This is a genomic window from Streptomyces sp. NBC_01485 (assembly GCF_036227125.1).
Lineage (GTDB): Bacteria > Actinomycetota > Actinomycetes > Streptomycetales > Streptomycetaceae > Streptomyces.
On sequence record NZ_CP109435.1, the window covers coordinates 6,231,570 to 6,692,942 of the forward strand.

The 461,373-nt window shown below is 70.9% G+C and carries 402 protein-coding genes, 3 tRNA genes, 12 pseudogenes and 3 riboswitches (2 of these 420 running past the window's edge); of the genes and pseudogenes, 238 read left to right on the forward strand and 179 right to left on the reverse strand.

Features of this window, described 5'->3' with window-relative positions; all coding sequences use genetic code 11:
* The 4 genes from OG352_RS28315 to OG352_RS28330 form a co-directional block, all read left to right on the forward strand.
* Positions 1-667: the 3' portion of an anti-sigma factor family protein gene (locus OG352_RS28315; protein WP_329220775.1), read on the forward strand. It extends 356 nt beyond the left edge of the window; only the last 667 of its 1,023 coding nucleotides appear in the window; its start codon lies beyond the left edge, outside the window; the stop codon is at positions 665-667.
* Between the two features lie 153 nt (positions 668-820).
* Positions 821-2,704: a trypsin-like peptidase domain-containing protein gene (locus OG352_RS28320; RefSeq protein WP_329220776.1), complete on the forward strand. Its 1,884-nt coding sequence runs from the start codon at positions 821-823 to the stop codon at positions 2,702-2,704.
* A 247-nt stretch (positions 2,705-2,951) separates the two neighbouring features.
* Positions 2,952-3,416, forward strand: a complete 465-nt coding sequence (locus OG352_RS28325) for a sec-independent translocase (protein ID WP_329220778.1) — start codon at positions 2,952-2,954, stop codon at positions 3,414-3,416.
* A gap of 171 nt (positions 3,417-3,587) precedes the next feature.
* The gene (locus tag OG352_RS28330; protein ID WP_329220780.1) at positions 3,588-4,247 is read left to right on the forward strand and encodes a hypothetical protein; all 660 of its coding nucleotides are present in this window, start codon (positions 3,588-3,590) and stop codon (positions 4,245-4,247) included.
* 95 nt (positions 4,248-4,342) lie between these two features.
* On the opposite strand, the gene OG352_RS28335 is transcribed toward OG352_RS28330, so the two are convergent.
* From OG352_RS28335 to OG352_RS28345, 3 genes are read right to left on the reverse strand one after another with little or no spacing between them, the layout of a single operon-like run.
* Positions 4,343-5,476 (reverse strand): Mrp/NBP35 family ATP-binding protein, encoded by a 1,134-nt coding sequence (locus OG352_RS28335; protein WP_329220781.1) that lies wholly within the window; start codon positions 5,474-5,476, stop codon positions 4,343-4,345.
* A gap of 43 nt (positions 5,477-5,519) precedes the next feature.
* Positions 5,520-6,116 carry a DUF1003 domain-containing protein gene (locus OG352_RS28340; RefSeq protein ID WP_329220782.1) on the reverse strand — a complete coding sequence of 199 codons (597 nt, stop codon included), beginning with the start codon at positions 6,114-6,116 and terminating at the stop codon, positions 5,520-5,522.
* Positions 6,106-7,455 (reverse strand): magnesium transporter MgtE N-terminal domain-containing protein, encoded by a 1,350-nt coding sequence (locus OG352_RS28345; protein ID WP_329220784.1) that lies wholly within the window; start codon positions 7,453-7,455, stop codon positions 6,106-6,108. The genes OG352_RS28340 and OG352_RS28345 overlap by 11 nt, the downstream gene beginning before the upstream one ends.
* Before the next feature lie 199 nt (positions 7,456-7,654).
* On the opposite strand from OG352_RS28345, the gene OG352_RS28350 reads away from it, so the two are divergent.
* Positions 7,655-8,431, forward strand: a complete 777-nt coding sequence (locus tag OG352_RS28350; protein WP_329220785.1) for a hypothetical protein — start codon at positions 7,655-7,657, stop codon at positions 8,429-8,431.
* A gap of 36 nt (positions 8,432-8,467) precedes the next feature.
* Here OG352_RS28350 and OG352_RS28355 read toward each other — a convergent pair whose 3' ends face one another.
* Both OG352_RS28355 and OG352_RS28360 read right to left on the reverse strand, forming a co-directional pair.
* Positions 8,468-8,992, reverse strand: a complete 525-nt coding sequence (locus OG352_RS28355; protein WP_329220786.1) for a hypothetical protein — start codon at positions 8,990-8,992, stop codon at positions 8,468-8,470.
* 34 nt (positions 8,993-9,026) lie between these two features.
* Positions 9,027-10,157, reverse strand: a complete 1,131-nt coding sequence (locus OG352_RS28360) for a magnesium and cobalt transport protein CorA (protein ID WP_329220788.1) — start codon at positions 10,155-10,157, stop codon at positions 9,027-9,029.
* A 470-nt stretch (positions 10,158-10,627) separates the two neighbouring features.
* Between OG352_RS28360 and OG352_RS28365 the strand changes: the two genes are divergently transcribed.
* Positions 10,628-11,212, forward strand: a complete 585-nt coding sequence (locus tag OG352_RS28365) for a suppressor of fused domain protein (protein WP_329220789.1) — start codon at positions 10,628-10,630, stop codon at positions 11,210-11,212.
* Positions 11,213-11,263: 51 nt separating this feature from the next.
* Here OG352_RS28365 and OG352_RS28370 read toward each other — a convergent pair whose 3' ends face one another.
* Positions 11,264-12,466 carry an MFS transporter gene (locus tag OG352_RS28370; RefSeq protein ID WP_329220791.1) on the reverse strand — a complete coding sequence of 401 codons (1,203 nt, stop codon included), beginning with the start codon at positions 12,464-12,466 and terminating at the stop codon, positions 11,264-11,266.
* Positions 12,467-12,604: 138 nt separating this feature from the next.
* Here OG352_RS28370 and OG352_RS28375 point away from each other — a divergent pair, with 138 nt between their 5' ends.
* The 3 genes from OG352_RS28375 to OG352_RS28385 all read left to right on the forward strand — a co-directional run bounded on the left by OG352_RS28375 (position 12,605) and on the right by OG352_RS28385 (position 14,919).
* Complete coding sequence (locus OG352_RS28375; RefSeq protein WP_329220793.1) at positions 12,605-13,246, forward strand: DUF6758 family protein; 642 nt, start codon at positions 12,605-12,607, stop codon at positions 13,244-13,246.
* A 154-nt stretch (positions 13,247-13,400) separates the two neighbouring features.
* Positions 13,401-14,258: a PHP domain-containing protein gene (locus tag OG352_RS28380; protein ID WP_329220795.1), complete on the forward strand. Its 858-nt coding sequence runs from the start codon at positions 13,401-13,403 to the stop codon at positions 14,256-14,258.
* A 55-nt stretch (positions 14,259-14,313) separates the two neighbouring features.
* The gene (locus tag OG352_RS28385; RefSeq protein ID WP_329220797.1) at positions 14,314-14,919 is read left to right on the forward strand and encodes a MarC family protein; all 606 of its coding nucleotides are present in this window, start codon (positions 14,314-14,316) and stop codon (positions 14,917-14,919) included.
* Positions 14,920-15,016: 97 nt separating this feature from the next.
* On the opposite strand, the gene OG352_RS28390 is transcribed toward OG352_RS28385, so the two are convergent.
* Entirely contained in the window at positions 15,017-15,169 is a 153-nt protein-coding gene (locus tag OG352_RS28390) for a hypothetical protein (protein ID WP_007384531.1), read from the reverse strand.
* Between the two features lie 194 nt (positions 15,170-15,363).
* Between OG352_RS28390 and OG352_RS28395 the strand changes: the two genes are divergently transcribed.
* Positions 15,364-16,260 (forward strand): NYN domain-containing protein, encoded by an 897-nt coding sequence (locus OG352_RS28395; protein ID WP_329220799.1) that lies wholly within the window; start codon positions 15,364-15,366, stop codon positions 16,258-16,260.
* Positions 16,261-16,279: 19 nt separating this feature from the next.
* On the opposite strand, the gene OG352_RS28400 is transcribed toward OG352_RS28395, so the two are convergent.
* Complete coding sequence (locus OG352_RS28400; RefSeq protein ID WP_329220801.1) at positions 16,280-17,158, reverse strand: alpha/beta fold hydrolase; 879 nt, start codon at positions 17,156-17,158, stop codon at positions 16,280-16,282.
* 131 nt (positions 17,159-17,289) lie between these two features.
* Positions 17,290-19,887: a DEAD/DEAH box helicase gene (locus OG352_RS28405; protein ID WP_329220803.1), complete on the reverse strand. Its 2,598-nt coding sequence runs from the start codon at positions 19,885-19,887 to the stop codon at positions 17,290-17,292.
* Between the two features lie 512 nt (positions 19,888-20,399).
* Between OG352_RS28405 and OG352_RS28410 the strand changes: the two genes are divergently transcribed.
* Complete coding sequence (locus OG352_RS28410) at positions 20,400-21,143, forward strand: ferritin-like fold-containing protein (protein ID WP_329220804.1); 744 nt, start codon at positions 20,400-20,402, stop codon at positions 21,141-21,143.
* A gap of 28 nt (positions 21,144-21,171) precedes the next feature.
* Here OG352_RS28410 and OG352_RS28415 read toward each other — a convergent pair whose 3' ends face one another.
* The 4 genes from OG352_RS28415 to OG352_RS28430 form a co-directional block, all read right to left on the reverse strand.
* A complete protein-coding gene (locus tag OG352_RS28415; protein WP_329220805.1) occupies positions 21,172-21,441 on the reverse strand; it encodes a hypothetical protein in 270 nt (89 codons plus the stop codon).
* A gap of 228 nt (positions 21,442-21,669) precedes the next feature.
* Positions 21,670-21,897 (reverse strand): DUF3107 domain-containing protein, encoded by a 228-nt coding sequence (locus OG352_RS28420; protein ID WP_093780360.1) that lies wholly within the window; start codon positions 21,895-21,897, stop codon positions 21,670-21,672.
* Positions 21,898-22,056: 159 nt separating this feature from the next.
* Complete coding sequence (locus OG352_RS28425; protein ID WP_329220807.1) at positions 22,057-22,698, reverse strand: TetR/AcrR family transcriptional regulator; 642 nt, start codon at positions 22,696-22,698, stop codon at positions 22,057-22,059.
* Positions 22,699-22,920: 222 nt separating this feature from the next.
* Complete coding sequence (locus OG352_RS28430; protein ID WP_329220809.1) at positions 22,921-23,148, reverse strand: hypothetical protein; 228 nt, start codon at positions 23,146-23,148, stop codon at positions 22,921-22,923.
* Between the two features lie 250 nt (positions 23,149-23,398).
* Here OG352_RS28430 and OG352_RS28435 point away from each other — a divergent pair, with 250 nt between their 5' ends.
* The 12 genes from OG352_RS28435 to moeZ all read left to right on the forward strand — a co-directional run bounded on the left by OG352_RS28435 (position 23,399) and on the right by moeZ (position 38,286).
* Positions 23,399-24,376, forward strand: a complete 978-nt coding sequence (locus tag OG352_RS28435; RefSeq protein ID WP_329220810.1) for an alpha/beta fold hydrolase — start codon at positions 23,399-23,401, stop codon at positions 24,374-24,376.
* A 139-nt stretch (positions 24,377-24,515) separates the two neighbouring features.
* The gene (locus tag OG352_RS28440; protein WP_329224000.1) at positions 24,516-25,742 is read left to right on the forward strand and encodes a DUF3152 domain-containing protein; all 1,227 of its coding nucleotides are present in this window, start codon (positions 24,516-24,518) and stop codon (positions 25,740-25,742) included.
* An 83-nt stretch (positions 25,743-25,825) separates the two neighbouring features.
* Positions 25,826-25,921: an Ms4533A family Cys-rich leader peptide gene (locus tag OG352_RS28445; protein WP_329220811.1), complete on the forward strand. Its 96-nt coding sequence runs from the start codon at positions 25,826-25,828 to the stop codon at positions 25,919-25,921.
* Between the two features lie 148 nt (positions 25,922-26,069).
* Positions 26,070-27,788 (forward strand): ABC transporter substrate-binding protein, encoded by a 1,719-nt coding sequence (locus tag OG352_RS28450; protein ID WP_329220813.1) that lies wholly within the window; start codon positions 26,070-26,072, stop codon positions 27,786-27,788.
* Positions 27,789-27,792: 4 nt separating this feature from the next.
* A complete protein-coding gene (locus tag OG352_RS28455) occupies positions 27,793-28,854 on the forward strand; it encodes an ABC transporter permease (RefSeq protein WP_329220814.1) in 1,062 nt (353 codons plus the stop codon).
* Complete coding sequence (locus OG352_RS28460; RefSeq protein WP_329220816.1) at positions 28,851-29,849, forward strand: ABC transporter permease; 999 nt, start codon at positions 28,851-28,853, stop codon at positions 29,847-29,849. Before OG352_RS28455 ends, OG352_RS28460 begins: the two co-directional genes overlap by 4 nt.
* Entirely contained in the window at positions 29,846-31,453 is a 1,608-nt protein-coding gene (locus tag OG352_RS28465) for an ABC transporter ATP-binding protein (RefSeq protein ID WP_329220818.1), read from the forward strand. Before OG352_RS28460 ends, OG352_RS28465 begins: the two co-directional genes overlap by 4 nt.
* Positions 31,454-31,778: 325 nt before the next feature.
* Positions 31,779-33,467, forward strand: coding sequence for a glycosyltransferase (locus OG352_RS28470; protein ID WP_329220819.1), 1,689 nt, complete (start codon positions 31,779-31,781; stop codon positions 33,465-33,467).
* Positions 33,464-34,750 carry a hypothetical protein gene (locus OG352_RS28475; RefSeq protein WP_329220821.1) on the forward strand — a complete coding sequence of 429 codons (1,287 nt, stop codon included), beginning with the start codon at positions 33,464-33,466 and terminating at the stop codon, positions 34,748-34,750. The genes OG352_RS28470 and OG352_RS28475 overlap by 4 nt, the downstream gene beginning before the upstream one ends.
* 585 nt (positions 34,751-35,335) lie before the next feature.
* Positions 35,336-36,298: an NAD-dependent epimerase/dehydratase family protein gene (locus tag OG352_RS28480; RefSeq protein ID WP_329220822.1), complete on the forward strand. Its 963-nt coding sequence runs from the start codon at positions 35,336-35,338 to the stop codon at positions 36,296-36,298.
* Complete coding sequence (locus OG352_RS28485) at positions 36,286-37,044, forward strand: spherulation-specific family 4 protein (RefSeq protein ID WP_329220824.1); 759 nt, start codon at positions 36,286-36,288, stop codon at positions 37,042-37,044. Before OG352_RS28480 ends, OG352_RS28485 begins: the two co-directional genes overlap by 13 nt.
* 63 nt (positions 37,045-37,107) lie before the next feature.
* Positions 37,108-38,286 carry an adenylyltransferase/sulfurtransferase MoeZ gene (gene moeZ / locus OG352_RS28490; protein ID WP_329220826.1) on the forward strand — a complete coding sequence of 393 codons (1,179 nt, stop codon included), beginning with the start codon at positions 37,108-37,110 and terminating at the stop codon, positions 38,284-38,286.
* A gap of 95 nt (positions 38,287-38,381) precedes the next feature.
* Here moeZ and OG352_RS28495 read toward each other — a convergent pair whose 3' ends face one another.
* The 3 genes from OG352_RS28495 to OG352_RS28505 form a co-directional block, all read right to left on the reverse strand.
* A complete protein-coding gene (locus OG352_RS28495; protein ID WP_329220827.1) occupies positions 38,382-39,953 on the reverse strand; it encodes an alpha/beta hydrolase in 1,572 nt (523 codons plus the stop codon).
* A 187-nt stretch (positions 39,954-40,140) separates the two neighbouring features.
* Positions 40,141-41,685, reverse strand: a complete 1,545-nt coding sequence (locus tag OG352_RS28500; RefSeq protein ID WP_329220828.1) for an alpha/beta hydrolase — start codon at positions 41,683-41,685, stop codon at positions 40,141-40,143.
* Positions 41,686-41,759: 74 nt separating this feature from the next.
* A complete protein-coding gene (locus tag OG352_RS28505; protein ID WP_329220830.1) occupies positions 41,760-44,522 on the reverse strand; it encodes a lysylphosphatidylglycerol synthase domain-containing protein in 2,763 nt (920 codons plus the stop codon).
* 186 nt (positions 44,523-44,708) lie between these two features.
* Here OG352_RS28505 and OG352_RS28510 point away from each other — a divergent pair, with 186 nt between their 5' ends.
* The 5 genes from OG352_RS28510 to nudC all read left to right on the forward strand — a co-directional run bounded on the left by OG352_RS28510 (position 44,709) and on the right by nudC (position 54,824).
* Positions 44,709-45,095 carry an MGMT family protein gene (locus tag OG352_RS28510; protein ID WP_329220832.1) on the forward strand — a complete coding sequence of 129 codons (387 nt, stop codon included), beginning with the start codon at positions 44,709-44,711 and terminating at the stop codon, positions 45,093-45,095.
* 163 nt (positions 45,096-45,258) lie between these two features.
* Positions 45,259-48,645 carry an ATP-dependent helicase gene (locus OG352_RS28515; RefSeq protein ID WP_329220833.1) on the forward strand — a complete coding sequence of 1,129 codons (3,387 nt, stop codon included), beginning with the start codon at positions 45,259-45,261 and terminating at the stop codon, positions 48,643-48,645.
* A 101-nt stretch (positions 48,646-48,746) separates the two neighbouring features.
* A complete protein-coding gene (locus OG352_RS28520; protein ID WP_329220835.1) occupies positions 48,747-52,301 on the forward strand; it encodes an ATP-dependent DNA helicase in 3,555 nt (1,184 codons plus the stop codon).
* A gap of 10 nt (positions 52,302-52,311) precedes the next feature.
* Positions 52,312-53,724 (forward strand): dipeptidase, encoded by a 1,413-nt coding sequence (locus tag OG352_RS28525; RefSeq protein ID WP_329220837.1) that lies wholly within the window; start codon positions 52,312-52,314, stop codon positions 53,722-53,724.
* Positions 53,725-53,879: 155 nt separating this feature from the next.
* Complete coding sequence (nudC, locus tag OG352_RS28530; protein ID WP_329220838.1) at positions 53,880-54,824, forward strand: NAD(+) diphosphatase; 945 nt, start codon at positions 53,880-53,882, stop codon at positions 54,822-54,824.
* A gap of 93 nt (positions 54,825-54,917) precedes the next feature.
* Here the strand turns inward: nudC and OG352_RS28535 are convergent, their stop codons facing one another.
* On the reverse strand, positions 54,918-55,160 hold the full coding sequence (locus OG352_RS28535; protein WP_329220840.1) for a mycoredoxin: 243 nt from the start codon (positions 55,158-55,160) through the stop codon (positions 54,918-54,920).
* A gap of 206 nt (positions 55,161-55,366) precedes the next feature.
* Here OG352_RS28535 and OG352_RS28540 point away from each other — a divergent pair, with 206 nt between their 5' ends.
* The 4 genes from OG352_RS28540 (at position 55,367) to OG352_RS28555 (ending at position 59,025) form a co-directional block, all read left to right on the forward strand.
* Positions 55,367-57,571, forward strand: coding sequence for an ATP-dependent DNA helicase UvrD2 (locus OG352_RS28540; protein ID WP_329220841.1), 2,205 nt, complete (start codon positions 55,367-55,369; stop codon positions 57,569-57,571).
* 259 nt (positions 57,572-57,830) lie between these two features.
* Complete coding sequence (locus OG352_RS28545; RefSeq protein ID WP_329224001.1) at positions 57,831-58,160, forward strand: hypothetical protein; 330 nt, start codon at positions 57,831-57,833, stop codon at positions 58,158-58,160.
* Between the two features lie 176 nt (positions 58,161-58,336).
* On the forward strand, positions 58,337-58,705 hold the full coding sequence (locus tag OG352_RS28550) for a WhiB family transcriptional regulator (protein WP_005480495.1): 369 nt from the start codon (positions 58,337-58,339) through the stop codon (positions 58,703-58,705).
* A complete protein-coding gene (locus OG352_RS28555; protein WP_329220842.1) occupies positions 58,702-59,025 on the forward strand; it encodes a hypothetical protein in 324 nt (107 codons plus the stop codon). Before OG352_RS28550 ends, OG352_RS28555 begins: the two co-directional genes overlap by 4 nt.
* Positions 59,026-59,250: 225 nt before the next feature.
* Here OG352_RS28555 and OG352_RS28560 read toward each other — a convergent pair whose 3' ends face one another.
* Together OG352_RS28560 and OG352_RS28565 are read right to left on the reverse strand one after the other, a co-directional pair.
* Complete coding sequence (locus OG352_RS28560) at positions 59,251-60,639, reverse strand: ABC1 kinase family protein (RefSeq protein ID WP_329220843.1); 1,389 nt, start codon at positions 60,637-60,639, stop codon at positions 59,251-59,253.
* The gene (locus OG352_RS28565) at positions 60,632-61,846 is read right to left on the reverse strand and encodes a TOMM precursor leader peptide-binding protein (protein ID WP_329220844.1); all 1,215 of its coding nucleotides are present in this window, start codon (positions 61,844-61,846) and stop codon (positions 60,632-60,634) included. The genes OG352_RS28560 and OG352_RS28565 overlap by 8 nt, the downstream gene beginning before the upstream one ends.
* Positions 61,847-62,100: 254 nt before the next feature.
* Between OG352_RS28565 and OG352_RS28570 the strand changes: the two genes are divergently transcribed.
* The 4 genes from OG352_RS28570 to OG352_RS28585 all read left to right on the forward strand — a co-directional run bounded on the left by OG352_RS28570 (position 62,101) and on the right by OG352_RS28585 (position 65,946).
* On the forward strand, positions 62,101-62,688 hold the full coding sequence (locus OG352_RS28570; protein ID WP_329220846.1) for a M48 metallopeptidase family protein: 588 nt from the start codon (positions 62,101-62,103) through the stop codon (positions 62,686-62,688).
* Positions 62,689-62,833: 145 nt separating this feature from the next.
* Positions 62,834-64,480, forward strand: a complete 1,647-nt coding sequence (locus tag OG352_RS28575) for a TerD family protein (RefSeq protein WP_329220847.1) — start codon at positions 62,834-62,836, stop codon at positions 64,478-64,480.
* An 11-nt stretch (positions 64,481-64,491) separates the two neighbouring features.
* Positions 64,492-65,172, forward strand: coding sequence for an AIM24 family protein (locus OG352_RS28580; RefSeq protein ID WP_079659796.1), 681 nt, complete (start codon positions 64,492-64,494; stop codon positions 65,170-65,172).
* 18 nt (positions 65,173-65,190) lie between these two features.
* A complete protein-coding gene (locus tag OG352_RS28585; protein WP_329220848.1) occupies positions 65,191-65,946 on the forward strand; it encodes an AIM24 family protein in 756 nt (251 codons plus the stop codon).
* Between the two features lie 60 nt (positions 65,947-66,006).
* Here OG352_RS28585 and OG352_RS28590 read toward each other — a convergent pair whose 3' ends face one another.
* Both OG352_RS28590 and OG352_RS28595 read right to left on the reverse strand, forming a co-directional pair.
* The gene (locus tag OG352_RS28590; protein WP_329220850.1) at positions 66,007-66,522 is read right to left on the reverse strand and encodes an NUDIX hydrolase; all 516 of its coding nucleotides are present in this window, start codon (positions 66,520-66,522) and stop codon (positions 66,007-66,009) included.
* Complete coding sequence (locus OG352_RS28595) at positions 66,519-67,979, reverse strand: zinc-dependent metalloprotease (RefSeq protein WP_329220851.1); 1,461 nt, start codon at positions 67,977-67,979, stop codon at positions 66,519-66,521. The genes OG352_RS28590 and OG352_RS28595 overlap by 4 nt, the downstream gene beginning before the upstream one ends.
* Before the next feature lie 191 nt (positions 67,980-68,170).
* On the opposite strand from OG352_RS28595, the gene OG352_RS28600 reads away from it, so the two are divergent.
* The 4 genes from OG352_RS28600 to OG352_RS28615 all read left to right on the forward strand — a co-directional run bounded on the left by OG352_RS28600 (position 68,171) and on the right by OG352_RS28615 (position 71,462).
* Positions 68,171-69,280 carry an SDR family oxidoreductase gene (locus OG352_RS28600; RefSeq protein WP_329220853.1) on the forward strand — a complete coding sequence of 370 codons (1,110 nt, stop codon included), beginning with the start codon at positions 68,171-68,173 and terminating at the stop codon, positions 69,278-69,280.
* A gap of 202 nt (positions 69,281-69,482) precedes the next feature.
* Positions 69,483-69,941, forward strand: a complete 459-nt coding sequence (locus OG352_RS28605) for a molybdenum cofactor biosynthesis protein MoaE (protein WP_329220855.1) — start codon at positions 69,483-69,485, stop codon at positions 69,939-69,941.
* A gap of 207 nt (positions 69,942-70,148) precedes the next feature.
* Positions 70,149-70,313, forward strand: a complete 165-nt coding sequence (locus tag OG352_RS28610) for a hypothetical protein (RefSeq protein WP_329220857.1) — start codon at positions 70,149-70,151, stop codon at positions 70,311-70,313.
* A 54-nt stretch (positions 70,314-70,367) separates the two neighbouring features.
* On the forward strand, positions 70,368-71,462 hold the full coding sequence (locus OG352_RS28615) for a YlbL family protein (protein WP_329220859.1): 1,095 nt from the start codon (positions 70,368-70,370) through the stop codon (positions 71,460-71,462).
* 24 nt (positions 71,463-71,486) lie between these two features.
* Here OG352_RS28615 and OG352_RS28620 read toward each other — a convergent pair whose 3' ends face one another.
* Positions 71,487-72,029 carry a PPA1309 family protein gene (locus tag OG352_RS28620; RefSeq protein ID WP_329220861.1) on the reverse strand — a complete coding sequence of 181 codons (543 nt, stop codon included), beginning with the start codon at positions 72,027-72,029 and terminating at the stop codon, positions 71,487-71,489.
* Positions 72,030-72,193: 164 nt separating this feature from the next.
* On the opposite strand from OG352_RS28620, the gene OG352_RS28625 reads away from it, so the two are divergent.
* From OG352_RS28625 to OG352_RS28640, 4 genes are all read left to right on the forward strand, one after another.
* Complete coding sequence (locus tag OG352_RS28625) at positions 72,194-75,199, forward strand: UPF0182 family membrane protein (RefSeq protein WP_329224002.1); 3,006 nt, start codon at positions 72,194-72,196, stop codon at positions 75,197-75,199.
* Positions 75,200-75,239: 40 nt separating this feature from the next.
* Positions 75,240-75,313, forward strand: a tRNA-Met gene (locus tag OG352_RS28630).
* Between the two features lie 206 nt (positions 75,314-75,519).
* Positions 75,520-77,463 carry a tetratricopeptide repeat protein gene (locus tag OG352_RS28635; RefSeq protein WP_329220863.1) on the forward strand — a complete coding sequence of 648 codons (1,944 nt, stop codon included), beginning with the start codon at positions 75,520-75,522 and terminating at the stop codon, positions 77,461-77,463.
* Between the two features lie 403 nt (positions 77,464-77,866).
* Positions 77,867-77,940: transfer RNA gene (locus tag OG352_RS28640), tRNA-Met, on the forward strand.
* Between the two features lie 100 nt (positions 77,941-78,040).
* Here OG352_RS28640 and OG352_RS28645 read toward each other — a convergent pair.
* The 3 genes from OG352_RS28645 to hisN form a co-directional block, all read right to left on the reverse strand.
* On the reverse strand, positions 78,041-78,457 hold the full coding sequence (locus OG352_RS28645) for a Fur family transcriptional regulator (protein WP_329220864.1): 417 nt from the start codon (positions 78,455-78,457) through the stop codon (positions 78,041-78,043).
* A 48-nt stretch (positions 78,458-78,505) separates the two neighbouring features.
* Positions 78,506-78,925 carry a CBS domain-containing protein gene (locus OG352_RS28650; RefSeq protein WP_329220866.1) on the reverse strand — a complete coding sequence of 140 codons (420 nt, stop codon included), beginning with the start codon at positions 78,923-78,925 and terminating at the stop codon, positions 78,506-78,508.
* Positions 78,926-79,104: 179 nt separating this feature from the next.
* Complete coding sequence (gene hisN / locus OG352_RS28655; RefSeq protein WP_329220867.1) at positions 79,105-79,905, reverse strand: histidinol-phosphatase; 801 nt, start codon at positions 79,903-79,905, stop codon at positions 79,105-79,107.
* A 156-nt stretch (positions 79,906-80,061) separates the two neighbouring features.
* Here hisN and OG352_RS28660 point away from each other — a divergent pair, with 156 nt between their 5' ends.
* Complete coding sequence (locus tag OG352_RS28660) at positions 80,062-80,676, forward strand: TetR/AcrR family transcriptional regulator (protein WP_329220869.1); 615 nt, start codon at positions 80,062-80,064, stop codon at positions 80,674-80,676.
* 28 nt (positions 80,677-80,704) lie between these two features.
* Here the strand turns inward: OG352_RS28660 and OG352_RS28665 are convergent, their stop codons facing one another.
* The 4 genes from OG352_RS28665 to OG352_RS28680 form a co-directional block, all read right to left on the reverse strand.
* Positions 80,705-81,028, reverse strand: coding sequence for a DMT family transporter (locus OG352_RS28665; RefSeq protein ID WP_329220870.1), 324 nt, complete (start codon positions 81,026-81,028; stop codon positions 80,705-80,707).
* Positions 81,029-81,122: 94 nt separating this feature from the next.
* Complete coding sequence (rsgA, locus tag OG352_RS28670) at positions 81,123-82,133, reverse strand: ribosome small subunit-dependent GTPase A (protein WP_329220871.1); 1,011 nt, start codon at positions 82,131-82,133, stop codon at positions 81,123-81,125.
* An 11-nt stretch (positions 82,134-82,144) separates the two neighbouring features.
* Positions 82,145-83,494, reverse strand: coding sequence for a 3-phosphoshikimate 1-carboxyvinyltransferase (gene aroA / locus OG352_RS28675; protein WP_329220872.1), 1,350 nt, complete (start codon positions 83,492-83,494; stop codon positions 82,145-82,147).
* 82 nt (positions 83,495-83,576) lie between these two features.
* Positions 83,577-84,299 (reverse strand): M50 family metallopeptidase, encoded by a 723-nt coding sequence (locus tag OG352_RS28680; RefSeq protein ID WP_329220874.1) that lies wholly within the window; start codon positions 84,297-84,299, stop codon positions 83,577-83,579.
* A gap of 168 nt (positions 84,300-84,467) precedes the next feature.
* Here OG352_RS28680 and OG352_RS28685 point away from each other — a divergent pair.
* Positions 84,468-85,090, forward strand: a pseudogene (locus OG352_RS28685) (DUF5655 domain-containing protein); the annotation flags it as partial.
* Here the strand turns inward: OG352_RS28685 and OG352_RS28690 are convergent.
* Positions 85,076-85,360, reverse strand: a pseudogene (locus OG352_RS28690) (hypothetical protein); the annotation flags it as partial. The pseudogenes OG352_RS28685 and OG352_RS28690 sit on opposite strands and share 15 nt — an antisense overlap.
* 144 nt (positions 85,361-85,504) lie before the next feature.
* Here OG352_RS28690 and OG352_RS28695 point away from each other — a divergent pair.
* The 3 genes from OG352_RS28695 to OG352_RS28705 all read left to right on the forward strand — a co-directional run bounded on the left by OG352_RS28695 (position 85,505) and on the right by OG352_RS28705 (position 88,089).
* Complete coding sequence (locus tag OG352_RS28695; RefSeq protein ID WP_329224200.1) at positions 85,505-85,798, forward strand: transposase; 294 nt, start codon at positions 85,505-85,507, stop codon at positions 85,796-85,798.
* Positions 85,799-86,349: 551 nt separating this feature from the next.
* Positions 86,350-87,609 (forward strand): group II intron reverse transcriptase/maturase, encoded by a 1,260-nt coding sequence (ltrA, locus tag OG352_RS28700; protein WP_329220876.1) that lies wholly within the window; start codon positions 86,350-86,352, stop codon positions 87,607-87,609.
* A 96-nt stretch (positions 87,610-87,705) separates the two neighbouring features.
* Complete coding sequence (locus OG352_RS28705) at positions 87,706-88,089, forward strand: transposase (RefSeq protein ID WP_329224003.1); 384 nt, start codon at positions 87,706-87,708, stop codon at positions 88,087-88,089.
* Between the two features lie 205 nt (positions 88,090-88,294).
* Here OG352_RS28705 and OG352_RS28710 read toward each other — a convergent pair whose 3' ends face one another.
* Both OG352_RS28710 and OG352_RS28715 read right to left on the reverse strand, forming a co-directional pair.
* Positions 88,295-89,659, reverse strand: coding sequence for an MFS transporter (locus OG352_RS28710; protein WP_329220877.1), 1,365 nt, complete (start codon positions 89,657-89,659; stop codon positions 88,295-88,297).
* Positions 89,660-89,668: 9 nt separating this feature from the next.
* Positions 89,669-91,072: a hypothetical protein gene (locus OG352_RS28715; RefSeq protein WP_329220879.1), complete on the reverse strand. Its 1,404-nt coding sequence runs from the start codon at positions 91,070-91,072 to the stop codon at positions 89,669-89,671.
* 643 nt (positions 91,073-91,715) lie between these two features.
* Between OG352_RS28715 and OG352_RS28720 the strand changes: the two genes are divergently transcribed.
* The 7 genes from OG352_RS28720 to OG352_RS28750 all read left to right on the forward strand — a co-directional run bounded on the left by OG352_RS28720 (position 91,716) and on the right by OG352_RS28750 (position 102,584).
* A complete protein-coding gene (locus tag OG352_RS28720) occupies positions 91,716-92,864 on the forward strand; it encodes a GNAT family N-acetyltransferase (protein WP_329220881.1) in 1,149 nt (382 codons plus the stop codon).
* Positions 92,865-93,468: 604 nt separating this feature from the next.
* Entirely contained in the window at positions 93,469-94,479 is a 1,011-nt protein-coding gene (gene sbnA, locus OG352_RS28725; RefSeq protein ID WP_329220883.1) for a 2,3-diaminopropionate biosynthesis protein SbnA, read from the forward strand.
* 38 nt (positions 94,480-94,517) lie between these two features.
* Complete coding sequence (gene sbnB / locus OG352_RS28730; RefSeq protein ID WP_443072509.1) at positions 94,518-95,513, forward strand: 2,3-diaminopropionate biosynthesis protein SbnB; 996 nt, start codon at positions 94,518-94,520, stop codon at positions 95,511-95,513.
* Between the two features lie 3 nt (positions 95,514-95,516).
* A complete protein-coding gene (locus OG352_RS28735) occupies positions 95,517-95,726 on the forward strand; it encodes an MbtH family protein (RefSeq protein WP_329220885.1) in 210 nt (69 codons plus the stop codon).
* The gene (locus OG352_RS28740) at positions 95,684-96,460 is read left to right on the forward strand and encodes a thioesterase II family protein (protein ID WP_329220886.1); all 777 of its coding nucleotides are present in this window, start codon (positions 95,684-95,686) and stop codon (positions 96,458-96,460) included. Before OG352_RS28735 ends, OG352_RS28740 begins: the two co-directional genes overlap by 43 nt.
* 14 nt (positions 96,461-96,474) lie before the next feature.
* Positions 96,475-101,406 carry a non-ribosomal peptide synthetase gene (locus tag OG352_RS28745; RefSeq protein ID WP_329220888.1) on the forward strand — a complete coding sequence of 1,644 codons (4,932 nt, stop codon included), beginning with the start codon at positions 96,475-96,477 and terminating at the stop codon, positions 101,404-101,406.
* Positions 101,403-102,584, forward strand: a complete 1,182-nt coding sequence (locus tag OG352_RS28750) for a GNAT family N-acetyltransferase (protein ID WP_329220889.1) — start codon at positions 101,403-101,405, stop codon at positions 102,582-102,584. The genes OG352_RS28745 and OG352_RS28750 overlap by 4 nt, the downstream gene beginning before the upstream one ends.
* An 85-nt stretch (positions 102,585-102,669) precedes the next feature.
* Here the strand turns inward: OG352_RS28750 and OG352_RS28755 are convergent, their stop codons facing one another.
* From OG352_RS28755 to OG352_RS28790, 8 genes are all read right to left on the reverse strand, one after another.
* A complete protein-coding gene (locus OG352_RS28755; protein WP_329220890.1) occupies positions 102,670-104,499 on the reverse strand; it encodes an AfsR/SARP family transcriptional regulator in 1,830 nt (609 codons plus the stop codon).
* A gap of 104 nt (positions 104,500-104,603) precedes the next feature.
* Positions 104,604-105,629 (reverse strand): isopenicillin N synthase family dioxygenase, encoded by a 1,026-nt coding sequence (locus OG352_RS28760; protein WP_329220891.1) that lies wholly within the window; start codon positions 105,627-105,629, stop codon positions 104,604-104,606.
* Positions 105,626-106,315, reverse strand: coding sequence for a 7-cyano-7-deazaguanine synthase QueC (gene queC, locus OG352_RS28765; RefSeq protein WP_329220893.1), 690 nt, complete (start codon positions 106,313-106,315; stop codon positions 105,626-105,628). The genes OG352_RS28760 and queC overlap by 4 nt, the downstream gene beginning before the upstream one ends.
* A 102-nt stretch (positions 106,316-106,417) precedes the next feature.
* Positions 106,418-107,431 (reverse strand): aspartyl/asparaginyl beta-hydroxylase domain-containing protein, encoded by a 1,014-nt coding sequence (locus OG352_RS28770; protein ID WP_329220894.1) that lies wholly within the window; start codon positions 107,429-107,431, stop codon positions 106,418-106,420.
* A gap of 446 nt (positions 107,432-107,877) precedes the next feature.
* Positions 107,878-108,468, reverse strand: a complete 591-nt coding sequence (gene folE, locus OG352_RS28775; RefSeq protein WP_329220895.1) for a GTP cyclohydrolase I — start codon at positions 108,466-108,468, stop codon at positions 107,878-107,880.
* Between the two features lie 48 nt (positions 108,469-108,516).
* Complete coding sequence (locus tag OG352_RS28780) at positions 108,517-108,879, reverse strand: 6-pyruvoyl trahydropterin synthase family protein (protein WP_329220896.1); 363 nt, start codon at positions 108,877-108,879, stop codon at positions 108,517-108,519.
* A 37-nt stretch (positions 108,880-108,916) separates the two neighbouring features.
* The gene (locus OG352_RS28785; protein WP_329220897.1) at positions 108,917-109,630 is read right to left on the reverse strand and encodes a 7-carboxy-7-deazaguanine synthase QueE; all 714 of its coding nucleotides are present in this window, start codon (positions 109,628-109,630) and stop codon (positions 108,917-108,919) included.
* Positions 109,631-109,643: 13 nt separating this feature from the next.
* Positions 109,644-110,426: a class I SAM-dependent methyltransferase gene (locus tag OG352_RS28790; protein WP_329220899.1), complete on the reverse strand. Its 783-nt coding sequence runs from the start codon at positions 110,424-110,426 to the stop codon at positions 109,644-109,646.
* A 434-nt stretch (positions 110,427-110,860) separates the two neighbouring features.
* On the opposite strand from OG352_RS28790, the gene OG352_RS28795 reads away from it, so the two are divergent.
* Positions 110,861-110,995: a hypothetical protein gene (locus tag OG352_RS28795; RefSeq protein WP_329220900.1), complete on the forward strand. Its 135-nt coding sequence runs from the start codon at positions 110,861-110,863 to the stop codon at positions 110,993-110,995.
* 22 nt (positions 110,996-111,017) lie between these two features.
* Here OG352_RS28795 and OG352_RS28800 read toward each other — a convergent pair whose 3' ends face one another.
* Positions 111,018-114,002 (reverse strand): AfsR/SARP family transcriptional regulator, encoded by a 2,985-nt coding sequence (locus OG352_RS28800; RefSeq protein WP_329220901.1) that lies wholly within the window; start codon positions 114,000-114,002, stop codon positions 111,018-111,020.
* A 373-nt stretch (positions 114,003-114,375) separates the two neighbouring features.
* Positions 114,376-114,570: an IS3 family transposase gene (locus OG352_RS28805; RefSeq protein WP_329220902.1), complete on the reverse strand. Its 195-nt coding sequence runs from the start codon at positions 114,568-114,570 to the stop codon at positions 114,376-114,378.
* Positions 114,571-114,591: 21 nt separating this feature from the next.
* Here OG352_RS28805 and OG352_RS28810 point away from each other — a divergent pair, with 21 nt between their 5' ends.
* The 9 genes from OG352_RS28810 to def all read left to right on the forward strand — a co-directional run bounded on the left by OG352_RS28810 (position 114,592) and on the right by def (position 122,316).
* Positions 114,592-114,888, forward strand: a complete 297-nt coding sequence (locus OG352_RS28810) for a tyrosine-type recombinase/integrase (RefSeq protein WP_329220904.1) — start codon at positions 114,592-114,594, stop codon at positions 114,886-114,888.
* 56 nt (positions 114,889-114,944) lie between these two features.
* Positions 114,945-115,769: an SOS response-associated peptidase gene (locus OG352_RS28815; RefSeq protein WP_329220905.1), complete on the forward strand. Its 825-nt coding sequence runs from the start codon at positions 114,945-114,947 to the stop codon at positions 115,767-115,769.
* 1 nt (position 115,770) lies between these two features.
* A complete protein-coding gene (locus OG352_RS28820; protein WP_329220907.1) occupies positions 115,771-116,406 on the forward strand; it encodes an alpha/beta hydrolase family protein in 636 nt (211 codons plus the stop codon).
* Positions 116,407-116,747: 341 nt separating this feature from the next.
* Entirely contained in the window at positions 116,748-117,455 is a 708-nt protein-coding gene (locus OG352_RS28825; RefSeq protein WP_329220909.1) for a sigma-70 family RNA polymerase sigma factor, read from the forward strand.
* Positions 117,452-117,754 (forward strand): mycothiol system anti-sigma-R factor, encoded by a 303-nt coding sequence (rsrA, locus tag OG352_RS28830; RefSeq protein WP_093780851.1) that lies wholly within the window; start codon positions 117,452-117,454, stop codon positions 117,752-117,754. Before OG352_RS28825 ends, rsrA begins: the two co-directional genes overlap by 4 nt.
* 141 nt (positions 117,755-117,895) lie before the next feature.
* Entirely contained in the window at positions 117,896-119,221 is a 1,326-nt protein-coding gene (locus tag OG352_RS28835) for an HD-GYP domain-containing protein (RefSeq protein ID WP_329220911.1), read from the forward strand.
* The gene (locus OG352_RS28840) at positions 119,218-120,456 is read left to right on the forward strand and encodes an HD-GYP domain-containing protein (RefSeq protein ID WP_329220912.1); all 1,239 of its coding nucleotides are present in this window, start codon (positions 119,218-119,220) and stop codon (positions 120,454-120,456) included. The genes OG352_RS28835 and OG352_RS28840 overlap by 4 nt, the downstream gene beginning before the upstream one ends.
* Positions 120,457-120,561: 105 nt before the next feature.
* Positions 120,562-121,542 (forward strand): tetratricopeptide repeat protein, encoded by a 981-nt coding sequence (locus OG352_RS28845; protein ID WP_329220913.1) that lies wholly within the window; start codon positions 120,562-120,564, stop codon positions 121,540-121,542.
* A 123-nt stretch (positions 121,543-121,665) separates the two neighbouring features.
* Positions 121,666-122,316, forward strand: coding sequence for a peptide deformylase (gene def / locus OG352_RS28850; protein ID WP_329224004.1), 651 nt, complete (start codon positions 121,666-121,668; stop codon positions 122,314-122,316).
* Here the strand turns inward: def and OG352_RS28855 are convergent.
* The 6 genes from OG352_RS28855 to OG352_RS28880 form a co-directional block, all read right to left on the reverse strand.
* Positions 122,292-123,281, reverse strand: a complete 990-nt coding sequence (locus OG352_RS28855) for a GlxA family transcriptional regulator (protein WP_329220915.1) — start codon at positions 123,279-123,281, stop codon at positions 122,292-122,294. The genes def and OG352_RS28855 overlap by 25 nt on opposite strands.
* 238 nt (positions 123,282-123,519) lie before the next feature.
* Entirely contained in the window at positions 123,520-124,548 is a 1,029-nt protein-coding gene (locus OG352_RS28860) for a ribonucleotide-diphosphate reductase subunit beta (protein ID WP_329220916.1), read from the reverse strand.
* A complete protein-coding gene (locus tag OG352_RS28865; protein WP_329220917.1) occupies positions 124,548-126,911 on the reverse strand; it encodes a ribonucleoside-diphosphate reductase subunit alpha in 2,364 nt (787 codons plus the stop codon). Before OG352_RS28865 ends, OG352_RS28860 begins: the two co-directional genes overlap by 1 nt.
* Positions 126,912-127,035: 124 nt before the next feature.
* A riboswitch (cobalamin riboswitch) is annotated at positions 127,036-127,171 on the reverse strand.
* Positions 127,172-127,342: 171 nt separating this feature from the next.
* The gene (mctP, locus tag OG352_RS28870) at positions 127,343-128,971 is read right to left on the reverse strand and encodes a monocarboxylate uptake permease MctP (RefSeq protein ID WP_329220918.1); all 1,629 of its coding nucleotides are present in this window, start codon (positions 128,969-128,971) and stop codon (positions 127,343-127,345) included.
* Positions 128,968-129,237, reverse strand: coding sequence for a DUF3311 domain-containing protein (locus OG352_RS28875; RefSeq protein WP_329220920.1), 270 nt, complete (start codon positions 129,235-129,237; stop codon positions 128,968-128,970). Before OG352_RS28875 ends, mctP begins: the two co-directional genes overlap by 4 nt.
* Positions 129,238-129,383: 146 nt before the next feature.
* A complete protein-coding gene (locus tag OG352_RS28880) occupies positions 129,384-130,148 on the reverse strand; it encodes a GntR family transcriptional regulator (RefSeq protein WP_329220922.1) in 765 nt (254 codons plus the stop codon).
* Between the two features lie 329 nt (positions 130,149-130,477).
* Between OG352_RS28880 and OG352_RS28885 the strand changes: the two genes are divergently transcribed.
* The 4 genes from OG352_RS28885 to OG352_RS28900 all read left to right on the forward strand — a co-directional run bounded on the left by OG352_RS28885 (position 130,478) and on the right by OG352_RS28900 (position 135,179).
* The gene (locus OG352_RS28885) at positions 130,478-131,758 is read left to right on the forward strand and encodes an extracellular solute-binding protein (RefSeq protein ID WP_329220923.1); all 1,281 of its coding nucleotides are present in this window, start codon (positions 130,478-130,480) and stop codon (positions 131,756-131,758) included.
* A gap of 75 nt (positions 131,759-131,833) precedes the next feature.
* Positions 131,834-132,826: a carbohydrate ABC transporter permease gene (locus OG352_RS28890; protein ID WP_329220925.1), complete on the forward strand. Its 993-nt coding sequence runs from the start codon at positions 131,834-131,836 to the stop codon at positions 132,824-132,826.
* A gap of 5 nt (positions 132,827-132,831) precedes the next feature.
* Positions 132,832-133,677 carry a carbohydrate ABC transporter permease gene (locus OG352_RS28895; RefSeq protein ID WP_443072368.1) on the forward strand — a complete coding sequence of 282 codons (846 nt, stop codon included), beginning with the start codon at positions 132,832-132,834 and terminating at the stop codon, positions 133,675-133,677.
* An 8-nt stretch (positions 133,678-133,685) separates the two neighbouring features.
* Positions 133,686-135,179: a glycoside hydrolase family 3 protein gene (locus OG352_RS28900; protein ID WP_329220927.1), complete on the forward strand. Its 1,494-nt coding sequence runs from the start codon at positions 133,686-133,688 to the stop codon at positions 135,177-135,179.
* A gap of 81 nt (positions 135,180-135,260) precedes the next feature.
* Here OG352_RS28900 and nagB read toward each other — a convergent pair whose 3' ends face one another.
* The gene (gene nagB / locus OG352_RS28905; RefSeq protein ID WP_329220929.1) at positions 135,261-136,046 is read right to left on the reverse strand and encodes a glucosamine-6-phosphate deaminase; all 786 of its coding nucleotides are present in this window, start codon (positions 136,044-136,046) and stop codon (positions 135,261-135,263) included.
* Positions 136,047-136,177: 131 nt separating this feature from the next.
* Between nagB and OG352_RS28910 the strand changes: the two genes are divergently transcribed.
* Positions 136,178-136,819, forward strand: a complete 642-nt coding sequence (locus OG352_RS28910) for a TetR/AcrR family transcriptional regulator (protein ID WP_329220931.1) — start codon at positions 136,178-136,180, stop codon at positions 136,817-136,819.
* 330 nt (positions 136,820-137,149) lie between these two features.
* Positions 137,150-138,625 carry a sensor histidine kinase gene (locus tag OG352_RS28915; RefSeq protein ID WP_329220933.1) on the forward strand — a complete coding sequence of 492 codons (1,476 nt, stop codon included), beginning with the start codon at positions 137,150-137,152 and terminating at the stop codon, positions 138,623-138,625.
* Positions 138,626-138,846: 221 nt separating this feature from the next.
* Here OG352_RS28915 and OG352_RS28920 read toward each other — a convergent pair whose 3' ends face one another.
* Both OG352_RS28920 and OG352_RS28925 read right to left on the reverse strand, forming a co-directional pair.
* Positions 138,847-139,104 (reverse strand): WhiB family transcriptional regulator, encoded by a 258-nt coding sequence (locus OG352_RS28920; RefSeq protein WP_006380970.1) that lies wholly within the window; start codon positions 139,102-139,104, stop codon positions 138,847-138,849.
* 320 nt (positions 139,105-139,424) lie between these two features.
* Positions 139,425-140,393 (reverse strand): diacylglycerol/lipid kinase family protein, encoded by a 969-nt coding sequence (locus OG352_RS28925; protein WP_329220934.1) that lies wholly within the window; start codon positions 140,391-140,393, stop codon positions 139,425-139,427.
* A gap of 87 nt (positions 140,394-140,480) precedes the next feature.
* On the opposite strand from OG352_RS28925, the gene OG352_RS28930 reads away from it, so the two are divergent.
* A complete protein-coding gene (locus OG352_RS28930) occupies positions 140,481-140,921 on the forward strand; it encodes a hypothetical protein (RefSeq protein WP_329220936.1) in 441 nt (146 codons plus the stop codon).
* 51 nt (positions 140,922-140,972) lie between these two features.
* On the opposite strand, the gene OG352_RS28935 is transcribed toward OG352_RS28930, so the two are convergent.
* The 3 genes from OG352_RS28935 to OG352_RS28945 all read right to left on the reverse strand — a co-directional run bounded on the left by OG352_RS28935 (position 140,973) and on the right by OG352_RS28945 (position 143,091).
* Entirely contained in the window at positions 140,973-142,130 is a 1,158-nt protein-coding gene (locus OG352_RS28935) for an RNA polymerase sigma factor SigF (protein WP_329220938.1), read from the reverse strand.
* Positions 142,127-142,540, reverse strand: a complete 414-nt coding sequence (locus tag OG352_RS28940; protein WP_019058277.1) for an anti-sigma regulatory factor — start codon at positions 142,538-142,540, stop codon at positions 142,127-142,129. The genes OG352_RS28935 and OG352_RS28940 overlap by 4 nt, the downstream gene beginning before the upstream one ends.
* A 290-nt stretch (positions 142,541-142,830) precedes the next feature.
* Positions 142,831-143,091: a UBP-type zinc finger domain-containing protein gene (locus OG352_RS28945; protein ID WP_329220940.1), complete on the reverse strand. Its 261-nt coding sequence runs from the start codon at positions 143,089-143,091 to the stop codon at positions 142,831-142,833.
* Positions 143,092-143,151: 60 nt separating this feature from the next.
* Here OG352_RS28945 and OG352_RS28950 point away from each other — a divergent pair, with 60 nt between their 5' ends.
* Positions 143,152-144,750: a Na+/H+ antiporter gene (locus OG352_RS28950; RefSeq protein ID WP_329220941.1), complete on the forward strand. Its 1,599-nt coding sequence runs from the start codon at positions 143,152-143,154 to the stop codon at positions 144,748-144,750.
* Between the two features lie 28 nt (positions 144,751-144,778).
* Here the strand turns inward: OG352_RS28950 and OG352_RS28955 are convergent, their stop codons facing one another.
* Positions 144,779-145,738, reverse strand: a complete 960-nt coding sequence (locus tag OG352_RS28955; protein ID WP_329220943.1) for a 1-aminocyclopropane-1-carboxylate deaminase/D-cysteine desulfhydrase — start codon at positions 145,736-145,738, stop codon at positions 144,779-144,781.
* 112 nt (positions 145,739-145,850) lie between these two features.
* Between OG352_RS28955 and OG352_RS28960 the strand changes: the two genes are divergently transcribed.
* The 3 genes from OG352_RS28960 (at position 145,851) to OG352_RS28970 (ending at position 148,921) form a co-directional block, all read left to right on the forward strand.
* Positions 145,851-147,257 carry a family 2B encapsulin nanocompartment shell protein gene (locus OG352_RS28960; protein WP_329220945.1) on the forward strand — a complete coding sequence of 469 codons (1,407 nt, stop codon included), beginning with the start codon at positions 145,851-145,853 and terminating at the stop codon, positions 147,255-147,257.
* Between the two features lie 50 nt (positions 147,258-147,307).
* Positions 147,308-148,366 (forward strand): family 2 encapsulin nanocompartment cargo protein polyprenyl transferase, encoded by a 1,059-nt coding sequence (locus OG352_RS28965; RefSeq protein ID WP_329224006.1) that lies wholly within the window; start codon positions 147,308-147,310, stop codon positions 148,364-148,366.
* A gap of 285 nt (positions 148,367-148,651) precedes the next feature.
* Positions 148,652-148,921: a hypothetical protein gene (locus OG352_RS28970; protein ID WP_329220947.1), complete on the forward strand. Its 270-nt coding sequence runs from the start codon at positions 148,652-148,654 to the stop codon at positions 148,919-148,921.
* A 50-nt stretch (positions 148,922-148,971) separates the two neighbouring features.
* Here the strand turns inward: OG352_RS28970 and OG352_RS28975 are convergent, their stop codons facing one another.
* Genes OG352_RS28975 through OG352_RS28985 form a run of 3 tightly spaced genes read right to left on the reverse strand, consistent with a single transcriptional unit; the run spans position 148,972 to position 150,623 of the window.
* Positions 148,972-149,793, reverse strand: coding sequence for a VOC family protein (locus OG352_RS28975; protein WP_329220948.1), 822 nt, complete (start codon positions 149,791-149,793; stop codon positions 148,972-148,974).
* A 5-nt stretch (positions 149,794-149,798) separates the two neighbouring features.
* Positions 149,799-150,212, reverse strand: a complete 414-nt coding sequence (locus tag OG352_RS28980) for a VOC family protein (protein ID WP_329220950.1) — start codon at positions 150,210-150,212, stop codon at positions 149,799-149,801.
* 9 nt (positions 150,213-150,221) lie between these two features.
* On the reverse strand, positions 150,222-150,623 hold the full coding sequence (locus OG352_RS28985) for a helix-turn-helix transcriptional regulator (protein ID WP_329220952.1): 402 nt from the start codon (positions 150,621-150,623) through the stop codon (positions 150,222-150,224).
* Between the two features lie 123 nt (positions 150,624-150,746).
* On the opposite strand from OG352_RS28985, the gene OG352_RS40075 reads away from it, so the two are divergent.
* On the forward strand, positions 150,747-151,385 hold the full coding sequence (locus OG352_RS40075) for an inorganic phosphate transporter (RefSeq protein WP_443072369.1): 639 nt from the start codon (positions 150,747-150,749) through the stop codon (positions 151,383-151,385).
* Between the two features lie 32 nt (positions 151,386-151,417).
* Here the strand turns inward: OG352_RS40075 and OG352_RS29000 are convergent.
* The 3 genes and pseudogenes from OG352_RS29000 to sodN all read right to left on the reverse strand — a co-directional run.
* Positions 151,418-151,699: pseudogene (locus OG352_RS29000) on the reverse strand (GNAT family N-acetyltransferase); the annotation flags it as partial.
* Between the two features lie 43 nt (positions 151,700-151,742).
* Positions 151,743-152,678, reverse strand: a complete 936-nt coding sequence (locus OG352_RS29005) for a catalase family peroxidase (protein WP_329220953.1) — start codon at positions 152,676-152,678, stop codon at positions 151,743-151,745.
* Between the two features lie 508 nt (positions 152,679-153,186).
* A complete protein-coding gene (gene sodN / locus OG352_RS29010) occupies positions 153,187-153,582 on the reverse strand; it encodes a superoxide dismutase, Ni (protein ID WP_329220954.1) in 396 nt (131 codons plus the stop codon).
* A gap of 145 nt (positions 153,583-153,727) precedes the next feature.
* Here sodN and sodX point away from each other — a divergent pair, with 145 nt between their 5' ends.
* The gene (gene sodX, locus OG352_RS29015; RefSeq protein WP_329224008.1) at positions 153,728-154,162 is read left to right on the forward strand and encodes a nickel-type superoxide dismutase maturation protease; all 435 of its coding nucleotides are present in this window, start codon (positions 153,728-153,730) and stop codon (positions 154,160-154,162) included.
* On the opposite strand, the gene OG352_RS29020 is transcribed toward sodX, so the two are convergent.
* Positions 154,066-154,695 (reverse strand): CGNR zinc finger domain-containing protein, encoded by a 630-nt coding sequence (locus OG352_RS29020; RefSeq protein WP_329220956.1) that lies wholly within the window; start codon positions 154,693-154,695, stop codon positions 154,066-154,068. The two genes, sodX and OG352_RS29020, sit on opposite strands and share 97 nt — an antisense overlap.
* Positions 154,696-154,804: 109 nt before the next feature.
* Here OG352_RS29020 and OG352_RS29025 point away from each other — a divergent pair, with 109 nt between their 5' ends.
* Entirely contained in the window at positions 154,805-155,593 is a 789-nt protein-coding gene (locus tag OG352_RS29025) for a class I SAM-dependent methyltransferase (protein ID WP_329220958.1), read from the forward strand.
* A 70-nt stretch (positions 155,594-155,663) separates the two neighbouring features.
* Here the strand turns inward: OG352_RS29025 and OG352_RS29030 are convergent, their stop codons facing one another.
* Genes OG352_RS29030 through OG352_RS29040 form a run of 3 tightly spaced genes read right to left on the reverse strand, consistent with a single transcriptional unit; the run spans position 155,664 to position 158,411 of the window.
* Positions 155,664-156,425 (reverse strand): amino acid ABC transporter ATP-binding protein, encoded by a 762-nt coding sequence (locus OG352_RS29030; protein WP_329220960.1) that lies wholly within the window; start codon positions 156,423-156,425, stop codon positions 155,664-155,666.
* The gene (locus tag OG352_RS29035; protein ID WP_329220961.1) at positions 156,422-157,402 is read right to left on the reverse strand and encodes an amino acid ABC transporter permease; all 981 of its coding nucleotides are present in this window, start codon (positions 157,400-157,402) and stop codon (positions 156,422-156,424) included. The genes OG352_RS29030 and OG352_RS29035 overlap by 4 nt, the downstream gene beginning before the upstream one ends.
* Before the next feature lie 40 nt (positions 157,403-157,442).
* Positions 157,443-158,411 (reverse strand): ABC transporter substrate-binding protein, encoded by a 969-nt coding sequence (locus OG352_RS29040; RefSeq protein WP_329220962.1) that lies wholly within the window; start codon positions 158,409-158,411, stop codon positions 157,443-157,445.
* Positions 158,412-159,038: 627 nt separating this feature from the next.
* Here OG352_RS29040 and OG352_RS29045 point away from each other — a divergent pair.
* The 4 genes from OG352_RS29045 (at position 159,039) to OG352_RS29060 (ending at position 162,763) form a co-directional block, all read left to right on the forward strand.
* On the forward strand, positions 159,039-160,268 hold the full coding sequence (locus OG352_RS29045; RefSeq protein WP_329220964.1) for an NAD(P)-dependent malic enzyme: 1,230 nt from the start codon (positions 159,039-159,041) through the stop codon (positions 160,266-160,268).
* A 642-nt stretch (positions 160,269-160,910) separates the two neighbouring features.
* Positions 160,911-161,876, forward strand: coding sequence for a zinc-binding dehydrogenase (locus OG352_RS29050; protein ID WP_329220965.1), 966 nt, complete (start codon positions 160,911-160,913; stop codon positions 161,874-161,876).
* Between the two features lie 66 nt (positions 161,877-161,942).
* Complete coding sequence (locus OG352_RS29055; RefSeq protein ID WP_018571396.1) at positions 161,943-162,152, forward strand: helix-turn-helix domain-containing protein; 210 nt, start codon at positions 161,943-161,945, stop codon at positions 162,150-162,152.
* Complete coding sequence (locus OG352_RS29060) at positions 162,152-162,763, forward strand: Clp protease N-terminal domain-containing protein (RefSeq protein ID WP_329220967.1); 612 nt, start codon at positions 162,152-162,154, stop codon at positions 162,761-162,763. Before OG352_RS29055 ends, OG352_RS29060 begins: the two co-directional genes overlap by 1 nt.
* Positions 162,764-162,790: 27 nt before the next feature.
* Here OG352_RS29060 and OG352_RS29065 read toward each other — a convergent pair whose 3' ends face one another.
* The 3 genes from OG352_RS29065 to OG352_RS29075 form a co-directional block, all read right to left on the reverse strand.
* On the reverse strand, positions 162,791-163,987 hold the full coding sequence (locus tag OG352_RS29065) for a PadR family transcriptional regulator (protein WP_329220968.1): 1,197 nt from the start codon (positions 163,985-163,987) through the stop codon (positions 162,791-162,793).
* Position 163,988: 1 nt separating this feature from the next.
* Positions 163,989-164,936, reverse strand: a complete 948-nt coding sequence (locus OG352_RS29070) for a DUF4097 family beta strand repeat-containing protein (protein ID WP_329220969.1) — start codon at positions 164,934-164,936, stop codon at positions 163,989-163,991.
* A gap of 156 nt (positions 164,937-165,092) precedes the next feature.
* Complete coding sequence (locus OG352_RS29075) at positions 165,093-165,275, reverse strand: DUF6104 family protein (protein WP_329220970.1); 183 nt, start codon at positions 165,273-165,275, stop codon at positions 165,093-165,095.
* 215 nt (positions 165,276-165,490) lie between these two features.
* Here OG352_RS29075 and OG352_RS29080 point away from each other — a divergent pair, with 215 nt between their 5' ends.
* From OG352_RS29080 to fxsT, 8 genes are all read left to right on the forward strand, one after another.
* Positions 165,491-166,096 (forward strand): CU044_2847 family protein, encoded by a 606-nt coding sequence (locus tag OG352_RS29080; RefSeq protein WP_329220972.1) that lies wholly within the window; start codon positions 165,491-165,493, stop codon positions 166,094-166,096.
* Positions 166,097-166,164: 68 nt separating this feature from the next.
* Positions 166,165-168,447, forward strand: a complete 2,283-nt coding sequence (locus OG352_RS29085; RefSeq protein ID WP_329220973.1) for a VMAP-C domain-containing protein — start codon at positions 166,165-166,167, stop codon at positions 168,445-168,447.
* Between the two features lie 118 nt (positions 168,448-168,565).
* Entirely contained in the window at positions 168,566-169,588 is a 1,023-nt protein-coding gene (locus OG352_RS29090; RefSeq protein ID WP_329220974.1) for an AAA family ATPase, read from the forward strand.
* Positions 169,589-169,595: 7 nt separating this feature from the next.
* Positions 169,596-173,006, forward strand: coding sequence for an SAV_2336 N-terminal domain-related protein (locus tag OG352_RS29095; RefSeq protein ID WP_329220976.1), 3,411 nt, complete (start codon positions 169,596-169,598; stop codon positions 173,004-173,006).
* A gap of 20 nt (positions 173,007-173,026) precedes the next feature.
* Positions 173,027-173,248: an FxSxx-COOH cyclophane-containing RiPP peptide gene (gene fxsA / locus OG352_RS29100; protein WP_329220978.1), complete on the forward strand. Its 222-nt coding sequence runs from the start codon at positions 173,027-173,029 to the stop codon at positions 173,246-173,248.
* 133 nt (positions 173,249-173,381) lie between these two features.
* A complete protein-coding gene (locus tag OG352_RS29105) occupies positions 173,382-174,584 on the forward strand; it encodes an FxsB family cyclophane-forming radical SAM/SPASM peptide maturase (RefSeq protein WP_329220980.1) in 1,203 nt (400 codons plus the stop codon).
* Entirely contained in the window at positions 174,584-176,038 is a 1,455-nt protein-coding gene (locus OG352_RS29110) for an aKG-HExxH-type peptide beta-hydroxylase (protein WP_329224009.1), read from the forward strand. The genes OG352_RS29105 and OG352_RS29110 overlap by 1 nt, the downstream gene beginning before the upstream one ends.
* Before the next feature lie 130 nt (positions 176,039-176,168).
* Complete coding sequence (gene fxsT / locus OG352_RS29115; RefSeq protein WP_329220982.1) at positions 176,169-179,183, forward strand: FxSxx-COOH system tetratricopeptide repeat protein; 3,015 nt, start codon at positions 176,169-176,171, stop codon at positions 179,181-179,183.
* A gap of 94 nt (positions 179,184-179,277) precedes the next feature.
* Here the strand turns inward: fxsT and OG352_RS29120 are convergent, their stop codons facing one another.
* The 4 genes from OG352_RS29120 to OG352_RS29135 all read right to left on the reverse strand — a co-directional run bounded on the left by OG352_RS29120 (position 179,278) and on the right by OG352_RS29135 (position 186,031).
* Positions 179,278-183,054 (reverse strand): multifunctional oxoglutarate decarboxylase/oxoglutarate dehydrogenase thiamine pyrophosphate-binding subunit/dihydrolipoyllysine-residue succinyltransferase subunit, encoded by a 3,777-nt coding sequence (locus tag OG352_RS29120; RefSeq protein ID WP_329220984.1) that lies wholly within the window; start codon positions 183,052-183,054, stop codon positions 179,278-179,280.
* Between the two features lie 303 nt (positions 183,055-183,357).
* Complete coding sequence (locus OG352_RS29125; protein ID WP_329220986.1) at positions 183,358-184,473, reverse strand: sensor histidine kinase; 1,116 nt, start codon at positions 184,471-184,473, stop codon at positions 183,358-183,360.
* A complete protein-coding gene (locus tag OG352_RS29130; RefSeq protein WP_329220987.1) occupies positions 184,470-185,210 on the reverse strand; it encodes a response regulator transcription factor in 741 nt (246 codons plus the stop codon). Before OG352_RS29130 ends, OG352_RS29125 begins: the two co-directional genes overlap by 4 nt.
* Positions 185,211-185,332: 122 nt before the next feature.
* A complete protein-coding gene (locus OG352_RS29135) occupies positions 185,333-186,031 on the reverse strand; it encodes a spermidine synthase (RefSeq protein WP_329220989.1) in 699 nt (232 codons plus the stop codon).
* A 227-nt stretch (positions 186,032-186,258) separates the two neighbouring features.
* On the opposite strand from OG352_RS29135, the gene OG352_RS29140 reads away from it, so the two are divergent.
* Positions 186,259-187,152, forward strand: a complete 894-nt coding sequence (locus OG352_RS29140) for a rhomboid-like protein (protein ID WP_329220991.1) — start codon at positions 186,259-186,261, stop codon at positions 187,150-187,152.
* Here the strand turns inward: OG352_RS29140 and OG352_RS29145 are convergent.
* From OG352_RS29145 to OG352_RS29155, 3 genes are all read right to left on the reverse strand, one after another.
* Complete coding sequence (locus tag OG352_RS29145; protein WP_329220992.1) at positions 187,136-188,158, reverse strand: DUF5954 family protein; 1,023 nt, start codon at positions 188,156-188,158, stop codon at positions 187,136-187,138. The genes OG352_RS29140 and OG352_RS29145 overlap by 17 nt on opposite strands.
* A 179-nt stretch (positions 188,159-188,337) precedes the next feature.
* Positions 188,338-189,240 carry an RNA polymerase sigma-70 factor gene (locus OG352_RS29150; RefSeq protein WP_329220994.1) on the reverse strand — a complete coding sequence of 301 codons (903 nt, stop codon included), beginning with the start codon at positions 189,238-189,240 and terminating at the stop codon, positions 188,338-188,340.
* A 17-nt stretch (positions 189,241-189,257) separates the two neighbouring features.
* Positions 189,258-190,451 carry an NAD(P)/FAD-dependent oxidoreductase gene (locus OG352_RS29155; RefSeq protein ID WP_329220996.1) on the reverse strand — a complete coding sequence of 398 codons (1,194 nt, stop codon included), beginning with the start codon at positions 190,449-190,451 and terminating at the stop codon, positions 189,258-189,260.
* Between the two features lie 196 nt (positions 190,452-190,647).
* Here OG352_RS29155 and OG352_RS29160 point away from each other — a divergent pair.
* The 4 genes and pseudogenes from OG352_RS29160 to OG352_RS29175 all read left to right on the forward strand — a co-directional run.
* Positions 190,648-191,794 (forward strand): annotated as a pseudogene (locus OG352_RS29160) (LON peptidase substrate-binding domain-containing protein); the annotation flags it as partial.
* A 25-nt stretch (positions 191,795-191,819) separates the two neighbouring features.
* Positions 191,820-193,583: a recombinase family protein gene (locus OG352_RS29165; RefSeq protein ID WP_329220998.1), complete on the forward strand. Its 1,764-nt coding sequence runs from the start codon at positions 191,820-191,822 to the stop codon at positions 193,581-193,583.
* Positions 193,584-193,846: 263 nt separating this feature from the next.
* Positions 193,847-194,668 (forward strand): annotated as a pseudogene (locus tag OG352_RS29170) (S16 family serine protease); the annotation flags it as partial.
* Positions 194,669-194,909: 241 nt separating this feature from the next.
* On the forward strand, positions 194,910-195,350 hold the full coding sequence (locus OG352_RS29175) for a MarR family winged helix-turn-helix transcriptional regulator (RefSeq protein ID WP_329224010.1): 441 nt from the start codon (positions 194,910-194,912) through the stop codon (positions 195,348-195,350).
* On the opposite strand, the gene OG352_RS29180 is transcribed toward OG352_RS29175, so the two are convergent.
* Positions 195,328-196,155 carry a hypothetical protein gene (locus OG352_RS29180; RefSeq protein ID WP_329221000.1) on the reverse strand — a complete coding sequence of 276 codons (828 nt, stop codon included), beginning with the start codon at positions 196,153-196,155 and terminating at the stop codon, positions 195,328-195,330. The genes OG352_RS29175 and OG352_RS29180 overlap by 23 nt on opposite strands.
* Positions 196,156-196,523: 368 nt before the next feature.
* Here OG352_RS29180 and OG352_RS29185 point away from each other — a divergent pair, with 368 nt between their 5' ends.
* The 5 genes from OG352_RS29185 to OG352_RS29205 are packed head-to-tail and all read left to right on the forward strand — an operon-like array spanning position 196,524 to position 202,192.
* Positions 196,524-199,289 (forward strand): sensor histidine kinase, encoded by a 2,766-nt coding sequence (locus tag OG352_RS29185; protein ID WP_329221002.1) that lies wholly within the window; start codon positions 196,524-196,526, stop codon positions 199,287-199,289.
* A complete protein-coding gene (locus OG352_RS29190) occupies positions 199,286-199,789 on the forward strand; it encodes a roadblock/LC7 domain-containing protein (protein WP_329221003.1) in 504 nt (167 codons plus the stop codon). The genes OG352_RS29185 and OG352_RS29190 overlap by 4 nt, the downstream gene beginning before the upstream one ends.
* On the forward strand, positions 199,786-200,241 hold the full coding sequence (locus OG352_RS29195; protein WP_329221004.1) for a DUF742 domain-containing protein: 456 nt from the start codon (positions 199,786-199,788) through the stop codon (positions 200,239-200,241). The genes OG352_RS29190 and OG352_RS29195 overlap by 4 nt, the downstream gene beginning before the upstream one ends.
* Complete coding sequence (locus OG352_RS29200; protein ID WP_329221005.1) at positions 200,222-200,890, forward strand: GTP-binding protein; 669 nt, start codon at positions 200,222-200,224, stop codon at positions 200,888-200,890. Before OG352_RS29195 ends, OG352_RS29200 begins: the two co-directional genes overlap by 20 nt.
* A gap of 48 nt (positions 200,891-200,938) precedes the next feature.
* The gene (locus tag OG352_RS29205; protein WP_329221007.1) at positions 200,939-202,192 is read left to right on the forward strand and encodes a styrene monooxygenase/indole monooxygenase family protein; all 1,254 of its coding nucleotides are present in this window, start codon (positions 200,939-200,941) and stop codon (positions 202,190-202,192) included.
* On the opposite strand, the gene OG352_RS29210 is transcribed toward OG352_RS29205, so the two are convergent.
* The 10 genes from OG352_RS29210 to OG352_RS29255 form a co-directional block, all read right to left on the reverse strand.
* Positions 202,165-203,391 carry a C40 family peptidase gene (locus tag OG352_RS29210; protein ID WP_329221009.1) on the reverse strand — a complete coding sequence of 409 codons (1,227 nt, stop codon included), beginning with the start codon at positions 203,389-203,391 and terminating at the stop codon, positions 202,165-202,167. The two genes, OG352_RS29205 and OG352_RS29210, sit on opposite strands and share 28 nt — an antisense overlap.
* Positions 203,392-203,492: 101 nt before the next feature.
* Positions 203,493-203,795 carry a hypothetical protein gene (locus tag OG352_RS29215; protein WP_329221010.1) on the reverse strand — a complete coding sequence of 101 codons (303 nt, stop codon included), beginning with the start codon at positions 203,793-203,795 and terminating at the stop codon, positions 203,493-203,495.
* A 14-nt stretch (positions 203,796-203,809) separates the two neighbouring features.
* On the reverse strand, positions 203,810-204,460 hold the full coding sequence (locus OG352_RS29220; protein ID WP_329221012.1) for a TetR/AcrR family transcriptional regulator: 651 nt from the start codon (positions 204,458-204,460) through the stop codon (positions 203,810-203,812).
* 145 nt (positions 204,461-204,605) lie between these two features.
* The gene (locus OG352_RS29225; RefSeq protein WP_329221013.1) at positions 204,606-205,556 is read right to left on the reverse strand and encodes an AurF N-oxygenase family protein; all 951 of its coding nucleotides are present in this window, start codon (positions 205,554-205,556) and stop codon (positions 204,606-204,608) included.
* A gap of 148 nt (positions 205,557-205,704) precedes the next feature.
* Positions 205,705-207,162, reverse strand: a complete 1,458-nt coding sequence (locus tag OG352_RS29230; protein WP_329221014.1) for a penicillin-binding transpeptidase domain-containing protein — start codon at positions 207,160-207,162, stop codon at positions 205,705-205,707.
* The gene (locus tag OG352_RS29235; protein WP_329221015.1) at positions 207,159-208,601 is read right to left on the reverse strand and encodes an FtsW/RodA/SpoVE family cell cycle protein; all 1,443 of its coding nucleotides are present in this window, start codon (positions 208,599-208,601) and stop codon (positions 207,159-207,161) included. Before OG352_RS29235 ends, OG352_RS29230 begins: the two co-directional genes overlap by 4 nt.
* 89 nt (positions 208,602-208,690) lie before the next feature.
* Complete coding sequence (locus OG352_RS29240) at positions 208,691-209,635, reverse strand: SH3 domain-containing protein (RefSeq protein ID WP_329221016.1); 945 nt, start codon at positions 209,633-209,635, stop codon at positions 208,691-208,693.
* 77 nt (positions 209,636-209,712) lie between these two features.
* Positions 209,713-211,104 (reverse strand): ATP-binding protein, encoded by a 1,392-nt coding sequence (locus OG352_RS29245; RefSeq protein WP_329221017.1) that lies wholly within the window; start codon positions 211,102-211,104, stop codon positions 209,713-209,715.
* Positions 211,101-211,913, reverse strand: coding sequence for a hypothetical protein (locus tag OG352_RS29250; protein WP_443072510.1), 813 nt, complete (start codon positions 211,911-211,913; stop codon positions 211,101-211,103). Before OG352_RS29250 ends, OG352_RS29245 begins: the two co-directional genes overlap by 4 nt.
* Before the next feature lie 292 nt (positions 211,914-212,205).
* Positions 212,206-212,715 carry a protein-tyrosine phosphatase family protein gene (locus OG352_RS29255; protein WP_329221018.1) on the reverse strand — a complete coding sequence of 170 codons (510 nt, stop codon included), beginning with the start codon at positions 212,713-212,715 and terminating at the stop codon, positions 212,206-212,208.
* Positions 212,716-212,835: 120 nt separating this feature from the next.
* On the opposite strand from OG352_RS29255, the gene OG352_RS29260 reads away from it, so the two are divergent.
* Entirely contained in the window at positions 212,836-213,639 is an 804-nt protein-coding gene (locus OG352_RS29260) for an NERD domain-containing protein (protein WP_329221019.1), read from the forward strand.
* A 118-nt stretch (positions 213,640-213,757) separates the two neighbouring features.
* On the opposite strand, the gene OG352_RS29265 is transcribed toward OG352_RS29260, so the two are convergent.
* Entirely contained in the window at positions 213,758-214,198 is a 441-nt protein-coding gene (locus tag OG352_RS29265; RefSeq protein ID WP_329218857.1) for a hypothetical protein, read from the reverse strand.
* 57 nt (positions 214,199-214,255) lie between these two features.
* Here OG352_RS29265 and OG352_RS29270 point away from each other — a divergent pair, with 57 nt between their 5' ends.
* Positions 214,256-214,516: a hypothetical protein gene (locus OG352_RS29270; RefSeq protein WP_329218855.1), complete on the forward strand. Its 261-nt coding sequence runs from the start codon at positions 214,256-214,258 to the stop codon at positions 214,514-214,516.
* Entirely contained in the window at positions 214,513-216,699 is a 2,187-nt protein-coding gene (locus OG352_RS29275; protein ID WP_329218853.1) for a recombinase family protein, read from the forward strand. Before OG352_RS29270 ends, OG352_RS29275 begins: the two co-directional genes overlap by 4 nt.
* Here the strand turns inward: OG352_RS29275 and OG352_RS29280 are convergent.
* Both OG352_RS29280 and ligD read right to left on the reverse strand, forming a co-directional pair.
* On the reverse strand, positions 216,675-217,604 hold the full coding sequence (locus OG352_RS29280; protein ID WP_329218851.1) for an IS4 family transposase: 930 nt from the start codon (positions 217,602-217,604) through the stop codon (positions 216,675-216,677). The genes OG352_RS29275 and OG352_RS29280 overlap by 25 nt on opposite strands.
* 289 nt (positions 217,605-217,893) lie before the next feature.
* Positions 217,894-218,790 carry a non-homologous end-joining DNA ligase gene (gene ligD / locus OG352_RS29285; protein ID WP_329221021.1) on the reverse strand — a complete coding sequence of 299 codons (897 nt, stop codon included), beginning with the start codon at positions 218,788-218,790 and terminating at the stop codon, positions 217,894-217,896.
* Between the two features lie 63 nt (positions 218,791-218,853).
* On the opposite strand from ligD, the gene ku reads away from it, so the two are divergent.
* Entirely contained in the window at positions 218,854-219,921 is a 1,068-nt protein-coding gene (gene ku / locus OG352_RS29290; RefSeq protein WP_443072370.1) for a non-homologous end joining protein Ku, read from the forward strand.
* A 477-nt stretch (positions 219,922-220,398) separates the two neighbouring features.
* On the opposite strand, the gene OG352_RS29295 is transcribed toward ku, so the two are convergent.
* From OG352_RS29295 to OG352_RS29305, 3 genes are all read right to left on the reverse strand, one after another.
* Positions 220,399-221,520, reverse strand: coding sequence for a hypothetical protein (locus tag OG352_RS29295; protein WP_329221023.1), 1,122 nt, complete (start codon positions 221,518-221,520; stop codon positions 220,399-220,401).
* A gap of 657 nt (positions 221,521-222,177) precedes the next feature.
* On the reverse strand, positions 222,178-222,591 hold the full coding sequence (locus OG352_RS29300) for a PIN domain-containing protein (RefSeq protein WP_329221024.1): 414 nt from the start codon (positions 222,589-222,591) through the stop codon (positions 222,178-222,180).
* The gene (locus OG352_RS29305; protein ID WP_329221025.1) at positions 222,588-222,851 is read right to left on the reverse strand and encodes a CopG family transcriptional regulator; all 264 of its coding nucleotides are present in this window, start codon (positions 222,849-222,851) and stop codon (positions 222,588-222,590) included. The genes OG352_RS29300 and OG352_RS29305 overlap by 4 nt, the downstream gene beginning before the upstream one ends.
* 307 nt (positions 222,852-223,158) lie before the next feature.
* On the opposite strand from OG352_RS29305, the gene OG352_RS29310 reads away from it, so the two are divergent.
* Entirely contained in the window at positions 223,159-224,592 is a 1,434-nt protein-coding gene (locus tag OG352_RS29310; protein ID WP_329221027.1) for an ATP-binding protein, read from the forward strand.
* A gap of 176 nt (positions 224,593-224,768) precedes the next feature.
* On the opposite strand, the gene istB is transcribed toward OG352_RS29310, so the two are convergent.
* Positions 224,769-225,491, reverse strand: coding sequence for an IS21-like element helper ATPase IstB (gene istB / locus OG352_RS29315; protein ID WP_329221028.1), 723 nt, complete (start codon positions 225,489-225,491; stop codon positions 224,769-224,771).
* 29 nt (positions 225,492-225,520) lie between these two features.
* Between istB and OG352_RS29320 the strand changes: the two genes are divergently transcribed.
* Positions 225,521-226,102 (forward strand): hypothetical protein, encoded by a 582-nt coding sequence (locus OG352_RS29320; protein WP_329221029.1) that lies wholly within the window; start codon positions 225,521-225,523, stop codon positions 226,100-226,102.
* Positions 226,103-226,123: 21 nt separating this feature from the next.
* Positions 226,124-226,720, forward strand: a complete 597-nt coding sequence (locus OG352_RS29325) for a hypothetical protein (RefSeq protein WP_329221030.1) — start codon at positions 226,124-226,126, stop codon at positions 226,718-226,720.
* Positions 226,721-226,949: 229 nt separating this feature from the next.
* Here OG352_RS29325 and OG352_RS29330 read toward each other — a convergent pair.
* A tRNA-Arg gene (locus tag OG352_RS29330) sits at positions 226,950-227,021 on the reverse strand.
* A gap of 111 nt (positions 227,022-227,132) precedes the next feature.
* On the opposite strand from OG352_RS29330, the gene OG352_RS29335 reads away from it, so the two are divergent.
* From OG352_RS29335 to OG352_RS29460, 26 genes are all read left to right on the forward strand, one after another.
* Positions 227,133-227,639, forward strand: a complete 507-nt coding sequence (locus tag OG352_RS29335; RefSeq protein ID WP_329224012.1) for a response regulator — start codon at positions 227,133-227,135, stop codon at positions 227,637-227,639.
* Positions 227,640-227,793: 154 nt separating this feature from the next.
* On the forward strand, positions 227,794-229,110 hold the full coding sequence (gene nrtL / locus OG352_RS29340; protein WP_329221032.1) for an ArgS-related anticodon-binding protein NrtL: 1,317 nt from the start codon (positions 227,794-227,796) through the stop codon (positions 229,108-229,110).
* Positions 229,111-229,124: 14 nt separating this feature from the next.
* A complete protein-coding gene (lysA, locus tag OG352_RS29345) occupies positions 229,125-230,516 on the forward strand; it encodes a diaminopimelate decarboxylase (protein ID WP_329221034.1) in 1,392 nt (463 codons plus the stop codon).
* A gap of 184 nt (positions 230,517-230,700) precedes the next feature.
* Entirely contained in the window at positions 230,701-231,990 is a 1,290-nt protein-coding gene (locus tag OG352_RS29350) for a homoserine dehydrogenase (RefSeq protein WP_329224013.1), read from the forward strand.
* A 6-nt stretch (positions 231,991-231,996) separates the two neighbouring features.
* Entirely contained in the window at positions 231,997-233,055 is a 1,059-nt protein-coding gene (gene thrC, locus OG352_RS29355) for a threonine synthase (RefSeq protein WP_329221035.1), read from the forward strand.
* 329 nt (positions 233,056-233,384) lie between these two features.
* The gene (gene thrB, locus OG352_RS29360; RefSeq protein WP_329221038.1) at positions 233,385-234,314 is read left to right on the forward strand and encodes a homoserine kinase; all 930 of its coding nucleotides are present in this window, start codon (positions 233,385-233,387) and stop codon (positions 234,312-234,314) included.
* A gap of 426 nt (positions 234,315-234,740) precedes the next feature.
* A complete protein-coding gene (gene rho, locus OG352_RS29365) occupies positions 234,741-236,810 on the forward strand; it encodes a transcription termination factor Rho (RefSeq protein ID WP_329221039.1) in 2,070 nt (689 codons plus the stop codon).
* A gap of 168 nt (positions 236,811-236,978) precedes the next feature.
* Entirely contained in the window at positions 236,979-238,802 is a 1,824-nt protein-coding gene (locus OG352_RS29370; RefSeq protein ID WP_329221040.1) for a trypsin-like serine protease, read from the forward strand.
* A gap of 168 nt (positions 238,803-238,970) precedes the next feature.
* Positions 238,971-240,110: an LCP family protein gene (locus tag OG352_RS29375; protein ID WP_329221041.1), complete on the forward strand. Its 1,140-nt coding sequence runs from the start codon at positions 238,971-238,973 to the stop codon at positions 240,108-240,110.
* Between the two features lie 139 nt (positions 240,111-240,249).
* A complete protein-coding gene (gene rpmE, locus OG352_RS29380) occupies positions 240,250-240,474 on the forward strand; it encodes a 50S ribosomal protein L31 (RefSeq protein WP_329221042.1) in 225 nt (74 codons plus the stop codon).
* A gap of 107 nt (positions 240,475-240,581) precedes the next feature.
* A complete protein-coding gene (gene prfA / locus OG352_RS29385) occupies positions 240,582-241,658 on the forward strand; it encodes a peptide chain release factor 1 (protein ID WP_329221044.1) in 1,077 nt (358 codons plus the stop codon).
* 38 nt (positions 241,659-241,696) lie between these two features.
* The gene (gene prmC / locus OG352_RS29390; protein ID WP_329221046.1) at positions 241,697-242,542 is read left to right on the forward strand and encodes a peptide chain release factor N(5)-glutamine methyltransferase; all 846 of its coding nucleotides are present in this window, start codon (positions 241,697-241,699) and stop codon (positions 242,540-242,542) included.
* A gap of 55 nt (positions 242,543-242,597) precedes the next feature.
* Positions 242,598-243,245: an L-threonylcarbamoyladenylate synthase gene (locus tag OG352_RS29395; RefSeq protein WP_329221047.1), complete on the forward strand. Its 648-nt coding sequence runs from the start codon at positions 242,598-242,600 to the stop codon at positions 243,243-243,245.
* Positions 243,242-243,919, forward strand: a complete 678-nt coding sequence (locus tag OG352_RS29400) for an arsenate reductase/protein-tyrosine-phosphatase family protein (RefSeq protein ID WP_329221048.1) — start codon at positions 243,242-243,244, stop codon at positions 243,917-243,919. Before OG352_RS29395 ends, OG352_RS29400 begins: the two co-directional genes overlap by 4 nt.
* Before the next feature lie 69 nt (positions 243,920-243,988).
* The gene (gene glyA / locus OG352_RS29405) at positions 243,989-245,227 is read left to right on the forward strand and encodes a serine hydroxymethyltransferase (RefSeq protein WP_329221049.1); all 1,239 of its coding nucleotides are present in this window, start codon (positions 243,989-243,991) and stop codon (positions 245,225-245,227) included.
* Between the two features lie 185 nt (positions 245,228-245,412).
* Positions 245,413-246,732, forward strand: a complete 1,320-nt coding sequence (locus tag OG352_RS29410; RefSeq protein WP_329221050.1) for an MraY family glycosyltransferase — start codon at positions 245,413-245,415, stop codon at positions 246,730-246,732.
* Between the two features lie 300 nt (positions 246,733-247,032).
* Entirely contained in the window at positions 247,033-247,449 is a 417-nt protein-coding gene (locus OG352_RS29415) for a hypothetical protein (RefSeq protein WP_329221052.1), read from the forward strand.
* Between the two features lie 222 nt (positions 247,450-247,671).
* The gene (atpB, locus tag OG352_RS29420; protein WP_329221053.1) at positions 247,672-248,481 is read left to right on the forward strand and encodes a F0F1 ATP synthase subunit A; all 810 of its coding nucleotides are present in this window, start codon (positions 247,672-247,674) and stop codon (positions 248,479-248,481) included.
* Between the two features lie 72 nt (positions 248,482-248,553).
* Positions 248,554-248,799 carry an ATP synthase F0 subunit C gene (gene atpE / locus OG352_RS29425; protein WP_256917227.1) on the forward strand — a complete coding sequence of 82 codons (246 nt, stop codon included), beginning with the start codon at positions 248,554-248,556 and terminating at the stop codon, positions 248,797-248,799.
* A 43-nt stretch (positions 248,800-248,842) separates the two neighbouring features.
* Positions 248,843-249,388 (forward strand): F0F1 ATP synthase subunit B, encoded by a 546-nt coding sequence (locus OG352_RS29430; protein WP_329224014.1) that lies wholly within the window; start codon positions 248,843-248,845, stop codon positions 249,386-249,388.
* Positions 249,385-250,206, forward strand: coding sequence for a F0F1 ATP synthase subunit delta (locus OG352_RS29435; RefSeq protein WP_329221056.1), 822 nt, complete (start codon positions 249,385-249,387; stop codon positions 250,204-250,206). Before OG352_RS29430 ends, OG352_RS29435 begins: the two co-directional genes overlap by 4 nt.
* 134 nt (positions 250,207-250,340) lie before the next feature.
* Positions 250,341-251,930, forward strand: a complete 1,590-nt coding sequence (gene atpA, locus OG352_RS29440) for a F0F1 ATP synthase subunit alpha (protein WP_329221058.1) — start codon at positions 250,341-250,343, stop codon at positions 251,928-251,930.
* Positions 251,931-251,951: 21 nt separating this feature from the next.
* Positions 251,952-252,893, forward strand: coding sequence for a F0F1 ATP synthase subunit gamma (locus OG352_RS29445; RefSeq protein ID WP_329221060.1), 942 nt, complete (start codon positions 251,952-251,954; stop codon positions 252,891-252,893).
* Positions 252,893-254,329 carry a F0F1 ATP synthase subunit beta gene (atpD, locus tag OG352_RS29450; protein WP_329221061.1) on the forward strand — a complete coding sequence of 479 codons (1,437 nt, stop codon included), beginning with the start codon at positions 252,893-252,895 and terminating at the stop codon, positions 254,327-254,329. Before OG352_RS29445 ends, atpD begins: the two co-directional genes overlap by 1 nt.
* Before the next feature lie 133 nt (positions 254,330-254,462).
* Complete coding sequence (locus OG352_RS29455; RefSeq protein ID WP_329221062.1) at positions 254,463-254,837, forward strand: F0F1 ATP synthase subunit epsilon; 375 nt, start codon at positions 254,463-254,465, stop codon at positions 254,835-254,837.
* A gap of 151 nt (positions 254,838-254,988) precedes the next feature.
* A complete protein-coding gene (locus OG352_RS29460) occupies positions 254,989-255,435 on the forward strand; it encodes a DUF2550 domain-containing protein (RefSeq protein ID WP_329221063.1) in 447 nt (148 codons plus the stop codon).
* Positions 255,436-255,510: 75 nt separating this feature from the next.
* Here the strand turns inward: OG352_RS29460 and OG352_RS29465 are convergent, their stop codons facing one another.
* The 3 genes from OG352_RS29465 to OG352_RS29475 all read right to left on the reverse strand — a co-directional run bounded on the left by OG352_RS29465 (position 255,511) and on the right by OG352_RS29475 (position 259,297).
* Positions 255,511-257,346 (reverse strand): glycoside hydrolase family 18 chitinase, encoded by a 1,836-nt coding sequence (locus OG352_RS29465; RefSeq protein ID WP_329221064.1) that lies wholly within the window; start codon positions 257,344-257,346, stop codon positions 255,511-255,513.
* Between the two features lie 128 nt (positions 257,347-257,474).
* On the reverse strand, positions 257,475-258,125 hold the full coding sequence (locus tag OG352_RS29470) for a response regulator transcription factor (RefSeq protein ID WP_329221065.1): 651 nt from the start codon (positions 258,123-258,125) through the stop codon (positions 257,475-257,477).
* Positions 258,122-259,297: a sensor histidine kinase gene (locus tag OG352_RS29475; RefSeq protein ID WP_329221067.1), complete on the reverse strand. Its 1,176-nt coding sequence runs from the start codon at positions 259,295-259,297 to the stop codon at positions 258,122-258,124. The genes OG352_RS29470 and OG352_RS29475 overlap by 4 nt, the downstream gene beginning before the upstream one ends.
* Positions 259,298-259,460: 163 nt before the next feature.
* On the opposite strand from OG352_RS29475, the gene OG352_RS29480 reads away from it, so the two are divergent.
* On the forward strand, positions 259,461-260,030 hold the full coding sequence (locus tag OG352_RS29480) for a hypothetical protein (RefSeq protein ID WP_329221068.1): 570 nt from the start codon (positions 259,461-259,463) through the stop codon (positions 260,028-260,030).
* On the opposite strand, the pseudogene OG352_RS29485 reads toward OG352_RS29480, so the two are convergent.
* Positions 260,027-260,092 (reverse strand): annotated as a pseudogene (locus OG352_RS29485) (cob(I)yrinic acid a,c-diamide adenosyltransferase); the annotation flags it as partial. The gene OG352_RS29480 and the pseudogene OG352_RS29485 sit on opposite strands and share 4 nt — an antisense overlap.
* Before the next feature lie 52 nt (positions 260,093-260,144).
* Complete coding sequence (locus tag OG352_RS29490; protein WP_329221069.1) at positions 260,145-260,717, reverse strand: cob(I)yrinic acid a,c-diamide adenosyltransferase; 573 nt, start codon at positions 260,715-260,717, stop codon at positions 260,145-260,147.
* Between the two features lie 386 nt (positions 260,718-261,103).
* On the opposite strand from OG352_RS29490, the gene OG352_RS29495 reads away from it, so the two are divergent.
* Together OG352_RS29495 and OG352_RS29500 are read left to right on the forward strand one after the other, a co-directional pair.
* The gene (locus tag OG352_RS29495) at positions 261,104-261,427 is read left to right on the forward strand and encodes an STAS domain-containing protein (RefSeq protein ID WP_329221070.1); all 324 of its coding nucleotides are present in this window, start codon (positions 261,104-261,106) and stop codon (positions 261,425-261,427) included.
* Between the two features lie 249 nt (positions 261,428-261,676).
* Entirely contained in the window at positions 261,677-264,160 is a 2,484-nt protein-coding gene (locus OG352_RS29500) for an ATP-binding protein (RefSeq protein ID WP_329221072.1), read from the forward strand.
* Between the two features lie 91 nt (positions 264,161-264,251).
* On the opposite strand, the gene nucS is transcribed toward OG352_RS29500, so the two are convergent.
* Complete coding sequence (gene nucS, locus OG352_RS29505) at positions 264,252-264,923, reverse strand: endonuclease NucS (RefSeq protein ID WP_329221074.1); 672 nt, start codon at positions 264,921-264,923, stop codon at positions 264,252-264,254.
* A gap of 310 nt (positions 264,924-265,233) precedes the next feature.
* On the opposite strand from nucS, the gene OG352_RS29510 reads away from it, so the two are divergent.
* Positions 265,234-265,626, forward strand: coding sequence for an SCO5389 family protein (locus OG352_RS29510; protein ID WP_329221076.1), 393 nt, complete (start codon positions 265,234-265,236; stop codon positions 265,624-265,626).
* A 91-nt stretch (positions 265,627-265,717) separates the two neighbouring features.
* Here the strand turns inward: OG352_RS29510 and OG352_RS29515 are convergent, their stop codons facing one another.
* A complete protein-coding gene (locus OG352_RS29515) occupies positions 265,718-266,746 on the reverse strand; it encodes an LLM class flavin-dependent oxidoreductase (protein ID WP_329221078.1) in 1,029 nt (342 codons plus the stop codon).
* 222 nt (positions 266,747-266,968) lie between these two features.
* On the opposite strand from OG352_RS29515, the gene OG352_RS29520 reads away from it, so the two are divergent.
* Complete coding sequence (locus tag OG352_RS29520) at positions 266,969-267,301, forward strand: ATP/GTP-binding protein (protein ID WP_329221079.1); 333 nt, start codon at positions 266,969-266,971, stop codon at positions 267,299-267,301.
* A 35-nt stretch (positions 267,302-267,336) separates the two neighbouring features.
* Here OG352_RS29520 and OG352_RS29525 read toward each other — a convergent pair whose 3' ends face one another.
* The 7 genes and pseudogenes from OG352_RS29525 to mce all read right to left on the reverse strand — a co-directional run bounded on the left by OG352_RS29525 (position 267,337) and on the right by mce (position 277,179).
* Positions 267,337-268,218, reverse strand: a complete 882-nt coding sequence (locus OG352_RS29525; protein WP_329221081.1) for an ABC transporter permease — start codon at positions 268,216-268,218, stop codon at positions 267,337-267,339.
* Positions 268,215-269,552 (reverse strand): ABC transporter ATP-binding protein, encoded by a 1,338-nt coding sequence (locus OG352_RS29530; RefSeq protein WP_329221082.1) that lies wholly within the window; start codon positions 269,550-269,552, stop codon positions 268,215-268,217. The genes OG352_RS29525 and OG352_RS29530 overlap by 4 nt, the downstream gene beginning before the upstream one ends.
* A 144-nt stretch (positions 269,553-269,696) precedes the next feature.
* A pseudogene (locus OG352_RS29535) lies at positions 269,697-270,467 on the reverse strand (ABC transporter permease).
* A 2-nt stretch (positions 270,468-270,469) separates the two neighbouring features.
* Positions 270,470-271,450: an ABC transporter ATP-binding protein gene (locus tag OG352_RS29540; RefSeq protein ID WP_329221084.1), complete on the reverse strand. Its 981-nt coding sequence runs from the start codon at positions 271,448-271,450 to the stop codon at positions 270,470-270,472.
* Positions 271,451-271,535: 85 nt separating this feature from the next.
* Positions 271,536-272,474, reverse strand: coding sequence for a cellulose-binding protein (locus OG352_RS29545; protein ID WP_329221085.1), 939 nt, complete (start codon positions 272,472-272,474; stop codon positions 271,536-271,538).
* A gap of 183 nt (positions 272,475-272,657) precedes the next feature.
* A complete protein-coding gene (gene scy, locus OG352_RS29550; protein ID WP_329221086.1) occupies positions 272,658-276,506 on the reverse strand; it encodes a polarized growth protein Scy in 3,849 nt (1,282 codons plus the stop codon).
* A gap of 232 nt (positions 276,507-276,738) precedes the next feature.
* Positions 276,739-277,179 (reverse strand): methylmalonyl-CoA epimerase, encoded by a 441-nt coding sequence (mce, locus tag OG352_RS29555; protein WP_329221087.1) that lies wholly within the window; start codon positions 277,177-277,179, stop codon positions 276,739-276,741.
* Positions 277,180-277,331: 152 nt separating this feature from the next.
* Between mce and OG352_RS29560 the strand changes: the two genes are divergently transcribed.
* The 3 genes from OG352_RS29560 (at position 277,332) to OG352_RS29570 (ending at position 280,955) form a co-directional block, all read left to right on the forward strand.
* The gene (locus OG352_RS29560; protein ID WP_329221088.1) at positions 277,332-278,543 is read left to right on the forward strand and encodes an acetyl-CoA C-acetyltransferase; all 1,212 of its coding nucleotides are present in this window, start codon (positions 277,332-277,334) and stop codon (positions 278,541-278,543) included.
* 36 nt (positions 278,544-278,579) lie between these two features.
* The gene (gene meaB, locus OG352_RS29565) at positions 278,580-279,536 is read left to right on the forward strand and encodes a methylmalonyl Co-A mutase-associated GTPase MeaB (RefSeq protein ID WP_329221090.1); all 957 of its coding nucleotides are present in this window, start codon (positions 278,580-278,582) and stop codon (positions 279,534-279,536) included.
* A gap of 180 nt (positions 279,537-279,716) precedes the next feature.
* Positions 279,717-280,955, forward strand: a complete 1,239-nt coding sequence (locus OG352_RS29570) for an MFS transporter (RefSeq protein WP_329221092.1) — start codon at positions 279,717-279,719, stop codon at positions 280,953-280,955.
* Positions 280,956-280,989: 34 nt separating this feature from the next.
* Here the strand turns inward: OG352_RS29570 and OG352_RS29575 are convergent, their stop codons facing one another.
* On the reverse strand, positions 280,990-281,604 hold the full coding sequence (locus OG352_RS29575) for a PepSY domain-containing protein (protein WP_329221093.1): 615 nt from the start codon (positions 281,602-281,604) through the stop codon (positions 280,990-280,992).
* Between the two features lie 122 nt (positions 281,605-281,726).
* Between OG352_RS29575 and OG352_RS29580 the strand changes: the two genes are divergently transcribed.
* Entirely contained in the window at positions 281,727-282,467 is a 741-nt protein-coding gene (locus tag OG352_RS29580) for a response regulator transcription factor (protein WP_443072372.1), read from the forward strand.
* Positions 282,464-283,846: a sensor histidine kinase gene (locus OG352_RS29585; protein ID WP_329221097.1), complete on the forward strand. Its 1,383-nt coding sequence runs from the start codon at positions 282,464-282,466 to the stop codon at positions 283,844-283,846. The genes OG352_RS29580 and OG352_RS29585 overlap by 4 nt, the downstream gene beginning before the upstream one ends.
* Positions 283,847-283,898: 52 nt before the next feature.
* Here OG352_RS29585 and OG352_RS29590 read toward each other — a convergent pair whose 3' ends face one another.
* The 4 genes from OG352_RS29590 to OG352_RS29605 form a co-directional block, all read right to left on the reverse strand.
* Positions 283,899-284,375, reverse strand: a complete 477-nt coding sequence (locus OG352_RS29590) for a MarR family winged helix-turn-helix transcriptional regulator (protein WP_329221099.1) — start codon at positions 284,373-284,375, stop codon at positions 283,899-283,901.
* 92 nt (positions 284,376-284,467) lie between these two features.
* Positions 284,468-285,274 (reverse strand): AIM24 family protein, encoded by an 807-nt coding sequence (locus OG352_RS29595; protein ID WP_329224015.1) that lies wholly within the window; start codon positions 285,272-285,274, stop codon positions 284,468-284,470.
* A 2-nt stretch (positions 285,275-285,276) separates the two neighbouring features.
* On the reverse strand, positions 285,277-285,927 hold the full coding sequence (locus OG352_RS29600) for an AIM24 family protein (RefSeq protein WP_329221101.1): 651 nt from the start codon (positions 285,925-285,927) through the stop codon (positions 285,277-285,279).
* A gap of 1 nt (position 285,928) precedes the next feature.
* Complete coding sequence (locus tag OG352_RS29605) at positions 285,929-286,561, reverse strand: AIM24 family protein (RefSeq protein ID WP_329224016.1); 633 nt, start codon at positions 286,559-286,561, stop codon at positions 285,929-285,931.
* A 189-nt stretch (positions 286,562-286,750) separates the two neighbouring features.
* Here OG352_RS29605 and OG352_RS29610 point away from each other — a divergent pair, with 189 nt between their 5' ends.
* Both OG352_RS29610 and OG352_RS29615 read left to right on the forward strand, forming a co-directional pair.
* Entirely contained in the window at positions 286,751-287,095 is a 345-nt protein-coding gene (locus OG352_RS29610) for a DUF3817 domain-containing protein (protein ID WP_329221103.1), read from the forward strand.
* Positions 287,092-287,385 (forward strand): MTH1187 family thiamine-binding protein, encoded by a 294-nt coding sequence (locus OG352_RS29615; RefSeq protein WP_329221104.1) that lies wholly within the window; start codon positions 287,092-287,094, stop codon positions 287,383-287,385. The genes OG352_RS29610 and OG352_RS29615 overlap by 4 nt, the downstream gene beginning before the upstream one ends.
* Before the next feature lie 59 nt (positions 287,386-287,444).
* On the opposite strand, the gene OG352_RS29620 is transcribed toward OG352_RS29615, so the two are convergent.
* The 3 genes from OG352_RS29620 to OG352_RS29630 form a co-directional block, all read right to left on the reverse strand.
* Positions 287,445-288,056, reverse strand: a complete 612-nt coding sequence (locus OG352_RS29620; RefSeq protein ID WP_329224017.1) for a TetR/AcrR family transcriptional regulator — start codon at positions 288,054-288,056, stop codon at positions 287,445-287,447.
* An 80-nt stretch (positions 288,057-288,136) separates the two neighbouring features.
* On the reverse strand, positions 288,137-288,844 hold the full coding sequence (locus OG352_RS29625; protein WP_329221106.1) for a DUF4166 domain-containing protein: 708 nt from the start codon (positions 288,842-288,844) through the stop codon (positions 288,137-288,139).
* A complete protein-coding gene (locus tag OG352_RS29630) occupies positions 288,841-289,617 on the reverse strand; it encodes an SRPBCC family protein (RefSeq protein WP_329221108.1) in 777 nt (258 codons plus the stop codon). Before OG352_RS29630 ends, OG352_RS29625 begins: the two co-directional genes overlap by 4 nt.
* Before the next feature lie 197 nt (positions 289,618-289,814).
* On the opposite strand from OG352_RS29630, the gene OG352_RS29635 reads away from it, so the two are divergent.
* The 4 genes from OG352_RS29635 (at position 289,815) to OG352_RS29650 (ending at position 293,700) form a co-directional block, all read left to right on the forward strand.
* Positions 289,815-290,846: a matrixin family metalloprotease gene (locus OG352_RS29635; RefSeq protein ID WP_329221109.1), complete on the forward strand. Its 1,032-nt coding sequence runs from the start codon at positions 289,815-289,817 to the stop codon at positions 290,844-290,846.
* A 153-nt stretch (positions 290,847-290,999) separates the two neighbouring features.
* Positions 291,000-291,509 carry a MarR family winged helix-turn-helix transcriptional regulator gene (locus tag OG352_RS29640; RefSeq protein WP_329221111.1) on the forward strand — a complete coding sequence of 170 codons (510 nt, stop codon included), beginning with the start codon at positions 291,000-291,002 and terminating at the stop codon, positions 291,507-291,509.
* A gap of 44 nt (positions 291,510-291,553) precedes the next feature.
* A complete protein-coding gene (locus OG352_RS29645; RefSeq protein WP_329221113.1) occupies positions 291,554-291,892 on the forward strand; it encodes a DUF3817 domain-containing protein in 339 nt (112 codons plus the stop codon).
* 107 nt (positions 291,893-291,999) lie between these two features.
* The gene (locus OG352_RS29650) at positions 292,000-293,700 is read left to right on the forward strand and encodes an acyl-CoA mutase large subunit family protein (RefSeq protein WP_329221114.1); all 1,701 of its coding nucleotides are present in this window, start codon (positions 292,000-292,002) and stop codon (positions 293,698-293,700) included.
* A 49-nt stretch (positions 293,701-293,749) separates the two neighbouring features.
* On the opposite strand, the gene OG352_RS29655 is transcribed toward OG352_RS29650, so the two are convergent.
* On the reverse strand, positions 293,750-294,505 hold the full coding sequence (locus OG352_RS29655) for a TetR/AcrR family transcriptional regulator (protein WP_329221115.1): 756 nt from the start codon (positions 294,503-294,505) through the stop codon (positions 293,750-293,752).
* A gap of 300 nt (positions 294,506-294,805) precedes the next feature.
* Between OG352_RS29655 and OG352_RS29660 the strand changes: the two genes are divergently transcribed.
* The 4 genes from OG352_RS29660 to OG352_RS29675 all read left to right on the forward strand — a co-directional run bounded on the left by OG352_RS29660 (position 294,806) and on the right by OG352_RS29675 (position 299,298).
* Positions 294,806-295,783, forward strand: coding sequence for a tetratricopeptide repeat protein (locus OG352_RS29660; RefSeq protein WP_329221117.1), 978 nt, complete (start codon positions 294,806-294,808; stop codon positions 295,781-295,783).
* Between the two features lie 698 nt (positions 295,784-296,481).
* On the forward strand, positions 296,482-297,126 hold the full coding sequence (locus tag OG352_RS29665; protein WP_329221118.1) for a DUF6230 family protein: 645 nt from the start codon (positions 296,482-296,484) through the stop codon (positions 297,124-297,126).
* A gap of 128 nt (positions 297,127-297,254) precedes the next feature.
* Positions 297,255-297,893, forward strand: a complete 639-nt coding sequence (locus tag OG352_RS29670) for a DUF6114 domain-containing protein (RefSeq protein WP_329221119.1) — start codon at positions 297,255-297,257, stop codon at positions 297,891-297,893.
* On the forward strand, positions 297,883-299,298 hold the full coding sequence (locus OG352_RS29675) for a hypothetical protein (RefSeq protein ID WP_329221120.1): 1,416 nt from the start codon (positions 297,883-297,885) through the stop codon (positions 299,296-299,298). Before OG352_RS29670 ends, OG352_RS29675 begins: the two co-directional genes overlap by 11 nt.
* Positions 299,299-299,433: 135 nt before the next feature.
* On the opposite strand, the gene pyk is transcribed toward OG352_RS29675, so the two are convergent.
* The 3 genes from pyk to pta form a co-directional block, all read right to left on the reverse strand.
* Entirely contained in the window at positions 299,434-300,864 is a 1,431-nt protein-coding gene (gene pyk / locus OG352_RS29680; RefSeq protein ID WP_329221121.1) for a pyruvate kinase, read from the reverse strand.
* A gap of 125 nt (positions 300,865-300,989) precedes the next feature.
* Positions 300,990-302,198: an acetate kinase gene (locus OG352_RS29685; protein WP_329221122.1), complete on the reverse strand. Its 1,209-nt coding sequence runs from the start codon at positions 302,196-302,198 to the stop codon at positions 300,990-300,992.
* Positions 302,195-304,297: a phosphate acetyltransferase gene (pta, locus tag OG352_RS29690; RefSeq protein WP_329221124.1), complete on the reverse strand. Its 2,103-nt coding sequence runs from the start codon at positions 304,295-304,297 to the stop codon at positions 302,195-302,197. The genes OG352_RS29685 and pta overlap by 4 nt, the downstream gene beginning before the upstream one ends.
* Before the next feature lie 232 nt (positions 304,298-304,529).
* On the opposite strand from pta, the gene OG352_RS29695 reads away from it, so the two are divergent.
* Positions 304,530-305,555, forward strand: coding sequence for an ATP-dependent 6-phosphofructokinase (locus tag OG352_RS29695; RefSeq protein WP_054239866.1), 1,026 nt, complete (start codon positions 304,530-304,532; stop codon positions 305,553-305,555).
* Here the strand turns inward: OG352_RS29695 and OG352_RS29700 are convergent.
* Both OG352_RS29700 and OG352_RS29705 read right to left on the reverse strand, forming a co-directional pair.
* On the reverse strand, positions 305,552-306,307 hold the full coding sequence (locus OG352_RS29700) for a helix-turn-helix domain-containing protein (RefSeq protein WP_443072373.1): 756 nt from the start codon (positions 306,305-306,307) through the stop codon (positions 305,552-305,554). The two genes, OG352_RS29695 and OG352_RS29700, sit on opposite strands and share 4 nt — an antisense overlap.
* Before the next feature lie 65 nt (positions 306,308-306,372).
* Complete coding sequence (locus tag OG352_RS29705) at positions 306,373-307,203, reverse strand: 5'-methylthioadenosine/S-adenosylhomocysteine nucleosidase (RefSeq protein WP_329221130.1); 831 nt, start codon at positions 307,201-307,203, stop codon at positions 306,373-306,375.
* 45 nt (positions 307,204-307,248) lie between these two features.
* Between OG352_RS29705 and OG352_RS29710 the strand changes: the two genes are divergently transcribed.
* A complete protein-coding gene (locus OG352_RS29710) occupies positions 307,249-307,809 on the forward strand; it encodes a hypothetical protein (protein ID WP_329221132.1) in 561 nt (186 codons plus the stop codon).
* A gap of 47 nt (positions 307,810-307,856) precedes the next feature.
* Here OG352_RS29710 and OG352_RS29715 read toward each other — a convergent pair whose 3' ends face one another.
* Together OG352_RS29715 and OG352_RS29720 are read right to left on the reverse strand one after the other, a co-directional pair.
* The gene (locus OG352_RS29715; protein WP_329221134.1) at positions 307,857-308,552 is read right to left on the reverse strand and encodes a response regulator; all 696 of its coding nucleotides are present in this window, start codon (positions 308,550-308,552) and stop codon (positions 307,857-307,859) included.
* On the reverse strand, positions 308,549-310,198 hold the full coding sequence (locus tag OG352_RS29720; RefSeq protein ID WP_329221136.1) for a sensor histidine kinase: 1,650 nt from the start codon (positions 310,196-310,198) through the stop codon (positions 308,549-308,551). The genes OG352_RS29715 and OG352_RS29720 overlap by 4 nt, the downstream gene beginning before the upstream one ends.
* 122 nt (positions 310,199-310,320) lie before the next feature.
* On the opposite strand from OG352_RS29720, the gene OG352_RS29725 reads away from it, so the two are divergent.
* Both OG352_RS29725 and OG352_RS29730 read left to right on the forward strand, forming a co-directional pair.
* Positions 310,321-311,751, forward strand: a complete 1,431-nt coding sequence (locus OG352_RS29725; protein ID WP_329221138.1) for a cation:dicarboxylate symporter family transporter — start codon at positions 310,321-310,323, stop codon at positions 311,749-311,751.
* 269 nt (positions 311,752-312,020) lie between these two features.
* A complete protein-coding gene (locus OG352_RS29730) occupies positions 312,021-312,476 on the forward strand; it encodes a hypothetical protein (RefSeq protein ID WP_329221140.1) in 456 nt (151 codons plus the stop codon).
* A gap of 297 nt (positions 312,477-312,773) precedes the next feature.
* Here OG352_RS29730 and OG352_RS29735 read toward each other — a convergent pair whose 3' ends face one another.
* Positions 312,774-313,712, reverse strand: coding sequence for an NAD-dependent epimerase/dehydratase family protein (locus OG352_RS29735; RefSeq protein WP_329221141.1), 939 nt, complete (start codon positions 313,710-313,712; stop codon positions 312,774-312,776).
* Positions 313,713-313,757: 45 nt separating this feature from the next.
* Here OG352_RS29735 and OG352_RS29740 point away from each other — a divergent pair, with 45 nt between their 5' ends.
* The 5 genes from OG352_RS29740 to OG352_RS29760 all read left to right on the forward strand — a co-directional run bounded on the left by OG352_RS29740 (position 313,758) and on the right by OG352_RS29760 (position 318,936).
* Complete coding sequence (locus tag OG352_RS29740) at positions 313,758-314,267, forward strand: Lrp/AsnC family transcriptional regulator (protein WP_329221143.1); 510 nt, start codon at positions 313,758-313,760, stop codon at positions 314,265-314,267.
* 44 nt (positions 314,268-314,311) lie between these two features.
* Entirely contained in the window at positions 314,312-314,740 is a 429-nt protein-coding gene (locus tag OG352_RS29745; protein ID WP_329221144.1) for a MerR family transcriptional regulator, read from the forward strand.
* Positions 314,737-315,069 (forward strand): thioredoxin family protein, encoded by a 333-nt coding sequence (locus tag OG352_RS29750; protein ID WP_329221145.1) that lies wholly within the window; start codon positions 314,737-314,739, stop codon positions 315,067-315,069. Before OG352_RS29745 ends, OG352_RS29750 begins: the two co-directional genes overlap by 4 nt.
* A 121-nt stretch (positions 315,070-315,190) precedes the next feature.
* Positions 315,191-317,470, forward strand: coding sequence for a HelD family protein (locus tag OG352_RS29755; protein ID WP_329221147.1), 2,280 nt, complete (start codon positions 315,191-315,193; stop codon positions 317,468-317,470).
* A gap of 74 nt (positions 317,471-317,544) precedes the next feature.
* Positions 317,545-318,936: a cytochrome gene (locus OG352_RS29760; protein ID WP_329221149.1), complete on the forward strand. Its 1,392-nt coding sequence runs from the start codon at positions 317,545-317,547 to the stop codon at positions 318,934-318,936.
* A 133-nt stretch (positions 318,937-319,069) separates the two neighbouring features.
* Here OG352_RS29760 and glgB read toward each other — a convergent pair whose 3' ends face one another.
* From glgB to OG352_RS29785, 5 genes are all read right to left on the reverse strand, one after another.
* Positions 319,070-321,220 carry a 1,4-alpha-glucan branching enzyme gene (glgB, locus tag OG352_RS29765; RefSeq protein ID WP_329224018.1) on the reverse strand — a complete coding sequence of 717 codons (2,151 nt, stop codon included), beginning with the start codon at positions 321,218-321,220 and terminating at the stop codon, positions 319,070-319,072.
* A 377-nt stretch (positions 321,221-321,597) separates the two neighbouring features.
* Positions 321,598-322,971, reverse strand: a complete 1,374-nt coding sequence (locus tag OG352_RS29770; protein WP_329221151.1) for a maltokinase N-terminal cap-like domain-containing protein — start codon at positions 322,969-322,971, stop codon at positions 321,598-321,600.
* An 88-nt stretch (positions 322,972-323,059) separates the two neighbouring features.
* Positions 323,060-324,778 carry a maltose alpha-D-glucosyltransferase gene (gene treS, locus OG352_RS29775; RefSeq protein ID WP_329221152.1) on the reverse strand — a complete coding sequence of 573 codons (1,719 nt, stop codon included), beginning with the start codon at positions 324,776-324,778 and terminating at the stop codon, positions 323,060-323,062.
* Entirely contained in the window at positions 324,775-326,952 is a 2,178-nt protein-coding gene (locus OG352_RS29780; protein ID WP_329221154.1) for an alpha-1,4-glucan--maltose-1-phosphate maltosyltransferase, read from the reverse strand. Before OG352_RS29780 ends, treS begins: the two co-directional genes overlap by 4 nt.
* Positions 326,953-327,126: 174 nt before the next feature.
* Positions 327,127-328,380: a S8 family peptidase gene (locus OG352_RS29785; protein WP_329224019.1), complete on the reverse strand. Its 1,254-nt coding sequence runs from the start codon at positions 328,378-328,380 to the stop codon at positions 327,127-327,129.
* Positions 328,381-328,743: 363 nt separating this feature from the next.
* Here OG352_RS29785 and OG352_RS29790 point away from each other — a divergent pair, with 363 nt between their 5' ends.
* Positions 328,744-331,386 (forward strand): glycosyltransferase family 1 protein, encoded by a 2,643-nt coding sequence (locus OG352_RS29790; protein WP_329221155.1) that lies wholly within the window; start codon positions 328,744-328,746, stop codon positions 331,384-331,386.
* Between the two features lie 414 nt (positions 331,387-331,800).
* Here OG352_RS29790 and OG352_RS29795 read toward each other — a convergent pair whose 3' ends face one another.
* Positions 331,801-332,181, reverse strand: a complete 381-nt coding sequence (locus tag OG352_RS29795) for a hypothetical protein (RefSeq protein ID WP_329221157.1) — start codon at positions 332,179-332,181, stop codon at positions 331,801-331,803.
* Between the two features lie 178 nt (positions 332,182-332,359).
* On the opposite strand from OG352_RS29795, the gene OG352_RS29800 reads away from it, so the two are divergent.
* The 4 genes from OG352_RS29800 to OG352_RS29815 are packed head-to-tail and all read left to right on the forward strand — an operon-like array spanning position 332,360 to position 334,322.
* Positions 332,360-332,779 (forward strand): hypothetical protein, encoded by a 420-nt coding sequence (locus OG352_RS29800; protein ID WP_329221158.1) that lies wholly within the window; start codon positions 332,360-332,362, stop codon positions 332,777-332,779.
* Complete coding sequence (locus tag OG352_RS29805) at positions 332,739-333,263, forward strand: DUF6879 family protein (RefSeq protein ID WP_329221159.1); 525 nt, start codon at positions 332,739-332,741, stop codon at positions 333,261-333,263. Before OG352_RS29800 ends, OG352_RS29805 begins: the two co-directional genes overlap by 41 nt.
* A gap of 7 nt (positions 333,264-333,270) precedes the next feature.
* Positions 333,271-334,125: a helix-turn-helix domain-containing protein gene (locus OG352_RS29810; RefSeq protein ID WP_329221160.1), complete on the forward strand. Its 855-nt coding sequence runs from the start codon at positions 333,271-333,273 to the stop codon at positions 334,123-334,125.
* An 11-nt stretch (positions 334,126-334,136) separates the two neighbouring features.
* Entirely contained in the window at positions 334,137-334,322 is a 186-nt protein-coding gene (locus OG352_RS29815; RefSeq protein WP_329221161.1) for a DUF397 domain-containing protein, read from the forward strand.
* 255 nt (positions 334,323-334,577) lie between these two features.
* On the opposite strand, the gene OG352_RS29820 is transcribed toward OG352_RS29815, so the two are convergent.
* The gene (locus OG352_RS29820; RefSeq protein ID WP_329221163.1) at positions 334,578-334,763 is read right to left on the reverse strand and encodes a DUF397 domain-containing protein; all 186 of its coding nucleotides are present in this window, start codon (positions 334,761-334,763) and stop codon (positions 334,578-334,580) included.
* 11 nt (positions 334,764-334,774) lie between these two features.
* Complete coding sequence (locus OG352_RS29825) at positions 334,775-335,626, reverse strand: helix-turn-helix domain-containing protein (RefSeq protein ID WP_329221164.1); 852 nt, start codon at positions 335,624-335,626, stop codon at positions 334,775-334,777.
* Positions 335,627-335,877: 251 nt separating this feature from the next.
* Between OG352_RS29825 and OG352_RS29830 the strand changes: the two genes are divergently transcribed.
* Positions 335,878-336,336, forward strand: coding sequence for an ATP-binding protein (locus OG352_RS29830; RefSeq protein WP_329221166.1), 459 nt, complete (start codon positions 335,878-335,880; stop codon positions 336,334-336,336).
* Positions 336,337-336,355: 19 nt separating this feature from the next.
* Here the strand turns inward: OG352_RS29830 and OG352_RS29835 are convergent, their stop codons facing one another.
* The 3 genes from OG352_RS29835 to OG352_RS29845 all read right to left on the reverse strand — a co-directional run bounded on the left by OG352_RS29835 (position 336,356) and on the right by OG352_RS29845 (position 341,051).
* A complete protein-coding gene (locus OG352_RS29835; protein ID WP_329221167.1) occupies positions 336,356-336,874 on the reverse strand; it encodes a DUF1990 domain-containing protein in 519 nt (172 codons plus the stop codon).
* A gap of 84 nt (positions 336,875-336,958) precedes the next feature.
* Positions 336,959-338,623 carry a M4 family metallopeptidase gene (locus OG352_RS29840; RefSeq protein WP_329221168.1) on the reverse strand — a complete coding sequence of 555 codons (1,665 nt, stop codon included), beginning with the start codon at positions 338,621-338,623 and terminating at the stop codon, positions 336,959-336,961.
* A gap of 376 nt (positions 338,624-338,999) precedes the next feature.
* The gene (locus OG352_RS29845) at positions 339,000-341,051 is read right to left on the reverse strand and encodes a M4 family metallopeptidase (protein ID WP_329221170.1); all 2,052 of its coding nucleotides are present in this window, start codon (positions 341,049-341,051) and stop codon (positions 339,000-339,002) included.
* 474 nt (positions 341,052-341,525) lie between these two features.
* Here OG352_RS29845 and OG352_RS29850 point away from each other — a divergent pair.
* From OG352_RS29850 to OG352_RS29870, 5 genes and pseudogenes are all read left to right on the forward strand, one after another.
* Positions 341,526-342,179 (forward strand): annotated as a pseudogene (locus OG352_RS29850) (serine/threonine-protein kinase); the annotation flags it as partial.
* Between the two features lie 374 nt (positions 342,180-342,553).
* Entirely contained in the window at positions 342,554-342,925 is a 372-nt protein-coding gene (locus OG352_RS29855) for an outer membrane protein assembly factor BamB family protein (RefSeq protein WP_329221172.1), read from the forward strand.
* Between the two features lie 255 nt (positions 342,926-343,180).
* Complete coding sequence (locus OG352_RS29860) at positions 343,181-343,576, forward strand: RidA family protein (RefSeq protein ID WP_329221174.1); 396 nt, start codon at positions 343,181-343,183, stop codon at positions 343,574-343,576.
* Positions 343,577-343,818: 242 nt separating this feature from the next.
* On the forward strand, positions 343,819-344,688 hold the full coding sequence (locus OG352_RS29865; protein ID WP_329221175.1) for a recombinase family protein: 870 nt from the start codon (positions 343,819-343,821) through the stop codon (positions 344,686-344,688).
* 46 nt (positions 344,689-344,734) lie between these two features.
* On the forward strand, positions 344,735-345,733 hold the full coding sequence (locus OG352_RS29870) for a phosphotransferase (protein ID WP_266636397.1): 999 nt from the start codon (positions 344,735-344,737) through the stop codon (positions 345,731-345,733).
* A gap of 31 nt (positions 345,734-345,764) precedes the next feature.
* Here the strand turns inward: OG352_RS29870 and OG352_RS29875 are convergent, their stop codons facing one another.
* A complete protein-coding gene (locus OG352_RS29875; protein WP_329221178.1) occupies positions 345,765-348,920 on the reverse strand; it encodes a Tn3 family transposase in 3,156 nt (1,051 codons plus the stop codon).
* 264 nt (positions 348,921-349,184) lie between these two features.
* On the reverse strand, positions 349,185-349,856 hold the full coding sequence (locus OG352_RS29880) for a hypothetical protein (protein ID WP_329221179.1): 672 nt from the start codon (positions 349,854-349,856) through the stop codon (positions 349,185-349,187).
* A 497-nt stretch (positions 349,857-350,353) separates the two neighbouring features.
* On the opposite strand from OG352_RS29880, the gene OG352_RS29885 reads away from it, so the two are divergent.
* The 3 genes and pseudogenes from OG352_RS29885 to OG352_RS29895 form a co-directional block, all read left to right on the forward strand.
* Positions 350,354-350,512: a hypothetical protein gene (locus OG352_RS29885; RefSeq protein ID WP_329221180.1), complete on the forward strand. Its 159-nt coding sequence runs from the start codon at positions 350,354-350,356 to the stop codon at positions 350,510-350,512.
* Between the two features lie 13 nt (positions 350,513-350,525).
* The gene (locus tag OG352_RS29890) at positions 350,526-351,020 is read left to right on the forward strand and encodes a hypothetical protein (RefSeq protein ID WP_329221181.1); all 495 of its coding nucleotides are present in this window, start codon (positions 350,526-350,528) and stop codon (positions 351,018-351,020) included.
* Between the two features lie 72 nt (positions 351,021-351,092).
* Positions 351,093-351,589 (forward strand): annotated as a pseudogene (locus OG352_RS29895) (transposase); the annotation flags it as partial.
* Positions 351,590-351,964: 375 nt separating this feature from the next.
* Here OG352_RS29895 and OG352_RS29900 read toward each other — a convergent pair.
* Positions 351,965-352,618 (reverse strand): TetR/AcrR family transcriptional regulator, encoded by a 654-nt coding sequence (locus OG352_RS29900; RefSeq protein ID WP_329221183.1) that lies wholly within the window; start codon positions 352,616-352,618, stop codon positions 351,965-351,967.
* Between the two features lie 149 nt (positions 352,619-352,767).
* On the opposite strand from OG352_RS29900, the gene OG352_RS29905 reads away from it, so the two are divergent.
* On the forward strand, positions 352,768-353,526 hold the full coding sequence (locus OG352_RS29905) for an SDR family NAD(P)-dependent oxidoreductase (protein ID WP_329221184.1): 759 nt from the start codon (positions 352,768-352,770) through the stop codon (positions 353,524-353,526).
* Between the two features lie 47 nt (positions 353,527-353,573).
* On the opposite strand, the pseudogene OG352_RS40080 reads toward OG352_RS29905, so the two are convergent.
* A pseudogene (locus OG352_RS40080) lies at positions 353,574-353,779 on the reverse strand (Tn3 family transposase); the annotation flags it as partial.
* Positions 353,780-353,790: 11 nt separating this feature from the next.
* On the opposite strand from OG352_RS40080, the gene OG352_RS29910 reads away from it, so the two are divergent.
* Complete coding sequence (locus OG352_RS29910; RefSeq protein WP_329221185.1) at positions 353,791-353,946, forward strand: PQQ-binding-like beta-propeller repeat protein; 156 nt, start codon at positions 353,791-353,793, stop codon at positions 353,944-353,946.
* 180 nt (positions 353,947-354,126) lie between these two features.
* Here OG352_RS29910 and OG352_RS29915 read toward each other — a convergent pair whose 3' ends face one another.
* The 5 genes from OG352_RS29915 to OG352_RS29935 form a co-directional block, all read right to left on the reverse strand.
* The gene (locus tag OG352_RS29915) at positions 354,127-355,896 is read right to left on the reverse strand and encodes an ABC transporter ATP-binding protein (protein WP_329221187.1); all 1,770 of its coding nucleotides are present in this window, start codon (positions 355,894-355,896) and stop codon (positions 354,127-354,129) included.
* Complete coding sequence (locus OG352_RS29920; protein WP_329221188.1) at positions 355,893-357,653, reverse strand: ABC transporter ATP-binding protein; 1,761 nt, start codon at positions 357,651-357,653, stop codon at positions 355,893-355,895. The genes OG352_RS29915 and OG352_RS29920 overlap by 4 nt, the downstream gene beginning before the upstream one ends.
* Positions 357,650-357,799: a hypothetical protein gene (locus OG352_RS29925; protein ID WP_329221189.1), complete on the reverse strand. Its 150-nt coding sequence runs from the start codon at positions 357,797-357,799 to the stop codon at positions 357,650-357,652. Before OG352_RS29925 ends, OG352_RS29920 begins: the two co-directional genes overlap by 4 nt.
* A 59-nt stretch (positions 357,800-357,858) precedes the next feature.
* A complete protein-coding gene (locus tag OG352_RS29930; RefSeq protein ID WP_329221190.1) occupies positions 357,859-358,386 on the reverse strand; it encodes a hypothetical protein in 528 nt (175 codons plus the stop codon).
* A gap of 132 nt (positions 358,387-358,518) precedes the next feature.
* Positions 358,519-359,298: an inositol monophosphatase family protein gene (locus OG352_RS29935; RefSeq protein WP_329221192.1), complete on the reverse strand. Its 780-nt coding sequence runs from the start codon at positions 359,296-359,298 to the stop codon at positions 358,519-358,521.
* 58 nt (positions 359,299-359,356) lie between these two features.
* On the opposite strand from OG352_RS29935, the gene OG352_RS29940 reads away from it, so the two are divergent.
* Complete coding sequence (locus OG352_RS29940; RefSeq protein ID WP_329221194.1) at positions 359,357-360,256, forward strand: LysR family transcriptional regulator; 900 nt, start codon at positions 359,357-359,359, stop codon at positions 360,254-360,256.
* Between the two features lie 9 nt (positions 360,257-360,265).
* Here the strand turns inward: OG352_RS29940 and OG352_RS29945 are convergent, their stop codons facing one another.
* Entirely contained in the window at positions 360,266-360,874 is a 609-nt protein-coding gene (locus tag OG352_RS29945) for an NAD(P)-dependent oxidoreductase (protein ID WP_329221196.1), read from the reverse strand.
* Between the two features lie 519 nt (positions 360,875-361,393).
* Here OG352_RS29945 and OG352_RS29950 point away from each other — a divergent pair.
* On the forward strand, positions 361,394-362,245 hold the full coding sequence (locus OG352_RS29950; protein ID WP_329221197.1) for a MerR family transcriptional regulator: 852 nt from the start codon (positions 361,394-361,396) through the stop codon (positions 362,243-362,245).
* Between the two features lie 322 nt (positions 362,246-362,567).
* On the opposite strand, the gene OG352_RS29955 is transcribed toward OG352_RS29950, so the two are convergent.
* A complete protein-coding gene (locus OG352_RS29955; RefSeq protein WP_329221199.1) occupies positions 362,568-364,445 on the reverse strand; it encodes an ABC transporter ATP-binding protein in 1,878 nt (625 codons plus the stop codon).
* Positions 364,442-366,247, reverse strand: coding sequence for an ABC transporter ATP-binding protein (locus OG352_RS29960; protein ID WP_329221200.1), 1,806 nt, complete (start codon positions 366,245-366,247; stop codon positions 364,442-364,444). The genes OG352_RS29955 and OG352_RS29960 overlap by 4 nt, the downstream gene beginning before the upstream one ends.
* A gap of 218 nt (positions 366,248-366,465) precedes the next feature.
* Between OG352_RS29960 and OG352_RS29965 the strand changes: the two genes are divergently transcribed.
* From OG352_RS29965 to OG352_RS30000, 8 genes and pseudogenes are all read left to right on the forward strand, one after another.
* A complete protein-coding gene (locus tag OG352_RS29965; protein ID WP_329221202.1) occupies positions 366,466-367,422 on the forward strand; it encodes an ABC transporter ATP-binding protein in 957 nt (318 codons plus the stop codon).
* Complete coding sequence (locus OG352_RS29970) at positions 367,419-368,153, forward strand: ABC transporter permease (protein ID WP_329221204.1); 735 nt, start codon at positions 367,419-367,421, stop codon at positions 368,151-368,153. The genes OG352_RS29965 and OG352_RS29970 overlap by 4 nt, the downstream gene beginning before the upstream one ends.
* A 26-nt stretch (positions 368,154-368,179) precedes the next feature.
* Entirely contained in the window at positions 368,180-369,499 is a 1,320-nt protein-coding gene (locus OG352_RS29975) for a sensor histidine kinase (protein ID WP_329221205.1), read from the forward strand.
* Positions 369,492-370,148 (forward strand): response regulator transcription factor, encoded by a 657-nt coding sequence (locus tag OG352_RS29980; RefSeq protein WP_329221207.1) that lies wholly within the window; start codon positions 369,492-369,494, stop codon positions 370,146-370,148. Before OG352_RS29975 ends, OG352_RS29980 begins: the two co-directional genes overlap by 8 nt.
* A 319-nt stretch (positions 370,149-370,467) precedes the next feature.
* Positions 370,468-376,289: pseudogene (locus tag OG352_RS29985) on the forward strand (DNRLRE domain-containing protein); the annotation flags it as partial.
* Positions 376,290-376,635: 346 nt separating this feature from the next.
* On the forward strand, positions 376,636-377,031 hold the full coding sequence (locus OG352_RS29990) for a hypothetical protein (protein WP_329221208.1): 396 nt from the start codon (positions 376,636-376,638) through the stop codon (positions 377,029-377,031).
* 112 nt (positions 377,032-377,143) lie between these two features.
* Positions 377,144-377,338: a transposase domain-containing protein gene (locus tag OG352_RS29995; protein ID WP_329221210.1), complete on the forward strand. Its 195-nt coding sequence runs from the start codon at positions 377,144-377,146 to the stop codon at positions 377,336-377,338.
* Between the two features lie 27 nt (positions 377,339-377,365).
* Positions 377,366-377,551 carry a hypothetical protein gene (locus tag OG352_RS30000; protein ID WP_329221211.1) on the forward strand — a complete coding sequence of 62 codons (186 nt, stop codon included), beginning with the start codon at positions 377,366-377,368 and terminating at the stop codon, positions 377,549-377,551.
* 134 nt (positions 377,552-377,685) lie between these two features.
* Here the strand turns inward: OG352_RS30000 and glgX are convergent, their stop codons facing one another.
* Entirely contained in the window at positions 377,686-379,917 is a 2,232-nt protein-coding gene (gene glgX / locus OG352_RS30005; protein WP_329221213.1) for a glycogen debranching protein GlgX, read from the reverse strand.
* A gap of 152 nt (positions 379,918-380,069) precedes the next feature.
* Here glgX and OG352_RS30010 point away from each other — a divergent pair, with 152 nt between their 5' ends.
* The 6 genes from OG352_RS30010 (at position 380,070) to OG352_RS30035 (ending at position 386,494) form a co-directional block, all read left to right on the forward strand.
* Positions 380,070-381,323 (forward strand): L,D-transpeptidase, encoded by a 1,254-nt coding sequence (locus tag OG352_RS30010; protein ID WP_329221215.1) that lies wholly within the window; start codon positions 380,070-380,072, stop codon positions 381,321-381,323.
* A 192-nt stretch (positions 381,324-381,515) separates the two neighbouring features.
* Positions 381,516-382,766 carry a L,D-transpeptidase gene (locus tag OG352_RS30015; RefSeq protein ID WP_329221217.1) on the forward strand — a complete coding sequence of 417 codons (1,251 nt, stop codon included), beginning with the start codon at positions 381,516-381,518 and terminating at the stop codon, positions 382,764-382,766.
* A 96-nt stretch (positions 382,767-382,862) separates the two neighbouring features.
* Positions 382,863-383,630, forward strand: coding sequence for an enoyl-CoA hydratase/isomerase family protein (locus OG352_RS30020; protein ID WP_329221219.1), 768 nt, complete (start codon positions 382,863-382,865; stop codon positions 383,628-383,630).
* Positions 383,631-383,917: 287 nt separating this feature from the next.
* Positions 383,918-384,421 carry an ATP-binding protein gene (locus OG352_RS30025; RefSeq protein WP_329221220.1) on the forward strand — a complete coding sequence of 168 codons (504 nt, stop codon included), beginning with the start codon at positions 383,918-383,920 and terminating at the stop codon, positions 384,419-384,421.
* Positions 384,422-384,485: 64 nt separating this feature from the next.
* Entirely contained in the window at positions 384,486-385,310 is an 825-nt protein-coding gene (locus OG352_RS30030) for a polysaccharide deacetylase family protein (RefSeq protein WP_329221221.1), read from the forward strand.
* Positions 385,310-386,494, forward strand: coding sequence for a YncE family protein (locus OG352_RS30035; protein WP_329221222.1), 1,185 nt, complete (start codon positions 385,310-385,312; stop codon positions 386,492-386,494). Before OG352_RS30030 ends, OG352_RS30035 begins: the two co-directional genes overlap by 1 nt.
* Here the strand turns inward: OG352_RS30035 and OG352_RS30040 are convergent.
* A complete protein-coding gene (locus OG352_RS30040; protein WP_329221223.1) occupies positions 386,465-387,145 on the reverse strand; it encodes a GNAT family N-acetyltransferase in 681 nt (226 codons plus the stop codon). The genes OG352_RS30035 and OG352_RS30040 overlap by 30 nt on opposite strands.
* Before the next feature lie 130 nt (positions 387,146-387,275).
* Here OG352_RS30040 and OG352_RS30045 point away from each other — a divergent pair, with 130 nt between their 5' ends.
* Both OG352_RS30045 and OG352_RS30050 read left to right on the forward strand, forming a co-directional pair.
* Positions 387,276-387,488, forward strand: a complete 213-nt coding sequence (locus tag OG352_RS30045; RefSeq protein ID WP_329221225.1) for an EF-hand domain-containing protein — start codon at positions 387,276-387,278, stop codon at positions 387,486-387,488.
* A gap of 174 nt (positions 387,489-387,662) precedes the next feature.
* Complete coding sequence (locus tag OG352_RS30050; protein WP_329221226.1) at positions 387,663-388,325, forward strand: NADPH-dependent F420 reductase; 663 nt, start codon at positions 387,663-387,665, stop codon at positions 388,323-388,325.
* Here OG352_RS30050 and OG352_RS30055 read toward each other — a convergent pair.
* The 6 genes from OG352_RS30055 to OG352_RS30080 form a co-directional block, all read right to left on the reverse strand.
* Positions 388,315-388,821, reverse strand: coding sequence for a COX15/CtaA family protein (locus tag OG352_RS30055; RefSeq protein WP_329221227.1), 507 nt, complete (start codon positions 388,819-388,821; stop codon positions 388,315-388,317). The two genes, OG352_RS30050 and OG352_RS30055, sit on opposite strands and share 11 nt — an antisense overlap.
* 138 nt (positions 388,822-388,959) lie before the next feature.
* Positions 388,960-390,012 carry a 3-oxoacyl-ACP synthase III family protein gene (locus tag OG352_RS30060; RefSeq protein WP_329221229.1) on the reverse strand — a complete coding sequence of 351 codons (1,053 nt, stop codon included), beginning with the start codon at positions 390,010-390,012 and terminating at the stop codon, positions 388,960-388,962.
* A 93-nt stretch (positions 390,013-390,105) separates the two neighbouring features.
* Positions 390,106-390,918: an arylamine N-acetyltransferase family protein gene (locus tag OG352_RS30065; RefSeq protein ID WP_329221230.1), complete on the reverse strand. Its 813-nt coding sequence runs from the start codon at positions 390,916-390,918 to the stop codon at positions 390,106-390,108.
* Between the two features lie 85 nt (positions 390,919-391,003).
* Positions 391,004-391,816 (reverse strand): arylamine N-acetyltransferase family protein, encoded by an 813-nt coding sequence (locus tag OG352_RS30070; RefSeq protein WP_329221232.1) that lies wholly within the window; start codon positions 391,814-391,816, stop codon positions 391,004-391,006.
* 6 nt (positions 391,817-391,822) lie between these two features.
* On the reverse strand, positions 391,823-392,884 hold the full coding sequence (locus OG352_RS30075) for an amidohydrolase family protein (RefSeq protein ID WP_329221234.1): 1,062 nt from the start codon (positions 392,882-392,884) through the stop codon (positions 391,823-391,825).
* A 16-nt stretch (positions 392,885-392,900) separates the two neighbouring features.
* Positions 392,901-393,353 carry a YybH family protein gene (locus tag OG352_RS30080; protein WP_329221236.1) on the reverse strand — a complete coding sequence of 151 codons (453 nt, stop codon included), beginning with the start codon at positions 393,351-393,353 and terminating at the stop codon, positions 392,901-392,903.
* 220 nt (positions 393,354-393,573) lie between these two features.
* Here OG352_RS30080 and OG352_RS30085 point away from each other — a divergent pair, with 220 nt between their 5' ends.
* Together OG352_RS30085 and OG352_RS30090 are read left to right on the forward strand one after the other, a co-directional pair.
* Positions 393,574-394,254, forward strand: a complete 681-nt coding sequence (locus OG352_RS30085) for an NAD(P)H-dependent oxidoreductase (RefSeq protein ID WP_329221237.1) — start codon at positions 393,574-393,576, stop codon at positions 394,252-394,254.
* A gap of 174 nt (positions 394,255-394,428) precedes the next feature.
* Entirely contained in the window at positions 394,429-395,127 is a 699-nt protein-coding gene (locus OG352_RS30090) for an NAD(P)-dependent oxidoreductase (protein WP_329221238.1), read from the forward strand.
* Between the two features lie 117 nt (positions 395,128-395,244).
* On the opposite strand, the gene OG352_RS30095 is transcribed toward OG352_RS30090, so the two are convergent.
* On the reverse strand, positions 395,245-396,252 hold the full coding sequence (locus OG352_RS30095; RefSeq protein WP_329221240.1) for a 3-oxoacyl-ACP synthase III family protein: 1,008 nt from the start codon (positions 396,250-396,252) through the stop codon (positions 395,245-395,247).
* A gap of 230 nt (positions 396,253-396,482) precedes the next feature.
* Positions 396,483-397,196, reverse strand: a complete 714-nt coding sequence (locus tag OG352_RS30100) for a TetR/AcrR family transcriptional regulator C-terminal domain-containing protein (RefSeq protein WP_329221241.1) — start codon at positions 397,194-397,196, stop codon at positions 396,483-396,485.
* A gap of 223 nt (positions 397,197-397,419) precedes the next feature.
* On the opposite strand from OG352_RS30100, the gene OG352_RS30105 reads away from it, so the two are divergent.
* The 6 genes from OG352_RS30105 (at position 397,420) to OG352_RS30130 (ending at position 404,515) form a co-directional block, all read left to right on the forward strand.
* A complete protein-coding gene (locus OG352_RS30105; protein ID WP_329221243.1) occupies positions 397,420-398,052 on the forward strand; it encodes an NAD(P)-dependent oxidoreductase in 633 nt (210 codons plus the stop codon).
* 292 nt (positions 398,053-398,344) lie between these two features.
* A complete protein-coding gene (locus OG352_RS30110; RefSeq protein WP_329221244.1) occupies positions 398,345-399,580 on the forward strand; it encodes an IS701 family transposase in 1,236 nt (411 codons plus the stop codon).
* Between the two features lie 206 nt (positions 399,581-399,786).
* On the forward strand, positions 399,787-401,016 hold the full coding sequence (locus tag OG352_RS30115; RefSeq protein ID WP_443072377.1) for a 3-deoxy-7-phosphoheptulonate synthase: 1,230 nt from the start codon (positions 399,787-399,789) through the stop codon (positions 401,014-401,016).
* A 60-nt stretch (positions 401,017-401,076) separates the two neighbouring features.
* Entirely contained in the window at positions 401,077-401,847 is a 771-nt protein-coding gene (locus OG352_RS30120; protein WP_329221246.1) for a 2,3-dihydro-2,3-dihydroxybenzoate dehydrogenase, read from the forward strand.
* A 53-nt stretch (positions 401,848-401,900) separates the two neighbouring features.
* A complete protein-coding gene (locus OG352_RS30125; protein WP_329221248.1) occupies positions 401,901-402,524 on the forward strand; it encodes an isochorismatase family protein in 624 nt (207 codons plus the stop codon).
* A gap of 56 nt (positions 402,525-402,580) precedes the next feature.
* Positions 402,581-404,515, forward strand: a complete 1,935-nt coding sequence (locus OG352_RS30130; protein ID WP_443072511.1) for an anthranilate synthase family protein — start codon at positions 402,581-402,583, stop codon at positions 404,513-404,515.
* A 104-nt stretch (positions 404,516-404,619) separates the two neighbouring features.
* Here OG352_RS30130 and OG352_RS30135 read toward each other — a convergent pair.
* The 14 genes and pseudogenes from OG352_RS30135 to gcvT all read right to left on the reverse strand — a co-directional run bounded on the left by OG352_RS30135 (position 404,620) and on the right by gcvT (position 418,870).
* Positions 404,620-405,374, reverse strand: a pseudogene (locus OG352_RS30135) (hypothetical protein).
* A complete protein-coding gene (locus tag OG352_RS30140) occupies positions 405,371-407,398 on the reverse strand; it encodes an FAD/NAD(P)-binding protein (protein WP_443072512.1) in 2,028 nt (675 codons plus the stop codon). The pseudogene OG352_RS30135 and the gene OG352_RS30140 overlap by 4 nt, the downstream one beginning before the upstream one ends.
* Positions 407,399-407,406: 8 nt before the next feature.
* The gene (locus OG352_RS30145) at positions 407,407-408,681 is read right to left on the reverse strand and encodes an FAD-dependent monooxygenase (RefSeq protein WP_329221250.1); all 1,275 of its coding nucleotides are present in this window, start codon (positions 408,679-408,681) and stop codon (positions 407,407-407,409) included.
* 11 nt (positions 408,682-408,692) lie between these two features.
* Entirely contained in the window at positions 408,693-410,264 is a 1,572-nt protein-coding gene (locus tag OG352_RS30150; RefSeq protein ID WP_329221251.1) for a class I adenylate-forming enzyme family protein, read from the reverse strand.
* Positions 410,265-410,288: 24 nt separating this feature from the next.
* Positions 410,289-410,873: an SRPBCC family protein gene (locus OG352_RS30155; RefSeq protein WP_329221253.1), complete on the reverse strand. Its 585-nt coding sequence runs from the start codon at positions 410,871-410,873 to the stop codon at positions 410,289-410,291.
* A gap of 192 nt (positions 410,874-411,065) precedes the next feature.
* A complete protein-coding gene (locus OG352_RS30160; RefSeq protein WP_329221254.1) occupies positions 411,066-412,055 on the reverse strand; it encodes an NADPH:quinone reductase in 990 nt (329 codons plus the stop codon).
* 229 nt (positions 412,056-412,284) lie between these two features.
* Positions 412,285-412,677 carry a type II toxin-antitoxin system VapC family toxin gene (locus OG352_RS30165; protein WP_329221255.1) on the reverse strand — a complete coding sequence of 131 codons (393 nt, stop codon included), beginning with the start codon at positions 412,675-412,677 and terminating at the stop codon, positions 412,285-412,287.
* Entirely contained in the window at positions 412,674-412,952 is a 279-nt protein-coding gene (locus OG352_RS30170) for a hypothetical protein (protein WP_329221257.1), read from the reverse strand. The genes OG352_RS30165 and OG352_RS30170 overlap by 4 nt, the downstream gene beginning before the upstream one ends.
* A 209-nt stretch (positions 412,953-413,161) precedes the next feature.
* Positions 413,162-413,473: a nucleotidyl transferase AbiEii/AbiGii toxin family protein gene (locus tag OG352_RS30175; protein WP_329221258.1), complete on the reverse strand. Its 312-nt coding sequence runs from the start codon at positions 413,471-413,473 to the stop codon at positions 413,162-413,164.
* A complete protein-coding gene (locus OG352_RS30180) occupies positions 413,473-414,087 on the reverse strand; it encodes a type IV toxin-antitoxin system AbiEi family antitoxin domain-containing protein (RefSeq protein WP_329221260.1) in 615 nt (204 codons plus the stop codon). Before OG352_RS30180 ends, OG352_RS30175 begins: the two co-directional genes overlap by 1 nt.
* Positions 414,088-414,346: 259 nt before the next feature.
* Positions 414,347-415,714: an L-serine ammonia-lyase gene (locus OG352_RS30185; RefSeq protein WP_329221261.1), complete on the reverse strand. Its 1,368-nt coding sequence runs from the start codon at positions 415,712-415,714 to the stop codon at positions 414,347-414,349.
* A 131-nt stretch (positions 415,715-415,845) separates the two neighbouring features.
* Positions 415,846-417,156, reverse strand: a complete 1,311-nt coding sequence (glyA, locus tag OG352_RS30190; RefSeq protein WP_329221262.1) for a serine hydroxymethyltransferase — start codon at positions 417,154-417,156, stop codon at positions 415,846-415,848.
* A 14-nt stretch (positions 417,157-417,170) separates the two neighbouring features.
* Entirely contained in the window at positions 417,171-417,548 is a 378-nt protein-coding gene (gene gcvH, locus OG352_RS30195; protein WP_329221264.1) for a glycine cleavage system protein GcvH, read from the reverse strand.
* A 200-nt stretch (positions 417,549-417,748) separates the two neighbouring features.
* The gene (gcvT, locus tag OG352_RS30200; protein WP_329221265.1) at positions 417,749-418,870 is read right to left on the reverse strand and encodes a glycine cleavage system aminomethyltransferase GcvT; all 1,122 of its coding nucleotides are present in this window, start codon (positions 418,868-418,870) and stop codon (positions 417,749-417,751) included.
* Between the two features lie 37 nt (positions 418,871-418,907).
* Positions 418,908-419,025: riboswitch (glycine riboswitch) on the reverse strand.
* Positions 419,026-419,139: riboswitch (glycine riboswitch) on the reverse strand.
* 240 nt (positions 419,140-419,379) lie between these two features.
* Between gcvT and OG352_RS30205 the strand changes: the two genes are divergently transcribed.
* From OG352_RS30205 to OG352_RS30250, 10 genes are all read left to right on the forward strand, one after another.
* Positions 419,380-420,063 (forward strand): AAA family ATPase, encoded by a 684-nt coding sequence (locus OG352_RS30205; RefSeq protein WP_329221266.1) that lies wholly within the window; start codon positions 419,380-419,382, stop codon positions 420,061-420,063.
* A gap of 90 nt (positions 420,064-420,153) precedes the next feature.
* Positions 420,154-420,963 (forward strand): enhanced serine sensitivity protein SseB, encoded by an 810-nt coding sequence (locus OG352_RS30210; RefSeq protein ID WP_329221267.1) that lies wholly within the window; start codon positions 420,154-420,156, stop codon positions 420,961-420,963.
* Positions 420,964-421,179: 216 nt separating this feature from the next.
* Positions 421,180-421,944, forward strand: coding sequence for an enhanced serine sensitivity protein SseB C-terminal domain-containing protein (locus OG352_RS30215; protein WP_329224022.1), 765 nt, complete (start codon positions 421,180-421,182; stop codon positions 421,942-421,944).
* A gap of 384 nt (positions 421,945-422,328) precedes the next feature.
* Positions 422,329-423,336 carry an ABC transporter permease gene (locus tag OG352_RS30220; protein WP_329221269.1) on the forward strand — a complete coding sequence of 336 codons (1,008 nt, stop codon included), beginning with the start codon at positions 422,329-422,331 and terminating at the stop codon, positions 423,334-423,336.
* A gap of 113 nt (positions 423,337-423,449) precedes the next feature.
* Entirely contained in the window at positions 423,450-425,246 is a 1,797-nt protein-coding gene (locus OG352_RS30225) for an ABC transporter substrate-binding protein (RefSeq protein ID WP_329221271.1), read from the forward strand.
* A 110-nt stretch (positions 425,247-425,356) separates the two neighbouring features.
* Positions 425,357-426,355, forward strand: a complete 999-nt coding sequence (locus OG352_RS30230; RefSeq protein ID WP_329221273.1) for an ABC transporter permease — start codon at positions 425,357-425,359, stop codon at positions 426,353-426,355.
* Positions 426,352-427,449 (forward strand): ABC transporter ATP-binding protein, encoded by a 1,098-nt coding sequence (locus tag OG352_RS30235; protein ID WP_329221275.1) that lies wholly within the window; start codon positions 426,352-426,354, stop codon positions 427,447-427,449. The genes OG352_RS30230 and OG352_RS30235 overlap by 4 nt, the downstream gene beginning before the upstream one ends.
* A complete protein-coding gene (locus OG352_RS30240) occupies positions 427,446-428,660 on the forward strand; it encodes an ABC transporter ATP-binding protein (protein ID WP_329221277.1) in 1,215 nt (404 codons plus the stop codon). Before OG352_RS30235 ends, OG352_RS30240 begins: the two co-directional genes overlap by 4 nt.
* A 96-nt stretch (positions 428,661-428,756) precedes the next feature.
* Positions 428,757-430,148 (forward strand): M1 family metallopeptidase, encoded by a 1,392-nt coding sequence (locus tag OG352_RS30245; protein WP_329221279.1) that lies wholly within the window; start codon positions 428,757-428,759, stop codon positions 430,146-430,148.
* Between the two features lie 56 nt (positions 430,149-430,204).
* Complete coding sequence (locus tag OG352_RS30250) at positions 430,205-430,861, forward strand: trimeric intracellular cation channel family protein (RefSeq protein ID WP_329221281.1); 657 nt, start codon at positions 430,205-430,207, stop codon at positions 430,859-430,861.
* Here the strand turns inward: OG352_RS30250 and OG352_RS30255 are convergent.
* A complete protein-coding gene (locus OG352_RS30255) occupies positions 430,770-432,023 on the reverse strand; it encodes an alpha/beta hydrolase (protein ID WP_329221282.1) in 1,254 nt (417 codons plus the stop codon). The genes OG352_RS30250 and OG352_RS30255 overlap by 92 nt on opposite strands.
* A gap of 175 nt (positions 432,024-432,198) precedes the next feature.
* On the opposite strand from OG352_RS30255, the gene OG352_RS30260 reads away from it, so the two are divergent.
* A complete protein-coding gene (locus OG352_RS30260) occupies positions 432,199-433,059 on the forward strand; it encodes a thioesterase family protein (RefSeq protein WP_329221284.1) in 861 nt (286 codons plus the stop codon).
* Here the strand turns inward: OG352_RS30260 and OG352_RS30265 are convergent.
* Complete coding sequence (locus OG352_RS30265; protein WP_443072380.1) at positions 433,046-433,645, reverse strand: TIGR03086 family metal-binding protein; 600 nt, start codon at positions 433,643-433,645, stop codon at positions 433,046-433,048. The two genes, OG352_RS30260 and OG352_RS30265, sit on opposite strands and share 14 nt — an antisense overlap.
* Before the next feature lie 79 nt (positions 433,646-433,724).
* Here OG352_RS30265 and OG352_RS30270 point away from each other — a divergent pair, with 79 nt between their 5' ends.
* Together OG352_RS30270 and OG352_RS30275 are read left to right on the forward strand one after the other, a co-directional pair.
* Positions 433,725-434,726 carry a helix-turn-helix transcriptional regulator gene (locus OG352_RS30270; protein WP_329221286.1) on the forward strand — a complete coding sequence of 334 codons (1,002 nt, stop codon included), beginning with the start codon at positions 433,725-433,727 and terminating at the stop codon, positions 434,724-434,726.
* Between the two features lie 113 nt (positions 434,727-434,839).
* Complete coding sequence (locus OG352_RS30275) at positions 434,840-435,232, forward strand: hypothetical protein (RefSeq protein ID WP_329221287.1); 393 nt, start codon at positions 434,840-434,842, stop codon at positions 435,230-435,232.
* Between the two features lie 125 nt (positions 435,233-435,357).
* Here OG352_RS30275 and OG352_RS30280 read toward each other — a convergent pair whose 3' ends face one another.
* The gene (locus tag OG352_RS30280) at positions 435,358-435,984 is read right to left on the reverse strand and encodes a TetR family transcriptional regulator (RefSeq protein WP_329221288.1); all 627 of its coding nucleotides are present in this window, start codon (positions 435,982-435,984) and stop codon (positions 435,358-435,360) included.
* A gap of 122 nt (positions 435,985-436,106) precedes the next feature.
* On the opposite strand from OG352_RS30280, the gene OG352_RS30285 reads away from it, so the two are divergent.
* From OG352_RS30285 to OG352_RS30295, 3 genes are all read left to right on the forward strand, one after another.
* Positions 436,107-436,274, forward strand: a complete 168-nt coding sequence (locus tag OG352_RS30285; RefSeq protein WP_329221290.1) for a hypothetical protein — start codon at positions 436,107-436,109, stop codon at positions 436,272-436,274.
* A gap of 56 nt (positions 436,275-436,330) precedes the next feature.
* Positions 436,331-436,597: a DUF4190 domain-containing protein gene (locus tag OG352_RS30290; RefSeq protein ID WP_329221291.1), complete on the forward strand. Its 267-nt coding sequence runs from the start codon at positions 436,331-436,333 to the stop codon at positions 436,595-436,597.
* Between the two features lie 125 nt (positions 436,598-436,722).
* Complete coding sequence (locus OG352_RS30295; protein WP_329221293.1) at positions 436,723-437,886, forward strand: cysteine desulfurase family protein; 1,164 nt, start codon at positions 436,723-436,725, stop codon at positions 437,884-437,886.
* Between the two features lie 94 nt (positions 437,887-437,980).
* Here the strand turns inward: OG352_RS30295 and OG352_RS30300 are convergent, their stop codons facing one another.
* Positions 437,981-439,561, reverse strand: a complete 1,581-nt coding sequence (locus OG352_RS30300; protein ID WP_329221295.1) for a multicopper oxidase family protein — start codon at positions 439,559-439,561, stop codon at positions 437,981-437,983.
* Positions 439,562-439,785: 224 nt separating this feature from the next.
* Positions 439,786-440,445 carry an N-acetylmuramoyl-L-alanine amidase gene (locus tag OG352_RS30305; protein ID WP_329221297.1) on the reverse strand — a complete coding sequence of 220 codons (660 nt, stop codon included), beginning with the start codon at positions 440,443-440,445 and terminating at the stop codon, positions 439,786-439,788.
* Positions 440,446-440,537: 92 nt separating this feature from the next.
* Here OG352_RS30305 and mnmA point away from each other — a divergent pair, with 92 nt between their 5' ends.
* A complete protein-coding gene (mnmA, locus tag OG352_RS30310; protein WP_329221299.1) occupies positions 440,538-441,668 on the forward strand; it encodes a tRNA 2-thiouridine(34) synthase MnmA in 1,131 nt (376 codons plus the stop codon).
* Positions 441,669-441,713: 45 nt separating this feature from the next.
* On the opposite strand, the gene OG352_RS30315 is transcribed toward mnmA, so the two are convergent.
* Together OG352_RS30315 and OG352_RS30320 are read right to left on the reverse strand one after the other, a co-directional pair.
* Positions 441,714-442,493 (reverse strand): alpha/beta fold hydrolase, encoded by a 780-nt coding sequence (locus OG352_RS30315; RefSeq protein WP_329221301.1) that lies wholly within the window; start codon positions 442,491-442,493, stop codon positions 441,714-441,716.
* 38 nt (positions 442,494-442,531) lie between these two features.
* Positions 442,532-442,870 carry a DUF427 domain-containing protein gene (locus tag OG352_RS30320; RefSeq protein WP_329221302.1) on the reverse strand — a complete coding sequence of 113 codons (339 nt, stop codon included), beginning with the start codon at positions 442,868-442,870 and terminating at the stop codon, positions 442,532-442,534.
* Between the two features lie 50 nt (positions 442,871-442,920).
* Between OG352_RS30320 and OG352_RS30325 the strand changes: the two genes are divergently transcribed.
* From OG352_RS30325 to OG352_RS30395, 15 genes are all read left to right on the forward strand, one after another.
* Entirely contained in the window at positions 442,921-443,412 is a 492-nt protein-coding gene (locus OG352_RS30325) for a TIGR00730 family Rossman fold protein (protein WP_329221303.1), read from the forward strand.
* A 90-nt stretch (positions 443,413-443,502) separates the two neighbouring features.
* Positions 443,503-444,201: an SDR family oxidoreductase gene (locus OG352_RS30330; protein ID WP_329221305.1), complete on the forward strand. Its 699-nt coding sequence runs from the start codon at positions 443,503-443,505 to the stop codon at positions 444,199-444,201.
* Between the two features lie 49 nt (positions 444,202-444,250).
* Complete coding sequence (locus OG352_RS30335; protein WP_329221306.1) at positions 444,251-445,252, forward strand: methionine synthase; 1,002 nt, start codon at positions 444,251-444,253, stop codon at positions 445,250-445,252.
* A gap of 15 nt (positions 445,253-445,267) precedes the next feature.
* A complete protein-coding gene (gene ligA / locus OG352_RS30340) occupies positions 445,268-447,460 on the forward strand; it encodes an NAD-dependent DNA ligase LigA (RefSeq protein ID WP_329221308.1) in 2,193 nt (730 codons plus the stop codon).
* A 235-nt stretch (positions 447,461-447,695) separates the two neighbouring features.
* Positions 447,696-449,993, forward strand: a complete 2,298-nt coding sequence (locus OG352_RS30345; RefSeq protein WP_329221310.1) for a putative bifunctional diguanylate cyclase/phosphodiesterase — start codon at positions 447,696-447,698, stop codon at positions 449,991-449,993.
* Positions 449,994-450,207: 214 nt separating this feature from the next.
* Positions 450,208-450,504, forward strand: coding sequence for an Asp-tRNA(Asn)/Glu-tRNA(Gln) amidotransferase subunit GatC (gene gatC / locus OG352_RS30350; protein ID WP_007384860.1), 297 nt, complete (start codon positions 450,208-450,210; stop codon positions 450,502-450,504).
* Between the two features lie 6 nt (positions 450,505-450,510).
* Positions 450,511-452,013: an Asp-tRNA(Asn)/Glu-tRNA(Gln) amidotransferase subunit GatA gene (gene gatA / locus OG352_RS30355; RefSeq protein WP_329221312.1), complete on the forward strand. Its 1,503-nt coding sequence runs from the start codon at positions 450,511-450,513 to the stop codon at positions 452,011-452,013.
* Entirely contained in the window at positions 452,010-452,249 is a 240-nt protein-coding gene (locus OG352_RS30360; RefSeq protein ID WP_329221314.1) for a hypothetical protein, read from the forward strand. The genes gatA and OG352_RS30360 overlap by 4 nt, the downstream gene beginning before the upstream one ends.
* Positions 452,250-452,264: 15 nt before the next feature.
* Positions 452,265-453,779 carry an Asp-tRNA(Asn)/Glu-tRNA(Gln) amidotransferase subunit GatB gene (gatB, locus tag OG352_RS30365; RefSeq protein WP_329221316.1) on the forward strand — a complete coding sequence of 505 codons (1,515 nt, stop codon included), beginning with the start codon at positions 452,265-452,267 and terminating at the stop codon, positions 453,777-453,779.
* A gap of 94 nt (positions 453,780-453,873) precedes the next feature.
* A complete protein-coding gene (locus tag OG352_RS30370; protein WP_329221318.1) occupies positions 453,874-454,188 on the forward strand; it encodes a hypothetical protein in 315 nt (104 codons plus the stop codon).
* Positions 454,189-454,412: 224 nt separating this feature from the next.
* Positions 454,413-456,647 (forward strand): MMPL family transporter, encoded by a 2,235-nt coding sequence (locus OG352_RS30375; protein WP_329221320.1) that lies wholly within the window; start codon positions 454,413-454,415, stop codon positions 456,645-456,647.
* Positions 456,625-457,200 (forward strand): GNAT family N-acetyltransferase, encoded by a 576-nt coding sequence (locus OG352_RS30380; protein WP_329221321.1) that lies wholly within the window; start codon positions 456,625-456,627, stop codon positions 457,198-457,200. Before OG352_RS30375 ends, OG352_RS30380 begins: the two co-directional genes overlap by 23 nt.
* Before the next feature lie 35 nt (positions 457,201-457,235).
* Positions 457,236-457,820, forward strand: coding sequence for a hypothetical protein (locus OG352_RS30385; protein ID WP_329221323.1), 585 nt, complete (start codon positions 457,236-457,238; stop codon positions 457,818-457,820).
* Positions 457,821-458,031: 211 nt separating this feature from the next.
* Entirely contained in the window at positions 458,032-458,241 is a 210-nt protein-coding gene (locus tag OG352_RS30390) for a hypothetical protein (protein ID WP_329221325.1), read from the forward strand.
* 95 nt (positions 458,242-458,336) lie between these two features.
* A protein-coding gene (locus OG352_RS30395) for a helix-turn-helix transcriptional regulator (protein ID WP_329221327.1) crosses the window boundary here: on the forward strand, positions 458,337-461,373 show its 5' portion. The gene runs 53 nt beyond the window's last position; 3,037 of the gene's 3,090 nt are visible here — the first part of the coding sequence; its start codon is at positions 458,337-458,339; the stop codon falls past the right edge of the window.

Here is a 461,373-nt window from a genome sequence, read left to right on the forward strand (position 1 = left end):
GCCGTTCGAGTTCGGCTACGTACCGGCCCGCGACCACCGCTCCGCCCTGGCACCGTCTCCGGGCCCGGCTTCGGGTTCGGACCGGGGCTTCCGTATCCATCCCGTCGGCCGTGGCGGCGACCGTCATGACGCCGACCGGTCGCGGAGCATGCGGTTCGCTTTCGTCGCCGCCGGCGCGGTGTCGCTGGCCGCGATCGCCCTGGGCGGCATGACCTCCGTCGCCCCGATCGACACGACCGCGGACGGCCGTGGCGGCTCGGGCAACGGCAGCAACGTGACGCCGGCCCGCACCCCCGGCACGGGCTCCGCGGCGGCGTCGGAGAGCCAGCGTCGCCGTTCCGTGGGCCCCCTGTTCTCCCAGGGCGGCCGGCTCGGCGACACCTCGACGGCCCCGACCGAGGTCTCCGCACCGCTGCTGCCCGGCATGCCCTCCCCGGCCGACGGCCGGGTCGAACAGGCCCTGCACCGGCTCGCCGGCCCGATGATGGCCGGCGCCGCGGCGATGTCCCCGCTGATACGTCCGCTCGGCATGACCCCGCCGATCGCCCTGACGGCCTGGACCACGCCACCCGAGATCACCGGTCTCGGTCTGCTCACCGCACCCGCCCCCGACACCACCTCCGCTCCCGCCCCCTCACCCTCCCCTTCCTCCCAGCGCACCCGCTGACCCAGGCCCTGCGCCACTCCGCCGTGAACCTGGTTGAATCCGGGGTGGACCGCGCCCTGCCAGGCAGCGGGGCGCGAAGGCGGAGTTCGCCGGGCCGGGGCTGGGGGCGCGCTCCCAGTCCGGTGCCCCGGCGGGGGCGAGGGTGGGGAGAGCATGGACGAGGGGAAGCCCACGAGGGCAAAGTGGTGGAGCCGGCCTCGACCGCAGGCATCCTCGGGCGACGTCGGCGAGGGCGACTTCGAACTGGCCCGGCCGGTGGCGAGCGCACAGGACGGGACGGCGCCTGCGGAGGCGGTGGGGGAGTCTTCGGCCGAGCCCATGGACACGGCGGCGGCGTCCGACGCCGGCGGCGCTTTCGACACGGGCGCTGACGCCGACTCCGGTGCCCACGTCCACAGCGACGACGGTGACTATGAGCTGAGCCGTCCGGCCGGCGGGACGGCTTCTCCGGCCGACCCGGCGGCGACCACCCCGGTCGGCCAAGCCGATTCGGTCCCCTCCGCGGAGGAGGCCTCCGCGGTGCCTTCCCCGGTCGCCGACGGGCGTCCCAAGCCCCTTCACGATCCCGACCCCTACAGCACCCCGCCGTACGGCGAACCGGGCCCCTGGGCACCCGCCCCGCCCGTCCAGCACCCTGCGGCCACACACGCGTCGGCCATGGGGAACGGGTACGTCCCCGTTCCCCCTCCACTCCCCGACACGTCTGCGGCACTCGCCGACGCCGTACCTCCCCTCGGCCCCGCATCCGCACCCGAACCCAGCCCCACCCCCACGCCGCTCTCTGAGCCCACCCCCTGGCACCGCTACGACCCCTGGTCCGCCACGCCCTTCGCGGGAGCCCCCGTTGACGGAGGCGCTCGTACCGGAGGTCCGGTCGGGGCGCCGCTTCAGCAGGCCGGTGCGGAGGTGCTCACTGCGGCCGAGCGGCGCAAGCAGGTGCGGATGCGGCTGGTCGGGGGTGCGTTGGCTGTCGCGCTGGTGTCCGGGGCGCTCGGTGGGGCCGTAGGGGCGTATCTGGAGCGCAACGGCGGGATCAACGGGGTGCGGTTGCCGCAGGCCTCCGCGGAGCCGACCGGGCGGGCGGCGGACAGCGTGGCCGGGATCGCCGCGCGGGCCCTGCCCAGCGTCGTCACGCTGCATGTCAGCGGCAGCGACGAGTCCGGCACCGGGACCGGCTTCGTGCTCGACTCGCTCGGCCACATCCTCACCAACAACCACGTCGTCGAGCCCGCCGGAGGCAACGGCGAGATATCCGTCGTCTTCAACGGCGGCCAGACCGCCAAGGCCGAGGTCGTCGGCCGGGACAGCGGCTACGACCTCGCCGTGGTGCGGGTGACCGGGGTGAAGGGCCTCAAGCCGCTCTACCTCGGCAACTCCGACAACGTCCAGGTCGGTGACCCGGTCGTCGCCATCGGCGCCCCCTTCGACCTGGAGGGCACGGTCACCTCCGGCATCATCAGCGCCAAGGAACGGCCCATCACCGCCGGCGGCGAGAGCGGGGACGGGAGCGACGTGTCGTACGTCGACGCCCTGCAGACCGACGCGCCGATCAACCCCGGCAACTCCGGCGGACCCCTCCTCGACACGCAGGGCCACGTCATCGGCATCAACTCCGCCATCCGCTCCGCCGCCGACGGCACCGGCTCCGGCAGCGCCCAGGCCGGTTCGATCGGCCTCGGGTTCGCCATCCCGATCAACCAGGGCAAGCGCGTCGCCGAAGAGCTGATCAACACCGGCAAGGCGACCCACCCGGTCATCGGCATCACCCTCGACATGAACTACGCGGGTGACGGCGCCCGGGTCGGCACCGGCGGCGCCGACGGCAGCTCCCCGGTCACCGCGGGCGGCCCCGGCGACCGGGCCGGCATCCGCGCCGGGGACGTCATCACGCAGGTCGACGGCCAGCGCGTGCACTCCGGCGAGGAACTGATCGTCAAGACCCGCGCCCACCGCCCCGGCGACCGCCTGGAGCTGACCGTCGAACGCGGCGGCAGGGAACGCACGCTCACGCTGGTCCTGGGCTCGTCCGGGGGCTGAGCCGGGGCGGCGTGCCTCAGCCCGTTCCCAGCGATTGACAGAAACGTCACAGGTCAGACCCCCGGACCCGGTCCCACTAGGCAAACAACGAGGAAAACCGGTGGCGTACACGTACGCGGACGGCTCGGGACGGTACCGGTCGGACAGGTGCGACAGGTACCGTGGACCCGCCGGGACCGCGGAAGACCCGAACTTGACCACTGAGGGCCGAGGAACCGAGGACCGCGGACATCGCAAGGAGCTTCAGGTGTTCAATGACATAGGACCGCTCGAGCTGGTGACGCTCGCCGTCCTGGCCGTGCTCGTCTTCGGTCCGGACAAGCTCCCCAAGGTCATCCAGGACGTGATGCGCACCGTCCGGAAGATCCGTGAGTTCTCGGAGAGCGCCAAGGCGGACATCCGCAGCGAACTGGGCCCGGATTTCAAGGACTTCGAGTTCGAGGACCTCAACCCCAAAGCCTTCCTCCGCAAGCAGTTGGACAATGACGAGCTGGGGCTGAAGGAGATCCGCAACGGCTTCGACCTGAAGCAGGAGATGGCCGAGGTCACGGACGCGGTCCACAGCCGCGACACGGACACCGCCGCCTCCTCCTCGGCAGTCGCTTCCGCGGGCACGTCCGGCGCGTCGGGGGGCGGTCGTATCGACATGACCAAGAAGCCCGAGGAGCCGGGCAAGGACGACCGTCCGGCCTTCGACGCGGACGCCACCTGAGTCACCCGCGCACCCCCGGTGTGAGGGGGCGCACGTCCCACGCGCCGGAAGGTTTCCCGGCAGCCCGGAGCGGGGTGGCTATGCTGCCTGGTTGTTGTGCGGAGCGGACGAGTACGCCCGAAGGGGGGCGGGCCGGGTCGCTCCGTCGAGAACGAGGAGGCGTCCGGGCACATGGAGACGACGAGTCAAGCAGTCGCGCAGACGCCGGCCGCGGAGAGTGGACAACAGGTCCCCTCCGCCCGCCGCACGGTCGACGGCTACCTGGCGGCACCCTTCCCCTGGTACGGCCTCGACGAGGCCTTCACGGGGCCGCGCTGGCTGATGCAGGTGGGTACGGCGGCCGACGGGGCCGTGGAGCACGGTTCCATCGGACACGGTGACGAGCCCTCCGTACGGCACGAGACGGCCGGCGAGGACCGCGGCAGGTTCGCGGTCGTCGTGACCGTCGCCGCGAACCCCGTCCGGCGCAGCGCGGACGGCACGGGTCTGCTGGAGGCCACCTCGGTGTCCTCGGCGGCCTGGCTCGCCGGGGTCGGGCTGCTGTCCTTCACCTGGCCGGGCCAGATGGACCACAGCCTGCGCGACGACTGGCTGGACCAGCAGACCGAGACGGCGTGGGTCCTCGCGGACGACCTCGCGGGAGCGGACTGGTCGACGCTGTCCCTCCCCGTCGACGGCGTGCCGACCTCCTTCCACTACCGGGAGTCCGAGTTCGGCTGGGTCCTGGCCGGCTCCACCGAGCAAGGGGTGCACCTGGGGGCGTACGGAAGGGGCATGAGCGCGTACGGGCTCGGCTTCTGCGTCGTCAAGGACGTCGCCGAGTACGCCTAGCCACGACCACGCCTGGCCACGACCACGCCAGCCACGACAAAGGGTGCCCTCGATACGGAGGGCACCCCATGGTCGTGACACCAGAACTCGTAACGCTAGAACTTGTTCCTGGGAGTGATCCCGAGCGACAGGCCCGAAAGGCCGCGCTGCCGGCCGCCCAGCTTGCCCGCGATCGCGCGCAGGGCGGCGCCCGCCGGGGAGTCGGGGTCGGTCAGGACGACCGGCTTGCCCTCGTCGCCGCCCTCGCGCAGGCGGACGTCGATCGGGATGGAGCCGAGGACGGGGACGGACGCGCCCGTCGTACGGGTCAGGCCGTCGGCCACGCTCTGGCCGCCGCCCGTGCCGAAGACGTCGACCATCTCGTCGCAGTGCGGGCAGGGCAGGCCGGCCATGTTCTCGACCACGCCGACGATCTTCTGGTGGGTCTGCACGGCGATGGAACCCGCGCGCTCGGCGACCTCGGCCGCCGCCTGCTGAGGCGTCGTCACGACGAGGATCTCGGCGTTCGGGACTAGCTGCGCGACCGAGATCGCGATGTCGCCCGTGCCCGGGGGCAGGTCCAGCAGGAGTACGTCCAGATCGCCCCAGTAGACGTCCGCGAGGAACTGCTGGAGCGCGCGGTGCAGCATCGGGCCGCGCCACACGACCGGGGCGTTGCCCGGGGTGAACATGCCGATGGAGATGACCTTCACGCCGTGCGCCGACGGCGGCATGATCATGTTCTCGACCTGGGTCGGACGGCCGTCCGCGCCCAGCATGCGCGGCACGCTGTGGCCGTAGATGTCGGCGTCGACGACGCCCACCTTCAGACCGTCGGCCGCCATCGCCGCCGCCAGGTTCACCGTCACCGACGACTTGCCGACGCCGCCCTTGCCGGACGCGACCGCGTACACGCGCGTGAGGGAGCCGGGCTTGGCGAAGGGGACCTCGCGCTCGGTCTGGCCACCGCGCAGGGCGGTCGCCAGTTCCTTGCGCTGCTCGTCGCTCATCACGTCGAGCGTGACGTCGACGCGGGTGACGCCGTCGACCGCGGAGACCGCGTCGGTCACGCGCTGCGTGATGGTCTCGCGCATCGGGCAGCCGGAGACCGTCAGGTACACGGTGACCGCGACCGCCCCGTCCGCGCCGATCTCCACCGACTTCACCATCCCCAGTTCGGTGATGGGCCGGTTGATCTCGGGGTCGTTCACCGTCGCCAGTGCTTCACGCACCGCGTCTTCGCTAGCCATAGACACGATGGTACGGCGACCGGCGGGGGTGCCGGTAAGCCCGTCACCGGTCGTCTACGTCACGCCCCCGCGAACGTTCCGCCGGGAACACGGCGTGTTCGCGATGCCCGTTGCCCCGCCCCTCCAACTCCTTGACCATGTCCTGGAGCTCCGAGCGGATCCAGTCCCGGGTGGCGACCTCGCCCAGGCGGATGCGCAGGGCGGCGATCTCCCTGGTCAGGTACTCGGTGTCGGCGATCGACCGCTCGTTCTCCTTACGGTCCTGCTCCAGGTTGACCCGGTCGCGGTCGTCCTGCCGGTTCTGCGCGAGCAGGATCAGCGGGGCCGCGTAGGAGGCCTGGAGGGACAGCATCAGGGTCAGGAAGATGAAGGGGTAGTGGTCGAAGCGCAGGTCGCCGGGCGCGAAGATGTTCCACAGGACCCAGACGATGATGACGATCGTCATCCAGACGATGAACCGCCCGGTGCCCAGGAACCGCGCGATGCGCTCCGACAGCCGGCCGAAGGCCTCCGGGTCGTACTCGGGCAGCAGCCGGCGCCGGGGCGCCCGCGGCTGGTCCAGCCGGGCCCGGGGACGGCTGGACGCCGTGGCGCCGGCCGGGGTGCGCTCGGCGCGCCCGCTCTCCCGCTCAGGAGCCATGCGGACCCACCCCCTCACCCTCCACGCCGATGTCGCTCCCGTCGTCGGCGAGATGGAACTCCGTCTCCCGCCAGTCCTCCGGCAGCATGTGGTCCAGGACGTCGTCCACGGTCACCGCGCCGAGCAGCGACCCCGCCTCGTTGACGACGGGCGCCGCGACCATGTCGTACGTCGCGAAGAACCCGGCGACGACCGGCAGCGCCGCGTCCGGCGCCAGGGTCTGGAGGCTCTCGTCGAGGATCGAGCTGACCAGCGTGTACGGCGGGTCGCGCAGCAGGCGCTGGAAGTGGACCGTGCCGAGGTACTTGCCGGTCGGCGTCTCGTCGGGCGGGCGGCAGACGTAGACCTGGGCGGCGAGGGCCGGGGACAGGTCGGGGTTGCGCACGCGCGCGAGGGCGTCGGCGACGGTGGCGTCCGGGCGCAGGACGATCGGCTCGGTGGTCATCAGACCGCCCGCGGTGTGCTCCTCGTACGCCATCAGGCGCCGCATGTCGGCCGCGTCCGCCGGCTCCATCAGGCTCAGCAGCCGCTCCTTGTCCTCCTCCGGGAGCTCGGAGAGCAGGTCGGCCGCGTCGTCGGGGTCCATGGCCTCCAGGACGTCCGCGGCGCGCTCCTCCTTCAGCTTGCCGAGGATCTCGATCTGGTCGTCCTCCGGGAGCTCTTCGAGGACGTCGGCGAGGCGGTCGTCGTCGAGGGCGGCGGCGACCTCGGCCCGGCGCTTCGGCGACAGGTGGTGCAGCACGTTGGCGAGGTCGGCCGGGCGCAACTGCTCGAAGGTGGCGAGGAGGCTCTCCGCGCCCTGCCCGTGCTCCTCCAGCGAGAACCCGGTGACGGCCGACCAGCCCACGGTCAGCGTCTCGCCCTTGGCCCGCCGGAACGCGCCGCCCTTCCTGCCCTTGCGGACGAAGACCCGGTCGATCTCCCAGTCCCGGCGGGCCGGCAGCTGACGCAGCGACACGTCGAGGACGGTGACTTCCTCGCCGGACCCTCCCGGCTCTCCCGCCTCTCCCGGCCCCCCGTTCTCGACGAGGCTGACGCGCCGGTCCAGGAGTTCGCCGAAGACGAGCCGCTCGGTGGGCCGCTGTTCGAAGCGCCGGACGTTGACCACGCCGGTGGTGATGACCTGGCCGGACTCGATGCCGGTCACCCGGGTCATGGGCAGGAAGATCCGGCGCCGCGTGGACAGTTCGACGACCAGCCCGAGCACCCTCGGCGGCCGCCGCCCGACCCGCAGCACGACGACCAGATCGCGTACCCGCCCCACCTGGTCGCCGTTCGGGTCGAAGACGGGCACGGCGGCGAGGTGCGAGACGAAGATCCGGGGGGTGCCCGATGCCATGACCGCACCTCCGTCCTTTTCCGTTTCCGTATGGTCAGCTCGTGTGGGATTGCCCGCTCGTGCGGGCTTCAGGCTAGCCCGTCCCGATCGGATACGCCCTGGTGGGGGGTCCGGACGGTCCGGCTCCGTTCGGGGCCCGCGACCCCGGTACGCTGCCGTACGCCGCTCGGCACACCCCCGCAGAAAGGCAGCGTTCTCTGTGACCGCGATTCCCCAGGGCCGTACTCGCAAGGCCGCGCTCCTGAGCGCGATGTGCGCACTGGTCGTGGGCCTGGGGGCGGCAGGGTGCAGCGAGGACCCGGACGCCGGCACGAACGGCGTGGGCAAGCTGCCCGCCAAGGAGATCCAGACCAAGGCGCGGACGGCCGCCGGGGGCGTGGACGCGGTGCGGCTGTCGGGGAGCGTGGTCACCAGCGGGAAGACGTACACGCTCGACATGCGGCTGAAGGCGGACGGCGGCACCGGGTCGGTGACCGCGGAGGGGGCCACCTTCCACGTGCTGCGGATCGGCGAGGAGTTGTACCTGAAGGCCGACGCGGCGTTCTGGAACCACGAGGACGGCAAGTCCGACGACGGCGGCTCGGGCAAGGACACCGCCACCGACACGGACACGGCGGCGGCCGACAAGCTCCAGGGCAAGTACGTGAAGGTGCCGACGGGCGATCCCTCGTACAAGAAGTTCAGCGGTTTCACGGACAAGGACCTCCTCCTCGACGGTCTGCTGACGCTGCACGGCTCGCTGGGCACGGACGGCCACCATGAGCAGTCCGGCGTCCGCACGATCCGCATCGCCGGCGACGGCGGTTCCGGCGGCACGCTGGACGTGTCCCTGGAGGGCAAGCCCTACCCCCTGCGCCTGGTACGGGCCGGCGGGGCCGGGACGCTGAGCTTCTCCGCCTGGGGCCAGGACTTCGCCCTGACGGAACCGGCGCAGGACGACACGGTGGACTACGGCAAGCAACTGCCGACGTCGTAAGCGGCCACTCGCGCGAGCGGCTTCCCGAGTACCCGGCTACTTGCGCTTGCGCCGCTTCAGCAGCAGTTTCGGCAGTCCCGCCGGGGCCGGCTCCCGCGTGGTGGCGGGCGACGGCACCGGCCGCGCCGCCAGATCCCCGTCGGGCAGGGGCAGCAGGCCCCCGGTCGGCTCCAGCCGGAGCACTCGGCACTCGCGCGCCCAACGCCCGGTCATCGCCTCGCCGTCGGGCGCGTTCAGCCGCTTGCCCTTGAGCTCGGCGACGGCCGCCTCCCACGCCTCGGAGCCGGACGCGAGCTCCACGACCGTCGCCGTCCAGGAGACCAGCCGGCCGCCCTTGTCCTTGCTGCGGACGGTGACCTCGGCCGAGCCGCCCTCGACGAGCCCCGGCAGCGGCTGCTCACCGGACCCGTCGCCGACCAGACAGGCCGCGCCCTCGTGCCACACGTGCCACAGCGCGCGCGCGGCCGGTTCGCCGGCGCCCCGGACCCAGACGAGGCCGGACTTCTTGGTGGCCTCCTCGACGAGGGCCTGGTCGAGGAGGCCGAGCTGCTCGCTTGTCATGACGCCAGCCTAGCCAGGGCCTGCCCGGGGCCCCTCACAGCCAGCCGTTGCGCTTCAGCGTGCGGTGGATGCCCACACACAGCGCCACCATCGCCGACATGACCACGGGATAGCCGAACTTCCAGTGCAGTTCCGGCATGTAGTCGAAGTTCATGCCGTACACCCCGCACACCATCGTCGGCACGGCGATGATGGCGGCCCAGGACGTGATCTTGCGCATGTCCTCGTTCTGCGCGACGGACGCCTGCGCCAGGTTGGCCTGGAGGATCGAGTTGAGCAGCTCGTCGAAGCCGATGACCTGCTCCTGGACCCGGGCGAGGTGGTCGGCGACGTCCCGGAAGTACTTCTGGATGTCGGGGTCGACCAGCCGCATCGGCCGCTCGCTCAGCAACTGCATCGGCCGCAGCAGCGGCGACACCGCGCGCTTGAACTCCAGTACCTCACGCTTGAGTTGGTAGATCCGCCCGGCGTCCGTGCCGCGCGGGCTGCCCTTGCGTCCCGGCGAGAACACCTCCGTCTCGACCTCGTCGATGTCGTCCTGCACGGCGTCGGCGACCGCGACATAGCCGTCGACGACGTGGTCGGCGATCGCGTGCAGCACGGCCGAGGGGCCCTTGTCGAGCAGCTCGGGGTCGTCCTGGAGCCGGTGGCGCAGCGCGCGCAGCGAGCCCTGGCCGCCGTGCCGGACGGTGATGAAGAAGTCCTTGCCGGTGAAGCACATGACCTCACCGGTCTCGACGACCTCGCTGTTGGCCGTGAGCCGGTCGTGCTCGACGTAGTGGATGGTCTTGAAGACGGTGAAGAGGGAGTCGTCGTAGCGCTCCAGCTTGGGCCGCTGGTGCGCCTGCACGGCGTCCTCCACGGCCAGCGGGTGCAGCCCGAACTCGCGGGCGATACCGGCGAATTCGGCCTCGGTCGGCTCGTGCAGACCGATCCACACGAAGCCGCCGTCGCGCCGCACCTGCCGCATGGCCTCGTGCGGGGTGGGCGGCGTCGTGAACGGGACGCGGGCGCCGTCGCGGTAGACGGCGCAGTCGACGACGGCCGACGGGGTGCCGGGGTCGCGGGTGGTGTCGTAGGCGCCGCTGTCCAGGCGCACGCTCTTGCGCAGGGAGGGGCGGGACGGGCGGACCACGGCGGCGCGCAGGTCGCGGATCATCGACATGGCAGGCTCCTTCGCATCGGGCGACGAAAGGCCGCTGCGACGGGTGGAACTACCCGGAATGAGGACGTCCTGACTACGGATGTTCGGCACGTCCACAAAGCGGGGAGCACCGCTCCGTCGCGGTGGCGAGTTTCGTCGCTGACTCAGCTACTGGTTCAGCTACTGCAAGTTCAGAGAAAACGAAACGAAGTGCTCTTCCGCGTGAGGACGCGAGCGGGAAAGGCGGCGATCAGCCGAAAGTCGGAGCAGCTGCGTCAACGGCCGGAAGAGCGAGTGGTACTGCACGGGTGACTTCGATCCATGACAGCCCCACCTCCTCCAGCCGGTCCCTCGTAAGGGAGTCTCGTCTGCGTCGAGGCAAAGATCGCGACGCTTCTGCGTGCTGCCCCGAACTACCGGGCCAGAGTACCAGCCGGTCGAAGTGTCAAGGCGCTGCTTTGCCCCGCACTGACGAGTTCTATGCTCGCCGCATGGCTGATGTTCTTCCTCTGGTCGAGGCCCGTCTGCGCACCGCGCTGGGCGAGCCGGACGCCCGCGCCGCGGTCACTTTCCTGGGTACGGACCGCGTCGAGGTGCTGCGTTTCCATGAGGGCGACGTCGTCCGTTACGCCACGCTCGGGATGTCCGCGCAGCCGATGAGCGACCCCACGGCGTTGCTCGCGGACCCGGTCGAGGGCCCGCGCGCCGAACTGGTCCTGTCGGTCCGCCCCGGCACCGCCGACACGGACAAGGTGCTCCGCCCGCTCGCCGTGCTCGCCGCGTCTCCGCAGGTCGAGGGTGTGGTCGTGGCCCCCGGCGCCTCCCTCGACGTGGGCGAGCCCCTGTGGCCCGGCGCCCCGTTCACGTCGGTCCTGGTCGCCGAGCCGGGCGGTCTGGTCGAGGACCTCGGCCTCGACGCGCCCCTCGACCCGGTCCGCTTCCTGCCGCTGCTGCCCATGACCCCGAACGAGGCCGCCTGGAAACGCGTGCACGGCGCCCAGGCCCTCCAGGAGCGCTGGCTGACGAACGGGACGGACCTGAGGGACCCGTCCCGGAGGTCCGTCCCGCTCGACTGAGCCGCCGGGTGACCCATGTCACCAACGCCCGGCTGAAAACAGTCAGTTGGCTCACCTCGCGAAGACGGCCACTCCGTCCCGGGCCGGATGCCCCGGTTCCGGCTCCGCCGCCTCGCGCGTGAGCGCCTTCCGCCGTACGACGACCACGGCCGCGCCGAGCACCGCCGTCACCGCCGCGACGACGAACGGGACGTGGATGTCGGTCCACTCCTCGATCTTCGGCGCGAAGTAGGGCGCGGCAGCGGCGGCGAACCAGCGCACGAAGTTGTAGCCCGCGCTCGCCACCGGACGCGGGGCGTCGGAGACGCCGAGTGCCAGCTCGGTGTACACGGTGTTGTTCACGCCGATGAACGCGCCCGACAGGACCGTGCAGACGACCGCCGTGGTGTGGTCGCCGTAGCCGAGGGCGAGCACGTCGACGGCGAGCAGCGCCAGCGAGCCGCCGAGCACCTTCAGTGAGCCGAACCGCTCCTGGAGGCGCGGTGCCACGAGCACCGAGGAGACGGCGAGCAGCAGACCCCAGGCGAAGAACACCGCCCCCGACCTGTACGGGGTCATGTCCAGCACGAACGGGGTGAAGGCCAGCACGGTGAAGAACGTGTAGTTGTAGAAGAACGCCGAGGCGGCGACGGAGGCGAGACCGCCGTGGCCGAGCGCCTTGAGCGGGTCCAGCAGCGAGGTTTTGCGGTCCGGCTTCGGCTGCTCCTTCAGGAACGCCGTGATGCACAGGAAGCCGACCGCCATCAGGGCCGCGGTGCCGAAGAAGGGGTAGCGCCAGCTGGCGTCGCCGAGCAGCGCGCCCAGCAGCGGTCCGCAGGCCATGCCGAGGCCGAGGGCGGACTCGTACAGCAGGATGGCCGCCGCGCTGCCGCCGGCCGCCGCGCCGACGATCACCGCGAGGGCGGTGGAGACGAAGAGCGCGTTGCCGAGCCCCCAGCCCGCCCGGAAGCCCACCAGTTCGGCGACCGAGCCGGAGGTGCCCGACAGGCCCGCGAAGACGACGACGAGCGCGAGGCCGAGCAGCAGCGTCCGGCGGCCGCCGACGCGGCTGGAGATGAAGCCGGTGACCAGCATCGCGACGGCGGTGATCAGGAAGTACGAGGTGAAGAGCAGGGAGACCTGACCGGCCGTGGCGTCCAGACCCTGGGCGATCGACGGCAGGATCGGGTCGACGAGACCGATGCCCATGAACGCGACGACGGACGCGCCGGCCGTCGCCCACACCGCCCTGGGCTGTTGCGAGATGGTTGGCATGTGCACACGGTAGGTTAGAGCATCTAATTAATGCAAGCTACACCTATGTGCGGGGTGGGTCGCTCCGTCCGGAACGCTTCCGTCCGGATGGGTGATCGTCCTTGACGTGGGCGGGCTCGGGTAGGACCGTGGGGCTCTATGAGGGGCGAACCCAGTTGCCCGAAGTGTGGTGGCCGGGTCAGGGCTCCCGGACTTTTCGCCGATTCCTGGCAGTGCGACGTGCACGGGACGGTGCATCCGCTGCAGCCTGTGATCCCGCCCAGCGTCGAGGCCCTCAGTGTCGTCGTGCATCGCACGCAGGTCCCGGTGTGGATGCCCTGGCCGCTGCCGGTCGGCTGGCTCTTCACGGGCGTGACGTACGCGGGCGACGACCGCAGTGGGGGTCGTGCCACCGCGGTGGCCTGCTCCGGGCCGGGCCCGCTCGGCGGCATGGGTGAGCTGATCCTCATCGCCGAGGAGCTCGGCGTCGGTCTCGGCGCGTGGTACGCCGGTGTCGACGGGCCGGACCCGGGTCCGTACCTGAACGTCGAGAAACCCCCGCAGGCGAAGCTGCTGGCCGCCGGCCGGCCGACCCCGCTGTGGCATGTGTCCGCCACCCCGGACGACCGTGTGGTCTTCGCGGGCGAGGCGTGCGGGCTGTGGCTGTGGGCGGTGGTGTGGCCCGAGCAGGCGGGGCTGCTGATGTACGACGAGCTGGTGCTGACGGATCTGCGGGACGCGGGTGCGGAGGTCGAGCTCGTGCCGTGCGGGGCACTGTCGCCGCGCTTGCTCAAGCCGTAGCCGGCCGCGTATGTGTCGCCGGGTACGTGCAAGGGACGCGTGCAGGGGATGGATGTAGGGGGTGCTCCCGGGTTTCGGGTGTGACAGAGCCGGTCTGATAACCGGCTATGCTGAGGCGTCCCCATCCGTCCCGTCACCGCCTGGAGTCTGCGTCGTGCGTATCGATCTGCACTGTCACTCCACGGCCTCCGACGGTACGGACACCCCGGCCGAGCTGGTGCGCAACGCGTCCGCCGCCGGGCTGGACGTCGTCGCGCTGACCGACCACGACACCACCCGCGGTCACGCCGAGGCCGTCGCCGCGCTGCCGCGGGGGCTCACTCTCGTCACCGGCGCCGAGCTGTCCTGCCGTATCGACGGCATCAGCATGCACATGCTGGCCTACCTGTTCGATCCCGAGGAGCCCGCGCTGCTCGCCGAGCGCGAGCTGGTGCGCGACGACCGGGTGCCGCGGGCGCGCGGGATGGTAGCCCGGCTCAACGAGCTGGGCGTGCCCGTCACCTGGGAGCAGGTCGCGCGGATCGCGGGGGAGGGGTCCGTGGGGCGGCCGCACGTCGCCACCGCACTGGTCGAGCTGGGCGTCGTGGCGACCGTGAGCGACGCGTTCACCGAGGACTGGCTGTCCGACGGCGGCCGGGCCTACGTCGAGAAGCACGAGACCGACCCCTTCGAGGCGATCCGGCTGGTCAAGGGCGCGGGCGGGGTCACCGTCTTCGCGCACCCGGGTGCCCACAAGCGGGGGCGTACGGTCCCGGAGTCGGCGATCGCCGAGCTGGCCGCGGCCGGCCTCGACGGCATCGAGGTCGACCACATGGACCACGACGCGGACACGCGGGCGCGGCTGCGCGGCCTGGCCGCCGATCTGGGGCTGCTGGTCACCGGCTCCTCGGACTACCACGGCAGCCGCAAGACGTGCGCGCTCGGCGAGTACACGACCGACCCCGAGGTGTACGGGGAGATCACCCGGCGGGCGACGGGCGCGTTCCCGGTGCCGGGGACCGGCGGAGCCTGACGCTCCTCACTCTCCGCCCCTTCACCCACCCCTTTCACGCAAGGTCTCCGTACTGATGTTCGACATCGCTGTGTTCGTCTCCCTCTTCCTCACCCTCTTCGTCATCATGGATCCCCCCGGGATCACCCCGATCTTCCTCGCCCTGACCGCCGGACGCCCCGCCAAGGTGCAGAAGCGGATGGCCTTCCAGGCGGTCTGTGTGGCGGGCACTGTGATCACCGTCTTCGGGCTGCTGGGGCACCAGATCCTCGACTACCTGCACGTCTCCGTGCCCGCGCTGATGATCGCGGGCGGGCTGCTGCTCCTGCTGATCGCCCTGGACCTGCTCACCGGCAAGACCGACGAACCGAAGCAGACCAAGGACGTCAACGTCGCGCTCGTCCCGCTGGGCATGCCGTTGCTGGCCGGGCCGGGTGCGATCGTGTCCGTCATCCTCGCCGTGCAGAAGGCCGACGGGGTGGCCTCCCAGGTGTCGGTCTGGATGGCGATCCTCGCCATCCACGTCGTGCTGTGGCTGGTGATGCGGTACTCGCTGCTGATCATCCGGGTCATCAAGGACGGCGGTGTGGTCCTGGTGACGCGGCTCGCGGGCATGATGCTCTCCGCGATCGCCGTGCAGCAGATCATCAACGGGATCACGCAGGTGATCCGGGCGAGCTGAGCCGGGCGGGCCGACGGGCTGGACGGACCCTTGGTGCGCGCGGAGCCCCCTACGGCACATGCCGTAGGGGGCTCCGAAGCCTGTGTGCAAGGACCCGTTATGAGGCCGAGGTGTCGGCCGGACGGATCCACAGCCGCTGCCCGATGGCGGCGGCTTGCTGAACGATCCGGTTGACGGAGGCGGCGTCCACGACGGTGCTGTCCACGGGCGTGCCGTCGACGTCGTCGAGTCGCATGATTTCGAAGCGCATTGCTTCTCCCTTCGTCTGGTCATCCTCCCGAGGAGGATTGCTGCGTACGTGAAGACTCAACGCGATGCATGTTACAAACATTCCCTACGCTAAAGAAATTTTTCGAACGGCTAATTACTAACCAGTAAGGGGGTTGGTGGAGACTGAACGGGACCGTTTGTGCTCGCAGCGTGACCACCAGGACAATGGAGCCGATGAACGACGACCTCCCGGCCCTCGCCGCCCGCATCGACCTCACGAACGAGCTGCTCACCCGCATGCTCGCCGAGGTCGCCAAGACGCCCTCGACCCACGCGATCTTCGTCGACGCGGGGTACCTGTACGCGGCGGCGGGGCGCCTGGTGGCCGGGACCGAGGACCGCCGCGCGTTCGACCTCGACGCCGAGGGCCTGATCGAGGCGCTCATCGACCGCGCCCGCTCGATCTTCGCCGACAGCCGGCTGCTGCGCGTCTACTGGTACGACGGCGCCCGGCGCCGCATCCACACCACCGAGCAGCAGTCCATCGCCGAACTGCCGGACGTGAAGGTGCGGTTGGGCAACCTCAACGCCAACAACCAGCAGAAGGGCGTCGATTCGCTCATCCGCTCCGACCTGGAGTCACTGGCCCGCCACCGCGCCATCAGCGACGCGGCCCTGCTCGGCGGCGACGAGGACCTGGTCTCGGCGGTGGAGGCCGCGCAGGGGTACGGCGCCCGCGTCCACCTCTGGGGCATCGAGGCGCCGGAAGGCCGCAACCAGGCCGAGCCGCTGCTCTGGGAAGTCGACAGCCAACGCACCCTCGACCTCGACTTCTTCAAGCCGTACGTCGCCCGCCGCACCGCCCAGGCCTACGAGACGAACGGCGCGAGCCGCCCCACCCGCGAGGCCGTCCGCTTCGCCGGCGCGCAGATCGCGGCGAAGTGGCTCGCGGCCCGGGGCAGGGAGTCCCTGGTGGAACTGCTGCCGGGCCACCCCTACCTCCCCGGCTCCGTCGACCAGGACCTCCTGGTCGAGGCCGAGGGCATCCTGCAGTACTCCCTGCGCGGCCAGGCGGACCTGCGACGCTCACTGCGCGACGGCTTCTGGGAGCACGTGCAGACGCAGTACTAGAGCTGCCGCTGCACCGGATCTACCCGGGGTGGCTGTCCCAGAAGTCGGCCAGGGCGCGGGCCGTCGGGAAGGGCTGGTCCAGGTTGGGGGAGTGCTCGGCGTCCGGCACGACCGTCCGGTGCGCGCGCAGGTCCACCGCCATCTCGTCCAGGAGACTCAACGGCCAAGTGTCGTCCACCGCGCCCGACAGGACGTGGAACGGCAGCGGGACGGCGGCGAGTTCGGCGACGCGGTTCGGTGCGGTGCACAACTGGCGGCCTGTGGCGAGGAGTTGGGCCGGCTTGTGGTTCAGCCAGCGCAGCCGTAGCTGGTCCAGCCTGCCGAAGCCGCGGGCCGGGCCGCCGACTTCCTCCGGCGGACCCATCGCCAGGATCGCCCCCCACATCTCCGGCATCGTCATCACCGCGAGCGCGTCGTGCAGCAGCTTCACGCGCTGCTTCTGCGAGTCGGAGATCTCGCCGGGGCCCGAGGAGACGAGCGTGAACGAGACGAAGGGGGAGTGGTCGAGGAGGACGGCGGCGCGGGAGATCTGGCCGCCGAGGGAGTGCCCGACGAGGTGCAGGGGCGTGTCGAGGGCCGCCGCCTGCGCCAGCACGTCCCGGGCCAACTCCTCCTGCGCGTAAGGGGATTCGTCCTCGGCCGGTCCGTCGGACTCGTTCTGCCCACGCCCGTCCACGGCGATGGCACGGTAGCCGCGCGCCGCGAGCGGCTCGTGCAGCCGGTGGAAGTCCTCCTTGCTGCCGGTGAAGCCGGGCAGCAGCAGCGCGACACCGCGCGGCTCGACGTCGGCGGGCACGGGAGCGTCGACGACGGCGAACTCACCGCGCTCGGTCCGCAGGCGGTACGCACGCGCGCCGGGAGGCGGGGGAAAGGGGGTGGTGATGCTCGGCGTGGTCACGTGCCGAGGCTACCGGGAGGGTGCGCGGCGCGCCGTGGGCGGGAGCCACCCCCGGGAACGCGGGAACGCCGACGGCCCGGCCCCTCACCAGGAGGGACCGGGCCGTCGGACCGTCATGCCAGGCCGGTCGATCAGCCGTCCGCGGGCTCCGCGGCGGCCGTCGCCTTGCGGGTACGGCGCACCCTCGGCTTCGCCTCCGCCTCGTCGGCGGCGGCCTCGGCCGGCGCGGCGGCCTTGCGCGTGCGGCGCGGCTTGACCTCGGCGGCCTCCTGCGTGGCCTGAGCCGGAATGTCGGCCGTGGCCGTGGCCTTGGCCGCCGCCGTCTTGCGGGTGCGACGGGGCTTGACGTCGGCCTCGGTGGCTTCCGGGGCTTCGACGACCGCGGCGGCCGGGGCTTCGACGACCGCGGCTGCCGTCTTGCGGGTGCGGCGCGGCTTGGCCTCCGTGCCCTCGGCCGTGTCGACGGCGGCTTCGGCCGGGGCCGTTGCCTTACGGGTCCGACGGGGCTTGACCTCGGCCTCGGTGGCTTCCGGGCCGTCGACGACCGCGGCTGCCGTCTTGCGGGTGCGGCGCGGCTTCGCCTCCGTACCCTCGGCCGTGTCGACCGCGGCTTCGGCCGGAGCCGTTGCCTTACGGGTCCGACGGGGCTTGACCTCAGCCTCGGTGGCTTCCGGCGCTTCGACGACCGCGGCGGCCGTGGCTGCCGTCTTACGCGTGCGGCGCGGCTTGACCGGCTCCGCCTCCTGCGTGGCCTGGGCCGGGATCTCGGCCGCGACGGCCGTCGTCTCGGGCTCGGCGGCCTTGCGGGTGGTGCGGCGGCGCGGCTTCGCCTCGGTCGCTTCGACGGTGTCGACCACGGTCTCCGCGGCGGCGGCCGTCTTACGGGTACGGCGCGGCTTCACCTCGGGCTCGACGGCCGCGACGGCCTCCGGGGCCTCGGCGGACGCGACGCTCTCGATCACGGCTTCGGCCGGAGCCGCAGCCTTGCGGGTCCGACGGCGCGGCGCTGCCACCGTCGCCTCCGCCACCTCGGGTGCCTCCGCGGCCTCCACCACCGTGTCGACGGCGGTCTCGGCCGGCTTACGGCTACGGCGGCGGCGCGGCCTCTCCGTGGCCTCCGGGGCGTCGAGGGCTGGGCCCTCCACCGTCGTCACGACCGCCTCAGCGGCCTCGGCGACAGGCGCGACGGCCACTTCGGTGGCCGTCACTGCGATCGCGGCGGCCTCCTGCCCGGACCCGGTCCGCGTACGGCGCCGACGGCGCGGGGTGCGCGGGCCTGCGACCTCCTCCGTCACGGACGACGTCGGCTCGGCCACGGGGGCCTGCGCCGGTGCGGTCGTGCCGACGGGCGCCGGCGTTCCGTCGATCGCGGAGCCGTTGCGCGTACGACGACGGCGACGCGGCGTACGGGCGGCACGCTCGCGCTCCTCGGTGCCGGACCGCTCGCCGGCGTTGGAGCGGGACTCGCCCCGGCCACCGCGCTCGCCGCGGTCATTGCGACCGCCCCGGTCGTTGCGACCGCGCCCGGCGCGGCCGGCCGGCTCGCCCAGGTCTTCCAGGACCTCCGCGTCGAGCCCGGCGCGGGTGCGCTCCGCGCGCGGCAGGACACCCTTGGTGCCCGCGGGGATCCGCATCTCCTCGTAGAAGTGCGGGGAGGTGGAGTACGTCTCCGGCGGGTCGTTGAAGTCGAGCTCCAGCGCCTTGTTGATGAGCTGCCAGCGCGGGATGTCGTCCCAGTCGACGAGCGTGACCGCGATGCCCTTGGCGCCCGCGCGGCCCGTCCGGCCGACGCGGTGCAGGAACGTCTTCTCGTCTTCCGGCGACTGGTAGTTGATGACGTGCGTGACGCCCTCGACGTCGATGCCGCGGGCGGCGACGTCGGTGCAGACCAGGACGTCGACCTTGCCGTTGCGGAAGGCGCGCAGCGCCTGCTCGCGGGCGCCCTGGCCGAGGTCGCCGTGGACCGCGCCGGAGGCGAAGCCGCGCTGCTGGAGCTGGTCGGCGAGGTCGGCCGCGGTGCGCTTCGTACGGCAGAAGACCATGACCAGTCCCCGGCCGTCGGCCTGCAGGATGCGGCTGACCATCTCGGGCTTGTCCATGTTGTGCGCGCGGTACACGTGCTGCGAGATGTTCGCGACGGTCACGCCCTCGTCGTCCGGCGCGGTGGCGCGGATGTGCGTGGGCTGCGACATGTACCGGCGGGCGAGACCGATGACCGCGCCCGGCATGGTCGCCGAGAACAGCATGGTCTGGCGCTTCGCCGGAAGCATGTTGATGATCTTCTCGACGTCGGGCAGGAAGCCCAGGTCGAGCATCTCGTCGGCCTCGTCGAGGACGAGCGACTTGATGTGCTTGAGGTCGAGCTTCTTCTGGCCCGCGAGGTCCAGGAGGCGGCCCGGGGTGCCGACGACGACGTCGATGCCCTTCTTCAGGGCCTCGACCTGGGGCTCGTAGGCCCGGCCGCCGTAAATGGCGAGGACGCGGACGTTGCGCACCTTGCCCGCGGTCAGCAGGTCGTTGGTGACCTGCGTGCACAGCTCGCGCGTGGGGACGACGACGAGCGCCTGCGGGGCGTCGGTGAGGGCCTCGGGCTTGGCGCGGCCGGCCTCGACGTCGGCGGGGACGGTCACGCGCTCGAGGAGCGGGAGGCCGAAGCCGAGCGTCTTGCCGGTGCCGGTCTTGGCCTGGCCGATGACGTCCGTGCCCGTCAGGGCCACGGGGAGCGTCATCTCCTGGATGGGGAAGGGGGTGATGATGCCGACGGCTTCGAGGGCCTCGGCGGTCTCGGGAAGGATCCCGAGCTCTCGGAACGTAGTCAGGGTGCTGCCTCTTCTGTGTGTGCGGTGCGAGGCGAGCGCGGGGGGTCTTTGACGGACCGTGCCGGGGGACGTCGGCTGCCCTACGGGCTGCCCTTGAAGGCACTGCCGTATGGCACGGGACCTCTGCCGACGCTCTAGCGCTCGTACCGCTGAGGGGTGTCCCTCCGGTCGTCGTACGCGATGTGCCGTACGGCCAGGGAAGGCTTGTCGGGTCGGAGCCGATCGGGCCACCGACCGGGCATCCTCATACGTGCGGCCCGACGAATATTCGGCAGGCGCATTACCACCATACCCCGGAATCGTGCACATGCGATGGCCGATTCGGTCACGTTGTGGTTGTCACAGTGCCGGGCGTGGTCCCGTACGGCTCTGTTGTCACACTGACTGACCAGGGACTTCCACCGTGCGGGGAGCGGGCTATTGTGCGCTTCATGACGACCTCTGACAAGCCTGAGAACACCGCCGCCGCCACCGGTATCGCCACCCAGGGCTGGGCGACGGCCGCCGCCGACCCGCAGTACCGGGCCGCCGTCGTGGACCTGCTCGGTGCGCTGGCGTACGGCGAGCTGGCGGCGTTCGAGCGGCTCGCCGAGGACGCGAAGCTGGCGCCCACGCTGGAGGACAAGGCGGAGCTGGCGAAGATGGCGTCGGCCGAGTTCCACCACTTCGAGCGGCTGCGCGACCGGCTCACGGAGATCGGCGAGGAGCCGACGTCGGCGATGCAGCCGTTCGTCGCCGCGCTCGACGGCTTCCACCGGCAGACGGCCCCCTCGGACTGGCTGGAGGGCCTCGTCAAGGCGTACGTCGGCGACTCGATCGCCAGCGACTTCTACCGCGAGGTCGCGGTGCGCCTGGACAACGACAGCCGCGCCCTGGTGCTGGCCGTGCTCGACGACACCGGACACGCCGGCTTCGCGGTGGACCGGGTGCGGGCCGCGATCGACGCGGAGCCGCGGGTCGGCGGACGGCTCGCGCTGTGGGCGCGGCGGCTGATGGGCGAGGCGCTGTCGCAGTCCCAGCGGGTGGTCGCGGACCGCGACGCGCTGTCGACGATGCTCGTGGGCGGCGTCGCGGACGGCTTCGACCTCGCCGAGGTGGGCCGGATGTTCTCCCGCATCACCGAGGCGCACACCAAGCGGATGGCCGCGCTGGGGCTGGCGGCGTAACCGCCGGTCCCACGCGGGGGGCTCGGGCCTACGCCGGGGCCGATTGTCGCCGGAGGCGGCCGGCCGGCCGCAGCAGCAGGGAGAGCGAGGCGGCGGAGACGATCCCCGCGCCGAGGAGGCTCGGCAGGACGGTGTCGGGGCCCAGTGCGCTGTGGGTGACGAAGTCACCGAACAGGGCTCCGGCGACGCCCGTCGCGAGGACGAGCGTACGGATCGGCAGGCGGTGGGAGAGGCGGTTGACCGCCGCCCACGCGAGCACGAGACCGAACACAGCGGAGCCGAGCACTTCCAAGATCATGTGGGTCCCTCCCGGACGGCGGAGCTGTGCACCAAGGTCGTAGCCGGTCATTACCCGTGACCTGCGGAACGCAATCCTCCCCTGTGCTCGGGTTGTGCTCCATCTGTGGAGGCGCGCGGCGGGGGCGCGCCGGGGTTGTGCGGTCGGGTCAGCCGAGGTTGTGCGGTGGTCGTGCGAGAGGGGCCCGGTGACCGTCCGGTCGCCGGGCCCCTCCCCTGTCCGCTTCGCCTACAGTGCGCCGAAGCCCACCTTGCGCGGGGCGGCCTCGCCCAGCTCGACGTAGGCCAGACGGTCGGCCGGAACCAGGACCTTGCGGCCGTGCTGGTCCACGAGGCTGAGCAGCTGCGACTTCCCGGCGAGTGCGTCGGCCACCACGCGCTCGACCTCCTCGGGAGTCTGACCGCTCTCCAGAACGATCTCGCGGGGCGCGTGCTGCACGCCGATCTTGACCTCCACGGCTATGTCCCTCCGACGGTCATGGGGTGCGCGGGCGTCCGCGCCGTACGCTGCACACATTAGCCCGGTGAGGCGACGTACACGGTGCGGCCGTCCACGCCAGGAGCGAACAACGGGCGGGAACAAACAGCAGGGTGGCCCCTGCGGGGGCGGTGCGGGTCAGTGCTGATCGGTGCCGTGCAGCGGGAAACCGGCGATGCCGCGCCAGGCCAGCGAGGCCAGCAACTGCACCGCCTGGTCGCGCGGGACGCTGCGGTCGCTGTGCAGCCAGGACCGGGCCACGACCTGCGCGAGGCCGCCCAGACCCGAGGCGAGCAGCATGGACTCCGCGCTGGACAGACCGGTGTCCTCGGCGATGACCTCGCAGATCGCCTCGGCGCACTCGGTGGTGACCTTGTCGACGCGCTCGCGCACCGCGGGCTCGTTCGTCAGGTCCGACTCGAAGACCAGCCGGAAGGCGCCGCCGTCGTCCTCGATGTACGCGAAGTACGCGTCCATCGTGGCCCGCACGCGCTGCTTGTTGTCGGTCGTCGACGCGAGCGCGCCGCGCACGGCCTGGATCAGGGACTCGCAGTGCTGGTCCAGCAGGGCGAGGTAGAGGTCGAGCTTGCCGGGGAAGTGCTGGTAGAGCACCGGCTTGCTGACGCCGGCCCGCTCGGCGATGTCGTCCATCGCGGCCGAGTGGTAGCCCTGTGCGACGAAGACCTCCTGGGCGGCGCCCAGCAACTGGTTCCGTCGGGCACGGCGCGGCAGGCGGGTGCCTCGCGGGCGCGCTGCCTCTGTCTGCTCGATGGCTGTCACGCCGCCTCCCAAAATCGTCCTCTTGCGGTGAGCGCCGCGCCGCCATCGTACTTTTCAGTAACCGTGGTGTGCGCGGTGCGAGCGCAGAATTTCACGGACCGGACGACGGCAAAAGCGGTAAAGACGGTTTTTGACCGGTACGTTCCGGGCATACTTCGGCCCGCTGTGGCTCGGCGCCGGTCGGCGAGACCAGGCAGCGGTGCCGGTCGGCGGTGCCGCCGGTCAGCGATAGTCGTCCTCGTCGAGCGAGACGACGCGAGCCTGTTCGATCAGATCGGCTTCGTTGGCCCGGGAGGGGTCCACGTCCACGTCCTTCAGGGGGGCGTCGCGCTCCGGTGTGACGTCCGTGTTCTGCTCGGCGGCGTCGTTCTCCGGGGCCTCGACGTCGATCTCCCCGAAGTCGTCGTCCTCCTCTTCGAACGTCTCAGGGTCGGTGGGGTCAACGGCCATGGTGGGCTCCCTTCCTCCGAACGTCCCTGCGAGCTGCAGGGTCACCACGGGTGCCCTCGGTACGAGCCTAGGAGAGACCCGTTTCGGGCGCTATGCGGCCGGTGTGACGAGTGCCCCTGATTCGCGCCGGTATGGCGTCGGTGCGGTGTCGGTGCCGGGCCGGAGGGGTGTCGGTCGCGACATACGTGCGACCCGCGCGTGTGACGGCGAACACACCAGGGCGTGCGTGATCGTCTCGTAACATTGCCGCATGTCTTCGACCGAGCTGCCCTCCGTGCCGCCCACCAGTGTGCTGCCGAAGGCCACTGCCGTGCGGGTCGCCGAGGGTGAGCGGCTCCGGTCGGTGGGGCTGCCGGGCGTCACCCTGGCGATCCGTTCCAGGCCGCCCGCGCGCGAGGGGCTCGAGCCCGCGCTGTACGTGCACGGCCTGGGCGGTTCCTCGCAGAACTGGTCGGCGCTGATGGCGCTGCTCGACGGGGTCGTGGAGAGCGAGGCCGTCGATCTGCCGGGCTTCGGCGACTCCCCGCCACCGGACGACGGCAACTACTCGATCACGGCACACACGCGTGCCGTGATCCGCTATCTGGACTCCACCGGCCGCGGGCCCGTCCACCTCTTCGGCAACTCCCTCGGCGGCGCGGTGTCCACGCGGGTCGCCGCCGTCCGGCCCGACCTCGTGCGGACGCTGACGCTGATCTCGCCCGCGCTGCCCGAGCTGCGCGTCCAGCGGACCGCGCTGCCCACGGGGCTGGTCGGCCTGCCCGGCGTCGCCGCGCTCTTCAGCCGGTTCACCCGCGAGTGGACGGCCGAGCAGCGCGTCCGAGGCGTCACGGCGCTCTGTTACGGCGATCCGGGGCGGGTCTCGCCGGAGGCGTTCCAGCACGCGGTGGAGGAGCTGGAGCGGCGGATGCGACTGCCGTACTTCTGGGACGCGTTGACGCGCTCCACGCGCGGGCTGCTCAGCGCGTACACGCTGGGCGGCCAGCACGGGCTGTGGCGCCAGGCCGAACGCGTCCTCGCCCCGACGCTCCTCGTCTACGGCGGCCGCGACCAGCTCGTCGGCTTCCGCATGGCCGCGCGAGCCGCCCGCACCTACCGCGACTGCCGCCTGGTCACGCTGCCGGACGCCGGGCACGTGGCGATGATGGAGTACCCCGAGACGGTGGCGACGGCGGTCCGGGAGCTCATCGCCGAGACCGCGCCCACGACCGAGACCGCGGGGGGCTGAGGCCGACGTGGGACGCCACAGCCGGCGTGGACCCGCGCCCAAGGGCACCGCGAAAGGCGCCGCCAAGGGCGCGTCGCAGGAGGCGCCCTCAGGGCCTCCTCAGGGGGACACCCGGGGTGCCCGCACCGAGACTCCGCCCCTGGGCTACGACGGCACCCCCGGGACCCCCGCGCACGGAGCGCCCCGCTTCCCCGACGGGACCCCCGCCCACGGATTCCCGCAGGTGCGGGGCGGTCACCCCGAACAGCGTGAAACCGGGGGCGGCTGGGGTGACTTGAGCGGACGCCGGACGGGTACCGGGCAGCCCGTGATACCACGTCAGCGACAGATGCCCCCGGGAAGCGGGCGCCAGGGTCCCCGTCAGAGCCTGCGCCAGGACTACGTCGACGCGTTCGACGAGGTCGACGACGCCTTCCCGCGCGCGGGGACGCCGTACGCACCCCCACGCGCGCATACGCAGGACCCTTACGCCTCCCTCGACACCTCCTTCGACACCTCCGTCACCGACAGGGGCACCGGCGAGCCCGGGTCCGTCCAGGGCGCGAAGGGCTCCAAGGGCACCAAGGGGCGGACGTTCGTCGGTATCGCGGCCGCCGCCGTCACCACCGTGCTGGCCGTCGTGGTGGCCGTGCAGGTCACCGGCGGGCGGGACGGCGACGCCGTCGTGTCGCAGTCCGCGACCGACCAGGCGGCCCGGGAGGCCGTCGACGGCACCGCGCGCGGGGACGACCGGCCGCGCCCGTCCGCGTCCCCCAGCGCGGCCGCGCTGACGTACGCGCAGAAGATGGACACCCGGTACGCGCTGGGCGCCAAGCTCAAGGGGTCGGGGAAGTTCGACGCGATCGTCGGCGTCGCCAAGGCGCCCGGCAAGGGGCAGAAGTACACCTACCGGGTGGACGTGGAGCAGGGCCTCGGGCTCGACGGCGAACTCTTCGCGCAGGCCGTGCAGAAGACGCTCAACGACCAACGCAGTTGGGCCCACAACGGCGCCCGCACCTTCGAGCGGATCCACTCGGGCAGACCGGACTTCGTCATCACTCTCGCCAGTCCCGGCACCACCGCCTTCTGGTGCGCCAAGTCGGGCCTGGACACCACCGAGGACAACGTCTCCTGCGACTCGGCCGCCACCGAGCGCGTGATGATCAACGCCTACCGGTGGGCGCAGGGCTCGAAGACCTACGGCGACGAGATGTACGCCTACCGGCAGATGCTGATCAATCACGAGGTCGGCCACCGGCTCGGCTACAGCCATGTCACGTGCGACAAGGACGGCGACCTCGCGCCCGTCATGCAGCAGCAGACGAAATTCCTCGACCACGACGGGATCCACTGCCTGCCCAACGCCTGGCCGTATCCCAAGAGTTGACCCTCGGAGCCGACCCTCACGGGTGGGCAGATGTCTCATGGATCACGTTGACATGCCCAGAAAGTTCCTCCATATTGCTGCGCATGTGGTCCAGTCCTCTCGTCGACAGCAGCGCCGCCCTTCAGCTGGCGCTCATCGGCGTGACCGCGCTCTGCGTGGCGGACATTCTCTGTAGCTGACGCCCGCCTCTGGCGTTCGCGTCGCGACCCTTTCTCCCCCTCCGTGACTCGGTCACGGTTTTTTCGACGACCTGACGCCGGGCAGACGTCTGCTCATTCCTGTCTCACCCCTCGTCATTCCGTCTCATTATTTGAGAGGTCGTCTTCGATGCGTCATCCGTCCCGTACAGCGCGCCGCGTGGCCGCGGTGTCCGTCAGCCTGGTGGTGGCAGCGGGTGCCGCCGCCTGCGGGCCCGAGGACAACGATGCCAAGGCCGCCGGCAGCGACTCCGCACCGCATCAGGGCGGCACGCTGACGATCCTGAACCGCAACCCGCAGCAGGACTTCGACCCGGCCCGCCTGTACACCTCAGGCGGCGGCAAGGTCCCCTCCCTGGTCTTCAGAACGCTCACCACGCGCAACCGCGAGAACGGCGCCCCGGGCGCGAAGGTCGTCCCCGACCTGGCCACCGACACCGGGCGCCCGAACAAGGACGCCACGGTGTGGACGTACACCCTCAAGGAGGGCCTGAAGTACGAGGACGGGACCGCGATCACCTCGGCCGACATCAAATACGGCATCGAGCGGTCCTTCGCCCCCGAGCTCTCCGGCGGCGCGCCCTACCTGCGGGACTGGCTGGTCGGCGCGGCCGACTACCAGGGGCCGTACAAGGACCCCAAAGGGCTCACGGCCATCGAGACGCCGGACAGCCGGACCATCGTCTTCCATCTCGACAAGCCCGAGGGCGAGTTCCCCTACCTGGCCACGCAGACGCAGTTCGCGCCCGTCCCGAAGGCCAAGGACACCGGCACCAAGTACGAGGAGCACCCGGTCTCGTCCGGCCCGTACAAGGTCGTCAGGAACGAGAACGACGGTGAGCGGCTCACCCTGGAGCGCAACACCTACTGGTCCGCGAAGACGGACGCCGAGCGCAAGGCGTACCCCGACACGATCGACGTACGGTCCGGGCTCGACTCCTCGGTGATCAACCAGCGGCTGTCCGCGTCCCAAGGGGCGGACGCCACCGCCATCACCACGGACACCAACCTCGGCCCGGCCGAACTCGCCAAGGTCAGCGGCGACAAGCAGCTCGCCGCGCGCGTGGGCACCGGCCGCTTCGGCTACACGAACTACATCGCCTTCAACCCGAAGGTGAAGCCGTTCGACGACGTCAGGGTGCGGCAGGCGGTCGCGTACGCCATCGACCGGTCGTCGGTCGTCAACGCGGCGGGCGGGTCCTCGCTCGCCGAGGCCGCCACCACCTTCCTGCCGAGCCAGAAGTCCTTCGGCTACGAGCCCTACGACCTCTTCCCGGCCGGCGCCACCGGTGACGCGGCGAAGGCCAGGGAACTGCTGAAGTCGGCCGGCCACCCGAACGGGCTGACCGTCACCCTCACGCACTCCAACAGCCAGGACTTCGAGACCAGCCCGGAGATCGCGACCGCCGTACAGGACGCGCTCAAGAAGGCCGGCATCACCGTCAGGCTGCAGGGCCTGGAGGACAACGACTACTCCGACACCATCCACGACGTGAAGAAGGAGCCCGGCTTCTTCCTGGCCCACTGGGGCGCCGACTGGCCCTCGGGCGGCCCGTTCCTCGCCCCGATCTTCGACGGCCGGCAGATCGTCAATGATGGAGCCAACTTCAACACGGGCATCCTCAACGACAAGTCGATCAATGCGGAGATTGACGCGATCAACAGGTTGACGGATCTTGACGCCGCCGCCAAGCGGTGGGGTGCACTGGACAAGAAGATCGGCGCACAGGCGCTGACCGTCCCGCTGTTCCACCCCGTCTACAAGCGGCTGTACGGCGCGGACGTCCGCAACATCGTCATCAGCGACTGGGACGGCGTCCTGGACCCGTCGCAGGTCGCGGTCGAGTAGCGCCGTGAGCGAGACCCTCCTCGTCGCCGAGACCCCCGGCACGGACCCCGCGTCCGCGCCCGGGGCCTCGGGGGCCCGTCAGTTCTGGCGGCGGCTGCGGGCGCAGCGCGCCGCCCTCGGCGCGGCGGTCGTCGTCGCGCTGCTCGTCCTGGTCGCGCTCGCCGCGCCGCTGCTCACCGCCATCGAGGGCCAGGACCCGACCACCTACCACCCCTCCCTCATCGACTCCGCGCGCGGGGGCGTGCCCGTCGGGCCGCTCGGCGGCATCAGCGGCGACCACTGGCTCGGCGTCGAACCGCAGACCGGCCGCGACCTGTTCGCCCGGCTCGTCCACGGCGCCCGGGTGTCGCTGGGCGTCGCGCTGGCCGCGACCGTCGTCCAGGTCGTCATCGGCGTCACCATGGGCATCGCTTCGGCACTCGGCAACCGATGGGTTGATCAACTGTTGAGCCGGATCACCGACATCTTCATCGCCCTGCCGCTGATGATCATGTCGTTGGCGCTGCTCGCGATCGTCCCGGCGAGCTTTCCCCGGCCCGTCCTGGTCACCCTGGTCATCGGCCTGCTCTCCTGGGGCAACATCGCCAAGGTGGTGCGCGCCCAGACGCTCACTCTCAAGGGCCTCGATCACGTAGCGGCGGCGCGGCTCAGCGGCTGGGGCACCTGGCGCATCGCCCGCCGCGAACTGCTGCCCGGGCTCGCCGCCCCCGTCATCACGTACGCGGCCCTGCTCGTGCCGCAGAACATCACCGTCGAGGCAGCCCTTTCCTTCCTCGGCGTCGGCGTGAAGCCGCCCACGCCGTCCTGGGGGCAGATGCTCACCGCCGCCGACGTCTGGTACCAGGCGGCCCCGCAGTACCTGCTGCTGCCCGCCGGCCTGCTCTTCACGACCGTCCTCGCGCTGACCGTCCTCGGCGACGGCGTGCGCACCGCGCTCGACCCGCGCGCGGCGTCCCGGCTGCGGGTCGGGACGGGCCGCAGGCGCGAGCACAAGGCGGACGGGACCGGTGACAAGGCGGACCGGACCGCTCCGGTGGTTCCCGCGCGGAAGGAGGCCTCCTCATGAGCGGCTTCGGCGGCTTCGTGCTGCGGCGCGCGATCGGCACCGCGCTCACCCTGTTCGCCATCTCGGTGATCGTCTACGTCGTCTTCTACGTCACTCCCGGCAACGTCGCCCAGATCACCTGCGGCCCCCGGTGTTCGCCGGAACAGGTGCAGCAGGTCGCCGGGCAACTGCGCCTCGACGAACCCCTGTACGTGCGCTACTGGCACTTCCTGGAGGGCCTCGTCGCCGGCCAGGACTACTCCACGGGCACCTCTGTGGAGCGCTGTCCGGCGCCCTGCCTGGGGCTGTCGTACCAGAGCGACCAGCAGGTCGCCGGGCTGATCCTGACCAAGCTGCCGGTGAGCCTGTCGCTCGTCTTCGGCGCGATGGCGGTGTGGCTGGTCCTCGGCGTCGGCACGGGCGTGCTCTCGGCGTGGCGGCGCGGCCGGCTCACCGAGCGCGTGCTGACCGGCGTCACGCTCGCGGGCGTCGCCACCCCCGTCTTCGTGATCGGCCTCGTGCTGATGATCGTCGTCTGCGGGCAGTTGCGGCTGCTGCCCTTCCCGCAGTACGTGAACCTCACCGACGACCCCGAGCAGTGGGCGTGGAACCTGCTCCTGCCGTGGCTCTCGCTCGCCCTGATCGAGGCCGCCTCGTTCGCCCGGCTGACCCGGTCGTCGATGCTGGAGACCCTCGCCGAGGACCACATCCGCACCTTCCGCGCGTACGGCGTCGGCGAGCGGTCGATCATCGGGCGGCACGCGCTGCGCGGGGCGTTCGCGCCGGTCATCGCGCTGAACGCGAACAACTTCGGCTCCGCGGTCGGCGGCGCGGTGCTCACCGAGACCCTCTTCGGACTCCCCGGCATCGGACAGGAACTGGTGCACGCGGTCAACGTCGTCGACCTGCCGGTCGTCGTCGGGATGGTCCTGGTCATCGGTTTCTTCGTGGTTCTCGCCAACGCCGTCGCGGACGTCCTGTACGCGGTGGCCGACCGACGGGTGGTGCTCGCATGAGCCTGGTGGACGTCACGGACCTGACGGTCGCCTTCGGCGCGCTGCGCGCCGTCGACGGCCTCTCCTTCCGCCTGGAGAAGGGCGCCGCCCTCGGCCTGGTCGGCGAGTCCGGCTCCGGCAAGTCCACGGTCGCCTCGGCCCTGCTGGGGCTGCACCGGGGCACGGGGGCGCGGGTGGGCGGCTCGATCGAGGTCGCCGGAGTGGACGTACAGGAGGCGTCCGACGAGGCGCTACGGCGGCTGCGGGGCGCGAAGGCGGCGATGGTCTTCCAGGACCCGCTGTCCTCCCTCGACCCGTACTACGCGATCGGCGACCAGATCGCCGAGGTCCACCGCGTGCACACGCGTGTGTCGCGACGTGCGGCACGCGCGCGTGCGGTGGAGGTGCTGGAGCGAGTTGGAATTCCGGACGCGGTACGGCGGTCCCGGTCGCGCCCGCACGAGTTCAGCGGCGGCATGCGCCAGCGCGCCCTCATCGCCATGGCGCTGGCCTGCGAGCCCGACCTGCTGATCGCCGACGAGCCGACGACCGCGCTCGACGTGACCGTCCAGGCCCAGATCCTCGACCTGCTGCACACCCTGCGCGAGGAGACCGGCATGGGGCTGCTGCTGGTCACGCACGACGTGGGCGTGGCGGCGGAGAGCGTCGACGAGGTGCTCGTCATGCGGCACGGGCGGCTCGTCGAGCACGGTCCGGCGGGCGCAGTGCTGGCGACGCCCGCGCAGGCGTACACGCGCGAACTGCTGGGCGCGGTGCCGCGGGTGGACGCGAGGAGAGAGGACGCGCGGGGCGAGGGGGCCGGTGTCTTTGGGGAGGTGGTGCTCGAAGCGACCGGGCTGCGGCGCGAGTTCGGGCGCGGGAAGCGGGCGTTCGCGGCCGTGGACGGCGTGTCGCTGACGGTCCGCCGGGGCGAGACCCTCGGCGTCGTCGGCGAGAGCGGCAGCGGTAAGACGACGCTGGGCCGGATGCTGGTCGGGCTGCTCACGCCGACGGCGGGCGAGGTCCGCTACGCGGGACAGGTGTCGTCGGGCGTGCACCCGACCGTGCAGATGGTCTTCCAGGATCCCGTCTCCTCCCTCAACCCCCGCCGCAGCGTGGGCGAGTCCATCGCCGACCCGCTCCGCGCGCGGGGCGAACGGGACGAGAAACGCATCAGGGGGCGTGTGACGGAACTGCTGGAGCGCGTGGGGCTCGAAACGGCGCACTACGACCGCTACCCGCACGAGTTCAGCGGCGGTCAGCGCCAGCGCGTGGGCATCGCGCGGGCGCTCGCGGCCGACCCGCACGTCATCGTCTGCGACGAACCGGTCTCCGCGCTCGACGTGACCACCCAGGCCCAGGTCGTCGCCCTGCTCGGCGAACTGCGGCGCGAACTCGGCCTCGCCCTCGTCTTCGTCGCCCATGACCTGGCCGTGGTGCGCCAGGTCAGCGACCGGGTCGCGGTGATGCGGCACGGCCGCGTCGTCGAGGAGGGCCCCGCCGACGAGGTGTACGAGTCGCCACGGCACCCGTACACCAGGCAGCTCCTGGCCGCCGTACCGGCGCTCGACCCGGCGGTCGCGGCGCGGCGGCGCGCGCAACGGCGGGAGCCGGCCGTGGCCTGAGGTCCGGTGGCGTTCGGCGTCGGTCGGCGTCGGTCGGTGTCGGTCGGTGTCGTTCGACGGCGGCCGTGGGACGCGCGTGTGTGACGTGTGTGGCGTAACGTTTCGCGGTCGGATGATCTCCTAGCGCGACCGAACGCGACCCGCACGGGAAAGTTACGACCGTTCACCCCTTTTGGTGGTGCGACGGACAACCGTCCATCGCACCACCGCCTTGTCCGCATACGTTCGTCCCGCTGCGAGCCGCCGGGTCAACGGCGGCTCCCCAAACGGGAGATCGGGGGTGCGCGTGCGCATCGGACTGCTTACGGAGGGTGGCTATCCGTATGTGAGCGGTGACGCCGGGGTGTGGTGCGACCGGCTCGTGCGCGGGCTCGGGCAGCACGAGTTCGACGTCTACGCGCTCAGCCGCGCCGAACACCAGGAGGACGCGGGCTGGGTCGAGCTTCCGCCGCAGGTCAGCCGGGTGCGCACGGCGCCGCTGTGGACGGCCGAGGACGACGGGGTCGCGTACGGCCGGCGCGCGCGCCGTCGCTTCGGCGAGTTCTACGGCGAACTCGTGACCGCTCTGTGCGAGGGCGAGTCCCCGGACCCGGCGGACTCCTCGGGGGCCGGTTCGGCCGCCCAGGCGGACCGTTTCGCCACCGCGCTGTACGGCCTCGCCGAACTCGCCCGGGACGAGGGCGGACTGGTGGGAGCGCTCCGCTCGGAAGGCGCCGTGCGCGCACTGGAACGCGCCTGCCGCGCGCCCGGCGCGCTGCGCACGGCGCGTGAGGCGCGCGTACCGGACCTGCTCGCCGTCGCCGCACACCTCGAACGCGCCCTGCGCCCCCTCTCGCTCGACTGGTACGAGGACGAGGCGGGCGACGGGGGAGAGGGCCTCGGCGCGGTCGACCTGTGCCACGCCGCGTCCGGCGGCCCGGCGGCCCTGCCCGGGCTGCTCGCCCGGCACTTCTTCGACGTGCCGCTGCTGGTCACCGAGTACGGGGTACGGCTGCGGACGCACTATCTGAGCTCCGCCGAGGCCCCCGCCGTACGCGCCCTGCTCGCCGCCTTCCACGGCCGGCTCGCGGCCGAGGTCTACCGGCGGGCGGGGTGCGTCACGCCGGGCAACACGCACGCCCGCCGCTGGCAGGAGCGGTGCGGCGCCGACCGCGCCAAACTGCGCACCGTCTACCCGGGCATGGAGGCGTCCCGCTTCGCCGAGGTGGGCGACGCCCCCGACACCGCCGACCCGCACACCCTGGTCTGGGTCGGCCGGGTGGAACCGGCGAAGGACCTGGTGTCGCTGCTGCACGCCTTCGCGGAGATCCGCAAGGAGGAGCCCCGGACACGCCTGCGGATCATCGGCGCACCGGCAGGGACGGAGGGCCGTGCCTACCTCGGCGACTGCCGGATGCTGGCCGCACAGCTCTTCCCCGACGAGGCGGACGGACCGCACGCCGTCGGCGACAACCCGGTCTCCTTCGAGGAGATCGGCGGCCCGGAGGCGCCCAGCCTGGCCGAGGCGTACGCGGCCGGTGCGGTCGTCGTCCTGTCCAGCGTCGTCGAGGGGTTCCCGGTCGGCCTGGTCGAGGCGATGTTCTGCGGCCGGGCGACCGTGTCGACCGACGTCGGCGCGGTGGTCGAGGTGATCGGCGGCACGGGACTGGTCGTCCCGCCGCGCAATCCACGGGCGCTCGCGGAGGCGTGCGTGGCGCTGCTGCGCGACCCCGAGCGCCGTGCGCGCCTGGGCGCGGCGGCCCGCGCCCGCGCCCTCGAACTGTTCACGGTCGAGCAGAACATCGAGGCGTTCCACGACATCTACCTGGAGCTCGTCTCCCAGGCGCCGGTACCGCGATTCCTCCTCGACGACGACGGCGAACCCCGGCCGTTCGCCGTCCCGGCCGAGGCGCGGCTGCCGGGCCTGTGGACCGACCTGGGCACGCGGGTCACCGCCCGGCCCAGCCCGGGCTGGGCGGCGGGGCCGCCGGTACGAGGCACCTCGCCGGTCGCCGCGACGGAGGGGGCACGATGAGCGGGCTCGACGAACTGGACCGGCCGGAGCCTGCGGGGACTACGGAGACCGCGGGGACTACGGAGACCGCCGAGCCTGCGGGGACTACGGAGCCTGCGGGGGGCGCGGGAAGCGCCGGTGCGCGCACCGAGGCCGCCGGGCGTACTGAGGCCGACACGGTCGCCGACGGCCGTAGACGGGCCGCCCCTCGCCGGGGCGCCGCCGACCCGGTGAAGACCCTGATGCACCGTCACCGTGAGCTGTGCGAACGGGCCGTCGACCCGCTGGAGATCGCGGCGGGCCTGGAGGCGCACGGGGTCACCGACCGCACCGCCGCCCGCTTCCGGCACCGGGACGTCTTCTCCCTCGCGGAGGAGATGTACGCCCGCGTCCCCCGCGACGGCGACACACCCGCGCTCACCACGCCGACCGCGATCCCCCGCCCCCGCCTGGACTGGGCGCTGCTCACCCTCCTGCCGGGCGCCCTGTGCGCCGCGACCCTGACCGGCGTACGCCTCACCCACGGCCGGACGTGTCTCCTCGTCGCCGCCGCCGGCATCCTCGCCGTCACCTTCGCCGTGCGCGCGGTACTGCGCAGGGGCCCGCTGAGCCCGCACAGCGGCGCCCACCCCGGCCCGCACCGGACGGGCGCGTGGACCTGCTGGCTCCTCGGCTACGCCGCCCTCGGCGACGGTCTCCTGCGCGCCGCCGTCGGCGGTGGCCCCGACGGCCTGCCCGACGGGACGGCCGACGGCCCCTGGGCCCTCGCCGCCGTCCCCCTGCTGACCCTCGCCCTGGCCTGCGCGCCCGCCGCCTGGAGCGCTCACCTCCTCGCGGTACGCGCCCGGCGCCGTCTGGAGACCAGCCGTGGCCTGGAGGAGTTCGCCGCCTCCGTGCAGCCGTTGCTGCTCGGCACCGTGGCCCTGTTCCTGTGCGCGCTCGCCGCACTGGACGCCCTCTGCGCCATGGCCCTGGGCGAGCCCGCCTTCTACGGCCACACCCTCACCCTGGGCGCGCTCCTGTTCCTCGCCCGCCTCGTCACCGTGCACGGCTTCACCCACGCCCCGGCGGTCGTCCTCGGCGCCGTCGGCACGGCCGAGGTGCTCGCCCCGGCCACGGTCTTCGCGGGCCGCCTTCCCGGCTGCGGCTTCCTGGCCACGCCCGTGGAGAGCCTCGTGGCCGCCTGGGGCCCGGCCGGTGTGCCGACCCTCCTCTGCGGAGCCGCCGCCCTGACCCTCCTGATCCACGCGACCCGCACGCTGACCAGGGCCTCGTCCCACGCCCGACCGGACCAGCCATGCTGACCCGGACTGGGACCTGGATCCGGGCCCGGGCCCGGACCCGCCCTCGCCCGTCCCCGCGGGCGAGGCAGGAAGCCGTCCCGCCCGATCAGGAGGCCGCCCCGCCGGGGCAGGAAGGCGTCCCGCCGAGTCAGAGGGCCGTCGAGGCGGGCCAGGGGGGCGTCCCACAGCGTCCGGGGGCCGTCCCGCCGGGCCAGGGGGCGGGCCCCGCGGCTCTGGGGCATCGCCTGTCAGCCCCCGCCCACTGGCGGCCTACCGCCGCCCACCAGCGGCCCACCGCTACCCACCGTCGACGTACCCCCACCCCAGCCCGGCGCCGGTCCTCGGCATCCCGGCCACCGCGCGCAGCGCAACCCCCACCGTGCCCCGACCGCACGACGCACGCGCTCCTCCACCCAGCCGCAACCCAGCGCAACACCCTTGAAGGAGAGACCAGATGACCACCTCCCGATCCGGAGCGACCGGTGCCACCGGGGCACCCGCGGTCGCCGGAGCCCCCGCGGTCACAGGAGCAGCCGGAGCACACCGGACGACCGGAGCCCCCGCGGCCCCGGCGACCGCCGCCGCGCACACCCCGGGAGCCGCACGATGAGGGTTCTGCTGATCGGAGCCAACGGCTACCTCGGCCGTTTCGTCGCCGACCGTCTGCTCGCCGACCCGGCCGTCCAGCTCACCGTGCTCGGCCGCGGCGACGACGCCGACGTCCGCTTCGACCTCGCGTCCGGCAGCCCCGGCGCGCTCACCCGCTTCCTCGACGCGGTCCACCCCCAGGTCGTCGTCAACTGCGCGGGCACCACCCGCGGCGGCGCCCGCGAACTCACCCGGCACAACACCGTCGCCGTCGCCACCGTCTGCGAGGCCCTGCGCCGCAGCGGCTGCGGCGCCCGGCTGGTGCAGCTCGGCTGTGGCGCCGAGTACGGTCCGAGCCAGCCCGGCTCCTCCACGGCGGAGGACGCCGTGCCCCGCCCCGGCGGCCCGTACGGCGTCAGCAAACTCGCCGCCACCGAACTCGTCCTCGGCTCCGGCCTGGACGCCGTCGTGCTCCGGATCTTCTCGCCCGCCGGACCGGGCACGCCCGCCGGCTCCCCGCTGGGCCGGCTCGCCGAGGCGATGCGCCGGGCCATGCAGTCCGGCGACGGCGAGCTCAAGCTCGGCGGGCTCGGTGTGCAGCGCGACTTCATCGACGTCCGCGACGTGGCCCGCGCCGTGCACGCCGCCTCGCTCTCCGCCGCGCAGGGTGTCATCAACATCGGCTCGGGCCGCGCCGTCCGGCTGCGGGACGCCGCCGGGATCCTCGCCCGCGTGGCCGGGTACAGCGGCGCCCTCCACGAACTCGACGGCCCGCCCGGCGGCCACCTCAGGCCCGCCATCGGCCACCCCCGCCCCGAGCCCGACCACGGGGGACCCGTCGCGTACCCGTATCCGGACGGGTGCGGCACCTGGCAGCAGGCCGATGTGCGCACCGCCCGCGACCGGCTCGGCTGGCGGCCCCGGATCAACCTCGAGGAGTCCCTCGCCGACATCTGGATGGAGGCGGCATGTCGTATCTGACCGGAACCCCGGCGGGCACCGCGAGCGCCGGAACCACCGACGTCCGCACCGGCCTCGGCGTCCCCGGTATCGCGCACCCCCTCCTCGCGCCGGCCGAGTGGGACGAACTCACCCGTTCCGGCGGGCACCTGGACTGGGTCGTCCTCGACGTCGCCGACGGCCCCGGCGTCCGCCCCGACCCGCGCTGCCTGGAAGCCGTGGGCCGGCTGCGCAACGCGGGCGTCCGTGTCCTCGGGAACCTCGACACCCGCCACGGAGCCCGCGCCTTCGCCGAAGTCGTCTCCGACGCGCAGCGGTACCTCGACTGGTACCGGGTCGACGGCTTCCTCCTGGACCGCTGCCCGGCCGAGCGCACCGCGCTCCCCGGACTGCGCCGCACGATCGGCGCGCTCCGCACCCTGCGGGACGCGCCCCACATCGTCCTCGGCCACGGCACCCACCCCTACCCCGGATACGCCGAGCACGCCGACCAGTTGGTCACCTTCTCCGGAACCTGGAGCGACTACCGCTGGTCGCAGGTGGCCGAGTGGACCGCGGACCACCCGCCCGAACGCTTCTGCCACTTCGTGCACGGCGTGCCGCGCGGCCACCTCGACGAGGCGCTGCGCATCGCCCGCTGGCAGGGCGCCGCGACGATCTGGTTCACCGACGGCACCGACCGCGCCGGCCTGACCGGCCCCTGGGAGACCATGCCCGGCTACTGGGACGAGATCGTCTCGCGGATCGGAACGGGTGTCTCGGAATGAAGAGGGGCGTGGCAGTGTTACAGGCGGAACAACCGTAGTGATTGACCGACCAACGGAGTCCCCGTGTCGCTGCCACCCCTGGTCGAGCCAGCCTCTGAGCTCACCGTAGACGAGGTTCGCCGGTACTCCCGCCACCTGATCATCCCGGACGTGGGGATGGACGGGCAGAAGCGGCTGAAGAACGCCAAGGTGCTCTGTGTGGGCGCCGGCGGCCTGGGCTCGCCGGCGCTGATGTACCTGGCCGCGGCGGGCGTGGGCACGCTGGGCATCGTGGAGTTCGACGAGGTCGACGAGTCGAACCTGCAGCGCCAGATCATCCACAGCCAGGCGGACATCGGCCGCTCCAAGGCCGCCTCCGCCCGTGACTCCGTCCTCGGCATCAACCCGTACGTGAACGTGATCCTTCACGAGGAACGGCTCGAGGCCGAGAACGTGATGGACATCTTCAGCCAGTACGACCTGATCGTCGACGGCACGGACAACTTCGCGACCCGCTACCTGGTCAACGACGCGTGCGTGCTGCTGAACAAGCCGTACGTATGGGGCTCGATCTACCGCTTCGACGGCCAGGCCTCCGTGTTCTGGTCCGAGCACGGCCCCTGCTACCGCTGCCTCTACCCGGAGCCCCCGCCGCCGGGCATGGTCCCCTCCTGCGCCGAGGGCGGCGTGCTGGGCGTGCTGTGCGCGTCCATCGGCTCCATCCAGGTCACCGAGGCGATCAAGGTCCTCACCGGCACCGGCGACTCCCTGGTCGGCCGTCTGATGATCTATGACGCCCTGGAGATGCAGTACCGCCAGGTCAAGATCCGCAAGGACCCGAACTGCGCGGTCTGCGGCGAGAATCCGACCGTCACCGAGCTCATCGACTACGAGGCCTTCTGCGGCGTCGTCTCCGAAGAGGCCCAGGCGGCGGCCGCCGGCTCGACGATCACTCCCAAGCAGCTCAAGGAGTGGATCGACGACGGCGAGAACATCGAGATCATCGACGTCCGCGAGCCGAACGAGTACGAGATCGTCTCCATCCCGGGCGCCAAGCTGATCCCGAAGAACGAGTTCCTCATGGGCACCGCACTGCAGGGCCTGCCGCAGGACAAGAAGATCGTCTTGCACTGCAAGACGGGTGTCCGCAGTGCGGAAGTCCTCGCGGTGCTGAAGTCCGCGGGCTTCGCGGACGCCGTGCACGTCGGCGGTGGCGTGATCGGCTGGGTCAACCAGATCGAGCCGAGCAAGCCGATCTACTGATCCGGCCGCCCGTAGCGCCCACCGGGTCTCCCGGTCCGACCGGTCCGACCGGCGGGGGTTTCGCATACCACGAGTGCGCGAAGCCTCCGCCGTCGTCATGAGCAGACCTTGCCGTCCTTGGGCACCGTGCCCTTCAACAGGTACGCGTTCACCGCCGAGTCGACGCAGGTGCTCCCGCTCCCGTACGCACCGTGCCCCTCGCCCTTCCAGGTGAGCAGCACCCCGACGCCCTTGCCCAGCTCGTCCGCCATCTTCCGCGCCCCTTCGTACGGCGTCGCCGGGTCCCCGGTGTTGCCGACCAGCAGGATCGGTGCCGCACCCGCCGCGCTCACCTCCGGGGTGTCGTACTGCCCGGCCACGGGCCAGTCGTGGCACCAGCCGGCCGTGTCCCAGCCCAGGAAGTCCCCGAACACGGGCGAGATCTTCTCGAACTCCGGCAACAGCTTCCTCGTCCCCTCGGCGGTCGGCCGCTGCTTGTCGTCCAAGCACGCTATGACCCGTTGCGAGTGGGCGCCCGTGCCGTAGTGCCCCGAGGCGTCCCGATCGTTGAAGCCGTCGGCGAGCGTCAGCAGCTCGGAGCCGTCCCCGGACTCGGCCGACTTCAGGGCGCTGGTCAGGCTCGGCCAGCTCGACTCGCTGTACAGCGGCAGCACGATGCCGGTGACCGCGAGCGTCTGCGTCAGCTTCCGCCCGTCCGACGTGGGCAGCGGCGTGGCGTCGATCCGGTCCAGCAGGTCCGCGATCTTCCTGCTGCCCTTCTGCGGGTCCTGGCCCGTCGACTCGAGGTAGTCGTCGAGCGCCCGCTGGAAGCCGCGCGCCTGGTTCTGCGCGTGGCCCACCGCGTCGGCGCTCGGGTCGGCCACCGCGTCGAACACCGCGCGCCCCACGTTCTTCGGGAACAAGTGGGCGTACACGCCGCCCAGTTCGGTTCCGTAGGAGATGCCGAAGTAGTGCATCTTCGGGTCGCCGAGCACCTGGCGCATCAGGTCCATGTCGCGGGCGGTGTCGGTTGTCGACACGTGGGCCATCAGCGCCCCCGCGGCCTTCTCGCAGCCCTTGCCGAGGTCGGTGGCGTCCCGGAAGTAGGCCTGTTCCTCGGCCGGGGTGTCCGGGGTGGAGTCGAGGGACTCGGCGGTCTGGATGTCCTTGTCGCTGCGGCAGCGGATGCCCTCGCTGGCGCCGACCCCGCGCGGGTCCCAGCTCACCAGGTCGTAGCGCTCACGGAGCGAGGAGAACGTGGAGCCGAAGGAGGGGAGCGTGGAGACGCCCGAGCCGCCGGGACCGCCGAAGTTGAACAGCAGCGAGCCGGTCCGATCGGTTCCGCTCGCGCGGGACTTGGTGCGCACCAGGGCGAGGCCGATGGTGTCGCCGTCCGGCTTCGACCAGTCCAGCGGCACCTTCAGCGTCGCGCACTGCCAGTCACCGCCCGGCGCCGCGGAGTCCGCGGCGGCCTTGCAGCGCCCCCAGTCGAGCTTCTGCCCGGTCAGCGCGGCGGGCAGGGCAACCGCCGTCGCCGGCGCCGTCGATCCTGAGGAGCCGTCGGACGGCCGGGCGTCGGCCGAACCGCCCTTGCCGTCCTCGCCTCCGTCCGACGAGCCGCCGCCACAGCCCGCCACCAGCAGTGCGGCGGCGGCCCCCAACACCGTCCACCATGTGAATCGCGCCATGTGCACTTCCCCCCTCGCAGGCCGTCCGCACTCGGCGGCGGATGGGCTGTCAGGCCATATTAGGCGGATCAAGGTCGGCCCGTCCGAGCCTGTGGATAACCTTTTGACCTGCGGGTTTTCCGGGAAATTCGCGGCGGATGCCAGGTGGTGTCAGAGGATTCCGAGGGGGCGTCAGGGGCGGCGGAGGTCAGGAGCAGACGGTCCCGGCGGCCGGCGGCTTGCCGGTCAGCAGATAGCCGTTCACCGCCGCCTGCACGCACTTGTTCTTGCTGCCGTACGCACCATGCCCCTGGCCCTTGTACGTCAGCTCGACCCCGACACCCTTGCCCAGCGCGTCCACCATCTTCCGCGCCCCCTCGTACGGGGTCGCCGGGTCGCCGGTGTTGCCCACGACGAGGATCGGCGCCGACCCGGGCGCGCTCACGTCGGGATGGTCGGCGGCGCCCGGCACGGCCCAGTCCGTGCAACCGAGCATGCTCCAGGCCAGGAAGTCCCCGAACACGCTGGAGGCGGCCCGGAACTCCGGCAGCTTCTGCTGCACATAGGCGGTGGAGTATCGCGGCTTGTCGTCGGCGCAGTTGATGGCGACGTTGGCGGCCGTGATGTTGCTGTACTCGCCGTTCTCGCTGCGGCCGTTCATCAGGTCGGACAGCAGCATCAGAATCTTGCCGTCCCCGGAGTACGCCTGCTCCAGGCCCTCGGTGAGGTACTCCCAGAAGTCCTTCGAGTACAGCGCCTGCGCGATGCCGTTGGTCGCGGCGCTCTGGGTCAGTTCGCGCGGGAAGATGCCCGGCAGCGGCTTGCCGTCCAGATCCTTCAGGAGCTTGGCGATCCGGTCCTTCACCTCCTGCGGAGTGTCCCCGACGGGGCAGTCCGCCGTCTTGGACGTGCAGTCCTCGGCGAAGTTGTCGAGCGCGAGCTGGAAACCCCTGGCCTGACCGAGCGAGCCCTGCTCGGACGTCTGCGTCGGGTCGACCACCGCGTCGAAGACCGCCCGCCCCACGTTCTTCGGGAACAAGTGGGCGTACACACCGCCCAGTTCGGTGCCGTAGGAGACACCGAAGTAGTACAGCCTGTCGTCGCCCAGCACCTGGCGCATCAGGTCCATGTCGCGGGCCGCGTCGGTGGTCCGCACATGCGGCAGCGTCTTCTCGGAGTTCTTCTCGCAGGCCGCGTTGAAGTCCTTGGTGTTGTCCAGCAGCGCGGTGCGCTCGCCGGCGTCGTCGGGCGTGCTGTCCTGCTGGAAGTACGCGTCGAGCTGCTGGTCGGTCTCGCACCGCACGCCGGCGCTGCGGCCGACCCCGCGCGGGTCGAAGCTCACCAGGTCGTAGCGGGTGCGCAGGGCCGCGTACTCGTCGCCGAACGCGGGCAGGGTGGACACGCCCGAGCCGCCGGGGCCGCCGAAGTTGAAGACCAGCGAGCCGATCCGCCCGCTCGCGGCGCCGCTCGCCCGGGCCCGGATCAGCGCGATGCCGATCGTGTCGCCCTCGGGGTCGTCCCAGTCGAGGGGCGCCCGCATCGTCGCGCACTGCCACTGGTCGCCGTCCGGCAGCGGGGACGGGGCGCTGCCGCCGCCCTCGGCCGGGGAGGGGGCCGGGCAGTCCTTCCAGCTCAGCTCCTGCGCCGACAGGCCCTCGGCCTGTGAGCCGTCGCCGCAGCCCGCCACCAGGGAGGACAGCAGCAGGGCGACGGCGGTCACGGCGGCGGCGCGCAGGCGGGCGGGATTCGGCATGATTCCATCCTGCGGTCGCGTGCGGGCACGCGCGCGGGGCGCGGTCCGTACGAGGTACGGGCGCCCGAGCCCTCCTACAGGGCGCCCTTGCGGGTCAGCTGGTTGAAGGCCAGCCAGCCCGGCAGTACGGGGATCCACAGCGTCAGCAGGCGGAAGAGCAGCACCGCGGGAGCGGCGACCTCCTTGGGCAGGCCCACCGCGATCAGACCGACCGTCAGGGTCGCCTCGACGGCGCCGACTCCGCCCGGCGTCGGAGCGGCGGAGCCGAGCGCGTTGCCGGCCAGGAAGACGACGGCGACGCTGGCGATGCTCAGCGAGGTCGACTCGTCGCCGAACGCGCGGATCGACGCGTCCAGGCACATCACGAAGCAGGCGGTGAGCAGGAGCATGCCGCCGATGCCGGTGACCAGCTTCTGCGGCCGCTGCAGCACGTCCAGCATGCGCGGCACGACACCCGCGAACAGCGACCTCACGCGCGTGACGACGAATTTCCGCAGGAACGGCACCGAGGTCACCACGAGGACCAGCACCGCCACCGTGAGCAGACCCGCGATGACCGTGCGGGACGGCGACAGCGACGGCGTCTTCTCGGTGCCGGTGAGGTAGCCGAACGACAGCAGCATCAGGATGTGGCAGCCCAGCCCGAACAACTGCGAGGCACCGACACTGGCCACCGCGAGCCCGGGCCGCACCCCGGCGCGCTGCAGGAAGCGCGTGTTGAGGGCGACCCCGCCGACCGCGGCCGGGGCCACGATCTTCACGAAGGACCCGGCGACCTGCGCGGCCACGGTCCGCGGGAACGGCACCCGCTCCGGCACGAACCCCAGCAGGCTCATCGCCGCGGCGACATAGCTCAACGCCGAGAAGAACACAGCCGCAGCCACCCAGCCCCACTCGGCGTTGGCGACGAGCGGACCGAACTCGATGTGGGTGAGCTGCGTCAGCAGGAAGTACGCGCCGAAGGCACCGGCGATGAAGCTCATCAGGGTGCGCGGCCGCACCCGCTCCAGCCGGGCCGGCTCCACGGGTGCCTGGGGCCGGATCAGCAGCACCTGGTGCCGGATCTGCGTCAGCAGATCCTCCTCGCGTGCCTCCTCCAGCGCCTCGTCGATGGCCCGCTTCTCCGCCCGCGCCTCCGCGCGGACGGCCTTCTTGCCGGGCTTCTCCAGGACGACGGTCTCGGTGTCGTCCCCGGCCGCCTCCAGGCGCGCCTGCCTGGCCTGCTGGGAGGCCTCCAGGACCGCCTCGCGTTCCCGCTGCGCCCGCTCGCGTGCCAGTCGGCGCAGCGTCGCGCGCGTGGAGCGGGTCAGCGCGATGGGCTGGAGCATCGGCAGACAGTCCGCGACGGCGTCCGGCCCGAGCACGCCCACCGCGGAGGCCACCGCCCGCTCGGCGCCCACCCGCAGGCCGAGCGTCGTCACCAGTTGGGCGACGTCCATACGCAGCAGCAGGTCGCCGGCCGCGATCTCGCCGCCGCGCAGATCGGTGAGGATCACGGTGCCGGAACGATCCACCAGGATCGCGTCACCCGCGAGCCGGCGGTGCGCGATGCGCCGCGACTGCAGGGCCTGCACCTGGTGCCAGGTGTTGCGCAGCAGGCCGTCGGTGATCTCCTCGTCCGCCAGCGAGTCGAGGGTGCGGCCGCCGGTGTGCTCGTAGACGAGGATCACCGCGTCGGGACCGAGCTCGGAGGTCGCGATCAGCTTCGGGGCGTTGGCGCCGGCCGCGATGGCCGCGTAGGCGAGCAGCGCCTCCTGCTCCAGCGCCTGGCGCAGCGACTGCAGGCTGCTGCGGGTGGCGAAGCCGCGCAGGGTCAGATTGCGCCACGCGCGGTAGAAGAACCCCTGGGCCTGCTGTTCCCGGTCGACGACCGTGACGTCCAGCGGTGGACCGTCCTCCAGGGTGACGAAGTAGCGCCGGCCGCGGTCGCCCTCCGCGGCGTCCGGTCCTTCCTCGCGGGCCGCGCTCACCGGGCGGAAGCCGACGTGCCGCAGGCCCGCCATCAGCGTCCGCCCCGTGGGACGCACGTTCGGCGAGCCGACCGCGTACAGCGTCCCGTACGCCACCGTCCAGCCGATCAGGACCGTGAGGATGATCGAGAACGGTGTCGTGTAGCCGGTGACGAGCATCGAGAAGGCGTCCAGGAGCAGCACGATCCACAGAACCGAGCGCCAGCGCGGCCGACGGGACATGCCGACGGCCGTCATGTACGCGATGACGGGCGCGAGATAGCCGTGCACCGGGTCGGTGAGGGCGTGGATGTCCCCGGGGGAGGGCTGGGTGAGCGCCTCCTGGATCGAGCCCGGAGCGCCCTTCGCGACCCACAGGTCAGTGGCGAGGGTCACCCCGTGCGCGAGGACCGCGGCGAGCACACCGTCGGCGATGCGCAGCCCGTCGCGCTTGATCAGACGCTCGATCGCGAACGCGACCGGCACCAGCAGGATCGCGATGCTGGACGCCAGCCCGGCGATCTTGATGAGGAGATCGGGTGCCTGCCCGGTGCCCTTGTTGATGTCCTGTTCGAGACCCGAGGTCGTTCCGTGTGCGAACGCGGCGATGGCCAGCAGCAGGGCGACGGCGAGCACGCCCACCAACAGCCGCATCAGGTCGGAAGGGCGGTGCACGCGCGCGGGGAGCAGCGGTTCGTCGCCCTCGACCTCGTCGATGTGCACCTCGTCCCGTGTCTCTGCTACCTGTGCTTCTTCGTTTTCCTGTGTCTCTTCGTCCCGCGGTCCCGGCTCTTCGGAGATCTCTTCGGCTTCTTCGGCGCTGTCCGGGCGCGACGCGACGGCAGAGGTGTCCTCCGCGTCCTCAGACCGCACGCCCTGCTGCTTCATCGTCTCTTCTTGATCTCGTATCACCGGTCACCGCCCGCACGATGGTGGCATGCCCCACCGACACACGGGGGCATCAGGGTGCAAATGCGGGGGCGCACAGTCTGCCCGAAGCCCCGCTCCGGGGCGAGGGTCACACAGGGTCGCAGGCCCGTCGCATTGTCGGTGGCGTGCGGCACTATGGGGCGGATGAGCGAGCAGAGCCTTCCGGACGACGCCCGCCCGGAGTACACGGACACCCTTCCGGAGTACGCCGAGCGGGTCCTCGAGGTCGCGGAGCGGATCCCGCCCGGGCGGGTCATGACATACGGGGACGTCGCCGAGTGGCTCGAGGAGGGCGGCCCCCGGCAGGTCGGGCGCGTGATGGCCCTCTACGGGGGAGCCGTCCCCTGGTGGCGTGTCGTGCGCGCGGACGGGGTGCTGCTCCCCGGGCACGAACTGCGGGCGCTCGACCACTACCGCGCGGAGGGCACGCCGCTGAAGCAGGCGAGCAGGGCCGCCGAGGGCCATGTGCCGCGCCTCGACATGAAGCGGGCGCGCTGGGACGGCGGCGAACGCGCGGAAGGTCACATATGACAGCTTCCGCCATGGGACGGGTCTGAGGGGAGCCTCCTCTGGCCCGTACGGGGGAAACCGGCGAAACCGGGCACGCCGGCGGCATGACGTACGTTTCGAGGGGCACGGGGCGGAGACAGCCGTCCCCGGCCGACCAGCACACCCACCAGGACCGGCGAACCACGTGAGTTCCTCTTCCTCCACCAGGCGCCTGTCGCACCCCCAGGGGCGACAGGGGAACCGTGGCGCTCACCGACTGGTGCGTACCCCGCCGGCCCGCGTGGATCCCCCTCGTCCGGACGCCGCACAGCGCTCCGTGGTTGAGCACGGAGCCGGTCCGCTGCTCGTCCTCGCAGGTCCGGGCACCGGAAAGACCACCACGCTCGTCGAGTCCGTGGCGGCCCGGGTCGCCCGGGGCGGTGACCCCGCGCGCGTCCTGGTCCTCACGTTCAGCCGCAAGGCGGCCGTCGAGCTGCGGGACCGGATGGCGCATCGCATGGGCGCCGCCCGCGCACCCCAGGCGACCACCTTCCACTCGTACTGCTACGCCCTGATCCGCGCCCACCAGGACGCGGACCTGTTCGTGGACCCCCTACGGCTGCTGTCCGGCCCCGAGCAGGACGTGGCCGTCCGTGAGCTGCTCGCCGGCCAGCTCGACCTGCAACGGCTCGGCCTCGCGCACGTGCGCTGGCCGGACGAACTGCGCGCCTGTCTCACCACCCGCGGCTTCGCCGACGAGGTCCGCGCGGTGCTCGCCCGCAGCCGTGAACTGGGCCTCGACCCCACGTCCCTGGACGCGTTCGCCCACCGCATCGGCCGCCCCGACTGGCGTGCCGCGGCAGCCTTCCTCGCCGAGTACCTCGACGTGCTCGACCTGCACGGCGTGATCGACTACGCGGAACTCGTCCACCGTGCGGTCCTGCTCGCCCACCGCCCCGAAGCCGCCGAGCGGCTCGCCGCGCAGTACGACGCCGTGTTCGTCGACGAGTACCAGGACACCGATCCGGCCCAGGTGCGCCTGCTGCACGCGCTGGCCGGCGGCGGCCGCACCCTGGTCGCCTTCGGCGACCCCGACCAGTCGATCTACACCTTCCGGGGCGCCGACGTGAACGGCATCCTGGACTTCCCGCACGCCTTCCCCCGCCCCGACGGCCGCCCGGCCCCCGTCGAGGTTCTGCGCACCGCCCGCCGCTCCGGCGCGGTCCTCCTGGCAGCCACCCGGCTGCTGACCCAGCGGATGCCCCTGACCCGCCTGCCGGCCGAGAAGGTCCGCGCCCACCGCGAACTGGCCGCCGCACGCGACGGAGGCGGCGTCGAGGTCTACACGTACCCGACGGCCGGCACCGAACTGGACAACGTCGCCGACATCCTGCGCCGCGCGCACTTGGAGGACGGCGTGCCCTGGGGCGACATGGCCGTCCTGGTACGCGCCGGCTCCCGCACGATCCCGACCGTCCGCCGTGCCCTCACCGCCGCGGGCGTCCCCCTCGACATCGACGGCGACGACCTCCCCCTGCGCCACGAACCGGCGGTGGCACCCCTGCTGACGGCTCTACGGGCGGTGGCGACGGCGGAGACGTCCATCCCCTCGGCGGAGACAGCGGCACCACGCGCGGAGGCGACCGCACCACCGGCGGGGGACGAGGCGAGCGAGGTCGAGGCCACCCAGGGCGAGGCGACCCAGAGCGCGGTCGCCTGCTGGCTCGACACCGAAACCGCACTCACCCTCCTCGCCTCGCCCCTCGCCGGCATGGACGCCGCCGATCTGCGCCGCCTCGGACGCGCCCTGCGCGAGGAGGAACGCGCCGCGGGCAACCCGCTGCCGCCGCCCTCCGACGAACTGCTCGCGCGCGCCCTGGCCGAGCCGGAGCGGCTGGTCACCCACGACCCGACGTACGCGCGTGGCGCCCAACGCCTGGGCGCGCTGCTGGCGACGGCCCGCGAGCGCCTCGCGCGCGGCGGGAGCGCCGAGGAGGCGCTGTGGGACCTCTGGGACGGCACACCCTGGCCCGCGCGCCTGGAACGGGCGGCCCGGCGCGGCGGCGCGGCCGGCCGCAACGCCGACCGGGACCTGGACGCCGTGTGCGCGCTGTTCGCCACCGCCGCGCGCGCGGAGGAGCGCACCGGCGGCCGGGGCGCCCTGAACTTCCTGGCCGAGACCGAGGCCGAGGACATCGCCGCCGACACCCTCACCCGGCGTGCCGTGCGCCCCGACGCCGTACGCCTGATGACCGCCCACCGCGCCAAGGGCCTGGAGTGGAGCCTGGTCGTCGTGGCCGGCGTCCAGGAGGGCCTGTGGCCGGACCTGCGGCGCCGGGGATCCCTCCTGGAGGCCGACCGCATCGGCCGCGACGGACTCGCCGAGCCGCTCACCCCGGGCGCACTGCTCGCCGAAGAGCGCCGCCTGTTCTACGTCGCCGCCACACGCGCGCGTGAGCGACTCGTCGTCACCGCCGTCAAGGCACCCGCCGACGACGGCGACCAGCCCTCCCGCTTCCTGACCGAACTCGGCGTCGAACCCAAGGACGTCACGGGCCGCCCCCGCCGCCCTCTTTCGGTCGCCGCGCTGGTCGCCGAACTGCGCGCCACGACGGTCGACCCGCGCGCCTCCGCCCCCCTCAGGGAGGTGGCCGCCCGCCGCCTGGCCCGGCTGGCCGCGCTCGCCGACGAGGACGGCAGGCCCCTGGTGCCGTCGGCTCACCCCTACCGCTGGTGGGGCATGTTCGAGCCGACCGAGAGCAAGGTTCCGCTACGCGACCGCGACCAGCCCGTCGTGCTCTCCGGCAGCGCACTCGACCAGCTCGCCAACACCTGCGCCCTGCAGTGGTTCCTGGGCCGCGAGGTGAAGGCCGACGCTCCCGCCACCGCCGCCCAGGGCTTCGGCAACGTGGTGCACGTCCTCGCCGACGAGGTCGCCTCCGGGCACACCCCGGCCGACCTCGACGTCCTCATGGAGCGCCTCGACTCCGTGTGGAACGCCCTCGCCTTCGACGCACCGTGGAAGTCCACACAGGAGAAGGCACACGCGCGTGCGGCGCTCGAACGCTTCCTGAAGTGGCACGTGATGGACCGCACGGGCCGCACCCCCGTCGCCAGCGAGCACGACTTCGACGTCACTCTCGAAGCGGGCGACTACGAGGTGCGCATCCGCGGCCAGATGGACCGCGTGGAGGCCGACGGCGAAGGCCGCGCCTACGTCGTCGACTTCAAGACCGGCAAGCAGACGCCGACCGCCCGCGAGGTGGAGCGCCACCCCCAGCTCGCCGTCTACCAGCTCGCCGTCCGCGAGGGCGCCCTCGACGAGGCCTTCGCCGGCGTACGGCCGGAGCCGGGCGGTGCCGAACTCGTCCAGCTCCGACAGGGGGCCGCCAAGAAGGACGGCGGAGAGGCCCTTCCCAAGGTGCAGGCACAGGAACCGCTGGAGGGGGAGTGGGTCGGCGATCTGCTCGCCACGGCGGCCGGCAAGGTCCTCGACGAGCGGTTCACCCCGACCGCCGGCCAGCAGTGCACCCACTGCGCCTTCCGCGCCTCGTGCAGCGCACGGCCCGAGGGACGGCACGTCGTCGAGTGACCTACCGCACTGACCGCGTCGGCCTGCGCCCCTTCCACTCCTGAGGGTCGGTGAGGACCGGTTGGGCACCGACTGTCAGTGCCCGCCGCTAGCCTCTCCTCATGCCCGCCCGTATCAGCGATCCCGAGCAGCTCAAGGAGCTCCTCGGGATCCCCTTCACCCCGGAGCAGACGGCCTGCATCACCGCGCCGCCCGCCCCGCAGGTGATCGTGGCCGGAGCCGGGTCGGGCAAGACGACGGTGATGGCCGCGCGCGTGGTGTGGCTGGTCGGCACCGGGCAGGTCGCCCCCGAACAGGTTCTCGGCCTGACCTTCACCAACAAGGCCGCCGGAGAACTCGCGGAGCGCGTCCGCAAGGCGCTGCTCAAGGCAGGCGTCACCGACCCCGACGTCATCGACCCCGACAACCCGCCGGGCGAGCCGGTGATCTCCACCTACCACGCCTTCGCGGGCCGCCTCCTGACCGACCACGGCCTGCGCATCGGCCTGGAGCCCACGTCCCGCCTGCTCGCCGACGCCACCCGCTACCAGCTCGCCGCGCGCGTACTGCGCGAGGCACCGGGCCCGTACCCGTCGCTCACCCGCTCCTTCGCCGACCTGATCAGCGACCTCCTCGCGCTCGACGCCGAACTCGCCGAGCACCTGGTCCGGCCCGAGGAACTGCGCGCGTGGGACGCCGGGCTGCTACGCACCCTGGAGGGCGCCAAGCTCACCAACGCCGACCTGCGCAAGGTGCCCGAGACGGCCGCCGCCCGACGCGAACTGGCCGACTTGGTGCTGCGCTACCGGACCGCCAAGCGCGAGCGCGACCTGCTCGACTTCGGCGACCAGATCGCGATGGCGGCACAGCTCGGCCAGGTCCCCGAAGTGGGCCCGATCCTGCGCGACGAGTTCCGCGTCGTCCTCCTCGACGAGTACCAGGACACCTCCGTCGCCCAGCGCATCCTCCTCGCCGGCCTGTTCGGCGGCGGCACCGGCCACCCCGTGACCGCCGTCGGCGACCCCTGCCAGGCCATCTACGGCTGGCGAGGCGCCTCCGTCGCCAACCTCGACGACTTCCCCGAGCACTTCGCGCAGGCCGACGGAGGCAGGGCACGGCGCCAGTCGCTCAGCGAGAACCGCCGCAGCGGCGGCCGCCTCCTGGACCTCGCCAACGGCATGGCCGAGCCCCTGCGCGCGATGCACGCGGGCGTGGAGGCCCTGCGCCCGGCCCCCGGCGCCGAACGCGACGGAGTGGTCCGCTGCGCCCTCCTGGCCACCCACGCCGAGGAGATGGACTGGATCGCCGACTCCGTCGCCCACCTCGTGCGCACCGGTACGGCGCCCGGTGAGATCGCCGTCCTGTGCCGCACGGCCACCGACTTCGCGCAGATCCAGGGCGCGCTGGTCGCCCGGGACATCCCCGTCGAGGTCGTGGGCCTGTCCGGGCTGCTGCACCTGCCCGAGGTCGCCGACCTCGTCGCCGTCTGCGAGGTGCTGCAGGACCCGGGCGCCAACGCCTCCCTGGTCCGGCTGCTCACCGGCCCGCGCTGGAGCATCGGCGCACGCGACCTCGCCCTCCTGGGCCGCCGGGCCCGGCTGCTCGTCAGCCACGCGCGCGGGGACGGCGACGACGACCCGGACCGCCGCCTCGCCGGGGCCGTCGAGGGGGTCGACCCGTCCGAGGTGATATCGCTCGCGGACGCCCTCGACGCGTTCCTGGAGTCGCCGCTGTACGGCGGGGCGCGGGGCGACGGCGGCGACGGACTGCCGTTCTCGCCGGACGCGCGCGTGCGGTTCGCGCGGCTCGCCACCGAACTGCGCGACCTGCGTCGCTCTCTGGCCGACCCCCTGATGGACGTCCTGCACCGCGTCCTCGCCGTCACCGGCCTCGAGGTCGAGCTGTCGGCGTCCCCGCACGCCCTGGCCGCCCGCCGCCGCGAGACCCTGTCCAACTTCCTCGACATCGCCGCGTCCTTCGCCGCGGGTGAGAGCGAGGCGAGCCTGTTGGCCTTCCTCGCCTTCCTGCGCACCGCGGCCCAGTACGAGAAGGGCCTCGACAACGCCCTCCCCGGCGGTGAGAACACCGTCAAGGTGCTCACCGCGCACAAGTCCAAGGGCCTGGAGTGGGACGTCGTCGCCGTACCCGGCCTGGTCACCGGCACCTTCCCCAGCGCACAGGGCCGCGAGAAGTGGACCGCGCAGGCCAAGGTGCTGCCGCACGAACTGCGCGGCGACACCGACACGCTCCCCGACCTCGACTCCTGGGACGCACGCGGCATGAAGGCCTTCCACGAGGCCATGAAGGACCACCAGCACACCGAGGAACTCCGCCTCGGCTACGTCACCTTCACCCGCCCCCGCTCCCTGCTGCTCGGCTCCGGCCACTGGTGGGGCCCCACCCAGAAGAAGCCACGCGGCCCCTCCGACTTTCTCCAGGCCCTCCACGACCACTGCGCGGCCGGCCACGGCGAGATCGAGGCCTGGGCGGACGCGCCGGAGGAGGACGCGGAGAGCCCCACCCTGCACCGGGCGACCGCCGATCAGGTCTGGCCGCTCCCCCTGGACGACACCGCCCTGGCCCGCCGCCGCGCCGCCGCCGAGACCGTCCTCGCCCACCTGGAGGACCTCGCCTCACCCGAGGACGGCCACCCCGGCGCCACCCACGACCCGGACACCTACGAAGACCCGGACTGGCCCCCACCACCGGACGAGGACGACCTCACCGGCGAGAACGAGCCCCCCTATGGGGAGGACCAGCCGCCCTACGGCGAGGCCGACCCGTTCGAGGAGGACCCCGGTGACTGGGACGAGTGGACCGGCGCCCGCCCCGCCGTCCCGCACCAGGCGACGGCCCCGGAGCCCCCCACCGCGCGCCCTCACCCCGGTCACCCGCGCCGGACCCCTCTCACCCCCGAGGAGACCCGCACCGTCGCCTCCTGGGACCGCGACCTCGACGCGCTCGCCGGAGAGCTCCTGCGCGCCCGCCGGAGCGTCACGGACGTCCCCCTGCCGACGACCCTGACCGCCTCGCAGGTACTGCGCCTGGCCGCCGACCCGGACGGTCTCGCACAGGAACTCGCGCGCCCCATGCCGCGCCCCCCACAACCGGCCGCGCGCCGTGGCACCCGGTTCCACGCATGGGTGGAGGCCCGCTTCGAGGAGTTGACGCTCCCTCTGCTGGAACCGGACGAGCTGCCCGGTGCCGACGCAGAGATCGCCGACGAACAGGACCTGGAGGCTCTCAAGGAGGCCTTCGAGCGCACCGAGTACGCCCACCGCACGCCCTACCGCGTCGAGACCCCCTTCCAGCTCGCCCTCGCCGGCCGCCTCGTACGGGGCCGTATCGACGCCGTCTACAAGGAGGGCGACGGAGACTCCGCGACGTACGACATCGTCGACTGGAAGACGCACCGGGCCCGCACCGCCGACCCCCTCCAGCTCGCCCTCTACCGGCTCGCCTGGGCCGAGCAGCAGGGTGTGCCCGTGGAATCCGTCACAGCGGCGTTCCTGTATGTGCGCACCGGCGACGTCGTCCGACCGGAGGGTCTGCCCGATCGTGCCGCGCTGGAGCGCCTGTTGACCGGGGAAGAGGGCGCCGACGACGACCGCGGGGGACGGGCCGGGCAGGTAGACCCCGCGCAAGGGCCCGGCGAGGATGTCGGTGCGGGCCGATAGGCTCGTGACCATGAGCCATCCCGTTGACAGTGCCGTCAGCGCCGTCCGCACGTACATCGAGCAGCACCGCGCGGCCTTCCTCGACGATCTCGCCGAGTGGCTGCGCATCCCGTCGGTGTCGGCGCAGCCCGACCACGCCCCCGACGTACGGCGCAGCGCGGACTGGCTCGCCGCCAAACTGAAGGAGACCGGCTTCCCGACCGTCGAGGTCTGGCAGACACCGGGCGCCCCGGCCGTCTACGCCGAGTGGCCCGCCGGCGATCCGCAGGCCCCCACCGTCCTGGTCTACGGCCACCACGACGTGCAGCCCGCCGCCCTCGAGGACGGCTGGGACACCGACCCCTTCGAGCCCGTCGTCCACGAGAACCGCCTCTACGCGCGCGGGGCGGCCGACGACAAGGGCCAGGTCTTCTTCCACACCCTCGGCGTCCGCGCCCACCTCGCCGCCACCGGCCGCACGGCCCCGGCCGTCAACCTCAAGCTGCTGATCGAGGGCGAGGAGGAGTCCAGCTCCCCGAACTTCCGCGCCCTGGTCGACGAGCAGGCCGGGCGGCTCGCCGCGGACGCCGTGATCGTCTCCGACACCGGCATGTGGTCCGCGGACACCCCCACGGTGTGCACCGGTATGCGCGGCCTCGCCGAGTGCGAGATCCGGCTGTCTGGCCCCGACCAGGACATCCACTCGGGCTCTTTCGGCGGTGCCGTGCCCAACCCGGCCACCGCGGCCGCACGCCTCGTCGCCGCCCTGCACGACGACCACGCGCGCGTGGCCGTCCCCGGCTTCTACGACGGCATCGTCGAGCTCACCGACCGCGAGCGCGAGCTCTTCGCCGAACTGCCCTTCGCCGAGGACGAGTGGCTGCGCACCGCCAGGTCGCACGCCACCCACGGCGAGGCCGGACACACCACCCTGGAGCGCGTCTGGGCCCGCCCCACCGCCGAGGTCAACGGCATCGGCGGCGGCTACCAGGGCCCCGGCAGCAAGACGATCATCCCGTCCTCGGCCTTCGTGAAGCTGTCGTTCCGGCTGGTCGCCGGCCAGGACCCCGAGCACATCGAGAAGGCAGTCCGCGCCTGGGCCGCCGAACAGGTGCCCGCCGGGATCGGTTATGAGATCGCGTTCAGCCCGGCCACGCGCCCGTGCCTGACCCCGCTGGACCACCCGGCCCTGCAGTCCGTGGTCCGCGCCATGGGCCGCGCCTTCGAAGGGCCCGTCCGCTTCACCCGCGAGGGCGGCTCGGGACCCGCCGCCGACCTCCAGGAGGTCCTCGGCGCGCCCGTGCTCTTCCTGGGCATCTCCGTGCCCTCGGACGGCTGGCACGCGCCGAACGAGAAGGTCGAACTGGACCTCCTCCTCAAGGGCGTCGAGACCACGGCGTACCTCTGGGGCGACCTCGCCGAGAACTGGCGCCATGCGCCCTGACGCCCCCGCTCGGTCCGGAGGCGACACGCACGCGGGGCACACGGCAGAGCCCGCCCCGCATCGCGACCCCGCACCGGAACCGGCCGTCCCCTGCCGTACGTCCCGCTGAACCGCCCGCCGAAACAACCGTTCCACCGGGGGAGTTGGAAGTACCCGTGACCACCTGGACCGACCAGAACGCCGATCGACCCATTTCGCTCACCGCGCCGAGCGGCATCGACCGAGCCGCCCACCACCGGCTCGACGAGGCCTGGCTCGCTGCGGCGTGGAGCCACCCCACGACGCGTTGCTTCGTCGTCTCCGGCGGCCAGGTCCTCATCGACGAGACGCCCGACGGCAGCACCGAACTCGTCATGACCCCGTCGTTCGAGGCGCCCCTCACCGAGGCGCACCGTTACTTCCTGGGGACCGACGAGGACGGCGTCAGCTACTTCGCCCTCCAGAAGGACGCGCTGCCCGGCCGTATCGACCAGTCCGCGCGCTCGGCCGGTCTGCGCGAGGCCGGCCTGCTGCTGTCGCCGCGAGACACGGGCCTCATGGTGCACGCGGTCGCCCTGGAGAACTGGCAGCGCCTGCACCGCTTCTGCTCCCGCTGCGGCGAGCGCACGGTGATCGCCGCGGCCGGCCACATCCGCCGCTGCCCCGCCTGCGGCGCCGAGCACTACCCGCGCACCGACCCCGCGGTGATCATGGCCGTCACGGACGAGGAGGACCGCATCCTCCTCGGCCGCCAGGTCCACTGGCCCGAGGGCCGCTTCTCGACCCTCGCCGGTTTCGTCGAGCCCGGCGAGTCCATCGAGCAGTCCGTGCGCCGCGAGGTCTTCGAGGAGGCCGGCGTCACCGTCGGCCAGGTCGACTACATCGCCAGCCAGCCCTGGCCCTTCCCGTCCAGCCTCATGCTGGGCTTCATGGCCCGCGCCACCTCCACCGAGATCAACGTCGACGGCGACGAGATCCACGAGGCCCGCTGGTTCTCCCGTGACGAACTCGGCGCCGCCTTCGATTCCGGCGAGGTGCTGCCCCCGTACGGCATCTCCATCGCGGCCCGTCTGATCGAGCTCTGGTACGGCAAGCCCCTGCCGACCCGCAACTTCATCTGACCCCACGGCTTCAGCCGACCCGCAGCCTCATCCGACCCACGGCGCGAGAAAGCGCGGCCCCCGACACCCCGGGAGCCGCGCTCACCTCTACAGTCACACGCCGATCTTCTGCTTCACCTGCGCCAGCGACGGGTTCGTCAGCGTCGAGCCGTCGGGGAACAGCACGGTAGGCACCGTCTGGTTTCCGCCATTCGCCTTCTCCACGAACTCCGCGGACTGCGGGTCATGCTCGATGTTGATCTCGGTGTACCCGATGCCCTCGCGGTCGAGCTGCTTCTTCAGCCGCTGGCAGTAGCCGCACCACGTGGTGCTGTACATCGTCACAGTGCCCAGCATGTCTCAAATGCTCCTTCGGCGGGTCGGGGGAAGTCAGGCGAACAGGTGGTCGCAGGGGGAGAACGTACGTGACAGGGCCACCATTCCCGCCCGGCGCCGTGGGGTGCGGACGGCCGAGGGTGACGCTCGCCGCATTAGTACGACTGCGGGGCCCCGCCTGTGGACAACCGGCCCGCCCGTCTCCACCGACCTGGCAGCATGGCCGTGTGACAGCAGCAACGCACTCCTCCCTCTTCCCGCAGGTACCGGACTCGGCCGACGCGGTGCTCGAAGGGCTCGACCCCGAGCAGCGCGAGGTGGCGACCGCCCTGCGCGGTCCGGTGTGCGTGCTGGCAGGAGCCGGCACGGGCAAGACGCGGGCCATCACCCACCGCATCGCCTACGGTGTGCGCGCCGGCATCCTGCACCCCTCCAGCGTGCTCGCCGTCACCTTCACCAACCGCGCCGCCGGGGAGATGCGGGGCCGGCTCCGGCAGCTCGGCGCCCAGGGCGTCCAGGCCCGCACCTTCCACTCCGCGGCCCTGCGCCAACTGCAGTACTTCTGGCCGAAAGCGATCGGTGGCGCCCTGCCCCGGCTCGTCGACCGGAAGATCCAGCTCGTCGCCGACGCGGCCGCCGCCTGCCGCATCCGTCTCGACCGCGGCGAACTGCGGGACGCCACCGCGGAGATCGAGTGGTCCAAGGTCACCCAGACCGTCCCCGCCGACTACGCCCTGGCCGCCGCCAAGGCGGGCCGCGAGATCCCCCGGGACCCCGCCGAGATCGCCCAGCTCTACGCCGCCTACGAGGACCTCAAACGCGACCGCGGAGTCATCGACTTCGAGGACGTCCTCCTGCTGACCGTCGCCGTCCTCCAGGACCGCCACGACATCGCCGAACAGGTCCGCGCCCAGTACCAGCACTTCGTGGTCGACGAGTACCAGGACGTCAGCCCCCTCCAGCAGCGCCTGCTCGAACTGTGGCTCGGCGACCGGGACGACCTGTGCGTGGTCGGCGACGCCAGCCAGACGATCTACTCCTTCACCGGAGCCACCCCCGACCACCTCCTCGACTTCCGCACCCGCCACCCCGGCGCCACGGTCGTCAAGCTGGTCCGCGACTACCGCTCCACCCCCCAGGTCGTCCATCTCGCCAACGGCCTGCTCTCCCAGGCCCGCGGCCGCGCCGCCGACCACCGTCTGGAGCTGGTCTCCCAGCGCGATCCGGGACCCGAGCCCGGCTACACCGAGTACACCGACGAGCCCGCCGAGGCCGAGGGCGCGGCCCGCCGCATCCGCGAGCTCCTCGGCGCCGGGGTCCAGGCCGCCGAGATCGCCGTCCTGTTCCGCACCAACGCACAGTCGGAGACCTACGAACAGGCCCTGGCCGACCTCGGCGTCCCGTACCAACTGCGTGGCGCCGAGCGCTTCTTCGACCGCCCCGAGGTACGCAAGGCCGGCGTCGCCCTGCGCGGCGCGGCCCGTTTCGGCGGCAACGACACCCTCCTCGAGGACGCCGTCGACCTGCCCTCCCAGGTGCGTGCCGTCCTCTCGGGCGAGGGCTGGACGCCCCAGCCGCCGGCCGGTTCCGGAGCCGTCAGAGAACGCTGGGAGTCGCTCGCCGCGCTGGTCGGCCTCGCCCAGGACTTCGTGGCCGCCCAGCCCGGCGCCACGCTCGCCGACCTGGTCGCCGAGCTCGACGAGCGGGCGGGCGCCCAGCACGCCCCGACCGTCCAGGGCGTCACCCTGGCCTCCCTGCACTCGGCCAAGGGCCTGGAGTGGGACGTCGTCTTCCTGGTCGGCGTAGCCGAGGGCATGATGCCGATCACCTACGCCAAGACCGAGGAGCAGGTCGAGGAGGAGCGCCGCCTCCTCTACGTCGGGGTCACCCGTGCCCGCGAGCGCCTCCACGTCTCGTGGGCACTGTCCCGTTCACCCGGCGGCCGCCCGAGCCGCCGCCCCAGTCGCTTCCTCGACGGCCTGCGTCCCGGTTCGGGCGCCGCCGCCGGTCGTGGCGGCGCGGTGGGCGCCGGAGGCATCGAGCGCGGCTTCACCGGCATCGCCATGGGCGCGCCCGCCGTGCCGCGCCGGACCCAGCGCACTCCCGCCCGCTGCCGGGTCTGCGGGCGCACCCTGACCGACGGCGGCGAGATGAAGCTGATGCGCTGCGAGGACTGCCCCTCCGACATGGACGAGGGGCTCTACGAGCGGCTGCGGGACTGGCGGGCGGTCCAGGCGAAGCGAGGCGGACAGCCGGCGTTCTGCGTCTTCACCGACAAGACGCTGGTGGCGATCGCCGAGACCGTCCCCGAGGAGGAGGGCGAGCTCGCGCGGATCCCGGGGGTCGGAGTGCGCAAGCTCAACCGCTACGGAGCCGACGTCCTCGCCATCTGCGCAGGCCAAGACGTCGCAGGAGACGACGAAAGTGACTGAGAAGAGACGGACGCGCGGGACGGACGTAGGACGGACGGGGACGGATGGAGGGCGGATGGACGACGGATACGGGATGAGCGGGGAACTGATCCGAACTCGTCGGAAAAATAGTTTGCGCATGCCCCGGCAATCCCCATAGGTTCTTAGACACGGGGACGGCGGCCTTCTCGAAGGCCCTGATTCCGTGCTGTACTTGCATATCCGTCGGACTGGGTTCACCCCCGGTCCCCCGAGACGCCGAGAGGAGGCGATTCCAGTGATCATCACCAACACCAGTTCCACCACCGGCAGCTTCACCGCCAAACTGAACGATCGCTCTGTCGTCTCCGCGTGCATGCTCGGCGCCTCGGTCCTGGGCACTGGTCTGTCCGGCATCCGTGCCGACCGGCCGGCGTCCTCCTCCGTTGCCCCCGCGGGTCTTCCCGTCCGCGAACGCAATGAGCGACCGACCAAGGCACTGGAAGCAGTAGGGGCACAGGCGCATGCCTATGCCTTTGCGGCAGCCGGTGCCGAATCCGGGAAGCAGACGACGCAGCACCACCTGATGTGGGCCTTCCGTGGGCCAGAACCCTGGAGTGATCCAGCCTGATCGACGATCAGGCAGGCGCCTTCAGGGCCGCGGAACCCCACCCGGGATCCGCGGCCCTTCTGTTTGTCCTCCAACGGGGACGACGGAGCGAAGGGGCCTCGGGACAAGAAAAGAACCCGGTACCCAGCCGACACCCGGTCCTACAGGACCGGACCGACAGACGAGGAAGACGAAACGTGCAACTCGAAGCGCACGCCCCGTCCGTACCGCCTTCCGAAACGATCCCCCCGCCCGGCCTCACGGAGGACTCCACCTTGACCCCGCTCACGGCGCTCACCGCGCTCGACGACGCCATCGAGAACCTCGGCGTGCCCGTCCCCTGCCGTTCCTACGACCCGGAGGTCTTCTTCGCCGAGTCGCCGGCGGACGTCGAGTACGCCAAGTCCCTCTGCCGCACCTGCCCGCTGATGGAGGCCTGCCTCGCCGGCGCCAAGGAGCGGCGCGAGCCCTGGGGCGTCTGGGGCGGCGAGCTGTTCGTCCAGGGTGTCGTCGTCGCCCGGAAGCGGCCGCGTGGTCGCCCGCGCAAGAACCCGGTCACGGCATGAACACCGCAGGAACGATCGATCGCCCCCTCACGCAAGACCCCAAGAAGCAGGCCCCGATGAAGCCGTTCACCAGCGAGCCCGCAGGCTCCGCGACCGAAGACATCACCACCACCGGCGCGTACGACTCGCGTCAGAACAGGACACGCGAGATGCAACTCATCCCAGAAGCCCTGGCTCGTGCGCATATGCACGACCGACTGCACGAGGCCGAGCGGGAACGCCGGGCCGTGCGCCTGGTGACCGCTCGCCGGATGCAGCGCAGGGCCGAGCGCGCCTCGATGCGCGCCCGCCGGGCGCTCGCCATCGCCGTGATGCAGTAATCACCCACACCTGAAGCGGTGGCCTCCCGACAGGGGAGGCGATGCTCTCCTCGCGGGGGCCGGTCCGTCCGAACGGACCGGCCCCCGCGGTGCGTTGTGCGGGCGATCCACCGCCGCGACGCCATCGTCCCGAAGGCGACGAGCCTTCTACGAAGCCGGACTGGTGGTGAGGTGTGTCACAGAAGTGCCGTCGCAGAAGCGCACCTCACGCCCCCGCAGCGCGCCTCATGCCTCCGCCACCGATCCCTCCGCGTCCAGGGCCTCCAGGGCTTCCAGGACCTCGTCGGGGAGGAATCCGGGGAGCCACTCCTCCAGTTCCTCGCGCAGCCGAACCGTCGCGCCGAGCTGGCACAGCACGCCGATCGTGCTCAGCGTCACCCGGTGGATCAGCAGATAGGCCGGGGGAAGGTTGAGCTGCTTGCCCAGTTGATGGGCGGGGGAGCGGGGGTCGGCGATCCGGGCCGCCTGGCTGCGCATCCAGCCGCGGGTGAACGTGAACTCCTCCACCGCGGCAGGCTCGATGATCGGCAGGAGGTAGTCGAGGACCGCGTCGGGATCCAGCTCTATGGAGTCCTTGACGAAGCCCTCCGTGCAGAGGAGTTCGTAGACCGACTCCGCCTCACCGTCCAGAGTCATGCGCAGGGACCGCCCGATCGGATCCGGCAGGCCGCCCGCGAGCCGGTCCACCGTGCCGAAGTCCAGGACGCCCAGGCGCCAGTCGTCCTCGCCGTCCGGACCGCCGGGCAGGAGCCGGAAGTTGCCGGGGTGCGGGTCGGCGTGGAGGAGACCGGTGCGGGCCGGACCGGAGAAGAGGAAACGGGACAGCAACTGGCCGGCCCGGTTGCGCTGTTCGGGAGTGCCGTCGGAGATCACCTCCGACATGGGCACGCCGTCCATCCACTCGGTGATCAGTACCTGGTCGCACTGGTGGACCACCGCCGGGACCACCACGTCGGGATCGTCGGCGAACTCCTCCGCGTGGGCCTGCTGGGCCTGCGCCTCCAGGCTGTAGTCGAGCTCCTCGGAGACCCGGTCCCGAAGCTCGGAGATCAGCGGCTTGATGTCCATGCCCGGGATGAGCGGGCCCAACAGGCGGGCGAAGCGGCTGAGTTGGTTCAGGTCGGACAGCAGGGCCTCACCGGCCCCGGGGTACTGGACCTTGACCGCGACCTCCCGGCCGTCATGCCACACCCCTCGGTGCACCTGGCCGATCGAGGCCGCCGCGGCCGGCTTGTCGTCGAACTCCAGGAAGAGCTCGGGCCAGTCCTCGCCGAGACGGTCCGTGAGCACGGAGTGCATCGTGCGGGTCGGCATCGGCGGCGCCGCGTCCTGGAGTTTGGTGAGGGCCGCGCGGTAGGGGCCGGCGACCTCCTCGGGGAGGGCCGACTCGAAGACGGACATGGCCTGCCCGAACTTCATCGCGCCCCCCTTCAGCTCGCCCAGCACCTTGAAGAGCTGCTCGGCGGTGCGCTGCTGCAGCTCGCGGCCGACGATCTCCGCGGACTCGCCCACGATCCGCTTGCCCAGTCCCCAGGTCGCCCGCCCGGCGAAGCCGAGCGGGAGCGCGGCGAGCTTGGCGGTTCGGGTGACCGCCTTCCGGGGAAGATCAGACATGCGCCCTCCAGGTGCCGGCCAGCCGCGCCGTGTCCGTCGTACGGCGTAACTCCGTCGAATGCGATTGCTCTGCCATTGTCGCGTGCGAAGCCTCCTCCTCGGAGGTGTGTTCCCGCTTACCTTTCTCCGCGGCCCCGCACGGGCAGGCGGAATGGGGCGGTACCGGACACGCGCGCCACTGAAGGGCCGGGACGGAGACCTCCCAGCGGGCGCCCGTGCTCGACGGGGTCCCGCCGTCGAGGAAGGCGAGCGCGTGGGCGGCCGTCAGTCCGGCGACCGTCGTGGCCAGCGTCAGATCGCAGGCGCGTACCGCGCGCTTCCTCCCGGAGTGCCACTGGGCGACCAGCCGCGGCCAGGCCGGGTCCCGGTCGGTGCGCGCCTCTTGCAGACAACCGGCGCAGCCCGTCTCCCCCGGCAGCACGAGGGGGCCGACGACGCCCGTACCCTCCACGACCCCGGTATAGAGGTGCGGTGTGCCCGAGGCGATGAGGGGCTCTGCCGCCGAGGGAGCGGGCGCGTGCACGGACACGTCGTCCCGTGGGGCGAGGATCACCAGGGAGTAGCCGGGGGTGTCCGGCTCGGCCCGTGACCTTGTGCTCCTGCGGGGTGGGCGGTCCGGGGCGGCCCGGCGCACGGCGCGGCGGGCGGCCTCGTCCCGACGCTCGCCGACCGCCTCGGCGGGCAGGCCGCCCGGTGCGACGTCCTCCGGCTCCACCAGGCCGCCGTCCCGCACGTCCACCTCGCCGATCCCCGCCCCCGCCAGCAGCGCCGCCAGCACCGCGCCGACCCGGCCCGCGCCGCGCACCTGGACCCGCAGCCGACGACGGGCGGTCAGGTGCTCGATCGCGTCGCCCGGTTCCGACGTGACGAGAGACAGTGCGGCGAGGTCGGGGCGCAGCCGGTCCAGGACCTCCTTCCTCTCCCGCAGGGCCGTGGCCTCCGGTCCGCCGCCGCGCGCGTCGTCGAGCAGCCCCGCCCGCGCCAGCCGCGCCACCAGCCGGTCGACATGGCCGTCGGGCAGGTCCATGCGGCGGCCCTCCTCGCGCAGCAGCGGCAGCCCGCGGGTGCCGTCCAGCAGGTCGAGGAAACTGCCCGTCGCCAGATCCACCGGGCCGAGCGTCAGCGCGTGCGCCGGAGTCATTCCGAACTGCACCGTGTTGAGGTCACGCCAGCCGCGCCGCAGCGCGGGCTTCATCATCGGATGCATCAAACGCCCCCGTACGCCTGGAAACTCCCCGTCACGTCGGCGGAGCGGAGGCGTGGGCCGTCCTCGCGCCACGCCCATCGCTGCGCCGACGAGTGCCAGCATGCCCGGACCCGCCCGAGCGTGCCGAAAGTTGTCCACAGGCAGGGGCATTCATCGTACAAATCCGTCGGACGAGGCAATCGTGACGGGAGAGATCGGAACCGAACCGCCCCGGAGTCGGGACTTCCCCCGTGTGCAGCGGGTAACGTCGGGGCGTGCCCGCCGACCCCCTGCACCGCGCCGGAAAGCCACAGCGCAGCACGACGAGCCAGCCGCCGAGCGGCTCGGGGGCGAGCGCGATCGAGGTCCGCAGAAGCGCCCGTCGACGTCGGACGGTCTCCGCGTACCGCGAGGGCGATCGCACCATCGTGCTCATCCCTGCCCGGATGTCCGAGGCGGAGGAGCAACGCTGGGTGAACGTCATGCTCGACAAACTCGCCGCCCAGGAGAGCCGGCGGGTGCCCGGCGACGCCGAGTTGGCCGAGCGGGCCGAGCGGCTGTCGGCCCAGTGCTTCGGCGGCCGGGCCCGGCCCACCTCGGTCCGCTGGGTGACCAACCAGAACACCCGCTGGGGCTCGTGCACACCCGCCGAGGGCAGCATCCGCCTGTCGCACCGCCTCAAGGGCATGCCCGAGTACGTCATCGACTACGTCCTCGCCCACGAGCTCGCGCATCTTCTCGTGCCCGGCCACGGCCCCGACTTCTGGCGGCTGCTGGAGGCGTACCCGCGCACCGAGCGCGCCCGCGGCTACCTGGAGGGTGTCGTCGCGGCCGAACGGCTGCCCGACGCGCGCGGGGAGTGACCTGCGGCGCGCGCGGAGTGAACCCGTCCGACAGCACGTGACGCCGGTTGTGTACCGGGTCTGTACCGACATCGTGCGTTGTCCGACTTTGCCGTTAGCCTGACGCGACGCACTCACACATCGGGATGGGGGACGGTCGTTACGCATGCCCAGGGAATTCCAACGCGGCCACAAGGCCAGGATCAGTGACCTCACCGCGGGCACCGATCTGTACGTAGGCGTGCAGATCGCCGGTCCCGGCCTGACCTTCGACATCAGCTGCTTCGGCCTCGACGCCGACGAGCGGCTCTCGGACGACAGGTACTTCGTCTTCTTCAACCAGCCGAAGTCGCCGGAGGAGTCCATCCAGCTCCTGGGTGCCCAGGCGGGCGACACGGAGTCCTTCCGCATCACCCTCGACCGGATCCCGCCGCAGATCCACAAGCTGTCGTTCACGGCGACCCTCGACGGCTCCGGGCAGATGTCGCAGATCGGCCCCGGCTACCTGCGCATCGTCGCGGGCGGCGAGGAAGTGGCCCGCTACGCGTTCAGCGGCTCGGAGTTCACAACCGAGCGGGCCGTGATGCTGGGCGACTTCTACCTCAAGGACGTGTGGCGGTTCGCGGCCGTCGGACAGGGCTTCGACGGCGGCCTGGACGCGCTGCTGAAGAACTTCGGCGGCGAGGTCGCCGAGGAGGAGGCGCCCGCCGCCCCGCAGCAGCCGCAGGCCGGCGCCGCCGCTCCCGGCTTCGCCCCGCCCGCCTTCGGCGCACCGTCCGTACCGGCCCCGGCCCCCGCACCGCAGCCGCAGCCCGCCGCGCAGGGCTTCGCGCCCCCGCCCGGCGCGACCCCGCCGCCCCCCGCCCCGGCGCCCGCGCCGTCGGTGCACGCCGCCCCGACCATCGTCGCGCCCCTGACCGTGCCCGGCGGCGGCCAGGTCCCGCCGCCCGCCCCGGCACCGGCCCCCTATGGACAACCGCCCCAGCAGCAGCCGTACGGCCAGGGCCACGCGCCGGCCGCGCCCCTGCCGCCGGGCTACGGCCAGCAGCCCCACGCCCCGCAGGCGCCGCCCGGCTACGGCCAGCAGCCGCCGTATGGGCAGGTCCCGGGCCAGCAGCCCTACGGCGTCCCGCAGGGCGCGCCCCAGGGCGGCGCCGGGGTGGCCGCCGCGCTCCAGCAGTTCAAGGAGACGCCCACGGGGCAGCGCTGGACGCAGCAGAACAAGAAGCTGATCCGCGTCGACCTCGGCATGGGCGGCCAGCCCGTGCTCGCCCGGCAGGGCAGCATGGTCCTCTACCAGGGCAAGGTCGACTTCAGCTACAAGGGCGCCGGGTTCGCAGGCCGGATCGTCGGCAACGCGACCGGCCAGGAGATGCAGCTCATGCGCTGCACCGGTCAGGGACAGGTCTTCCTCGCCGACAACTCCACGATGCTGCACCCCATCGAGCTCCAGGGCGACGGCATCTGCGTCTCCGCCGAGAACGTCCTCGCCTTCGACGAGAGCCTCCAGTACGAGGTCCGCCGCATCGAGGGCCACGGCATCCCCGGGGGCGCGCTGTTCACCATGCAGTTCCAGGGCACCGGCACGATCGTCGTGAAGACGCACGGCACGCCCGTCGTCCTGCCCGTCACGCCCACCACGTTCGCCGACTGCAACGCCGTCGTCGCCTGGTCGGCCGCCTCCCAGGTGGTCGTCTCCAGCCAGGTGCGGATGCGCCGCAACGCCTACCCCGGCGACACCGGCGAGAGCGTCAACCTCCAGTTCCGGGGCGCTCCCGGCAACTTCATCGTCGTCCAGCCGTACGAGGTCTGAGGGAGCCCGTCATGAACCAGCCGCTCGCGGGCTATGCCCCCGCACCCGTCACCGCGCGCATGGAGAACCACGGCAACCACATGCTGAAGGTCGCCATGCAGACGGGGAACGACCTCTTCGCGCGCGTGGGCTCGATGGTCGCCTACGAGGGCTTCGTCCAGTACGAGCCCAACCCGCCGGCCGTGCGCCAGATCGCCCGCGACTGGATGACCGGCGAGGGCGCGCCCCTCATGAAGTGCACCGGCGACGGCCTGCTCTACCTCGCGGACTACGGCGCCAACGTCGTCGTGATCAACCTCAACGGCGACGGCATCTCCGTCAACGCCACCAACCTGCTCGCCTTCGACGCGCACCTCACATGGGGCGTCGAACGCGTCAAGGGGCTCGCGAAGTTCGCCGGACAGGGCCTGTGGAACACCAAGATCTCCGGGCAGGGCTGGGTCGCGCTGACCTCCCGGGGCAAGCCGATCGTCGTCGACTGCGGCGGCGGTGAGGACGAGACCTACGTCGACCCCGACGCGCTCGTCGCCTGGTCGCCGAACCTCAAGGTGAAGGGCAAGCGCAGCTTCAAGGCGCAGTCGCTCATCGGCCGGGGCAGCGGCGAGGCCTACCAGATGGCCTTCTCCGGCCAGGGCATCGTCGTCGTCCAGCCCAGCGAGGACAGCACGGACCGCCTTCGGGTCCGGGGCTGAGGGGGAGCCAGAAACGCCATGCAGAGCTCACTTTTCGCGCACAACGACTCGCAGACCCAGGAACGCTGGAGCCTGCAGAACAAGCAGATGCTCCGCGTCACGCTGGAGGGCCACGACGACATCCTCGCCCGCAAGGGCACGATGGTCGCCTACCAGGGCCTGATGGAGTTCGACGCCGAGTACCAGAGCAACCAGCAGGGACGCGCGCGTGCGCACACGGGCGAGGGCCTGGACCTCATGCGCTGCCACGGGCAGGGCACGGTCTACCTCGCCAACCTCGCCCAGCACATCCACCTGATGGAGGTGGAGCAGGACGGGCTGACCGTGGACAGCAGCTACGTGCTGGCCATGGACTCCTCGCTGCACCACGAGGTCATCGCCGTCGACAGCCTGTACGGCATCTCCGGTTCCGGGAAGTACCAGCTCAACATCACCGGCCGCGGCAGGGTCGCCCTGATGACCTCGGGCGCGCCCCTGATGATGCAGGTCACGCCCGACAAGTATGTCAACTGCGACGCCGACGCGATCGTCGCCTGGTCCACCGGGCTGCGGGTGCAGATGCAGGCCCAGACGCACTCCTCCGGGGTGTGGCGCCGGCGCGGCAGCACCGGCGAGGGCTGGGAGCTCAGCTTCATGGGCGCCGGCTACGCGCTCGTCCAGCCCAGTGAGCTGCTGCCGCCGCAGAACGCCCAGATCGGCTCCGGTCTGGCCGCCCAGTACGGCATGGGGCAGCAAGGAATACGCGGGCAGAACCAGGGCAACGCCTGGAGCTGACCGTCCGGAAAGCAAACGTAAGGGGCGGCCACCTGGAGGTCGCCCCTTACCCGTTCCGGCTCACAGCCGCGCGCGGGTCGCTTCCAGCAGCAGTACGACCGACTCGTCGGCGACCTCCGCCACCTCGGCGTACGGGAACCAGCGCAGGTCCAGGGACTCGTCGCTGATGGCCTCCACGGCCCCCGCCGGCGCGAGCGCCGCGTACTGCACGTCGTAGTGCCAGGCGCACGGCGTGTGATGCCGGTCCAGGCGGACCGGGCCGCCGGGGAGCAGAGACAGCCCCGGGACGCCCGACTCCTCGGTCCCCTCCCGCAGGGCCGCGGCCGCCAGCGTCTCGTCGACCGGCTCGCAGTGGCCGCCCATCTGCAGCCACATGCGCAGCTTCTTGTGGAGCGTGAGCAGCACGCGCCCGTGCTCCGGGTCGATCACCAGCGCGCTCGCCGTGATGTGCCCGTCCCCGCAGGCCTTCCACATGCCGTCCGGATGCGCCCCGAGATGCTCCAGGTAGGTCTGGCGCAGTTCTTCCTGGCCCTCGTACCCCTTCAGGACGAGGACCGTGTCGTCGTACAGGCTCACTCGGTGTCGTCGCCCTTGGAGTCGGTCCCGTCGTCGTCCTTCTTCAGGTTCGGCTTCTCGTCGAGGCCGCCGCTCGCCGCCTCGCCGAGCATCTTGTCCAGCTCGGAGAAGTCCATGTGCTCGCGGTGCACGAAGCCGTCCGGGTCGTCCAGGTCGGAGGCCGTGGGCAGCATGTCCGGGTGGGCCCACAGGGCGTCACGGCCGTCGACCCCGCGCGCGTCCGTCAGCGAGGCCCACAGGCGGGACGCGTCGCGCAGGCGGCGCGGGCGCAGCTCCAGACCGATCAGCGTCGCGAACGTCTGCTCCGCCGGACCGCCCGTCGCGCGGCGGCGGCGCAGCGTCTCGCGCAGGGCGTCCGCGGACGTCAGGCGCGGCTTCGCAGCCGCGTGCACCACCGCGTCCACCCAGCCCTCGACGAGCGCCAGGGCCGTCTCCAGACGGGCCAGGGCGGCCTTCTGCTCCGGGGTGTCCTCCGGCTGGAACATGCCCTGCTGCAGCGCGTCCTGCAACTGCTCCGGGTTCTGCGGGTCGAACTGACCGACCACGTCCTCCAGCTTGGCCGTGTCGACCTTGATCCCGCGCGCGTAGCCCTCGACCGCGCCGAACAGGTGCGAGCGCAGCCACGGCACGTGCGCGAACAGGCGCTGGTGGGCGGCCTCGCGCAGCGCGAGGTAGAGCCGCACCTCGTCCTTCGCCACGCCCAGGTCCTTGCCGAACGCCTCGATGTTCACCGGCAGCAGCGCGGCACGCCCGGCCGGGCCGAGCGGCAGGCCGATGTCGGTCGAACCGACGACCTCGCCCGCGAGCACGCCCACGGCCTGCCCGATCTGCGAGCCGAACATCGCGCCGCCCATGGAGCGCATCATGCCGATCAGCGGGCCGGCCATGGCCTGCATCTCCTCCGGCAGGACGTCGCCCATGGCCGCGCCGACGCGCTCGGCGACCGGGTCGACGAGCTCCTTCCACGCGGGCAGGGTCGCCTCGACCCACTCCGCGCGGGACCACGCCACCGCCGAGCCGGCACCGGACGGCAGGGACGTCGCGTCGTCCAGCCACAGGTCGGCCAGGCGGACGGCGTCCTCGACCGCGGTGCGCTCGGTGGGGCCGACGCTCGCGTCCTTCGTGCCGTCGGAGGTGCCCTGGGAGACCGTCTGGCGGGCGATCTGCTTGGCCATGTCCCAGTTCACCGGGCCGCCCTCGTAGGAGAGCATCTGGCCCAGTTGCTGGAACGCGGCCCCCAGGTCGTTGGGGTTCAGCGAGCCGAACATCGCGGCGAGCGGATTGTCGGCACCCGGACCGCCCGGGCCGCCGAATCCTCCGGCACCGGGCAGCCCGCCGAAACCGAACGGGCTGGCCGGTCCCTGACCACCGCCGCTCTGCGGGTCCTTCTTCTTGCCCTCGTCGCCGTCTTCCGGCTCCTCCGGCGAAAGGCCGAATCCGAATGGGGTGTCACTCACGGGGTTCCTCGGCTGGTAAGGCCACCGGTTATCGGCCGGCGGCGACTGCCCTGCAACACCACCCAGCGTAGACACCCCGGCTCGATCGGGCCTCGGTGCTTCGCCGAGTCCTGGCCTGCGGCAGGATGGATGCCACTGGTACGTACGCGTCACTCGCGCCCGTATGCCAAGACAACCGCTGGAGACACCTGGTGAGTTCCCCAGATCCGCAGGTTCGCGCAGCGCGAAACCAATCAACCCCGGGCGGCGGGCGCGGGCCCGTAGTCGCCGTGACCGGCGCCGCCACCGGGGTCGGCGCACTGCTCACCGAGCGGCTCGCCGCGTCCGAGGAGGTCAAGCAGGTCGTCGCCATCGACGAGCGGCGGGGAGAGTGCGACGCGGCGCAGTGGCACATCCTCGACGTCCGCGACCCGGCGATCGCCGAGAAGCTGCGCGGGGCGGACGTCGTGGTCCACCTCGCGCTCGACCTCGACCTGGGGAGTGAGGCCGCCGCCCGGACGGCCTACAACGTGCGCGGTACGCAGACCGTGCTGACGGCCGCCGCGGCGGCCGGGGTGCACCGCGTCGTGCTGTGCACCTCCGCGATGGTCTACGGAGCACTGGAGGACAACGAGCTGCCGCTCGCGGAGGACGCCGAGCTGCGGGCGACGGCGGAGGCGACCGGCGTCGGCGACCTCCTGGAAATCGAACGGCTCGCCCGGCGTGCGCCCCGGGCGCATCCGGGGCTCAACGTCACCGTGGTGCGGCCCGCCGTGCTGGTCGGAGGCACGGACACGGCGCTGACGCGGTACTTCGAGTCGCCGCGGCTGCTGGTCGTCGCCGGGTCGCGGCCGGCCTGGCAGTTCTGCCACGTCGAGGACCTGGTGAGCGCTCTGGAGTACGCCGTCCTGGAGAAGGTCGACGGGGAGCTGGCCGTCGGCTGCGACGGGTGGCTGGAGCAGGAGGAGGTCGAGGAGCTCAGCGGGATCCGGCGGATGGAGCTGCCGTCGGCGGTCGCGCTGGGCGCCGCCGCGCGGTTGCACCGGATCGGGCTGACGCCGTCTCCGGCGGGCGATCTGGCGTACACGATGTACCCCTGGGTGGTGAGCGGGAGCCGGCTGCACGACGCGGGGTGGCGGCCGCAGTGGACCAACGAGGAGGTCCTTGCGGAGCTGCTGGCGGAGGTGTCCGGGCGGCACACGGTCGTCGGGCGGCGGCTGGGGCGGAAGGACGCGACGGCTGCGGGCGCGGCGGGCGCGACGGTCGCTCTGCTGGGTGCGGCGGCCGTGGTGCGGCGGGCTCGGAAGGCTCGGCGGCGGTGAGTGTCGTCCTGGTGCGGGTGGTGGGGGCGGACGAGATGCTTTTTCGCCCCCGCCGCCCCTACCCGTCCCACCCCTGGGGGCTGCCGCCCCCGGACCCCCGCTTCGGCTCCTGAAGGGCCTCGTCCTCACGCGCCGGACGGGCTGAAAGACAGAAACCTGACCGGCGCTGTGAATGGTTTCGGGGGTGCGGCACGATGGGGGTATGGCAGCCATCGACGAGCATCCCGGCGAGCGGGCGGCGCGGGATCCCATCAAGCTGATCGGCGTGCGTGACACCGCGCTCTCCCTGGACGAGGTCTTCAAGGCCGTCGGGGACGACGCGGCCGGCGGGACGGCGCTGTTCGTGGGCACCGTGCGCAACCACGACGGGGGCGCCGACGTCGACGCGCTCGGGTACTCCTGCCATCCCAGTGCCGAGGCGGAGATGCGGCGGATCGCGGAGAAGGTCGCCGCCGAGTACCCGGTGCGGGCGCTGGCCGCGGTGCACCGGGTCGGAGACCTCAGGGTCGGTGACCTCGCCGTCGTCGTCGCCGTGTCCTGTCCGCACCGCGGGGAGGCCTTCGAGGCCTGCCGGAAGCTGATCGACGACCTCAAGCACGAAGTGCCCATCTGGAAGCACCAGAGTTTCTCGGACGGCACAGATGAATGGGTCGGCGCTTAGCGCCGTCGTTGAGGGGTGGTGGTCGGGCGACGGGAGGGCGGGTCGGGGCCTGCTGAGCCCGCCACGCCCCGCCTGAGCCCGCCCCGCCACGCCCTGCGACCACCCGTCCGGTTGCGTAACCGGCCCCCTGCCGTGAGCGTTGTCAGTGTGGATGGTTAATCTGCTGATCAGTCAGTTGTGGTGGTTCGTAGGGGTTGGGAGGTCGGCATGGCGGCGCTCGCCTGGTTGTTGATTCCGCTTGTCGCCGCGATCGGCGCCGGTGTGTGGGGCGGTTGGGCCAACCGGACCCGCAAGTCCCGCAGCGACGGCCCCGAGCTGGACGGATACGCCCGCTTCCGGGCGGCCATGGAGAAGCCCCACTCGCGTACGTGACCCGGTCGGCAGCCCTGACGGTGCGCCGACAGAAGCGTCACGTACTGTCGAGACATGCCACGCCGCACCGCGACGATGCTCGCCTCCACCCTGATGCTGATCGCGCTCCTGTGCGCGGGAGTACTCATCCCCGTGCCGTACGCGGAGATGTCCCCGGGGCCGACGGTGAACACGCTCGGCGACCACGACGGCGAGCCCGTGCTGCAGATCGCCGGGCGCAAGACCTACGCGACCAGCGGCCACCTGAACATGACGACCGTGCGGGTCACCAGCGCCGACTACCGGATGAACCTCGTCGAGGCCGTCTACGGATGGCTCGCGCACGACAACAAGGTCGTGCCGCACGACACGCTGTACCCGGACGGCAAGACCGAGGAGCAGTCCACCCAGGAGAACGCCGAGGAGTTCAGCCAGTCCCAGGAGAGCGCCAAGGTCGCCGCCCTGAAGGAGCTGGACATCCCGGTGACGTCCCTGGTGATCGTCTCGACCGTCGTGAAGGGGTCCCCGGCGGAGGGCCGGCTGCACGCCGGTGACGTGATCAAGGCCGTGGACGGCACCGCGGTGAAGGAGCCGGGCGACGTCGCGAAGCTGGTGACCAAGCACCAGGCGGGGGAGAAAGTCGTCTTCCGCATCATCCCGGCGAAGGAGCAGGCGGCCGCCGAGAAGGCGCACAGGACGGCGACCAAGACCCAGGACGTCACCATCACCACCGCGACCTCCGCCGACACCGGTACGAAGCGGGCCATCGTCGGGATCTCGGCCGGGACCGACCACACGTACCCGTTCACCATCGACATCAAGCTCGCCGACGTCGGCGGGCCCAGCGCCGGTCTGATGTTCTCGCTGGGCATCTACGACAAGCTCACCCCGGGCAATCTCACCGGCGGCAAGTTCGTCGCCGGCACCGGGACCATCGACGACGCCGGCAAGGTCGGGCCGATCGGCGGCATCGAGCTGAAGACCGTCGGCGCGCGCAGTCAGGGCGCCCAGTACTTCCTGACGCCCGCGGACAACTGCGCCGCCGCCGCCAAGGACACCCCCTCGGGGCTCAGGCTCGTCAAGGTGAACACCATCGACGACGCCCTCACGGCCCTCAAGGACATCCGCAGCGGCGACACCGCCGACCTGCCCAAGTGCACGGCCAAGTAGAAGCAGCCGCGTAGTCCCGGAGAGCTACTCCGCGAACGTCACCGACAGCGCCTCCGCCAGGCCCGGTACCAGGCCCGCGCCCGTGAGGACCTCCGTCGGCGCGTCCTTCTCGCGCAGGCGCAGGGCCGAGTCGCGGGTGCCGTCGCGCAGGACGCCGACCGTCATCCGCACCTCCTGACGGTCGGGATGGGCCGCGACCCACTTCGTGAGCTTCGCCCCGCTCAGGCCCTGCGGGACCTGGGCCTCGGCGGACGGCGGCAGCATCAGACGCTCCACGGTGAGCGCGCAGCCGACCACCGCGTCGGGCCACGCGATCGTGGCGAGGAACTCGTCGAGCGGCTTGTCCGTTGGCACTTCGTCCTGCTCGATCGGGGTGAGACCGGTGGTCTCGGGCTCGTCCTGAAGGCCGAGCTGGGCGGCGAGCGACGGTTCCTGGGATCGCAGCCGAGCGGTGTCTACGAGGGCGAAAAGGCGGGCGGGCTGGTCCCAGCCGAGGCCGGAGGCGTACTCGTCGATCTCGAGTACGGCCCGGGTGAGCGGGCTCGCCGCCATGGGAGTGTTGGACATGGTCACAATCCTCTCTCGTTCCTCGCCGGAATCGGGAACCGAGTAAACCGTGAGTAAGTTGCATAGGTGTGGGCCCGCGATCACGGGGGGCCACGAACGGTCCACGAACACGCGGGCCTGACGGATCAACAGCGACTTTCGAGGTGCGCACCTTGGCTTTCCAGATGCCGGACCGCGGCGGAGGCCCCACGGGGCCGCGGATCAGAGTGGGCCGCCCGTCCCGGCGCGTCCGCACCCTGCTCATGACGCTGGGCGTCCTTGCCGTACTCGGCATGGCGTTCACCATGTTCGCCGGGTTCTGGACGGACTGGCTCTGGTACCGCTCCGTGAAGTACTCGTCGGTCTTCACCACCACGCTGTGGACCAAGATCGGGCTGTTCTTCGTCTTCGGTCTGCTGATGGCCCTCGCGGTCGGCTTCAACATCTGGCTGGCCCACCGGCTGCGGCCGCCGCTGAGCGCGATGTCCGTCGAGCAGCAGAGCCTCGACCGCTACCGCATGGGCATCGCGCCGTACAAGACGTGGCTGCTGCTCGGCATCACCGCCCTGGTCGGCCTCGTCGCCGGCGCCTCGGCGGCGGGCCAGTGGCGGACGTGGCTGATGTGGGTCAACGGTGTGTCCTTCGGCCAGAAGGACCCGCAGTTCCACCTCGACGTGTCCTTCTTCGCCTTCGACCTGCCCTGGTACCGGTTCCTGCTCGGCTTCGGCTTCGCCGCCACGATCCTCTCCCTGATCGCCGCCGCGCTCACCCACTACCTGTACGGCGGGCTGCGGGTCACCAGCCCGGGTGCGCGCGCCACCGCCGCGGCCACCGGCCACCTCTCGGTGCTGCTGGGCGTCTTCGTCGCGCTGAAGGCGGTCGCCTACTGGCTCGACCGCTACGGCCTGGCGGTGAAGTCCAGCGACTTCAAGGCGACGGACAACTGGACGGGCCTGCGGTACGTCGACGCCAACGCCTACCTGCCGGCCAAGACGATCCTGTTCTGCATCGCCGTCATCTGCGCGCTGCTGTTCTTCGCCACCCTGTGGCGGCGCACCTGGCAGCTGCCCGTGATCGGCTTCGGCCTGATGGTGCTCTCGGCGATCCTCATCGGCGGGCTGTACCCGGCGATCGTCCAGAAGTTCCAGGTCCAGCCGAACGAGCAGGCCAAGGAAGCCCCGTACGTCGAGAAGAACCTCAAGGCGACGCGCGAGGCGTACGGCATCGCCGGCGCGCAGGTCACCGAGTACTCGGGCACGAGCACCACCAAGGACAAGGCGACGCTGCGCGACGACGTCGACGCCACCGCGAGCATCCGCGTCCTGGACCCCAACATCGTCTCCCCGACCTTCCAGCAGCTCCAGCAGATGCGGAAGTACTACGCGTTCCCGACCAACCTGGACGTGGACCGCTACAACGTGAAGGGCACCGACGAGGACACGGTCATCGGTCTGCGCGAGCTGAACCTCGCGGGCGTGGACAAGCAGAACTGGATCAACAACCACTTCCGCTACACCCACGGCTACGGCGTGGTCGCCGCCAAGGGCACCACCTCAGACGCCGAGGGCCGTCCGGTCTTCACCGAGTCCAACCTGCCCTCCGTGGGCGACCTCGGCACGTACGAGCAGCGGGTCTACTACGGGGAGAAGACGACCACGTACTCGATCGTCGGCGGTCCCCAGAAGGAGATCGACTACTCCGACGACGCGGGGGAGAAGACCACCAGCTACACCGGCAAGAGCGGGATCAACCTCGCCAACCCGGTCAACCGGGCCGCGTACGCGGTGGCGTTCGGCGAGCCGCAGATCCTGTACTCCGGGGCCATCGGCGACGGTTCGCGGATCCTGTACAACCGCACGCCCAAGGAGCGCGTCGAGGCGGTCGCCCCGTGGCTGACCATCGACGGTGACGCCTACCCGGCCGTGGTCGACCACAAGATCCAGTGGATCGTCGACGCGTACACGACGACGAACGGATACCCGTACGCCTCCCGTACGACCCTCGGCGACACGACGGCCGACTCGCTGACGGCGACCAACGACAACCGTGCGGTGGTGGCCCAGCAGAACCAGGTCAACTACATCCGCAACTCGGTGAAGGCGACCGTCGACGCGTACACGGGCGACGTCAAGCTCTACCAGTGGGACACGAAGGACCCGGTCCTGAAGACCTGGATGAAGGCGTTCCCCGGCACGGTGAAGGCCAAGTCGTCCATCTCGGGCTCGCTGATGGCCCATCTCCGGTACCCGCAGGACCTGTTCAAGGTCCAGCGCGAACTGCTCACCCGCTACCACGTGAAGGACGCGACGACGTTCCTCAGCGGCAGCGAGGTGTGGCAGGTGCCGGACGACCCGTCCAACAAGTCGGGTGACGCGGTGCCGCCGTACTACCTGAGTATGAAGATGCCCGACCAGAAGGCGCAGGCGTTCTCGCTGACGACGACGTTCACGCCCAACGGCCGGGACAACCTCAGCGCGTTCATGGCGGTCGACTCCGAGGCGGGCACGCCCGACTACGGCAAGATCAGAGTGCTGAAACTGCCGACGAGCACGACCGTCGACGGACCCAAACAGGTCCAGAGCCAGTTCAACTCCGAACAGGACATCGCCGAGTCCATCAGGCTCCTGAAGGGCGGCGACTCCGACATCGAGTACGGCAACCTGCTGACGGTGCCGCTCGACGGGGGACTGCTCTACGTGGAGCCGGTCTATGTGCGCGGTGGCGGGCTCAAGTACCCGCTGCTGAAGAAGGTGTTGGTGACCTACGGCGGCAACACCGCCTTCGAGGACACCCTGGACGAGGCTCTCAACAAGGTCTTCGGCGCGGAGAGTACGACCCCGCCGCCGGCGGACGAGGGCGAAGGCACCACCCCACCGCCGACGTCGAGCAACCCGACGGTCCGGGAGGCGCTGGCCGACGCCCAGAAGGCCTTCGAGGCCGGCCAGGAGGCTCTGAAGAAGCCCGACTGGGACGCGTACGCCAAGGCGCAGAAGGATCTCGAAGCCGCGCTGAAGCGGGCCGAGGACGCGCAGGCCAAGGCAGACAAGGGCGTCAAGGCCAGCAGCACGCCGAGCCCGAGCAGTTCGGCGAGTCCGAGCGGCGGGTCCGGGAGCAGCCCTGGCAGCGGCTCCACAAGTGCCCCTGGCGGTAAGGCCAGTGGCAGTCCGAGTCCCAGTCCAAGCAGCGGCTGATCATGTTCGCCCCGCGTCGTGGTACGGTAGTGGAACACGACGCGGGGTGGAGCAGCTCGGTAGCTCGCTGGGCTCATAACCCAGAGGTCGCAGGTTCAAATCCTGTCCCCGCTACTGAAAACGAAGGCCCGGATCCGGAAACGGATCCGGGCCTTCGTGATGTGCGAACGCATGTGCCGACGAGAGTGATGCCCGCGCCGCTGTGGGGAGTTGGGCTATCTGTGTTTGACTTGTCTCTCTGTGGGCATGTCGACAAAACGCTGAAGTGACCTTACGGGCCGCGGTATACCAGGTGTACCCGGGTTGCGGGTGGTGCGACGATGGACGTTATGGGGGACAAGGCAACTCTGTTCGAGACAGGGCGATTTGTGCAGCCTTCCGGTGAGGAAGCGACCCCGGACGAGAGCCGGGACGAGACGGCGGACGCCGTCGAGACGGGGGAGGCCGTCGAGGAGATGCGCCTGCGGCTCGCGGCGGAAGCCGGCGACGCCGAGGCCATGAGCGTCCTCGGGGCCATGCTGCTGCGCCGCGGCGACCTCGACGGAGCCGAACCCCATCTGCGTGCCGCCACCGGCGAGGGCGACCGGGCCGCCGCCAACAACCTGGGTGTCCTCCTTCATCAGCGCGGCTACCCCGACGATGCGGCCGGCTGGTGGCGGGTCGCCGCCGTCGCCGGCTCCGCCGCCGCCGCGCACGCGCTGGGCCGCCACTGCCGCGAGTGCGGGGACGAGCCGGCCGCCGAGTACTGGCTGCGCCAGGCCGCCGAGCAAGGGCACGCGCTGGGCGCGTACGCCCTCGCCGACCTGCTGGAGCACCGTGCGGACCCCGGGGCCGAGCAGTGGATGCGGGCCGCCGCCGAGCGGGGGCACCGGGAGGCCGCGTACCGGCTGGCACGCGCGCTGGATCACAAGGAGTTCGACGAACACCAGGAGTACCTGGAGGGCGAGGAGCGCAAAGAGTACAAGGAGCACAAGACGGGCGTGGGGCGTGCGGGGCGCGGGGGTCCGCTCGCGGACGGCGGCGCGCGCGGGCGTGGGCATGACAACGGTGTCATCGTGCGGGCGGAGGCCGAGCAGTGGTACCGCCAGGCCGCCGCGCGCGGGCACCGGCGGGCCGCGCTGCACCTCGGGACGATCCTGGAGAAGCGGGGCGAACTGAAGGAGGCCGGGCGCTGGTACCTGACGTCCGCCAAGGACGGCGAGGCGCGGGCCGCCTGCGCGCTCGGGTTCCTGCTGCGCGACGCCGGCGACACCGAGAACGCCGCCATCTGGTGGCTGCGGGCCGCACAGGACGGCGACGGCAACGCCGCGAACGCCCTGGGCGCGCTGCACGCCGAGCGCGGCCAGACCCAGACCGCCGAGCGGTGGTACCGGGCCGCGATGGACGCCGGTGACGACAACGGCGCGTACAACCTCGCCCTGCTCTGCGCCGAGCAGGGCCGCACCGCGCAGGCCGAGCAGTGGTACCGGCGCGCCGCCTACGCCGGGCACCGGGAGGCGGCCAACGCGCTCGCCATCCTGCTGCTCCAGGGCGGTGACACGGCCGGGGCCGAGCCGTGGTTCTCCAAGGCCGCGGAGGCGGGGAGTGTCGACGCCGCGTTCAACCTCGGGATCCTGTTCGCGGGGCGCGGCGAGGACGGCGTCGCGCTGCGCTGGTACGAGCGGGCGGCGGCCGCCGGGCACACCGAGGCGGCGCTGCAGGTCGGCATCGCGCGCCTGCGGGACGGGGACGAGCAGGAGGCCGAACGGCATCTGCGGTGCTCCGCCGGCGGGGGGAGCGCGGAGGCCGCGTACCGGCTGGCGGCCGTGCTCGACGCGCGGCGGCCGCCGCAGCCCGCGCATGAGCTCGGGGAGACCGTGCACGAGAAGACCGAGTGCGAGGAGTGGTACGAGCGGGCCGCGACGCAGGGGCATCGGCGGGCGCAGGTGCGGGTCGGGATGCTGGCCGCGGCGCGGGGTGACGTGGTGGAGGCGGCGCGGTGGTACCGGACGGCCGCGGAGGCCGGGTCGCGCAACGGTGCCTTCAATCTCGGGTTGCTGCTCGTGCGGGAGGGGAGTGAGCCCGAGGCTGCCGTGTGGTGGACGCGGGCGGCTGACGCCGGGCACGGGCGGGCGGCGTTGCGGCTGGCCCTCGTCTATGCGCGTCGGGGGGAGCTGGCGGAGGGGCAGCGGTGGGCGGATCGGGCGGTGTCGCTCGGGCCGCGGGAGGTTGCCGAGCGGGCGGCTCGGTTGCGGGACGCGCTGCGGGAAGAGCTGTCTGCGTGACGCTGCGCTTTGCTTTGGCGGTGAGTTGTGGTTTGCGGGGGTGAGTGGCGCTCGGTGATGTAGTCCCGTCGCCTCTGGGGGCTGCCGCCCCCAGACCCCCGCTGTCGGCCCTTAAGGGGCCTCGTCCTCAAGCGCCGGACGGGCTGGAATGCGCCGACCGGCGTCGAGACGGGCGCCCCCCGGAGAAGGCCGTCCCCTCGGGTGGGTGAGGTTCGGCGCGGCAGTGGCCCTGTCCTCAAAGCGCCGGGCGGGCTGGAAGGCGTGGACCGGTGTTGAGGAGGTTGTTCCCGCCGGGAAGGCGCCCCCCCTCGGGTGGGTGAGGGGCCGCTGGCCTGCGGGAACGGGGCTAGGGGGTATTGATTTGCCTTCCGCCTTTCCCTTCGCGTAGTGTTGCATTCATCGACGCGGGGTGGAGCAGCTCGGTAGCTCGCTGGGCTCATAACCCAGAGGTCGCAGGTTCAAATCCTGTCCCCGCTACTGAAGGCCGAGGGCCGGAATCCGAAAGGGTTCCGGCCCTTAGTCGTGTGTGTGGACGCCCGCCCGTTGCCTCCCCTGCCTCAGGCCGAGGCAGGGCCGGTTACGCCGTCGCGCAGGTTGGGCAGATTCCGCGGTAGGTGACCTCTACGTCCGAGACCGTGAAGCCGTAGCGTTCCGAGTCGGGGAGGTCGGTCAGGGGGTTGCCGCTCGGGTGGACGTCCTTGATCTCGCCGCAGCGGGCGCACACCAGGTGGTGGTGCGGGCGGTGTGCGTTCGGGTCGTACCGCTTGGCTCGTTTGTCGGTGGCTACCTCGAGCACCTCGCCGAGGGAGACCAGTTCGCCGAGCGTGTTGTAGACGGTCGCCCGGGAGATCTCGGGCAGTCGCACGACCGCCCGGGAGTGCACCTCGTCGGCGGTCAGGTGGACGTGTTCGCCCTCGAGCACCTCCGCCACGACCCGCCGCTGTGCGGTCATTCGCCATCCGCGCCCGCGCAGCCGTTCCAGAAGGTCACTCATGAATCCAGCCTAGCAGCAAGCAGGACCAGGTCGCGAACAGGTGTTACTTTAGATTTTTACTTGGATTGGACTAAGTCCAAGGGTCGCCTGCTGTCGTGGCGGCGCCCAGCAGCGGATGATGTCGCGGACCGAGACGATGCCTGCCGGGCCGTTGCCGTCGAGGACGATCAGGTGGCGGAAGCCGCCGTGGGCCATGGCGCGGGCCGCCTCCTCCAGGGTCCAGGTCGGGGCGGCGAAGACCACGTTGCCGGTGGTGTGGGCGTGGGTGCGTTCGGTGTCCGGGTCCTGGCCCAGGCCGACGGAGTTGAGGATGTCCCGTTCGGTGAGGATGCCGATACCGCCGGCGTCCGGGTCCAGGACGATGGCCGCGCCGACGCGGCGGGCGGACATCAGGGCGGCGGCCTGACGGAGGGTGTGGGCGGGGCCGATGGTGAGAACCACCGTGCTCATGGCGTCGCGGACGAGCATGGGTGCGGAGTCACCTCCAATGAATCCCTGAATCCCGTGAATCCCTTGGTGGTTGCGGGATTCACGCGTTCACAAGTGGGGGGTGTCCTCAGCGTCGCAGGCAAAGCGAGGGTCAACAAGAGGGCGCGCGTGGTCAATTGAGGGCGTGCGCGCTCATCTGTGGTTCTCGGGAGTGGTCTTCAGTCGCGCTGATTGAGGTAGCCCAGCAGCTCGTCGTGGAGCAGCCCGTTGGAGGCGGCAGCGTTGCCGCTGTGCGGGCCCGGGCGGCCGTCGAGGCCCGTGAAGGTGCCGCCGGCCTCCGTTACGACGATCGCCGTCGCCGCCATGTCCCAGAGGGACAGCTCGGGTTCGGCGCACAGGTCGATCGAGCCCTCGGCGACCATCATGTACGGCCAGAAGTCGCCGTACGCGCGCGTGCGCCACACCTCACGGGTCAGGTCGAGGAAGCCGTTCAACTGCCCGCGCTCCTCCCAGCCGCTGAGCGAGGAGTACGCGAAGGAGGCGTCCGGCAGCGTCGACACGCGGGAGACGTGCAGTCGGCTCGCGGTGGACAGGCTGCGACCCGTGAACGCGCCGTACCCCTTCGCCGCCCACCAGCGCCGGCCCAGCGCGGGCGCGGAGACCACGCCGACGACGGGCTCGTAGCCGCTCTCGCCCGCCTCCATCAGCGAGATGAGCGTGGCCCAGACGGGCACGCCCCGTACGTAGTTCTTCGTACCGTCGATCGGGTCGATCACCCAGCGGCGGGGGCCGGTGCCCTCGATGCCGTACTCCTCGCCCAGGACCGCGTCCCGTGGACGGGCCCGCTGGAGCTGGCCGCGGATGAGTTCCTCGGCGGCCTTGTCGGCCTCGCTCACCGGGGTCATGTCCGGTTTGGTCTCCACCTTGAGGTCGAGGGCCTTGAACCGGTCCATGGTCGTGGCGTCGGCGGCGTCCGCGAGGACGTGCGCGAGGCGGAGATCGTCGAGGTAGTCCTGCATGGGACGAACCGTATCCGGCGGGGGAGGGCGGGGCCACACCCGGCCGGAGTACGGACGGTTCGCCGCCCAATGCCCTCCGTACGCCCCCGCAAACCCTTGACACTGCCCCCACATGCGTCAAACCTGGGCACAAGCCGCTGGCCCCAGGGAGGCGAGATGCCCGCAGCGCGCGATTCCCTACTGGACGCCGCCTTCGAGGCGCTTGCGCTACGGCCGTGGGCCGCAGTGCGGATGGTCGACGTCGCCGCGACGGCCGGGGTGTCCCGGCAGACGCTGTACAACGAGTTCGGGAGCAAGGAAGGCCTGGCCAGAGCGCTCGTCCGACGTGAGGCCGACGGGTACCTCGCCGGCGTCGAGCGGGCGCTGGCCGTGCACGGCGACGCCCGGGAGCGGCTCACCGCGACCGCGGAGTGGACCACCTCGGCCGCCCGCGCGAACGACCTCGTACGGGCCGTCCTCACCGGCTTCTGGAACGAGCGGCTGCCCTCGCCCACGCTCTCGGCGGTGCCGTCCGCCTCCGCCATACCGGCCCAGCGGCGGGCGGACGGGCCGCTGCCCTCGCCCGGCGACCTCGTGGGCGCCGTCCGAGACCGGGCCGTGGCCCTGCTCTGCGGTCCCGGCGCCCTCCGGGCCGACGCCGCCGACCTGGCCCGCTCCTGCGAGCTCGCCGTCCGTCTCGCGCTGTCCTGCGTGTCCGCGCCGCCGCCGGGTGAGGACGGGGTCGCGGAGCTGGTGCGGGGCGCCCTCCAGCGGCAGTCGGCCGTCCAGTGAGCCGAGCCCGTTCAGTCAGCGGAGCGGTTCAGTGAGCGGAGCCCGACAGCTGTAGTCCGATCACTCCCATGATCACCAGGGTGATCGAGACGATCTTCAGGGTCGACACCAGGTCGCCGAGGAAGACCATGCCGTAGATCGCCGTGCCCGCCGCGCCGATGCCCGTCCACACGGCGTAGGCGGGGCCCACGTCGAGTTTCTTCAGGGCGAGGGTCAGCAGGCCGAAACTGCCCAGGGCGAAGGCGCAGAAGGCGATGGTCGGCCAGAGCCTGGTGAAGCCGTGGGACAGCTTGAGGCAAACCGCGAAACCGGTCTCGAGCAACCCGGCCACGACGACCAGAAGCCACGCCATGTGCTGTCCCTCCGTCTGCCCGTCCGTCCGGCCCGGTCCGGCTCGGTGCGATTATGCACTTACCGGACTCGGGGCGACGCAAACAACGCGGTGGTCAGTCGCCTTCCGTGCGCTCGCGCGTCGAGAGCAGCCGGCGCAGGGAGTACAGCCGGGCCTGGTCGGCGTGGCCCTCGGCCACCCATGCGTCCAGCGCGCAGTCCGGCTCGTCGTGGCTGCACGCGCGCGGGCAGCCCTCGGTGCCCGGCACCAGGTCGGGGAAGGCGAGGACCACCCGGGACGGGTCGACGTGGTGCAGGCCGAAGGACCGCAGGCCCGGAGTGTCGATCACCCAGTCGTCCGTGCCCGCCAGGGGCAGGGCCAGCGCCGACGTCGTGGTGTGGCGGCCGCGGCCGGTCACCGCGTTGACATGGCCGGTCACCCGCCGCAGCTCCTCCGGGACCAGCGCGTTGACCAGGGTCGTCTTGCCGACGCCCGAATGCCCGACGAACGCCGTGGTCCGCCCGGCCAGCAGCTCGCGCACCCGGTCCGCCGCGTCGCCGTTCTCCAGCTCCTCGCGGCTGGTGACGACGTACGGGATGTCGAGGTGGCCGTACAGCTCCAGCAGCTTGTCCGGCGATGCCAGGTCCGACTTCGTCATGACCAGCAGCGGGGTGAGGCCGCCGTCGAACGCCGCCACCAGGCAGCGGTCGATCAGGCGGGGGCGCGGCTCCGGGTCGGCCAGCGCGGTGACGACGGCCATCTGGTCGGCGTTGGCGACGACCACGCGCTCGAACGGGTCGTCGTCGTCCGCGGTGCGGCGGAGCACCGAGGTGCGCTGCGCGATGCGGACGATGCGGGCGAGGGTGTCCTTCTTACCGGACAGGTCGCCGACGATGTCGACCCGGTCGCCCACGACCGCGGCCTTGCGGCCCAGTTCGCGGGCCTTCATCGCGAGGACGATCCGGTCCTCGACGAGGCAGGTCAGCCGGCCCCGGTCGACGGTGAGGACCATGCCCTCGACGGAGTCCTCGTGCTTGGGCCGGATATGCGTACGCGGCCGGTTGCCCTTGCGGTTCGGGCGGCTGCGGATGTCGTCCTCGTCGGTGTGCTTGCCGTAGCGGCGCATGGCGGAAGTCCCTATACCCCGGACGTCCCGAGCATCCCGGTCCACAGGTCGGGGAAGTCCGGCAGGGTCTTCGCCGTCGTCGCCACGTTCTCGATCTGCACGCCCTCCACGGCCAGGCCGATGATCGCGCCGGCCGTCGCCATGCGGTGGTCGTCGTAGGTGTGGAAGATCCCGCCGTGCAGCCGGCGCGGGCGGATGTGCAGGCCGTCGGCGGTCTCGGTGACGTCGCCGCCGAGTTCGTTGATCTCCTTGGTCAGCGCGGCCAGCCGGTCCGTCTCGTGCAGGCGCAGGTGGGACACGTTCCGCAGGGTGGACGGGGAGTCCGCGAGGGCGGCGACCGCCGCGATGCCCGGGGTCAGCTCGCCGACGTCGCCCAGGTCGACGTCGATGCCGTGGATCGAGCCCGAGCCGGTGAAGACCAGGCCGTAGTCGGTCAGTTCGCAGGAGCCGCCCATCTCGGTGAAGATCTCGCGCAGCCGGTCGCCCGGCTGGGTGGTGCGGGCAGGCCAGTCCGGGATCAGCACCCGGCCGCCCGTCACCAGCGCCGCCGCCAGGAACGGCTGGGCGTTGGACAGGTCCGGCTCGATCGTCAGGTCCCGGCCGAGCAGCGCGCCCGGCGTGACCCGCCAGACGTTCGGCTCGCCGCCCGACTCCGGGGTGTCCACCTGGGCGCCGACCGCGCGCAGCATGTCCACGGTCATCCGGATGTGCGGCAGGGAGGGCAGCGAGGAGCCGGTGTGCCGGACCTCCACGCCCTGGTTGAAGCGGGGGGCGGAGAGCAGCAGCGCCGACACGAACTGGGAGGACGACGACGCGTCGATCTCCACCGGCCCGCCGTCCAGCGCACCCGAGCCGTGCACGGTCAGCGGCAGCGCGCCCCGGCCGTCGTCGTCGATCCGGGCGCCGAGGACGCGCAGCGCGTCGATGACGCCGTTCAGGGGGCGCTCGTACGAACGCGGGTCGCCGTCGAAGCGGACGGGGCCGTCGGCGAGGGCGGCGACCGGGGGGAGGAAGCGCATGACGGTGCCCGCGTTGCCGACGTCGACCGTGGCGGGGCCGGACAGCCCGGCCGGGAGGACGCGCCAGGCCTCGCCGGTGCCCTCGGGGCCGCCCGCCACGGAGGAGCTGGACGACACGGTCTCCTCGATGCCGACGCCCAGCTCGCGCAGGGCGCCCGCCATCAGCAGGGTGTCTCGGGAGCGGAGCGGGCGGCGCAGCCAGCCGGGCTCGGAGGCGAGGGCGGCGAGGACGAGAGCGCGGTTGGTGACGGACTTCGACCCCGGCACGTGGACCGTCGCGTCGACGGCCTCGCTCGCGTACGGGGCGGGCCAGAGGGCGGTGTGGGCGGGGTTCACGGGCATGCGGCCACTTTAGTCGCCGGTCGGCGTTCGGGTGCGGCGGCGGCGTCTTGGCCGGCCGCGCCCCGCGGCGCGGCCGCGGACGTCACAGGCCCAGCAGCCAGCGACCCCCGCCCATCAGCGCGCACAGGCTCACCGCGTGGAAGAGGAACAGCCACAGGGCCGCCGGGACGTGGGTCAGGCGGGAGAGCTGGTCGGCGTCCGAGTCGCCGGCGCCGCCGCGTGCGCGCTTCGACTGGAGTTCGAAGGCCGGGCGGACCCCGCCGAGCAGCAGGAACCACACCACCGCGTACGCGAAGGCCGCCTGCACCTGGGGGCCGGCCAGCCAGGACACCAGCAGGAACGTGCCGCCGGTGAGGACCACCGTCAGGGCGCCGTAGGCGTTGCGGATCATCACCAGCATCGCCACCAGGAGGGCCGTCGCCAGCCACAGCAGGAGGGTGATGCGGCCCGCGCCGAGGAGGGCGGCGCCGCCCAGCCCGAGCAGCGGGGGAGCGGTGTAGCCGGCGGCCGCCGTGAGGATCATGCCGAGGCCGTGCGGCTTGCCGCGGCTGACGGTCAGGCCGCTGGTGTCGGAGTGCAGGCGTATCCCGGTGAGCCGGCGGCCGGTCAGCAGCGCGACCAGACCGTGGCCGCCCTCGTGGGCGATGGTGATGGCGTTGCGCGAGAGACGCCAGAGGCTGTGCGGCACGACCACCGCGAGGGCCGCGACCGCCGTGGCGATCACCACCCACAGGTCGGGATCGGTCTGGGTGCCGACGAGACGGTCCCACAGGTCGGGCAGCGCGGTGGCGGCGATGCTGTCCATGCTGGCCATGGTCTGAGGTGGCTCCCTCTGGTCGTACGGAGTCTGGCAGTGTGGCACGTATGTGCGGACGGTATCTGAGACGCTGACTTAGCAGCGATCGTTCCTGACGGCAAACATGCAGATCACAGCTTTAGAGCCCCGGAATGATCCGGGGCTCTTGCTGTACCTGTGCTGACTGTGTGCTGGCCTGAAGGCACCTGTGAGGTCGAGGCGGATGTGCAGGGCCTCGTCGAGGCGCACATGGAGACGATGCTAGGGGTCCGGTTCCTGGCGAGCGAGTACAGCACCGGGCCGGTTCACGGCGGCCGAATCGACTCTCTGGGCCTCGACGAGAACGGGGCGGCGGTGGTCGTGGAATTCAAGCGCGGCACCGACGCCGGCGTGATCCATCAGGGCCTCTACTACATGGCGTGGCTGATGGACCACAAGGCAGAGTTCCGGCCCCTGGTCCGGGACCGGCTCGGGGTGACGGCCGCGTCCCAGGTCCTGTGGAGTGGACCGCGCCTGATCTGTATCGCAGGCGACTTCACCCGCTACGACGTGCATGCCGTGCGCGAGCACCGGCGCTCGATCGACCTGGTCCGCTACCGAGCTTCGGCAGCGACCTGCTCGGGCTTGAGACCGTGGCGTCGGTGAGCGGCGGCATGCAAGTGGCCCGCCGGGTGCGCCGACAGGCGGTTGCTCGGGCGGCGGCCGACGTCCAGGGCGCGTCGATGGTGGAGTTGGCGGGTGCGGTCGACGAGGCGCTGCTCGGGCTCGGGGACGGCGTGAACTGTGTCGAGCGCAAGCAGACCGTCCGAGATCCAGAAGCAGCGGCCGCCGAGAGCCTCGCCGCTTCCTGCCCAGGTCTCCATCAAGCGTTCGACTTCGGCGACCGTGAAGACAGTCGCGCTCCACCGGGAGCCGTCCTTGAGGTCCACGAAGACATCGACGTTGCACACCGAGTCCAACTCCTCGGCCGGGCTCGGCAGGAACGATGCCTCGAAGGCGTCTGTGCGAACCCGGTACCACGGCCCGTCCCAGCCTCGGCCGACCGATTCGGGCGATGCGCTACGACTCATCGTGCGAGTGTCTCCAGCCGGCCTGACGATCTCAACCAAGATCTCAGCCGTGCTGCTTCCCGCGACATAGCTGGGGACGTTCATCCGTACGCGGCTGGGGAGCTTAGGTCGTACGCCGACATCGCCGACCTCGCCAAGCGCCGCATGCGCAGCAAGATTCCCGAGCTGAGCCAGGCACTGACAGGCCGCTTCCGCGAACACCACGCCTTCCTGACCCGCCTCTGCCTCGACCAGTACGACCACCTGTCCGAGGCCATCAACCAGCTGACGGCCCGCATCGAGGAGGCGATGATCCCATTCCACCCGGTCCTGGACTTGCTGGACACGATCCCGGGAGTGAACCAGGCGGTGGCCGAGGTGATCGTGGCCGAGACCGGAGGTGACATGGCCCGTTTCCCCTCGGCGTGTGTCCTGAACATGGAAGGAAGTTGCATGTAGGAGCGATTTCCGGAAGTGATGCTGTGCGAGAGATGAAGGTTTCGTGGCCCTTCGGAGCCGCCCTGCGGGGGGAGGCTTCAAACCGCCTCATGCTGCGTTAGCTGAAGACTGTCGTGGTGAGCGATGAGGAAAAGGCGTCGTAAGAGGCGTCAGGTGGGGACCGGAAAGACGAACGCAAGTGAATCGCTGCTGACGTGTCGTAAGGAAACCAGACGACATCGAAACCGGGGTGTGTCAAGAACTCCGGGATGAGCCTGGCGGGTGCCCGTTTATTGGCCAGGCGGTGTCCGGCATGTAGGCGACGTGAGTCCGGTCTGCGGCTCTCGCATGGAACAGGAGAAGGCAGGTCCGATACGCCCTGACGCAAGGTCGGGGGAGAGGGAGTGCCCCAAGCGGAGGACACCGTAAGGGGTCGAGTACCGATGCGGACCCTGCTGGCAGACCGGCCCGTAGTAGTGACGAAGCCCCTGTAATGAGGGTGGAGCGAAGGGGCCGGGTCGTTCGTGACTGAGTTGATCACATCAACCGGGCAGTAGCCCGGGAGGAGTGCGATGGGCCAGTTGAAGTCTCAGATCAAGCCGTTTGATATTTCGAAGTGGGAAGTCAAGGAGGCGTGGGAGGAAGTCAGGTCACATAGGGGCGCACCCGGCGTGGACGGGCAGAGCATCGAGGACTTCGAGAAGGACCTGAAGGGCAACCTTTACAAGGTATGGAACCGTATGTCGTCGGGCTCGTACTTCCCGCCGCCGGTGCGCGCGGTGGAGATTCCTAAGCCAAGCGGAGGCGGCACGAGAATGCTCGGCATTCCCGCTGTCGCCGATCGTGTGGCCCAGACCGTCGTTGCCCGGCATCTGATGCGAAGGGTGGACCCTGTATTCCACCCGGACAGCTACGGATACCGGCCTGGTCGGTCCGCCTTGGACGCGGTGGAAAGGTGCCGGGAGCGCTGCTGGAAGCGGGACTGGGTGGTGGAGTTCGACATCGCCAAGTTCTTCGACAGCGTGCCCTGGGACCTGCTGGTCAAGGCGGTGGAGGCTCACACCGACGCCGTTTGGGTGAACTTGTACGTGCGGCGGTGGCTCGCCGCCCCGCTCGTCCTGCCCGATGGCTCCCTGCTGGAACGGGAACGCGGAACCCCGCAAGGGGCCCCGGTGTCTCCCGTCCTGGCGAACCTGTTCCTGCACTACGCGTTCGACACCTGGATGGCCCGGGAGTTCCCGAGCGTCTGGTTCGAACGCTATGCGGACGATGCGGTGCTGCACTGCGTCACCGAGCGCCAGGCCCGCCATGTGCTGGCCGCGCTCAGGGACAGGATGGTCGAGGTCGGGTTGCAGCTGCACCCGGACAAGACCCGGATCGTCTACTGCAAGGACTCGTACCGGCGTGGCTCCTATGAGCACACGTCGTTCACGTTCCTCGGGTACACGTTCCGCCCCAGGAAGAACCGGAATCGGCACGGCAAGCAGTTCCTGTCGTTCGAGCCGGCCATCAGCAGGCAGGCCCTGACCCGGATCGGTCGCGAGGTGCGTTCATGGCAATTGCACCTTCGTAGCGGCACCTCCTTCGGAGACCTCGCCCGCACGATCAACCGTGTGGTCGGGGGGTGGATCAACTACTACGGACGTTTCCGGCCGTGGGAGCTGTTCCCCTTCGTGATGCGCATCAACGCCTACCTGGTGCGTTGGATCCGCAAGAAGTACAAGCGGCTCGCAAGCCGCCGGAAGGCCCACGCGAAGCTCGTGGAGATCGCACAGCGGTACCCGCGGATGTTCGCGCACTGGCGTCTCACCACCGCGGCCTGCGAGATCTGAAGATCAGAACGACAAGAGCCGTGTAACGGGAGACTTTTACGCACGGTTCTGTGAGGGCCGAGGGGTGAGATCCCCCTCGGCTACTCGATAAGGCACCTGGCCTCCTGGGCCGGACTGTGTCCCGGCCATCACGAGTCGGCCGGCCGGATCCGCAGCACCCGGGTCCGGACCGGCAACCCCTACCTCAAAGGGGCCCTCGGAATGGCCGCATTCGGAGCGGCAAGGGCCAAGGACTCGTTCCTGCAAGCCCGCTACAAGCGGCTGACCGCCCGCCGCGGCCCGATCAAGGCCCTCGTCGCCGTCGAACACTCGATCATTACTGCGGTCTGGCACATGCTCCACGACAACGTGCCCTATCACGAGCTCGGCGGCAGCTACTTCACCCAGCGGGACCCCGAGCGGGCCGCACGCCGAGCAGTGTCCCGGCTCAACGAGCTCGGCTACCGCATCACCCTCGACCCCCTCGAAGCCGCCGGATGACCGAGCACGGCCGAAGCCCGGCGGAGACGCCCCGACCGGGCCCGCACCCCTGCCCCAACCCCAACCACCTGCAGTTATTTACGCGTCAGAGTCGCTCAATGGGCGGGAAGCCGTCCCCGCCTGCTCACGGCTGACGACGAGGACTTCGTCATCCAGACGGCGGTCGGCGTCGAGCGCGGTGCGCGCTCGACAGGCGCGGGCAGGCTCAGCCGACGGGGTCGCCGTCAAGCCGCTCCACGGGGGCGACGTCCCTGGTCGGTGCGGCCTCGCTCGTGGCCGCGGGCTGTCGGTCGAGCCCGAGCACGAGTGGTACGGCCAGCACGCTGATCGCGGTGAGGAACACCCAGGGCAGCGCCGCACCGCCCTCCAACAGTGCCGTGAGCAGCGCCGGGGCGACAGCACCGCCGACCGACCAGGACAGCTGGTAGACAGCCAGATAACGGCCCCGCAGATGCTCGGGCGCCATCACCACGCTCAGTTCGCTGGTCGCCGGCGTGCCGAGGATCTCGGCCACGGTGTAGAGCACCATCGCAATCAGCAGCCCGGCGATCACCGCCCAGCCGGGCAGCACGAGCAGCGTGCCGAAGACGGCGAACGACGCCGCGTTGAACACCAGGGCCAGCATCAGCGCCGTCACCGGCCTGTGGGCCTCGCTCCACCGGCTGGCAAGGGTCTGGAGCAGCGTGACCATGACCGTGTTCAGCACGACGAGCACGCCGACGACCCAGGCGCCGACATCGAGGTTGTCCGCCGCGTAGACGGCGAGCAGCACCGTGATCACCGTGGAGGCGAAGGCGAAGGAGATGTTCGTCGCGGCCAGCCGCAGATACCGGGTGTCCTTCAACACGGTGCGATAGCCGCCCGAGAGCTGTCCGGTGGTTTCGCCCACCACCTGCTCCGGCTCGACGGGCTTCGGCTCCGCGGGCCCGGTGCCGGCCGCCTCGCTCGTGTCCGCGCCCCGGAAGGTGATCACAAGCCAGCCTGCGACGGCGAAGGTGACCACGTTGATCACCACGACCGCCCGCAGCCCGGCGACGGTTCCGATGCTCAGGGCCACCGCGGACGCGGCGCCGCCGAAACCGACGCCGACATTGCGCAGGGCACGGACGAAGCCGAACCAGCGGGCCCGCTCGACGCCCCGAGCGACCAGCACGATGAGCGGACTGTTGCCCATCCAGAAAGCGGTGGAACCCAGTTGCACCACGAACTGCCACAGCACGATCTGCCAGACCGCGTGCGAGAACAGGAAACCGATGAATCCGGCCACCGAAATCCAGTTACCCGCAGCCACCACGATGCGTGGACCGTATTTGTCCAACAGGAGCCCGATAAAAGGCGGAACGGGCAGGGCGAGCAGCTGGCCGGCGGTCAGCGCTGCGCCGACGGCGACCAGTGACAGCGACGTCGTCTTCACGAAGAAGACGACGGTGAACGCCATCACCAACCCGGTTCCCAGGCTGTCGATCAGATTGGCCGCGACGAATCGGCCTTTCCCCGCGAGGTCCGGCAGACCCCAGGCCGTCTCAATCCGACGCCACGCCGAAGGCGCGGGGGAATACTGCGGCATCATGACTTCTCTTTACTTCGCCGCATCGGCGGGCAATTCGCCCGCGGCAGGCACTTCGCCCGCGGCGGGCAGCTCGCTCTGATGGAAGACGGCTGCGCAGCGCGCCCTGGGTCGCGACATGACGGAAATGACGCTGCCCGAACCGGCCGGCACCACCTTGGCATATGCTCCTGCATAACCATGCGGGGTGTAGAACATGCCATAGGCCGCATGCCATTCCTCGGTTTCCCCGGATATCGGGTCCACCACAAGCTCAGGCCGGGGGATCACTCTCTGTTGTACGATACATCCTTCGGCGGCGGAGTCCTCCAGAGCCCGCCGCCAGGTGGCGTCGTCCGTTTCCCAGCCCACCACGGCGCCGGCTCCGCCGCCGCGCGCGTTGACCTTCAGGATCAACTGCTCTCGCCGCTCCAGGCATTCGTCGACGAGGTCGGTGTCGGTCTTGAGCGCGTCAGTGTTGATCAGCCGGGTCCAGGGCAGCACCCGGTCGATGAGCCGGCACTCGTCCTCGCTGAGGTTGCGCCGCCGCGCCGGGTCCGAAAGCAGCGCCATACAGGCCTTGTTGGCGAACATGTTGCTGGAAAGCGGGGTCCACAGCAGCGTCCCGCCCGCCCGGTGCGCACGCAGCAGGGGTGCGACCAGGTCCCAGCCGTCGGGTTCCTCGTCGATCTGGTCCGGGACGAAGGAGCGGTAGACCACGTCGATCTTCGTGTCCCCGAGGTAGAGCGCCCCGCCGCGTTCGTGCACGTCGGAGACCTCGGCCACCAGGATGTCGAGGCCCGCCGAGCGCAGTGCGGACTGGAAGTTGAGCCAGAACTCGCCGTAGTCCGTCAGACCGCCACGCCATTCCAGCAGGGCCACCACCGGCTCGCGGCCGGGCGCCACCCGGGCGCCGAAGCGGCGCAGCGCCTCCACCGCGGCGCGAACGGGATGCACGTAACCGAGCCGATTCCGGCGCGCGAAGCCGGCGAAGGCGTCGACCTCCATCGCCGCCCTGGAGATTTCACTCGCGAGACCCCAACCGCCGGCCTCGCTCCCCAGATTGAACTCGAGGAGTTTGAACGAGGTGCCGTCGTGGTACATGTCGGCCCGGCCATAGTGGGGTGGCACCATGTCGCCGAACCGCCGTATCGCTTCCCAGCGGCCGTCGCTGATGCCGAGCACCGACCGGAATGCCTCCAGATCGCCGCCGAACATCCGGTCCGGCAAGGAAAGAAGTGTTTCGACGAGGTTCTGCAGGTCATCGGCGAACTCGAGAATCTCACGCTCGACGACGAAGAGGGGTCTGGCCAAATACTCGCCATGCCAAGGTGCGAGCGTCGGGAAGTCCTTTACGTGCTGGGCGACCGCGGGCAACTCGCTGCCCGGTGTGCGGAACTCCTCGTTGTACTGGGCTGTTACCCGCTCCGCCGGCATGAAGTCTCCCTGCTCGATGGTGACTGGGCTCCCCAGCCCGCAGGGGCACTGTTTCACCCCGGTCTGCGAAGCGACTCAACTGCGGCTCAATTCTCGGTTGCCGCCCCCTGCGGACACGGAACATCTGTGTTATCAGTAGGATGCTTGAACACCCGAAAGGAATGGTTCTGCGGCCATGGGGGGACGTCTGTTTTCGGTTGTGCCGCAAGAGTGGCGAGCGCCCGTGGAACGGATCTCGGACTTCTCCCCGGCCGTCGTCGTCCGGATCCTGACCCGCCGAACGTGCCGCGGGGGCCCGAAGTCGAGTGCGTCTTCTCGCTGCCACCCGAGCCGGCGCCGCGGAAGGAAACGTCAGGCTGCTCATCCAGCTCCTACCGGGTGATCCGGCTGCTGCCGGGCGAAATCTCCTCACACTGTGGGCTGTTCATCCTGCTCGCCGCGTTCAGCGGCGGGGGGAGAGAGATCGACCGGGTAATCGCCACCCCGGTCGGCAACGGCCTCACCGACAGCCAGATTGCCACCCGCATCAACCACTCGCCGCACATGGTCAGTTATCACCTACGCAAGATGTTCCGCACACTCTGCGTCCGATCGCCCAGCGGACTCGCGGGCACGGTCGGGCAGAGAGACTATGGGAGGCGCCATGACCGCCACGACGGACACCTTCACCGACGCCGTCGGCGGGCTCGGGGACACCGAGTGGGACGGGCTCGCCGACGGCAGGTTCTACTCGTCGGCGCTGTGGCTGCGCCAGTGCGCCCTCGACCCCGGGTCGGTCTCCGGTGGACTGCACGTCGAGACCCCAGGCGGCGGCCGGGCCGCCATCCCCGTGGCGGCGGTGGCCGACGAGCCCAACCCGCCCCTGCAGTGGCACGACCTGCTTGCCGCGCGCGGCCTACCGGCGCCCGAACCGGGCGGCTTGCTCGTCGGCCAGCGCCGCGGCTATCTGGCGCACCTGCTGACCGGCGAGGGAACTGATCGGACCGAGGCCGCCGCCGCGGTGCTCGACGCGGTCCGCGCGCTGCGCTCACCGCTGCACGAGGAGTCGAAGATCGCCCGCGTGGCGATGTACCTGACCACCGAGGACGTGCGGGCGCTGCGCGCGGCGGGGGTGCGGACCGCCCCGGTCGCGCTGACTACCGACGCCTGGATCGAGATCCCGCCCGGCGGCTACCACGCCTGGCTGGAATCGCTGTCCGCGCACCGGGCCCGTCGTATTCGCAGCGAGGTACGGAAGTTCGAGAAGGCCGGATACAAGGTGGAGCACCGAACGCTCGCCGAGTCCTGGCAGGACGTCGCCCGGCTGCTGGCCCGTTCGCTACTGCGCTACGGCAGGACCATCGACGTGGCCGCGACGGCCGAGTCCTTCCGCAAGCAGGGCGAACTCGCCGGTTCGCGCGCCGAAGTGGTGCTGTGCTCGCGCCCCGGTGAACCGCCGGTCGGCTTCTGCCAGTACTACCGTTGGGGCGACACCGTGTATCTGCGGGCACTCGGTCTCGACCACGACCGACTCGCCTCTGCCGCCGAGTACTTCAACATCACCTACTACATGGCGGCGCGGCTGCCGGGAGTGCGGTGGGTGCACGCGGGCACCGAGACCGCGGAAGGAAAGGCGCTGCGCGGCGCGACGCTCCGACCGCTGTGGCTGCTGGACCTGTCCGAGGACAGCCCGCTGGCCGGGTACGGCGAGGAGATCCGCGAGCACAACCGCGCCCTGCTCGCCCGCCTGCGAGACTCCTCGCCCGCAATTTCCGCCGCCCTGGAGTACGAGCTCTGGGACCCTTACTGCTGAGGCCAACTGCCGCCGCAGTGAAAGGAGTTTCCTAACGCCGCGGACCCGACCCGCTCGTGTGGAAATCTACGCTGAGGAAGGACAACGACACTCAGCATGCGACCGGGATCCAGAGCACCTTCTGATACACAAGGACATGGCCGACGCGCACCGGAACACGCGTACCAGCAAGTCGCGTACCGACCCGGGCAATGCCAGGGTCGCGCCGGGCTCGTCCACTTGTCCGCGTCGCCTTCCGGCCCCACGTCACGGTTGGGCAGTTCGACAGCGCATAACTCACATGGGCCCGCTGTCGCGCTCGGCTCGTCCTGGGTGCGACGGGTGGGCGCCCTCTGCCCCTGGCACGGGTCCGTGCCCGCGCCCCTGCCAGCCGGCCATGACGCGGCGGTGCCCGTTGCGCGCAGCGGCTGGTCAGCGGATTGCGCGGTCACAGAGAGGCCGAGATTCGGTGCGAGCCGACGCCGGAGAGGCCGACTTCGAGGCCGGCGACCAGAAAGTCGTGGACGGATGGACAGCCCCTCTCTTTTCCCTCACCAAGTTTTTGTCGCACCGCACTTGAGTCGCGATTGAGCCGCCCCCACCGACCCCATGCCACACTCGCCCCATGCTCCACCGACGTGCTGATCAACCTCTGATCGAACGGACACGGCAAATCCGCAGGGGCCTCACCGAAACCCCCCTGATTCCCCTGGCCGACGAGCGATGCGACATCGTCACCAAGCTGGAATTCTGCAACCCCACCGGAAGCAGCAAAGACCGTTCAGCACTGTGGATCCTGGAACAGGCAATCAGACGCGGCGAAATAACACACGACACCACTGTCATCGAATCATCCTCCGGCAACTTCGCCCTGGCCCTGGCCTTCTACTGCCGCATGCTCGCCATCCCCTTCATCCCGGTCATCGACCCCCACTGCAACCACGCCACCGAAACCCAACTCCGCCTCCTGTGCGAACACGTGGAAAAAGTCACCCTCCGCGACACCACCGGCAGCTACCTCAAAGCCCGCCTGTCCCGCGTACAGGAACTCCTGACCCAACTCCACTCCGCCTACTGGCCCAACCAATACGCCAACCCCGACGCCCGCGACGCCCACCACCGCTTCACCGCCACCGAACTCATCACACAAGCCGGACCCCTCGACTACCTCTTCGTCGGCGTAGGCACCGGCGGCACCATCGCCGGACTCTCCCACCGAATCAAAGAAACCTACCCCCACTGCCACATCATCGCCGTCGACGCTGAAGGCTCCGTCATCTTCGGCGGCCCACCCAAAAAACGACGCATCCCCGGCATCGGCTCCAGCATCATCCCCCCACTGTGCACCCAGGCACTCATCGACCACGTCGAGATCGTCCCCGAAGCACGCACCGCCGAAGCCTGCCGCACCCTCGCCACCACCCACGGCCTCTACGCCGGAGGCTCCACCGGCAGCACCTACGCCGCCATCCAGAACCACTTCACCCAACACCCACCCGGCACACACCGCCCCCGGGTCGCCTTCATCGCCGCCGACCGCGGCCACGCCTACGCCCAGACCATCTACAACCCCACCTGGGTCCAGCAACTGCGCACAGATGCCAAACACAGCGTCGAAGCCCTGGCCGCCAACTGAAGGAGAACCGCCCCGTGCCCACCCCGTACCCGCCGCCGATGACCGTGATCGGTGCGGGCGACATCGCCGCCGAGACGGACCGTCACCGTCCGGAGCTCATCGAGGTCGTCCGTGCCGCCTACCTCGCGCACGACGCCGGACAGAGCTCGAACCCGCACAGCTCGTTCCTGCGCTTCCCGCACCAGGACCGGCCGCGCATCATCTCCCTGCCGGCCTATCTGGGCGGCGAGTTCGAGGTCGCCGGCAACAAGTGGATCGCCAGCTTTCCGGACAACACGCGGCACGGAATCCCCCGCGCCTCGGCCACGCTGATCCTCAACGACTGCGTCACCGGCTACCCGTTCGCCTGCATGGAGTCCTCGATCGTCTCGGCGACGCGGACCGCGGCCTCCGCGGTGCTCGGCGCGCAGACGCTGCTCGGCGCGCGCCGAGCCCGCCGGGTCGGCATCGTGGGCACGGGTCTGATCGCCCAGCACGTATGGCGGTTCCTGCGTGATCTCGACTGGGAGATCGACGGCTTCCGGCTCTTCGACCTCGACCCGGCGGCGGCGGGCCGTTTCGGCGCCGTCGTGGCCGAGCACTCAGAGGCCGAGATCGTGGTCGCCGACAAGGTGGAGGACGCGTTCACCGACTGCGACCTGGTGCTGCTGACCACGGTGGCCGGCGAACCGCACCTGCACGACCCCCAGCTGCTGGCCCACAACCCGGTGGTGCTGCACCTGTCGCTGCGCGACCTCTCCCCCAAGATGATCCTCGCCGCCCAGAACTTCACCGACGACGTCGACCACGCCGTGCGCGAGCGCACTTCGCTGCACCTGACCGAACAGCGCACCGGCAACCGCGACTTCATCGACGGCACCCTCGCCGACCTGCTGCGCGAGCGGCTGCGCCGCAACCACGGACGCCCGGCGATCTTCTCGCCGTTCGGACTCGGCGTACTCGACCTCGCTGTCGGCAAGTGGGTGCACGACCGGGTCGTCGCGGCGGGCCGGGGCCGCCGCGAGAGTGACTTCTTCACCGGAGTGGGGGCCTGACGCATGAGCACCTCACCCGCCCCGCGCCCCGCCGGGGACCGGTACGTCGTCGTGGTGAACCATGAGGAGCAGTACTCGATCTGGTTCGCCGACCGTGCCCTGCCCGCCGGCTGGACTGCAACCGGCGCGCAGGGCACCCGCCAGGAGTGCCTGGACCACATCGAGCAGGTGTGGACCGACCTGACCCCGCGCTCCGTGCGAGCGTCACGATGACGGCCGCCGCCCTCGCAGCGGCCTGGCTGCGCGGGCTCGACAGCCGCGAACTCACCGCGCAGCGGCGTCTGTTCGTCTTCCCGCACGCCGGAGCAGGTGCCTCCGCCTACCGGCTGGCGGCGTATCTGCCGGACAGCGTCGAAGTCTGTACGGTCCAGTTGCCCGGCCGGGAGAACCGGCTCGCCGAACCGGCCCTGACGTCCCTGGACGACGCTGTGGCCGCGCTCGCGCCGCTCATCGCTGATCACACCGACCTGCCGTACGCCTTCTTCGGACACAGCATGGGCTCCCTGATCGCCTTCGAGACGGCCCGGCGGCTGCGCGCACTCGGCACGCGCCTGCCTGACCGCCTGTTCCTGTCGGGCATGCGCGCCCCCGGCATGCCGGACGGCGACCCGAGGCACACGCTGCCGGACGACAAGCTGCTCGCCACCGCCGAATTCGACGGCGTGGACGCCGAATTGCAGCAGCTGCTGCTGCCGGTGCTGCGTGCGGACCTGACGCTGTGCGAGACGTACACGCACCGGGCCGAGGCACCCCTGCCCTGTCCGCTGACCGTTCTGGCAGGCTCGGACGACGACAGCGTCGGCGAGACGGAACTCGTCGCCTGGCGCGAGCACACCTCGGCCGACTTCGAACTGCACCTGTTCCCGGGCGTTCCCCACCTGTATGTGCGCGGCGCGGAACGACAGCTGGCGGAGACGATCACACGCACCTTCCCCGCGCGGGGATGAGGAAGGATCCGTTCATGGCGCCGAGCACCCTGGTCGCACTGTGGGAGCAGCAGGCAGCCGCGACACCCGACGCGGTCGCCGTCGTCGCGGGAGTACACCGCGCCACCTACGCCGACGTGGACCGCCGGGCCACGGCACTCGCCGCCGAACTACAGGCACGCGGCTTCGGATCGGAGGACCTGGTCGGCGTCTGTCTCGGCCGCTCGGTCGAGATGGTCGTGGCCCTGCTCGGCATCCTGAAGTCGGGTGCCGCGTACCTGCCCCTCGACCCGGGCTATCCGGCCGACCGGCTGCGGTACATGACCACCGACTCGGGGGCCGGACCATGGCTGTGCGACGCGGACCACCGTGCGCAGGCCCTGGCGTCCGGCGCGGCCGACGTCCTGCTGGTCGAGGACCTCCCCACTGAACCTGCCGCACCGGTGGCGCCGGTGGTACGCCCGCACCACCTGGCCTACGTCATCTACACCTCCGGTTCGACCGGCCTGCCCAAGGGTGTGGCCGTCGACCACGCGGCGATCGCCTCGTTTCTGCGGAGTGCGGCCGAACGGCCCGGCCTCGGGGCGGACGACCGGGTCCTCGCGCTGACCCCGCTGTCGTTCGACATCTCGGCGCTGGAACTGTTCCTGCCGCTGACCCGGGGAGCGACGGTGGTGATGGCCCCGCGCGCCGCCAACACCGACCCCGAACTGCTGGCCGCCACCATCGCCGAGGCGGGTGTGAGCGTCGTCCAGGCGACCCCCACCACTTGGCGGATGCTGCTGGCGTCCGGCTGGACGGACGGGCACGGCCGGGTCCTGCTGTCGGGCGGTGAGCCACTCGATCCGCAGCTGGCCCGCGACCTGCTTGCCACCGGCGGCACCCTGTGGAACCTGTACGGGCCGACCGAGGCGACGGTGTGGGCCACCGCCGCCCGCATCGACGCCGTCGCCGACCGGGTCACGGTCGGTACGGCCCTGTCCAACACCCGGCTGTACGTCGTCGACGAGGGCGGGCGGGAGGCCGGCCCGGGAGTCACCGGCGAGCTGTGGATCGGCGGCGCGGGCGTGGCGCGCGGCTACCTCAACCGGCCCGCGCTGACCGCGGACCGGTTCGTGCCCGACCCGTTCGGGGACGCCTCCGGGCGCCTGTACCGGACCGGCGATGTCGCCCGGTGGTCCGCCGACGGCATTCTGGAGGTGCTGGGGCGCGACGACGACCAGGTCAAGGTGCGCGGCTTCCGTATCGAGCTCGGCGAGATCGAGGCCTGCGCGCGCAGCCACCCCCTCGTCACGGACGCGGTGGTGGTCGTCGACCGCGAGGCGGCCGGCGGCGACCAGTTGGTGGCGTACCTCGTGCCCGCCCACGACGCGCGCGGGCACGAGGACCTGCCCCGCCAGGTCCGTGACCACCTCGCGCGGCGGCTGCCCGCCCACATGGTGGCCCAGGGCTACGCCGTGCTCGACGGCCTGCCCCGCACCCCTGCGGGCAAGGCCGACCGCGGCGCCGTGAAGCGGATCCCGTACAGCCCGGTCCGGGCAGACAGGCCGGTGCCCGACGGCGTCCCGCTGCCGCCGCACACCGCGGTGGTGCGCCGCGTGTGGGCCGAGGTGCTCGGGCTCGACGACGTGTCCCCGTACGACGACTTCTTCGCCCTGGGCGGTCAGTCGCTCACCGCGATACGGGTCGTGGCTCGGCTGCGTGCGGAGCTCGGCCTGCCGGTCGACGCCCAGTCGGTCTTCGCGCATCCGACACCCGCCGCGCTCGCTGCCGCCCTGGACGGCGTGGCGCCCTCGGACGACGAGCCGATTCCCGCGGCCTCGACCGCCGAACTCTCCTTCGGCCAGGAACGGATCTGGTTCTTCGAGCAGCTGAACGACGCAGTGCCCGCCTACCACCTGCCGGTCGCCCTGGGCCTGCCCGGTGGGCGCGTCGACCTGACGCTGCTGCAGGACTGCCTGTCCGCGCTGGTGCACCGGCACCCGGCGCTGCGCACGGCGCTCGTCGCTGTCGACGGCCGGGTCCGCCCCGAACTGCGCGAGCCGGGACCTGTGCCGCTGCGCTGCACCGAGGTCGCCGAGGAGGACCTGGACGCGCTGGTGACCGAGCGGATCCACGCCCCCTTCGCCCTCGACCGCCCACCGCTGCTGCGCGCGGACGTGCTGCGCACCCCGAGCCGTGACATCGCGTTGCTGACGATTCATCACATAGCGTGCGACGGCGCGTCGATGGACCTGATGGTGCGGGAACTGGGCGAGCTCTACACGGAGCTCGCCGCCGGCCGCCGCCCCGCCCCGGCACCGCTGCCCGTGACGTACGCCGACTACGCGGCCTGGCAGCGCGAGCGACTAACGGACGCTGAGCTGGAGCGGCTGCTCGACCACTGGCGCACCCGGCTGTCCGGCGTGCCCGTCCTGGAGCTGCCGACCAGCCGACCCCGGCCGGCCGTCGCGAGCCACCGCGGTCGCCGCGAACTGCTGTGCATCCCTGCTGACTTGACGCACCGGCTGCGCACGCTGTGCCGGGCCGAGGGCGTCACCCTGTTCATGGGCCTGCTGGCCCCGTTGCAGGTGCTGCTCGGCCGGTACGCCGACGAGAACGATGTCGCCGTCGGCACCCTGGCAGGCGGCCGGCCGCGCCCAGAACTGGACGATGTGGTCGGCTACTTCGTGAACACCGTCGTCCTGCGCACCGATCTGTCGGGCGACCCGACCTGGCGCGAGGCGCTCGGCCGCGTCCGCGAGGTCGCGCGGCAGGCGTACGCGCACCAGGAGCTGCCCTTCGAGAAACTGGTGGCGCAGCTGTGCCCGGAGCGCGACCTGAGCCGTAACCCGCTCTTCCAGGTGCTGCTCGCTCTGCACGAGGAGCCGAGGGCCGGTCACGTCACCGAGCTGTACGACCGCAAGGAGCTGGAAGGACGGCTCGGCACTGCCCGCTTCGACCTCGCCTTCGACGTGACGGACCACGCCGCCGGGGCCGGTGACCTCAGCATCTCCATCGAGTACGCCACCGACCTGTTCGAAGCCGACTTCGTCCGGGGCCTCGGCCAGCACTTCCTGCGGGTGATCGAGCAGATGGTGTCCGGCGCCACGGCCCGACTGTCCGAGCTGGAGATCGTCTCGGTCGATGAGCTTCGTGCCCTCTCCATCGGCAACCGGGCCGAGCCGCTGCCCGAGCCGACCACCCTGGTCCGGCTGTGGGACCGCCAGGTGCGGGCCACCCCGGACGCGGTCTGCGTCGTGGGCGACGGCCGGTCGCTGACGTTCGCCGAGACCGACGCGCGGGCCTCGGCCCTGGCCCGGGAGCTGCGGACCGGGGGCGTGCGCTCCGAAAGCCTGGTCGGCGTCTGCCTGGAACGCTCGGTGGAACTGGTGGTCGCCCTGCTGGGCGTGCTGAAGGCGGGCGGTGCCTACGTCCCGCTGGACCCCGGCTACCCGGCTGACCGGCTGCAGTACCTGCTGGCCGACTCGGGCGTACGCCTGGTCGTCGCGGACCCGGGGCACCCCACCTCGGCCCTGTTCGGCGACGGCGTGCGTCTCGTGGCGGTGGACCAGGAACCCGGGGCGGACCCCGAGCCGGCCGAGGAGGCACAACCGCACCACCTCGCCTACGTGATCTACACGTCCGGCTCGACCGGCAACCCCAAGGGTGTCGCGATCACCCATGCCAACATCACCGGGTTCCTGGAGTGGAACCAGCGGCTGTGCCGGCTCACCGGGCGGGACCGGGCCCTGCTCAACCACTCGGTGGCGTTCGACAACTCGGTCTGGGAGATTTTCCAGTGCCTGGTGTCCGGGGCCGAACTGCACCTGGCGAGCCCCACTGCCGCCTACGACCCCGAGGAGTTCCTGCGAGAGGTCGCCGAGCGCGGCATCACCACGCTCAACGCGACGCCCTCGCAGATGCGGATCCTGCTGGAATCTGGTACGGATCCCGCTGCCCGACTCGGCTCCGTCCGCCTGGTGTTCACCGGTGCCGAGGCCGTGCCGCACGATGTGGCCCGCCGCATCCTGTCCGCCACCGCGCCGGGATGCCAGGTCTTCAACGAGTACGGGCCCACCGAAGCGACCGTCACCTCGGCGTTCTGCCCGATCACCGAGGAGCTGCTCGACCGGCACAGCCATCACCCGAGCGTCCCGTTCGGCGGGGCGACCGACAACGCGCACCTCTACGTTCTGGACCCGCGACTACGCCCGGTCCCCCCGGGCTGTCGGGGCGAGCTCCATGTCGGCGGCAGCGCGGTCGGCCGCGGCTATCTCGGCAGGCCGGCCCGCACGGCCGCGGCGTACCTGCCCGACCCGTACGTCGCCGAGCCCGGCGCCCGTATGTACGCCACGGGCGACGTGGTCCGGTTGCTGCCCGACGGGAATCTGGTCTTCCTCGGCCGCAACGACCACCAGGTCAAGCTGCGCGGCTTCCGCATCGAGCTCGGCGAGATCGAGTCCGCGCTCCAGACCCATCCCGCCCTCGCCGGCTGCGTGCTGGCCGTGCGCCACACCCGCACCGGTGAGGATCATTTGGCGGCCTACCTGATCCCCGAGCACCCCGACCCACCCGCACCGGACCCGGCAGAGCTGCGCGCGCACCTGGCGGAGCAACTGCCGCCCTACATGCTGCCGCAGAGCTACACCGTGATCGACGAGATCCCTCTCACCCCGAACGGCAAGGTCGACCGGGACGCACTGCCCGACCCACGTCCGGTGCCCGCCCCGGGCCCCGCCGCCCGCCGGGCGGTCACCAAGCAGCAGCTCCTCGTCGCCGACGTGTGGCGGGAGTGCCTGGGCGTCGACGAGGACTTCGGGCCACAGGACGACTTCTTCGACGTCGGCGGCACCTCGTTGACCATCACCACGGTCGCGGGCCGGCTCAGCGAGCGACTCGGACGCCGGGTCCCGCCGGTCCTGGTCTTCAGAAACCCCACCGTCGCGGGCCTCGCCGAGGCCCTGGAGGAGAACGCACAGCGATGACTGTCTCTGCCTATGACTCCTTCGCGGAGTTGCCCGCCCATGACTGGGACACGCTCACGGTCGGTGCCAACATCTATTCCACCAGCGGATTCGCGGGAGTGCGCGAGGAGGCGCTGCCACCCGAGGCGCACGCCCGCTACCTGCTGGCACACGACAGCGACGGCACCCCGGTCGCGAATCTGGAGGTGTACTCCTTCACCGACGTGCCGCACGATCTTTACAACCCCGGAGACCTGCTGGGCGAGGTGATCAGTGACGAGCGAGCAGCCCACCTGAACGCGAGGCCGATATCCGTCGCGGCGGGTTGGTCGGAGTTTCGCGGACAGGTGCCCGGGCACGTGAACGCCTCGGTTGAGCAGCGGGAGTCGGCCCTCGGCCGCCTCACTGCGGAAGCATTGCGGCTGGCCGGGCAGGCGGGCTCGAGCGTGCTGGCCTACTGCTACCTACCGCTGGAGACGGCACGCGAGTTGGTGAAGGCGCACGCCTCGGACGGAGCGGTACTGCTCCTGCACAACGTCGAGACCAGCATCCCGATCGGCCTGTGGGCGGACTTCGACGACTACGTCGCCTGGCTGCCCGCCGGCCGACGGCAGCGCGTTCGCCGCGAGTTGCGCAGATTCCGGGAGAGCGGGCGTGTCGTGACCGAGCTGACGCTGCCAGAGGTGGCCAAGGAGATCGCGCCGCTGAACCGCGCACTCATGCAGAAGTACGGACACAGCACCTACGACGAGGAGCGCGCGGTGGCCGTCTTCGATCGGCAGAGCCGTTTCCTCGGCGATGAAAGCTCGGTGCTGCTCAGCAAAGAGAACGACAAGACTGTCGGTTTTCTGCTGCGCTACCGGCAGCACGACATGCTGTACGCCCGAGCCGCCGGGTTCGACTACTCGGTGCCCAACGCCGACGATTACTACAACTTGATGTTCTACCACCAGATCGCAGCCGGTGTGGGCCGCAGCGTCCGCAACATTCACCTGGGCATCAACACTTTTGAGGCCAAGATGCGCCGAGGAGCCCAACCCACCCCGCTCTACAGCGTGTTCGTCGGCGTGGACCGGCCGCTGGAGGCACAGGACAGTGTCGTGCGCGAGTACAACCGGACCCGAGCGGCGGCTTTCGTAACCAAGCACGACAAATACGTGGTGGGTGGCATCAACACCGACGACTGGCTCCTGGACTGACCTCGTGCGGGTCCGCGGACCGCGGTGTCCTCACCTCGCGGTCCGCCGTTTCCCACCCACTGAAGTCGTCCTGGAACCGTGGCCGTCAGGCGGAGCACGTGGTCGGCGCGCTGCTCTGCCGCGCCGCGAGCGGGCGCACCCCAGGCTCCCACTCGTAGGAGAACCGGCCGTTCACGCACAGGGGCCGTGCACGCAGCAGGTAGCTCTCCGCCAGCTCCTCCAGCAGATCCTCGGCCCGCTGGTCGCTGATCCCCAGGGCCGCGGCGGCAAGCGCCGGCGTGAGCCGATCGGGGACGCCGGGAGACAACAGCGCGTACGCCAGGGACCGCGACTCGGCGGGCAGCGTCGCGAGCGTCCGGTCGAATCCGGCCCGCACGCCCAGCGGATCGCTGTCGGCGCCCCCGGACGCGAGGACCCAGGCAGCGGCCTGACGGGCCGTCCAGTGCGGGCGGCGGCGCAACTGCGAAGCGACCGCGAAGAGCGCGCCCGGCAGCCCCCGGCACAACCCGGCCAGCTGTCGCAGCCCCTCCGGGTCCATGGTGGTCCGGTGGCTCGGCACGGAGGATGCCAGCAGGTGCAGACAGTCGTCGAAGGGCAGTCCCGCCAGTTCGACGTGGACCGCCGATGATGACACGAACAGCCGCCGTCGGCTGCCGATCACCACGCCGCAGCCGCCGCCAGACGGCAGCAGCGGCGTCAAGTCCCGTACGTCGCACACGTCGTCGAGCACCACCAGGACGCGCAGGTCGGCGGTCCAGCTACGGAACAGCAGGCTCAGGTCGGTCGTGCCCAGTCGCAACTGCTCCTCCGTCGCGCCGAGTCCACGCAGGAACGAGCGGAGGATCTCGGCGGGCCGCACCCGCCGGCCGGCGCCGTCGCGGAGACGCGCGTAGAGCCTTCCGTCCGGGTAGTGACCACTCACCTGATGCGCGGCATGCAGGCACAGCTCGCTCTTCCCCGTGCCGGGAACGCCCCCCACGATCACGAGCGGCCGGTCCGCCCGCGCCCGGCCGGCCAGCACCGCGGTGATGCGCGCCAGCTGCCCGGCGCGTCCGATCAGACGCTCGCGCGGGGCAGGCAGATGGCAAGGCGCCCGGGCGGCGGTCACGGCCGTGAGCCGTCCGGCGGGACGCAGCAGCTGCTCGTCCGATGCGAGCATGGCCGTGTGCAGGGCCTGGAGTTCGGGGGAAGGGTCGAGACCCAGCTCGGTGGCGATCCGCTCGCGTGCCCGCTGGTAGACCTGGAGCGCCTCCGCCCGCCGGTCCATGCGGTAGAGAGCCGTCATCAGATTGCGCTGGGCCCACTCGTTCGTGGGTTCCCGCCCTGCCATCGAGGTGAGTTCGCCGAGCACCTCGTGGTGCCGGCCGAGGTGCAGGTCGGCTTCGATCCGCAGGTGGTGTGCGCTGGTACGCAACTCCTTCAGGCGGACCGCCTCGGCCTGCAGCGCGGGCCCCTTGCGTACGTCCACCAGGGCATCGTCCCGCCACAGCTGCAGCGCCGCGGTGGCCGTGTCACGGGCCTGTGCGAAGTCATCGTCACGGAACTCCGCACGGGCACGGGCGAGCAGCGGCTCGCACCGGAAGACGTCCACGTGGTCGGCGGGCAGCGACAGCTGGTAGCCGCCGTCGACCGTGCCCAGCAGCGGGCCGGCCGCCCGTACCGCGCCGCCGCTCCTGGGGTTGCCGAGGGAGAACCGCTTCCTGAGCTGGTACACGTACGTCTGCAGCGCGGTGTGCGCGCTGGCCGGCGGGTCGTTGTCCCACAGCTCGTCCATGAGTTGCCCGAAGGGCACCACCCGGCCGGCGTTCAGCACGAGCAGTGCCAGTGTCTGACGTACTTTCTGGGCGGCCGGCGCCAGGTCGACGCGGTGATCGTCCCCGTAGGCCTGGAGCGGCCCGAGAAGGTTGACTCGCATGAAATTCGCCCTGCTTCATGTTCGTTCGGTCCCCATCGGACCGGGCGGCGACGCCACCGTCAGACCCGACCGCTCGGGCCGGGCGGAGGCGTCGCCGCCCGGTGTCAGGAAAACCTGGATTCGGCTGCCGCGGCCAGGGTCGGGTGGTGTCGGGCCACGATGTCGGGGAAGGAGCGGATCAGCCCCTTCATGACGTTGTCGCCGTAGAGGGCGAACAGTGGGTTGTCGGCGTCGTCGATGACTCCGCCGGCGCCCTCGACATATGGGCTGGGCAGTGGCTGCATCGTGGCGTTCAGCCGGGGGTTGTAGAAGAAGGGAATGGAGTAACGGTTGACGCCCGGGGCGGGCCGGACCACCCGGTGGAGGGTGGCACGCACATAGCCCCTCGTCGCCACCTCCAGCAGCTCTCCCAGGTTGACCACGAACGCCCCCGGGATCACCGGGACCTCGGCGAACCGGCCATCCTCGACAGCGACTTGGAGACCGCCGTTGTCGTCCTGGACAAGCAGGGTGAGCAGCCCGAGATCGTTGTGAATGCCGGTCCCCTGGCCCGCGTCCGCGTCCTCGTCCGTCTGCGTGGGACCGGGGTAGTGCAGGAGTTTGAGGTGGATCTGCGGATCCGGGTCGACCACGTCGTCCAGGAACCCGGCCGGGGCGTCGAGCGACTCGAGCATCAGCCGCAGCAGCCGATGTGACAGATCGGTCAGCCGGTCGATCCATGACTCGATGGCCGGGCGCAGCTCGGGCATCGCCTTGGGCCACTCGTTCGGGCCGATCAGGCACCGGTAGGCGGGTTCGCCGGGCGTGGACGTCCTCGCGGTCTGTTCCGGCCCGATGTCCAGTTGCTGGCGCTGGTCGGGGATGCCCTTGGTGTGTTCGCGGCCGAGCTCGGAGTAGCCGCGGAACAGCGGCGAGTCGAGGATGTTCAGCGCGAGCCGATCGGACTCGGGCAGGGCGAAGAACCGGCGGGCCAGCTCGAGCATGTCATCGGCGTCCTCGATACCGTGGCCGACGAGCTGGAAGAAGCCGACCTCGTGGATGGCCTTGCGCAACCGGTTCAGGAACTCAGCCCGGGTTTCTTCCGAACCGGCGACGTCACGGAGGTCGAGCACGGGGAAGCGGTCGGTCATGGCAGCTCCTTCGAATCGCTGGTCTGGTAGATCGTGGGGTCGGTCACGCCGGCGTCCCGGAACGCCTCCTGCCGCTCGCTGCAGGCGGCGCACCGTCCGCATTGCAGCGCGTCGCCACGAAAGCAGCTCCAGGTCTCGGTCCAGGGGACGCCGAGTTCCTCGCCGAGCGACACCACGTCGCTCTTGCGCAGCTTGACCAGCGGCGCTGTCAGGGTCAGATCGGGGTGCGCGTATCCGCGGGTCGCGATCTTCTCCATGGTGAGGAAGGAATCGATGAACTCGGCATTGCTGTCGGGCGCGGCCTGCAGATCGTCGACCACCCCGACGGCCACCGCTTCCGCCTTCTCGGCGACAGCGACCGCGAAGGCGACGGACAGCAGAAGGGCATTGCGGTTGGGTACGACGTTCGGGCTCCCGCCGGACGACCCACTCTTGTGATCCGGCACGTCGACGCTCGGGTCGGTGAGCGAGGAGCCGCTCAGGAGCCTGCCGACCGGACTGAGATCGACGACGTTGTGCGGCACCCCGAGCGATCGAGCCGCCTTCGCGGCGAACTCGTGCTCGACGAGATGACGCTGGCCGTAGTTCACGGACAGCAGGCTGAGTGTGTGTCCTTGCGCATGGAGGTGGTAGGCCATGGTGACCGAGTCCAGGCCGCCGGACACGATTGCGACGGTTTTCGGCATGAGTCGCCTTCCGACAGACTGAAATGGAGGAGGATCAGTACTTGAGGATCAAGGGCAGCGGTGTGCTGTGCACCGACACAGCGGCGGACGCGCGGGCGTCCGTCACGGCGTCGGCGTGGCCGGGACGAGCAGCCGGGTCGATCGGTGGCCCTTGCGGTAGGTCAGCTCGACCTCGGACTGCCGGCCGTCCAGTCGCGTAGTCACGGTTCGCTCCTCGCTCCAACCGACCAAGCGGTACTCGTGTCCACCGAGGGCCACCAGCGGGTACAGGTGGTCTCGGGGAGATCGGATGGCAAGGCCCGTTCCGGTGTCGACGATGCTGAAGGCGGCCTGCGGCTGCGGGCCGGTGAGCGAGCCGAGCTCCTCCACTTCCAGCAGGTGCGCCGGCGCCTCGAACGAACACCGGGCGGCTTCCCGCTCTCCGTCGGTCTCGGCCACGGTCGGCCGGTTGCACAGCACGTCCGAGCCGTTGAAGTAGTCGGCCCAGTCAGCCGGGAACAGTTGTGCAAGCTCCGGTGTGACGAGCACGTCCACGACGAGATGGACCCGGTGCTCGGTACCGAGGTTCTGGATCTGGTGCATGCGGCTGAAGTCACCGAACCAGAACTCACCGGGCTGCCACTGATGGGTCACTCCGTCAAGCACCAGTGTGGCTTTCTCGTCGGTGACGACCGGGATGTGCAACCGGGCCATACCCCAGTCCGGGGCGAACTTGGAGTCGCAATGGGGGTATCCGACGGTGTCGGGTCCAAGGTCCATGAATCGGGCCGCGAAGAGGGGTCCCGGAATCGAACGCAGGATCTCGCGCACGTACGGCATGTGGTCCAGCCACTCGGTGTCGGCGAACTCCTCACCACCGGGGCCGCCCGGGTCGGTACGTGTCTTGTCACCGCCGGGGCTGCGCACCGCGAGGCAGCGCCAGTCCTCTTCAGCCTGCCTTACCACGACCCCGTCGCGGTACACGCGCTGCTGGTCCCACAGATGGCTGCGCGCAGTCATCAGGTCGGCCACCAGCCGGTCGGCGTCCAGGTCGGGGAGGAGGCGAGCCGCTTCCGCAGGCGTCGAAGAGCCATTTGCGATCATCGTTTTCCTTTCATGTCGACCGGACCGGCGCATGTGTGTCGAACAGAACGGCCTCTGTTCATAGCTCTCCGATCCGAATGCAGCCAATTGCTGTCAGGGCCGCCGGACCATGCGTCTGCGCATGAACGGGCAGCGCGATCTCCAAGGCACCCAGTGCGCAGCAGAACAGCAAGAGCGCAGCAAGAATCCAGTACGACCCAGCCGGAATGCGTTGCCGTCGGCCGTGCGCGTCGGCCGACACCAGAGCACAGGCCGGCGACCGTCGCGGTGCCGAGAAGGACGACGATCGGCACATGCGCCACCACCGCCGGAACCACGCCCGTCATACCGGCGCATCAGCCGGCCAGGCAGCAGCCAAGCGCGAGACCCGTCGTCCGTGATCGACCAGCCGGCCCTGCAGCGCTCCCGAGCCGTGCGATCCCGTCGCCGCGTCACCTGGATCGCTCACTGCTTTCGCTTCCGGCGTCGGACGGCTCGTGTCACGTCCGGAGCAGGTCGAACAGCTCGGCCCGGAGCCCGGAGCCCGTGCTGAACTCCCCGCGATATGCGGTCGATGTCATCTGCGCGGCAGCCTTGATGCCGCGCATCGACATGCAAAGGTGCTCCCCCTTCGCTATGACCGCGACGTCCGGGGTCCCGCTCAGGTTGCTGATCTCGAGCGCGATCTGGTCCACGAGGCGCTCCTGGACCTGCAGCTTGTGCGCGTACTGGTGGGCGACCCTGGCGAACTTCGACAGGCCGAGCAGTTGCCCTGTCGGGCGGTACGCGATCGTCACGGAGCAGTTGAACGGCAGGAGGTGATGCTCGCACAGCGACCAGACCTGAATGTCCGAGACGACTACGAGCTGATTCGTGCCGGTGGACTCGAACAGCGTGCCCAGCGAACCCGGGTCATAGTCGATGAACTCTCGCCACCAGCGAGCGAACCGCGCAGGTGTGTCGCGCAGTCCGTCGCGGTTCGGGTCCTCGCCGATCTCCACCAGCAGTTGGCGGGCGAGGGGGATCAGCGGATCCTCGGTCGTCGTCGAAGCCGACGTGTCACCATCGAGGTCCAATTCCGTCACCGACATGCGGGCACCTTTCGTTTGGGCTTCGGCCGGGCTTCGGAGTAACTGACCTCACGGCCGGTACTCGGCCCAGGTCTTGGGAGTTTCCGATATACGCACGCAGGTCAACTCGGGAAATTCCGCCGACCATGTCTTGTAGACCCAGGCGGCCATGTTCTCAGCCGTCGGATTTCCGGTCATCACATCGTTCAGATGCCGATGATCAAGGTGGCTGTCCAGCCAGACCTTGAATGCGGACAACTCCCCGTAGTCTCGGACGAAGCCTACGGGCAACAGATCCTTGTCGTCGGCTGCAAGCTCCAACTCGACCACATAGTTGTGCCCGTGCATGCGGGCACACTGATGTTCAGGAGCAAGACCAGCAAGCTGATGACTGGCCGAGAATTCAAATTTCTTCGTGATTCGAAATGACATCGATCCGAGTTCCCTTCTCCTTTGGGCGTGCCGCTGATCACACGCCGCGTTTGTCGTCCCACAACAACGTGTGCAGTCTGGTCGTCAGATTCCAGCCGCGCTTTACCACCGCGTCGGCCAACTCGCTCATGTGTTTTGTGACATCGTCGGCGGTACGCCCGATCGGCATGATCCACACCGAGGCCAGATCGAAGGCGGCAACCAGCTCGGCCACCTCGTCGAGATCGCGGGTGTTCTGGCAGACGAACTTGAACGTGCTTCCCGGCAGTGCCGAGAGACTGGTGAGTGCGGCAGGGACGATCCTGCGCTTCAAGGCGTCGCCCGAGTGCGACAGCTTCGGCGAGACGTTGAACCTGACGCCGGCGGCGATGAGTTCAGGGTGCGCGGCGTGCGTCCCGTTGGTCTCGATCTCGATCTCTCTACCGCGTCCGGTCAGCGCTGCCACCAGCGGAATCAGTCGCTCCTGCTGACCCAGGGGCTCACCGCCGGAGATGACGATCAGCTCGGTGTCGAATGCGAGCAACTCTGCGACAACATCTGCGACCGGTCGGAGGTGCAGCTCCTTGCGCGGATCGTGGGCGACCCCGCTCTCACCGGCTCCGGTCCAGTCCCACGTGTAGGGCGTATCGCACCACGAGCACGACAGGTTGCACCCGCCGAGTCGCAGGAACGCGCACCTGCGTCCCAGGGACCGACCCTCGCCCTGGACGGTCGGACCGAAGATTTCGTTGACTACGAGATCCTGCTCCATGGCGCACCGTTTCCTATGAGTGGGACGGCTCTACAGCCGCCGGCTTCTGTGCCTGCACGATGAACCAGTGCCGGCTCAGCCGGACGCCCTGATCGACGGTCACCGCGGCGACATATCGATCGAATGCCTCCTTGTCCGCCGCCGAGTCGTAGTCGTCGACGATCGGCACCTGGTGCAGAAATGTGTCCAGATCGCCCGCCGAGTGGTAGAACTCCTCGAACCGGAACGCCTGGTTTCTTGTCACGACGAAGCCCGCATCGGACAGCTCTTGAGCGATCCCCTCCGACAAGGGCCTGCCGTTCCAGCTGCCGAAGTCCTGGCCGCGACCGAACGTTTCCTTCAGCTCGCGCGCGTCCTGCTCCCCGATCCCCATGTACACCACGAACCCACCGGGGCGGAGCACCCGCTCGAACTCATGGGCGAACAGTGGACCGCGGCGGGAAGTGACCACATCGGCGTACCCGTCGGGCAGCCCCGTACGGGCGGCATCGCACAGATGGAACGTGACGTGCGGCTGACCTGCCTGCGCTCGGTACCGCGCGGCGCATTCCAGCATCGACGGCGACAGATCCATCCCGATTGCGGCGCCGTACGCACGAGAGACGCGCAACAAACTACGCCCATCGGCGCAGCCGACATCCACCAGTCGGGCGTCCGGCACCCCCAGCGCAGTCACCAGTTCATCGAAGGCGGCGTCCGGGCGGCCGTCGGCGAATACGTCGGTGCTCCGCGCATCGCTGAGGTAGCCGCCGAACTGCTCGGCGACCCGGGAGTAGAACTCCGCGTCCATCGTCATCGGCCCTGCACCTTCCCCTGAGCCATGCTCAAGGAGAGGCCCTGGAGGGTGCGCCCCGGTCCCTTCCTCTTCCGTGGGAACTCCCTGACAAGGTCTACCGCTGTTGTCGCGGGGGTCTTTGTGCTGCGCTGCGATTCGGTTTGCGGGAGGTCGAGCACGGTGGGCGTCACCGCGGGCCGGGTCACTACGGTCATTCGGACAACTCCTTGAGGGCTGTCCCCCCGAAAGGGGCCAAGGTCGGCAGGACCCAATGTCCGGTGCCGCCCTATCGGCCCGGCATCACGGCGTATCCACAGCGGGACAGGGCTGGGATAGGGCGGTGATAGCGCGAGCATGCGGCCGTGGCAGGCAGTTGGCCCACACTGGTTTCAGCAACGCCGGACGGATTACGAAACGGGTTGCGAGACGGATCGCCCCAGCGAAGGAGAAGAGAGATGGTCATCAAGAAGTTGCTGGCTGCCGCGGGGGTCGTCGTCGTGCTGGTCCTGGGTGCTGTAGGAAATCAGCACGGCGTGGAGCGGGGCCCGGTTGCCGCGACGCCGCCCGCCGACAACACGCCGTGGACGTGACGGACCAGCATGCCTCCTGGTGTCAGCCGACCGACGTCACCGGCCCGCACAGGATGGCAACGATGTCAACCCGTACGGCAGCGGCCCCGCTGTGGTCAAGGATCCGCTCCCGGATCCTCGCCGATTGCGAGTAGTACTGGACGGCCTGTTCCACGCGATGCAGGTGGGCATTGACCCGGCCGAGGTCGTGCAGCACATACCCCTCTCCGACCAGGTCGCCGCTCGCCCAGACCATGGAGAGGACCTCGAGCAGGGTCCGTTCCGCCGCCTCGTACTGCTGCTGGTACATCAGCATTTGGCCAAGCCGCCGCAGTGCGAGGGTCTGGCCCCGGACGAAGCCGGCCGACAGACAGATCCCGAGAGCCTCGTCGAGATACGAACGGGTTCGTACGAAGTCCGCTCGCCGCATCGTGATGTGTGCCATCTCGCCAAGCACGTACGCCCGGCCAATGACGTCCCGCGCCCGCGCGAAGTAGCGCTCAGCGCTCTCGTAGAGGGCCAGCGCCCGATCGTCGTCACCGTGGTGCCGCTCGATGCGCGCCAGGTCACGCAGGCACAGTGCTTGACCGCTCGGCTCCCCGATCCGCTCGAAGATCTCCAAAGCGGTGCTGAGGTAAAGGCCTGCTGCCTCAGGCTCGCCCCGGTACAGGTGCAGGGTCCCCAACGAGCCGAGAACCGCCGCCTGGCCCCGCTCGTTGCCGGCCTCCTGTACCGCGGTCAGCGCTATCTGATGGGTGCGCTCCCAGAGTTCGGGATAGCCACGGGCCTCGAAGAGCGTCACCAGAGCCGTGGCCAGTTCCCAGCACAACTCGTCCAGCCCGGACCGGGCCGCCAACTCGACCGCGTTCACCAGGTTGGTCTGCTCGCTCTCCAGCCACCCGAGCGGGTCGCGCAGGCACCGCTGTACATGGTCCTCCGGCGGATACCACCGTTCGGCCAGGCCCGTCACGATGGTGTACGCACCGCCGTAGATCTCTTTGTGTGCCCTCTCCACGAGCGCCATCCAGCCACCGACCATACGCCGCACTGCTCCGGCGCGTTCTGCCGCGGAAATCTCCGCCTGTAGCCGCTCGTGCGCGAACGTCCGCACGAGCTGCGACATTCCGCATCGGAACTGTCCGCCCTCGTTCATGGCGGCGATGTCGAGGAGCCTCATGTCGATGAGCGGTTCCAGCAGGTCAGCCGGGTGCGCCGTGCGGTCGTCGAGGAGGGCGGCCCCCAGCCAGCTCGGCATCTCCGTCCCCTCGGCCAGGCTGATCAGGCACAGCAGGCGGCGGTCGGCTGCCGCCAGGGCGTCGTAGCTGAGCGAAAGACTTGCCCGGACCGACAGTTCGCCGTATGCCAGCTCGTCCAACCGGCGGTGTTCGTTCTGGAGCCGGTGCCACAAGGAGGTCAGTGACCGGTGCGGGCGCGCGGCCAGGCGCGCGGCGATGATACGCAGCGCGAGGGGCAGCCCCCCCACCAAGCATATGAGGGCCCGCGCCGCTTCCGGCTCGCGCTCCACTCGGCGCTCTCCAATGATCTGCCCCAGGAGCTGGACGGCCTGTTCCGGGCTCAGCGGCTCCACATCGAACCGGCGGGTGCCCGGCAGCGCCGTGAGCTGGCCGCGGCTGGTGACCAGCACACCGCTGCTGCCGGTTCCGGGCAGCAGCGGCATCACCTGTGACTCGCTCACCGCGTCGTCCAGCAACACCAGGATCCGGCGATCGGCCAGCAGGCTGCGGTACATCTCCGCGCGCTCGTCGAGCGCATCGGGTATGGCCTGGCCCGGTACGCCCAGCGCCCGGAGGAACCGCTCCAACGCCTGGGCGGGGCCCACGGGTTGTCCGCCCGGCCCTCGGAGCTCGCAGTAGAGCTGTCCGTCCGGGAAGTACTCGGTTGCGAGTCGGTGCCCCACGTGCCTGGCCAACGTGCTCTTGCCGACACCGGGTCCGCCAAGCATCAGGACCACTTTCAGTTGCCCCTTTTCCTGTCCCTCGGTGACGGCGTCGCAGACCGCTGAAACGGTCGTGTCGTCGGCTACGAAGTCGCCGATGTCGGCGGGAAGTTGCCTTGGGGTTACGCACAGGCCGGGATCGGCACCACGCTTTTGCGCCGCCTCAAAGAGGGGCGTCGCCACGAGAGAATGCGGTTCGGCCGGTTCAGCCAGTGCCTGGTCGGCGTCGTCGGTCAGGATCGCTTGCGCGAGGTCGCGTAGTTCCCTTCCCGGGTCCAGGCCCAGTTCTTCGGTGAGCATCACGCGGCCCTGGTGGTAGATGTCCAGCGCCTCCGCCTGCCGGCCCGAGCGGTACAACGCCACCATGAGGTGCCCCCGCAGCCGCTCGCGCAGCGGATGGTTGGCGACAAGCTGCTGCAGTTCGCCGACCAGGTGCTTGTAACGGTCCAGCTCCAGCTCCAGCCGCATGCAGGTCTCCACAGCGTCCAGGCGGCTCTCGTCCAGTTGCGCTGCCGTACCGGCCAGGACTTCGCTGGGTACACCGGCCAGGCACCGGCCCCGCCACAGACCTGTCGCCGAGCGGAACAAGTCCACTGCGGGCGCCTTCAGACCATCACGGGCCAGGGCATGCGCCTGTGTCACCAGGCGCCGGAAGTTGCCGACGTCGGTCGCATCCTCGGGCGCCCTCAGGATGTACCCGCGAGCGCGGGTCTCGATGGTGGCGTCGACTCCCCCGTCCGCCAGCGCCTTGCGGAGCCGGGAGACGCAGATCTGCACCTGGGCGCGTGCGGTCTTCGGCGGATCGTGAGCCCAGATGACATCCACGAGATACGTGGTCTCCACCAGCCGGTTCAGTTCGAGCACCAGAGCCCCGAGGATGATCTCCTGGCGCCCCGGTGCCACGTAAACGGCCCCGAGCTCGCCGCTCACCTCAAGCGGCCCGAGCACCAGGAAAGGAGCCGCCGCCACGCCAGTTCCGTCGTAGCCTGCCGAGGCTGCCATGCGCACATCCTGTTTCTGTGGTAGCTGCCAGATCTGGTCCGGCTCGCGCGGTCGGGCAGCGGAAATCATGCTGGCCTGACTACTCAGCCGCAACCATTGGCCAATGTAAGTGCTGCCTGCATCGGCTAGATGCGTACCTGACGCGAAAGGTTCCATGGCTGATCACGGATGTCTCGAGACCGCTTGGCGGGCGATGCGCCGTGGTGGTCCTCAGGGGCACGTTCATGGTACATGCGCCTTCCCCGGTGAAGGTGGGCACGCGGTTATTGATCACGCGGCGAGCGTGAGTTCAGCGGTGTGGTGCCGGTGTTCTGAGGGGCCTCGCGTTTTCCGGACAGGCTTCTGACCGTTTATTTCACGCGGCGATTCGCAACTTCTCGTACTCGGCGTGGACTTCGCGCGGAGGGCGGTAACCCACCGCCGAGTGGAGGCGTTTGCGATTTTACCAGAATTCGATGTAGCGAGTGATATCCTGCCGGGCGGCTTCGCGGGTCAGGTAAGTCACCCTTGATACGCGCTCGTTCTTCAGGGCGCCGAAGAACGATTCGGCCATGGCGTTGTCGAAACAGATCCCGGTGCGGCCGGAAGATCTGCGGAGCCCGAACCGGTCGAGCGTCTTCCCGAACTCGGCTGACATGTAGTTGCTTCCGCGGTCGGAGTGAAATATCGCGCCGGCCAAGAGGTTCCTGTTCCGTGCCGCGTTACCTCGGACTACTCCACCCAGTTCCGTAAGGTGGTCAAGACCCTGGGTTACGAGTGGTCGCCCCATGATCTTCGCCACTGGTTCGCGACGACCGCTCTCAGCAAGGGTCTGCCACTGTTGGATGTATCCAGATGGCTCGGCCACGGCAGCATCAAGGAGACGGCGGACACGTACGCACACCTCACCCCGGACTCCACCAGTCGGGCCGTCGAGGTGATGAACGAGGCGCTGAACCAGCACCGTGCTGACTAGGTGCTGACTCGGGCCCCATGGGCTGACGTTTTCGCAGGTCGGAGGGGTTGTTTGAGATGTGCGGACGGTATGCAGCGAGTCGCAGGCCCGAGGATCTCGCAGGGGTCTTTGAGATCGAGAAGTGGGAGCCCGAGGAGCCCGAAGAGGCCTGGGCGCCCGACTTCAACGTGGCGCCCACCAAGGAGGTGTACGCCGTTCTCGACCGTCCGTTGAAAGACGCCGCGGACAAGCGCCCGGTTCGGCAGTTGCGCAAGCTGAAGTGGGGGCTCGTGCCCTCCTGGGCGAAGACTCCCGAGGGCGGCGCCCGGATGATCAACGCGCGCGCCGAGACCGTGCACGAGAAGCCCTCGTACCGCCGTGCCTTCGCCGCCCGGCGCTGCATCCTGCCCGCCGACGGCTACTACGAGTGGGTCACCGGCAAGGACGAACGGGAGCTGGAGGTCGAGGGGAGGAAGAAGCGGCCGCGCAAGCAGCCCTACTTCGTGCTCCCGGCCGACGGTTCGGTCTTCGCGATGGCCGGGCTGTACGAGTTCTGGCGGGACCGCACCCTGCCCGACGACCATCCGCAGGGCTGGTGGGTGACCTGCTCGGTGATCACCACTGAGGCGGAGACCTCCCCGCTCGCCGTGGCCCCCGCCGACGGCCCGCACGCCCTGGCCGACATCCACCCCCGGATGCCGCTGATGCTCACCCCGGACCACTGGGACGCCTGGCTCGACCCGGCGCGCACGGACGCCGAGGACCTGCGGTCGCTGCTCGAACCCCCGCCGGCCGGGCTGATGCGCGCCTACCCGGTGTCCTCGGCCGTCAGCAACGTCCGCAACAACGGCCCGGAGCTGCTGACGGAGCTGGAGGGGCCCGAGGAGGGCACACTCTTCTGACGTGAGCACCAAAACAGTCGAGGTCGAGACCGACGCCGGTACCGCCCGTCTCACCTGGCACCGCGCCGCGAAGCCGAGGCTCGTCCTCGCCGTCGGTCATGGGGCTGGTGGTGGCATCGAGGCCCGGGACCTTCAGGCCCTCGCCGCCGTGCTGCCCGGGCACGGGGTGAGCGTCGCCCTCGTCGAGCAGCCCTGGCGGGTGGCCGGGAAGAAGGTCGCCACCGCGCCGAAGACCCTCGACGTCGGCTGGCGCGGGATCTGGCCGGCCGTCGCCGGGTCCGGCCTGCCGGTGATCTCCGGCGGGCGCTCGGCGGGCGCGCGGGTCGCCTGCCGTACGGCGACCGAGCTCGGCGCCCACGCGGTGCTCGCGCTGAGTTTCCCGCTGCACCCGCCGGGGCGGCCCGAGAAGTCCCGCGCCGCCGAACTGCTCGGCGCGGGGGTGCCCACCCTCGTCGTCCAGGGCGGCAACGACCCCTTCGGGAAGCCCGGGGAGTTCCCCGAGGGCGGGTACGAACTCCGCGAAGTGCCGTACGGCGACCACGGGTTCGCCGTGCCCAAGCGGGCCGCGATCACGCGGGAGCGGGCGCTGGAGATCGTCACCGCCGAAGTCGTCCGGTGGGTCGCGTCACTCGGGTAAGAGCGCGGGTAAGAGCGGGGAATGCGGAAAGGCGGCTCGCTGTTGAGGCGGACAGAAGTGCTGAACGACCGGCGTCGATGCCGGTGGGATCAGCGAGATCTGTGAGATCAGTGAGATCAGTGAGATCAGTGAGATCAGTGAGATCAGTGAGATCAGTGGGAGAGGAAGTCCGCCGCATGGGTTCGACCATCTGCCCGGGCCGCAACAGCCGCGCTGAGCTGGACTGGACGGTCCTGCCCGCGGCCAGGACCGCCCCTGTTCGAGCGGCGGCCGGCACGGGTAGTCGTCTATCCTCCGATTCGAGTGGGATCGGTTTCGGTTCTGCCCGCGATCTTGAGGAGGTGGGTCCGGTCACCGGTACCGACGCAGGGACCGACAACGGCCAGGCGGAGCTGCCCGAGGGCCAGGGCACGAGCGGGGAGACGGGCACGGAGACGAACACCGAGTCCACCGCCGAGCGCAGCGCGCGCTTCGAGCGGGACGCGCTCGAGTACCTCGACCAGATGTACTCGGCCGCGCTGCGCATGACGCGCAACCCGGCCGACGCCGAGGACCTGGTGCAGGAGACCTACGCGAAGGCGTACGCGTCCTTCCACCAGTTCCGTGCGGGCACCAACCTGAAGGCCTGGCTGTACCGGATCCTCACCAACACCTTCATCAACTCGTACCGCAAGAAGCAGCGCGAACCCCAGCGCTCCGCGGCCGAGGAGATCGAGGACTGGCAGTTGGCGCGCGCCGAGTCGCACATGTCCACAGGTCTGCGCTCCGCCGAGTCGCAGGCGCTGGACCACCTGCCCGACTCGGACGTGAAGTCGGCGCTGCAGGCGATCCCCGAGGAGTTCCGCATCGCCGTGTACCTCGCGGACGTCGAGGGCTTTGCGTACAAGGAGATCGCGGACATCATGGGGACACCCATCGGCACGGTGATGTCCCGGCTGCACCGGGGCCGCCGTCAACTGCGCGGCATGCTCGAGGACTACGCCCGTGAGCGCGGGCTGGTCCCGGCCGGTGCCGGAGAGTCGAACGAAGCGAAGGGTTCGGGCTCATGAGCTGCGGAGATCCGCACGAGACGGACTGCAGTGAGGTCCTCGACCACCTGTACGAGTATCTCGACAGCGAGATGCCCCCTCTCGACCGGGACAAGTTCCAGCACCACTTCGAGGAATGCTCCCCCTGCCTGGAGAAGTACGGGCTGGAGGAGGCCGTGAAGAAGCTGGTCAAGCGGTGCTGCGGGCATGACGACGTGCCGAGCGACCTGCGCGCCAAGGTGCTCGGCCGGCTCGACCTGATCCGGTCCGGCCAGGCCGTCCCCGACCACGACGTGACCGTCACGCCGCAGGAGTCCTGACCCCGGTCCTCCTGACCCCGCCGTAGTCACCCGAATGTGCTAATCCGCGGGTGATACGCCTGCGGACCCACCCCGGCCGTCCTAGGCTCCAGGGCCTGGACAGGCACGGCGCCTGCGACAGGCACGGCTGGGGGAGGCGTCATGGAGGGCATCGCGGCGCCGGCGCGCGCGTACGTCGCCTGTGTCGCCCTCGCCGCCCTCCTCTGCCTGGCCCCGACGGCCGTCCCGTCCCTCCCCGGTGTACGCACCCCCTGGTGGGCCGTCGCCCTGCTCGCCGCCCTGTACGCAGGCGGCGAGCAGATCGCGCGGCGCAGGTTCGCCGGCACCCTCCACCCCGTGCTGCTCGCCGGGGCCTTCCTGCTCGCGCCGGCCGCCGCCGCCCTCGTCCCGCTGCCCGGGGCGCTGTTCTCGCACGTCGAGCAGCGCCCCTTTCTGCTGCGCCGTCTCTGGCGGGCCGCGCAGTCCTCGCTCGCCGTGTGGGCCGCGGCCCACACGCACGGGGCGCTCGGCGGGCGGGACGCCGTGACCGGCTCCGACTTCCCGTACGCGCTGCTGCCGGCCGGCGCGGCCGTGCTGGTGTTCTGCGCCGCGCTCGCCCTCCTCGACGGCGGGATGCTCGCCCTCGCCGAGGGGCAGCCGCTGCGCCGGGCCTGCCGGGGACTGTTCCTGCGCTCCCTCGCCCCCCTCGCCGTGCACGGGCTCGCCGGGCTGATGATGGCCGTGCTGTGGCGCAGCCCCTACGGGCCGGTCGCCGCGCTGCTCGTGCTGTTCCCGATGGCCGTGTCGTGGTGGGTGTTCGCGCAGTACCACCGGGAGCGCGCCGCCCACCAGGCGACGATCCGCGCCCTGGTGCAGGCCGTCGACATCAAGGACGGCTACACGCGCGGGCACAGCGAACGCGTCGGCCAGGCCTCGATGATGATCGGCCGCGAACTGGGCATGGACGAAGAGCGGATCGAGGTGCTCCGCTTCGCCGGGATCCTGCACGACGTCGGCAAACTCGGCGTCCCCACCCGCCTGTTGCGCAAGGACGGGCCGCTGACGCCCGAGGAACGGCGGGTGATCGAGCTGCACCCCGAGTACGGGCACGAGATCACCCGGGGCATCTCCTTCCTCGGCGAGGCCCGCTCGGCGATCCTCCACCACCACGAACGCATCGACGGCACCGGCTACCCGTACGGCCTGCTGGGCGGTCAGATCCCGGAGCCGGCCCGGGTGGTCGCCGTCGCGGACGCCTTCGACGCCATGACGTCCACCCGGTCCTACAGCAGGGCCCGGCCGGTGAGCGTGGCGCTGGAGGAGCTGCGGCGGTGCGCGGGCACCCACTTCGACCCCCGGATGGTCACGGCGCTGACCCGGGTCATCGGGCGCGACGGCTGGCATCCGCTCGTGACCGCCGAGGAGCCCCGGCCCACCGTGCCCTCGCCCGCCCAGGCCCCCGACGACCGGTCCGAGGCCCGCCGATGACCTTCCGCCGCACGCTCGCCGCCCTCTGCACCGTCGCCGCCCTCCTCGTCACCGGCTCCCTCCTCGTCACGTTCACGACGGGCGTCGAGGAACGCCCCGTCGCGCTCGCCTTCGGGATCCTCGTCGCCGTCGGCGAGCTGACCCGGTGGAGCGGGCCCGGGCTGCGCGAGGCCGCGCCGCTCGGCGCCGCCGGGTCACTGGCCTACGCGCTGGTCGGCGAGCACGCCGGGCACCCCACGCACCACGGGGTCGCGCAGGTCGTGTCGGTGATGGTCGCCGCCTCCCTGCTGGGCAGCGTGCCGCATCTGGCGCGCGGGCAGGGGCCCGTCCTCGACCACCTGGTCCGCCGGGTGCTGGCCGTCGGGTTCGCCGCCGTCTGCTTCCAGCCCCTCTACAACCACGGCGTCTTCGACGGCTGGAGCGGCCCCGCCTACGCGCTGCTGCTGCTCGCGCTGCTCGTCCTGACCGTCCTGTGCGACGCCGTGGTCGCCGCCGCCCTCGCCCACTCCCGCACCGGCTGGCCGTTCGCCCCGCTGCTGCGGGACGAGCTGCGGGCGGTGCCCGGGATCGGGTCGGCGGTGTGCGCGACGGGCGCGGTGATGGCGCTCGCGGTGGCCGTCGTCGGCCTGTGGGCGCTGCCCGTGTTCTCGGTGCCGCTGCTGCTCACCCAGCTGTCCCTGCGCCGGTACGCGGCCGTCCGCGCCACCTACCGGCAGACCATCGCCTCGCTGGCCCGCGCCACCGAGATCGCCGGCTACACCCCGGCCGGGCACGCCCGCCGGGTCGCCGCCCTCAGCCAGGCCGTGGGCCGCGACCTCGGGCTGCCGGAGGCCGAGCGGGCCGTCCTGGAGTACGCGGCCCTCATGCACGACATCGGGCAGCTCAGCCTCGTCGACCCGGTCCCGGCCGGCGCCACCGCCGGCCTGCCGGCGGCGGAGCAGCGGCGGATCGCGCTGCTCGGCGGGGCCGTCGTCCGGCAGACCGGGGCGGGCGCCCAGGTCGCGGCGGTCGTCGAGCGGCAGGCCGACCCCTACCCGGAGCAACCGGTGGCCGCCCGCATAGTCCGGGTGGTGAACGCGTACGAGGAGAAGGTGCAGGGCGCGGGCCCCGGCGGACCCCTCACGGCCCTGGAGGAGCTGCGCCTCGGTACCGGCGGGGAGTACGCGCCGGAAGTGGTGGAGGCGCTGGCCAGGGTGCTGTCGAGGAGTTGTCTGACCTTGTCCGCGGGTGGGTAACCCATGGGTAATGAGCGGCCCTCCGGCCACACGTGGTTGGATGCGAGGGAGAGAGTGTCCGGGGGCACTGGCCAGCCCACAGAACGGAACTGGCAGGCGGGAATCGTGAGGATCTTCGGCAAGGGACGGCACCGGCCCTCCGCCTCCTGGCGGCAGGCCACCGACCGCGCGTTCACGCTGATCGGCGACGGGCGGTACGAGGACGCGGGCGCGCTGCTGACACGTGCCGCCGACCTGGAACCCTGGCTGTCCGAGTCCTGGTTCAACCTCGCCCTGCTGCACAAGTTCCGCCACGACTGGGAACAGGCCCGCACCGCCGGTCTGCGCGCCGTCACCCTCCTCGACCGCGAGACCGGGGCGCCCGACTGGTGGAACGTCGGCATCGCCGCCACCGCACTCCAGGACTGGCCGCTGGCCCGCCGCGCCTGGCAGGCGTACGGGCTGCACGTGCCCGGCGACGCCACGGGCGCGGGCGAGCCCGTCGGCATGGAGCTGGGCAGCGCGGCCGTCCGGCTGTCGCCCGAGGGCGAGGCCGAGGTGGTGTGGGGGCGCCGGCTGGACCCCGCCCGCATGGAGGTGCTGTCGATCCCGCTGCCCTCCTCCGGGCGGCGCTGGGGCGAGGTCGTGCTGCACGACGGGGTGCCCCACGGCGAGCGGACCACCTCCTCCGGCCACTCCTACCCGGTCTTCGACGAGATCGAGCTGTGGGCGCCGTCGCCCGTGCCGACCTGGGTGGTCCTCCTGGAGGCGGCCGGCGAGGCGGACCGGGACGCGCTGGAGCAACTGGCGGCCGACGCGGGGTTCGCGGCGGAGGACTGGTCGTCCTCGGTGCGGCTGCTGTGCCGGATGTGCTCGGAGTCGCGGATGCCGTCCGACGAGGGGGACGGCGAGCATCTCGACCCGCACGATCACAGTGAGCCGGGACACCCCGGGCCGCTCGGGCATCGGACCGACGGGCAGTTGTGGGTGCCTGAGCGGGAGTGCGGGGTGGCTGCGCCGGCTTCGCTGGTGAGGGGGTTGCTGGACGGGTGGGTTGCGGACAGCCCTGATTCCCGTGACTGGCGGGATCTCGAAGAGGTCTGTTAGACCGGTGGGTCGCTGCGGCGCCGTCGTGGCTGGTCGCGCAGTTCCCCGCGCCCCTGACGGGGGCGCGGCCCCCGTAGGCTGTACTCGCAGAAATTCTCAAGGTTGCAGGAAGGCATCGTCGGCATGGCGCAGCAGGACACCGATCAGCAGCACGTGGGCGTGCTTCCCGTGGACGACGAGGGCTTCGTCATCGACACCGAGGAGACGGAGGCGCGTGAGCTGGCCTGGCGTACGGCCGGGGCCGCGCGGCCGATCACCGTCGTCGGGAACCCGGTGCTGCACAAGGAGTGCAAGGACGTCACCGAGTTCGGCGAGGAGCTGCGGCAGCTCGTCGCGGACATGTTCGCCTCGCAGCACACCGCCGAGGGCGTCGGCCTGGCCGCCAACCAGATCGGCGTCGACCTGAAGGTCTTCGTCTACGACTGCCCCGACGACGAGGGCGCCCGGCACACCGGCGTCGTCTGCAACCCCAGGCTCGTCGAACTCCCCGCCGACAGGCGCCGGTTGGACGACAGCAACGAGGGCTGCCTGTCGGTGCCCACCGCCTACGCGGCGCTCGCCCGCCCCGACTACGCCGAGGTGACCGGGCAGGACGAGCAGGGCAACCCGATCAAGGTGCGCGGCACCGGCTACTTCGCCCGGTGCCTTCAGCACGAGACCGACCACCTGTACGGCTACCTCTACATCGACCGGCTGTCCAAGCGCGAACGCAAGGACGCCCTGCGGCAGATGGCCGAGAACGAGCCCCGCTACGCCGTCGTCGCCAACGACTGAGCCTTACCCGCACCCGGGCCGCGGAACGTGCGGCGGTAGGCGTTCGGGGTCGTCCCCAGCGCGGTCACGAACTGGTGGCGCAGCGCGCCCGCCGTGCCGAAGCCGGCCCGCCAGGCGATCGCGTCCACCGTCTCGTCCGTCGCCTCCAGCAACTGCTGTGCCAGCAGCACCCGTTGGCGCAGCAGCCAGCGGTAGGGCGTGGTGCCCGTCTCCTGCTGGAAGCGGCGGGCGAAGGTGCGCGGGGACATGTGGGCGCGTTCGGCGAGCTGCTCGACCGTGACCTCCTGGTCGAGGTGCTGCTCCATCCACGCGAGCACGTCGCCGACGGTGTCGCAGCGCGAGCGGGGCAGCGGCCGTTCGATGTACTGGGCCTGGCCGCCGTCCCGGTGCGGCGGCACCACCATCCGCCGGGCGATCCGGTTGGCGATCTCGGGACCCTGCTCCTTGCGGACCAGGTGCAGGCAGGCGTCGATCCCGGCGGCCGTGCCGGCCGAGGTGATCACCGGGTCCTCGTCGACGTAGAGCACGTCCGGCTCGACGGTCGTGCCCGGATACTGCCGGGCCAACTGCTCGGCGTGCCGCCAGTGCACCGCGCACCGCCGCCCGTCCAGCAGCCCCGCCGCGCCCAGCACGAACACCCCGGAACAGACGCTGAGCACCCGCGTCCCCCGGTCCACGGCCCGGCGCAGCGCGTCGAGCAGCTCCGGCGGGAAATCCCGCTTCCCGTACGTGTCCCCGGCCGGTACGGCGATCAGGTCGGCGCTCTCCAGCCGCTCCAGCCCGTGCCGCGTGCTCAGGGAGAAGCCGGCGTGCGTGGTCAGCGTCGGCCCCTCCGCCGAGGCGACGGCGAAGTCGTAGACCGGCAGCCCCTCGTCGCTGCGGTCGATCCCGAAGACCTCGCAGACGACGCCCAGCTCGAAGGGGTGCACACCGTCCAGCAGGACCGCGACCACGTTTTGCAGCATGGTGCCAGTGTGCCTGAAGAGTGGCAGTAATTTGAAGGTGTACGGCAGTCCTGCCACTGTCAGGAGTGTCCGGCGCGTACGACGCTTACCTCATGAACGCACTCATCGGATACCTGACCGCCCTGGCCCTCTTCCTCCTCCTCACGGCTCCGGCGCTCGTGGGACATCTCCACGAGCGCCGGATCGACCGTCAGCTAGCGGCGTCGAAGGCCGCTCGGACCCAGAGGTCTCAGGGGTCTCAGAAGTCCTCGTCCAGGTCGACGGTGCCCTCCACCGCGACCTGGTACGCCGACGGGCGGCGCTCGAAGAAGTTGGTCAGCTCCTGAACACCCTGGAGCTCCATGAAGGAGAACGGGTTCTCCGAGCCGTAGATCGGGGCGAAGCCCAGCCGCTGGAGCCGCTGGTCGGCGACGCACTCCAGGTACTGCCGCATCGACTCGGTGTTCATGCCCGGCAGCCCCTCGCCGCACAGGTCCCGGCCGAACTGCAGCTCGGCCTCGACGGCCTCCTTCAGCATGTCGGTGACCTGCTGCTGGAGCGCGTCGTCGAACAGCTCCGGCTCCTCCTTGCGGACGGTGTCGACGACCTCGAACGCGAAGGACATGTGCATGGTCTCGTCCCGGAACACCCAGTTGGTGCCGGTGGCGAGGCCGTGCAGGAGACCCCGGCTGCGGAACCAGTAGACGTACGCGAACGCGCCGTAGAAGAACAGGCCCTCGATGCACGCGGCGAAGCAGATGAGGTTGAGCAGGAAGCGGCGGCGGTCGGCCTTGGACTCCAGGCGGTCCAGCTTGTCGACCGAGTCGATCCACTTGAAGCAGAACTCGGCCTTCTCGCGGATGGAGGGGATGTTCTCCACGGCGTCGAAGGCGGCGGCGCGGTCCGCCGGGTCGGGGAGGTAGGTGTCCAGCAGCGTCAGATAGAACTGGACGTGCACGGCCTCCTCGAAGAGCTGGCGGCTCAGGTAGAGCCGCGCCTCGGGGGAGTTGATGTGCTTGTACAGCGTCAGCACGAGGTTGTTCGCCACGATCGAGTCGCCCGTCGCGAAGAACGCGACCAGCCGGCCGATCATGTGCTGCTCGCCCTCGGACAGCTTCGCCAGGTCGGAGACGTCCGAGTGGAGGTCGACCTCCTCCACGGTCCAGGTGTTCTTGATGGCGTCCCGGTAGCGCTCGTAGAAGTCCGGGTAGCGCATCGGGCGGAGGGTGAGCTCGAAGCCCGGGTCTAGCAAGTTCTTGGAAAGCGCAGTCTTGGCTTCGCTGGTCATTACTGGCAGGCCTCGCAGGACTCGGGGTTCTCAAGGGAGCAGGCGACGGCGTCTTCGTCGGCCGTGGCCTGCGCGGGGATCGGGGTCTGCGCCTGGGCGGCGCGGGCGATGCGGGTCGCCGGGCGCGAGCGCAGGTAGTACGTCGTCTTCAGGCCCGACTTCCAGGCGTACGAGTACATCGAGGAGAGCTTGCCGATGGTCGGCGTCTCCAGGAACAGGTTCAGGGACTGCGCCTGGTCCAGGTACGGGGTGCGGGCGGCGGCCATGTCGATCAGGCCGCGCTGCGGGATCTCCCACGCCGTGCGGTACAGGGCGCGGACCTCGGCCGGGATCCAGGCGAACTCCTGGACCGAGCCGCTGGAGTCGCGCAGCGCCTCACGGGTGCGCGCGTCCCACACGCCGAGGTCCTTGAGCTCCTGCACCAGGTACGAGTTGACCTGGAGGAACTCGCCGGACAGCGTCTCGCGCTTGAACAGGTTGGACACCTGCGGCTCGATGCACTCGTACACGCCCGCGATGGAAGCGATGGTGGCGGTGGGCGCGATGGCCAGCAGCAGCGAGTTGCGCAGGCCGGTCGCCGCGATCCGCTCGCGCAGCGCCGCCCAGCGCTCCGGCCAGGTGAACTCGACGCCGTAGTGGTCGGGGTGCAGCACGCCCCGGGCGGTGCGGGTCTTGTCCCAGGCCGGCAGCGGGCCGCCCCGCTCGGCGAGGCCGGCGGAGGCCTCGTACGCGGCGAGCATGATGCGCTCGGCGATCCGGGTGGAGAGCGCCTTGGCCTCGGGGGAGTCGAAGGGCAGCCGCAGCTTGAAGAAGACGTCCTGGAGGCCCATCGCGCCCAGGCCCACCGGCCGCCAGCGGGCGTTGGAGCGGCCCGCCTGCTCGGTCGGGTAGAAGTTGATGTCGACGACCCGGTCGAGGAAGGTGACGGCCGTGCGGACGGTCTCGTCCAGCCGCTCCCAGTCGATGTCGCCGGTCGCCGTGTCGACGAACGCGCCCAGGTTCACCGAACCCAGGTTGCAGACCGCCGTCTCGCCGTCGTCGGTCACCTCCAGGATCTCCGTGCAGAGGTTGGAGGAGTGGACGACGTGACCCGGCTCGGCCGTCTGGTTGGCGGTGCGGTTGGCGGCGTCCTTGAAGGTCATCCAGCCGTTGCCGGTCTGCGCGAGGGTGCGCATCATCCGGCCGTACAGGTCACGGGCGGGGATGGTCTTCTTCGCGAGCCCGTCCGCCTCGGCCTTGCGGTACGCCGCGTCGAACTCGTCGCCCCACAGGTCGACCAGTTCGGGCACGTCCGACGGCGAGAACAGCGACCACTGCTCGTCCGCGTTCACGCGGCGCATGAACTCGTCCGGGATCCAGTGCGCGAGGTTCAGGTTGTGCGTACGGCGGGCGTCCTCACCGGTGTTGTCCCGCAGCTCCAGGAACTCCTCGATGTCGGAGTGCCAGGTCTCCAGGTAGACCGCCGCCGCGCCCTTGCGCCGCCCGCCCTGGTTCACGGCGGCGACGGAGGCGTCCAGCGTCTTCAGGAACGGCACGATGCCGTTGGAGTGCCCGTTGGTCCCGCGGATCAGCGAACCGCGGCTGCGGATGCGGGAGTACGACAGACCGATGCCGCCGGCGTGCTTGGAGAGGCGGGCGACCTGGTGGTAGCGGTCGTAGATGGAGTCCAGCTCGTCCAGCGGGGAGTCCAGCAGGTAGCAGGACGACATCTGGGGGTGCCGGGTACCGGAGTTGAAGAGCGTGGGGGAGGACGGGAGGTAGTCCAGGCGGCTCATCAGCCGGTAGAGGGCCGCGACCTCGTCCAGCGCGCGCGGGCTGTCGTCCTCGGCGAGGCCGGAGGCGACCCGCAGCAGGAAGTGCTGGGGCGTCTCGACGACCTTGCGGGTGATCGGGTGCCGCAGCAGGTAGCGGCTGTGCAGGGTGCGCAGGCCGAAGTAGCCGAAGCGGTCGTCGGCCTGTTCGTCGATCAGCGCGTCGAGGCGCACGGCGTGGACGCGCACGAACTCGGCGGTGCGGTCCGCGATCAGGCCCTCGCGGTGGCCGACGGCGACCGAGCCGGTGAACGACGTGACGCCCTGGGAGGCGGCCTCCGCGGCGATGCCGACCGTCAGCAGCCGGGCGGCCAGCTTCGAGTAGGCGGGGTCCTCGGAGATCAGGCCGGCGGCCGCCTCCGTGGCCAGCTCGCGCAGCTCCGCCTCGTCGGCCCGGGCGGACCGGCCGCGCAGGGCCGCGGCGGCGACCCGGCCGGGGTCGGCGTCGGGCAGATCGGCGGTCAGCTCGGTCAGGGTACGCAGCAACGCGGTACCGGGACCGTCGGTCTTCAGCTCGGTGACTGAAGCCGGTTCGGCTGGCGCGATGGTCACGTGGGGCTCTCCCTCGCTCGGCGGTGGGCCTGGCGGAGGGCAGGGGGCAGCACACGAGCGCACGGGGCGTCGCGTCCACCGGCCCGCTCCACGAGGCCCGGACGTCAGGGCACCCGGACCTGCTGGACCGGGAGCGCTGTCGGCAGGTCCTCGGACTGGCCATGCGTGCGCAAATACAGAGGTACGCACGCGAGTACACCGTTGCGGGACAGTTCCGGATTCGCACCGGATTCCCCTGCGGCGACAGCGAGCACGAGCATACATCTTGTGTTCACCCGTCATGCCACCCCCAGATGTTGTGTCGCGCCGACTTCAGAGCGTGTCGGAGCGTCAACTCATGGGTACGACCGCGGGCTATGGCGCGGGCTACGACCGCGGGCCGCCGGAGGTCCTGCCGCCGGCGGCCCGCAGTCGGTCGCGGTGTCGGCCGTCTAGTGAGCGGACCCGGCCGTCGCCGGGGGAAGCTCCACCTGGACGCCCTTGTCGCCGGCGTCCGCCGTGTAGTCCTCCGGGCGGGTCTCGTCGACGCCCTCCGGGGCCTTCGCCGCCTTCAGGACGAAGGTGAGGACCACGGTGACGACGACGTTGAGGACGAACGCCGTCAGGCCGATGTAGCCGATCTCACCGATGCCCGGGATCTCCTTCGCCGAGCCGCCGAAGTGCTTCTGGGTCGGGGAGGCGACGCCGTACGCGGCGAACGTGCCGTAGATCATGCCGACCGCCCAGCCGGCGAGCAGGGCCCAGCGGTGGAACCAGCGAGTGAAGAGGCCGCCGACCAGGGCCGGGAAGGTCTGCAGGATCCAGATGCCGCCCAGGAGCTGGAAGTTGATGGCGACCGTCTTGTCCATGGTGAGGACGAAGGCCAGGGCTCCCACCTTCACCAGCAGCGAGACCAGCTTGGAGACCTTGGTCTCCTGCGCGGGCGTCGCGTCCGGCCTGATGAAGTCCTTGTAGATGTTCCGGGTGAAGAGGTTCGCGGCCGCGATCGACATGATGGCGGCCGGGACGAGCGCGCCGATGCCGATCGCCGCGAACGCCACGCCCGCGAACCAGTCCGGGAACATGTCCTCGAAGAGCTGCGGGATCGCCAGTTGCCCGTTGGTGACCTTGACCCCGGCCGCGATCGCCATGAAGCCCAGCAGCGCGAGCAGACCCAGCATCAGGGAGTACAGCGGCAGGATCGTGGTGTTGCGGCGGATCACCTCACGGCTGCGGGAGGACAGCGTCGCCGTGATGGAGTGCGGGTACATGAACAGCGCGAGCGCCGAGCCGAGCGCGAGCGTCGCGTACGTCCACTGGCCGGGTTCCGCCGGGGCCAGCGCGCCGCGCGGCTTGCCGGTGGCCGGGTTGGTCCGGCTGTACGCCTCGCTCGCCTTGGCGAAGATGTCGTCGAAGCCGCCCAGCTTGATCGGGATGTAGATGATCGCCACCACGATGACGATGTAGATCAGCGTGTCCTTCACGAACGCGATCAGCGCGGGGGCCCGCAGACCCGAGGAGTAGGTGTAGGCCGCCAGCACGCCGAACGCGATCAGCAGCGGCAGGTCCTTCACGAACCAGTGGGTGTCCTCGCCGCCGCCGACGCCCATCACGTCGAGCACGGCCTGGATGCCGACCAGTTGGAGCGCGATGTACGGCATCGTCGCCAGGATGCCGGTGACGGCGACCGCCAGCGACAGTCCCTTCGAGCCGAACCGGCCGCGCACGAAGTCAGAGGTCGTCACATAGCCGTGCTTGTGGGACACCGACCACAGGCGGGGCAGGAACAGGAAGATCAGCGGGTAGACGAGGATCGTGTAGGGCACGGCGAAGAAGCCGGCCGCGCCCGCCGCGTAGATCGCCGCCGGCACGGCGACGAAGGTGTACGCCGTGTACAGGTCGCCGCCGAGCAGGAACCAGGTGACCCAGGTGCCGAACGACCGGCCGCCCAGGCCCCATTCGTCGAGACTGTTCTCGTTCTCGGCCCTGCGCCAGCGCGCGGCCAGGAAGCCCATCGCCGTGACGGCCAGGAAGAAGAAGACGAAGACGGCGAGCGCCACGCCGTTCACACCGTCGTTCACTTCGACGCACCCCCGCCCTGGGCCCTGCGGGCACGCTGACCGCGCTGGTCACGCTGCCACAGCTTGTACGCGATCATCGTCAGCGCGGTCGAGATCAGCACCCAGAGCATCTGGTACCAGTAGAAGAACGGGATCCCGATGAACGCCGGATCCGCCTTCGCGTACGAACCCACCCACAGCATCGCCACGAAGGGCGCGATCAGACAGAGGGCGATGACGACGCGCGTCGGCGTCACCACCGGTTCCCTCGTTTCCTCGTCGGACATCGGCGGCTCCGTCCCCTCACTCTGGTCGCCTTGATCACAGATGTAATGCGCAGGCAATGTAAGTGACGGGTAAGCCGAGCGGAAGACCCTCCACGGACTCTCTACCCGGACTCGCCGCTCGGCTCCACTCGGCTTCCGCCCGGCCTCTACTCGGTGGGCCGCTTCAGCCTGGCCACGAACTTGTACCGGTCCCCCCGGTAGACCGACCGCACCCACTCCACCGGCCCGCCGTCCTTGTCCAGCGAGTGGCGGGACAGCATGAGCATCGGCAGGCCCACGTCGGTGCCCAGGAGGCCCGCCTCGCGCGGGGTGGCCAGCGAGGTCTCGATGGTCTCCTCGGCCTCGGCGAGCCGGACGTCGTAGACCTCGGCGAGGGCGGTGTAGAGGGACGTGTACTTGACCAGGGAGCGGCGCAGGGCCGGGAAGCGCTTCGCGCTGAGGTGGGTCGTCTCGATCGCCATCGGCTCGCCGTTGGCCATGCGCAGCCGCTCGATGCGCAGCACGCGTCCGCCGGCCGTGATGCCGAGCAGCCCGGCGAGCCGGTCGTCGGCGGTGATGTAGCCGACGTCCAGGAGCTGCGAGGTCGGCTCCAGGCCCTGGGCGCGCATGTCCTCGGTGTACGAGGTGAGCTGGAGCGCCTGGGACACCTTCGGCTTGGCGACGAAGGTGCCCTTGCCCTGGATGCGTTCGAGGCGGCCCTCGACGACGAGTTCCTGGAGGGCCTGCCGGACGGTCGTGCGCGAGGTGTCGAACTCGGTCGCCAGGGTGCGCTCCGGCGGGACCGGGGTGCCCGGCGACTGGGTCTCCGTCATCTCGAGCAGATGCTTCTTCAAGCGGTAGTACTTGGGCACACGCGCGGTACGGACGGGTGCCCCACCCTCGTTCTCCGCACTGCTGACGTCGGTGCTCATGGCCCGCCTTCCCGGCTCCGGACGAGGTTCACGTCGTGATCCTTCTGTATACCGCCGCCACGTCTTCTGGTCTAGTCCATGGCGGCGAGTGGTCTAGCGGGAGAGGTTACTCCGCAGTCGCTGATTTCGACGCCTTCTTACTTAAAGGTTCCTGCATATGTAGGTCCCATAACGGCTGGTGGGAGGGTATTCGGCCACCCTTGACAGGTCTGGTGGTCTGAGCCAAGCTCTGCGCACTGGTCTACACCATTGGTCCAGGTTCAAGGTCCAGGCCCAGGTTCAGGTCCCGGTCCGTGGGCGGGGGGTGTGGCATCCCTGAGGAGGATGGCGTGAAGCGCAATCTCATAGCCGCGATCGGTATCGCGGGCATGATGGTCTCCGTCGCGGCGTGCGGGGGCGGCAGCGGCAGCGGGGACTCGAAGGGCACCGACGCCAAGGAGCTGACCGTCTGGCTCACCGTCGACGCCCAGAACAACTGGCCCGAACTGGTGAAGGCGGCCGACGCGGCGGTCCAGAAGGCCCACCCGGGCGTCAAGATCACCCACGAGTACTACGGCTGGCCGGACAAGAACACCAAGCTCGACGCGGTCCTCGCCACCGACAAGGCCCCCGACGTCGTCGAGATGGGCAACACCGAGATGCTCGGCTACATGGTCAAGGGCGCCTTCGCTCCCCTGGACACCACGAAGTTCGACAACTCCGCCGCCTGGCTCGACGGCCTCAAGGCGTCCGTGACGTACGACGGCAAGACCTACGGCGTCCCGTACTACGCCGGCGGCCGCGTCGCCAACTGGCGCAAGGACCTCTTCGCCTCGGCGGGCGTCAAGTCCACCCCGAAGACGTACGCGGAGCTGACCGCCGCCCTGGACAAGGTCCAGAAGAAGGAGGGCGACAAGTTCTCCGCCTGGTACCAGCCCACCCGCGACTGGTACGCGGCCATGTCCTTCGTCTACGACGCGGGCGGCTCCATCGCCAAGGAGGACGGCGGCGAGTGGAAGGCGAACCTCTCCTCGCCCGAGTCCCTCAAGGGCCTCACCGACTTCAAGAACATCGTCGACACGTACATGCACGGCGACAGGACCAAGGACGAGTCCGACCGTTACATCGTCTACGGCCAGGGCAAGTCCGGCATGATCTTCGCCCCCGCCTGGGAGGGCGCGACCGCCGCGGCGAAGGAGAACGACAAGACCGGCAAGCTCGCCGGCAACGTCGAGAACTTCGTGATGCCCGGCCCGTCCGGCAAGAACCTCCCCGTCTTCCTGGGCGGCTCCGACCTCGCCGTTCCGGTCAAGTCGAAGGCGCAGGCGCTCGCCGCCGAGTGGATCAACGCGTTCACCGGCCCCGCCGGCCAGAAGGGCCTGATGGCCAAGGGCAACCTGCCCAACAACAAGACCGACCTCGCGACCCTCAAGAACGACCCGAAGACGGTCGTCCCGGCGACCGCCGCCGAGTCCAACTGGTTCGTCCCGATGGCCCCCGGCTGGGGCCAGGTCGAGAAGGCCCAGGTCCTGCAGACCATGCTGCAGAACATCGGCACCGGCAAGCAGACGGTCGAGGCCGCCGCGAAGGAAGCGGACGCCGCGATCGACAAGGTCATCAACAACAAGTGACCTGACGGCGGCGGCCGGCACCTTGGCCGGGCGCCGCCTCTCGAACGACCCGAGGGACCGCTGAGGAGCGCGCGGATGAGTGCCGCAGACACGACCACCCCTGCCAAGGTGCCGCCCGCGCGGCCGGCACCGCCACCGTCCGCCCCGCCGGGACCGGCGCCGGCGCCGGCGAGAAGACGCTCGTCCGCCGCCACCCCCTGGCTGCTCCTGGCTCCCTGCCTGCTGGTGCTCGCCCTGGTGATGGGCTATCCGCTGATCAGGCTGGTCACCCTCGCCTTCCAGAAGTTCGGGCAGTCCCAGCTCTGGGGCTTCCAGCCGGCCGAGTCGGTCGGGTTCGACAACTTCGCGGGCGTGCTGGGCGACGGCGAGTTCTGGCAGGTCGTCGTCCGCACGATCGTCTTCGCGGCGGGCTGCGTGATCGTCACGATGGTCGCCGGCATGCTGATCGCGCTGCTGCTCCAGCGGGTCTCCGGCTGGGTGAAGACCCTCGTCAACATCGCGCTGGTGGCCAGTTGGGGCATGCCGGTCATCGTCGCCACCACCGTCTTCAAGTGGCTGTTCGACGCCGACTACGGCATCCTCAACGCGGTCCTCAGCAAGCTGCCGGGCGTCGAGCTGATCGGCCACAACTGGTTCGCGAGCGGACCGCAGGGGCTCGCGGTGATCATGCTCCTGGTCGTCTGGGGCGCGGTCCCCTTCGTGGTCATCACCCTCAGCGCCGGCCTCACCCAGGTGCCGGCCGAACTGGAGGAGGCCGCCCGCCTCGACGGCGCGGGTGCCTGGGGCGTCTTCCGGTACGTCACCCTGCCCATCCTCAAGCCGATCATCGTGATGCTCACGACGCTGTCGGTCATCTGGGACATGGGCGTCTTCCCGCAGGTCTTCGTCATGCGGGGCGGACACCCGGAAGCCGAGTTCCAGCTCCTGACGACGTACTCCTACGACCGCGCGTTCGTCGTCAACGACTACGGACAGGGCTCGGCGATCGCCCTGATCACCGTGTTGCTGCTGCTCGGGGTGGTCGCCGTCTACATGCGCCAGATGCTGAAGATCGGGGAAGTCGAATGAGCGGCATGAGCGGCATGAGTGCGGTGACCGCGCCCAGGAGGTCGCGGCTCGGCTGGAACCTCCTCGGCCTCCTCGTCTTCGCCGTCGCCGGCTTCCCCGTCTACTGGATGCTGAACACGGCGTTCAAGCCGGCGAAGGACGCGATCGACCCGGACCCGAGTCTGCTGCCGACCGGATTCACCCTCGCCAACTTCCGCCGCGCGCTGGACATCGCCGACTTCTGGGGCCCGGTCGGACGGAGCCTGATCGTCTCCCTCGCGGTCGTCGCGATCGGCGTCGTCGTCGGCATGCTGGCCGCCCTCGCCATCTCCCGGTTCGCCTTCCGGGGCCGCAAGGTCGTGATCGTCGGCATCCTGGCCGTCCAGATGGTCCCGCTCGTCGCCATGATCATCCCGGTCTTCCTGCTGCTGAACGACCTGGACCAGTACGACAAGCTCTCCGGCCTGATCATCACGTACCTGACCTTCATCCTCCCCTTCACGGTGTGGACGCTGCGCGGCTTCATCGTCAACATCCCGAAGGAACTGGAGGAGGCCGCGATGGTCGACGGCTGCTCCCGCACCGGCGCCTTCGTCCGGGTCGTCTTCCCGCTCCTGGCCCCCGGCATGGTCGCCACCTCGGTCTACGGCTTCATCCAGGCCTGGAACGAGTACCTGTACGCCCTGATGCTGCTCAGCCAGAAGAACCAGACCGCGACCGTCTGGCTCGGCAACTTCACCACCAAGCACGGCACCGAGTACGCCCCGATGATGGCCGGCGCCACGATGATGGCCCTGCCGATCGTCGCCCTCTTCCTCCTCGTCCAGCGCAAGATGGCCGCGGGGCTGACCGCGGGCGCCGTGAAGGGATAACGCCCCCGATGACGACATTCGCCAGCGGCACCGACACTCTCACCCGTGACGCCCTGACGGTCCTGCAACCCGGCTTCACCGGCACCACCGCCCCCGACTGGCTGCTGCGCCGCCTGGGCGAGGGCCTGGCCTCGGTCGGCCTGTTCGGCCGCAACATCGCCTCGCCCGAACAACTCGCCGCCCTGACCGCCCAGTTGCGCGCGGAGCGGGACGACGTCCTGGTCGCGATCGACGAGGAGGGCGGCGACGTCACACGCCTGGAGGTGCGCACCGGCTCCAGCTTCCCCGGCAACCACGCCCTGGGCGCGGTGGACGACGTCGCCCTCACCCGGGAGGTCGCCGCGGAACTGGGCCGCCGCCTCGCCGCGTGCGGGGTCAACCTCAACTGGGCCCCGTCCGCCGACGTCAACTCCAACGCCGCCAACCCGGTCATCGGCGTCCGCTCCTTCGGCGCCGACCCGGCGCTGGTCGCCCGCCACACCGCCGCCTACGTCACCGGCCTCCAGTCGGCGGGCGTGGCCGCCTGCACGAAGCACTTCCCGGGCCACGGCGACACCTCCGTCGACTCCCACCACGCGCTCCCGCGCATCGACGCCGGGACGTCCGTACTCGGTGAACGCGAACTGACCCCGTTCCGCGCGGCCATCGCCGCCGGCACACGCGCCGTGATGAGCGCCCACATCCTGGTCCCCGCCCTGGACCCCACCCGCCCGGCGACCCTGTCCCCCCGCATCCTCACCACCCTGCTGCGCGACGAACTCGGCTACGACGGCCTGATCGTCACCGACGGCATGGAGATGCAGGCCGTCGCCGCGACCTACGGCATCGAACGCGGCAGCGTCCTCGCGATCGCGGCCGGCGCCGACGCCATCTGCGTGGGCGGAGGCCTGGCGGACGACGAGACGGTACGCCGCCTCCGCGACGCCCTGATCACCGCCGTCCACACCGGCGACCTCCCCGAGGAACGCCTCGCGGACGCGGCGGAACGGGTGCGGGCGCTCGCCCGCTGGACGGCGACGGCATCCGCGCCCACGGCGGCCACGGCCGTGGCACGGGGGCCCGGTGTCGGTCTGTCCGCCGCCCGCCGGGCGCTGCGCCTGACCGGCGGGGAGGTTTTCGCGCCCCTCACCGAAGCGCCGTACGTCGCAGCGTTCACCCCGGTCGCGAACATCGCCGTCGGTGCCGAGACCCCCTGGGGCGTGGCGGTGGAGCTGGTCCGGCTGCTGCCGGGGACGGAGACGGGCAGCTTCGCGGGCGCGGACGCGGGGCACGCGGCGCTGGTCGCGGCGGGGGAGCGGCGGATCGTCGCCGTGGTCCGCGACGAGCACCGGCACCCCTGGATGGCGGCGGCCCTCGACACCCTCCTCAGGGCCCGCCCGGACACCGTCGTCGTCGAGATGGGCGTCCCCCAGGCCCCGCCCCGGGGCGCCCTGCACATCGCCACCCACGGCGCGGCCCGCGTCTGCGGCCTCGCCGCGGCGGAGGTCATCGCCGGGCGGTAGACACCACGAAGGCGCCGGGTTCCCGACCAGGAACCCGGCGCCTTCGTCGTACCTCCGTCGACCGTCGTCGAACCGGATGTCTCAGACGCCCTGCCACTCCGGCTTGTCGACGTACGTGTGGCGGAAGTAGTCCGCGAGCTTCAGCTTGCCGGCGGCGGCCTCGTCGACGACGACCGTGGCGTGCGGGTGCAGTTGGAGCGCGGAGGCCGGGCACACCGCGGCGACCGGACCCTCCACCGTCGCCGCGACCGCGTCCGCCTTGCCCTCGCCCGTCGCGAGCAGCACGAGGTGCCGTGCCTCCAGGATCGTCCCGATGCCCTGCGTGATGACGTGGTGCGGGACCTGCTCGATGTCGCCGTCGAAGAAGCGCGCGTTGTCGACGCGGGTCTGCTCGGTCAGCGTCTTGATCCGGGTGCGCGAGGCCAGCGAGGAGCACGGCTCGTTGAACCCGATGTGTCCGTCGGTGCCGATCCCCAGCAGTTGGAGGTCCACGCCGCCGGCCGCGGCCAGCGCGCGGTCGTACGCCTCGCAGGCCGCCTGTACGTCCGCCGCGGTGCCGTCCGGACCGAGGAACGCCTCCGTGCCGATGCCCAGCGGCCCGAGCACCTCCCGCAGCAGCACCGAGCGGTAGGACTCGGGATGCTCGGCCGGCAGCCCGACGTATTCGTCGAGCTGGGCGATCCGCGCCCGCGCGGTGTCCACGGCACCGGAGCGCACCTTGGCCGCCAGCGCCTCGTAGACGGGCAGCGGGGTGGAGCCGGTGGCCACGCCGAGCAAGGCGTCCGGCTTGCGCCGCAGGAGCCGCGCCATGGCCTCGGCGATGAGCTCGCCGCCCGACCGGGCGTCCGCAACGATGACAACTTCCACGCTGGCCTGCCGTTCTCGTATCCGCGGTCTGATCCGTGTGGTGGGGCATGTGGTTTAGACCAATCTACGCGGTCAATCTAACAGAGTCACGTGTCGCGACGTTTCTCTAACGCCCGCTATAAAATGAACGCATGGTGAGCGGTGAACAGACCCGGGCCGAGCCCGTGTCCCGGCCCCGCGGCCGTCCCCGCTCCTTCGACCGCGGGGCCGCGCTGGACAAGGCGGTCCTGGCGTTCTGGCGGCACGGCTACGAGGCGACCTCCGTCTCCGACCTCACCCGCGTCATGGGCATCGGCGCCCCCAGCCTCTACGCGGCCTTCGGCGACAAGCGGTCGCTGTTCGAGGAGGCCGTGCGCGTCTACGGCGAGACGTACGGCTCCTTCACGGGGCGCGCCCTGGCGGAGGAGCCGACCGCCCGCGCCGCCGTCGAGCGGCTGCTGCGCGAGGCCGCCGCCGAGTTCACCGACCCCGCCCACCCGTACGGCTGCCTGGTGATCCACGCGGCCACCAACTGCACCACCCCCGACGTCGAGGACGCCCTGCGCCGGCAGCGGAACGCGACCCTCGCGACCGTCGAGAGCCGCATCGCGGCGGGCGTCGCCGCCGGCGAGCTGCCGCCGGACACGGACGCCGACGCACTCGCCCGCGTGGTGGGCGCGGTGTTCCAGGGCATGTCCCAACAGGCGCGCGACGGAGCGAGCCGGGAGCAACTGGAAGCGGTCGCGGAAATTGCCCTCATCGTCTGGCCCCGCACGGGAACCCGCACAGGCTAGGCTGCGTTGTGCGTGATAAGGCGTCCGAATACTCACAACAACGAACAAGCTCGCAGGCGCAGACAAACGCCTGTGGACACGCCTAGTGGTCTAGTCCACAATTGCTTCCGTCTTCCCCGCACAGGAAGACGGACCGAGGACCCGGTGCTCTCTGCCCTGACTGCCCCGGATCCTCACCTTCGGCCGACGGGACCGCACACCCCGCGGCCGATTCTGCTCCGGGCTGCGGTGCCGGGAGGGCTGAGGGTCCCTCTCAGGCGCCGCGGCCCGCGGGTGTTTCCGGGCCGCCGCTTTTAGGCCCCGCACATACCCCCAGGTACGCTCACAGACGTGCCCTCCATGAACGAACTCGTACGCCAGCACACCGCACTCGACGACTCCGACCTCGAGTGGCTCCATCTGCTGGTCTCGGAGTGGCAACTGCTCTCCGACCTCTCCTTCGCCGACCTGGTCCTGTGGGTCCCCACCCGCGACGGCACGCGCTACGTCTCCGTCGCCCAGATGCGCCCCAACACCGGCCCCACCTCCTACCAGGACGACATGGTCGGCCACCTCGTTCCCCGAGGCCGCCGCCCCCTGCTGGACGCGGCCCTGGACGAGGGGCGGATCGTGCGCGAGGGCGACCCGGAGTGGCGCGAGGAGGTCCCCGTCCGGGTCGAGTCGATCCCCGTACGGCGTGAGGGCCGCGTGCTCGGTGTCATCGCCCGCAACACCAACCTGCTGACCGTGCGCACCCCCAGCCGTCTGGAGCTCACCTACCTCCAGAGCGCCTCCGACCTCGCGCAGATGATCGCGGCGGGCTCCTTCCCGTTCCCCAACCAGCAGATGGACATGGACGCGGCCCCCCGCGTCGGCGACGGCCTGATCCGCGTCGACGGCGACGGCATCGTCCAGTACGCCTCCCCGAACGCGCTGTCCGCCTACCACCGGATGGGCCTCGCCTCCGATCTGGTCGGCCAGCACCTCGGCCTGATCACCGCCGAACTCGCCCCGACCCGGGGCCCGGTGGACGAGGCGCTCGCCAAGCTCGCCAGCGGCTGGGCGCCCCGGGAGTTCGAGATCGAGGCCAGGGACGGGGTCATCCAGTTCCGGGCCATCCCGCTCAAGCCCAAGGGCACCCGCATCGGCGCGCTCGTCCTGCTCCGTGACGTCACCGAACTGCGCCGCCGCGAGCGCGAGTTGATCACCAAGGACGCGACCATCCGGGAGATCCACCACCGGGTGAAGAACAACCTCCAGACGGTGGCCGCCCTGCTCCGCCTCCAGGCCCGCCGCATCGACTCCGAGCGCGGCCGGGAGGCCCTCGAAGAGGCCGTGCGCCGGGTCGGCTCCATCGCCATCGTGCACGAGACGCTCTCCCAGAACCTGGACGAGCGCGTGGAGTTCGACGAGATCGCCGACCGCGTGCTGGCGATGGTCGCCGAGATCTCGCCGGGCAAGGTCGCCGGCCGGCGCAGCGGACGCTTCGGCATCCTGGACGCCGAGGTCGCCACCCCGCTGTCCATGGTCCTCACCGAGATCCTGCAGAACGCCCTGGAGCACGGCTTCCGCGAGGGCGACACCGGCACGGTCGAGGTCTCCGCGGTCCGCGGCGGCACCACGAAGGAGGCCCGCCTCCTGGTCACCGTCCAGGACGACGGCGTCGGCCTGCCCGAGGGCTTCGACCCCCACACCTCCGGCAACCTCGGCCTGCAGATCGTACGGACGCTGGTGGAGGGTGAGTTGGGCGGAACCTTCGACATGGTCCCGGCGCCGGAGCGCGGCACGCGGGTGATCCTCGACATCCCGGTGCACGCACAGAAGTAGGACCACAGAAGCACGGCCACAGAAGCACGGCCACAGAAGTAAGACCCGCGTAAGACCGTGCGGGCACAGCAAGAAGCCCCGGACCGTTCAGGGGTCCGGGGCTCGAATGCTCGTTGCCAGCGTGTGCTGCGCATCGGGGGTACTGCGCGCTGCGGCTCGGGGGCGGGAGATGCGTACTCGCTGTACGCGCCGCCAAGCTCAGGCTCGCGGGGAGGGTGTTGTCAGGCGGTGGCCTGACGGGCACGGTTGCGGGCGGCGCGGCGCTTCATGGCGCGACGCTCGTCCTCGCTGAGACCACCCCAGACGCCGGAGTCCTGGCCGGACTCGAGCGCCCACTGCAGACACTGCTCCATAACCGGGCAGCGACGGCAGACGGCCTTGGCTTCCTCGATCTGCAGCAGCGCAGGACCGGTGTTGCCGATGGGGAAGAAGAGCTCGGGGTCTTCCTCGCGGCAAACGGCGTTGTGACGCCAGTCCATGGCTGCTACCTCTCCTTGGTATTACGTGCAGGGTTGCTTGTGAATGTGAACGCTTTCACGAATCCCTCAACAAGTGAAGGGCCGCCCGTCAGGTTCGCTGACGGGCTCCTGTTGATTGAAGAGGGGTTCCGGTGATCAGTGGAGGCTGGTGTTGCGGGCCGTCCCGATCGCCACGTAGAGACTCGCAAACCTCAGCGGCGGATACAACCCCTACCGGAAAGTTTTTTTTGATTCCTCGGTGTCTACTAGGTCACAGCCGTACTTCCATGGGGTGGACCCTGGTCTAAACGTTCGAGTGAAAGGACTTCAGCCCTTTCTGCTCACACAATCACACGCAGTGCACGGCGTACGCCTGTGAACGTCACGCTAGTCCGTAGCCCCAGGTGGTCACCGTCCATCTGGAGGGGTAGCGGGACCTTCGAATGCAAGGTGAACTGGTCCAGGTCGTGCAGGGCGACGGCATGCCTGCCGTGCGGTCCCCGTTCGGGGGACGAAGTGAGCAACTGTGTGCCATATCGGGCAACCGAGGCCGTGGACAGACGGCTGAGACCGAGTACGTCGAGCCCCGTATCGAACGAGGCCTTAGGCGACGCGTACACCGGGCGATTGCCCAGATAGGTCCACGGAGCCGTGTTGCAGACTATGGACAGCACCAAATCGGTCACCGGCTCCGCGCCCGGCCGTTCCAGGGTGATCGACCCGTGCCGGCGTTGTGACTCACCCAACAACTGGCGCACGGCCTGGCGAATGTAGAGAGCGTGTGTGGATCTTCTGCCGCGCTCGCGCTGCTGTTCCACCCGGCCCACCACTCCGGCGTCGAAGCCGAGCCCGGCGTTGAAGGTGAACCAGCGCGAGGGCACCGCCTCGTCCTCCGTGCCGGGCGTGCCCGCGGCCAGGCCGAGACCGACCGTCCGCTCGGTCTTGTCACGCAGGGCGTCCAGCACCGCGCCGGTGGCCTCCACGGGGTCGTTGGGCAGACCCAGGGCGCGGGCGAAGACGTTGGTGGAGCCGCCGGGGACCACCGCGAGACTGGGCAGGCTGTCCGGGTCGGGCCCGGAGTGCAGCAGGCCGTTGACGACCTCGTTGACCGTGCCGTCCCCGCCGAGGGCCACGACCAGGTCGACGTTTCCGCTCTCCGCCGCCTGCCGGCCCAGGTCACGCGCGTGCCCGCGGTACTCGGTGGTGACCGCTTCGAGCTTCATCTCGCTCGCGAGGGCGTGGATGAGGACATCGCGCGTCCGTGCACTGGTGGTGGTTGCCGCCGGATTGACCACGAGAAGTGCACGCATGAGTTGCAGCGTACCTACTGGGCCTTACCGGTCACAGGGCGAGGTGGGGATCGGGGCCCGGCGAGCGGCGCGGGCTACCCTTCGGGGGTGAGCAGTGAGCAGACCCCCGCCGCCCCGCAGACCACACCACCCCGCCCGCGCCGGCTGACGTACGCCGCCGCGCTCGCCGGCCTCGAGGGGCTGGCGCTGGTCGTCGGCGGGGTGTGGATGCTCGTGCTCGGGATCGGCGGTGACCCGGACGACCGTCAGCAGGCCGTCACCGGGGGAGTCACGCTGATCGTGCTGGCGCTGCTGCCGCTGCTCGCGGCCCGTGGGCTGCTGGGCCTGCGCAGTTGGAGCCGGGGGCCCGCCGTCATCACGCAGATCATGGCGCTGCCGGTGGCCTACAGCCTGCTGCAGGCCGACAGCATGGCGATCCCGGCGGGCATCGCGCTCGCGGCCGTCGCCGTCGCGTCGCTCGTCCTGCTCGTCAACGGCGAGACGACCCGGGCCCTCGGGATCCGGGGGCCCGGCCGCACATCGGAGTAGCCGCTACTCCTGGCCGCCACTGCTTTTCGACGCCGTCACTTTTCGACGCCCTCACTCCTCCACGAGGAGCTTCTCCCGGAGCTGGGCCAGGGTGCGCGCCAGCAGGCGGGAGACGTGCATCTGCGAGATGCCGACCTCCTGCGCGATCTGCGACTGGGTCATGTTGCCGAAGAACCGCAGCAACAGGATCCGCTTCTCGCGCGGCGGGAGGTCTTCCAGGAGCGGCTTGAGCGACTCCCGGTACTCGACGCCCTCCAGCGCTTCGTCCTCCGCGCCGAGGGTGTCGGCGACCGCCGGGGACTCGTCGTCGGTGTCCGGGACGTCCAGGGACAGCGTGGAGTACGCGTTCGCGGACTCCAGGCCCTCCAGGACCTCCTCCTCCGAGATCGCCAGCTTCTCGGCGAGCTCGTGGACCGTGGGGGAGCGGCCGTGCTGCTGCGACAGCTCGGCCGTTGCCGTCGTCAGCGACAGCCGCAGCTCCTGGAGCCTGCGCGGCACCCGCACCGCCCAGCCCTTGTCGCGGAAGTGCCGCTTGATCTCGCCGACGACCGTCGGGGTCGCGTACGTGGAGAACTCCACGCCGCGCTCCGGGTCGAAGCGGTCGACCGACTTGATCAGGCCGATGGTGGCGACCTGCGTGAGGTCGTCCAGCGGCTCGCCGCGGTTGCGGAACCGCCGCGCCAGGTGCTCGACGAGCGGCAGGTGCATGCGGACCAGTTGGTTGCGCATCTCCGCGTACTCGGTGCTGCCGTCCTGCAGCTTGCGCAGCTCGACGAACATCGCCTTTGCTCCGCTGCGGTCCACCGACGATGTCGAGGCCGGTGCCGGTGCCGGTGCCGGGGTCGGTGCCGGCACCGGTGTCGGTGGTGGTTCGTGCTGCGTGCCCGGCACGCTCTGTACGCCGTCTCGCTCGTGCTCGCTCATCGTCCCGCCCGTCGCGCTCTGTCGAGCCCTCTCCTCTGCTCGGCCCGGGGGCGCACCCCCGGGCCGCCTCTCCCGAGGTGGGCCCTGCACGGCACCCTCCGGCAGACCCGCCTGCGCGGAGGCCGAGTGGTCCTCCGGATGCGGCCGGGCCTGCTCGGGGATGCCGTCGATGCCGTCCGCCATGCGTCGGGAACCGTCCGGAGAGACGGGAATCCCGGCGCTCCCGGCCGGCAGCTCCCGTGTGCCGCGCTCTTCGTCCCGCACCGGCCCGTCCCCGTTCCTCACGCCGGCCCGGGTCCCGCGCCGCGCTGTTTGTAGAGGCTGATCGACACGGTCTTGTCCTCGTCGACAGCGGAGGACACCTTGCCCGCGAGCGCGGACAGGACGGTCCACGCGAACGTGTCACGCGCCGGGGCGTGGCCGTCCGTGGTCGGCGCCGAGACGGTGACTTCGAGCGAGTCGTCGACGAGTCGGAACACGCAACTGAGTACCGAGCCGGGCACGGCCTGCTGGAGCAGGATCGCGCAAGCCTCGTCCACCGCGATGCGCAGGTCCTCGATCTCGTCCAGGGTGAAGTCCAAACGGGCTGCGAGGCCGGCCGTGGCCGTCCGCAGCACCGACAGGTAGGCACCCGCAGCCGGCAGCCGGACTTCCACGAAGTCCTGGGTCGCGGGCTCGCCTGCGATCTGGGACACCCTCACCTCCAAGGTGGTACAAGCTTTTCGGGGCCGAGGGTCGCCCCCCGGGGTAACGCGTGTGTGGTGCAGCGGTGACGCTATCGCGCTCTCAAGTTTCCTGTCCCCGGGACCCCAACCCCCTGCGTCACTCACAGTAAAGCTGTGAACACGCTCCGTGTCTAGAGGTCTGTCGGCCCAAATGGGAAGAAGGCGCGCCGGGTTGACGTACCCAGACGTCAGACGGTCGAACCGTACCCGCCGGACGGCCGGGGCGTCTCTGAGTTCAACGGCCGAACCCCCGCAGAAGTTCACACCAGGACGTGATCCACGAAGCACCACCGCCAGCTCTCGCCGGGTTCGAAGGTCCGCATCACCGGATGACCGGACTCCTTGTGGTGCGCCGTGGCGTGCCGGCTCGGCGAGGAGTCGCAGCAGCCGACGTGGCCGCACGTCAGGCACAGCCGCAGTTGCACCGGGTGGGTACCGTCCCGCAGGCACTCCGGACACGTCTCGCCGAGCGGGACGGGTTCGGGGTCGGGCAGCGCGTCGGAGTGCGTGCACTGTTTCATGATTGCCAGATTACGACGGGTGTGCGGACGACCGCGCGGAAAAACGAGGGCGGGTCAGACATGGACGTGATGCCACTGCTGTTGCTGGTGGCGGGGAGCGCGGCGATCGCGGCCGCGGCCCGGCGCACCCCGGTGTCCGCGCCGCTGCTGCTGGTCGCCGTCGGCCTGGTGGTGTCGTACCTGCCGGGGGTCCCGGACTACACCCTGGACCCCGACATCGTCCTGCCGCTCCTGCTGCCCCCGCTGCTGTACACCTCGGCCTCCGACAGCTCGTACCTCGACCTGCGCGCCCAGATGCGGCCCGTCGCCCTCCTGTCGGTCGGATACGTGCTCTTCGCGACCTTCGCCGTCGGCTGGGCCGCCTACCTGCTGGTCCCCGGGCTGCCGCTGACGGCGGCGCTGGTGCTGGGCGCGGTGGTGGCACCGCCGGACGCGGTCGCGGCGACGGCGGTGGCGCGCCGGGTCGGCCTCCCCTCGAAGATCACCACCATCCTCCAGGGCGAGTCCCTGCTGAACGACGCCACCGCGATCACCGCCTACAAGGTGGCCCTCGCGATCGTCGTCGGCGAGGGCGCGTCCTGGGCCGGCGGCATCGAGGAGTTCCTGATCGCGTCCGTCGGCGGCACCGCCGTCGGCCTGATCCTGATGGCCCCGCTGCACTGGCTGCGCACGCACCTGAAGGAGCCTCTGCTCCAGAACACGCTCTCCCTGCTGATCCCGTTCGTCGCCTACGCGGCCGCCGAGCAGTTCCACGCCTCCGGCGTCATCGCCGTGGTCGTCGTCGCGCTCTATCTCGGCCACCGCGCGTGGGAGGTCGACTTCGCCACCCGGCTCCAGGAGGAGGCGGTGTGGAAGATGGTCGCCTTCGTCCTGGAGTCGGCCGTCTTCGCGCTGATCGGCCTGCAACTGCCGGTCGTCCTGAGGGGCCTCGGCGCTTACGCGGGCCTGGACGCCGCCTGGTACGCGATCGCCCTCTTCCTCGTGGTCGTCGCGGCCCGCTTCCTGTGGGTGTACCCGGCGACCTTCCTGCCCCGGCTGTTGTCGGCACGCGTCCGCGCGCGGGAGGAGAACCCGACCTGGCGGGGGCCGGTCGTCGTCGGCTGGGCAGGCATGCGGGGCGTGGTCTCGCTCGCCATCGCCTTCTCCATCCCGCTCACCGTGGACCACGGCGACGCGCCCTTCCCGCACCGCAACCTCATCCTGTTCCTGACCTTCACGACGGTCATCGGCACCCTGGTGGTGCAGGGCCTGACCCTGCCGCCGCTGATCCGCCTGCTGAAGTTCCCCGAGCCCGACCCGCAGGCCGCGACGCTCGCCGAGGCCAACGCCCAGGCGCAGGCATCCCGGGTCGCCGAAGAGCGCCTGGACGCCCTCCTGGCCGACGAGCGCAACGCCCTGCCCCCGCCCCTCGCCGACCGCCTGCGCGACGTCCTGGAGCGCCGCCGCAACGCCGTCTGGGAGCGCCTCGGCCAGGTCAACCCGGTCACCGGCGAGACCGTCGACGACACCTACCGGCGCCTTTCGCGCGAGATGATCAGCGCCGAGCGCGAGATGTTCGTCCGGCTGCGCGACGGCCGCTACATCGACGACGAGATGCTGCGCACGCTGCTGCGCCGACTGGACCTGGAGGAGGCGGCGGCCTTCCGGGAGGCGACGTGAGCGGGCCTCACGAGAGGAAGCGGGGGCTTCAGGCGGGAAACGGCGCGCCCGTCACGACCGCCGCGAGCCGGGTCCCGCGCGGGAACGCGCCCTCCTCGGCCAGGGCGACAAGGCCGTACAGCGACTTGGCGACATAGAGACGCTCCACGGGCACGCCGTGCCGTCGCTCGAAGTCCTCGGCGAACGCGTCGAGTTCCGGGGGCACGCGCGCGTACCCGCCGAAGTGGAAGCGCTCGTCGAGCCGCCACTCGCCCCGCCGGCCCCCGAAGGCCGCCTCCTGGAGTGCCCGTATCTCCTCGCCCAGGAAGCCGCCCCTGAGGACCGGGATGCCCAGGGCCCGCTGGCCGGGGGCCAGACCGGCGGCCAGGCCCGCGAGAGTGCCGCCGGTGCCGCAGGCGAGGGCGACGACGTCGGCGTGGCCGCGCAGCTCCTCGCCGAGCGCCCGGCAGCCGCGCACCGCCGCCGCGTTGCTGCCGCCCTCGGGGACGACGTACGCGTCCTCCGCGCCGGCCGCGCCCAGAAGCCTCTTCAGCAGCCGCTTCAGCACCTCCGGCTCGGTCTTGCGGCGGTACGTCGAGCGGTCCACGAAGTGCAGGCGCATGCCGTCGGCCGCGCACCTGGCCAGGGACGGGTTCAGCGGCCGGCCGGCCAGTTCGTCGCCGCGCACCACGCCCACCGTGGGCAGCCTCAGAAGCCGGCCGGCGGCGGCCGTGGCCCGCAGATGGTTGGAGTAGGCGCCGCCGAAGGTGAGGAGCGTCCGCCCGGCCGCCCGCTCCAGGTTGGGCGCCAGCTTGCGCCACTTGTTGCCGATCAGCTCCGGATGGATCAGATCGTCCCGCTTCAGCAGCAGCCGCACGCCGTGCCGCCCGAACCGGTCGTCGGCCACTTCCTGGAGGGGTGAGGGGAGGCGGGGGCGCAGGTCGGTCACCCGCCCATTGTCGAACACCGTTCGGTGAAACGTGCCTCTTCCCAGCCCACGATGATCCATTCCCGCTCTTTCGGGTAATAGCAAGACCACACTCCGTGATGGAAGGCTTGCCCGTGTGAACAGTGCACCGGCGCAGTTCGGCGTCCGTGCATGAATCGGGAGGGCATTTCTCATGTCGGTAGGCGAAGAGGTCCGCACGGAGTCGGGCAAGCCGCAGCAGAGTCTTGGCACTGCGGCCGCGCGGAACCTGGCCACCACGACCAAGTCCGCACCGCAGATGCAGGAGATCAGCTCGCGCTGGCTGCTGCGCAATCTGCCCTGGGTGGACGTACAGGGTGGTACTTACCGGGTCAACAGGCGTCTGACGTACGCGGTGGGCGACGGCCGCATCACGTTCGTCAAGACCGGCGACCGAGTCGAGGTCATCCCGGCCGAGCTGGGCGAACTGCCCGCACTGCGCTCCTACGAGGACGAGGAGGTGCTCGGGGAGCTCGCCCAGCGCTGCCGGCAGCGGGAGTTCGGCCCCGGTGAGCTCATCGCCTCCTTCGGCAGCCAGACCGACGAGGTCTACCTGCTGGCGCACGGCCGCGTCGAGAAGGTCGGCACCGGCCCCTACGGCGACGACCAGGTCCTCGGAGTCCTCGCCGACGGGGCGTACTTCGGCGACCAGGCGCTGCTCGACGCGGACGCCATCTGGGAGTACACCGCCCGCGCCCACACCGCCTGCACGGTGCTGATCCTGGCCCGGCAGGACGTCGAGCAGGTCGCGGAGCGCGCCGACTCCCTGCGTGAGCATCTCCAGCAACTGCGCGCGATCCCCGAGCAGCGCACCAACAAGTACGGCGAGAAGGAAGTCGACCTGGCCGCGGGCCACGCCGGCGAGCCGGACATCCCGCACACGTTCGTGGACTACGACGCCCGGCCGCGCGAGTACGAACTGAGCATCGCCCAGACCGTCCTGCGCATCCACTCGCGCGTGGCCGACCTGTACAACCAGCCCATGAACCAGACCGAGCAGCAGTTGCGGCTGACGGTCGAGGCGCTCAAGGAGCGCCAGGAGCACGAGCTCGTCAACAACCGGGAGTTCGGGCTGCTGCACAACTGCGAGTACGACCAGCGCCTCCAGCCGCATGACGGCGTGCCCAGCCCGGACGACCTGGACGAACTGCTCAGCAGGCGGCGCGGCACCAAGATGCTGCTCGCCCACCCGCGCGCGATCTCCGCGATCGGCCGTGAGCTCAACAAGCGCGGGCTCGTCCCCGAGACGATCGACGTCGGCGGCAACCGCATCCCCACCTGGCGCGGCGTGCCGATCTACCCGTGCAACAAGATCCCGGTCACCGAAGCCCGTACCAGCTCGATCATCGCGATGCGTCTGGGCGAGCAGGACCAGGGTGTCATCGGCCTGCGCCAGCCCGGCATCCCGGACGAGATCGAGCCCAGCCTGTCCGTGCGGTTCATGGGCATCAACGAACAGGCCGTCATCAACTACCTGGTCACGGCCTACTACTCGGCCGCGGTCCTGGTGCCGGACGCGCTGGGCGTTCTGGAGAACGTCGAGATCGGCCGCTGGCGGTGACCTCCGCCACCAGGCGGTACCGGGGCGAGGCGCGCGAAAGGCGGAGGTCCATCGGGAGTCAGGGCAACGGCGGTCCGGGGGCGGCCGACGGGCACGAGGCGGCGGTGATCCTGGAGCGGTCGCGGGCGTCGGTCGACCCCGAACTGCGGGCGGCGATCGACTCGTTGCCCGGCTCGATGCGCCGGATCGCGCTCTACCACTTCGGCTGGGAGCACGCGGACGGCACCCCGGCGGCGGGCAACGCGGGCAAGGCGATCCGCCCGGCCCTGGTGCTCGCCGCGGCCGCCGCGCTCGGCGGCCCGGCGGCCCGCGCGGCGGCAGTCCGGGCGGCCGCCGCGGTCGAACTGGTCCACAACTTCACGCTGTTGCACGACGACGTGATGGACCGGGACACCACCCGCCGGCACCGTCCCACCGCCTGGACCGTGTTCGGCGACGCCGACGCGATCCTCGCCGGGGACGCCCTGCAGGCCCTCGCCCTCGGGCTGCTCGCCGGGGATCCGCACCCCGCGTCCGCGGCGGCCGCCGTCCGGGTCGCGGCCTGTGTGGTCGAACTGTGCGCCGGCCAGCAGGCGGACACGGCCATGGAGAAACGCGGCCCCGCCGACATCACCCTGGACGAGGTCCTCGTCATGGCCGAGGCCAAGACGGGCGCGCTGCTCGGCTGCGCCTGCGCCGTGGGCGCGCTGTACGCGGGGGCGGCCGAGGAGGACGTCGAGGCGCTGGACGCGTTCGGCCGGGAGGCCGGGCTCGCCTTCCAGCTCATCGACGACGTCATCGGCATATGGGGCGACCCGCGGCACACCGGCAAGCCGGCCGGCGCGGATCTCGCCGTACGCAAGAAGTCCCTGCCGGTGGTCGCCGCGCTGACCTCCGGCACCCCGGCGGCCGGCGAACTGGCCGAGCTGTACGCGGCGCCCTACGAACCGGCCGACCTGGACCGCACGACGCTGGCCGTCGAGCGGGCGGGCGGACGCGCGTGGGCGCAGGACCAGGCGGCCGACCGCATGTCCCGCGCGATGCACGAGCTGGCCCGCGCCATCCCGGACCCGGAATCGGCAGGCGACCTCCTCTCCCTGGCGGAATTCGTGACACGGCGCAGCAACTAGGGGCAACGAGAAGTGATCAGCGGCAACTGGAAGTAATTGGCGGCGACTAGAGGTAACCAGAGTAACCAGAGGTAACTGGAGGTAGCCAGAGCCCCGCTGAAGTCCCCGGCACCCCCGGCACCCTGCGGCTCCTGACTCCGCAGGTTGCCGGGGGCTTCGACGTCGCCCGCTTCGCCTTCGGCGGCGTGCGCTCCTTCGGCAACGGCGCGGTGGTCCGGACGTACGGCGGAGAACACTGACGCACGGCGGGGGGCGTTCGCGTGCGGGCCGCCCTACCCTGAGGACATGGACAGGGAACAACGCGTCTGCCCCGACTGCGGGCAGCCCGTACAGTCCGTCATCCGGCGTCACAAGACGCTGGGCGCGTGGGTGCCGCGCTGGGTGCCGGGCCCGTGCCACAACCCGGAGTGCGAGGCGTACGTGGAACCGGGCGCCCAGCCCGACGTGCCCGAGCCCGAGGTCTCCCGGCCCGAGGTCCCCGGGTCCGACGTCTCCGAACCCGACGTCTCCGAGCCCGGCCAGGAGCCTGGAACGCCCACCGTCAGGAGCTCGTGACGTCACCGCGTGACGTCACCTCATGGCAGTCGGCCCCACCCGCCCTGCCGCTACGCGTGGCCCCGCGGCAGTCCGCCCGTCTGCGCGTCGCGCCCGGTGAGGCAGTACAGGCCGCCCGCCGGGTCGCGCAGCACCGTCCAGTGGGGGTGGCGGGCGACCAGGACCGCGCCGAGCCGCTCGTGCCGTACGCGCACGGCGTCGACGTCCGCACCGCAGGCCAGGTCGAGATGCGCGGAGGCCGAACCCCGCTCCTCCGGCCGCTCCTCGTCGAGTCGCTGGAGCAGGATGCGGATCGGCGGGCCGGGAGGGGGCTCGACCACGTGGAACTCGGGCCGCGATCCCGGCCGGGCCGACCAGTCGGGCAACAGGCCGCTCCAGAAGGCGACTTCGGCCTCGAACGCCGTCGGCGGGACGTCGAGGCACACCTGGTCGAGGCGGCTGCCGGACACCACGGGCGGCCGTACGGACTCGCCGCGCCACGGCACCGCGCAGAACAACTGCCCGGCGGGGGAACGCAGTACGGCCCAGCCCTCGTGCACGGCGGCCGTCTCCGCCCCCAGCTTCAGTGCCTCCTCGACGAAGCCCGGCACGTCCTCGACGGCGAGGTCGAGATGCGCGCCGCCGACGCCGTCCGCGACCGCCTGGACCTTGACGCAGGCGTCGGCGCCCGCCGCCAGCAGGGTCGCGAACTCCCCGTCCCCGCCCCGGAGTTCGGACAGGTCCGTGTCCGTGACGGCGGTCCAGAAGCCGCAGGCCCGATCGAAGTGCGCGGCGGGCCGGTCGACGAAGGCGTAGGCCCAGCGGACCGGATGAACCAGACGAACCGGAGAAGCCGGAGGCGCGGGACAAGCCTGATGAATCGGACGGGTCATCCGGTTCACGTGGTCCGTTCCATGAAGCGCAGCATGTTGCCCGCCGGGTCCCGGAACGCGCAGTCGCGCACGCCGTACGGCTGGTCCGTCGGCTCCTGGAGCACCTCGACGCCGGCCTCCCGCACGCGCGCGTGCAGCGCGTCGCAGTCGGCGGTGGTGAAGATGACCCCGCGCAGCACGCCCTTGGCGAGCAGCCGGGCCATCGCCTCCCGGTCGGCGGGGGAGAAGTCCGGGTTCGCACCCGGCGGCTCCAGCACGATGTTCACGTCCGGCTGCAGCGGCGACCCGACGGTCACCCACCGCATCCCCTCGAACGACACGTCGTTGCGGACTTCGAGACCGAGCACCTCGACGTAGAAGTGCAGGGCCTTGTCATGGTCGTCGACGGCGACGAAACACTGGTGAAGTTTGAGGTCCATGACGTCAGCCTAGGCACGTCGGCCGTGCCTGGGGCGGGTGTACGTGCGGGCCACGCACGGCGCGATCACCGCGCTCGGCTCGTGCGACCGCGCCCGGTACGCGCTCGGGGTCTCGCCGACCAGCTCGGTGAAGCGGGAGCTGAAGGAGCCGAGCGAGGTGCAGCCGACCGCCATGCAGACCTCCGTCACGGACAGGTCGCCGCGGCGCAGCAGGGTCTTGGCGCGCTCGACGCGGCGGGTCATCAGGTAGCCGTAGGGCGTCTCGCCGTAGGCCTCGCGGAAGCTGCGCTGGAAGTGGCCCGGCGACATCAGCGCGGTGCGCGCGAGGGCGGGGACGTCGAGTGGTTCGGCGTACTCGCGGTCCATCCGGTCGCGTGCCTGCCGCAGCCGTACCAGGTCCTCGAGGGTCATCACGTCAGCATCGCACGATCCTCACCCGGTGGGCGCGGGGACCTGGAGCAGGCTTTGCCTCCAGTTCGCCTGCCGTACGGAAGCGCTTGTTCCCATGAGGGAACGGACCACATCACGTTCCTCGTGGCGGTCGTCATCGTCACGGCCCTGGCCTTCGACTTCACCAACGGATTCCACGACACGGCGAATGCGATGGCCACCTCCATCGCCACCGGCGCGCTCAAGCCGAGAACAGCGGTGCTGATCAGCGGGGCCCTGAACATCGTCGGGGCGTTCCTGTCCACCGAGGTCGCGAAGACGATCTCCGGCGGCATCGTCGACGACACCCTCGTCAGTCCGGGGATGATCTTCGCGGGGCTGGTCGGGGCGATCCTCTGGAACCTGCTGACCTGGCTGGTCGGGCTGCCGTCCAGCTCGTCCCACGCCCTGTTCGGCGGGCTGATCGGCGCGGTGCGGGTCGGTGCGGGCTCGCACGGCGTGCACTTCGACAAGGTGGCCGAGAAGGTGCTGATCCCGGCCGTGGCCTCGCCGCTCGTGGCCGGTGTCGCCGCGGTGTCGCAGAGCGAGCAGCGCACCCGTTTCACGATCCGGCAGATCGACCCCGTACGGCAGTGGAAGCTCAGCCCGATGGACCTCCTTGAACTCCTGCACCAGGTGGACAACTCGGCATCCTGCCGCGTCGCGCAGAAATGCCGGTACGAGCTCAGCGGACTGCTGCCCGCCGCACCGCCCGCCTTCCCGCTCGGCGCCGCGGTCCAGTAGCCGACCTCGGCGGACGGGCCACCGGACACGGGACGCTTGAGCACCACATGCCCCGCCAGCCGCTCATCGTGACCGCGACCCCGGGCCTCCACAACGGCGAGCCCGAAACGATCGCCCGCCTCCCACTCCCGCTGCTGCTCCCGCACCCAACGCGCCGCCCCCACCACGTCATCCACGCCCGAACCGGTCCAGCGCCGCAGGGCGTCGTCGCGGTACAACTCCACCAACTCGTCGGCGTCAGCCGGGTCCCAGGGACGCAGCAGGAGCGCGGGAGCCGAGGGCGTGGCGGGTGTGTGCAGCCGTATGGCGATCATGAGGTTGAGGGGGCGTCGGCCGTACGCCGGGAGGCGGGCATGGTCAGCGGCCTCCCGCCCGGCGCTCGTAGGAGACGGCGTAGGCCTGGCTGCGGAAGGCGAGGACCGGGTCGTCGGAGAGCTCGATGCCGGGAGTGATCCGGGTGGGGTCGTAGACCTGGGCCGCCCAGTGCTCCTGATCCGCGACCGGGGCGGTGACGCGCAGGTGGCCCGCGATGATCTCGGGGCGGTCGGTCGGCCACGGTTTGGTCGGGTCGTCGGTGGGGTCGTCGTCCTGGCCGAGCTGGACGTGGAGTGTGAAGCCGACGGGGCCGTCGGCGAGGCGCTGGACCAGTTCCTCGGCCAGATACTCGGGGTCTTCGTCTGCCGCGTTCTCCACGGTCAGTTCCTGCAGCCCGGCGTCGGGCTCCCAGCGGTAGCGGACCGGGTGCCGCTCACCCTGGGCGTCGACCCAGATGAAGGTGTGGATGGCCCAGTAGAGGGCGGTGCCGTAGCTGACCGGTATCGGCATCCGGCCCGCCTCCCGCAGGCCGAGGGCGGCCGTGGGGTGCGCAGCGGCGTACGCCTGGACTTTGGCCGGGTCGGGGGCCCCGGTGGCGGGGTCCTTCTCGAGGGCGTCGAGGAGTTCCACGAACTGCTCGGGGGTGGCCGCGAAGAACACCGGGAGGTTGACGGAGACGAGGTCGGTAGCGGTGCCGTCCGGCAGCAGAAAGCGCGCCGCGAGGCCGCGGCCGGCCCGGACCCCGTCGGGCACGGTCGGGTTGGTGTTGGAGTTCGAGAAGCGCACGACGACGGGCGTCGGGTCCGACTGGAGATGGTCCGCCGTGGTGAGGGAGGCGGCCTTGCCGGTAGGAGTGAAAGTGGCGTCGAAGCACAGGCCCCGGGCGTGCACGCGCCGGTGGCCGGGGTATGTGCCGCTGACGTGCTCGATGGCGTCGACGGCCGTGCGGGCCAGGGGGGAGGGAGAGCGGTCATCCATGATCGGAGTGTAGACACGGTCGGTCACCCCCAGGCCTGAGGTTGCCGTCGTCGGAGGGGTGAGGCAGCGAGCGAGCCTTCCAACTCTGCCGGATGCGAGGCGGGTTGGCGTGGGGGCCGCTTTCGGGAAGAGGTGAGGCTTCTGGCGGTGGACGTGGCCCCGCCCGTATCTCGGTCAGTGGGGGAGGAGTTCGGCCGGGTGGAGACGGTCGAGCTGCCCGGCACCGTCACCGTCCGCGAACCCGGAAGGGCCAGCGTGCCCAGGGCGGGTCTTCGGACTTGGGCGGTGCGGCTCTCTGCCGGGTGCCTGTCCGGGGGGTGGTCCGCGCAGGAAGGTGACACTTCGGTGTGGGGGTGTCACCTTTTTGCAGCTCACCTACCGGGGACCCGGCGTGCCGGACGGTGACGGTCGGACGCCGAAAGGGGCCGGTCCTGTGGTGGACCGGCCCCTCGTGGCTTTTCCGGGCCGCGGTGGTGCAGCGGGCGCGGATCGGGTGAAGGCTTGGGTGTCAGGCCTTCTTCGTTTCCCAGAAGATCCTGTCGATCTCGGCGATGAGCTCCAGGGCCTTCTCGCCGGTCTTCGGGTCCGTCGACGCCTTGGCGGCCGAGAGGGCCTTCAGGGCGTCGTTGACCAGGACGTGGAGCTCCGGGTACTTCTCGAAGTGCGGGGGCTTGAAGTAGTCGCTCCACAGCACGGAGACGTGGTGCTTCGCCAGCTCGGCGCGCTGCTCCTTGATGACGGTGGCGCGCGCCTGGAAGTGCGGGTCGTCGTTGGCGGCCATCTTTTCCTGGACGGCCTTCACCGACTCCGCCTCGATGCGGGCCTGGGCCGGGTCGTACACACCGCAGGGCAGGTCGCAGTGTGCGCTGACCTTGACCTTGGGGGCAAACAGGCGGGAAAGCATGGAGCATTCCTTCCTCGTGATCGTCTTCTCAGGTGGGACATTACTCCCTGAGGGACGGCTTTTGACGGGTGCCCCCATGGGCTTAGGACAAAAGTCCGGCGTCAGACTGGGACTGGTGGACGAACGGACCGGGGAGGTGCCGGCCATGCCGGAGCTGTCGCAGGAGACCGAGCGGGGGACGGCGGTCACGCCCTTCGGGCTGGCCGAGGTGACCGGGCCGTCCATGGTGCCCACGCTCCACCACGGGGACCAGTTGGTGGTGCAGTACGGGGCCAGGGTGCGACCCGGTGACGTCGTCGTGCTGCGGCATCCGTTCCAGCAGGACCTGCTGGTGGTCAAACGGGCCGTCGAGCGGCGGGACGGGGGGTGGTGGGTGCGCGGGGACAACGCGTACGCCGGAGGGGACAGCACCGACTACGGGGCCGTGCCCGACGAACTGGTCCTCGGCAAGGTGCGGCTGCGCTACCGCCCGCTGAAGCCGGATCAGCGCTCGCCGCTGGCGCTGGTGCGCTGGGCGCTGTCGGCGGCGAGGCCCGTGCCGGCCGTCCGGTCCGCCTCCAGGCGCTTGCGGGCGCGGTAGGCGGCCACGTTGGCGCGGGTCGCGCAGCGGTCGGAGCAGTAGCGCCGGGAGCGGTTCGTGGACGTGTCGAGGTAGGCGTTGCGGCAGGGGCTCGCCTCACAGAGGCCCAGGCGGTCGACGCCGTACTCGGTGAGGTGGAAGGCCAGGCCCATCGCCGCGATGGCCGCGTAGCCCGCCGTCGCGTTCGACGGGTGGTCGGCCAGGTGCATGTGCCACAGCGGGCGGCCGTCGTCGTCGCGGACGTCGTGGCCGGAGATCTGCGGGCTCACCGGGAACTCCAGGAGGAGCGAGTTCAGCAGGTCCACCGCGAGGGTCTCGTCGCCGCCGTCGGCCGCCTCGAAGACCGCGCGCAGCCGGCCCCGGACCGAGCGGAAGCGGGTGACGTCGGCGTCGGCGGCCCGGCGGCCCGCCGACCGGTTGCCGCCGAAGAGGGCGCGGACGGCCTCGACCGAGGTCAGGGAGTCCTTGCCCCGGGCCGGCTCCTCGCTGTTGACGAGACGCACGGCGTAGTCGGAGTAATAGGCCAGTTCCACTTGTAGTCCTTACGGGGGCGCTCTATGGTCGGGGTGCGGGCGAGGTAACAGCCGTTCGTGCTTCCAGGGTATTACCTAGTTACGTGACATACGCGGCGGAGGGGTTGCGATGACGGACACGGGGACGACCACGACCGGTACGGGTACCAGTGCCGGTACCGACTGGGCCGGGTGGCAGCGGAGCTGGGACCGCCAGCAGGAGTGGTACATGCCCGACCGCGAGGAACGCTTCCGGATCATGCTGGACATGGTCGAGGCGCTCGTCGGACCCGCCCCACGGGTCCTCGACCTCGCCTGCGGCACCGGCACCATCACCGCCCGGCTGCTCGCCCGCCTCCCCGGGGCCACCAGCACCGGCGTCGACCTCGATCCGGCGCTCCTCGCCATCGCCGAGGGCACCTTCGCGGGCGACGACCGCGTCACGTTCGTGTCGGCCGACCTCAAGGACCCGCAGTGGCGGGCCCGGCTGCCGTACGACTCCTACGACGCCGTCCTGACCGCCACGGCCCTGCACTGGCTGCACAGCGAACCCCTCGCGGCCCTCTACGGTCAGGTCGCGGAACTCGTCCGCGACGGCGGTGTCTTCATGAACGCGGATCACATGATCGACGACACGACGCCCCGGATCAACGCGGCGGAGCGCGCGCAGCGCCACGCCCGTATGGATCAGGCCAAAGCGGGCGGGGTCCTGGACTGGGCCGAGTGGTGGCAGCTCGCCGCCCAGGACCCGGTCCTCGCCGGTCCCGCCGCCCGCCGCTACGAGATCTACGGCGAACACGCCGACGGCGACATGCCCTCGGCGGCATGGCACGCGCGCGTGCTGAGGGAGAAGGGCTTCGGCGAGGCCCGGGCGGTGTGGGCGTCGCCGTCGGACACGCTGCTTCTCGCGTTGAAGTGACAGACCCCGACCGGCAATGGGAAGGGGCGGTACGGAGACTCCGTACCGCCCCTTCCCACCTGCTGCGGTGCTACAGCACCTTGGACAGGAACGCCTGGGTCCGCTCGTGCTGAGGGTTGGTCAGGACGTCGCGTGGGTTGCCGGATTCGACGACCACGCCGCCGTCCATGAAGACCAGGCTGTCGCCGACCTCGCGGGCGAAGCCCATCTCGTGGGTGACGACGACCATCGTCATGCCGGACTCGGCCAGGTCGCGCATGACGTCGAGGACGTCGCCGACCAGCTCCGGGTCGAGGGCCGAGGTCGGCTCGTCGAAGAGCATCAGCTTCGGGTCCATGGCCAGCGCCCGGGCGATGGCCACCCGCTGCTGCTGGCCGCCGGAGAGCTGCGAGGGGTAGCCGTCGGCCTTGTCGGCCAGGCCCACGCGGTCCAGGAGCTCCTTCGCCCGCTCCTTGGCCTGCGCCCTGCTGACGCCCTTGACCTGGACCGGGGCCTCCATGACGTTGTCCAGCGCCGTCATGTGCGGGAACAGGTTGAACCGCTGGAACACCATGCCGATGTCCCGGCGCTTCAGCGCGACCTCGCTGTCCTTCAGCTCGTACAGCTTGTCGCCCTTCTGGCGGTAGCCGACCAGCTCCCCGTCGACGTACAGGCGGCCGGAGTTGATCTTCTCCAGGTGGTTGATGCACCTGAGGAAGGTCGACTTGCCGGAGCCGGACGGGCCGATGAGGCAGAACACCTCGCCGTTCTTGACCTCCAGGTCGATGCCCTTGAGCACCTGGACCAGGCCGAAGGACTTGTGGACGCCCTCGGCCTTCACCATCGCGGTCATGCCGTGCTCCTCGAGGATCCGAACAGGTTCGCCCTGATCTTCTGGAAGACCGTGGGCGGGAGGCTGCGGCTGCTGCCGCGGGCGTAGTAGCGCTCCAGGTAGTACTGGAAGACGCTGAAGACGCTGGTCATGACCAGGTACCAGATGGAGGCGACGAAGAGCAGCTCCATCACGGCGTACGACGAGGAGCCGATCACCGAGGTGGAGCGCAGCAGTTCGTTGTACGTCACCACGTACACCAGCGACGAGGTCTTCAGCATGTTGATGAACTCGTTGCCGGTCGGCGGCACGATCACCCGCATCGCCTGCGGGATGACGATCCGGCGCAGCGTCTTGGCGTGGCTCATGCCGAGCGCGTGGGACGCCTCCGTCTGGCCCTCGTCGACGGCCAGCAGGCCGGCGCGGCAGATTTCGGCCATGTACGCGGCCTCGTTCAGACCGAGGCCCAGGAGGGCCGCCATGAACGGCGTCATGACGTCCACCATCTCGTCCTTGTAGATCGGACCGAGATTCAGGACGGGGAAGATCAGCGCCAGGTTGAACCACATCAGCAACTGCACATAGACCGGGGTGCCGCGGAAGAACCAGATGTACAGCCACGCGATGGTGCTGGTCACCGGGTTCTTCGACAGCCGCATCACGGCGAGTACGACGCCCAGGACCACGCCGAGCAGCATGGCCAGGATGCTGATCAGCAGGGTGCGGCCGGCGCCCGCGATGACGGTCGGGTCGAACAGCGAGTCCGACACCGCGTGCCACTGGATGTCGCCGTGCGCGAACGCGTTGACGAGCAGCGCGAGGAGCGCGACGACGATCACCGCGCTGACCCAGCGGCCCCAGTGGCGCACCGGGATGGCCTTGATGGCCTCCGGAGGGCCGGAGAACGCGTCCTCCTTGGCGACCGGCGGGGTGTCCTCGGGTGGTGCGCCCCCGGCGCCCTCCGGGGCCTCGGAGGACTTCTCGAGCTTGTCAGTCATGGGGACTGCCCTTCAAAAGGCTTCAAAAGGTGCGGGTGGATCACTTGCCGCCGTTGACCGCGGCAGCCTTGATCGCGCCGCTCTCGGCGCCCCACTTCTCCAGCACCTTCTGGTACGAGCCGTCCTTGATGATCGCGTCGACGGCCTCCTTGAGGACGTCGCGCAGCTGGGTGTTCTTCTTGTCGACGACGATGCCGAACGGGGCGGCCTCGTACTGCTCGCCGACGACCTCGAAGGTCTTGCCGCCGTCGGCCTTGCGGGCCAGGTCCACCGCGACCGGGTAGTCGTTGACGCCGGCCACCGCGCCGCCGGACTTCACGCGGGTCTGGGCCTCGGTGTCGTTGTCGAAGGACTCGATCTTGAGGGCCTGCTTGCCGCCGGCCGTGCAGGTCTTGGACTGCGCCTGCAGGGCCTCCTCGTACGTCGTGCCGCGCTGCACGGCCACCGTCTGGCCGCAGAGGTCCCCGATGGCCTTGATGCCCTTCGGGTTGCCCTTCTTGACGTAGATGGCGGTGCCGGCGGTGAAGTAGTCGACGAAGTCGACGCCCTCGCCCAGCTTCTTGCCCTTGTCGTCCAGGCCTTCCTGGCGCTGCTTGTTGTCCGTGATCGACGACATGGCGACGTCGTAACGGCCGGTGTTGACCGCCGTGATCAGGCCGTCGAAGGAGCCGGAGGTGAACGTGAAGTCGACGCCGAGCTGCTTGCCGAGCGCCGCCGCGATGTCCGGGTCGACACCGACGATCTTGCCGCCCTCCACGGACTCCATCGGGGCGTACTCGGCGTTCGTGCCGACCTTGATGACACCCGCCTTCTGGATGGCGGCCGGCAGCTTGGAGAAGAGGGGCGCCGCGTTGGCGCTGCCGCCGGGCGACTCGGAGGAGCTGCTGCCGCCTTCGGTCTGGTCTCCGCACGCGGTGAGCAGCAGGGCGCCCGCGACCGCGAGGGATCCGACCGCTGCCAGGCGGGTGCGCGCGGCGGCGGTCGGGCGTCGGGTGGAGCTTGCGGTCATGGTGGGTTCCTCCGGCGGATGGATGGAGTTGCCGATGGTTTCGGCACATGCCGATGGGTCGACGAGAACACACACCTTCGGGTGTCGCGACCTCGTGTGATTACGGCATCTTGCCATTCGGACTGCGGCAACCAGGGGGCTGGCCATGTCAAAATCGGATAACGGGCCACCCCCGAACCGCATCAGTCCGGTACATCACGACCGGGCGGAGCCGGACCATCTGCGGGAATCCCCCGTTCCGGCCGAAAGATCTTCGGTTCATCCCGCCATGTGATCGTTTGGGTTCCGCCCCGGACGTCGTCCCGAGTCCGTGTCGGGGGTCCATGTCAAGGGACTCCGGCAGCTTGGCGAGTCTTCGCGCATGAGTCATGTCACTCGTGATCATCTCTGTCGGAGGTCAACAGGCCGAGGGATGTGACCTTGCACGGATCGGACTCGTCGGCTGTGGTCCTCGTCCGGTAAGAAGGTTGTTCAACACCCCTCATCCGGGGCTCAGGGCGCGTGTGCGGCGCGCCCGACGCGCAGCGCCCGTACGCATCACCCTCTGGGCCCTGTGCGATGCCCGCCCACTTCTCAATCAGGAGTGGCCACCCTCAGAAACCATGAACACCTAAGGGGTAAGACACAGTGGCAGCGGAGATCGTCAATCCTCGCAGTGACAGCGCCGACCGAACGGGCCAGGAGGGTGGTGCGGAGCCCCTCGACCCGTTCGACCCGGTGTTCGCGCTGCACCGTGGCGGCAAGATGGCCGTGCAGGCCACCGTCCCGGTCCGCGACAAGGACGACCTGTCCCTCGCTTACACGCCCGGCGTCGCGCGCGTGTGCACCGCGATCGCGGAGCAGCCGGACCTGGTGAACGACTACACCTGGAAGTCGTCCGTCGTCGCCGTCGTGACCGACGGGACGGCCGTCCTCGGGCTCGGGGACATCGGCCCGGAGGCCTCCCTTCCGGTCATGGAGGGCAAGGCCATCCTGTTCAAGCAGTTCGGTGGGGTGGACGCGGTTCCGATCGCGCTCGCCTGCACGGGCGTGGACGAGATCGTCGAGACGGTGGTGCGGCTCGCGCCCTCGTTCGGCGGAGTGAACCTGGAGGACATCTCGGCGCCGCGGTGCTTCGAGATCGAGCGCCGGCTCCAGGACGCGCTCGATATCCCGGTCTTCCACGACGACCAGCACGGCACGGCGATCGTGACGCTGGCGGCGCTGCGCAACGCCGCGCGGCTCAGCGGGCGGGGCATCGGGGAGCTGCGGGCCGTCATCTCGGGCGCCGGCGCGGCGGGTGTCGCCATCGCCAAGATGCTGGTCGAGGCCGGCATCGGGGACGTCGCGGTCAGCGACCGCAAGGGCATCGTCTCGGCGGAGCGGGGGGATCTCACCGACGTCAAGCGTGAGCTGGCCTCCTTCACCAACAAGGCCGGGCTGAGCGGGTCGCTGGAGGACGCGCTCGACGGCGCCGACGTCTTCATCGGCGTCTCCGGCGGTACGGTCCCGGAGGCGGCGGTGGCCTCGATGGCGAAGGGGGCGTTCGTCTTCGCGATGGCCAACCCGAACCCCGAGGTGCACCCGGACGTCGCTCACAAGTACGCGGCGGTCGTCGCCACCGGGCGGTCGGACTTCCCCAACCAGATCAACAACGTGCTGGCGTTCCCGGGGATCTTCGCCGGTGCGCTCCAGGTGCGGGCTTCTCGGATCACCGAGGGGATGAAACTGGCGGCGGCGGAGGCGCTGGCCGGGGTTGTCGGCGAGGATCTGGCCGCCGACTACGTCATTCCCTCGCCGTTCGACGAGCGGGTCGCGCCCGCGGTGACTGCGGCGGTCGCCGCGGCTGCCCGTGCCGAAGGCGTCGCCCGACGCTGACGTGTGTCTGGGATGGCCCCGTCCCTCCGGGCGGGGCCATCGCCCTTTTTTGCCCACCCGCCCGCCCGTTCGGGTGATGACTGGGCGCCGTCCCCGGGGGGCTGCGCCCCCAGACCCCCGCTGTCGGCCCTGAAGGGGCCTCGTCCTCAAACTCCCCCAGAGGGGGGACCCCCCACGGGCTGGAATGTGCGGACCGGTGTTGGAAGGCGACCCCGTCGGGGAAGGCGACCCCGTCGGGGAAAGCACTCCCGCCGGGGAAGGCGACCCCTCCGGGAAGGGCGACCCCAGCGGGTGGGTGGGGGTTCGGGGCGGCATTCGCTCGTCCTCGAACTCCCCCAGAGGGGGGACCCCCAACGGGCTGGATGCAGCGGACCGGCGTCGAGAAGGCACCCCCGCCGGGGAAGGCGACCCCTCCGGGAAGGGCGACCCCAGCGGGTGGGTGGGGGTTCGGGGCGGCATTCGCTCGTCCTCGAACTCCCCCAGAGGGGGGACCCCCAACGGGCTGGATGCAGCGGACCGGCGTCGAGAAGGCACCCCCGCCGGGGAAGGCGACCCCAGCGGGTGGGTCGGGTTCGGGGCGGCAGCCGCTCCTCCTCGAACGCCGGGCGGGCTGAAACGGCCGGGGCATCTATCGTGGGACGCATGTTCGCCGCCTACGCCGCCCGAATCGACCCCGACCAGCCGCTTTCCGGGCTGGAGTTGGGAGAGCGCCCGGCCCCCGAGGTCCGGCCGGGCTGGAGCACTGTCCAGGTCAGGGCCGCCTCCCTCAACCATCACGATCTCTGGTCGCTTCGCGGCGTCGGTCTCCCGGAGGGCCGACTGCCGATGATCCTCGGCTGTGACGCCGCCGGGATCGACGCGGACGGCAACGAGGTCGTCCTGCACTCCGTGATCGGGCAGACCGGGCACGGGGTCGGGCCCGGGGAACCCCGTTCCATCCTCACCGAGCGCTACCAGGGCACCTTCGCCGAGCAGGTCGCCGTGCCGACCTGGAACATTCTGCCCAAGCCCAAGGAGCTCTCCTTCGAGGAGGCCGCCTGTCTGCCCACGGCCTGGCTGACGGCTTACCGGATGCTGTTCACCAACGCGGGGGTGCGTCCCGGCGACTCCGTCCTCGTCCAGGGCGCCGGCGGCGGTGTCGCCACGGCGGCCATCGTGCTGGGCCGGGCGGCCGGGCTGCGCGTCTTCGCCACCAGCAGGGACGAGGCCAAGCGGAAGCGGGCCCTGGAACTCGGCGCCGTCGAGGCGGTGGAGCCCGGTGCGCGGCTGCCGCAACGCGTGGACGCCGTCATCGAGACCGTCGGCGCGGCCACCTGGTCCCACTCGGTGAAGTCCCTGCGGCCCGGCGGCACGCTCGTCATCTCCGGCGCCACGAGCGGTGACCGCCCCTCGCACGCCGAACTCACCCGGATCTTCTTCCTGGAGCTGAAGGTCGTCGGTTCCACCATGGGCACCAAGGACGAGCTGGAGGGCCTGCTCTCCTTCTGCGCCGCCACCGGTGTCCGCCCCGTCATCGACGAGGTGCTGCCGCTCGACCGTGCCCGCGAGGGCTTCGAACGGCTCGCGTCCGGCGACCTGTTCGGCAAGATCGTGCTCACCAACGGCTGACGTCACCCGCAGTCTGATTGTCAACTACGGTTGACATCGCCTCGTTCGTCAACGTAAGTTGACGTCATGACCGAAGCAACGGATCTCGCCGAGCGTGCCGGCGACCGCGATCCACGGGTCGGCCTGCGGGCCGTCGCCGCGCTGCGTCGGCTGCTGGAGCAGTTGGAGGCGGTGCAGGTGCGCAGTGCGCGCAATCAGGGCTGGTCGTGGCAGGAGATCGCCGCGGAACTCGGGGTCAGCAGGCAGGCCGTGCACAAGAAGTACGGGAGGCAGTGATGTTCGAGCGGTTCACGAAGGACGCCCGGGCCGTGGTGCAGGCGGCGGCGGTGCATGCCGAGCGGGCGGGGGCGGAGCGGGTCGAGGAGGCGCATGTGCTGCTCGCCCTGCTCGACCGTGAGGGCAGTCGCGGTTCGTTCGCGCTGGCCTCGCTCGGGCTGCCGCCGGGCGGGCGTGAGGGGGTCGTCCGGGATCTGGGCGAGGTCCGCCGCCGGGGCGGTCTCTCCCGCGCCGACGCGGACGCCCTCTCGGGGCTGGGCATCGACGTCTCGGAGATCGTCTCGCGGGTCGAAGAGGCGCACGGGGAGGGCGCGTTGGCGGCCGAGGGCGGGGGTGGGGGCGAGCGTGGTTCCGGCTCGCGCTTTCTCGGGCGGCGGCCCTTCGATCGAGGGGCCAGGGACCTGCTCACCGACACCCTGCGCATCGCGATGAGCCGCCACGAACGGTCCATCGGCGACGAGCACCTCCTGCTCGCCCTGACCGCCCGCCGCGGCGCCCCCTCGGAGATCCTCGCCGACCACGGCGTCACGTACACCTCTCTCACACGGGTGCTGTACGGCGACGACCGGTCCGGCCCGACGGAGACCGATACCGAGGCCAAGGCCGGCTGAGGGGGCCTGCCCCAACCCCTGGTGGTGTCAGGGCTTCGGGACTCGGAGTATCACCCCGATGTGAGCCGCCGCCATCGACAAGTGGCTGCGGACTTCACGGAGTTGGTCGCCGGTGACGCCGTTGTCGCGGGCCGCGTCGCGGATGTCGTCCCGGAAGCGGTCGAGGAGGCGGTCCAGGTCGCGAGTCGGGTCGCCGCCGGAGCTCTCGTGGGCCCAGGTCGGCTCGTACGCCGCGGGGAAGTCCTCCGGGGTGCTGGAGTACTCCGGAGTGCTGGAGTACTCCGGACGCGCGGTCGCCGTCGGCTCCGCGGAAGCGGAAGAGGCCGACTTCGAGGCCGACTTCGGGGTGGACGTCGTGTCGGTCGTCGGGGTGGACGTCGTGTCGGTCGTCGGGTTGGTCGTCGTGCTGGGGCGGCCGAAGCCGAAGTCGCGGCCGTGCTCCCTGCCGAAGTCCTTGCCGAACTCGCCGAACTCCTTGGCGAGTTCCGTCAGGCCCTCGCGGACGCCGGTCGGCCAATCGCCCCGGGTGAAGTGGTCCTGGACCTGTTCCTGGACCCGGCGCGCGATGCGCTGCACCTCTTCCTGGGCCTGGCTCCGGGCCCGTTCCTGCGCCTCGCTGGCCTGGCGGCGGGCCCGCTGGGCCTCCTCGCGGGCGCGGCGGCTCTCGTCCTTGGCCCGGCGCGCCTGCTCCTTCCACTCCTGCCTGACGCGACGCATCTCCTCCTTGGCGGCGCGCCACGCCTCCTTGTCGCCGTACTCCCCGTACTCGCCGAACTCCCCGCCCGCGCCGGACTGGCCGGGTGCGCCGTGCTCTCCGGTGCCCGGCCGGCTGCCCTGGCGGGCCTGTGAGGCCGCCGCCCGCATCTCGCGCCGCAGATCGCCCGCCGCCCCGCGCACGTCGGCCCGGATCTCCGCGGCCAGTTCGGCGACCGACTCGCGGATCTCCAGCTCCAGGTCGACCAGTTCGCCGCTGCGGTCCGCCAGTTCGGCCCGGCCGGCGTCGGTGATCGCGTACACCTTGCGGCCGCCCTCGGTGGTGTGGGTGACCAGGCCCTCGGCCTCCAGCTTGGCCAGCCGGGGGTACACCGTGCCCGCCGACGGGGCGTACAGGCCCTGGAAGCGTTCTTCGAGGAGGCGGATCACCTCGTAGCCGTGGCGCGGCGCTTCGTCCAGGAGCTTCAGCAGATAGAGGCGGAGACGGCCGTGGGCGAAGACGGGAGGCATGTCAGAGCACCTTCTTGTCGGTCGTCGTCGTGCTGTCGGCCGGGTCGGCGGAGGGGTTCTCGCCGCCCTGGCCGGAAACGGCATTGTCCCCCGAGTCGGAGGGCTGCCCGGAACGCGCCTCCCATGCCTCCCCCGCCTCGTCGGCCACCGGGGGCCTGCGGAGCAGGGCTATCGAGCCGGAGATCGTCGTCGCCTTCAGTTTGCCGTTGCCCGCGCCCAGGCGGCCGGTGATGCGCTTGGCGCCCCACTGGCCGCTGACCCGGAGATCCTCGAACGCGTTGGAGACCGAGCCGCTGGCGGTGTTCGCCTCCACCTGCGCGTCCGCCGGGTGGGGCAGCCGGATGGCGATCTCGCCCGAGACGCTGGTCAGATCGATGCTCGCGGGGCGGCTCGCCGGATCGAGGTCGACGATCATCGACCCGCTCACCGAGTCGGCCTTCACGCAGGAGCCCGCCTCGACCACGGTCAGGTCGCCGGAGACGGAGTTGAAGCGCAGGTCGCCGGTGAGGGCCTGGGCCTCCAGATTCCCGGAGACGGTGTCCGCGCGGACCGGGCCGGCGAGACCCACCAGGGTCGTGTCCCCGTTGACCCCCTTCACCTCGGTGCGGCCGTCGATGCCGGAGATCACCGCCCCGGCGCTCACCACGCCCACCTCCACGCGGGTGCCGGCCGGCACGGCGAGCGAGACGACGGCGCTGCGCCGCCAGCCCTTGCGGTCGAGCCACTTGAGGAAGCCCTTCCAGGGCAGGTCCTCGTACGCCACCGTCAGGTTTCCGTCGCGATGACTCACCACGAGCGGGGGGCCGTCGATCCGGGAGATCTCCAGGCGGGCGGGACCCTCCTCGGTGCCCACCACGTTCACGGTGCCGTCGACGATGCGTACGTGCAGTTCGCTCACGGGCTCGTCGAAGGAAAGCTTCCTCGGCTCGGCGACGGACCATTCGGACATGGTGCGGACCTCCTCCACGACAGTGACACGACACGCCATATCGCGTCTTCCTGAAACACGATATATCGCGGTCGTCGAAAGTCAAGACACACGAAAGGGGGCGTCCTGAGGGGACGCCCCCTTCTGGAACCGCAGAACCGCCGCGGCCCTGCCGGCCTACTCGTCGTCCTCGTCGTCGTCCAGGCGCGCCAGCCACGTCGCCAGGCGCTCCACCGGCACCTCGAAGTCCGGGTTGAGGTCGACGAACGTCCGCAGTTGCTCGGCGAGCCACTCGAAGGTGACCGCCTCCTCGCCGCGCCGCTTCTCGAGTTCCTCGATTCCGCGATCGGTGAAGTACATGGATCGTGCTCCGTGGGTCGGTCGCAGGGATAGGCATCCCGCCTCGGGGGAAGGACCCTTGTTCCTGCGAGGGGAGGGAGAGGTCCGCTCTCCGGTGAGGGAGGGGACAGGAAAAGGATAGGCGCAGGGGGACGGCGTCCCGCGGGCCGCCGGGATCAAGGGGACCGGGCCCCACGGGACTGGGGCGACGGGGACTGGGACGACGGGGGAGTGTCATGAGTGGTGAGGACGTGACGCGCGTGGCGCGCATCGCGCTGCCGGACGGGACGCCCGTGTGGGCGAGGATCTCGGGGGCCGGGGAGCTGGCCGCGCCGTCCGGACGGCTGTCGTACAGCGACACCGGGTTCGCCGAGCGGGTGGAGGCGAGCGTGGAGAGTCTGCACGCGCTCGTCACCGGGGTCGCGCGGTCGCTGGCGGAACCGCTGCGCGCGGTGCGGCCCGACGAGGTGAGCGTCGAGTTCGGCATCGAGCTGACCGCGAAGGCCGGGAAGGTCGTGGGCCTGCTCGCCGACGGCGAGGCCAAGGCCGGCATCACGGTCACCCTCACCTGGAACAGCGGCCCACCGGACCTCGACGCACCCCCGGCTCCCAACGTGCCCCCGGCTCCCGGCGCACCCCCGGGCCCCAGTGCACCCCCGGGCCCCAGCGCACCCATGGACCCCAACGCACCCACAGACCCCAGCGCGCCCCTGGACCCCGACGCGCCCCCGGGCCCCGGCGCATCATCGTCCGGCACCGGTGGCGGGCGACGCGCGGGCGCGTCCCCCGGCGCGCCGATGCACGGGGGCGTCGACGGCACCGCCGGTGGGGGCGGGGCGTGACGGGCGGGCACGCCCCGGGCGCATCGAACACGTTCGATGCGGCCCGCCGTGCGCTGCGTGGACTCGTCGTGGCGGCGACCGTGCGCATTCATCGCCCGGTGGTCGGGTATGCCCTGGAGGAGCCCGGCACGTTCCTCGGGAGCGGCTTCTTCATCGCCCCGAACTGGGTTCTGACCTGCGCACATGTTGCCTGCGGCGGGGAGGGGGGCGAGGTCGCGGTGGTGTACGAGACAGCGCCGGGGCGAGGCACGTCGACCGCGCCCGGCAGGGTGGTGGCGACACTCCCCGACCACGCCGACCACACCGGACGGACCGACCACACCGGCTGGGCCGACGGCCGCGCCGTACCGGTGGCCGGCAACTGGCCGGCCCCGGACCTCGCCCTGGTCCAGTTGACCGAACCCGTCGACGACCACGAGTGCGTGTACGTCTCCGAGCGCCCGGCCGCCTATTACGGCGAGGGCCGGGTGCTGTACGCCGGCTGGACCGAGAACGAGGGCCGCTTACAGGTCATGGACGGCACGCTCACCGTGCAGGGCACCATCGGCGGCTGGTCCTCGGACGTGCAGATGCGGCTGGGCGACAACGACCTGCCGTACGGCGTCTCGGGCGGCCCGGTGATCGACCCCGTGCGCGGCGAGGTGATCGGCGTCCTGAAGGCGCGCTCGGACCACCGGCCCGGCGGCACGTCCACCGGGATCGAGCAGTTGCGCACCCTGCGGGTGCCCGCGGAGACGGTGCCGGCCGAGCACAGCGACCTCTACCAGGCGGTCTTCCACGCGCACGACCGCTACCACCGCGACCGGCAGCGCCACCCGGCCTCCCGGCGTCAGACCTGGACCGACGTACAGGGCAGGCTCGGCGCGCGGCCGGGCCGCACCCTCAGTCCGGACGAGCGGATCCAACTGCTGGGCCGGCTCGCCGAACTCCCGCCGCCCGAGAGCACCCGCGGCCTGCTGGACATCCTCGACTCGCTCCCGGACCTCCAGGCCCCGACGCCGCTGCCCGCACCGCGCGGCTGGCGCGACGGCCTCGGGGCGCTGTACGAGAGCGCGAGTGACGACGGGGCGCTGGAGCTCGTACTCGACTACGCGATGCTGGCGATGTCGGCGCCGCGCCCGTTCGTCGTGCCCAGCACCCCGGACGCGGAGAAGGCGCTGTGGGTGTGGGTGTGGCAGGCCGCGCAGCGGCTCAGCGCCCGCTACCGGGCCGGCCTCGCCGAGCAGCGCGTCGAACGGCTGCGCCAACGGGACGAGGCCGAGCAGCAGGCGGAGCACCGGACCGGGCACGACGCCCCCGACACGGTCTCCGGTACGCCCGGCAAACCCGGCAGGCGCAAGCAGCACCGGCGGCAGCACCGCCGTACCGCGGCCGACGCACGCGCGCGTGCCCGTGCCGTCGGCAGTGCGGCCCGGCCGTCCGCCCTGCTCGAACTGGTGCGGCGCGGCTGGGAGCCGGACCGCTGCGACTGGTCGGTGTCCGTGGCCGCGCCCGGCGGTGAGGCGGTCCGGCTGCACGAGGCCGAGCGCACGCCCCTGGCCGACCTGCCCGCCCACGTCGCCGGCCCGCTCGCGGAGGCCTTCCGGCACTGCGACGAGCCCGGCCGGCCCGCGCTCCTCCAGGTGGCGCTGCCCCACGCGCTGCTCGGCCTGGAGGTGGACACCTGGCAACTCCCCACCGACAACGAGCCGTTGGGCACCCTGCGGCCGGTCGTCGTGCGCTGCGCCGACCGCGACCGGCTGCCCGACGAGGCGTTCGGCGCGTACGACACGACGGCACGCTTCGCCCTGTACGAGAGCGAGAGCGAGGACGAGGACGAAGACGAAGACGAGGCCCGCTCAGAGGACGCCGCCGACGACATGAACGACTCCGACGACGACATGGACGACGTGGACGCGGAGCGCCGCGCCCGCTGGCGCTGGCTGCACGCGCACCGTGCGAAGGCCGAAGTCCTGGACTGCGACGAGGGGTTGCGCAAACCCGTGCCGACCGTGGAGCAGTTGCGCGCCCTGTCGCACGGCACCGTCCCGGTGCTCTGCCGGTACGGCGATCTCCGGTACGAGGACGACGCGGAGGCGCTCGCCCGGATCGTGCTCGGCGGCTACGGCGTGGCGCTGTGGCGCAGGCGGCGCGGCCGGCCCGACGCCGTGTGCGGGGAGTTCCACCGCGGCACGATCGACGAGATCGCCGAACCGCCCAGCGCCCAGCACCTCCCCGAGGCCGTGCACGATCTCCGGATGCGGCTGCGCGCGGGCCGCACCGAGTCCTTCTGGGCGGACGGTGTGGCCCTGCTGTACGACGATCCGCACCAGCCCCTCCCCGGAACCGGCGACCTGCTGGAGGCCCCGTGAACCCGCCCGCCCGCAGGGCTTGTCGGCGGTCTGGGCCCCTTACCCAGGCACCCCAGGATGGATAACGTGATGCACGTTCGGACGGCCGTGGCGGTGGACGAGTGACGAGGACCGGATCATGACCGAATCCAGTGAGTGGCTCATCTACCGAGGCGCCGGCGAACCGCACGACGGTCTGGAGCGGCTGCCCGACCCGCCTCCCTGGCGGGACTTCACCAGCCGTGACGCGGCCGGGTCCGGCGACGGCTCCCAGGACCGCAGGCTCGGCGCGCACCGGCATCTGGCGGAACTGCACCGGCCGGGCGCCGAGGAGCTGGAGATGATCAACGCGGCGCTCTATCTGCGCCGCCCCCTGCTCGTCACGGGCAGCCCCGGCGCGGGCAAGAGCACGCTCGCGCACTCGGTGGCGTACGAACTCGGCCTGGGCAGCGTGCTGCGCTGGTCCGTCGTCAGCCGTTCCGCGCTCCAGGACGGGCTCTACCACTACGACGCGATCGCCCGGCTGCAGGACGTGCAGATCGCCGCGCAGGGCGGGTTCGGGTCGGCGGCGGGTCTGCCGGGCGCGGTCGAGGGCATCGGCAGCTACATCCGGCTGGGCCCGCTCGGCACCGCGCTGCTGCCCTCCGACACCCCGCGCGTGCTGCTCATCGACGAGCTGGACAAGAGCGACATCGACCTGCCCAACGACCTGCTGAACGTCCTGGAGGAGGGCGAGTTCGCGATCCCCGAGCTGGAGCGGATCGCCGACCGGCTGCCGGGCGGCGAGGCGGAGGTGCTGACCGCCGACGGGGTGAAGGTCCGGGTGCGCGACGGCCGGGTGCGCTGCCGCGCCTTCCCGTTCGTGGTGCTCACCAGCAACGGGGAGCGCGACTTCCCGGCCCCGCTGATGCGCCGGTGCATCCACCTGGAGCTGGGGCGCCCCGACCACAACCGGCTCGCCACCTTCGTCCGCGCGCATCTCGGTGCCGAGGCGGCGCGCGCCGGGGACGATCTGATCACCCGGTTCCTGGAGCGCTCGCGCAGTGAACTCCTGGCGGCGGACCAGTTGTTGAACGCGATCTACCTCACCGACGCGGCCGCGCCGCCCAGTCGTGACCGCCTGGCCGACCTGCTCATCCAGCGACTCGACCGCCCGAGGTGAGGGCCTGATGCCCGACGCAGCGGCCCGCCACGGCCCCGTCCCGCCCGACGGGCACCGCCCCGACCCCCCGGCCTCGGCGGCGCGCGTCGGCGACCCGCTCGCCGAGCTCGTCGCGCGGCTGCGTGACGTCGGACTCGATCCCGACGTACCGCAGTTGTGCGACGCGTTGTGGCTGGCCCGGTGGACCCGGCCGGTGGTGGACGACCCGCACCCCGAGGACCCGCCCGCCGGATCCGGATCCGGCGACCGCCCCGTGCCCCGGCTCGACGGCTCGCACGGCAGGAACGGGGTCGCGCAGCCCGGGAGCGAGCGGCCCGAACCGCCCGCGCCGGACGTGGCGGCCGACGGGCGGGTGAGCCTGTACCCGGTGCCGCAGGACGGCGCGCCCCGGGCCCGTGGCGCGGGCCGGGCCGCCGCGCTGCCGGTGGGCGTGCCCGCCGCCCCCGCGCTGCCCTCGCCGCTCGAACTCCAGCGCGCATTAAGGCGGTTGCAGCGCTACCGCAGCCCCGCGCCGCCGCTGCGCACGGAGTTGGACGAGACGGCGACGGCGGAGCGCAGCGCGCAGGCGGGCGGCCTGATCCTGCCCGTCCACCGCGCCGTCACGCGGGGCGACGCCCGGCTGCAACTGGTCCTGGACGCCTCGTCGTCGATGCGCGTGTGGGACCGGCTCTTCGTCGAACTCCAGCAGGTTTTCGGCCAGTTGGGCGCCTTCTCCGACATCCAGGTCAGCCATCTGCACCAGGGCCCGGACGGCGATCCGGCCGTCAGCCGCAGCCCCGACGCGTACGCGGCGCCGCTGCACTCCGTGGACCGGCTCAGCGACCCCACCGGCCGCCGGATCGTCCTGGTCGTCAGCGACTGCGCGGGCCCCCTGTGGCACAGCGGCCACGCGCACCGCCTGCTGCACCAGCTCTCCCGGCAGGGCCCGGTCGCCGTGCTCCAGCCGCTCCCGCAGCGCCTGTGGAACCGCACCCGACTCCCCGTGATCTTCTGCGAGTTGAGCCGTGGCGAGACCCTCGGCGGGGCGTCCGCGCTGCGCGTGCGCACCCCGGCCGGGATCCCCGCCGAGGCCCGCAGGGGAGCGCTGCCCGTGCCGGTGCTGCCGCCCGAGCCGGTGGCCCTCGGCGCCTGGGCGAGGCTGCTGTCCGGGGCCGGCGCCGGGCCCGTACCGGGCGCGGTGGGCTGGGTGCGCGCCGACCAGCCGCCCGCCCCCGCCGTGCGCGCGGACCGGCGGCGCACGCCGTTCGAGCGGGTCAGCAGGTTCAGCTCCAGCGCCTCGTCGGCCGCCGGACGCCTCGCCGTCTACCTGGCAGCCGCCCCCCTGTGCCTGCCCGTGATGCAGCTCGTGCAGCGCACGATGCTGCCCGACTCCGGGCCCGCCGAACTCGCCGAGGTGCTGGTCGGCGGCCTCGTCACGCGCGCCTCGGAGGAGTACTCGGGCGACGGCGCCCAGTGGTACCGCATCGAGCCGGACGTCCGCGACGCCCTGCTGTCCCGGCTCGGCCGCGACGAGGCCATGCTCGTGCTCAAGCACTGCTCGGAGTACATCGAGCTGCGCTTCGGCAAGGGCGGCCCCAACTTCCCGGCCCTCGCCCTGGCCCAGCTCGGCGACGGCGGCGCGGGCCGCCCCTACGCGCCCGCCGCCCGCACCCCGGACAACGGCGAAAACGGATACCGCAGGGACAACGGGGACAACGGCGGCCATGGCGGGGAGGCCCCCGTGCCGCAGCCGTTCGCCGAGGTCGCCGCACGGGTCCTGCGCCGGTTCATGCCGCTGCCCGAGCAGTTCGAGACGCCCGTCGGCCGCACCGGACCGGGGCAGACCACGGACCGGCCGACGCACCAGGCGGTCCGCCGGGCCCGCGCCCTGATCGAACGCTTCGACGCCGAGGGCATGATCCAGGACGCCATCGACGCGGTGCAGTTGCTGCGCGGCGCCACCGAACACGAACGGCCCGCCGGCGCGGACCCCGAGCTGTGGGCCGAGTACGCGCACTGCACCCTGCGCCTGTGGGAGGTGCAGGGCGGCGACGACCTCCTCCAAGAAGCCGAGGCGGCCGCCGAACGGGCCACCGCGCACCCGCGCCGGCTGCGCGAACGAGCCGTCCTGGCAAGGGTGTTGCACGCGGCGGCCACCGACCGCAGACGGCGCGGCGACCGGACCGGCGCGCTGGACCTGCTGCGCCGCGCCGACCGCGAGTACGCCGTCGCCTGCGGGGCACCCGACCTCGACGAGAAGCAGGCGCTGAAACTCACCCTGGAGCGGGTGCGCGCCCTGGAGGCGCAGTGGCGGCTCGGCGGGGACAGCGCGCTGCTCCAGGGCGCCGTCGGCATGCTGGAGGCCTTCGCCGACGTCTGGCCCGACCGGCGGCTGCGCCCGCCCGAACTCCCCCTGGAACACGGCCGGATCCTGCTGCGCCTCTCCGGCGCCACCGCCGACCCCGTACAGGCCCGCCTCTACGCCGAGCAGGGCGCGCAGTCGCTGCGCAACGCCCTGGACACCGCCCCGGAGCCGTACACCGCCGAGTCGGCACGCGCGCGCGTGCGCATCCTCATCGACCTGGTCGACGCGCTGCTCCAGGCGGGCGGCCCGCTGGACGACGCCCAGGCCCGGGTCGACGAGGCCCTCGCCCTGGTGCGCGAACAGGGCCGGCGGGCGGCGCTGCTGGCGCGGGCCGGCCGGATCGCCGTCGCCCGCCACGCCGAGTCGGGCGAACCGGCGGAGCTGGAGACGGCCGCGGAGCGCTTCGCGCAGGCCGCCCAGCGCATGTCCCGGGACGCGCCCGCGCACGCCGACGTCCTCGCCGAATGGGGCGAGGCGCTGCTGCGGCTGGCCGGGCTGCAGTCCGGGCCGCGCGCGCAGGGCACGCTGTCCCGGGCGATCCGCGTCCTGCGGGACTGCCGGATGGAGACCCCGGCGGGCAGCCGCCAGGTCGCCCACCGGCTGCTGCTGCTCGGGCGCGCGCTGATGCTGCGCTACCGGGCGCGCGGGGACCGCGTCGACCTGCGCGAGGCCGAGCACCTCTTCGGCCTCGCGGCGGCCGAGGCGGACGATGATCCGCTGCTGGCCGCCCGCTGCCGACTGGACCTCGGCCAGGTCCAGTTCGAGGCCTACCGCAGCCTGCGCCGCCCGGCCCGCCTCGACCTCGCCGTCGACGCGTTCCGCGACGCGACGGAGGCCGCCCGGGAGGCGGAGGGCGTGGCCGAGACCGAGCACCGGCGGCAGGAGGCCGTCGAACTGTGCGCGCAGGCGCACCACTGGCGGGGTATGTCCTATGAAGCGGCGGCCCGGCCGCGCGCCGCCCGGGAGGCGTACCGCCTGGCCCGCACGGAGTGGTCGCGGCTGCCGGACGACTACGTGAGCACGGGCGAGCCGACGGCGGAGCAGACGGCTCAGCGGCTGACCGAGCTGGGGTGAGAGAGCGAGAGGGGAACGGGATGGACGGACACGTCGAGCCGACGGACCACAGGGACCACAGGGACCGCACGAAGGCAACGGAGGACCTGCCGGATCTGTCGGATCTGCCCGACCTGACGGCGCTGAGTCTGGCCGAGCTGGGGTCGATCCAACACCCGCTGCTCCAGGAGGTGTTGGCGGATCTGCGCGAGCGGGCCAAGCGGCCTGGCGAGATGCTCTGGGGATGGACCAACTCCTTCTGACATCGGTTTCGGTCGTATCGTCCACCGAATCGGACAGCGTCGAACGCTCCGCGTTTGGGGCGTCCCCCGCGGCGGGCAAGCGGTTCCGTACGGGCGGGGTCGTGCCGCGGGGATACGACAGGGGGGTGCTGATGTGTCCGAACAGCACGTGCCCTTCCGGCAGTTCATCGTCAAGGTGCACGGCCGCTGCAACCTCGCCTGCCGGTACTGCTACCTCTACGAGGGCCCCGACGACACCTGGCGGGGACGCCCCGCCGCCGCGTCCCCCGAGGTCCTGGACCGCACCGCCGACCGCATCGCCGAGCACGCGCGAGTTCACGGCCTGACCGCCCTCTCGCTGATCCTGCACGGCGGCGAACCGTTGCTGGCCGGGGCGGACACGCTCGGCCGGTTCACCGCGCTGGTCCGCGACCGGGCCCCGGCCGGCTGCACGGTCCGCGCCGTCGTCCAGACCAACGCCACCCTGCTGACCGAGAAACGCCTGGCGATCCTGGCCCGGCACCGGGTCGGCGTCGGCATCAGCCTCGACGGAGGCCTCCCCGCCCACAACGCACGCCGCGTCGACCACGCGGGACGCCCGTCCTGGCCCGCCGCCGCACGCGGGGCCCGCCTGGTCGCCGACCGCTTCCCGCAGGCGTACGCCGGGATCCTGGCGGTCGTCGACGTCACCCAGGACCCGGTGCGGACGTACGAGTCGCTGCTCGCCCTGCGCCCGCCGGCCCTGGACCTGCTGCTGCCGCACGGGAACTGGTCGGCCCCACCGCCCCACCGGGACAGCGCGGCGACGGTGTACGGCGACTGGCTGTGCGCCGTCTTCGACCGCTGGTGGGAGGCCGGGCGGCGGGAGACACGGGTGCGGCTCTTCGAGGAGTGCGTCGCGCTGCTGCTCGGACTGCCGGCGATCTCGGAGACGCTGGGGCTGGCGCCCTTCGACGCCGTGGTCGTCGAGACGGACGGGTCGATCGAGCAGGTGGACTCCCTGAAATCGGCCTACGAGGGCGCGGCCCGCACCGGCCTGGACGTCTTCCGGCACGGCTTCGACGAGGCACTGGAGCATCCGGGGGTGGCCGCCCGGCAGGCGGGCGCGGCGGCCCTCGCCGGGCAGTGCCGGGCCTGCCCGCTGCTCCCGGTCTGCGGCGGCGGCCACTACGCGCACCGCTACCGGGCGGGGCACGGCTTCCGCAACCCCTCCGTGTACTGCGCCGACCTACAGCGCTTCATCCGCCATGTGGCCGCCCGCCTCGCCGCAACCACCACTGCAACCGCAGCCACCACTGCAACCGCAACCACCACTGCCATCGCCGTCTCGGCCTCACCCGAAGGGGGCACCCCGTGATTCTCCCGACGGTCTGGGACCGGGCCCTCGCCGAACTCGGCCGGGCCGAGGGCGGCGCCGACACGCTCGCGCTCCTCGCCCGGGACCAGGACACCCGGCGGCTGCTCCTGCTGCGTGCCGTGCTCGACGCGGCCCAGGGCGCGGATCCGGCCGTCTGCGGCGCCGCGGAGAAGGCGCGGCTGCGGGACGACTGGGCGCTGTTCACCGAGGCGGACCGCGCCGCGCCGACCGGCCCGCCGGCTCCCGGCGACCCCGACCGCTTCGGCGCGTCCTTCGCACGGGCCCGGCTGCTGCACCCGCTCACCGGACCATGGGCCCTGAGCTGTCTGCGCGGCCTGGACCCGGCGGAGCGACCGCCCACACCGGAGAGCGCGCGCGAACTCCGGCGCGCCCTCGCCCACTTCAGCGCCCTCGCCGCCGTGGCCGCCGCACGCGCCGGGATCCCCTTCGCCGCCGAGCTGACCGCCTACGACGGAGTGCTCAACCTGCCGTCCCTCGGAACCCTGCACACCGCCACAGCGGGCGACACACCGGTCCGGGCGACCTTCCGGCAGGGCCGCGTGACACTCCGTCAGCACGACGCGCCGGACGTGACCGTGTTCCTGGAGCGCGGGTTCGGCGCCTGGTCCGGCGCGCTCGCGTGGACACCGGCGTACGCGCTGCCCGGGCTCGTGCCCGAGGCCGCGCCCATGGCCCTGGACGACCTCGACCCGTACCGCACGGCACGCGGCGACACCCGCCACCGCGCGCTGAGCGCGCCGACGACACTGGACGACCCGGAACGCAAACGGTGGCTCCAGGCCTGGTCGGGTACGGCCGCCGCCCTGCGCTCGGGCGGCGAGCACCGGCTGACGGAGGCGCTGACGCTGCTGAGGTGCCTGGTCCCGCTGGAGATGCCGCCGGGCGCGGAAGGCCACGGCGGCTGCAGCGCGACGCGGCGCGACGCGTTCGGCGCGCTGCTGTGCAGCACCCCGCCCTCGCCGGTGGCCTTCGCCGGGACCCTCGTCCACGAACTCCAGCACGCGAAACTGGCGGCGCTCAGCGATATGACGACACTCCATCGGGCAGGTCCGGACGCACGGTACTTCGCACCCTGGAGGCCCGATCCCCGCCCGTTCGACGGCCTCCTGCAGGGGGCCTACGCGCATCTGGGGCTCGCGGACTTCTTCCAGCGCCGCGCGCTCGCCGCGGACTCCGCGCACCAGGAGCCGGCCTGGGCCCAGCACGCCCGCTACCGCGCCCAGGTCGGGGCGGTCCTGCCCGCGCTGGTCGGATCGCTGCATCTCACCGCCCGGGGACGGCGGTTCGTCGACGCCATGGCCACCGCGTACGAACGCATGGCCGAGGATCCCGCTCCCCGGGGACACACAGCCCGGGCGCAGGCCTACCTGAAGGCCGCGCGCACCTTGTGGACGCGGCGTCAGACCTCCTCCACGCCTTGGCCGAATGGGTGAAGATACCCGCGTCGGGCCGTCCACTGCGGAAAGATCGTCGCGCCGAGGTGTCGTTCGCGGGCCCGCCGCACTTACCAGCGATGCGCCGAGGTTCTAGGATTTTTGTGGACTACGCGCTGGAGGCCGCTGCATGTCTGGAGCTCGTACGCCGGTCGTTACGACCGTGGGGGAGGCGGCGAAACAGACCGTCACGATCAGCTTCGCCGGGTTCAACCGGGCCTGGGCGGCCTGGATCGGGGACCGGCTGGAGCGCCGGGGGCTGCGCGTGGTGTTCCAGCGGTGGGACGCCCCGGCGGAGATCCCCCTCGTGGACCTGCTGCGCCATCTGAAGATGGCCGAGGGCCGCATCCTCGTCGTCGTCAGCGAGTGGTACTTCCAGCTCGGGCCGCGCGGCCGCGAGGAGTGGAACGCGGCGCTGGGCGAGGTCGTCGCCCCCGACCCGTCCCGTTTCGCGGCCGTCTCCGTGACCACCGCGGCCGTGCCCTCCGCCGCCGCCGTGCTCGCCCCGGCCGAACTGATCAACGTGGGCGCCGACGAGGCCGAGCGGCGCCTGCTGGACCGGCTCGGCCTGACCGCCGGTCCCCTCCCGGAGCCCGCGGAGGTCGAGCGGCGCGCCCCGCGCTTCCCCGCGTCGATGCCCGAGGTGTGGGGCGGCGTCCCGCGCCGCAACACCCGCTTCACCGGCCGCGAGCCGATCCTCAACGACGCCTACCACCAGTTGCAGGGCGCGGCGCCGGGCGCCGGTGTGGTGACGTTCCACGGCATGTCGGGGGTGGGCAAGACCCAGCTCGCCGCCGAGTACGTCTACCGCTTCGGCTCCGAGTACGACGTCGTGTGGTGGGTGAACGCCGAGAAACGGGTCACCTACCGGCGGCTGCTGGCCGAACTCGCCCCCAAACTGGGCCTGCGCACGGGCCAGGAGTACGGCGAACGGCTGCGCGCGGTACGGGACTCGCTGCGCCGCGGCGACCCCTACGCGCGCTGGCTGCTGATCCTCGACGGCGCGGACGAACCCGACCAGATCTGGGACCTGGTGCCCACCGGCCCCGGGCACGTGATCATCACCTCGCGCAATCCCGAGTGGAGCGAGCACAACAGCATGCTGCTGGAGGTGCCGGTGTACGCCCGCGACGAGTCGGTGGCGTTCATCCGCCGCCGCGCGCCGCGACTCGACGAGCGGGAGGCCGACCAGCTCGCGGAGGCCCTGGAGGACCTGCCGCTGCTGCTGGACCAGACCGCGGGCTGGCTCAACGACTCGGACCTGTCGGTGCAGGAGTACATCGGCCTGCTGGAGGGCGGCATCGACCAGGACGTCGTGAAGGTCTCGGTGGACTTCCCGCTCGCCTTCCAGACCGCCTGGTCGATACTGCTGAACAAACTCCGCGAGTCCGTCCCCGAGTCCGTCGACCTCCTGCGGCTGTGCACCTTCTTCGCGCCCGGCTTCATCCCCGTACGCCTCCTCAAGGAGATGCCGAGCGGCGACCTGCCCGAACAGATCGCCGGACTGCTCAACGACCCGCTGCTGTGGAACAGGGCGATCAGCCAGCTCCGCCAGTACTCCGTGGTGCGCCTGGAGTCCCACGAGACCCTCGGCGACGAGACGGCCGCCTCCTCCGGCGAGTCCCTCTACCTGCACCGCATGGTCCACCAGATCGTCCAGAAGGACATGCCGGACGCGGACCGCGCCGAGTTCATCGACGTCGTACGACAGGCCCTGGCCGCCGCCGATCCGCGCAGGCCCACCGACACCCGCCTGTGGCCGCGCTACGCCGAGATCGTGCCGCACCTGAAGTACGCGGACGTCCTCAAGAGCCGGGACCCCAACGTCCAGAGCCTGGTGCTCAACTGCCTGCGCTACATGTACTTCTCCGGCGAGTACGTGGCCGGCATCAAGCTCGGCGAACGAGCCATGGAGGCCTGGCGCTCGCTGCTCGGCGAGAGCCACCCGCGGATCTGGGAACTGACCTTCCACTACGTCAACGTGCTGCGCGCCGGCGGCGAGTACGCGCGCACCGAGGCCCTCAACCGCGCGGCCGTCGAACAACTGCGGGAGGAACGCGGGGCGCAGGACCTGGAGCACCTGCGCTTCGCCAGCGGCCTCGCCGCCGACCTGCGCGGCCTGGGCCGCTACGACGAGGCGCTCGACCTGTCCCGGTGGACCCAGATGGCCTACCACGAGCTCCTCGGCGAGCAGGACTCCCGCGCCCTGAACGCCCGCAACAACGTGGCCGTCTCACTGCGTCTCCTCGGCGCCTACCAGGACGCGCTCGACATCGACCGCCAGGTCATGGAGGCGCGGCGGCTGGTGCTGAAGGGCCGTCACCCCTGGACGCTCGACTCCCAGATCTCCTACTCCGTCGACCTGCGCCTGCTGGGCCGGTACACCGAGGCCGAGTCGATCCAGTCGCAGAGCGTCCGCGACAACCGGATCGTGATGGGGGACAGCAACCCGCAGACCCTGAAGGCCGAGTACAACCTCGCGCTGTGCCAGTACCGCAACGGCGAACGCGCCAGGGCCGGCGAGCTCTTCAGCACCGTCCTGGACAGCGGCGAGCGGGTGATGGGCGAGACGCACCCGTGGACCCTCATGTTCGCCTGCGCCCAGAGCTGCTTCGCCCGGGAGCACGGCGACATCGACCAGGCCCGGGAGACCAGCGAGGCCGTCGTCGCGCGCTACGAGGTGATGCTCGCCGACGCCCACCCCTTCATCGCCGGAGCCCGCGCCAACCAGGCGCTCATCCTGCGCAACGTGGGCGAACGGGAACACGCCCACGTCCTCATCGAGCAGGCGCTGGCCGCCATGACGGAGGCGGTCGGGGAGAACCATCCCTGGAGCCTGGGCTGCGCTCTCAACGCCTCGGCCCTGCGCAACCTCGTCGGCGACACCGAGAGCGCGGCCACGCTCAGCAGGGACACGGCGACCCGGGCCGCCGAACTGCTCGGGCGCACCCACCCGCTCACCCTGTCGGCCCGTATCGCGCACGCGGCCGACCTGCGCGGGCTGCGCGACCGCCGGCAGGCGGAGAAGGTCGAGCAGGAGGCCCTCTCGGACCTGGAGGCGACCTTGGGCAAGCAGCACGTCCACACCATCACGGCACGCTCCCGCAACCGGCCGTACTGGGACTTCGAACCCCAGACGACCTGACCCGACGCCCACGAGCAGAGCCGAACACCGAAGGGCCCGCCCCCGGAAACCTCCGGGGGCGGGCCCTTCGCCGTAGCGGGTGTGGCGGTGAGGACTACGCCTCGAACACCTCACGCACCAACTGCTCCTGCTCGGCCTGGTGCCGCTTCGCGGAACCCACCGCCGGCGACGAGCCGTGCGGCCGCGAGATGCGGCGCAGACGCTCGCCGTGCGGGACCTCCGCGCCGACCGCGAGGTCGAGGTGGTCGATCAGGTTCAGGGCGATGAACGGCCAGGCGCCCTGGTTGGCCGGCTCCTCCTGGACCCACAGGTACTTCTCGGCGCCCGGGTACTTGTTGACCTCGGCCTGCACCTCGGCGCCCGGCAGTGGGTACAGCCGCTCGAGGCGGATGATCGCCGTGTCCGTGACCCCGCGCTTCTGCCGCTCGCCGTCCAGGTCGTAGTAGACCTTGCCGGTGCAGAAGACGACCTTCTTGACGGCCGCCGGGTCGGTGATCGAGGCGTCGCCGATGACCGGGCGGAACTGGCCCTCGGTGAACTCCTCCGCCTTCGACGCGGCGGCCTTCAGACGCAGCATCGACTTCGGGGTGAAGACGACCAGCGGCTTGTGGTGCGGGTTGTGCACCTGCCACCGCAGGAGGTGGAAGTAGTTCGACGGCAGCGTCGGCATCGCGACCGTCATGTTGTTCTGGGCGCAGAGCTGGAGGAAGCGCTCGACACGGGCCGAGGAGTGGTCCGGGCCCTGGCCCTCGTAGCCGTGGGGGAGGAGCAGCGTGACGCCGCTGGTCTGGCCCCACTTCTGCTCGGCCGCCGAGATGTACTCGTCGACGACCGTCTGCGCGCCGTTGACGAAGTCGCCGAACTGCGCCTCCCACATCACGAGCGCGTCGGGGCGGGCCAGCGAGTAGCCGTACTCGAAGCCCATGACCGCGTACTCGGAGAGGAGGGAGTTGTAGACGTTGTAGCGCGCCTGCTCCTCGTTGAGGTACTGGAGCGGGGTGTGCTCCTCGCCCGTCTCACGGTCGATGAGGACCGCGTGACGCTGGCCGAAGGTGCCGCGCTGGGAGTCCTGGCCGGACAGCCGGACCGGGGTGCCCTCCAGGAGGAGGGAGCCGACGGCGAGCGTCTCGCCCATGCCCCAGTCGATCGTGCCGTCCTCGACCATCGACGCCCGGCGCTGCAACTGCGGCAGCAGACGCGGGTGGACGTGGAAGTAGTCGGGGATGTTGACCTGGGACTCGGCGATCCGCTTCACGGTCTCCGTGGAGATCGCGGTGTTCACGGCGACCGGGAACTCCGCCTGCGGGTCCGACACCGGGCCGGTGACCGCCTGGGCCGTGACGGCCTCGCGGACCTCCGTGAAGACCTTCTCCAGCTGGCCCTGGTAGTCCTGCAGCGCCTGCTCGGCCTCTTCCAGGGTGATGTCGCCGCGACCGATCAGGGACTCGGTGTACAGCTTGCGCACCGAGCGCTTCTTGTCGATCAGGTCGTACATCAGGGGCTGGGTGAAGGCCGGGTTGTCCGACTCGTTGTGACCGCGGCGGCGGTAGCAGATGAGGTCGATCACCACGTCCTTGTTGAACGCCTGGCGGAACTCGAAGGCGAGGCGTGCGATGCGCACGACGGCCTCGGGGTCGTCGCCGTTCACGTGGAAGATCGGGGCCTCGATCATCCGCGCCACGTCCGTCGCGTACATCGACGAGCGGGAGGACTCCGGGGCGGCGGTGAAGCCGACCTGGTTGTTGATGACGATGTGGACCGTGCCGCCGGTGCGGTAGCCGCGCAGTTGCGACATGTTCAGGGTCTCGGCCACCACGCCCTGGCCCGCGAAGGCCGCGTCGCCGTGCAGGGCGACCGGCAGGACGGTGAAGTCCGTGCCGCCCTTGTTGATGATGTCCTGCTTGGCGCGGCTGATGCCCTCGATGATCGGGTCGACCGTCTCCAGGTGGGACGGGTTCGCGGCCAGCGAGACCTTGATCTGCTCGCCGTCCAGGCCGGTGAAGGTCCCCTCGGCGCCCAGGTGGTACTTCACGTCGCCGGAGCCGTGCATCGACTTCGGGTCGAGGTTGCCCTCGAACTCCCGGAAGATCTGCGCGTACGACTTGCCGACGATGTTCGCCAGCACGTTCAGCCGGCCGCGGTGGGCCATGCCGACGACGACCTCGTCGAGCCGCGACTCGGCCGCGCTGTCCAGCACCGCGTCGAGCAGCGGGATGACGGACTCGCCGCCCTCCAGGGAGAACCGCTTCTGGCCGACGTACTTGGTCTGCAGGAAGGTCTCGAACGCCTCCGCCGCGTTCAGCCGGCGCAGGATGCGCAACTGCTCCTCGCGCTCCGGCTTGGAGTGCGGGCGCTCGATGCGGTCCTGGATCCAGCGGCGCTGCTTCGGGTCCTGGATGTGCATGAACTCGACGCCGGTGGTGCGGCAGTACGAGTCGCGCAGCACGCCGAGGATGTCGCGCAGCTTCATCAGGGACTTGCCCGAGAAGCCGCCGACGGCGAACTCGCGCTCCAGGTCCCACAGCGTCAGCCCGTGCTCGGTGATGTCGAGGTCGGGGTGCTTGCGCTGGCGGTACTCCAGCGGGTCGGTGTCGGCCATGACGTGGCCGCGGACCCGGTAGGAGTGGATCAGCTCGAAGACGCGGGCGGCCTTCGTGACGTCGTCGTCGTGCGAGGCGTCGATGTCCTTGAGCCAGCGGACCGGCTCGTAGGGGATGCGCAGCGCCTCGAAGATCTCGTCGTAGAAGCCGTTCTCGCCGAGGAGGGAGTTCGCGACGACGCGCAGGAACTCGCCGGAGGCGGCGCCCTGGATGACCCGGTGGTCGTAGGTCGACGTGAGTGTCATGACCTTCGCGATGCCGAGCTTGTTCAGGGTGTCCTGGCTGGTGCCCTGGAACTCCGCCGGGTAGTCCATCGAGCCGACGCCCATGATGACCGACTGACCGGGCATCAGACGCGGCACGGAGTGGACGGTGCCGAGGCCGCCGGGGTTGGTCAGGGAGACCGTGACACCGGTGAAGTCGTCCATCGTCAGCTTGCCGTCGCGGGCGCGGCGGACGATGTCCTCGTAGGCCTGCCAGAACTCGAAGAAGTTCAGCGTCTCGGCCTTCTTGATGCCGGCCACGACGAGCTGGCGGTCGCCGTTGGGCTTCACCAGGTCGATGGCCAGGCCGAAGTTGACGTGCGGCGGCTTGACGAGGGTGGGCTTCCCGTCCTTCTCCGCGTAGTGCCAGTTCATCGACGGCATCGCCTTGATGGCCTGCACCATCGCGAAGCCGATCAGGTGCGTGAAGGAGATCTTCCCGCCCCGGGCGCGCTTGAGGTGGTTGTTGATGACGATGCGGTTGTCGAACAGCAGCTTCACCGGCACCGCGCGCACGGACGTGGCCGTGGGCAGGTCCAGCGAGGCGTTCATGTTCTTGGCGACCGCGGCGGCCGGGCCGCGCAGCGTCACGAACTCCGGACCTCCGGGAGCGGTCGCGGGCACCGCGGCGGCGGGCGCCGCCTGCGCGGCGGCCGGCTTGGCGGCGGGGGCCGCCTTCGCCGGAGCCGGGACGGCGGCCGGGGCCGGCGCGGGAGCGGCGGGGGCCGGCTGAGCCGGAGCGGCCGCGGCGGCGGGCGCCGGGGGCGTGGTGGTTGCTGCGGCCCCCGCGGCCGCAGTACCCGCCGGAGCCGAGGGCGTGGCGGCCCCGGGCTTGTAGTCGGCGAAGAAGTCCCACCAGGCGCGGTCTACCGAATTCGGGTCCTGGAGGTACTGCTGATAGATCTCGTCGACGAGCCACTCGTTCGGCCCGAACGCGACGGCGGGGTTCTTCCCCGCTTGGTCTGCGTCGGTCGAGATATTCGAGTTACTGGGGGACTGTGGCGACACGGCGGCAACCGCCCTCTTCCGCTTCACAAGGTGATGGACAGCGGGAATAAAGGCTACGCCCCCGAGAGGGGGAAGGTCAGGCCGGGCAGGTGCATCGTCGCGTAAGTCACATCGGAAAGTGTGTTTCGGGGGTGGAAATGGCGGGAAACAAGCGCGGTTGCGCGTCAAAAAGAGCATGTTCAGGCAGGTCGCGCACGCCGAACGGCCGGACCCGGTCCGGCCTGCGGCCGGTCCACCGCCTGATCACACGTGTCCGTCAGCGCGGACTCTCATGGATCTTGTGGCTCCGATTCGAACTTTACGTCAACTTGGGACGGATGACTCTCCCGGAAGGGTGACAAGGATCCGGCAACCCCGATCGGATTCGGCCACTCCGATCCGGCCGCCGTGCAGATCGACCGCCCAGCGGGCGATCGCCAGCCCCAGTCCCGTGCCGCCGTCGCTGCCCGGGCCGTGCGGCCGGCGGACGACTCCGCGGTTGAACCGCTCGAACACGCGGTGCCACTCGGAGCGCGGAATGCCGGGGCCCTCGTCCAGGACCTCCAGCTCCAGCGACTCCGGCAGCGGGCCGCGCCGCGCCTTCACCGTCACCCGTCCGTGCGGCGGGCTGTGCTTGACCGCGTTGTCGATCAGGTTCGCGACGACCTGGTGGATGCGCTCCGGGTCGGCGTGCGCGGTCAGCTCCGGCGGGGTGACGTCCAGGTGCAGATGGACGTCCGTGCGCGTGTGGTTGCCGCCCGAGCCCATGGAGGCGCGCGCCGAGGCGACCATGTTGGCCTCCTTCAGCACCCCGGACAGGTACGGCCACACCTCGAAGCGCCGCTTGCGCAGCGGGACGACGCCGTTGTCGAGGCGCGACAGGTCGAGCAGGGTCTCCACCAGCCGGCCGAGCCGCTCCGTCTGCTTCAGGGCCGTGCGCATCGTCTCGGTGTCCGCCTCGGCGATGCCGTCGACCACGTTCTCCAGGACGGCGCGCAGGCCCGCGATGGGCGTGCGCAGCTCGTGCGAGACGTTGGCCACCAGCTCCTTGCGCTGGCGGTCCTGCGCCTCCAGCTCGTCCGCCATGACGTTGATCGTCTGGGCCAGGTCGCCCAGCTCGTCACGTCGGTTCTCGCGCACCCTGCGGGTGTAGTCGCCGTGCGAGATGGACCGGGCGACCGTGTTCATCTCGTCCAGCGGCGAGGTGAGCGAGTGCGCCACGAACTGCGTGATGAGCAGCGTGGCGATCATCGAGAAGACCGTGATGAAGCGCAGCTCCGTCTTGGTGTGCACCGCGATCATCGACAGACCGGTGGTGATCAGCACCGAGATCACGACCAGCGCGCCCAGCTTGGTCTTGACCGAGAACGGGCGCACCCCGCCCCAGGGCTCCCCGGAGCCGGGAGCGGGGCTTCTCGGTCCGTCCGGCCCGGAGCTCATGGCGTCGGGGTCTCCAACGCGTAGCCCACGCCGTGCACCGTACGGATCCGCTCGGCGCCGATCTTCCGGCGCAGCGCCTTGATGTGGCTGTCGACCGTGCGGGTGCCGGAGGCGTCGGCCCAGTCCCAGACCTCGGCGAGGAGCTGCTCACGGGAGAGCACCGCGCGCGGGGTGTTCGCCAGGCAGACCAGCAGGTCGAACTCGGTGGGCGTGAGGTGCACGTCCTCCGAGCGCACCCGCACCCGGCGCTGCGCGTGGTCGATCTCCAGCTCGCCGAGCCGCAGGATCCCGCTGCGCGGGGTCGTCGCCGCGATCGCGGCCCGCTCCACCCGGCGCAGCAGGACGTGCACGCGGGCTGCCAGCTCCCGCATCGAGAACGGCTTGGTCATGTAGTCGTCGGCGCCCACGCCGAGCCCGACCAGCATGTCGGTCTCGTCGTCGCGCGCGGTGAGCATCAGCACCGGCACCGGACGGGCTGCCTGCACTCTGCGGCAGACCTCCAGACCGTCGAAGCCGGGCAGCATGATGTCGAGGATCAGCAGGTCTGGCTGCCAGGCCTCGGCGGTGTCGACGGCCGCGGGGCCGTCACCCGCCGTTTGCACGAGGAATCCCTCGGCGCGCAGGCGGGCCGCGATGGCGTCGACGATCGTCGGGTCGTCCTCGACCACCAGGACGCGTCGCTGCGCGCCCTGGGTCGCCGTCGCCGTGCTGTTGTGTGCGGTGTGTGTCTGCTCCATCGCCCGCCCCTGAGTGTGCTTTCCGGAACCAGTGGGGTGATCCCTTGTCTGCGCATGACTGCGGTTGACGCGTAAATGATCGGCGTCAGGGGTGCAGCGTACGGGGAGTCACCACGGCTTTGCTATCCAGGCCGGACGGCGAGATGCACGACGTCCGGCACGCCTCGGGCAACCGGGATCTCTTCGGTACGCACCCGTTGGAACCCGGCATTCCTCATGGTTCCCTCGAATTCCGGAGAGGGCCTGGCCGACCACACCGCCAGTACCCCGCCCGGTCTCAACACCCGTGCGCAGTCTGCGAGTCCGGCCGCCGAGTACAGGCTGTCGTTGCCCTCGGTGACGGTCCAGCCGGGCCCGTTGTCGATGTCGAGACATAACGCGTCGAACGTGTCGCATGTCTCATTGACGTAGTCGAGCAGATCCGTTTCGACGATCTTCGTCCGGAGGTCGCCGAGCGCCGGTCCGGAGACGGCGGCCAGCGGGCCGCCGAGGTGCCAGTCGATGACCGCGCGTTCGCGCTCCACGACCGTGACGCGGCCCCAGCGGGGGTCGGCGGCGGCGTGCGCGAGCGAGAAGCCGACGCCCAGGCCGCCGATGAGGAGATCGGGCGAAGGGCTGTCGCCGGAGAGGGAGTTCAGCGCGGCGAGCGCGGCGTCGATCAGCAGCCGCTCCGAGCGGCCGTCCGAAGTGTCCATCAGGAAGCAGCCGTTGGCGATGATCTGGAGCAACTCCCCGTGCCGGCGCAGGACGACCTCACCGTAGGGGCCCTCGCGACGGTCCAGGACTTCGGGTGCGTCGGGGATGTCGTACGGAATGGGCATCGGTCCATCGTGGCACTTCCCTGACGGTCTGTTGAGGGAATTCCCCGTCCGGCGGGGGCGGTTGACGAACGTCTGTTCGGAAAAACGGCGGCGTGGGTTCCGCGTGCATGAGAGCCGGCACAGAGAAGTCTCAGAGCTTGCTGTGAATCGGCTCAGGCGTGGCGTCGGTCACAGACAGCGGGTGGGCGGGCCCCGAAAGGTGGGGTGAAACGGAAGGAGCGCGTCAGGTGGAAAGCACGGCACCGCCCCAGAGCCCGCCCCTGCCCGACGTGTCCGGGCTGCCCGATGTCGAGGGGCTGTTGGACGTCAACGGGTTACTGGACGGCATACCGGGCCAGCGCCCCAGCAGAATCGCCGAGCCCCCGCCGGTCGAGGCGGGCCCCGACTTCGGCGCGGACTTCGGCCCCGACTTCGGCCCGGATGCCGGCCCGGATGCCGGCCCGGATGCCGGCCCGGATGCCGGCCCGGATGCCGGCCCGGATGCCGGCCCCGATTCCGGACCCGGCCCTCGTCTCCGCCCGCGCCCGCGGCTGCGGTTCCCGGTTCCCTTCACCCTCGGGTACGCCGCCGTCCTCGCCGCCACCTCGTTCTTCGCCGCGCACGCCGACACCGCCCTCGTGTACGCCCTGCACCAGGGCTCGAGCACCGATGTGGCGCACCTGGTGCAGAGCCCTGCGCTGGTGCTGGTGGCGAGCGCGCTGTGGGTGGCGGGTGGCTTCGCGTCGCCGTTCACGCTCGGCTTCCTGGTCGTCCTCAGTGCCCTGGAGCGGCGCGTCGGCGGCGTCCGTACGGCCGTCGTCTTCCTGCTCGGGCATGTCCTGGCCACCCTCGCGACCGAGGTCCCGGTGGGGCTGGCGGTGCTGGTGGGCGAGCTGCCCGACAGTTCGCTGCACCGCCTCGACTACGGCATCAGCTTCGGCGTCGCCGCGAGCGTCGGCGCCCTGGCCGGGCTGCTCGGGCCCTGGCTGCGCTGGCCGCTGCTGGCCGCGTTCGGCGGGATGCTGCTGGAGGACCTGATCGCCTTCACCGACCCGATGACGAACTGGGGCCACCTGATCGCGCTGGCGATCGGCGTCGCCACCTGGCCGTGGGTCCGGCGCCAGGTCAGTCGTCGTACTTGACCGTGCCGTCCTCGCGCAGGGTCGGGTGGAGCTTCATGGGGCCGTACTCGTCGACGTCCGACGGGCGGGGCGGCTCCGGGCCGTCCGGGCCCAGGCGGACCATCCGCTCGACCCGGCAGATCCGGAACAGCCGCCCCTCCACCCGCGCCTCGTCGGCCCGCCCGGCCGCCCGGAACGCCTCCGCGGACCGCGCGTACAGCCCCTTCTTGCGCTCGTCGAAGCGGTACAGCATCGCCCAGACGCGGGCCATCCCCTCGTACAGCGAGCGGCGCGCCTCGTGCGGGGTCGCCGACAGGGAGCCACACGGGGTCCAGCCGGTGTCGTCGCGTTCGGCGACCGAGAAGCCGACGGGCAGCCGGACCACGTCCGGGTGCGTCCGCGACGCCCGCACCGAGTCCGCGCGCACCGCGGCCGGGAAGCGGGCGCCCGTGTACGCGAAGTCGCGCAGGCCCAGCCGCAGGGCGCCCGCCATCGGGCCCTCGTCGCGGCCGGGGTCCAGGACGTAGCCCACGTCCGGCGACGGGCCGGCGGTCTGGTCCTCCTCCCAGGAGAGGGCCACCGGCTCCGGGTCGGTGGGCCGGGGCGGCTCCAGGCCGTCGTCGCCGGTCCGGGCGAACTCGTCGCCGCGCACCACCCGGTAGCGCACGCCCAGGGCCTCCACCTCGTCGGCCGGGGCCCGCTCCAGCACGGCCACGGCCGCCAGCAGCTCGCGCCGCACAGCCGGATCGTCGGTGCCGTCCTTCGCCTTGAACCACAGGTACGAGTTCAGGCCGTCCCGGGCCTGCTGGGGCATGCCGTCCACCACCGGCTTCAGCAGGCGCCAGCCCGGCCCGTCGGCGGCCGGGTCGCGTACGGCGATGCCGAAGACGGGCCCGCGCAGCGCGATGTGCGGATAACGCCGGGAGGCCTCGACGGCGTCCGCCTCCGTCACCCAGGCGACGGGGTCGTCGCGGCGGACCAGCTCCGCGTGGAGGGAGTCGAGACGTCGCTTCCAGTCATCGGTCATATGCGCATTGTCGTCGCGCCGGAGGGACACTTCGGGGTGAATGCCGGAAGTGGACGGGGTGCGGGGAGGGAGCGCGAGAGGCGCGCCCGGTCGTGCGGAACCGACCGATGCGCCCCTCCGGCCGCCGGACGTCACCCCCGCGTGTCCCTCCGTGTCCCTCCGTGCCGGGGATCGGGGATTCAGCGCAGGGTGAGCGGGGTCTCGGACTCGACGCGGGACAGTTTCTCCGGGTTGCGGACGTAGTAGAGGCCGATGACGCGGGCGTCCTCGACCCGGATCGCCAAGATGCCGTCGATCTCCCCGCCCAGGTGGACGACGAGTCCCGGGTTGCCGTTGACCACGGTGGGCGCGACGGCGATCGGGTGCGCGTTCTTGCCGAGCGCGCCGACCATGAAGCGGGCCACCTTGTCGGCGCCGGTGATCGGCCGCAGCGCGGCCTGCCTGATGCCGCCGCCGTCGCTCATCAGGACGACCTCCGGGGCGAGCACGTCGAGCAGGCGCTGCGGGTCCCCCGTCTCGAGGGCGCGCCGGAACGACTCCAGCGCCGCCCGGGTCTCGCCGGCGGAGACCGTCCGGCGGGGGCGGCGGGCGTCGACGTGCCGGCGGGCGCGGTGCGCGATCTGGCGGACGGCCGCGGGGCTCTTGTCGACGGCGGCCGCGATCTCGTCGTAGCCGATGTCGAAGACCTCGCGCAGCACGAAGACGGCGCGCTCGGTCGGCGACAGCGTCTCGAGGACGAGCATCAGCGCCATCGACACGCTCTCGGCGAGCAGCGCGTCCTCGGCCACGTCGGGCGCGGTGAGCAGTGGTTCCGGCAGCCAGGGGCCGACGTACGCCTCCTTGCGGCGGCTCATCGTGCGCAGCCGGTTGAGCGACTGCCGGGTGGTGATCCGGACCAGGTAGGCGCGCTGGTCGCGCACCTGCCCGAGGTCGACGTCGACCCATCGCAGCCAGGTCTCCTGGAGGACGTCCTCGGCGTCGGCCGCCGATCCGAGCATCTCGTAGGCGACGGTGAAGAGCAGGTTGCGGTGGGCGACGAACGTCTCGGTCGCAAGGTCGGTGGCATCGTCGTCGTCGTTCATCTGTCGGCCTCCGGGGTTCAGATGCGGTCAGCGGTGGCCGGCGCCTTGTCGCGCCTGGCCTCCAGCAGGTGCGGGCGCTTGTCGTCCTTGCCCCACCAGGTGTGCGAACCGGGCCTGCGCGCCTCGTACGCCAACTGCCAGACGGTGCTCCTGCACACGAACTCCTTGAGCTTCGCGCCCAGGCGGCCGCCGAGGCGGTACCGGTTGGCGGTGTCGTCGCGGTGGGCGAACTGGAAGACGCCGGCGCGCCGCCCCAGGCTGACGCACTGGCCGGCGAACCCCACGCTCACGGGCGCGGGCCGCTCACCGGCGAGCCGGCTGAGCACGGTCTCGGCGGCCTGCGGGCCCAGTTGGACCGCGGACTGGCAGCTCATCCGGAACGGCAGGTCCGAGGGCGCCGCCGCATCCCCGGCGGCGACGACGCGCCCGTCGTCCACGCTCGTCAGCGTCTCGTCCGTGAGCAGTCGGCCCGCGGCGTCGGTGCTCAGCCCGCTGCGCGCGGCCAGGTCCGGCACGCCGAACCCGGCGGTCCAGACGGTCACCTCGCTCGGCAGCTCGCGGCCGTCACCGAGCCGCACGGCGTCGCGTGTCACCGCCGTCACCTTCGAGCCCGGGCCGTCGAGCACGGTCACCCCGAGCCCGGCCAGCCGCCCGGCGACCGAGCGCCGGCCCCGGGGGTGCAGATACGGGCCGAGCACCCCGCCGCACACCAGGGTCACGGCGCGGCCCGCCTCCGCCAGCTCGGCGGCGGTCTCGATACCGGTCGGACCGGCCCCGACGACGGTCACCGGGGCCGTCGAGGGCGCGGCGGCGAGGACCGCGCGCAGCCGTTGCGCCGCCTCCAGGGTGGCGATCGGGTGGGCGAACTCGGCCGCTCCGGGCACGCCCGGGTCGGCGCCGCCACTGCCCACGGCGTAGATCAGGTAGTCGTAGCCGACCGTGCCGCCGCTCGCCAGCGTCACGCCGCGCCCGGCCGCGTCGATCCGGGTCACGGTGTCGACGACCAGCCGGACGCCCTCGGCCAGGACCCGGTCGTAGCGGACGACCGCGTCGTGGGACCCGCCCACCAGCTGGTGCAGCCGGATCCGCTCGACGAAGGACGCGCGCGGGTTGATCAGCGTCACGGTCACGTCGGCGCGCCGCGTCAGACGACTGGCGGCCATCACACCGGCGTATCCGCCACCGATCACGACCACTTCGGTGTTCTTCATCGTGGTGACTCCTCGCTTCAACGGTTCGGTTCACGGGTTCGGTTCAACGGTTCGGTCTCAAGACACCGGCGGGCCGGTCGTTGTGACAGACGCGTCCCGTGATCGCCCACAGCGAACGGACGGCATCCCCGGGAACATTCCGAGGCTCACGTGCATTGAGTCGGCATAGCTCAACTTGCCTGCTGAAGGGGAGATCATGGCTTCGACGTCCGCACCGCTCACCCTGCCCGTGTTGCCGCTCGACGACGAGGTCGTGCTCCCCGGCATGGTGGTTCCGCTGGACCTCGGCGACACCGACGTACGCGCCGCGGTGGAGGCCGCCCAGGCCGCCGCCCGCTCGGAGCCCGGCAAGCCCCGCGTGCTGCTGGTGCCGCGCATCGACGGGACGTACGCGAGCACGGGTGTGCTCGGCACCGTCGAACAGGTCGGCCGGCTGGCCGACGGAGACCCGGGCGCGCTGATCCGCGGCCGGGGGAGGGTGAAGATCGGCGCCGGCACCACCGGTCCGGGCGCCGCCCTCTGGGTCGAGGGGACGAGGGTCGACCAGAGCGTCCCCGAGCCGCTGCCCGGGCACGTCGCCGACCTCGTCAAGGAGTACAAGGCGCTCGCCACCGCCTGGCTGCGCAAGCGCGGCGCCTGGCAGGTCGTCGACCGCGTCCAGGCCATCGACGACGTCTCCGCGCTCGCCGACAACTCCGGCTACTCGCCGTTCCTGACCACCGGACAGAAGGTGGAGCTGCTGGAGACCGCCGACCCGGTGGCCCGGCTGAAGCTCGCCGCCTCGCAACTGCGCGACCACCTCGCCGAGCAGGACGTGGCCGACACGATCGCCAAGGACGTCCAGGAGGGCGTCGACAAGCAGCAGCGCGAGTTCCTGCTGCGCCGCCAGCTCGAAGCGGTCCGCAAGGAGCTGCGCGAGCTCAACGGCGAACAGGAGGGCGAGGAGTCCGACGACTACCGCACCCGCGTCGAGGCCGCAGACCTGCCCGAGAAGGTCCGCGAGGCCGCCCTCAAGGAGGTCGACAAGCTGGAGCGGTCCAGCGACCAGTCGCCCGAGGGGTCGTGGATCCGCACCTGGCTGGACACCGTCCTCGAACTCCCGTGGAACGAAAGGACCGAGGACCGGTACGACATCCAGGGCGCCCAGGCGGTCCTGGACGCCGAGCACGCCGGCCTGGAGGACGTGAAGGAGCGGATCACCGAGTACCTGGCCGTGCGCAAGCGGCGCGGCGAGCGCGGGTTGGGTGTCGTGGGCGGGCGGCGCGGCGGCGCGGTGCTCGCGCTCGTCTGGCCCGCCCGGCGTCGGCAAGACAAAACTCAGTTTGGCGGATGCGATCACGCGCCATGACCACAGGGACGGCAACGGGCATGACCATTCACGCCGCAGGGTACGACAGACAGTCGGAAGAACGCGCTAACCGCAGCGAAGCGTCACAGTCGACGCAGCGAGCCGCTAACCGCGCTGAGGCTGACCGACGGGCCAAAGGGGGCGAAGACGTGGTGTGGATAGGTCACTTCTCTGAAAAGCCTGGTACATCGGCGTTCAGCGGGAAGGAGCGGCCGGAATTCGAGCGGCTGCTGAATGCGTGCCGCACGGGTCGAGTGAACATGATCATCGTCATGTACATTTCCCGCTTTTCGCGTCAAGAACCTGCCGACGCAATCCCCATTATCTCGGAACTGCTGACTCTCGGCGTAACCATCGTTAGCGTGACTGAGGGCGTTTTCCGTAAGGGAAACGTTCTGGACCTTATCCACATGATCATGCGCCTTGATCAAGCGCACAACGACAGCAAGAACAAGAGCACCGCCGTAAAGAGCGCTCACGATCTCGCGCGCTCGCTCGGCGGTTTCGTCGGGAAAGTGCCCTACGGCTTCGAGCTTCAGCCGGTTACCGTCCCGAACTCGGCCGACCGTAACAAGCCGATTGCCATTCAGCGGCTCAAGCACCGGCCGAGCGAAGTAAAGATCATTAAGCGGATTTGGCAAACCATCAAGGCGCACAAAGACGAGATCATCGACGCTAAGCGCGGGAAGGAGCATCCCGGTTCGCTCACGACCATTTGCCGACAACTCGAAAAGGACCTAGTCCCTACCCGTGGCGCAACAAGCGGAAAGCGAACCAGCGAGAGCGTTTGGGACCCTGCCACGGTGAAACGCATTCTCCGTGACCCGCGCATCGCTGGCTTCGAATGCGAGCGAATCGGCAAGGTCGACGACGAAGGCAACATGACCCGGACCCTGATCGGTTACAAGATCAAGCGCGATCCGGAAACCATGGAGCCGTTGACGCTCGACTGTGGCGAGATCATCCCCCGTGACGAGTGGTACGAACTTCAGGAGTGGCTAAGCAGCCGGGGGCGCGGGAAAGGGCTCTACAGGGGCGAATTCCTGCTCTCCGCCATGAACCTTCTGTACTGCGAGTGTGGTGGAGTAATGGTCGGCCACGGCCGGAACGGCGACTCAAAGAGGAAAGCGTCTTACCAATGCAAGGGACGCCGGACCATTGAGGGTCACGGAACGCCGACCATCGTTACGACCATCCTTGATGACTACGTGGCTAGCCGCATTTTCGCGCTGATCGACGCAGCGGAAAGCGACCCTGAAACGATCTTGATCCTCGCTGAGGCAACGCGCCGATTCGGCAAGCGCACAGAAGCCCCGGAAACGGCCGGTGAGCGTGCATCCCTGGTTCAGGAACGGGCGGACGCTACAACGGCCCTAAACGAGCTGTACGAGGATCGAGAAGCGGGTGGCTACTCCGGCCCGATCGGACGCCGTAAGTTCATTGAGCTTGAGCGCAAGCTGAACGGCCGGATTACCGGCGCTGAGGAACGGCTCATGGAGCTGGACGAGATCGCCACGCCTCGACTGCCCATCGGCGAATGGCTGAGTGGCGAAGACGGTGGCTCGGTCAAACTCGCAGACCCGACCGGCGAAGGTTCCTGGTGGGCTAAGCAGAGCATGAACGAAAAGCGCGATTTCATCCGGCTGTTCGTGGACCGGGTCGAGATCATCAAGTCGCCCAACGCTGGACGAGGGCGGTTCGCCCCTGGGGTAGCCGCACGAACGACAATCAAGTTCGCTGAGCTTCCGGCCGAAGAGGTAGACGAGTACGAAGAAGCGGCCTAGCGGGCCGCTGAGCCCCAGAGGGAGCCCCGGAGGGAGCAAGGCCATCCGGGGCTTTTTCATGCCCACAGAACGGCATACGGGGCTTTGTGGCGCGGGTCACAGCGTTATTACCGACCGGTAGCTTACCGGCAGGCAGCGGAGAGGGGCGCGCATGCGCTTCTTATGCACTCTACGTAGATTATCAGTTACTCAATGTAGCAATGGTGGTGACGAGTGACGAAATGATGAGTAGTTCTGTTCCCCCCATGCAAATAAAAATAAGACTGAGCGCGCTGCGCAAGCTCGCCGGGGAGTACACCCGCGAGGCGGGCGTGCGCACCCTGGAGCGGTCCATCGCCCGGCTGCTGCGCAAGGTCGCGGCCCAGCACGAACTGGGCGAGCGGAAGCTGCCGTTCACCGTCCGGGACGAGGATCTGCGCGCGCTGATCGGCAGGCCGCACCACGTGCCCGAGTCCGCCCAGGACCCGGCCGAGCGGCGGACCGCCGTGCCCGGCGTCGCGACCGGTCTCGCGGTGACCGGCGCGGGCGGTGACGTCCTGTACGTCGAGGCCTCGCTCGCCGACCCGGAGACGGGCGCGGCGGGCCTGACCCTGACCGGTCAGCTCGGTGACGTGATGAAGGAGTCGGCACAGATCGCGCTGAGCTTCCTGCGCGGCCACGGAGCCGAACTGGACCTGCCGGTGGGCGACCTGAAGGACCGGGGCGTGCACATCCACTTCCCAGCGGGCGCGGTCCCGAAGGACGGCCCGAGCGCCGGCGTCACCATGACGACGGCCCTCGCGTCCCTGCTGTCCGGCCGGCTCGTCCGCACCGACGTGGCGATGACCGGCGAGGTCTCCCTGACCGGACGGGTCCTGCCCATCGGCGGCGTGAAGCAGAAGCTGCTCGCTGCGCACCGGGCCGGGGTCACCACCGTCGTCATCCCCAAGCGCAACGAGCCCGACCTGGACGACGTCCCGGCGGAGGTGCTGGACAAGCTCGACGTCCACGCCGTCACCGACGTCCGCCAGGTCCTGGAACTGGCGCTCGCGCCCGCGGCGAACGGCGCGAACGGCGCGACGCCGGAGGTTCCCGTGGCGGCGTGACGGACGCCGCGGGAAAGGCGGGGCCCGGGTTCCGTGAGGGACACCCGGGCCTTGGCCGTACGGGGAACCCCGATGCCGGGACCGGGGAAGCGCCCCTCGACCGTGCCTGCGAAATACTTAAGAGCTGCGCCGATGGCAGCGACCGGCGAACATCAGGGGTGCTGACGTGCACGAGGGCCATGCGGACCACGAGGGCCAAGCGGATCACCAGGACAGGGACGGCGACGCGTCGTCGCGCGGGGTGGAGCAGGGCGACCGGGAGTTCCTGTCCCTGGAGCGGGAACTCACGGTGCTGCTGCGCCGCGCCCGCGCCAACCAGGGCGAGATGGCCCGCGAGGTCCACCCGGATCTGGAGTCCGCCGCCTACGGGCTCCTCGTCCGGCTGGAGGAGTGCGGCCGCCAGCGCGCCACGGAACTCGCCGCCTACATCGGCGTCGGCAAGGCCACCATGTCCCGTCAACTGCGCGCCCTGGAGCAGCTCGGCCTGATCGCCCGCGAGCCGGACCCGGCGGACGGCCGTGCCTGGCTGGTCGACCTCACAGAGGAGGGCCGCACCCGGGTGCGCCGGGTCCGCGAGGCCCGCCGCGAGCGGTACGTCAGCCACTTCTCCGACTGGGACCGCAGGGAGATCGGCGAGCTGGCACGCCTGCTGAACCAGCTCAACCGGGGGATGGAGAAGTAGGCCGACCGTCCTGGAGGAGCTCCACGCACACGACCGTCGCGTCGTCGTGCGTCTTCGCCCGCCCCAGGAAAGCCCGCCCGGCGCCGTCGTCCGCCCGCTCCAGCGCCCGGACCCGCTCCACCAGCGCCGGCGCCCCCTCCTCGCGGACGAGGGCGAACAGGTCCGGCCAGTCGCCCTCGTGGAAGAGCTCCGTCCAGCGGGCGGCCCCGTCCGAGAGCGCGGCCAGGGCGTGGACCTCGCCGCGCGGCACGGCGGCGGTCACCGCGCGGGCGGCCACCGAGGGATCGGCAGCGGCGGTGAAGAACCCGCCCTCCTTGTTGCGGAGCGTGCCGTCGACGACGTCGGCGCTGCCGAGCAGGGCGGGCGGCAGCCGGGTCAGCCGGTCGTCCCGGACCGGGGTGACCGCGCCGCCCGGGGACGCCAGCAGCAGCGTCGCGTCGCACAGGACCAGGCACTCGACCGTCTCCGGCGACCAGCGCGCGAGGGCCACGGTGGCCTGTGGGGTGCGTGGGTGAGAAAGGTCACAGGTTTCGGAATGGGCCGCCGCGGTACGTGCGATGGCGATGGCGAGCGCCTCGGCCAGCGGAACATCCGGGAGTGAAACGGTCAGTTCGGTCAGCGCGCCGCCCAGGCGCGCGGTGAACCAGGGGACCGAATGCAGACAGCCCGCGCCGCCCCGCGGCGGCGTCACCCCGTCCAGGAGGACGAGCGAACCGCCCTGTCCGGAGGCGGGAAGCCCGACACTCGCGAAGTCCTCGTTGGCGTGGGCCCGGTCGCCGGCCTCCGACACAAGTTCCGTACGCATTCGGCCAGTCTGCACGAGCCCTTCACGGCCTTCGCAAAAGGCTGGCATCGCTCCCCGAACACCCGTACCGCCGCAGGTCAGACGCCTGGTTTGGGTGGGAATAAAGCACTCCGGGAAGACGTGGCGGCGAATATTGTCAAACGTCGCCGCCCACGTCCAACCGGCGTACCGGACAGGGCCGCTGCACACGCCAGAGGAACTTGCCCGCCAACTCCCCTCCGATGTTCACTCCTTCGGGTGGCGGGGCAACCGATGTGAGACCCCTGCCCACCGGCACTGGGAGGGTCGGGAACCGTACCGGACGTACGCACCAGTTGACGGAGCGTCATATCCGGCCCATGGAGCACGAGTCAGGAATGCGAGCACCGGTGCAGAAGACGCGGCCTCGGCGTACAGGCAGGCAGACGGCCTCCGAGGAGGGCGCGGAGCGCACCCCCGTCGGCAAGGGCCGCCCCACCCACGTACGCAACCGGCTGATCGTCGCCGTGGCCGTGGTGGCCGCCGCCATAGCCGGCGCCGGCGCGCCCTCGATCCTCGCCGCCTCCGGGCAGTTGAAGGACGCGCAGGACCTGGTCACCCTGGCCGAGCAGACGCAGGACGCGCTCGCCCTCGCGCAGTCCCTGGCGGACGAGCGCGACGGGGTCACCGCCTACGTCGCGGCCGGCCGCGTGAAGTCCGCGGCGCCCTCCACCCAGGCCAGCGCCCGCGTGGACCGCCAGTCGCGCGAGCTGGTGGCCGTAACGGACGTCTCCGCCGCGCTGCGCGAGGCCCTCGGCGCCGTGCCGTCCGTGCGCCAGTCGGCCCTCACCGGCGGCAGCACCGCGCTCCAGACGCACGAGGCGTACGCCAAGGCCATCGCCGCGCTCCATGTGCTCGTCGACCGGCTGGCCGAGCAGATGCCGCCCCGCGCGGGCTCCGGCGCGTACGCCCTCGCCGAGCTCGACACCGCCGTCCAGCAGGCCTCCGCGACCCGCGGGCTGCTGCTCGCGGCGCTCAGCGTGCCGACGCGCACCGAGACCTCCTACGACCCCCTCACCGGCCGGTCGACCACCGAGAAGGTGTCCTCCGACACCGACACCAAGCAGCGCGACGCCCTCGCCGCCGCCGCGCAGCAGGCCCGGCTGCGCTCCGACGCGGCCCTCGCGGAGTTCCGGGAGGGCGCGCCCCAGGACGCGGTCGCCTCCTACGACTCCACGGTGACCGGCGGCGACGTCGACACCGCCGAGACGTACCTCGCCTCCCTCACCGACCAGCCGCAGTTGAGCGGCGCCGACCTCGACACCAGCGTCAAGAAGCTGGACGCCGCGCTCTCCGGCCGCGTCGACCTGATGCGCGGGGCCGAGTCCTCCCTGTACGGCCACCGCACCGAGGATCTCGCCCAGCTCCGCGACGACGACGTCACCGGCCTGGAGATCCGCGTCGCCGTCCTCGGCGCGCTGATGCTGCTGGCCGTCGCCGTCGCCTCGGGCATGGCGCGCAGCCTCACCCGCCCGCTGTCCGTCCTGCGCCGGGGCTCGGCGCGACTGGCCGGGGCCGAGCACCCCGAGGCCGAGGAGCCGGTCAGGTTCACCGGCCGCAACGACGAGTTCGCCCAGGTCGTCCGCTCCGTCAACGCCCTGCACGAGCACGCCGTCGCCCTCCACGAGCGCGTCGCCACCCTGGAGTCCGACCGCAAGCACCTCGTCGGGCAGCGCCAGCGGATGGCCGACGCCCGTGAGGAACTGCGCGCCGAACTCGCCGACTCCGCGGCCGAGCTGGACGGCCTGCGCGACAGCATCAGCGGCACCTTCGTCAACCTCGCCCTGCGCACCCTCGGCCTCGTCGAACGCCAACTCGCGGTCATCGAGGGCCTGGAGGAGCGCGAGCAGGACCCCGACCGGCTGGCGACCCTGTTCAAACTCGACCACTTCGCCACGGTCATGCGCCGCCACAGCGAGAACCTGCTCGTCCTGGCCGGCACGGAGCACGTCCAGCAGCACGCGGGGCCGATCCCGCTGGTGGACGTGGTCCGCGCGGCGGTCAGCGAGATCGAGCGCTACGAGCGGGTCCGTATCTCGGCGCTGCCCCCGCACGCGCACGTGGCGGGCTTCGCCGCCGACGACCTCTCCCACCTGCTGGCCGAACTCATGGAGAACGCCACCTCGTTCTCCCCGCCGGACGTGCCCGTCGAGGTCTCCGGCTGGCTCCTGGAGAGCGGCGAGGTCATGCTCTCCGTCCAGGACGAGGGCATCGGCATCCCCGGCGACCGCCTGGACCGGCTCAACGCCCGCCTCGCCGAGTTCGACCCGGAGACGCCGTACGACCAGGAGGGCGAGGAGGGTCTCGGCCTCGGCCTGTACGTGGTGGCCCGGCTCGCCCACCGGCACGGGGTGCGGGCGCGGTTGCGCGAGCAGAAGCAGGGCGGGACGGCGGCGGTCGTCGTCCTGCCGACCCCGCTCCTGGCAGCGGCCCCGGCCGCCGCGATCCCGGCGACGGCCCCGTCCTCCTCGACGAGCCAGACCATCTCCCTCCCCGGCGCGGACGCGGAGGTCAACTCCAACCTCCTGCCCGGCCGTTCGACCCCGCCGGACCCCTTGATCGCCCTGGCGGAAGAGGCGGTACGCCGCGCGGAGACCCTGGCTGAAACTCCGGCTGAAACTCCGGCCGAATCTCCGGCCGAGACGACGATGGAGTTGCTGCTGCCGCTTCCTCAGGGGGAGACGGCAGGGGAGACGGCGGAAGAGCACACCACCCCCGAACCCGCGTCCGCCGACGAAAGCGGTACGAGTGGTACGAGTGGTGCGGGTGGTGCGGGTGGGAACGGATCCGCCGACGGCGAAGCCGAGGCGGAACACGAACGCACCCCGGACGACCCCCTCACGGACAAGGGCCTCCCCAAGCGCACCCCCAGGATCACCGCCCCCGCGCAGACCCCGCGCCAGCGGACCGGTTCCGTCGACGCGGACGCCCTCCGCCGCCGTCTGGGCGGCTTCCGCCGGGGGGCGGAGGCCGGCTACCGCGACGTAGAAGCCGAAATCGCCGAACGAACGGGCCAGAACAAGGTTCCGTCGCCCCAAGGAGCTCAAAAAGCTCAAGAAGCACACGCACACGCCGAAGATGACACGGGGGGCACAGTCGAGGAGGCAAGCAGTTGACCGCGCCCAGTACCTTCGGACTGAGCAGGGAAGCCCGTAACCTGCACTGGCTGTTGACCAACCTCGTGGAGGAAGTGCCCGGCATCCAGTCCGTCGCCGTCGTGTCCTCGGACGGCCTGCTCCTGCTCTCCTCGGACCCGGGCCGCAACGACGAGGCACGCGAGGCCAGAGAGGTGAAACCCGCGGGCCCGCGCGGTTCTTCCGCCGACCTCGCCACCATCGTCTCCGGCATCGGCAGCCTCACCATCGGCGCCGCGAAGCTCATCGACTTCGGCGGGGTCAAGCACACGATGGTCGCGATGGACGAGGGCAGCCTCTTCGTCATGTCGATCAGCGACGGCTCGCTCCTCGGCGTGCACGGCTCCGCGGACTGCGACATGAGCGTCGTGGCCTACCACATGGCCCTCTTCGTGGGCCGCGCCGGCCACGTCCTGACCCCGGAACTCCGCAGCGAGCTACGCCAGTCACTGGAGCCCCGGACGACGGGGAGCCTCCGATGAGCACGGAGCCCACGAGCCCGGAGCCCGGCAACGCCGACGAGAACGGGAGCGCCAAGCAGCAGCTTCCCGTGCGCGGCGGCGACCGCAAGCCCGCCCGGGTGCGCCCGTACTCGCTCACCGGCGGCCGTACCCGCTTCGGGCACGTCCTGCTGGTGGAGACCTTCGTGGCGGCCCTCGAAGCCCCCGAGGACCGCAGGGAACTGACGAAGGGTTCCCTCAAGTCCACGGTGATGCCGGAGCTGCGGGCCATCGTCGAACTGTGCCGCCGGATGCGCACGGTGGCCGAGATCGCCGCGCTGCTGAAGATGCCGCTCGGCGTGGTCCGGGTGCTCCTCAGCGACCTCGCCGACCAGGGAAAGATCCGTGTGTACGGCACCGGTACCGCTCACGGTACGGGCCGTCCCGACCGCGCTCTGCTGGAAAGGGTGCTGAGTGGACTCCGTCGTCTCTGACGCCGCCTCCTCCTCTGTCGGCGTCGCCTCCGTTGGCGTCTCCCCGTTCGCCGAGCCCGGGCCCGACGAGCCCCTGCGGCCCTGGCAGACGGACCGCACCCGGGCCCCCATCGCCACGAAGATCGTGGTGGCGGGCGGCTTCGGCGTCGGCAAGACCACCCTCGTCGGCACCGTCTCGGAGATCGAGCCCCTCCAGACGGAGGCGCTGATGACCGAGGCCAGCGAGGAGACCGACGACCTCACCGGCACCCCGGACAAGATCACCACCACGGTCGCCATGGACTACGGCCGCCTCACGCTCGACGACGACCTGGTGCTCTACCTGTTCGGCACGCCGGGCCAGCAGCGGTTCTGGTTCATGTGGGACGACCTGGTGCGCGGTGCGATCGGCGCCGTCGTCCTGGCCGACACCCGCCGCCTGAAGGACTGCTTCCCCGCGCTGGACTACTTCGAGAGCAGCGGACTGCCGTACGTCGTCGCCGTCAACCACTTCGACGGAAGCGAGCTGTTCGAGCCGGCGGACGTGCGGGAAGCACTGACCATCCCCGCGCACATACCTGTCATGATCATGGATGCGCGGCGCCGGATCTCGGTGATCGAGACCCTCCTGGCCCTGGTGGGCCACGCGCTAGACGAAACCCCCGAGTAAGGCCTCAAGGCCCGCGAAGCCCTCGAGGCCCGCCAAGGAGTCCCCCGCATGCGGAAGATACTCGTCGTCGGAGCCGGCCAGTCCGGTCTCCAGCTCGCCCTCGGCCTCCAGTCGCACGGGTACGAGGTCACCCTGATGTCGAACCGGACGGCGGACGAGATCCGGTCCGGCCGGGTCATGTCGACGCAGTGCATGTTCGACACCGCCCTCCAGTACGAGCGCGACCTCCAGCTGAACTTCTGGGAGCAGCAGGCCCCGAAGATCCAGGGCCTCGGCGTCTCGGTCGCGGCCCCCGGCTCGCACGACCCGGGCCCGACGCAGCGCGCGATCGACTGGGTGGGCCGGCTCGACGGGTACGCGCAGTCCGTCGACCAGCGGGTGAAGATGGCCGGCTGGATGGAGACGTTCGCCCAGCGCGGCGGGCAGCTCGTCATCCACGGCGCGGCCGTCTCCGACCTCGACTACTTCTCCCGTGCCTACGACCTCGTCCTCGTCTCGGCCGGCAAGGGCGAGCTGGTGTCGATGTTCGCCCGCGACCCCGAGCGCTCCCCGTACACCGAGCCGCAGCGCGCCCTCGCCGTCTCCTACGTCCACGGCCTGGGCCCGCGCCCGGAGCACCCGGAGCTGGAAGCGGTCCGCTGCGGCCTCGTCCCCGGCGTCGGCGAACTCTTCGTCATGCCGACGCTCACCACCTCCGGCCGCGCCGACATCCTCTTCTGGGAGGGCATACCCGGCGGCCCGCTGGACGTCTTCAACGGCGTCAAGGACCCGGCGGAACACCTCTCCCTGACCCTGGAGCTCATGGAGAAGTTCCTGCCCTGGGAGTACGCGCGGGCCACCAGGGTCGAACTCACCGACGCCGGCGGCACGTTGGCCGGCCGCTACACGCCCACCGTCCGCAACCCGATCGGCCGTCTCCCCGGCGGCGGCCTGGTGCTCGGCGTCGCCGACGTCGTCGTCGCCAACGACCCGATCACCGGTCAGGGCTCCAACTCGGCGGCCAAGTGCGCCGCCGCGTATCTCGCGTCGATCCTCGAGCAGGGGGAGAAGGAGTTCGACGAGGCGTGGATGCGCGCCACCTTCGACCGGTACTGGGAGACGGCCCGGCACGTCACCAAGTGGACCAACGCGATGCTGGCCCCGCCGCCTGAGCACATCATCAACCTGCTGGGCGCGGCAGGGCAGTTGCCGCCCGCGGCTGATCGTTTCGCCAACGCGTTCAACGACCCGGCCGACTTCGAGAACTTCTTCTACGACCCGGAGAAGACGGCGGCCTATCTGGCCTCGGTCGCGGGCGCCTGAACGGCGGCCCGCGCGGGCGGCGCATCCGGACGTACGGCGCCGAGCACCGGGTTGGACGCGAGCGGCGAGACCTTCACCTTCTCGCCGGTTCTCGGCGCCTGCACCACCCTGCCCCCGCCCAGGTACATCGCCACATGGCCGGCCTCGGGGAAGTAGACCACCAGGTCGCCGGGGCGCAGCTCCGTCAGCTGGATCCTCGGCAGCCGCGCCCACTGCTCCTCGCTGGTCCGGGGGATCGCCGTCCCGGCGCGCCCCCAGGCCTCGGACGTCAGCCCCGAGCAGTCGTACGACTTCGGGCCCTCCGCGCCCCACTCGTACGGCTTGCCGATCTGCCGTACGGCGTACCGCACGGCCTTCGCGCCCTCCTCGGACGGTTCGCGGTCCTCGCCGGGCGGACCGAGCGCGCCGGACACGACAAGCTTCTGCTGCGCCCGCGCGACTCCGGCCTTCTCCAACTCGGCGACGGCGGTGAGCTGTTCGGCGGTGAGGGAGGCGAGCAGCTCCTCGACGTCGTCCAGGCGCCGGCGTACGTCGTCGCGCTCCTTCTTCTTGCGGGCAGCGAGGGTGAGTTGGGCGTCGAGGGCGGCGCGGGCCTTGCGCGCCAGAGCGTCGGCCCTGCGTTCGCCGCTGACCAGCCGCCCGACCGTGTCGGCCCGCTCGCGCGCCAGCCGGCCGATCACATGCCCCTGGTCGAGCGCGTGCTGCGGATCGCGGGCGAGCAGCAGCCGTACGTAGGGGGAGATGCCGGTGCTGCCCTGGTACTGCTGGCGGGCCAGCCGGCCGGCCGCGCCCCGGCTGTCGTGCAGGGAGAGCCGGGCCTTCGCCAGCTCGGCGCCCAGCCGCACGGCCTCGGCCCGCCGCAGCTTGAGCCGCTCCTCCGTGGCGTTGTAGGCCTCGGTGGCCTGTTCGGCCTCCCGGTACAGCCGCTGAAGCTCCGTCAGCGACTCGGCCACGGTCCGCTCACCGGTGTCCGCGGCCGCTTCCGCCGACGGTTCGTCCGTCGACGGTTCGCCCGCCGATGACTCGTCGGCTGAGGGCTCGTCCGCCTCCGGGGTCTCCGTCGCCGTGGCCACCGTCCGGCCGCCGGGAGCCGGCGAGGGCTCCGGTGCGGCCGTGGCGAGCCCGGGGGCCAGGACGGCCTGGGCGGCGAGCGCCGCCGTGGAGACCGTACAAGCCAGACGCAGCAGTCTTCCTGACACGCCATCACCTCCGCTGCGGGGTGGCCCCTCCATCCCGCAGGGCGAGCATCAGGCGTGCGCGCGCGGTCCGCGCGCCGGGTGCGCGGTTCGGCCCAACGGGGTCACTCGTCGGCGTCGTCCCGCCGTCCGCCCGGCGTGGCGTCGGGCCTGGACCAGGGCCAGCGTGGTCGGCCGCTCTTCTTCCCCTCGGGATCGAACGCGTACTTCCAGCCCTGGGGCAGTCCGAGCTTCCTGCTGTGGCCGCGGGTCACACGCCGGTAGACCAGGACGGTGGGCGGTCCGCCGGCCGCGTCGGGGACGGGGATGCGGTACGTCTTCGGCGGGTGCCCGGTCGGGCCCAGCAGCACGGGCAGGACGCGGCCGTCCATGGGCCCGCCCTCGAAGGGGGTGTCTTCGCTCTTCACGCCACCAGTGTCGATCAGGTCTGCGCGCCGAGCGCACCCCGGACCAGTTCGGCGGTCTGCGGATCCCGTCGCGCGGTCACCGCGAGCACGGCCACGAACTGCTCCACCAGCCAGTCCCGCAGCTCGTCGGCGGGCGGCCGCCGGTCCTCGTCGAGCCAGATGAGGGAGGCCGCCTCGACCGCCGTGATCCACATCCGTACGGTCATCCGGAGCCGCGGCCCGGGATCGGCGACCCCCAGATGGCTGTAGATGTGCTCGGCGGCGGCTCGCCGGACGCCGTCCACGATGGCGGTCGTACGGGACGTCTCGACGACGCTGCCGCCCTGGAGCAGGGCGCTGAAGCCGGCGTCGTGGCGGCCGACGAAGGTGAGGTAGCGGTCCAGGGCGCGGGCGAGGCGGGGGAGGAGGGGGCCGCCGTGCGGCTCGTCGAAGCAGTGCCGCAGCTCCTCGGCGGCGGAGCGCAGGGCGGCCTCGTAGAGCTGCTGCTTGCCGCCCGGGAAGTACCGGTAGACGAGCGGCCGGGACACCCCGGCGGCCTCCGCCACGTCGTCCAGCGAGACGTCCTCGGGGGCGCGGTGGGCGAAGAGCGACAGCGCGGCGTCGAGCAACTGACGACGACGCTCCTCCACGCTGAGGCGCCGGTAGGCGGGGGCGGCGGGGGTCATACGATGCAGCGTAATCGCCGCCCCGAGCCCGTGCCTGGCCGCATGCCCGTGCCTGGCCGCGTGCCTGGAGCCGCGCCCGGCCCCATCCCCGGACCGTCCTCCGCCCCGTGCCCGGACAGGGGCCCGCATCCGCCGCCGGGGCCGGTCAGGCGAGCAGCCCCGACGACCTCCACAGCCGTCGGCCGACCCCGCGCAGCACGCCGATTTCGTCCAGGAAGTCGGTCAGGCGCCTGGCCCCCGTCTGCATGACCTCCCGCCGGTGTCCGCTGGCCCGCACCTGTGCCATGGCCTCGCGCCTGTCCAGGCCCACGTTCGGGTAGACGTCCGGATTCACGAAGGCCACGGAGAACATCCGCGCGAACTCACCCGACGTGACCCTCGTGAACTCCTGGGACCACCTCGGCGCGGTGACCATCTGGCGGCGCAACTCCTCGCGGGCGTAGCGCACGTGCCGGGCCTCCTCCACGACGTGGATCCGGGTGACGCCCCTGACCAGCGGCTGGACCCGGTCGTCCGGAAAGGTCAGCCGCTGCATCCAGTCGAGGACCTCCTCGCCGAGCAGGGTCGCGGTGAAGGAACCGGGGGTCGTGGAGATCGTCTTGAACAGCCGCCCCAGGTTCCGGTGGGCGCGGCTCACCGGGTACCAGGGGGTGTCGCCGGCCGATATCAGCCGGGCGAACATCTTCGAGTGCCGGCACTCGTCCTCGATCTCGGTCAGCGCGTACCGCACGTGCGCGCTCGTCGCCGCCTTGTCGTAGATGTGCCGGACGAGCAACTGCATGAGGATGATCTCGAACCAGATCCCGAGCGAGGCGAGCGCGGCGGCCTCGTGCCGCGACAGCAGGATCCGCTGCTCCTCGCTCATCCGCCGCCACATCGGCGTGCCGTACAGCGACACCAGCTCCGGCGGCCAGAACCACTTGCCGTCCTCGAAGGGGGCGTCCCAGTCCAGCTCCTCGTCCGGGTCGAAGGAGTGCCGGGCGGAGGCCGCGAGCAGCCGCTCGGCCACCTGCTCCCGGTCCTTGAGCAGACCCAGCGCGTCCCGCAGCCCTCCCAGCGCGTCGCCGTCCGTGGGGCTCGTCGGAGTCGTCGTCATGGCTCTTATGAGACTGCCTGTCAGCAAGCTCGTCAATCCCCTGCGCGTCGACACCGCTGTCCGTGATCACTCGGCAGAGGGGCGAATCGGCATATCCCGCTGGGTACGCTGACTGTGCCGGGCAGACTCCGCCGCATGGGAGCAATCCTCACGAATCGAGCACCGCCTCCATCACCGCCCGCGCGATCGGCGCAGCCATCCCGCCGCCGGTGATCTCGCCCCGGTGCGCCGACCCGTCCTCGACCACCACCGCGACCGCGACCTTCGGCTCCATGTCCCGTTCGCCCTGTGCCCAGGAGACGAACCAGGCGTACGGGATCCCGGCGTTGCCGATGCCGTGCTGGGCGGTGCCGGTCTTGCCGCCGACGACCGCGCCGGGGATCGCCGCGTTCGTGCCGGTGCCCTCCCGCACCACGTCCTCCATCAGCTCCCGCAGCCGCCGCGCCGTCGAGGGCTGCATCGCCTGCCGGGTCGGGCGCGAACCGGCCGTGGCCACCGTCGCCCCGCCCTTCCGTGTCGTCCGCTCCACCAGGTACGGCGTGCGCACCCGCCCCCCGTCGGCCACCGCCGCCGCCACCATCGCCATCTGGAGCGGGGTCGCCCGCGTGTTGTACTGGCCGATCGACGACAGCGCCAACTGCGCCTTGTCCAGCGAGGTGTCGAAGGTGCTCGGCGCGACGGCGAACGGGATCCGCACGGCCACGTCGTTGAAGCCGAACGCCTGCGCCGTCCGCGTCATCCGGGCCAGCCCCGTGTCCACGCCGAGCTTCGCGAACACCGTGTTGCACGACCACTCGAAGGCGTCCCGCAGCGGCGCGTCCGCGCAGCCGTCGCCCTCGTTCGTCAAGGCCGTCGTCGTCCCGGGCAGCCGGTAGGGGGCGGGGGAGTAGGTCGCCGCGTCGAGGTCGTCGATCACGCCCGCGTCCAGCGCCGCCGCCGCGGTGACCACCTTGAACGTCGACCCCGGCGGATACGTCTGCCGCACCGCCCGGTTCAGCATCGGCCGGTCCGGGTCACCGTTGAGCCGCGCCCAGGCCCGCTCGGCCCCGGCGTCGTTCCCGGACAGCACGGCCGGGTCGTACGACGGACTCGACACCAGCGCCAGCACCCGCCCCGTCGCCGGCTCCACCGCCGCCACCGCGCCCTTGCGCCCGTCCAGCCCCTCGTAGGCGGCCCGTTGGGCGCGGCGGTTCAGCGTCGTCACCACGTCGCCGCCGGCGGGCCGGCCGTGCGTGACGTCGTTCCACAGCGGGAACGGCGAGAGCAGCGGATCCGCCCCGGACAGGACGTCGTCCCCGGTGTGCTCCAGCAGCGTCGTCCCGTACATCTGCGAGGCGAAGCCGGTCACCGGCGCGTACAACGGCCCGTCGCGGTACGTGCGTTCATAGCGCAACTGCTCCCCGGTGTCCCGGGAGCCGGTGACGGGGGCGCCGCCGACCAGGATGTCGCCGCGCGGCTGGGCGTAACGGGCGATGGACGCACGCCGGTTGGCCGGGTTGTCGTCGTAGACATCGGACCGGACGACCTGGACGCGCGCCGCGTTGACCAGGAGCGCCACCAGCAGCAGGGCGCAGAAGACGGCGGCGCGCCGGATGTACCGGGTCACCCGGGCCTCCCCAAGTCGTCGTCGTTGTCATGGTGGTCATGGTTGTGGTCGGACGGTTCCGGGTGCGGGCGTCGCGCCGAGTCGCTCACCCGGATCAGCAGCGCCACGATCGCCCAGTTGGTGACGACCGACGAGCCGCCCTGCGCCAGGAACGGCATCGCCATGCCGGTCAGCGGGATCAGGCCGGTCACCCCGCCCGCGATCACGAACACCTGGAGCCCCACGATCGAGGCGAGGCCGGTCGCCAGCAGCCGGCCGAACGGGTCGCGCAGGGACAGCCCGGCCCGGTAGCCGCGCTCCACCAGCAGGCCGTAGAGGAGGAAGAGCGCCGACAGCCCCGCCAGGCCCAGTTCCTCGCCGGCCGTCGCCAGGATGAAGTCCGACTTGGCGGCGAAGCCGATGAGGACGGAGTGGCCGAGCCCGAGCCCGGTGCCGAGCACCCCGCCGGCCGCGAACGAGAACAGCGACTGCGCGAGCTGGTTGGCTCCCTGACCGGCCTCGATGGACGCGAACGGGTGCAGCCAGTCCTCGACCCTGCTGTGCACGTGCGGCTCCAGCCTGCCGACGGCGACCGCGCCGAGCGAGGCCAGCAGCAGGCCGACGGCGATCCAGCCGGTGCGGCCGGTGGCGACGTAGAGCATGACCACGAACAGGCCGAAGAAGAGCAGGGACGTGCCGAGGTCCCGCTCCAGGACCAGCACGCCGACGCTCAGCAGCCAGATCGCGACGATCGGCCCGAGGACGCGCCCGGTGGGCAGTTGCAGCCGCCGCAGCCGCCAGATCTTCCGGCCCGCGTACGCCAGCGCCGTGCGGTTGGCCGCCAGGTACGCGGCGAAGAACACTGCCAGCAGCACCTTCGCGAACTCGCCCGGCTGGATGGAGAACCCGGCGATCCGGATCCAGATACGGGCGCCGTTCACGGCCGGGAACAGGATCGGCAGGGCGAGGAGGGCGAGCGCGGCGACCACGCAGACGTACGCGTACCGCTGGAGCACGCGATGGTCGCGCAGTGCGGCCACGACGACGATGAACAGGGCCACCCCGAGCGTGGACCACACCAGTTGGGTGGGCGCCGCCCGGTCGCCCGGGGTCTCCAGGTCGAGCCGGTAGATCAGCACCAGGCCGATCCCGTTGAGCAGCACGGCGATCGGCAGGAGGAGCGGGTCGGCGCAGGGGGCGCGCAGCCGCACCGCGAGATGCGCCAGCAGCGCGAGCACACCGAGCCCGGCGCCGTAACCGGCGGCGCCGGGCGGGACGGTGCCGTGCTTCGCGAGGCCGACCGCGCAGTAGCCGTACACGCAGAGCAGGACGGCCAGGACGATGAGGGCGAGTTCGACGCCACGGCGCCGGGGGAGGCGTACCGCGGGGGCGGGCGCGTCGGCCGCCGTCACGAGGGTGGCGCCCGCTCCGGTTCCCGCTCCGACTCCGACTTTCGTCATGCCCGGAACTTACCCAAATGGGGCTCCTTGTGAGCCTTGGACGCTTTTCGAGTCGGTGCCGTGTCGGTGTGGGGTGGGGAGGTGCCGGGTCAGCACCAGCGCGGGGTCGTCCCGATGGTGTCGATGTAGCGTGCCGCGCCCCAGGCCCAGGTGCCGTCCGTGAGGAGGTACCACTGGGAGTTGCCCTGGATGTTCTCGCCGGTGGTCCTGCAGAAGATCGAGACGATCTCGCCGCGCCGGGCGACCCGGATCACCTGGCCGCCGCGGTCCGGCCTGCTGCGCAGGAGCAGCTCGTTCGCGGTGACGCGCCCGCGGGAGCGGCGGGAGTCGTCGTCGTTGCCGTTCTGCCAGTCGCCACTGCCGCCGGACTGCCAGTCGCTGCCGTCACTGCCCGACTGCCAGTCGCTGCCGTTGCCGTTCTGCCAGTCGTTGTTCTGGCCGTTGTTCTGACCGTTATTTTGACCGTTGCTCTGACCACTGGTCTGGCCGTTGTTCTGGCCGTTGCCTTGCCCGTTGCCTTGCCCGTTGCCTTGCCCGTTGCCTTGCCCGTTGCCTTGGCCATTGCCTTGGCCATTGGTCTGCCCATTGCTCTGGCCATTGCCCTGGCCGTTGCCCTGGCCGTTGCCCTGGCCGTTGCCCTGGCCGTTGGCCTGGCCGTTGGCCTGGCCATTGCCTTGCCCATTGCCTTGCCCATTGCCTTGCCCGTTGCCCTGGCCGTTGCCCTGGCCATTGCCTTGCCCATTGCCCTGGCCGTTGGCCTGCCCGTTGGCCTGCCCGTTGCCCTGGCCGTTGCCCCCCTGGCCATTGCCCTGCCAGTTGTTCTGACCACTGGTCTGGCCATTGCCCTGGCCGTTGTTCTGGCCGCCCCCGCCCCCCTGGTTCTGCCAGTCGTCCTGGTCGTCGCGCTGGGCGTTGAAGCCGTTGCCGTCGGGGTCCCATTCGTCGGCGAGGGCCGGGGTGACGGTCGCGGTGGCGGCGAGCGCGCCTGCTGCGGTGACTATGGCGAGACGGGTGAGGGCGGAGCGCACGGACATGGCGATACCTCCATGAAGCACGAAGAGGGTGAAGCTGACTAATCGCCACATTAGGAGCGGTTAGCGCGTGTCGCCCGTCACACTGCGCCATCGGGGAGGCCGGCCCCGGTGGGCGGCGTCTGAGGAAGCGTCAGCGTGGCCACCGCACCGCCGTCCGGCGCGTTGGCGAACGTCAGCCGCGCACCCATCACCTCCGCCTGGCCGGCCGCGATGGTCAGCCCGAGCCCGTGCCCCTTCGCCCCGCCCTCGGTACGGAACCGCTGCGGCCCGTGCGTGACGAGGTACTCCGGATAGCCGTCCCCGTGGTCCCGAACGGTGACCACGGCCCCGTCCACCGTCAGCGTCACCGGGGCCCGCCCGTGCCGGTGCGCGTTGGCGAGCAGGTTCCCCAGCACCCGTTCGAGGCGCCGCCGGTCGGTCTCCACGCGCACGTCCCGGACGATGACGACCGTGACAGCCGTGGCGGCCGTGCCCTCGCCGCCGCTCGCCGAGGTCCCCGGGGCGCTCGTGGAGGCCCCGACGCCGCTCACGGGGGCGGCGGAGGTGGCCGCCGGTGCCCCGGAGGCGTCGGCCGCCTCCGCCACCCGCACCACCCGCATCGCCAGCGCGCCCAGCTCCTCGGCGTCCAGCTCCAGCCGCTCCCGCCCGGTGTCCAGCCGGGAGATCTCGAGCAGGTCCTCGGTCAGCGTGCGCAGCGCCGCCACCCGGTCGCGCACCAGCTCCGTCGGCCGCCCCGGCGGCAGCAGTTCGGCCGCCGCGTGCAGCCCGGTCAGCGGGGTGCGCAGCTCGTGCGCCACGTCGGCGGTGAAGCGCTGCTCGCTCAGCAGCTTGCCCTGCAGCGAGGACGCCATCGAGTCCAGCGCGACGGCGACGGCGCCCACCTCGTCCTGCGGCCGGCCCGGTTCCTTCGCGCGGGGGTCGTCCACGCGGGCGTCCAGGTCGCCGGCCGTGATCCGCCGGGCCACCTGCGCGGTGGTGTGCAGCCGCCGGGTCACCCGGGTCACCGCGACGGCGCCGACCAGCAGCGTCGCCCCGATCGCCAGCATCGACGACCACAGGATCGCGGTGTCGAGCGCCTCGATGGTGTGGGCGCTCTGCGAGTAGTCGACGGCGACCGCGAGAGCCCGCTCACCGTCGGCGGGCCCCGCCGCCCACATCGTGGGGCGCCCCCGGTAGTCGGCGACGATCGTGCCGCGCTCCCCGGACACCGCCAGCGTCCGCAGCGACGCGGGCAGCCCCGGCGGGTCGAGGCTCGCACCCCACCCGAGGCTGTCCCCGGCCTCGAACGCCGTCGTCGCCTCCTTCAGCCGGGACAGCGCGAGATCGCGGGACTGGCCGACGGTCTGGTTCGTCACCGACACGTGCACCAGGATGCCGAGCAGGGCGGCCAGCGCACAGCACATCACGGTGATGAAGGCGGCGGCCTTCACGGCGAGCGGCCCGGCCCACGAGGGAAGCGCAAGCCTCATCGGCGACTCGCAGAGGGGGACGCAGAGGGGGACGCAGAGGGGGACGCAGAGGGGGACGGTGTGGGTGTGGGTGAGGTGGAGGGGCGAGGGGAGTGCTTCCGGTCACCGGCGCCGCCACCGATGCGCAGCATCTCGTCGTTGGTGAGCAGCATCGCCCGCTGCTGCTGGTCCCAGGTCCACTGCAGGCGGTACTCGTAGCCGGCGACCTCAGAAGGGGCCCGGATGATCACGGACCGCCCGGCCAGTTCGACCGCGCTCACGGCGTCCTCGTAGCCCATGATCTGCACGAGCCGGTCCTTGCGGACGGTGTAGACGCGGACGGCGGTCAGGTTGCCGGGCAGTTGCCGGAAGCCGAGGGTCATGTCGTCGTGGCCGTCGCCGGTGAGGTCGCGGTAGTAGGCCTTGAGTACGGGACACCGACGCCCTTGGACTCCACCTTTCCCCTTCCCGCAGTCGGCCATCCGGCGGGCCGTCTCGTCGTACGTCCCCGCGCTGTAGTCGCCCGGATTCGCCGCGATCTCCGCGCGGACGACCGCGACCGGGTCCACCGTACGGATGTCGCCACCGGGCACGGTGACGCCCTTCACCACCTCGGTGTCCACCTCGCCGATGTCGAAGGCCGGACTGGCGGCGGGGGTCAGCTCCGGCCAGAGCTTGTCCGGGCTGATCGCGGTAGGCGTCGAACCGGCGCCCTGCAACTCACCGGCGTCACCGCAGCCCGCGACGACCGGGGCCAGCAGAACGACGGCACCGACGACGGCGGCGACGAACGCGGGACGGGCAGGACGGGCGTGACGGCCGAGGCGGATGGCGCGAACGAGGCGGATGGGACGGCTGCGGTGCACGGGACTCTCGCGACTCCTCTTGATCTACACGGTATGCGCATTATTCATAGGAAAGTCGGTTTTGTGCACCGCTGAACCCGGGCGCCGAGCCGACGGCGGAACGCCAAGCCGACGGCGGAACGCCAAGCCGACGGCGGAACGCCAAGCCGACGGCGGAACGCCGAGCCGACGACGCGACGTCGAGCCGACTGCGGAGCGCTGAGCCGACTGCGGAGCGTCGAGCCGATGGCGGAGTGATCGCGGAGAGGTGAAACGATTACTCGGCCAGTTCCTCCAGAAGTCTGGCGGTCGGCAGCCCCGCCCGCAGGTACTCCACGAACAACTCGTTGTGCAGGGCCCACGGCGAGCGCCGTGACCGTATCAGCCGGATCGCGTCCTCGACCGAGTGCCCCCGGTGCACCAGTGTGTGGGCGACGACCAGCCCGGACCGGTTGTAGCCGCTGTAACAGCGGACGAGGACCGTACGCCCCTCGTCCATCGCGTCGCCCGCGGCCTGCGCCAGCCGGATCACCCCGGCGAGCTGGGTGCCGTCCAGCGGCCCGTCCGGAATCGGCCACACCTGGTGCCGTACACCGGGATCGGGCCCGTACCCCTGCCGGGCCCGGGTCAGCGTCTGGACGAGATCGAACTCGCCCCGCACCACGGCGAGTTCCTGCTCCCCGGAGGGCCCCCGGAACTGGTGCCCGCCCATCCACAGGCCGGGCACGATCTCGCTCCACGGACGGTCCGGAACCGGTACGTCGGGTTGCTTCCCGCGAGTCCGCAACGGCGCCTCCCCAAACGCGCTGCCCAGTGCTTGCCCAACTCCCTTGGAGGGTAACCGCCGTAACCGCCTTCTTGCCCCCGGAGCACCCCGCCTGTTCCCATGGTCGTGGGGTGATGGTGCATGACCGGACTGCGCGTCATACCGACCTGGCGGCATGGCCAGGAGCGGCTCTACGTCTGTCTCACGGACGGCAGGAACATCGCCTGGTACGACCGTGAGACGGGCCGCGTCAACCTGCTCGGCGAGGCCCGCAGAGAGGACGTCCTCGAAGCCCTCGCCCCCTTCCTGACCGGCCCCGTCACGGTCGGCCCGCCCCCGGTGCCGACCCCCGCGGAACTGGCCCGCCTCACCCTCCACCCGGACGACGACCTGGCCCCCAACCGCCCCGGCGAGGCCCTCTTGGTCGCCCTGGACCGCGACCCGGGCCCCGCCCACCGCCTCCGCACCGACCCGCGCCGCCACGCCCTGGCGGCCGAGCAGACGGTCGGCGCGGCCCTGGACCACCTCGACGGCGCCGGCTGGCGCACCCTGCACTCCCTGCCTCTCCCCGGCGGCGACCGCGTCCACCACCTGACGATCGGCCCGGCAGGCCTGTTCGCGATCCACACCCTGTACACCCGCAAACAACGGGTCCGCATCGCCGACCCCATGGTCACCGTGGGCCGCCGCCCCCCGGAGCCCCTCCTCCGCCGCATCCGAGCAGACGCCGACCGGGCGTCCTACGCCCTGACAGCCGAGGTCCACCCGGTACTGGTCCTCGTAGCCCCCACGGACGTCTCCGTCCCCCTCCCTCCACGCGAACTCCAGGTCCTCATCGACACCACCCTCACCGACCTGACCCACCTGGGCGGAGTCCTCAAACCGGCAGACGTGGAGGCCCTCCACGCGATGGCGAGGGACCGGGGGACGTGGACGAGGGTGTGAGGACGCTTGTCAGCCCGTCCGGCGGCAAGTTTCAAAGGCGGCCCGGACACTTCAGCCCGTTGGGGGTCCCCCTCTGGGGGAGTTTGAGGACGAGGCCCTTTAGGCCAAGGCCGTGAAGTTACGGGCTGATCGTCGGCGTCAAGATGTTGATGCTGAGGGTGGCTTTGTAGGTGCGTCGGTCGACCTTGAGGCTTTTGTGTGCGTATCGGGACAGAGGTCGTTTCACTGCGCGGGGGCTGATGCGGAGGCGGCGGGCGGGCATGAGCTGGTCCAGGACGGCCCGTCCGATCGTTCCGACGAGGTCGATCACGGTGTCGGCGATGATGCCCGCGGCCTGGATGATCTGGTCGCGGGCGCATCGGAGCGCGACGCTGAAGCTGGCTCTGTCCGGGTCGGCTGCGGGTGTGGTCCCGGTGGCGTCGGCGATCGCGATCCGCAGGACCTGGTAAGCGCTCAGCAGGGCGTAGACCTCCTGGGTGATGCCGGCCCAGGTCTTGGAGCGCAGGACCCGGCGGCCCAGCATCGTTTTCTTGATCGCGAAGTAGGCGGATTCAATCACCCAAGCACACTGCACTTATGAATAGCCATCAGGAGGGTGAAGCGCCGATAATCGCACGTGAGGGTCTGTTGCGGCTGGTCGAGCTGGTCGAACGGCTGCGGGCCCGAGTTCGTGGGATGGAAGGCGAGTCGTCGTGGACGACGCAGGGGGCGGCTGCCCCAGAGCCAGGCCCGGCAGGTGCCGGGCGAGGAGACGTGGACGCTGCTGCCGCAGGTGAATCGCCAGGTGGCGGTGCGGTGGCTGGTGGTGCTGGCGGCCCGGAGGCTGGCCGCGATCCCGCCGGCGACTGGCGCGAGCGGTGAGGCGGTGCTGTCATGACGGCGTTGATGCCGTGGGAGCAGGTCTCGCGGAGCAAGGTGACGGACCGGGCGATCGCCAGACTCGCGGTGATCTACATTCGGCAGTCCTCCCGGCAGCAGGTTCTGGACCATCAGGAGTCGACCCGGCTGCAGTACGCCCTGGTGGACCGGGCGGTCGCGCTGGGCTGGTCGGCCGATCGGGTCATGGTCATCGATGAGGACCTGGGCAAGTCCGGTTCCAGCGCGGTGGCCCGCACCGGGTTCCAGCGGCTGGTCACCGAGATCGGGATGGACCACGTCGGCCTGGTGCTGGGCATCGAGATGTCGCGGCTGGCCCGCGCGGGCCGGGACTGGTACCAGCTCATGGAGTTGTGCGCGATCTCCGGGGCGTTGCTGGCCGACACCGATGGCGTCTACGACCCCGGCGAGTACAACGACAGGTTGCTGCTGGGTCTCAAGGGGACGCTGGCGGAGGCGGAACTCCACCTGATCAAGCAGCGGATGCAGGCCGGGCGGTTGAACAAGGCCCGCCGCGGCGAGCTGGCCGTGCCGCTGCCGATCGGCTACCTGCGCCGTCCCTCGGGCGAGGCCGTGCTCGACCCGGACGAGCAGGTCCAGACGGTGGTGCGGCTGGTCTTCGCCAAGTTCGCCGAGCTCACCACCTTGCACGCGGTGCTGCGCTGGCTGGTCGACCACGGCGTCGAGCTGGGGGTCCGGCTGCGGGGCGGTCCGGACAAGGGCGAGCTGGAGTGGCGCCGCCCGAACCGGATGACGTTGCAGTGCATGCTGCACAGCCCCGTCTACGCGGGAATCTACGCTTACGGGCGGCGGCGGGTCGAGGCCCGCCGCCAGCAGCCGGGCAGGCCGAGCACCGGACGGGTGGTGCGGGCCGAGGACGACTGGCTGGTTTTCATCCCCGGGATCCTGCCCGCCTACATCACCGAGGACCACTACCGGGCCAACCTGGCCCAGTTGGCCGCCAATGCCTCGCGCTCCGACGCCCGCGGCTCGCCCCGGGCCGGCTCCGCGCTGCTGTCGGGCCTGGCCCGGTGCGGTCTGTGCGGACGCAGGATGGCGGTGGGCTACCACGTGCGCGAGAGGGGAACGGTGCCCGAGTACCGCTGCGCGCGCCTGGCCGGCGACTACGGCGCCGCCGCACCCTGCCAGTCCCTGTCCGGGGCCTGCATCGACGCTTTCGTGACCGCCGCCGTGCTCCAGGCCCTGGCGCCGGCCGCGATAGAGGTCTCGCTGCGGGCGGCCGAGCAGGTGCAGGCCGACCGGGCCGCCCTGGAACAGATCTGGGCCCAGCGCCTGGAACGCGCCGCGATCACCGTGGACCGGGCCCGCCGCTGCTACCGCCTGGCCGAACCGGAGAACCGCCTGGTGGTACGGCAGTTGGAGAAGGACTGGGAACAGGCCCTGGCCGATCAGCAGCATTTGACCGAGGAGCACGACCGCGTCCTCGCCGCCCGCCCGCGCATCCTCACCGATGCCGAGCGCCACACCATTGCCACCCTCGCCCAGGACATCCCGGGCTTGTGGACGGCTCCCACCACGACGGACAAGGACCGCAAACAGATCGTCCGCGCGCTCGTCGAGGACATCACGCTCACCGTGCTGGGCACCAGCGAACGCGTCACGGTCACCATCACCTGGGCCGGCGGCCGCACCAGCAGCGGCGAATCCGTGCGCCCGGTCGCCCGACTGGACCAGCTCAGCTACTACCCCCAGCTGGTCGAGCGGCTGAGGGCCCTGCACGCGGCCGGCAGGACTCCCACGCAGATCGCCCGCCAGGTCGACGCCGAGGGCTTCCGCCCTCCCAAACGCAACGAGCACTTCGGCCCGGCCGGCATCGGCAACCTGCTGCGACGCCTCGGCTGCCACACCACCACCCCACAACCGGACCAGGCCCCCACCAGTCCTGACGCCCCCGGCGAACACGAATGGTGGCTCGCGGACCTCGCCCGCGCCCTGGACATGCCCGCCATCACTCTCTACACCTGGATTCAACGCGACTGGGTCACCTCACGCCGACAAGCCGAACCGCCCAGGCGGTGGATCATCAAAGCCGACCCCGACGATCTCGCCGAACTCCGCGAACGACGCAACCGCCCCCACGGCTACTACACCCGCCTACGCTGGACCGACCCACCCGAAGCAGAGCGAGACAACCAGGTTCACGCCGCCAACCCGCATATATGAGTGCACTGTGGTTGACACATCTCCACTTCCCACCGCTCGTGATACAGGCTGACCAGGTCGGATGCGGGGTATCGGTGGTGGTCGAGGAGGTTGGTGGCCAGTCGGTAGAGGCCGGTCCGGCGGCCCTGGCTGGTGGTGATGGTGATCTCGCACTCGATGATGCGGACCTCGATGCCGCCGAAGCGGGAGAGGTGGGAGCCGTCGTCGAAGCGGGCCAGGACCGGCGGTCTGCGGGCGGCCGAGACGCGGGCGAGGAAGGCGGCCTCGGTGGCGGCGACGGCGGCCAGGAACGTATTGCCGGAGAAGCCCCGGTCCAGTAACACGATCATGCCGTCGTGCAGCGAGCGCATCAGCCGCTTGCCGTAGACGGTCTCGCCGCTGGACCGGGAGCCGAAGGCGGCGTCCAGGACCGCGCGGGTGCCGCAGGCCACCAGCGCGGTCAGGCAGATCTGCGGGTAGCCGGAGGTCGCGTACTGGTTGGTGCTCTTGCCCAGACGGGCCCGGTGCGGCGGGCTGTCGGGGACGTCGAGGTAGGTGCCGTCGATCGCGACGGTCAGCAGCCCCTTGAAACGGGCGCCGACGGTACGGATCGCCGTGGCCGGCCCGCGCAACAGGTCGAACAGGGCCCGCATGGGGCGGACACCGAGACGGGCCCGGGCGCCCCAGAGCGCCGTGCCGGTGATCCTCGCGACCGGTATCGCCTCCAGACCGGCGGTGAGTTTGCGCCAGACGGCCAGGTAGCCGCAGTCCTCGAACAGGGCGGCGGCCAGCAGCAGGTAGACCACCACCCGGGCGGGGATCTTCCGCATTCGCTGCTGGACGGCGCCGGTCTCGGTGAGGGCCGCATCGACCATATCGAACGGGACGATCCGGGTGAGTTCCCCCAGGTGCCCGGGGGCGAACAAGCCCTTGGCTACCGTGATTTCACGCGTGATGACACACTGATCGGACAGCGGAGCCTCCGGTGCTGTGAACGGCTGTCTTGGTCGACTGCCAGTTCTACCGGGGCTCCGCTTCTCACGTCCTGAGTCACCGCAGATCAGCGCGTACTTGTCAGCGCCTCCGAAGCCGTAACTTCACGGCCTTGCCCTTTAGGCGCCGAAGCGGGGGCCTGGGGGCGGGGGCCCAGAGACGGGAGCCCCCAGAGACGGGAGCCCCCAGAGACGGGAGCCCAACCCGAACCCAAACCCGAGCTCACGCCAAGGCAGGCACCACCCCCGCCCGCCCCCCATCAAGCACAGGCGCCAACAGATCACCGAAATCCCGCACCCGAGCAGCAACATCCGACGCAAGAAACACGAACGCCCCCGCCTCCGCCCCCCGACACCCCTCGACCTCCCCCCACGTAACCGGCGCGGACACAGCCGGCTCGGCCCGGGCCCGCAACGTGTACGGCGTAGCCGTCGTCTTACGCGCCGCGTTCTGACTCCAGTCCACGAACACCTTCCCCGCCCGCAGACTGCGCGTCATCCGATGCACGACCAGCCGCGGCAACTCCCGCTCCGCCTCCACGGCCAGCCGCTTCGCATACTCCGTGACCCGTTCGGACGACGCCCCCCGCACCGCCGCCAGCACATGCAGCCCCTTCGCCCCGGACGTCTTCGGATACGCCTCGATCCCGTCCGCCGCCAGCCGCTCCCGCAGCCACACCGCGACCTCGCAGCACTCGACGACGGTCGCGGGCGCCCCAGGATCAAGATCGAAGACGAGCCGGTCGGCAACGGCCGGATCCTGCATCACCCACTGGGGCGTATGGAACTCGGTGACGAGGTTCGCCGCCCAGACCAGACTCGCCAGATCCTGCACGACGACCATCCGGGCCGGCCCCTCAGACCGGGGCACCTCGGCGGTGGTGACCCACTTGGGCGTCCCCGGCGGCACGTTCTTGGCGAAGAAGACCTGCCCGTCGGGCCCGTCCGGGTAGCGCAGCCAGGACAGCGGCCGGTCGCGCAGATGGGGGAGCAGGACGTCGGCGACGGTCGCGTAGTAGTGCAGGACCTCACCCTTGGTGAAGCCGGTCGCCGGATACAGCACCTTCTCCAGATTGCTGAGCGCGAGCCGCCGCCCCTCCACCTCGGTGATCGGCGTCATACGATGAGAATCACACGAAACGGTAAATACCACACACATCACCCATCCCGGAGGGTGCTGCACGTGAGATCCATATGGAACGGCGCCATCTCCTTCGGCCTGGTCAGCATCCCGATCAAGCTGGTGAACGCCACCGAGAGCCACTCGATCTCCTTCCGCCAGATCCACCTGGAAGACGGCGGCCGCATTCGCTACCGCAAGGTCTGCGAGCTGGACGAACGGGAAGTGACCTCGGCGGAGATCGGCAAGGGCTACGAGGACGCGGACGGCACGATCGTCCCGATCACCGACGAGGACCTGGCCCACCTCCCCCTCCCGACCGCGAAGACGATCGAGATCGTGGCCTTCGTCCCGGCCGACCGGATCGACCCGCTCCAGATGGACGCCGCGTACTACCTCCAGGCGGGCGGCGCCCCGGCCGCGAAGCCGTACACGCTGCTGCGCGAGGCCCTGAAACGCAGCCGCAAGGTGGCGATCGCGAAGTACGCCCTGCGCGGCCGCGAGCGTCTCGGCATGCTCCGTGTGGTCGGCGACGCGATCGCCATGCACGGCCTGCTCTGGCCGGACGAGGTCCGCGCCCCCGAGGGCGTCGCCCCGGACACGTCCGTCACCGTCCGCGACAAGGAACTCGACCTCGCGGACGCCCTGATGGACACCCTCGGCGAGGTCGACCTGGAGGACCTGCACGACGAGTACCGCGAGGCGGTGGAGGAGGTAGTGGCGGCGAAGGCGGCCGGCGAGACACCCCGCGAGACCCCGGCCCCGCCGTCCAGCGGCAAGGTGCTGGACCTGATGGCGGCCCTGGAGAAGAGCGTGCAGGCGGCGAAGGAGTCGCGGGGCGAGGAACCGGAGTCCCCGGCGGAGGGGGAACAAGCCGAGGTCAGACACCTACCCCAACGCAAGCAGTCCCGCACGGAGCCCAAGCAGACGACCGGCAAGAAATCGACGTCGACGGCGAAGTCCACCCAGGCCGCAAAGAAGACGACGGCGAAGAAGACCCTGCCTCAGAAGTCCCCGACGAAAAAAACCACAGCCAAGAAGACCACCACAAACAAGTCAACTACAGCAAAGAAAACACCAGCAAAGAAAACACCAGCAAAGAAAACAACCCCCCGCAAACGCACAGCCTGACCTCCCAAGCCCCGCCCACTCCCTCCGCCGCCCCACCGAGACGGGACGACATAGAAGGCGGCGGCGACGATCAGCACCGGTGGTCGAGCCCGCTGTACACGGCAGTGGGCAGCAACAGCCGTACGCCTCGCTGCCCCACCCACCCCGCGGCGGACGCCTCGAGCCCCCGGGCCCAGGACCCACCGGCGGCATACCCGCCGGCCAGAAGGACAACGGCAAGACCTGAAACCCCAGGGTCAGCCACTGCGTACAAGGCACCGTCGCCAGCAGTTCCGCCACGACGATCGCACCGTCCGGACGCCGGACCAGCCCGGTGATCGTCCAGTGCCCGAGCGCCACGAGCAGGGCGCGCGCCCAAAACACCCCGTCGACCCCGGACCCCCCTCACGCTGGTCCGATTCGAAGAGCTTCCGCGCCTGTCGTGTCGTGTCGTGCGGCACGGTCCCCGCGCCGTACGACACGACACGACAGGGTGCGTCAGAGGCGGGTGGTCATGAGCATCGGCTGCGGAAACGAATGCTCCGCATCGTGGGACGTGCCGCTGACCGTCACCTCACGCCCGGCGGCGGAGACTTTCCACGCCGAGTACGTCGTCCCGTCCGCGTTCGCCGGGAACCCCAGCGACGTCACGCGCGCGCCGGACACCCGCAGCGCATAGCCGCTGCGGGCGTCGACGGTCCGCCCGACGGCGACGATGCCGTCCTGCGTCGCGGCCACGCCGGTGAGAGAGCCGGCGTCGGCGGGCCCGTCCAAGCGCGTCCACGTCCGCCCGTTCCAGTGCATGATCAGCGCGTGGCCGCGGTCGTTCTCGTCCAGGAGCGTGCGTCCCGCCACCCACACGTCGCGCGGCCCGTTCGCGACGACGTCGTTGAACTCGCCGTACAGACCGCCGTACGGCGGTGTCGGCAGCGCGGTCCAGGAACGCCCGTCGTAGTGCAGGACGACCGGCCGGTCGTTCTCGCCGAAGCCGCTGCCGACCGCCCAGACGTCTCTCGGGCCGGACGCAGAGATCCCGTTGAGCGCCCAATTCCCGGACTGCTTGGGCAGGTTGACGCGCTTCCAGACGCGCCCGTCCCAGTGCTGGACGAGGCCCTCCTGGTGGTCGACGATCTGGGGCGGCCCGCCATCCGGATCGGGGATCCGCTCGTCGAGAGCCTGCGTCCAGCCCGCCGCCCACACGTTGCCCGGCGCGACCGCGTCGATGCTCAGCAGGCCGCCGCTGAGGGAGTTCTCCGGCATGGCCGCAGGCTTGACCCGCCACGAACGCCCGTCCCAATGCTGCGTCATGACCGGCTCGCCCTCGCCGTTGGCGTCACCGACCAACCATGCGTCCCGGGCCGAGGTCGCCGCGAGGGCGTTGACCCGGCCGACAGCCCCGGGCGCGGTCGGCATCTCGGTCCACGGCCCGCCGCGCCGGTCGTCGTGCGTGTAGAGGACGGGCATGAACGAGTCGCCGTCATCCTCCTGAACCAGCCGGAACCCGGCCGTCCACGTGGTGTGCGCGTCGGGTCTGACCGAACCGCTCAGGACGGCGTCACTGCCAGGCAGCTTGGCGGCGCTCCAGTGCGGCGCCCCCGCGCCGGACGCGGGGTCCGCCACGGCGGTTGCGGGCAGGCCCCCGCCGATGACGAGCGCGGATATGGCGCCTATAAGTAACGATCGGGATCGTACGCCGCAAACCATGTCGCATTCTCCAGACCCGGGGCGAGATACCCCGTCCCCGGTAGTACGCCGAATCAGTCGGCCCAGGTTGCATCCTGCGCCGACTCAGCGTCCCGGGTCACACCAAAAGCGACGAAAAACGGCCAACGAGCACCTTCAGGCGGCACACCAACTGCCATACCTGCCCAAGGAAGTTCCCCATCTGCGACACCAGCCCCCCGGACACCAACTGAGCAGAACCCCGCCCCCCTGCGACGCTCAGCCCACCGCGCCAAGCAGGCCGGCGAGCACCTTCACCCCTGCCCCTGGCTCCGCCCGCGCGAAATGCCTCGCCGGCCAGAGGAGTCAGGTCGTCAGTTTCGGCACTCCCACCACGGACCCGGCACACACGAGGTACATGGAAGCCAAAGACGAGTGCATTGGGCTCCCCTTCGAGCTCAAACCCGGCGAGAGCGGTGCTCTGATGGTCAGGTGCTGCCGGTCAGGGCTCGCCTGCGGCGGAGGTGTCGTCGGGCCGCTTTGACCGGTGCAGGCGCCCGTCGTTTGCAGGCGCCCGTCGTTGGCTCTGACTCGTACCGCTGTGAAGCGCTGGAGTCAGATCTTGATGACGGTGGCACGTCGACCGCACAGGGCGGTGAGATCCTCCGGGTCGGATGTGAGCAAGGTGACGGGGGTGTGGGCGGCGAGGGCGGTAGCGCTGAGCATGGCGTCGACGGCGTACTTGTGGCCGTGCAGGCCAGCGTCGGCGAGGAGAGCGGCTGCGTGGCGGGCGATGGCCTCGGTGACGGGTTCGACGACAAGTCGGGACAGCGTCCACTCCAGGGCCGGTCGGTTGATCCGAGGGTGGACCACCTCGACAAGGGTTGCCGCAGAAGTGATTACCCGCAGGTCGTCGGCGCGGGCAAGGGCGAGCCAGCCGGTGACGGTGCGGTCACGCAGGACAGCCTTGGCCAGCCCTTCACTGTCGAGGACCAGGGTGCCGCCCGGGATGGCGGGGGAGCGGGTCATGCGGCGTTCGCCCCGCCTTGCGTCTGCTCCTGGCGGGCCTGGTGGAGCTGATCGCGTAGGGCCTGGATCTCCTCGTCGGTGACGGGTCCGTGCTCGGCCTCGGCGACCTGGACGATTTCGTTGAGGTTGTCGCGTTCGATCTGGCGGGCCACAGCGGCGGCTACATAGGCGGACAGCCCAGAGGGGCCGCTGCGGGCCTTGGCCGCTTCTGCGATGTCGCGTGGCATCGTGATCGAGTACTTGCCGGTGGTCTCGGTCATGCTACTTATCCTACCTCTCATCCTCTAGCTCTAGTCGGAGAGCGGCTCGGCGGGGCGAGTCGCCGCATGGCTCGGCTTCTTGCGCAGTTGCGCTCTGCCTGACGGGCTGTCCGAGCTCCCCGGGGGCGACTGTCCGGCGGCGCTCGTGGGCGAGCGTGGGCCCCGGTGGCTGAGGCGCCGGCGCGGATGCCTTTCCCGCCGTCCCGGCGCCGCCGACGGGAACGTCAGAAGCGAGCTAGCATCTAAGTAAGATTCAATCTACGTAATATCGAATCTATGTTTCATGGATGCTGGGAATGGGGCGCTGATGGAGTTCAAGGGCAGGTCTGCTGATCTGGATCAGCTGGCTCGGCAGCTGGGCCTGGTGGTCGGCGGTACGGGCGCCACGCGTGGTCAGGCTGTGATCGTGACGGGGCGGCGCCGGGTGGGCAAGTCTCGTCTGGTCCAGGAGTTCTGCGACCGTTCCGGGCTTCCGTACGTGGTTTTCCAGGCGACCCGGGGGCGCAACGCCGTGGCCGAGCGGGCGGACTTCGCCGCAACGCTGGCGCATTCCGCTCTGCCCGGGGCTGAGCTGGTGGCCGGGTTGCAGGCCGCCGACTGGAACCAGGCACTGCGTTCCCTGGCGGTCGCGGTTCCGGACGATGCCCCGAGTATCGCGGTGCTCGACGAGGTGCCGTGGCTGGTGGAGCAGGACGGGGAGTTCGAGGGGGCGCTGCAGACGGTCTGGGACCGGCACCTGTCCGCCAAGCCGGTCCTGTTGATTCTGGTCGGCAGTGACATGTCGGTGATGGAGGCGCTGCAGTCCTATGGGCGCCCGTTCTTCGGACGGGCGGCCAAGATGACCGTACAGCCGCTGCATCTGGCCGATGTGCAGGCGATGACTGGTCTTGACGCGGCGGAAGCGGTGGACGCGCTGCTGATCACCGGAGGGTTCCCGGAGATCGTTCAGTCCTGGTGGCCAGGGATGGGCCGCAGAGACTTCCTGCGCGAGGCTGTGGCCAACCCGCTTGCGCCGCTGTTGGTGGCGGGCGAGCTGTCGCTGCTGGGGGAGTTTCCTGAGGCGTCCCACTCGCGCGCGGTCCTGGAAGCGGTTGGCAGTGGCGAGCGGACCTTCTCCACCATTGCCGCACAGGCCGGCGGTGCGGGCGCGCTGCCCTCGGGCACGCTGTCTCCGCTGTTGAACACGCTCCTGGCCAAGCGGGTCCTGGCCGCTGACCTGCCGCTCTCGGTGAAGGCGGACAGCAAGAACAAGCGCTATCGCGTCGCCGATCCGTATCTCCGGTTCTGGCTGGCTTTCCTGCAGCGCGGGATTCCGCTCATCGAGCGTGGCCGCGGTGATCTGGCGCTGGAGCGCATTGAGCGGTCGTGGACGACTTGGCGGGGCCGGGCCGTCGAGCCGGTCGTCCGCGAGTCGCTGCTGCGGCTGCTGCCCGACGAGATGTGGCCGCAGACAGAGGCGATCGGCGGCTGGTGGAACCGGCAGAACAACCCTGAGATCGACCTGATCGGAGCCGACCGTGAACCCGTCGCAGGGCAGGTTCACTTCATCGGCTCGGTGAAGTGGTTGGAGTCGCAGCCGTTCGGCCGGCGTGAGTACGACGCCCTGGTGCGGGACATGCTCGCCGTGCCCGGCGCCGAGCCGGGCACGGCGCTGGTGGCGGTGTCCCGTTGTGGTGTTGAGGACGATCTGCCTCTTGCGGCGCACTGGGGTCCGGAGGACCTTGTTCGTGCCTGGCGGTAGTCAGGGAAACCGCCAGGGTGGTCATGGTGATGTACCTGCCTCGGGCGCCCAGTGGCAGTAGGCATCGACCATCCTCTGAGAACCTTCCGGGTATCGAAGCCCATACGCGTGTGGACGCTTCCGTATTTCCCCAGGGGAAAGTTCGCGTAATTCCCTACCCTCTCGTCTCGTCGGTGTCATGTGACGGAGGGCTTGCCGGGCTTGCTGGTGGGGTTCTTGGGCCGCTTGTTCGGGCGGTAGCTGGGTCCGTTCATGATGACTTGGTGGCTGGTGTTGATCAGCCGGTCCAGGAGGGACTCGGCGACGACGGGGTTGGGGAAGAGCGGATACCAGTCGCTGGGCGCCCGGTTGCTGATGATGATCAGGGACCGGCCCTGCCGCTCGGAGACGAGTTCGTAGAGGTCGTCGGCCTGGGCTGCGCCGAGTTGGCGCATCGCGAAGTCGTCGAGGATGAGCACGTCGGGACGTACCAGCTCACGCAGGCGTTTGTCCCAGGTGCGGTCCGCGTGGCCGCCGGCCAGTTCGGCGAGGATCCGGCTGGCCTTGGCGAAGCGGACGTGGGCGCCCTGACGGACCGCGAGGTGCCCGAGGGCCTGGGCGACGTGCGTCTTGCCGACCCCGACGGGACCGAACAGAATGACCGACTCGCCCGCATGCAGCCAGCGCAGGGCGCCGAGGTCGCGGATCTGGGCGGCGGGCAGTTTCGAGGAGGCGGTGAAGTCGAACTCCTCCAGGGTGACCTGTTGCTCGAACTTCGCCCGGTGCAGGCGCCGTTGGAAGGCGACGGTCTCGCGGCGGGTGATCTCGTCCTGGCAGAGGACCTGGAGGAAGTCGAGGTGGCCGAGTTCGCTGACAACTTCCGCGCGAAGCTGCTCCGGGCTGCGCAAAGGGCGAGGCATTCGACACGGAAACCGGTCTGCCGGACTCTATGGCGCCGATCAAAGAGTCCCTCACCTGGTACGACTTCGCGCGGGCGTACGTCGCCATGAAATGGCCGCATGCTGCACCGAACTCCCGCGACAGCCCGAACGAGACGATGACGCTCGTCACGACTCAACTGCTGGGGGACCGGCCAGGCCGTCCGGCAGACGACGTGTTGCGGCGGGCTCTGCGCGGCGGGGCCTTCGTCGTCCAGACCCCGGACGAGGAGGCCCCGCCGGTGGACATCGCCAACGCCCTCCGATGGGTGGCCAAAGCCTCGCTGCCGCTGACGACGCTCAAGAACCCGGCAGACATCCGCAGCGTCCTCGACTCGCTCAAGCTCACCGTTGCTGGTGCTCCGGCCGCCGCCGAGACGGTGCGGCGCAAGCGGGCTGTCCTCTTCAACTCCCTGGCCTACGCGGTCGAGCTGGGGGAGCTCCCGAAGAACCCGGTCACGCTCGTGAAGTGGAAGCTGCCCAAGGTCACCAAGGAAGTAGACCGCCGAGTCGTGGTGAACCCCCGGCAGGCGGCTGAGCTTCTGGGCGCGGTCTCGTGCGTCGGTGGGTACCGCCGGGCCCGTGGGCTCTGACTCGTCGCACTCTTCGCCTGCATGTACTTCGGTGGGCTGCGGCCGGCGGAAGCCGTGGCTCTGCGCCGTCCGGACTGCACGCTGCCGGACAAGGGGTGGGGTTCGCTGATCCTGGAGAAGTCCAGCCCCACTGTCGGGAAGCGCTGGACCGGGACCGGGGAGGTGCACGACAACCGCGGCCTCAAGAATCGACCCGCCAACGAGACCCGTATCGTTCCGGCTCCGCCCCGCTTGGTCCGCATGCTCCTCGCGCACATCAAGGAGTTCGGCACGGCCAAGGACGGCCGGCTGTTCGCCAACGAACGCGGGGGAGTGGTCGCCTCCACCACGTACTGGCGTGTCTGGGACGAGGCGCGGCACCTGGCGCTCACTCCCGATCAAGTGGCCTCACCGCTGGCCGCTCGGCCGTACGACCTACGGCACGCCGCGCTCTCCTCCTGGCTCAATGCGGGCGTTGATCCCACCGAGGTCGCGGAGCGCGCGGGCACCAGCGTTGAAGTGCTCCTGAGCCGGTACGCCAAGTGCCTCGACGGTCGGCAGGACGTCGCCAACCGTCGGATCGCTGAACTCCTCGGCGAGGATGCCGGCCAGGAGGACGTGCCCGGCGATGGGACCTGATCCACGCACCCCTCACGCACACCTGCGGCATGATGGCCCCTGGACTACGGTCCAGGGGCCTCGGCGTTTTCTGGGGCTGACCTGCGGATTCTGGCCCTGCGGCCAGTCCACGCATAGTCCACAGCACCCGACATACGGCCGCTCCGAGCGGCACACGCCTGCACATACGCCAAGACCCCGTCCTCAGCGAAAGCGCTGGTGGCGGGGTCTTTGGGCACCTCGTGCAAGGTGCCCCCGGCAGGATTCGAACCTGCGCACACGGCTCCGGAGGCCGTTGCTCTATCCCCTGAGCTACGGGGGCGTGTCGGTCGTGAGGTGTTGCTCGCGGCGACGGACAGAACACTACCAGCTCGTTCGGGGTGTTCATGAACGGGTTTCCGTGGGGGGTGGAGGTCGCCCGCACGGGGTGGAAGTGGGGAAAACCCGGACGCGGCGGCCGGTCCCGACCTACTCTCGAGTTGTGTCGGGCGCGTCGGGCCGGGTGCTTGTTGTGGACGACAACAAGGTCATCCGGCAACTGATCAGGGTCAATCTCGAGCTGGAGGGCCTCGAGGTCGTGACCGCGTCCGATGGTGTCGAGTGTCTGGATGTCGTTCATCAGGTACGGCCCGATCTCGTCACCCTCGATGTCGTCATGCCCCGGCTGGACGGTCTGCGCACCGCCGCTCGGTTGCGTGCCGACCCGCTGACGCATGATCTTCCCCTTGCCATCATCAGCGCCTGTACGCCGTACGAGGTCGAGGCCGGCCTCGAAGTCGGCGTCGACGCGTTTCTCGCCAAGCCCTTCGATCCCGCCGAACTCGTCTCCGTCGTGCGGAAGTTGATGGAGCGGGGGAGGGGAGCGGACGGAGGAGGGGGTGGGGTGCGGCCTGGCCGTGTTCTTCCTGCCCGTCCCTGCCCAACCCGTCCCTGTCCGTAGGCGGCGAGTGAGGGGCGCCGGCCGACAGGCGCCCGCACCGGCCGTCCACCGGGGAGCGGGTCGGACCTCGGCTTCGGCGTCCATATCCCGGAATCCCGGAGCCTCCTCCAAACCGGCTCGCCTACCCACCCCCCTCCTCCCCTACGCTTGTCCCGTGACCCCCGTCGAGCTCTCCCGTACCGTGCTGCGCGCGGTGCGTCGTGCTGTGGACGCCGGGGAGCTCAGCGTGGCCGTTCCTGCGCGGGCGGTGGTCGCGCCGCCGGGGCCCGGAGGGCGGGGGGACTACGCCACCGGCATCGCCCTGCAGCTCGCCCGGCCGGCCGGGCAGCCTTCGCTTCGGGTCGCCGAGGTTCTTCGCCCCTACCTGGCTGGTGCCGAGGGCGTTTCCGAGGTCGAGATCACCGGGCCCGGGTTCCTCAACATCAGCCTTGACGGTTCCGCCGCCTCCGCACTCGTCCGGCGGATCCAGCGCGAGGGCCTGCGGTACGGGCACACCGACAGCCTCGCCGGACAGGTCTTCGCGGTGCGTGTGCCGTACGAAGTGCGGGCCGAGGTCATCGCCGACGCGCTCGCGCGGATCATCGCGACGCAGGGCGGCCGCGTCGACGTCAGTCACGACGTCAGTCACGACGTCAGCCACGATGTCAATCACGACGTCAGCCACGGCATCGGCCACGACGTCAGCCACGGCATCGGCCACGACGTCAGCCACGACGTCAGTCATGGTGCGAGCCACGGCAAGAACCACAGCCACGGCGAGCCCATCCCCCTCCGGCCCGCCGCCACCCCCCGGCCCGCCACCTCCCAGCCGGCCACCCTTCACACCGTCACGCCCCCGCCCGTCACCCTTCACACCGCCACCCCCCAGCCGGCCACCCCTCGCCCCCCCATCACCCTCCGCCCCGTCCCCCCTCCCGAGGATCCCGCTCCCCTCGGGCTCGACGCCGCCCGCTGGGCCCTGCTTCATCCCGCGCCGCACGACCGGCCGCGCATCAGCGCCGATCATCTGGTCCAGCGTGAGGGGAACCCTCTCTTCCGGGTCCGTTACGCGCATGCCCGTGCCCGGGCCGTGTGCCGTAACGCCGCCGATCTCGGGTTCGCCGCGCAGCCCGGCCCCGTGTCGCCGGACGCTGGTGATCTCGTCGCCCTGCTCGCGGACCATCCCCGCGTCCTCGCCACGGCCGTGGCAGTCACCCTCCCGAGCCCGCCGCCCGGCCCGCTACTCAGCCCGCCGCCCAGCCCGCAGGGGACACTCGTCCTCGCCCTCGACCCCTCCGCCCCCTCCCGCCTCACCCGTCACCTTCTCGCCCTGGCCGACGCCACCCTCGTCCTCCTCCCCGCCGTCCTTCCCCGTGGTGAGGAGAAACCCTTGGCCGCCCACCGTGCCCGGCTCGCGCTTGCCGAAGCCGCCGGGGTGGTGCTGGCCGGTGGCCTGTCCCTGCTCGGCATCGACGCACCCGACCACCTCTGAGAGAGCACGCCCAGATGAGCCGTTCCGCCCACCCCGCCGGGCCCCGTCACGCCGACGTCCTTCCCGAGGGGCATTACTCCGCGCCGCCCGCCGACCTCAACACGCTCGACCCGAAGGTCTGGGCGCGGACCGTGACCCGTGACGCCGACGGTGTGGTCACCGTCGGCGGTGTCGACGTCGCCTCGCTCGCCGAGCAGCACGGCACCCCCGCCTACATCCTCGACGAGACCGACTTCCGGGACCGCGCCCGTGCCTGGCGTACCGCCTTCGGGCCGGACGCCGACGTCTTCTACGCAGGAAAGGCGTTCCTGTCGCGGGCCGTCGTGCGGTGGCTGCACGAGGAGGGGCTCAACCTCGACGTCTGCTCGGGCGGCGAGCTCGCCACCGCGCTCTCCGCCGGCATGCCCGCCGACCGCATCGCCTTCCACGGCAACAACAAGTCCACGGACGAGATCCACCGGGCCGTCGACGCCGGTGTCGGGCGGATCGTCCTCGACTCGTTCCAGGAGATCGTGCGGGTCGCGCACATCGCGCAGTCCCTCGGCAAGCGGCAGCGCGTGCAGATCCGTATCACCGTCGGCGTCGAGGCGCACACGCACGAATTCATCGCCACCGCCCACGAGGACCAGAAGTTCGGCATTCCGCTCGCCGGAGGACAGGCCGCCGAAGCCGTACGCCGCGCCCTTCAGCTCGACGGGCTCGAACTCATCGGGATCCACTCGCACATCGGGTCGCAGATCTTCGACATGTCCGGGTTCGAGGTCGCCGCGCACCGCGTCGTCGGACTGCTCAAGGACATTCGCGACGAGCATGGCGTCGAACTGCCCGAGATCGACCTCGGCGGCGGCCTCGGCATCGCCTACACCAGCGGCGACGACCCCCGCGAGCCGCACGAGATCGCCAAGGCGCTCACCGAGATCGTCACCCGCGAATGCGACGCGGCCAGGCTGCGCACGCCCCGGATCTCCGTCGAGCCCGGGCGGGCCATCGTCGGGCCGACCGCCTTCACGCTCTACGAGGTCGGCACCATCAAGCCGCTCGACGGGCTGCGGACGTACGTCTCCGTCGACGGCGGCATGTCGGACAACATCCGGACCGCGCTGTACGACGCCGAGTACAGCGTCGCCCTCGTCTCCCGCACCTCCGACGCCCCGCCGATGCTCGCCCGTGTGGTCGGCAAGCACTGCGAGAGCGGGGACATCGTGGTCAAGGACGCGTTCCTGCCCTCCGACCTGGCACCGGGTGACCTGATCGCCGTACCCGCCACGGGCGCGTACTGCCGGTCCATGGCCAGCAACTACAACCACGTGCTGCGCCCGCCGGTCGTCGCCGTGCGCGAAGGGGAGTCGCGCGTCATCGTGAGGCGGGAGACCGAGGACGATCTGCTGCGGCTCGACGTCGGATAGGGATACCCGAAAGGGCACATTCGAATGGGCACACCGAAAGGGCGGAAGATCTCCTGTCTGCCGCCCCCGGGGAAATGAAATAGATGTCTCACGATCCGGACCGGGGATAGAAACTCCGGTCCGGTGAGTGAGACTGGGTCAACCGGAAACTGTCGTAGACGGTATGAGGAAACGAGGTCGGATGATGCGTACGCGTCCGCTGAAGGTGGCGCTGCTGGGCTGTGGAGTGGTCGGCTCAGAGGTGGCGCGCATCATGACGACGCACGCCGACGACCTCGCCGCGAGGATCGGCGCCCCTGTGGAGCTCGCGGGCGTCGCCGTCCGACGGCCCTCCAAGGTCCGGGACGGCATCGACCCCGCCCTCGTCACCACCGACGCCACCGCCCTCGTCAAACGCGGCGACATCGACGTCGTCGTCGAGGTCATCGGCGGCATCGAGCCCGCTCGTACGCTCATCACCACCGCCTTCGAGTACGGCGCCTCCGTCGTCTCCGCGAACAAGGCGCTCCTCGCGCAGGACGGCGCCGCGCTGCACGCCGCCGCCGAGGAGCACGGCGAGGACCTGTACTACGAGGCCGCCGTCGCCGGTGCCATCCCGCTGATCCGGCCGCTGCGCGAGTCCCTCGCCGGCGACAAGGTGAACCGGGTGCTCGGCATCGTCAACGGCACCACCAACTTCATCCTCGACAAGATGGACTCCACCGGCGCCGGGTATCAGGAGGCCCTCGACGAGGCCACCGCCCTGGGGTACGCCGAGGCCGACCCCACCGCCGACGTCGAGGCCTTCGACGCCGCCGCCAAGGCCGCCATCCTCGCCGGGATCGCCTTCCACACGCGCGTGCGCCTCGACGACGTCTACCGCGAGGGCATGACCGAGGTGACGGCGTCCGACTTCGCCTCCGCCCGGGCGATGGGCTGCACCATCAAACTGCTCGCCATCTGTGAGCGGGCCGCCGACGGCGGGTCGGTCACCGCCCGCGTGCACCCCGCGATGATTCCGCTGACCCACCCGCTCGCCTCCGTGCGCGGCGCCTACAACGCCGTGTTCGTGGAGTCGGACGCGGCCGGGCAGCTCATGTTCTACGGCCCCGGCGCCGGCGGTGCTCCCACCGCCTCCGCCGTGCTCGGCGACCTCGTCGCCGTCTGCCGCAACCGGCTCAGCGGGGCAACGGGGCCCGGCGAGTCGGCGTACGCCGCCCTGCCGGTGTCGCCCATGGGCGATGTCGTCACCCGCTACCACATCAGCCTCGACGTGGCCGACAAACCTGGCGTACTCGCCCAGGTGGCGACCGTCTTCGCTGAGCACGGGGTGTCGATCGATACCGTTCGGCAGCAGGGCAACAACGGCGAGGCCTCTCTCGTCGTCGTCACCCACCGCGCGTCCGACGCCTCCCTGACCGGGACCGTCGAGGCGCTGCGCAAGCTCGACACCGTGCGGGGTGTCGCAAGCATCATGCGGGTTGAAGGAGAGTAACCAGCAATGACCCACCAGTGGCGCGGAATCATCGAGGAGTACCGGGACCGGCTTCCGGTGTCCGACAGCACGCCGGTCGTGTCGCTCCGTGAGGGCGGCACGCCCCTCGTGCCCGCGCAGGTGCTCTCCGAGCGCACGGGCTGCGAGGTCCACCTCAAGGTGGAGGGCGCCAACCCGACCGGGTCCTTCAAGGACCGCGGGATGACCATGGCCATCACGCGGGCCAAGGAGGAGGGCGCGCAGGCAGTCATCTGTGCCTCCACGGGCAACACCTCTGCCTCCGCCGCCGCGTACGCCGTGCGCGCCGGGATGGTCTGCGCCGTCCTCGTCCCGCAGGGCAAGATCGCGATCGGCAAGATGGGCCAGGCCCTCGTGCACGGCGCGAAGATCCTCCAGGTCGACGGCAACTTCGACGACTGCCTCACGCTCGCCCGTGCGCTGAGCGACAACTACCCGGTGGCGCTGGTCAATTCGGTCAACCCGGTGCGCATCGAGGGCCAGAAGACGGCCGCGTTCGAGATCGTGGACATGCTGGGCGACGCCCCCGACATCCACGTCCTGCCGGTCGGCAACGCGGGCAACATCACCGCGTACTGGAAGGGGTACAAGGAGTACGCCGCCGACGGCATCGCCGCGCAGAAGCCCCGTATGTGGGGCTTCCAGGCATCCGGCAGTGCCCCGATCGTGCGCGGCGAGGTCGTCAAGGACCCGTCGACGATCGCCACCGCCATCCGCATCGGCAACCCCGCCTCCTGGAAGTTCGCGCTGGCGGCGCGGGAGGAGTCCGGCGGCTTCATCGACGAGGTGACGGACCGTGAGATCCTGCGCGCCTACCGGCTGTTGGCCGCGCAGGAGGGCGTCTTCGTGGAGCCCGCGTCCGCCGCGTCGGTGGCCGGTCTGCTGAAGGCCGCCGAGCAGGGCAAGGTCGACCCGGGGCAGCGGATCGTCTGCACGGTCACCGGAAACGGCCTGAAGGACCCCGACTGGGCTGTCGCCGGAGCCCCGCAGCCGGTCACCGTCCCGGTCGACGCGGCCACGGCGGCCGCCCGCCTCGGTCTGGCCTGAGCGGCGGCACGCAGGCGGGACACCCGAACCCGACCGGGTGATCCCCGTATACCGGCTGATCCCGTACCGGGTAATCCCTGTAAGGGGTGCACGGGGGGCTTACGACACGCATCGTGCGCCTCCTGTGCGCCCTATGTCGCGGCAGAACCTTCCTTCGATAGGCTGTACTGAACCCGCCCGCCGCATATGCCGCGGTGCCGGTGTCGGTGCCGCGTCGTCACCGCGTCGCCGGCGGGCCTCAAGGGTCCTCACACACCTAATTCAGGGTCCTCACCCACCCATCGCATGTCATTCGACAGTCCCCGCAGCTCAAGGAGAGTCATCGCGAGATGGCCGGTCCCGCCTTCCGTGCCGCCCCCGTCCGGGTGCGCACCCCCGCCACCAGCGCCAACCTCGGCCCGGGCTTCGACGCCTTCGGCCTCGCGCTGGGGCTCTACGACGACGTCGTCGTCCGGGTGGCCGACTCCGGGCTGCACATCGACATCGCGGGGGAGGGCAGCGAGACGCTCCCGCGCGACGAGAAGCACCTCCTCGTCCGCTCCCTGCGCACCGCCTTCGACGTCCTGGGCGGCCAGCCGCGCGGCCTGGAGATCGTCTGCGCCAACCGCATCCCGCACGGCCGGGGCCTCGGCTCCTCCTCCGCCGCGATCTGCGCCGGCATCGTCGCCGCGCGCGCGGTGACCATAGGCGGCGAGAGCAGGCTCGACGACGCCGCGCTGCTGGAACTCGCGACCGAGATCGAGGGCCACCCGGACAACGTCGCGGCCTGCCTGCTGGGCGGGTTCACGCTGTCCTGGATGGAGTCGGGCGCCGCGCGGGCGATCAGGATGGAGCCCGCAGATTCCATCGTTCCGGTGGTTTTCGTGCCCGGAAAGCCGGTCCTCACCGAGACCGCGCGCGGTCTGCTCCCGCGCTCCGTGCCGCACGTCGACGCCGCCGCCAACGCAGGCCGGGCCGCCCTGCTCGTCGAGGCCCTCACCCGGCGCCCCGAACTGCTGCTGCCCGCCACCGAGGACCGGCTGCACCAGGAGTACCGCGCACCGGCGATGCCGGAGAGCGCGGCGCTCGTGGAGCGGCTGCGCGCCGACGGGATCCCCGCGGTGATCTCCGGCGCCGGACCCACCGTGATGGCGCTGGCCGACGCGGGCACGGCCGACAAGATCGAGGCTGCGGCAGGTGCGGAGTGGGCCGCGAACCGCCTGGCCCTGGACCTGCGGGGGGCGAACGTACTGCCGCTCGCGCCCGCCGGCGACCTTTGACAGCGCGCGGTTGCCGGATTTCGAGAGGGGGAATGTTTGTTGGATCCGGTAGTGTTAACCTCAAGTCTGCACCCGACCCCACCACGGCGAGGTGCTTCGTGTCCCCCTTCGGGACAGACATTCTTCCGGGAGCTCCCCAAGCCGCACTGCGTTCCGTACGTCGTACCTGGGCAGTACGCCGTGCAGCGGCGCTGAGCGGTCCACAGGTGGGGGTCCCCCCTCTGGGGGAGCTCCGGAATCGGTGCGACCACGCCACGTGACACTGAGTGTCACGGCTCGTCGAGGAAGCGCCATCACCAGCACATCACTCTTCCGCCGTTTAGGCGGACAGCCGCCCCGGCTTCGCCACAGCAAGGACCGAAGCCGGACAGCACAACCGGTCGCCGAGCCAGACAGGCCGACGTCCGCTCCAGGGAAGGACCCTTCGTGAGCGACACCACCGATCTGATGGGCGCACGTGTCGAGGAGACCGCTGCCGCGCCCTCCACGGACGCCTCCGCGCCTGCCACCGGTGCCGGCTCCCGGCGGCGCCGCGGTACCGGCCTCGACGGCATGGTGCTGGCAGAGTTGCAGCAGGTCGCCTCGGGCCTCGGCATCAGGGGCACCGCGCGGATGCGCAAGAGCCAGCTGATCGAGGTCATCAAGGAGGCGCAGGCCGGAAGCGGCAGCGCCCCGGCGAAGGCCGCGGCTCCCGCCGAGGACGCCGCCGAGACCAAGCCCAAGCGCCGCGCCACCTCCAAGGCCCGTACGGGCGACGCCGCCGAGAAGAAGGCGGACGCCGCCCCGGCCGAGGCCCCCGCCGAGAAGGCCGTGGCCCAGCAGCAGATCGAGATCCCCGGCCAGCCGGCCAGCAACGACGCCCCCGTCGAGCGCCGTCGCCGCCGTGCGACCGCAGAGGCGGGCAGCCCGGAGACGGTCACCGCCGAGGCGAAGAGCGCCGCGAGGGCCGAGACGCCCGCCCCGGCGCAGACCGAGGCCCAGGCACAGCCGCAGGGCGACGCCAGGAACGACGACGGCGCCGAGGGCCGCCGCCGCGACCGCCGGGAGCGCGGTCGTGAGCGCGGGGAGCGCGGCGGCGAGCGTGCCGACCGCGGTGACCGTCGCAAGGGCGACGACCAGCCGGGTGGCCAGGGCCAGCAGCGCGGTGGCCAGCAGCAGGACCGTCAGCAGCAGCGCGGCCAGCAGCAGGAGCGTCAGCAGCGCGACGCCGGCCCGCGTGACAACGGCCCGCGGGCCGATGAGGACGGGGACGACTTCGACGGCGGCCGTCGTGGCCGTCGCGGCCGCTACCGCGACCGCCGTGGCCGCCGCGGGCGTGACGAGATCGGCGCCCCCGAGCCTCAGGTCGCCGACGACGACGTCCTGATCCCCGTCGCGGGCATCCTGGACATCCTCGACAACTACGCGTTCATCCGGACCTCCGGCTACCTGCCGGGCCCGAACGACGTGTACGTGTCCCTCGCCCAGGTCCGCAAGAACGGTCTGCGCAAGGGCGACCACGTCACCGGCGCGGTCCGTCAGCCCAAGGACGGCGAGCGGCGCGAGAAGTTCAACGCGCTGGTCCGCCTCGACTCGGCGAACGGGATGGCGGCCGAATCCGGGCGCGGGCGCCCGGAGTTCAACAAGCTGACCCCGCTCTACCCGCAGGACCGCCTCCGCCTGGAGACGGACCCGGGCGTGCTGACCACCCGGATCATCGACCTCGTGTCGCCGATCGGCAAGGGCCAGCGCGGTCTGATCGTGGCCCCGCCGAAGACCGGCAAGACCATGATCATGCAGGCGATCGCCAACGCGATCACGCACAACAACCCCGAGTGCCACCTGATGGTCGTCCTGGTCGACGAGCGTCCGGAAGAGGTCACCGACATGCAGCGGTCGGTCAAGGGCGAGGTCATCTCCTCGACCTTCGACCGCCCGGCCGAGGACCACACCACGGTCGCCGAGCTCGCCATCGAGCGCGCCAAGCGACTGGTGGAGCTGGGCCACGACGTCGTCGTCCTGCTCGACTCGATCACGCGTCTGGGCCGTGCGTACAACCTCGCCGCCCCGGCCTCCGGCCGCATCCTGTCCGGTGGTGTCGACTCGACGGCCCTCTACCCGCCGAAGCGCTTCTTCGGTGCGGCCCGCAACATCGAGGACGGCGGTTCGCTGACCATCCTCGCCACCGCGCTGGTCGACACCGGGTCCCGCATGGACGAGGTGATCTTCGAGGAGTTCAAGGGCACCGGCAACATGGAGCTCAAGCTCGACCGGAAGCTCGCCGACAAGCGCATCTTCCCGGCGGTGGACGTCGACGCGTCCGGTACCCGTAAGGAAGAGATCCTGCTCGGCAACGACGAGCTCGCCGTCACCTGGAAGCTGCGCCGGGTGCTGCACGCGCTCGACCAGCAGCAGGCGATCGAGCTGCTCCTCGACAAGATGAAGCAGACGAAGTCGAACGGCGAGTTCCTGATGCAGATCCAGAAGACGACTCCGTCGCCGGGCAACAACGACTGACGCCTGACGACCGACGCCTGACGTCGACTCGCAGAACACCGGATAAGGACCGCCCCCGGGAAAGGGGGCGGTCCTTATCCGTTCTTCACAGGCGGGATACGATCGCGCCTTCAAACATCTTGATCAGAACTTCTTGAACGAACTTCTTGATCCCTAGGGGGGACTCGAGTGGGTACACCCACGTCCGAGGGCGGCGGTCGGCACAGACGCCGGATACGGATCGCCCTGCCCGTCGCCGCGGCCGGTCTGGCCGCCGTGGTCGCCGGCGCGCTGTTCCTGTCGTCGGCCCAGGCCGCCGAGACGCCGCCGACGCCCGCGCACGGTACGACGATGTCGGCCAAGGAGCTGCGGAAGCTCATCGCCGTCGCCGTCAACGGGGACGACACCCCGGGGCAGACCTCCAAGGCGGCCCTGAGCGCGAGCAAGAGCCCGAGCACCGGCGCCACCAAGGTCGACCCGAAGATCATCGGCGGTACGACGGCGAGCATCACCAACGCGCCGTGGATGGCCCAGCTGTGGTACGGCGATGATCGCGGTACCCCGGACAACACCAGCGACGACGTAGGCTTCTTCTGCGGCGGCTCCGTCATCTCGCCGACGAAGATCCTCACGGCCGCGCACTGCGTGAAGGGCTACAACTGGCAGGCCAACGGCTACGTCGTCACCGGCAGCACGCAGCTCCTGGGCGAGAACGGCGACCTGCACGGCGGCACCGGCACGTTCGTGCAGCGGCAGTGGAACCACTGGTCGTACAGCGACACGAGCCTCGACAACGACATCGCCGTGCTGACCCTGGACACCCCGGTCAAGGCCACGCCGATCAAGATGACGACGAACACGGACAGCGCCTCGTACGCGACCGGCACCAAGGCCACGCTGTACGGCTGGGGCCGCACCAGCTCCACCACGCAGGACATCTCCGAGACGCTGAAGACGGCCGAGCTGCCGATCCAGTCGAACGCGACCTGCGCGGGCTACTACGGCGCGGAATACATCCAGGGTCACATGGTGTGCGCGGGAACGCCCGCCACCGGCAGCGACACGGGCACCACCACCGCCTGCAACGGCGACTCCGGCGGCCCGCTGATCGTCAAGAACACGGCCGGTGAGAGCCGGATCGTGGGCGTCGTCTCCTGGGGTGTGGAGAACTGCGTCGCGAGCGGCGCGTACAGCGTCTTCAGCAAGATCTCCACGTACGCCGCCAGCGCCTACCCGCGCGTCGACGACACCAACCTCAACGACGACCACCTCGCCGACCTGTGGGTGCGCAACGCGTCCAGCAAGGCCGCCCGGAACCTGTACTCCAAGGGCACCTCGCTGACCGGCGGCGACTCCTGGGGCACCATGAGCGCCTACAACCTCGTCGTACAGGCCGACCTGGACCGCGACGGCGTCCAGGACCTGGTCCTGCGCCGCACCTCGGACGGCGACGTCTTCTGGATGCACTACGTGCCGTCCACCGAGACCTGGGCCACCAAGCTGATCGGCGACAACTGGAAGACCCGCACCCAGATCGTCGCCCCCGGCGACGTCACGGGCGACACCCTTCCCGACCTGATCGCCGTCGACTCGGCCGGCGCGCTGTGGGTCTACCCGGGCAAGGGCAACGGCACCTTCGCCGCGCCCGTCAAGAACGGCACGGGCTGGAACCAGTACAACGTCGTGCGCGGCCACGGCGACTTCAGCTTCGACGGCAAGACGGACCTGCTCGCCCGCAACAGGACCACCGGCGAGCTGTTCCTCTACAAGGGCAACGGCACCCCCACGGCCTCCTTCGCGGCCCGCATCAAGGTCGCGACGTGGAGCAACACGATGTACAACGTCGTCGCCACCGTCGGGGACGTCAACGGCGACGGTCTGGCCGACGTCCTGGCCCGCACCCCGGCCGGCACGCTGTACCTGTACAAGGGCACCGGAAAGGCCACCGGTGCGATCTTTGCCACAAGGGTCTCACTCGGGACGACCTTCAAGCAGTACGACCTCTTCGGCTGAGTCCGGTCGAAATCGCAGGTGAGCGGGGTGCTCCTCGCCCGCTCGCGTCACGCTCCGTGCCCGGTCCGCCGTGGATCGGGCACAGAGCGTTGTGCAACCCTGTCCCGAGTTTCCCCGTCTGACCTGACGGAGTGACGATGGTGAGGTCGCGCGAGAACAGAGGAGCACATGGCTGCCGAGAGCACGCCGGAGCCCGGCACGCCGGGTGAGGCCGGCACAACGAGCGGGGCGGGCGGCTGGGACGGTCCGCGTCACCGCAAGGAGCGGGGCAGCCGCAAGGGGCTGCTGATCGCCGCGTGGATGGCCGCGGGCGTCGTCGTGCTGGGCGGCACCGGTGCGGGCTACCTGTACTTCAAGCTCAACGGCAACATCAAGAGCGTCGACATCGACCAGGCCCTGGGCACCGACCGGCCGACCAAGCCCGACAACGGCTCCGAGAACATCCTCGTCCTCGGCTCGGACACCCGCTCCGGCGCCAACAAGAAGCTCGGCGGCGGCGCCGACGACGGCAGCGCCCGCTCCGACACGGCGATGGTCATCCATGTGTACGAGGGCCACCGGAAGGCCAGCGTGGTGTCCATACCCCGCGACACCCTGATAGACCGCCCCGCGTGCACCGACACCCAGGGCGTCACCCACGACGCCGCGTCCGACGTGATGTTCAACTCGGCGTACTCGACGGGTGGCGCGGCCTGCGCGGTGAAGACGGTCGAAGCGATCAGCGGTGTCCGCATGGACCACTACCTGGAAGTCGACTTCGCCGGCTTCGAGAAGCTCGTCGACGAACTCGGCGGCGTCCAGGTCACCACGACCAAGGCCATCAAGGACCCCGACAGCCACCTGAACCTCAAGGCCGGCACGCACACGCTCACCGGCGCGCAGGCCCTCGGCCTGGTCCGCACCCGGCACGGCGTCGGCGACGGCTCCGACCTCGGCCGCATCCAGCTCCAGCAGGCCTTCATCAAGGCCCTGGTCGACCAGGTCAAGCACATCGGCCTGTTCACCAGCGGCACCAAGCTGTACGACCTCGCCAACACCGCCACCAAGGCCGTCACGACCGACTCCGACCTCGGCTCCCTGAACGCCCTGATGTCCTTCGCGAACGGCCTCAAGAGCATCAGCGCGGACAACATGAACATGGTCACGATGCCGGTCCGGTACGACCCGTCCAACCTCAACCGCGTCATCGTCTCCGAGGCGAAGGCCGAACAGGTCTGGACAGCCCTCAAGAACGACCGGCCCATCCCGAAGACAGCCACGGAGGGCACCGCCACGGGCGAGGCGGCAGGCGTCGTGACGTCGTCGTAGCACCTGTGGGGAATAGACGGCGGCAACCCCCGGTTTTGGGGGATGGCACCAGTGCTGGCAGACTGGTACGTCGGCTCCGGTTCACGTTTGTCGCATCCCGTGACAGCGACCCGGCGCCCTCCCGAAACTAGGAGACACCTTGAAGCGCGACATCCACCCCGAGTACGTCGAGACGCAGGTCAGCTGCACCTGTGGCGCCTCGTTCACCACTCGTAGCACGATCGACGGCGGTGCCATCCGCGCCGACGTCTGCTCCGAGTGCCACCCGTTCTACACGGGCAAGCAGAAGATCCTCGACACCGGTGGCCGTGTGGCCCGCTTCGAGGCCCGCTTCGGCAAGGCCGCCGCAGGCTCCAAGAAGTAGCGAGCCCCTCTTCGCCGGTCCACGGTCGTGTCCCCGCCCAGGGACATGCCGGGACCGGCGTTTTTGGTCGCCCGCCCTTCACCCACGCACGTCATCAGGAGCCCACCATGTTCGAGGCCGTCGAGGAACTGCTCGGTGAGCACGCCGACCTGGAGAAGAAGCTCGCAGACCCGTCGGTCCACGCCGACCAGGCCAACGCGCGCAAGCTGAACAAGCGCTACGCCGAGCTCACCCCCATCGTCGGCACGTACCGCTCCTGGAAGCAGACCGGCGACGACATCGAGACCGCGCGCGAGTTCGCCGCCGACGACCCGGACTTCATCGCCGAGGTCAAGGAGCTGGAGAAGCAGCGCGAGGAGCTCACCGAGAAGCTGCGCCTGCTGCTCGTCCCGCGTGACCCCAACGACGACAAGGACGTCATCCTCGAGGTCAAGGCGGGTGCCGGCGGCGACGAGTCCGCGCTGTTCGCGGGCGACCTGCTGCGCATGTACCTGCGGTACGCCGAGCGCGTCGGCTGGAAGACCGAGATCATCGACGCCACCGAGTCCGAGCTGGGCGGCTACAAGGACGTCCAGGTCGCCGTGAAGACCAAGGGCGGGAACGGTGCCACCGAGCCCGGGCAGGGCGTGTGGGCGCGGCTGAAGTACGAGGGCGGCGTGCACCGGGTGCAGCGGGTGCCGGCGACCGAGTCCCAGGGGCGGATCCACACCTCCGCCGCCGGTGTGCTCGTGACGCCCGAGGCCGAGGAGGTCGACGTCGAGATCAACGCCAACGATCTGCGCATCGACGTCTACCGGTCCTCCGGCCCCGGCGGCCAGTCCGTCAACACGACCGACTCCGCCGTGCGCATCACGCACATTCCCACCGGAGTCGTCGCCTCCTGCCAGAACGAGAAGAGCCAGCTGCAGAACAAGGAGCAGGCGATGCGTATCCTGCGCTCCAGGCTGCTTGCGGCGGCGCAGGAGGAAGCGGAGCGGGAGGCCGCCGACGCCCGCCGCAGCCAGGTCCGCACCGTCGACCGCTCCGAGAAGATCCGCACGTACAACTTCCCGGAGAACCGCATCTCGGACCACCGTGTCGGCTTCAAGTCGTACAACCTGGACCAGGTCCTGGACGGCGACCTCGACGCGGTGATCCAGGCCTGCGTCGACGCGGACTCGGCCGCCAAGCTCGCAGCCGCCTGAGGCATCTCGTACGACGTACCGAGTACCGGAGGACTTGCGTGAACCTGCTGCTCGCAGAGGTGGCCCAGGCCACCCAGCGGCTGGCCGCCGCGGGCGTGCCCTCGCCGCGCAACGACGCGGAGGAGCTCGCCGCGTTCGTGCACGGCGTGAAGCGCGGTGAACTCCACTCCGTGAAGAACTCCGACTTCGACGCCCGCTACTGGGAGACCATCGCCCGGCGTGAGCAGCGCGAGCCGCTGCAGCACATCACCGGGCGGGCCTTCTTCCGGTACCTGGAGCTCCAGGTCGGGCCCGGAGTCTTCGTGCCGCGCCCCGAGACCGAGTCCGTGGTCGGCTGGGCCATAGACGCCGTACGCGCCATGGACGTCGTCGAGCCCCGCATCGTCGACCTGTGCACCGGCAGCGGCGCCATCGCGCTGGCCCTCGCCCAGGAGGTCCCGCGCTCGCGCGTGCACGCCGTGGAGCTGTCCGAGGACGCCCTCAAGTGGACCCGCAAGAACATGGAGGCGTCCAGGGTCGACCTGCGTCAGGGCGACGCCCTGGACGCCTGCCACGACCTCGACGGCCAGGTCGACCTGGTCATCTCCAACCCGCCGTACATCCCGCTCACGGAGTGGGAGTACGTGGCGCCGGAGGCCCGCGACTACGATCCCCAACTCGCCCTGTTCTCAGGGGAGGACGGCCTCGACCTGATCCGCGGCCTCGAGCGCACCGCGCACCGGCTGCTGCGCCCCGGCGGCGTCGTCGTCATCGAGCACGCCGACACCCAGGGCGGCCAGGTGCCGTGGATCTTCACCGAGGAGCGGGGCTGGGCCGACGCGGCCGACCACCCCGACCTCAACAAACGCCCGCGCTTCGCCACCGCCCGCCGGGCGATGCCGTGAGCGGCACCATCCCGACTTCAGCCCGGCAGTACGTGCACGAGGAGGCCCGCTAGACATGGCACGGCGATACGACACCAATGACGCGACCGACCGCGTGACCGGTCTGCGCGAGGCCGCGTCCGCCGTCCGCCGTGGCGAGCTCGTGGTCCTCCCGACCGACACGGTGTACGGGATCGGCGCCGACGCGTTCTCCTCGGAGGCCGTCGCCGACCTGCTGGAGGCCAAGGGCCGGGGCCGCAACATGCCCACGCCCGTCCTCATCGGCTCCCCGAACACGCTGCACGGCCTGGTCACGGACTTCTCCGAGCTGGCCTGGGAGCTGGTCGACGCGTTCTGGCCGGGCGCGCTGACGCTCGTCGCCAAGCACCAGCCGTCCCTCCAGTGGGACCTGGGCGACACCCGCGGCACGGTCGCCGTGCGCATGCCGCTGCACCCGGTCGCCATCGAGCTGCTGACGGAGGTCGGCCCGATGGCGGTGTCCTCCGCCAACCTCACCGGCCACCCGGCGCCGGAGAACTGCGACCACGCGCAGGAGATGCTCGGCGACTCCGTCTCCGTGTACCTCGACGGCGGCCCGACGCCCGCCAACATCCCCTCGTCGATCGTCGACGTCAGCCGTGAGGTGCCGCTGCTGCTGCGGGCGGGCGCGATCTCCGCGGACGAGCTGCGGAAGGTCGTACCCGACCTCGAGGTGGCGAATTGACAGCCCCTGACGCGGGGCGTGGCATAGGCAACGGGGAACGTGCCGCGGAACAGACGACGACGTTCGGGTTTCCGCGCGACACCTTCCGCATCCTCCACGTCAGCACCGGCAACGTCTGCCGCTCGCCGATCACCGAGCGGCTGACCCGGCATTTCGTGTCGCAGCGGCTCGGGGTGCTGGGCGGCGGGCTGATCGTGGAGAGCGCGGGGACCTGGGGCCACGAGGGCGCGCCGATGGAGGCCAACGCGGAGACCGTGCTGGCCGACTTCGGCGCGGACGCGACCGGGTTCACCGGCCGCGAACTCCTCGACGAGCACGTCATCATGGCCGACCTGGTCCTGACGGCGACCCGTGACCACCGTTCCCAGGTCATCTCCATGGGCCACTCGGCGGGCCTGCGCACCTTCACCCTCAAGGAGTTCACCCGCCTGGTGAACGCCATCGACCCCGCCACCCTGCCCCCGCTGGACGAGGGCGTGGTGATGCGCGCCCGCGCCCTGGTCCGCGCGGCGGCGGCCCTGCGCGGCTGGCTGCTGGCCCCGACCCTGGAAGCGGACGAGGTCTACGACCCCTACGGGGCGCCCCTGCCGTTCTTCCGCTCGATCGGCGACGAGATACACCAGGCGCTGGATCCGGTCGTCACGGCGCTGACGGGCGTGCCGGCGCGGATGTAACAACCCGCGCAGCTCGACCATCCCGGGCCTACATTGGACGTACGTCACCGTCGACGCCCGGAGTGCAACATGTCGGTCACCCATGTCCCCGAGGCCGATGTCCTGCGCCGGCAGGACCCCGAGCTGGCCGAGATCCTGCTCGGGGAACGGGAGCGGCAGGCGACGACGCTGCAACTGGTCGCCGCCGAGAACTTCACCTCGCCCGCCGTGCTGGCCGCGCTGGGCTCGCCGCTCGCCAACAAGTACGCGGAGGGCTATCCGGGGGCCCGGCACCACGGCGGCTGCGAGATCGTCGACGTCGCCGAGCGCATCGCGGTGGACCGCGCCAAGGCGCTGTTCGGCGCCGAACACGCCAACGTCCAGCCCCACTCGGGCTCCTCCGCGGTGCTGGCCGCCTACGCCGCCCTGCTGCGGCCCGGCGACACGGTCCTCGCCCTCGGGCTGCCCTACGGCGGTCATCTCACGCACGGGTCGGCGGCGAACTTCTCCGGGCGCTGGTTCGACTTCGTCCCCTACGGGGTGGACGCGGAGAGCGGGCTCATCGACCACGACCAGGTGCGGACGCTGGCGCGCGGCCACCGCCCCAAGGCGATCGTGTGCGGGTCCATCGCCTACCCCCGCCACCTCGATCACGCCTTCTTCCGGGAGGTGGCCGACGAGGTCGGCGCGTATCTCATCGCCGACGCCGCCCACCCCATCGGCCTGGTCGCCGGGGGAGCGGCGCCCAGCCCGGTGCCGTACGCCGACATCGTCTGCGCCACCACGCACAAGGTGCTGCGCGGGCCGCGCGGCGGGATGATCCTCTGCGGGGCCGAGCTCGCGGAACGGGTGGACCGGGCCGTTTTCCCGTTCACGCAGGGCGGCGCGCAGATGCACACCATCGCCGCCAAGGCGGTCGCGTTCGGCGAGGCGGCAACCCCGGCGTTCACCGCGTACGCCCATCGGGTGGTCGCCAATGCGAGGGTTCTCGCCGCCGCTCTCCAGGCGGCGGGGCTGGCCGTCACGACGGGCGGCACCGACACCCACCTCATCACCGCCGACCCGGCGCCTCTGGGGGTCGACGGGCGCACCGCGCGCGGGCTGCTCGCGGCCGCCGGGATGGTGCTGGACTGCTGCGCGCTGCCCCACGACCACGCCCGTGGCCTGCGCCTGGGCACCGCCGCGGTGACCACGCAGGGCATGGGGGAGACGGAGATGACCCGGATCGCGGCGCTGCTGGCGGGGGTGCTGCGGGACGAGATCGAGGCCAGGAAGGCCCGCGAGGAAGTGCGCGATCTGGCCGCCGCGTTTCCGCCGTATCCGGGCTGAACCGGGGTAGACGCGCCCTGTGCACACCCCGGGGGCGCACCCCCGTACGCCACTCCGCACAGCCGCACGTGAAACCATCGTCCCTACCCGGAAGTCCTCACACATATGCGACACATATGCGCTGTGGAGGAGTCGATCGCTAGGGTGTGGGACTGAGATGGCCGGCGAGACCTGTGGGGAAGCCCGTGCGTGAATACCTGCTGACGCTCTGCATCACGGCCGCGGTGACGTATCTGCTGACAGGGCCGGTACGTAAGTTCGCGATCGTGGCCGGAGCGATGCCGGAGATCAGGGCCCGTGACGTGCACCGGGAACCCACTCCGCGGCTCGGCGGGATCGCCATGTTCTTCGGCCTGTGCGCCGGTCTGCTGGTCGCCGACCATCTCACCAACCTCAACGAGGTCTTCGAGAAGTCGAACGAACCGCGCGCCCTGCTGTCGGGGGCCGCGGTGATCTGGCTGGTCGGCGTCCTGGACGACAAGTTCGAGATCGACGCCCTGATCAAGCTGGGCGCCCAGATGATCGCCGCGGGTGTGATGGTGATGCAGGGTCTGACGATCCTGTGGCTGCCCATCCCGACCGTCGGCACGGTCGCGCTGACCCAGTGGCAGGGCACCCTGCTGACGGTGGCGCTGGTCGTCATCACCATCAACGCGGTCAACTTCGTGGACGGTCTGGACGGTCTGGCCGCCGGCATGGTGTGCATCGCGGCGGCCGCGTTCTTCATGTACGCCTACCGCATCTGGTACTCGTACGGCATCGAGGCCGCCGCCCCGGCGACGCTGTTCGCGGCGATCCTGATGGGCATGTGCCTGGGCTTCCTGCCGCACAACATGCACCCGGCGCGGATCTTCATGGGCGACTCGGGCTCGATGCTGATCGGGCTGGTGCTGGCCGCGGGCGCGATCTCGGTCACGGGGCAGGTCGACCCCGATGTGCTGAAGCTGTTCTCCGGGTCCGAGCGCAACGCCGTCCACCAGATGGTGCCGGTCTACATCCCGCTGCTGATGCCGCTGACGATCATCGCGATCCCGGCCGCCGACCTCATCCTGGCGATCGTGCGCCGTACCTGGCGCGGCAAGTCGCCGTTCGCGGCGGACCGCGGGCATCTGCACCACCGGCTTCTGGAGATCGGCCACTCGCACAGCCGCGCGGTGCTGATCATGTACTTCTGGTCGGCGCTGATCGGGTTCGGGGCGCTCGCCTACTCGGTCAACTCGGCTTCCATGTGGATCGTCCTGAGCGTCGTGTTCCTCAGCGCGATCGGGCTGGCTCTGCTTCTGCTGCCGCGCTTCACGCCGCGTGCCCCGCACTGGGCCGAGGCTTTCGTCCCGCCCCGCTACCGCCGCCCTCGGGCCACCGAGGCCGCCGCGAAGGAACAGCCCGCAGCCGTCGCCGCGGGCCAGGACGAGCAGGAGCGGCAGGAGCCGGTTCCGGTGGGTGTGGCGGGTGCCAACGGGGCCACCGCGATCGGCGGCCGGCACAGCTCCAAGGTAAGAATCTGACTAGAGCATTGCCAAAACGTGGGAGAACGAGGAGCGGGCAAAGCCCCCATTACCAGACAACCTCCCCCGGTTTCCGCCCAGACGCGCGCTGTCACTCTCATGTGTGACAGCAAGCACACCTTCCAGGTAAAGAGCTCATCAAATAGTTTGTGATACGGTTCACGAGAACCCCGGATAGAGCCGAAGGGCCGCAGCACGACGGTCCATTGGAACGAGATGGCGTGAGGTCTTTCGCCCCTCGGGCCGGGACTACGCTCGTCCATGACGACACCTGCCCCCCTTGAATGCGGAGTTGCCGCCATGCAGTCCAACGACGTACGAACGCTGCTGCACTGTGCCCTGCCCACCGCGCTCGCGGGTGTGGCGGGAGTCGCGGTGAGCGCCGCCGTTGCCGGTGGCAAGGGAGCGCTCGGCGCCGTCTTCGGCGCGGTTCTCGTCCTGCTGTTCATGGGCGGCGGACTGATGGTGCTGCTGCGCACCGCGCGCCAGCTTCCCCATCTGTTCCAGTCGATGGGGCTGTTGCTCTACACCACCCAGATCCTGCTGTTGATGATCGTGCTGATCACGTTCAAGGGGACCTCGGCCTTCAACCCGAAATGCTTCGCCTTCACGCTGCTCGCGTCCACCCTGGTGTGGATGGCGGCCCAGGTGCGCTCACACATGAAGGCCAAGATCCTCTACGTCGAGCCTGATTCAGCCGCTCGGACGTCGTCGTGACCTGTAGGGCCGGTGTAAAGGGACTTCGGCTCTTTTGCTATGGTCTCGCCACAACTGCGGCAGAGCTGGCGCGGGCGGCAGTCGTGCCTGTGACGTCTCACGGTTCGGATCCCAGTCGCCGCCCCCTTATCCGCAAGTCCAGTCCAGTGCCGTCCCGCGGTCGCAGGCCGCGCCGACACATCGAGGTTGCCGTACCCATGCGCCACGCTGAAGGAGCTCGCGGTGAGTAACGCCAAGACGCTCGCCTTCGAGACCGACTGTCATATTTTCGACGGGTGCGGTTTCCCGACCCCCGGCCTGCACTCGTTCATGTTCGAGCCGCTCTTCACCGTCGGCGGCTTCGAATTCAACAAGCCGATGCTGCTCTCGCTGGTGAGCACCGTCATCGTCATCGGATTCTTCTGGGCCGCCTTCAACAAGCCGAAGCTGATCCCGGGCAAGCTCCAGATGGTCGGCGAGGCGGGGTACGACTTCGTACGCCGCGGCGTCGTCTACGAGACGATCGGCAAGCGCGAGGGCGAGAAGTACGTCCCGCTGATGTTCGCGCTGTTCTTCTTCATCTGGATCATGAACCTCTGGTCGATCATTCCGCTCGCCCAGTTCCCGGCCACGTCGGTCATCGCGTTCCCGGTGGGTCTCGCCGCGCTCGTCTACATCGTGTGGATGAGCATCACGTTCAAGCGCCACGGCTTCATCGGCGGCTGGAAGAACATCACCGGCTACGACCCGTCGCTCGGCCCGGTGTTCCCGATGGTCATGTTCTTCGAGTTCCTGTCGAACGTGTTCATCCGGCCCTTCACGCACGCCGTCCGGCTCTTCGCGAACATGTTCGCCGGCCACGTGCTGATCCTGATCTTCACCATCGGAACCTGGTACCTGCTCAACGGCATCGGCATCGCCTACTCGGCGGTCTCGTTCCTGATGGTCATCGTGATGACGGTCTTCGAACTGTTCATCCAGGCCCTCCAGGCCTACGTCTTCATCCTCCTGTCCTGCAGCTACATCCAGGGCGCGCTCGCCGAGCACCACTGAGCACCCACACCATCCCCTGAACTTCCGGTGGCCAACCCCCACCGGTCTGTGTAAAGAGAAGGAAGTTACGGCATGTCCGCTCTCGACACCCTCGCCGCGGTCCAGATCAAGGGCAACCTCGCTGCCATCGGCTACGGTCTCGCGGCCATCGGTCCCGGCGTCGGCGTTGGCATCATCTTCGGTAACGGCACCCAGGCGCTGGCCCGCCAGCCCGAGGCCGCCGGCCTGATCCGTCAGAACCAGATCCTGGGCTTCGTGCTCTGTGAGGCGCTCGCCCTCATCGGTCTGGTCATGGGCTTCGTCTACCCGTCGGCCTGACGGTTTCGGGCGACGAGAGAATTCCACGGAAGGAACTGATGTGATCTCGCCCTTGCTGCTCATCGCGGCTGAGGAGGAGCAGAATCCTCTGATCCCGGAGATTCCCGAGCTCGTCATCGGTCTGATCGCTTTCGCGATCGTGTTCTTCGTCCTGGGCAAGAAGCTCCTTCCGAACATCAACAAGGTTCTGGAAGAGCGTCGCGACGCCATCGAGGGCGGGATCGAACAGGCCGAGATCGCTCGGACCGAGGCGCAGAGCGTTCTGGAGCAGTACAAGGCCCAGCTCGCCGAGGCCCGTCACGAGGCCGCGCGACTGCGCCAGGAGGCGCAGGAGCAGGGCGCCGTGCTCATCACCGAGATGCGCGCGGAAGGCCAGCGTCAGCGCGAGGAGATCGTCGCCGCCGGGCACAGCCAGATCGAGGCGGACCGCAAGGCCGCCGCGTCCGCGCTGCGTCAGGACGTCGGCAAGCTCGCCACCGAACTGGCCGGCAAGCTCGTCGGCGAGTCCCTCGAGGACCACGCCCGCCAGAGCCGCGTCATCGACCGCTTCCTCGACGAGCTCGAGGAGAAGGCCGAGGCGTCTCGATGACCGCACACGGAGCGAGCCGCGAGGCATTCGCAGCAGCCCGTGAGCGTCTCGACGCGCTGACGGACTCCACGTCCGTGGACGCGGCACAGCTGGCCGGCGAGCTGGCGGCCGTCACCGCGGTGCTCGACCGCGAGGTCAGCCTGCGACGGGTCCTCACCGACCCGGCGCAGGCCGGCGACGCCAAGGCGGAGCTGGTCCAGCGCCTGCTCGGCACCCAGATCAGCGGCACCGCCGCCGACCTGGTGGCCGGCACCGTGCGCTCCCGCTGGTCGCGGTCCCGCGACCTGGTGGACGCGCTGGAGGAGCTGGCGTGCATCGCCGACCTCACCGCCGCGCAGAAGACGGGCACGCTCGACGACGTCGAGGACGAGCTGTTCCGCTTCGGGCGGATCGTCTCCTCCAACACCGGGCTGCGCGCCGCACTGACCGACCGGAAGGCCACCGTCTCGGCCAAGAGCGAGCTGCTGCGCAGCCTGCTCGGCGGCCGGGCCGACGCGGCCACCGGGCGACTGGTGACGCGTCTCGTGACCGCACCCCGTGGACGTAGCCTGGAAGCGGGCCTCGAGTCCCTGTCCAAGCTCGCCGCGGAGCGCCGCGACCGCATGGTCGCCGTCGTCACCTCGGCGGCACCGCTGAGCGCCCCGCAGAAGCAGCGCCTCGGCGCCGCCCTCGCGAAGCTCTACGGCCGCCCGATGCACCTCAACCTCGATGTGGACCCCGCGGTCCTCGGCGGGATCCGGGTGCAGGTCGGCGACGAGGTGATCAACGGCTCCCTCGCGGACCGCATCGACGACGTCGCCCGCCGCATGGCGAGCTAGCAGCAACTCAAGACCGCAGTACGAACTGATGGCGGCCCTGGTTGGGCCGTGCAGAGGATTCACCTCTTTCAGGGGGGAGTCCCCATCCCCCCAAAGTGAAACTTCGGGCCCAACAAGGAGAGCAGGGAACCCAGATGGCGGAGCTCACGATCCGGCCGGAGGAGATCCGGGATGCGCTGGAGAACTTTGTCCAGTCGTACAAGCCGGACGCGGCCTCGCGCGAGGAGGTCGGTACGGTCACCCTTGCCGGCGACGGCATCGCGAAGGTCGAGGGCCTCCCCTCGGCCATGGCCAACGAACTGCTGAAGTTCGAGGACGGCACCCTCGGCCTCGCGCTCAACCTCGAAGAGCGCGAGATCGGTACCGTCATCCTCGGCGAGTTCAGCGGCGTCGAGGAGGGCCAGCCGGTCACCCGCACGGGAGAGGTCCTGTCCGTCGCCGTCGGCGAGGGCTACCTCGGCCGTGTCGTCGACCCGCTCGGCAACCCGATCGACGGCCTCGGCGAGATCGAGACGTCCGGCCGCCGTGCCCTGGAGCTGCAGGCTCCGGGTGTCATGGCCCGTAAGTCGGTGCACGAGCCGATGGAGACCGGCTACAAGGCCGTCGACGCGATGACCCCGATCGGCCGTGGTCAGCGTCAGCTGATCATCGGTGACCGCCAGACCGGCAAGACCGCCCTGGCCGTCGACACGATCATCAACCAGCGCGACAACTGGCGCTCCGGCGACGTGAACAAGCAGGTCCGCTGCGTCTACGTCGCCATCGGTCAGAAGGGCTCGACCATCGCCTCCGTGCGTGGCGCCCTCGAAGAGGCCGGCGCGCTGGAGTACACGACCATCGTCGCCGCCCCGGCGTCCGACCCGGCCGGCTTCAAGTACCTTGCGCCGTACACCGGTTCGGCCATCGGTCAGCAGTGGATGTACGAGGGCAAGCACGTCCTCATCATCTTCGACGACCTCTCGAAGCAGGCCGACGCCTACCGCGCCGTGTCGCTGCTGCTGCGCCGTCCGCCGGGCCGCGAGGCCTACCCGGGCGACGTCTTCTACCTGCACTCCCGGCTGCTCGAGCGCTGCGCGAAGCTCTCGGACGACCTGGGCGCCGGCTCGATGACCGGTCTGCCGATCGTCGAGACGAAGGCCAACGACGTCTCGGCGTTCATCCCGACCAACGTCATCTCCATCACCGACGGCCAGTGCTTCCTGGAGTCGGACCTGTTCAACGCCGGTCAGCGCCCCGCGCTGAACGTCGGTATCTCCGTCTCCCGAGTCGGTGGCTCCGCGCAGCACAAGGCGATGCGCCAGGTGTCCGGCCGGCTCCGCCTCGACCTCGCCCAGTACCGCGAGTTGGAGGCGTTCGCCGCCTTCGGTTCCGACCTGGACGCCGCGTCGAAGTCCCAGCTGGAGCGCGGTCAGCGACTGGTCGAGCTGCTCAAGCAGGCTCAGTACCAGCCGATGCGGACCGAGGACCAGGTCGTCTCCGTGTGGGCCGGCACCACCGGCCGGATGGACGAGGTTCCGGTCTCCGACATCCGCCGCTTCGAGACGGAGCTCCTGGAGTACCTGCACCGCAAGGAGCAGGGCCTCATGACCTCCATCAAGGAGGGCGCGAAGATGTCGGACGACACCCTCACCGCCATCGCCGACGCCATCGCCGAGTTCAAGAAGCAGTTCGAGACCTCGGACGGCAAGCTCCTCGGCGAGGACGCCCCGGCCGCGGCCAAGTGACGTAAGGAAGGGACCTGACTCATGGGAGCCCAGCTCCGGGTCTACAAGCGTCGCATCCGATCCGTCACCGCGACCAAGAAGATCACCAAGGCGATGGAGATGATCGCCGCCTCGCGCGTCGTCAAGGCGCAGCGCAAGGTGGCGGCCTCCGCGCCGTACGCGACCGAGCTCACCCGCGCGGTCACGGCGGTCGGCACCGGTTCGAACACGAAGCACGCGCTGACCACGCAGGCCGAGACGGTCGTGCGGTCCGCGGTGCTGCTCCTGACGAGCGACCGCGGTCTGGCCGGCGCGTTCAACTCCAACGCCATCAAGGCCGCCGAGCAGTTGACGGCGCGCCTCGAGGCCGAGGGCAAGCAGGTCGAGACGTTCATCGTCGGCCGGCGCGGCGTCGCCCACTACAACTTCCGTGAGCGCAAGGTCACGGAGTCGTGGTCGGGCTTCACCGACGAGCCGACGTACGCGGACGCCAAGAAGGTCGCGGCCCCGCTGATCGAGGCCATCGAGAAGGACACGGCTGACGGCGGCGTGGACGAGATCCACATCGTCTTCACCGAGTTCGTCTCGATGATGACGCAGACGGCGCTCAGCGACCGTCTGCTGCCGCTCAGCCTCGACGAGGTAGCCGCGGGCGAGACATCAGCGGCTACCGCCGCGGGGGCGCCCAAGGGCGAGATCCTTCCGCTGTACGACTTCGAGCCCTCGGCGGAGGACGTCCTCGACGCCCTTCTGCCGCGCTACGTGGAGAGCCGCGTCTACAACGCGCTTCTCCAGTCGGCCGCCTCCAAGCACGCCGCCACGCGGCGCGCGATGAAGTCGGCCACCGACAACGCGGGAGATCTCATCGAGACGCTCTCGCGGCTTGCCAACGCGGCCCGCCAGGCCGAAATCACCCAGGAAATCAGCGAGATCGTCGGTGGCTCCGCAGCCCTGGCCGACGCGACCGCGGGGAGTGACAGGTAATGACGACGACAGTTGAGACGGCCGTTGCCACGGGCCGCGTCGCCCGGGTCATCGGCCCGGTCGTCGACGTGGAATTCCCCGTCGACGCCATGCCGGAGATCTACAACGCCCTTCACGTCGAGGTGGCCGACCCGGCCCTTGCCGGCGAGAAGAAGACGCTGACCCTGGAGGTCGCCCAGCACCTGGGTGACGGCATGGTCCGCACCATCTCGATGCAGCCCACCGACGGTCTGGTCCGCCAGGCCGCCGTCACCAACACCGGCACGGGCATCACCGTCCCGGTCGGCGACTTCACCAAGGGCAAGGTGTTCAACACCCTCGGTGAGGTGCTGAACGTCGACGAGAAGTACGAGGGCGAGCGCTGGTCCATCCACCGCAAGGCCCCGCGCTTCGACGAGCTCGAGTCGAAGACCGAGATGTTCGAGACCGGCGTCAAGGTCATCGACCTGCTCACCCCGTACGTCAAGGGTGGCAAGATCGGCCTGTTCGGCGGTGCCGGCGTCGGCAAGACGGTGCTCATCCAGGAGATGATCTACCGCGTCGCCAACAACCACGACGGTGTCTCCGTGTTCGCCGGTGTCGGCGAGCGCACCCGTGAGGGCAACGACCTCATCGAGGAGATGGCCGACTCGGGCGTCATCGACAAGACCGCCCTGGTCTTCGGTCAGATGGACGAGCCCCCGGGCACCCGTCTGCGCGTGGCCCTCGCGGGTCTGACCATGGCGGAGTACTTCCGCGATGTGCAGAAGCAGGACGTGCTGTTCTTCATCGACAACATCTTCCGCTTCACGCAGGCCGGTTCCGAGGTCTCGACCCTGCTCGGCCGTATGCCCTCCGCGGTGGGCTACCAGCCGAACCTGGCCGACGAGATGGGTCTCCTCCAGGAGCGCATCACCTCGACCCGTGGTCACTCGATCACCTCGATGCAGGCGATCTACGTCCCCGCGGACGACCTGACCGACCCGGCCCCGGCCACCACCTTCGCCCACCTCGACGCGACGACGGTTCTCTCCCGTCCGATCTCCGAGAAGGGCATCTACCCGGCCGTGGACCCGCTGGACTCCACGTCCCGCATCCTGGACCCGCGCTACATCGCGGCGGACCACTACAACACCGCCATGCGCGTCAAGACGGTGCTGCAGAAGTACAAGGACCTCCAGGACATCATCGCCATCCTCGGCATCGACGAGCTCGGCGAGGAGGACAAGCTCACCGTCCACCGCGCCCGTCGCGTGGAGCGCTTCCTGTCCCAGAACACCCACGTCGCCAAGCAGTTCACCGGCGTCGACGGGTCGGACGTCCCGCTGGACGAGTCGATCGTGGCGTTCAACGCGATCATCGACGGCGAGTACGACCACTTCCCGGAGCAGGCGTTCTTCCTGTGCGGTGGCATCGAGGACCTCAAGGCCAACGCCAAGGAGCTGGGCGTCTCCTGAACCCGGAGCTGAAGAGTTCCGAGTTCTGAAACTCGTGTGAGGGGGCGGGCGCGTCCCGCCCCCTCTCCCACGCCTACTAGACTTGTAACCAACACCCGGCAGAACCCGCCGGGTGGTGACCCGAGGAGCCACCTTGGCTGCTGAGCTGCACGTCGCGCTGGTCGCGGCCGACCGAGAGGTCTGGTCCGGCGAGGCCACCCTGGTCGTCGCGCGCACCACGTCCGGCGACATCGGCGTCATGCCCGGTCACCAGCCGCTGCTCGGTGTGCTGGAGTCGGGCCCGGTGACCATCCGTACGAGTGATGGTGGAACGGTCGTCGCCGCTGTGCACGGCGGTTTCATCTCGTTCGCCGACAACAAGCTGTCGCTGCTGGCCGAGATCGCCGAGCTGTCGGACGAGATCGACGTCCAGCGCGTGGAGCGAGAGCTCGAGCGCGCGAAGGCGGAGGGCGATGCCGCCGCCGAGCGCCGCGCCGACGTACGACTGCGTGCGGCGACGACGCGCTGACCCGCGCGAGCCTGTATGACGTCACTCAGCCGCGGTCGGCTCCGGAGCAATCCGGAGCCGACCGCGGCTGAGGCAGATATGGATGTTTTTTCCGTTCCGTGACCTAAATTTACCCGTGTTCGGCATCTAGGAGACGAGGAGGTCGGTGTCGATGGTCCTCGCTCTGACTGTGTGCGGAATCATCGTGGCCCTGGTCGCGCTGGGGCTTTTCGTCTTCGGTCTGCGCCGCAGACTCATCCAGCGCTCCGGCGGTACCTTCGACTGCTCCCTGCGCTGGGACGTGCCCGAGAAACCGGACACCAGCGGAAAAGGCTGGAGCTACGGCGTCGCCCGCTACAACGGCGACCGCATCGAGTGGTACCGCGTCTTCTCCTACGCCTACCGCCCGCGCCGCGTCCTGGAGCGCGGCTCGATCGAGGTGGCCGGCCGCCGTCTCCCCGAGGGCGAGGAGGAGTTGGCGCTGCTGTCCGACGCCGTCGTCCTGGTCTGTCTGCACCGGGGCACGCGCCTCGAACTCGCCATGAGCGAAGACGCGCTGACCGGTTTTCTCGCGTGGCTGGAGGCAGCCCCGCCCGGACAGCGCGTGAATGTGGCGTAGCCGCATTCACGCGCTGGGTGGGGGTCCCCCCCGGACGAAGTCTGGGGGAGCGTCAACGTCGCGTAGCCAACTCTCTTACGACAGCCCGCTGTTGATGGCGCTCACCAGCTCTCCGCCCGCGGTGTCGCCGCTGAACTCCCAGAAGAACGCGCCGCCCAGGCCCTGGTTCCTGGCCCAGGTCATCTTCGTGGCGATGGTGGCCGGGGTGTCGTAGGACCACCAGTCGGTGCCGCATTTCGCGTAGGCCGTGCCGGCGATGGTGCCGGTGGCCGGGCAGGACGTCTTGAGGACCTTGTAGTCCTCGATGCCCTGTTCGTACGTTCCCGCCGCCGGGCCCGTGGCCGTGCCGCCCGGGGCGTCCTGGGTGACGCCGGTCCAGCCGCGGCCGTAGAAGCCGATGCCGATGAGCAGCTTGCTCGCGGGGACGCCCTTCGCCCTGAACTTGGCCATCGCGTCGGCCGTGGTGAACCCGGCCGTGGGGATGCCGCTGTACGAGGTGAGCGGGGAGTGCGGGGCCGTCGGGCCCTGGGCGGCCCACGCGCCGAAGAAGTCGTACGTCATGACGTTGTACCAGTCGACGTACGCCGCCGCGCCCGCGTAGTCGGCCGCGTCGATCTTGCCGCCGGTGGTGCCGTCGGCGGTGGTGGCCGCGGTGACCAGGTTGCCCGTGCCGAACTTGGCGCGCAGCGCGGCCATCAGGTTCCGGTAGGCCGCCGCCCCGCTGGTGTCGCAGGACAGGCCGCAGGCGTTGGGGTACTCCCAGTCGATGTCGATGCCGTCGAAGACGTCGGCCCAGCGCGGGTCCTCGACCAGGTCGTGGCAGGACTGTGCGAAGGCCGCCGGGTTCGCCGCGGCCTGGGCGAAGCCGCCGGACCAGGTCCAGCCGCCGAAGGACCACAGCACCTTGATGTTCGGGTACTTGGCCTTCAGCTGCCGCAACTGGTTGAAGTTGCCGCGCAGCGGCTGGTCCCAGGTGTCGGCGACGCCGCTGACGGACTGGTCGGCGGTGAACGCCTTGTCGTAGTCGGCGTAGGAGTCGCCGATCGCGCACTGGCCGTTCGTGACGTTGCCGAAGGCGTAGTTGATGTGCGTGATCTTCGCGGCCGAGCCGGACGTCACCAGGTTCTTGACCTGGTAGTTGCGGCCGTAGATGCCCCACTCGGTGAAGTAGCCGAGCCTGACCTTGTTCCCGGTGGTCGGGGGAGTGGTGCCGCCGGTGGTGTGGACGGCGACGGCGCCGCTGGCCGGGCCGGTCTGGTCGGCGGTGTCACGGGCCTGGACGGTGTAGGAGTAGTCGGTGCCGGCGGTGAGGCCGGTGTCGGTGTACGAGGCCGTCGTCACCGTGGCGACCTTGGCGCCGTCGCGCAGGACGTCGTAGTTCTTGACGCCCTTGTCGTCGGTGGCGGCGGACCAGGTCAGTTTCGCCGCGGTGTTGGTGATGCCCGACGCGGTGGGGGTGCCGGGGGCGGACGGGGCGGCGTCGCCGGGGACCGTCGTGCCGTCGCAACTGCCGCCGTTCAGCTTGCAGTTGGCGGGGGAGCCGGGGCCCGCGCCGTTGAAGCCGAAGGAGAGGGAGGCACCGGGGGCGATCGTGCCGTTGTAGGACTTGTTCCTGGCGGTCCAGTGGGTGCCGGCGGACGTGACGTCGGCGTCCCAGGCGGAGGTGACGGACGTGCCGGACGGGAAGTCCCATTCCACCGTCCAGGAACTGAGGGCGGTGGTACCGGTGTTCTTCACCGTCCACCGGCCCTCGAAGCCGGTGCCCCAGTCCGAGGCCTTGGTGTAGGTGGCGGTGGCGGTGGCCGACAGGGAATCCCCGGCGGCCTGGGCGGGGCTTGCGAGGCCGGCCAGTCCGGCGAGCGGGAGCAGCAGGGCCGCGAACCCTGCCGCGGCTCGGTGTCTGAAGCGCATCCGGCGTCTCCTCGGGGGGAGTTGGGGGGAGTCGGGGGCGTGGCTGAGCCTTCACGCCCGCAGTGCCGCGAGAATAGAAAGGTCTGGACCATTGGTCAATAGGTCTGGACCACCTCGTCGTTGGCGCTCTAGATCCCCAACTCCTGTGCCAGCACCGCTGCTTGGACCCGGCTGCGCAGTTCCAGCTTCCCCAGCAGCCGGCTGACGTGCGTCTTCACCGTCGCCTCCGCCATGTCGAGGCGCTCGGCGATCCCCGCGTTGGGCATGCCCTCGCCGAGACAGGCCAGGACCTCGCGCTCGCGCCGGGTGAGGGTGTCGAGGACGGCGGGGTCGGCCCTCGGCCCCCGTACCGGCTTCGCGGCGAACTCGGCGATCAGCCGGCGGGTCACGGCCGGGGCGATCATCCCCTCCCCGGCCGCCACCGTGCGGACCGCCGCCAGGAGATCCCTCGCCTCCGTGTTCTTCAGCAGGAACCCGGCCGCGCCCGCTCGCAGCGCGCCGAACACGTACTCGTCGAGGTCGAAGGTGGTCAGCACCAGGACGTCGGCGAGGCCCTCCTCGACGACCAGCCGGGTCGCCGACACCCCGTCCAGGCGCGGCATCTGAATGTCCATCAGGACCAGATCGGGCGTCAACTCGCGGGCCAGGGCCACCGCCTGCTCCCCGTCCGCCGCCTCGCCGACCACCTCGATGTCGGGCGCGCTGCCCAGGATGAGGACGAGCCCGGCGCGCACGGCCGACTGGTCCTCGGCGACCAGGACACGGATGACGGAGCTCATGCGGGCTCTCCTTCCACGAGGGGGAATGTGGCGCGTACCGTCCAGTGGGCGCCCTCGGGCCCGGCGTCGAACGTGCCGCCCAGCAGCGCCGCCCGCTCCCGCATCCCGATGAGCCCGGCCCCCGAACCCGGGGCGCGCGGCCCGTCCCGGTGGCCGTAGGGGCTGCGCACCCGTACGTCGAGCACGCCGTCGCGCTGGGCGAGGGCGACGGTGACCCGGCCGGGGGGCGCGTGTTTCAGGGCGTTGGTCAGCGACTCCTGGACGATGCGGTAGGCGGCGAGTTCGACGGGGGCGGGGACCCGGCCGTGCTCGGCGTGCAGGGCGACGTCCAGGCCGTTGGCGCGGGCGCCGCCGACGAGGGCCTCCAGGCCGTCGAGGGTGGGAGCGGCGGCGGGCTCGTGGTCCTCGCTGCCGTCGCGCAGGATCCCGATCAGCCGCCGCATCTCCGCGAGCCCCTCGACGCTGTTCTCGCGGATGACGGACAGGGCCTGCCGGGAGGTGTCCGGTTCGTCGATCGAGAGGGCCGCCGTCGAGTGGATGGCGATCGCGGACAGGTGGTTGGCGACCATGTCGTGCAACTCCCGTGCCATCCGCGCCCGTTCGGACGTGACGGCCTGGGCCCGGTCTATCTCCGCGAGCAGCGCCGTCTGTTCGGCGCGCAGCCGGGCGGCCTCGGCGGCGTCACGGTGGTTGCGGACGATCCAGCCGGTGGCGGCGGGCCCGTAGGCCACGATGCCGACGACCACGCCGATCAGCAGCGTCTCCGGCTCCCGCCACACCGCGAACGGCACCAGCGTCCCGGCGACCGTGAGCAGTCCGGTGATCCACTGGATGCGCCGGGCCGACGCGAGCGGCCCGTACAGGACGGCCGCGTACATGAGGTCGGTGAACATCAGGACCGTGACCACGCTGCCCTGGGTGAGGGTGTCCAGGACGATCGCGGCCGTGCCGACCAGCAGGGCCGTGCGCGGCGCGACCCGGCGCAGCACCTCGCAGCCGGCCATCACGCAGAGCGCCGCCAGGACCGGCCAGGGGCCGTCGAAGAGCACGATCGGCTCGTCGGCCGGCCGGGTGCTCAGCCCGAGGACCACCAGCAGCAGGCCGCCGAGCATCCCGCCGACCGCGACGTACACGTCGAATCGGTGCGGGCGGGGCAGTCGTCGTACGGCCATGCCCTCCATCCAACACGCCCCGCGCCCCGGCCGCCTGCTCCCCGGGAACGGTCCCGAACTGCATCTTTCGATGTACCGCGACGGACCGCGACCTCGTCACCGCCGGCGACGAGACGCGCTCCCGCGCACGGGAGCCTGGGAGGGTGAACGAGAGGAGCGGACTGTGATCGTCGGACTGATCATCGCGTGCGAGGTGGCCTTCTGGGTGCTGCTGGCCGCCGGGCTGGCCTTCCGGTACGTGTTCCGGATGCCGCGGCTGGGCCTGGCCCTGCTGCTGTGCGAGCCGCTGCTGGAGATCGTGCTGTTCGCCGTGACCGCGATCGACCTCAAGAACGGCGCCGAGCCGGACTGGCGGCACGGCCTCGCCGCCGTCTACATCGGCTTCACCGTCGGCCTCGGCCACTCCACCGTCAAGTGGGCCGACGCCCGCGTCGCCCACCGCTTCGCCGGCGGCCCGCCGCCCGTGAAGCCGCCGAAGTACGGCATGGCCCGCGCCGTCCACGAGTGGAAGGTCGCGGCCCGCTGGACCGTCGCCGCGCTGGTCGCCGTCGGCCTGCTCCAGGCAGCCGCCTGGTACGTCGGCGGGGACGGCGACATCGGCTCGCTGCGGGCGTGGCAGCAGCGGATGCTGTTCGTCATCGGCATCAACGTCGTCATCGCCGCGAGCTACACCCTCTTCCCGAAGAGGCGGCCGAAGGGCGACGCGCGACGGGAACCGGCCAAGATGCGCTAACGCTCCCCGCCCGGCACCCAGAGCACGTCCCCGACCGCCTTGTTGGCCGTGCGCGCCAGGATGCTGCATGTTCCGGGGGGCAACCCCCGGCCCCCCGGCCGGGGGCGAGTCTCCTCAGCGTTCGCCGCCAGGAACCCACAAGACGTCTCCCAGATCGCGGTTGGCCGTGCGCGCCAAGATGAACAGCAGGTCCGAGAGGCGGTTGAGGTAGGTCGCCGTGAGGGGGTTCATCACCTCGCCGTGCGCCTCCAGGGCGGCCCAGGTGGAGCGTTCGGCCCGCCGGACGACCGTGCAGGCGTGGTGGAGCAGGGCCGCGCCCGGGGTGCCGCCGGGGAGGATGAACGAGCGGAGCTTCTCCACCTGCTCGTTGAAGTGGTCGCAGTCCGCCTCCAGCCGGTCGATGTAGAACTGCTCCACCCTCAGGGGCGGGAACTCCGGGTTCTCCACCACCGGCGTCGACAGGTCGGCGCCCACGTCGAACAGGTCGTTCTGGACGCGGGTGAGGACCTTGACGACCTCCTCGTCGAGCCCGCCCAGCGCGATCGCCGTGCCGAGCACCGCGTTCGCCTCGTTGGCGTCGGCGTACGCGGCGATCCTGAGGTCGGTCTTGGCGACCCGGCTCATGTCCCCGAGGTTGGTGGTGCCCTTGTCGCCGGTCTTCGTATAGATGCGCGTCAGATTGACCATGCGGCCAATCTAGACCGATCGGACGCCGCCACCAATCGGTGGGAACAGGCTTGAAACGGACAGTAATTGACTACGTGACCGGCGTCTCACCCCCTGAGACGTGAGACGCGTTACTAAGCGGTCACACAGTGCCCGCCCGAGCGCTAATCTCCCGCCCAGAGTCACGCTGATGCGCCGGATGGCTGACGCCGGTGACATCGGACGCGTGAGCGGGCAGGGCTTCTCCAGGGCACCGAAACCGCACAGGCCCCACGGGCCTCACCCCTGCGGGTGAATTCGGTATCGGTTCGCTCACAGACGGCAACCTCCGACCGCTTCGCGCAGTCAGAGGATGCAACACCGGACACCACACCGCGGAGCACGAGACGCACGCTTAGGGGAGCGCTATGCACATCAGGGGCGACCACGTCGAGCTGGTCGTCGGGGGCCGCCTCGACGTGCGCAGCGCGGCTGACGCCCGTACGGCCCTGCACACGGCCGTCGACGACGGAGTCGGCGACCTGGTGCTGGACCTGTCGGAGCTGGACTTCTGGGACGCCACCGGACTCGGCGTCATCATGGGCGTCCACCGACGGGCCGGCCGCTGCGGCCGGCGACTGGTGCTGCGTGGCGTACCTCCGCAGATGCAACGCCTGCTGGTGGCCACCCGGCTGCACCGGATCCTCGCCATCGAGGGCGGCATCGGCGTGGAGTCCCTGCCCCGCGTGTGACCCACAGAGGGCGTGGCCTGCGGCGGACGCCCCGCGTCGGCCCGCGTGCGGCGGGCGCAATCCTCACGAGACCGTGACGGTTCGGGCGGCCCGGCACCCCGGGCTGTCGTAGATACTGTGCGAAGGTTTACGGTTCGTCTGCCCGCCGCCCTCAGCCTTCGAGCGGGCACCGGACCAGAAGCGACAGCGCAGTGTGCAGCAAGGCCGGGAGGGGCTACCGCCACACGACGCTTTTGGGGGGCTAGACCTATGGACCCGAACACCCGGGGACCCGAGGAGTACGGCCGGGACGGCCAGGAGGGCGACGGCCACGCGCCGCGCCCGCGCCCGTCCAGGGACCCCCTCTCGCCCGACTTCGGCCAGCACACGCCGGCCCTGGCCCGCACGGTGCGGCTCGTCGCCGGCGCACACCTGCTCACCGTCAACCCGGTCGACGGCAGCGAGATAGAACTCCGCCCGCCCACCGAGCAGCCGGAACAGCCCGCGAAGCGCAGCCCCGAGCAGCGCGCCGAGGCCGACCGCGCCGCCCGGCCGCCCGCCCCCGCCGGACCCGCCCGGCCCGCGCAGCCGCTCCTGGGCCGCCAGGACGAACGCGAACAACTCGTCCGCTTCCTCGCCCGCGGCCGCTCCGTCCGCCTCACCGGCGCCCCCGGCTCCGGCCGCACCAGCCTCCTCGACCTCGTCGCCGAGGACTGCGAGGACCTCGCCCCCGACGGCGTCGTCCGCCTCAGCGGCCACGGCCGCACCACGGCCGACCTGCTGCAAGGGCTCTTCCACGCCGTCTACGACGCCCCCCGCCACCGCCCCGACGGCGACGACCTGCGCGCCTTCGTCCGGGAGATCGGCGCGGTCGTCGTCATCGACGACCTCGACCTCGGCGGCGCCGCCCTCGACGCGCTGCTGGACGCGACGCCCGAGTGCGCGTTCCTCCTCGGCGCGAGTCCGGACACCCCGCCGCCCTCGGCGGACTCCGCCGTCGAGGAGGTCGTCCTCACCGGACTGGACCGCGCGGGCGGCGTCGAGGTCATCGAGCGCGCCGTCGGCCGCGTCCTCACCGAGGAGGAGGCCAACTGGGCCGGCGACCTCTGGTTCGAGTCCGAGGGCCTGCCGCTGCGGTTCGTCCAGGCCGGCGCCCTGCTCTCGCAACGCGACCGGCTGCGGGCCGGCGCCGACGTGGTCGACGCCCTCGGCGTCTTCGAGGACGCCCGGCCGCTCGACTCCGTCGTCAGTGCCGGTGCGGGCGAGGCCGAGGAGATACCCCTCCCGTCGCTCGGTGAGGCCGCCGCGCCCGCGCCGCTGCTCGCCGCCCGCCTCAGCGGCTCCGCCCGCGCCACCCTGCGCTTCGCCGTCGCCCTCGGCGGCGAGATCCCGCACCAGGCCCACCTGCCCGCCCTGGTCGGCGACACCCACGCCGACGCCGCCCTCGGCGAACTGACCGCCTGCGGACTCGTCTCCCCGGTCGGCACCCGCTACCGGCTCGCCGCCGGAGTCCAGGCCCAGCTCGAGGCCGCCGGATACGCCGACGACGTCGAGGCCCGCGCCCACACCGCCGCCCGGCACTATGCCTGGTGGGCCGGACACCCCTCGGTCACCCCCGCGCGGGTCTGCGCGGAGGCCGACGCCGTGCTCGCCGCCCTCACCGTCGTCGTCCCCGCGACGACCCGGCCCGCGCAGGACGAGGAGAGCACGTCCGTCCAGCTCGCCCGCACCGCCGCGCCCGCGTTCGCCGCGGGCCTGCACTGGAGCGCCTGGGAGGCCGCCCTGTACGAGGGCGCCGAGGCCGCCCGGCTGGCCGGCGAGTCCGCCGACCGCGCCTACTTCCACCACGAGCTCGGCATCGTCGCCCTGTGCGCCGGCGAACTCGACCGGGCCCGCTCCGAGTTGGAGGCCTCCCTCGCCCTGCGCGGCGCCATCGCCGACAAGCGCGGCACCGTCGCCGGCCGCCGCGCCCTCGCCCTGGTCGCCGACGCCTCGGGCGACGTGCCGGGGCTGGCCGCGCTGACAGCCGGCGAGGAGGCGCCCGCCGCCCGCCGCGAGGAGCCGGCGTCCCCGCCGCGCGGCATCCAGGCCGCGCTGCCGACGTTCCCGCCGGACACCGAGACCGTCGTCGCCCACCGCCAACCCCCCGCCCCGCCGGCCCGTCACAGCCGCGGCGGCCTCAAGAACCTGGCCAAGCGCAACCTCGTCGCGGCCGGCGCGGGCGCGCTGCTCGTCGCCGTGCTCGGCACCGTCGTCACCCTCGGCGCGACCTCCGACAACCACCCCGACGACCCCTCCCGCCAGGTCGGCGTCACCCCCTCGGCCAGCCCCGGCGCGAGCGACGGCGGCCTGGACTCCGACACCCCGTCCGACGACAACGGCCCCACCGACACGGGCGTCGCGACCAGCAGACCGACGGACCCGGGCCCGGACGGCACGATGGGCACGTCGGACGATCCGACGCCCACGGGGGAGGCGCAGCCGTCGTCGGAGGCGAGCAGCTCGGAGGGGCCGGGGGGCGGGGAGTCGTCCGGTACGCCGACCGAGTCGTCGTCGCCGAGCCCGACCACGAAGCCCTCGACGTCGACGTCTCCGTCGGCAAGTCCGTCCGCGTCGGAGACCACGACACCGCCGACCGAGACCACCGCCCCGCCCAGTGGAACCCCGTCCGCCACGATGTCGCACTCCATGTCGGCCACCAGCTCGACGTCCTCCAGCTCCTCCGCGTCCAGCTCGCCGGACCAGGTGATCTGAGCCCCGGGCGCACGAGAAGGGCCGGGTTCCCGTGTACGGAACCCGGCCCTTCTCGTCGTGGCCGTAGCCGTAGCCGTAGCCGAAGCCGAACTCAGAACAGCCGCAGCTTGTCGTCCTCGATGCCGCGCATCGCGTTGTAGTCCAGGACCTGGCAGCCGATGCCGCGGTCCGTGGCGAGGACGCGGGCCTGGGGCTTGATCTCCTGCGCGGCGAAGACACCCCGCACCGGCGCCAGATGGGGATCGCGGTTCAACAGCTCGAGGTAGCGCGTGAGTTGCTCGACCCCGTCGATCTCGCCGCGCCGCTTGATCTCCACCGCGACCGTCTGGCCGTCCGCGTCCCGGCACAGGATGTCGACCGGGCCGATGGCGGTCATGTACTCGCGGCGGATGAGGGTGTAGCCGTCGCCGAGGGTCTCGATGCGGTCCGCGAGCAGTTCCTGAAGGTGTGCTTCCACGCCGTCCTTGATCAGACCGGGGTCGACACCGAGTTCGTGCGACGAATCGTGGAGGATCTCCTCCATCGTGATGATCAGCTTTTCGCCGCCTTTGTTGACGACGGTCCAGACGCCTTCCTCGTCGCCCGCGCCCTCCTTCAGCGTGCAGGGCGGCGACATCCAGTTCAGGGGCTTGTAGGCCCGGTCGTCCGCATGGATCGAGACGCTGCCGTCCGCCTTCACCAGGATGAGACGGGGGGCGGAGGGCAGGTGGGCGGTGAGCCGGCCGGCGTAGTCCACGGAGCACCGGGCGATGACGAGACGCATGGGGCGCAACGCTATCGGACGCTGCACGCGACACACGATTCGCCCGCCCGTCTCCCGCTGCCACCGTCAACCGGGGCCCCTTCGGTCCCGCCCCTTTTGATCTGGAAAACGATCGTTCGACAGTGGCCGATTGTGTGCCTACTTGGGGCTTTCTATGTACCCAATCTCCTGGTGCGGTCACCGTCCGTTGCCTACCGTAGTGAACGGGAGGTCGCGATGCGTGTACTCAGCGTGTGCGGTATTTCGACATGCGAACTCCCTTTCCCTGTCCGGCAACCCCTGTTGTTGCGGGGGTGCGAGAGGAGTACCCATGTCGCTCGACGTCTCACCGGCCCTACTCGAACAGGCCGAGCGAGGCGAGGTCGACGAAGCAGAATTCGTCGACTGCGTCCGGACCTCCCTGCCCTACGCGTGGGAGATGGTCAGCTCTCTGGTGGCCCAGCTGAAGGTGGACGGCGGAGACTTCGCCGACAACCAGACGCCCCCGCCGGACGAGCAGGCACGCGGGCAGTTGCTGCGCGCGCTCGCGAGTGACGCGATACGCGGCGCGCTGCAGCGGCACTTCGGTGTACGGCTGGCCTTCCAGAACTGCCACCGCGTGGCGGTGTTCCCGCTGAACGAGGCAGTCGACGAGAAGCTGGCCCGCTTCACCTCGGTCCGCAGCCAGGTGCTGAACCAGTCCCCCGAGTTCCGGGACTGCTGAGGCACCCGTGTGAGCCTGATGCCTGCCGTTCCTGACGTGGGGGAGGTGCCATCAGTACGGGAGCGGCAGGCTTCGTGGTCGGCTGGGCTGTTCACCGGAGGTGGGGGAGCACCTCCGAGCCCAGCCGTCGTACGTTCTCCTCGGTGGCGGCCAGATCACCGGAGCCCTCGACGAGCAGGGCGAAGCGCGAGATGCCGGTGCGCTCGCTGGTCGCCGCGAGGCGGTCGACGCACAGTCGCGGGGTGCCCACCGGATGCAGCCCGCAGAGCAGTTCGGTGTACGCCACCGGGTCCCGCATGCCGCGGGCCCGGCCGTCCACCGTCACATGGGCGTCGAGGCCCTGCCGCAGCCAGCCCGGCATCGCCTTCACCAGCGTCTCCACCGCGTCCGTCCGCCGGTCCGCGATCTGGCAGACGCCCGCCGAGACATGTGCCGCGTCCCGGATCTCGTCCCCGGGCCGCCCGGCGGCGCGCGCGTGCTGCCGCCACTGGGCGACCATCTCGGCCTTCTCCTCGTCGCCGACGTGCATGCCGAGGAGCATCGGCAGTCCGCGCTCGGCGGCCAGCCGCACGCTCGCCGGCGAGGTGCACGCGACGACGACCTCCGGACCCGACCCGTCCGTCAACGCCTCCGACGGCCTTGGTACGACGGCGACTTCACGGAACCGGAAGCGCTCGCCGGTCGCCTCCACCGAGGGTTCGCGCAGCCAGCGCACCAGCAGATCGAGTGATTCCGGGAACCCCTGCTCGTACGCCTCCAGGCCCGCGCCGAACACCTCCAGGTCGACCCACGGCCCGCCGCGCCCCACGCCCAGCGAGAAGCGGCCGCCGCTCGTCAGGTGCAGCAGCGCGGCCTGTTCGCCGAGGGCGACGGGGTGGACGGTGGGCAGCACGCTGACCGCCGTGCCGACCCGGATACGCCGGGTGCGGCCCAGCAGCAGCGCGGCGAGCGTGACCGCCGACGGGCAGGTGCCGTAGGGCACGAAGTGGTGCTCGGCCAGCCAGACCGAGTCGAGACCCGCCTCCTCGGCCACCTCGGCCGAGCGGACCGCGCGGTGCAGCGCCTCCCCCTGACCCTGGCCGGGGAACTGGGCCCCCAACACGAAACTTCCAACGCGCATGGACTTTCCCGCTTCCTTGGCTCCGACGCGGAGCTCCCCCACCCGGCATAACCGTCTGACACGTGCCGAGGACACGGCCTGGCGGAGAGATTTGCGGATTGTCTGCAGAATGCGTCGTCCGGGAGGGGGACTTGTCCGGTTCGCTGCCCTACGGGTACCCGGGCGCGCGCCGCGTAGGCTGGACGCCAAACCTGCTCCCTGTATAGCCCCGTGAGGTGTCCTGTGTCCCCGCGTCGCAACCGACCCAAGGGTGAGGGCTCGTCCGGCCGCAGTGCCGAGGACGACCGCGAGAGCCGCTACGGCGGCTGGCAGTCCGCGGAGAGCTGGCAGGGCGAGCGGTGGAGCGTACGGCATGTGGCCGGGGCGAGTGCCCAGGGCAAGTCGTACCGGTGCCCCGGCTGCGACCAGTTGATCCCCGACGGCGTCCCGCACGTCGTCGCCTGGCCCGAGCACGCGGGGGTCGACGACCGCCGCCACTGGCACAAGGCGTGCTGGAACGCGCGGGACCGCCGCACCCCGGGGATGCAGCGGTCCCGTAACGCGCCGAAGTTCTAGGAGCCCGGCGGGACTTCCGGAAGATCACCGGAAGGTCACACGTCCCGCTTCTCCAGCAGGGCGAAGGCACTGCCGAGAGCGACGGCCGTGACGCCCAGCGCGATCCACAGCGGGTCCCAGCCGGAGGGGCCGCTGTCGCTGAGCGAGGTCGAGTAGAAGACGCTCAACTGGTTCGGGATCGAGTACTCGAACAGGGCCTGGCGCAGGCTCACCAGGGACGACGAGAACATGAAGATCGCGACGACCAGCGGGGCCAGCAGGAGGCCGATCATGACGGTGATGGCCCCGGCCGAGTGCCGCACGACCGAGCCGACGGCCAGCGAGACCAGGCCGAGCAGCGCGACGTAGAGGGACACGCCGAGGGTGGCCCTCAGCCACTCCTGGCCGGTCGGCTGCCGGGCCTCGCTCAACATCGCCACGTGCACGATCGCGACGAAGCCGGACGACACGAACGTCACGACGAACGCGACGGCGAAGAACACGACCGCCTTCGCGGCGAGGACCCGGCCGCGCGACGGGCAGGCCACCATGGTGGTCCGGATCATGCCGGTGCCGTACTCCGAGGCGGTGGTCAGCACGCCGAGCGTGATGACGCACATGGTGCCCAGGAGCACGCCGTAGAAGCCGAAGGACAGCGCGGTCTCGTCCGAGAGGTCGGCCTCGGTGGCGCTCGCGGACACCACCGCTCCGGCCAGCAGCCCGATGCCGACGACGAGCAGCAGGAACACGCCCAGCGTCCACATCGTGGAACGCACCGACCGGATCTTCGTCCACTCCGAGGCGATGGCGTGCCCGAGGTGCGTGCGAACGATCGGGATCGGCGAGGTGTAGGCGGGCCCGGGTCCGCCGTACGAGGGACCGGGCGCCCCCTGCCAGGCGGGCGCGGCCTGCGGCGACGGCTGCTGCGGGGTGCTCATCGGGCGTCCTCGGACTTGGTCGGGGCGGGGGCCTGCGCGGGGGCGGCGGGTGCTTTGTCCGGCGACGGGGCGGGAGCGGCTGCTGCCGGGGCTGCCGGACCAGTGCCCGCCGCGGGCTGCGCCTGGGCCTGTGGTGCCGACGCCGCCGCCGGGGTCTGGCTCGCGGCCTGTGCCGGGGCCGTCGGCTGCGCCGGGGCCTGTCCGGGCGTCTGGGCGTACGGGTTGGGGTCGGCCGGGGCCGGAGGCGGGGTGGGGGCGCCCGGGGCGGCGTAGGCCCCGTAGGGGGCCGTCGGGGGTGCGTAGCCCTGCTGCTGCGGGGGCGGTGGGGCGTACCAGCCGGGCTGGCCCTGGCCCGGGACCGGCATCGGAGGCGCCAGGCCGGGCGGCGGCTCCTGCTGGAGGCCGGTCTTCTGGTCGATGGTCGACCGGTAGTCGACGGCGCCCTGCGTCATCCGCATGTACGCCTCCTCCAGCGAGGCCTGGTGCGGCGACAGCTCCCACAGCCGTACGTCGGAGTCGTGCGCGATGTCGCTGATGCGGGGGAGGGGCAGGCCGGTCACGCGCAGCCCGCCGTCCTGCTCGGGCAGCACATGGCCGCCCGCCTCGGTGAGGGCCGAGGCCAGCTTCTCGCGCAGGTGCGGTTCGGTGTGCGGGGTGCGGACGCGCGCGAAGTCGGCGGAGTTGGCCGAGATGAAGTCCTTCACGCTCATGTCGGACAGGAGCTGCCCGCGCCCGATGACGATCAGGTGGTCGGCGGTCAGCGCCATCTCGCTCATCAGGTGGGACGAGACGAAGACCGTACGGCCCTCCGCGGCGAGCGACTTCATCAGGTTGCGCACCCAGAGGATGCCCTCGGGGTCGAGGCCGTTGACCGGCTCGTCGAAGAGCAGCACCTGGGGGTCGCCGAGCAGCGCGGCGGCGATGCCGAGCCGCTGGCCCATGCCCAGGGAGAAACCCTTGGAGCGTTTTCTGGCCACATCCTGGAGGCCGACGACGCCGAGCACCTCGTCCACCCGCCGGGCCGGGATGCCGGACAGCTGGGCCAGGCAGAGCAGGTGGTTGCGGGCGTGCCGGCCGCCGTGCACGGCCTTGGCGTCCAGCAGGGCGCCCACCTGGCGGGCGGCGTTCGGCAGCCTGCGGTACGGGTAGCCGCCGATCGTCACCGTCCCCGCGCTGGGGTTGTCCAGGCCGAGGATCATCCGCATGGTCGTCGACTTGCCCGAGCCGTTGGGCCCGAGGAAGCCGGTGACGGCGCCCGGCCGTACCTGGAAGGAAAGGTTGTACACAGCGGTCTTGTCGCCGTACCGCTTGGTCAGGCCGACAGCCTCGATCATGCTCCGCACCCATCGAAAGGTTCAGGACAGCGGGGCACACGCCCCCGTAAGGGTTAGGAGGATATCGGGGCGCTGACGGTTCCGCTCAAATCAAAGCAAAGCCTCAAGCATCACGCGCCGTGTCTGTCCGCGCCGCGCGTTCCCTCACGCGTCGCGTTCCTTCAGCAGGACGTAGCCGCCCGCGAGCGCGGCGACCACCCACAGCGCCATGATGGCGAGCCCGCCCCAGGGCCCGTACGGGGTGTCGTCGTCGATCGGAGTGACCACCTGCATGATCCTGCTGCCGGCCTGGTCGGGCAGGTAGCGGCCGATCTTCTTCGTCGCGGAGACGTTGCCGAGGATGTTGGAGATCAGGAAGAAGAACGGCATCAGGATGCCCAGCGACAGCATCGGCGAGCGCAGCATCGTGGCCATGCCCATCGAGAACACGGCGATGAGGGTCATGTACAGGCCACCACCGACGACCGCCCGCAGGACCCCGCTGTCCCCGATCGACGCCCGGTGGGAGCCGAGCATGGCCTGCCCGAGGAAGAACGTGACGAAGCTGGTGACGAGCCCCACGGCGAGACAGAGCCCGGCGGCCACCGCGATCTTGCTGAACAGGAAGGTGCCGCGCTGCGGTACGGCGGCCAGCGAGGTGCGGATCATGCCGGTGCTGTACTCGTTCGACACCACCAGCACCCCGAACACGATCATCGCGAGCTGGCCGAGGGTCATCCCGGCGAAGCTGATGAACGTGGGGTCGAAGGAGAGCTGGTCGCCCCGGCTCATGTTGTCGAACTCGTGCCTCGACAGCGCCTAGATCAGCATGCCGAGGGCGATGGTGACGACCACGGCGAGGGACAGCGTCCACATGGTGGATGCCACCGACCGGATCTTGGTCCACTCGGACCGGATGACCTGGGTCGCCGCCATCGTCAGCTCCTCGTCCGGTCGTCGCCCCACTGCTGTCCGGCGGGCAGGGCCGGGGGCGTGTCCGTGTGCGTGTCGGTGTCCGTGTGCGCGTGGTACTCCACCGACTCCGCGGTCAACTGCATGAACGCCTCCTCCAGCGAAGCCCGTTGGGGGCTCAGCTCGTGCAGCACGAGCTGGTGCTGCGCGGCGAGTTCCCCGATGCGCTCGGACTTGTCGCCGTCCACCTCCAGCACCCCGCTGCCCGACTCGGCGGCCGTGATCCCGGCGCCGTACAGCACGTCGAGCAGCCGCTCGCGCTGCGGGCTGCGGATACGGACGTACGACCGCGAGTTCTGCGCGATGAAGTCGGCCATGGAGGTGTCGGCGAGCAGCCGGCCCTGGCCGATGACGACGAGGTGGTCGGCGGTCAGCGCCATCTCGCTCATCAGGTGGGAGGAGACGAACACGGTCCGCCCCTGCGTCGCGAGGGACTTCATCAGGTTGCGGATCCAGTGGATGCCCTCGGGGTCGAGCCCGTTGACCGGCTCGTCGAACATCAGGATCCGGGGGTCGCCCAGCAGCGCGCCCGCGATGCCGAGCCGCTGCCCCATGCCCAGCGAGAACCCCTTCGCCTTCTTCCTCGCCACCGAGGTCAGCCCGACGGTGTCCAGCACCTCGTGCACCCGGCTGCGCGGGATGCCGTTGCTCTGCGCCAGGCACAGCAGGTGGTTGAAGGCGCTGCGCCCGCCGTGCATGGCCTTGGCGTCCAGCAGGGCGCCGATGTACTTCAGCGGGTCCTTGAGCCGGTCGTAGTGCTGCCCGTCGATCCGCACGTCCCCGGCGGTCGGCCGGTCGAGGCCGAGCAGCATCCGCATGGTGGTGGACTTGCCGGCGCCGTTGGGACCGAGGAAGCCCGTGACGATGCCGGGTCTGACGGTGAAGGTCAGGTTGTTCACCGCGAGCTTCTCGCCGTACCGCTTCGTCAGGCCCTCGAGCTCGATCATGCGGACACGCTAGAACGCGACGAAGCCCCCTGCCACCGGAGTGACGGAGGGCTTCGCCGATGTTCGGTCGCCGCAGCGCCGGACCTTACCGGGACTGCTGCGCCGGGACCCCACGGGAGATCGGCTCGTCGTCCGTGGACGGCGCGCCGGCCGCGGCCACCGCGGCACCGGTCAGCGTGGCGAGCATCTCGCGGACGTTCGTGAGCTGCGCGTTGATCGAGTCGCGGCGGTTGGTGAGGGCCGCCAGCTCGCGCTCGGATTCCGAACGGATGCGGTCCGCCTTGGCGTTGGCGTCGGCCACGATGTCCTCGGCCTGGCGCTGCGCCGTCTCGACGGTCTGCCGGGCGCGACGCTCGGCGTCGGTGCGCAGCTTCTCGGCCTCCAGACGAAGCTGCTCCGCGCGGTGCTCGATCTCCGCGAGACGCTTCTCCGCCTTCTGCTGACGGGACGCGAGGTCGCGCTCCGACTGCTCGCGGCGCTTGGCGAGGTTGGTCTCGAAGTCGGCGGCGGCCTGCGCGGCCTTGGCGCGGGTCTCCTCGAAGAGCGCGTCGGCCTCCTCACGCTTCGACTGCGCGTCCTTCTGCGCCTCGGAACGCAGCTGCGACGCGTCGCTCTTGGCCTTCTCGACGATCCGAACGCCCTCGTCCTCGGACTTGGCCTTGCGCTCCGCAGCGAACGATTCCGCGTCGTTGCGCACCTGCTGGGCCGCCGACTCGGCGAGCTCGCGGTGCTGCTCGGACGCGCGACGGGCCTCCTCGCGCAGGTCCTTGGCCTCTTCCTCGGCGAGGCGGAGGATCTTCTCGACACGCGCGCCGAGACCGGCGTACGACGGCTCGGCGTCGCTTACCTGGGCCTGGGCGTTCTGCGTTTCGAGGTGGAGCTCCTCGATGCGCTTTTCCAGAGCAGTGATACGGGCCAGAGCGCTGTCACGGTCGGAGACGAGCTTCGAGATGCGTTCGTCCACCTGAGCGCGGTCGTACCCACGCCGCACAAGCTCGAAGCCGTAGGGGGAAGTGTCGCTCATGGGGTTCCTGTCGAATGAGACCGGTGAGGTGATAGGTGGAATCCTAGGGGCCAGAGCGGTGTGTCATCGAGCGTATGCGTGTTTGATCTGGAGAATGACACCCCTTTTGGGTGGCTGAACGGCGGACCGCTTGCCAAATGTACGGTCAAAGGCCCGAGACTTTAACGCAATCCACACATTCCGCTAGCCGTCCGAGGACTTCCCACCCGATCGAGGGGATCCGATGGTGGCGCCCGCCTTGACGCCTCCGTCCTTGCCGCCGGCCGGGGCCTCGAACGACTCCAACGCCTCCAGCACGTCCTGGACACGGGAGATCTCGGCGTTGATGTCCTCGCGCCGGCGCACCAGGACCTCCAGCTCCCGCTTGCCCTCCTCGACCGTGCGCCGCGCCTCGCGGACCGCCTCGGCCTTGAGCTCCTCGGCCTCCCGCACCAGCGTCGACTTCTTCTGCTCGGCCTCCTTGAGCAGCCCCTCGGCCTTCTTCACGGCGGCGATACGGACCTTGCCCGCCTCGGAGTTGGCGTCCGACACCAGCTCCCTCGCCTTCGCCTGCGCCTTGGCGAGCTGCTCCTCGGACGCCTTGATGAGCGCGTCGCAGCGGTCGCCGGTCGACTTCATCGTCTCGGCGGCCTCCCGGCGGGCCCGCTCGTGCAGCGCCTCGATCTCACGGGTGATGCGGTCGCGCAGTTCCTCGGACCGCTCCCTTATCGCGGTCGCGTCCCGGCGGGCGCCGATCAGCAGCTCGTCCGCGTCCGTACGGGCCTTCTCCACGCGGGAGTTGCCCTCCACGGTCGCCTCGGAGACGACCCGGTCGGCTTCGCTGCGGGCCGCGCCGACCATCGAGTCGGCCTGCGCCTCCGCGTCCGCGGTGGTCTTCTGCGCCTGCGTCTGCGCCTCGGTGAGCAGCTTGTCGGCCTCGGCGGCGGTCTCCGTGATGAGGGTGTCGACCTGCTCGGCCGCCTCGGAGCGCCGCTTGTTGGCCTCCTTGCGGGCCTCGTCCAGCGTCGAGTCGGCCTCGTCGCGGGCGACGCTCATCAGCCGGTCGGCCTCCGCTGCCGCCTCCGCCTTGAAGCGGTCGGCCTCGGTGCGGATCCGCTCGGCGTGCTGCTGCGCGGAACCCACCGTCCCGGCGGCCTCGGCGCGCAGCCGCTCCGCGTCCCCGGAGGCGTCCGCGATCAGCTTCTCCGCCTTGGCGACCGACTCGGCGCGCAGCCGCTCGGCCTCCGTGACCGTCTCCGTCTGGAGCCGCTCCGCCTCGCTGCGGGCCTCGGTGATGAGGGTGTCGGCCTGGGTCGCCGCGTCCGAGCGGATGCGGTTGGCGTCGTCGCGGGAGTCCGCCCGGGTGCGCGACGCGTCCTGCTCGGCCTGCGCGATGGTGTCCGAGGCCTCGGTGCGCACCCGCTGGGCGTGCGCGGACGCATCCGAGCGCAGCCGCTCCGCGTCCGCGATCGCCTCGCCCACGGTCCGCTCGGCCAGCGCCTGCGCGGCGTCCGCCGCGTCGCTCGCCTCGCGACGGAGCCGGCCCGCGTCCTCGGCGGCCCGCTCCCGCTCGGCGTAGGCGTCGGAGCGGACCCGGTCCGCCTCCTGCTCGGCCTCGCGCCGGGCACGGTCCGCCGCGTGCTCGGCGGCCGACCGCAGTCCGGTGATCTCGTCCTGCGCCTGCTCGTGCAGCCCGGCCACGGAGTCCCGTACCTGCTGCGCGTGCTGTTCGGCCGCCGACACCATCTCGGTGGCCCGCCGGTCCGCCTCCTCGACCAGCCGGACGGCCTCGCCCTGCGCCTCCTCCACCCGCCTGCGCGCCGAGGCGAGCAGCTCCTCGCTCTGCTCGCGGGCCCGCTCGCGCTCCTGGTCGGCCTCCTGGCGGGCGGAACCGAGGGTCTCCTCGGCCTCGCGACGGCGCCGCAGCGCCTCCTCCTGGGCGGCGGCCAGCGTCTCGGACGCCTCGGCGGACAGCCGCTCGGCCGCGGCCTGCGCCTCCGCGCGCACCCGGTCGGCGGTGTCCTGCGCCTCGGTCCTGAGCCGCTCGGCCTCGGCGGCGGCCTCCGACCGCAGCCGGACGGCGACGTTCTCGCCCTCGGCGCGTGAGGCGGACGCGTCGGCGGCGGCCTCGGTGCGCAGCCGGTCGGCCTCGTCGGCCGCCTGCTGCTGGAGCGTACGGATCCGCTCCGCGGCCTCCGAGCGCAGCCGGTCGTTCTCGTCGGCGGCCTCGCGGCGGATCCGCGCGGCCTCCTCCCGGGCGTCGGCCAGCGCCTGCTCGGCGGAGACGAGCCGGGACTCCGCCTCGGCGTGCAGCCGGTTCAGCTCCTCGGAGGCCTCCGCCTGCCGGGACTCGATCGCACGCTCGGCGTCCTCGCGCAGCTCGCGGGCGGCCTGCTCGGCGTTCGAGGTGATGGTCTCGGCCAGCTCCACCGCCTCGTCGCGCTGGCGCTCGGCCTCGGCGCGGGTGCGCTCCAGGGTCTCCTCGGCCTGCCGGCGCAGCGTGGTGGCGCGCTCGATGGCCTCGGTGCGCACCTTCTCGCTGTCCGAGGTGGCCTTCTGGCGCAGCTCGTCCGCGTCGGCCCGCGCCTTGGACAGCAGCTCCTCGGCGGTCCTGGCCGCCTCCTCGATCTGCTGGACGGCCTCCCGGCGGGCCTCCGCGCGGATCTTCTCGCCCTCGGCGACCGCGTCGGCGCGCAACTGCTCGGCCTCGCCGCGCAGCCGGCGGGCCTCCTCCTGCAGTTCGACCGTCTTGGCGCGGTACTCCTTGGTGTCGTCCTTCGCCGAGCCCTTGAGCTGCTCGGCGATGTCGTGCGCCTCGGCGCGCAGCCGGTCCGCCTCGGTCTCCGCCTCACGACGGATCCGCTCGGCCTCCTCGGCGGCGGCCTTGGTGGTGTTCTGCGCGTCCTCCTGCGCCTTGTCGAGGACGTCCTCGGCGGTCTTCGCCGCCTTCGACAGCTGGGTCGCGCTCTCCTCGGCGGTGAGCGTGCGGGCCTTCTCGGAGGCCTCCGCGACGATCTTCTCGGCCTCGGCGCGCGCGTCGGCGACGACCTGTTCGGCGTCCGCCTTGGTGGTATCGGCCTCCTTGGTGGCCTCGGTGACCAGCCGGGCGACCTGCTCCTTCGCCGTACGGGTGCGCTGCTCGTTGGCCGACTCGGCGCCGGCGAGGGCCTTCGACGCGGCGTCCCTGGCCTCGGTGAGCACCTTGTCGGCCTCGGCCTGCGCCTTGCGCAGCGCCTCCTCGGCCTCCGACATGCGCTGCTCGGCGGCGCGGCTCAGCTCACCGGCCTGGCGGCGGGCCGCGTCGGACTCCGTGGCGGTGGAGTTGCGGAGCTGCTCGGCGTGGTCGTTGGCCTCCTGGGCCTGGCTGGAGGCCGCGTTCAGCATCCGCTCGGTGTCCGTGCGGGCGCGCAGCAGGAGCTGCTCGGCCTCCGCGCGGGCCGCCTCGGCGTCGGCCTGGAGGCGCTGGCGGGCCTCCGTGGCGACCCGCTCGGCCTCGGCGCGCGCGGCCGACAGGGACTGCTCGGCCTCGGCCCGCGACTCGTCGAGCAGCCGGCGCGCCTGCGCCTCGGTGCGGGCCCGCAACTGCTCGGCCCACGCCACGTTCTCGTTGACGTGCGACTCGACGTTCTGCCGGCGCTCGGCCAGCTCCTGGTCGAGCTGCTGCCGCCGGGTGACCGCCTCCTGGTGCAGCTCCGCCTGGAGGCGGGCCGCCTGCTCGGCGTGCTCCTGGAGGATCCGCTGCGTCTGCGACCGGGCCTGGCTGAGCTCGCGCTCGGCGTCCTGCCGCAGCTGGTCGGCCTGCATCTGCGCGTTGCGCAGCATCTGCTCGGCCTGGTACCCGATGTCGCCGCCGTCGAAGGCGGGCCGGGACATGATGGTGCGCCGCGCCTCGTGCAACTTGGCGCGCAGCACCTCGACCTGGTAGCCGAGGTCCTCGGCGTGCTGAATCGCCTTTTCCCGCTCGGTCTTCAGCCGCTTCATCTCGGCTTCGAACCGAGTCAGGTGGTCGACGTCAGCCGCCGGTTCCCGCTCCTGGCTCTCGTAGCCCCGCACTGCGCGGTCCCATCCGTCCCTGGTCGCAAGCTTCCCGAACGAGCTCCGTCCGTCCGCCGGACGGGGCTCCCGGGGAATGGTGTCAGATCAACGACGGAGCATGGGCTGCTGCCCCGACGCTCGTCCCCCGAAACCCGGACCCCGGCTGCGTCCCGCCGCCGTACGGCAGGACCGGGTCGCCCCGGTGTGAGCGGCGACCGCCCCCAACCCTACCGGCCCATATGTACGTGGGTCAGTGCTCAGGTGACTCAACAGCGGCCGATGTGACCAGTTCTGTCAGTACTCCGTGGCAATCCTTCGGGTGCAGGAAGGTGATTCGTGACCCCATGGAGCCGCGCCGGGGCTCTTCGTACAGAACGCGTACGCCCTTGGCGCGGATGTCCGCGGACTCGGCGTCCACATCCGCCGTACCGAAAGCGATGTGGTGCACCCCCTCGCCGTTCTTCGCGAGCCACTTCCCGACGGCCGAGTCCTCCCGCGTCGGCTCGAGAAGCTGCAGGTACGAGGCCCCGCCGTCGGAGGTGTCGTTGATCTTGAGCATGGCCTCGCGCACGCCCTGCTCCTCGTTGACCTCGGAGTGGTACACCTCGAAGCCGTAGGTGGCACGGTAGAACTCGACGGTCGCGTCGAGGTCGTGGCAGGCGATCCCGATGTGGTCGATTCGCGTCAGCATGGAGTCAGTGCACCGCCTGGGAGGTGGTTACGCAACGTGCGCGCGATCACACTGGCGGCCCGGTGACGGCACGGAGTGCCACTCAGTACATTCGAAGTAAACCCTCGTTCACTCCTCGGCCCGTACAGGGCCGGTAAGGGGAATCGCAGCTCATGACTGGATCGACTGCTTCCAACGGCACGACCTCGGTGATCGTCGCGGGCGCGCGTACGCCCATGGGACGGCTGCTGGGCTCCCTGAAGTCCTTCTCCGGAGCCGACCTCGGCGGCTTCGCGATCAAGGCCGCCCTCGACCGTGCCGGGATCGGCGGCGACCAGGTGCAGTACGTGATCATGGGCCAGGTGCTCCAGGCCGGCGCGGGCCAGATCCCGGCCCGCCAGGCGGCCGTGAAGGCCGGCATCCCGATGAGCGTCCCGGCGCTCACCGTCAACAAGGTGTGCCTGTCCGGCCTCGACGCGATCGCGCTGGCCGACCAGCTGATCCGGGCCGGCGAGTTCGACATCGTGGTGGCCGGCGGCCAGGAGTCCATGACCAACGCCCCCCACCTGCTGCCCAAGTCCCGCGAGGGCTTCAAGTACGGCGCGATCGAGATGCTCGACGCGATGGCGTACGACGGTCTCACCGACGCCTTCGAGAACATCGCCATGGGCGAGTCCACGGAGAAGCACAACACCCGGCTGGGCATCGCCCGTCCGGAGCAGGACGAGATCGCCGCCCTCTCCCACCAGCGCGCCGCCGCCGCCCAGAAGAACGGCGTCTTCGAGGCCGAGATCACCCCGGTCGAGATCCCGCAGCGCAAGGGCGAGCCGGTCGTCTTCAGCAAGGACGAGGGCATCCGCGCCGACACCACCGCGGAGTCCCTGGGCAAGCTCCGCCCGGCGTTCACGAAGGACGGCACGATCACCGCGGGCACGTCCTCGCAGATCTCCGACGGCGCGGCGGCCGTCGTCGTGATGAGCAAGGCCAAGGCCGAGGAGCTGGGCCTCGCGTGGATCGCCGAGATCGGCGCCCACGGCAATGTGGCCGGCCCGGACAACTCGCTCCAGTCCCAGCCCTCCAACGCCATCCTGCACGCCCTGAAGAAGGACGGCCTGGAGGTCTCCGACCTGGACCTGGTCGAGATCAACGAGGCCTTCGCCGCCGTCGCCGTGCAGTCAATGAAGGACCTCGGCGTGTCCACGGAAAAGGTGAACGTCAACGGTGGCGCCATCGCCCTGGGCCACCCGATCGGCATGTCCGGCGCCCGGCTGGTCCTCCACCTGGCCCTGGAGCTCAGGCGGCGGGGCGGCGGCGTCGGCGCGGCGGCGCTGTGCGGCGGCGGCGGCCAGGGCGACGCGCTGATCGTGCGGGTACCCAAGGCCTGAACCTGTCGTACGTACGGATCCAGGAACGGAGCTGTGATGCAGGACGTCGCCTCGCTGGTCGCCCAGGCCAGGGAAGGCCGGCCGCGGGCCGTGGCCCGGCTGATCTCCCTGGTGGAGGGGGCGTCCCCGCAGCTCAGGGAGGTCATGGCGGCCCTGGCCCCGCTCGCCGGCAACGCGTACGTGGTCGGCCTGACGGGCTCGCCCGGCGTCGGCAAGTCCACGTCGACCTCCGCGCTGGTCACGGCGTACCGCAAGCAGGGCAGGCGGGTCGGCGTCCTGGCCGTCGACCCGTCGTCGCCGTTCTCCGGCGGCGCCCTGCTCGGCGACCGCGTCCGGATGTCCGAGCACGCCTCCGACCCCGGCGTCTACATCCGTTCCATGGCCACCCGCGGCCACCTCGGCGGCCTCGCCTGGTCGGCCCCGCAGGCGATCCGCGTGCTGGACGCGGCGGGCTGCGACGTGATCCTGGTCGAGACGGTCGGCGTCGGCCAGTCGGAGGTCGAGATCGCCTCCCAGGCCGACACCAGCGTGGTGCTGCTGGCCCCGGGCATGGGGGACGGCATCCAGGCGGCCAAGGCGGGCATCCTGGAGATCGGCGACGTCTACGTCGTCAACAAGGCCGACCGGGACGGCGCCGACTCCACCGCCCGCGAACTGAACCACATGCTCGGCCTCGGCGAGGCCCGCCGCCCCGGCGCCTGGCGCCCGCCGATCATCAAGACCGTCGCCTCGAAGGCGGAGGGCATCGACGAACTCGTCGAGGCGCTGGACAAGCACCGCGCGTGGATGGACGAGCACGGCGTCCGCGCCGAGCGCCGCCGCTCCCGCGCGGCCCGCGAGGTCGAGACGATCGCCGTCACCACCCTGCGCGAACGCATCGCCGACCTCCACGGCGACCGCCGCCTCACCACCCTCGCGGACCGCATCACCACCGGCGAACTGGACCCCTACAGCGCCGCCGACGAACTGGTGGCGGGGCTCACGGAGGGGTGAGCCCCGCGCGGCGGAAAACGCGTGGTCGGCCATCGGGCCGCGCTGGTACGTTCACTCCCGTGTTCCTCCTCTTGGCATAGGGCCCGTCCCGGCCCGTGACCGGTGAGCGGCGGTCGGCCGCGCCGGTCGCGGCGATACGGCGACCCCTTTTCCGCTCCGCCATGAGTCGAGGAACTCCTCATGTCCGCTTCGCACGCCGTGCGGCCTTCGTATGCCGTCGTTCTGCGCGTTCCGCACGCCCGCCGTACCTTCGCCGCCGCTCTGACCGGCCGGTTGTCGTACGGAATCGTCCCGCTGTCCCTGATGCTCGCCGTGACCCGGTCCTCGGGCTCGTACACGGTGGCGGGCACAGTGATGGCCCTGTTCGGGGCCACCACCGTCTTCCTCTCGCCCGCGCGGGCGGCCCTCATCGACCGGTACGGGCCGCGCCGGGCGCTCGTCCCGATGGCCGCCCTCTACACCGCGGTGCTCGGACTGCTGGCCGCGGCCGTCTCCCGTCCGGACGCCGTTCCCGCCGCCTCGCTCGGCGCCCTCGCCGCCGCGGCCGGCGCCTGTGTGCCGCCGCTGGGGCCGACCATGCGGGCCGTGTGGGGCAGGCTCGCCCCGGACCGCGCGCTGTTGCAGCGCGCCTACAGCGTCGACGGCGTCGCCGAGGAACTGCTCTTCGTCACCGGCCCGTTGCTGGTCGGCGTCCTCGTCGGCTTCGCGCCGCCGGCCGCAGGGATCGTCGTCGGGGCGGCCCTGATGGTCGGCGGCACGGCCGGGTTCGTGTCGTCGCCCGCGGTGCGGGACGTGCGGCCGGAGAAGGCCGCCGTGCGGCGGGGCGGGGGCGGTCTGCGCGGGCTCGCGCGGCCCGTCGTCGCCATCGCGGGCGTCGGGCTCGCGCTGGGCGTGGTCGACCTGCTGGTCGTGGCGTTCGCCGAGCGGCAGGGACACGGGACCGGCCACGGGGCCGGTGGGGCGGGCGCGGCCTGGGTGCTGGCCGCGCTGTCGGCCGGCAGCGCCGTCGGCGGGCTGCTCAACGGGGCCGTCGCCTGGCGGACCCCGGCCGGGGCACGGCTGCCGCTGCTCACGGCGGGGCTCGGGCTGACCCTGTGCGGCGCGGGACTGGCACCGGGGCTCGGCACGCTCGCCGTCGCCGTCGCGGCGGCCGGGTTCTTCGTGTCGCCGGCGATCACCACGGCCTACCTCATCGCCGACGAGACCGCCGCGCCCGAGGCCCGGGTACGCGCCGGGGCGTGGGTCAACACGGCCGTCAACGCCGGGAGCACGGCCGGTACGGCGGTCGCGGGAGCGCTGGCCGGACGGCTGCCGGTGGGGGTGTGCTTCGCGGTGACCGGGGCGGTGGTGCTGGCGACGGCGGCCGCCGTCACCGGACGCCGGTCGAGGGACACGAGCGAACTCGTGCCCCTCGCCTGACGGTCGGCCGGCTCAGCCGATTCGGCCGGTCGGCTCAGTCGTCGAGGTCCTGCGTGACCTTGCCGGTGCGGGCGTCGACCTGCCACTCGCCGCCCTTGGCGGTGTCCACGCTCCACGTCGTCGCGCCGCCGTCGTCGTCCAGGCCGACATCGGTCACCGTGCCCTTGGCGGCGACGGCCAGGGCGGCTTCGCGGGCGTCGACGCCCGCGCCCTTCAGCGCGGCGAGGTCCGCCCGGCCGTCGGCCGCGTCGTCGCCGTCGTCGTCGTCGGTGTCGCGGTGGGCGCCGACGACCTTGCCGGTGTCGGGGGAGACGACGACGGTGTGCTCGGTGCCGTCGGCCTTGACGACGTCCACGTGCCAGGTGCCCGCGTCGGCGCCGTCGTCCTCCCGGTCGGCGCCGACGACGGTGCCCGGCGTGTGCTTCAGCGCCGCCGCGATCGCCGCGGCGACGGAGGCCGGGCGCGCCGAGGTCACCAGGGCGTTCGTCCCGGCGCCCGCCTCGGCGGCCGACAGGACCTTCGTCTCGACGCCGGCCTTCGTGTCCGCGCTGGTCTCCGGCGTCGTGTTCGGCTCGGCGAAGGCGACCGCCGCACCCCCGCCGATCACCAGGGACGTGACGACGGCGGCGATGACGAGCTTGCGCTTCATGGGGTTTCCTCCCGCTGTGGTGCTGCTTCGGTTGCGACGAGAACCAAGGTGCCCGACCCGACCTGAACGCACGCTGAAGCCACCTGAAGATCACTTCAGGTCGGGTTTGCGACCCTGTGCACATGCGCCCACCCGTCGCCCGCCACCGCCCTACCCGAGGCGCTACGCGCCGCCCCTTTAGATTCTTGATCGTCGAGGATGAAAAGCGCCTCGCCCTGTCACTCGCCAAGGGCCTGACCGCCGAGGGCTACGCCGTGGACGTCGTCCATGACGGTCTGGAGGGGCTGCACCGGGCGAGCGAATCGCCGTACGACCTGGTCGTCCTCGACATCATGCTGCCCGGCATGAACGGCTACCGCGTCTGCGCCACCCTGCGCGCCGCCGGCAACGACGTCCCGATCCTCATGCTCACCGCCAAGGACGGCGAGTACGACGAGGCGGAGGGCCTGGACACGGGCGCGGACGACTACCTCACCAAGCCGTTCTCGTACGTCGTCCTCGTCGCCCGCGTCAAGGCGCTGCTGCGGCGGCGCGGGCAGGGCGCCGGGGCCTCGCCCGTGCACGTCCTGGGCGAGCTGAAGGCCGACACCGCCGCGCGGCGCGTCTTTCTCGCCGAGGAGGAAGTGGCGCTCACCGCAAAGGAGTTCGCCGTCCTGGAGCAACTGGTGCTGCGGGCCGGCGAGGTGGTGTCCAAGGCCGAGATCCTGGACCACGTCTGGGACTTCGCCTACGACGGCGACCCCAACATCGTCGAGGTCTACGTCAGCGCGCTGCGCCGCAAGCTGGGCGCAGGGCGCATCCGGACGGTGCGCGGGGCCGGTTACCGGCTGGAGCGGCTGGACCGCGTCGAGGCGGCGCTGTGAGACGCCGGCTCGGTTCCGTGCGGGCGCGGGCGACGCTCGGCGCCGTCCTCGTCGTCGCCGTGGCCCTCCTCGCGGCCGGTACGGCCGTGCTGCTGTCCCTGCGGTCCAACCTGACCGACCAGGCCGGCGGCCAGGCGGAACGGTCCGCGCGGGCCGTCGCCGCCCAACTCGCCGTCGGGACGCCGTACGAGGACCTCTCCTCGATGGACGACGACGAGCGGCCGGTCCAGATCGTCGACGCCAAGGGCACCCGGGTCGCGGCGAGCGAGGACCTGGAGCGGATCGGCGCGGCCGGGGCGACGGGGACGGCCGGGGACCTCGGTGACGATCTCGAACCCGGCGAGATCGACGACGACACCCGCTTCACCGAGGGCACCGCGACCGTCGACGGCGAGACGGCCGACTACCGCTTCGCCGCCGTCGAGGTGCGCGACCCGCGCAAAGGGCCGCTCACCGTGTACGCGGGCGCGCCCCTGGAAGCCGAGCAGAGCGCCGTGCGCAGCGCCCTCACCGTCATGCTGATCGGCTTCCCGCTGCTGCTGGCCGTCGTCGCGGGCGTGACCTGGCTGGTCACCCGGCGGGCGCTGCGCCCGGTCGAGGGCATCCGGCGCGAGATGGCCGCGATCACCGCCTCCGCCGACCTGGCCCGCCGGGTGCCCGAGCCGGACACCCACGACGAGGTCGCCCGGCTCGCCCGGACGACGAACGAGACGCTGGCCGCCCTGGAGACCTCCGTGGAACGCCAGCGCCGGTTCGTCGCCGACGCCTCCCACGAGCTGCGCAGCCCGATCGCCTCGCTGCGCACCCAGTTGGAGGTCGGCGCCGCGCACCCCGAGCTGCTGGACGTGGCGGGCGCGGTCGAGGACACCGTACGGCTGCAGCGGCTGGCCGCCGATCTGCTGCTGCTCGCCCGGCTGGACGCGGGCGAGGCGCCGGCGGCGGGGCGGGTGGACCTGGCGGCGCTGGCGCGGGAGGAGGCCGGTCATCGGGCGGGTGTCACCGTCGACGACGCGTCAGTGTCCGGGGCCGGGTCCGTGGAGGTGGCCGGATCGCGGGGGCAGTTGGGGCGGGTGCTGGCCAATCTGCTGGACAACGGGCTGCGGCACGCCCGGTCGTCGGTCGGCGTGCGGGTGCGGCGGGTGGGGGAGTGGGCCGTCGTCGAGGTCGCCGACGACGGGGACGGGGTGCCCGAGGCGGACCGGGAGCGGATCTTCGAACGGTTCGTACGGCTCGACGACGCGCGCAGCCGCGACGAGGGCGGGGCGGGGCTGGGCCTGGCCATCGCCCGGGACGTGGCCGTCCGGCACGGCGGCACGCTCACGGTGCGCCAGGCATCGGAAGGCGGAGCCCTGTTCGAGCTCCGTCTTCCGATCGCCTAGCGGCTGTCCCGCGTGTCCCGTGTCCGTGTCCCGCTCCCGTGCCGCGCGCCTGCTACGGGCGTCCCCGGTGTCCGCGGAGGTGTTCCGCGACGGGCTTCAGGCTCTTGGAGAGTTCCGCCGCGGCCTCGGCGGAGAGGAGGTCGATGAAGTGCCGCCGCACGGAGTCCACATGGTGGGGGGCGACCTTGTGCATCGTCTCCAGGCCGTGCTCGGTCAGGACCGCGTACAGACCGCGGCGGTCGGACTCGCAGTTCTCACGGCGCACCAGGTCTGCGTTCTCCATGCGGGTGATCTGGTGCGAGAGGCGGCTCTTCGACTGGAGGGTGGCGGCCGCGAGATCGCTCATCCGCATCCGGACGCCTTCCGACTCGGAGAGGTTCACCAGGATCTCGTAGTCGTTCATGGTCAGACCGAACGGCTGCAGGTCCTTCTCGAGCTGGTACGTCAACAGCCTGTTGACCTCCAGGTGGGTGCGCCAGGCGCACTGCTCCGCTTCGGTCAGCCAGCGCGTGGCCGTTTCGGTCTCCATAAATGAAGTCTACCTAAAATGTTGAAAGGCTAACTAATAAGGATGGCGTGACAGTGCGCACGCGTTCGACGTCACACTCCGCAGAGTACCGCTCACAGCCCGAAGCGACGCTGGAGATCTCCCAGCTGTCCGGGAAGGCGCGGTGCGCCGGACTGCGCGCCGTGACCGCCCTGCCCGCCCGCTCCCGCACCGCCGCCGGGCACCCCCGGCTCGTGCGGAACCGCGCCCGTGGCCTGCTCGGCCATGAGGGTCTCGGTGGACTGCAACAGCACCGTGCCGGCGCCGACGAACTCGAACTGATGCTCCTCCCCGGAGGCCCCGCCGAGGCCCGTCAGCGCACGGAGACCGCCCATCAGGCCGGTCATGTACCCGTGGTCGTAGTGATGGCAGGGGGACGGGCAGTCGGCCCAGCCGACGAGCGCCTGCGGGTCGACCCGGATCGGGGGTTCCATGAACACCACCGGGCCGTTGGAGGCGGCGACGAACTTGCCGGTCCCGATCAGCGTGAGAAATCCGGGGACGATCGACTGCTTGAGCGACAGACTTGGCTGAAACGCGAGCAGATTGCCCGAGCGAATGGTCAGATTGCCGTCCTCCAGGTCGTACGAGTTCACGTCGAAGGCCCGGTCGGCGAGGAGCATCTTGCCCGATCCGTCCGCCACGACCCAGTCGCTCGCGTGCAGAGGCGAATGGAACGAGGTGCGCACGAGGCGGTCCAGCCGGCCGTGCCCGACGCCGTTGAAGTCGATCGACCCGTAGTAGGCGATCATCTTCCCCTTCTGCAGGAACCACTGGCTCCCCTTGAGCTCCACGCAGAAGGTGTAGTGGTTGACGTTGTCGTCGACCGGCAGGGTCATGGGGTCGTACACCGTCGGGCCGCCGCCCGGAGCCCCGTACATGCTCACAGCTTCTCCTCCGACGCCTGGACGAACACCACACCGCTGCCGCTGAGCTCCAGTTGGAACCCCTCGCCGGAGCCGCGGCCCACCATGTCCCGCCAGCCCAGCGCGGTCGACAGCTTGTTGCGGACGTCGCCGTGGTGGGCGACGTAGGCCTGGGGGTCGACGTGGACCGGGCGCTGCGGGGTGATCGGGACCTCGAAGACCCCGCCGTGGGCCATCACGGCGACCGCCCCGTGCCCCTTGAGGGTGGTGGTGAACAGCCCCTGGCCGCTGATCTGGCCGCGGACCATGCCCATGACCCCGCCCTGGGAGCCCAGGAACATCGTGCCCTGCTGGAGTGTGCCCTCGAAGGCGAGCAGCCGGTCCGCCTCCACGTACAGCGTGTCGCCGGTCAGCCGGATGACCTGGACGTGGTGGCCGCCGTGCCCGAAGAGGACCGTGCCGCTGCCCTCGACGGTCATCAGGGGCGTGTCCTCGTTGGCCAGCCGCCGCCCGATCATGGACATCACGCCGCCCTGCCCGCCCTGGACGTTGGGCGTGAACGACACGTCGCCGCGGTACGCCAGCATCGCGCCGCGCTGGCTGTAGAGGCGCTGGCCGGGGACTACGGTCGCCTCGAGCATCTTGGAGTTGATCTCACGGAAGGTCATCTCACACGTCCCCCGCGATCGTGTTGCGCTCGCTCGGCTGGACGTACACCAGGCCGTCCCCCTCGAACCGGATCTGGAAGGCCTCGCCACCGCCCTCGCCCATGAACGTGCGGAACGTCACACCCGACTGGAAGGACTGCCGGACGTTTCCCTGGTGCGCGACATACGCGCCCGGGTCCACCGTCAGCGGGTACTGCGGGCTGACGCGCAGCACCACGGCCGGCCCGTCCGACGTGATCGCCGCCTGTCCGTGCCCCTCGACGGTCGTCGTGAACAGCCCGTTGCCCTGGGTCGCGCCGCGCAGCCCGGTGAAACTCGTCCCGGTCCTGAGGCCCGCGTCGGTCGCGAGCAGGTTGCTCGACTCGACGTACAGCTTGTCCCCCTGGAGCTGGACAAGGTTGATCTCGGAGGCGCGATCGGCGAACCAGCACGTGCCCTGCCCCCTCACCTCCATCACGGTCATCTGCTCGCCGGTGAGCCGCCGGGTCACCATGCCCCGGATGCCCTCGCCGCCGCCGCTGAGCTTCTTGAAGGCCATCTGCCCGTCGTACGCGACCATCGAGCCGTTCTTCGCCTTCACGGCGTCCCCGGTCATGTCGACGGCGAGCACCTTGCTGTCTTGAAGTCGAAACATCGCCACGCTGCGAAGGTATCGGGCGGAGGGGTGCGCGGAACAGCACCCGGGGGTGGAGAGAGACCCTGAACGCACCCTTAGGGGGACCGTTTGCCACAATGGGCGAAAGCTTGTGCGTGTATTCACAAACCGCCTGCCCATCGCCTGCTCACTGCCCGCCCATTGCTGTACCTCCCCCGAAGGTGATCCGTGGACCTGAAGACAGCCTCCGCCCTCCGCCGACTGCGCCTGGTCTCCGCCCCGGAAGCCGTGTCCTTCCTCCTGCTGCTGGTCTGCTCGGTGCTGAAGCGGACCACCGACTTCAACGCGGTGCCCGTCATGGGCATGGTCCACGGCGTCCTGTTCATCCTGTACGTGCTCTTCTGGGCGGACGCCTGGAACCGCACCAAGTGGTCCCCGAAGACCGCGGCCCTCTACTTCGTCCTCTCGGTCCTGCCGACCGGCGGTTTCTTCGCCGAGCGCAAGCTGCGCCGTGAGGCCGAGGATGCGGTCATCGCCTCCCGCGCCCGCAACGACGGCGTCGTGAACGCATGATCGTCGCCTTCTCGGTCACCCCGCTGGGCGTCGGCGAGGACGTCGGCGAATACGTCGCCGACGCCGTCCGGGTCGTCCGCGACTCGGGCCTGCCGAACCGCACCGACGCCATGTTCACGTCAATCGAGGGTGAGTGGGACGAGGTCATGGACGTCGTCAAACGTGCCGTGGCCGCCGTCGAGGCACGCGCTCCCCGCGTCTCCCTGGTCCTCAAGGCGGACATCCGCCCGGGTGTGACGGACGGCCTGACCTCGAAGGTGGAGACCGTGGAGCGGCACCTCGGGCAGTGACCCGCCTGGAGCCGCCTGCCCGGCAGTGACCCACCCGGACCCACGTGGGCCCACTTGGCTCAGCGTCGTGCGGACGCGCGGCGCAGGTACTGCCGGACCGCCCGTTGGGCCACCGGGCCCAGTTCCTCCAGGGCGCCGACCAGGAGGCCCAGTTGTTCCAGGGCGTTCAGGGCGGAGCCGGCGCCGACCGCGTCGACCCCTTCGTACAGCTCGATGCCGACGAAGGACGCGGCCACCGCGCGGGCCAGCCCCGCCGGGTCGGTGAACTCGCCGAACGGCGTGCCCGTGAGGACGCGGCGCAGGACGTTCTCGATCTCGACGATCCACAGGTCGAGGCCCGCCGCCGTGGCCGGGCCGAGGGCCTCGTGGGTCTGGGCGCCCGCCAGGAGCTGGCCGAGGAGGGAGACGTGCCCGCCGACGCGCTCCTGTTCGTGGATCTCGCGGCCCAGGGCGAGGAGTTCGGACAGTGAGGCGACGGCGTCGAAGCGGGGGCGGTAGCGCGAGACCGTGCGCTCGGCTCCGTACCGGCACGCCGCCGCGAGCAGCTCGTCCACCGAGCCGAAGTGGTAGAAGACCAGGGCCTGGTTCACCCCGGCGGCCGCCGCGACCGTCCGCGCCGACGTCTTGGCGATGCCCTGCTCGGTGAGCGTGCGCAGGGCGCCCTCCAGCAGCTTCGTCTTCGTGTCCGTCTTCGTGTCCGTCTTCGCGTCAGGCGGTGTGTCCGGCGTCGCGTCCGGCTTTGTGCCGGGGTTCACCCGCGCGCCTCCTCGCGTACCGGACGCAGCCCCGGGCGCACACCGCGGGCTTGGACGTCCGTGTACGTCGCCGTGAACGAGCCGTGGTAGCCGAACAGCGGGCCGAAGAAGCGGTTCACCACGCTCACTTGGATACGGAACCGGCCGGCCCGGTCGTCGTAGGACTCCCGCACCTCCGCCGTCGCCCCGATCAGCTCGGGGACCCGCACGTCCAACGGGCCCTCGCGGAAGCGGTGTTCGCCGGAGCGGATCAGCAGCGAGCCGTCCGCCTCGGCGGTGAGGCGCAGGTCGGTGGCGAGGTGCTGGTGGGTGCCGAGGTAGTCGAGGACGTGGTCGCCGCCGGGGCCCAGCACCATCTGGGCGTCGAAGCGGCGGGCCCGGCCGGGCAGGTCGAAGGTGCGCACGAAGCTCACCGTCTCACGCCCGAAGCCGTCCACGTACGGCACGTTCTCGATCATGAACGGGATGTTCCGTCCCGCGCGCGGGACGAGGATGTTGCGGGTCGCACCCAGGGCGAGGAACGGTTTCACCCAGGCCCCGCCGTGCCAGATCCGGTCCATCGTGCCCCGGCCCGTGCAGGCCTCCCCGCTCGCCAGCCCCACCGAGAAACGGCGTTGCAGCCGCGGGTGCAGCCGGTCGAAGTCGGCGCCCATCGCCGTACGGAAGATCGAGGTCGTCGCGGGTCCTCCGGCATCGCGGGTCATCGCGGGTCCTTCAGGGCGCGCAGGACGCGGGGCGCACGCGCGCGTACCGGCGGCCGGCGCAGACAGCGGCGGGCCGCCGGCGTGCGGGACAGGGGCGATGCGAACAGGGCCACGCACACCGCGACGCTCAGCAGCAGCGGACACAGGTAGGCCAGCGACGCCGCGAACGGGCCGAAGAGCAGCAGCAGGGACTCCAGGCCGAGCCCGGTACAGGCGAACGTGACGACACACGCGCGTACGGCGATCTCCACGAGCCAGTTGACCAGCGCGCGTTCCGGCGTGACGCCCCGCTCCAGCCACAGCCGCAGCCGGTCGAAGGACCAGGCCGTCGCCCAGCCCATCAGCGGCCGGAAGAGCACCCGGTCGGCCAGCGCGCCGAACGCACCCCAGCGGGGGCGGTAGTCGTAGCCGGTGAGGAAGCGGACGCCGTCGCCGTCGGGGACGTAGCGCCAGTAGCCGCTGCCCTCGGCCAGCAGGGAGAGCGGGTGCGGGGAGGCGAAGCGCAGGGCGGACGTGCGGGTGCCGTCGGGGCGTTCGCGCTCACCGGCGGAGACACCCGTTCCGGCGACCGTCAGGAACGGCAGCACGCGCGTGGCGTAGCGGAACCGCTGGGGCTCGTCGTCGCCGTCGCCCTGGCCGCGCGGAAGGTAGTCGATCTCGGTGAACCTCAGGTCCCAGCGCCGGTGCTGCGCCGGGTCCTGTGTCCGCGCCCACACCTCGTCGAGGTCGGCGCGGATCCGCGCCTCGACGAACAGTCCCGTGCGCTGTCCCATGCGATCTCCCAGGTCGGGCAAGGTCGACGTCAGTATTTGAGCGATCGCTCAAACTCTCCGAAGCGGACGGTACACCTGTTTGAGCAGTCGCTCAAACAGGTGACGGGGGGAGGGGTTTCGGCGCGTGCCGCATGGCTAATGTCTCCCGGGGTCGATCAAGTTCCGCGCGGTGGCGCGGCATTGAAGGGGAGTGTGCGGTGGCAGGGCGGCGCGGACCGGGGCTACTCGGCAGGGCGATCACGGCGTTCGTAGTGGCGGCATCGCTGTCGGTGGTCTGTGTGGGGGAAGCGCACCGGACGACGCCGGCGTGCGCCCGCGCGCGGGGCGAACTCACCGTCGACGACCTGCCCGCCGGCTCGTCCGTCCTCGACTGCCGCGCCGTCGGCCGCGTGATCACCCACGACGGAGCCGGTGTGACGGTGCCCGAACCCGGCACGACCGTCAGCGTCGACGCGCTCACGGCGGACGGTTCGGCGCGCGACTTCACGCTGGCCGTCGCCACCGACGGCACGGTCTCCTACGGCCACGAGGCGGCCCACGCGGAGCACACGCAACGCGTGGACCAGACGGAGCACGCGAAGCACGCGGAACACACGCAAGCCGTCGCGGGCAGCCGCGCCGACGCCCCCGCCCCCTGCACCGACGGCGCGTACTCCACGGCCGGCCGCAAGGAGTACGGCACGTACGAGTGGTTCGTCGGCGACGGCCCCCTGCCCGGCGGCCTCTCCCGCGAGGAGGCCCGGCGCGCCTTCCAGGACGCCGTCGCCACCATCACCACCAGCCGCAACGACTGCGGCTACGACGACGCCGTCACGGCGAAGGCCCGCTACCTGTCGACCACCGGCAACGAGGCGGGCATCGACCGCGCGGCCCGCTGCGTCCGCAGGGACGGCCTCAGCGTCTGGGACGGCGGCGACCTCGGCACCGACGCCGTCGCGACGACCTGCTCATGGAGCCGGCCGGTGCCCGGCGGCCCCGACGAACTCCTCGAGGCCGACGTCCGCTTCAACACCCAGGACTACGCCTTCACCGACCGCCCGTCCGGCGGCTGCACGCACGCGTACGACATCCGCAGCGTCGCCACGCACGAGGCCGGCCACGTCTTCGGCCTCGGCCACTCCGGCGCGGGGCACGAGAACCTCACCATGTACGCGAACTCCTTCGCCTGCTCCACAGGCGCCCGCAGCCTCGGCAAGGGCGACGTCCTCGGCCTGCGGAGCCTGTACTGAGCGGCGCAGTCTGTACTGAGCGGCGCAGTCTGTACTGAGCGGTGCAGCCTGTGCTGACCTGCGCAGCCTCCACCGAGCCGCCGGGCAGGTCCGGGCGACCGAAGGACGAGACAGGGCTGACCGGCATATGACCGGCCGGTAAGGTCTGGAGGCGTGTCGAAACCGCTCAGTCTCGCCTTCGATCCCATCGCCCGCGCCGACGAGCTCTGGAAGCAGCGCTGGGGAAACGTGCCGGCCATGGCCGCGATCACCTCGATCATGCGCGCGCACCAGATCCTGCTCGCCGAGGTGGACGCCGTGGTCAAGCCGTACGGCCTGACGTTCGCCCGCTACGAGGCGCTGGTGCTGCTCACCTTCTCCAAGGAGGGCGAGCTGACCATGTCGAAGATCGGCGAGCGGCTCCAGGTGCACCCCACCTCGGTGACGAACACCGTCGACCGTCTGGTGAGGTCCGGCCTGGTCGACAAGCGCCCCAACCCCGACGACGGCCGCGGCACCCTCGCCGGCATCACCGACAAGGGCCGCGAGGTCGTCGAGGCGGCCACCCGCGACCTGATGGCGATGGACTTCGGGCTCGGGGTGTACGACGTGGAGGAGTGCGGGGAGATCTTCGCGATGCTGCGGCCGCTACGGGTCGCCGCGCACGACTTCGAGGACCAGTAACCCCGCGCAAGATCGCCCCATAACCGGTGGTTACGCTCGTCCCCATGAAACGAAGCGTGCTGACCCGCTACCGCGTCCTGGCCTATGTCACCGGTGTGCTGCTGGTCCTGCTGTGCCTGAGCATGATCGCCAAGTACGGCCTGGACGTCGACGGCGCCGCGACCTTCACCCGCGTCGTCGCCATCGCGCACGGCTGGCTCTACGTCGTGTACCTGGTCCTCGCCTTCGATCTGGGCTCCAAGGCGAAGTGGCCGGTCGGCAAGCAGCTGTGGGTCCTGCTGGCCGGGACGATCCCCACGGCCGCCTTCATCGTGGAGCGCAAGATCAGCCGCGAGCTGGAGGGCACGTTCTCGGACGCGGCCCCGGAGCCCGTCAAGGCGTAACCGCCACCGCCGTACGCCTCACCGCCGTAACCCCCGCCGCCGCACGCACACGCGCGTGCGGCGGATTGCTGTCGCCGTTTATTAGGACATCCAAGTAAATTGGGTGCATGGACGCTGACGCCATCGAGGAGGGCCGCCGTCGCTGGCAGGCCCGGTACGACGCCTCGCGCACGCGTGAGGCCGACTTCAGCACGCTCTCCGGGGACCCGGTGGACCCCGTGTACGGGCCCCGGCCCGGTGACGCCTACGAGGGCTTCGAGCGGATCGGCTGGCCCGGGGAGTACCCCTACACGCGCGGGCTGTACCCGACGGGCTACCGGGGGCGGACGTGGACCATCCGGCAGTTCGCGGGGTTCGGCAACGCCGGGCAGACCAACGAGCGCTACAAGACGATCCTGGCCAACGGCGGCGGCGGACTGTCCGTCGCCTTCGACATGCCGACCCTCATGGGACGCGACTCCGACGACCCGCGTGCGCTGGGGGAGGTCGGGCACTGCGGGGTCGCCGTCGACTCCGCCGCCGACATGGAGGTCCTGTTCCAGGGCATCCCGCTCGGGGACGTCACCACCTCCATGACCATCAGCGGGCCGGCCGTCCCCGTCTTCTGCATGTACCTCGTGGCCGCCGAGCGGCAGGGCGTCGACCCGGCCGTCCTCAACGGCACGCTCCAGACGGACATCTTCAAGGAGTACATCGCCCAGAAGGAGTGGCTCTTCCAGCCCGAGCCGCATCTGCGCCTCATCGGCGACCTGATGGAGTACTGCGCGGCCGGCATCCCCGCCTACAAGCCGCTGTCCGTCTCCGGCTACCACATCCGTGAGGCGGGTGCGACGGCCGCGCAGGAGCTCGCGTACACGCTGGCGGACGGCTTCGGGTACGTCGAACTGGGGCTCAGCCGCGGACTGGACGTGGACGTGTTCGCGCCCGGGCTGTCCTTCTTCTTCGACGCCCACCTCGACTTCTTCGAGGAGATCGCCAAGTTCCGCGCGGCGCGCCGCATTTGGGCACGGTGGATGCGGGACGTCTACGGGGCGAGGTCGGAGAAGGCGCAGTGGCTGCGGTTCCACACGCAGACCGCCGGCGTCTCGCTGACCGCCCAGCAGCCGTACAACAACGTGGTGCGTACGGCCGTGGAGGCCCTCGCGGCGGTCCTCGGCGGGACCAACTCGCTGCACACGAACGCCCTCGACGAGACCCTCGCGCTGCCGAGCGAGCAGGCGGCGGAGATCGCGCTGCGCACGCAGCAGGTGCTGATGGAGGAGACCGGGGTCGCCAACGTGGCGGATCCGCTGGGGGGTTCGTGGTTCGTCGAGCAGTTGACGGACCGGATCGAGGCGGACGCCGAGAAGATCTTCGAGCAGATCAGGGAGCGGGGGGCGCGGGCTCACCCCGACGGGCTGCACCCGATCGGGCCGATCACGTCCGGGATCCTGCGGGGCATCGACGACGGCTGGTTCACCGGGGAGATCGCGGAGTCGGCGTTCCGGTACCAACAGGCCCTGGAGAAGGGGGAGAAGAGGGTCGTCGGGGTCAACGCGCACACCGGGTCGGTGACCGGGGACCTGGAGATCCTGCGGGTCGGCCACGAGGTGGAGCGGGAGCAGGTGCGGATCCTCGCGGAGCGGAGGGCGGGGCGGGACGGGCGCGCCGTGCGGGGCGCCCTCGACGCCATGCTGGCCGCCGCTCGTGACGGGGGCGACATGATCGGGCCGATGCTGGACGCGGTGCGGGTCGAGGCGACGTTGGGCGAGATCTGTGAGGTGTTGCGGGAGGAGTGGGGGGTGTACACGGAGCCGGCGGGGTTCTAGGCGTCCCCGTCCCCGGGGGGCTGCGCCCCCAGACCCCCGCTGTCGGCCCTTAAGGGGCCTCGTCCTCAAACTCCCCCAGAGGGGGTACCCCCAGACGGGCTGAATTGCCTGGGCCGGCGTCCTCAAGTGCTGGACGGGCTGAATTGCCCGGACCTGCGTCCTCAGACGCCGGACGGGCTGAATTGGACGGGCTGGATGACGTCAACCCCAGCACCAGCAGGCGCGTCAGGCTTCGTATCCACTCCTCGTCCGCCGGTTCCGCGCTGACCAGGGTGCGGTGGACCACCGCGCCCGCGACGACGTCGAAGATGAGGTCGGCGGTGCGGGCGGCCTCGGTCGGGTCGGTTGCCGGGGGGAGTTCGCCGCGGGCCTGGGCGCGGGAGCGGCCCTCCAGGACGAGGTCCTTCTGCGGGTCGACGATGGAGGCGCGGATGCGCTCGCGCAGGGCGTCGTCGCGGATGGACTCGGCGACGGCCGCCATCAGGCCGCTCTTGGCCTCCGGGAGGGCCAGGATCGCCGCGAACTGCAGGACCACGCCCTCGATGTCGGCGGCGAGGCTGCCGCGGTCGGGGAGTTCGAGTTCGTCGAAGAGTTCCGCGACCGCGTCGACGACCAGTTCGTTCTTGCCGGACCAGCGGCGGTAGAGGGTGGTTTTCGCCACGCCCGCGCGCGTCGCCACGTCTCCCAGGGTCAGTTTCGACCAGCCCAGTTCGACCAGTGCCTCCCGTGTCGCGGCCAGGATCGCGGTGTCCGCGGCGGCGCTGCGCGGACGGCCGGTTCGGCCTGCGGGGGTGCGGCTCTGCATCCCCGCACCCTAACCGGCGGTTTGTTCGGGGCTTCCGTGAGGCAGATCACCGGGAGACGGTCTGGTGCGTGGTGTTGCGGAGGCACGCAGTGCCATTACGCTACGACCCGTAGCGAAAGCTCGTGCGAAGGCTCGTGACGGACGTACACGGGCCGGAGCGGCAGGCCGGGACAGGGCGCGGGGTGGGGACTCCAGCGCTCGTGTCCGGGAAGTTCGAGAAGTTCAGAACGTGTTTCGACAAGTTCGGGACGTATTCGGAACGCTTTTCACGCAGGCGCGCTGACGGGGGAGGATAGACGCATGCAGCCACGGAACATGTCCATGAGCGGAGTCGTCGACCTCGCCGCGGTGAAGGCGGCCCAGGAGGCCAAGGCGAAGGCGGAGCAGACGCGCGCCGAAACGGCGCGGCAGGGCGGCGCGGGCGCCGTCTCGCCGGCCGATCTCGTCATCGACGTCGATGAGGCGGGGTTCGAGCGGGAGGTTCTGCAGCGGTCCGCCGAGGTGCCCGTCGTCATCGACTTCTGGGCCGAGTGGTGCCAGCCCTGCAAGCAGCTGAGCCCGGTCCTGGAGCGGCTCGCCGTCGAGTACGACGGCCGCTTCCTGCTCGCCAAGATCGACGTCGACGCCAATCAGATGCTGATGCAGCAGTTCGGGGTGCAGGGCATCCCGGCCGTCTTCGCGGTCGTCGCGGGGCAGGCGCTGCCGCTCTTCCAGGGGGCCGCCGCTGAGACGCAGATCCGGCAGACCCTCGACCAGTTGGTGCAGGTCGCCGAGGAGCGGTTCGGGCTCACCGGCCTGAACGTCGATGCCGACGCAGAGGCGGGCGGTCGTCCGGAGGCGGTCGCGGCCGAGCCGGTCGGGCCGTACGACGGACTGCTCGAAGCGGCCGTACAGGCGCTGGACGCCGGTGACTTCGGCGGTGCGGTGCGGGCGTACCAGAGTGTGCTGGCCGACGACCCCGGCAACAGTGAGGCCCAACTCGGTCTCGCGCAGGCCGAGTTGCTCCAGCGGGTCGGAGGTATGGACCCGCAGCGGGTACGCAAGGAGGCGGCCGAGCGGCCCACGGACGTCGAGGCGCAGATCGCCGCGGCGGACCTGGATCTGGTGGGCGGTCATGTCGAGGACGCCTTCGGGCGGCTCATCGACACCGTGCGGCGCACGGCCGGGGACGACCGCGACGCCGTACGGCTGCGGCTGCTCGAACTGTTCGAGGTGGTCGGGCCGGAGGACCCCCGGGTGGCAGCGGCCCGGCGGGCGTTGGCGCGCGCGCTGTTCTGATCCGGACGCGAGTCCGGGCGGGGTCCGGGTGGGGGCGCGGGCGGAAGTCCGGGCCGGGGGGCGGGTGCTGACCAGTCGCTAAACGTCGGCTGCCCGTGTCGCCCGAGTGAAAGTTGTGCCGTAGTGGTTCCCCAGTGGCCGCGTTTTACCAAATCTTGGTAATCGCGGCCACTGTTACTGCTAGTAAGACTGAGGCATTGATCTGTCGGATTCTGTCCATCGATCAACGGCTTTGTCCCGGGCATGGATGGCACCCTGCGTCGCCGGTCGAGACCTGTGGGTCGTTGTTCGGTTATCCGGCCGTTACTAGCCAGTAACGAACCCCCTTGTGCGGGCGGCGAGAATGCACCACGATCGGCCACGCTCGGTCCAATCCCGTACCCCGACAGCCGGTTGGGTCAACGGGTTTTCCTGGGTCCCCACCGAGCAGGGCCCGACGGCAGTGACGTCGGCTCTTGGGCAGGGGGGTCTTCGCCGCTCGGCGGAGCCTGTCCAGCAAGGTTGTGCGTGATGCGTGTCAGGCGCGACCAGTGGTTGTCGCTCGGGGGTGATCGCCGGTGATCGGTGCGCGGTTCGCGCCTCCGAGTACGGGCGCTCCCCTTCCCGAGGACGTAGCACTTCTCCCATCCCTGCCCGGCCGAGCCGCCGTTTCAGGTGGTGAGCCGGGGCAGGAGATGTACGTCCGAGAAGGAGGAAATATGGAGTCCCAGGTGCGTGGCGGGACCAGATGGAAGCGGTTCGCCGTTGTCATGGTGCCGAGTGTGGCTGCCACGGCATGTATAGGTGTCGCCCTCGCGCAGGGTGCACTGGCGGCATCGTTCAGCGTGTCGGGTCAGTCGTTCAAGGTCAGCGCTGACTACATCGAGGGCAAGGGCTTCTCGCAGTACGGCGCCATCGACACGGGCAAGACGCTCGACGGCAAGGGCGCGATCCACCCGGTCGCGGTGTCGGCGTTCGCCGATGCCCGCATCCAGAAGATGTGCCAGTCGGTCGTCACGCCGGGCATCCCGTTGCTCGGCTCGGTCACTCTGCAGTTGACGGCAGGTGACAGCAGTGACCCGCAGAAGCAGGTCGCGGCCAAGAACCTGTACATCGACGTCGAGGACCTCGGCGCCGATAACGCCGTGTTCCACGACATGGAGATCGGCGTCTCCGCAGGTTCCATGAAGAACCCGCCCATGAAGGGCGGCACGGAGCAGGCGAACCCCAACGGCTTTGGCCAGCAGGCGTCGTCCGTGGAGCTGTACGGCGTGAAGCAGACGGCGTGGGCCACCACGGCCGGAACCTTCACCCTGCCCGGACTGAGCATGAAGCTCTACTCGGGCACCAAGGAGTGCTACTAGGCACTCGGTGACGGGCGGGGTAGGCCGTGAGGCCCCCCGCCTGCCACCTCCGACCAGGTCTTCGCCCCCCGCCCCATAGCTGGCGGAAGACCCTCACCACGGCAACACCGCACCAGGGAGCTGTTTCCATGAGCGCCGAGACTCCTGCCGCCCCCAGCCTGTCCATCCGGTGGAGGCTGCAGTTCCGCGCCTGGCGGGGTACGAGGCCATTCTGGGCCGGTCTGTTCGTCATGATCGCCGGTGTCCCGATCATGTACTTCCCTTACGCGCACCTCACCATCGGTCAGCTGACGATCCGCATGTCCACCACGGCCGGCGCGGGATCACTGATCATCGGAGTGCTGCTCGTCGTACTGGGCATCAGCCTCTGGTTCCAGAAGCACATCCGTACCTTCGCGGGAATCGCCGCGATCCTGCTGGCGCTGGTCTCCCTCCCTGTCTCCAACTTCGGCGGCTTCATCGTCGGTTTCCTGTTCGGGATGATCGGCGGGGCGATGGCCGTGTCCTGGGCGCCGGGCCCACCGCCCGCCCCGGCCCCCGCGCCGGAGGCCGGCGCGAACGCCGGGAACGCCCCCGAGGGCGCGTTCCCCGAGGACCCCGCCCCGGCGGGCGACCTCACCGTGAACCCGTACAGCACGGGCCCGGCCGGCACCGAGAAGACGTCCCTGACCAAGGACGACGAGGGACCGGGCGAGCCGCACGATCTGCACGATCTGTCAGGAACGAGCCCGGCCAACGGGGCGAACGGGAGGCACAGTGCCGGCTGACGAGGTTTCCGCCGGGAGCGATGTGGACGCTGCCCGTGTGAGGACCACCGGGCCGCGCCATGCGGCACCCAAGAAGCCACTGCTCACCAGGTTCCACATGCCGGCCGGCAAGGCGATAGCCCTGGCGGCCATGCCGACGGCGGTTCTGATGGGGATGGGCTTCACGCCCACCCTCGCCAACGCCGACGACCAGCCGGCGTCCAAGAGCCTCACGATCGACGAGTACAAGGACTGCGTGGCGGCGCTGGCCGGCCCGGACGCCTCCACGTCGGCCCTGCCCGCGCCGTCCGCCTCGGACAGCGCGAGCGACGACGATGCGAAGGGCGACTCCAAGGACGAGTCCACGGACGGCTCGGACGGTTCCAAGGACGACTCGAAGGACCCGTCGGCGGGCGACTCGGACGGCAAGGACGACTCCTCCACGTCGGGTTCCTCGGGCTCATCGGGATCCTCGGGCTCCTCGGGTTCAGGTTCCGGCGACTCGGCCGATCCCTCCCCTTCGGCCGCCGCCTCGCCCGACAAGTCCGCGACGTCCGGTGACACCGCGACTGCGAGCCCCTCGGACACCGGGACGGGCAAGAACGTCCTGGAGACCATCGGCGACGCCATCACGGACCTCTTCGACGGCAAGGCCAAGGACTCCGGCTCCGACTCGACGGCCACGTCGAGCCCGTCGCCGTCCGCCTCCGCCCCGGCCGACGACTCGTCGGACTCGGGCTCTGCGGGCAAGGAAGCGTCGAAGGACGCCACCGACGTCGTCGGCGGCAAGGTGAAGGACACCGCCAAGAACAACGCCGACAGCGACGACCCGGCCGAGGAAGCGGCGAAGGACTCCGAGGACGACAAGAACGCCAAGGACTCAGAGAAGGCCGACGACGCCACGGCCTCGCCGAGCCCCTCGGAGAGCGCCGGTCCGGACGCCGACGGCTGCCCCGTAGCCACGGACGACGAGGGAGGCATCGACAACAAGGGCGTCAGGCTGCCCGACGACCCCTGGTTCCTGAACGCCAGTTCGCTGCTCCTGAAGGGTGCCGACTACCAGGGCATCGTCAAGGTGAAGACCGCCAACGGCACCGTCAAGGACGTGCTGAAGTACGTCATCTCCGGCGGGACCGAAATCGACGATCTGCACCAGACGGTGAACGACAAGCAGTCGGGCCGGACGTACCACGTGCAGGCCCGCAAGGGCAGCAAGTCGACCATCACGAACGGCGACACGATCATGTACACGGAGAGCATCTCCGGGAACCTGTTCGGCCTGATCCCGGTCACGTTCACCCCGAAGACCCCGCCACCGCTGAACATCCCGCTGATCTACTTCACCAACGTGAAGGTCCAGCAGGCGGGCCAGCTCGGCGGCACGCTGACCATCCCGGGACTGCACCAGTACACGACGGCCGGCTGACGCCCGTCGGCCGAGCCCCCCAAGACCCGTCCGGGAGCCGCAACAAACGCTGAGGGCGCCCCCTGTCACCAGGAGGCGCCCTCAGCGCCGTACAAGCCTCACAAGCCCCTGCGCGGGGCCGTCGGATCCGTCGGATCAGTCGCGGGAGCCGCCGCCGAGGTGGTGGACTCGGAGCATGTTGGTGGTGCCGGGGACGCCGGGGGGCGAGCCGGCGGTGATGATGACGATCTCGCCCGGGCTGAAGCGGTTGATCTTGGCGATCTCCTGGTCGACCATGTCGACCATCTCGTCGGTCGTGTTCACGAACGGCACGACGTGCGACTCGACGCCCCAGCTCAGCGCGAGCTGGTTGCGGGTGTTCTCGTCGGTGGTGAACGCGATGATCGGCTGGGACGCGCGGTAGCGGGAGAGCCGGCGCGCGGTGTCGCCGGACTGGGTGAACGCCACCAGGCCCCGGCCGCCGAGGAAGTCGGAGATCTCGCACGCGGCACGCGCGATCGAACCGCCCTGCGTGCGCGGCTTCTTGCCCGGCACGAGCGGCTGCAGGCCCTTGCTGAGCAGCTCCTCCTCGGCCGCGGTGACGATCTTCGACATCGTCTTCACGGTCTCGATCGGGTACGCGCCCACGCTCGACTCGGCGGACAGCATGACCGCGTCCGCGCCGTCCAGGATCGCGTTGGCCACGTCGGAGGCCTCGGCGCGGGTCGGGCGGGAGTTGGTGATCATCGACTCCATCATCTGGGTCGCCACGATCACCGGCTTGGCGTTGCGCCGGCACAGCTCGATGAGGCGCTTCTGCACCATGGGGACCTTTTCGAGCGGATACTCGACGGCCAGGTCGCCACGGGCCACCATGACGGCGTCGAACGCCGCGATGACGGCCTCCATGTTCTCCACCGCCTGCGGCTTCTCCACCTTGGCGATGACGGGGACCCGGCGGCCCTCCTCGTCCATCACCCGGTGGACGTCGTCGACGTCCTTGGCGTCCCGGACGAACGACAGCGCGACCAGGTCGGCGCCCATGCGCAGCGCGAACCGCAGGTCGTCGATGTCCTTCTCGCTCAGCGCGGGCACGTTGACGGCCGCGCCGGGCAGGTTGATGCCCTTGTGGTCGGAGATGACACCGCCCTCGATGACGATCGTCTTCACCCGGGAGCCCTCGACGTCCAGGACCTTCAGCTCGACGTTGCCGTCGTTGATGAGGATCTGGTCGCCGCGCGAGACGTCGCCGGGCAGGCCCTTGTACGTCGTGCCGCAGATCGTCTTGTCGCCGGGGACGTCCTCGGTGGTGATGGTGAACTCGTCACCGCGCACCAGCTCGACGGGACCCTCGGCGAAGGTCTCGAGGCGGATCTTCGGGCCCTGCAGGTCGGCGAGGACACCGATGGCCCGGCCGGTCTCCTTGGCGGCGGCCCGGACCCGGTCGTAACGGCCCTGGTGCTCGGCGTGCGTGCCGTGGCTGAAGTTGAAACGGGCCACGTTCATGCCGGCCTGGATCAGCGACACGAGCATTTCGTGGGAGTCGACCGCGGGGCCGAGAGTACAGACGATTTTCGAACGGCGCATGGGGCGATCCTATCGGTTTGTTTCGCTACGGAATATTCCGTCTGGCGGAAGATGCGGAAGATACAAATGGGCAGGCTTGTGCTCAGTTGCTTTCCTGCTCGGTCGCCACGCGGCGGAGCCGCATATCAATACCGCCTCACCAGTGCGTAGGTCTGCGTGGCGATCTCCAGTTCCTCGTCCGTCGGCACCACGGCGACCGCCACCCGCGCGCCGGCCGGCGAGATCAGCCGCGGCTCGTCGCCGCGTACGGCGTTCAGCGCGCCGTCCACCGCAAGGCCGAGCGGCTCCAGGCCGGCGACGGCCGCTTCCCGCACCGGCGCCGCGTTCTCCCCGACCCCGGCCGTGAACGCGACCGCGTCCACGGTGCCGAGTACGGCGTAATAGGCGCCGATGTACTTCTTCAACCGGTGAATGTAGATGTCGAAGGCGAGCTTCGCGCGTGCGTCGCCCTCGTCGATCCGGCGTCGGATCTCCCGCATGTCGTTGTCGCCGCACAGCCCGATGAGACCGCTCTTCTTGTTGAGAAGAGTGTCGATTTCGTCGATGGACATTCCGCCAACACGCGCCAAATGGAAGATGACGGCCGGATCGACGTCCCCGGACCGGGTTCCCATGACGAGGCCTTCGAGCGGGGTGAGCCCCATGGAGGTGTCCACGCACCGGCCCCGCTCGACCGCCGACGCGGACGCCCCGTTGCCCAGGTGCAGCACGATGACGTTCACCTCTTCGGGCGTCTTGTCCAGCAGCTTCGCCGTCGCCCGGGAGACGTACGCGTGCGACGTCCCGTGGAAGCCGTAGCGCCGCACGCGGTGCGCGTCGGCGGTCTCGACGTCGATCGCGTAGCGTGCCGCCGCCTCCGGCATCGTCGTGTGGAAGGCCGTGTCGAAGACGGCGACCTGCGGCAGGTCGGGGCGCAGCGCCGTCGCGGTGCGGATGCCGGTGAGGTTGGCCGGGTTGTGCAGGGGCGCGACGGGGATCAGCCGCTCGATCTCGGCGAGGACGGCGGCGTCGATGACGGTCGGCTCGGTGAAGTGCTTGCCGCCGTGCACCACGCGGTGGCCGATGGCGGCGAGTTCGGGGGAGTCGAGCCCGAGGCCGTCCTTGGCCAGCTCCTCCGCGACGGCCTTCAGCGCGGCGTCGTGGTCGGCGATCGGCCCGGTCCACTCGCGGGCCGGGCCGCCGGTCGCGAGCGGCGCGTGCTTCAGCCGGGCGGACTGCTCACCGATGCGCTCGACGAGCCCGCTCGCCAGCCGGCCGCCGCCCTGCATGTCGAGGAGTTGGTACTTCACCGACGAGGAGCCGGAGTTGAGGACGAGGACGCGGGTGGCGGTCACTGCTGGGAAGCCTTCTGGTCGGCGGTCTGGGACGTGGTCTGGGCCTGGATCGCCGTGATGGCGACGGTGTTGACGATGTCCTGGACGAGCGCGCCCCGGGACAGGTCGTTGACGGGCTTGCGCAGCCCCTGGAGCACCGGCCCGACCGCGATCGCGCCGGCCGAACGCTGCACGGCCTTGTAGGTGTTGTTGCCGGTGTTGAGGTCCGGGAAGATCAACACGCTTGCCTGACCGGCGACTTCGGACCCCGGCAGCTTGGTCGCGGCGACGGTGGGCTCCACGGCCGCGTCGTACTGGATCGGCCCCTCGATCTTCAGGTCCGTGCGCCGGGCGCGGACCAGCTCCGTCGCCTCCCGCACCTTGTCGACGTCCGCGCCCGAGCCCGACGTACCGGTGGAGTACGACAGCATCGCGATCCGCGGCTCCACACCGAACTGGGCGGCGGTCGCCGCCGACTGGACGGCGATGTCGGCGAGTTGCCCGGCGTTCGGGTCGGGGTTCACGGCGCAGTCGCCGTAGACGAGGACCTTGTCGGCGAGGCACATGAAGAAGACGGACGAGACGATGCCGGCGTCCGGCCTGGTCTTGATGATCTCGAAGGCCGGGCGGATGGTGGCGGCCGTGGAGTGCACGGACCCCGAGACCATGCCGTCGGCCAGGCCCTCCTGGACCATCAGCGTGCCGAAGTAGTTCACGTCGGAGACGACGTCGTACGCCAGTTCCACCGTGACCCCCTTGTGGGCGCGCAGCCCGGCGTACTGCTCGGCGAACGAGTCGCGCAGTTCGCTGGTGGCCGGGTCGATCAACTGGCAGTCGCCGAGGTCGATGCCCAGGTCGGCGGCCTTCTTGCGGATCTGGTCGACGGGCCCGAGGAGGGTGAGGTCGCAGACGCCGCGGCGCAGCAGCACTTCGGCCGCGTGCAGGACGCGTTCCTCCGTGCCCTCGGGGAGGACGACCCGGCGCCTGTCGGTGCGGGCCTGTTCGAGGAGCTTGTGCTCGAACATCATCGGGGTGAGGCGGTCGGTGCTGGGGGCCGACACCCGCTTCAGCAACTCGGCGGTGTCGACGTGCCGTTCGAAGAGACCGAGCGCGGTCTCCGCCTTGCGCGGGGTGGCCGCGTTCAACTTGCCCTCCATGGAGAACAGTTGCTCGGCGGTGGGGAAGCTGAGGCCGGGCACCGAGACGACGGGGGTGCCGGGGGCGAGCCGGGCGGCGAGGGTGAGGATCTCGTCGGTCGGGACCTCGTTGAGCGTGAGCACCACGCCGGCTATCGGCGGGGTGCCGGCGCTGTGCGCGGCGAGCGAGCCGATGACCAGGTCGGCGCGGTCGCCCGGGGTGACGACCAGACAGCCCGGGGTCAGGGCGTTCAGGAAGTTCGGCAGCATGGCCCCGCCGAAGACGAAGCCGAGCGCGTCGCGGGCCAGCCCCGAGTCGTCGCCCAGCAGCACTTTCGCGCCCAGGGCGTGGCTGATCTGTGCGACGGTCGGCGCGGAGAGGGCGGGCTCGTCGGGCAGCACGTAACAGGGGACGGGCAGCCGGCCGACGAGCCGGGCGGCGATCTCCTCCCGGTCCTCCTGGGCGACCCGGTTGCTGACCATGGCCAGGACGTCGCACCCGAGGCCCTCGTACGCGCGGTAGGCGTTGCGGGTCTCGGCGAGCACCGACTCGGCGGTCTGCCCGCGCCCGCCGACGACAGGGAGCACGGACGCGCCGAACTCGTTGGCGAGGCGGGCGTTGAGGGCGAGTTCGTCGGGGAACTGGGTGTCGGCGTAGTCGGTTCCCAGGACGAGGACGACGTCGTACTCGCGGGCCACGCGGTGGAACCGGTCGACGAGGGTCGAGACCAGCTCGTCGGCCCCCTGCTCGGCCTGGAGCGCGGACGCCTCGTGGTAGTCCATGCCGTAGACGGTCGTGGGGTCCTGCCCCAGCCGGTAGCGGGCGCGCAGCAGCTCGAACAGGCGGTCGGGGCCGTCGTGGACGAGGGGGCGGAAGACGCCGACCCGGTCGACCTGCCGGGTCAGGAGTTCCATGACCCCCAGCTCGACGACCTGGCGGCCGTCGCCGCGGTCGATACTGGTGACGTACACGCTGCGGGTCACGCGAGCTCTCCGTTTCTGCTGCTTCTGCAGGTTTCTGCAGTTTCTAATGCTTCTGGCCGGCGTGTTTCTGCTGTCCGGGGTCATAAAAATCGCCCACCTAGGTGAGCGGATCTCTCTTGACAATACCTCTGGCCGTGGATATGGCGCCCGTCAAGAGACAGCCCACTCCGCGGCGTGGAACAATCGACCCCAGGCTCACCGGTACCGACAGCGAGCAGGGAGACACAGCACGATGCGCATCGGAGTTCTCACCGCAGGTGGCGACTGTCCCGGCCTCAACGCAGTGATCCGGTCGGTCGTGCACCGAGCGGTCGACAACTACGGCGACGAGGTCATCGGCTTCGAGGACGGATACGCGGGCCTGCTCGACGGCCGCTACCGGGGCCTCGACCTCAACGCGGTGAGCGGCATCCTGGCCCGCGGCGGCACCATCCTCGGCTCCTCCCGACTGGAGCGCGACCGGCTGCGCGAGGCCTGCGAGAGCGCCTCCGACATGATCCACGACTTCGGCATCGACGCGCTCATCCCGATCGGCGGCGAGGGCACGCTGACGGCGGCGCGGATGCTGTCGGACGCCGGGCTGCCGGTGGTCGGCGTCCCGAAGACGATCGACAACGACATCTCGTCGACGGACCGGACGTTCGGCTTCGACACGGCGGTCGGCGTCGCCACGGAGGCGATGGACCGCCTGAAGACGACCGCCGAGTCGCACCAGCGCGTGATGGTCGTCGAGGTCATGGGCCGGCACGCGGGCTGGATCGCGCTGGAGTCCGGGATGGCGGCGGGCGCGCACGGCATCTGCCTGCCGGAGCGGCCGTTCGACCCGGCGGACCTGGTGAAGATGGTCGAGGAGCGGTTCGCGCGCGGCAAGAAGTTCGCGGTGATCTGCGTCGCGGAGGGCGCGCACCCGGCCGACGGCACGATGGACTACAGCAAGGGCGCGATCGACCAGTTCGGCCACGAGCGGTTCCAGGGCATCGGCACGGCACTGGCGTACGAGCTGGAGAAGCGGCTCGGCAAGGAGGCCCGCCCGGTCATCCTCGGCCACGTCCAGCGCGGCGGCGTCCCGACGGCGTACGACCGCGTCCTCGCGACCCGCTTCGGCTGGCACGCGGTGGAGGCGGCGCACCGGGGCCAGTTCGGCCGGATGACGGCGCTGCGCGGGACGGACGTGGTGATGGTCCCGCTGGCGGAGGCGGTGACCGAACTGAAGACGGTCCCGAAGGACAGGATCGTAGAGGCGGAGTCGGTCTTCTAAAGGCGCTGGGCGTCTCTGGCGGTACGGCTCTCGATCCTCGCCCAGAAGTCGTCGACGATCCGGTCGAGGAAGTCCCGGCCGGCGTCGCCCGGGTTCGGCGTGGCGGCCATCTGCCCCTGGTAGTCCTGGTGCAAGTCCTGGAGGGCGTCCTCCAGGAGCCGCCGGTCCAGGGGCACGATCCTGCTCACCGGTTTGGCGTACGCCTGCCAGCGCGTGCGGGCGGCGGTGCGCAACAGGTCGGCGAGCCTGGCCTCGTGGCCGGTGAGGGCGATCAGGTCGGGCAGCGCGAGGTCGAGCAGCTCGGCGAGCGCGGCGGTCTGCCGGTCCGTGCCGTGCCACTCCCCGCTCTCCTCCAGCCGCGTGTACGCCACGAACTCGTGCCCCACGGCCCGGGCGACGTCCTCCGGGGCGAACCCTCGGGCGATGCGGTGCTCGCGCAGGCTCCGCGGCCGACCCATCAACTCGACGGGCGAACACCACAACACCCCTGCGAGGGCGGTGAGTTCGGGGTGCGTGGGGGTGAGCGTCCCGCGCTCCCAGGCGTGGACGAGGTCGGGGGTGGCGTGTGGAAGCGCGTACGACGCCCGAAGTCCGTGAGCGACATGCCCCGGCGTCATCCCGAGCGCGGAACGAAGCCTGCGGGCAGCGGGAGCATTGAAGGGCGGACCTGCTTGGCGCGTCTGGGACGGTGGTCTGGGCACGGGGACAAGGTAGGCGGTGGGGGGTGGGGTGGCTACCGGGTGTTTGGCCATAGTTACTGGTCGGGGTTACTGGTCGGGGGAGCTCACGGGCGTCTCGTGCGTGTCCCGTCAACCCGTCATCCCGTGATCTTGCCGATGACGGGTCCGTAGTAGGTGCCGCCCTGGAAGGTGATGTGGTCGCCGCTGGGACCGGGGCGGGACTGCCTTTCGGCGTCGGGCGTGGTGCGTGGGTGGTGTTTGCGCAGGACCGCTCGTGCCACCTCTGCCGCCTGTCGGGCGGCCCGTTGCTGGGAGCCGGCGGTGTCCGTCCGGGTCTTTGCGGCGTCGGCGTGGTCGCTGATGCCTCGGATCACGAGGGCGTCCAACCGGCCGTTCACATGGGCCGCGTGGGCCGCGCCCGAGCCTTCCATCTCGATCGCGGCCGTGTCGTTGTAGTGCTCGCGCAGATGCCTGGCGATCTCGGCCTCGGCGTCGGCCAGGACGACGTCCCCCGACGCGATCGGCTTGAAGTGGGTGCGGACGTCCGGCATGTCCCGTGCGGCTGAACGGGCCGCCTGGATCAGTGCGTTGGACGCGTGCCAGGCCTCGGGGCGGGCGAGGAAGCCCTGTGGGGTCCACTTGCCGCCGTGGATGCCGTAGACCTTGGTTCCGACGACGACGTCGCCGATCCCGATGTCGTCCTTCAGGCTGCCCGCGATGCCGACGAACAGGATCGCCTGGGGACGGAGCCACGTGACGAGTTGCGTGGTCATCGACGCGGCGTTGACCACGCCCTCGCCCAGCTCGGCGAGCGCGACCTGCCAGGGGGTGCCGTCGAGCCGGCCGACCTCGACGCGGGTGCCGTCCCGGTGGACGCGTTCGTCGCGGTCGGTGAGATGGGCGCGTACGGCCGCGTATTCGAGCGCGAGCGCGGTAAGGACCACGACAGTGGGTTTCGTCTCCGGCACGCCTTTAAGGTACTGCCAGGTTCATCGGGGGAGAGGGCGGTTGCAGTGGCCGAACAGGACGTCGGGGTCGGGCAGTTGCTGCTCGCGGAGTATCAGAGCATCAAGGACGAGCAGAAGGCGCGGATCGGGTTCCGGGACAACCTGCTGTACGTGACGTTGGCGGTGGTGGCCGCCGTCATCGCCGCGGCGGCCCAGGCCAAGCAGACGTCGATGCTGCTGGCGCTGCCGCCGGTGTGTGTGGTGCTGGGGTGGACCTACCTGGTCAACGACGACAAGATCTCGGCCATCGGACGGTATGTCCGGGGGGAGCTGGGGCCACGGCTGGCGGAGCTGACGGGGACCGACGTGGCGTTCCGGTGGGAGAGCTATCACCGCGGTGACGCCGGGCGCGTGACCCGGAAGGTCGTGCAGTGCGTCGTGGACCTGGTGGCGTTCTGTGTCGTGCCGTTGGCCGCGCTCGTCGTGTACTGGGGTGGCGGCCAGGTGACGTCGGGGCTGCTCGTGCTGTCCCTCGCCGAGGCGGGGGCGGTGGCCGGGCTGGGGGTGTTCGTGGTGCGGTACGCGGTGCCGTTCGGGAGCGGTGCGAGCGGGAGCGGGGGTGGGTGACGCCCAAGCCCAAGCCGCCGCATCCGCCGAAGGCCGTCCCGCGGCCCTCACTTCCCCCGAGCCGCCTTCACCCACCGGTACACCAGCTCCGGCCTTCCCACCTGGCCGTAGAGCGGCTTTCGTTCGGCTCTGCCCGCCTCCACCAGGTGTTCCAGGTACCGCCGGGCCGTGATGCGGGAGATTCCCACCGCCTCGGCCACTCCGGCCGCGGTCCGTCCTTCCGCCGCCTCCCGCACCGTCTCGGTGACCCGTTCCAGGGTCGGTGAGCTGAGGCCCTTGGGCAGGGCCGCCGGGGTCGGTGCCCGTAGGGCGGCGAGGGCGCGGTCGACCTCGTCCTGGCCGCTCGCCTCGCCCGCCGCACCCCGGAACTCGGCGTACCGCACCAGCCGGTCCCGCAGGGTCGCGAACGTGAACGGCTTCAGTACGTACTGGACGACCCCCAGCGAGACGCCCTCCCGCACCACCGTCAGGTCCCGCGCCGACGTCACCGCGATCACGTCCGCGTGATACCCGGCCGCCCGCAGCGAGCGGGCCAGTTGCAGCCCGTGCGCGTCGGGGAGGTGCAGGTCCAGCAGGAGCAGGTCCACCGGTGTGCGGTCCAGCAGGCGTCGCGCCTCCGCGCCCGTGTGCGCCTTGCCGACCGCCACGAAGCCCGGCACCCGCCCGACGTACATGACATGGGCGTCCGCGGCCACCGGATCGTCCTCCACGACCAGCACTCTGATCGGCTCTTCACCCGTCATTGCCTGCCTCCAGACGTAGCACCGGACGCGGGGACACCGGACGCGGCCGCCGCCCGCAGCGGCAGGCGGACCTCGAACGCGGCTCCGCCGCCCTCGGCCTCCGCCACCGACAGCGTCCCCTCGTGCCGGTGCACGGCCTGCCGGACCAGGGCCAGCCCCAGGCCCCGGCCGCCCGGCCCCGCCGGTTTCGTCGAGAAGCCGCGCTCGAAGACCAGGGAGGCGTGCGCCGGATCCACGCCCGCCCCCGTGTCCGCCACCCGGAACAGGAGCTCGTCGCCTTCCGTGCAGGCGGTCACGGTCACCCGCGCCCGCACGCTGCCCTGCGCCGCGTCCACGGCGTTGTCGATGAGGTTGCCGAGGATCGTCACCAGATCCCGGGCCGGCAACGACTCCGGGAGCAGACCGTCGTCCATACCGCTCTCGTGCGACACCACCAGTTCCACGCCCCGCTCGTTCGCCTGCGCCGTCTTGCCCAGCAGCAGGGCCGCCAGGACCGGTTCACTGACCGCCGAGACCACCTGGTCCGTCAGCGCCTGGGCCAGTTCCAGTTCCGCCGTCGCGAAGTCCACGGCCTCCGCCGCGCGGCCCAGCTCGATCAGCGAGACCACCGTGTGCAGACGGTTCGCCGCCTCGTGGGCCTGCGAGCGCAGCGCCTGCGTGAAGCCCCGCTCTGAGTCCAACTCGCCCATCAGGGACTGGAGTTCGGTCACATCGCGCAGGGTGACGACGGTTCCCCTGCGCTCGCCGCCCGACACCGGGGACGTGTTCACCACCAGCACCCGGTCCGCCGCCAGGTGGACCTCGTCCACCCGGGGTTCCGAGGCGAGCAGCGCGCCCGTCAGCGGGGCGGGCAGGCCGAGTTCCGCCACCGACGTGCCCACCACCTCCCCAAAGACGCCCAGCAGTTCCCGGCCCCCGTCGTTGATCAGCGCCACCCGGTACTGCCCGTCCAGCATCAGCAGCCCCTCGCGCACCGCGTGCAACGCGGCCTGGTGGTAGTCGTGCATACGGCTCAGCTCCGCCGCGTTCATGCCGTGGGTGTGGCGGCGCAGCGACGCGTTGATGACGTACGTGCCGATCGCGCCGAGGGCGAGCGCGCCGAAGGCCACCGCGAACAGGGCCGTCACCTGGTCCTGCACCCGCTTGCTGATCGACTCGACCTTGATGCCCGCGCTGACCAGGCCGACGACCCGGTGGTTCGCGTCCTCGACCGGGGTGACCGCGCGGACGGACGCGCCGAGGGTGCCGGTGTACGTCTCGGTGAAGGTCCCGCCCTTCAGGGCCTTCGCCGTGTTGCCGCGGAAGCGCTGGCCGATCTGGTTCTCGTCCGGGTGGGTCCAGCGGATGCCCTGCGGGTTCATGATCGTGACGAAGTCGACCTCCGTGTCCCGCATGACCCGCAGGGCGTACGGCTGGAGTTCGGCGGTCGGGTTCGGCGCCCGGATGGCCGACCGTACGGAGGGGGAGTCGGCGACCGAGCGGGCCACGGCCCTGGCCTGGCGGCCCGCGGCGTCCTCGGCCTGGGTGCGGTCGCTGACGTACGTGAACAGCGCGTATCCCGCGACGAGCACCGCTATCAGCACGGCCTGCATGGCGAAGAGCTGGCCGGCCAGACTGCGGGGTCTCGGCATGTCGGGGATGCGCATGTCGTCAGTGTGCCCCCGAGGTTAAGTGTGAACTAAATGAACGGAAGGGTGACCGCCCTCACAGGACGGGAGATAGTCGCGGCAATCCCCCATAACCCCGGACGTGAGCCGCACTCCGGTGGATGCCGACGAAGACGTCAAGGAGGGCAGCCGTGGCCGCCAGCAGCACCCCCGATACGGCACCTGCCGCACCCGCGATCAAGCGGGACCGCACCCACTATCTGTACATCGCGGTGATCGTCGCGGTGGCGCTCGGCATCGCCGTGGGCCTGATCTGGCCCGACGCCGGGGTCGAACTCAAGCCCCTGGGCACGGGCTTCGTGAACATCATCAAGATGATGATCTCGCCGATCATCTTCTGCACGATCGTTCTCGGCATCGGATCCGTACGCAAGGCCGCCAAGGTCGGCGCCGTCGGCGGAATCGCGCTCGGCTACTTCACGGTGATGTCCCTGGTCGCGCTGACCATCGGTCTCGTCGTCGGCAACATCCTCCACCCGGGCGACGGGCTGCACCTCACCGACGCGATCAAGGCGTCCGGGCACGACCAGGTGACGGAGGCGCTGCCGCCGGTCGACTTCGTCCTGTCGATCATCCCGAAGACCTTCGTCGCCGCCTTCACCGGGGAGCAGGTCCTGCAGACCCTGCTGGTCGCCCTGCTCGCCGGCTTCGCGCTGCAGGGCATGGGCAGCGCCGGGCAGCCGATCCTGCGCGGCGTCGAGCACATCCAGCGGCTCGTCTTCCGCATCCTCGCCATGGTGATGTGGGCCGCCCCGGTCGGCGCCTTCGGCGCCATGGCCGCCGTCACCGGATCCGCCGGCGTCGACGCGCTCAAGAAGCTCGCCATCCTGATGATCGGCTTCTACATCACCTGCTTCCTCTTCGTCTTCATCGTGCTCGGCGCGCTGCTGCGGATCGTCTCCGGCCTGAACATCTTCACGCTGTTCAAGTACCTCGGCCGCGAGTTCCTGCTGATCCTGTCCACCTCCTCCTCCGAGTCCGCGCTGCCGCGGCTCATCGCGAAGATGGAGCACCTGGGCGTCAGCAAGCCCGTCGTCGGCATCACCGTGCCGACCGGCTACTCCTTCAACCTCGACGGCACCATGATCTACATGACCATGGCGTCCCTGTTCATCGCCGACGCGATGGGCACCCCGATGCCGGTCGGCGAGCAGATCCCGCTGCTGCTCTTCCTGCTGCTCGCCTCCAAGGGCGCGGCCGGTGTCACCGGCGCCGGCCTGGCCACGCTGGCCGGCGGTCTCCAGGCGCACAAGCCGGCCCTGGTCGACGGCATGGGCCTCATCGTCGGCATCGACCGCTTCATGAGCGAGGCGCGCGCCCTGACGAACTTCGCGGGCAACGCCGTGGCCACCGTCCTGATCGGCACCTGGACGAAGGAGATCGACCGCGAGCGCGTCGACCTGGTGCTCGCCGGACAGCTCCCCTTCGACGAGAAGACGCTGCTCGACGAGAACGAAGCCCGGGACACCGCCGAGGACGCCGCCGTCGAGGTCCCCGAGCAGGGCGGCGACAAGGAACTGGCCAAGGCCTGAGGTCCGCGTCCGCGGCCCGGACCCGAGGACCTCGCGGTTCTCACCGACTCCGAGCGTCCGGCCCGGCCTGAACCCGGGCCGGGCGCCCGGCCCACCGCCACCGGGCGGCTGAGCGTCCCCCCGTCGCTCAGCCGCCCGGTACGCATTACCGGAACATTGCCTTCCATGGAGCAACCTGTTTGATCTTCCGGATCTCTCCCTGGGCGGGCGGCGCAGCCGCCCCTGACCATCAGGACAGAGTCAAGGACAGAGAGGATGTTGGGGGAATCATGGACAAGGTTCGTAAGGCGTTGATCGGCACGGTCGCCGGAGCGGTGATGCTCGGTGCCGGGGTGGTGCCGGCCCAGGCGGCGACGGAGGGCGCGGTCAGGCCCGCGGCCATCGGCAGCATCTGCGGTTCGCTGCTGGCCACCGGAGTCAGCGTCTCCTCGTTGGGGAAGACCATCGCCTCCAAGGGCGCGGGCTGGGTGGGCGCGATCGTCTCCGCCGGCTGTCTGGTGAAGGACGCCGGCGAGTACAGCAGGGAGTTCAACGCCACCAAGGCGGGCCTCGCCCGCCTCAAGAAGATCCAGGCGAAGTACCACAGCTACACCTTCGAGCACTTCATGAACGACTTCGGCTGCAAGTTCGTGGCGAACCCGCCCGGTGGTGGCACGGACGCCGTTCCGGCCGTCGCCGCGGCCAAGAAGCCGGGCCACTGGGACTGCAGCTCGGCCGGCGACTGAACCGGAGACAGCTCGTGGACGACCAGGCGGCCGACGCCCCGCCCGTACCGCGAGGCGCTGGGCCTCTGTGCACCAGGCGCTGGGCGCAGTACCTGACAGCCGTCGCCACGGCCGCCTTCACGGGTCTTCGAGTTGAGTGGTGCGCGGGCACGCCGGGTCCCCGGTAGGTGAGCTGCGGAAAGGTGACACTCCCGCACCGGAGTGTCACCTTTCTGTGCGGACCCCCCCGGGCAGGCACCCCGCAGAGAGCCGCACCGCCCAAGTTCGCGCCGATCGCCAAGGGTGCGGCGGCGTGCGTCAGTTCACCGGGACCAGGGTTTCGGCGACCGCCTGCCCCAGCCACTGCCGTACGTCGCCGAAGGTGAACCCGAGGCGCGTGGCACGGGAGTTGTCCATGCCGTAGAAGCGGCGGAAAGCGAACGGGGACACCTCGCCGGGCTCCGTCGTCTCCTGGAACACCGCTGTGCCGCCGCCGGGGGCGTACGCGGCGACCGCCTCGCACAGCTCCCGTGTCGTCAGCGTGCCGTGCGAGGCCGCGTTGACCGGGCCGGTGAAGTCCTGGCCCACCGTCCAGAAGAGGAAGTCGGCGATCTCCTCGACGTGGATGTACGTCGCCGGGTGGTTCACCGTCGGCACGGTGATCGGCTCGCCGGTGCGGATGCGGTCCGCGTAGTGGGTGAGCCGTCCGGTGAAGTCGTCGTCCCCGCCCAGGACATGGGCGACCCGGACGGCCACGTAGGGGAACGCCGGCTCCGCCGCGAACACCGACTCCGCCTGCCGCTTGCCCTCGCCGTAGTGGGTGTCGAGGAACTCCGGTTCATGCCAGGGGAGTTCGAGGTCCACGGCCGCGTTCAGCGGATCGACGTCCGTCTCCCGGACCGGCGCGACCGAGTCCCCGTACGCGTGGACCTCCCCGTGGACCTCCGCGTACACCTCGACCGTCGACGTCATCACGTAGCGGCCGGTGCGGCCGGCGAGGACCCGGCGGGCTATCGCCGCCTGGCGCGGGGTGTAGCAGACCTGGTCGACGACGACGTCGAAGGTGCGCGGGCCGAGCGCCTCGCGCAGCGCGTCCTCGTCGTCCCGGTCGGCGATCAGGTGGACCACCCCGGCCGGCGGCGGCGACGAACCGCGGTTGAGGACCGTGACCCGGTCCCCGGCGGCCAGCAGCCGCGCGATGAGCCGCTTGCCGAAGTAGCGGTTCCCGCCGATGACCAGCACTTCTCGCTTTTCCATGGTCATAATTTTCCCGGCCCGCACACGTGTTCTGAAGGGGGAACCATGGGAGTTCCGGCCGCCGCACCGAAAGAACCACGGCACTCACGCGCCTCCGCCACCGAAACATCGGTGGCCTTCGACGCGCTGGACCGGCAGATCCTCCAGCTCCTCCAGACCGACGGCCGGATCAGGCTCAGCGAGCTGGGGCGGCAGGTCCGGCTGAGCCCGGCGGCGGTCACCGAGCGGGTGCGCCGGCTGGAGGCCGCGGGCGTGATCAGCGGCTACGGCGCTCAGGTCGTCCCCGGCCGGCTCGGTTACGGCATCCAGGCGTTCGTCCGGGTCAACCCGCACGGCGGCTACAACCTGAAGCACCCCAGGACCCTGGAGCTGATGGAGCGCCCCGAGATCACCGAGGTGCACCACGTCGTCGGCGAGGACTGCTGGCTCCTCAAGGTCGCCGTCCGGGACACCGTCCACTTGGAGGAGGTCCTCGAAGCCGTCTCGGTCCTGGGCCGTACGACGACGTCGATCGTGCTCACCTCGCCGGTGGAACGCAAACCGCTCCTGCCCTGACGTCTCTTGCCTTGACGTCGGGGTCAAGCCCTACGTTCGTAGGCATGCGCATCGGCGAGCTGGCCGCGCGGGCCGGGACCACGACCCGGACGCTGCGGTACTACGAGTCCCGGGACCTGCTGCCCGCCCGGCGGAACAGCAACGGATACCGGACGTACGACGAGGACGACCTGAAGCTGCTCCGGCAGATCAGGACGCTCCAGGACTTCGGGTTCGACCTGGAGGAGACCCGGCCCTTCGTGGAGTGTCTGCGGGCCGGGCACCCGGAGGGCGACTCCTGCCCGGCGTCGCTCGCGGTCTACCGGCGCAAGCTGGCGGAGCTGGACGCGCTCATCGGGGAGCTGCGGGCGGTGCGGGAGACGGTCGCCGGGCAACTCGTGCGGGCCGAGCTGGCACGCGACGAGCTGGCTGCCGACGCGCTGGTTCCGGGGGGTCCGGAACCCGGGTGCGAGCTGGGAGGGCAGGAGTTGTGATCAAGGCTGACGGTGTGGCCGCGGTGACGGACGCGGATTTCGGGGTGGAGGTGCTCGGGGCGGAGTTGCCGGTGCTGGTGGAGTTCACCGCCGACTGGTGTCCGCCGTGCCGGCAGATGGGGCCGGTGCTGAGCGCGCTCGCCGTGGAGGAGGGCGAGCGGCTGAAGGTGGTGCAGCTGGACGTGGACACGAACCCCGAGACGACCAACGCGTACAAGGTGCTGTCGATGCCGACGTTCATGGTGTTCCGGGCCGGTGAGCCGGTGAAGGCGATGGTGGGGGCCCGGCCCAAGCGGCGGCTGCTGGAGGAGCTGTCCGACGTGTTGTAGCCCCCCGGGCCGAACAGAAGAAATCCCCCGAGCAATTGCGCTCGGGGGATTTCTCTGCGTATATTTAATGGTTCGCGACTTCGAGATAATCGGTCGCAAAGAAGTGGAGTGAGCACAGTATATGCGGGCGGGAGTGGAATTGTCAAACATCGACTTTCCGGATAGTGAATTGCGGCGCGAGCAGGAATTCATCGACGGGGTGTACGCACGGGTGGACTCCCTGCGCGGCCACACCGAGACCGGCGTCACGGAAGCGCTCGCCCAGGGAAACACCCCCATGCAGGCGCGGCTGGAGCGGGACATTCTCGTCGCCGAGCGCTCGGGCCTGCTGGCCGCGCTGAACGCGGTGGACGGCTCTCTCTGTTTCGGCCGCATCGACCTCACCTCGGGCGTCAGCCATCACATCGGCCGCATCGGTCTGCGCGCCGACGACGCCGAGCGCACCCCGGTCCTGATCGACTGGCGGGCCGACGTCGCCCGCCCCTTCTACCTCGCCACCGGCCACACCCCGATGGGCCTGCGCCGCCGCCGGCACCTCACCACCTCGGGCCGCCGGGTCACCGACCTGCACGACGAGATCCTCGACCTCGGCGACCAGGAGCGGACCGGCCACGAGGACCCGAGCGGCGACGCCGTGCTGCTCGCCGCGCTGAACTCCGCCCGCACCGGCCGTATGAACGACATCGTGCAGACCATCCAGGCCGAGCAGGACGAGATCATCCGCGCACCCCACCGGGGCGTCCTGGTGGTCGAGGGCGGCCCCGGCACCGGCAAGACGGCCGTCGCCCTGCACCGCGCCGCCTATCTCCTCTACGAGCACCGGGAGTTGCTCGCCAAGCGGGCCGTCCTGATCGTCGGCCCCAACCCCGCCTTCCTCGGCTACATCGGCGAGGTGCTGCCCTCGCTGGGCGAGACCGGCGTCCTGCTGGCGACCGTCGGCGAACTGTTCCCCGGCGTGCGGGCGACGGCGGCCGACACCCCCGAGGCCGCCGCCGTGAAGGGCCGCGCCGCCATGGCGGACGTCCTCGCCGCCGTCGTACGCGACCGGCAGGCGCTGCCCGACCCGGTGATCGCGATCGAGCACGACCGCGAGATCCTGATGCTCGACGAGGGACTCGTGAGCGTCGCCCGCGACGCCACCCGGGCCGCCGGGCTGCCGCACAACGCGGCCCGCGAGCACTTCGAGGGCTACATCCTCAACACCCTGACGGACATGGTGGCCGAGCGCATCGGCACCGACCCCTACGACGGCTCGAACATGCTCGACGCCGGCGACATCACCCAGATCCGCGACGAGCTCGCCGAGAATCCCGAAGTCTGGTCCGCCATCGACCAGTTGTGGCCGCGCGTCACCCCGCGCCGCCTGGTCGCCGACTTCCTCGCCGCCCCCGAGGGCTACCTCGGCGACGCGGACGCCGCCGCCGTCCGCCGTCCGGCGACCCGGGCCTGGACGGTCGCGGACGTCCCGCTGCTCGACGAGGCGGCCGAACTCCTCGGCGAGGACTCCCGGTCGGCCCGGGCGCGCGCCGACCGGGAGCGGGAGACGCAGATCGCCTACGCGCAGGGCGTCCTCGACGTCTCCTACGCCTCGCGCACCTACGAGTTCGACGACAAGGAGGACGGCGACCCCGACGGCTCCGAAGTCCTGTCCGCGCACGACATCATCGACGCCGAGCGGTTCGCCGAGCGGCACGAGGAGGACGACCACCGCAGCGCCGCCGAACGCGCGGCGGCCGACCGGACCTGGGCGTTCGGGCACATCATCGTCGACGAGGCGCAGGAGCTGTCGGCGATGGCGTGGCGGCTGCTGATGCGGCGCAGCCCGACCCGCTCGATGACCCTGGTCGGCGACCCCGCGCAGACGGCGGAGGCGGCCGGGGTCGGCTCCTGGTCGGGGATCCTCGCCCCGTACGTCGCGGACCGCTGGGAGCACACCCGCCTCGGCGTCAACTACCGCACCCCCGCCGAGATCATGGAGGTCGCGGCAGCCGTCGTCCGCGCGGAGCATCCCGGCTTCGAGCCGCCGAGCTCGGTCCGCTCCACCGGCGTCCGGCCCTGGGCGCGCGCCACCGACGACCTGCCCGGCGCGGTCGCCGACGCCGTGGCCGAACTGACCCCCGCCGAAGGCCGGCTGGCGGTGATCGCCCCCCGCGCGCTGCACCGGCGGCTGGCGGCCCGCCTCGACGGGGTGACGGCGGGTTCGCAGCCGGATCTGACCCGCACGGTCGTCCTCCTCGACCCGCGCCAGTCCAAGGGGCTGGAGTTCGACTCGGTGCTCGTCGTCGAGCCCGCCGAGTACGGCACCAGCGACCTGTACGTCGCCCTCACCCGCGCCACCCAACGCCTCGGCGTGCTCCACACCAAGGAGTTGCCGAAGCCGCTGCTGACAGCGTTGGCGTGACCTGGGATCACCAAGACGTAACAGTTCATGCTGTGATAACTGCGTGTGCACGGTCGGTGCGGTAAGCGTTGCGTATGGAAGCCCAGCACCACGTCACCGCACCGGCCGACAGCCCCGCACTCGGATCGCTGTCCGTCGAGCCGCTGCTCACGGCGGAGTTCGACGCCGACCCCGGCGCGGTGTACCGACGCCTGCGGAGCACGTACGGTCCCGTGGCCCCGGTCGGTCTCCTGGGTGTGCCCGTGTGGCTCGCGCTGGACTACCGGGAGGTCCTGGAGGTCCTGCGCAACGAGGGCCAGTGGCGGCGCGACGTACGGAACTGGCGGGCCCGCGCCCTGGGCGAACTGCCGCCCGGCTGGCCGCTGCTGGCCGGCTACGAGGTGCGGCAGACGATGTTCATGGACGACGAGGAGCACCTCGCCGCCCGCCGCACCCAGCACGCCGCCCTGCGCCCCTTCCAGGACGCCAAGAGCCCCGAGGGCTGGGAACTGCGGGCGGCCGTCGCCCAGTACGCCGACGAGCTGGTCGCGATGCTGGCCGCCGAGTCGGGCCGGACCGGCTTCGCCGACCTCGGCGCGCAGTACACCCGGCCGCTGCTGCTGATGGTCACCAGCAAACTGTTCGGCTGCCCGGTCGAGCTGGGCGACGAACTGGTCATGGACCTGTGGCGGATGCTCGACGGCGGCCCCGACGCGGGCCCCGCCACCGGCCGCGCCCTGTCCGCGTTCACTCGTCTCGCCGCCCACCGCAGGGCCAGACCGGGCGACGACCTCACCTCGTACATGATGCTCGCCGACCCCGACCTCACCGACGAACAGCTCGGCCGGGAACTGTTCATGAACGCCGTCTACCTCAACGACATCGCCGGCAACATGGTCCTCAACACGCTGCTGGAGGTGTTGCGCGGCAACGCGACGGTGCGCCGCAGCCTGTCGGCTGGGCAGCTCGGCGAGACGGTCAACCGGGCCGCCCTCGCCAACCCGCCCGTCGCCAACATGTGCTTCCGGTTCGCGGCGCGGGACGTGCGGCTCGGGAACTTCTGGATCCGCGCCGGCGACATCGTCTCCCCGTCCGCGGCCGCCGCCCACCAGGACCTGCTGGCGATCGGCTCCTCCCCCATGGTCGGCTCAGCCGTCTCCACCCGCGCCCACCTGGGCTGGGGCGCGGGTCCCCACCAGTGCCCCAGTGCCGCGCGGGAGTTGGGCGGGTTGATCGTGACGACGGCCGTGGGGCGCGTCTTCGACCACTTCGCCAAGGCCGAACTGACCCTGCCGCCCGACCAGTTGCCGTGGCGGTCGGGTCCGGTCGTGCGGGGGCTGAAGGTGCTGCCGGTGCGGTACGAGATGGCGACGGCGGCGCTTGGCGTGGCCCGGCCGGCCGAACTCGCGTCGGCGTCCGTCGGGATCGACGGTCAGGCCAGCGGGTTGCTGGCGGCGCTGCGGCGGTTCATGTTCGGCGCACGCTGAGGCCGGGTGGGGGCGCAGCCCCCAGGGACCGGGAGCCCCCAGGGACCGGGAGCCCCCAGGGACCGGGAGCCCCCAGGGACCGGGAGCCCCCAGGGACCGGGAGCCCCCAGGGACCGGGGGCTCCCCGGCCTGCCTACGCCGGGCGCAACCACACCGTGGCCAGGGGTGGCAGGGTCAGTCGGATGCTCGCCGGGCGGCCGTGCCAGCCCTGGGGCTCCGGCTTGACGACGTCCGGGTTGGTGACGTCGCTGCCGCCGTACGCCGCCGCGTCGGTGTTGAGGGTCTCGTGCCAGGCCGGGACGTCGTCGGGGACGCCGAGGCGGTAGCCGTGGCGGACGACGGGGGAGAGGTTGGAGACGGACAGCAGCGGGGAGCCCTCGGCGTCGAGGCGCAGGAAGGCGAAGACGTTGTCCTCGGCCGCGTCGCCCACCAGCCACTGGAAACCGGCCGGGTCGGTGTCCTGCTGCCAGAGCGCCGGGGTCGCCCGGTAGACGCCGTTCAGGTCGCGGACCAGGTCCCGGACGCCCCGGTGGTCGGCCTGCGCGCCGTACGCCGGGTCCAGCAGCCACCAGTCGGGGCCGTGCGCCTCGGACCACTCCGCGCCCTGGGCGAACTCCTGCCCCATGAAGAGGAGTTGCTTGCCCGGGTGGGCCCACATGAAGGCCAGGTACGCCCGCAGGCTGGCGCGCTGCCGCCACCAGTCGCCGGGCATCTTCGACACCAGCGAACGCTTGCCGTGCACCACCTCGTCGTGGGAGATGGGCAGCACGTAGTTCTCGCTGTAGGCGTACACCATCGAGAAGGTCATCTCGTGGTGGTGGTAGCGGCGGTGCACCGGCTCGTGGGCCATGTACTCCAGCGAGTCGTGCATCCAGCCCATGTTCCACTTCAGGCCGAAACCGAGCCCGCCGAAGCCGCTCGGGCCCGGGTGGTGGGTGGCCCGCGTGACGCCGTCCCAGGCCGTGGACTCCTCCGCGATCGTGACGACGCCGGGGCTGCGGCGGTAGACCGTCGCGTTCATCTCCTGGAGGAAGGCCACCGCGTCCAGGTTCTCCCGGCCGCCGTGCTCGTTCGGCGTCCACCGGCCCGGCTCGCGCGAGTAGTCGAGGTAGAGCATCGAGGCGACGGCGTCCACCCGCAGGCCGTCGATGTGGAACTCCTCGCACCAGTAAGTCGCGTTGGCCACCAGGAAGTTGCGCACCTCGCGCCGCCCGAAGTCGAACTCCAGCGTCCCCCAGTCGGGGTGGGCGGCGCGGAGCGGGTCCTCGTGCTCGTAGAGAGGCTTGCCGTCGAACTCCGCCAACGCCCACTCGTCGCGCGGGAAGTGCGCCGGAACCCAGTCCATCAGGACGCCGATGCCGGCCCGGTGCAGGGCGTCCACCAGGTACTTGAAGTCGTCGGGCGTGCCGAGCCGGGCCGTCGGCGCGTAGAAACCGGTGACCTGGTAGCCCCAGGAGCCGCCGAAGGGATGCTCGGCGACGGGCATCAGCTCGACGTGCGTGAAGCCCAGGTCCTTGACATACACCGGTAGTTGATCGGCGAGTTGACGGTACGTCAGGCCTGGTCGCCAGGACGCGAGATGGAGCTCGTAGACGGAGAAGGGGGCCTCGTGCACGGGTATCTCGCCCCGGTGCGCCATCCACTCCTCGTCCGCCCACGCGTAGTGCGAGGCGTGCACGATCGACGAGGTCGCCGGCGGGACCTCCGTACGCGTGGCCATCGGGTCGGCGCGCAGGGTGTGGGAGCCGTCGGGGCGGGTGATGTCGAACTTGTACAGCTCGCCCTCGCCGATCCCGGGCACGAACAGCTCCCAGACCCCGGACGAGCCGAGGGAGCGCATCGGATACCCGGTGCCGTCCCAGTAGTTGAAGGTGCCGGCCACCCGCACCCCGCGTGCGTTCGGGGCCCACACGGAGAAGCTCGTGCCGCTCACGCCCTGGTGGGTCGTCGGGTGCGCGCCGAGCACCGTCCACAACTGCTCGTGCCGTCCCTCGCCGATCAGGTGCAGGTCCAGCTCGCCCAGCGTGGGCAGGAAACGGTAGGCGTCCTCGGTCTCCACGCTCGTGCCCTCGTACGCCACGAGCAGCCGGTGGACCGGGACCTCCGTGAGGGGCAGCAACCCCGAGAAGAACCCGTCACCGTCGGCGCGCAGTTCGGCGCGCATCTCACCCGCGAGCACGGTCACGGCCCGCGCGTACGGCCGCAGCACCCGGAAGGCGACCCCACCGTCCACCGCGTGCGCGCCGAGCACGGAGTGCGGGGAGTGATGGGTGCCGTGCAGCAGCCGCCCACGCTCGGAGGCGGGAACCTCCGACCCGGGCGGATTGCCGGCCTCGGCCCCGGCCTCGGCCCCGGCCTCGGCCCCGGCCCCGGCCCCGAGGTCGGCCTCGGCCTCGGTCCCGGCCCCGAGGTCGACCTCGGTCCCGGTCCCGGTCCCGGCCCCGACCTCGACCTCGGTCCGGGCCTCGGTCTCGCCCCCGGGAGCGGCCTTCGCTTCGGGCCTGCCCTCAGCCCGGGTCTCGTCCTCGGGCCCGGCCTGGGGCGTAGCCTCGACCGTGGGCCTGGCCTTGGCCCTGGCCTTTGAAGACTTCTTCCCTGTGGGCTTCTTCGGGGGAGTCACGTGCGGGGTCTCCTCAGGGCTCAGGGATCAGGGATCAGGGCTCAGGGCAGGTCGGGGGCGGCGGCGAGGCGGCGTATCGCGGACAGGGGGACGGGGAGCCAGTCGGGGCGGTGGCGGGCTTCGTAGACGACCTCGTAGACGGCTTTGTCCGTCTCGTAGGCCCGTAGCAGTACGGGGTCGGTGCGGGGGTCGGTGCCCGCGACCTCGGCGTAGCCGGAGCAGTAGGCCGCCCGGCAGGCGTGGGCCCAGCCGGGGGCGGGCGGGTCGGTCGAGTGGGCCGCGTAGTCGAAGGAGCGCAGCATGCCGGCCACGTCCCGCACCGCCGGCTGGGCCATCCGCCGTTCGGCCAGCGGGCGGGCCGGTTCGCCCTCGAAGTCGATCAGCGACCACTCGCCGGAGGCCGCCCGCAGGCACTGTCCGAGGTGGAGGTCGCCGTGTACGCGCTGGGCGGTCCAGGTGTGGCCCTCGGCCGCGAGGCCGGCCAGCGCCGTGAAGGCGGTGCGCAGCGCGGGCACGTACGGGCGCAGCGCGGGCACCGCCTGCGCGGCCGCGTCGAGGCGGACGGCCATGCCGTCCGCCATCGGCTGTATCTGCGCGTGGCCCAGCGTCGCCGTGGGCAGCGCCCGGGCCAGCGCCCCGTGCACCTCGGCACTGGCCCGCCCCAGTGCCCGCGCCTCCGTGGTGAAGTCCTCGCCCTTGGCCAGTTCCCGCAGCGCCAGCTCCCAGCCGTCCGCCGCGCCCTGCACATACGGCTGGAGCACGGCCAGGACGTACGGGTCTCCCTCCAGGTGGGCTTCCATCCAGGCCGTCGGCGCGGGCACCCGGGGGCAGCCCTCGCGGGCCAGCGCCAGCGGCAGTTCCAGGTCGGGGTTGACGCCGGGCACGACCCGGCGCAAAAGCTTCAGGATGAACGTATCTCCATAGATGACGGACGAGTTGGACTGCTCGCCCGTCAGCCGCCGTGGGACCAGTCCCGTCCGGATCTCCTGCCCAGGGTCGCGCTCGCAGCGCAGCCCGCCGATCCGGGCGCGGGTGCGCAGCGCCTCCAGGAGCACTTCGGCGGGCCGGGTGTCGTAGAGGGCGTCGAACACGGTCAGCCCGGCCAGTGGCCCCTGCGTCACGTGTCCGATGAGCGCGGGTGCCAGTCGGGGCGGCAGGGTCTGGCGTACGCCGATCAGGAGCTGGTAGCAGTCGCCGGGGCCGGTGCCCTGTTCGGCGCGCACCAGCAGGTGGTAGAGGCCCAGCCGGGCACTGGCCGGAAGCAGTTCGGTGGCCGCCACCTGCGAGAACCCGGTGACCGGACGCCCCTTGCCGGCGAACCAGCGCTGCCGGGGCAGCCACTCCCGCAACAGGGGGTCCAGTGAAGGGAGGAGGCCGGGGTCCGTCCGGCCGGAAATTGTGACAGTCGCCGCCATAGGTGTCACATTCCTTTCCCCGGGGGGTCGGGGTGTTACTGATGCGTGCCCCGGGCGGGACGGGGGAAACCCGCCCCGCCCCAGGGCGCTAGGCCGCGTCGTGTCGCAGCCGGAACCAGTAGAAGCCGTGCCCGGCCAGCGTGAGCAGGTACGGCAGGTCGCCGACCGCCGGGAAGCGCACCCCGCCGAACAGCTCCACCGGATACCGCCCGTTGAACCGGCTCAGATCCAGCTCGGTGGGCTGTGCGAAGCGCGAGAAGTTGTGCACGCACAGCACCAGATCGTCCCCTCCTTCCCCGGTCAGGGGGGCCTCGCGCAGGAAGGCGAGGACGGCCGGGTTGGAGGACGGCAGTTCGGTGTATGTCCCGAGGCCGAAGGCGGGGTTCTGCTTCCGGATCTCGATCATCCGCCGCGTCCAGTGCAGCAGCGACGAGGGCGACGACATCGACGCCTCGACGTTGGTGACCTGGTAGCCGTATACGGGATCCATGATGGTCGGCAGGGACAGCCGTCCGGGGTCACAGGACGAAAAACCCGCGTTGCGATCCGGTGTCCACTGCATCGGCGTGCGGACGGCGTCGCGGTCGCCGAGCCAGATGTTGTCGCCCATGCCGATCTCGTCGCCGTAGTAGAGGATCGGCGAGCCGGGCAGTGACAGGAGCAGGGCGGTGAACAGCTCGATCTGGTTGCGGTCGTTGTCGAGGAGCGGGGCGAGGCGGCGGCGGATGCCGATGTTGGCGCGCATACGCGGGTCTTTCGCGTATTCCGCGTACATGTAGTCGCGTTCTTCGTCGGTGACCATTTCGAGGGTCAGCTCGTCGTGGTTGCGAAGAAAGATGCCCCATTGGCAATTGGCGGGAATCGCCGGGGTCTTGGCGAGGATTTCCGATACCGGGTAGCGGGATTCCCGGCGTACGGCCATGAAGATGCGGGGCATGACGGGGAAGTGGAACGCCATGTGGCATTCGTCGCCGCCGGAGGCGTAGTCGCCGAAGTAGTCGACGACGTCCTCGGGCCACTGGTTGGCCTCGGCGAGGATCACCGTGTCCGGGTAGTGGGCGTCGATCTCCTTGCGGACCCGCTTCAGGAACTCGTGCGCCGCAGGAAGGTTCTCGCAGTTCGTGCCCTCGGCCGCGTACAGGTAGGGCACGGCGTCGAGGCGGAAGCCGTCGATGCCCAGGTCCAGCCAGAACCGCAGCGCGGAGATCATCTCCTCCTGCACGGCCGGGTTCTCGTAGTTGAGGTCCGGTTGGTGGGAGAAGAAGCGGTGGAAGAAGTACTGCTTGCGGACGGGGTCGAAGGTCCAGTTGGAGACTTCGGTGTCGACGAAGATGATGCGGGCGTCGGCGTACTGTTTGTCGTCGTCGGCCCACATGTAGTAGTCGCCGTAGGGTCCGTCGGGGTCTTTCCTCGATTCCTGGAACCACGGGTGCTGGTCGCTGGTGTGGTTCATGACGAAGTCGATGATGACGCGCATGCCGCGTTGGTGGGCGGCGTCGACGAATTCCACGAAGTCGGCGAGGTCGCCGAATTCGGGGAGGACCGCGGTGTAGTCGGATACGTCGTATCCGCCGTCGCGGAGCGGTGATTTGAAGAAGGGCGGGAGCCAGAGGCAGTCGACTCCGAGCCATTGCAGGTAGTCGAGTTTGGCGGTGATTCCCTTGAGGTCGCCGACGCCGTCGCCGTTGCTGTCCTGGAAGGAGCGGACGAGGACCTCGTAGAAGACGGCTCGTTTGAACCATTCCGGGTCGCGGTCCTTGGCGGGGGTGTCCTCGAAGGTGTCCGGAACGGGCTCGTTGACGATCATGGTGTGGGTGACCCTCCGATCTGCGGGGTGGACGGTCGCAGGACGGTGAGTACGTGCGCGGGCCTGGTGCCCGGTTCGAGGCGCACGTAGTTGGCCCTGCCCCAGTGGTAGGTGTCGCCGGTGAGCTCGTCGCGCACCGGCACCGACTCGTGCCAGTCCAGGCCGAGTTGCGGCATGTCCAACGACACCGTCGCCTCCTGGGTGTGGTGGGGGTCGAGGTTGGCCACCACCACAACCGTGTTCGAACCGCTCCTGTCCGAGCTCCTCTTGGAGTAGGCGATCACCGCGTCCTTGTCGGTGGGATGGAAGTGCAGATCGCGGAGTTGGTGCAGCGCCGGGTTCGCCCGCCGGATCTCGTTGAGCCGGGTGATCAGCGGGGCGAGACTGCGGCCATCGCGCTCGGCCGCCGCCCAGTCACGGGGTTTGAGCTGGTACTTCTCCGAGTCGAGGTACTCCTCGCCGCCTTCCTTCTGCGGGGTGTTCTCGCAGAGTTCGTAGCCGCTGTAGACGCCCCAGGTGGGGGAGAGGGTGGCGGCGAGGACGGCGCGGATCTCGAAGGCGGGCCGGCCGCCGTGCTGGAGGTAGGCGTGCAGGATGTCCGGGGTGTTGGCGAACAGGTTGGGCCGCATGTAGGAGGCGGCGTCCCCCGAGAGTTCGGTGAGGTACTCCGTCAGTTCCTGTTTCGTGTTACGCCAGGTGAAGTAGGTGTACGACTGCTGGAACCCGATCTGGCCGAGCGTGTGCATCATCGCGGGGCGGGTGAAGGCCTCGGCCAGGAAGATCACGTCGGGGTCGGTGCGGTTGACCTCCCCGATGACCCGCTCCCAGAACACGACCGGCTTGGTGTGCGGGTTGTCCACGCGGAAGATCCGCACTCCGTACGCCATCCAGTGCCGCAGCACACGGACGGTCTCGGCGACGAGGCCGTCCAGGTCGGCGTCGAAGGCGACGGGGAAGATGTCCTGGTACTTCTTCGGCGGGTTCTCGGCGTACGCGATCGTCCCGTCGGGCCGATGGTGGAACCACTCGGGGTGTTTCTGCACCCAGGGGTGGTCGGGGGAGCATTGCAGGGCGAAGTCGAGGGCGATCTCCAGGCCGAGCTTCCGCGCCCGTTTCACGAACCAGGCGAAGTCCTCGATCGTCCCCAGGCCGGGGTGGACGGCGTCGTGACCGCCCTCCGGCGAACCGATCGCCCACGGCACGCCGACGTCGTCCGGGCCGGGGTCGAGCGTGTTGTTGCGGCCCTTGCGGAAGGTCGTGCCGATGGGGTGGATCGGCGGGAGGTAGACGACGTCGAAGCCCATCGCGGCGATGGCGGGGAGTCTGCGGGCGGCCGTGCGGAAGGTGCCGTGCGGGCGCTCGGGGGTGCCCTCGGAGCGGGGGAAGAACTCGTACCACGCGCCGTACAGGGCGCGTTCGCGCTCCACGAGCAGGGGCAGTGGCTCGGAGGCGGTGACCAGTTCGCGCAGCGGGTGGCGGTCGAGGACGGCTTCGGCCTCCGGGATCAGCGCCGCAGCCAGCCGGGAGGCGGCCGGGCGTGACTCGTCGCGCAGGGCGTCGACCGCGGCCAGCACCACGGTCCGGTCCGGCCCCTTCGGCACTCCGGCGGCCGCCCGTTCGTACAGCCGGGCACCCTCCTCCAGGACCGGTTCCGTGTCCATCCCCGCGGGGATCTTGATGCGGGCGTGCCGCCGCCAGGTGGCGACCGGGTCACCCCACGCCTCCACGGTGTAGGTCCAGCGGCCGGTCGCGTCCGGCGTGACGTCCGCGCCCCAGCGGTCGGTGCCGGGGGCGAGTTCGCGCATCGGCGTCCACGGGCCGGGGGTGCCGTCCGGATCCCGCAGTACGACGTTGGCGGCGACGGCGTCGTGCCCCTCCCGGAACACGGTCGCCGAGACCTGGAACGTCTCACCGGCGACCGCCTTGGCGGGCCGGCGCCCCTGCTGGACGAGCGGGCGGACGTCGAGGACGGGTATGCGCCCCACGGCGGTGACGGATACACCAGGGGTGGCGGTGCCGGTGCCGGTGCCGGTGTCGGCGATTCCGGCGGGGCCGATCGGACCGGCGGGGGTGGTTTCGGCGGGGCGCGCGGGGCGCGCTTCCGGTGCCTTGGGGGCTTCGGTCGCCTTGGCGCGGGGGGTTGGGGGTGCTGACGAGTGGTGCGTGGCGGGCATGACCGCTCCTGTCCGCATCAACGAGGGTGGGCGGATGGATGTGGGGTCGTGTACCGAGGGAGCCTTCCCACCCTGAACGGGTGAGCAATCCGGCACTTTGTTAACTACTCGCGCGAATGTCTCCGCACAAGACCGGCCCCGTTCACGAGGAACGGAGCCGGTTCCGCAGCCCCGTTACCCGAACGGCGGGACTTGCAGGAGTTTGTCCGGTGAACCGGTCCCCCGGCCGGACACCTTGCCGTTCACCGCCCCCGCGACCAACGCCTTTGCGACCGCCGCGGGCGTGGCTCTCGGGTGGTCGGCGAGATAGAGCGCCGCCGCGCCCGCCGCGTGCGGCGACGCCATCGACGTACCGGAGTAGGCCACCCGGCCGGTGTCGCTCGTGTACGACGCGGAAGTGATCGACACGCCCGGCGCGAACAGGTCGAGGGCCGAACCGTAGTTGGAGAAGCCCGCCCGGGCGTCCTCGCGGTCGGTCGCGCCGACCGTGATGGCCTCCCGCACGTCGGCGGGGGAGTGCAGGGCGGCAGGCTGTCCCACGTTGCCCGCGGCCACGGTGTAGGTGACGCCGGACCGGATGGAGGTGCGGACGGCGGCGTCCAGCGCCGCGTTGTACCCGCCGCCCAGGCTGAGGTTGGCGACCGCGGGCCGGTGCGCGTGCCGGGTGACCCAGTCGATGCCGGCGATGGCCTGCGCGGTGGTGCCCGCGCCGGCGTTGTCGAGCACCCGAACGGCGACCACCTTCGCCTTCTTGGCGACGCCGAGGTTCGTGCCCGCGACGGTGCCGGCGACGTGCGTGCCGTGTCCGTTGCCGTCGGCGGCGACCCGGTCACCGCCGACGAAGTCCCAGCCGTAACTCGCCCGGCCGCCGAAGTCGTCGTGCGTGATCCGGATGCCGGTGTCGATCACGTACACCGTGACGCCCGCGCCCGCCGACCTAGGCCACCGGTAACCGCCGTCCAGCGGCCGGCCCGGCTGGTCGACGCGGTCCAGCCCCCAGGGCGGCGGGTTCCTCCCGGCGGTGCCGACGCCGCCGGTGGCGTCCACCGTCACGCGGCTGTCCTGGACGACGGACGCCACGTGCGGGTCGGCCGCGAGCCGCCGCGCCTGTCTCTCGTCGGCGGCGACGGCGAACCCGTTGAGGGCCGTGCCGTAGGTGTGGCTGATCCGCGCCCCGTACGTCCCGACGAGGCGTCGCCCGGCCGGCGACGACGCGGGTGTGTCCCCCTTCAGCGTCACGAGGTAGCTTCCGCCGACGGTGCCGGGCAGACCGGCACCGAGTATCTTCCCCTCCGGTACGGCGTGCGCGGGCAGGGTGACGGCCGCCAGCACCACGGCCGCCAGCACCACGGTCGTGGCGACCGCGGCCGTGGTGACCGCGGTCAGGCCCCCTGCCCGGCGCAGACGCCGCGAGCGCGTCCGTGCCATGGTCCGTGCCATGGTTCGAGTCCCCCTCCTCTTCCCCTCCTCGACCCAACTCCTCGACTCGGCGCACCCCGGCTTCCCCGGGCACGCCACTGGGCAGCCTCTCGCGGGGGGGCGAAGCACCACAAGACGGCCTACGGGGGTGAAACGGGGTTCGTGGCCTGTTGCCGTGGGTTCTGAGCGGCGCCGGTCCGGGCACGTCAGCCCGTCCGGCGACTGAGGGCGAGGCCGTTCAGGCCGAAAAGCGGGGGTACGGGGGCGGCCAGCCCCCACCAAGGCCGACGTCGACGCCGGTACCGTCTTGAAAGACGTGGACGCACACCGCCGTGCGTCTCTCTCCTCTCCTTACGCACGACGAGGTGGAATGTGAAGGCGATCCGTCGATTCACCGTCCGACCCCTCCTCCCCGAACCCCTCCGCCCCCTCAGCGACCTGGCCCGCAACCTCCGCTGGTCCTGGCACGCGGAAACCCGCGACCTCTTCCGGTCCGTCGACCCCGAGCGCTGGGCCGTCTCGGACGGCGACCCGGTCAGACTCCTCGGCGGCGTGCGCCCGGCACGCCTCGCAGAACTCGCCGAGGACCGCCGCTTCCGGCGCCGGCTGACCGCCGCCGCCGACGACCTGCACGACTACCTGACCGGCGACCGCTGGTACCAGACGCAGCCCGCCACCGCCGGACTCCCCGCCGCCGTCGCCTACTTCTCACCCGAGTTCGGCGTCACGGCCGCCCTGCCCCAGTACTCCGGCGGCCTCGGCATCCTCGCCGGCGACCACCTGAAAGCAGCCAGCGACCTGGGCGTACCGCTGATCGGCGTGGGGCTGCTCTACCGGCACGGCTACTTCCGCCAGTCGCTCTCCCGGGACGGCTGGCAGCAGGAGCACTACCCCGTCCTCGACCCCAACGAGCTGCCGGTGACCCTGCTGAGGGAGGACGACGGCACCCCCGCGCAGATCTCCCTCGCCCTCCCGGCCGGCAAACAGCTCCACGCCCGCGTCTGGCTGGCCCGGGTCGGCCGCGTCCCGCTCCTCATGCTCGACTCGGACGTCGAGGAGAACGACCTCGGCGAACGCGGTGTCACCGACCGGCTCTACGGCGGCGGCAGCGAGCACCGGCTGCTCCAGGAGATGCTGCTCGGCATAGGAGGTGTCCGGGCGGTACGCGCGTACTGCCGGCTGACCCGCCACCCGGCGCCCGAGGTGTTCCACACCAACGAGGGCCACGCGGGCTTCCTCGGCCTGGAGCGGATCGCCGAACTCGCCGACACGGGGCTGGACTTCGACCCCGCGCTGGAAGCCGTCCGGGCCGGGACGGTCTTCACCACCCACACCCCCGTCCCGGCCGGCATCGACCGCTTCGACCGCGACCTGGTCGCCCGTCACTTCGGACCCCAGGCCGAGCTTCCGCGCATGGACGTCGACCGCATCCTGCGCCTCGGCATGGAGACGTACCCGGGCGGCGAGCCGAACCTCTTCAACATGGCCGTGATGGGCCTGCGGCTGGCGCAGCGCGCGAACGGCGTGTCCCTGCTGCACGGCCAGGTCAGCAGGGAGATGTTCGCCGGCCTGTGGCCCGGCTTCGACCCCGCCGAGGTGCCCATCACCTCCGTCACCAACGGCGTGCACGCCCCGACCTGGGTCGCCCCGGAGGTGCTGCGCCTCGGCGCCCGCCAGATCGGCGCCGAGCGCGCCGAGGACGCCCTGAGCGTCGGCGGCTCCGACCGCTGGGACTCCGTCGCCGAGATTCCCGACCAGGAAGTCTGGGAGCTGCGCCGCGATCTGCGCGAGCAACTGGTGGTGGAGGTGCGGCGGCGACTGCGCGCGTCCTGGCGTCAACGGGGCGCGGGTACAGCGGAGTTGGGCTGGATCGACGGCGTTCTGGACCCGGACGTCCTCACCATCGGCTTCGCGCGCCGCGTCCCGTCGTACAAGCGGCTGACGCTGATGCTGCGGGACCGCGACCGGCTGACGGACCTGCTGCTGCACCCGGACCACCCGATCCAGATCGTCGTCGCGGGCAAGGCGCATCCGGCGGACGACGGCGGCAAGCGCCTGGTCCAGGAGCTGGTCCGGTTCACGGACGACCCACGGGTGCGCCACCGCATCGTCTTCCTCCCCGACTACGGCATGGCGATGGCGCAGAAGCTGTATCCCGGCTGCGACATCTGGCTGAACAATCCGCTGCGTCCGCTGGAGGCGTGCGGCACGTCGGGCATGAAGGCGGCCCTGAACGGCTGCCTCAACCTGTCCGTCCTGGACGGCTGGTGGGACGAATGGTTCCAGCCCGACTTCGGCTGGGCGATCCCCACCGCGGACGGCGCCGGCACCGACCCCGACCACCGCGACGACATCGAGGCGTCCGCCCTCTACGACCTCCTCGAACAGCGCATCACCCCCCGCTTCTACGAGCGCGGGCGCGCCGGACTGCCCGACCGCTGGATCGAGATGGTCCGCCAGACCCTCACCCTGCTCGGCCCGAAGGTGCTGGCGGGGCGCATGGTCCGCGAGTACGTCGAACGCCTCTACACCCCGGCCGCCCACGCGCACCGGACGATGGCCCCCGACACCGCGCGCGAACTCGCCGCCTGGAAGCAGCGGGTGCGCTCGGCATGGCACGCGGTGACCGTGGACCACGTCGAGACGTCGGTGGCCACCACCACCGCCGAACTCGGCACCACGCTCGCACTGCGGGTCCGCGTCGGCCTCGGCGACCTCGCCCCCGACGACGTCGAGGTCCAGGCAGTCTCGGGCCGGGTCGACGAGGAGGACCGCATCACGGACGCGGCGAAGGTCCCGCTGAAACCGGCCGGCGGCCCCGACCTGGAGGGCAGGTGGCTGTACGAGGGCCCCCTGTCCCTGGACCGCACGGGCCCCTTCGGCTACACGGTCCGCATCCTCCCCACACACCGACTCCTCGCGTCCGGCGCGGAGTTGGGCCTCGTCACGGTGCCCACGGAGGAGGCGGTCGCGGTGGCGGAGGGGAGCGAGGGCGCGGGGGTGCTGCTGCGGTAGCAGTCACCGCTCGAAACGCGGCCCCACACTTGCCCGGCGGGTGTGGGGCCGTTCGCTGTTTCGGGCCCGGTTATGGGGGCCGCCTTGGAGTCGCGGTCTCGTCGCTGCTGGGCCGCTTCCACGGTCTTCGTGCTGTTGCTACTACTCACTCGGGGTTGTCTATCCGGTAGTGGGCGGCGGGTGTTTGGGCCCCGCCCATCCGCGACGGGGGTACGACGGACGGGCGGGGAGTCATGAGGCGGAGCGTGCGTCGTACCGCCGCGTGTATGCGCTGATGTACTGCCTTGACCACTCGCAGCAGCCAGCGCAGGCGAAGCCTGGGGTGGTGACCCGTTCACGGAGGGCCTATGAAGGTCACAGGATGATCCGACGTCCGACAGAGCCGGCAGAGGCCGACCGGCCACCTCTTGGCCGTCATCCCTCTTTGACTCCGTGGACCTGCTGATACGTCCCGAGCAGCGTGCTCGTGAAAATGGCCGTGTCGCGGAGGTAGTTGTACGCGTCGTGGGCTTGAGTCCGTGAAGTCGGCCGGTTGCTTGCCACGAGGTGGCGTTCCACCGCGCGCAGAAGTCGCAAGGTTCCCCGGTTCTCGTCCTCGTCGAGGCGCTGCCCCACGAGAAGGTTCAAGTGCCCGATCAGCTCGGCGGTTCTGGCGTCGATGTCCTTGCGCGTCGATGTGCTGAGGGACATGCCCCAGGCCACGTCGACGGTCTCCGTGATCGTCTCGACATCGATGGGCAGGCTGTCGGCTTCAGCTCCCGCATTCACGTGCTCGTCTGTCACGCTCGCCACCACGCTTCTCCCCTCGATGCCACTGTGTGGGTTGTGTCGGAGGACGAACGTAGAGCGGCCTGACTCCAACCTCAAAGCAGATTGCGCGAGATTGCAGTAGCTGGATTGACGGGCTAGAACCCCTGCTCGATGCTGGAAGTGCCGCACAAACCGGCGCAAGGCAGCGGACAGGAGAACAGCCATGAAGCTACGGTTCCTTGGTAAGAACTCCCAAGGGGGAGAGTGCCCGACCCTCTACGCCACCGATCGGGACACCTACCTCGTGCAAGGCTGGAAGATCTTCGCGAATGACCTGCTGATGCAGCTCACCATCCGCGAGGGCGAGACAGCCGTCGAGGTACCCACCGAGCTGTTCGAGTACCTGGAGAAGGACGGGCTTCCCTCCGGAGAGTTCAAGCGCCTTGAGGACCCTCTTATGGTCCTCACTCCTGGAGGCACGTACGTTGTGCAGGGCCAGGAGGTGACCGACACCGAGGCCCTGGCACAGATGCAGATCCCGGACTACGAAACCGTGGTCGAGGTCCCCAAGGCCGCGATCACCGCGCTACTGGAGGAACCGCGTGGAGCTGATCTCCAGCACCGAGCGCAACCAGCTCTTTGACGGCTGTGTGCACGGTGCCTTCCACTTGGAGCTGAGGGACGACTACTCAGTCCCGGTAGAGGATGGCCCCTATGCGAGCTGGCTCCGTGGCGAGCCTCTGGACCACTCGTACATGGAGCCGTGGACGCAGCTCGTAGAGCACGTCACTGGCGCAGGTAAGACCATGCGCCGGGTGCGCGTCGTCACCGAACCGCACACTCCGTACATCCAGTGGGAGTACGTCACAGCCCACGTCAACGAAGAGGCCGGCGAGTCCGTCAGGTGGTATCCGCGGCACCAGCTGCCCGAGGGCCTGACCTTCCCGGTGGACGGACATGACTGGTGGCTGTTCGATGACTCGATCATCGCTGTGGGGCACTTCGACGACTCAGGCCGGTTCCTCGGGAACGAGTTGATCGACACGCCCGCCATCGTCGCCGAGTGTGTTCGGGTGCGGGATCTACTCTGGGCCTCCGCCGTTCCCCATCCCGAGTACAAGCCCTGATCTCTCCGTGAACAACCAAGCACAAGAGACGCGAGAGGCGCTGGGGGCCCGGCTGCGTGGATTCCGCAAGGACGCGGGATTCAGTAGTGGCCGGGCCTTCGCCGCTGCGACTGGTTGGCAGGAATCCAAGGTCTCTCGCATCGAGAACGGCAAGCAGAACGCTTCCGAAGAGGACATCCGTGTCTGGTGCGAGTTGACCGGGCACGAAGCCGAAGTCCGAGACCTCATCGCGACGGTCCGCCACATTGATGAGCTGTGGTTGGAGTGGCGACGGCTGCTCCAGGCCGGGGCTGAAGGACGCCAGAAGCAGTCCCTACCGCTCTATGGGAAGACCAAGGTCTTCCGCATCTGGGAACCCAACGTCGTCTGGGGCACGCTTCAGACTGCCGAGTACGCCAAGGCCGTCTTCGATGAGGTGTCACGCCTGTACGACACCCCAGGAGACACGGAAGCCGCCGTGGCGAAGCGACTCGAACGACAGAAGTACCTGTACCAGGGTGATCGGATCTTCAACGTCCTCCTGGGCGAGCAGGCCCTCTACTCGAACCATGGGGGCTCCGAGGTCATGAGAGCCCAGCTCGACCGGCTGTTGGCCGTTCTGGCGCTACCGCGACTGAGCCTGGGCATCGTCCCTCGGTCTGCGCCGCTCAACACGTGGATCGGGCACGGCTTCGTGATGTTTGACGACAAGCGCGTCATGTTGGAGACGTTCTCCGCAGAAATGGTCGTGACTCAGCCACGGGAAATCGACATCTACATCAGGGTCTTCGAGTTCCACAGGCGGTCCGCGGTGTACGGGCAGACCGCCAGGGATCTCGTACTAGCTGCGATCCAGCACTTTGACCGCGTGGCAACCGACTAGGAGGGGTCAACTTGACATCCCAGCCCAACTGGCGCACGAGCACCTACACGAAGTCTGACAGTTGCGTAGAGGTGGCCGACAACGATGCCCAGAAAGTGATGGTCAGGGACACGAAGGACCGAGGGAGGGGTGTCCTGAGCGTCCCGCCGGCACCCTGGGCCGGCTTCGTGGAGTACGCGAAGTCTCTTATCGGGTAAGGACGCTCTACCTGAACTTGGGATGGGCCCCTCTCTCGGGAGGGGCCTTTCTGCTGCCTGCTGACTACCTGTCAGAGGATATATAAACCCGAACTGTTGCCAGGTGGAATGCGGCGCGAGCGCACGTACGACGGCCTCGGCCGCCTGCCCGGGGAGACGGGCAGCGGAGCGGAGGCTGCAATATCGACCCGCACTCTGGAATACGACCGTGCCGACCGCCCGACGGCCGCGGTGCCGCATCGTGAACGAGTGGGGTCAAGACGTCGGACGCCCCTTCAGGCCAATTATCAGCGCTCGCAAGCGGGCCGGGGTCGTCGTGAGGATGGCGTCCGGCTCGTCGCTTTCGCGGAGGTGGAGGGTGCCGGTGGGGGAGGCGGCGATGTTGACGCAGTTGGCGGCCTCGGCGCTGTACGTGGACTTCTGCCAGGTGAGGTCGGGCATGGCGGGGCTCCTCAGAGGTCGCTGGAGATGCGGTGGATGAGGTCTCGGGACTTGGGTTCGGGGAGTGCGCGGGATTCCATGCGGTCCAGTACGGAGCGATAGCGGTCCAACTGGGCTTCTGCGTCGAGGAACTCGCAGCCGTGGTCGGTGTCCAGGACCACGGTGTCGAGCTGCGGCACGGGTCCCTCGGCAACGGTGATGGGTTGGCCCGAGGCGGGGAAGCCGGTCTGGCCGAAGGGGATCACCAGGACGGCGATCGTGGGTTGTTCGCTCAACTCCAAGAGGTGGTCGAGCTGGGCGCGGGCGATGTCCGGGCCGCCGAAGCCCATACGCAGGGCTGCCTCGTGAACGATGGCCGTGTAGGGGGTCGTGGTGCCCTCGAAAAGTACGGCCTGGCGCTTCACCCGGTACGAGACGCGGTGCTCGATTTCGTACGGGCGCAAGGGCGGGACCGCCTCGCGCATCGTGGCGCGGGCGTGTTCGGACGTCTGTAGAAGTCCTGGCATGTGAACCGTCACGGCCACTCTCAACGCCGTGGCGTGGTGCTCCAGTTCCGAGAGGTCGAGCAGGCCGGACGGCAGGTTGTCCCGGTACTCCTCCCACCAGCCCCGCTTGCGGCCGCCCGTCATCGCGGCCAGGGCGTCGATGTAGGCCTCGTCGGCACAGGTGTAGTTGCGCGCGAGCGTACGGACACGCTCGGCGCTCACGGCGTAGCGCCCCGCTTCGATGTTGCTGATCCGGGCCTGCGGCCCTCCGAGGAGTGCGGCAGCCGCGGTCGAGGTGAGTCCGGCGCGTTCACGGAGCTTGCGCAGCTCGGCTCCGAGGCGCTGTTGGCGCAGGGTCGCGGTGGGGGCGGGTGGCATGGCGGTTGGCTTCTCTTTTCGGCAGGGGCCTTCAGCGTCACCTACACGGGTGATGATTGGCAGATCTTCGCAGATTTAATGGAAGAACTTCTAGTGTGACGCTACGTTGTACAGCGCAGCCGCTCAACACCCCGCACCCATAAGCCGGAAGCGCACCGACCAGGCAATGCCGCCGCTCGGCGTGGCCGTGAGCGAGTTGTCCAAGTCCCGTTCCTCGCTTTCCCCCCTTCCCTTTTCTCCCGGAGGTCTTCATGGTCACCGTCACCGTAGCCCCGCCCGAGACGTGGGTGTACGCGCTCCGTCTGCCGCATGACCCGAGAGCCGCACGGGTCGCACGTATGACCGTGCGGGCGGCCCTCGCCGGGCATGGGATGCGTGAAGTGCTTGACGTCGTCGAGTTGTTGACGTCCGAGATGGTCGCCAACGTCTACCTGCACACCGAGGGGCCGGCCTCGCTCCGGCTCACCGCTCCGGGGGACGGGCGGCTCAGGGTCGGGGTCTGGGACAGCCATCCGTACATCCCCGCGCCCTTTGCCGTGCCTCCCGGGGATCGTCTCCTGCCCGGCCCGGTCGACGGCGAGAGCGGGCGGGGGCTGTACCTCGTGCAGGAGTACGCCGACTGGTGGGGCGGCTGGCCGCTCGGGCAGGGGGCCGGGAAACTGCTGTGGTTCGAGGTGGGCGGGCGAGGGAAGCCCTTGCGCGTCGCCTGAGGATTGTTCGTTCGCCTGGCTACGAGTCCTCGTCCCCGCACAACCCCCGCAACACCACCCCGCACCGTCGCGCATACGCCTGCTGCAGGCCCCGGGTCGCCGGGCCGCCCGCCCTTGCGTACCATTTCGCGGCGCGGCTGAAGGCCGAGACCGTCAGCCAGACCGTGCCGTCGCCTGTGCGGTCGACGACGAAGGACTCCTCGCCGCGTTCGGGGTGGCCGGGGAGGGTGCCGTAGGCCCAGCCTGCGCGGCGGTGTTCGTCCACCGTCCAGACCACGCGGCAGGGGGCCTTTATGAGGCCGGCCAGGGTGACCGTGACGTCGGTATCGGGGGTCGCTCGGTCTGTCGAGGCGGTTATGCCCACGCCCAGGGCGCGGTGCATCTCCCAGGTCATGACCGCTTCCGCGGCGCGGCGGAAGAGCCCGTGGCCCTCGCCGAGGCGGGTGCGGACGTGGAGGGGGTGGAAGCCGGGCGGGCAGAAGCCGGGGCGGTCGCGGGTCGCGCCGACATCGTCGTAGGTGAAGTCCTTCGGGGGCATGGGAGCCAAGAGTAGGGCGGCACCCGGGGATACCTTCGCCCCGGGTGCCGCCCCAGCTCATCTACGCGAGCGTCTACGCAAGCGTTAGCTGACGTTGACGGCCGACCATGCCGCCGCCACCGCCTTGTACTCCGTGCTGGTGGAGCCGTAGAGGGCGGAGGCCGCCGAGAGGGTGCCGGTACGCGCCGACTTGTAGTTCGTCGTCGACGTGAAGTACGTCGTCAGCGCCTTGTACCAGATCTGCAGCGCCTTGTCGCGGCCGATGCCGGTGACCGTGGAGCCGTTGGACGTCGGGGAGTTGTAGCTCACCCCGTTGATCGTCTTGGCGCCGCTGCCCTCCGAGAGGAGGTAGAAGAAGTGGTTCGCGACGCCGGACGAGTAGTGCACGTCCTTGTTGCCGACGCTGGAGGACCAGGAGTCCGCCGAGCCGCCGTCCTTGCTGGGCTTGTCCATGTAGCGCAGCGGGGTGCCGTCGCCGTTGATGTCGATCTCTTCGCCGATGAGGTAGTCACCGGGGTCGTTGGCGTTGTTCGCGTAGAACTCCACGCCGGTGCCGAAGATGTCGGAGGTGGCCTCGTTGAGGCCGCCGGACTCGCCCGAGTAGTTCAGGCCCGCGGTGTTCGAGGTGACGCCGTGGCTCATCTCGTGGCCGGCCACGTCCAGCGAGGTCAGCGGGTGGGTGTTCCCGTCGCCGTCGCCGTACGTCATGCAGAAGCAGTCGTCGTCCCAGAACGCGTTGACGTACGCGTTGCCGTAGTGGACGCGCGAGTAGGCCGCGACGCCGTTGTTCTTGATGCCGCTGCGGCCGAACGTGGACTTGTAGAAGTCCCACGTGGTCTGTGCGCCGTAGGCGGCGTCGACGGCGGCGGTCTGGTCGGCGGTGGAGCTGGAGGCCGCGCCGGTGCCCCAGGTGTCGTCCGCGTCGGTGAACAGGGTGCCCGCGGAGGAGGACGTGCCGTGCGACTTGTTGTACGTCTTGTGTCCGCCGCGCGCAGCGTCGGTCAGGTTGTACGTCGAGCCCGACTTGGTCGTGCCGAGCGTGACGGTGCCCGAGTAGAGGCTCTTGCCGGTGCCGGTCTCGATGCCCTGGTACTCGAACAGCTTCTTGCCGGTGGCCGCGTCGGTGATGACGTGCAGCTGGTTCGGGGTGCCGTCGTCCTGGAGGCCGCCGACGACCGTCTCGAAGGCGAGGACCGGGGTGCCGTTGGCGGCCCAGATCACCTTGCGGGGGGCCTGGTCGGCGGTGGTGGACGCCGAGCCGGCGGCCTTCGCGGCGGTCAGTGCCTGCTTCTCGACCTTGGCGGGGGCTACCTTCGGGGTCAGCGTGGCCACCTTGATGGTCGCCGTGTTGGCCTTGGTGACGCCCTTGGTCGCGCCCGTCGCGGACTCGTGGACGACGAGGTCGCCGCCGAGGACCGGCAGGCCCGCGTAGGTGCGCTCGTAGCGGGTGTGGACCGTCCCGTCGGCATCCTTGACGACGTCCTTGACGACCAGCTTCTCCTTGGCGCCGAGGCCTATCGTCTGGGCGGTCTCCGGGGCGTCGGCCTGCTGCTGCTGGATCAGCGTCGTGCGGGCGGCGGACGACAGCTGGACCGGGGCGCCCAGCGGGATCGTCTTGCCGGTCGACTCGGCCGGGCTCTGGGCGACTGCGCTGCCGGCGGTCAGGCCGGTGGTGATGAGGGCTCCGGCCGCGACGGCGGTGGCGATGGCGAGAGTGGTGTGCTTGTGACGCGCGTAGAGGGAGGACACACAAGCTCCTTGGATGTGGGGGGTCCGGGTGCCGTGGGGTGGCTGCCCGTGACGGGTGTGAAGTTGTGCGGCGGGTGAAGGAAGAGTGACATCAAGGCGCGTACATGTCAGGACCCCAAAGTGATGTTGGCTGAAAAGCGACTGTCCGGTGAACGTTGCAGGAATGTAAACGGACTTGACCTGGGTCAACGGCCAACAGGGCGCGGGCAAGGCGACGGTAAAAAAGCGACGCCGCCCCGGGGGAGTCGAAGCTCCGGGACGGCGTCCTGTGCCATGGCTTGGCGGGTGACTGCGGGTTGTGCGGTGACTGCGCGCGGCCCGCTCGGGACTGTGTGCGGCCCGCTCGGGACTGTGCGGGGCCGTGCGGCGCCGGCGCCTACGGGAAGGTCAGTGCCCAGCCGTTGATGTAACCGGTGTCCTGGGCCGCGTTGTCCTGGACCTTCAATTGCCAGGTTCCGTTGGCGACTTCGGAGGAGGCGTTCACCGTGTACGTGGTGTTGAGGTTGTCCGTGCTCCCGCCGGTGCCGTACGCCTTCAGCGTGTACGCCGTCCCGTCCGGCGCGATCAACTGCACCTGGAGGTCACCGATGTAGGTGTGGACGATGTCGACCGCCACCGCGAGGTTCGACGGCGCGTTGCCGGTCCGCCCGGAGACGGTGACCGACGACGTGACCGCCGCACCGTTGTCCGGAATCGATACGTCGGCGGTGTTCTCGAAAGAGGTGCCGCCCCCGCCGCCACCGCCGCCGGGACGCGCGCCGACCGCGATGGCCGCCCACGCGTTCTGCACCGCCGTGTACTCGGCGCTCGTCGTCCCGTACAGCTCACCGGCCGCCGCCAGCGTGCCGGTGCGGGCCGCCGCGTAGTTGGTGGTCGAGGTGAACTTCGTGGTCAGCGCGCGGAACCAGATCTTCTCCGCCTTGTCGCGGCCGATGCCGGTGACCGCAAGGCCGTCCGAGGTGGGCGAGTTGTAGCTGACGCCGTTGATCGTCTTGGCGCCGCTGCCCTCGGAGAGGAGGTAGAAGAAGTGGTTCGCCGGGCCCGACGAGTAGTGCACGTCGACCGACCCGATGCCCGAGTACCAACTGTCCTTCGAGGAACCGTCCCTGCTCGGCTTGTCCATGTAACGCAGCGGCGTGCCGTCGCCGTTGATGTCTATCTCCTCGCCGATGAGGTAGTCACCGACGTCCGAGGAGTTCTGGGCGTAGAACTCGACCGAGGTGCCGAAGATGTCCGAGGTCGCCTCGTTGAGGCCGCCGGACTCGCCGCTGTAGTTGAGGCCCGCGGTGTTGGCGGTGACGCCGTGCGTCATCTCGTGGCCGGCCACGTCGATGGCGGTCAGCGGGTGGGTGTTCCCGTCGCCGTCGCCGTACGTCATGCAGAAGCAGCTGTCCTGCCAGAACGCGTTGACGTAGTTGTTGCCGTAGTGGACCCGGGAGTACGCGCCGACGCCGTCGCCCTTGATGCCGGAACGGCCCTGCACGTTCTTGTAGTAGTCCCAGGTCAGGGCCGCGCCGTAGTGCGCGTCGGCGGCGGCGGTCTCGGTGTTGGACGCGGCGCCGGTGCCCCATGTGTCGTCCGCGCCGGAGTAGAGCGTGCCGGTGCCGGAGGTGCCCTTGTTGAGGTTGTACGTCTTGTGGCCGCCGCGCGTCGCGTCGGTCAGGTTGTACGTCGACCCCGACTGCGTGGTGCCCAGGGTGACCTGACCGCTGTACATCGTGTTGCCGATGCCGGTCTCGACGCCCTGGTACTCGTAGAGCTTCGCGCCCGTGGTGGCGTCCGTGATGACGTGCAGTTCGTTCGGGGTGCCGTCCTCCTGGAGACCGCCGACGACCGTCTCGTACGCCAGGACCGGCGTGCCGTTCGCCGCCCAGATCACCTTGCGCGGGGCCCGGTTGGTGTCCGCCTTCTCGGCGCCGGCGGCCGTGGCGAGGCTCAGCGCCTGCTTCTCCGCCTTGGCCGCGCTGAAGGTCGGGGAGAGCGAGGCGACCTTGATGGTGGCCCGGCTGGCCTTGGTGACGCCCTGGGTCGCGCCGGACTTGGTGGTGTCGACGACGAGGTCGCCGCCCAGCACCGGGAGGCCGCCGTAGGTGCGCTCGTAGCGGGTGTGCAGGGTGCCGTCGGCGTCCTTGACGACGTCACGGACGACGAGCGCCTCCTTGGCGCCCAGGCCCAACTCCTTGGCGGTGGCCGCCTTGCCCGCGTCCGCCGTGCGGATCAGTGCGGCGCGCTGGGCGGGGGTGAGCTTGACCGATTCTGCGCCCGGGCGGGCCTGCGACGCGCTCGTCGGGGCGGCCGTCGCGGCGCCGGACTGCACGGCGGCGGCGATGAGCGCGGAGACACCGATGAGGGCGACGGCCGCGGCACGGCGGGTCGTGGTGTGGGAGGTGGTGTGGGGGGTGCGTCTGAGAGAGGGACTGCTGCTCAACACTGACTCCTTCTGCGCGGCCACGGGTCGCGTGGCCAGGGAGACCGGACGGCGGGTGAGCCGTCCGGGCACGACAAAGGCGGTACGCAGAAACAAAGGCGGTACGTGGAGCGCGTACACGAAGCGTGTACGTGGAGCGGGTGTGGCTGTGGGGTTGCTGTGAAGTAGCAGTGGGAAGAGTGGCAGTGGATTGCGCTCCCTGTCAGGAGCGCGTCAGGAAGTTGGCCGGAAATGGTTCGTTGTCCGGGAGTTCATGTTCGATATGCGGATCAGTCGGGCGTCCCAGCCTGCCTTCAGGCCACTTGAGGCCCCTGTCCGGTCCGGTTCCGTCCGGGATGATGTGGCCATGCGACGGTGGCCCGGGGGCGGGGCGGGACAGGGAGGTCGCGGGTGGACGCGTTCGAAGCGCTGGAGGCGGGGGACCCACGGCAGGTGGGGCGGTACCGGATCGTGGCGCGGCTGGGCGCGGGCGGGATGGGCCGGGTGTACCTGGGACGTTCGCCGGGCGGGCGGGCCGTCGCGGTGAAGGTGGTGCGTCCGGAACTGGCGGACGACGGTCATTTCCGGCGCCGGTTCGCCCGGGAGGTGGCCGCCGCCCGCCGCGTGAACGGGGTGTTCACGGCGGGCGTGGTCGACGCCGACCCCGACGCGTCGCCCGCGTGGCTGGCGACGGCGTACGTGCCCGGGGTCCCGCTGGGCGACGCGGTGCAGGCGCACGGGCCGTGGTCCGAGGGGCGGGTGCTGGCGCTCGGGGCGGGGCTGGCCGAGGCGTTGGAGGCGATCCATGCGGCGGACGTGGTGCACCGCGACCTGAAACCGTCGAACATCCTGCTCGCGGCGGACGGTCCCCGGGTCATCGACTTCGGGATCTCGGTGGCCGGCGAGGCCAGCGCGCTGACCCGGACCGGCACGGTGGTGGGCACGCCGGGTTTCATGTCCCCCGAGCAGCTCACCGGCAAGCCGGTCGGGCCGGCCAGCGACGTGTTCTCCCTGGGCGCGGTACTGGCGTTCACCGCCACCGGTGCCGGACCGTTCGGCACCGGCTCGGCGCACGCCCTCAGCTACCGCGTCGTCCACGAGCAGCCCGAGCTGCGCCAACTCCCGGACTTCCTAAGGCTCTTGGTGGCCGCGTGCCTCGCCAAGGAGCCCGGCCGGCGGCCCACCGTGGCCGCGCTGCTGGAGCGGTTGGGGCGGGCGGTGGAGGGCGAGCGGGAAGCGGAGGGCGGGCGGCAAGCGGAGGGCGGGCAGGTCGCCGCGTCTGCCGAACCCGCCGCCCGGGCCGGCTGGCTCCCGGACACCGTCGCCGCGACCGTGTACTCCCGCACCACGGCCCACCGGACCCTCGCCCCTCCCACTCCCCTCCCTCTCTTGCACCCCCTTCTCCGTCCGAGGGACCGGAGCTTCCGGAGCTTCCGGAGCTTCCGGAGCCGGATCCAGGGCTTCCGGAGGCGGAGGCGGAGAGGGATGCGGCGGCGGTCAGGTCCGGCCTGTCCCGCCGGACCGTGCTGCTGGGCCTCGGCGGTCTCGGCGTCACCGCCGCGGGGGTCGGGTTCGCCGAGTGGCGGATCTACCGCAAGCGGTCCTCCACCGGTCGAGGACCGGACGCCGAACCCGGCTCGCAGCGCTGGAAGTTCGACGTCGGCGGTGTCCTGTACGCGTCCCCGAGCGTGGCCGACGGGACGGTGTACATCAGCGGCAGCCGCAGCCTGTGCGCGGTGGATACCGACACCGGTGAACAGCGCTGGCGGCGCTCCACCGTCGGTGCCGGCAGCTCGTCGCCCGTCGCGGCCGGCGACGCCGTCTACGGCCTCGGTACTGGTGAGCTCGCGTATTCAACTGTCGCCAGTTCCCCGAGGAACCCAGCCCGCTGGTGACCGTGTGTGATCTCCAGCGGCGTATCGACTCCGGGTGAGCTGCTGTTGGCTCTGAACGGTTTCTCTGGCTCCAGAGGAACGAGTCCGGTGGCCCCAGTGATCGCCACCCGGGGCCAAAGGACTCGTTCCGCCGGGGCCAGAAGAGGTGGGACCGGAATACGAGCGAAACGTGCCACGCAGCAGCGGCCAGGTAGGTCACAGTAAGACGGACACTGTGCTGAGGAGCCGATTTCCGGTCGTGGCATGATCGGCGCCATGGAGCACTTCATACGTCCCAACGGTTCACCGCCCGTCAACGGTTACAGCCACGCGGTCGCCTTTACTGGTGCGATGGTCGCCGTCTCGGGGCAGGTTCCGGTGGACGGCGACGGCAATCTGGTCGGTAAAGAGGACACTGAGGCCCAGGTTCGGCAGGTCTACGCGAATCTGACCACCGCGCTGGAGGCAGCGGGCTCCGGCCTGGAGCACGTAGTCAAACTGACGGTCTACCTGACCGATCTGGACGATCTGGGCGCGTTCCGGAAAGTGCGAGACGAATACCAGGACGCAAAACGCCCGCCCGCCTGCTCCTTGGTGAGGGTCGCTGGCCTGGTTCACCCAGACTTCCGGGTCGAGGTCGACGCATGGGCCGTGGCCCCGAGCACTGCGTAATGCTGAAGCAGCCCTGGCGGACCTCAGGAACGTCGCAAGCTCACAGATGAGTCGTCTCCGTGACCGGCGCAACGACGGAAGGCGTCCCCCCGTTCCTACCGACGGGCCAGGACATCAGCGTTTCATAGGTGTTCACCTGTGAAACACCGTCACCCGGCGGACGTGTCCAGGGCGAACCATGTTTCATGAGTTGTTGCAAACGGCTCGACAGTTTGAAACCACTCATGAAACAGTCGGGGCTCGTGAGCGACGACTTCAAGCGCGTGGAATCGCACGACTGTCCGATGTCCACCTGCGCCGCCCCCGCAGGCTCGCCGTGCCGCACCGGCAAGGGCAAGGTGGCGATCCAGTACCACACAGCCCGCTTACGCCTCGTGCCCCAACTCGCCAAGGCCCTCAACGTGCCGACCCCTGCGGTGCGCAAGCCCGGCTCCTTCTGGGCCGAGCTGCCCCGGCCGAGGCGCGCCGATGCCGAACCCGTCGGGCATGCCCGTCTGGGGTACGCCCGTGCGTCCACCGCCCGGCAGTCCCTCGACTCCCAGCTCGACTCGCTCGCCGAAGCCGGGGTTACCCGGATCTTCTCCGAGAAGATCTCCACCCGCGCCATCCAGCGCCCCGAACTGGACAAGGCCGTCGCCCTCGCCAGCGAACTGCGCGCCTCCGGGGTTCGCGTCACGCTCGTCGTGCACGAGCACAAGCGGCTCGGCCGCGGCATCGAACTGGCGGCCCTGGCTGAGGAACTGAAGGCGGGCGACGTCGGCCTGGAGTTCCTCACCGGTGAACTCCAGGGCTCGCACGACCCCTCCGGCATCGTGTTCACCGTGCTGGCCGCCCTGTCCGGCATGGAACGCGAGTACATCCGCGACCGAACTCTGGAAGGCCACGAATCCGCCCGCAAGCGCGGCAAGACCATCGGCGGAGCGGGCGTCACCGACGACCACATGCTTTCCATGGCCCTTCACCTGCGCGAGCAGGAGATGAGCCTGCGCGACATCGCCTCCCGGCTCGTCATCACCACCGGCAAGAAGAAGGGACAGCACCCCTCGCCCGCGACCGTCATGCGCATGTTGCGCGAGCACGACGAACAGACCACCGCGCCGTTGGCGTCGTAGGTAATTGGCTGCCCTCCGCCTCCGGCGAGGGGGCAAGATCGTCCCCATGACCGCTGAACGAAAATTCGCCGATGCCGAAACCCTGACCCCGGTGATGCGGGAGGTCTTCGGCACCGACCGCCGCATCGCCGCCGTCGACCGCCTGCTCAACGGCACCAAGAAGGGCGTCTACCGTGTCACGCTGGACGACGCCACGAGCACGATCGTCTATGTCTGGAACGCTGACGAGGACTACTGGGACGGGCTGCTTCCGGACGGTCACGACGACCCGTCGAACCCGTTCGCCCACGCCTCCGGCATCGAGTTCTTCGAGGGTGCCACCCGTCGGCTGGAAGCGGTAGGAGCTCGTTCACCGCGGCTGTTGCTCGCCGACCGCAGCAGGAATCTGTACCCGGCCGACATCGCCGTCGCGGAGGACGTCCGCGGCGGAACGCTGGAGGCGCTGCTGGAACACGATCCGGACGCCGGCCGGCGAACGCTCGCGCAGCTCTCAGACATGCTGCGGCGCATGCACGCCTACCGCGCGCCGGCGTTCGGGCGGGTGGCGTGGATCGATGGTGGGGGTGCGCCGCCGGACATGACCTGCGAGCAGGCCTACCTGGAGCGCACGCTGGTGAACATTGCCACCGCCGTGCCCCGTGACGTCCGCGCGGCCGAAGGCGAGGCGATGCTGGAGGAGAAGCTCCGTACCCTGCACGCCGCACTCGAACCGCGCGCAGAACTGGGCGTGGTCCACGGCGAGCTCTGCGCGGAACACACCCTCGTCGGGCCGGACGGGGAGCCTGTCATCATCGACATCGAGGGCCTGATGTACACCGATATCGAAGTGGACCACTGCTGGATGCGGATGCGCTTCGGCCCGCACTACGAGGCACTCCGCAACCCAGACCTCGACCCGCGGCGCGTCAAGTACTACCAGTACGTCATGCACCTGGACTTGGTCGGCGGCCCGCTTCGCATCGCCGAGGGCGACTTCCCGAACCGGAAGTGGATGCTCGACGTCGCAGACTTCCATCTACAGAAGGCGCTCGCCTACGAGGCATGAGCCGGCCGTAGGTCTTCGGCCGATCGCGGCTTCACACCGGCGCGGTGGGAAACAGCGCTCCGGGGGCCAGGTCCAACCTGGTGGCGATGACGTCCTTGGGCGGGGTGAGGTCCAAGTGCCAGTCGCCGAAGCGGCGTATCGTGCGCGTGATCAGCGGGCTGACGGTGGCCAGGTCGTCGGGGTCCACGACGTGGCCCTCGGCGGCGAGGGCGTTGGCGGCATCGGTAATGTCCAGCGCGGTGGAGTAGATCGCGCAGTTGGCGATCAGTTCGTTGAATTTGATGACTCGCTCCTGGTAGTCCGGGTCGTTGTGGCCGATCAGCCGTCCGCCGATCATCAGATGCGCAGCGAAGCCGTGGAACGCCTCCGTGCGGTTGGTGATCGCGGTGATCTGGTCACGCAGCTCGGGCTCGGACAGGTATCGAAGGAGCGTCACGGTCCTGACGACCCTGCCCAATTCGCGCAGCGCCTTGTAGATCCGGTTGCGCTTCGAGTGGTTGCCCAGGCGGCGCAGCAGCGTCACCGAGGACAGCTGGCCCTCCCGGATCGAGATCCCGGTGCGCAGCAGATCCTTCCAGTGGCGTTCGATGAGGGCCCAGTCGATGACGTTGTCGTCGAACAGGGAGTCGATGTGTTTGTACCGCACCTTGGCGTCCGGCCGGTAGACGTTCAGGTCGTGCCAGTTGCGTATGCGGGGAAGGAGGTCGAATCCGAGGAGCGCGGCCAGGCCGAAGACCGGCAGCGAAGCCCCTTGCGTGTCGGCGTGGATGGTGTCGGGCTGGATGCCGGAGACGTTGGACAGCAGCGAGTCCAGCAAGTACACCGCCTCCCACACCCCGCACGGGATGAAGTGGGAGAACAGCGCGATGTAGTTGTCGGACACCAGCCGGAACGCCAGAGCCCCGAACCCGCCGTATCTGACGTGGGATTCGGCCCTCAGGCTGTCTTCCCAGGTGTCGATCTGCGAGCCGTCGGTGGCTGCGGTCGACCCGTCGCCCCACATCGCGGCGACATCCAGCTTCGCGAAGGCGTTGACCACGTCCGCCGACGCTTTGTAGATCTTGTCTGGGGTGGCGTGCTTGTTCCCGGCCGTGTAGATCTCATGGGCGCTGACCCCGCGCATGTGCCGGGCGACCTCGGTCGGCCCGAGGTTCCCTCCGTAGGCGAACGCAGTCACCACGTACCGGCCCAAGGTGTCGCGGATCTTCGGATCGGAACCGGAGGCCGGGCCGAAATGCCGCGGCCAGCCCGTCAGGTGGGCAGTGCGGGCCAGGATGTCCAGCAGCGCGCGGTCGGGCAGCCTGTCCAGCACTGCGGCCTCCAGCGCGATCGCCGCCGGCCGCCGCTCGGCGCCCTTGCGCCGCGCCAGCACCGGCCGTCCGCCCTCCAGGCGCAGGTCGGTGTTGACGGGGTAGCCGGCATCGACCTCCGTGGCCGTCTTCGTCAGCAGCGCCCGGTAGTGCGCCGTCAGCGCCTTCGCGTCGGTCGGAATACCGGCCTGGGTGCAGAACTCTGCGACCTTGTCCTCGCACTCCTCCCAGCTCATCAACTGGGCGTGCAGGTTGGCGTAGGAGTCCGAGCCGACCACTGCGATGTCCCCGGACCGCAGTTCGGCGGCCAGATGGGAGAACACGCACACCTCCAGGTGTCGGCGGGCCAGCATCCCCGGACGCCGCCGGTCACGCAGCGTGCGCCTCCACAAGAGCCCTGCGAAGGCGTCGACGTCGACCGTCAGGCCCACGTCCTTGCCATCGCGCTTGACGGTGACGCTCTCCTCGATCCACTCCGCGCGTCGGTCCAGATCCCGGTTGGCCTTGACGAACTCCAGCGCGTCCAGCACCGACCGTTCCGCGGACGTCGCCTCCAGCTCGATCGCGGCCACCAGCGTGAACAGCACCGCCCGGTGCGACTTGTAGTACTGCTCGCACAGCGGCAGGTAGTTGTTGCCGTGGTGCGCGGCCACCGCCTCGTGCGACGCGCTCAGCGCCGCGATGCCTCCGCCGGCCGTCAGCGCCGCCAAGACCATCTCCCCAGTCCGCGCCGCTGCGGACCTCCCGTCTTCGGCTGCGGGTTCTGCGGGTTCAACCGCGCCGTCGACGGTGCCGCTGCCGGTCGCATCGATCGTCGCGGTGCCGGTGTCCTTCTCGGCGTCGGGCTCGTTCGCCGTGTCGGCCGGTTCGGCAGCCTCGCGCACCGCGGCCAGAACATCGCCAAACACCTCCAGCAGCCGCTCGGACTCAGCGCGGTGCTCCTCACGCAGCGCCTCCAGCCGGGCCCGGCCCTTCTTGTGGATGACTGCCATACGCTTGCAGAACATCTCGGTCACCTCGTCCCGAGCCGAGGTGCGCAGCACGTGGATGAAGCTGGCCAGCAGCGCGAACCGCTTCTCATCGCCGATCTTGACGAAGTCCGCGACGTCGGTGACCCGCGCCTCGCCAGCGAAGTGCGAGATCTTGCCCGGCAGGACCCCTTGCAACCATGCGCCGGTCGGCCCGAGCGCGTCCAGGTCGGCAAGATGCGCCAGGCGGACCTTGAACTTGCCGATCGTCGCGGCCTTCGCCGGGTCCTTCAGCCGGTCGAACCGGCTGCGCCGACTGGACGGGTCCACCACCAGCAGCTCGGCCAGCCTCGCGCGCTGCCCCGGAGTGATCCGGCCGGCGACAGTGGCGAACACGTCCCGGTTCACCTCGGCGCGGATCTTGGCCACCATCCGGTCCAGCGTGGTGTATCCGGGCAGCTCCCGACCGGATTCCAGCAACTCCTCCAACGCTACGTTGATCAGGTCAGCCGGGTTGTCCTTCGTGACCGCTGCCGCTCGGATCGCCGTATCGGCGATGCCGCGCACATCCGCCGCGTCGTACTTCACCCCCAGGCGCTCGCGCACGTAGTCGCGATACCGCGCAGCCGACCGCACCGCTTCCACCTCGACTGCCACACTGTCCGGCAGTCCCAGCGCGGTGCGCATGTGACCGGCCACCGCGTCGGGAACCTCGTCCAGGCCAGGGAAATAGCGCATCCGCTGAAAGCACTTCAGCCATATCACCAGCACGAGGAAGGTCTGGTCAGCGGTCGTCTTCCCTCGCGCCCAGCCGACCTCGTCCACCGTGGGTGTGAACGACTCGACCAGCTCCCGCGCCGTAACGGTTCCGCGGAACCTCGGGTAGGCGGTGCGGTCGATCGATGCCAACACACACCTCGAAGATCACGGGGGCCAGGATGACGGAATCCTAACGATCCCTATCAAGGCAACCCTCGCTGGCCTCTACCAGCGGTGAAACAAGGACGTGGCACGTTTCGCTCGTATTCCGGCCCCACCCCCAGAAGACTCATTCGAAGCCAGCTTGTGCTGGCCCGGGGCCGGTGGCGTTCAGTGGCGCTCGGCGAGGGCCTGCAGCCGGGATCCTCCGGCGCCGCTGGGGCCGGTGGGGCCTCGACCCCGGGCAGCCGTGATTCAGCGGTACTGCTCCGGAATTTCCATCTCGTCTGAGCCGTCGGAGATGTACTCCATCCCCGGGTTCTCGACCTCGGCAACGACGATCCAGGGTTTATACCCCTCCACCTCGCAGACCGCGTGCAGGCGCAGTTTCGTGTCCCAGTACCCGTCCACCCAGTCTCCCGGGTCCTGAAACCAGCTCGGCGGCTCGGAGTTATCCATCTGCCGGTACACGAAGTTGCCGCGCTCCAGGCTCCGGATAATGCTCTCGCGGCCGGGCGCGGCAACCCCGTCGACCCCGGGGCTGAATCGGGCGGCCCCCCAGATCACCGACGACAGCTCCGTACGCATTGCTTCGTCGTAATGCGGTCTGGCTGAGTGATCCCGTCCGGCCTCGTCGCGCACCGTGAGGGTGATCGTGTCGAGGTGATCCAGGCCGACCGGGCCGTCGAGTGTGGTGGTGAGCCTCAGACGGTTGGGGCCCACGCGGATCAGACTGAAGGTCAGCTCAGGAGTCAGCTCGCGGTGCCAGCGGTCGCGTTCGATCTTCGCCACCTCTCGCGCGGTGTCAGCCGAGTCCGCGGCGGCCGCCGCCGCTTTGCGGGTCGTCCAGTACGCCATGACCGCGGTGACCACCACCCCGACCGCGGCAGCAATGGCGCTGAGCGCCGTCCAGTCGTCAGTGTTCATGGCGCCGGACCGTAGCAGCAGCGGCGGCCGCACCCGGTGGAGTATCCGGATCGGGACATGATCGGGGGCTACTGGTGGGCTCGCCTATCAACTGTCGTGAGTTCGCTGGGGTGTCCAGCCTGATGGTGACCGTAGGTGGTCTCCGGCTGCGTACCGACTCCACGTGCCGCCGGTCTGTGAGGCAAGCCTGGCAGCGGTGTCCTGGTGGTAGCCGAGGGCGTCGGCGACGACGGGCGCGGGCATCTCCAGGACGTGCTGGCGGAGGGCAGCCGCCCGGGTGGCGGTGGTCGGTATGCCGATGTCGTTGATCGAGGCGGCGAGGGCGTATGTGCGACATCCCGTGGGTTCCCCTGAGATCTGCTGAGGTCCTGGGCCACTGGCCAGAGGGTTCCCCTCGTGCGCGTGCTCTCGAAGCTTGTGACGTACCTTCGGGATTCTTGAAGTGTTCTCAGTCTGTCCGACCGATCTGTGGTCTGGTCGAAGGCAAGGGGAGCGCCTTGCAGAGTTCCAGCGGACTGATCGTGGCGAACACCGACGACGGGCTCACCTCCGCACGGCCCGCGGCCGGGTCGGCGGGCGACTATCCCGACCCGATCGTGGACCTCTCCGACGGCCTCACCCGCTTCGAACGGGCCCGCGGTCCAGCCGAAGCCTGAGATCATTTCCGGCATGGACATGAGACGGGTGCTGACGGACTACGCGACGACCGGCGGCGTCGGTGTCCTCAGGCCCGGAGCTACGCTGGACGCCGTCACCGAGGTACTCGGACCGCCGGTCGAGGCCGACTACTTCCCCCACCCGAAGGGGACCTGGCCCCAGACCTTCGCGTATGGGGAGGTGCGCCTCGAAGTGTGCGGCTGTCGCGAGATCTTCCAGGTCGCGCTGAGCACCTGGACCGGGACGGTGGACGTGCCGACCGGGCGGCGGGGGGAGACGGTGACCCTCGCGTCGGAGGTCACGTTCGGGGAGCTGAAGGAGTTGCTCGGTGCGGCCGGGGTGGAGGGGGATGTGCGGACGTTCCCGACGCTGACCGACCAACTCACCGTCGTCGTCGGGGAGTATCCGCAGGGCGTCGACTACACCTTTGTCGTCCCGGACCCCGCCGCACCGGACAGCGCCACCCTGCACAGCGTGATCGCGAAGGATCTCGACCACACCTGCTAGGGCCTGTGTGGAGTTGTGATCTCGCGGGCCCCCGGCCCGGGAGGGTCGGGGGCCTTGGAGTAAAACGGTGGGATGTCTCGACCTCAACTTTCGGATGCCGAATGGGAGTTCATCTCCCCTTTCCTGCCGGTCGGTGAGTACGGGCCGTACCCGGAGAACCTGCGGGCGCACTTCGAGGGCGTCGTGTGGCGGTTCAGGAACGGGGCGAAATGGCGTGAGTTGCCCGAACGATTCGGGCACTGGTCCACCGTTTACGGCCGGTTTCGGCAGTGGCGGGATGCCGGGGTGTTCACCGCGGTGTTCCAGGGTGCGATCGCTGAGGCGGCGAAGCGGGACCTGGTGGACTTGTCGCTGGTCAGCGTGGACTCGACCACAGCCCGGGCCCATCATGATGCCGCGGGGATGATCGTGGAGCCCGAGATACTGGACGCGTTGGAGAAGGCCGCAGCTGAAAAAGGGGCACCAGCGAGGAACAAGACGGGCAACTGGACCCGGAGCGGGAAGAGCGGCGACGCGTGAGGCGTCGCCGCAGAGCCCGACTCGCCGCCGCTGACCTGGGGCGTGAGCAGCTCGCGGAACTTCGGTCGCTGGAGCGGGTGGAGGCGGCTGGAGGTGCCTGGGTCCTCCTCGAAGGCGACCGGGTCCTCGATCCCGGCCTCGTCCAGGACGAGGTTCTGCCGGGCGGTCGACTGCTGGTCGGTCGAGACCCGCTTGTAGACCAGGTTCGCCACTCGGGGCCCCTTCCGTCCGTACGGAGGATCGGACCCTATCCGTCGTCAAACCCTGTCAGCAATCACCATCGGATCTGATGGGATTCGAGCCGCCGCGAACCCCCGGATTGCACGGGTTCTTTGGACACGCCGACCACCTGTCGTCAAACGATTGTTTACCGACATGCGTCGCCGAGTGGAGGCGTCGCGGATGTTGAGCATTGCGCGCCAGTGTCAACGTTCCGGCTTCGGGTCAGGCCGGCGGGTCGGGGTGTATCTGGCGAGCATGGTCTGGACGGCCTGTTCGACGGCATCGTGGATGTCTGAGGCTGCGGGGTTCCAGTCGGTCAGCAGCATGCGGGGCCACAGGACGTAGTTGGCGATCATGCCGAGGAACTGGTTCGCGGCGCTCGCCGCGTCCGGGACATCAGCGTTGCCCGCCTCGTGCTCGGATTCCAAGTAGTGCTGAACGGAGGTGAAGTAGGGCAGTTTGCCAAGCTGGAACTGCATCCGTCCCAGTTCGGGGAAACGAGGCAGTTCGGCGATGACGATCCGGAACAGGGCTGTCATGCCGGGCCGGCCGACCAGGTCGGCATAGCGGTGGCCGACGGTTGTCAGTCCGGAGCGCAGATCTCCGGTCTGTGGCCGTGCGGCAGCGTCGCCGGCGTCACGCTGCCAGGACTCGGTGACGATGGCCTCGAAGAGGGCCGCCTTGGTGGGGAACCGCTTGAACAGGGTGGACTTCGAGACCCCGGCCGCTTCGGCGATCCGGGCCAGCGAGGTGCCGTCGTAGCCACGATCCAGGAACAGTTCTGTGGCTGCGGTGGTGATCGCATCGCGTTTCTGCTGAGCGAGCCTGCGGTGGTGTGCGGAGAGTTCTGCTGCCATGCGGACAGTATGCCGCAGACCCGAGGCGAGTCACTTGACTCGCCTCGGTGGTCCTGTTTACGGTACGAGAGCAAGGCGAGTCGAGTGACTCGCATCCTATCTGTGGCGCCCGGGCGAATTCCGGTAGCCGCGCGGTGGAGGAACAGTTCATGACGATCGACAAGATCGCTTTGGTGACCGGTGCGAATCGCGGCCTCGGACGCGGCGCGGCCATCGCTCTGGCCAGACGCGGGGTGCGGGTCTTGGTCACCCACCGCGGTGATGCGGCCGGGGCTGAGAAGACGGTGGAACAGGTGCAGGCGGTGGGTGGGACTGCCGCTGTTCTCCGGCTCGACATCAGCGACGTCTCCTCTTTCGCGTCCTTCACCTCCGAACTGAGCGAGCAGCTGGAGCGCTGGGGTACTTCGCGGCTCGACATCTTGGTCAACAACGCGGGAGTGGGGATCTTCGGACCGCTGGAGGACGTCACGATCGACGACTTCGACACGGTGATGGCCACCAACGTCCGGGGCACGTTCTTCCTCATCCAGTCACTTGTGCCGCTGCTGACCCAGGGCGGCCGCGTCATCAACGTCTCGACGTCACTGACCCGCCACACCAGCCCCGCCACCTCGGTCTACTCCGCCTCGAAGGCCGCCGTCGAAGCCCTGAGCCGCACCCTCGCCGCAGAACTCGGCCCGCGCGGCATCCGGGTCAACTCCATCGCCCCGGGGCCGACCGCCACCGATTTCAACGGTGGAGCGATGCGGGACGACGCCGGGATGCGCCAGGTTCTGGCCGGACAGACCGCGCTCGGCCGCGTCGGCGAACCTGAGGAGATCGGCGACGCCATCGCCACGCTGGCCTCCGAGGGACTGCGCTGGGTCACCGCCCAGCGCATCGAGGTCTCCGGCGGCGCCCTCCTCTGAGCGACCGGGCAACGGCCTATGGAGACGCAGGCAGCGACGGCCCCGACTCACTCCCCGCCGGTCTCGTCCTCGTCCAGCTCCGGCGCATCAGGGTCCCGAAGCGGGCGCAGGACGCCGGCGGCGGGGGCGAGGCGGTGAAGCTGTAGCGGCCGAGCAGGTTCAGGTTGCGGTGCTTGAGCGGGGAGAGCCGGGCGATGTCCTCCTCGCGGAGTTCGTGGCCCTCAGCCTGGAGCTGGGGGACTGCGGCGTCGACAGTCGTAGCGGGTGTTCTGCGCTCCGGCCGTCGCCGACGGTTTCGTCTACGGCGCGGGCGAGGGCGGCGACCTCTACGCGGTGGACGCCGCCACCGGCAAGGAGGCCTGGACGGGGGTGGTCTACGTGGGCAGCGAGAACGGCGAACTGTTCGCGGTGACGGCGTAGCGGCGCAGCAGCCCTCGCCCAGTCCCAGGGCAGGGCCCGACGCTGTCGGCGAATCCACGGGTGGCGGGGTACCAGTTCTACGAATGTGACACTCCCGGGGGGATGTGTCACCTTTCGCGGCCGACGGTACCCCGGGTCCGGCCCTGCCCTGCCCTGTCCCCAGGGCCGGGCAGGGCAGGGCTACGGCCGGTCCGGCGTCCCGTGCCAGGTCCGCCACAGTGCCGCGTACGCGCCGTCGCCCTTCACCAGCGCCTCGTGCGTGCCGAGTTCGGTGAGGCGGCCCTCCTCCATGACGGCGACCCGGTCCGCGTCGTGCGCGGTGTGCAGGCGGTGGGCGATGGCGATGACCGTGCGGCCCCGCAGGACGGCGGCCAGGGCGCGCTCGGTGTGCCGGGCGGTCGTCGGGTCCAGCAGGGCCGTCGCCTCGTCCAGGATCAGCGTGTGCGGGTCGGCCAACACCACTCGGGCCAGGGCGAGTTGCTGGGCCTGCGAACCGTCCGTACGGTAACCGCCGCCGCCCAGTTCGGTGTCGAGGCCGCCGGGCAGGTCCCGGACCCAGTCGGCGGCGCCGACCGCGGCCAGCGCCGCCCACAACTCATCGTCGCCGGCGGCCGGTTCGGCGATCAGCAGGTTGTCGCGGACCGTGCCGAGGAAGACGTGATGCTCCTGGGTGACCAGGACGACCTGCCGGCGCAGCGTCTCGGGCGCCAGCTCCGCGACCGGCACCCCGCCCACCGTCACCGTGCCCGCGCTCGGCGCGTCCACGCCCGCGAGCAGCCTGCTCAGCGTCGTCTTGCCCGCGCCGGACGGGCCGACGACCGCGAGCCGCTCCCCGGGCCGCACCGTCAGGTCGACGCCGCGCAGCACCTCGCCGCCGTGCTCGTAGGCGTACCGCACGCCCGTCACGTCGATCCGGTCGTCCGCCGGGACGGGACAGTCGTCCGACACCGCCTTCGGCGCCCGGGCCAGGCCCTCCACCCGGGCGAACGAGGCACCGCTGCTCTGCAGTTGCTCGACGCGCATCAGGATCTGGTCGAGGGGGTCGGCGAACTGCCGCAGGTACAGTGCGGCCGCCACCACCGCGCCCAGGCTCGTCGCACCCCGCGCGTGCAGCGCGCCGCCCAGCAGCAGCACGCCCGCCACCGGCAGCGAGTACGACACCTCGACCACCGGGAAGAACACCGTGCGCAGGCGCAGCGTGCGGAAACGGGTGCGGCGCGAGGTCTCCAGCGCGTCCCGGCTCGCCGCCGTCCGCCGCTCCTGGAGCCGGAACGCCTCGACCGTGCGCGCCCCGGACGCCGTCGACGCGACGATCTCGGCGACCTCCGAGGTCGCCGCTCCCTCCGCGAGGTAGGCGGTGCGCGCCCGCCGCAGATACCAGCGCAGCGCACACCAGATCGGGGTCAGCGCGAACACCCCGACCGCGCCGAGTAGCGGATCGATGGCGAACACCGCGCCGAGCGTGAACAGCGCCTGGACGGTGCAGACCAGCAGTTCGGGCCCGGCGTCCCGCAGGGTCGTGCCCACGGCCGCCACGTCGGCGGTGCCGCGCGTGGTCAGATCGCCGGTCCCGGCCCGCTCCACGACCGACGCGGGCAGCGCGAGCGCCCGGCCGACGAACTCCTCCCGCACCCGTGCGAGCGTCCGCTCGCCGAAGCGGTGGCCCGCGTACCGGGCCCAGCGCGCCAGCAGCAACTGGGCCACCGCGCAGGCCAGGATGGCCGCCGCCAGGCGGTCCACGGCGCCGGTCCCGTGCCCGGCCCGCACCTCGTCGATGATCCGGCCCAGCAGCCACGGCCCGGCGAGCCCGGCTCCGGCGGCGAGCACGTTCAGGGCGAGGGCGCCGGTGAACGCCCGTCCGTCGGCCCGCACCAGCCGGGCGGTCGCCCGGCGCACCTCGGCCGCCTCGGCGACCGGCAGCCGCCCCGAGGACCCGTCGGCCACCGTCATCGCACAGCCTCCTCGGCCACGTCCGTGTCTTCCGTGCCTTCCGTGTCTTCCGTGCCTTCTGTGTCTTCGGGGTCCCGTGCCACCAACGCCCGGTAGCCCGGCTCCCGTTGCAGCAGGTCGCGGTGGTGGCCGGTCGCCGCGACCTTGCCGTCGACCAGGTAGTGCACGGTCTCCGCGTGGTCGAGGACCAGCGGCGAGGTGGTGGTGACGACGGTGGTCCGGCCGGCCCGGGCCGCGCGCAGCCGCCGCGCGACGGCCGCCTCCGTGTGCGCGTCCAGCGCCGACGTCGGCTCGACGGCCAGCAGCACCTCGGGATCCGCGAGCAGCGCCCGCATCAGCCGGACGCGCTGCCGCTGGCCCCCGGAGAGACTGCGGCCCTGCGCGGTCACGGGCGAGTCGAGCCCCTCCGCCAGGCCCTGCACGATGTCGTCGGCCGCCGCCGCCCGCACCGCCCGAACGAGATCCGCCGGGGCGCGCTCGCGCCGTCCGGCGACCACCTCGCGCAGGCTGCCCGCGAACAGGTCGGCCTCGTGGTCGGCGACCAGGATCCCGGCCCTGACCTGGTCCAACGGCATGGCGTCCAGCCGTACTCCGCCCCAGGTGGCGTCCGAGGGGCCGTACCGGCCGAGCCGGTCCACGACGGCGCTCACCTCCGCGTGCCGCGCGCCGACCAGCGCGGTCAGCCGGCCCGGCGCCACCCGCACCCCCGACCCGGGGTCGTGCAGCACCGCGGGCTCCCCGGGCGCGTCGGCGGTCCCGGTGTCCGGGGCGGGCTCCAGCCGCAGCAGCCGGACGACGCGCCGGGCGGCCACCACACCCCGGCTGAGCTGGTAGCCCATGTCGACGAGGAACGCCACCGAGCCGACCAGGACGGCGACATAGCCGTACACCGACACCAACTCGCCCACCGTCAGCTCCCCTTGGGCGGCGAGCCGGGCCGCCAGCCACGTCACCACGGCGAGGAACAGCGTGGGCAGGCCCAACCCGAGCGCCTGCAGCCAACTGGTGACCGCGCCGACCCGGTAGCCCTGCGCCCGCAGCCGCTGCGAGTCACGCTCGAAGGCGTCCGCGAACAGCCCCTTGCCGCCCAGCCCGTTGAGGACGCGCAGCCCGCCCGCGAGGTCGCCGATCCGCGCGGTGAGCACGCCCTGCCGCTCCCGGTACTCGGCCTCCGTGCCCTGCAACCGCGTCATCAGCGGCCCCACCAGCACCGCGACCACCGGCACCCCCAGCAGTACGACCCCCGCGAGCAGCGGCGACACGGACAGCAGCAGCCCGGCGACGAACACGTACACCACGACCGAACCGACGCCCGGCCCGATCACGGTCAGCGAGCCCGCGATGGTGTGCACGTCGCCCACCCCGATGGTGACGACCTCCCCGGCCCGCACCTGCCGCGACAGCCCGGCGCCGAGCCGCACCGTCTGCCGGACGACGACCTTGGTGGTGCGGAAGTAGCCGTCCATCCGCACCCGGGTCATCGTGCGGTGGCGCATGATGCTCAGCCACGCGTTGAGCGCGCCCACCGCGACCAGGGCGGCCGTCCAGCCGGCCAGCGCGGCCTGGTCACCGGACTCCAGCCCGTCGTCCACCGCCCGCGACAGCAGATACGGGGCCGCCGCCAGCAGCACCATCCAGACGCTGGCCAGCACCGCCCCGGCCAGTGCCCGCCCCGGCTGGCAGCGCACCAGCCACGCCAGGTACGCCCAGCCGCCACGGCAGTCGGGTGTGCCGGGATCCTCGTACGCGTCGATCACACGTCCCCCAGTCCGCTGGTGCCGGTGTGCAGGATCCGCGACTCGATGAGCGATCGGTGGTTCTCCGCGAGCGAATCGGTGACAACGGGCGACGTCTCACTGGTCACGGTGAACCCCGGTTCGGCCGACCGGGGTTCACCCGCCATGTAATCAGTGCGCGGCCATCTGGTGGTGACTGGTGGGAGTTTGGAGGACCGGGCGCGAACTACGTGCGGACTCGGCCCCACGGCTTGAAGACCGAGAGCACCATCGCGAGACTCAGCAGCACCATGGCGGTGGCGGCGAGGAACGCGACGAACCAGATGTCCCGCAACGGCTGTTCGCCCGAGGCGAGTTCGGTGATCGGGCCCAGGAACAGCAGCAGCATCACGCAGGCGATGACGTTGAGGGCCAGCTTCACCGCGACCCACCGGTAGCGAACGAGTCCCCACTTGGTCGCCAGCCCCAGCAGGACACCGGTGACAAGGCAGACCGCCCCCGCCGCGAGAGCCGACAGCAGCAGGGGAACGACGAAGAAGTCCGCGAGTGCCCGGTATACGGCGGTGCGGTCGTCGCCCGCGCGTACCCAGCCGATCACCACCAGAACGGCGGAGACGACATCGATGCCGATCCAGGCTCCCGCCGACCCGACATGCGTGACAAGGATGCTCCTGCGCAGCCCAGCCGGAATGCGCCAGAGGACTCGGTTCCCCCGTGCCGGCGGGGTGGTTCGGGGCGTGGTGAGGGTACTCATGGCCGTCCTTGTCCGCGGAGTGCATGGGGTACGGGTTACGGGTCACGGGTCAGGGGCGGTCGGTCGACCCGGGAGACCTCGGGGATCTTCAACGGCGCCGACCCGACGTAACCCGCACCGTTGAAGGTCTCCTCAGGCGGTGAGGACTTGCAGCGCGGCGGCGTGCACACCCGGCGCGGCGGCGAGGTAGCTCTCGCCGGCCAGTTCCCACGGTTTGCCCTCGAGGTCGGTCACGACGCCTCCGGCCTCCTGGACCAGCAGCACACCTGCCGCGTGGGACCGGACGTTGTCGAACTGCCAGTGCAGGTCCATCCGGCCCGCGGCGACCTGGGCGAGCTGGTGGGTCACCGGTACGGAGACCCGCACATACAGGGCGGAGTTCGTCATCGCGGTGAAGGCGGAGCCCATCCGCTTCGCGAGCTCGGGGTCGTGACCCGGCTGGGCCAGGCCGGTCCCGGCCAGTGCGCCGTCCAACGACGTCTTGGCCGAAGCCCGCAGCCGTGCACCGTTGAGGAACGCTCCGCCGCCCTCGGTCGCGGTGAACATCTCGTCGAAGACCGGGAAGTGGACCACCGCCAGCACCGGGCGGCCGTCACGGACGAGGCTCACGCCGATGTTCCAGTCGGGCATGCCGTGCACGGCGTTGACGTTGCCACCGACCGGGTCGATGAGCCACCACTCGCCCGTGGCCAGCGGTCCCGATCCGTGTTCGTCGTTGAGCCAGCCCGCGCTCGGCAGGGCCTCGGCCAACGCCGGGCGCAACGTGTCGACGACGGCCGCGTCATTGGCCTGGAGGTCCGCGAGCAGTTCGGGGAGCCCGGGCTGACGGGCGTCGGTGGAATAGCGCGTCATCATCCGGGCGCCCGCGTGGCGGACGGCGGCGACGGTGGCGGCAAGCAGTTCCTGGCTCATGGGATGCTCCTGGAGCGGTTGATCGAAGTGGATCTGTTGCTCGTTAAGATTTACTTTTATGCAATTGGACTTGAATCTGCTGACCGTGCTGGACGCCCTGCTCGAAGAGGGCAGCGTGATGGGCGCCGCCGAGCGGCTGCACCTGTCCTCGCCCGCGGTCAGCCGTACCCTCGGCCGGCTTCGGGCCGTCACCGGGGACGACATCCTGGTGCGCACCGGCCACTCGATGACTCCGACCCCGTACGCGCTGTCGGTGCGGGAGGACGTGCACCGGCTGGTCAGGCAGGCGCGCGAAGTGCTCTCGCCGATCCGTGAGCTGGACCTGGCCGAGCTGGATCGCACCTTCACGATCCAGTGTCACGACGCGGTGGCCGCGTCACTGGTGCCGGTACTGGTCGGGAGGATCCAGCAGCGGGCCTCCGGGGTGCAGTTGCGGGTGCTGGCGGAGAACTCCGTCGACACCGACGACCTGCGACACGGCCGCGTCGATCTGGAACTGGGTGGCGGGCGGCCCGGTCTGCCCGAGTTCCGGTCCGAGCGGCTCGGCGAGGACCGGCTCATCGTGGCGATGCGCGCGGACCACCCTTGCGCCGGCGGACTCGACCTGGCCTCCTACGCGGCGCAGCCGCATGTGGTGATCTCCCGGCGTGGCCGCCTCACCGCGCCGATCGACGACGTGCTGGCCGCCGAAGGCCTGCGGCGCCGGGTGGTCGCGGCGGTGGCGACGGTGTCCACCGCTCTGCAGATCGCCGCCCGTGGCGACGCGCTGGTCACCTGTACGGCGATCCTCGGCCGCCCGCTCATCGAGGTGTTCGGGCTCCTGGCCCGGCCGCTGCCGATCGAGTCCCCGGTGGCGACGATCAACTGCAACTGGCACCAGCGCTACGATTCCGACCCCGCCCACGCCTGGCTCCGCGAGCAGGTCAGGGCGTCGATCGAGGAGATCACCGCCTGCTGACCGCTCCGCCTACTCCGTCAGTGGGAGGGCCACGGCGCCGGGAAAACCGGGTGCCTCGGCTTCGTCGAGCATCGCCGCGGCGACGGTTTCCCGGCTGACCTTCGCACCGAGGTCGAAGGGGGGCGCGGCCTCCAGGCCGACCGTGCGCCGACGGGGGCTTTCCGGCCCGTCGGCGAGCATCCCGGCGTGGAAGACGGTGCCGCCGGCCGCGAGAACGGTGTTGTCGGCTTCGACCTTGTCCGCGAGCCGGTCGCCCAGCACCTTGGCGAGCATGCCCGCGCCCTCCCCCGCCACTTCGGCCGACCTGCCCGTGCCGTAGGCGCCGAGCCAGATGACGCGCCGTGGGCCGGCGGCGACGACGGCCCGGGCGCCGGTCAGGAGAATCCCGGCCCGGTCCGTGCCGAGCGCGGAGAGGACCACGGAATCCCCGTCCACGACGGCGGCGATACTGGCCGCGTCGTTCACGTCGCCCGCCACTTTCCGCAGGCTCGGGGAGTCGGGCAGGGCGATCCGCTCGGGGTCACGCGCGATGGCGGTCACGGTGTGACCCCGTCGCAGCGCCTGTCGGGTGAGGGCGATCCCGGTCTGGCCGGAGGCCGCGAGGACGGTGAGGTTCATGCCGGGAACGTTAGGGAGTTCCCTACTTAACATCAAGTGCAAGTAACTGACTTGATAAGTTACTCAGGCGCAATCGCGTCTGTATGTGGACCGCGGGTGCGCCTGGACCGTGTGTAGGTTCCGCTTGATCGTGAGCAGTGGTCCTGCGGAAACGCGGGAATCCGCGCGTGATGCGCAACGCGCGTGCAGGCTGGTCGTGCGCAATCCGGGGATGGCGTCTGCTCCTTCTGGTCACTGTGAGTTGTCTGTCAGCGGCCAGTTGGAATTCCCCGGTGACGGCCGTTTGGTGGGGAGATATCTGGCCGCCGATGGTCACTCTGTGTTGATGTTCCACATTGCTCAGCGGCTCACGGGTGAAGACAGAAGGAGGCTCCGGCGTGCTCGGTTCGGCGATGGCGGCGGATGGCCCAGTGGTGATCAGGGCCTGGCTCTCTGTGGTGTCGAGATGCGTGTTGTTGCACCTGCCGTAGCGGCATGTGGTGTCGTCGAGGCACCACCGCAAGAAAGGCTTACTCTGCGATGTACCCCTCCGTCACGCCTCCCCGCCAGGTCAAGATCGGTGATGCCGCCGCCTTCGCCGGGACCACCCCACGCGCCATCCGCCACTACCACCAGATCGGTCTGCTGCGGGAGCCCGAGCGAGGCGGAGACGGTCGCCGCCGCTACGGCTACGACGACATGATCCGCCTCATGTGGATCCGCAAGATGGCGGAGGCCGGAATCAGCCTGGACGACATGCGGGCCGCCTTCGACGGAGCCCGGGACATCGAGGAGACCCTGGGCCGACTGGAGGAGACCCTGGCCGCTCAGGAGGCCGGCATAAAGCGTCAGCGCGCGGCAGCCCAGCGCCTGCGGGTCGTGGGCAGCCCTCTGGGTCTGCTCTCCCAACTGGTGACGGACCGGCTCAGCCACCTGCCTCCGGGCGCACTGCGCCCTTCCGACCTGGACGCCCTGCTGGTCACGGAACGGGTCTTCGGGCCGTTGGGAGCAGCTGTCCAGGCCAGCGTGTTCATGGTGCTGGCCACCCACGCCGACCTGCGGGCCGAGGCGGACCGCCTCGATGCGGCCGACGCCGCCCTCGACGACAGCGTCGATCCCCATGACCCACGTGTCGAAGAACTCGCCGCGCAGCACTGTGCCCACCACAAGGCCCTGGTGCAGGCCATCGAGGCAGACGGGCTGGACACGGCTGAGGAGAAGCTCTTCGAGATCTACGACGCCGACCTGACGGGCGAAGAAGACGCCCACATGAGCGCCTTCGAAGCGGTCACCAAAATGCCATACGACTTCTCTCCCGCCCGGATGCGATGCATGGAACTCACGACAGAACTCCTCGCCCAAGACGACCAGGACACCCCAGACGACAGCTGATTGCCTACCGCAGGCACCGACGAACCAGCCAGCCGCCCCTTCGCCTGTACACGACCGGCCGCATCAGGCGTCGGCTACACCGAGACGGAGAGTGACATCGCAACTGGCCGTACGTGGGAAATCCGGACTGGCCGCTGACAGTTGTCCTCGGGCATCTCGGTGAGTGCTGGGAGTGGACGTTGCTCAACGGACTCGGAATGGCCATGGGGCGGAAGCTAGTTACCGTGCGGAGTCAGTGCGCACAGATCCTTGGAATTGCGCATTCGGTGCGCATCTCACGGGCACAGTGCGCACCGAATCGCGGAACCTACACCGTGGACGGTCAGGCCAGGCTGTCGCGCCAGGCGCGGTGCAGGTCCGCGAAGCGGCCGGTGCCCGCGATCAGTTCGGCCGGGCTGCCGTCCTCGACGATCCGGCCGTGCTCCATGACCAGAACCCGGTCGGCGATCTCCACGGTCGACAGCCGGTGCGCGATCACCACCGCCGTACGGCCCTTCAGCACCGTCGCCATCGCCGCCTGGACGGCCCGCTCGCCCGGGACGTCCAGCGAGCTGGTCGCCTCGTCGAGGATCAGCACCGCCGGATCCGCGAGCAACGCCCTTGCGAACGCGACGAGTTGACGCTGGCCGGCGGAGATCCGGCCGCCGCGCTTGCGGACGTCCGTGTCGTAGCCGTCGGGCAGGGCGCTGATGAACTCGTGCGCGCCGATCGCCTTCGCCGCCCGCTCGATCTCCTCCCGGCTCGCGTCCGGCCGCCCGATGGCGATGTTCTCGGCGACCGTGCCGGAGAACAGGAACGCCTCCTGCGTCACCATGACCACCCCGCGCCGCAGTTCGGGCCCGGGCAGCTCGCGCAGGTCGACCCCGTCCAGCAGGACCCGGCCCGCGGAGGGGTCGTAGAAGCGGGCGAGCAGCTTGGCCAGCGTGGACTTGCCCGCGCCGGTCGAGCCGACGACGGCGACGGTCTGCCCGGCGGGCAGGGTGAGGGCGAAGCGGGGGAGGACCTCCCCGCCGGTGCGGTAGCCGAAGGAGACCTCGTCGAACACGACCCCGCGGCCCGGGAGTTCGCCGTCCAGTGCCGGGAGTTCCCGCGGCGTCGACGGTTCCGGCACGGACGGCGTCTGCGCGAGCAGGCCCGCGATCTTCTCCAGCGAGGCGGCCGCCGACTGGTAGGAGTTGAGGAACATGGCGAGCCGGTCGATCGGGTCGTACAGCCGCCGCAGATACAGCACCGCCGCCGCCAGCACCCCCAGGTCCAGCGAGCCGTCCACCACCCGCAGGGCGCCCCACAGCACGATCACTGTCACCGCCGTGTTGGCGATCAGCCGCGACCCGGTGACGTACCGGGCCATCTCCAGGAGCGCGTCGCCGTTCCTCCGCTCGTGCCGCCGGTTCAGGACCCGGAAGGCGGCTTCGTTGACGGACTCGCGGCGGAAGGCGCGCACCGGGCGGATGCCGTTCATCGTCTCCACGAACTTCACGATCACGGTCGCGATCGCGGTGGACCTGGCCGCGAACACCCGGCCCGCACGCCGCTGGTAGAGCCGCATCAGCAGGTACAGCGGGCCGAAGGAGGCCACCGCGACGGCGCCCAGGCCCAGGTCCAGCCAGAGCAGCATCGCGGAGATGAACAGGAAGGACAGCACGACCGCGACGAGTTCCTGGAGGCCCTCGCTGAGCAGCTCGCGCAGGGCCTCCACGTCGCTGGTGGAGCGGGAGATGAGCCGGCCCGAGGTGTAGCGCTCGTGGAAGTCGAGGCTCAGCGCCTGCGCGTGCCGGAAGATCCGGCCGCGCAGATCGAGCAGCACGTCCTGGTTGACGCGGGCGGACGCGATCAGGAACACGTACTGCAGCGCGCCGGCGGCCAGCGCGCACAGCAGATAGCCGGCGCCCACCGCGACCAGCGGCCCGTGGTCGTCGGCCCGCAACGCCGGTACGGCGCGGTCGATGGCGTACGCCACCAGCAGCGGGCCCGCCTGCACGGCCGCCTGCTGGAGCAGCAGCAGGAGCGTGGTGAGGGCGACGCGCGCCCGCATCGGGGCGAGCAGGGAACGCAGCAGCGCGCCGGTGGCGCCGGGCGGCGTGGGCAGGACGTCCTTGTCGAAGTCGTCGCCGGCGAAGGCCTGGGGAGGGGTCCCGTCGTCGGCGGTGGGGGAGGGCGAGGGGGGAGACGTGGGGGAGGTCGTGGGGGAGGCGGTCATCGGTCGTCCTCCTGGCGGCCGGTTCCGGACATGAGGTGGGCGTACTCGGCGTTGGTGCGCAGCAGTTCGTGGTGGGTGCCGACGGCGGTGACGCGCCCGCCCGACAGCAGGGCGACGCGGTCGGCGAGGAGCACGGTGGACGGGCGGTGGGCCACGATCAGCGCGGTCGTGTCGGCCAGGACCTGGCGCAGCGCGGCCTCCACGGCGGCCTCGGTGTGCACGTCCAGCGCGGAGAGCGGGTCGTCGAGGACCAGGAACCGGGGCCGTCCGACGACGGCTCTGGCCAGCGCGAGCCGCTGCCGCTGCCCGCCGGAGAGACTGAGCCCCTGCTCGCCGACCTGCGTGTCGACGCCCTGCGGCAGCGCGTGCGCGAAGTCGGCCTGCGCCACCTCCAGCGCCCGCGTCAGCTCGACGGCGCCTGCCTGGTCGTCCGCCCCCATGAGGACGTTCTCGCCGACGCTCGCGGAGAACAGGGTCGGCTCCTCGAAGGCGACGGCGACCCGCGCGCGCAGTTCCTCGCGGGGCAGCGCGGTGATGTCCTCGTCGTCAAGGGTGATGCGCCCGGCCGTCACTTCGTGCAGCCGGGGGACGAGCGCGGTGAGGGTGGTCTTGCCGCTGCCGGTCGCCCCGACCAGCGCCATCGACTCACCGGGCCGGATGTGCAGGTCGACGCCGTCGAGGGTGGGCGCGGAGTCGGGGGCGGCGTCGGGGTAGCGGAAGGTGACGCCGGAGAAGCGCAGGCCGCCGCCCCCGGACCCGCCGGCACCCGCGCCCGCACCCGCATCCACGCCTGTACCGCCGGGCTCTTCCGGCTGTTCGTCCATCACCTCGAAGTAGCGCTCCGTCGCCGTCGCCGCCTCCTGGCTCATCGCCAGCAGGAAGCCGATGGAGTCCACCGGCCAGCGCAGCGCGAGCGCGGTGGACAGGAAGGCGACCAGGGTGCCCGCGGACAGCTCGCCGTCCGCGACCTGCACCGCGCCCAGCACCAGCGCGGCCCCGATGGCCAGTTCGGGCAGCGTCACGATGACGGCCCAGATCGTGGCCAGCAGCCGCGCCTTGCGCAGCTCCGTGCCGCGCAGCGTCGACGACAGCTCGCGGAAGGCCCGCGCCTGGCTGCGGTGCCGGCCGAAGCCCTTGATGATCCGGATCCCGAGGACGCTCTCCTCGACCACCGTCGTCAGGTCGCCGACCTGGTCCTGCGCGCGCCGCGCCACGACCGCGTACCGGTTCTCGAAGTACACGCACATCGCCATCACGGGGACCGCCGGCCCGAGGACGACCAGTCCGAGCGTCCAGTCCTGAAGCAGCATGATGACGACACCGACGAGGATCGTCACCGCGTTGACCAGCAGGAACGTCAGCGGGAAGGCGAGGAACATGCGCAGCAGCCCCAGATCGGCCGTCGCCCGGGACAGCAACTGCCCCGACGGCCACCGGTCGTGGAAGGCCACCGGCAGCCGCTGGAGCCGCTCGTACAGCGCGGCCCGCATCGACGCCTCGACGTGCGACAGCGGACGCGCCACGAGCCAGCGCCGCATGCCGAACAGCAGCGCCTCCGCGAGCCCGAGCAGCAGCAGCCAGAGCGCGCCCAGCCACACCCCGGCCGTGTCCCGGTCGGCTACCGGCCCGTCCACCATCCACTTCAGGACGAGCGGGATCACCAGCCCCGTACAGGAGGCGAGTACGGCGACGAACGCGGCGGTGAAGAGCCGTAGCCGTGCGGGCCGGACGTACGGCCACAGGCGCAGCAGGGTGCGTACGGCGGAGCGGTCGGGGGTGGTGGTTGCACGTGTCCTGGCCATCACCGCGAGCCTACGGACCGGCACTGACAACGCCCACCGAGTTTCGGCCGGACCCGGCTCGGCCGCAGGTCTACGACCAGCGTGTTCGACGACGCGCCCCGCGTGCTCGGGAGGTCCGGAGGCCGGGAGGTCGTAGCGCCGTATCCACCGATCGGCTGATGTGCGTTCGAGCGAGCCGGCCGATGTGCCGAACCGGTGCCGGGCGGAACCCTGGTGCCATGCCCGTCATCGAAGTCACCGATCTGCGCAAGTCCTACGACGGCCGTGCGGTCGTCGACGGCGTCTCCTTCGCCGTCGAGGAGGGCGAGATCTTCGGGATCCTCGGCCCCAACGGCGCCGGCAAGACCACCACCGTCGAGTGCGTCGAGGGCCTGCGCGTGCCCGACGCGGGCCGGGTCCGGGTCACCGGGCTCGACCCCGTCGCCGACCACGCGCGCGTGGCCCGCGTCCTCGGCGCCCAGCTCCAGCAGAGCGAGCTCCAGCCCAAACTGACCGTCCGCGAGGCCCTGGAGCTGTACGCCTCCTTCTATCCGAGCCCGCTCGACTGGGCGCCCCTCGCCGACCGCCTCGGCCTGACCCCGAAACTCTCCACCCGGTTCGCGAAGCTCTCCGGCGGCCAGAAACAGCGCCTGTTCATCGCGCTCGCCCTGATCGGCGACCCCCGGATCGTCGTCCTCGACGAACTGACCACCGGCCTCGACCCGCGTGCCCGCCGGGACACCTGGGAGCTGATCGAGGACGTCCGCGCGGGCGGTGTCACCGTCCTCCTCGTCACGCACTTCATGGAGGAGGCCCAGCGGCTGTGCGACCGGATCGCCGTGATCGACAAGGGGCGGGTGGCCGCCCTGGACACCCCGGCCGGACTGATCCGGCGCTCGGCGGGGTCCACCGTCATCAGCTTCACCCCGTCGGTCCCGCTGGACGAGCGTGACCTCAACGCCCTGCCCGGCCTCGCGTCCGTCGAGCACAAGGACAGCCGGATCACGCTGTCCGGCAGCGACGAGACCGTCAACGCCGTCATCACCCTCCTCGCCCGCCACCACATCACCGCCCACCAGCTCCGCGTCCTGGACGCCACGCTCGACGACGCCTTCCTCGACCTGACGAAGGACGACGTCACGAACGATGTCGCGAACGACGTCACCCAGGACGTCACCAAGGAGGTAGCGGCATGAGCACCGCCGTACTGAAGACCGAGGTCCGCCTCTTCCGCCGCGAACCCGGCAGCATCTTCTGGATCCTGCTCTTCCCGACCCTCCTCCTGGTGATCCTCGGCTCCATCCCGGCCTTCCGGCACCATCAGGCCGACCTCGGCGGCCTGCGCACCATCGACGCCTACGTCCCGGTGGCCGTGCTGCTCGGCCTGATCGTCGGCGGCCTCCAGTCGATGCCGCAGACCCTCACCGGCTACCGCGAGCGCGGCATCCTGCGCCGGATGTCCGCCACACCGGTCCGCCCGACGGCCCTGCTGTCCGCGCACATGCTGGTGTACGGCGGGGCGTCCCTGGTGTCGGCGCTGCTGGTCCTCGTGGTCGGGCGGCTCGGCTTCGAGGTGCGCGTGCCGCGGCAGCTCTTCGGCTACCTCCTCGCCCTGCTGCTGGCCGTCCTGGTCGCCCTCGCACTCGGATCGGTGGTGTCGGCCCTGTCCCCTACGACGAAGATCGCGGGCGCGATCGGCTCCGCCGTGTTCTTCCCGGCGATGTTCTGCGCGGGCCTGTGGATGCCGGTGCAGTCCATGCCGGACACCCTCGCCCGGATCGTGGAGTACACCCCCTTCGGCGCGGCCGCACAGGCCCTGAACCAGGCGGCGGCGGGCGACTGGCCGGGCTGGACCCACCTGGGCGTGCTGGTGGTCTGGATCCTGCTGCTGACGGGCGCGGCGAGCCGGTGGTTCCGCTGGGAGTGAGCATGCGCGTCGCCCACACTGGGCCCATGGACACGGACATGGGCCCGGCCCCGGCCCCGGCCCCGGCCCCGGCTTCGGCCCCGGACCGGGAGCGGGAGCGGGACGTGGCGGGCGTCGAGCGGCGGTGGGCGGTGGTCAACCACCGGGGGCCGTACCTGCTGCTGCTGGTGAGCGCGCTCCTCGCGGTGCCGACCGCCGGCATGTTCGGCATGCGGCAGGGCGACTGGTACGCGACCGGGGGCCTGGTCGCCGCCGGACTGGCGCTCCAGGTGTGGTGGGGGACCGTCGCCGACACCCTGCGCGTGCCGTCGGCCACGAGCATCGGCTACTACGCCGTCCGCTGGGTCATCGCCTTCGTCCTCAGCTGGATCAACCCGCTCTTCTGCGTCTACGCGTTCACCGGCTACTTCGGCGCCCGCCGGCTGCTGCCGCGCCCCGTGGTGACCGTCGGACTGTTCGCCACCGCCGTCACCATGTCCGGCGCGTACACCGGCGGGATGCCGCCGAGCGGGCGGACCCAGTGGCTGCTCTTCGGGGCGATCCTCGTGGTCACCCTCGTCCTGGTCGCCGTCTCCGACCGTCTCTTCGCCACCGAGGACGAACGCGCCCGCGTCCAGGCCGCGACCATCTCCGAACTCGAACGCACCAACGCCGCGTTGCAGCAGGCCCTCGACGAGAACGCCGCGCTGCACGCCCAACTCCTCGTCCAGGCAAGGGAAGCCGGGGTCGCCGACGAACGCAGGCGCCTCGCGGCCGAGATCCACGACACCCTCGCCCAGGGCCTGACCGGGATCATCGCCCAGCTCCAGGTCGTCGCGAACACGCCCGACCGGGACCAGGCCCGCGAGCACACCGGCCGTGCCCTGGAGCTGGCCCGGTACAGCCTGGGCGAGGCCCGCCGCTCCGTGCAGAACCTGGCCCCGGTGGCGCTGGAGTACGACGGACTGTCCGAAGCCCTGAAGAAGACGGTCGCCGCCTGGGGCGAACGCACCGGCGTACGCGCCGAGTTCACGCTCACCGGCACCGCCGAGCAACTCCACGAGGAGGTCGCGGCCACCCTCCTGCGCATCGTCCAGGAGGCCCTGTCCAACGCCGCCCGGCACGCCCGGGCCACCCGGGTCGGCGTCACCCTCTCCTTCCTCGGCGACGACGTCATCCTCGACATCCGCGACGACGGCACCGGCTTCGACCCGCTCGCCCTCCCCGCCCGCTCCAGCTCCGGAGGCTTCGGCCTCGACGGCATGCGCGCCCGCGCCGAACGCATCGCGGGCTCGCTCGCCGTGGAGTCCGAACCGGGCCACGGCACGGCCCTGTCGGCTCGCGTACCGTTGGTCCGCCATGAGTGACGCACCCCTGATCAGCCTGCTGATCGTCGACGACCATCCCGTCGTACGCGACGGCCTGCGCGGCATGTTCGAGTCGGCCCCCGGATTCACAGTCCTCGGCGAGGCCTCCGACGGCGTCGAGGCCCTCGACCGGGCCGCCGCCCTCGACCCCGACGTGATCCTGATGGACCTGCGCATGCCGGGCGGCGGCGGAGTCGACGCGATCGCCGAACTGACCCGGCGCCGCGCCCGCGCCAAGGTCCTCGTCCTGACCACGTACGACACCGACTCCGACACCCTGCCCGCGATCGAGGCCGGCGCGACGGGCTACCTGCTGAAGGACGCCCCGCGCGACGAACTCTTCACGGCCGTCCGCGCCGCCGCCGAGGGCCGCACCGTCCTCTCCCCGGCCGTCGCCTCCCGCCTGGTCTCCGCGGTGCGCACCCCCCGGACGCCCGCGAGCGAGCCGCTCTCCGCCCGGGAGCGCGAGGTGCTCGCCCTGGTCGCCAAGGGCACGTCCAACCGCGAGATCGCCCGCGAACTCTTCATCAGCGAGGCCACGGTCAAGACCCATCTCACCCACCTGTACGCCAAGCTGGGCGTCAACGACCGCGCGGCGGCGGTGGCCGTGGCGTACGAGCGGGGCATCCTGGGACGGGCCAGGCCGTGACCGGGTGACCCGTGTACGAGCCCGACCACCTAGAACCCAAGTGGACGCCAAGCCTCCCTGTCGTGCCCCGACGAAGTACAGCGTGGGCAGTGACGCAGATCATGCCATCTCGCAGACCCTGCTCGTCCGCCTTCTGCGACCTTGACACCATTTCAGATCTTTACCTCTTTCATATCTTCTCTTTTGCATCACATGGGTGAAGCGAAAGAGACTGAGAGGCTGGTGAATCGTGTCGATTCACAGACCCGTGCCCGAGTGGCGCGGGCGGTCCTGGTCCGGGGGAAGTGTCCGCTGGATAGCGGGTGGTGTCGCCCTGGCCATGGCCATCACGCTGATCGACGCGGCGAGTTCCGCGGCGACGACTCCCCCCGCGGCCGTGGACGCGCCGAGGAAGGCGGCGGTGACACAGGCGGGGGACATCCCGTCCGCGCGCATCGCCGCCCGGCTGTCGGGCAAGCGGGTGGAGGCGCTGTCCGAGCGTACGGAGACCTCCACCACCTGGGCGAACAAGGACGGTTCGCTCACCACCGAACTGACCGCCGGGCCCGTGCGGTTCAGGGACGAGGCCACCGGTGAGTGGCGCCCCGTGGACCTGGACCTGGTGCAGGACGCGGGCGGGGCTGTTGAGCCCAAGGCGCACCCGGGCGGGCTGCGCCTGGCCGGGCGGACCGGGACGCCCGCGAAGTCGCTCGCGGCCCCGCGCGAGGCCCGGGCCACCGACCTGGTGACGCTCGGCGAAGGCGACCAGCAGATCACCCTCCAGTGGAAGGGCGGACTGCCGCAGCCCGACCTGGACGGCACGCGCGCACAGTACGTCAACGCCATACCCGGGGCGGACGTGGTCGTGGAGGCCACGCGCACCGGTTTCGAGCAGTTCGTCGAGATCAAGCAGCGCCCCGCCTCGGGCGGTTACTCCTACACGCTGCCACTGCGGTCCAAGGGCCTGAAGGTGAAGCAACTGGCTGACGGCAGCGTGCAGTTCACCGACAGAGAGAACAAGAAGCGGGCCGTCATGCCCGCTCCGGTGATGTGGGACGCCACCGTCGACATGCGCTCCGGCGAGCACACCAACCGGGCCAGGGTCGGCCTGAAGGTGGTCCAGAAGGGTTCCGGAGTCGACCTGGTGGTCACTCCAGACGCGAAGTTCCTCGCTGATCCGCAGACCCGGTTCCCGGTGACGGTCGACCCGTCCACCTCCTCGTTGTCCAACGTCTTCGACACCTACGTCCAGCAGGGCGAGACCGTCGACTGGTCCGCCGACACCGAGCTTGACCTGGGCAACCCGGGTACCACCAATGCCGACGGCACCCCGCGCATCGCGCGGTCCTTCATCTCCTGGAACACCACGCCGATCCAGGACGCGCTGGTCTCCAACGCCAAACTGAGCCTGTGGAACCTCCACTCCGGAAACACCGACTGCAAGGCCTACCCGTGGGAGGTGGGATCGGCCGGCGCGGCCTCCACGTCCTCGCGCTGGACGTCGCAGCCGGCCTGGACGGCGACGAAGGCCACCTCCACCGAGACCACCGGGAACTCTGGCTGCTCCACCCAGCCGGACGGCTGGATCAACGCCGACGTGACCACCCTGGTGCAGGAGTGGGCCTCGGTGAAGGCCACCCGCGGTCACCTGGGCCTGCGCGCTGCCAGTGAGAGCGTGGTCGCGCAGTGGAAGCGGGTCAACTCCGCCAACGCCGCGTCGAATCCGCCGAAGTTGGTCGTCACCTACAACTACCGGCCGCGCACCGGCACCAAGCAGGAGGCCGGCCCACCGTACTTCTCCTACAGCGGCGCCTACACCGTCAACACCACCACGCCCACCTTGCGCGACACCTTCGCCGACGCCGACGGCGACAAGGTCAACGGCACCTTCCAGATCTACGACAACACCACCAACACCCAGGTCGGCGACGTCATCGTGTCCAAGTACGTGCCCTCCGGCCAGGTCGCCTCGGTCACCGTGCCGTCCGGAGTGCTGGCCAACGGCAAGACGTACAAGTTCCGTACCTCGCCGTACGACGGCACGCACTACAACAACGGCTGGTCGGCCTGGAAGACGTTCACCGTCGATACCAGCGCCCCCTCCACCCCGACGAAAATCGTCTCCGCGGACTACCCGTCGGACAAGTGGGTCAAGGGAGTCGGGCAGGCTGGCACCTTCACCGTCACCCCGCCCTCCGGGACGGACCACAACTGGCTGGAGTGGTCGCTGGACGGCGTGACCTGGACCAAGATCGCCACTGCTGGTGCCGCCATGGACAAGAACATCTCCATCGCCCCACCGCGTGACGGCAACCACACACTGCAGGTGCGGTCCGTGGACAAGGCCGACAACAAGTCGGAGGCGGTCGAGTACGACTTCCACGCAGGGCCCGGCGGGTTCGCGCGGCCGGGTGACGGCGAGCGCACCGCGCGCCGCCTTCCGCTCCTTGCGGAAGCCGACGCGGCGAAGTACGACGCCCTCTCGTTCTCCTGGCGCCGCTCGGCCGCCGACACCTGGACCACGATCTCGGCCTCGGACGTCACCAAGGACGGGACGGCCCTGACGGCTTGGCCCGTCGCCCTGACGAACGGCAGTAGCCCCGCCCTGACGTGGAACGCCACGGACACCGTGAACCCCGACGGCAGCATCGAGATCAAGGCCGACTTCACCGGCCCGGGCAGCGCCTCGGGCAGCACCAAGGCGCTGACGGTAGTGGTGGACCGCAACGCCGACAGCGCCACCACCGAAGCGGTCGGCCCTGGCTCGCTCAATCTGCTCACCGGTGACTTCCTGCTCTCCGAGACCGACGTGTCGCACTTCGGCCTGTCGGTGGAACGCTCGGCGTCCTCCCGTACACCCCGTGCCACGCAGGACGGCCAGCTGCCGATCTTCGGCAAGGAGTGGGTCAGTGGCGCCACCGCCGAACTCAGCAACTCCGACTACGGCTACCTGCGCAGGATCTCCGACACCGCTGTGGACGTAGTGACCGTGGACGACACACCGATCCACTTCACCGCCAACATCGGCAGGACCGGCTGGGTCCCGGAACCCGGATCGGAACATCTGACGCTCACGGGCAGTACCGGCGGCAGCTTCACACTGACCGACACCGACGGCGTCGTCACGGAGTTCACCAAGCCCGTCGGCGTCACGACCTGGCAGGTCAGCAGCACCAGGAACGACGGCCAGACGGAATCGACCACAAGCATCGAGTCCAGGACGGTCACGGTCGACGGCAAGGAACTCGCCCGCCCGGAACGGATCTTCGCCCCCACCTCGGCGACCACCGTCGCGGCCTGCAAGGCGGATCCCTCCACCAAGGGCTGCCGTCTGCTGGAGTACGTCTACGCCACCTCCACCACGGCCACCGACAGTGCCTACGGCGACTTCAGCGGCCAGGTCAAGGAGGTCCGCCTCTGGTCGACCGCCCCCGGAGCCTCGGCCGCGACCGCGAGGACGGTGCAGAGCTATGCGTACGACAGCGCCGGGCGACTGCGCCAGACCTGGGACACGCAGACATCCCCGTGCTGAAGACCGAGTACGACTACGACAGCGCCGGCCGGGTCACCAAGAGCACCCCGCCGGGCGAGCTGCCCTGGACGTTCACCTACGGCAAGGCGGGTGCGAGCAGCGCGGCCGGTGACGGCATGCTGCTCAAGACCTCGCGCCCGGCGCTGAAGCAGGGTACGGCCACTGTCGAGGGTGAAGCCGTCACGTCCGTCGTCTACGACGTGCCGCTCACCGGCACCGCGGCCCCGTACCGGATGGGCAGCACCGACGTGAAGGTGTGGGGCCAGACCGACGCCCCCACGGACGCAACCGCCGTCTTCCCCGCCGACTCGGTCCCCGCCTCGAACACGGGCACCTCGCTCGGCGCGGGCGACTACACCCGGGCCACGGTCCACTACCTCGGCACCTCCGGCCGTACCGTCAACAAGGCCGATCCGGGCGGCCACATCACCACCACCGAGTACGACAGGTTCGGCAACACGATGCGCGAGCTGACCGCGGCCAACCGGGAGGTCGCCGTCGGTACCTCCGCCGACAACACCGCCATGCGCAACAACCTCGGCATCGCCCAGCTGGCCACGGCCGAGCGAGCCGAACTGCTGTCCACCCGTACCGTCTTCGACGCCCGGGGCACCCGCGAACTCGAGGAGTCCGGCCCGCTGCGCCGGGTCGACCTGACCGCGGACCTCAAGTCGGGCACCACGACGCTGGTCGGTGCCGGCACCTCGGTCACCGCCCGGTCGTGGACCGTGAACGCCTACGACGAGGGCCGTCCCACCGACGGCACCGCTGTGGCCAGGGACCAGATCACCAAGGTCACGACGGGCGCGCAGGTGCGTGAGCATCCGCAGGTCCAGGGCGAGACCCGGGTCGTGCAGACCGTCTACGACTGGGCCAAGGGGATCGCGGTGAAGACCGTGGAGGACCCGGGCGGCCTGGCCCTCACCGAGACCACCGAGTACGACGCCCAGGGGCGCGAGACCAGGGTCGTCCAGCCCGGCGCCGGCACCACCGACGCCACCACACGGGTGACCTCCTACTGGTCGGCGACGGGCACCGGCGCCTGCTCCGGACACCCCGAATGGGCCGATCTGGTGTGTTCCACCGGCCCGGCCGGCGCCATCACCGGCGGCGGCTCAAACCCGTCCCAACTGCCCACGAGGGCCTTCGAGTACGACTGGTGGGGTACCACCGCCAAGACGACGGAGACGGCGGGCGGCTCGACCCGCAGCACCGCGGTCGGCACCGACGCCGCGGGGCGTATCGCCTCGGTGAAGACCACCGGCGGCGTCGGTCAGGCAGCACCGGAGACCACGGCCGAGTACGACGCGGCGTCCGGCCGGGAGACCAGGACCGTATCCCCCACCGGCGGGACGCTGACCACGGTGTTCGACAAGCTCGGCCGGGTCATCTCCTACACCGACGCCGACGGCGGCACCACGACCACCGAGTACGACCTGCTCGGCAGGATCGTGAAGACCGGCAACAACGTCCCGTCCACGGTGACGTACAGCTACGACCACACGGCCGAGCCGCGCGGTCTGGTCACCAAGGCCGTGGACTCCGTGGCCGGTACGTTCACCGCGTCCTACGACGGTGACGGCGTCATCGTCGGCGAGAAACTGCCCGGCGGGTACAGCCTCAAGCAGACGCTGGACCCCACGGCCACCCCGGTCGATCGCACCTACACCCGCGACAGCGACGGCGCGATCGTGCAGTCCGACACTGCCACGCGGTCCGTCCACGGCCAGGTGGTCTCCGACGCACAGATCTCCGACCAGGTCTACGGCTACGACGCCATCGGCCGGCTGACCTCCGTCCAGGACACCGCGGAGACGGTCTGCACCCGGCGCACCTACGCCTTCGACGCCCGCTCCAACCGCAAGAGCCTGACCAGCGCCACCGGCACGCCCGGTACCGATTGCCCGACCACTGGAGGCACGACCACCACCTACGGCTACGACAGCGCCGACCGCCAGGTCGACAGCGGCTATGTCTACGACGCCTTCGGCCGCACCACCACCAAGCCGGGCGGTGTGACCCTCGGCTACTACAACACCGACCGCATCCAGCAGGAGATGGTGGGCACCAAGCGGCAGACCTGGAAGCTGGACGGCTCCATGCGGATCCGCTCCTGGACGGTCGAGTCGAACAGCTCGGGCACCTGGACCCAGACCCAGGCGAAGGTGAACCACTACGACTGCGGTTGCGACCGGCCGAGCTGGGTCGTGGAGGACACCGCCACCGGAACGGTCACCCGCAACGTCCAGGCGCTGGGCGGTGAGCTAGCGGCCACCACCGGCAATACCGGGGACACTGTCCTCCAGCTCAGCGACATCCACGGTGACGTGGCGCTCCAACTGCCGCTGGATACCGCCAAGGCACCGACGGTGCTCGACACCGACGAGTACGGCAATCTCCGCGCGAGCGCGGGATCCGCCCGCTACGACTGGCTGGGCGCCCAGCAGCGGTCCGGCGACACGCTCTCGGGGCTGACCCTGATGGGGGCCCGGGCCTACGACGCGGCCACCGGCCGCTTCCTCCAGCCCGATCCGGTGACCGGCGGCGGCGCGAACACCTATGGCTACCCGGTCGATCCCATCACCATGTACGACCTGAACGGCAAGTGGTGGTGGTCGGAGGGCACCTGGTGGAAGATCGCCAAGTGCGTCTACGCCATCATCGAGCTGGCCGCGTGGGCGAGCGCGGTCGGCTGGCTGATGAAGGTCAACAAGATCCGCAAGGCCGTGAAGCTCATCCGTAAGATCGGCTTCAAGCGCCTGTACCGGCTGATCAAGGCGATCAGGAACAAGCCCCGGCGCAAGTGGTGGAAGATCGCTGCCGGGATCGGAGTCGGACTCTACGCGGCCTTCAGCGTCTTCATGGGATTCTCCGGGGTCCAGGAAGACTGCTACGACGCCTTCAAGTGACCAGAAGCCCGGGGGACCCCGTCAAGGTCCCCCGGGGACGCCCCCACCTCATCTGATCGGAACCCCTATGCCCGCTTCAGTATGGAAGCCTGCCGGAATCGCAGCGCTTCTGGTCGCCATCGTCATCACGGCCACGTTCCTGGTCCTGGCCCTCCGGGCGGCCCGGGCCCGCAAGCCTGGAGACGAATACCTCAAGTGGTCCTTCTCCGGTCCCGTGGTCGTGGCCTCCGTGCTCAGCGTCCTCATCGGCGCCTGGGCCACCGACCGGACCCCGCAGTTCGCCATGGACGAGTTCAGAACGGTGCTGATCCCGCTCACCATGGGCCTGTCGGCCCACGCCCTGGTCCGGGCCCGGCTCGCCGACGACAAGGGAACTCAGTGGCCGACCCGTACCATTCCGGCCGCCCTGGCCCTGCTCGTCGGAACCCTTGTCACCGGCGCGACGACGTACTTCGGCTCCTAGTACCAAGGGCGTGAAGTTTGAGGCTGGGTGGGGGTGTCAAGGCGGCTGCGACGAGCAACGGAGTTCCGGTGAGAACAACGTCGACCAAGATTGCTGAAGTACAGGAATTCTGTTGGACACCCAGTCTGTCATCACCCGCACCGTCAGCGTGGCCTGGGGACGGTTCGCGCCCGGCCGCCTCGGTGAACTCACCCAGCTCATTCCGTTCGAGATGGTCGACGAGGCCCTGAGCGCCACCAGGACCATGCAGTCGCGGCTGCGGGATCTGCCTTCCCGGGGCGTGGTGTACCTGGTCCTGGCCGCGTGACTGTTCCCGGAGGCGGGGTATCCCGGCGTGTGGCGCAAACTCACCGGGGCGCTGGCCCAGGCCCGCCGCCGTATCGGCAGCAGCCCGCTGCTGTGGCTGTTCGACCTGCTGCGCGGCTCGGCCGCGACCGGACACGGACCAGGGGTCCGCTGGCACGGTCTGCTGGCGGTCGCGCCCGCATCGACACCCCCCATAAAGCCACCACCGGCATAGAAATCCTCACGCCCGCAGGCCCTTGACAACATGCCCCCACCGCAAACTGAACGGCCTTGCTCCTGATACTCCAGCCGCCCGGTGAAACCCGCAGGTCAGACTGCGAAATCCTGCGGAGTACACGAGCCCCACCCTCACCGCACCCGCAGCAACAGCACCGCCCGCCCCGGCACGGTCACCGCCACCCCCGCCGGATACGTCACCCCCGGCGCCTCCCCCTGGTCCTCGCTCGACGTGTCGACGACCACCTCGTACCGCTCCGCCCACGGCGGCCCGGGCAGGACGAACTCCACCGGACCGTCCCCGGCGTGCAGGACGGCGAGGAAGCTGTCGTCGGTGATGGGCGCGCCCCGCTCGTCGCGGCCGGGAATGTCCCGCCCGGAGAGGTACATCCCCAGGGTCGCCGCGGGCGCGTACCAGTCCCCCTCCGTCATCTCCGCGCCCCGCTCCGTGAACCAGGCCAGGTCGCGCAGCCCGTCCGCCGAGTGCGCCCGCCCGGAGAAGAAGGCCCGGCGGCGCAGCACCGGGTGACGGTGGCGCAGCGCGATCAGCCGCGACGTCAGGTCGAACAGGGCACGCCAGCCCGGGTCCTCCAGCAGCCCCCAGTCCAGCCAACTGATCTCGTTGTCCTGGCAGTAGGCGTTGTTGTTGCCCCCCTGGGTGCGCCCGAGTTCGTCGCCGGCGACCAGCATCGGCACGCCCGTCGACAGCAGCAGCGTCGTGAGCAGGTTCCTCAACTGCCGTCGCCGCAGCGTCAGTACGCGCTCGTCGGCGCTCTCGCCCTCGGCGCCGCCGTTCCAGGAACGGTTGTCGTTCGTGCCGTCCCGGTTGCCCTCGCCGTTGGCCTCGTTGTGCTTGCGCTCGTACGACACCAGGTCGCGCAGCGTAAAACCGTCGTGTGCCGTGACGAAGTTGACGGAGGCGTAGGGCCGCCGCCCGCCCCACGCGTACAGGTCGCTGGAGCCCGACAGCCGGTAGCCCATCTCCCGTACGTCCGGCAGCGCGTGCCGCCAGAAGTCGCGTACGGCGTCGCGGTAGCGGTCGTTCCACTCCGTCCACAGGGGCGGGAAGGCGCCCACCTGGTAGCCGCCCGAGCCCACGTCCCACGGCTCCGCGATCAGCTTCACCCGGCGCAGCACCGGGTCCTGGGCGATCACCGCCAGGAACGGGGACAGCATGTCGACGTCGTGCATGGAGCGGGCCAGGGCCGCCGCCAGATCGAAGCGGAAGCCGTCGACGCCCATCTCCGTCACCCAGTAGCGCAGGGAGTCGGTGATCAGGCGCAGCACGTGCGGCTGCACCACGTGCAGGGTGTTCCCGCAGCCCGTGTAGTCGGCGTAGCGGCGGGCGTCCGACTGGAGGCGGTAGTAGCCGCGGTTGTCGATGCCCTTCAGCGACAGCGTCGGGCCCAGCTCGCCCGCCTCCGCCGTGTGGTTGTAGACGACGTCGAGGATCACCTCGATCCCGGCGGCGTGCAGCGCGCGCACCATCCGCTTGAACTCGCCGACCTGCTGTCCCGTCGTCCCCGAAGAGGCGTACGCGGCGTGCGGGGCGAAGTAGCCGACCGAGTTGTAGCCCCAGTAGTTCTTCAGGCCGCGGCGCAGGAGATGGTCCTCGTGCGCGAACTGGTGGACCGGCAGCAGCTCCACCGCCGTCACGCCCAGCCTCACCAGGTGGTCCACGGCCGCCGGATGCGCCAGCCCGGCGTACGTGCCGCGCAGTTCCTCGGGGACGGCCGGGTGCAGCCGGGTGAAGCCGCGCACATGCAGCTCGTAGATGACGGAGTCCGCCCACGGCGTCTTCGGGCGGCGGTCGTCGGCCCAGTCGTCGTCATCGTGGACCACCACCCCCTTCGGGACGTACGGCGCCGAGTCCCGTTCGTCGCGGACGGTGTCGGCGACCTGCTGCTGGGGCCAGTCCCGGACGTGCCCGTACACCTCCGCCGGCAGCGCGAACTCGCCGTCGACCGCGCGGGCGTACGGGTCGAGGAGCAGCTTCGCCGGGTTCCAGCGGCCGCCGGTCCACGGGTCCCAGCGGCCGTGCACCCGGAAGCCGTAGCGCTGGCCCGGCATGACCCCGGGCAGGAAGCCGTGCCAGATCTCGTGCGTGAGCTCGGTGAGGCGGGCGCGGGTCTCCCGTCCGGCCTCGTCGAACAGGCACAGGTCGACCGCCTCGGCACCCCCCGCCCACAGCGCGAAGTTGGTGCCCGCGACCCCGTCCGGGCCGACCCGGAACCGGGCGCCCAGCGGTGTGGCCGCGCCCGGTCGCACGGGTGGGCCCGGCACCTTGCGCGACGCACCGTTCACGACGGTGTCCGGCGTGGCGCGCCGGCCCGCCACCGCCTCCTGCTCGGCTGCGCTGGACACCGTCTCGCCTCCCGCGGCTCATGGAACGACGTGGGAAAAGAGCGCACGGTGTCCCGCCGGGGCTCCCGGTCGCGTCGTCCTCCCCCCATTTCTGCCCAGAGCGGCCCTCGCACTCACGTTTCCCCGGGGCGTGCCCGGTCGTTGGGCACCCCGTGAGGCACGTACAAGGGCGCGCACGGCGCGCGGGGGTCGCACTGGCCGCCGTACTGACATGGGCAGGACTACTGGCCGGGGCCGCCGGCTGCACCGGCGGCGACGGCGACAGCCGGAGCGGACTCGACCGGATGCTCGGCAAACCCCCGGCCCCCGAGGACGTCATCCGGGTCACCCCGCAGGACAACGCCAAGGGCGTGCGGCCGGGGGCGGGGCTGCGGGTGCGGGTGCCCGACGGGCGGCTGGAGTCGGTGAAGGTCGTCCGGTCGCAGGACGCGCAGGAGGCCGAGGTGCCGGGCAAGGTCGCCGCGGACGGCCTGAGCTGGCGGCCGGACGACGACCGGCTCGGGCTCGCCGCCCGCTACACCGTCGACGTCGTGGCCCTGGACGGCGACGGCAACCGCTCGGCCCGGCACACCACGTTCACCACCTACGTCCCCGAGGAGCGTTTCATCGGCTACGTCACCCCCGAGAACCGGGCCACCGTCGGCACCGGCATGATCGTCTCGCTGGAGTTCAACCGGGAGATCGAGAACCGGGCCGCCGTCGAACGCGCCGTCCGGGTCACGGCCGAGCCGGCGGTGGACGTGAGACCGCACTGGTTCGGCGACACCCGGCTCGACTTCCGCCCCGAGCGGTACTGGGCGCCCGGCACCCGCGTCACCGTCGCTCTCGGCCTGCGGGACGTCGAAGGGGCGCCCGGCGTGTACGGGTTGCAGCAGAAGTCGTTCTCCTTCACCGTCGGCCGCAGCCAGGTCTCCCTGGTCGACGCGGCGAAGCACACCATGGAGGTCCGGCGCGACGGCGACCTGCTGGCCACCGTGCCGATCACCGCCGGGGCGCCGAAGAACACCACGTACAACGGCAGGATGGTGGTGACCGAGATGCTGGAGCTGACCCGGATGAACGGCGCCACGGTCGGCTTCAGGAAGGCGAACGGCAAGGGCGAGTACGACATCCCGGACGTGCCGCACGCCATGCGGCTGACCAGCTCCGGAACCTTCCTGCACGGCAACTACTGGGCGGACGCGGAGGCGTTCGGGAAGGTCAACCTCAGCCACGGCTGCGTGGGCCTGCGGGACGTCAAGGGCGGCGGTTCGGACACGCCGGCGGGCTGGTTCTTCGACCGCAGCCTCGTCGGGGACGTCGTCGAGGTCGTCCACAGCAAGGACAAGCAGGTCGCCCCGGACAACGGGCTCGGCGGCTGGAACCTGACCTGGCAGGAGTGGCTCGCCGGCGGCGCCGTGAAATGACCTCGCCCCCGACGCAACCTTCCCCGCGTTCGCATGGTCCTAGTTGGGACTGAACCATGGTCGTAGTTGGGACTGAACGGTGACATTCCCGTCCCGTCCAGGCCGTTGACCTTGTGGTTAATATGCGGCGAACGCGGGGGACGCGTCGCGATGCGGGACCGGGCAGGGCCCGGGGGAGTGGGGAGAACGACTTTGAACGTGCGACCGATATCGGGGGCGTCGGTTGGGGGGCGCCCGGGCGCCCGCAACAAGCGGTTGGCGCTGGTCGTCGGCGGGCTGATGCTCGCCGTCACGGCATGCGGGGGCGGCGGGGGCGCGGACACCAAGGCCGACGCCAAGGACGCGGGCGGCAAGGGCGCTTCGGCCACCGCCGAGAGCAAGCAGTCGGAGGCCGTCGTCACCATCGCGCCGAAGACCGGCGCCAAGGACGTCGACACCAGCGGCATCCTGAAGGTCAGCGCCGCCAAGGGCAAGCTGACCGAGGTCACCGTCAAGGACACCAAGGGCAAGAAGGTCGCCGGCGCCATCACGGCCGACGGCGCCGGCTGGACGCCCGCCACCCACCTGGCCGCGTCCACCGCGTACCAGGTGCACGCGGTCGCCAAGGACGCCGAGGGCCGCACGGCCGCCGAGGACTCGTCGTTCACGACGCTGAGCCCGCAGAACACCTTCATCGGCAACTTCACGCCGGAGGACGGCTCCAGGGTCGGCGTCGGCATGCCGTTCTCGGTCCGCTTCACGCGCGGCATCACCAAGCCGGCCGACGTCGAGAAGGCCATCACCGTCAAGACCGTGCCGCCCGTCGAGGTCGAGGGCCACTGGTTCGGCAACGACCGCCTCGACTTCCGTCCCGAGAAGTACTGGAAGGCCGGCACCAAGGTGACGGTCGAGCTGAACCTCGACGGCGTCGAGGGCCGCAAGGGCGTCTACGGCGAGCAGACCAAGACGGTCTCCTTCACCATCGGCCGCGACCAGGTGTCCGTCGTGGACGCCAAGAAGCACACGATGAAGGTCATGCAGGAGGGCAAGGTCGTCAAGACCATCGCGGTCACCACCGGCAAGCCCGGCTACGCCACCTGGAACGGCCAGATGGTGATGAGCGAGAAGTTCACCGTGACCCGGATGAACGGCGACACGGTCGGCTACGACGGCGAGTACGACATCAAGGACGTCCCGCACGCCATCCGCCTGACCGACTCCGGCACCTTCGTGCACGGCAACTACTGGGGCGGCGACGCCTTCGGCAACTACAACGCCAGCCACGGCTGCATCGGTCTGCGCGATGTGCGCGGCGGCTACGACAGCGGCGTGCCGGCCGCCTGGTTCTTCAACCACTCGATGGTCGGCGACGTGGTGGTCGTGAAGAACTCCACCGACCCGACGGTCGACCCGTCCAACGGCCTCAACGGCTGGAACATCCCGTGGGCGGAGTGGAAGAAGTAGCCCTCGCCAGGGTGTGGGTGAGCGGGCCCGGTGCCGTACGTCCTGTGACGTACGGCACCGGGCCCGTTGTCGTTAGTGGTGGTTAACCTGGCTGGCATGACCGTGAATCTCGAAGTCGCCGACGGTGTCGGCACGATCCGTCTCGACCGGCCGCCCATGAACGCCCTGGACGTCGCCACGCAGGACCGGCTCAAGGAGCTCGCCGAGGAGGCGGGCCGCAGGGACGACGTGCGTGCCGTCGTCCTGTACGGCGGGGAGAAGGTGTTCGCGGCGGGCGCGGACATCAAGGAGATGCAGGCGATGGACCACACCGCGATGGTCCTGCGCTCCCGCGCCCTCCAGGAGGCCTTCACGGCCGTGGCCCGCATCCCCAAGCCGGTCGTGGCGGCCGTCACCGGGTACGCGCTGGGCGGCGGCTGCGAGCTCGCGCTGTGCGCGGACTTCCGCATCGCCGGCGACAACGCCAAGCTCGGCCAGCCCGAGATCCTGCTCGGGCTGATCCCCGGCGCCGGCGGCACCCAGCGCCTGTCCCGGCTGGTCGGCCCCTCCAAGGCGAAGGACCTCATCTTCACCGGCCGGATGGTGAAGGCCGACGAGGCGCTGACCCTGGGCCTGGTCGACCGGGTGGTCCCGGCCGCCGACGTCTACACCGAGGCGCACGCCTGGGCGGCGAAGCTGGCGCAGGGGCCGGCGCTCGCGCTGCGCGCGGCGAAGGAGTCGATCGACACCGGTCTGGAGACCGACATCGAGACGGGCCTGGCCGTCGAACGCACCTGGTTCGCGGGCCTGTTCGCGACCGCCGACCGCGAGACGGGCATGCGCAGCTTCGTGGAGGAAGGCCCCGGCAAGGCCAAATTCCTGTGAGTGACGTCTCCTTCTGACTCCCCGGAACCTCTTGCAATTGACGGGACGTCTCATCAGGTTCCCTCGATGGGGCGGATTGTGGGAACCTGGGGACGGCCTTGAGTCTGTCGGTCGAGGGAGCCTGTCGATTGCCTCTGGACGAGCCGTTATCGCAGGTCAGCGAGGGTTCATCAGGTCCCGAACTGCCGCTGGCATATGCCGTCCGAAACGTGCGGAATGGTGGGTTCCGGGGGGCGTATTCCGTCGGAACGGCCCCGGAGGGCGCTTCGGGCCGCCATGATGGGGGCATGGCGGGGCTGGATGGCATCGATCAGCCGCGGGGACAGGGCCGTGCGACCGCGGCGCGCTGGTCGCCTGCGGTCGAGGACGAACGGGCGCTCAAGGCGCTGGAGTTGTTCGGTAATCCGACGGACGGTGAGGTTCAGCTCCCGTCCCGTCCCGAGTCCGCCGCCACGGCCCGCCGGCTCGCCCAGGTCGTCGTCCTGCGCCAGTGGGGACTGTCCCTCAAGATGACGGAGGACGTGGTGCTCCTCGTCTCCGAACTCGTCGGCAACGCCGTGCGCCACACCGGCGCCCGTGCCTTCGGTCTGCGGATGCGGCGCCGGCGCGGCTGGATCCGCGTCGAGGTCCGCGACCCGTCCCGCGGGCTGCCCTGTCTGATGCCGGTTCAGCCGCTGGACGTCAGCGGGCGGGGCCTGTTCCTCGTCGACAGGCTCTCCGACCGGTGGGGGGCGGACCTCCTGCCGCGGGGGAAGACGACGTGGTTCGAGATGCGGGTCGCCGACCGTTAGGCGCGGTCGGTGTCGATCGGTGTCGACGGGTCAATCGCCGGAATTGCGGCATATCACCCTTTAAATGGTGCGGGTGACCACATCCGACCGTCGTTCCGTGCTGCGGGCGGGCGCCGGGCTCGTCGCCGGGGGTACGTTCGCGGCCGCGTGCTCGCCCACTGGCACCCCCTCCGGCGCCGTCGCCCACCACGCCCCCACGTCCCCCGCACCCACCCCCGCGGGGAATGTGACGGAATCACGGATTCCGTCACATTCCCCGACCGCACCCACCCCCCGCGCCTACCCCCGGCAGCCCGTCCAGATCACCCACGGCCCCCGGGACCGGCCCCGGGTCGCCCTCACCTTTCACGGTCAGGGGGAACCCTCCGTCGCCCGCGCCCTGCTCGGTGAGGCCGAACGGCGCGGCGCCCGGGTCACCGTCCTGGCCGTCGGGACCTGGCTCGACGAACACCCCGACCTCGCCCGCCGGATCCTCGACGGCGGCCACGACCTCGGCAACCACACCCAGCGCCACCTGGACGTCAACGCCATGTCCGAGGCGGACGCGACGGGCGAGATCACCGGCTGCGCCGAGCGGCTGCGCAAGCTCACCGGGTCCATCGGGACCTGGTTCCGCCCCTCCCGCACCGCCCACGCCTCCCCGCTCGTCGAGACGCTGGCCCGCCGCGCCGGCTACCCGCACGTCCTCTCCTACGACGTCGACTCGCTCGACTTCACCTCGCCCGGCGCCCCCGCCGTCGCCCGCAACGTCCTCGGCGGGATCCGGAACGGGTCTGTCGTGAGCCTGCACTTCGGGTACGCGGACACGGTCGCCGCGCTCCCCGCCGTCCTGGACGAACTCGACCGCCGCGGACTGCGCGCGGTCACCACCACGGAGCTGATCGGCTGATGCACCGCAACCTCGTGAAAAGCGCCCTGCTGGCAAGCGCCGCGTTCACCGTCCTCGCCGCCTGCGGCACCGACGGCGAGAGCGGCGGCGCGGACCGGGCCACCAGGGCGGCCGCCCCCGCGCCGGTGAAGAAGGCCGTGAAACCGGCCGTCGACGGGCTGCCCGGCATGCCGCCCGTGCTGGACCCGAAGGACGTCTACGCCGCCGACCGTCCGAACAAGCTCTCCCCGGTGGTCAAGGACTTCCCGTCCCGGGTGTACGTCCCCAACACCGAGTCCGACACCGTCTCCGTCATCGACCCGAAGACGTACAAGGTGATCGAGACGCTCCGCGTCGGCCGGCAGCCGCAGCACGTCGTGCCCTCCTGGGACATGAAGACGCTGTGGGTCAACAACAACCGGGGGCACACCCTCACCCCCATCGACCCGAAGACCGGCAAGGCCGGCAAGTCGGTCGAGGTGCACGACCCGTACAACCTCTACTTCACGCCCAACGGCAAGTACGCCGTCGTCATGGCCTCCCTCGACCGCGAACTCGTCTTCCGCGACCCGCACACCATGAAGCGGATCAAGACGGAACCGGTCACCTGCTACGGCGTCAACCACGCCGACTTCTCCCGCGACGGGAGGTACTTCATCGTGTCCTGCGAGTTCAGCGGTGAACTGCTGAAGGTCGACACCGAGAAGATGAAGGTCGTCGCCCAGCAGAAACTGCCGTTCAAGGGCGCCATGCCGCAGGACGTGAAGGTCTCGCCCGACGGCAAGCGGTTCTACGTCGCGGACATGATGGCCGACGGCATGTGGATCGTCGACGGCGACACCTTCGGCAAGCCGAAGTTCCTGTACACCGGCAAGGGCTGCCACGGGCTGTACGTCAGCCGCGACTCCCACGAGATGTACGTCTCCAACCGGGGCGAGGGCACCGTCTCCGTCTTCGACTTCACCAAGAACGAGCTCACCAGGAAGTGGCGCCTCCCGGACGGCGGCAGCCCCGACATGGGCGGCGTCTCGGCGGACGGCAAGGTCCTGTGGCTGTCGGGGCGCTACGACGCCGAGGTGTACGCCCTCGACACCGCCACCGGACGCCAGCTCGCCCGCATCAAGGTCGGCAGCGGCCCGCACGGCCTCGCCGTCTACCCGCAGCCCGGCCGCTACTCACTCGGCCACACGGGCGTCTTCCGCTAGGTACTGCGCTGGGATGACGGGCGGGGGGATCAGCAGGATCTCCGCGCCCACCGGTACGTACCCCGCCGCCTGGAACGCCCGTACGCTGCGGGCGTTTCCCGGGGCGACCTGGGCCCAGACGGGCTCCGTGGCCAGGTGGCGGGCGGCGGTGACCAGGCTGCGGCCGAGGCCCCGGTGCCGTACCGCCTCGTCGACCTCCACCGACACCTCCAGCCGGCCGCCGATGCCGCGTCCCATGACCAGGATCCCGCCGTCCGCCGACCACGCGCGCACCTCGTCGCGCCGGCGCCGGGCGTACCGGATCCGGGGATGGTCCAGGTCCTTGATCTCCTGCGGCGGCACAGGGGGCTCGCCGGGCAGGGGGGCGCCCACCAGCATCGCGTCGACCGTCTCGGCCGTGCGACCCGTGCGCTCCATGAGAGCGGCCAGGAACCGCGGGTTCATGGACGCCGACAGGGGATCGGAGTCGACGCCGCGCAGCGCGCCGTACACCCACTCCGGGTCCTCGTCCGTGAAGACGACCGAGTGCGCGGTGAAGGACAGGACGCCCGCGTCGCGGTGGGAGGGCTGGGGGACGAGGGTCGTGCGGCCGTCGGGCGGTGGGAAGACGCCGTGTGCGGCCGCGTCGAGAATGTCCCGCAAGTTCCTCATCGCCGTGCTCCCCGAGTCTCCTGGGTGGTCGCTGCGCCGCGCGCTCACCAGGGCCGTTAATCTGACCTGCGTCAGTAGGACAGCAAGACAGTACGCATGACCGCAAGGCATGACGAAGAGGGGCGGATCGGTGGCCGACATCGAAGAAGCGCGCAAGCAGTTCCAGCGGATCGACACGGACGGGGACGGCTTCATCACCGCGGCCGAGTTCAAGAGCGCCCTGGCCCAGGAGGGCGACTGGAACGTCACCGAGACGGTCGCCGAGGCCATCATCAAGAGCCGCGACCTCAACGGCGACAAGGTCCTGTCGTTCGACGAGTTCTGGACGTACCTCAGCAAGTGACGTGAGCGGGTGACGTGAGTCGAGAGGGGGGCGCCGCGATTTCGGGGTGCCCCCATTCGCCGTGCCGGATGTTCGTCGCGCGGGCGGAATAGGTCGCGGTCGGGCGGGGTTGATGCCGGTAAGACGCATGCATGTGCATCGAATCTGATCGATACCGAGAAGACAGGACCAGTCATGAAGATCGGCATCATCGGCGCGGGCAACATCGGCGGCAACCTCACCCGGCGCCTCACCGCCCTCGGTCACGACGTCTCCGTCGCGAACTCCCGTGGCCCGCAGACGCTCACCGAACTCGCCGAGGAGACCGGGGCGACCCCCGTCACCGTCGAGGAGGCGGCGCGCGGCGCCGAGGTCGTGGTGGTCACGATCCCGGTGAAGGCGGTACCGAGCCTGCCGTCCGGCATCCTGGACGGCGCGGCCGACGGCGTCGCCGTCATCGACACCAACAACTACTACCCACAGCAGCGCGACGGCCGGATAGCGGAGATCGAGGACGAGGGAATCACCGAGAGCCGCTGGACGGAACGCCGGATCGGCCACCCCGTGATCAAGGCCTTCAACGGCACCTACGCCCAGGACATCCTGGACCGCCCGCTCCCCGCCGGCGCCCCCGACCGCCTGGCGCTCCCGGTCGCCGGCGACGACGAGGCGGCGAAGGCGAAGGTGCGCGCCCTCATCGACGAGCTCGGCTTCGACACCGTCGACGCGGGCGGCATCGACGACTCCTGGCGTCAGCAGCCCGACACCCCCGTCTACGGGCTGCAGTCGGGTGTCGACGACGTCGCCAAGGCACTGGCGGCCGCGAGCCCGGAGCGGCCCACGACGTTCAGGGCGTAGGCGTAGGCGTAGGCGTAGGCGTAGGCGTAGGCGTAGGCGTAGGCGTAGTCAGGAAGGCGTCGCGAAGGCCGAGCGGGCGGATTCCACCGCCGCTGCCGAGAGGTAGACGGTGAGGGGCTGTTCGTTCCGTTCCGTCCGCAGGTCTCTCCGCAGGAGTTTCGTACTGCGCCCACGCCCAGCGCAGCACCCCCGGCATCGGCGTGCGCTGGATCCGGGCCGTGATGATGACCCAGCCCACGACGGCGCACAGCACCCCCGTGAGCAGCCGGTTGCCGAACTCGATGGCGCCGTGCAGCCCCATCTCCGCCGTGGGGGCCAGCGTGCTGCCCGTGCACGTGGGCCACTCCGGGCAGCCCAGGCCGGAGCCCGTGACGCGGACGATCCCGCCGGTGACGACGATGGCGATGGCGGCCACGACCGAGGCCAGCGCCGCCCGTTGGACGCTGCGCGGCCCGAGCGAGTACCTGCCCGCCAGCCAGGAGAGAGGTGTACGCACGACGGTCCCTTCCGTACTCCGGTGGTTCGGGCGCCAGAGTAGGGGGCGGGAGGCGGCGGGCGAGCCGATCCGGACAGCGGCCCGCCGTGAAGGCCGCTTCGCGCCAGGCCGCCGCTTCGCGCCGGGCCGTGGAGGTCGTCACGCCGCTCCGGGCAGGGCCATGCCGGGGACCTCCGCCGCGACCAGGTCCGCTGGGAGCCGGAAGACGAGCGAGCCGAAGAGGAAGCCCGCCCCGATCGCGCCGAGCACGATCACGTCGCCGCGCCGGGCCCGGCCCTCGGCGGCCAGCCGCCACAGGGCCGTCAGCGGTGAGGCCGCGGCGGTGTTGCCCAGGGTGTCGGCGGTGACGGGGACCCGTTCGGGCGCGGCGCCGGCCATCCGCCCGATGTGCCGCACCAGCTTGGCGTTGGCCTGGTGCACCGCGAAACCGCTCACCTCGTCGACCGTGACCCCGGCCAGCGACAACGCCTCGCTGAGGGACTTCGGCACCCGGGTCATCGCCTCCCGCAGCACCACGTTGCCGTCCATGAAGATGTACGGCGAGCGGGGGGTGTCGGTCGGCGACGTCGGCACCTCCTGGTCCACCCGCCAGGCCGTCGCCATCCGGACGCCGTCCGAGTAGACGTTGCCGAGGTCGTAGCTGAGCAGGCCGTCCGCGCCGTCCGTGCGGCGCAGCACCACCGCGCCCGCCGCGTCGCCGAAGAAGATCCGGGTGAGGCGGTCCTGCGGATCGGTGATGCCGGAGCCCCGCTCGGCGCAGACCACCAGCGCGGTGTCCAGCCCCGGTTCCTGGAGCAGACAGGAAGCCGTGTACATGCCGTACGCGGACGAGGCGCACGCGTGCTGGGTGAGGTCGAGGATCCGCGGGGTCTCGATGCCGAGGCGCTCGGCGAGGCTCACACCCAGCGAGGGCATGATCCAGTCCGGGCTGGTGCAGGCGACCACCAGGACGTCGACGTCACGGGCGCCGATCTCGGCCGCCGCCATGGCCTTGCGGGCCGACTCGACGGCGAGGTCGAGGACGGTCTCGTGCGACTCGAGGAACCGCCGCTGAAGAATTCCGGTCTTCTCCTCGATCCACTCCGGCGTGGTGTCCAGGGTTTCGCACAGTTCCGCATTGGTGACGACCCTCTCGGGCAACGCCAGCGCGACGCTGCGCGGACTGACCGGTGCGAGTTCCCATTTGGGCATGACGAAGTCCTCCACGGTGCCGGGTTCGGGGGTGTTGCGGGTGCTGAGGGGATTTGGGGGTGGTGAGGGTGTGCTGAGGGTGGCGGGGCGCGGCTATTTCTCCTCGAACGCCATGCGTACGGAGGACCTCAGATACGGGCTCGGCGTGGGCCGCTCGTCCAGCGTGATGCCGAACCACTTCTCGTACGCCGCCAGCACCGCGTCGTCGTCGGCGAGTTTCTCGGTCTCCGTCTCCTTTCCGCGGGTGACGCTGAGCACGTCGTTCTTGAGCACGACCCAGCCGTCCTCGGTCGGCAGGGAGCAGAACATGTTCTGCAGGAGCATCGAGTCGGGGCTCGTCCGGTACCAGTGGATGACCTGGTCGAAGTCCGACAGGGACGTCGGATCGTCGTAGACGCGGTACTGCGGTTTTCCGTCGCACAGGACGTCGGCGGCGCGCTCGTCGACCGTCCGGACGCTGAACACGCCGTGCGGATCGTCCTGCGCCTCCGGTGTGTCCAGGGCGATCGGATACCGGCTGCCCTTGCCGAACCCGACGTCGACGAGCCAGCGCCGCCCCTCGAACTCCGCGGTGAGCAGCATGTGGTTGTACGGATCGCGCAGCCGGCCGCCGATCCAGACCCGCCCGTGCCGCAACCGCACGGTGAAGCCCAGGGACTGGAGCAGGAAGAAGAAGGCGCTGTTGAGCTCGCCGCAGGCGCCGCCGCGCCGCTGGTGCACGATCTTCTCGACGATCCGTTCGTCCTTGTAGTGGATCTCCCTGCCGAGGTGGTAGTCGAGGCTCTCGAAGGGCACCGACAGCACATGCCGCTCGTGGAGGTGGCGCAGCGCGGCGAGGTCGGGCCGCTCGGGCCGGTCGGCCGAGATGCGTTTCAGGTAGGCGGCCGTCGTCACTTCGTCCAGCATGCCGTTTCCCCCTGTTCGTGTGGGAGTTCGTGTGGAGTGCCAGTGGCAGTCGGTCCGTGGCACTCAGTGGCTGGTCAGTGGCTGGTCAGTGGCTGTCGAACGAGAAACGGAGCGAGTCGTTCGTGTACGGCGTCGGCACGGGGCGTTCCGCCAGCTTCATCCCGAACCACTTCTCGTACGCCGCCAACACCGCGTTGTCGTCCGGGAGTTGCTCGGTCCGGCGGCGCTCTTCGGAGACGACCGTCAGCAGGTCGTCCCGCATGATGACCCAGCCGTCCTCCAGGGGGAGTGAGCAGACGAGGGTCTGGAGGAACGGGGAGTCCGGGCTCGTCCGGTACCACCACATCGTCTGGCGGAACTCGTCGGGCTCGACCGGCTCCTCGTAGAGGACGTACAGCGGCGCCTCGCCCCGGACCACCTCGACGGACCGCCGGTCCAGCCGCCGCGTGGTGAACTCGCCGTGCGGGTCCGGCTGTTGACCGTCGTGGTCCAGCAGGAGCGGGCGGCGGCTGCTCTTGCCGAACCCGATGTCGGCGATCCACCGGACGCCGTCGACGGCCACCGTCATCACCACGTGGTGGTACGGGGCGGTGATCCCGCCGTCCGGGAGGTGGACGCGGCCCTGGTGCAGCGTCACGTCGAACCCCAGGGACGTCAGCAGGAGATGGAACGCGATGTTGATCTCCCCGCACAGGCCCCCGCGCCGCTCGTGGACGATCTTGTCGACGGCCCGTTCGTCCATCCGGATATCGCCGCCGCGAACGTAGTCGAGGTTGTCGAAGGGTACCGACAGCACATGCCGTTCGTGCAGGTGGCGCAGTGCGTCGGCGTCCAGGCGGTGCGGGTGGTCGGCACCGATGCGGTCCAGATAGGCGGCGACCGTCTCCTTGTCCAGCACGGCGTCTCACACGTCCTTTCCGTTTCCGTTTCCGTTTCCGTTTCTGCTCCCGTTGCCGCTTTCGTCGCGGCGCGGGCGGAGGCGCGGGAAGAGGGCCTCGGCGTTGGCGTGCTCCAGCCGGCCTCGCTCCTCGGCGCTGAACCCGCCCTGGTCGACGACCTGTTGGCCGGTGTCGAGGATGTAGTGCTCGGGCATGAGCGGGAAGTCCGAGCCGACCAGGATCCGGTCCGCCGGGGCGAAGGACCGCAGGGCCGCGAGGGCGTGCGGGTCACCGGCCATGGCTATGTCGACGTAGAGCCGCTGGAGTGAGCCGACGGGGTCCTCGGGCAGCCGGTCCGCGAGGGGCGCGCTGATGAGCCCGCCGCAGGCGAGCCGGCCGGCGTAGAAGGGGACGCCGCCCCCGCCGTGCGGCAGGATCACCGGCAGCTCCGGGTACCTCTCCAGTGTCTGGTTGTAGAGGAGTCGGGCCGCCACGCGTACCGATTCGAAGGGGAACTCGTACAGCGAGGCCGGCAGGCCGAAGTCCGGCTGACCGGTCGACGGCGGAACCGTCGGGTGCACGAACAGCGGGGTGCGCCGGTGGGCCGCCGCCGCGAAGAGCGGGTCCATCGAGCGGTCGCCCACGTACAGGCCGCCGTAGTTGCTGACCAGGCCCACGCCGTCCAGCCCGAGCGCGTCGACGGCGTACTCGAACTCATCGAGGACCAGGTCCATATGGGGAAACGGAAGCGTGGCGAACGCGCCGAACCGGCCGGGGTGCGCGGCGACCAGCTCGGCGAGGTGGTCGTTCACCCGGCGCGCGAACCGCGCGGCCGGCTTCGGCTCCAGGGTCGCCGGCACCCCCGGCCAGACGCTCACCACGGCGGCCCGGATGCCGTGCCGGTCCATCATTGCGAGGCTGCCGTGCGCGCTCCAGGTCGGCCGGTCGACGCCGGGAAGGATGGTCGCGACGCCGAGCCGGGCCAGTTCGTCGAGATAGAACTCCGGGAGGATGTGGTGGTGTACGTCGATGGCGCGCGACCACGGCCTTGCGGCGGGCGCGTGCATGTCGTCCGAGGTGTCCGGCATCGATCGGCCCCGCCGTTCAGGCGCGGGTGGTGCCGGGCGGGTTGCTGATCAGGCACCGCCAGACGCCGTCGGCGCCGCGGCGGAGGATGTCCGCGGCGGTGCCGTCGACGCGCTGGTGCGTTCCGTCCGGGCCGGTGCCCTCGTGGACGTAGTCGCAGATCAGCAGGGCCGTGTCGCCGACCGTGTAGATATGCCGCACCGACAGTTTGACCGGCAGGCGGTCCGGCAGGGTCTGCTCGGCCGACTTCCACATCTCCTCACCCGACAGGTACTGGCCCGGCGTGAGCACGCGCAGGGCGTCCGGATCGAAAAGCTGCTTGATGGCGTCGAGACTGCCCGAGTTGAAAGCCTGCTCGAACGCCGCCGAAATCCCGCCGGGTTCGGTGGGAAGGGTGATCTGCGTGCCGGTGGAAGTACCTGCGGTTGTACCTGCGGATGTGCCCGTGGACGTTCCTGTGGAATTCGACATGGGGGACAGCACAGTCCACGGTCGCGGGGCCGCTCAACCCGCGACTCGCCAGTCTGTCAGGTCCGCAGCGCGCCGGAATTCCGTACGCCGCCGGCCCCTCGCCTATCTGACGAACTATCCGGCGTCGCCCTGGGCAGAGCCCGCGCGGGGCCGTGAGGATGACGCCTCGTACCCGGGGATGCCACAGGCCCCGTAACGACGAACGGCGAGGAGTCTCTCCATGGTCAAGGTAGCCATTGTCTTCCATTCCCGCAGCGGCAACATCTTCCAGTTGGCGACGGCGGCGGCCGCCGCGGCGGAAAAGGCCGGCGCCGAGCCGCAGTTGCTCAAGGTCCCCGAGCTGCCGGACCCGATGGTCCTGGACAAGGAGGCCTACGCCGAACTGGACGCCGCCACCCGGGACATACCGGTGGCCACACTGGACGACCTGGTGGCGGCGGACGCGATCATGATCGGCACGCCGGTCCACTTCGGTCTGCCTGCCCCGCAGATCCTCAACTTCGTCGACCGGTCCGGCCCGGTCGCCATTCCGGGGAAGCTGGCGAACAAGGTCGCGACCGTGTTCGCCTCCGGGTCCGCCGCGCACGCCGGCCAGCAGACGGCGATCCTCGCCCTGCACAACGTGCTGTGCCACTGGGGCTGCCTCATCGTGCCCAACGGTTCGAGCGTCGAGATCCTGGCGTCCGAGCACAACGGATCGCCGTACGGCACGTGCAGCGTCTCGCGGCACGCGCCGAACAACGTGCACGAGGACAACCGCAAGGCGATCGAGTACCAGACCCTGCGCCTGGTCGAGGTGGCCACCGCCTACCAGGCGGGGCTTCAACAGCAGGAGTCCGCCATCGAGTTCCTCGACTTCGAGTTCCTGATGAAGAAGTTCCCCCGCCTGTCCGTGGACTGACGGAGCATCAGAAGGATCGCGCACCCGCGGCACCCTCAGGGGTCGCGGGTGCGGCCCGTATGCCGGCGAACAGGCCCCGCAGCCGGGCTCTTTACCCTTTCATGGTACGTTGATCCGGTACTGGATCAACGTTCGAGTGCTAGATCGACGTCCCTCGCACAGGAGGAAACCCCCGTGAAACTGGTCATATTCGGCGCGAACGGCCCGACCGGCCGACTGACCACCGAACAGGCGCTCCGCGAGGGCCACGAGGTCACCGCCGTGACCCGGCGGCCCGACGCGTTCGAGATCGGCGACGCCCGGTTAAGCGTGGTCAAGGCGGACATCCTCAACCCCGACGAGGTGCACCGCGTGGTGGCCGGCCACGACGCCGTCATCTCCACGGTCGGCATCCCGTACACCAAGGAGCCGGTCACGGTGTACTCGGAGGGCACGGCGAACGTCATCAAGGCGATGGACGCCCATGGCATCCGGCGCCTGGTCTGCGTCAGCTCGATCGGGGCCAACTACGAGGACGCGCCCGGCGAGGCGTTCGTCTTCCGCAAGGTGATCGTGCCGATCCTGCTCAAGATGGGCCGCCCCCTCTACGAGGACACGAGCCGCATGGAGGACATCGTGGGCGCCAGCGACCTGGACTGGACGGTCGTTCGTCCCGCCGGTCTCTTCGACGCCACGACCACCACCGACTACGTCGTCAGCACGTCCCGCCACCCCGGCTGGTTCACCTCGCGCAACGACCTCGCGGACGCGCTGGTGCGGGAGGCGGTCGACAACCGCAACCCCCGCGCCCGCGTCGAGGTCATCACCACCCAGGGCGTCCCCAGCTACTTCGAGGTCTTCAAGAAGGAAGCGCTGCACATCGGCAAGAAGTAAGCCGCATGAGCCGCATGAGCGGTACGAGGTAGGCCGGGCCCCGTGGGTGGACGACGGGACCGGGCCTCCTTCATGGGCGCACGCGACCGGACGTGACGCACCTCGACGGCGTGGGGGTCAGCCGGCGCGCAGCAGCGTCAGGCCCATGGACATGCCGCCGCCGAACGCCGCAAGCAGGGTCAGGTCGCCCGGGGCCACCGCGCCCGAACGGGCCAGCTGGTCAAGGGTGATGGGGACCGAGGCCGCGCCGGTGTTGCCGTACCGGGTGACCGTGGTGGCCATCCGCTCGGCGGGGATGCCCAGCCGTTCGGACATGCTCTCCAGGAGCCGCCCGTTGGCCTGATGCGGCACGAAGTGCGCGATGTCGCCCTGGCTCACCCCGTTGTCCTTGAGGAACTCCTCTATGCCGGGGACGACTTGGGTCTCGACGAACTCGCTGACGCCCCGCCCGTTCATCGAGAAGTACTGCATCCCCTCGCGCAGCGTCTCCTGCGTCGCCGGCATCCGGCTGCCGCCGCCGGGCACCCCGATCAGCTCGCGCGCGGAGGCGAAGCTCGCCAGCCGGGTGGAGACCAGCCGCTGGCCGCCGCCCGGGCCGAGCACGACGGCACCGGCGCCGTCCCCGAACAGCACGATCGTGCGCCGGTCCATGGGCGAGAGGATGCGCGAGTACACGTCGGCGCCGATGACCAGGGCGTAGTCGGCCGTCGAGTCGGCGAGCGTGCGCTCGGCGATCGACAGGGCGAACGTGAAGCCGCTGCACACCGAGTTGACGTCGAACGCGGCCGTGCCGTGCCCGGCGCCCAGCTCGTCGGCGACGACACAGGCCGTCGCCGGCTGCGGGGAGTCCGGGGTGGAGGTCGCCACGATGATGAGACCGAGCTCGGCGGCGCCGATCCCGGCCCGCTCCAGGGCCGTCCGGGCGGCCGCGACGGCGAGGTCCGAGGTGGCCTCCTCGGGCTTCGCCCAACGCCGTTCACGGATCGCGGTCTTGCGCAGGATCGCCAGTTCGGAGGTCCCGGCCAGCTCGCTGATGTCCTTGTTGGTCATCACCCGACTGGGCACGTACGACCCGGTCGCGAGTATGCCCCGTGCGTCGTCCTGGGCGGCACCGCATGTGATCATGGTCTGCTCCAATGTCGTCCTGACGTCCTGCCTGGTACCGGCCACCCGCCCGCGTCGGCCGTGACGGCCGCGACGCCGGGTACGGCGAACCCGCATGGGATCAGGACACTCGGCGCTCGATCCGAGGTCCAGCAAGGACCCGCTGATCTGTCAGATGAGCTGCCGCCGACGGAACGACTCCGGCCGACGCCGGGCTGCCGGGCCCCAACCGCCGGGCCGCGAAGGGCTGTTCAGTCGGAGGCGGGGAGCTGCGCCGCCAGACCGTCGAGGACGAGCTTCACGCCGAGGCGGAAGTTGTCCTCCCAGTCCTCGTCGAGCATGTACTCGTACGCCACGAGCGTCGGATACAGGTCCTGCTGCTCGCGCAACTGCTCCTGTGCCGCCGCGCGTTCGGCCTTCGACCACTGGAGGTTGGACTGGCTCGCCGCCGAGCCCAGGACGTGGTTGTACAGTAGCCAGCAGGTGGCCTGGGTCTGCTGCGCCTTGAATCCGGCGCGCGACAGCGTCGCCTGGAGGAACTCCAGCCACGTGAGGAAGTTCGGCCCGATCGACGGCCGTTGACGCAGTGGCAGCGCCGCGGACCAGGGGTGCCGCAGGAGCATGGCCCGGCACCCGGAGAGGAGGGCCACGACGTCCTCCTGCCAGTTTCCGTCGTGGCGGTCGGGGAGCGGGGCCCCGGCGAAGATGGCGTCGGTGGCCAGATCGACCACGTCGTCCTTGGTGTCGATGTGCCAGTACAGCGTCGTGGCGCCGACGCCGAGGCGCTCCGCCAGCCGGCGCATGGTCAGCCGCTCCATGCCCTCCTCGTCGAGCAGGGCGATCGCCGCCTCTATGATGCGCGTCCTGGTCAGCGGCGGTTCCTGGCGCGGCGCGGGCGAGCGGCGCAGCCAGATGCTCTGCTCGGAACCCGAGCCCGTACGACCGTTCCCCCGTGACTTTCCCACGCTGATACCACCAACCTTTCCGGCTCATCGTACGTGGGAGAACGCCGCGTAGTACATTGATCGACATACTCGAACAACGTACGAGAGCCCGATCGTTGTTCCATAGCCGATCGTGGTTCCGATCGCGGTTCTGATCGTTGCTGCATCCCCTCACGTGCGTCTCCCCGCCGCACGCCGGTCCGGCCGTCCGGTCCGTCCGACCCCGTCCGCCAGGAAGGAACGCATGAAGCTGGTCGTGTTCGGCGCCAACAGTCCGACGGGACGGCTGGTCACGGCCATGGCCATGAGCGCGGGGCACACCGTCACCGCGATCACCCGGCGGCCGGCCGACTTCCCGTTCTGCGACCACCGGGTGCAGACCGCCGCCGCGGACGTGATGGACGCCGACGCGGTGGACTGGGTCACGGGCGGCCACGAGGCGGTCGTCTCGGTGATCGGTGTGCCGCCCTCCGTGCGGCCCGTCACCGTCTGCTCCCAGGCCACCTACAACATCGTCAAGGCGATGATCGGCCACGGGATGCGGCGGCTGCTCTGCGTCGCATCCGCCGGCCTCGACGCCGCCGACCTGTCCCGGGCCGGGCTCATGCGGCAGCGGGCGATCCGCCCGGTGGTCCTCGCGTCCGGTCGCGCCGTCCAGCGGGACGTGCGGCGCATGGAGGACATCGTCCGGGAATCAGGGCTCGACTGGACGCTGCTGCGGCCCGGGCGTCTCATCACCGGGAGAGATGTGAGCGACTACCGGATCACCGCGCTCCCGGCGTCGCGCCCGCTCACCTCCCGGACCGATATCGCGCACGCCCTCGTCCATGAGGTCGCGCACGGCGAACACCTGGGCGAGACCGTTTACGTCTCGTAGTCCAAGTAAAGGCGATGTAAAGATAAGGTAAAGTGGATTGTTGGGTGTAACGTCCACTTTTTCGTAGTTTCCGGGTGCAATGATGGCGCTCACCAACGGGGCGACCGGTGTGTTTCCGCTCCTCGGCGGGGTAGGTGACAGATCTGCACTCTGTGTGGTGGTGCAAAGGTTGACCCGTCGATAAAGTGTTCTCCCGTGTTGTATTGACCGTCCGCAGGCAATATGTTCCAAGCCTGGCGGGACAGCTATTCGGGGGTCACATTTGAGTGCAGCCGGGTTTCCGCTGACCAAGATGGGAAAGCACGGGGAGAACGCAGATCGATTATTCGGCGAGAATGTTCCGCCGGATGAATTGCTGCGGGAGATATCGACTTCGCTCTTCGCCTCCTTGCCGCGCGCCGACCAGCGAAAGAAGGGCGTCGAGTACGTCCGGGGGCTCCTGGAGGTTCCCGGGCGCAAGTCGATCAGGAACATCGCGAGTCTGATCGGCGGCCGGGCGACCGACCAGAGCCTGCACCACTTCATCAGCGAGTCGACGTGGGACTGGGCGCCGGTGCGGCACGCCCTCGCCCGCTATCTGGTGCCGCGCCTGCCGGTCGAGGCCTGGGTGGTGCAGGACACGGTCATCCGCAAGGCCGGGCAGCACTCGGTCGGCGTGGACCGCAGGTTCGTCCCGGCCGAGGGGCGCGTGCTCAACGCCCAGCAGGCGATCGGCGTCTGGGCGGCCTCCGGCTGCCGGAGCAGCCCGGTCGACTGGGGGCTGCATCTGCCCCCGACCTGGATCGACGACCGGTCGCTGCGCGACCGCGCCTCGATTCCCGACAGCACCGAGGCCGAGACCCTGTCCGACCGGGCCGTCCGGCTGTGCGTCGGCATGGTGGCGGACTGGGGGATGCCGGTACGGCCGGTGGTGCTGGACGCCGGCGCCCTGAACCTCCCGATGCTCGTCGACCGGCTGGGCCGCAAGGGCATCCCGCTGCTGGCCCGGGTCGACCCGTCGGTCGCGCTGCTCGTCTCGGACGCGGCGCTGACCGGCCACCGCGGCTCGGCGACCATGCCGGCCGGTGACGTCATCCGCGCGGCCGCCGGCATCAGACAGCCCGTCCAGTGGCGCGAGTTCGGCAGCTACGGCCGCGTACGGACGGGCCTGATCTCCAGCGTGGCCGTGCGACTTCCCCTGGGGCTCACCGGAAGAATCCGGGCCGGCGGCAGCCGTCGGCTGGCCCTCATCGGGCTGGCCGGGACCGACCGGCCGAGCGAGCCCGAGCTGTGGCTCACCAATCTGACGGAACCTCACCCAGCCTCCCTGCTCACGCTGTTCACCCAGTTGGAGCGGGTGCGGGACGACTACCGCGAAGTCGCCAAGAACGTCGGCATCGAGGACTACGTGGGCCGTTCGTTCGACGGCTGGCACCGCCACATGACCCTCGCCTCGGCCGCCCACGCCATCGCCGTACTGAGCAGCCCGGGCCAGGTGTGGAACGGGCGGACGGACGGGCGCGCGGACCGGGCGCGGTCCGGCACCTGACGAAGTGAGCCGTGGCGCGTTGTCGCGCTCCGGCCCCCGCCACAGGATCGGAACCACAGGATCGGACCGTCGGCGGACACCCCGGCCGTCGGGCCGGCTCCCGCACAGGAACCGTGATCCATGCCTGACGGCAACCGCGAACCGTGCCTCACGGCAACCGTGAGATGACATGGCGGACCGATCCATCCACAAGGGGAGAGGCTTCAGTGGACAACCCTGTGCTCGACAGCGGTGACATCGGCGACGTCGGCGACATCAGCGATATCTGCGGCATCGGCTCGAAACCCGCCCGGCAGCAGCCGGATTGGGACGACGCGGAGAGCGTACGGCGGGTGCGGCGGCAACTCCGGGCCGCCCCGGGGCTCGTCACCCCCGACGCCGTGCGCACGCTGCGCTCGGTGCTGGCCGTCGTCGCCGCCGGGGACGCCCATGTGGTGCAGGCGGGCGACTGCGCGGAGGACCCCACCGAGGGCACCCGGCCCCATGTCGCCCGCAAGGCAGGCCTGTTGGACGTGCTCGCGGGCGCGCTGAAGGGGATCGGCCACCGGCCGGTGGTCCGGGTGGGGCGGCTGGCCGGCCAGTTCGGCAAGCCCCGTTCCAAACCGACGGAGTGGGTCGGCGACCTCGAACTCCCCGTCTACCGCGGCCACATGGTCAACAGTCCCGACACCGACCCGCTGGCCAGACGGCCGGACCCGCGGCGCATGCTGGCCTGCTACCGCGCCTCCCGCACGGTGATGCGCCATCTCGGCTGGCACCGCGGGCCGGGGGAGCCCGGCATCGATCCACCGGTGTGGACCAGCCACGAGGCCCTCGTCCTCGACTACGAGCTGCCGCTCGTGCGCGAGGACCCCGCCGGGGCGCCGGTCCTCACCAGCACGCACTGGCCGTGGATCGGCGACCGCACCCGTCAACTGGACGGCGCTCACGTCGCGTTGCTCGCCGCCGTGGCCAATCCGGTCGCCTGCAAGGTGGGGCCGGGCATGACCACGGAAGAGCTGCTCGCCCTGTGCGAACGCCTCGACCCGGCGCGCGAACCCGGCCGGCTCACGCTGATAGCCCGCATGGGGGCGCAGCTCGTCGCCCACCGGCTGCCGCCGCTCGTGGCGGCGGTGCGGGAGGCCGGGCATCCCGTCATCTGGCTCTGCGACCCGATGCACGCCAACACGGTCACCACCCCGGACGGCCGCAAGACCCGCTACCTCGACTGGATCGCCCGGGAGGCACGGGACTTCAGGGCCGGGGTGCTGTCGGCCCGCGGGACCGCCGGCGGACTGCACCTGGAGACCACCCCGGACGACGTCACGGAATGCGCCCAGAGCCCCTCGGACACCGACCGGGTCGGCGACCGCTACACCAGCCTGTGCGATCCGCGGCTGCGCCCGGACCAGGCCGTGTCCGTGATCGCGGCCTGGGCGGACCGGACCAACTCGTAGAAGTCGTAAGCCGTAACAGCTTGCAGGAGCTCGTAGAAGCTCGTAGAAGGAGGACCGCAGATGGAAGGCAAGATCGCCCTGGTCACCGGGGCGGCAGGCGGGATCGGGGCCGCGGTGGCCCGCGCGCTCGGCGAACGCGGGGCCACGGTGGCCGTCGTGGACCGCGACGCGGACGGCGTCCTGCGCACCGTGCAGAAGCTGACCGCCGACGGTGTGCGGGCCGAGGGGTTTCCGGCCGACCTCACCGACCGTGCCGAGGCCGGCGACGTCGTCGACGTGGTCGAGGAGGTGCTCGGGCCGGTCGACCACCTCGTCAACGCGGCGGGGGTGCTGCACCTGGCCGAGGCACGGCACCTGACCGACCAGGACTGGGACGCCACCTTCGCGGTGAACGCCACGGGCGTGTTCCTCATGTCGCGCGCGGTGGTCAACCGGATGGTGCCGCGCGGTCGCGGCGCCATCGTCACCGTCGCCTCGAACGCGGCGGGCACGGCACGCACCCACATGGCCGCGTACGCCGCCTCGAAGGCCGCCGCGACGATGTTCACCAAGTGCCTGGGCCTGGAAGTCGCCCGGCACGGCATCCGGTGCAACGTGGTGGCCCCCGGGTCCACCGACACCCCGATGCTCAGCTCCATGTGGCACGACGCGAGCGGACGCCGCACCACCCTCGAGGGCCGCCCCGACGAGTACCGGGTCGGCATTCCCCTCGGCAAACTGGCCAGCCCCACGGACATCGCCGACGCCGTCGCGTTCCTGCTGTCCGACCAGGCCGGACACATCACCCTGCACAGCCTCACGGTGGACGGCGGCGCCACCCTCGGCGGGTAGCCATGCCATGCCACGCCATGACGACGCGCGATCGGACCAGGCGGAGAGAAGACATGAGCGGGATACCTGCCATCGAACCCTACGAACTGCCCCGCGCGGGCGAGTTGCCCGTGCCCGTCCCCTCGTGGACGGTCGATCCCCGGCGCGCGGTGCTGCTGGTGCACGACATGCAGGGCTACTTCCTCCGGGCGTTCCCGGAGCCCCAGCGGGAGCAACTGCTCTCCAACGCCGCACTGTTGCGCACCCGCTGCGCCGAACTCGGCATCCCCGTCGCGTACACGGCGCAGCCCGGCGCCATGGACGACGCGCAGCGCGGTCTGCTGCGGGACTTCTGGGGGCCGGGGATGCGGCGTTCGGCCGCCGACCGCGAGATCGCGGCGGAACTGGCGCCGGCGCCCGACGACTGGATGTTCACCAAGTGGCGCTACAGCGCCTTCTTCCGCTCCGGTCTGCTGGAGCGGATGCGCGCGCACGGCCGCGACCAGCTGATCATCTGCGGGGTGTACGCGCACGTCGGCGTACTGATGACCGCCGTCGACGCGTTCACCCACGACCTGGAGACGTTCCTCGCCGCCGACGCCGTCGCCGATTTCTCCGCCGCCGATCACCGGCTGGCGCTCGACTACGCGGCGCGCTGCTGCGCCGTCGTCCGCACGGTCAAGGAGCTCGTCGCGTGACAACCGATCCCCTGACGTCCGATCCCCTGACGTCCGATCCCTTGACGTCCGATCCCTTGACGTCCGATCCCTTGACGTCCGATCCGCCGGCATCCGACGCACCGGCATCCGATCTGCTCGACAGGGTGCTGGCACCGCATCCGCCGCCCTTCGCGCTGCTGCACCGGCCCGGGGCGGGCGGCGGCGGGCGGTTGGAGGTGCTCGTCGGCGAGGTGCGCAGCCGGCCCACGCTCGCGTCGATCCCGCTGCCGACCGGGCCGACCGGGCCGCCCGCCGACGGCCGGGCCCGTCACGACGTCCTGGCCCTGGTGCCCTACCGGCAGATCGGCGAGCGCGGCTACGCCGGCGTCGACGACGGCGCGCCGCTGCTCACCCTGGAGGTGACCGCCCAGGAGACGCTGCCCCTGGCCGAGGCCCTGCCCCGGCTCGTCCGCACGCCGACCCGGCTGGTCGACGGGCACTTCGCACCCGACGACGAGACGTACGCCGCGACGGTACGGAAGGTCATCGCGGACGAGATCGGCATGGGCGAGGGCGCGAACTTCGTCATCAAACGCTCGTACCGGGCGCGGATCGGCGACTACTCCCTGGCCGGCGCGCTGTCCTTCTTCCGCAACCTGGTGGAGACCGAGTCCGGCGCGCACTGGACCCATGTCGTGCACACCGGCAGCCGCACCTTCGTCGGGGCCTCGCCGGAACGGCATGTGAGCCTGTCCGGCGGGACGGTGGTGATGAACCCGATCAGCGGCACCTACCGCTATCCCGCCGCCGGCGCCGACCTGTCCCAGGTGCTGGGGTTCCTCGCCGACCCCAAGGAGACCGACGAGCTGTACATGGTCCTCGACGAGGAACTGAAGATGATGGCCCGGGTCTGCGACACCGGGGGCACGGTGGTCGGCCCGTATCTGAAGGAGATGGCCCGGCTCGCGCACACCGAGTACCTCATCGAGGGACGCAGCACCCGCGACCCGAGGGAGATCCTGCGGGAGACGCTGCTCGCGCCCACGGTCACCGGCAGCCCGCTGGAGAGCGCCTGCCGGGTGATCGCGCGGTACGAGCCCGAGGGGCGCGGCTACTACAGCGGAGTCGCCGCCCTGATCGGCAGGGACGAACAGGGCGCCCGCGCACTGGACTCCTGCATTCTCATCCGCACCGCCGAGATCGACCCGGACGGCCGCGTCGACATAGGGGTCGGCGCCACCGTCGTACGGCACTCCGACCCGGATGCCGAGGCGGCGGAGACGCGGGCGAAGGCTGCCGGGCTGCTCGCCGCCCTGGAGGGCGCGCGGACGGGGCGGTTCGCCGACCATCCGCAGGTGCGCGCCGCGCTGGCAGAACGCAACGCCTCCGTCGCCGAGTTCTGGCTCGGCGGACCGGACACGCGCGCCACGGTGGTGCCGGCGCTGGCCGGGGCCCGGGTGCTGGTCGTCGACGCGGAGGACACCTTCACCGCGATGCTCGACCACCAACTCCGCGCGCTGGGACTGTCGGTGACGGTGTGCCGGTTCGACGAGGAGTACGCGTCCGCGCTGCGCGAGCACGATCTCGTGGTGCTCGGTCCCGGCCCCGGCGACCCCCGCGACGCCGGGCATCCGAAGATCGCGCGGCTGCGGACGGTCGTCGACGAACTGCTCGCCGAGGACCGCCCGTTCCTCGCGGTGTGCCTCAGTCACCAAGTGCTGTGCACCCGGCTGGGGTTCGAGGTGGCGCGCCGGGAGGTGCCCAACCAGGGGACGCGGCGGGAGATCGACTTCTTCGGGGCGCGCGAGACGGTCGGCTTCTACAACACGTTCGCCGCGCGCTCGTCCGAGGACAAGGCCGAGTGCGCGGGGGTGGGCGCGGTGGAGGTCAGCCGGGACCGGGACACCGGTGAGGTGCACGCGCTGCGCGGACCGCACTTCGCGTCCGTGCAGTTCCACGCCGAGTCGGTGCTCAGCCGGGACGGCGTGCGCATCCTCGCCGAACTGCTGACGGGCCTCGTGCGCGGGTGAGGGCATAGAGGGTGACGACATGGAGGCGTGACGACATGGAGGCGGCGGCTGTGCGGTGGGTTTTCCGGCCCACCGCACAGCCGCCGCCGTGTGTTCCGTTCTTTTCAGGTGCGGTCGCGCAATGCGCGGTCGACGAGCGTCCCGGCGGCGCCGGTGTAACCCGCCGGATCGCACAGTTCCGTCAACTCGGCTTCGTCCAAGCCCAGTTCGGGTACGTCCCGTAGGACCTGGGGGAGCGTACGTCCCGTCTCCTCGGCCTCCCGTGACGCGTCGTCGAGCAGCTTCCTTGCCGCCTCGCCGCCCCACTTGGGCGCCAGCACGGAGACGATCCGCTCGGCGCTGGTCCTGGACCCGGTCAGCCCCAGGTTCGCCCGCATCCGCTCCGGCCGCACCCGCAAGCCCTCGGCGAGCTGTACGGCGGTGTGGGCGGCGCCGCCGGTCAGCCGCAGGCACTCGCGCAACGGCTGCCACTCCGCGTGCCAGGCACCCGCCGACCGCTCGTCCTCGGAGATCAGACGCTGCGTCAGCTGATGGAACCCCGGTGCACGTACTCGGCGGCCACCGGGTCCAGCGCCCGCACCGCTTCCCTGAAGGCCGCCACCAGCCCCACCACCGGATTGGCGGTCTCCCGCGCCGCGAGGGCGAGCGCCCGCAGGTCGAGCCGCTCGGCGCGGGCGGCACGGGTGATCGTCTCCGCCGCGCCGGCCGGTACCGCGCCGAGCCGGGCCTGCGCCCGGGCCAGCGCGGCTTCCGCGTCCGACATGGCCTGCAACCAGGCCATGTCGCATACGGCCGCCTCGACGGGCGTCCCGGCGCGCACGGGGGAGAGGAGCCCGGCGTCGATGAGGACGTCGTTCATACGATCACCCCCGTGAACCGGCCGCTGTCGGCCACGGCCGACCGCGCGGGTGCCCGCCTGGCCGGGGCCAGGGCGAGGACCGCCCGGGCGATCGCGTCGGCGTCGCCCAGGGTCACCGAGTCCACGCCTGGGCGGACTCCGGCGGCGGTGACCCAGTGGACCGACTCGGTCGGGACGCCGTACGCGAACCGGCGGGGGTGCGGGCGGCCCTGTCCGTCGACGACCCGGCAGGGCCGCTCGGTGACGGACAGGCCGCCCGTCTCGTGCCGGACGCCGCACTCCCCGTCGACGTGGAACGGGCGGCACTGCTCGGTGAGGAACAGGTGACGCAGCAGCGGGTCGGCGGTGCGCCGCAGGTCGGGCGGGGGCAGCCGGGCCTCGATCAGATGCCGGGACCGTATCGGCGGGCCGGGCACGACCGTCGACCGGGCGACGAACGCGGGGCGTTCGGTGTCGACGCGGATCTGGGTGCCGGGGCCGGTGAGCTCCAGGACCCCCGCCTCGATCAGCGCGATCATCTCCTCGGTCCGGGACACCGGGGGGCCGATGGAGAGGAACGCGTTGAGCGGGGTGAACCAGCCCTCCAGCTCGTCGAGGTGCGAACCGCCCTCCAGACCGCCGTGGTCGACCACCAGTCGGACCTCGTTGCGCAGGTCCCGCAGGACGTCCAGCGCCGCCTTGAGCGGGCCGCTGACGTTGCCCGCCCGCGCCGCCCGCACGTCCTGCGCCAGGTAGCCGAGCAGCCAGTCGCGGAAGTCGTCGCGGTCGGTGAAGGTCCGCCCGTGGCAGGGCCGGGCGAGGCGTTCCCAGTCCCACCGGTCGGCGGGCGCGATACCGAGGCCGTCGTCGTCCAGGAGCGCCGCCCGCTGGCGCGGCGACGCGGACGCGGACAGATAGCGGTCGACGAACTCCTCGGCCCGGGCCGCCGCCGTACCGGCCTCCGCCGTACTGCCCTCCACCGCACCCGCCGCCCCGCGCGAGCTCAGCAGCGTGCCGTAGTAGACGGCCTCCACCTCCGCGGCGACCAGCGGCCACACGTCGGCCCGGAACCGCACCCGCTCACCGTCGCGGGACCGGTCGCGCAGCGCGGCGATCACCTCGGGGGTGAGCAGCCGCGGGGTGTGCCTGCCGAAGGCGCCCTTCTCGTTCTCCCCGCGCGCGTGGTACGGCACCCCGCGCCGGGAACTGGCGTGCAGTCGCGGCTCGCGCCCGGAGGGCCGGTACACGAGCCGGTCCCCGACCCGGTCGAAGACACCGCCCCGCCCGACGGTGAACAACGCCATGTAGTCGAAGAAGTTCAGGCCCAGACCGCGCAGCAGCACCGGCTCGCCCGGCTCGACGCGGCCCGTGTCCACGTCGGCGGGATTGGCCGGCGGGACGTAGGTGAGGTGGTGGATACGGGCCAGGCTGGCCGTCCGTTCCTGGCGGGGCGTCAGTTGCGCGGGGAGATGCCCCTGCGCCAGGACGACGGCGTCCAGGTCGTGGATCCGGGTCCCGTCCGCCAGCCGGACCCCCTGGGGCCCGCCGGGAACGCCGTGGGTGTCCGCCATCGCGACGGCGCGCGAGCGGTGCACCGTGACGGCGACGTGCGCCGGGGCCCGCGCGACCACCTGCCGGAAACAGTCCCGCAGGTAGTGCCCGTAGAGGGCGCGGGTGGGGTACGAGTCCGGCCCCAGCGCCCGGGCCTCGGCGAGCACGCCCTCGTCCACGCCTGTCTCCTCCTTACGGCGGGCCAGTCGGGCCGCCCACTCGTACAGGCTGGGGCCGGGCTCGATCGGCCCCTCGGCGCGCGTCGACGCGTCCGTGAACACGGTGATCTGGGACGCCACGGTGTTGGTGAGCAGATGGCGGGACTGGTCGGTGCGCCAGACGGCGCCCGCGCCCGGCGGGGCCGGGTCGACGACGTGCACGGTGACGGACGCGTGGGACGGCGCCGTCCGCTCGTTGGCGCACAGCCGCTCCAACAGGCACAGCCCGCGCGGTCCCGCGCCCACGAGGCACACCGCCAAGTGCCCCTCGCTCATGGTCGCGCTCATCGGCGGGCTCCGGTGGTGCCGAACTCGCGGGCTCCGTGCATCCAGGCCACATGGTCGTGCAGGGCCGTGCCGGACAGGGCCGACAACATCTCGTTCCTCGCTTTCGCTTCGGCTCCGGCCGGATGCCACAGCCGGGTGCTCGCCCGGGCGGCGTGGGTGATCCGGGCGGTGCGGTCGTGCCGTTCGGCGTGGTACTTCTCGAACAGGTCAGGAATCCGGTCGGGGATCTGATCGGGAATCCGGTCGCGGATCGCGTCCGTGCCGTCGTCGAGACCGCCGTCGCGGCCGTCGGCCAGCAGGTCGCCCAGGACGACGGCGTCCTCCAGGGCCTGGCAGGCGCCCTGGGCGGCGTAGTGCAGCATCGGGTGGGCGGCGTCGCCGAGCAGCGTGACCCGGCCGTCGGTCCAGCGGTCCACCGGGTCCCGGTCGACCAGCGACCACGACCGCCAGTCCTCGCCCAGCGCCAGCAGCCGCCGCGCCGTCCCGTCCAGGTCGGCGAACGCGCGCCGCACCCGGTCCCGGTCCACGGCGACCCCGGCGAACGCCTCGGTGACCCCGTTCTCGACGCTCGGGGCGAGATTGAGATACCGGCCGCCGGCGATCGCGTAGTGCACGAAGTGCCGGCCCGGCCCCGCCCACCAGGTCACGGCGTTCCAGCGCAGCTCCTCGGGGACGCGCTCCATCGGGATGACCGTCCGGTACACCGTGATGCCCGCGACGCGCGGTGCGCCGTCGCCGACGAGTTGCCGCCGGATCGCCGAGCGGATGCCGTCGGCGCCGATCACCGCGTCCCCGGCGACCTGACCGCCGTCGGCCAGGAGCACGGTCGCGCCGGAGCCGTCCTGCCGGTAGCCGGTGGCCCGGCTGCCGGCCCGCAGTTCGACCGCCGGCGACCGGCGGCAGGCGTCCAGCAGCAGCCGGTGCAGTTCGCCGCGGTGGACGACGACGTACGGATTGCTGAACCGGCTCCGGTAGGCGCCGGTGAGCGGCATGCTCGCCACGTGGGCGCCGGTCACGCCGTCCATGAACCGCAGTTCGTCGATGTGCACCGCGCGGGCGCGCACGGCGTCGCCGAGCCCGAGGCGGTCGAGGGCGTGCAGCCCGTTCGGCGCGAGCTGGATGCCCGCGCCGATCTCCGCGAACTCGTCGGCCCGCTCCAGCACCACGGCCCGGTGTCCGGCACTGTTCCCGGCCCGGCGTCCCGCGCGGGTGACGGCGAGGGCCGCCGCCAGACCGCCGATGCCGCCCCCGACGATGACCGTCTTCGCCATGCCGCCGCCCCCTACTCGCCCGGACCGGCCGCGGTCAGCCGCTTCGCCAGTTCGAGTCGCTTGATCTTCGTGGTGGCGGTCTGCGGCAGGTCCGTCAGACGCCACTGCACCGGCTCCGCCATCGCCGGCAGCCCGGCCACCGCGCCGCGCCACGCATCCCGGTCGAGCGGCTTGTCGTCCTTGGTGCACACGACGGGGACGGCGGCGCCGCCCGCGTCCGGGATGATGATCACCTCGGTGAGTTCGTCCAGCTTCGCGAACAGGGCGTCCTCGACGGCGAGGGTGCTGCCGAACCCCGGGATGAGATCGACCTCGCGGTCGAGCAGGTGCAGACACCCCCACCTCGTCCGGTAGCCGACGTCGCCCATCCGCCACCAGCCGTCGCTGAGCTGCCGGTCGTAGCGCTCCTGCTCGCCCAGGTAGGTCTTGATGCGTCCGTCGCTGCGCACCTCGATGTAGCCCGGGTTGGACTCCGACGGCGGCTGCCCGTCGCGGCTGACCACCCGCACGTCGGTCATGCCCGGGAAGGGCCGGCCCACACAGCGCCCGTCCGCCTCCGGGGCGTGCCGCCGGGTGAAGGCGCGCACCACCGTGGGACCCACCTCGCTCTGTCCGTAGAGCTGCCCGAAGAGCGGCGCCCGGCGGCGTGAGGCGTGCAGCAGCCGGTGCACGGTGCGCGGATGGATGGCGTCGAACGTACTGCTGAACAGCTTGACGTTGCCCAGCGGTTCGCGCGGATCGTCCGCCAGGCTCTCCCAGCGCATGAAGGTGTTGGGATGCGCTTCCAGGATGCCCGGCCGGATCCGCGCGAAGAGGTCGCCCGCCCGCACCGGGTCCGAGTCGGACAGCACGAGGATCGGGAAGCCCTTCAGCAGCGAGATGGCCAGGGCGGTGAACAGCCGCGAGTGGACGAACGAGACGTGCATCGCGATGGGTTCCCGCCTGCGGACGACCGGCTCGATCGCCAGCCGCTGCGGACGGTAACGGGCCTGTAGCGTCCGGCCCGTGTGCACCGCCAGCTTGGGGACGCCGGTCGTCCCGGAGGTGTGGGTGATCAGCGCCGGGTGGTCGGCGGGCGTGGTCACCGCGGCGACCCGGCGGACGCCGGCGAAGTCCTCCAGTTCCACGGCGCGTTCGTGGTGACCGGAGGTGAGCAGGACGCTCTCGGCGAGGTCGAACACCGACTCGGGCAGCGACCCCTCCAGCGTGACCTGGTCGGTGACCAGGTGCGGCCGGTCCGCGCGGCGCATCAGCTCGGCCACCGTGTCGCCGTCGAGCTGGGGCGAGAGCAGGACGGGCACCGCGCCGATACGGCTGATCGCGCAGGCGAGCAGCGTGATGTCGAAACTGTCGGACTTGTGGACGACGACACGGTCGCCGGGCTTCACCGTCGCCTCCCAGAGCCGCGAGGCCAGGTCGGCCACCAGGTCGGCCAGCTCCGCAACGGTGGCCCGGCGGCCCAGGTCCGGGGCCAGGTCGAGATCGTGGTCGAGGATCAGCACGTTCGCCGGATGCCGGGACGCCGCACGCTCGAAGAGCGTCCCCAGCCGGATTCCATGGTTCCCAATGCGCTGCAGCAGCATCTGTCCGCCTTCAGTTCTTCTCGGTCAGTTCTTCTCGACGACGTGCTTGATCCGCTGGACGGTGGCCGCGATGTCCGCCGTGAGCTTGGCCGTCCAGTCACTGAGAAACGCCTGCCTCCGCGCCGGGTCCATGCCGGCGGTGATGCCCTGGATGCCTTCGGTGGGCGCGCCCATCCAGAAGCGGTGCACGAGGACACAGCCGTCGTCGGCGGCCCGCAGCTCGAACGACCAGACGCTCTCCTGCCGCCGCCCGGCGCGGTCCCGGATCGCCCAGCGGATGACGCGCCCCGGCTGGGCCTCGACGATCTCGGACTCGGTGGTCCACTCGCCGCGCACGACGGGCGCCCAGGCGACGACGTTCTCGGGCCGGTGGTTCTCCCCGCGGAAGACCGCGCCCACGGTCGCCGGGGTGCCGGAGATCCACTGCCCGCCGGTGCACTCGACGCTCCACTCGCCACTGCGTGGCAGGTCGCTGACGGTGGCGTACACGTCGTCCGGCGAGGCGGCGACGTGCGCTTCGGCGCTGACCTGGAAGAGGGGGGTGTCGAGGGGGCCGTCATCGGACGCGGCGTTCTCGGACGCGGTGTTCTCGAGTTCGGTATCCGTCATGGCCGGAAGCGTCGCCAGTGGCAAGGAACCCGGTCAACGGAACCCGGACGGGTCCGTCAAGTCGCAGGCAGGGTGGGGCGCGGGAGGCCGGGTGGATTCGGGCATGGCGGAGCAGGGGGTGCGGCGCGAGGCGGAAGGGACGCAGTCAGGCAGGGAAATAGGAAGACAGACAGACAGACAGACAGACAGACTTCAGGTGGCGTCGAGACCTGGCCGCAAGACCACGCGCCTGCCGTGCAGTTGACCCCGCTCCAGACGGGCGTGCACCTCGGCGGCGGCACTCAGCGGGGCCTCCTCGACGGCCCGGGAGCGCAGCCGCCCCCGTGCCAGCAGCCGGTTCAAGGTGCGTGCGGCGTCCGCGAGTTCGGCGGTCGTGGCGCGCGAGATGACGAACCCGGTGACGGACCCGTCCTTGAGATACAGCGGACCCACGGGAAGCACGGGACGCGACCGCAGACCGGCGAGCACCACGACCCGCCCACGGAAGGCGAGCAGGCCGACGACGGTCTCCAGGTCGTTCCAGCCGGCCGCGTCGACGACCACGTTGAACCCATGGGGCGCGAACTCCCGGCAACGGTCGGCGAGTTCGGGAGCGTGATAGTCGACGAACCCCTCCGCCCCGAGACCCCGGCAGTACTTCTCGTCGTCGGCGCGGGCGGTGGCCAGCACCCGCGCGCCCGCCTCGGCGGCGAGGACGACGGCCGCGCCGCCCACGTTCCCGCCGGCCCCGACGACGAGGACGCTCTCCCCGACGCGCAACGCGCCCCGGGTGAACAGCGCGAGATACGCCGTGGCCGCCGGATGCAGCACGGGCGCCGCGTCCACCGGCGACACCCCGTCCGGCAGGCGGTACAGCCGGTCGACCGGCACCACCACCCGCTCCGCCGCCGCCCCCTGCCGTCCGCCGTGACCGAGACTGTTGCACCACACGACGTCCCCCACGGTGAAGCCGCTCACGCCCGCACCGATGGCGGCGACCGTGCCGACCACGTCCCGTCCGACGACGAACGGAAAGGTCACCGGCGTCCGCCAGGCCCCGGAACGAACGAAGGTGTCCACCGGATTGACCGTCGTGGCGACGACGTCGACCATCACATCGGTCGGCCCGCCGACGGGCGGGGCAAGCTCACCGAACCGAATACCGTCCGCCGCCCCGAACTCCTCTATGTACGCAGCCTTCATGGCGCGCACGCTGCCACGCCCCCCACCCCACCCGCAGCCGACACCGAGTCACTCTGTCAACAGCACCCGACGGCTCTTCGCCCCCGGCGCGAAGCGACGGAGAGCCGAGACGCGGACGCTGGAGCAGCCGACAACCTCCACCGTGCTGCACAATCTGGCCGCCTTCCTGATGGCAAGCGGTCGTAAGTCGTGTCGCAGATCCCCTTTTGCGGAAGGGCGGTGGAGACAATCAGACTTTGATCACGCCGATGTGGGGGCCACACAGCACGTGGATGTCTTCGGGGTCTGACGTCAGGACGGTCACGGGAGCGGGTGAGGCGAGTGCGGTGGCGGCCACGATGGCGTCGAGGGCGTACTTGTGGCCATGCAGGCTAGCCGCGGCGAGCAGCTTGCTCGCGTGGCGGGCGATGGCTTCGGTGGGCGGGACGATGTTGACGCGCGAGACGGCGTAGTCGAAGCGGGCCTGGTTGGTCTTGGGGTCGCGGGCTTCGACGAGGGTGACGGAGCTGGTGATGACGCGGATGTCCTCGGCTTCGGCGGCGGCGAGCCATTCGGTGAGTTCGGGTGTGCGTCGTACGAGCTTGGACAGGCCTTCGCAGTCCAGGACAAGGGTGCCGCTCACGCGGCGTCCGCCGAGCCGGCCGCGTCGCCGCGCAGGAGCGCTCGCTTGGCATCGACCGCAGCCTGGTCGACCGGGCCGTGCTCGGCTTCGGCGTCCTCGATGAGTTCGCGCAGCCGGTCGCGTTCCAGTTGGCGCTGGATGAGGCCTTCGACGTAGGCGGACATGCCGCGCTTGCCGGTTCGTGCCTTGAGTGCCGCGATGGTGCCTTCGTGGAGGGAGACGGAGACCGGGCGGACGGGACCTTCGCCGGGAGCGGGCTCGGGGGTGGTGGGCATGGAGCCATATTAACAAAACTCTTGTTATTGGGTGGGGTGATTCTGCGGCGCCACGGCTTGACTGGAGGCAGATGGTAGATCGCCTCGCTGGGTACAGATCTTCGGTGATCACCAAACGTGCGCTGTCCCTCAGCCGCACCACGGGGTACGACCTTGCCAGGCACGGCCGGTACCCGTGGGGACGGTCTTGAGCGTCGTGGGGCCGAATGTCACTCCGTCGTCGATCCCGGTGGCGGCGACGCCGGCGACCCTGCGGATGATCTCGGCTCGTCGCCCGGGAACGAGCGGCCGAGGATGTCGATGTCGCGGGTCATCCGGCGTGCGCCGAACTGGGCGAGGAGCAGGCCGCCCTTGAGTACGACGTGCTCCCGGCCAAGGGGCGATACCGCCATGCGATAGAGGAGCCGTTCGAGGACGTACTCGACCATGATCTCGTCCGTGGACCGGCTGGTGCGGCGGGCCAGGTTGCGCAGGTCGTTGCAGACGCGGCCGGCGGTGGTGTCGCGTGTGGGGTTGGCCATCAGGCGAGCACCGCCTCAACGGCGGGGCGGATGATGGAAAGGGTGCCCAACTCGCGTGCAACGTGCTGGAGTTCGCTGACTCCGCTGCGCCCCTCTCGGCGCAGGTAGCGGCCGAGTGCGGACAGAGCGAGGGTCTCGCCGATGCGGCTGCGGTGGCGCATCGCGTCGACGACACTGCGGGCCGCGTTGTACACGGGGACGGTCTCTCCCGGGGCTGCTTCGAACCGTTCGACGCCGAGGACGAAGGTCTTCGAGGCGTACTGCGCCACCACGGTCGGCGGGTAGGAAATCGTCGGGCGGCGTGTACCGCGCGGCACGGCGATGTGTACCGCTGCGGGGATGTCGTCGATCAGCTCGTGCAGGGCCAGAGCGGACTCACCGCACACGACGGCGCGCGGAGCCCGTGCGCACACGGCCAGCAGATCCGCGTGCGCGGTCTCCGCGGCGTCTGCCCGCCGGTAGACCCCGCGGGAGAGTTCGTCTATCTCGCCTTCCGTGACCAAGTACGCCAGATCGCGGGGGGAGAGCAGGGCCTGACGTGCCTGCGCCGTCGTGAATGTAGGGGAGAGGCCGGTCAGCCGCTGCTCCAGGCGCGAATTTTGCGCAGCACTCATGTATCGAAATACCCCTCAAACGGGCTCAGGGGATCGATTTGATACATCCTCGCGACGGTCGGCGGTCAGAGCGGATCGGAACCGTGATCGAGGGTGCCACGAACCCCCAGGTCAAGCGCCCAGCTCGTGGGATTTCCTGGGGACTTTTCGGGGACTTTCAAGCCTGTCACAGGGACTTTCCGGGGACTTTCCGCCGCGTAAGCAGGAAAGGCCCCGACAGCGCCGAAAGTTGCGAACGCGCTGGTCAGGGCCCATCCCCTCAGCACTCGATGATGTTGACCGCCAGCCCGCCCCGCGCCGTCTCCTTGTACTTGACGCTCATGTCCGCGCCCGTTTCCTTCATCGTCTTGATGACCTTGTCCAGGGACACCTTGTGGGAGCCGTCGCCGCGCATGGCCATCTTCGCCGCCGTGACCGCCTTCACCGCGGCCATGCCGTTGCGTTCGATGCAGGGGATCTGGACCAGGCCGCCGACCGGGTCGCAGGTCAGGCCGAGGTTGTGTTCCATGCCGATCTCGGCGGCGTTCTCGACCTGCTCCGGGCTGCCGCCCAGGACCTCCGCCAGTGCTCCCGCCGCCATCGAGCAGGCGGAGCCGACCTCGCCCTGGCAGCCGACCTCGGCGCCGGAGATGGAGGCGTTCTCCTTGAAGAGCATGCCGATCGCGCCGGCGGCGAGGAGGAAGCGGACGACGCCGTCCTCGTCGGCGCCCGGCACGAAGTTCATGTAGTAGTGCAGGACCGCCGGGATGATGCCGGCCGCGCCGTTCGTGGGGGCGGTGACGACCCGGCCGCCGGCCGCGTTCTCCTCGTTCACCGCCATCGCGTACAGCGTGATCCACTCCATGGAGTGGGCCAACGGGTCGCCCTCCGCCCGGAGTTGACGGGCCGTCATCGCCGCGCGACGCCGGACGCGCAGGCCGCCCGGCAGGATGCCCTCGCGGGACATGCCCCGGGACACGCAGGCCTGCATCACCCGCCAGATCTCCAGCAGGCCTACCCGGATCTCCTCCTCCGTGCGCCAGGCGCGCTCGTTCTCCAGCATCAGGGAGGAGATCGACAGGCCCGTCTCCTTCGTCAGGCGCAGCAGTTCGTCGCCCGTGCGGAAGGGGTACTTCAGGACCGTGTCGTCGAGCTTGATGCGGTCCGCGCCGACCGCGTCCTCGTCCACGACGAAGCCGCCGCCGACCGAGTAGTACGTCTTGGCGAGGAGCTCCGTGCCCTGCGCGTCGTACGCCCACAGCGTCATGCCGTTCGCGTGGTAGGGCAGGGCCTTGCGGCGGTGCAGGATCAGGTCGTCGTCGAAGGAGAACGGGATCTCCCGCTCGCCCAGGAGGTTCAGCCGGCCGGCGGCCTTGATCTGTTCGACCCTGGCGTCCGCGCCCTCCACGTCCACCGTCCGCGGCGAAGCGCCCTCCAGGCCGAGCAGGACCGCCTTCGGAGTGCCGTGACCGTGACCGGTGGCGCCGAGCGAGCCGTACAGCTCGCCGCGGGCCGACGCGACGGAGTCCAGCAGGCCGTCGCCGCGCAGTCGCCGCGCGAACATGCGGGCCGCGCGCATCGGGCCGACCGTGTGGGAGCTGGACGGGCCGATGCCGATCGAGAACAGGTCGAAGACCGAGATGGCCACGGTGACTCCTCAATACAGGGTGGTGCAGGGGGAGGGGCGCCCCGTTCCCGCTCATCCACGAGTGTGCGGGGCGCCCCACAAAAAGGAACTACGTGAACTATGTGAACTACGTGACCTATGCGGACCGCTGACTACTTGCTCAGGCCCGGGTACAGCGGATGCTTGTCCGCCAGTGCGACGACCCGCGCCTTCAGGCCGTCCGCGTCGCGCGACGCGTCGTACGACGGCTTGAGCGCCGTCGCGATCACGTCCGCGACCTCCGCGAAGTCCTCGGCCGTGAAGCCGCGGGTCGCGAGGGCCGGCGTACCGATCCGCAGCCCGGACGTCACCATCGGCGGCCGCGGGTCGTTCGGGACCGCGTTGCGGTTGACCGTGATGCCGACCGAGTGCAGCCGGTCCTCGGCCTGCTGCCCGTCCAGCTCGGACTCGCGCAGGTCGACGAGGATCAGGTGCACGTCCGTGCCGCCCGACAGGACGTTCACGCCGGCCTCACGGGCGTCCGTCGCCGTCAGCCGCTCGGCGAGGATCCGCGCGCCGTCCACCGTGCGCCGCTGGCGCTCCCTGAACTCCTCCGAGGCCGCCACCTTGAAGGAGACCGCCTTCGCCGCGATCACGTGCTCCAGGGGACCGCCCTGGAAGCCCGGGAAGACGGACGAGTTCAGCTTCTTCGCGAAGTCCTTCCTGGCCAGGATGATGCCGCCGCGCGGGCCGCCCAGCGTCTTGTGGGTGGTGGACGTCACGACGTCCGCGTACTCGACGGGGTTCGGGTGCAGCCCCGCCGCGACCAGGCCCGCGAAGTGCGCCATGTCGACCCACAGGTAGGCGCCGACCTCGTCCGCGATCCGGCGGAACTCGGCGAAGTCCAGCTGACGCGGGTACGCCGACCAGCCCGCGATGATCACCTTGGGGCGGTTCTCCTTGGCGAGCCGCTCGACCTCGGCCATGTCGACCAGACCGGCGTCGTCCACGTGGTACGCGACCACGTTGAACTGCTTGCCGGAGAAGTTCAGCCGCATCCCGTGGGTCAGGTGGCCGCCGTGCGCCAGGTCCAGGCCGAGGATGGTGTCGCCGGGCTGGGCCAGGGCGAACAGCGCGGCCTGGTTGGCGGAGGCCCCCGAGTGCGGCTGCACGTTGGCGTACTCGGCGCCGAACAGCTCCTTGATCCGGTCGATCGCGATCTGCTCGGCCACGTCGACGTGCTCGCAGCCGCCGTAGTAACGGCGGCCGGGGTAGCCCTCGGCGTACTTGTTGGTCAGGACCGAGCCCTGCGCCTCCATGACCGCGAGCGGAGCGAAGTTCTCCGACGCGATCATCTCGAGCGTGGACTGCTGGCGGTTCAGCTCGGCGTCGAGCGCGGCGGCGATCTCCGGGTCGAGCTCGTGCAGGGGCGTGTTCAGGACGGACGTGAGCTCAGAGACGGGCTCAGAGATGGGCTCGGACATGCGTCTACGACTCCTCAGCCGGCGGTGTAGGCGGTGTACTCGTCGGCGGACAGCAGCTCCTGCTGCTCGCCCGCGACCCGTACCTTGAACAGCCACCCGCCCTCGAAGGGGGCGGAGTTCACCAGCGACGGGTCGTCGGCGACGTCCTGGTTGACCTCGACGATCTCGCCGTCGACCGGCGAGTACAGCTCGCTGACCGACTTGGTCGACTCCAGCTCGCCGCAGGACTCACCCGCGGTCACCGTGACACCGACCTCCGGGAGCTGGACGAACACCACGTCGCCGAGCGCGTTGGCCGCGTGCTCCGTGATGCCGACCGTCGAGACGCCGTCCTCGGCGCCCGACAGCCACTCGTGCTCCTTGCTGTAGCGCAGCTGCTGGGGATTGCTCATGGCCTGAATTCTCCTGTACGCGGGGGAGTGCTGATGAATGGGGGTCTGCTGGAACCGTGCGTGAGCAGCGCGAACGTGCGCAGGGTCACGCACGGGGGACGCGACTTCGGTCCGTGACTCCGGACCGTGACTCCGGACCAGTGTCCACTTCTGGCCGTGACTCCGGGCCGTGACTCCGGCTCCAGTGTCTACTTCCGGGTCTACTTCCGGCGCTTGTAGAAGGGCAGTGCCACGACCTCGTACGGCTCGTGGGCGCCCCGGATGTCCACACCGACGCCCGGGGTTCCCGGCGCGGCGTGGGCCGCGTCGACGTACGCCATCGCGATCGGCTTGCCGAGGGTGGGGGAGGGGGCGCCGGAGGTGATCTCGCCGATCACCGCGCCGCCCGCGACGACCTCGTACCCCGCGCGCGGGACGCGACGGCCCTCGGCGACCAGGCCGACGAGGACGCGCGGGGGCTTCTCCTCGGCCCGGGAGGCCGCCGCGGTGAGCGCCTCGCGTCCCACGAAGTCGCCCTCCTTCTCGAACTTCACCACCCGGCCGAGCCCGGCGTCGAAGGGGGTGAGGGAGGTGCTCAGCTCGTGCCCGTACAGCGGCATGCCCGCCTCCAGGCGCAGCGTGTCCCGGCAGGACAGCCCGCACGCGACCAGACCGACGCCCTCGCCCGCCTCGGTCAGCGCCTGCCACAGCTCGACGGCGTGCTCCGGCTTCACGAACAGTTCGAAGCCGTCCTCGCCGGTGTAGCCGGTGCGCGCGATGAGCGCGGGGACACCGGCGACGCTTCCGGGCAGACCGGCGTAGTACTTCAGGCCGACGAGGTCGGCGTCGGTGAGCGAGGCCAGGATGCCCGGGGCCTCGGGTCCCTGGACGGCGATCAGGGCGTAGGCGTCACGGTCGTCGCGCACCTCGGCGTCGAAGCCGGCGGACCGCTCCACCAGGGCGTCCAGCACGACCTGCGCGTTGGAGGCGTTGGCGACGACCATGAACTCCGCGTCGGCGAGCCGGTACACGATCAGGTCGTCGAGGATGCCGCCGTCCCCGTCGCAGATCATGGTGTAGCGGGCGCGGCCCACTCCGACGGCCGCCAGGTTGCCGACGAGCGCGAAGTTCAGGAGGGCGGCCGCCTGCGGACCGGTCACCGTGATCTCGCCCATGTGCGAGAGGTCGAAGAGCCCGGCCCGCGTGCGGACGGCGTTGTGCTCGTCGCGCTCGGAGCCGTAGCGCAGGGGCATGTCCCAGCCGGCGAAGTCGGTCATGGTCGCGCCGAGCGCACGATGCAGGGCATCGAGGGCGGTGTGACGGAGTGGGGTGTTACTGCTCATCGGACGGTCGTCTCCCAAGGCATGACGGCGAGGTCGTTCCTCCCCATCTGTCATCGGAACCTGAGAGGTTCGTCATGACAGCCCGTGCGACGGGGTCGGTCATGACTTGCACCTTGGGTGGAGCCACCGGAGGGTGACCCGCTTTTCAGATGTGCCTCGCCCGCGCGGTAACGGGGACCTGAGAGATTCAAGGGAGGGACTTGCTCCTTCGGCGCCCCAGCGCAGCCAAGCGAAGCTGCTGATGCTGAGGACTCTCCCGCGCGGATTCGAACGGCCGGTATGCAGTTGGCGCGGCCATCATTGCACGGGCCGCCCCGATCGCGGCAGGCCAGATCCGTAACCGGCCCGCCCCCATCCGTAATCATCCCGCCCCACCCGTAACCGGCCTGCCCGCATCTGTAACCGGCCTGTGTCGGTACGCGCACGAAATCGCGAGGCGCGACGCATTACCTTCTCTTTACGCTCGGTGGGGATGAGGACTTACCTGACCCCAGGGGAGGACGATCACGGTGAACAGGACGACCACGGCGAGGACCACCGCATTCGCGACCGGCTCGGGACTGGCGCTGCCCGCGCAGCCCGGTGCCCCGATCCGGGAGGCGTGCGGCGCGCAGCCCGAGCCCGTCGTCCGCGACCTGCGGGAGCGGGCCGGCCGCAGCCCGCACGGCCTGCTCTTCGGCCCCCGTGATCTGGTCGTGGTCACCGGCCTGCCCGGCAGCGGCAAGTCCACGCTCATGAAGCGGGCCGTCAACGGCGTCCGCATCGACTCCCAGGACACCCGCGACCGCTGGGACGCCCGCGCGCCGCGCTTCCTGCCCTACGCCCTCTACCGCCCCCTCGTCCGCCTCGCCCACTACGCCGGACTGCACCGCGCCCTGCGCGGCGGCGAGGGCGTCGTCGTGCACGACTGCGGTACGCAGACCTGGGTGCGCGACTGGCTGGCCCGCGAGGCCCGCCGCCGCGGCGGCACCCTCCACCTGCTCCTGCTCGACGTCGGCGCCGACACCGCCCTGGAGGGCCAGCGCGAGCGCGGCCGGGGCGTCTCCCGGTACGCGTTCCTGCGCCACCGCCACGCCGCCTCCCGGCTGCTGCGCTCGGTGGAGAAGGGCCGGCTGCCCGAGGGCTGCGGCTCGGCGGTCCTGCTCGACCGCGCCGCGGCCGACACACTGCGCCGGATCGGTTTCACGGGCTGAGGGCCCGCAGGCTCGGGGACTGTCCCCGGCACCCGCTAGCCTTCAGCCACAGCAGAGTGAAGTGAGCAGTTCTTAGCAGGCGGTAGGCAGATGGACTTCCCCCCGGCGGACTTCCCGGCGGACTTCTCCGCGGACTTCCCGGCGCAGGCGCACCCCCATTCGCACGGCGGATGGCCCGGCAACGAGCTGGAGGAGGTGCTCTCCGTCTCCCTCGGCGTGCCCGGAGCCGGCGGCCGGATCGTCGAGGTGCTCGGCCGCAGCTTCGTCTGGGTGCCGCTCCCGGGCGGCGGCGGCCCGCACAGCGGCCCCCTCGACCTGCCCACGCTGGAGCTCGACGGCCAGGTCTACGTGCCGGTCTTCAGCTCCGAGGAGCAGTTCCGCCAGGTCGCCGGCTCGCACATGTCGTTCACGATCGCACCGGCCGTGGAGTTCGCCCGTGGGCTGCCCCCGCAGGTGGGGATCCTGGTGAACCCCGAGGGCACGGTCGGCATCCCGCTGCCGCCGCCCGCCGTGGCCGAGCTGTGCCGGGCTGGCCGCACCCTGCTGGACGGCCCCTCGAGCGGCGGCCGGGTCCGCCTCTACGAGCCCGACTGGCAGGACGACCCGGTGGACTTCCTGGCCGCGGCCTCGGCCGAGTTCGAGGCCACGGGCGTGGTCCGCACGGCCCGCCGCTGCCTCGCCGCGATCGAGACGGCGGACCCGGTGATGTTCGTCGGCGTCGAACTCTCCCACCAGTGGGAGGGCGACCTGCGCGCGATCCCCCTGGAGGCCCTGGGCAGGGCCCTGAACCGGACCCCACCCCCCTGGCCGGTCAACCTGCTCCTCCTGGACGTCACCCAGGACCCGGTGGGCGAATGGATGAGGGACAGGGTCCGCCCCTTCTACACGAACGGCTACTAGCAAACTCCGCCAGGGGCAGCATCCTCAGGGGCGCGGGGCTGTGTCCTTTTGCGGCTCCGCCGCGGGGCGCGACAAGGCACAACCGACCCGCACCCGCCAACGCACCACAAGCCCCGAGCCCTTGGGCGCTTAAGGTGGACTCCAACGCAGGGCAACTTCCCGAAGGGGCGATAAAAAGTGAGCGCTGGCACTGCCGCGACCGGCTCGGTCGAGCACATGCTGCGCCAGGTCACGCCCGGGCGCTACGACGCCTACGAGGCGCTGCTGCGCGCGCTCGCGACCCCCGTCTCCGGCCGGCTCTGGATGCTCCTGTGGCACGGCCAGGCCGGCTCCCCGGACGCCCAGTACGGGAACATGGAGGTCGACGGCCACGGCTACGCGCCCTGCGTGACCTCCGCCCAGGAGCTCAGCGCGAGTGGCTGGAACCGCTCGTACGAGGTGGTCGACGGAGTCGACGTGGCCCGCACCCTCTACCCCGACCACTACGGCCTCTGGCTGAACCCGCATGCCCCCGGCGGCGGCGTCGGCATCCCCTGGCTGGACCTGCGCCGTATCGCCACCGGTCTGGAACGCCAGCCCGCGGGCCCGCTGCGGCTGTCCGAGCCCGGCATCGAGATCCCGCAGTTCTACGCCCTGCTCGCGCAGAACGCCCACCGCACCCCGGCGGTCCGCGCGCTGCGCCGCGCCTGGGTTCAGCCCGCGCTGGGCGCGCCCTACCTGGCCCTCGGGCTCGACGTGTACGACTCCTCGCCCTCGGCCGTGGACGCCGTACGGGCGATGATGCAGCAGTCGATCGGCGCGGTGCCGGACGGGCTGCCGGTGTCGACGGTCGCCATGACCGACGAGTACGACCCGGTCGTGATGTGGATGCGCGCCAACGCCCGCCCCTTCTACGACCGCGAGGCCCACGCCCACGCCCCGGCACAGGCCCAGGGGGCTCCCGCAGGCGGCTACGGCTACCCGCCCAGCGCACGCTACTGACGTCCGCGGCCTCACCCACCGCTCCCGCCCCTCTCGCCGCGCCCACTCCTTCCGCCGCTCCCGCGCCTCCCGATTCTCTGGTTTCCTACCGTGAAGTAGGTTTCAGATGTCTTCGCGCGTAGATGGCGGCGATTGATCCCGTTTCTGTCCGGTCCGACCCGATTCATTCGCGTCCGAGGGGCGTTACCAGGCGTCCGGATAACGGAATCCTTCTACCCGCATCACGTTTACGCATCCATTCACGGCCAAGTCTGGCAACAGATCGCCAAAGCGTTGAAGACTCCCGCACCAGGGGGGCTTCTCCCCTGCGTATTACGGACTGATCACGCCGCTACAGCGGCAAGTGCGGGCCGGCTACCGCCGGTTGAGAGGGGTCCCTGCCAGATGACGGCACCATTGCACGAGCCGACCGCGGAAGCGGCCCCGAGCGCGGCCGAGGAAGCGGCGGTAGCAGCCGGCGACGCCAAGGCCGTACAGGGTCGTTCCCTGGGCCGGATCGCCTGGGAGCGCCTCAAGCGGGACAAGCTGGCCCTCACGGGCGGCGTCGTGGTGCTCTTCCTCGTCGTGATCGCGCTGTTCGCGCCGGTCATCACCGGGCTGCTCGGGCAGGACCCGAACGAGTACCACGAGAACCTCATCGACCCGCTCTTCGGTACACCCACGGGCTCGTTGGGCGGTGTCAGCGGCGAGCATCTGCTCGGCGTCGAGCCGATCAACGGCCGTGACATCTTCGCCCGCATCCTCTACGGCGCCCGGATCTCCCTGCTGGTCGGCTTCCTGTCCGCAGTGGTCGCCGTGATCCTCGGAACGGTGCTGGGCATCCTCGCCGGCTTCTTCGGCGGCTGGGTCGACTCCCTGATCAGCCGGGTGATGGACGGTCTGCTGGCCTTCCCGCAGCTCCTGTTCATCATCGCGCTGGTCTCCGTCATGCCGAGCGACATGCTGGGCCTCACCGGCTCCAGCGTGCGTGTCTTCGTGATGATCCTGGTCATCGGCTTCTTCGGCTGGCCCTACATCGGACGCGTGGTGCGCGGCCAGACGCTCTCGCTGCGTGAGCGCGAGTACGTCGAGGCCGCCCGGTCGCTGGGCGCGGGACGGCTGTACATCCTGTTCAAGGAACTGCTGCCCAACCTCGTCGCCCCGATCGTCGTGTACACGACGATGATGATCCCCACCAACATCCTCACCGAGGCGGCGCTGAGCTTCCTGGGCGTCGGCGTCAAGCCGCCCACCGCCTCGTGGGGACAGATGCTCTCGAGCGCGATCGACTACTACGAGTCGGACCCCATGTACATGGTGGTCCCGGGTGTGGCGATCTTCATCACCGTGCTGGCCTTCAACCTCTTCGGCGACGGCGTCCGGGACGCGCTGGACCCGAAGGCGTCCCGCTGACCGCTGAACCGCCGACGAACGACCGCCGCATCACGGCACCCCAGCACCCCAGCACCCCAACCGTCCCGTGGCCTTCACACGGGGTCTCTCATCTATCCGGAGGATCCGAGATCGTGACTACCCAACGCACCTCAGGGCGGCGGAAGCAGGCATTTGCCGCTGCCGCCGCGGTCGCCGCGCTGCTGACCACGGCGGCGTGCGGCGGTGGCGGAGACGACGACAAGGGCTCGAGCACCGGCGCCGCCGGCTTCGACGCCGCGAACAACAAGGTCGCTCAGGCTTCGCTGGCCAAGAAGGGCGGCACACTGAAGTTCGGTGCCGCGCAGGACGCCGACTCGTGGGACACCACGCGTGGCTACTACGGCATGATGTGGAACTTCGCGCGCTACTACAGCCGCCAGCTCGTCACGAACAAGGCCGAGCCGGGTGCGGCGGGCGCCGAGATCACTCCGGACCTCGCCACCTCGACCGCCAAGGTCACGGACGACGGCAAGACCTACACGTACACCCTGCGTGACGGCTCCACGTGGGAGGACGGCAAGCCGATCACGTCCAAGGACGTGAAGTACGGCATCGAGCGCGTGTGGGCGCAGGACGTGGTGTCCGGCGGCCCGACGTACCTGAAGGACGTGCTGGACCCCAAGGGCGAGTACAAGGGCCCGTACAAGGACACGTCCGCGGACAAGCTGGGTCTGAAGGCGATCGAGACGCCGGACGACAAGACGATCGTCTTCAAGCTGCCGCAGGCCAACTCGGACTTCGAGGAGATGCTGGCCCTGGTCTCGGCCTCGCCGGTCCGCCAGGACATGGACACCAAGGCCAAGTACGGCCTGAAGCCGTTCTCCTCGGGCCCGTACAAGTTCGCGTCCTACAGCCCGGGCAAGGACCTCAAGCTGGTCCGCAACACCTCCTGGAAGCAGGCCTCGGACCCGGTCCGCAAGGCCTACCCGGACGAGATCACCATCAAGTTCTTCTCGGACGCCAACCAGCTCGACCAGCGCCTGCTCAGCGGTGACCTGGACCTCGACCTGAACCAGACCGGCATGTCGCCGCAGGGCCGCACCACCGCCCTGAAGGAGCACAAGGCCAACCTGGACAACCCGGTCACCGGCTACATCCGTTACGCGGTCTTCCCGCAGAGCGTCGCGCCGTTCAACAACATCGAGTGCCGCAAGGCGGTCATCCTCGGCGCCGACCACGTGTCGCTCCAGACCGCCCGCGGCGGCCCGGTCGCCGGTGGCGACATCGGCACCAACATGCTGCCGCCGTCCGTCCCGGGTTCCGAGGGCCAGAAGTACGACCCGTACGCGATCTCCGGTGCCAACAAGAGCGGCAACGAGGCCAAGGCCAAGGAGGCCCTGAAGGCCTGCGGTCAGCCGAACGGCTTCAAGACCACCATCGCGGTGCGGAACAACAAGCCGGTCGAGGTGGCCACCGCCCAGTCCCTCCAGGCGTCGCTGAAGAAGATCGGCATCAGCGCCGAGATCGACCAGTACGACGGCTCGCAGACCTCCGGCATCATCGGCAGCCCCTCGAACGTGAAGAAGAAGGGCTACGGCATCATCATCATGGGCTGGGGTCCGGACTTCCCGTCCGTCCAGGGCTTCGGTCTGCCGCTGTGGAACAGCAAGTACATCGCGGAGAGCGCCAACAACAACTACGCGCTCATCAACGACAAGGCCATCGACGGTCTGTTCGACTCGTACGTCACCACGCTGGACGACGCCGGCAAGACCAAGATCGCCACGGAGATCAACCACAAGGTGATGGAGGGCGCGTACTACCTGCCCTTCGTCTTCGAGCGGTTCCTCAACTGGCGCTCGGACAACCTGGCGAACGTCTACACCACCGACGGTTACAGCGGTCAGTACGACTTCGTCAACCTCGGTCTGAAGAACCCGAAGAAGTAGTCCCGGCACACCCGCCGAACGGCACGAAAGGCAGGTGAAGGCCGGCGCGGCGTGATCGCGGGCCATCGGAAGACCTCCGGTGGCCCGCGGTCCGCGGCGGGCCGAGAGCTGTGCTCGCTTATCTCATCAGGCGGTTGTTCGCCGCCGCAGTGATGCTCGTGGTCATCGTCATGGTGGTCTTCGGCATCTTCTTCCTCATCCCCAAGTGGGCCGGCGTCGACATCGCCCTGAGCTTCGTGGGCAAGCAGGCCGACCCGGCCGCGGTCGAGGGCGTGCGGGAGAAGCTGGGTCTGGGCGACCCGATCTACGCCCAGGTCTGGGAGTTCTTCAAGGGGATCTTCGCCGGGCGCACCTACACGGGCGGCGGCGACTCCATCCACTGCGCCGCTCCGTGCTTCGGCTACTCCTTCCGCAGCGAGCAGGCCGTCTGGCCGGTGCTGACCGACCGCTTCCCGGTGACCCTGGCTCTCGCGCTCGGCGCCGCCGTGCTGTGGCTGATCCTCGGTGTCTCGGCGGGTGTGCTCTCCGCGCTCAAGCGGGGCAGCCTGTGGGACCGCGGCGCGATGGTGATCGCGCTCTCGGGCGTCTCCCTCCCGATCTACTTCACCGGCATGCTCGCCCTGTCGGTCTTCGTCTACGGACTGGACCTGTTCGACGGTCAGTTCGTGCCCCTGGAGGACAGTTTCAGCGGCTGGTTCGGCGGGATGATCCTGCCCTGGGTCACCCTCGCGTTCCTGTACGCGGCCATGTATGCCCGCATCACCCGGGCCACCATGCTGGAGATCCTCGGCGAGGACTACATCCGCACCGCCCGCGCCAAGGGCCTCAAGGAGCGGACCGTCATCGGCAAGCACGCCATGCGCTCCACGATGACTCCGCTGCTCACCATGCTCGGCATGGACCTCGGCGCCCTCATCGGCGGCGCGATCCTGACCGAGACGGCGTTCAACCTGCCCGGTCTCGGCCAGGCGGTGCTCAACGCCATCAAGAACCAGGACCTGCCCATCATCCTGGGCGTCACCCTGATCACTTCTCTGGCGGTGCTCGTCGCCAACCTCGTGGTGGACATCCTGTACGCCGTGATCGACCCCCGAGTGAGGCTCTCGTGACCGAACTCAGCAAGAGCGGAGCGGCCGTGGGCGAGCCCACCCCCGCCTCGCCCGCGCCGACCTCCTTCCTCGAAGTGCGCGACCTCAAGGTGCACTTCCCCACCGACGACGGTCTGGTCAAGTCCGTCGACGGGCTCAGCTTCCAGTTGGAGAAGGGCAAGACCCTCGGCATCGTGGGCGAGTCCGGCTCCGGCAAGTCGGTGACCTCGCTCGGCATCATGGGCCTGCACACCGCCGGCCAGTACGGCAAGCGCAAGGCGCAGATCTCCGGCGAGATCTGGCTGGACGGCACCGAGCTGCTGTCCGCCGACCCGGACCACGTGCGCAAGCTGCGCGGCCGGCAGATGGCGATGATCTTCCAGGACCCGCTGTCGGCGCTGCACCCGTACTACACGATCGGCCAGCAGATCGTGGAGGCGTACCGGATCCACCACGACGTCGACAAGAAGACCGCCAAGCGCCGTGCGGTCGAGATGCTCGACCGGGTGGGCATCCCGCAGCCCGACAAGCGCGCCGACAGCTACCCGCACGAGTTCTCCGGCGGTATGCGCCAGCGCGCGATGATCGCGATGTCGCTGGTCAACAACCCCGAGCTGCTGATCGCGGACGAGCCGACGACCGCCCTGGACGTGACCGTCCAGGCGCAGATCCTCGACCTCATCCGGGACCTGCAGAAGGAGTTCGGCTCCGCGGTCGTCGTCATCACCCACGACCTGGGCGTCGTCGCCGAACTCGCCGACGACATCCTGGTGATGTACGGCGGGCGCTGCGTCGAGCGGGGTCCGGCCGACAAGGTGTTCTACGAGCCCCGGCACCCCTACACCTGGGGTCTGCTCGGCTCGATGCCGCGGCTGGACCGCGAGCAGCAGGAGCGCCTGATCCCGGTCAAGGGCTCCCCGCCCTCGCTGATCAACATCCCGTCCGGCTGCGCCTTCAACCCGCGCTGCCCGTACGCGGACCTCCCGAAGGACAACGTGACCCGCACCGTCCGGCCCGAGCTGGCCGAGGTCGGCAGCCGGCACTGGGCCGCCTGCCACCTGGGCACGGAGCAGCGGGAGCGGATCTGGACCGAAGAGATTGCGCCGAAGCTGTGAGTGACGACGAGAAAGCGGTGACGATTCCCGCGCAGGCCGACGCTCCGACGGAGCAGGGCGCGACCCTCACCAAGGACGCCGCCCCCGGCGAGGTGCTGCTGAAGGTCACCGGGCTGCAGAAGCACTTCCCGATCAAGAAGGGCCTGCTCCAGCGGCAGGCCGGGGCGGTGCACGCGGTCGACGGCATCGACTTCGAGGTCCGCTCCGGCGAAACCCTCGGCGTCGTGGGCGAGTCCGGCTGCGGCAAGTCCACCATGGGCCGGCTGATCACCCGGCTGCTGGAGCCGACGGCCGGCAAGATCGAGTTCCAGGGCAAGGACATCACGCACCTCGGGGTCAGCGGCATGCGTCCGCTGCGCCGCGACGTGCAGATGATCTTCCAGGACCCGTACTCGTCGCTGAACCCGCGCCACACCATCGGCACGATCATCGGCGCTCCCTTCAAGCTCCAGGGCGTCGAGCCCGAGGGCGGCATCAAGAAGGAAGTGCAGCGGCTGCTGTCGGTCGTGGGCCTCAACCCCGAGCACTACAACCGCTACCCGCACGAGTTCTCCGGCGGTCAGCGCCAGCGCATCGGCATCGCCCGCGCGCTCGCCCTGAACCCGAAGCTGGTCGTGGCCGACGAGCCGGTCTCGGCGCTGGACGTGTCGATCCAGGCCCAGGTCGTCAACCTGCTGGACGACCTCCAGCGGGAGCTGGGCCTGACGTACGTGATCATCGCGCACGACCTCTCGGTGGTCCGGCACGTCTCGGACCGCATCGCGGTGATGTACCTCGGCAAGATCGTGGAGCTGGCCGACCGGGACCTGCTCTACAAGTCGCCGATGCACCCGTACACCAAGGCGCTCATGTCGGCGGTGCCGATCCCGGACCCGCGGCGCAGGAACGCCAAGAGCGACCGGATCCTGCTCAAGGGCGACGTGCCCTCGCCGATCTCCCCGCCGAGCGGCTGCCGCTTCCACACCCGGTGCTGGAAGGCGACGGAGATCTGCAAGACGACCGAGCCGGTGCTCGTGGAGCTGCGGCCCGGCCAGCAGGTCGCCTGCCACCACCCGGAGAACTTCGCGGACCAGGCCCCGCAGGACACCGTCCTGCTGACCGCCGCGAAGGAGGCGGCGGAGCTGGTCCCGGACGAGATCCTCGCGGAGTCGGCCGACAGTGACAGCGACACCGACAGCGGCAGCGACAGCCAGGAGTCAACCGGCAAGTAGCGCATGACGAGTTGGCAAAGTCATGCACATGCCCGAACGGGAGAGCGCAGGGTCGTCCGTGTCCGATTGATCGGCACACGCTCGAAGGGACGACCCATGGCACTCTCCCGTTCGGCACGTTTAGGAGCCCTCGCGACAGCGGCGGCCTCGTTCCTCGTCATCGCCGCCTCCTCCGCCCCCGCCCCCGGCGCGGACGGCATCGGCGACACGTACTTCCCGCAGCTCGGCAACGGCGGCTTCGACGCCCGCCACTACGACCTGAGCCTCGCCTACAACCCCGACACCGACCGTCTCGACGGCCGTACGACGCTCACCGCCCGCGCAACCCAGAACCTCTCGTCCTTCGATCTGGACCTGCAGAAACTGGAGGTCACCCGGGTCGAAGTGGACGGCAGACGCGCGCAGTTCACCCGCGACGGCGACGAGATCCGGATCACCCCGCGCGGAGTCCTGCGCAAGGGCCGGACCTTCGAGGTCGCCGTCACCTACGGCGGCGTCCCCGAACCGCTGGGCGGCCCCATCGTCTTCGGCTCCGACTACGGGTGGATGAAGACCGCCGACGGCGTCTTCGTCGCCTGCGAGCCCAACGCCGCCTCCACCTGGTTCCCGTCCAGCGACCACCCCTCCGACAAGGCCACCTACGACATCCGGATCAAGGCGCCCAAGGGCCTGACCGGAGTCTCCAACGGCCGGCTGGTCTCGACGTACGACAAGGGCGGCTCGACGTACACCCACTGGCGCGAGTCGAAGCCGATGGCGACCTATCTCGCGACCGCCACGATCGGGAAGTTCGACGTGCGGACGGGGCGGACCCCCGGCGGCACCCCGATCTACGTCGCCATCGACCCGGTGCTCGCGAACAGCAACACCGTCGACGTGTACGCCGTGACGGCCGCCGCCACCGACTACTGGTCGCAGGTCTTCGGGCCGTACCCCTTCGAGGAGACCGGCGCGATCGTCGACGACATGCCGGAGGCCGGGTTCTCGCTGGAGGTGCAGTCCAAGCCGGTGTACTCGGCCGTCCGCAACGAGACGACGATCGTGCACGAGCTGGCCCACCAGTGGTTCGGCGACTCGGTGTCCGTGGCGCACTGGAAGGACATCTGGCTCAACGAGGGCTTCGCCACCTACGCCCAGTGGCTGTGGGCCGAGCACCAGGGCACCCGGTCGGCGCACGCATCCTTCCTGGCCGGCTACAACGCCCGCCCCGCCGACAGCGCCTTCTGGCGGACGGCCGTCGGAGACCCGCAGCGCGACACCATGTTCGCCTCCGCCGTCTACCAGCGCGGCGCGATGACCCTCCAGGTACTGCGCGAGCGCATCGGCGACGCCGCCTTCTTCAAGCTGCTCCCCACCTGGACCAGGCTGCACCGCTACGGCAACGCGGACACCGCCGACTTCGTCCGGCTCGCCGAGAGGATCTCCGGGCAGCAGCTCGACGACCTCTTCCAGACCTGGCTCTTCACCACAGGGAAACCGTCCCTGTAGGGCCGTGCAGCCTGGCTTTGTAAGGTCCACCCCTTCCGCTGGGTGACAATGTAAGGGTGTTCCAGCAAATATTCAGCCCCTCCGTCCAGCACACGCTCGACCTCGTCGGCATCTTCGTGTTCGCCATCTCCGGCGCGCTGCTGGCCGTCCGCAAGAACTTCGACGTGTTCGGCATCGCCATGCTCGCCGAGGTCACCGCGCTGGGCGGAGGGCTGTTCAGGGACCTGGTCATCGGGGCCGTGCCCCCGGCCGCCTTCACCGACCTGGGGTACTTCCTCACCCCGCTGCTCGCCGCCCTGCTGGTCGTCTTCCTCCACCCGCAGGTGGAGCGCATCCAGACCGGCGTGAACGTCTTCGACGCGGCCGGCCTCGGCCTGTTCTGCGTCACGGGGACCACGAAGGCGTACGCCCACGGGCTCGGCCTCACCGCCTCGGCCGCCCTGGGGATGGCGACCGCCGTCGGCGGCGGGGTGCTGCGCGACGTGCTGGCCAACGAGGTGCCCTCGCTGCTGCGCTGGGACCGCGATCTGTACGCGGTCCCGGCGGTCGTCGGCGCCGCCATGGTGGTGCTCTGCATCCGCTACGACGTGCTCACCCCGCTGACCAGCGGGGTGGCCGCGGTCACCGCTTCCGTTCTGCGGTTGCTCGCGATGCGCTTCCACTGGCGAGCGCCGCGTGCTTGGAACCGTCGTTCGACGGTGCGTGAGGAGTAGCCCCCTTCCCCTTCCCGCCACCACCGACGCCGCCGACGGCGTGCTGGTCGAGCTGCGTCGTCAGCCAGCGGAACGCCGGGACCACCTGCGGCCGCCACAGCGCCATGGTGTGGCCGCCCGCGCTGCTCGGGATGTAGACGACGTGCACGGCCGTCGGCGCCTTCGCCTCCCGCCGCAGGGCGAGGGCCGCCTCGTAGCCGTCGTGCGGCTGACCGGAGAGGTAGAGCGCCACCGGGGGCGGCACGGCCGCCTTGCCCAGCAGCAGGTACGGGTTGTTCGCCCGGCGCAGCTCCGGGTCCTGGGCGGCGAGGGAGTTGCGCTCGACCATCGGGTCGCTGTACCCGGACAGGCTCACCGCCGCCCGGTAGCGGTCGGGGTGGGCGACGGCGAGCTTGGCCGCGCAGTGCCCGCCCGACGAGTACCCGGCGACCGCCCAGCCCTTGGGCGCGGACTGGACCCGGAAGTTGTCCTTGACCATCTTCGGTACGTCGATGCTCAGCCAGGTGTCGGCGTTGACGGTGCCCGGCACGTTGGCGCAGCCGGTGTCCACGCCCGGCAGCAGCGTGGTGCGCGGCGCGACCAGGATGAACGGCGCGACCTTGCCCGCGCGCATCAGCGGCGCCAACTGCTCGTGCACGTGCAGCGTCCCGTACCAGGACTTCGCGGAGCCCGGGTAGCCCGGCAGCAGCTCCACGACGGGGAAGGTGCGGTGCGCGTAGGCCGGCTCGTTGTACTGCGGGGGCAGCCAGACGTAGACCTCGGCGTTCACGCCGGAGACGCGGCCCTGGACGTCGGTGACGCGCACCCCGCCGGCCGCGCGCATGCCCGGCCCCTCGGCCTGGGTGAACTTCTGCGCGACCTTGGGCAGCCGGTCCAGGGCGATGCCGCCGGTGCCGTCGACGCCCAGGTCGGCGGCCTGCTGCACATGGGTGCCGGTGCCCAGCAAATCCTCCCAGGTGTCGTACAGGCCGTTGGAGTTGTTGACCACGACGAAGACCAGGGCGACGGCCGTGCCCTGCGCGAACATCAGCATCAGTACCCGGGCCGCGGCGCGCAGGACCCGCGGCCCGCGCAGTCGCGACCACGCCAGCAGCGGCAGCGCGACGGCGACGACGGACAGCGCGATCAGGGTGTAGAGGAACGGAGTCCCGGTGAGGCTCATGTCCTTGCAGAGGGGAAAACGGGCGTCGAGGTTACGGACGAGTTCGGACACTTACCAAGAAATGGCGGGACTCTCAAGGGAACCTCAAGAAAATCTCGAGGGAACCTCACCGCGCGGCGTCTCGCGATATGATGGAAAGCTACCGCTTAGTAATGACCTGTTGTACCGTTCGGCCATGCCAGAAGCAGCGACCACGGCAGCCCGGCGGCCCACCATCGGCGACAGCGAGTTCGACCGCGACACCGCGCTCACCCGGCGCTCACCCGGTGTCTACGACATCGACCTCTCGGCCGGCTGGACAATCATCAGCGCCGTCAACGGCGGCTACCTCCTCGCCGTCCTCGGCCGCGCGCTCGCGGACGCCCTGCCGCACCGCGACCCGTTCACGATCTCGGCGCACTACCTCACGGCCTCCCGGCCCGGCCCCGCGGTCGTCCGCACGGACCTCGTCCGCACCGGCCGCACCCTGTCCACCGGCCAGGCCTCGCTCTTCCAGTACGACGAGGACGGCGTCGAGGTCGAGCGGATCCGCGTCCTCGCCTCCTACGGCGACCTGGACGCGCTCCCCGACGACGTCCGCACGACGGCGAAGCCCCCGGCGCTGCCGCCCCTCGACCAGTGCTTCGGCCCCGCGGATGGACCCGCGCCCGTCGACGGCAGCTCCGCCATCGTCGACCGGCTGATGCTCAAGCTGGACCCGTCCACCGTCGGCTGGGCGCTCGGACAGCCCTCCGGCAAGGGCGAGATGCGGGCCTGGTTCGGCCTGAAGGACGGCCGCGACCCCGACCCGCTCGCCCTCCTGCTCGCCGTGGACGCCCTGCCGCCCACCGCCTTCGAGCTCGGCCTGCGCGGCTGGGTCCCCACGGTCGAACTGACCGTCCACGTCCGCTGCCGTCCGGCCCCCGGCCCCCTCCGCGTCTCCATCACCACCCGCAACCTCGCGGGCGGCTTCCTGGAGGAGGACGCCGAGGTCTGGGACAGCGCGGACCGACTGGTCGCGCAGTCACGGCAGTTGGCGCGGGTCAGGCTCGGCTGAACGGCTCCCGCCCCAGCCACGCCGCCAACTCTGCGTAACCGTCGGCCCCTTCGGGGGCCGGCCGGGCCGAGGCGAACGGCGTGTCCGCGTCGCGCTGCGGCTCGGGCAGGGTGCGGCGGGCGGCCGCGAGCGCGAACTCGCCGAGTTCCGGGTCGAGTCGGCGGGGGCGGCCCAGGGCCTCGCTCAGATCCCAGGTGTGCGTCACGATCTCCATCGTGTAGCCCGACAGAGCCGCGTGGCCGGGCACCTCGCCCCACGGGACCCGGACCGGCTCCGTCATCCGCTCGTCCCGCTCCCAGGCCTTGAGCACCCGCGTCCTGACCTCGTCGTAGGCCTGCGCCCAGCCGTCGTCCGGCACCCCGTCGGCGAACGGCCGTACGGCGAGCCCGTCGCCGCCCTCGCCCACGACCGCGATCCGGAGGGTGCCGCCGACGATGTGGCTCAGCAGCGTCCGCACGTCGAACTCGGCACAGGGGGTCGGACCGGCGAGCTGTTCGGCGCGCACGGTCCGGATGAGGGCGGCGGCCTGCTCGGTCGCGCGGGTGTAGGCGGGGCGGGGGTCGGTGGCGTTCATGTCCGTCTTCATGGGCTGGAGTCTCGTCCCATAACCTGACAGTTTCCGTCAGCATTTGCGGGTGGCTCGGCGTGGGCGTGATCCTGGGGCGGTGAAGTCCGACCGACTCCTCTCGATCCTGCTGCTCCTGCAGACCCGTGGCCGGGTGCCCGCGCGCGAACTCGCCGAGCGCCTGGAGGTGTCGGTGCGCACGATCTACCGGGACGTGGAGGCGCTGTCCGCCGGCGGTGTCCCGGTCTACGCCGAGCGCGGCCGGCACGGCGGCATCGAACTGCTCGCCGGGTTCCGTACGGACGTCACGGGGCTGACGGCCGACGAGTCCCGCGCCCTGTTCATCCTGGCCGCGCAGGGCGCGCACGCCGCCCTCGGCCTCGACGCGGCCCTCGGCTCGGCGCTGCGCAAGGTGATGGCCGCGCTGCCGGCCCCGCACCGCCCGGCCGCCGAGGCGACCTCCCGCCGCATCCTGGTCGACGCCACGCGCTGGAAGGGCGGACCGCGGCAGACGGTGGACCTCGACGCGTTGCAGGACGCGGTCTTCGCCGACCGGCGGCTGAAACTGAGCTACCGGCACAGCGGCGAACCGGAGCCGCGCACCTACACGGTCGATCCGTACGGCCTCGTCTCCAAGGCGGGCGTCTGGTACCTGGTCGCCGACCGGCGGGCGCGGCCCCGGCTCTTCCGCGCCGACCGGGTGCGTACGGCGACGGTGCTGGACGATCCGGTGCGGCGGCGCGGCGTCGAACTCGCCGACGTGTGGGAGGTGTTGCGCCGCCGGGTCGAGGAGCGGGCCGGGGGAGTCGACGTCACGGTCAGGGTCCGGCGCGACCTGCTCGACATGTTCCTGCGGCTGACCGCCCCCTCACTGGTGTCCCTGCCGCAGGGCGACGGCGTGAGCGAGTGGGTCACGGTGTCCCTGTCGTACGGCTCCGTGCGCGAGGCGCGTCAACTCCTCCCGTTCTCCGGCCAGGTGGAGGTCCTCTCCCCGCCGGAGGTGCGCGAGGAACTGCGCGCGGCGGCCGCTTCTGTCACGGAGCTGTACCAGCCCGCCCACCGGGCCTCTGCGGAGAACTCGCAGGTCGGCGAGGTTTCTTGAGGGGCGCTTGACCTGATTGACAGGCGGGGGACAGAGGAGGCTCAAGGAAGCCCTAAGCGCCGTTGGTTGAGTTCGCGCCTCAGGTCTTCTCATCGTCCCTGGAGCTGTTTCTCATGAAGCGTTCGCTGATGCCCGTCCGTCTCGTCCCCGCGGTGGCGCTGCTGGCGCTCTCGCCCCTCGCCCTGGTGGCCTGCGGCTCGGGCGACTCCTCGTCCTCCTCCTCGAACAGCGGCACGTCGAGTCAGCAGTCCTGCTCGCCGCCGTCCGGCAACCCGTCGGGCATGCCGAGCGGAGCTCCGTCAGGTGCTCCTTCGGGTGCGCCGAGCGGTGCTCCTTCCGGGCAGCCGACGGGCACTCCGACCGGTGTCCCGTCGGGCGCCCCGAGCGGCGGTCCCGGCGGTGGCGGCCAGGGCGGCCCCGGCGGCGGTCAGGGCGGCGGCGGCGGGTGCGGCGGCCAGGGCGGCGGTCAAGGGCAGCAGGGCCAGCAGGCGCAGCAGCAGGGCTGACCGGCGGTTCACCCGCACGGTCACCATCAGGGTCACCTCACACGGTCACCCACAGGGGCGGCGCACTCGGGAACGGGTGCGCCGCCCCTGGGCGTTGCCGCAGCCGGGCGCAGCCGCAGCCGGGCTCAGTCCAGCCAGTGGTGGCGGCCGATGCTGATGAGCCGCATCTGATGTGTCGCGCGCCGGCTGATCCGCTCCCGTTCCTCCGGCGAGGCCTCCAGGGACTCCAGGAACAGCGAGGCCGTGATGAGCATCTGGTCGACGTAGAGGTGCGAGAGCATCAGCAGGTCGTCGTCGCTCCAGCCCTCGGCCTCGGTGTCCTTGGCCAGCTCGGTCTTCACCTCCTCGGCGAACCGGCCCAGTTGCTCCCGGATCGCCTCCCGCACCGGCTGGACCCCGCCGTGCCGCTCGCGGGCGATGAAGCGGACGTGCGCGGGCTGGGCGTCCACATGGCCGGCGATCAACTCGACGGCGCGGGTGATGCGTTCCTCGCTGGTGTCGGCCGTGGTCACGGTGGTCCGGATCATCGGGTGCAGGCTGCCCAGCGCCTCTTCGACGAGGGCCACGCCCAGGTCCGCGGTGGAGCGGAAGTGCCGGTAGAAGGCGGTGGGGGCGACTCCGACGGCGCGGGTGACCTCGCGCAGGCCCAGGCTGCTCAGGCTCTGCTCCTCCAGCAGGCCCAACGCCGCGTCCAGCAGCGCCTGCCGGGTCTTCTGCTTCTGGGCCTGCCTGATGCCGAAGGTGTGACTCATGTCATCCAGTTAACAACTGTTCTCCGTAATAGGAAAGTCGAGGGGAGCGTTAGACTCCGGAGTCAGTGAACAACTGTTACCACAACTGTTCACCCAGACTTTACGAAGGGGGATCCGATCCCATGCTGTTCCTCGTCGCCGCACTTCTGCTGCTCGGTGTCGTCATGGGCACCGTCGCCCACGCGCCGTTCGTCTTCACCGTCGTCGCCGCCACCGTGATCGCCGCCTGGCTCGGCATCTTCGCGCTCCGCGAGCGCCACGGCCGCCGCCGGCAGACCCCGACCCACTGACCGACCGTCGTCCGTCCACCGACGGAAGCGACGGAACCGACAGGAGCTGAGCAACCATGCAACTCACCGCCCCGGCCGCGCGCCGCACCGGCGTCCGGGACGCCGACGGCATGGCCGTCGCGTCCTTCATCCTGGGCCTTCTGGGCCTGCTCGTCCTCAACGTCTTCCTCGGACCGATCGCCGTCGTCCTGGCCGCGGTCGCCCTCTGGCGCGGTACGACCCGCCCCGGCCGCGCCTACCTCGGCCTGGCCCTGGGCGTCGCCGACCTCCTGATCCTGGCGGCCTTCATCCAGGCGGACTCGACGATCTCCTGGAGCTTCTGACCGGCCACGGGCCGGCCTCGTGAGCGGCGGCAGGCGCCGTTCGGGCAAGGCGCGTGGCCCGGGCTGCGGTTCAGGGGCACCTTGAAGCGAGGGCGACCACCCGGCCCCGTAGAATCGTGGCCACCATGGCATACCTCGACCACGCCGCGACGACCCCGATGCTCCCCGAGGCGGTCGAGGCACTCACCGCGCACCTGGGCATCACCGGCAACGCCTCCTCCCTCCACGCAGCCGGCCGCCAGGCCCGCCGCACGGTCGAGGAGGCCCGTGAGACCCTCGCCGAAGCGCTCGGCGCCCGCCCCAGCGAGGTCGTCCTCACCTCCGGCGGCACCGAGGCCGACAACCTCGCGGTCAAGGGCCTGTACTGGTCCCGCCGCGACACCGACCCGGCCCGCACCCGCGTCCTGGCCAGCCCCGTCGAACACCACGCGGTCCTCGACGCCGTGCACTGGCTCGGTGAACACGAGGGCGCCACGGTCGAGTACCTGCCGGTCGACTCCCACGGACGCGTCCACCCGGACGCCCTGCGCCAGGCCGTCGCCCGCAACCCCGACGACGTCGCCCTGGCCACCGTCATGTGGGCGAACAACGAGATCGGCACGCTGATGCCGGTCCGCGAACTGGCGGACGTGGCGGCCGAGTTCGACGTCCCGCTGCACGCCGACGCCGTCCAGGCCTTCGGTCAGGTCCCCGTCGACTTCGCCGCCTCCGGCCTCGCCGCGATGACCGTCTCCGGCCACAAGATCGGCGGCCCGTACGGCATCGGCGCCCTCCTCCTGGGCCGCGAGTACACCCCCGTACCCGTCCTGCACGGCGGCGGCCAGGAACGCGACGTCCGCTCCGGCACCCTCGACGTCCCCGCGATCGCCTCCTTCGCGGTCGCCGGACGCCTCGCCGCCGAGCAGCGCGAGTGGTTCGCCCGCGAGATCGGCGCCCTGCGCGACGCCCTGATCGACGCCGTCCGTACGGCCGTCCCCGAAGCGATCCTCGGCGGCGACCCCGTGGACCGGCTCCCGGCCAACGCCCACTTCACCTTCCCGGGCTGCGAGGGCGACTCGCTCCTGCTGCTCCTGGACGCCCAGGGCATCGAGTGCTCCACCGGCTCCGCCTGCACCGCCGGCGTCGCCCAGCCCAGCCATGTCCTGCTCGCCACCGGCACCGACCCCGACCTGGCCCGCGGCACCCTCCGCTTCTCCCTCGGCCACACCTCCACCGAGGCCGACGTCGAGGCCGTCGCCAAGGCCATCGGCCCGGCGGTCGAACGGGCCCGCGCGGCGGGACTGACGTAACACCGCGCCCCCCGCGTCGGGCCAGGGGCCGCCGCCGGCACTTCCACTGCCGACGGCAGCCCGCTCCTGAGACAGGGCGTTCCTGGGGAAGGCCCTAGCTCTCCGTGACCATGAGGGCCGCCATCATGCCCTCGTCCTCGTGCTGGAGCAGATGGCAGTGGAGCATGTACATGTACGTGTCGTCGGTGAAGTCGGTGAACTTCATCGCGATCTTGATGGAGCCGCCGCCGACCACCTCGTAGGTGTCGAACCAGCCCAGGTCGACGCCGGTGGGCGCCGCGCCGTTGATCTCGATCAACTGGAACGGCACGTCGTGCAGATGGAAGGAGTGCTCCAACTGCGTCCCGTTCTTGATCGTCCAGACCTCCTCGGCGTCCAGCGTGGTGCTGATCATCGCCATGCCGGACATGGTGGTGCCGACCGAGCCGTTGATCGTCATGTTCTGCCCGCTCTGGCCGAGGGTGATCGTCCGCGCGGTGAAGGCACTCGTGTCGTACCGGGTGATCGTGTTGAGCGCGCTCGGCAGGTCGGCGGGCGTGTCGGAGGCGTCCGGAGTCACCGTCAGGAAGTCGTACGTGCCGCTTCCGCCGCGGATCCAGCCGGTCGTGACGACGGCCTGGAGCGTGACCGCGTCCTCCAGGTCGAGGACGAACTCGGCGCGGGCGCCGGCCACCAGCCGGATCGACGTCACCTCGGTGGGCGCGGTCAGATACCCCTGGTCGGTGGCGATCTGGGTGAGCGTCCCGCCGTCGCCGCGCTGGACCGTCATGATGTCGGCCGGTGAGGCGTTCAGCACCCGGAAGCGCGTGCGCTTCCTGGTGGCCGTGAACCCGAGGGTGGTCGAGTCGACGTTGGTGCCGTTGCACAGCACCGGGTAGCTGAGGTTGGAGGCGAGGTAGCCGCTGATGTCGTACTTGATGTCACCGCTGCTGTCGGCCGCCAGGCACTGCAGGACGATCGGGATGTCGTCGACGCCGTACTCGCTCGGCAGCGCGGCAGAGACGTCCGAGTCGTCCTCGACGATGATCAGGCCCGCCAGTCCGTGGACGACCTGCTCGGCCGTGGTGCCCAGGGCGTGCGGGTGGTACCAGAGGGTCTTGGCCTCGTCCTTGACCTCGAAGGTGGGCGACCAGGTCACGCCGTCCGCGAAGGCGTTCTGCGGGCCGCCGTCCATCTTGGGCGGGATGTGGGCGCCGTGGAAGTGGACCGAGGTGTCGGTGCCCAGGGTGTTGGTGATGTTCAGCAGGACCGTGTCGCCGGTGGTCCACTTCATGGTCGGGCCGAGGAACGTCCCGTTGTAGCCGGCGGTGGTGCTGCTGACGCCGCTGACCACCTCGTTCGTGCCGGTCTTCGCGGTCAGGGTGTAGGTGGTGGTGCCGTCGGTCGTGGTGCCCTCCAGCAGGTCGGGGATGGTGAGGGTGCCGGTGGCGTCGGCAGCGGCAGCCTTGTCGCCGTTGCCGCCCGTCAGCAGCGAGAACGTCGCCCCGGCGGCCCCGACGGCGGCCAGCCCGGCCGCTCCGGCCATCCCGCCGAGGAACTTCCGCCGGTGCAGGCCCTTCCCGCGCCCGCCCTTGGACTCCTTGCCGTGCTCGTCCTTGACGCCCCGGCCGCTCCGTGCGTGGGCGCCCTTGGTCTGCCGTCCCGCGCCGGAGACGGGATCTGTGGTGTGGGTCATGGCCGTAGAGCCTTGACCTAAGGCCTATGTAAAGACTGAGCCGAACTTAGGGGTGGGCCGAGGACGCTGTGCGACCGCCAGGTGCGCCGACCACCCTGAAAAAAAGCCAAGTTGACGGCACGCAGGTCATGTTCGGGGTACGGGACACAACGGACGGCCGACGCTCATCAATCGCTCACGATATCCAGTGCGTGTGACTTGCGTCACCCTGCGGAGGCGGAGGTTCAGGCAGCAGCCGTCCGCGCCTCCCGCACGAGCCGCAGATACCGGTCCCAGTCCCAGTGCTCACCGGGATCGGTGTGGTCCGTGCCCGGCACCTCCACGTGCCCGATGATGTGCTCGCGGTCGACGGGTATGTCGTACCGCCGGCAGACCGCGGCGGCCAGCCGCGCGGAGGCGGCGTACATCGCGTCGGTGAAGTCCTCCGGCCGGTCCACGAAGCCCTCGTGCTCGATGCCGACACTGCGCTCGTTGTACGCGCGGTTGCCCGCGTGGTATGCCACGTCCAGCTCGCGGATCATCTGTGTGACGTGCCCGTCCCGGCCCACGATGTAGTGCGCCGCAGCCCGGTGCCCCGGGTCCTCGAACGCCTTCACCGCGCTCGCCAGATCGCCCTGGGTGACATGGACGACGATCATGTCGACCCGGTAGTCGTCCGGCCGGTCCGCCCAGCGGAAGTTCGCCTCCGAGGCCTCCACCCACCGCGCGCCCCGGAAGTCGACCGCGCCTTCCACCCGCTGTCTGCGCACGCCCGGCAGCCGCCAGTACAGCCGCGCCAGCTCGTCACGCGCCAGCACCCCGGTGCCGACGGCGGCCACCGCCCCGCCGATCAGCAGCGCGCGCCGCCCGATCCGCCGGTCGGAGTCACCCGTCTTCTCCCCCATGCCCGTGCCCTTCCTGCCCTTTCGCGCCCCTCGTGATCGTCAACGGATACTCGCGGGCTCCGGTTCCCGACGACCCGTACCCTGGAAGCGTTATGACTGAGACCTCCCAGCGCCCCCGCCCCCTTCGCGTGCTCGCCGCCATGTCCGGCGGGGTCGACTCCGCCGTCGCCGCCGCCCGCGCCGCCGAAGCCGGCCACGACGTGACCGGCGTCCATCTCGCGCTCTCCGCGAACCCGCAATCCTTCCGCACGGGCGCGCGGGGCTGTTGCACCATCGAGGACTCCCGGGACGCCCGCCGCGCCGCCGACGTCATCGGCATCCCGTTCTACGTGTGGGACCTCGCCGACCGCTTCCGCGAGGACGTCGTCGACGACTTCGTCGCCGAGTACGAGGCCGGCCGCACCCCCAACCCGTGCCTGCGCTGCAACGAGAAGATCAAGTTCGCCGCGCTGCTCGACAAGGCGCTCGCGCTCGGCTTCGACGCGGTCTGCACCGGGCACTACGCGCAGGTGATCGTGCGCGAGGACGGCACCCGGGAACTGCACCGCGCCTCCGACATGGCCAAGGACCAGTCGTACGTCCTCGGCGTCCTGGACGACCGCCAGCTCGCCCACGCGCTGTTCCCCCTCGGCGACACGGTGACGACGAAGGGCGAGATCCGCGCGGAGGCCGAGCGCCGGGGCCTGGCCGTCGCCAAGAAGCCCGACTCGCACGACATCTGCTTCATCGCCGACGGCGACACCCAGGGCTTCCTCGCGAAGCACCTCGGCAAGGCCGAGGGCGACATCGTCGACGAGTCCGGCACGAAGATCGGCTCCCACGAGGGCGCGTACGGCTTCACCATCGGCCAGCGCAAGGGGCTGCGCATCGGCACCCCGGCCGCCGACGGCAAGCCCCGCTACGTCCTCGACATCTCCCCGGTGGACAACACGGTGACGGTCGGCCCGGCGGCCGCCCTGGACGTGACGGCCCTGACGGCGATCAAGCCACGCTGGTGCGGAGCGGCCCCCACCGGCCCCGGCGCCTACACGGCCCAGTTGCGCGCCCACGGCGGCGAGACCGAGGTGACCGCCGAACTGCTCGACGGCCGCCTGGAGGTCACGTTCACCGAGCCCGTCCGGGGCGTCGCCCCCGGCCAGGCGATCGTGCTGTACGACGACACGCGCGTGGTGGGCTCGGCCACCATCGCGTCCACGGTACGGGCGACGGCCGGGGTGTCCTGATACCTGCGGGTGACCCACGGGCGCCTACTGGTCGACTGCTTGTGCCTACTGGCCGAAGAACTCGGCCAGTACCGGCGCGAGGACGTTCGGATCGACCATGTGGGTCTGCCCTTCGAGCGTCCGGTACGTCCCCTGCGGGACCGCCTCCGCGACCGCGCGCACGGCCTCGCGCAGCCACGGCGCACTCGCCTCGCCCGCCACGCCCAGCACCGGCACGCCGACCGACGCCAGCCGCTCCCGGGGCACCAGCCCGTCGCCCATGACGGCGTCGTCGTACGCGAGGGTCGGCGCGATGGCCTCCATCCCCGCCCACATCGGCGACCGGCGGGCGCCCTGGATCATCTCCTCGGCCAGCCCCGTCAGCCGCAGGAACAGCTCGACGGCGTCCCCGCGCCGCCCCTGCGCGAGCGCCTCGGTGAGTCCCGCGGTGTACGCGGCGCGTTCCTTCGCCGCCTCCTCGTCGACGGCGAACGGCGTCTCGTACACGGCGGCCCGGGGCACGGGCAGCCCGCTCGCCACAGCCTCCAGCACCAGCGCGCCGCCCGACGAGATGCCGTACAGCGCCGCCTCGCCGCCCGCCGCGTCGACGAGGGCCGCCAGGTCCTCGACCTCGCGCCGCACCGCGTAGGGCGCCGTGTCGCCGCTCTCGCCGCGTCCCCGGCGGTCGTACCGGAGGACCGTGAACCGGTCCGCGAGCAGCCCGGCCAGGGGCGCCACTGTGCCGCCCGTGGACATCGCCCCGCTCACCAGGATGACCGCGGGGCCCTGTCCGGCGCGGGTGTACGCGAGTTCGGTGCCGTCACGGGAAATGGTCTTCTTGTCCATGCCTGTGCAGACTGCCGCACGGCATGGCGCTCATCGCCCTACGACACTTCCGCTTCCGAGACTTCCACTTCGTAGAAGCAGAGGTGGTTCTTGATCTCGGCGACGTCGGGCTCGGGGTCGGGATACGCCCACGCGATGTCCGCCGCGTCCGGCAGCGACCAGTAGGACGCCGTGCCCTTGAAGGGGCAGTGGGTGCGGGTGTCGGAGGGGGCCAGGAGGTCCAGGCGCACGTCCTCGGCGGGGAGGTAGTACCGCACCGGACAGCCCGTCTCGCGCAGGACCAGGGGCCGTTCGCTCTCCGCCAGCACCTGCCCGTCGCGGACGACCTTGACGTGCCGGCCGTCCCGCTCGATCGTGATCGTGTGTCCTTGGGTCATGCCGGAAAAGCACTCGCGGGCCCCCGGTTGTTCCCGCGTACCGTGGCGGCATGCGTATCTGTGTCTTCCTCTCCGCCGCCGACCTCGACGCCCGCTACACGCGCCCCGCGCGCGAGTTCGCCGAACTGCTGGGCAAGGGCGGCCACACGCTCGTCTGGGGCGGCTCCGACGTCGGCCTGATGAAGGTCGTCGCGGACGGAGTGCAGGAGGCGGGCGGCCGGCTGTGCGGGGTGTCGGTGGACTTCCTGGCGGACAGGACGCGGCCCGGGGCGGACGAGATGGTCATCGCGAAGGACCTGGCCGAGCGCAAGAAGCTGCTGCTGGAGAAGGCCGACGCGGTCGTCGTCATGGTCGGCGGGACGGGCACGCTGGACGAGGCCACCGAGATCCTGGAGCAGAAGAAGCACGGCCACACCGACAAGCCGGTCGTGCTGCTGAACACCGCCGGCTTCTACGACGGCCTCAAGCAGCAGTTCCGGCGCATGGAGGACGAGGGCTTCCTGCCCCGCCCCCTCACCGACCTGGTGTTCTTCGCGGAGTAGCCGGTGGGCGCGCTGGCCTACCTGGAGGCCGTGACATCAGCGGCTGCCGCCGCGGGGCAGGGCATCGAGTAGCCCGGCGCTGATGCGAGCATGGCGGGCATGGCTACTCATGTGATCACCGGAGCGGGCTCCGGCATCGGCGCGGCCGTCGCCCGCCGCCTGCACGCGCGCGGGGACGAACTCGTGCTGCACGCGCGCGACGCGGGCCGCGCGAAGGAACTCGCGGCCGAGTTCCCCGGCGTACGGACGCTCGTCGGCGACCTGGCCGATCCCGACAAGCTGAGCTGGGCCTTCTCCCACCAGACGCTCCCGGACCGGGTCGACTCCCTCCTGCACATCGCGGGTGTGGTCGACCTCGGCCCGGTCGGCGACCTGACCCCCAGGTCCTGGCGCCACCAGCTCAACGTCAACCTGATCGCCCCCGCCGAGCTGACCCGGCACTTCCTGCCCCAACTCCGGGCCGCCCGAGGCCACGTGGTCTTCGTGAACTCCGGCGCGGGCCTGCGCGCGAGCGCCGACTGGTCCGCGTACGCCGCCTCCAAGCACGGCCTGAAGGCCCTCGCCGACTCGCTGCGGGCCGAGGAGCACGACCACGGCGTCCGCGTCACCTCCGTCTACCCCGGCCGCACCGCCAGCCCCATGCAGGCCAAGGTCCACCAGCAGGAGGGCAAGGAGTACGACCCGGGGGAGTGGATCGACCCCGAGTCCGTCGCGACGACGATCCTGATGGCCGTCGACCTGCCCAGGGACGCGGAGGTCAACGACCTGACGGTACGACCGGGGCGGTGAGGCACCGAGGGCGGTGAGGTCGGCCCCCATGCGTACGTAGGCTTCATCCGTGAACGCACATTTCAGTTTCGGCCCCGCCACCGGCATCGGCTCCCTGCCGGGCGGCGACGCCCGTGAGGCCGCCAAGACCGTCATCGGGTCCTTCGAGGACTTCCCGTTCCTCGCCGAACTGCCCGCCCGAGGCCCCGGCGCCGACATGACCGGCCGTACCGCGGGGCTGCTCGTCGAGCTGTACGCGCGCGTGGAGCCCAGTGGGTGGCGGATCGGCGACCGGCCGGGCCGGGACACCCACCGGGCCCGGTCCTGGCTGCGGGAGGACCTCGACGCCCTGGAGGAGTTCACGCAGGGCTACGAAGGTCAGGTGAAGGTGCAGGCGGTCGGCCCCTGGACGCTCGCCGCCGCGCTGGAGAAGAAGAACGGCGAGGCGGTGCTCTCCGACCGCGGCGCCTGCCGCGACCTCGCCGGCTCCCTCGCCGAGGGCCTGCGCGACCACCTCGCCGAGGTCCGCCGCCGGGTGCCCGGCGCGCAGGTCGTGCTCCAGCTCGACGAACCCTCCCTCACCGCCGTCCTGCGCGGCCATGTCAGGACCGCCAGCGGCTACCGCACGCACCGCGCCGTCGACCGGCAACTCGTGGAGAGCACGCTCCGGGACGTCGTCGGGGTGCAGGGCGAGGGGGCCGTCGTGGTCCACTCGTGCGCACCGGACGTCCCCTTCGCCCTGCTGCGCCGGGCCGGCGTGGCGGCCGTCTCCTTCGACTTCTCGCTGCTCACCGAGCGTGACGACGACGCGATCGGCGAGGCGGTGGAAGCGGGTACCCGGCTGTTCGCCGGTGTCGTGCCCGGCACGGACGCCGCATTGTCAGACCCTGCCGGTAGCGTCATGGGTGTCAGGACGCTGTGGCGCAGGCTGGGGCTGCGACCGGGGCTTCTCACGGAGGCGGTCACGCTCACGCCGACGTGCGGCCTCGCGGGGGCTTCCCCCGCTTACGCCCGCCAGGCCCTCGCCCACTGCGTCCGGGCGGCGAGATCCCTCGCGGACAACCCAGAGTAACGGGAGGACAACACGGTGGCCGGCGACAGGCAAGCGGAGACGACGGTGCCCAGCGAGGCACGGGAGCAGCACGCGCAGCTCGCTGAGCAGATCGAGGAGCACCGCTTCCGGTACTACGTGAAGGACGCTCCCGTCGTCAGCGACGCGGAGTTCGACAGACTCCTGCGCGCCGTGGAAGCGCTGGAGGAGGAGTACCCCGAGCTGCGCACCCCCGACTCGCCGACCCAGAAGGTCGCGGGCGCGTACGAGACGGAGTTCACGGCCGTCCAGCACCGCGAGCGCATGCTGTCGCTGGACAACGCCTTCGACGACCTGGAGTTGGCGGCCTGGGCCGAGCGCGTCCACAAGGACGTCGGGGCCTCCGTCCACCACTTCCTGTGCGAGCTGAAGGTCGACGGCCTCGCCGTCAACCTCACGTATGAGAACGGCCGTCTCACGCGCGCGGCGACCCGCGGCGACGGCCGCACGGGCGAGGACATCACGCCCAACGTGCGCACCATCGCGGAGATCCCGGACCGGCTGACGGGCGACGGGGTGCCGTCCCTGGTGGAGATCCGCGGCGAGGTCTACTTCCCGATGGAGAAGTTCGAGGAGCTGAACGCCCGGCTGGTCGAGGCCGGCGACAAGCCCTTCGCCAACCCGCGCAACGCGGCGGCCGGTTCACTGCGCCAGAAGGACCCGCGCGTCACCGCCACCCGCCCGCTGCACATGGTCGTGCACGGCATCGGCGCCCTGGAGGGCTACGAGGGCCTCACCCGCCTCTCCGAGGCCTACGACCTCCTCAGGACCTGGGGCCTGCCCACCTCCCCGCACAACAGGATCGCCGACGACCTGGACGCCGTAAGGCGGTTCATCGCGAACTACGGCGAGAACCGGCACTCGGTGGAGCACGAGATCGACGGGGTGGTCGTCAAGCTCGACGAGATCCGCCTCCAGGGGCGGCTCGGTTCCACGGCCCGTGCGCCGCGCTGGGCGATCGCGTACAAGTACGCGCCGGAGGAGGTCAACACCAAGCTCGTCAACATCCGGGTGGGCGTGGGCCGTACGGGCCGTGTCACGCCGTACGCGCAGGTCGAGCCGGTGACCGTGGCCGGTTCCGAGGTCGAGTTCGCCACCCTGCACAACCAGGACGTCGTCAAGGCCAAGGGCGTCCTGATCGGCGACACGGTGGTGCTGCGCAAGGCCGGTGACGTGATCCCGGAGATCCTCGGCCCGGTCGTCGACCTGCGCGACGGCAGCGAGCACGAGTTCGTGATGCCGTCCGAGTGCCCCGAGTGCGGTACGGCGCTGCGGCCGATGAAGGAGGGCGACGTCGACCTGCGCTGCCCCAACGCCCGTACCTGCCCCGCCCAGTTGCGCGAGCGCCTGTTCTACCTGGCCGGCCGCAAGGCACTGGACATCGATCACTTCGGGTACGTCGCCGCGGCCGCCCTCACCAAGCCGCTGGAGCCCGGACAACCGCCGCTGGCCGACGAGGGCGACCTCTTCGACCTCACCATCGACCGCCTGCTGCCCATCCGGGCGTACGTCCTCGACCAGGACAGCGGGCTGCCCAAGCGGGACCCGAAGACCGGCGAGGAGAAGATCGCCACGGTCTTCGCCAACCAGCAGGGCGAGCCGAAGAAGAACGCGCTCGCCATGCTGGAGACCATCGCCGCCGCCAAGGAGCGCCCGCTCGCGCGCATCCTCACCGGCCTGTCGATTCGTCACGTCGGACCGGTCGCGGCCGAGGCGCTGGCCCGTGAGTTCCGCTCGATCGAGCGCATCGAGCAGGCCACCGAGGAGGAGTTGGCGGCCACCGAAGGCGTCGGCGCCATCATCGCGGCCTCGCTCAAGGAGTGGTTCGCCGAGGAGTGGCACCAGGAGATCCTCCGCAAGTGGAAGGCCGCCGGCGTCCGCATGGAGGAGGAGAGCACCGGTGAGGACGAAGGGCCGCGTCCCCTCGAAGGGCTGACGGTCGTGGTCACCGGCACCCTCGAGCACTTCACCCGGGACGGCGCCAAGGACGCCCTGCAGAGCCGTGGAGCGAAAGTGACCGGTTCTGTTTCGAAGAAGACGTCGTTCGTCGTTGTGGGTGACAATCCCGGATCGAAGTACGACAAGGCGATGCAACTCAAGGTGCCGGTTCTGAACGAGGACGGCTTCACCGTCCTGTTGGAACAGGGTTCCGAGGCGGCGGCCGAAGTGGCCCTGCCCGTCGAGGAGTAGCGGGGAGCGGCGAAGAGGGGTGAAGAGTGGCGGTTGAAGGCCACCCGATCGGCGCATACCAGATGCATACGGGTGGCCGGGGCGCATTCGGGCAACCGTCGACGACCGCTGCCCGTAGAAGCCTTCTGCGGCCTACTGTTGGGATGTGCGCCCGCCGTGCCCGACTGCGGTCGGGGCATTCCCGTGCTCCTGGCGAGCAGGGGAATGGGCACCGCCGGCTGTGAGAGGGACGGGAATGGAACCGACCGAGAGCGCCGCCCCGGAGTCACGGCTGCGCCGACGCCGGGCCGTCGGCGTCTGGTGGGGGAGGTGGACGGCGCGCTCCGGGCGACAGCCGGCCCCGGAGCCGTACGCACCGCACCCGGCACCCCACACGGCGCCGCACGCCGCACCACCCCGCACCGCACGGCCCACCGCCCCGCAGCCCACCCTCAACTACCCCGGCGCCGCGTCGCCACACCCCGGGCTGCCCGGCACCGACCCCGATCCCGACCGGCACCCGTCCTGGCCCGCGCTGCCCGCCGGGGTCGTCGCGGCGGCCGGGCTCGCCCTCGGCGTCGGCTTCTACCGCGCCTTCACCGACGACCACGCGCTCTTCCCGTCCGGCACCGCCGGCTGGGCCCTGGCCGTGCTGGCCGGCGTCATCGTCGGACACCTGGTCCTGCTCGGCCGCGCCCGCTGGTGGGGCGGCACCGGCTCCGGCGCCGCCCTCACCCTCGCCGTCCTGCTGCTGTACGGCTGGGTGCCCGCCGGCATGGTCAGCCTCACCGTCGTCGTCCTGGTCGGCATAGCCCGGCGCCACCGCTGGCGGCAGGGGGTCCTGCACGGCGCGGTGGACATACTCGGCATCGGCGCGGGAGCGCTGCTGCTGGCCGCCTGCGGACGGATACCGTCCGTGGAACGCCCCTGGACCCCCGGCACCTGGACGGTGTACACCGGCCCCCAGGTGGTCGTGGTGGCCGTCGCCTACCTCGCCGTCACCCGCGTCCTGCTCTGGTATCTGAACGCGCCGCGCTCCGGCGGACTGCCCACCGTCGCCCGTACGGCCCTGGTCAGACAGGGTCTGGTCGCGGTCGCCCTGCTCGGCATCGCCCCGCTGATCTGCGTGGTGGCCGTGGCCAAGCCGATCCTGCTGCCGCTGTTCGCGATCCCGCTCGTCGCCCTCGACTCCACCCTGTGGATAGCCCGCGCCCGCGCGGAGGAACAACTCCGCGACCCGCTGACCGGGCTGCCGAACCGTCAGTGGCTGCTGGAGCGCATCTGGACCGCCCTGGACGACGCCGAGCGCATCGGCGCCCGGGCCGCGCTGATGCTGATCGACCTCGACCGGTTCCGTTCGGTCAACGACACCCTCGGACACCTCGCCGGTGACCGGCTCCTCCTCCAGATCGCCGACCGGCTGCGGCTCGCCCTGCCGCGCGGCGCGGAGGTCGCGCGGCTCGGCGGGGACGAGTTCGCCGTCTTACTTCCCGTCGCCGACTCCGCGACGTCGGCGTCCCGGATCGCCCGCGCCCTGGTCTGCGACCTCAGCTCCCCGCTCGACCTCGACGGGCTCACCCTCGTCCTGGAGGCCAGCGCCGGCGTCGCCGTCTTCCCCGACCACGCGCTCGACGCGGAGGGCCTGCTGCGCCGGGCCGACGTGGCGATGTACCAGGCCAAGCGCGACCGTACGGCCGTCGAGGTGTACGAGTCCAAGCGCGACTCCAACACCCCCGACCGGCTCGGACTGCTGGGCGACCTGCGGCGCGCGCTCGACGCGCACGAGGTGCAGTTGCACTACCAGCCGAAGGTCCGCTTCGACGGACAGGTGGCGGGGCTGGAGGCCCTGGTCCGCTGGGTGCACCCGGAGCGCGGGAAGGTGCCGCCGGACGAGTTCATAGCGATCGCCGAGTCGTCGGGCCTGATGCCGCACCTCACGGAGTACGTGCTGGACACGGCGCTCGGCCAGGTCGCCCGGTGGCGGGCCCAGGGGCTGTTCGTGCCGGTCGCGGTCAACGTCTCCCCGCGCGACGTCCACACGCCGGGCTTCGCCGGGTCGGTGGCCGCGCGGCTGGCCCGGCACGGCGTTCCGGCGGGGTCGCTCCAACTGGAGATAACGGAACACGTCCTCCTGGAGGACCCGCAGCGCGCCGCCGCCACCCTCAACGGGCTGACCGGACACGGCGTGAAGATGTCCCTGGACGACTTCGGCACCGGCTACTCCTCCCTGGTGCACCTGCGCCGGCTGCCGGTCAGCGAGCTGAAGATCGACCGCTCCTTCGTGGCCCGGCTGGCCGTCGACAACGAGGACGCGGAGATCGTGCGCTGCACGGTCGACCTCGCGCATTCCCTGGGGCTGCTGGTGGTCGCCGAGGGCGTCGAGGACGACGAGACGTGGGAGCGCCTGCGGGACCTGGGCTGCGACGCGGTGCAGGGCTGGCTGGTGGCCGCGGCGATGCCTCCCGAGGAGACGACGGCGTGGCTACGGGCCCGCGGCTCCCGAGGCTGGCAACGCCCCGCGGCGGCCCTCCCGGCAGCCACCACCGACGACTGACCGCCGCCACCTCCCGGGCGGCGCGGGCCCGGCCCCTCTCCGGCGACCGGTTCCCGCACAGCCCGCCCAGGACACGCGCCACCGGCCCCCGGGCCGGGCCCCGGGCGACCCCCCGGGCCGGCCACCGGCGAACCGTTTCACGGGCATGCCGCGCCGCCCCCTAGGATTGGGCCCAAACCACACACTCACTCACTCCACCCCTGAGGAACGCCGCATGCCTGGCATCACGCGCGAGGAGGTCGCCCACCTCGCCCGGCTGGCGCGTCTGGAGCTGAAGCCCGAAGAGCTCGAACACTTCGCGGGACAGCTGGACGACATCATCGGCGCGGTCGCCCGCGTCAGCGAGGTCGCCGACCAAGACGTACCGCCGACCTCGCACCCGCTCCCGCTGACCAACGTCATGCGGGCGGACGAGGTCCGTCCGTCGCTCACCCCCGAGCAGGCGCTCTCCGGCGCCCCGGCCCAGGAGCAGCAGCGTTTCAAGGTGCCGCAGATCCTGGGGGAGGACTAGAAAGTCATGACGGACAACGTCACCATCATCAAGCTCACCGCCGCCGAGACCGCCGCGAGGATCGCCTCCGGCGAGCTCACGGCCGTCCAGGTCACCGAGGCCCACCTCGCGCGCATCGAGGCCGTCGACGAGAAGGTGCACGCCTTCCTGCACGTCGACCGTGAGGGCGCGCTCGCCCAGGCCCGCGCCGTCGACGCCAAGCGCGAGCGGGGCGAGAAGCTCGGACCCCTCGCCGGCGTTCCCCTCGCGCTCAAGGACATCTTCACCACCCAGGGCATCCCGACGACCGTCGGCTCGAAGATCCTGGAGGGGTGGATTCCGCCGTACGACGCCACCCTCACCAAGCGTCTGAAGGCCGCCGACGTCGTCATCCTCGGCAAGACCAACATGGACGAGTTCGCCATGGGGTCCAGCACCGAGAACAGCGCGTACGGGCCCACCGGCAACCCCTGGGACCTCACCAAGATCCCCGGCGGGTCGGGCGGCGGCTCCTCCGCCGCGCTGGCCTCCTTCCAGGCGCCCCTGGCCATCGGCACCGACACCGGCGGCTCCATCCGCCAGCCGGCCGCCGTCACCGGCACGGTCGGCGTGAAGCCGACGTACGGGGCGGTCTCCCGCTACGGCATGGTCGCCTTCTCCAGCTCCCTCGACCAGGGTGGGCCCTGCGCCCGCACCGTCCTGGACGCGGCGCTGCTCCACGAGGTCATCGCCGGGCACGACCCGCTGGACTCCACCTCCATCGACGCCCCGGTCCCGCCGGTCGTCGAGGCCGCCCGCAACGGCAGCGTCGAAGGCATGCGCGTCGGCGTCGTCAAGCAGTTCCGCGGCGAGGGCTACCAGGCCGGCGTCATCCAGCGGTTCGACGAGTCCGTCGCACTGCTGAAGGAACTGGGCGCCGAGATCGTCGAGCTGGACTGCCCGTCCTTCGACCTCGCCCTGTCGGCGTACTACCTCATCGCCCCGTCCGAGTGCTCGTCCAACCTGGCCCGCTTCGACGGCCTGCGCTACGGCCTGCGGGCCGGCGACGACGGCACCCGTTCGGCCGAGGACGTCACCTCCCTCACCCGTGAGGCGGGCTTCGGCCCCGAGGTGAAGCGCCGCATCATCCTCGGCACGTACGCCCTGAGCTCCGGCTACTACGACGCGTACTACGGCAGTGCCCAGAAGGTCCGCACGCTCATCACGCGCGACTTCGAGAAGGCCTTCGAGCAGGTCGACGTGATCGTGTCGCCCACGACGCCGACCACCGCCTTCGCGATCGGCGAGCGCGCCGACGACCCGATGGCGATGTACCTGGCCGACCTGTGCACCATCCCGACCAACCTGGCGGGCAACGCGGCCATGTCGCTGCCCTGCGGTCTCGCCCCGGAGGACAACCTCCCGGTCGGCCTGCAGATCATCGCCCCGGCGCTGAAGGACGACAGGCTGTACAAGGTCGGGGCCGCCGTCGAGGCCGCCTTCGTGGAAAAGTGGGGTCACCCGCTCCTCGAGGAGGCACCGTCGCTGTGAGTGCACTGAACAAGGCCAAGGGCTTCAAGAAGTCCCGGTCCGGCACGTACCTGTCCATGGCCACCACCGCCTTCGGCGCGCTGAGCGTCGCCAAGCAGATCAAGCGGGCCCGGGCCGAACAGGACACGCTGCGGCTGGTCGACGCCGCCGTCTCCGCGGCCGCGATCGTCACCGGCCTGGCCATCCTGTACCGCGAGCTGAAGCGGCTGGGCGACGACGACGTCCTGCTGGGCTGAGAGGGAAGTTTCACCGTGACCACCACGACCGACCTGGTGTCGTACGAGGACGCGCTGACGTCCTACGACCCCGTCATGGGCCTCGAGGTCCATGTCGAACTCGGCACCAGGACCAAGATGTTCTGCGGCTGTTCGACCGAGCTGGGCGCCGAGCCCAACTCGCAGACCTGCCCCACCTGCCTCGGCATGCCCGGCGCGCTCCCGGTCGTCAACGCGATCGGCATCGAGTCGGCGATCAAGATCGGTCTCGCGCTGAACTGCGAGATCGCCGAGTGGTGCCGCTTCGCCCGGAAGAACTACTTCTATCCGGACATGCCGAAGAACTTCCAGACCTCCCAGTACGACGAGCCGATCGCCTTCAACGGCTACCTCGACGTCCAGTTGGAGGACGGCGAGACCTTCCGCGTGGAGATCGAGCGCGCCCACATGGAGGAGGACACCGGCAAGTCGCTGCACGTCGGCGGCGCCACGGGCCGTATCCACGGCGCGTCCCACTCCCTGCTGGACTACAACCGCGCCGGCATCCCGCTCATCGAGATCGTCACCAAGCCGATCGAGGGCGCGGGCGAGCGCGCTCCCGAGGTGGCGAAGGCCTACGTCCGTGAGCTGCGCGAGCTCATCAAGGCGCTCGGCGTCTCGGACGCGCGCATGGAGATGGGCCAGATGCGCTGCGACGTGAACCTGTCGCTGCGCCCGCACGGCCGCGAGAAGTTCGGCACCCGGAGCGAGACCAAGAACGTCAACTCGCTGCGTTCCGTGGAGCGTGCGGCCCGCTTCGAGATCCAGCGGCACGCGGCCGTGCTGAACGACGGCGGCACGATCATCCAGGAGACCCGCCACTTCCACGAGGACACCGGGTCGACGACCTCGGGCCGCGTGAAGGAGGAGGCCGAGGACTACCGGTACTTCCCGGAGCCCGACCTCGTGCCGATCGCCCCGCCTCGCGCGTGGGTCGAGGAGATCCGCGCCGGGCTGCCGGAACTGCCGCTGATCCGCCGGGGCCGGCTGCTCGCCGAGTGGGGCATCACCGCCACCGACATGCAGTCGATCCTCAACGCCGGCGCGCTGGACCTGATCGTCGCCACGATCGACGCCGGCGCCGATGCCGGCTCCGCCCGCAAGTGGTGGATGGGCGAACTGGCGCGCAGCGCCAACGAGTCCGCCACGTCGCTGGACGAGCTGGCCATCACGCCCGAGCAGGTCGCCCGGGTCACCGCGCTGGTGAACGCCGGCGACCTGAACGACAAGCTGGCCCGTCAGGTCATCGAGGGCGTCCTCGCGGGCGAGGGCACCCCGGACGAGGTCGTCGAGAAGCGCGGGCTGAAGGTCGTCTCCGACGAGGGCGCGCTCACCACCGCCGTCGAGGAGGCCATCGCCGGCAACCCGGGCATCGCCGACAAGATCCGCGGTGGCAAGCTGGCCGCGGCCGGCGCTCTGGTCGGCGCCGTGATGAAGGCCACGCGCGGGCAGGCCGACGCGGCCCGCGTCAAGGAACTCATCCTGGAGAAACTGGGCGTCAGCGAGGGCTGAGGCCCGCGAGATCCCCGCAGGGGTGCACCGAACACCGGTGCACCCCTTTCTCGTGTTCCCGCGTTCCGGGCCCGACGCGCTACGCTCGCCCGCCATGAGTGCACGAACCGACTCCGACCCCCACAGCGACATAGACGAGGACCCGGACGAGGAGTACGGCACCGAGGACGCCCGGCGGGCCCGCTGGACGGCGACCGGCACCGGAGCGCTGCTCACCCTCGCCGGCCTCGCCGCGTCCCTCCTGCGCCTCACCGGCTCCGCCCCGGCCCTCGTCCCGGCGGCCTACGCCCTCGGCGGCGCCGTCTGTGCCTTCGCCGCCCTTCTGGGCGCCCGCGGCCGCACCCGGCGTGCGCTGTGGCTGCTGATCGCCGGGGTGATGGTGATGGCGTTCGGCGATCAACTGGACTGACCTGTGCCCGGCACTGACACGTGCCCGACGTGGCCTGACACCGTGGCCGTTATTGTCCTGTGATCTGTCTCCCACTCCTGTGAAAAGACCCACGAACGCATCAAACGATCTTTCGCGCCTGTCACAGTGGGCTCGCATCGCTCATACGTTCTTTGCGGGCTCATCAGTTCAAGCACGGCTGTTCCCGGTCAAAGATCCACAATTCAGCCCCCGGGAGCGCGTCCGTGGCAGCCCTCGCACGTTGGTGTGTACGCAACCGCCTCGTCACGATCCTGCTCTGGCTCCTCGCCCTCGGGGGCACCGCCACCGCCGCCGTCGTCACCGGCACCGCCTACTCCAACGACTACGAGGTCCCCGGCACCGAGTCCGGCCGCGCCACCCGGTTGCTGACGGACGGCTTCCCGGATCTCGGCGGCGACACCGACACCGTCGTCTGGCACACCGCCTCCGGCACCGTCCGCGCCGCCGCCGTCGAGCAGACCATGACCCGCACCCTGGAGAAGATCGCCGACCTGCCCGGCGTCGCCTCCGTCGCCGGCCCCTACGACGACCAGGGCAGCGCCCGGATCAGCAAGGACGGGCACACGGCGTACGCCACCGTCGTCTTCGAGGACCGCGCCGAGGACATCGACAAGGCCGAGGCGCAGGCCGTCGTCGACACCGCCGAGGCCGCCGGGAGCGACGGGCTCCGGGTCGAGCTGGGCGGCGGCGCGATCGCGCTCACCGAGCCCTCCGGCGGGCATCTCGCCGAGATCGTCGGCGTGGTCGTCGCCGCGCTCGTGCTGTTCCTGGCCTTCGGGTCGCTCGCCGCCTCGCTGCTGCCCATCGCCACCGCGCTGGTCGGCGTCGGCACCGCGTACGCCGGGATCGTGCTCCTCGGGCACGCCATGACCGTCGCCGACTTCGCGCCCATGCTCGGCATGCTCATCGGGCTCGGCGTCGGCATCGACTACGCGCTGTTCATCGTCACCAGGCACCGGCGCGGCCTGAAACGCGGCCTCACGGTCGCCGAGGCCGCCACCAACGCCGTCGCCACCACCGGACGCGCCGTCGTCTTCGCGGGCGCAACGGTGTGCATAGCGCTGCTCGGCATGCTGATCCTGCGCCTGAGCTTCCTCAACGGCGTGGCGATCGCCGCCTCCCTCACGGTCGTCCTCACCGTCGCCGCGTCGGTCACGCTGCTGCCCGCCCTGCTGTCCCGCATCGGCCTGCGCGCCCTCAGCCGCCGCGAACGCCGCCGGCTCGCCGAACACGGGCCCCAGCCGGAGCTGCCGACCGGGCTCGCCGCCCGCTGGTCGGCGTTCGTCGAGCGCCACCCCAAGCTGCTGGGCACGCTCGCCCTCGTCGTCATCGCAGTCCTCGCCCTGCCCACCTTCTCCCTCCGCCTGGGCACCTCCGACCAGGGCAACGCCCCGCAGTCGGCCACGACCCGCCAGGCCTACGACCTCCTGGCCGACGGTTTCGGCGCGGGTGTCAACGGCCCGCTGACCCTGGTGACCGGCGTCCAGGGCGCCGAGGACCGGCTCGCCCTCGACAACCTCGACACCGCCCTGCGCACCACCGAGGGCGTGGCGTCGGTGACACCGGTGACCTTCGACTCCGACGGGCACACCGCGTACCTCACCGTCGTACCGGAGTCCGCCCCGCAGTCGCAGCGCACCAGCGAACTCGTCGACCGGCTGCGCACCGAGGTGCTGCCGCGCGCCGAGGCCGGCACCTCCCTCGACGTGCAGGTGGGGGGCGTGACGGCGGGCTACGACGACTTCGCGGACGTCATCGTCGGCAAGCTGCCGCTGTTCGTGGGCGTCGTCATCGGCCTGGGCTGTCTGCTGCTCCTGCTCGCCTTCCGGTCCGTCGGCATACCGCTGAAGGCCGCCGTGATGAACGTCGCCGCCGTGGCCGCCGCGTTCGGGATCGTCGTGGCCGTGTTCCAGTGGGGCTGGGGGAGCGAGCTGCTGGGCCTCGGCCGCGCGGGGCCCATCGAGCCCTTCCTCCCCGTGATCATGGTGTCGGTCCTCTTCGGCCTCTCCATGGACTACCAGGTCTTCCTGGTCAGCCGGATGTACGAGGAGTGGCTCGAGACCGGCGACAACCGGCGCGCCGTCCGCGTGGGCCTCGCCGAGACCAGCCGGGTGATCAACTCCGCCGCGGTCATCATGATCTCGGTCTTCCTCGCCTTCGTCCTCAGCGGCGACCGGGTGATCGCCATGTTCGGCATCGCGCTCGCCGCCGCCGTAGCCCTCGACGCCTTCGTCCTGCGGACGCTGCTGGTGCCCGCGCTCATGCATCTGCTCGGCGGCGCCAACTGGTGGCTGCCCGGCTGGCTGGAGAAGCGGCTGCCGCGCATCAGCATCGAACCGCCCGAGTGCCGCGTTGCCCATGAGAGGCTCGCCGAGGTAGTGACGGCGGAGGCACTGGAGAAGGAGCCGCGGGCGGATGTACGCGATATCGCTGGGTGACGACGGAGCCGAACTGCGCCCCCTGGAGCCCTGGCACGCCGAGGAGTTCCTCGCGCACCTGGAGCGCGGCCGGGAGTTCATCAACCAGTACGTCCCCTTCGGCGCCCAGGCCACCGACGTGACCGGCGCGCGCGAGGTGCTCCAGCGGTACGCCGACATGCGCGCCGCCGACACCGGCTCCCTGCACGGCCTGTGGCTGGACGGCACGCTCGTGGGCGGCGTGCTCTTCCTGAACTTCGACGCCGCGAACGCGAACTGCGAGGTCGGCTGCTGGCTGGAACCGGCCGGCAGCGGGCGCGGTCTGGTCAGCCGGGCGATCCGGGTGCTGATCGACTTCGCCGTCGACCGGCGCGGGATCCAGCGGATCGAGTGGTGCGCGTCGGCGGGGAACACGCCCAGCCTGAACGTCGCCCGGCGGCTGGGGATGACCCGCGACGGCGTACGCCGGCAGGCCTACCCCTATCGTGGGGTGCGGCACGACCTCGAAGTGTGGTCCGTGCTGGCCCAGGAGTGGCGCGACGCACGCGCGCGCGGCGCTCACAACGATCATTAAGGGACCTCTCAGAGAGCGTCCGTACGGTGCGAGGTATGGGAACCAAGACTGTTGACGAGGCCGGCGCCGAGCCCGGCACCGAGGCGAAGACCGACGAGGAGAAGGTGGACGTCACCAAGACCGCCGCCACGGACGAGGTGACCGAGGAGGCCACGGACTCCGAGGACGACGCCGACGAGCTCGTCGCCGAGGACGAGGACGAGGAGGCCACCGTCGTGGCCGGCTCCACCGGCGTCGGCCAGGGCGCGGGCGCCGTCGTCGCCGCCGTGCTCGGCTTCGTGTCGCTCACCGGCAGCTGGATCGGCACCGTCGCCGGGGCCCGCCAGACCCTCGTCGGCCAGTTGCAGACCGCGTCGACCGCGAGCGTCGCCCAGCAGATCGACGCGGTCTACGGCAACGCCTGGCAGACCACCGCGCTGTGGGCCGGCCTGTTCGCGCTGGCCGCGCTGGTCACCGGCGTCGTCGTGCTGGCCCGCCCGGCCTTCGGCAGCACCGCCCGGCCGCAGGCGCCCTGGATCAAGTCGGTCTCCTGGGCCGGCGTCGCGCTCGGCGTCATCGGCCTGCTCCTGGCCGTCCTCAAGTACACCGACGCGCTGCTCGGCCTGCCCTCCGCAAGCTGAGTCACCGCAGGTCACGAGGGGCCTCAGACCGACCGTAAGCACCTTACGGCCGACCTGAGGCCCCTCAGCCGCGTCTAAGGCACCCCCCGTCGCCGAAGATACGGAACTCTCCCGATGCGGCGGCCCCCGCCGGGAGACGAAGGTGAAGTCACTGCACCCGGCATCGCAGCAAGCGAGGCCGAAAGCCCACCTTCCCCAGGGGACATCCACCATGTACGAGTACGAGCTCCAGCAGGCCCGTTCCGCCGAACTGCTCCGCCAGGCCGAACACGAGCGCCTCGCCCGCGAGGCCGTCCGCGGCCGTCGCGCCGCCCGCCGCGAAGCCGCCGAACGCGCCACCGCCCAGCGGTCGGACGGCGGCGCCGAGAACGACTCGCATACCCACCGTCCGCGTCGGCTCCGGTTCGCCCGCGCGGCGTGAAGACCGGGGCGGGGACGGGCGACCGCACGAGGGTCGGCCCCCCTCCCGCCGGGGCCGCGGCGATATCCACTGGGCCCTCCGCACACCCGCGTGCGATGCTCGCCCCCGTGCAGACCAGGTCCGTCAGTCCCGTCTTCGTCGGTCGCGCCGACGAGCTGAACACCTTGAACGCCGCGCTCTCCCGTGCCGCGGCGGGAGAGCCGCAGGCGCTGCTCATCGGGGGCGAGGCCGGGGTCGGCAAGACCAGGCTCGTCGAGGAGTTCGCCGCGGCCGCCCGCCGTCAGGGCGCCGTCGTCGCGCTCGGCGGCTGCGTCGAGATCGGCGCCGACGGCCTGCCCTTCGCCCCGTTCTCCACCGCCCTGCGCGCCCTGCGCCGCGCCCTGCCGGACGAACTGGCCGCCGCCGCGACCGGCCAGGAGGAGGAACTCGCCCGGCTGCTCCCCGAACTGGGCGAGACCCTCACCGCCCGGGGCTCCGGCCGCCCCGAAGAGGAGGGCATGGCCCGCCTCTTCGACCTCACCGCCCGCCTCCTGGAACGAGTCGCCGCCGGCCGTACCCTCGTCGTCGCCCTGGAGGACCTGCACTGGGCCGACGCCTCCACCCGCCACCTCCTCTCCTACCTGCTGCGCACCCTGCGCACCGGCCGGCTCGTCGTCCTCGCCACCTACCGCGCCGACGACATCCACCGCCGCCACCCGCTGCGCCCCCTGCTCGCCGAACTCGACCGGCTGCGCACCGTCCAGCGCCTCGAACTCGCCCGCTTCACCCGCGCCGAGACCGGCCGCCAGATCGCCGGCATCCTGGCCCGCGAACCCGGCCCCGACCAGGTCGACGCCATCTTCGAACGCTCCGACGGCAACGCCTTCTTCGTCGAGGAACTCGCCGTCGCCGCCCACGAGGGCTGCCGCACCGGCCTCCCCGACACCCTGCGCGACCTGCTGCTCGTCCGCGTCGAGGCGCTGCCCGAGAGCGCGCAGACCGTCGCCCGGATCGTCGCCGAGGGCGGCTCCACCGTCGAGTACCGGCTGCTGGACGCCGTCGCCCGGCTCACCGAGGACGACCTCATCGAGGCCCTGCGCGCCGCTGTGGGCGCCAACCTCCTGCGCGCCACCCCCGACGGCGACGGATACCGCTTCCGGCACTCCCTGGTCCGCGAGGCCGTCGGCGACGACCTGCTCCCCGGCGAACGCGCCCGCCTCAACCGCCGCTACGCCGAGGCCCTGCAGGCGGACCCGACGCTCGTCCCCGCCGACGAACGCGTCATGCGGCTGGCCAGCTACTGGTACCACGCCCACGACCCGGCCAAGGCCCTCCCCGCCGTCCTGGACGCCTCCGTCGAGGCCCGCTCCCGGCGCGCCTACAGCGAACAACTGCGGCTCCTGGAACGGGCGATGGAGCTGTGGGAGGCCGCGCCCGAGGAGGTACGGGCCGCCCTGCGCCCCGTCGACTACACGGAGGCCTATCCCCCCTGCGGCTGCGATCCGGCCACCACACCGCTGCGCTACCTCGACCTCATGGCCGAGGCCGCCGTCGCGGGCCGCTACTGCGGGGAACGCGAACGCGCCCTGAAGATCACCAAGCGGGCGCTGTGCCTGCTGGAGAACGAGGACGACGCTCCCCCTGGCTCTCAACTGCGTTCGAGCCGGGGGGACCCCCAGCGCGCCGCCTGGTTCTGGGTGCAGCGCTCCCGGCTGGTGCACTCCCTGGGCCGGGGCAGTGGCCGCGAGGAGCTTGCCACCGCCCAGGACCTGGTACGCGGTATGCCGCCCAACGAGGTGCATGCCGAGGTGCTCACGCACATGGCCAACTGGTCGATGGTTCACGACCCCGGTCCCGAGGCCTACCAGGCCGCCGAGCGGGCCGTGGAGTATGCCCGCATGGTCGGCGCCCGCGAGACCGAGCTCAACGCCCGTCAGATTCTCGGTGTCTTCATGGTCGACGCCGGCCACATCGAGGCCGGCCTCGCGGAGCTGCACGAGGTCAGGGAACAGGCGCTCGCCGAGGTCACCCCCTCCGTCGCGCTGAACGCCTATGTCAACCTCCCCTCCGAACTGGAGGGGATCGGCCGCTCACGGGAGGCCGTGCCGATGCTGGAGGAGGGCCTCGCCTTCGCCAAGCTGCACGGACCGCCCGACTCCGAGGCCTGGGTGTGGGGCAACCTCGCCGAGTCCCTGCTCTCCCTGGGCCGCTGGGACGAGGCCGACCGCGCCTGCGCCGCCGCCGGACGGATGGGCCAGGGCGCGGCGGTCCGAGGCGTCCACGCCACCCTCCGCGCCGAACTCGCCCTCGCCCGCGGCGACCTCACCGACGTCGACCGTCAACTGAGCTCGGCGCAGGGCTACTTCAGCTCCCACGAGCACGCCCCCCACCATCTCCCTCTCATCCGCCTCGCCATCGGACTCGCCGCGGCCCAGGGCCGCCCCCTGGATGTCCGCGCCCACCTTGCACGCGTCCTCGACCGGGACTTCCCGCCCGGCGCCCAGCGCTACGCCTGGCCGCTGCTGCTCGCCGCCGCCTCCGCCGAGGGCGACGCCCGCGCGACTCCTGCCGCCGAGCCCGGCCGCGCCGACCTCCTCGACCGCCTCCGCACGGCCGCGAAGCAGCTCGCCACGAGCGCCCCCGTCTGGCAGGCCCACGAGCGCTGGGTCCGCGCCGAGCTCCTGCGCGCCGAGGGCCGCACCGACCCCGACGACTGGTCCGAGGTGGTCGCCGCCTTCGAACGCCTGGAACGCCCCTACGACCTCGCCCGCACCCGCCACCGCCTGGCCGAGGCCCTGCTCTCAGCCGACGGCGGCGACGACGGACGTGACCGGGCCGCCGAGCTCCTCCGCCTCGCTCACGCGGTCGCCGCCCACCTCGGCGCCGTCCCCCTCACCGACGCCGTCACCCTCCTCGCCCAACGCGCCCGCCTCCCCCTTTCCCCCACCGCACGGACACCCTCCACCGACCCCCTCGACTCCTTCGGCCTGACCGGCCGGGAACGCGACGTCCTCCGCCTGGTCTCCGACGGCCGCACCAACCGCCAGATCGCCGAGGTCCTCTTCATCTCGCCGAAGACGGCCAGCGTCCACGTCTCGAACATCCTGTCCAAACTCGACGTCAAGGGCCGCGGCGAGGCGGCGGCCGTGGCTC

Coding starts and splice junctions, on each gene's coding strand:
- def (WP_329224004.1), top strand. CDS start 121,666: ATGGCGCAGCAGGACACCGATCAGCAGCACGTGGGCGTGCTTCCCGTG.
- OG352_RS28760 (WP_329220891.1), bottom strand. CDS start 105,629: ATGACCGACCGCTTCCCCGTGCTCGACCTCCGTGACGTCGCCGGTTCG.
- OG352_RS29320 (WP_329221029.1), top strand. CDS start 225,521: ATGGCGCCGATCAAAGAGTCCCTCACCTGGTACGACTTCGCGCGGGCG.
- OG352_RS29600 (WP_329221101.1), bottom strand. CDS start 285,927: ATGACCTTCCGTGAGATCAACTCCAAGATGCTCGAGGCGACCGTAGTC.
- OG352_RS29595 (WP_329224015.1), bottom strand. CDS start 285,274: ATGTACGGGGCTCCGGGCGGCGGCCCGACGGTGTACGACCCCATGACC.
- OG352_RS29445 (WP_329221060.1), top strand. CDS start 251,952: ATGGGAGCCCAGCTCCGGGTCTACAAGCGTCGCATCCGATCCGTCACC.
- OG352_RS30105 (WP_329221243.1), top strand. CDS start 397,420: ATGAAGCTGGTCGTGTTCGGCGCCAACAGTCCGACGGGACGGCTGGTC.
- OG352_RS29180 (WP_329221000.1), bottom strand. CDS start 196,155: ATGCGTACGGAACTTGTGTCGGAGGCCGGCGACCGGGCCCACGCCAAC.
- OG352_RS29525 (WP_329221081.1), bottom strand. CDS start 268,218: ATGAGCACCCCGCAGCAGCCGTCGCCGCAGGCCGCGCCCGCCTGGCAG.
- OG352_RS29755 (WP_329221147.1), top strand. CDS start 315,191: ATGCGGGCGGGAGTGGAATTGTCAAACATCGACTTTCCGGATAGTGAA.
- OG352_RS28335 (WP_329220781.1), bottom strand. CDS start 5,476: ATGGCTAGCGAAGACGCGGTGCGTGAAGCACTGGCGACGGTGAACGAC.
- OG352_RS29495 (WP_329221070.1), top strand. CDS start 261,104: ATGCACATCAGGGGCGACCACGTCGAGCTGGTCGTCGGGGGCCGCCTC.
- OG352_RS28370 (WP_329220791.1), bottom strand. CDS start 12,466: ATGCCAACCATCTCGCAACAGCCCAGGGCGGTGTGGGCGACGGCCGGC.
- OG352_RS29575 (WP_329221093.1), bottom strand. CDS start 281,604: ATGAAGCGCAAGCTCGTCATCGCCGCCGTCGTCACGTCCCTGGTGATC.
- OG352_RS29785 (WP_329224019.1), bottom strand. CDS start 328,380: ATGGCACGGACGCGCTCGCGGCGTCTGCGCCGGGCAGGGGGCCTGACC.
- OG352_RS29955 (WP_329221199.1), bottom strand. CDS start 364,445: ATGACCGCCTCCCCCACGACCTCCCCCACGTCTCCCCCCTCGCCCTCC.
- OG352_RS28525 (WP_329220837.1), top strand. CDS start 52,312: ATGAGCCATCCCGTTGACAGTGCCGTCAGCGCCGTCCGCACGTACATC.
- OG352_RS29235 (WP_329221015.1), bottom strand. CDS start 208,601: ATGACGAAAGTCGGAGTCGGAGCGGGAACCGGAGCGGGCGCCACCCTC.
- OG352_RS28920 (WP_006380970.1), bottom strand. CDS start 139,104: ATGGACTGGCGTCACAACGCCGTTTGCCGCGAGGAAGACCCCGAGCTC.
- OG352_RS28560 (WP_329220843.1), bottom strand. CDS start 60,639: ATGTCTGATCTTCCCCGGAAGGCGGTCACCCGAACCGCCAAGCTCGCC.
- hisN (WP_329220867.1), bottom strand. CDS start 79,905: ATGCAGGACTACCTCGACGATCTCCGCCTCGCGCACGTCCTCGCGGAC.
- OG352_RS29060 (WP_329220967.1), top strand. CDS start 162,152: ATGTTCGAGCGGTTCACGAAGGACGCCCGGGCCGTGGTGCAGGCGGCG.
- OG352_RS29245 (WP_329221017.1), bottom strand. CDS start 211,104: ATGAGGCTTGCGCTTCCCTCGTGGGCCGGGCCGCTCGCCGTGAAGGCC.
- OG352_RS29665 (WP_329221118.1), top strand. CDS start 296,482: ATGGAGTCCCAGGTGCGTGGCGGGACCAGATGGAAGCGGTTCGCCGTT.
- OG352_RS28510 (WP_329220832.1), top strand. CDS start 44,709: ATGAGCGAGCAGAGCCTTCCGGACGACGCCCGCCCGGAGTACACGGAC.
- OG352_RS29975 (WP_329221205.1), top strand. CDS start 368,180: ATGGACACGGACATGGGCCCGGCCCCGGCCCCGGCCCCGGCCCCGGCT.
- OG352_RS29980 (WP_329221207.1), top strand. CDS start 369,492: ATGAGTGACGCACCCCTGATCAGCCTGCTGATCGTCGACGACCATCCC.
- OG352_RS30150 (WP_329221251.1), bottom strand. CDS start 410,264: ATGCTGCTGCAGCGCATTGGGAACCATGGAATCCGGCTGGGGACGCTC.
- OG352_RS29435 (WP_329221056.1), top strand. CDS start 249,385: ATGACCGCACACGGAGCGAGCCGCGAGGCATTCGCAGCAGCCCGTGAG.
- OG352_RS30140 (WP_443072512.1), bottom strand. CDS start 407,398: ATGAGCGAGGGGCACTTGGCGGTGTGCCTCGTGGGCGCGGGACCGCGC.
- glyA (WP_329221049.1), top strand. CDS start 243,989: ATGTCGGTCACCCATGTCCCCGAGGCCGATGTCCTGCGCCGGCAGGAC.
- OG352_RS29570 (WP_329221092.1), top strand. CDS start 279,717: ATGTCCGCTTCGCACGCCGTGCGGCCTTCGTATGCCGTCGTTCTGCGC.
- OG352_RS28390 (WP_007384531.1), bottom strand. CDS start 15,169: ATGCGCTTCGAAATCATGCGACTCGACGACGTCGACGGCACGCCCGTG.
- OG352_RS29545 (WP_329221085.1), bottom strand. CDS start 272,474: ATGAGCGACACTTCCCCCTACGGCTTCGAGCTTGTGCGGCGTGGGTAC.
- OG352_RS28360 (WP_329220788.1), bottom strand. CDS start 10,157: ATGTCGATGATCCGCGACCTGCGCGCCGCCGTGGTCCGCCCGTCCCGC.
- OG352_RS30080 (WP_329221236.1), bottom strand. CDS start 393,353: ATGTCGAATTCCACAGGAACGTCCACGGGCACATCCGCAGGTACAACC.
- OG352_RS30155 (WP_329221253.1), bottom strand. CDS start 410,873: ATGACGGATACCGAACTCGAGAACACCGCGTCCGAGAACGCCGCGTCC.
- OG352_RS29305 (WP_329221025.1), bottom strand. CDS start 222,851: ATGACCGAGACCACCGGCAAGTACTCGATCACGATGCCACGCGACATC.
- OG352_RS28340 (WP_329220782.1), bottom strand. CDS start 6,116: ATGGCTCCTGAGCGGGAGAGCGGGCGCGCCGAGCGCACCCCGGCCGGC.
- OG352_RS28695 (WP_329224200.1), top strand. CDS start 85,505: ATGCGCAGCAAGATTCCCGAGCTGAGCCAGGCACTGACAGGCCGCTTC.
- OG352_RS28960 (WP_329220945.1), top strand. CDS start 145,851: ATGTCGGTAGGCGAAGAGGTCCGCACGGAGTCGGGCAAGCCGCAGCAG.
- OG352_RS29930 (WP_329221190.1), bottom strand. CDS start 358,386: ATGAGTACCCTCACCACGCCCCGAACCACCCCGCCGGCACGGGGGAAC.
- OG352_RS29035 (WP_329220961.1), bottom strand. CDS start 157,402: ATGACTGACAAGCTCGAGAAGTCCTCCGAGGCCCCGGAGGGCGCCGGG.
- OG352_RS29825 (WP_329221164.1), bottom strand. CDS start 335,626: ATGCCACCCGCCCCCACCGCGACCCTGCGCCAACAGCGCCTCGGAGCC.
- OG352_RS29225 (WP_329221013.1), bottom strand. CDS start 205,556: ATGACGACGACTCCGACGAGCCCCACGGACGGCGACGCGCTGGGAGGG.
- OG352_RS29075 (WP_329220970.1), bottom strand. CDS start 165,275: ATGTACTTCACCGATCGCGGAATCGAGGAACTCGAGAAGCGGCGCGGC.
- glyA (WP_329221262.1), bottom strand. CDS start 417,156: ATGTCCGAGCCCATCTCTGAGCCCGTCTCTGAGCTCACGTCCGTCCTG.
- OG352_RS28495 (WP_329220827.1), bottom strand. CDS start 39,953: ATGGCGCGATTCACATGGTGGACGGTGTTGGGGGCCGCCGCCGCACTG.
- OG352_RS29165 (WP_329220998.1), top strand. CDS start 191,820: ATGACCATTCACGCCGCAGGGTACGACAGACAGTCGGAAGAACGCGCT.
- OG352_RS28875 (WP_329220920.1), bottom strand. CDS start 129,237: ATGTCCGACGAGGAAACGAGGGAACCGGTGGTGACGCCGACGCGCGTC.
- OG352_RS28780 (WP_329220896.1), bottom strand. CDS start 108,879: ATGTCATTTCGAATCACGAAGAAATTTGAATTCTCGGCCAGTCATCAG.
- OG352_RS28520 (WP_329220835.1), top strand. CDS start 48,747: ATGCCCGCCCGTATCAGCGATCCCGAGCAGCTCAAGGAGCTCCTCGGG.
- OG352_RS28980 (WP_329220950.1), bottom strand. CDS start 150,212: ATGGACCTCAAACTTCACCAGTGTTTCGTCGCCGTCGACGACCATGAC.
- OG352_RS28375 (WP_329220793.1), top strand. CDS start 12,605: ATGAGGGGCGAACCCAGTTGCCCGAAGTGTGGTGGCCGGGTCAGGGCT.
- OG352_RS28895 (WP_443072368.1), top strand. CDS start 132,832: ATGAGCGGCATGAGTGCGGTGACCGCGCCCAGGAGGTCGCGGCTCGGC.
- OG352_RS29760 (WP_329221149.1), top strand. CDS start 317,545: ATGGAAGCCCAGCACCACGTCACCGCACCGGCCGACAGCCCCGCACTC.
- OG352_RS28745 (WP_329220888.1), top strand. CDS start 96,475: ATGGCGCCGAGCACCCTGGTCGCACTGTGGGAGCAGCAGGCAGCCGCG.
- OG352_RS30245 (WP_329221279.1), top strand. CDS start 428,757: ATGGCACTCTCCCGTTCGGCACGTTTAGGAGCCCTCGCGACAGCGGCG.
- OG352_RS30290 (WP_329221291.1), top strand. CDS start 436,331: ATGCAACTCACCGCCCCGGCCGCGCGCCGCACCGGCGTCCGGGACGCC.
- OG352_RS28805 (WP_329220902.1), bottom strand. CDS start 114,570: ATGTCAGCCGAGTTCGGGAAGACGCTCGACCGGTTCGGGCTCCGCAGA.
- sodN (WP_329220954.1), bottom strand. CDS start 153,582: ATGCTTTCCCGCCTGTTTGCCCCCAAGGTCAAGGTCAGCGCACACTGC.
- OG352_RS29900 (WP_329221183.1), bottom strand. CDS start 352,618: ATGGCAGCAGAACTCTCCGCACACCACCGCAGGCTCGCTCAGCAGAAA.
- OG352_RS30345 (WP_329221310.1), top strand. CDS start 447,696: ATGGAACCGACCGAGAGCGCCGCCCCGGAGTCACGGCTGCGCCGACGC.
- OG352_RS29300 (WP_329221024.1), bottom strand. CDS start 222,591: ATGACCCGCTCCCCCGCCATCCCGGGCGGCACCCTGGTCCTCGACAGT.
- OG352_RS28415 (WP_329220805.1), bottom strand. CDS start 21,441: ATGATCTTGGAAGTGCTCGGCTCCGCTGTGTTCGGTCTCGTGCTCGCG.
- OG352_RS30255 (WP_329221282.1), bottom strand. CDS start 432,023: ATGAGCCTCACCGGGACTCCGTTCCTCTACACCCTGATCGCGCTGTCC.
- OG352_RS30215 (WP_329224022.1), top strand. CDS start 421,180: ATGCTGCGCCAGGTCACGCCCGGGCGCTACGACGCCTACGAGGCGCTG.
- OG352_RS29415 (WP_329221052.1), top strand. CDS start 247,033: ATGCAGTCCAACGACGTACGAACGCTGCTGCACTGTGCCCTGCCCACC.
- OG352_RS29095 (WP_329220976.1), top strand. CDS start 169,596: ATGCCCGACGCAGCGGCCCGCCACGGCCCCGTCCCGCCCGACGGGCAC.
- OG352_RS29135 (WP_329220989.1), bottom strand. CDS start 186,031: ATGCCCATTCCGTACGACATCCCCGACGCACCCGAAGTCCTGGACCGT.
- nucS (WP_329221074.1), bottom strand. CDS start 264,923: ATGCGTCTCGTCATCGCCCGGTGCTCCGTGGACTACGCCGGCCGGCTC.
- OG352_RS29040 (WP_329220962.1), bottom strand. CDS start 158,411: ATGACCGCAAGCTCCACCCGACGCCCGACCGCCGCCGCGCGCACCCGC.
- OG352_RS30145 (WP_329221250.1), bottom strand. CDS start 408,681: ATGGCGAAGACGGTCATCGTCGGGGGCGGCATCGGCGGTCTGGCGGCG.
- OG352_RS29940 (WP_329221194.1), top strand. CDS start 359,357: ATGCAATTGGACTTGAATCTGCTGACCGTGCTGGACGCCCTGCTCGAA.
- OG352_RS28585 (WP_329220848.1), top strand. CDS start 65,191: ATGCAGAGCTCACTTTTCGCGCACAACGACTCGCAGACCCAGGAACGC.
- mnmA (WP_329221299.1), top strand. CDS start 440,538: ATGACTGAGACCTCCCAGCGCCCCCGCCCCCTTCGCGTGCTCGCCGCC.
- OG352_RS29460 (WP_329221063.1), top strand. CDS start 254,989: ATGGTCCTCGCTCTGACTGTGTGCGGAATCATCGTGGCCCTGGTCGCG.
- istB (WP_329221028.1), bottom strand. CDS start 225,491: ATGCCTCGCCCTTTGCGCAGCCCGGAGCAGCTTCGCGCGGAAGTTGTC.
- OG352_RS29925 (WP_329221189.1), bottom strand. CDS start 357,799: ATGGCGGGTGAACCCCGGTCGGCCGAACCGGGGTTCACCGTGACCAGT.
- OG352_RS29325 (WP_329221030.1), top strand. CDS start 226,124: ATGTACTTCGGTGGGCTGCGGCCGGCGGAAGCCGTGGCTCTGCGCCGT.
- OG352_RS28385 (WP_329220797.1), top strand. CDS start 14,314: ATGTTCGACATCGCTGTGTTCGTCTCCCTCTTCCTCACCCTCTTCGTC.
- aroA (WP_329220872.1), bottom strand. CDS start 83,494: ATGCCCGTGAACCCCGCCCACACCGCCCTCTGGCCCGCCCCGTACGCG.
- fxsT (WP_329220982.1), top strand. CDS start 176,169: ATGTCTGGAGCTCGTACGCCGGTCGTTACGACCGTGGGGGAGGCGGCG.
- ligD (WP_329221021.1), bottom strand. CDS start 218,790: ATGACGCCGATCACCGAGGTGGAGGGGCGGCGGCTCGCGCTCAGCAAT.
- OG352_RS29025 (WP_329220958.1), top strand. CDS start 154,805: ATGACGGACACGGGGACGACCACGACCGGTACGGGTACCAGTGCCGGT.
- OG352_RS28605 (WP_329220855.1), top strand. CDS start 69,483: ATGGCAGCCATCGACGAGCATCCCGGCGAGCGGGCGGCGCGGGATCCC.
- OG352_RS30280 (WP_329221288.1), bottom strand. CDS start 435,984: ATGAGTCACACCTTCGGCATCAGGCAGGCCCAGAAGCAGAAGACCCGG.
- OG352_RS28535 (WP_329220840.1), bottom strand. CDS start 55,160: ATGCTGGGCACTGTGACGATGTACAGCACCACGTGGTGCGGCTACTGC.
- OG352_RS30065 (WP_329221230.1), bottom strand. CDS start 390,918: ATGCTGGACGAAGTGACGACGGCCGCCTACCTGAAACGCATCTCGGCC.
- OG352_RS28910 (WP_329220931.1), top strand. CDS start 136,178: ATGGTGAGCGGTGAACAGACCCGGGCCGAGCCCGTGTCCCGGCCCCGC.
- folE (WP_329220895.1), bottom strand. CDS start 108,468: ATGTCGGTGACGGAATTGGACCTCGATGGTGACACGTCGGCTTCGACG.
- OG352_RS28925 (WP_329220934.1), bottom strand. CDS start 140,393: ATGCGTGCACTTCTCGTGGTCAATCCGGCGGCAACCACCACCAGTGCA.
- OG352_RS28465 (WP_329220818.1), top strand. CDS start 29,846: ATGAGCCTGGTGGACGTCACGGACCTGACGGTCGCCTTCGGCGCGCTG.
- OG352_RS28835 (WP_329220911.1), top strand. CDS start 117,896: ATGGAGGGCATCGCGGCGCCGGCGCGCGCGTACGTCGCCTGTGTCGCC.
- OG352_RS28620 (WP_329220861.1), bottom strand. CDS start 72,029: ATGTCCAACACTCCCATGGCGGCGAGCCCGCTCACCCGGGCCGTACTC.
- OG352_RS28970 (WP_329220947.1), top strand. CDS start 148,652: ATGGACAGGGAACAACGCGTCTGCCCCGACTGCGGGCAGCCCGTACAG.
- OG352_RS30265 (WP_443072380.1), bottom strand. CDS start 433,645: ATGAAGACGGACATGAACGCCACCGACCCCCGCCCCGCCTACACCCGC.
- OG352_RS28860 (WP_329220916.1), bottom strand. CDS start 124,548: ATGACCAGCGAAGCCAAGACTGCGCTTTCCAAGAACTTGCTAGACCCG.
- OG352_RS30085 (WP_329221237.1), top strand. CDS start 393,574: ATGGTCAAGGTAGCCATTGTCTTCCATTCCCGCAGCGGCAACATCTTC.
- OG352_RS30050 (WP_329221226.1), top strand. CDS start 387,663: ATGAAGATCGGCATCATCGGCGCGGGCAACATCGGCGGCAACCTCACC.
- OG352_RS29510 (WP_329221076.1), top strand. CDS start 265,234: ATGTCGCTCGACGTCTCACCGGCCCTACTCGAACAGGCCGAGCGAGGC.
- OG352_RS29310 (WP_329221027.1), top strand. CDS start 223,159: ATGGAGTTCAAGGGCAGGTCTGCTGATCTGGATCAGCTGGCTCGGCAG.
- OG352_RS28480 (WP_329220822.1), top strand. CDS start 35,336: ATGAGGGTTCTGCTGATCGGAGCCAACGGCTACCTCGGCCGTTTCGTC.
- meaB (WP_329221090.1), top strand. CDS start 278,580: ATGCAGGACGTCGCCTCGCTGGTCGCCCAGGCCAGGGAAGGCCGGCCG.
- OG352_RS29715 (WP_329221134.1), bottom strand. CDS start 308,552: ATGACGGGTGAAGAGCCGATCAGAGTGCTGGTCGTGGAGGACGATCCG.
- OG352_RS30020 (WP_329221219.1), top strand. CDS start 382,863: ATGACCGTGAATCTCGAAGTCGCCGACGGTGTCGGCACGATCCGTCTC.
- OG352_RS28475 (WP_329220821.1), top strand. CDS start 33,464: ATGAGCGGGCTCGACGAACTGGACCGGCCGGAGCCTGCGGGGACTACG.
- OG352_RS30040 (WP_329221223.1), bottom strand. CDS start 387,145: ATGAGGAACTTGCGGGACATTCTCGACGCGGCCGCACACGGCGTCTTC.
- OG352_RS29880 (WP_329221179.1), bottom strand. CDS start 349,856: ATGAACACTGACGACTGGACGGCGCTCAGCGCCATTGCTGCCGCGGTC.
- OG352_RS28565 (WP_329220844.1), bottom strand. CDS start 61,846: ATGCATCCGATGATGAAGCCCGCGCTGCGGCGCGGCTGGCGTGACCTC.
- OG352_RS28615 (WP_329220859.1), top strand. CDS start 70,368: ATGCCACGCCGCACCGCGACGATGCTCGCCTCCACCCTGATGCTGATC.
- OG352_RS29730 (WP_329221140.1), top strand. CDS start 312,021: ATGGACAAGGTTCGTAAGGCGTTGATCGGCACGGTCGCCGGAGCGGTG.
- thrB (WP_329221038.1), top strand. CDS start 233,385: ATGGCCGGTCCCGCCTTCCGTGCCGCCCCCGTCCGGGTGCGCACCCCC.
- OG352_RS29465 (WP_329221064.1), bottom strand. CDS start 257,346: ATGCGCTTCAGACACCGAGCCGCGGCAGGGTTCGCGGCCCTGCTGCTC.
- OG352_RS29950 (WP_329221197.1), top strand. CDS start 361,394: ATGTACCCCTCCGTCACGCCTCCCCGCCAGGTCAAGATCGGTGATGCC.
- OG352_RS28945 (WP_329220940.1), bottom strand. CDS start 143,091: ATGAAACAGTGCACGCACTCCGACGCGCTGCCCGACCCCGAACCCGTC.
- OG352_RS30110 (WP_329221244.1), top strand. CDS start 398,345: ATGGGAAAGCACGGGGAGAACGCAGATCGATTATTCGGCGAGAATGTT.
- OG352_RS28355 (WP_329220786.1), bottom strand. CDS start 8,992: ATGACAAGCGAGCAGCTCGGCCTCCTCGACCAGGCCCTCGTCGAGGAG.
- OG352_RS28345 (WP_329220784.1), bottom strand. CDS start 7,455: ATGGCATCGGGCACCCCCCGGATCTTCGTCTCGCACCTCGCCGCCGTG.
- OG352_RS28975 (WP_329220948.1), bottom strand. CDS start 149,793: ATGACCCGTCCGATTCATCAGGCTTGTCCCGCGCCTCCGGCTTCTCCG.
- OG352_RS30275 (WP_329221287.1), top strand. CDS start 434,840: ATGAAGCGTTCGCTGATGCCCGTCCGTCTCGTCCCCGCGGTGGCGCTG.
- OG352_RS28890 (WP_329220925.1), top strand. CDS start 131,834: ATGAGTGCCGCAGACACGACCACCCCTGCCAAGGTGCCGCCCGCGCGG.
- OG352_RS29590 (WP_329221099.1), bottom strand. CDS start 284,375: ATGGAGACCGAAACGGCCACGCGCTGGCTGACCGAAGCGGAGCAGTGC.
- OG352_RS29500 (WP_329221072.1), top strand. CDS start 261,677: ATGGACCCGAACACCCGGGGACCCGAGGAGTACGGCCGGGACGGCCAG.
- OG352_RS29145 (WP_329220992.1), bottom strand. CDS start 188,158: ATGACCGATGACTGGAAGCGACGTCTCGACTCCCTCCACGCGGAGCTG.
- OG352_RS29915 (WP_329221187.1), bottom strand. CDS start 355,896: ATGACGGTGGCCGACGGGTCCTCGGGGCGGCTGCCGGTCGCCGAGGCG.
- OG352_RS29740 (WP_329221143.1), top strand. CDS start 313,758: ATGGGAGTTCCGGCCGCCGCACCGAAAGAACCACGGCACTCACGCGCC.
- OG352_RS30170 (WP_329221257.1), bottom strand. CDS start 412,952: ATGCCCACCACCCCCGAGCCCGCTCCCGGCGAAGGTCCCGTCCGCCCG.
- OG352_RS28365 (WP_329220789.1), top strand. CDS start 10,628: ATGGCTGATGTTCTTCCTCTGGTCGAGGCCCGTCTGCGCACCGCGCTG.
- OG352_RS28500 (WP_329220828.1), bottom strand. CDS start 41,685: ATGCCGAATCCCGCCCGCCTGCGCGCCGCCGCCGTGACCGCCGTCGCC.
- OG352_RS29065 (WP_329220968.1), bottom strand. CDS start 163,987: ATGCCTCCCGTCTTCGCCCACGGCCGTCTCCGCCTCTATCTGCTGAAG.
- gcvT (WP_329221265.1), bottom strand. CDS start 418,870: ATGAGCAGTAACACCCCACTCCGTCACACCGCCCTCGATGCCCTGCAT.
- OG352_RS30385 (WP_329221323.1), top strand. CDS start 457,236: ATGGGAACCAAGACTGTTGACGAGGCCGGCGCCGAGCCCGGCACCGAG.
- OG352_RS28840 (WP_329220912.1), top strand. CDS start 119,218: ATGACCTTCCGCCGCACGCTCGCCGCCCTCTGCACCGTCGCCGCCCTC.
- OG352_RS29990 (WP_329221208.1), top strand. CDS start 376,636: ATGCCCGCTTCAGTATGGAAGCCTGCCGGAATCGCAGCGCTTCTGGTC.
- OG352_RS30160 (WP_329221254.1), bottom strand. CDS start 412,055: ATGAAGGCTGCGTACATAGAGGAGTTCGGGGCGGCGGACGGTATTCGG.
- OG352_RS30060 (WP_329221229.1), bottom strand. CDS start 390,012: ATGCCCAAATGGGAACTCGCACCGGTCAGTCCGCGCAGCGTCGCGCTG.
- OG352_RS29605 (WP_329224016.1), bottom strand. CDS start 286,561: ATGTTTCGACTTCAAGACAGCAAGGTGCTCGCCGTCGACATGACCGGG.
- OG352_RS28795 (WP_329220900.1), top strand. CDS start 110,861: ATGGTCATCAAGAAGTTGCTGGCTGCCGCGGGGGTCGTCGTCGTGCTG.
- OG352_RS29935 (WP_329221192.1), bottom strand. CDS start 359,298: ATGAGCCAGGAACTGCTTGCCGCCACCGTCGCCGCCGTCCGCCACGCG.
- OG352_RS30035 (WP_329221222.1), top strand. CDS start 385,310: ATGCACCGCAACCTCGTGAAAAGCGCCCTGCTGGCAAGCGCCGCGTTC.
- OG352_RS28720 (WP_329220881.1), top strand. CDS start 91,716: ATGACCGCCACGACGGACACCTTCACCGACGCCGTCGGCGGGCTCGGG.
- OG352_RS29700 (WP_443072373.1), bottom strand. CDS start 306,307: ATGGCCAAACACCCGGTAGCCACCCCACCCCCCACCGCCTACCTTGTC.
- OG352_RS30175 (WP_329221258.1), bottom strand. CDS start 413,473: ATGGCCAACCCCACACGCGACACCACCGCCGGCCGCGTCTGCAACGAC.
- OG352_RS29055 (WP_018571396.1), top strand. CDS start 161,943: ATGACCGAAGCAACGGATCTCGCCGAGCGTGCCGGCGACCGCGATCCA.
- OG352_RS30330 (WP_329221305.1), top strand. CDS start 443,503: ATGGCGGGCATGGCTACTCATGTGATCACCGGAGCGGGCTCCGGCATC.
- OG352_RS29820 (WP_329221163.1), bottom strand. CDS start 334,763: ATGCCCGACCTCACCTGGCAGAAGTCCACGTACAGCGCCGAGGCCGCC.
- OG352_RS29830 (WP_329221166.1), top strand. CDS start 335,878: ATGGTCACCGTCACCGTAGCCCCGCCCGAGACGTGGGTGTACGCGCTC.
- thrC (WP_329221035.1), top strand. CDS start 231,997: ATGACCCACCAGTGGCGCGGAATCATCGAGGAGTACCGGGACCGGCTT.
- atpA (WP_329221058.1), top strand. CDS start 250,341: ATGGCGGAGCTCACGATCCGGCCGGAGGAGATCCGGGATGCGCTGGAG.
- OG352_RS29540 (WP_329221084.1), bottom strand. CDS start 271,450: ATGATCGAGCTCGAGGGCCTGACGAAGCGGTACGGCGAGAAGCTCGCG.
- OG352_RS29720 (WP_329221136.1), bottom strand. CDS start 310,198: ATGCGCATCCCCGACATGCCGAGACCCCGCAGTCTGGCCGGCCAGCTC.
- OG352_RS29080 (WP_329220972.1), top strand. CDS start 165,491: ATGAGTGGTGAGGACGTGACGCGCGTGGCGCGCATCGCGCTGCCGGAC.
- OG352_RS28755 (WP_329220890.1), bottom strand. CDS start 104,499: ATGCGAGTCAACCTTCTCGGGCCGCTCCAGGCCTACGGGGACGATCAC.
- OG352_RS28800 (WP_329220901.1), bottom strand. CDS start 114,002: ATGATTTCCGCTGCCCGACCGCGCGAGCCGGACCAGATCTGGCAGCTA.
- OG352_RS28580 (WP_079659796.1), top strand. CDS start 64,492: ATGAACCAGCCGCTCGCGGGCTATGCCCCCGCACCCGTCACCGCGCGC.
- OG352_RS29030 (WP_329220960.1), bottom strand. CDS start 156,425: ATGACCGCGATGGTGAAGGCCGAGGGCGTCCACAAGTCCTTCGGCCTG.
- OG352_RS28735 (WP_329220885.1), top strand. CDS start 95,517: ATGAGCACCTCACCCGCCCCGCGCCCCGCCGGGGACCGGTACGTCGTC.
- OG352_RS29630 (WP_329221108.1), bottom strand. CDS start 289,617: ATGGGACAGCGCACGGGACTGTTCGTCGAGGCGCGGATCCGCGCCGAC.
- OG352_RS28320 (WP_329220776.1), top strand. CDS start 821: ATGGACGAGGGGAAGCCCACGAGGGCAAAGTGGTGGAGCCGGCCTCGA.
- OG352_RS28900 (WP_329220927.1), top strand. CDS start 133,686: ATGACGACATTCGCCAGCGGCACCGACACTCTCACCCGTGACGCCCTG.
- OG352_RS29645 (WP_329221113.1), top strand. CDS start 291,554: ATGAAACGAAGCGTGCTGACCCGCTACCGCGTCCTGGCCTATGTCACC.
- queC (WP_329220893.1), bottom strand. CDS start 106,315: ATGCCGAAAACCGTCGCAATCGTGTCCGGCGGCCTGGACTCGGTCACC.
- OG352_RS28750 (WP_329220889.1), top strand. CDS start 101,403: ATGACTGTCTCTGCCTATGACTCCTTCGCGGAGTTGCCCGCCCATGAC.
- OG352_RS28445 (WP_329220811.1), top strand. CDS start 25,826: ATGTGGTCCAGTCCTCTCGTCGACAGCAGCGCCGCCCTTCAGCTGGCG.
- OG352_RS30095 (WP_329221240.1), bottom strand. CDS start 396,252: ATGATCACATGCGGTGCCGCCCAGGACGACGCACGGGGCATACTCGCG.
- OG352_RS28625 (WP_329224002.1), top strand. CDS start 72,194: ATGCCGGACCGCGGCGGAGGCCCCACGGGGCCGCGGATCAGAGTGGGC.
- mce (WP_329221087.1), bottom strand. CDS start 277,179: ATGCTGACGCGAATCGACCACATCGGGATCGCCTGCCACGACCTCGAC.
- OG352_RS30325 (WP_329221303.1), top strand. CDS start 442,921: ATGCGTATCTGTGTCTTCCTCTCCGCCGCCGACCTCGACGCCCGCTAC.
- OG352_RS30260 (WP_329221284.1), top strand. CDS start 432,199: ATGCCAGAAGCAGCGACCACGGCAGCCCGGCGGCCCACCATCGGCGAC.
- OG352_RS28790 (WP_329220899.1), bottom strand. CDS start 110,426: ATGACGATGGACGCGGAGTTCTACTCCCGGGTCGCCGAGCAGTTCGGC.
- OG352_RS30300 (WP_329221295.1), bottom strand. CDS start 439,561: ATGACCCACACCACAGATCCCGTCTCCGGCGCGGGACGGCAGACCAAG.
- atpD (WP_329221061.1), top strand. CDS start 252,893: ATGACGACGACAGTTGAGACGGCCGTTGCCACGGGCCGCGTCGCCCGG.
- OG352_RS30295 (WP_329221293.1), top strand. CDS start 436,723: ATGGCATACCTCGACCACGCCGCGACGACCCCGATGCTCCCCGAGGCG.
- pyk (WP_329221121.1), bottom strand. CDS start 300,864: ATGCGCCGTTCGAAAATCGTCTGTACTCTCGGCCCCGCGGTCGACTCC.
- OG352_RS28650 (WP_329220866.1), bottom strand. CDS start 78,925: ATGCTCGTCCGCGACGCCATGAGCACGGTGGTTCTCACCATCGGCCCC.
- rsgA (WP_329220871.1), bottom strand. CDS start 82,133: ATGCGCCGCTACGGCAAGCACACCGACGAGGACGACATCCGCAGCCGC.
- OG352_RS29890 (WP_329221181.1), top strand. CDS start 350,526: ATGGACATGAGACGGGTGCTGACGGACTACGCGACGACCGGCGGCGTC.
- gcvH (WP_329221264.1), bottom strand. CDS start 417,548: ATGAGCAATCCCCAGCAGCTGCGCTACAGCAAGGAGCACGAGTGGCTG.
- OG352_RS30120 (WP_329221246.1), top strand. CDS start 401,077: ATGGAAGGCAAGATCGCCCTGGTCACCGGGGCGGCAGGCGGGATCGGG.
- OG352_RS29220 (WP_329221012.1), bottom strand. CDS start 204,460: ATGACCCCCGCCGCCCCCGCCTACCGGCGCCTCAGCGTGGAGGAGCGT.
- OG352_RS29625 (WP_329221106.1), bottom strand. CDS start 288,844: ATGACCCGCGATGCCGGAGGACCCGCGACGACCTCGATCTTCCGTACG.
- OG352_RS29050 (WP_329220965.1), top strand. CDS start 160,911: ATGTTCGCCGCCTACGCCGCCCGAATCGACCCCGACCAGCCGCTTTCC.
- OG352_RS29375 (WP_329221041.1), top strand. CDS start 238,971: ATGGCTGCCGAGAGCACGCCGGAGCCCGGCACGCCGGGTGAGGCCGGC.
- OG352_RS29070 (WP_329220969.1), bottom strand. CDS start 164,936: ATGTCCGAATGGTCCGTCGCCGAGCCGAGGAAGCTTTCCTTCGACGAG.
- OG352_RS30125 (WP_329221248.1), top strand. CDS start 401,901: ATGAGCGGGATACCTGCCATCGAACCCTACGAACTGCCCCGCGCGGGC.
- OG352_RS28785 (WP_329220897.1), bottom strand. CDS start 109,630: ATGGAGCAGGATCTCGTAGTCAACGAAATCTTCGGTCCGACCGTCCAG.
- OG352_RS29650 (WP_329221114.1), top strand. CDS start 292,000: ATGGACGCTGACGCCATCGAGGAGGGCCGCCGTCGCTGGCAGGCCCGG.
- OG352_RS30220 (WP_329221269.1), top strand. CDS start 422,329: ATGACGGCACCATTGCACGAGCCGACCGCGGAAGCGGCCCCGAGCGCG.
- OG352_RS29870 (WP_266636397.1), top strand. CDS start 344,735: ATGACCGCTGAACGAAAATTCGCCGATGCCGAAACCCTGACCCCGGTG.
- OG352_RS29780 (WP_329221154.1), bottom strand. CDS start 326,952: ATGCCCGCCACGCACCACTCGTCAGCACCCCCAACCCCCCGCGCCAAG.
- OG352_RS30075 (WP_329221234.1), bottom strand. CDS start 392,884: ATGCCGGACACCTCGGACGACATGCACGCGCCCGCCGCAAGGCCGTGG.
- OG352_RS29695 (WP_054239866.1), top strand. CDS start 304,530: ATGCGCATCGGAGTTCTCACCGCAGGTGGCGACTGTCCCGGCCTCAAC.
- OG352_RS28405 (WP_329220803.1), bottom strand. CDS start 19,887: ATGACGCTCCCCGTGGCCCTGACGGGCACGGACGTCATCGGCCAGGCC.
- OG352_RS28610 (WP_329220857.1), top strand. CDS start 70,149: ATGGCGGCGCTCGCCTGGTTGTTGATTCCGCTTGTCGCCGCGATCGGC.
- OG352_RS29860 (WP_329221174.1), top strand. CDS start 343,181: ATGGAGCACTTCATACGTCCCAACGGTTCACCGCCCGTCAACGGTTAC.
- OG352_RS29130 (WP_329220987.1), bottom strand. CDS start 185,210: ATGGAGCAGACACACACCGCACACAACAGCACGGCGACGGCGACCCAG.
- fxsA (WP_329220978.1), top strand. CDS start 173,027: ATGGACGGACACGTCGAGCCGACGGACCACAGGGACCACAGGGACCGC.
- OG352_RS29580 (WP_443072372.1), top strand. CDS start 281,727: ATGCGCCCACCCGTCGCCCGCCACCGCCCTACCCGAGGCGCTACGCGC.
- OG352_RS29260 (WP_329221019.1), top strand. CDS start 212,836: ATGACCGGACTGCGCGTCATACCGACCTGGCGGCATGGCCAGGAGCGG.
- OG352_RS29155 (WP_329220996.1), bottom strand. CDS start 190,451: ATGAAGAACACCGAAGTGGTCGTGATCGGTGGCGGATACGCCGGTGTG.
- OG352_RS29735 (WP_329221141.1), bottom strand. CDS start 313,712: ATGGAAAAGCGAGAAGTGCTGGTCATCGGCGGGAACCGCTACTTCGGC.
- OG352_RS29965 (WP_329221202.1), top strand. CDS start 366,466: ATGCCCGTCATCGAAGTCACCGATCTGCGCAAGTCCTACGACGGCCGT.
- OG352_RS29350 (WP_329224013.1), top strand. CDS start 230,701: ATGCGTACGCGTCCGCTGAAGGTGGCGCTGCTGGGCTGTGGAGTGGTC.
- OG352_RS28430 (WP_329220809.1), bottom strand. CDS start 23,148: ATGGCCGTTGACCCCACCGACCCTGAGACGTTCGAAGAGGAGGACGAC.
- OG352_RS28715 (WP_329220879.1), bottom strand. CDS start 91,072: ATGCCGGCGGAGCGGGTAACAGCCCAGTACAACGAGGAGTTCCGCACA.
- OG352_RS30390 (WP_329221325.1), top strand. CDS start 458,032: ATGTACGAGTACGAGCTCCAGCAGGCCCGTTCCGCCGAACTGCTCCGC.
- OG352_RS28505 (WP_329220830.1), bottom strand. CDS start 44,522: ATGAAGCAGCAGGGCGTGCGGTCTGAGGACGCGGAGGACACCTCTGCC.
- OG352_RS28485 (WP_329220824.1), top strand. CDS start 36,286: ATGTCGTATCTGACCGGAACCCCGGCGGGCACCGCGAGCGCCGGAACC.
- ltrA (WP_329220876.1), top strand. CDS start 86,350: ATGGGCCAGTTGAAGTCTCAGATCAAGCCGTTTGATATTTCGAAGTGG.
- OG352_RS30305 (WP_329221297.1), bottom strand. CDS start 440,445: ATGGGGGAGAAGACGGGTGACTCCGACCGGCGGATCGGGCGGCGCGCG.
- gatC (WP_007384860.1), top strand. CDS start 450,208: ATGCCTGGCATCACGCGCGAGGAGGTCGCCCACCTCGCCCGGCTGGCG.
- OG352_RS30285 (WP_329221290.1), top strand. CDS start 436,107: ATGCTGTTCCTCGTCGCCGCACTTCTGCTGCTCGGTGTCGTCATGGGC.
- sbnB (WP_443072509.1), top strand. CDS start 94,518: ATGACCGTGATCGGTGCGGGCGACATCGCCGCCGAGACGGACCGTCAC.
- OG352_RS28330 (WP_329220780.1), top strand. CDS start 3,588: ATGGAGACGACGAGTCAAGCAGTCGCGCAGACGCCGGCCGCGGAGAGT.
- OG352_RS30315 (WP_329221301.1), bottom strand. CDS start 442,493: ATGGACAAGAAGACCATTTCCCGTGACGGCACCGAACTCGCGTACACC.
- OG352_RS29655 (WP_329221115.1), bottom strand. CDS start 294,505: ATGCAGAGCCGCACCCCCGCAGGCCGAACCGGCCGTCCGCGCAGCGCC.
- OG352_RS28555 (WP_329220842.1), top strand. CDS start 58,702: ATGAACACCGCAGGAACGATCGATCGCCCCCTCACGCAAGACCCCAAG.
- OG352_RS28575 (WP_329220847.1), top strand. CDS start 62,834: ATGCCCAGGGAATTCCAACGCGGCCACAAGGCCAGGATCAGTGACCTC.
- OG352_RS29395 (WP_329221047.1), top strand. CDS start 242,598: ATGGCACGGCGATACGACACCAATGACGCGACCGACCGCGTGACCGGT.
- OG352_RS29005 (WP_329220953.1), bottom strand. CDS start 152,678: ATGGATGACCGCTCTCCCTCCCCCCTGGCCCGCACGGCCGTCGACGCC.
- OG352_RS30370 (WP_329221318.1), top strand. CDS start 453,874: ATGAGTGCACGAACCGACTCCGACCCCCACAGCGACATAGACGAGGAC.
- OG352_RS28770 (WP_329220894.1), bottom strand. CDS start 107,431: ATGCGCCGGTCCGGTCGACATGAAAGGAAAACGATGATCGCAAATGGC.
- treS (WP_329221152.1), bottom strand. CDS start 324,778: ATGATCGTCAACGAGCCCGTTCCGGACACCTTCGAGGACACCCCCGCC.
- lysA (WP_329221034.1), top strand. CDS start 229,125: ATGAGCCGTTCCGCCCACCCCGCCGGGCCCCGTCACGCCGACGTCCTT.
- rsrA (WP_093780851.1), top strand. CDS start 117,452: ATGAGCTGCGGAGATCCGCACGAGACGGACTGCAGTGAGGTCCTCGAC.
- OG352_RS29670 (WP_329221119.1), top strand. CDS start 297,255: ATGAGCGCCGAGACTCCTGCCGCCCCCAGCCTGTCCATCCGGTGGAGG.
- OG352_RS28680 (WP_329220874.1), bottom strand. CDS start 84,299: ATGGACAGCATCGCCGCCACCGCGCTGCCCGACCTGTGGGACCGTCTC.
- OG352_RS29960 (WP_329221200.1), bottom strand. CDS start 366,247: ATGGCCAGGACACGTGCAACCACCACCCCCGACCGCTCCGCCGTACGC.
- OG352_RS30320 (WP_329221302.1), bottom strand. CDS start 442,870: ATGACCCAAGGACACACGATCACGATCGAGCGGGACGGCCGGCACGTC.
- OG352_RS29240 (WP_329221016.1), bottom strand. CDS start 209,635: ATGTCCGTGCGCTCCGCCCTCACCCGTCTCGCCATAGTCACCGCAGCA.
- OG352_RS30380 (WP_329221321.1), top strand. CDS start 456,625: ATGTACGCGATATCGCTGGGTGACGACGGAGCCGAACTGCGCCCCCTG.
- OG352_RS28645 (WP_329220864.1), bottom strand. CDS start 78,457: ATGAGTGACCTTCTGGAACGGCTGCGCGGGCGCGGATGGCGAATGACC.
- OG352_RS29275 (WP_329218853.1), top strand. CDS start 214,513: ATGACGGCGTTGATGCCGTGGGAGCAGGTCTCGCGGAGCAAGGTGACG.
- OG352_RS28435 (WP_329220810.1), top strand. CDS start 23,399: ATGTCTTCGACCGAGCTGCCCTCCGTGCCGCCCACCAGTGTGCTGCCG.
- OG352_RS29125 (WP_329220986.1), bottom strand. CDS start 184,473: ATGAGCTCCGGGCCGGACGGACCGAGAAGCCCCGCTCCCGGCTCCGGG.
- sodX (WP_329224008.1), top strand. CDS start 153,728: ATGCCGGAGCTGTCGCAGGAGACCGAGCGGGGGACGGCGGTCACGCCC.
- OG352_RS28660 (WP_329220869.1), top strand. CDS start 80,062: ATGCCCGCAGCGCGCGATTCCCTACTGGACGCCGCCTTCGAGGCGCTT.
- OG352_RS28985 (WP_329220952.1), bottom strand. CDS start 150,623: ATGACCCTCGAGGACCTGGTACGGCTGCGGCAGGCACGCGACCGGATG.
- OG352_RS28460 (WP_329220816.1), top strand. CDS start 28,851: ATGAGCGGCTTCGGCGGCTTCGTGCTGCGGCGCGCGATCGGCACCGCG.
- OG352_RS29970 (WP_329221204.1), top strand. CDS start 367,419: ATGAGCACCGCCGTACTGAAGACCGAGGTCCGCCTCTTCCGCCGCGAA.
- OG352_RS28950 (WP_329220941.1), top strand. CDS start 143,152: ATGGACGTGATGCCACTGCTGTTGCTGGTGGCGGGGAGCGCGGCGATC.
- OG352_RS28450 (WP_329220813.1), top strand. CDS start 26,070: ATGCGTCATCCGTCCCGTACAGCGCGCCGCGTGGCCGCGGTGTCCGTC.
- OG352_RS28395 (WP_329220799.1), top strand. CDS start 15,364: ATGAACGACGACCTCCCGGCCCTCGCCGCCCGCATCGACCTCACGAAC.
- OG352_RS29530 (WP_329221082.1), bottom strand. CDS start 269,552: ATGATCGAGGCTGTCGGCCTGACCAAGCGGTACGGCGACAAGACCGCT.
- OG352_RS29660 (WP_329221117.1), top strand. CDS start 294,806: ATGCAGCCACGGAACATGTCCATGAGCGGAGTCGTCGACCTCGCCGCG.
- gatA (WP_329221312.1), top strand. CDS start 450,511: ATGACGGACAACGTCACCATCATCAAGCTCACCGCCGCCGAGACCGCC.
- OG352_RS29835 (WP_329221167.1), bottom strand. CDS start 336,874: ATGCCCCCGAAGGACTTCACCTACGACGATGTCGGCGCGACCCGCGAC.
- OG352_RS30025 (WP_329221220.1), top strand. CDS start 383,918: ATGGCGGGGCTGGATGGCATCGATCAGCCGCGGGGACAGGGCCGTGCG.
- prfA (WP_329221044.1), top strand. CDS start 240,582: ATGTTCGAGGCCGTCGAGGAACTGCTCGGTGAGCACGCCGACCTGGAG.
- OG352_RS29745 (WP_329221144.1), top strand. CDS start 314,312: ATGCGCATCGGCGAGCTGGCCGCGCGGGCCGGGACCACGACCCGGACG.
- OG352_RS29770 (WP_329221151.1), bottom strand. CDS start 322,971: ATGGCGGCGACTGTCACAATTTCCGGCCGGACGGACCCCGGCCTCCTC.
- OG352_RS29470 (WP_329221065.1), bottom strand. CDS start 258,125: ATGAGCTCCGTCATCCGTGTCCTGGTCGCCGAGGACCAGTCGGCCGTG.
- OG352_RS28855 (WP_329220915.1), bottom strand. CDS start 123,281: ATGCTGCAAAACGTGGTCGCGGTCCTGCTGGACGGTGTGCACCCCTTC.
- OG352_RS29150 (WP_329220994.1), bottom strand. CDS start 189,240: ATGAACGACGACGACGATGCCACCGACCTTGCGACCGAGACGTTCGTC.
- OG352_RS29945 (WP_329221196.1), bottom strand. CDS start 360,874: ATGAACCTCACCGTCCTCGCGGCCTCCGGCCAGACCGGGATCGCCCTC.
- OG352_RS28815 (WP_329220905.1), top strand. CDS start 114,945: ATGTGCGGACGGTATGCAGCGAGTCGCAGGCCCGAGGATCTCGCAGGG.
- OG352_RS29905 (WP_329221184.1), top strand. CDS start 352,768: ATGACGATCGACAAGATCGCTTTGGTGACCGGTGCGAATCGCGGCCTC.
- OG352_RS29195 (WP_329221004.1), top strand. CDS start 199,786: ATGAGCACGGAGCCCACGAGCCCGGAGCCCGGCAACGCCGACGAGAAC.
- OG352_RS29090 (WP_329220974.1), top strand. CDS start 168,566: ATGACCGAATCCAGTGAGTGGCTCATCTACCGAGGCGCCGGCGAACCG.
- OG352_RS30180 (WP_329221260.1), bottom strand. CDS start 414,087: ATGAGTGCTGCGCAAAATTCGCGCCTGGAGCAGCGGCTGACCGGCCTC.
- OG352_RS29475 (WP_329221067.1), bottom strand. CDS start 259,297: ATGGCCGTACGACGACTGCCCCGCCCGCACCGATTCGACGTGTACGTC.
- OG352_RS29725 (WP_329221138.1), top strand. CDS start 310,321: ATGCCGACGAAGACGTCAAGGAGGGCAGCCGTGGCCGCCAGCAGCACC.
- OG352_RS29205 (WP_329221007.1), top strand. CDS start 200,939: ATGCGGAAGATACTCGTCGTCGGAGCCGGCCAGTCCGGTCTCCAGCTC.
- OG352_RS28880 (WP_329220922.1), bottom strand. CDS start 130,148: ATGAGCACCGACGTCAGCAGTGCGGAGAACGAGGGTGGGGCACCCGTC.
- OG352_RS30030 (WP_329221221.1), top strand. CDS start 384,486: ATGGTGCGGGTGACCACATCCGACCGTCGTTCCGTGCTGCGGGCGGGC.
- atpE (WP_256917227.1), top strand. CDS start 248,554: ATGTCCGCTCTCGACACCCTCGCCGCGGTCCAGATCAAGGGCAACCTC.
- OG352_RS28635 (WP_329220863.1), top strand. CDS start 75,520: ATGGACGTTATGGGGGACAAGGCAACTCTGTTCGAGACAGGGCGATTT.
- OG352_RS28665 (WP_329220870.1), bottom strand. CDS start 81,028: ATGGCGTGGCTTCTGGTCGTCGTGGCCGGGTTGCTCGAGACCGGTTTC.
- OG352_RS30210 (WP_329221267.1), top strand. CDS start 420,154: ATGGACTTCCCCCCGGCGGACTTCCCGGCGGACTTCTCCGCGGACTTC.
- sbnA (WP_329220883.1), top strand. CDS start 93,469: ATGCTCCACCGACGTGCTGATCAACCTCTGATCGAACGGACACGGCAA.
- OG352_RS29490 (WP_329221069.1), bottom strand. CDS start 260,717: ATGGTCAATCTGACGCGCATCTATACGAAGACCGGCGACAAGGGCACC.
- OG352_RS29515 (WP_329221078.1), bottom strand. CDS start 266,746: ATGCGCGTTGGAAGTTTCGTGTTGGGGGCCCAGTTCCCCGGCCAGGGT.
- OG352_RS28710 (WP_329220877.1), bottom strand. CDS start 89,659: ATGATGCCGCAGTATTCCCCCGCGCCTTCGGCGTGGCGTCGGATTGAG.
- OG352_RS29800 (WP_329221158.1), top strand. CDS start 332,360: ATGAAGCTACGGTTCCTTGGTAAGAACTCCCAAGGGGGAGAGTGCCCG.
- OG352_RS29615 (WP_329221104.1), top strand. CDS start 287,092: ATGATCGTCGCCTTCTCGGTCACCCCGCTGGGCGTCGGCGAGGACGTC.
- OG352_RS28955 (WP_329220943.1), bottom strand. CDS start 145,738: ATGGATCATCGTGGGCTGGGAAGAGGCACGTTTCACCGAACGGTGTTC.
- OG352_RS29560 (WP_329221088.1), top strand. CDS start 277,332: ATGACTGGATCGACTGCTTCCAACGGCACGACCTCGGTGATCGTCGCG.